Raw genomic sequence first — 461,373 nt, forward strand, 5'->3', positions numbered from 1 at the left:
CGAGCCCCAGGCCCCGGCGGCGGGCCTCCGGCCGGGTGCCGACCCCCACGACCTCCGCGACGCCGCCGACCGGCTGGACCTGGCCGCCCGCGAGCCCCTCCCCGCCCGCCGCGTCGAAGGCACCGACGAGGACGGTCAGACCGGCCGCGACGCGCTCCGCGACCCGCCGCGCGTCCCCGGGGCCCGCGGTCGCGCCGAAGGCCGCGTACGGGGCGGCGACGGCCGCCGGCAGGCCCGGGTCGTCCGCGCCGACCGTCCGCACCACGGCCCCCGCGGGCTCCGGCACGGGCAGCGGCTCGCCCTCCAGGACCATCAGCGGATGCTCGTGCACCACGAGCCCGCTCGCCTCCACGGCGGCCCGCAGCCCCGGCGTCGTCTCCGCCACCCACTCGAACGCCTCCGGCAGCCCCAGCTCCCGCTGCCGCGCCCGCACCCTCTCCACGTCCTCCACCCGCACCGGCCCGGCGTGGCCGAGCACGGGCCGCGCGTAGAACGGCCACCCGTCGGAGCCCTCCCGCACGAAGAAGGTCAGCGGCCCGAAGTCCTCGGCGCGGGCGGAGGAGCGGGGAACGGCGTCGTAGTACGCCTCGATTCGATTCAGCACGCGCGCCATCCAAGCAGCCCGGCGGCGGCGCCACCGGCGGTTTTTCCCGCCGGGAACCGCCGGCGGGCGCGCACGCCCCCCTCACCCTCCAGCGCTTCCGCGAGCAGGTCTGGGAGCGCGGCGGGTACGGCGACCTGGCGGCCGTCCACCGGGCGGTGGACCCGGGCCGGGGCCGGGGCGCGGGCTGAAGGAGGGGTGCGGCGGGGACGCGCGCACCCGTTCCCGCCGCACCCCTCGGAATCCGCCGGCGCAGCCCCTACCGTGCGGTCATGCGGATCTCGACCACGATCTTCCTGACCGACGAGACCATCACGCCCGTGCGGCTCGCCCGCGAGCTGGAGGCGCGCGGCTTCGCGGGGCTGTACCTGCCGGAGCACACCCACATCCCCGTGTCCCGGGAGACCGAGCACCCCGTGGGCGGCGAGGCGGCCCGCGAGTACGGGCGGACCCTGGACCCCTACGTGGCCCTCGCCCAGGCGGCGGCGGTCACCGAACGGCTCGCGCTCGGCACGGGCATCTCCCTGCTCGCCCAGCACGACCCGATCGCGCTGGCCAAGCAGATCGCGACGCTCGACCACCTCTCCGGCGGCCGCTTCACCCTCGGCCTCGGCTACGGCTGGAACCGCGAGGAGGCCGCCGACCACAACGTCGTCTGGCGCACCCGCCGGGACCTCGTCCACGACCGCCTCGCCCTCATGCGGGCCCTGTGGGCCCCCGAGCCCACCGCGTACGAGGGCGCCCACGGCCACTCCGTCCGGGCGTCCGAGGCCTGGCCGAAGCCGGCCGGCGGCGCGCCCCGCGTCCTCCTCGGCGGCGCCGCGGGCCCGAAGCTCTTCGCCGCCGTCGCCGCGCACGCCGACGGCTGGATGCCGATCGGCGGCCGCGGCCTGACGAAGGACCTCCCCCTCCTCCGCCGCGCCTGGGAGGACGCCGGCCGCGACCCGAAGACCCTCCAGGTCGTCCCCTACGCCGTCCTCCCTACCCCCGGCAAGCTCGCCCACTACGCCGACCTGGGCTGCGAGGAGACCGTCCTCCAGCTCCCGCCCGCCCCCGAACCGGAGGTCCTGCGCGTCCTGGACGGGTACGCCGCGTACGCGGAGTGACGGACGAGCCCCCGTGCGCGGGTTCAGGCGCCCGCGCACGCTTCGTATGCTCGGTGCATGACGGACCACCAGGACGGCCTGCCGGCCGAGCAGCAGAGCGGGACCCCGACCCGGAACTCCATGCGGCGGGCGCTGAGGCGGGCGCGGGACGGGGTCGCGCTCGACGTGGGCGAGGCGGCGGTGCTGCTGCGGGCCAGGGGCGAGGACCTGGACGAGCTGGTGGCGGTGGCGGGGCGGGTGCGGGACGCGGGCCTGGAGGCGGCGGGGCGGCCGGGGGTGATCACGTACTCGAAGAGCGTGTTCATACCGCTGACCCGGCTGTGCCGTGACAAGTGCCACTACTGCACCTTCGTGACCGTGCCCGGGAAGCTCCGGCGTGACGGGCACGGGATGTTCATGTCGCCCGACGAGGTGCTGGACATCGCCCGGCGCGGGGCCGCGCTCGGCTGCAAGGAAGCCCTGATCACGCTCGGCGACAAGCCGGAGGAGCGGTGGCCGGAGGCGCGGGAGTGGCTGGACGCGCACGGCTACGACGACACGCTGGCGTACGTGCGGGCGATGTCGGTGCGGATCCTGGAGGAGACCGGGCTGCTGCCGCACCTCAACCCGGGCGTCCTGTCGTGGACGGACTTCCAGCGGCTGAAGCCGGTGGCGCCGTCCATGGGGATGATGCTGGAGACGACCGCGACCCGGCTGTGGTCCGAGCCCGGCGGCCCGCACTTCGGCTCGCCGGACAAGGAACCGGCCGTGCGGCTGCGGGTGCTGGAGGACGCCGGACGCTCGTCCGTGCCCTTCACCTCGGGGCTGCTGCTCGGCATCGGGGAGACGTACGAGGAGCGGGCGGAGTCGCTGTTCGCGCTGCGGCGGGTGGCCCGCGCATACCACGGCGTGCAGGAACTGATCATCCAGAACTTCCGGGCCAAGCCCGACACCGCCATGCGGTCGACGCCCGACGCCGAACTCGACGACCTGGTCGCGGCCGTGGCCGTCGCCCGGCTCATCATGGGCCCCTCCGCCTGCCTCCAGGCCCCGCCGAACCTGGTGGACGCGGAGTACGGGCGGCTGATCGCCGCCGGCATCGACGACTGGGGCGGCGTCTCCCCGCTCACCATCGACCACGTCAACCCGGAGCGGCCCTGGCCCCGCATCGACGAGCTGGCCGGGCACTCGGCCGCCGCCGGGTTCGAGCTGCGCGAACGGCTCTGCGTCTACCCGGAGTTCGTGAAGCGCGGCGAGCCGTGGCTGGACCCCCGGATCGTGCCGCACGTGCGGGCGCTGGCCGACCCGGAGACGGGCCTCGCGAACCCGGACGCGGTGGTGCGCGGCCTGCCCTGGCAGGAGCCCGACGAGGTCTTCACCGCCACCGGCCGCACCGACCTGCACATCGCCGTCGACACCGAGGGCCGCACCGGGGACCGGCGCACCGACTTCGACGACGTCTACGGCGACTGGGAGGCGCTGCGCGAGGCCGCCGCGCCCGGCATGGCGCCCGAGCGGATCGACGCCGACGTGCGCGAGGCCCTCGCCGTCGCCGCCGACGACCCGACGCGGCTCACCGACCCGCAGGCGCTGGCCCTCTTCCACGCCGACGGGCCCGCCCTGGACGCGCTGGCCCGCGTCGCGGACGACGTGCGCCGGTCGGTCTCGGGCGACGAGGTGACGTACATCGTCACCCGGAACATCAACTTCACCAACGTCTGCTACACCGGCTGCCGCTTCTGCGCCTTCGCCCAGCGCCGCACCGACGCCGACGCCTACACCCTCTCCCTCGACCAGGTCGCCGACCGCGCCCAGCAGGCGTGGGAGGTCGGCGCGGTCGAGGTGTGCATGCAGGGCGGCATCCACCCCGACCTGCCCGGCACCGCCTACTTCGACATCGCCCGCGCGGTGAAGGAGCGGGTCCCGGGCATGCACGTGCACGCCTTCTCGCCGATGGAGGTCGTCAACGGCGCCTCCCGCACCGGCCTCTCGATCCGGGAGTGGCTGACGGCGGCGAAGGAGGCCGGGCTCGACTCGATTCCCGGCACGGCCGCCGAGATCCTCGACGACGAGGTCCGCTGGGTGCTGACCAAGGGCAAGCTGCCCGCCGCCACCTGGATCGAGGTGGTCACCACCGCCCACGAGCTGGGCATCCGCTCGTCCTCGACGATGATGTACGGGCACGTGGACCAGCCCCGCCACTGGCTCGGGCACCTGCGCACGCTGGCCCGCATCCAGCAGGAGACCGGCGGCTTCACCGAGTTCGTGACGCTGCCGTTCATCCACACCAACGCGCCCGTCTACCTCGCCGGCATCGCCCGCCCGGGTCCGACGGTCCGCGACAACCGCGCGGTGACCGCGATGGCCCGCCTGCTCCTGCACACCCACATCCCCAACATCCAGACCAGCTGGGTGAAGCTGGGCGCGGAGGGCGCGGCGGAGATGCTGCGCTCCGGGGCGAACGACCTCGGCGGCACGCTGATGGAGGAGACCATCTCCCGCATGGCGGGGTCGAGTTACGGGTCGTACCGATCGATCCGCGATCTGGAGGCGATCGCGGAGGCGGCCGGGCGCCCCTCCCGCCCCCGCACCACCCTCTACGGCCGGGTCCCGGCCGAACGGCAGGAGGCCGCCCGCGCGTCGGACGGCCACCTGCCGGAGCTGCTGCCGGTGGTCGAGGGCTGAGGACGGCCGCCCGCCGGGGCCGATGCCCGCCAGGCCCGATGCCGTCCTCCCCGGACGGCGGCGGCCCCGGCGCGGGGGAGGAGCGCGGGGCCCGTGTCGCGGGGGGCGTGCGGCGGGCGGCCCGGGCCGCCCGCGAACCCCGGATGAACTCCGGTCAAAAGCGGCCTGAAGGGCGTCCGATCACATAAGTCTCTGACCCCCGAACGGGCAGACCCGGTCGATTACAGTGCTGCGGAGACCGCTGAACGGCACCTCGGACGGGGGAGGGCACACCGTGACCACCACTGCCGCGGCCGTATGGGGCCGCACGGAACAACAGGACTTCCGCTCCCGCGTCCGGGGCTGCCTCCTCGGCGCCGCCGTGGGCGACGCGGTCGGCGCGGGCGTGCACGACCGGACGCTGGAGGAGATCCGCGCGGCGCACGGCGGGGCGGGCCTGACGGAGCCCCCGGACGGCGTCCTGCCCGTCACGGCGGCCACCCAGATGAGCCTCTTCACCGTCGACGGCCTGGTCCGCGCCCACGTCCGCCGCGACGGGGGCGTCTGGCACCCGCCCACCGACGTCCACCGCGCACACCTGCGCTGGGCGGCCACCCAGCGCGACTGGGGCCCCGACGAGCGCCGCCGCGACAACGGCTGGCTGGGCCGCCAGGAGTGGCTCTACGCCCGCCGGCTGGCGCCGCGCGCCTGCCTCACCGGTCTCGGCGACGAGCGGCTCGGCACCCCGGAGCGGCCCAAGAACCCGGAGGCCGCCGACTCCGGCGCCCTCGCCCGCTCCGCGCCCTTCGGCCTGCTCGTCGGCTGGGAGCCGCAGCTCGTCTGCCAGCTGGCCGTCGAGTGCGCCGCCCAGACGCACGGCGCCCCGGCCGCCGTGCTCGCCGCCGGCGCGCTCGCGGTCACCGTCCACGGCGTCGCCCGGGGCGCCTCCGTGGAGGCGGCGGTGGGCACGGCCCTGGAGCTGCTGGCCCCCCGCCCCGGCCACGAGCCGGTGACGCGGGCGCTGGCCCGTGCCCTCGGAGCCGTACGGGAAGGGGTCCCGGACGCGGACCGGGTGACGGCGCTCGGGGCGGACGAGGACCGGGCCGAGGGGCAGCTGGCGGCGGCGGTCTACTGCGCCCTGGTCGGCGAGGACGTCCGGCACGGCCTGAGGCTGGCGGTCAGCCACGGCGGGCCGTCCGCCGTGACCGGCGCGGTCACCGGCGCGCTGCTCGGCGCCCAGCACGGCGAGACGGCCCTCCCGCCCGCCTGGCTGGCGGCGCTGGAGGGCCGGTCCACGGTCCTGGAGCTGTCGGACGACTTCGCGATGGAGCTCACCCAGTCCGCCGCCCTCCACACCCCCACCTGGCACGAGCGCTACCCGGTCCTCTGAACCGGGCGGGGGCTCAGTGCATCAGCTCGCCCGCGTTGACCAGGAGGGACTGGCCGGTGATCGCGCGGGCCCGGGGGGAGGCGAGGAAGACGACGGCCTCGGCGACGTCCGCGTCCGACGCCAGCTCCGGCAGCGCCATCCGGGAGGCGAGCCGCCCCAGGACCTCCTCCTCCGGCACCCCCTCCGTCTGCGCGGTGAAGCGGACGAACGCCTCCACCGGCGGCCCCCACATCCAGCCGGGCAGCACGGTGTTGACCCGGATCCGCTCCGTCCCGAGCTCCCGCGCCAGCGAGTACATGGCCGAGGTCAGCGCCCCCTTGGACGCCGCGTAGGCGGCCTGCCGGACCTGCGAGGGCGCGGCGACGGCCGACTGGGTGCCTATGAAGACGACCGAGCCGCCGCCCGCCGCCCGCAGCGCGGGCAGACAGGCGCGGGTCATCCGCAGCGTCCCGAGGAGGTTGACGTCGAGGACGCCCTGCCAGGTGGCGAAGTCGGCGTCCGCGAGCCCGCCGAAGTACGAGTCCCAGGCGGCGACGTGCACGACGGCGTCGATCGCGCCGAAGCGCTCGACGGCGAGCGCGGCCAGCGCCCCGCACTGCGCCTCGTCGGTGATGTCGGTGGCGAGGTGGGCGGTGCGCCGCCCGTCCGGGTCGATCGCGGCGGCCGTCTTGGCGAGGTTCGCCGCGGTCCTGGCGCCGAGGACCGCGTTCCCGCCGTCGCGCACCACCGCCTCCGCGATCCGGTGGCCGAGGCCGGCCCCGACGCCCGACACGACGACCGTCTTCCCCTGGAGCAGCATCCGGGTGCCTCCCGCCTCTGGTCACTGATCTGACGGTCCGTCAGAGTAGGTGACCCGAGCCGCACGGGGAAGAGCCGAGGGGAGCCGCGATGAGCGACGCCGACGCGTACGGGGAGCTGGCCGCCACCGGGCCGTACGGGACACGTCCCGGGCACGCCCTGATCACCATGGTGGAACCGCACCCGGGCCACGAGTACGCCTACAACCGCTGGTACGAGGACGACCACTACTACGCCGGGGCGATGGCGATGCCCTGGATGTTCGCCGGCCGCCGCTGGGTCGCCACCCGCGACCTCCAGGAACTGCGGACGCCCGAGGAGTCGGCCGTCGCGCGGCCCGTCACCGCCGGCTGCTACCTCTCCACGTACTGGATCACCGAGGGCCGCTACGACGAGCACATGAAGTGGACCGTCGCCATCAACAAGCGGCTCAACCGCGACGCCCGCGTCCACCACGCCCGCACCCACGTCTTCACGTCCTTCCAGGACCACGAGGCGACCGTGTACCGGGACGGGGCGGCGGGCCCCCGCGACCTCCACGCCCTCGACCACCCCTACGCGGGCCTGATCCTCCAGGTCGTGGACTGCGCCGGCCCCGAGGAGCGCGCCGCCCTCCTCGAACGGCTCGCCGCCCGCGAACTCCCGCGCCGCCTCGCCGGCTCCCCGGCGGCCATGGTCACCGTCTTCCGCCCCACCCCGCTCCCCGGCGACCGCATGACGTACGTGAAGCAGGTCGAGGGTGTCGACACCCGCCTCACCCTCCTCTGGTTCCTGGAGCGGGACCCCCGCGACTGCTGGCGGGACCACTTCGCCGACCTCGACGCCCTCCCGGGCGGAGCGGGCCGCGTGGAACTGGTCGCCCCCTTCGTCCCCACGGTCCCGGGGACGGACCGGTACGTGGACCGGCTGCGGTGAGGTGACGGACCCCCGGACATGAGCGAGCCCCCTCGGCCAGGACGGCGGACCGGACGAGAGGGCGGGCCCTGCGGGTGGTGCGGGTACTTCGGATGGTGCGGGCACTGCGGGCACTCCGGGTGCCGGAGGCGGTACCGGGGGAGGTTCTTCCGCGGACCTCAGAGGGTCCCGTTGCTCACCTGGCCGACGAAGGCGTTCCACGAGCCCGGTCCGAAAGAGAGCGACGGGCCCTCGGGAGCCTTGGAGTCGCGGACGTCGATGGCGGCGACGACCGGGGACTTCACCTCGACGCAGGCGCCGTTGCCGCCGGAGTAGGAGGACTTGGTCCAGCTGTCGGTCGCACCCTGGGTGATGGCCATGATGTGCTCAACTCCGGTTCTGCCCTGAGGGCTTCAGTGTCGATGCCGGTGTGGTCTTCACCGGCCTGATCGACGCTACTCGCCGGTCCCGAGCGACGGGACCGGCGTTCACACGACCGGGTGGCATATTCCATCCGAGCTTCCGCCGGGCCGAGCCGGGGGTGTACCGTACCTGCCCCCTGTGGTTCAGACCTGTCCGTCCCGCCGGATCTGGCCGGGCCTGTCCGCACCTGCCTGACCTGCCCGAACCGCCCCGACTGCCGGGACCGCCCCGACCGCCGGCCGTCCCGGCCGCCGGGACCGTCAGCCCTGCACGTACCCCTTGGCGATCTTCTCGACGAACTCCCGGGTCTGCTCCACGCCCAGCGCCTGCGCCCGCAGGTGCTCGTACATGAAGCTGTACTTCGCCACGTCCGGCGCCTTCTCCAGGTACAGGTCGCTCGTCACGCCCTCGATGTAGACGACGCTGGAGTCGGAGGTGTCCGGGAACTCCAGGATCGAGTACTGGCCGCTGATGCCCGGGTGCGCGCCCGTGTGGAAGGGCAGCACCTGCACCGTCACGTGCGGCAGGTACGACTGCTCGAGGAGGTGCTCCAACTGCTCGGCCATCACCTGCGGGTTGCCCACGATCCGGCGCAGCGCGGCCTCGTCGATGACCGCCCACAGGCGCAGCGGGCTCTCCTCGTCGCGGATCCGGTCCTGGCGGCGGGTGCGGACGTTGGTCCGCTTCTCGACGTCGGCCGGCGTCGACTCGGGCAGCGCGCCGGAGATGACGGCGTGGGCGTACGCGCGGGTCTGGAGCAGGCCGGGGATGATCTGCGGCTCGTAGACGCGCAGGCTCTGCGCGTCGGTCTCCAGGCCGATGTAGACGCTGTACGGGATGTCGCCGAAGGCGTGCCACCAGCCCTGCTGGCGCGAGTCCTTGGCCATCTGCATGAGGGAGTTGACCATGGCCTCGTCCTCGACCTCGTACACCCCGCACAGGTCGCGCACGTCGCGCTGGCTGATGGAGCGGCGGCCGTTCTCGAGACGGCTGATCTTGGACTGGGAGACGAGGAGGCGCTCGGCCACCTGCTCGGCCGTCATGCCCTTGCCCTCGCGGAGCTTGCGCAGCTCCTGGCCCAATCGGCGTCGCCTGACGGTGGGGTTGACACTGGACGCCACGGAAACTGCACCTCCGGCTGCTGTCTGCGATGCGTAGCTGTGAGTATCTACTGCTTGGCAGACTGCCACCAATGGCGCTGCGCGCGGGGGGAAACCGCGACAACGCGAGCGCGGACGCGAAGGTGCGGGGCGCCCGAAGACGCCCCGCACCCCCTGTGCGGCTCCCGGAAAAGCGTGTGGTGCGTGGTGGTGCGTGACGTGCGGTGGCGGTGCGTGGTGTCGCGTCTCCGGGCCGGCGGCCGCCGTCTAGTGGACGGCGGCGCGGGCCATGCCGCCGCGCGGCTGGGCGGGTACGCCCGGGCCGTTGCCGCGGCGCGGCTGTGCGGCCGCCCCGTTCTGGACGTCCATCACCGCGTGCGCGACGAGACCGCCCATGGGGTCGTGCCGGATCAGGTCGCGCAGCCGGGACCGCGACGACCGTCCTTCGTTGCCGGGGTACAGGTGCTTGCCGAGACCGACCGCGTGGGCCAGCGCGGCGAGCGCCGCGGTCCGCGGGTCCGGCGGTACGCCGGTGCGGATCGCACTGTCCAGCCGGGTCCTGATCTCCCGGCTGATCGCCGTGTCCGTCGCCTGGTAGCGAGTCGTCGGCAGCACCCCGCACATCTGGCCCTCCACGGCATGCACCATGCCGCATCGCTCCAGATGCGAGAGATACGTCTGGCGGAGCCCCAGTCGGGGTCCGCCGATCCAGTGGACGGCCCGGACCGGACTGCCGCGTCTGCGCAGCAGTTCCAGTGCGGAGTCCAGGGTCGGATCTCCGGTCGGCCGTGGCATCACCACGGCGATACGATCCCCGTCAGGGGCTATCCGTCCTGCCAGCGCCAGCTCCACGAGCTGTGCTCCGGCCAGGCCCAGATCGAGCGACTGCGGCTGCGCTGTGGTACCCGTGGTCGGGTCCAGAGCGAGCAGTAGAAGCTCTTCCGGAATACTTCTGCGGCTCCTGCCCATCCATGCCTCCCCGCGTGGATGAATGACAGGGTGACCCCTCTCACATTCATCTGTCGAGAGTGCCTGGGTGGTTCGTCCTGGAACCAGTAGGTATGTCGTTCTCGTCTAGCACGGGGGCCAAGGGGTTCACACAGGACACTGGTAGACGGTTCGGACGTACGCATGACGCATGGAGGAGGCACGGTGGCGGGCGAGTCCCCCGACAGGGCGGAGCAGCAGGGGTCGTCGGAGGGCAGGACGCCGGGATCGTCGTCGACGGTTGCGTCCTCGGACTCCCCGGCGCCCGCGACGGCCGGGCCGGGACGGGTGGACCAGCCGACGGCGGTCTTCAAGACCCTGGCGCCGCGCACCCCCGAGGACGACGCGGAGCCGGCGAAGGCGAAGGCGAAGCCGGTGGGATCGGAGTCGGGGTCGGGGTCGGGGTCGGATGCGGCTTCGGAGTCGGCTTCCGAGGCGGTGGAGCCGGCTGACGGTTCCGGCGCGCCGGAGGGCGACCGCCTGAAGGACGCCGTGGCGGCCTGGGTCGCGAAGGCGGCGGAGGGCGGGGACGCCGAGGGCTCCCGTGGTTCCCAGGGCTCCCAGAGCCCTGAGGGCGGTGCCGCGGGCGAGGACCGGCCCGGGGACGCCTCCGGGGCCGCTGAGGCCGAGGGAGGGGCGTCCGGGGCCGCGGGAGAGCCCGGGACGGCCGAGGGGCCCGCCGAGGCCGTGGAGGCCGCTGCGGAGCCCGAGAAGGCCCCGGCGGACGCCGAGGAGCCCGTGGAGGCCCCCGAGGCGCCGAAGGCGTCGGAGGCGCCGTCCTGGTTCGCCGCGAAGAAGCCGGCGGAGCAGGCGGCCGGGCGGACGACCGCGAAGCCGGGGGAGAGGCCGGCGGAGACGCCCGAGCCCCCGAAGTCCGACGCTCCGAAGTCCGACTCCGCGCAGTCCGACGCTCCGAAGGACGCGGCTCCGAAGGCCGACGCGTCCGGGCCCGCCGCCACCGACTCCACCACCACCGCGGAGCCGGCCGCGGCGAAGCCCGCTGCCGAGGACCCCGTCGACCAGCCCACCACCATGTTCCGCGCCGTCCGGCCGCCGGCCGCGCCCGCCGTGGACCAGCCGACGACCGCGCTCAAGCTGCCGCGCGACCTGGAGGGCCCCGGCTCCGACAGCGAGCGGACGAGCACCTTCGTACCGCTGCGCCCGGACCTCCCGACGAAGTCCGGGCCGTCCGCGAACAGCTCGGACAAGTCGGATGAGAAGGATGGACCGGCCGCGGCGTCCACGTCGGCGGCCCCGGCCTCCCCTGCCTCCCCGGCGAAAGCTTCCGCCGCCCCCGCGAAGGCCGGCGCCACGCCCCCGCCCGCTCCGGCGGAGGCCGAGCGGACCCGGCAGCAGCCGCTCCCGCCGCTGCCGCCGCTGGACCTGCTCGCCGAGCTGACGAACACCCCGCCCCCGCCGCCGAGCGCCTGGCGGACGACGATGCGCCGGATCCGGATCTGGACCCCGCTGGTCCTGATCCTCCTGATCGTCTTTGCGATCGCGCAGGTGGTCCGGCCGCTGCCCGCGCCCGTCCTGAAGCTCTCCGCCGAGCCCACGTTCACCTTCGGCGGCGGCCCGCTCCAGATGCCGTGGCCGAACGAGGGCCAGGGCGCGGTGGAGGTCGAGGGCGTCGGTTCCATGGGCACGTACGGGGCGCAGAAGCCGGCCCCGATCGCGTCCGTGACGAAGACGATGACCGCGTACGTGATCCTCCGCGACCACCCGATCAAGGGGAAGCAGCAGGGCCCCGAGATCACCATCGACAAGAAGGCCGCGGAGCAGGCGAACGCCACGCACGAGTCGACGGCGGCCGTGCGGGAGGGCCAGACCTACACGGAGAAGGAGCTCCTGGAGCTCCTGATGATCCCCTCCGCGAACAACGTGGCCCGGCTGCTCGCGCGCTGGGACGCCGGTTCGGAGCAGGCGTTCGTGGACAAGATGAACGCCGCCGCGAAGGACCTGGGCATGACCCAGTCCCGCTACACCGACCCGTCCGGCCTGCTCGACTCGACCGTGTCGACCCCGCGGGACCAGCTGAAGCTGGCGAAGGCGGTCATGCAGTACGACGTGTTCCGCGAGATCGTGAACATGCCGAACGTGACGGTCGACGGCATCCCCGGCCGCATCGAGAACAACAACAACATCCTGCTCAAGGATGGTGTGAGCGGCATCAAGACCGGCTCGTCCACGCCCGCCGGCGGCAACCTGCTCTGGTCGGCGAACACCCTGGTCGACGGCCAGCCCCGCCGCATCCTCGGCATCGTGATGGGCGCGAAGAACGCCAAGATCCTCAACGACAAGCTCCAGCTGTCGATCGACTACAGCTACGAGCTGATCAAGAAGGCCCAGGAGGACGTCACCTCCGCGGCCGTCGTCAAGAAGGGCCAGGTCGTCGGCTACGTCGACGACGGGCTCGGCGGCCGGACCCCGGTCGTGGCGACGAAGGAGATCAAGGCGGTCGGCTGGCCGGGCCTGAAGGTCGAGCTGGCGCTGACCGACGGCGGCAGGGCCGTCCCGCACTCCGGCAGGGCCGGGGACGTCGTCGGCACGATCGCGGTCGGCGAGGGCGCGGGGAAGGTCAGCTCCCCCGTGGCCCTCCAGGAGGACCTGGTCGAGCCCGGCTTCGACAAGAAGCTCACCCGGGTCGGCTGACCCGGCCGGCCCACCCGCGCACAGGGCGCCCCGGACGTCCGGGGCGCCCTGCTGTTAGCGTCTTCGGGGGACGAGACGCGACACGCGGGACGCGCGGGACGCGAGACGGGTAGCAGGGAAGCAGCACGGGAAAGGGCCGCAGTGACCACCGCCGAGCCGACACGCGCGGGCCGCAGCACGGCCGCCGCACCCCTTCCCGACCCGTCCGGCACCCCCACGCCCCCCACCTCCGGTTCACCCTCGCGAATAGTGCTTCCGAACCAGCGCACCGCCCCCGGGCGGACCCCGCCGCCGCCCACGCCGTTCCGGCGCAAGCGTCGCTACCCCGTGATGGTGGCGACGGGCGTCGCCGCGCTCCTCCACCTCCTGTGGTTCTTCTGGTTCGCGAACAGCGGCGGCGACCTCGCCGCGCAGGACGCCTGGGCCGAGTTCGTCGGACGGCACCCGGACTCCGCGTACAACCTGGCCTGGTACGGGGGCATGCACCCGGTCTCGTACAGCGTGGTCTCGCCGTACGTGATGTCCGTGCTCGGCGTCCGCTCGACGATGATGATCGCGGGGACGCTGTCCGCCGCCCTGACCGCGCTGTTCCTGGTGCGGGTGCCGGCGGTGCGGAACCCGCTGGCGTGCTCCCTCGCCGGGGTCTTCGCCTTCCTCTGCAACGCGCTGTCCGGCCGGGTGACCTTCGGCCTCGGCATGATGTTCGCGCTCGGCGCGGTCGCCGCCGTCTTCTGCTGGCCGCACCGCTGGCGCCGCAAGCGCTGGGCGAAGGCGGTCTTCGCGGTCCCGCTGTCCGGGCTCGCCACGGCGTGCAGCCCCGTCGCGGGCCTCTTCCTCGGCGTGGTGGCGGCCGCCCTCTTCCTCAACAAGCGGCGCCCGGGGGCGTACGCGATCGGCCTCGCCCCGGTGGCGGTCGTCGCGCTCTCCTCCTGGCTCTTCCCCTTCTCCGGCACCCAGCCGATGGCCTTCGCCTCGACCGCGCTGCCGCTGGTCTTCGGGATCCTCGTCCTCTTCCTCGTGCCGAAGGACTGGCGGACGGTCCGCACGGCCGCCGCCTGCTACACCGTCGGCACCTTCCTGACCTGGCTGATCGACTCGCAGATCGGCTCGAACATCTCCCGGCTGCCGATGCTCTTCGCGGGCGTGGTGCTGCTGGCGGCCCTGCCGTACGCCCGGCCGCGTTCGCGGCGCTGGTACGCGCTCGTCCTCGCCGTCCTCGGCCTGAACTTCTGGATCGGCTTCAAGGGCGTCGACGACGTCATCCGCACCCGCCCCGACGCCTCCTGGGCCTTCGAGGTGGCGCCGCTGATCAACCAGCTCCAGGTGCGGGAGGCGCGGAAGGCGCGCGTCGAGGTCGTCCCCGCCTCCAGCCACCGGGAGTCCTCGGCGCTCAGCCCGTACATCAACCTGGCGCGCGGCTGGAACCGGCAGGCGGACATGGAGCGCAACCCGCTCTTCTACGACGACACCCTCAACGCCGTGAACTACCGCGAGTGGCTCCACCGCTGGGCCGTCCGGTACGTCGTCCTCCCCACCGGCGCCCCCGACTCCGGCGCCGCCCGCGAGGCGGAGCTCGTCGACAAGGGCCTGCCGTACCTGAACCAGATCTGGTCCGACGCGAACTGGCGGCTGTACGAGGTCGCCGGCGCCACCCCCCTCGCCGACGCCCCCGCGCAGGTCGAGCGCGCCGCCGAGAACGAGGTCGTCCTCCACCTCGACCGCCCGGCCCGGGTCAGGATCCGCGTCCCCTACTCGCCGTGGCTGGCGCTGATGGACGAGAACGGCGGCAAGCTGGAGCCCCCGCAGGAGACGGAGGAGTCCAAGCTGGCCCGCGAGGAGTCCGAGACCGAGCTCCCGAAGGTCTTCGCCAACGAGGACGGCTGCCTGGTGAAGGCCGAGCCGGACGAGCAGGGCGACGAGTGGACGGAACTGGTCGCGCCCAAGGCCGGCACGTACCGCCTGGCCGCCCCCTACAAGCTCTTCCCGCGCGGCACGGCCTGCCCGGAGGAACTGCGCTGAGGCCCCGGCGGGCAGCTCGTCGGGCCGCCCGCCGGGTCACTCATAAGGAGGGTGAACCCGGCAGGGGACTGCGCGGGCCCCGCCGGGAGCCCTAGGGTCGTCCCATGCGGCAGGAACCAACTGGATCGGGGACGGCGGACGTGACGGACGCACGAGACGTGGCGACGGAGACGAAGCCCGGCACCGGAACCGACACCGACACCCATGCCGGTGGGGAGGCCGGTGCGCGGGAGGCGGCGGGGCCGCCCGGCCGCCGTCGCCGCCGCAGGCTCTCCCCGTGGGTGGAGTACCCGCTCCTCGCCGTGGTCGCCCTGGTGCTGGCCTTCCTGATCAAGACCTTCCTGGTGCAGGCGTTCCTGATCCCCTCGGGCTCCATGCAGAACACCCTCCAGAAGGACGACCGCGTCCTCGTCGACAAGCTCACCCCGTGGTTCGGCTCGGAGCCCGACCGCGGCGAGGTCGTCGTCTTCAAGGACCCCGCCGACTGGCTCGCCGGGCACCCGGTGACCCCGCCGACCACCGTCCAGAAGGCCCTCGGCTTCGTCGGCCTGATGCCCGCCGCCGGCGAGCAGCACCTCATCAAGCGGGTCATCGGCGTGGCCGGCGACACCGTCGAGTGCGAGGGCACCGGCCCCCTCAAGCTCAACGGCCGCCCGCTCGACGAGCCGTACGTGTACGCCGGGAACACCCCGTGCAGCGACGACGAGGGCGGCCGCTTCAAGGTCACCGTCCCCGCCGGCCACCTGTGGGTCATGGGCGACCACCGCCAGGCGTCCCAGGACTCCCGCTACCACCAGGACGACGGCCGCGGCGGCATGGTCCCCCTCACCGACGTCGTGGGCCGGGCCGTCGTCGTCGCCTGGCCCCTCCCGAACTGGTCCACCCTCCCCGTCCCGGACACCTTCGACGCCCAGGACTGAACCAGCGCTCCCGGCAGCCGGGGCCCCGCCTCCAGGGCGGGGCCCTTTCGCGTGCCCGGGGAGGGGGAGAGGAGGAAGGGAGGGAGAGGAGGGGTGCGGGCCGGAAATTCCCGGAGCGCCACCAACTCCCGCACTACGATCCGTGGATGACGCACACGCAGCGACGACCCGAGGTCCCGGAGAAGCCCTCCGTGGACGGCCTGGAGGAGAAGTGGGCGCGGCTGTGGGACGAGTCGCGGGTGTACGCCTTCGACGCCGCCCAGCCGCGTGAGCGCGTCTTCTCCATCGACACGCCCCCGCCCACCGTCAGCGGGTCCCTGCACGTGGGCCACGTCTTCTCCTACACCCACACCGACGCCGTCGCCCGCCACCAGCGGATGCGCGGCAAGACGGTGTTCTACCCCATGGGCTGGGACGACAACGGCCTGCCCACCGAGCGCCGGGTGCAGAACCACTTCGGCGTGCGGTGCGACCCCTCGCTGCCGTACGACCCCGACCTCACCCCGCCCGGGAACCCCGGCAAGGAACAGGTCCCGGTCTCCCGGCGGAACTTCATCGAGCTGTGCGAGCGGCTCACCGAGGAGGACGAGAAGGCGTTCGAGGAGCTGTGGCGGCTCCTCGGCCTGTCCGTCGACTGGTCGAGGACGTACCGGACCATCGGCGGCCCGGCGCGCGCCGCGTCGCAGCGCGCCTTCCTGCGCAACCTGGCCCGCGGCGAGGCGTACCCGTCGGCCGCGCCGACGCTGTGGGACGTCACCTTCCGCACGGCGGTCGCCCAGGCCGAGCTGGAGGACCGGGAGCGGCCCGGCGCCCTCCACGACCTCGCCTTCCACCGGCCCGGCGGCGAACCGGTCCTGATCACCACCAGCCGCCCCGAACTGCTGCCCGCCTGCGTGGCCCTCGTCGCGCACCCCGACGACGAGCGGTACCGCCCGCTGATCGGCGGCACCGTCCGCACCCCGGTCTTCGGCGTGGAGGTCCCCGTCGTCGCCCACCGGACGGCGGACCCCGCGAAGGGCACCGGCATCGCCATGGTGTGCACCTTCGGCGACACCACCGACGTGGTCTGGTGGCGCGAACTCCGCCTGGAGACCCGCCCGGTGATCGGCTGGGACGGCCGCTTCACCGCCGACCCGCCGCCCGGCGTCGACTCCGCCGCCGCCCGCGAGGCGTACGCCCGGCTGGCCGGCGCCACCGCGCACACCGCCCGCGCGCGGATGGTGGACATGCTCCGGGAGAGCGGCGACCTGCGCGGCGAACCCCGGCCGATCACGCACGCGGTGAAGTTCTACGAGAAGGGCGACAAGCCCCTGGAGATCGTCACCACCCGCCAGTGGTACCTCCGCAACGGCGGCCGCGACGAGGACCTGCGCGAGGCCCTCCTCGCCCGGGGCCGGGAACTCCACTGGCACCCCGAGCACATGCGGGTGCGCTACGAGAACTGGGTCGCCGGCCTGAACGGCGACTGGCTCGTCAGCCGCCAGCGCTTCTTCGGCGTGCCCGTCCCCGTCTGGTACGCCCTGGACGCCGACGGCACCCCGCGGTACGACCACCCCCTCGTGCCCGACGAGTCCGCGCTGCCCGTCGACCCGAGCACCGACGCGCCCGCCGGCTACCGCGAGGACCAGCGGGGCGCGCCCGGCGGCTTCATCGGCGACCCGGACGTGATGGACACCTGGGCCACCTCCTCCCTCACCCCGCAGATCGCCGGCGGCTGGGAGCGGGACGACGACCTCTTCGCCCGGGTCTTCCCGATGGACCTGCGCCCGCAGGCCCACGAGATCATCCGCACCTGGCTGTTCTCCACGATCGTCCGCGCGCACACCGAGTCCGGCACGCTCCCCTGGAAGCACACCGCCATCTCCGGCTGGATCCTCGACCCGGACCGCAAGAAGATGTCCAAGTCCCGGGGCAACGTGGTCACCCCGCTCGCCCTGCTCCAGCAGTACGGCTCCGACGCCGTCCGCTACTGGGCGGCGAGCGGCCGCCCCGGCACGGACACCGCCTACGACACCGGCCAGATGAAGGTCGGCCGCCGCCTGGCCGTCAAACTCCTCAACGCCAGCCGCTTCGTCCTGGGCCTGACGGACCCGGCTCCGGAGTCCGGCCCCCGCCCCCTCGACGCCACCCCGGACTCCCCGGTGACCGACCCCCTGGACAAGGCCCTGCTGGCCACCCTCTCCGAGGTCGTCCGCACCGCCACGGAGGCGTTCGAGGAGTACGACCACACCCGCGCCCTGGAATGCGCCGAGCAGTTCTTCTGGGCCTTCTGCGACGACTACGTGGAGCTGGTCAAGGCCCGCGCCTACGGCGAGTTCGGCCCCGAGGCCGCCGCGTCCGCCCGCGCCGCCCTCACCACGGCCCTGTCGACGCTGCTGCGCCTCTTCGCCCCCTTCCTGCCCTTCGTCACCGAAGAGGTCTGGTCCTGGTGGCAGCCCGGCTCCGTCCACCGCGCCCCCTGGCCGGACCCCGCCGAAACCCTCCGCCCGGCGGCGGACGCCGACCCCGAGGTCCTGGCCACGGCCCGGAGGACCATCGCGGAGGTCCGCCGCGCCAAGTCCGGGGCGAAGGTCTCCATGCGCACCGAGGTCACCCTCCTCAAGGTCTTCGCCTCCCCCGCCGAACTGCACCACCTGACCCTCACCGCCCGGGACATCAAGGCAGCCGGCCACATCACCACCCTGGAGACCACCCCCACCCCCCACACCCCCCTCCGCACGGAAACCGTCCTCAAGACCCCCTGACCCACGAGCACGTCGGCCCCGCCCCTCCAGGGGCGGGGCCGACGCGTCCCCTCCCCCCGCCCCCACCGCATACTCGTCCCGTGCGCATAGACGGCCCCGCCCACCTGCCCCTCCGCTGCGCGGTCTGGGCCGGAGCGATCCTCACCGCCCCTCTCCTCCTCCTGGCCGGCGGCCCGGCCTACGACCGCCTCTTCCGCCACCTGCACCGTGACGGCGCACCCGGCCCCCTCTCCAAGGAGGACGGCCGGGTCCACCCCGCCTACTGGATCCTGACCAACCCCCTGATCCTGGCCCTGACCCGCCCCACCCGCCCCCGCCGCTGAAGGCCACGGGCACCCGGGGAACGTGACAGGCCCCCCGCACGGGACCTATTCGTCGACGGGCGCGTTGTCGACCGAGAACACCACGCCGGACCCGGCGCACGGATGGTCGACGGTCCGCCCCGAGGTCCCCCCGCCCAGACCCACCTCGTCGCCCTCGCGCGCGAAGACCTCTCCGCGATCGTCACGGACGACGGCCCTGCCGTCCTCGACCCGGGCCGTCCAGCCGTGGCCCCGGTCGAGGGCGACGATCTTCCCGCCGGTGCCCGACCGCACGGCCACGCAGTTCTCCTCCGTGACGACCAGCGTCCCGGTGAGGAGCCTGAGAAGACCGGCCACAGGGGCGTCCTTCCCCCGCAGGACCATGAGGGGCGGCGCCTCCCGAGCAGGACCCGCACCCCCCTCGGCCGAAGCCGCCTCCGAAGCCGCCTCCGACGCCGGGCCCCCGTGCACCCCGCCGCCGGCCGCGCCGCACCCGGCGCCCCCGGCCAGCAGCACCACCCCTCCCACCGCCACCCCGCCACGGCGCACGATCTCCCGCCCCCACCTGCCGAACCGGTCCGTCATGACGCCCCCGCTCCCCGGCCAGACGCACGCCCGACGCGCGCTCCGACTGGGACGGACGCGCCCCCACCCGGGTTCCCCCCCGGGAGCCAGGCGCCCCCAGGGTTGCGCTCCCCGGCGACGGCAGCGCAGGATCCCGGTGGAGGTGGCCATGGAACGGCACGTGCTGGAGAAGCTGTTCGAGGACGACGCCGAGGAGGCGTCGGCAGCCGCCCTGGCCGTCCTCCGCGGCGGTGGCACCTACAACACATCGGAAAGGACGCGCCCCGCGGGGCAGCACGTCGGCGTCTTCTCCTACCGCCTCCAGCGCGCCCGGCTCCGCGGAACCGAACCCTTCGGCCTGGCCCGAGCCGTACAGCTCCTCCGCGAACACGGCCGCCCCGTGCGCGGAGGAATGATCGACTCCGCCGACGGGACGCACACCTTCGTCTTCTACCTCACCGAGGACGACAGCGCCCTGGTCGCCTGCTTCCACCTCCCCCACGGCCCCGGCCAGCCCCCGCCGTAGCCCTCCGGCCGGAGGGCCCCACCGCCGTCGGCGCCGGACGAGGACTGTCGGACCAGCCTGTCATCCTGCGCCCGTGAGAATGACATGGGCCGACTTCTGGGCACTGATAGACACCCTGAACGGCGAAGCCACCGAAGAGAGCTGCCACCGCCTCGCCGAGGAGCTGAGCCGCCGCCCCGTCTCCGACATCATCGGCTTCGCGGAACGCCATGCCGAGGCGCTCCACCGTCTGGACCAGGAGAAGTTCGGCATCCTGCCGGTGATCGACATGACGCCCCGGGCGGCAGACCCTTCCCGCAGTCGGCCGACGGCTTCCTGTACTCCCGGTGCGCGGTGGTCGCCGCAGGCCGAGCCGTCTGGGAGAGCGTCTTCTCCGACCCCGACGAGTTCGCTCCGTTCACCTCCACCGAGCGCGACGGCGAATGGCTCCTGTACGTCCCGGACGAGGCGTACGAACGGGCCACTGGCAAAGAGTGGGACCACACGACCCGCTACTGCTACGAGAGCTGCTCCAACGAAGACGGTTGGCCGGACCTGCGCAGCTGAAGGGCCCCACAGAGATCGACGGGAGCCCTTCCGCCGCTGACGTCAGGCGCCGTGGTCCCGCCGGCTAGGAACGGGCATGAAGCTCTGGGCCTGGTACCCCTGACTGTGGCTGCGTGTGCCGATGCCTGTCTGGCCCGACCCCGTGTTCCGCGCGGGGCCGAGTCAGTGGAACCAGACGACGAGACGGACGTTCTCCGCCTCGTGGACTTCGCTGAGGATGCGCATGACGCTCCAGACGCGGCCCCAGTCGGTGTCGGCCCCTGCGGCCGAAGCACGGCTTCGTGTGCCGGAGGCGTTCGTCTCCTGCCAGTCTGCGGCGGCCAGCTCGGCCCAGGTCACCCATGTCGTCCCGTACACGGAGTCGGGGCCGCCGTAGCCGGCGAACTCACGGCGCAGCCCTTCCGAGGCGTCGTCCGGGAAGCCACGGCCCTCGGCAAGCGGGCGGAAGCCGAAGGAGTTGCGGATTCCGAAGAGGCACGCGAGGCCGTCGTAGGCGTTGCCCCTGTTCAGCAGGAAGAGGTCGATGCCCGGTTCCCAGACCGTGTCCTCATCGTCCAGGCCCCACAGGCGGGCCCCTGGTCGGCACTCGATCATTCCGCTGACATCCGTCGACATGGCGCGATCCTGCCCGCCGGGCCTGGGGGCGCGCATCCGCATTTCGCTCCGCGCGCTCGCGGCGGTCCTCGACCGACCGCCGCCGTCGATGTCAGAAGCTGACGCCAAAGGCCCCTCACCTACGGATATCCGTAGGTGAGGGGCCTTTGGACTGGTGCCCCCGGCAGGATTCGAACCTGCGACACCCGCTTTAGGAGAGCGGTGCTCTATCCCCTGAGCTACGGAGGCGGGGTTTGCTCGGCCCGGGTGGGCGTCGAGCTCGGTGGTCGGGTTTGTGCTGAGTGACCGCTGACAGCCTAGCGGATGGGGGTGGGTTGATGGGTGGGGGTGGGCGCGCATAGCGTCGCGGGGTGGTGGCGGGTGGGCGGGAGGAGAGGGTCGTGGGTGGTGGTGGGCGGTTGTGCGGGGACGGGGCGCCGTTCGAGGTGCGGGGTGGGGTTTATGTGCGGGGGCCCCGGACGCTGAGGGAGTTCGTCGAGGCCGTGTGGGCTTACGGGGACCGGGTGTTTCTGGTGTCCGAGGGCGGGGCGGTCACCTATCGGGGGTTCTTCGACGAGGCCTGTGGGCTGGCGCGGCGGCTGGTGGGGGAGTACGGGCTGCGGCGGGGGGACCGGGTCGTGGTGGCGATGCGGAACGTTCCCGAGTGGCAGGTGGCCTTCTGGGCGGTGCAGCTCGCGGGGCTCGTCGCGGTGCCGCTGAACGCCTGGTGGGGCGAGGAGGAGTGTGCGTACGCCCTGGGTGACTGCGAGCCGGGGCTGCTGCTGGTCGACGGGGAGCGGGTGCCCCGGGTGCGGGCCTGGGCGCGGCGGGCCGGGGTGCCGGGGGTCGTCTTCCACGGGGCCGCGGAGGAGGGGTTCGCGGCGTACGAGGCCGACGCCGATCCGTTTCTCGGGCCGCCCGACGTCGAGGTGCTGCCCGAGGACGACGCCACGATCTTCTACACCTCGGGGACCACGGGGCGGCCCAAGGGGGCCGTCGCCACGCAGCTCGCGCAGGCGGGGGCGGCCGTCCATCCCCGGTACTTCGCCGCGGCGGCGGCCCTCGCGCGCGGTGAGCGGCCGGGCGGCGGGGCGGCGATCGTGTCGCTGACGACCTTCCCGTTCTTCCACGTCGCCGCCTTCACCTCGCTCTACGCGGTGATGGCGGCCGGCGGCACGCTCGTCATGATGCGGAAGTGGGATCCGGCGCGCGCCCTGGAGCTGATCCGGACCCATCGCGTGACCCACTACGCGGGGGTGCCGACGACCGCGCTCCAGCTGCTGGAGCTCGCCCGGGAGACCGGTGATCCGCTGGAGTCCCTGGTGCTGCTGAGCACGGGCGGGGCCGCCGCGCCGCCGGGGATCACCGGGGGGCTCGCGGCGGGGTACGGGGAGCGGATCGAGCCGCGCAACGGCTACGGGCTGACCGAGACCTGCGGGGGCGTCTTCGCGAACGTCGGGGCCGAGTACCGGGCCCACCCGGGCAGCGTCGGCCGGCCCTCGCCCGCCACCGAGGTGCGGATCGACGCGCCGGGGGCCGACGGGGTCGGCGAGCTGTGGCTGCGCGGCCAGTCGCTGTTCCGGGGCTACTGGCGGGACGAGGCCGCCACCCGCGCCGCCTTCGCGCCCGGCGGCTGGTTCCGGACCGGGGACCTCGCGCGGATGGACGCCGAGGGGCGGGTCGCGGTCGTCGACCGGCTCACCGACATGGTGGTCCGGGGCGGCGAGAACGTGTACTGCGTCGAGGTGGAGGGGGTCCTCCAGGCGCATCCGGACGTGCGGGAGGCGGCGGTGACCGGTGTGCCCCACGCCCTCCTGGGCGAGGAGGTCGGGGCGGTCGTACGGCTCCGGCCGGGCGCGGCGGCCGGGCCGGAGGAACTGCGGGCGCACGTCGCCGCGCGCCTCGCCGCCTTCAAGGTGCCCGCGCACATCCTCGTACGGGACGGGGAGCTGCCCCGGAACGCGGGCGGGAAGGTGCTGAAGGGGGAGCTGCGGGGCCTCTTGGCGGCGGAGGCCGGGGGCGGTGTCGGGGCCGGGGTCGGGGTCGGGACCGGGGGCGGAACCGGGGACGGGGACGCCGCCTCTGCTCGCGGCGCCTCCGGTCCCGCCGCCTCCGCCGGTTCCGGCGCCCCCGTCAGTTCCGGCTGATCCTGATGCGGAAGTTGCCCGCCGGGTCCTCGTCGAGGACGCCTATCCGGATGCCGTTGGTGCGGTCGGTGAAGGTCTCGCCGGGGCGGAAGGGGGCGTCGGAGAGTTCCGCGTGGACGTTGGGGCGGCGGGTGCAGCCGCCGCTGGCGCGGTCGCTGTCGGCGACGGTGACGGGGCCGTGGCCGGTGTCGACGTCGGTCTCGACGCGGTAGACGAGGACGCCCGGTTCGCAGACGGCCTCGTCGTTGCCCTCGCGGGTGCGGACCTCGACGGCGTAGCCGGTGGTGTCGGTGAGCGGGACGAAGACGAGCTTGGGGCCGCCGGCGACGGCCAGCGGGGTGAGCAGGTGCTCGCTGGTGCCGGTGACGGAGGCGCAGCGGATCTGGTCGTTGTCGAGCCAGCCGAGCTTCCACTTGTGCCAGCCGAGGAGGTCGTTGTTGGCCCCCCAGTCCTCGGACATGATGTCCCAGTGGCCGACCGTGCCGCCGCCCTCGGCGGTGTAGAGGTCGGGCAGCCCGAAGACGTGGCCGTTCTCGTGGGGGAGGACGCGGTAGCCGGTCCGGTCGAAGCTGCCGGAGCCGTCGTCCTGGCGGCTGTAGACGAAGGACGTGTTGGCGAGCGGGACGCCGTCGGCGTAGGGCGCGTCGTCGTTGCCGGAGAAGGTCACGGACAGGACCGTGTCCAGGGCGGAGGGGCCGGCGTTCGGCGTGACCAGGACGTTGACCAGGTCGTAGGCGCTGAAGTCGACCTTGGGGTCGGCCGCCTTCACGATGTCCTCGACGAAGGAGCGGTACCCCGGTTCGTAGGGGGCGCCGCGTTCGATCCCGTACGAGGAGAACGGCCGCGGCATCCGCAGCCAGTCGGGTATCGGGGCCTCGGCGCCGTACTGGAGCCGGCCGTACGAGCTGACGCGGAACCAGTCGGAGGTCTGCGGGAAGAACTCGCGGAAGCGGCTCATGGCGGTGCCCTCGCCCTGGGCGTCGGGGAAGTCGACCATGAGGGTCAGGGCGCGGATCCGGCCGGTGGAGCGGGCGTACCCGGGGGCGGTCGGCAGCCCTTCCGACATCTGCACGCCCATGGCGGTGGCGATGCGGCACGGTCCGAGCCGGGTGGTGTCCGGCGCGGCGGCCACGGGGCCTGCCGAGGCCGGGGCGGGCCCGGGGAGCGTGGTGCTCGCCGAGACGAGCACGGTGAGCAGGAGGGCCGAGGTCGCCGCGAGGGCGACCGGTCTGCGTATCCGCCGGCGGGTGTGCTGCATGCGGTCGCCTCTCCGGTCGGGGCCAGGTCAGCGGCGGGGTGCCGTGCGATCAGCCTGGGCGGAGCGGTCCGGGGGCGCGCGCCGGGTGGACCGATCGTGGGTATGCGCGCCCCGCGGTCGCCGTGTGACGCGGGTCGAATGCCTTGTGACTCAGGTCACATTTGCCCGGGAAATAAGCGGGGATTCCTTCCCCGTTTAGGAGAGAGTCCGAACGAAGTGGGGAGTCTTTCCCCGGATGGCCCCGGATGGCTCCGGAAGGCCGAGAACCGGCCGGTCGGGCCGGGCGGGGAGTGAGGAAGCGTGAGCGACGTGAGCGGTGCGGACGGTGTGCGCGGCACGCGCGGCGTGAGCGGTGCGGACGGTGCGCGCGGCGCGGACGGCGGAGCCGTGGCCGTGCGGCGCGTCCCCCGGCCGCGCGCCGACGCCCTGCGCAACCGCGAGCGGCTGGTGACGGCGGCCCGCGAGATGTTCGTGGAGTTCGGCCCCCTCGTCCCCTACGACGAGATCGCCCGCCGGGCCGGAGTCGGCAACGCCACGCTCTACCGGAACTTCCCCGAGCGGGCCGACCTCGTCCACGAGGTCGTCCTCTCCCTGACCGCCCGGGTCGCCGGGCTCGCCGAGCGGGGCGCCGAGTCGGTCCGCGCCGGCGGGGCGGACGCCTTCGACGCGGTGCGGGACTTCGTCCACGGCGCCGCCGACGAACGGGTGGGCGCGCTCTGCCCGATGCTCGAAGCGGGCTTCGACCACGACCACCCCGACCTCGTCGCCGAGCGGGGCCGGCTGGAGGAGTCCGTCGAGGACCTTCTCGGCCTGGCGCGTGCGGCGGGCCGGCTCCGCCCGGACGTCGGCGCCGGCGACCTGCTGGTCGGCGTCTCGCAGCTCACCCGGCCGCTCCCCGGCACCGGGTGTGCCGCCTTCGCCCCCTTCGTCCACCGGCACCTCCAGCTCTTCCTCGACGGCCTGGAGGCACCCGCCCGCTCCGTGCTCCCCGGCTCGGCCGTGACCCTGGAGGACCTGAGACGCGACGCGTGACGCGCGAGGGCACCTCCCGGCCCTCCGTGAACCCCCTCTAGACCTTTTTCTTCCCCTTCGCACCAAGAGGTGGCTACCCCCATGCCCGAAACAGCCGAGACCAAGAGGTCAGCGGCCGTCCTCCAGCCCGACCCCGGTCGCTGGAAGGCCCTCGTCTTCATCGCCCTCGCCCAGCTGATGGTCGTGCTCGACGCGACCATCGTGAACATCGCCCTCCCCTCCGCCCAGCAGGACCTGGGGATCTCGGACGGCAACCGGCAGTGGGTCATCACGGCCTACGCCCTCGCCTTCGGCGGTCTGCTGCTCTTCGGCGGCCGCATAGCCGACCTCTGGGGCCGCAAGCGCGCCTTCGTCGTCGGTCTGGCCGGCTTCGCCGCCGCCTCCGCCCTCGGCGGCGCGGCGACCGGCGAGGCGATGATGCTCGGCGCCCGCGCGCTCCAGGGCGCCTTCGGCGCGCTGCTCGCGCCCGCCGCGCTCTCGCTGCTCGCGGTGACCTTCACCGACGCCAAGGAGCGCGCCAAGGCATTCGGCATCTACGGCGCGATCGCCGGCGGCGGCGGCGCCGTGGGCCTGATCCTCGGCGGCTTCCTCACCGAGTACCTGAACTGGCGCTGGACCTTCTTCGTCAACATCCCGTTCGCGGTCGTCGCCGCCGTCGGCGCGTACCTCGTGATCCGCGAGCCGGCCGGCGGCCGCAACCGCGCCGCGCTCGACGTCCCCGGCGTGGTCCTCTCCACCCTGGGCCTGGTCGCGCTCGTCTACGGCTTCACCCGCGCCGAGTCCGAGGGCTGGAGCGACGCCGGCACGATCGGCATGTTCGTGGCCTCGGTGGTCCTGCTCGGGACCTTCGTGCTCGTCGAGGCCCGGGTGAAGGCCCCGCTGCTGCCGCTGCGCGTCCTCACCGACCGCAACCGCGGCGGCGTCTACCTCTCGCTCGGCCTCGCCGTCATCGGCATGTTCGGCCTCTTCCTCTTCCTGACCTACTACCTCCAGGTCGTGAAGGGCTACTCGCCGGTCCTGACGGGCTTCGCGTTCCTGCCCATGATCGCGGGCATGATCATCGGCTCGACGCAGATCGGCACGCGCCTGATGACCCGGGTGCCGCCGCGCCTCCTCATGGGCCCCGGTTTCCTGACCGCCGCGATCGGCATGCTGATGCTGACGCAGCTGGAGGTGGGCACCTCGTACGCGGGGCTGATCCTGCCCGCGCAGCTGCTGCTCGGCCTCGGCATGGGCACCGCCTTCATGCCGGCCATGTCGCTCGCCACGCACGGCGTCGACCCGAAGGACGCCGGTGTGGCCTCCGCGATGGTCAACACCTCGCAGCAGGTCGGCGGCGCCATCGGCACGGCCCTGCTGAACACGATCGCCGCCTCGGCGACGACCGCGTACCTCACGGACCACGCCGCCGCCGCGACCACCCCGGACGCCCAGAAGCTGCTCCAGCTCCAGGGCATGGTCGAGGGCTACACCTCGGCGATCTGGTGGGCGGTCGGCATCCTGGCCGCCGCGTCGGCCATCGCCGTCACCCTGATCACCACCGGCAAGCCGGACACGGGCGCCGTCGCCGGGTCCGGCGCGGACGACGAGGTGAGGGTCCCGGTCGTCGCGCACTGACGGGGCGACCTCCCCACGGTCCGGTCCGGTCCGGTCCGATCCGGTCCGGTCCAGGCCGGGTCCGATCCGGTCCAGTCCGGTCCGGGGGCCTCCAACCCTCCGGGCCGGCCTCGGCCCCTCCGGACCCGGTCGGCCCCGTCCCTGCCCTGGCCCTCCGTCCCTGCTCCCCCTGCCCTGGTCCCGCTCTCAGCGGAGCCAGGGCAGGTCCGCGTCCGGGCCCGCGGGCTCCAGGCCCTCCGCCATCACCCGCATGATCACGCCGAGCTGGGTCACCTGTTCGGGGGAGAGCCGGTCGAACATCGCCTGCCGCACCGCCGCCACGTGGCCGGGCGCGGTCCTCCGCAGCACCTCCACGCCCTCGTCGGTGAGCTGGGCGAACTGGCCGCGCTTGTCGGAGGGGCAGTCCTCGCGGCGTACCCAGCCGTTCTTCTCCAGGCGGGCGACGGCGTGCGAGAGCCGGGAGCGGGTGATCTTGGCGCTCTTCGCCAGCTCAGTCATGCGGAGCCGGCGGCGCGGTGCCTGGGAGAGCTGGACCAGCAGCCCGTAGTAGACGTGCGGCATGCCCGCGTCGCGCTGCAACTGGCGGTCGAGGTGATCCTCCAGGAGCGTGGTGGCGTGGAGGTACGCGCGCCAGACGCGCTGCTCGTCGTCGCCGAGCCAGCGCGGCTCCGGCGCCGTTCCGGGCCCCGCTCCAGGTGCGTCTTCCATCAGGTCCTTCTCTCCCATGTCACCCATCGTACGACTCATCCTTGAAAGTTGAACTATCTACGTTTAAGCTGCACGCATCAGCTTGAAGTTTCAAGAACTTCTGCCGGAGGAGGACCCGCCGTCATGGCCGCCACGCTGGAACGGATGCCCGCGCTCTACCTGTCCCACGGCGCCCCGCCGCTCGCCGACGACCCGGTCTGGCCCGGCGAGCTCGCGGCCTGGTCCGCCGGCCTGCCCCGCCCCAAGGCGATCCTCATGGTCTCCGCGCACTGGGAGGAGGCGCCGCTCGCCCTCGGCGCCACCGAGACGCTGCCCCTCGTGTACGACTTCTGGGGCTTCCCCGAGCACTACTACCAGGTCCAGTACGCCGCCCCCGGCGCGCCCGCGCTCGCCGAGTCCGTCCGCGCCCTGCTCCGCGCCCCCGGCGCCCCCGTGCAGGACATCCCCGACCGGGGCCTCGACCACGGTGCCTACGTGCCGCTCGTCGAGATGTACCCCGACGCCGACGTCCCGGTCCTCCAGATCTCCCTGCCGACCCTGGACCCGCGCCGGCTCATGGACGTCGGCCGCAAGCTCGCCCCGCTGCGCGACGAGGGCGTGCTGATCGTCGGGAGCGGCTTCTTCACCCACAACCTCGCCGCGCTGCGCCACGGCGGCGGAGTGCCGTCCTGGTCCGCCGAGTTCGACGCCTGGGGCCACGAGGCCCTCGCCGCGCGGGACGTGGACGCCCTGCTCGACTTCGAGCACAAGTCCCCGGCCGGCCGCCTCGCCCACCCCCGTACGGAACACTTCGCGCCGCTCTTCGTCACCATGGGCGCCGCCGACGCGGCGGGCGACCTCGACGCCGAGCGGTCCGTGATCGACGGCTTCTGGATGGGGCTCGCCAAGCGGTCCGTCCAGTTCGGCTGAGCCCCGGCAGGGCCCTCGGCGACCCCGACCGGACCTCGACCGGGCCCTCGACGGACCTCGACCGAACCTCACCCGCCCTCGCGGCCCTGGTCAGGTCCTTACGGGGCGGGCGGGTTCAGCTCCACCGAGCGGACGGCGGCGGCCAGCGCGAGCGGGTCGCCGACGTCCAGCGCCGTGTCCGTGAACTTGATCGTGTGGTCGTCGCCGTGCGCCGCCGCCCGCCCGAAGACCTCCTCCGGGACGAGACCGGCGGAACCGGCCGCGTACGCCTCGTACGGTGCGGCCTCCCGCGGCGCGTACGCGGCCGTCACCGCCGCCGCCGCCGCCCAGGCCGCCGACAGGCTCGGCGCCCACAGCGCGCGGGGCAGGGCGGGGAGCGCCCGCAGCACCGCGTTCGGGGCGGTCGCCGCGTGCACCAGCATGATCGGCTCGCCGTGGCCGTGGGACGCGTACCGGTGCGTCGCCGCCGCCACCAGCTCCGTCAGCCGCTCCCGCGCCGCGTCCGGATCCGGGGCGCCGCCCCACTCCGGGAACGCCGTCAGTTGCGCCAGCCGCTCCCGGATCCCGCCCTCCTGCTCCGGGACGGGCGGTACGGCGTCGAGCGCGGCGGCCGCCGTCGGCGCGGCGGCCAGCGGGGTCAGCGGCGGCAGCGCCCGGTGGCGGGCCGCCCAGTAGCCGAGCGCGTGCGCCAGCTCCGCCCGGCGCGGCGCCGTCTCCCCGCCGGGCGCGAGCAGCGTCCGTACGGCGTGCCCGGTGCGGATCACCGGGTGGGTGGCGCCGCCCGCGATGCCCGGCAGCAGGCGCGGCCACCACTCGGCCAGCACCTCCCGCCAGGGCCGGTCCGCCAGCTCGCGGGCGAGGAACCGGGTCCAGTCGGTGATCCGGGCCGGATCGCCGAGCGCCTCCCGCCAGTTCCCCGCCGTGACCGGGGCGTACGGGGCGGGCGCCTCCTCCAGCTTCGGCGCGTACCCGTCCAGCCAGCGGTGCACGTCCGGCGCGTGACCGTGCCGGACCAGCGCCTCGACGGCCATCGGCGCGTGGTTGGTGAGCCAGCCGTTCCGCTCGGGACCGGAGGAGTGGAGGCGTTCGAGGGCCTCGTCGAGGATGCCGGTGGTGTCCATGGCGGTGACCGTAGGCCCGGCGGGGACCGGTCCGTAACGGTCCGGGGACCTACACCGTGCGGCGGAGGCAACCCTCCGTCCCCGGTCCGGCGTCCGGGGGAGTGAGGGGAAAGGGACGGGGTAGATGTGAGCGTCGTCTCACCGACAGTGTGGTCGGAAGGCGCCGGAAGGCCGCTTCGGAGGCCGCCCCGAGGGGTCTGACCTGCGGATCCACGCCGGGCGCCGGCCCGCCGGGCGGGGTGGCGGCCGTGCAGGATACTGCATGATCGCGAAAATCCTGAGTCCCCTGGGAATTCTGTCCCGTTTCCGGTCGTTGTTTCCGTCGGATGCAGGGCACCCGGAAGGGTGTCGCGACCTACTCAGCAAGGGAGCACGCATGGCAACCCGTGCCGTCGCCCGTCGTCAGTCCACCGCCAAGAGCGGGGACGGCCGGGCAAGCAGCGTTCGCGCCGTGGGCGGGGAGATCGCCGACCGCGACCTGGTCGGCATGTACCTCGACGAGATCGCGCGCACGCCCCTGCTCGACGCCGCTAAGGAGGTCGAGCTCTCCCAGACCATCGAGGCGGGCGTCTACGCCCAGCAGATACTCGACGGCGAGGTGGAGGACACCGAGGCGGGCGGGGCGACCCGCGAGGAGCTCCAGGCACTGGCCGCCGAGGGCGAGCGCGCCAAGGACCTCTTCATCAAGTCCAACCTGCGGCTCGTCGTCGCCGTCGCCCGGCGCTACCCGCGCAGCGGCCTCCCCCTGCTCGACCTGATCCAGGAGGGGAACGCGGGCCTCGTGCGCGCCGTCGAGAAGTTCGACTACGCCAAGGGCTTCAAGTTCTCCACGTACGCCACGTGGTGGATCCGCCAGGCCATCACCCGGTCCATCGCCGACCAGTCCCGCACCATCCGGCTCCCCGTCCACCTCGTCGAGGAGCTCGGCCGGATCCGCCGCGTCCAGCGCGAGTTCAACCGCGAGCACGGGCGCGAGCCGGAGCCCGCCGAGGTCGCGGAGGAGCTCGGCTCCACACCGGAGCGGGTCACCGACGTCCTGGACTGGGCGCGCGACCCGGTCTCCCTCAACATGTCCGTCGACGACGAGGGCGAGACCCAGTTCGGCGACCTCCTGGAGGACACCTCCGCGATCTCGCCCGAGCAGTCCGTCCTCACGCTCCTGCGCAGCGAGGAGCTCGACGACCTCATCGACAAGCTGGACAACCGCACCGCCTCCATCATCCGTATGCGGTACGGCATCGAGGACGGCCGCGAGAGGACCCTCACGGAGGTCGGCAAGGAGCACGGCCTCACCCGCGAGCGCATCCGCCAGATCGAGAAGCACGCGCTCCTCGAACTGAAGAAGATGGCCAGGGACACGGGCTTCGACGCGGTGGCCTGAGGCGCCCGGCGACCCGGATCCCCCGGGCCGCGGGCCCTCGCGGTGCGCGCCGCCCCTGCGCCCTGGCGGTGCGGGCCGCGCCCGCGCCCGTCGCCCCTGCGGGGCTGTCGCCGTCGTCCCTGTGGGCAGGTGTCCCGCAGGGCGGGACGGGTGGGCACAGGGACGGCGCCCCTAGCCGGGCCGAGGCTTTCCGGGCCTGGACCCGCACCCGGTGCGCAGTGCACTTGGGGTGCGGGTCCAGGCACGTAAGCGGAGGTACCCGCGAAGGGTGCCGTTCCGTTGTGCCCACCCGTTCCGCCCCGGCGGAACGATTGCCCACAACGAAACGGCGGCAGCGCCGCATCCGCGCGGGACCGGGCCCAAGGGTGGGCACCGCCCCGGCGGAACGCCCGCCCGCAACGGAACGGCGGCGGCACCGCACCCGCGCGGGGCCGGGCCCAGGGGTGGGCAGGGGGCCCGCGGAACGGCGGCGCGGCCGGGCCGGGGGTCAGCGGGTGGCGGCGGTGAGGCGGGTGGCGAGGGTGTGGAGGTGGGCGCGGAGGGGGGCGGGGGCGTGGACGGTGAAGTCGACCTCCAGGAGGGCGAGGCGGAGCGCCAGCCACTCCACGGTGTCGGTGACGCGCCCCTGGATCCGGCAGCGTTCCGGCCCGTCCGCGACGGGCGCGAGGTGCGCCGGCAGCCGCGCGGCCACGAACTCGGCCGGTGCCGCGAACTCCACGTCGAGGTCCAGCTCGCCGCCCCCCTGCGCCCGCGTCATGGACCGTGCCAGGTAGGCCGCCTCGTCCCCCTCGGGCAGTTCGCGCGGCGTGAAGCGGGCGCCGGTGGCGAGCGGGTCGGTGACCCGGTCGACCCGGAAGGTCCGCCAGTCCTCGCGCCCGAGGTCGTACGCGACGAGGTACCAGCGCCGCCCGGTGGACACCAGCCGGTACGGCTCGACGAGCCGCTTCGTCTCGGCCCCGTCGCCCGCGCGGTAGCTGAACCGCAGCCGTTCGCGGCCGGTGACGGCGCCCGCGAGGGCCGTCAGGGTCGACGGCGCGACGGTGGCCCCGTCGCCCCGGGTCAGCGGCAGCGTCGCGTGCTGGAGGGTGGAGACCCGGTGCCGCAGCCGTGACGGCAGGACCTGTTCCAGCTTGGCCAGGGCGCGTACGGACGCCTCGTCGACGCCTTCGATGGCGTGCCCGGCCCCGGCGCGGAGGCCGACGGCGATGGCGACGGCCTCCTCGTCGTCGAGGAGCAGCGGGGGCATCGCGGTGCCGGCGACGAGCCGGTAGCCGCCGACCGCGCCCTTGGACGCCTCGACGGGGTACCCGAGGTCCCGCAGGCGTTCGATGTCGCGGCGGATCGTGCGCGAGGAGACCGCGAGCCGTTCGGCGAGCTCGCTTCCGGGCCACTCGCGCGGGGTCTGGAGGAGCGAGAGCAGATTGAGGAGTCGTGCCGGAGTGTCCGTCATGGCACCAGCATGAGGGGAAAAGAGGACGTGTTCTGACCTAGTTCGCTTCTATGGTCCTCCTATGAGCGCACACGAGACCGACGCCGCCGCGGGGGCGGACAGCACCACCACGGGGGACAGCAAGCGCTGGATCGCCCTGGCCATCGTCATGACGGCCGCCTTCATGGACCTGGTCGACGCCACCATCGTCAACATCGCGATCCCCAGCATCGAGCACGACCTCGGCGCCTCCTTCGGCGCCATCCAGTGGATCACCGCCGGCTACGCGCTGGCCTTCGCCGCCGGCCTCATCACCGGCGGCCGCCTCGGCGACATCTACGGCCGCAAGCGGCTCTTCCTCGTCGGCACCGCGGGCTTCACGCTCGCCTCCGCGCTGTGCGGCCTCGCCGCCGGTCCGGAGATGCTGGTCGCCTCCCGCCTCCTCCAGGGCGCGGCCGCGGCGATGATGGTGCCGCAGGTGCTGTCGATCGTCCACGTCACCTTCCCGGCGCACGAGCGCGGCAAGGTCTTCGGCCTGTTCGGCGCGATCGTCGGGCTGGGCGCGGTCTCGGGCCCGCTCCTCGGCGCGCTGCTCACCGAGTGGAACATCGCGGGCCTGGAGTGGCGCCCGATCTTCCTGATCAACCTGCCGGTGGGCGTCGCCGCGCTGCTGCTCGGCCGCACGTACATCATCGAGTCGAAGGCGCCGAAGGCGCTCCGCCTCGACCTGGTCGGCGTCGTGCTCGTCACGGCCGCGCTGCTCCTGCTGATCTACCCGCTGACCCGGGGCCGCGAGCTGGACTGGCCGCTGTGGGGCCACCTGATGATGGCGGCGAGCCCGGTCGTCTTCGGCGTCCTCGTCGCGTACGAGCGGCACAAGACGCGCAAGGACGGTTCCCCGCTGGTCGAGCTGTCCCTGTTCCGCGTGAAGTCGTTCGCGGCCGGCATCGCGGTGCAGCTCACCTTCGGCATCGTGCTCGGCATCTTCTTCCTGGTGTGGACGCTCTACATGCAGGTGGGCCTCGGCTGGAGCGCCCTCAAGGCGGGTCTGACCGGCGTGCCGTTCTCGATCGCGGTCTCGACGGCCGCCGGACTGTCGGTGCAGCTGCTGGTTCCCCGCTTCGGCCGCAAGGTGCTCCAGGCCGGCGCGCTGACGATGGTCGCCGGCATCCTCTTCTACTTCTTCCTCGCGGGCCGGTACGAGGCGGGGATCTCGCCCTGGCAGATGCTGCCGGCGCTGGTGGTCATGGGTCTCGGCATGGGGCTGATCGTGGCGCCGCTGACGGACGCGGTGCTCTCGGAGGTGCCGAAGGAGCACGCGGGTTCGGCGTCGGGCCTGATCAACACGACCGGCCAGATGGGCAACGCGATCGGCCTGGGCCTGGTCTCGGTGGTCTTCTTCGGCGTGATCGACGACCGGGGTCCGATCCGGGCCCCCGCGGAGGCGGCGGCGGCCTTCACGGACGCCTTCCGCAACGCCCTGGGCTGGGCGGCGGTCGTCCTCGCCGGGATCTTCCTGGTGATGTTCGCCCTTCCGGCGAAGCCGAAGCAGCACCTGGAGGGCGGCGCGGACGGCGACGAGCCGGCCGCGGTGGACAAGGAGCCCGCCCTCACCCGCTGAGCACCGCAGCACCGCGCGAAAGGGCCCCGGAGGGGCGGCACGTCCACGGACGCGCCGCCCCTCCGGGCTTTTCCCGCCGGGGACGCGTCGGCGTCAGGGGTTCACCGCGCCGCGGTGGCGCAGGTCGCCCTTGAACTCGACCGCGCGCAGGGCGATCGGGGTCGGCGTGGTCTGCTGCGTCCAGTCCTCGTTCCAGACGAAGGTGCCGCCCATGGTGTCGCCGTGCGTCTGCCAGACCTGCCCGTCCGTGGTGATCACCCGGACGTAGGCGTCGTTGCCCTGGGCCTCGATGGTGATGCCGCAGGCGTCGGCCGGGTAGTTCGCGTTGGCCGGGTCGGTCGTGGGGTCGGGGCTGGAGGGCGTGGTGTTCGTCAGGTCCTGCCAGGCGATCGTGCCGCCGGGGACGTCCGCCCGCCCGACGTACGCCTTGCCGCCGTAGAGCGCGGCCTGGAAGTCCTCGGTGTTGGAGGGCGCGTAACTGTCGATGGACACGCAGGGCCCGGTGGGGCCGGTGGCACCCGTGGCTCCGGTCGCTCCGGTCGCACCCGTGGCTCCGGTCGCGCCCGTCGGGCCCGTGGCTCCGGTCGCGCCCGTCGCTCCCTTCGGCCCGGTGGCCCCCGTCGTGCCCTTCGGGCCGGTCGCTCCGGTCGGGCCCTTCGGGCCGGTGGGACCCTTGGGACCGGTCGGCCCCTTGGGGCCGGTGTTGCCTTTGGGGCCCTTGGGGCCGGTCGGTCCGGTCGGGCCCTTGCAGCCGCCGCTGGGGCCCGTGGCCGTTCTTGGCCCGCCGGCCTCCTCGGCCAGGAAGTCCCCCGGGGCGGAGGTGCCCGGGGACCCGGGGAGGGCCCGGTGCTTGCAGCCCGTCAGCGGGTTCGACACCGCCGCGTCCGAGGCCGGGACCCGGGGGGTCCCCCACGCGGAGGCGGTGGGGGCGAAGCCGGTGAGGACGAGCGCGACCGAGGCCAGCGCGCCGCCGCCGAGCCAGACGCGCCGGCGGGGCAGCGGGCCGAGCGGGGACCGGGTCCTGGGGTCGGGACGCATGGGGGCTCCTTCCTCCGCCGGTGCACGGGGGCGCCGACGCGAGAGCGGTAGGGGGGATCCGCGCGGAACGGTCGGCCGGATCCGGGGGTGGGATGGACTTCCCATCGGTTCATCGGACCGCCGGTGGGGGGCCTTGACGGGCTCCGGGGCACTCTCAGCGCCTTGGCCCAGCGGCGCCATTCCAATGGACGCGTACATGACGGCGAACGCGGAACCCCCGGTCGGCGCGCCGCCGCCGTGCGCGCGGCGGGCCGTGCCTACCGTCGCCCCCCGACCGAACCGCGAGAAGTGGTGTTGTCATGCGGCCGTCCCTGTGCTTGTGCATGATCGTCAAGAACGAGTCCTCGGTCATCGAGCGGTGCCTCGCCTCCGTCCGCGACCTGGTGGACATCTGGGTCGTCTCCGACACGGGCTCCACCGACGGCACCCAGGACCTCGTCAGGAAGGCCCTCGCGGGGATCCCGGGGGAGCTGGTGGAGGAGCCCTGGGTGGACTTCGGGCACAACCGCAGCCGGAACGTCGCCCGCGCGCGGGAGCTGGCCCGCGGCCGGGCCGACTTCCTGCTGCTCCTCGACGCCGACCACGTCCTGCGGCAGGACGGTCCGCTGCCCGAGCTGACGGCCGACGCGTACATGCTGCGCCACGAGGGCGCGCTGGAGTACCGCATCAAGCGTCTGGTCCGGGCGGACCTGCCGTGGCGGTACGAGGGCGTCACCCACGAGTACCTGACGGCGGACCGGGACCACGAGCAGCGGAACCTGGACGCGCTGGTCATCGAGGACCACGCGGACGGCGGCTCGCGGCACGACAAGTTCGAGCGGGACGCCCGGCTGCTCGGCGCCGAACTCGTCCGCGACCCGGGCAATCCCCGTACGGTCTTCTACCTCGCCCAGACCATGCGGGACATGGGCCGCACCCGGGAGGCGATCGGGCTCTACGAGCGACGCGCGGCCATGGGCGGCTGGGGCGAGGAGGTCTACTACGCGCTGCTCCAGGTGGGGGTGCTGGCCGCCGATGCGGGCGACTGGCCGACCGCGCAGGACGCCCTCCTGCGGGCCTGGGAGTCCCGCCCGCAGCGTCTGGAGGCGGTGTACGAACTGGCCTCGCGGCTCCGGCTCGCCGACCGCCACCAGGCCGCGCACGCCCTGCTGAAGGAGGTGCTGGACCGTCCCGCGCCCACCGAGGACCTGCTCTTCCTCCAGCCGTGGGTCTACCGCTGGGGGCTGCTCTTCGAGCACTCGATCACCGCGTACTGGGCCGGTGACCACGCCGCCTCGCTCGCCGCCTGCGACCGTCTCCTCGGCCTGCCCGACCTGCCCGAGGCGTACCGCGAACAGACCCGGGCCAACCGGGAGTTCGCGGTACGGTCGCTGGGCGCGCCGGCCGGGGTCTGAGCCGGTCCGGACGCGGCACGCCCGGCGGGGCGGCTGCGGGGCCGGTCAGCGGACCCGGGACCGGGCCTCCATCGCCCCGCGGGCCGCGGCCTCCGACTCGTACACCTCGCACATGTGCCGGCCGTCCGGGGTGGCCGTGTGCTCGACCTCCCACAGGCTCAGCTCGCTGCCGTCGAGCAGCAGGAACTGGTGCTCGTAGAGGGTGAAACCGGCCTCCCGGCCGCCCTCCACGGGGCAGTGGCGGCCGAAGACCTGGGTGATGTGGTGGGCGAAGGCGATCCGCAGCCGGCGGGCCGTCCGCTCGGAGGGCCGGTCGGCGTTCTCCGCGCGGCGCAGGACGCGGCGGGCGTGGTCGGCCGAGTCGTCCGGCACGTACATCCGGGGCTGGGCGGGTATCGGACGGGCCAGCAGCGCGCTCAGCGCGGCCAGGTCGTCGTCCTCCTCCGGCGGGAGCCCGTCGGCCCGCTCCACCGTCCACTCCGGCAGCGGCCCCGCGGGCAGCCGGGACGCGGCGAGCCGCGCCTCCGCCTCCTCCGCGTACAGCTCGTGCTGCGGGGAGCCGTCCCGGCCCGCGTTGTGCACGAGCTCCCAGAGGGTCAGGGCGCTGCCGTCGGCCAGCAGATAGGTGTGGCGGTAGGTCGTGCGGCGCAGCGAGGAGCTGTGGTGCGAGGAGTGCAGCGCGGTGGAGTGGGCGAGCGCCGCGTCCAGGCGCTCCACCGTCGCGTCGGGCAGGTCGAAGGAGTTGAGCGCCCGGCCGAGGAGCCGCTCGACGTGCGTCTCGGTCGTCTCGTACGGATCGTGGTGATCCCGCGGATCGTTCAAGAGGGTCTCCAGGCCGTCGCCGCATGTCACTTGGTGCTTGCTTAACGTAGTCCCTGGGTCCGACAACGGGGTCGGTGTTCGGGAAAACGAGGGTGCCGCCGCCGAAGTTCCCGCAGCCGCCACCTTTTCAATTCCCCTGTTCTCACTGGAAGCAGCCGCCGCGGGGCTGGGCGTACAGCTCCCCGTACGAGGGGAAGTCGCCGCCCGGACCGCGCTGCCCCGGCGGCGCCGCCAGGACCGCCCGCACGATCGCCCGGGTCACCAGGTCGGCGCCGGTCGCCAGCAGCTCGTTCAGGGCGAGCGGCCCCGGTCCGGCCGGCAGCTCGCGGGCCCCGGTGGCGAGCGTGAAGACGGTGTCGCCGTCGTTCATCAGGTGCACCGGCCGGATCGCGCGGGCGATGCCGTCGTGCGCCGTGCCCGCCAGTTTCTGCGCCTGGGCGCGGGTCAGGACCGCGTCCGTGGCGACCACCGCGAGGGTGGTGTTCAGCGGCGGGGCGACGGAGGCCGCGCGGGCCTCCGCGAGCCGCAGGACCGCCGCCTCGTGCACCGCGCGCGACGGCCGCCCCGGCACCGTACCGGGGGCGGAGCCGTCCTCGAAGAGCCCGCCGTACAGGACGCCGGTCGCCGGGTCGACGGCCGAGCCGACCGCGTTCACCACCACCAGGGCGCCGACCGTGATCCCCGACGCCAGGCGGAGGCCCGCCGTGCCGACGCCCCCGCGCAGCCCGCCGACGACCGCGCCGGTGCCCGCGCCGACCGCGCCCACCGCCACGCGCGCGTGGTCCCCCGACGCCGCCGCGGCCTCCACCGCGGCCCGGCCGGTCGCCGCGTCCGGGCGGGCCGCGAAGTCGCCGCCCCGGCCCAGGTCGAAGACGCAGGCGGCCGGCACCACCGGCACCACGTGCTCGGGCCGGGGCCCCACCCGCACGCCCCGGTGCCGCTCCTCCAGCCAGGCCATCACCCCGGCGGCGGCTTCCAGGCCGTACGCGCTGCCGCCGGTCAGGACGAGCGCGTCGATCCGCTGGACCACGTTCCTCGGGTCCAGGGCGTCCGTCTCCCGGGTCCCCGGTCCGCCGCCCCGCACGTCCACGGCGGCCACCGCCCCGCCCTCGGGGGCGAGGACGACCGTCGTCCCGGACAGGGCCCGCGGCCCCGCCACGCGCGCGTGGCCGACGCGGACGCCCGGCACGTCGGTGATGCCGTCGGTGCCGTCAGTGGTGTCGGCGGTGTTGCCGGGAGGGCCGTCGGTGGTGTCGTCGGAGGGGTGCCCGGGTGCTGTCATGTCCTCTTCCTATCGCAGGGGGCTACCGCAGGGGGGCCGGGCGGGTCGCCGGGTTCCGCGCGGTGAGCGTCACGCCCACCGCCACCGCTGCCGCCGCCACGAGCCCGGCCGCGAGCACCGCCCAGCGGCCCGCGAAGGAGCACAGCAGGATCGCCGCCGCGGCCCCCGGCAGCACTGCCTGCTGGGCCAGGCCGACCTTGAAGTAGCGGGCGTGCAGCACCCACACCGACAGCAGGAAGACCGCCGCCGGGATCGTCACCGACGCCGAGGCCGCGAGCGTGCTGATGTGGGCCTTGCCCACCGCCTGCTCCACGGCGATTTCCAGGCCCGCGCCGATCGCCGCCGCCGACGTGAAGATCACGTAGTGGCCGTACCCCCACAGGAAGCCCTGCCTGCTGTCGGTCAGCCGGTCGTGCGCCGGGACCACGAAGTACACCCACCAGGCCGCGAAGACGATCAGCAGCCCGCCCGCCGCGATCGGCAGCAGCTCGTTCAGGGCGTCGTGCTCGACGATCCCCGACTTCACCGCCACGGTCGCCGCCGCCACCGACTCGCCCAGCACGATGATCGTGAACAGCCCGTACCGCTCCGCGATGTGGTGCGGGTGCCAGGTGCTCGGCGCGTCCTTCTCCGCGTACACCGGCACCGCCAGCTCCGCCAGCGCCATCACCAGGAACACCCACGGCTTCGCCCCGTCCGGCACGAACAGCAGCGCCAGCCAGCCGGCCTGCACCACCAGCACCCCGCCCGCGTACCGCAGGCACATCGTGCGCTCCTCGGCCGACGCCGCGTGCCGCGCGGCCCGCAGCCACTGCGAGGCGAGCGCCACCCGCATCACCACGTAGCCGAGGTAGACGACGAGGAAGTCGTGCTCCTCGAAGGCCCGCGAGACGCCCGCGGCGAGGATCAGCACGCCGGCGATCTGCACCAGCGTGACCACCCGGTACAGCACGTCGTCGTTGTCGTAGGCCGAGGCGAACCAGGAGAAGTTCATCCACGCCCACCAGATGGCGAAGAAGACCATCGCGTAGTTCGCGACGCCCTCGCCCGCGTGCCCCTCGGCGACCGCGTGCACGAGCGCCGCGCCCGCCTGGGCGACGGCGACCACGAAGCACAGGTCGAAGAAGAGCTCCAGCGGGGTGGCGGTCCGGTGCGTCTCCTCGCGGGAACGCGCGGTGAGCGGCAGGAAAGGTCGTGTCATGGACCCAGCACATCAGAGCCCCGCCGCCCCGGCCCCTCAAGCCACGCGGACCGCCCCGTGACGCACCTCATGGCCTGCCCCGTCCCGGACCGCCGCCCCGTAGCGGGCCGCCACCAGCCGGGCCAGGCGCGGGTGGTCCGCCAGCGGCGCCGACACCGCGTGCGTGCCCGTCAGCCCCTCCAGCGCCCGGCCGAAGCGGCCCGGCGCCAGCAGGTGGGCCGCGACGGCGATCCGCCGGAAACCGTCCGCACGCGCGCGTGCCACCGCCTCCGCCGGAGCGGGGCCCGCCGCCGAGCAGTACGCCACGGTCACCGGCACCGGGAGGAGGCGCCCCAGCTGCTCCGCCGCCGCCAGGGTCCCGTCGTTGCCGCCCGGCCGGGACGAACCGGCCCCCGCGACGACGACCGCGTCCGACGGACCGCCCGCCGCCCGCTCGGCGGCCCGCAGCCGGTCGTACAGCGCCAGCGACACGGCGGGCTCGCCGCCGAGCCCCGGGGTCACCGCGCAGTCGAAGTGCCGGGCCACGGCCGGGACGTCCACCGTCCGGTGGTAGCCGTCCCCCAGCAGCAGCGGCACCACCACGGCACCGGGCCGGTCGGCGAGGACGTACGGCAGCGACGGCGCCTGGTGGTCGAGGTGCCCGACCACGACGGGCACGCCGGTCAGCCTCCGGACGCCCTCCGCGAGCCGCGCGACGACGGCCCCCGCCTCGGGCACGGCGCTCCCGTGCACGGCCAGCACGAGCGCCGGTCCACGGGCGGGGCCGGACCCGTCCACGAACCCGCCCGCGCCCCGTACCCCCGTGTCCGGCTTCCACATCCCGCACCTCTGCATCTGCTCTCGCGCGTCCGCTTCCGCGCGTCCACGCGCGCGTGCCGCCGTTCCGGCCGCGGCTCCCGGGGTGCACCGGCCCGGGGGCCGCGGCCGGACACGGGCCGTGCGGCGGTGTCGTGCGCCGGGCCGGTCCGTACCCACCACGCTAGGCCGCCCGGAGCGCGGGGAGGCCCGCCGTTCGGCCCCGGCGGGCGGGCCGCAAGTCCCTTCCCTTCGGGTCTTTTCCGGGCCGCCGGACCCCCGGCGCGCGCCTACGGTCGAAGCGACGCCGAAGAAGCGTCGGAGAAGCACCGCAGCAGCACCGCAGCAGCAGAGACGTCGCAGAGCCCCCACCCCCGGAGCGCCCCATGTCCCCCAGCCCGTCCCTCGTCCTCGTCGGCCACGGCATGGTCGGCCACCGGCTCCTGGAGGCGCTGGCCGAGCGCGGGGCGCTCGCGGCCGGGGACGGGGAGCCCGGCTGGCGCGTCACCGTCCTCGCCGAGGAGGACGTCCCCGCGTACGACCGGGTCCACCTCTCCTCCGTCTTCGCCGGCACCGCGCCGGAGGACCTGGGCCTCCCCGCCCCCGGCTTCCTCGCCGGGCACGGCGTCGACCTCCGCCTCGGCGACCCGGCCGAGCACATCGACACCGCCGCCCGGACCGTCACCACCACCTCCGGCGCGGTCGTCCCCTACGACGCCCTGGTCCTGGCCACCGGCTCGTACCCCTTCGTGCCGCCGATCCCCGGCGCCGACGCCCCCGGCTGCTTCACCTACCGCACCCTCTACGACGTCGACGCGCTCACCGCGTGGGCGGCCCGCGACGAGGCCCGCACCGGCGTCGTCATCGGCGGCGGACTGCTCGGCCTGGAGGCGGCGGGCGCCCTGTGCTCCCTCGGACTCGCCACCCACGTCGTGGAGTTCGCGCCCCGGCTGATGCCGCTCCAGGTCGACGACGGCGGCGCGGCCGCCCTGCGGTCCACCATCGAGTCGATGGGCGTCGCCGTGCACACCGGCGTCGGCGCCGCCGAGGTCGAGACCGCCGCGGACGGCCGGGTCGGCGCCCTCGCCCTCTCGAACGGCGAGCGGATCGCCGCCGACCTCGTCGTCTTCTCCGCCGGCGTCCGCCCCCGCGACCGCCTCGCCCGCGAGGCCGGCCTCGCCGTCGGCGACCGCGGGGGAGTGGCGGTCGACCCGCACTGCCGGACCACCGACCCGTACGTGTACGCGATCGGCGAGTGCGCCCAGACCTCCGACGGCCGCGTCTACGGCCTGGTCGCCCCCGGCTACCAGATGGCGGAGGCCGTCGCCGACCAGCTGGCGGGCGACGGGACCACCGAGTTCACCGGCGCCGACACCTCCACCAAGCTGAAGCTGATGGGCGCCGACGTGGCCTCCTTCGGCGACCCGTTCGCGGCCGGCGGCGAGGCCACCGAGATCGTCTTCTCGGACGGCCGCGAGGGCGTCTACAAGAAGCTCCTCCTCGGCCCCGAGGGGCAGCTCCTCGGCGGCATCCTGGTCGGCGACGCCGAGGCGTACGGCTCCCTGAAGCCGCACGCCGGACGGCTCCTGCCCGCCCCGCCCGAGGCGTTCATCCTGCCGCCCCGGGCGGGCGGCGCCGAGCCGCCCGGCGCCGACGCGCTCCCCGACGACGCCGTCGTCTGCTCCTGCCACAACGTGACCAAGGGCGCCGTCGCCGCCGCGATCACCGAGCACGGCCTGACCGACATCGGCGGCGTCAAGCGCTGCACCAGGGCGGGGACCGGCTGCGGAGGCTGCGTCAACACCCTCCAGGCCGTCCTCGACGCCGCCGGGGTCGAGAAGCGGCGCGGCCTGTGCGAGCACTTCCCCGAGCTCTCCCGGCCCGAGCTGTACGAACTCGTCCGCACCGAACACATCCGCTCCTTCACCGAACTGATGGAGCGTCACGGAGCGGGCGGCGCGGGCTGCACCGTCTGCAAGCCCGTCGTCGCCAACGTCCTCGGCACCCTCGCCCCCGAACTCGGCCTGCGGCACGTCCTGGAGGGCGAACAGGCCGCCCTCCAGGACTCCAACGACCTCTTCCTCGCCAACCTCCAGAAGGACGGCACCTACTCCGTCGTCCCCCGTGTCCCCGGCGGCGAGATCACCGCCGAACAGCTCATCGCCATCGGCGAGGTGGCCCGCGACCACGGCCTCTACAGCAAGATCACGGGCGGGCAGCGGATCGACCTCTTCGGCGCCCGCAAGGAGGACCTCCCGGCGATCTGGCGCCGCCTCGTCGCCGCCGGCTTCGAGTCCGGTCAGGCGTACGGCAAGTCCCTGCGGACCGTGAAGTCGTGCGTGGGCGCCAAGTTCTGCCGCTTCGGCCAGGGCGACTCCGTCCAGCTCGCGATCGACCTGGAGCTCCGCTACCGGGGCCTGCGCGCCCCGCACAAGATCAAGGGCGGCGTCTCGGGCTGCCTGCGCGAATGCGCCGAGGCCCGCGGCAAGGACATCGGCGTCATCGCCACCGCCGGCGGCTGGAACCTCTACGTCTGCGGCAACGGCGGCGCGAGCCCCCGCCACGCCGACCTCCTCGCCTCCGACCTCACCGCCGCCGAACTCTTCGCGCTGATCGACCGCTTCCTCATGTACTACCTGCGGACCGGCGAGCGCCTGGAGCGCACCTCGGCCTGGCTGGAGCGGCTCGGCGGCTCCGGCGACGGCCTGGCCCACCTGCGGGAGGTGCTCGTCGAGGACTCGCTCGGCATCGGCGCCGAACTGGAGGCGCAGATGGACCGGCACGTGGCCGCCTACCGCGACGAGTGGCGGGCCGTCCTGGACGACCCCGAAGCGCTGGCCCGCTTCGAGCCGCACGTGGCGGGCGTCGAGTTCCTGGAGCCGGGCCGCGGCCGTGCGGCGGTGCTGCCGGACGGCACGGAGGCGGCGCTGTTCAAGGACGCGGACGGGGAGGTGTACGCGGTGGGCAACCGCGATCCGTTCTCGGGCGCTGACGTCATCGCGAACGGCATCATGGGCAGCCGCGACGGCGTGCCGGTGGTCGCCTCCCCGATGCACAAGCAGGAGTTCGACCTGCGGACCGGCGCCTGCCTCGACGACCCGGAGGTCTCGCTGCCGCTGCTGCCGGTGCCCCGGGCGCCGCGCCCCGGCCGCGACTGACGCCCACGGCGCCCGCACCCGCACCCGCACCCGTCCTCGTGTCCGTACGGAGGGGAGCGCGTCCCCAGACTGCCCCCGGCCCGTGGCCGACGGCCCCACACCCCTTCCAGGGGCCGTCGTCCCGGCCCGGGGGCACCCCCGTGCCGGGGCGGTCCGACCGACCCTCCCCGGGCGGGACCTAGGGCCGTCCCGGCGGCCGACCTAGGCCCGCCCGGCCTCGCGACCATCGGCACTGACGGTGCCCCCGGGGCGAAGAGCAGCCTGGAAAGGCAAGGAAGAAGCCTCGAAAGGGCTCGTAGACGTCAGGGAAGTCAGGGAAGCGCCATGAGTTCCGTAGTCCAGGACAGCAGAACCACGGGTGGGTCTCCCACCTCGTACGACGCGGAGCAGTACCGCCCCGGCCGGACCATCACCGACTGGGAGCCGGAGAACGAACTCTTCTGGAAGTCGTTCGGCAAGAAGGTCGCCAACCGCAACCTGTGGATCGCGGTCCCCGCCCTCCTGGTCGCCTTCGTCGTCTGGCAGGTCTGGTCGGTCACCGCCACCAACCTCAAGGACGTCGGCTTCGGCTTCTCCACCTCGCAGCTCTTCTGGCTGACGGCCATCCCCGGCCTCACCGGCGGCACGGCCCGGATCTTCTACACCTTCCTCGGCCCGATGATCGGCCAGCGGCGCTTCACCGCCCTGTCGACCGCCGTCCTGGTGATCCCGCTGATCTGGCTCGGCATCGCCATCCAGGACCCGACCACCCCGTACGGCGTGATGGTCGCCATCGCCGCCCTCTGCGGCATCGGCGGCGCCAACTTCGCCTCCTCCCTCGCCAACATCGGCTTCTTCTTCCCCAAGGCGAAGAAGGGCAGCGCGACCGGCATCAACGGCGGCCTCGGCAACCTCGGCGTCTCCGTCGTCCAGCTCCTCACCCCGATCGTCATCACCTGGTCGACGATCGCGATCGGCTCCGCCCAGCACAAGGCCGACGGCACCCCCGTCCACCTCCAGAACGCGGCCTTCCTCTGGGTCCCCGTCCTGCTCGTGCTCGCCGCCGTCGCCTGGTTCGGACAGAACGACCTGAAGGTGGCGTCCACCCCCTTCAAGCAGCAGAAGGTCATCTTCAAGCGCAAGCACAACTGGCTGATGACCTGGCTGTACGTCGGCACCTTCGGCTCCTTCATCGGCTTCGCCGCCGCCCTGCCGATGCTGATCAAGACCACCTTCCCGGACTACTCCGTCGCCACCTACGCCTGGATGGGCCCCGCCGTGGGCGCCCTCGCCCGCTGGGCCGGCGGCTGGATCGCCGACAAGTGGGGCGGCGCCCGGGTCACCATCCTCTCCTTCGTCGGCATGGCCGCCTCGATCGTCGGCGTGATCAACTTCCTGCCCTCGGGCGGTGACGGCGGCAACTTCTACGGCTTCTTCTTCTGCTTCCTCGCCGCGTTCTTCTTCTCCGGCATCGGCAACGGCTCGACCTTCCGCCAGATCCCGGTCATCTTCCGCGGCACGCACCTGAAGGGCCTCACCGAGGGCACCCCCGAGCACGCCAAGGCCCTCAAGCAGGCCGAGATGGAATCGGGCGCGGTCACCGGCTTCACCTCCGCGATCGCCGCCTACGGCTTCTTCTTCATCCCGGCGCTCTTCGGCTCGGTCGCCGTCACCAGCGCGATGTGGGGCTTCGTCGCCTTCTACGTCAGCTGCATGGTCGTGACCTGGTGGTTCTACGCCCGCAAGGGCGCCGAGGCCCCCAGCTGACCGGCCCGGAACAGCCCGCGAAAGGTCCCGCCGAGGCGGGGCCTTTCCGCATGCCCGGAAACGGGACCTCCGGCCCCGCGCCGGTGACCAATGCCGAGCCAAATGATCGATCAGAAGGAGTGAAATGAAGGTAAGCAACGACGCGAACGATTGATTCGAAGAAGGCGGTGTCGGGAAGTGACTGCGACTCCTGCGGAGACCACGGTGACCGAACGGGCCTGGAAGGGCTTCAAGGGCGGACTCTGGCGCGACGCCGTCGACGTCCGCGACTTCATCCAGCAGAACTACACCCCGTACGAGGGCGACGACACCTTCCTCGCCGGCCCCACCGAGCGGACCACCGCCGTGTGGAAGGCGATCACGGACAGGTTCCCCGAGGAGCGCGCCAAGGGCGTCCACGACGTCTCCCACGACGTCCCCTCCACCATCACCGCCCACGCCCCCGGCTACATCGACCGCGACAAGGAGCTCATCGTCGGCCTCCAGACCGACGCCCCCCTCAAGCGGGCGATCATGCCCTACGGCGGCTGGCGCATGGTCGCCGGCGCCCTGGAGACCTACGGCTACCCGGTCTCCGAGGAGCTGGAGAAGGTCTTCACCGAGTACCGCAAGACCCACAACGCCGGCGTCTTCGACGCCTACACCCCGGAGATCCGCGCCGCCCGCAAGGCCGGCATCGTCACCGGCCTCCCCGACGCCTACGGCCGCGGCCGCATCATCGGCGACTACCGCCGCGTCGCCCTCTACGGCGTCGACCGCCTCATCCAGGTGAAGAAGGAGGAGAAGGCCGAGCTCGACGGCCTCCCCGCCGGCAACCGCTCCCTGGAGGAGACCATCCGGCTCCGCGAGGAGCTGTCCGAGCAGATGCGCGCCCTCGGCGAACTGAAGGCCATGGCCGCCTCGTACGGCCACGACGTCTCGGGCCCCGCCACCACCGGCCGCGAGGCCGTCCAGTGGCTGTACTTCGCCTACCTGGCCGCCGTGAAGGAGCAGAACGGCGCCGCGATGTCGCTCGGCCGCACCTCCACCTTCGTCGACGTCTACCTCCAGCGCGACATCGAGGCCGGCCTCCTCACCGAGGAGCAGGCCCAGGAGATCGTCGACGACTTCATCATCAAGCTCCGCATCGTCCGCTTCCTGCGCACCCCCGAGTACGACGAGCTGTTCTCCGGCGACCCCACCTGGGTCACCGAGTCCATCGCCGGCATGGGCGAGGACGGCCGGCCGCTCGTCACCAGGACCTCCTTCCGCTACCTCCAGACCCTCTACAACCTCGGCCCGGCCCCCGAGCCGAACATGACGGTCTTCTGGTCGCCGCGGCTGCCCCAGGGCTTCAAGGAGTTCTGCGCCAAGGTCTCCATCGACACCTCGTCCGTCCAGTACGAGTCCGACGAACTGATGCGGCCCCGCTTCGGCGACGACACCGCCATCGCCTGCTGCGTCTCCGCGATGCCCGTCGGCAAGCAGATGCAGTTCTTCGGCGCCCGCGTCAACCTCGCCAAGACCCTCCTGTACGCCGTCAACGGCGGCCGCGACGAGAAGTCCGGCGCCCAGGTCGGCCCCGCCACCGGCGCCCTCACCGCCGAGGTCCTCGACTACGACGAGGTCATGGCCAAGTTCGACGAGCAGATGGAATGGCTCGCGGACGTGTACGTCCACGCGCTGAACGTCATCCACTACATGCACGACAAGTACGCGTACGAGCGCCTCGAGATGGCGCTCCACGACCGCGACGTGCGCCGCACCATGGCCTGCGGCATCGCCGGCCTCTCCGTCGCCGCCGACTCCCTCGCCGCCATCAAGTACGCGAAGGTCAGCCCCGTCCGCGACGAGACCGGCCTCGCCACCGACTACGAGATCGAGGGCGACTACCCGGCCTACGGCAACAACGACGAGCGGGTCGACGGGATCGCCGTCTGGCTGGTCGAGGAGTTCATGCGGAAGGTCCGCAAGCACCCCACCTACCGGAACGCCGAGCACACCCAGTCCGTCCTGACGATCACCTCGAACGTCGTCTACGGCAAGAAGACCGGCAACACCCCCGACGGCCGCCGCGCCGGCGAGCCCTTCTCCCCGGGCGCCAACCCGATGAACGGCCGCGACACCCACGGCTACGTCGCCTCCGCCCTGTCGGTCGCCAAGCTCCCGTACGAGGACGCCGAGGACGGCATCTCGCTCACCAACACCGTCACCCCCGACGGCCTGGGCCGCACCCCCGAGGAGCGGATCAAGAACCTCGCGGGCGTCCTCGACGGCTACATGGCCAGCGACGGCTTCCACATGAACGTCAACGTCCTCAACCGCGACGTGCTCATGGACGCCATGGAGCACCCCGAGAACTACCCGCAGCTCACCATCCGGGTCTCCGGCTACGCGGTGAACTTCGTCCGCCTCACCCGCGAACAGCAGCTCGACGTGCTGAACCGCACCTTCCACGGCTCGCTGTAGCACCCCCCTCCGTGCGGCCCCGGGGCCGGAACCCTCACCCCGGCCCCGGGACCGCATCCCCCACCGCCCCACGCCCCGCTCCTTCCCAGGAGGCCCTGCCATGGCCACGCTGCTCGGCCCGGAGATCCCCGTCCGTCCCGCCGCCCCCGTCCGGGCCGCCACCCCGGCCGCCGCGGCGACCCACCGCCCGTCCGAGGGCTCGGTGCACTCGTGGGACCTGTCCACCGGCGTCGACGGCCCCGGCACCCGCTTCGTCACCTTCCTCTCCGGCTGCCCGCTGACCTGCCTGTACTGCCACAACCCCGACACGTGGAAGATGCGCAACGGCAGGCGGACCTCCGCCGACGACGTGATCGCCGAGGCGTCCAAGTACGTCCGCTTCATCGCGGCCTCCGGCGGCGGCGCCACCGTCTCCGGCGGCGAGCCGCTCCTCCAGCCCGTCTTCACCGGCGAGCTGCTGCACCGCATGAAGCACGAGCTGGGCCTGCACACCGCCCTCGACACCTCCGGCTTCCTCGGCGTCCGCGCCACCGACGCCCTGCTGCGCGACACCGACCTGGTCCTCCTCGACATCAAGTCCTGGGACCCCGAGACGTACCGCGAGGTCACCGGCCGGCCGCTGCGGCCCACCCTGGACTTCGCCCGCCGCCTCGCCGACCTCGGCCAGGACGTGCACGTCCGCTTCGTCCTCGTCCCCGGCCTCACCGACGACCCCGCCAACGTCGAGGGCGTCGCCGCCTTCGCGGGCGGCCTCGGCAACGTCTCCCGCGTCGACGTACTCCCCTTCCACAAGCTGGGCGAGGCCAAGTGGCAGGCGCTGGAGAAGCCCTTCACCCTCCACGACACCCCCTCGCCGACCCCCGAGCAGGTCGCGGACGTCCGCGAGGTCTTCCGGGCCCACGGACTGAACGCCGTGTGACCCCGCCCGGCACCCCGGCGACACGTTCACCCCGCCGCTTCGCATAGCGGGCCAAAAGGGTACATACGTCCTACCGTGGCCCCGTGACCGAGCCACCGCAGACCGCCGAGCCCACCCCCGCGCCGGACTCGCCCGCCCAAGGGGCCGTTCAGGCCCCCGCGCCCCAGACGCCCGCCGCCGTCCGCCGCCGTGCCGTCCTCGCCGGCACCGCCGTCTCCGCCCTCCTGATCCTCGCGATCGTCCTCGGCAGCCGGCTCCTCCGCGACTTCGACTCGGCCCTGCTGCCCTACGCCGTCGCCACCGTCTTCCTCGCCTTCGGCGTCGCCCACCGCTACACCGTCTGGGTCTCCGCCCCCGGCGCCCGAAGGCTCTTCCGCCAGGGCTGGCGCTCCTTCTTCTCCGCCGCCAACTTCCGCAAGGCGCCCACCGCGCTGCCGAAGATGATCGCCACCTACCTCGGCTTCCAGAAGTTCCTCGGCGCCCGCTCGCACGCCCGCTGGGCCGCCCACCAGCTCCTCTTCTGGGGCTGCGTCCTCGCCGCCCTCATCACCTTCCCCCTCACCTGGGGCTGGTTCACCTTCACCTCGGACACCGGCGACGGACCCGGCTACGAGATGCGGATCTGGGGCTTCAAGATCCTCGGCTTCGACGCGCTCAGCGTCCTCGGCTGGCTCATGTTCCACGGCCTGGACATCGCCGCCGTCCTCGTCATCGCCGGCGCCTCCTACTTCCTGTGGCGGCGCATGAAGGACCGCGGCGCCATCACCGGCCAGCGCTTCGCCTACGACCTGATCCCGCTGATCGCCCTGATCGTCATCTCGGTCACCGGCCTGCTGCTCACCTTCTCCTCGATCTTCCTGCACGGCGGCGGCTACGAGTTCCTGGCGATCCTCCACATGGTCTCGGTCGTCTTCACCCTGATCTACATCCCCTTCGGGAAGTTCTTCCACATCGTCCAGCGGCCCGCCGCCGTCGGCATGCAGCTCTTCAAGTACACCTCCCGCCGCAAGGACGAGGAGCTCCGGACCTGCCGCCGCTGCCACGAGCCCATCGACACCCCCGACTACGTCGAGAACCTGCGCGGCACCATGAAGGACCTCAAGCTCGACTTCGACGAGTGGGCCGAGTACTGCCCCCGCTGCAAGCGCGTCCTCCGCGGCAACGCCTACCTCACCCACGTCAAGAAGGGCTTCAAGTAAGTGACCGCGACCGACCCTTCCCGCGCGCTGCCGATCGACCCGTCCGTCGCCCCGCCGGGGACGCGGAACTTCCGCGACGCCGGCGGGATCCCCGCCGACCGGTGGCACGCCGACCAGAACGAGGAGACGCTCGTCCCCACCCACTGCTGCTTCTGCGGGGTGCAGTGCGGGATGTACCTGCGGGTCGACCGGGCGGGCAAGGTCTTCGGAGTGGAGCCCCGGAACCACGACATCAACCGGATGCGGCTCTGCCCCAAGGGGATCAACGCCTACCAGCAGGTCAACCACCCCGACCGGCTCACCTCCCCGCTCATGCGGCGCAACCGCGACGAGCCGTTCCGCGAGGTCAGCTGGGAGGAGGCGCTCGACCACACGGTCGCGGAGATCCGCCGCATCCAGGGGGAGTACGGCAACGACGCCTTCGGTCTCCTCGGCGGGGCCAGCCTCTACTCGGAGAAGACCTACCTCGTCGGGAAGTTCGCGCGGGTCGCCCTGAAGAGCAAGCACGTCGACTACAACGGGCGGCTCTGCATGGTCTCGGCCGCCGGCGCCAACAAGCTCGCCTTCGGCATCGACCGGGCCGGGAACCCCTTCTCCGACATCCTCCTCACCGACTGCCTCCTCATCGCCGGGTCCAACGTCGGCGAATGCTTCCCGGTGATGACCCAGTACCTGTGGGGGGCCCGCGACCGGGGCGCCACGCTGATCGTGGTCGACCCCCGCCAGACCGCCGTCGCCCGCACCGCCGACGTCCACGTCGCCCTCAAGCCCGGCACCGACTCGGCCTTCTTCAACGCCGTGCTCCACGTGATCGTCGCCGAGGGACTGACCGACGAGGCCTACCTCGCCGCCCACACCACCGGCTGGGACGAGGTCAGGGCCACCGTCGCCGAGTACCCGCCGTCCCGCTCCGCGTCGATCTGCGGCGTCCCCGAGGAGCAGATCGTCCAGGTCGCCCGGATGTTCGCGGGCGCCGGACGGGCCATGGCCTGGCACGCCCGCGGCGTCGAGCACCACTCGCAGGGCGTCGAGAACTGCCTCACCATCATCAACCTCTGCACCGCCACCGGGAACATCGGCAGGCCCGGCGCCGGCTACGGCACCATCACCGGCCAGGGCAACGGCCAGGGCGGCCGCGAGCACGGCCAGAAGTCCGACCTCCTCCCCGGCGGCCGCTCCATCTCCGACCCCGAGCACCGCCGCCAGATCTGCGAGATCTGGGGCATCGAGGAATCCGAACTGCCCGCCGCCGGAACCTCCATGATGGAGATGGTCTGGCAGATGCAGCGCGCCGAGATCCGCGGCCTCATCGGCATCTGCAACAACCCCTTCGTCTCCCTCCCGAACTACGCCACGGTCAAGGAGGGCTACGACACCCTCCAGTTCCACGCCCAGTTCGACTTCTTCCTCTCCGAGACCGCGGCCAACGCCCACGTCGTCTTCCCCGTCACCGTCTGGGCCGAGGACGAGGGCGTCATGGCCAACGCCGAGGCCCGCGTGGTCAAGCACAACAAGGCCCAGGAGCCCCCGGCCGGCGTCCGCACCGACACCTGGGTGATGTGCGAGCTCGCCAGGCGGCTCGGCGCCGGCGACAAGTTCGCCTTCCCCGACTCCCGCGCCGTCTTCGAGGAACTGCGGATCGCCTCCGCCGGCACCGTCAACGACTACTACGGCATCACCTACGAACGCCTGGAGGAGACCGGCGGCATCGCCTGGCCCTGCCCGACCACCGACCACCCCGGCACCCCCCGCCTCTTCGAGGACGGCCGCACCTACCACCCCGACGGCAAGATCCACATGCAGGTCGTCGAATGGCACCCGCCGATGGACCCGTACAGCGAGGAGTACCCCCTCTCGCTCACCACCGGCCGCACCGTCGCCCACTTCCTCTCCGGGAACCAGACCCGCCGGCTCGGCGCCCTCGTCGAGCAGACGCCCCGCCCGTGGGTCGAGGTCCACCCCTCGCACGGCTTCCGCAACGGCGACCCGGTCCGCGTCGTCACCCGCCGCGGCAGCGAGGTCTTCCCCGCCCTGGTCACCGAGGCCATCCGCCCCGACACCGTCTTCGTCCCCTACCACTGGCCCGTCCCCACCGCCGCGAACGCCCTCACCGTCGACGCCCTCGACCCCCGCTCGAAGATCCCCGAGTACAAGGTCTGCGCGGCCCGCATCGAGGCCGCCGAACGCGTCGACGAGGTCCCCGCGCCCCCGACCGCCCCGGGACAGCTCGCCTACCCGGAGACCCAGGTCTCCCGCACCGACCCCCTGCCCCCGACGTCCCCGCAGGGCCGCGGGACCGCGGAGAGGAGCTGACCGCACATGATGGGCCGCACGATCTTCATCGACCCGGGCCGCTGCATCGGCTGCCAGGCATGCGTCTCGGCCTGCCGCGAATGCGACTCGCACCGCGGCAAGTCGATGATCCACCTCGACTACCCCGACGAAGGACACTCCGTCGCCTCCCTCCCCACCGTCTGCATGCACTGCGAGGACCCCGTCGCCCCCTGCGCCGAGGTCTGCCCCGCCGACGCGATCCTGGTGACCGCCGACGGAGTCGTGCAGCAGGCCGACACCACCCGCTGCATCGGCTGCGCCAACTGCGTCAACGCCTGCCCCTTCGGCGTGCCGAAGATCGACCTCCAGGCGAAGCTCCAGATGAAGTGCAACCTCTGCTACGACCGCACCGCCTACGGCCTCGCCCCCATGTGCGCCACCGTCTGCCCCACCGGCGCCCTCTTCTACGGCACCCTCGACGAGCTCCGCGCCGAACGCCCCGGCGTCCAGGTCGCCGACTCCTTCACCTTCGGCGACGTCGTCGTCCACACCGGCGTGGCCATGGTCGTCCCCGCCGACAAGGTCCAGTGGCCCGTGCCCGGCGGCCTCCCCGTCGTCGAGATCAACGGAAGGGACGTCCGATGAGCGTCACCGACCCGCAGCCGCCCGCGCCGGGGGCCGGCGCCGACGCGGCCCAGGAAGCGCTCCACGACCGGATCGCCGCCGACTCCCTGACCACCCGCCGCGACTACCTGCGGATCGTCGCCACCGTCTCCGGCGGCCTCGCCGTCGGCGGCGTCGCCGTCGCCTCCGGCATCCTGCACCGGCACGGCGACGGCGACGGCGCCCCGGAGCCCAAGAGGATCGCCGACCGGATCATGCCCGGAGAGTCCCTGGCCTTCCGCTACCCCGGCGACGAGGACCGGGCCATCGCGGTCCGCATGGAGGACGGCACCCTCGCCGGCTACTCCGCCGTCTGCACCCACCTCGCCTGCGCCGTCCTGTGGCGCAAGGAGCGGGGCAGCGAGGGCGAGCTGTACTGCCCCTGCCACGAGGGGATCTTCGACGCCCGCACGGGAGAGGTCACCGCCGGTCCGCCACCGCGCGGCCTGCCGAAGGTGATCCTGATCGAGCAGGTCGACGGCAGCGTCTGGGCCATCGGCACCGCCCGCTCCGGCGAGAGCCTCCGGGAGGGCCTGTGCCGGCAGCAGGGCGACGACCTGCGGCTCTGCCGCGTCCAGCAGGCCGCTGGCGAGGGGAGCGAACGCGCATGACGGACGCGCCCTTCCCCCAGGACCCGCAGGCCCCCCGCCCGCGGGACACCGCCCCGGCCACCCAGCCGCCCTCCTACCACCCGGGCAGCGCGCAGCCGCGGCTCAACCGGCCGGTGCACGAGCGCTATCCGCAGATCCGGCCCACGAGCGGCTACGGCGACCCGCGGATCCGGCACACGGGCCCGGGGCCCGGGGCGGGCACGGAGCAGGAACCGGAGCGCTCCTCGAAGCTGTCGGCGCGGCTGGCGCTGGCGCTCACGGTGGTGATCGGCCAGCTCTGGGGGCTGACCATCGTGGTCGACGAGTGGATGTCCGGCGACACCGGCACCGCGTGGTGGGGCGCGGGGTTCCTCGTCCTGTCGTTCCTGGTGGTCCTCGGCCTGTGGGCGCTGGATCCGAAGGACCGCTGATCAGCCGGGTCCGGGGCGGGCCGGCGGGCGTACTCTGAAGACATGAGCACCGCCCCCGCCCACGGACCGCGAGACGCGAAGCAGACCGGCGTTCGGCCGCATTCCGAGAACCCTCCGAAGCCGGTGATCGTCTTCGACGATCCGCTGGACGTGCAGTCCGCGGACGACACGGACCGCGGGTGGGGCGAGCGGCCTCCGGCCGGCGGCGGCGCCGCCGACCTCGCACGCTTCCTCGACGAGAAGCCGCCGCACCACCTCTGACGGGCGGACTCCGCCGCGCTCAGGAGGCGGAGTGCGAGCCCTGGCCGCTCGGACCGCGCTGCGCGATCAGGTAATCGCGGATCTCCTTGAGCACCTCCAGCTCGCTGACCTCCATGGTCTCCTGGACGCCCTCCTTCGCCTTGTCGTGCGCGGCACGCTTGGCGAGGACCTTGGCCATCGGCAGGACCATCAGGAAGTAGACGACGGCCGCGGTGATGAGGAAGCTGAGGATCGCGCTGAGGACCAGGCCCCACTGGAGCAGGATGCCCTGCATCTCGCCGTCCACGACCTTGCAGGGGTCCTTGATGCAGGAGCTGTAGCTCTCCAGGTCCTTCGTGCCGAAGGCGCCCACGACCGGGTTGATGATGCCCTTGACCACCGAGTTCACGATGTTGGTGAACGCGGCTCCGATGACGACCGCCACCGCGAGATCGATCACGTTTCCGCGCATCAGGAAGGCTTTGAAGCCCGCCATCACGCTTTCCTTCTTCTCGGCCACCAAGGTGCCTTTCTTCGGATGTGCTGCTGTGTGCGGAGCCATTAGGCCGTGAAGGGCGCAGGGCCGTCCAATCCATACACACGGGACGGTGACTTGACAGCGAGTCAGTGCGAATCAGCACAGGGTCACCGCCAGTTGGGAAGTGACACCGGCACCGGCCAGTGCCGTCGCCGTCGCCCGCGGCACGGTGAGGACGATCAAGGCCCCTCCGTCCGGACGAGTCTCGCCCGGCCGGGGCACTTCGGCCACCCGGGCGGCCCGCGCCACCACCCGTACGGTGCTTCCGCCGCCGTCCAGCGGGGAGTTGACGGCCGGCGCGGCGATGACGTCCACCCGGTCGCCGGCGCGCAGGAGCCGTACGGCGTCGGCGTCCGCGATCCGCACCGGCGCGGAGACGAGCCGGACGGGGGCGGGGGAGCGGGCCGCGGGGGCCGACGCGGGGCGGGGCCCGGGGTCGTACCGCCCCGGTGAACCGGCCAGGGCGGTCAGCGCGAGCGCCGCGGCCGCCGTGACGAGGAGCGCGCCGGGCACCCGCCGCAGCCGGGGTCGCAGCCCCGTGCCGCGCACCCGGAGCGGCGCGAAGTCCGGGACCTCGCAGGGACCGGGCACGGGACCTGGCATGGCCCCGGACCCAGGATCCGGCATGGACCCGGACGCGAGGCCGGACAGGGGGGCGGGCAGGGAGTCGGACGCGAGGCCGGACAGAGAGCCGGGCATGGACCCGGGCATGAGGCCGGAGCGGAGGGGAGCGTGGTCGTGAGTCGTCTGCATGCGGCTCACTCTCCCGCTCGTCCAGCGATCCCGCTCCGGCCTGTGGACAGCCTGCGGGCTGTGGACAATCCGCCCGCTCGTTCGGGTGGTTCGGACGGGATCACAGCGGGCCGGTGCCGAGGTGGTCACGGTCTGCCGAGGTGGTCACGGTCTGCCGCGGCCGGTGCGTGCGGACGCACAGGCCGCACGCACAGGCCGCCCCCGGCCGAACGCACCGGAGCCCCGGCCGCGCGGAGGGCGCGGCCGGGGCTCCGGCGGGGGTGGTGCGGGGTCCGGCCTCAGGCGGCCGGGGTGGAAGACGGCGCGGACGACGTCGAGGTGGACGTCGACGAGGCCGGCTTCGCGTCCGACGAGGAGGTGGACGTCGAGGACGACGTCGAGCTCTTCGCGGCGGGGGAGCTGCTGGACGAGGCACCGCGGCTGTCGTTCCGGTAGAAACCGGAGCCCTTGAAGACGATGCCGACGGCCGAGAACACCTTCTTGAGGCGGCCGTGGCAGGCGGGGCACTCGGTCAGCGCGTCATCCGTGAACTTCTGGACCGCCTCGAGGCCCTCGCCGCACTCGGTGCACTGGTACTGGTAGGTCGGCACTAGTCTTCCTCCTGGCACTCACACTCATCGAGTGCTAACGACGATCCATAGTGACGTATTCCGCGGGTTCAGTCCACCGCCACCGGCACTCGGTGACCGATGCCACGTGCCGCGACCCGGCTCGCCTCGCGCGGCCTGAGCCGCGAGCGCAGGGCGACGAGCGTGACGAAGGCGAGCGCGGTGCCGGCCGCGGGGACGAGGAATCCGGCGCCGGAGCCGTGGGCGTCGGCGAGCCGGCCGGCGACCGTGACGGCCAGGGCCTGGCCGAGGGCGACGGCGCCGGTGAGCCAGGTGAACGCCTCGGTGCGGGCGGTGGCCGGGATCAGGGTCTCGACGATGGTGTAGCCGGTGATCAGGGCCGGGGCGATGCACAGGCCGACGACGAGGCCGAGGGCGGCGAGCAGCGGCACCGAGTGCGCGGTCCACAGCAGGGACGCGGCGACGGTGAGGCCGGCGTAGCCCAGGAGCAGGCGGCGGCGGGGGCCGATCTTCCAGGCGACGGCGCCCATGGCGATGCCGGCGAGCATGTTGCCGGCGGCGAAGACGCCGTACAGCAGGCCGTTGGCGCCGGGGTTGCCGATCTCCTCGCTGAACGCGGTCAGCGAGACCTGCATGCCGCCGAAGACGGCGCCGATGCCGAGGAAGGCGACGACCAGGACGCGGACGCCGGGGACGGACAGCGCGGAGCGGTGCGGCTCGGCGCCGTTCCGGCCGGCGGCGGCGAGCGCGCCGAAGGGCGGCTGGGTCGCGCGCTGGGCGGCGAAGAAGAGGCCGCCGAAGAGGGTGAGGGCGGCTTCGGTGATCAGGCCGGCGGCCGGGTGGACGCCGGTGCACAGGGCGGTGGCGAGGACCGGGCCGACGACGAAGGTGAACTCGTCGGTGACCGACTCGAAGGCCGCCGCGGTCGGCATCAGCGGGGTGCCGTCGAGCTTGGCCGCCCAGCGGGCCCGGACCATGGGGCCGACCTGCGGGACGGAGGCGCCGGCGGGCACGGCGGCGAGGAACAGCGCCCACAGCGGGGCGCCGGCCAGCGCGAGCACGACCAGCAGCGAGACGGCGGCGGAGTGGACGAGGACGCCGGGGACCAGGACGGCGCGCTGGCCGAAGCGGTCGGCGAGCTTGCCGCTCTGCGGGGCGAAGAGCGCCATGGAGACACCGGTGACGGCGGCGACGGCGCCGGCGCTGCCGTAGGAACCGGTGGTGTGCTGGACGAGCAGGACGATGCCGATGGTGAGCATCGCGAAGGGCTGCCGGGCGGCGAAGCCGGGGATCAGGAAGGAGAGCGCACCGGGGGTGCGCAGCAGCTGCCCGTAGCCGGGCCGCTTCTCGGAGACGACCGTGGACGCCACGGTCCTGGCCTTTCTGCCGCCTGGTAGCGCGCCGGGGCACGGTGGTGCCGGTCTCGCCGAGAGCTGTCCTCTTGCGCGGAACTGCGGTAGATACCGGTGGACCCCCCTGCGGGAGGGGTTCCGCGGCCGCCATACGGTCGCGCCAGCTCTGCGTCAGGCAGAGTTGGTTCGATCAAGTGTGCCTTCATGGTACAGGGAGGAACGTTCTCCCGCCTGTGATTCCACTGGGGAGAACGCTCCTGACCCCGAAATAATGCCGGCGATTAACCCTCTGTTCCCTCGGTCGCCGGTCCTCGCTCCCGGCCCCCTCAGTCTTCCGTTCCCTCGTCCTTCCCCGTCACGGACGCGGGCCGGTGGAAGCGGGTGCGGGTCGTCTCGACCGCCCGCGGGCCGCCGCCGGTGCCGAGCCAGCCCGCGAGCTTGCCGCCCTGGCCGACCGCGCGCAGCCGGCGCTCGGTGGCGTCCCGCACCGGGTCGGTGGCGACGACGAGCAGCTCGTCGCCCTTGCGCAGCACGGTCGCCGGGCCCGGTACGAAGCTGGCGTCGTCCCGTACGACGAGGGTGACGGCGGCGCCGGCCGGGAGGCGGAGCTCGGCGACCTCGACGCCGTGCATCTTGGATCCGGGCGGGATGGCGACGGAGAGCAGGTGGCCGCGGAGCCGTTCCAGCGGGGCGGACTCGACGCCGAGGTCGGCGGCGCCGGAGGAGTCGCCGAGCTTCAGCGCCTTCGCGAGGTAGGGGAGGGTCGGGCCCTGGACGAGGGTGTAGACGACGACCAGGACGAAGACGATGTTGAAGATCCGCTCGCTGCCCTCGATCTGGCTCACCATCGGGATGGTGGCGAGGATGATGGGCACCGCTCCGCGCAGGCCGGCCCAGGACATCAGGGCCTGCTCCTGCCAGGGGATGCGGAAGGGCAGCAGGCTGACCAGCACCTCCATGGGGCGGGCCACCATGGTGAGGACGAGGCCGATGACGACGGCCGGCCAGAAGTCGTTGAGGAGCTCGTGCGGGGTGACGAGCAGGCCGAGCAGGACGAACATGCCGATCTGGGCGATCCAGCCGAGTCCCTCGGCGAAGCCGCGGTTGGCGGGGGCGTGCGGCAGCTTGGCGTTGCCGAGGACCATCGAGGCCAGGTAGACGGCGAGGAAGCCGGAGCCGTGGGCGAGGGCGCCGGCGGCGTAGGCGCTGACGGCGATGGCCATGACGGCGATCGGGTAGAGGCCGGAGGCGGGCAGGGCGATGTGCTTGAGCCCGTACGCCCCGACGAAGCCGACCGCGAGGCCGACGGCGGCGCCGATGGCGAGCTCCAGGGCGATCTCGCCGACCAGGGCGTACCAGTGGTCGATCGGTCCCGCGGTGGAGAAGGCGACGACGAGGATGACCACGGGGGCGTCGTTGAAGCCGGACTCGGCCTCCAGGACGCCGGTGACCCGGGACGGCAGCGGCACCTTGCGCAGCACGGAGAAGACGGCGGCGGCGTCGGTGGAGGAGACGACGGCGCCGATGATCAGCGCCTGCCGCCAGTCCAGGCCGACGAGGTAGTGGGCACCGGCGGCGGTGATGCCGACGCTGACGGCGACGCCGACGGTGGAGAGGACGACCGCGGCCGGCAGGGCCGGTTCGATCTCCTTCCACTTCGTGCCGAGGCCGCCCTCGGCGAGGATGACGACGAGGGCCGCGTAGCCGATGACCTGGGTGAGCTCGGCGTTGTCGAAGGCGACGTTGCCGATGCCGTCCTGCCCCATGGCGATGCCGATGCCGAGGTAGAGGAGGAGGCTGGGGAGCCCGCTCCGGGAGGAGATCCGCACGGCGGCGACCGCGATCAGCAGGACGAGCGAGCTGATCAGCAGGAGTTCGTTGAGCTCGTGGACAGTCAGTGCGCCGGTCCTTCCCTCGCGTGCGCCGGATCGTTCCTCCAGCGGCAGGTACTTCGTTACCTTACCTAATCTTTAACGCTTTCTTGACGCCTTCTTTGCGCGGGGCCGTTCTCCGATGCGGTCATCTGTGCGGTTCCTTCCTGACACCGAGTCCAGGGCCCGCAGGCGCTGCGCCTAAGGTTGCTCCCGTACTCCAGGACCACCCTGCCCCTCGAAGGACAGCGATGCCCTCCAACACGACCGCGCCTCCCGCCAAGAAGAAAGGCAGGCGCGCCCGCCTGATCGTCCTGCTCCTGGTCCTTGCGCTGGTCGGGGCCGTCGCCTTCGGCGGCTGGTGGGGAGTCGGCACCGTCCGGGCCTCGTTCCCGCAGACCACCGGCGAGGTCCGGATCGACTCGCTCTCCGGCGACGTCGAGGTCAAGCGCGACGCCAACGGCGTCCCGCAGATCTACGCGGACAACGAGACCGACCTCTTCCGCGCGCAGGGCTACGTCCAGGCGCAGGACCGCTTCTACGAGATGGACGTCCGCCGGCACCTCACCGCCGGCCGCCTCTCCGAGATGTTCGGCGAGGACCAGGTCGACACCGACGCCTTCCTGCGCACCCTCGGCTGGCGGCAGGTGGCGCAGCGGGAGTACGACGAGGTCCTGGCGCCGGAGACGAAGAAGTACCTCCAGGCGTACGCGGAGGGCGTGAACGCCTATCTGAAGGGCCGGGACGCCAAGGACGTCTCCGTCGAGTACGCGGCCCTGTCCTTCGCCAACGACTACGCGATCGAGCCGTGGACCCCGGTCGACTCGGTCGCCTGGCTCAAGGCCATGGCCTGGGACCTGCGCGGCAACATGCAGGACGAGATCGACCGCTCGCTGCTCACCAGCCGGCTGACCCCGGCGCAGATCAAGCAGCTGTACCCGGAGTACCCGTACGACCTCCACCAGCCGATCCTCGACCGCGGCACGGTCGACCCGGTGACGAAGAAGTTCGACCCGGCGGCGGGCAAGGACGAGGCGGCCGGCGACGGCTCCGGCACGGGCACGGGCACGGGTACGGGCTCCGGCGGCGCGAGCGCCCAGCTCGCCGCGCTCTCCGGCCTCTCCGACGTCCTCGACGGCGTCCCGGCGCTGCTCGGCCCCAACGGCAACGGCATCGGCTCCAACTCCTGGGTCGTCTCCGGCGACCTCACCACCTCCGGCAAGCCGCTGCTCGCCAACGACCCGCACCTCGCGCCGATGCTGCCGTCCCTCTGGTACCAGATGGGCCTGCACTGCCGCTCGGTCTCGGCGACCTGCCGCTACGACGTGGCCGGCTACACCTTCTCCGGCATGCCCGGCGTGATCATCGGCCACAACGACTCGATCGCCTGGGGCCTCACCAACCTGGGCGCCGACGTCACCGACCTCTACCTGGAGAAGGTCACCCCCGAGGGCTACCTCGTCGACGGCAAGGCCAAGCCCTTCGACACCCGCGAGGAGACCATCAAGGTCGCCGGCGGCTCGAACCGCACCATCACGGTCCGCTCCACCGACCACGGCCCGCTGGTCTCCGACCGCTCCTCCGAGCTGGAGAAGGTCGGCCAGAAGGCCCCCGTCGGCAACTCCGCCCCCGACCGCGCCGAGGGCTACGGCGTCTCCCTCCAGTGGACCGCCCTCCAGCCCGGCAGGTCGATGGACGCGATCTTCGCGCTCAACCTCGCCAAGGACTTCAAGCAGTTCCGGGCCGCCGCGAAGAACTTCGAGGTCCCCTCGCAGAACCTCGTCTACGCCGACACCAAGGGCAACATCGGCTACCAGTCCCCGGGCAAGATCCCGCGCCGCGCCACCGGCGACGGCACCCTGCCCGCCCCCGGCTGGGACTCCCGCTACCGCTGGAAGGGCTACATCCCCTTCGAGCAGCTGCCGTACGAGTACAACCCGGACCGCGGCTACATCGTCACCGCCAACCAGGCCGTGATCTCCCCGGAGCAGTACGACGACCTGCTCACGAAGGACTGGGGCTACGGCTCCCGCAGCCAGCGGATCAACGACCTCATCGAGTCGAAGACCAAGGACGGCGGCAAGATCTCGCCGGACGACATGCGGACCATGCAGACGGACAACCGCAGCGAGATCGCCACGCTGCTCAACCCGCTGCTGCTGAAGATCGACGTCTCCGACCCGTACGTCCGCGAGGCGCAGAAGCTCCTGGAGGGCTGGGACTACACGCAGGAGCCCGACTCGGCCGCCGCCGCGTACTTCAACGCGGTCTGGCGCAACGTCCTCAAGCTGTCCTTCGGCGACAAGCTGCCCAAGGAGGTGCGCGCCGAGGGCGACTGCGTCATGGTCCGCCCGGTCGACGCCACCGGGCCGGTCGACGAGCAGAACAAGCTGGTCCGCGAGTGCGGCGAGCGGGACCCCGACTCGGCGCAGCCGGACGGCGGCGACCGCTGGTACGAGGTGGTCCGCCCGCTCCTCAAGCAGGAGAAGAACGAGTGGTGGGTCACCCCCGCCACCCGCACCGACCCGGCCACCGAGACCCGCGACCAGCTGCTCGCCCGGGCCATGAAGGACGCCCGCTGGGAGCTGACGGCCAAGCTCGGCAAGGACGTCTCCACCTGGAGCTGGGGCCGGCTGCACCAGCTGACCCTGAAGAACCAGACGCTCGGCACCGCCGGTCCCGGAGTGGTGCAGCAGCTGCTGAACCGCGGCCCGTGGAACCTCGGCGGCGGCGAGGCCGCGGTCGACGCGACCGGCTGGAACGCGGCCGGCGGCTACGAGGTCATCTGGGTGCCGTCGATGCGGATGGTCGTCAACGTCGGCGACTGGGACAAGTCCCGGTGGATCAACCTGACCGGGGCCTCCGGCCACGCCTTCCACGACAACTACACGGACCAGACGGACGCCTGGGCCAAGGGCGAGCTGTACGACTGGCCCTACGGCAAGGCGGCGGTCGACGCGGCGGCGAAGGACACGCTGACGCTCAGGCCGTGATCGGGAAAGGCCGAAAAACGCCAGGACCGTGATCAGGTCCGGCCGAAACGAGTCGCCCCCTCCGGGGTGACCACCGCGTGCACGGGGTGGTCGTGCGGTTCCTCCGGGACCCGCGCGACCACCTCGTCCGCGTAGAGGAGCACCACGAGCGCCGGGTCCTTCCCGGCGCGGGCGAGCCGGGCGAGGACGCGGTCGTACGAGCCGCCGCCCCGGCCGAGCCGCATGCCGCGCGCGTCCACCGCGAGCCCCGGCAGCAGCACCGCGTCCGCCGTGCACACCGCGTCCGGGCCGAGCCGCGGGCCGGTCGGCTCCAGGAGGCCGCGGCCGGCCTTCGCCAGGGCCCCGGCCCCCTCGTACACCGCCCAGTCGAGGTCGTTGTCGGGCAGCAGCACCGGCAGCAGGACCCGCGTCCCGCGCACGCGGAGGGCGTCGAGCAGCGCGCGGGTGCCGGGCTCGCGGCCGACCGAGACGTACGCGGCGACGGTGGCGGCCCCGGCCAGCTCGGGCAGGACGGCGCCGTGCCCGGCCAGTTGCCCGGCGGTGCGGGCGAGGTCGTCGGGGGAGAGGGCGGCGCGGGCGTCCAGCAACCGGCGCCTCAGGATGGCCTTTTCGGACAAGTCGGGATTCTCTTTCTGCACAGCGTTCCCTCAGGAATCTCCAGTAACGGGGTTTATCGGGAGAAAGTTAATCGGAGCCACATCTTTCTCTCATTCCCCAGCGGCTATGGTGCCTGCATGAATCAGTCGTTCCCCCGGCTCGGCCGGATCAGCAAGGCTGTCATCCCGGCCGCCGGCCTCGGCACCCGCTTCCTGCCGGCGACGAAGGCGACGCCGAAGGAGATGCTGCCGGTCGTCGACAAGCCGGCGATCCAGTACGTCGTCGAGGAGGCCGTCGCCGCCGGACTCTCCGACGTGCTCATGATCACCGGCCGGAACAAGCGTCCCCTGGAGGACCACTTCGACCGGAACTACGAGCTGGAGGAGGCGCTGAGCCGCAAGGGCGACGGCGAACGCCTCTCCAAGGTCCAGGAGTCCAACGACCTCGCGACCATGCACTACGTGCGCCAGGGCGCCCCGCGCGGCCTCGGCCACGCGGTGCTGTGCGCGGCCCCGCACGTCGGCGACCAGCCCTTCGCGGTCCTCCTCGGCGACGACCTCATCGATCCGCGCGACCCCCTCCTCGCGCGGATGGTCGAGGTCCAGGAGCGCGAGGGCGGCAGCGTGATCGCCCTCATGGAGGTCGACCCCGCGCAGATCCACCTCTACGGCTGCGCGGCGGTCGAGGCGACCGTCGACGGCGACGTGGTGCGCGTGACGGACCTGGTGGAGAAGCCGGAGCCGGCGGAGGCGCCCAGCAACTACGCGGTGATCGGCCGCTACGTGCTCGACCCCGCGGTCTTCGGCACGCTGCGGGAGACCGAGCCCGGCCGGGGCGGCGAGATCCAGCTGACCGACGCCCTCCAGAAGCTCGCGGGCGACGAGAAGATCGGCGGACCGGTGCACGGCGTCGTCTTCAAGGGCCGCCGTTACGACACCGGGGACCGCGGCGACTACCTGCGTGCCATTGTCAGACTCGCGTGCGAGCGTGAAGATCTGGGACCGGACTTCCGGGCCTGGCTCCGGAGATACGTCAACGAGGAGATGTAGCACCTTGAGCAGCGACACGGCACCGTCCCGGGAGCCCCGGGAGCACGGCCGCGGCGACGACGGGGCCCACGGCCACGGCCCGGGCGACCCCTGCGCGGGACCGGCGCGCGGCCTGTGGTCGGTCGACGAGCACCTGGCCGACGTCCTCGCGACGGTCCGCCCGCTCGACCCGATCGAGCTCCCGCTGCTCGACGCGCAGGGCTGCGTCCTCGTCGAGGACGTGACGGTGCCGGCGGCGCTGCCGCCGTTCGACAACAGCTCCATGGACGGGTACGCGGTGCGGGTCGCCGACGTCGCGGGCGCGACCGGGGAGTTCCCCGCCGTCCTCACCGTCGTCGGCGACGTCGCCGCGGGCGCGGGCGGCCTGCCCGAGGTCGGCCCCGGCCAGGCCGCCCGGATCATGACCGGCGCCCCGCTGCCCCCGGGCGCCGAGGCCGTCGTCCCGGTCGAGTGGACCGACGGCGGCACCGGCGGCGGAGCCGCCACCGGCATGCGGGCCGCGAGCACCGCCCCCGAGGGCGCCGCCGGCGAGGTGCGGGTGCACCGCGCGGCCGAGGCCGGCGCCCACGTCCGCCGGGCCGGCAGCGACGTCCGGGCCGGGGAGCTCGCCCTCGCGGCGGGCACCGTCCTCGGGCCGCCGCAGCTCGGCCTGCTCGCCGCGATCGGCCGGGGCACGGTCCGGGTCCGGCCGCGCCCCCGCGTGGTGGTCATGGCCACCGGCAGCGAGCTCGTCCAGCCCGGCGAGGAGCTGGGCCCCGGCCAGATCCACGACTCCAACAGCTTCGCGCTGGCCGCCGCCGCCAAGGACGCGGGCGCCCTGGCCTACCGGGTCGGCGCCGTCGCCGACGACGCCGAGTCGCTGCGCGCCGCCATCGAGGACCAGCTGATCAGGGCCGACCTCCTCGTCACCACCGGAGGGGTCAGCGTCGGCGCCTACGACGTGGTCAAGGAGGCCCTGACCGCCGACGGGCAGGTCGACTTCCGCAAGCTGGCGATGCAGCCGGGCAAGCCGCAGGGCTTCGGCGCGATCGGCCCCGAGCAGATCCCGCTGCTCGCCCTGCCGGGCAACCCGGTCTCCTCGTACGTCTCCTTCGAGCTCTTCGTCCGCCCCGCGATCCGCGCCCTGATGGGCCTGGAGGACCTGCACCGCCCGGTGGTCCGCGCGGCCCTGAAGACGGATGCCGCCCTCACCTCGCCGCCGGGCCGCCGCCAGTACCTCCGGGGGACGTACGACGCCGAGTCGGGCACCGTCACCCCCGTGGGCGGTGCCGGCTCGCACCTGATCGCCGCCCTCGCCCACGCGGACTGCCTGCTCGTCGTCCCGGAGGACCGGGACGGGGCGGAGCCGGGCGACGAGCTGGACGTGGTCCTCCTCGGCTGAGGGGGAGCGGGTGGGGGTACGGTGCAGTCCCACACAGCGACCGGGAGTGTCACGGCCATGAGCACGCAGCAAGGTCTCACCCACATCGACGAGGCGGGCGCCGCCCGCATGGTCGACGTATCGGCGAAGGACGTCACGTCCCGCACGGCACGCGCCAGCGGGCGGGTGCTCGTCTCGCCGCGCGTGATCGAGCTGCTGCGCGGCGAGGGCGTGCCGAAGGGCGACGCGCTGGCCACCGCCCGCATCGCCGGGATCATGGGCGCGAAGAAGACCCCCGACCTCATCCCGCTCTGCCACCCGCTGGCCGTCTCCGGGGTGACGCTGGACCTGTCGGTCACCGACGAGGCCGTGGAGATCCTGGCGACCGTGCGGACCACGGACCGCACGGGCGTCGAGATGGAGGCCCTGACCGCCGTCTCGGTGGCCGCGCTGACGGTCGTGGACATGGTGAAGGCGGTCGACAAGGGCGCGGTCATCTCCGACGTGCGGGTCGAGGAGAAGACCGGCGGCAAGTCGGGCCACTGGACCCGGGACGAGGCGTGACGCGCGGCGGCCGGGTCGCGGGCGCGCACGACCACGCGGAACCCGCTCCGGAGTCCCTCACAGGGGGCGCCGGGGGCGCCCCGCCCGCCCCGTACGCGGCGCTCGTCGTCACCGCCTCCAACCGGGCCTCCGCCGGGGTCTACGAGGACAAGGGCGGCCCGCTGGTCGCCGAGGGCCTGCGGGCCATGGGCTTCGCGGTCGACGGCCCCCGGGTGGTGCCGGACGGGGCGCCCGTCGAGGCGGCCCTCCGCGCCGGCGTCGAGGCCGGGTACGACGTGATCCTCACGACCGGCGGCACCGGGATCTCCCCGACCGACGAGACGCCCGAGGCCACCGCCCGCCTGCTGGACCGGGAGATCCCCGGCATCCCGGAGGCGATCCGGGCGTACGGCCGGGAGAAGGTGCCGACGGCGGCGCTCTCGCGCGGTCTCGCCGGGGTCGCGGGCGGCACGCTGATCGTGAACCTGCCGGGCTCGACCGGCGGGGTGCGGGACGGCCTCGCCGTCCTGGAGCCGCTGCTGCGGCACGCCGTGGACCAGATCCGGGGCGGCGACCACCCGAGACCGGCGGAAGCGGGCCCGGCGTCATGACCACGGCCTGGCCGGTGGTCCTCGTCGACGGAGACGTGCTGCTCCGGCCGATAAGGATGCGGGACCAGAGGGAGTGGCGGGAGGTGAACCGCCGCAACCGCGAGTGGCTGCGCCCCTGGGAGGCGACGGTCCCGCCGCCCGCTCCGGGCATGCCGCCCGGCCGGCGTCCCACGTACCGTCAGATGGTGCGCCACCTGCGGGCGGAGGCGAACGCCGGGCGGATGCTGCCGTTCGTCGTGGAGTACCGGGGCCGGATGGCCGGGCAGTTGACGGTGGCCGGGATCACCTGGGGCTCGATGTGCTCGGGGCACGTGGGGTACTGGGTGGACAGCGAGGTCGCCGGGCACGGGGTGATGCCGACGGCGGTCGCGCTCGCCACCGACCACTGCTTCCGGACGGTCGGGCTGCACCGCATGGAGGTGTGCATCCGGCCGGAGAACGGCCCGTCGCGCCGGGTGGTGGAGAAGCTCGGCTTCCGCGAGGAGGGGCTGCGGCCGCGCTACCTGCACATCGACGGCGCCTGGCGGGACCACCTGGTCTTCGCGCTGACGGCGGAGGAGGTCCCGGAGGGGCTGCTGGCCCGCTGGCACCGGACGCGCCGCCGGGACGCCGCGTGAGGTGGAACCCGACGGGGCGTCACCGGAAGGTCCACCCCTGCGCTATTCACATAACTGTTCGAATTCCAGTGGCATATGAACACCAATCGATCTGAACAATCACAAAAAAGTTCAGTGATATCAGCCAGATCGTGCGACACACCGGGCCAATTGGCCGATGCCCCGTCGAGAACCCCTCTACCGTGTGAGGCGTGAGCAGCAGCGGCCTCATCTACGCAGTCATCGTCGGGGCCTGGGCCGCCTACCTGGTGCCGATGTGGCTCCGCAGGCAGGACGAGCTGAACGAGGCCCGTCCGACGGAACGCTTCAGCACCGCCATCCGGCTCCTCTCCGGACGGGCGGGCATGGAGCGCCGGTACGCCAAGGAGCTCCGCGAGCGGGACCGTACGGCCCCGGAGGCGGCGACCGACGTGGACCCGGACGCGGCGACCGAGCACTTGAGCTCGGTCGACGTCCGGGCCTTCTCCGCGCCTCCGGCCAGGACCGAGGCCCGCCTCGAACTCCCCGAGCCGGAACCGGCGCCGGAGCCCGCGCCCGCCCCGGAGGCCGCCCCGGCGCCCCGCACGGCCGCCGAGCGGGCCCGCCGCGGCAAGGCCCTGGCCCGCCGCCGGCGCACCACGATCGTGCTCTTCTCCGCCTTCACCCTCGGGGCCGTCGTCGCCGCCGTCGGCGGCGTCGCCTTCCTGTGGGCGCCCGGCGTCCCCGCCGTGCTGCTCAGCGCCTACATCGTGCACCTGCGCGGCCAGGAGCGCCGCCGCTTCGTCTACGTGATGGACCGGCGTCGCGCCGAGGCCGCCGCCGCCCGGCTCCGCGAGACCCGCCGGGCCGCCGCCGCCCCGTCGCCCGAGCCGGAGCCCTCGCCCGCGCCGCCGGTCTCCCCGCAGGAGGCCGACCGGCGGGCGCTCGTCGAGCAGACCGACCACGCGGAGTGGGTGGACCAGCAGCGCGAGCGCGGCCCGGCCCGCGGCGACAGCTGGGACCCGGTGCCGGTGCCGCTGCCCACGTACGTGACCGCGCCGGTCGCCCCGCGCGCCTCCAACGGCGTGGACGTCACCGACCCGGAGACCTGGAGCGCGGCCCGCTCCTCCACCGCCGAGCAGCCCCCCGCCGCCTCCCCGGCCCCGCGCCGCCGCCAGGCGCCGCCGCGCCGGGGCCGCGACCACGGCCGCACCCCGCTCTTCGACCAGTACGCCGACCACGACGACGAGCGCCCCCGCGCCGCCAACGAATGAGCGGACCCGGCGGACGGGAGTCCCGAACGGGGCCTCATCTGACCTGCGGCGTAAGCGATTTTTCTTCTCGGCGGCCGGGGTGCTAATGTTTCACACGTCGCAGGGGCCTGTGGCGCAGTCCGGTAGCGCACCTCGTTCGCATCGAGGGGGTCAGGGGTTCGAATCCCCTCAGGTCCACAAGTGACGAGATCCCGGTCAGTCGGAAGACTGACCGGGATCTTTGCTTTGTGCCCGGACGCGCCGGTGCGGCGCGCCCCCGGAGGAGCGCGCCGCACCGGCGGCGGGATCAGCGCAGCGGCTTCGCGAAGCAGCGGCTGCTGTCGTAGTCGCGGTAGTGGCCGAACTTGACGCACGGCTCGTAGCCGCTTGAGGCGTAGAGGGCGATGGCCTCGGGCTGGGCCGTGCCGGTCTCCAGGACCATGCGGGTGCGGCCCGCGGCGCGGGCGTCGTCCTCCAGGAGGGCGAGGATGCGGCGGGCCAGGCCCAGGCCGCGCGCCTCGGGGACCACGTACATCCGCTTCAGCTCGGCGTCGCCGTCCGCGTACCCCTCCTCGTTCTCGTCCTGGCGGCGCCAGGCGCCGCTGGCGACCGGGAGCCCCTCGGGGTCGTAGGCGAGGAGGTAGAGGCCCTGCGGCGGGACGAACATGCCGGGGTCGAGGGGAGTGACGTCGCCCTCGCCGTCGTAGCGGATCCGGTATTCGGCCTGCACCGCGTCCTGGAGTTTCACCGCGTCGGGGTGGTCGTACGGCGTCGGCTGGATGTGCATGGCCGCAATCGTACGTGTATGCGAGCTGCGGCTGTCGGTATTCTCCCGGGATGCTCACTGTCACGACCGCGAACGTCAACGGCCTCCGCGCCGCCGCCAAGAAGGGCTTCGTCGAGTGGCTGGCGGGGACCTCAGCCGACGCCGTGTGCCTCCAGGAGGTCCGCGCCGAGGAGGACCAGCTCCCCGACGAGGTGCGGAGCCCCGAGGGCTGGTTCACCGCCTTCGCCCCCGCCGCCGCCAAGGGCCGCGCCGGCGTCGCCCTCTACCTGCGGCGCGAGCCCGACGCGGTCCGCGTCGGCTTCGGGTCCGCCGAGTTCGACGGCTCCGGCCGCTACGTCGAGGCCGACCTGCCCGGTGTCGTCGTCGCCAGCCTCTACCTCCCCTCCGGCCAGGAGGGGACGGAGCGCCAGGACGAGAAGTACCGCTTCATGGGCGAGTTCCTGCCGTACCTGAAGGAGCTGCGGGTCCGGGCCGCCGCCGAGGGCCGCGAGGTCGTCGTCTGCGGCGACTGGAACATCGCCCACCGCGAGGCCGACCTGAAGAACTGGAAGCTCAACCAGAAGAAGGCGGGCTTCCTGCCCGAGGAGCGCGCCTGGCTCACCCGCGTCCTGGAGGGGACCGACGGCGGGTACGTGGACGTGCTGCGGGCCCTCCATCCGGACCTGGAGGGGCCGTACTCCTGGTGGTCCTACCGGGGCCGCGCCTTCGACAACGACTCGGGCTGGCGCATCGACTACCACATGGCCACGCCCGGCCTCGCGGCGAAGGCCGCCAAGGCCTACGTGGAGCGGGCCGCCACCCACGAGGAGCGCTGGAGCGACCACGCGCCCGTGACGGCCGTCTACGACCTGTAGGCCGGCCCCGGCCCGCCGCTGCCCGATCGGTTCCCGCGCCTCCCGGCCCACGGCCGGGGGCGCGGGCTCAGGCGTCCCCCGGTCGCAGGCGGCGGTCGAGGGCGAGGGAGAGCTCGGCGTCGACGACGCTCTTCGCGAGGGGGCGCAGCCGGTTCAGGTCGCCGCCCCGCACGTGCGGGCCCAGGGCCTCGGCGAAGAGTTCGGCGAGGGCGTCGGCGTGCTCGCGCACCCGGGCGCCGGCCTTCAGGACCTCGGCGAGCGGAACGCCCTCGCGGACGAGGGCCGCCGAGACGTCGAGGAGCCGGCGGCTGACGTGGACGATCTCCTCGCCGTCCGTCGCCAGGTAGCCGAGGTCCAGGGCCGCCGCGAGGTTCTCCGGGGTGACCTCGCCGTCGAAGTGGTCGGCGAGCTCGCCGGGGGTGAGGCGGACCGGCTCCTCCTCGGTGGGGGTGCCGAGTTCGAGGACCTCGCCCACGTCCCGGCCGGACTCGAAGGCCGTGGTGAGGTCCGCGATGCCGGTGAGGGTGTGGCCCCGTTCGAGCAGGGCGGCGATGGTGCGCAGCCGGGCCAGGTGCCGCTCGTCGTACCAGGCGATCCGGCCCTCGCGGCGCGGCGGCGGGATCAGGCCGCGCTCGCGGTAGAAGCGGAGCGTGCGGACGGTGATGCCGGCCGCCTCGGCCAGTTCCGCCATCCGGTACTCGTGGGGTGGGTGCCCTGATCGTTCTGCCACGCCCGCCAGCCTATGTTGTACCGCCGGTAACTTTCCCTCGCCGTACCCCTACCGCTCGGTATGGAGCTGCTCTACAGTCCCGACTGTGCCAGTGATTGCTGGCGGAATCTTGGCCGGGCGCACGGGAGGCGGCATGGCGAAGCACGAGCACGTTCGGGTGGCGGTGATCGGATCGGGGTTCGGTGGGCTCGGGGCCGCCGTCCGGCTGCGCCGCGAGGGGATCACCGACTTCGTCGTCCTGGAACGGGCCGACTCGGTGGGCGGCACCTGGCGGGACAACAGCTACCCCGGGTGCGCCTGCGACGTGCCCTCCCACCTGTACTCCTTCTCCTTCGCGCCCAACCCCGACTGGCCCCGCACCTTCTCCGGCCAGCGGCACATCCGGGCCTACCTGGAGCACGTCGCCGACACCTTCGGCATCAGGCCGCACCTGCGGCTGAACCACGAGGTGCTGCGGATGGAGTGGGACGCCGAGGCGCTGCGCTGGCGGATCGAGACCAGCTCCGGCTCCTTCACCGCCGACGTCGTCGTCTCCGCCACCGGCCCGCTCTCCGACCCGAAGATCCCGGACGTCCCCGGACTCGACGGCTTCCCCGGCAAGGTCTTCCACTCGGCCCGCTGGGACCACGACTACGACCTGCGGGGCAAGCGCGTCGCCATGATCGGCACCGGCGCCTCCGCCATCCAGATCGTCCCCGCCATCCAGCCCGAGGTCGGGAAACTGACCCTCTTCCAGCGCACGCCCCCCTGGGTCATGCGCCGCATGGACCGCGCCATCAGCGGCCCCGAGCGCTGGCTCCACCGCAGGCTGCCGGTCACCGCCACCGTGCGGCGCGGCCTCCTCTGGGGCATCCGCGAACTCCAGGTCGGCGCCTTCACCAAGCACCCCGGCGAGCTGGGCCTGGTCGAGAAGCTGGCCAAGGCCAACATCGCCAAGGCGGTCAAGGACCCGGTGCTGCGGGCCAGGCTCACCCCCTCGTACCGCATCGGCTGCAAGCGGATCCTGCTGTCCAACACGTACTACCCCGCGGTCGCCCAGCCCAACGTCGACGTCGTCCCCGGCCTGAAGGAGGTGCGCGGCAGCGTCCTCGTCGCCTCCGACGGCACCGAGACCGAGGTCGACGCGATCATCTTCGGCACCGGCTTCCAGGTCACCGACATGCCGATCGCCCCGCGCGTCATCGGCGCCGACGGCCGCTCGCTCGCCGAGCACTGGAAGGACGGCATGGAGTCGCTGCGCGGCGCCACCGCCGCCGGCTTCCCCAACTGGATGACGATCATCGGCCCCAACACCGGCCTCGGGAACTCCTCCATGATCCTCATGATCGAGTCCCAGCTGAACTACATGGCCGACTACCTGCGCCAGCTGAACGTCCTCGGCGGCCGGGCCGCCCTCGCCGTCCGTCCCTCCGCCGTCGGCGCCTGGAACCGCAAAGTCCAGCAGCGCATGGAGCGCACCGTGTGGAAGTCCGGCGGCTGCGACAGCTGGTACCTCGACGCCAACGGCCGCAACACCACCCTGTGGCCCGGCACCACCGGCGAGTTCCGCCGCGAGACCCGGCAGGTCGACCTCTCCGAGTACGAGGTCGTCCGCGCGCCCGCACCGGTCAGGGCCACCGCCCGTCCCGCCCGGAAGAAGGAGGCCGCCTCGTGATCGGCCTCCCCGCCCCCCGCACCCTCACCGTCCGCTCCGCCGACGGCGCCGAGCTGCACACCGAGGTGTACGGCCCCGAGGGCGCGCCCGCCGTCGTCCTCGCCCACGGCTGGACCTGCTCCACCGCCTTCTGGGCCGAGCAGATCCGGGCGCTCGCCCCCGACCACCGGGTCGTCGCCTACGACCAGCGCGGCCACGGCCGCTCCCCGGTCCCCGCCCCCGGCGGCTACTCCACCACCGCGCTCGCCGACGACCTGGAGGCCGTGCTCGCGGCCACCCTCGGCCCCGGCGAGCGGGCCGTCGTCGCCGGCCACTCCATGGGCGGCATGACGATCATGGCGGCGGCCGGCCGGCCCGGCTTCGTCCAGCACGCCGCCGCCGTCCTGCTCTGCTCCACCGGCCCGTCCAGGCTCACCTCCGAGGCGACCGTGGTGCCGCTCGGCCCCGGCGGGCTGCGGACCCGGCTGACCGGCGCCGTCCTCGGCTCCAAGGCGCCGCTGGGCCCGGTCAACGGCATCTCGAAGAAGGTCCTCAAGTACGCGACGATGGGACCGGGGTCGGCGCCCGACCGGGTCGAGTCCTGCGCCCGGATCGTGCACGCCTGTCCGCGCCCCTCCCGGTACGGCTGGTCGCAGGTGCTGGCCGGGCTCGACCTGGAGGCGGCCGTGCGCGAGCTGCGGGTGCCCGCCGCCGTCCTCGTCGGCACCGCCGACCGGCTCACCCCGCCGGTCCACTCCCGGGCCATGGCCGAGGCCCTGCCGCACTGCACCGGCCTGACCGAACTGGCCGGCATGGGCCACATGACGCCGGTCGAGGCCCCGGAGGCCGTCACCGCCCAGATCCGCGAACTGACGCTCACGTACCTCGGAGCGCACCCGACCAGCAAGGAGGCAGGGGCATGAGCAGGGTCAGCCTGGAAGGACAGGTCGCGGTCGTCACCGGCGGCGCCCGCGGCGTGGGCGAGCTCCTCGCCCGCAAGCTCTCCGCGCGCGGCGCGAGGATCGCCCTCGTCGGCCTGGAGCCCGAACTCCTCAAGGAGGTCGCCGGCCGGCTGCACACCGAGGCCGACTGGTGGGAGGCCGACGTCACCGACCACGAGGCGATGGCCCGGGTCGCGGCCGAGGTGAAGGAGCGCTTCGGGAAGGTCGACATCGTCGTCGCCAACGCGGGCGTCGCGGCGGGCGGCCCGTTCGTCGAGTCCGACCCGGTCGCCTGGCGGCGGGTCATCGAGGTCAACCTCATCGGCGGGGCGGTCACCGGCCGCGCCTTCCTGCCGGTCCTCATGGAGTCCCGGGGGTACTTCCTCCAGATCGCCTCGCTCGCCGCGATCACCCCCGCCCCGATGATGACCGCGTACTGCGCCTCCAAGTCCGGCGTCGAGGCCTTCGCGCACAGCCTGCGCGCCGAGGTCGCCTACAAGGGCGTGAAGGTCGGCGTCGGCTACCTCTCCTGGACCGACACCGACATGGTGCGGGGCGCCGACCAGGACGACGTGATGAAGGAGCTGAGGCAGCGGCTGCCCTGGCCGTCGAACCGCACCTACCCGCTCGGCCCCGCCGTCGACCGGATCGTCGAGGGCATCGAGCGCCGCTCCGCCCACGTGTACGCGCAGTGGTGGCTGCGCGGCATGCAGTCGATCCGCGGCTACCTGCCCGGCGTCATCGCGAGCGTCGGCAAGCGCGAGGTGGCCCGCTTCGAGCCCCGGCTCTCCACGGTCTCCAAGGGACTGGTGGGCGCGGGCGGCGCGGCCGACGAGCACGCCCGGAGGGAGCGCGCCTGACGGCGTCCGACACGCACGGTGACTGATCGAAATGCGTGGAATGTTCGCTCGTGCAAGGCTGGTCGAGGCCCCGGGGCACGCAGCCCCGCCCCCCTCACACCCTTCTAGGAGTGACTCTTCATGGGCATCAAGGACCAGTTCCAGGACAAGGCGCAGGAGCTCGCCGACCGTGCCAAGCAGGCCACGGGCAAGGGCAGGGACGCCAAGGACGAGGCGTCCCAGCGCGCCACCCAGGGCCGCGAGAGCGCCCAGGACGCCAAGGAGCGCGCCGAGCGGGAGCTGCGGGAGCGCACCGGTCGCGACTCCTGACGCCGTCCTGTGACGGAGGGCGCACCCGGGACGCCGGGTGCGCCCTCCGCGCGTGTGCGCATGCACACACGGGAGCTTGCCGTAACTCGCGGGCGTCCCGGCCCCGTACTCCGTACGCTCGCCGCATGTCCGTCGCACTCGAACGCATCCGCAGTGACCACGCCCCGGCCGTCCTCGCCTTCGAGGCCGAGAACCGGGCCTTCTTCGCCGGCCGCGTGCCCGACCGGGGCGACGCGTACTTCGCCGACTTCGACACCCGGCACCGGGAGCTGGTCGAGGCCCAGGAGGCCGGGGAGCTCCACTTCCACGTGCTCGTCGCCGAGGGCGGCGAGGTGCTGGGCCGGATCAACCTCAACGACGTGGACCCGGAGGCGGGGACCGCCGAGCTCGGCTACCGGCTCGCCGAGAAGGCGACGGGCCGGGGGCTCGCCACGTACGGCGTGCGCGAGGTGATCCGGCGGGCCGCCGAGGAGTACGGGCTCCGCCGGCTGACGGCCGTCGTCTCCCACGGCAACGACGCCTCCCGCGCGGTCCTGGCCCGCGCCGGTTTCGGTGCCGTGGGCGGCGTGGTCCTGGAGACGGGCGAGCTCGGCACCGCCTACGAGCTCGATCTCGGCGGGAGCGCGGGCCGGGAGCGGTCCGGCACCGCGTCGTAGCCGGGCGGGCTCGCCGCCGGGGTCCGGTCGAGCAGGGCGAGGGCCCGGTGGACGGCGTCGTCGAGCTGCGCGTGCCGTCCCTCGGCCCAGTCGAGGGGGGTGCGCAGCACGGAGAGGTCGGGTTCCACGCCGTGGTTCTCCACGGACCAGCCCCACTCGGTGAACCAGGCCGCGTTCATCGGGACGGTGATCTGGGTGCCGTCGCCGAGCTTGTGCCGGCCGGTCATGCCGACCACCCCGCCCCAGGTGCGCTGGCCGACGACGGGGCCGAGGCCGAGCAGCTTGAACGCGGCGGTGATCATGTCGCCGTCGGAGGAGGTGGCCTCGTCGGCGAGGGCGACGACCGGGCCGCGCGGGGCGTTGGAGGCGTAGCTGACGGGCTGGGCGTTGCGCGTGAGGTCCCAGCCGATGATCTTGCGGGTGAGGGTCTCCACGACGAGCTCGCTGATGTGTCCGCCGGCGTTGCCCCGGACGTCCACGATGAGGGCGGGGCGGGAGACCTCCATCCGCAGGTCGCGGTTGAACTGGGCCCAGCCGGAGCCGCCCATGTCGGGGATGTGGAGGTAGCCGCACCGGCCGCCGCTCAGTTCGCGGACGACGGCCCGCCGTTTGGCGACCCAGTCCTGATAGCGCAGCGGGCGTTCGTCGACGAGGGGGACGACGGCGACGCGGCGGGAGCGGCCCTCGCCGCCGGCCGGGGTGAAGGTGAGCTCGACGGTGGTGCCGCCGGTGCCGGCGAGCAGCGGGTAGGGGCCGGCGACGGGGTCGACGGGCCGGCCGTCGACGTGGGTGAGGACGGCGCCCTCGCGGATGCCGGTGCCGGCGAGCGGCGAGCGGGCCTTGGAGTCGGAGGACTCACCGGGAAGGATCCGCTTCACCACCCAACTGCCGTCGCGGGGAACCAGGTTGGCGCCGAGGAGGCCCTGGGGGCGCTGGTAGTGCGCCGGGCCCTCGTTGCGCCGGGCGGGGGTGACGTACGCGTGGGAGGTGCCGAGCTCGCCCATGACCTCGCGCAGCAGGTCGGCGAACTCGTCCGGTGAGGCGACCCGTTCGACCAGCGGCCGGTACTGGTCGAGGATCGCGGTCCAGTCGACGCCGCCCATGCCGGGCTCCCAGAAGTAGGAGCGGACGATCCTTCCGGCCTCGTCGTAGGCCTGGCGCCATTCGGCGCCGGGGTCGACGTCGTGGAGGATGCGGCGCAGGTCGAGGTAGACGGTGGAGTCGCCGTCGGCGGGTTCGGTGGCGGGGACGGCCCGCAGCTCGCCCTCGTCGAAGACGACGAGCCGGCTGCCGTCGCCGCTGACGGCGAACCAGTCGAGGTCGCGGGCGAGTTCGGTGCGGCGGGCCTTGACGACGGAGAAGTGCTCCAGGGTGGGGCGGCCGGAGGTGTCGGCGGGATTGGCGAAGGTCTCGCCGAGGGCGCCGGAGATGGGCCAGCGCAGCCAGACGAGCCCGCCGCCGGAGACCGGGCAGAGCGCCGAGTACTTGGAGGCGGCGACGGGGAAGGGGGTGACCCGGTCGGGCAGGCCCTCGATCTCCACGGTGACCGTGCCGTCGCCGCTGTCGGCGCCGTCGTCGGCCGGGTCCATGCCGCCGGCGGCCGGGCGCCCGTCGGGCAGCAGCGCGAAGGGGGACGGCGTCGCGGAGGACAGCGGCACGAGGTAGGGGCGGCAGCCGAGCGGGAAGGACAGGTCGCCGGTGTGGACGTCGTACACCGGGTCGAAGCCGCGCCAGGAGAGGAAGGCGAGGTAGCGGCCGTCGCTGGTGAAGACGGGGTTCTCGTCCTCGAAGCGGCCGTTGGTGACGTCGATGACCGTGCGCGCTCCTGGGCCGGAGATGCGGACGAGCTTGATGGAGCGCAGCGAGCGGCCGATGCCGGGGTGGGACCAGGTGAGCCAGGCGCCGTCCGGGGAGAAGGCGAGGTCGCGGACGGGGCCGTTGACCGAGCGGATGAGTTCGGTGACCTCGCCGTTGGTCTCCTCCGTCGCGTCGACGAGGAGGAGGCGGCCGTCGTTCGAGGCGATGGCGAGCCGCTCGCCCTCGGGGTCGGCGACCAGCTCCTCGACCCGGCCCAGCTCCCCGGCGGCGAGCCGGCGCGGGGGCCGGTCGCCGGTGGCCCGGGGGAGGGAGGCGATCTCGACGGCGTCCTCGCCCTCGGCGTCGGTGACGTAGGCGATCTGTCCGCCGCTGCCGAGCATCTCGGGGAGCCGCACGCGGACGCCGGGGGTGTCCGCGATGGCCCGCGCGGGTCCGTCGCGGTGGGTGAGCCAGTACAGGCTGCCGCGCACCCCGACGGCGCTGGCCCGGCCGGTCTCGTCGACGGAGAGCGCGTCGACGTGCTGGGCGGCGGGCAGCTGGTAGGGGCGGCGGCCGGCGCGCTGGCCGCCGAGCCGCACCTCCAGGCGGCGGGGCACGGCGCCGGCGGCCAGGTCCTCCACGATCCACAGCTCGCCCGCGCACTGGTAGACGATGCGGCGGCCGTCGGACGAGGCGTGCCGGGCGTAGAAGTCGGCGTGGTCGGTGTGGCGGCGCAGGCCGGTGCCGTCGGGGCGGCAGGAGTAGACGTTCCCCACGCCCTCGTGGTCGGAGAGGAAGGCGATCCGGTACCCCTCGGGCGTCCCGGGGTCGGTGACGAACATCGGGTCGGCGAGGTGGCCGCCGATGTCGGGCAGCAGCCGCTCCCCGTGCAGCCACAGCCGGCCGGTGGCGCCGCCCCGGTACCGCTTCCAGGCGGCGGGTTCGTGCGGCGGGGTGCCGGTGAGGAGGAGGGTGCGGCGCTCGCCCCCGACGTCCCGGACGGCGATGTCGCAGACCGGGCCCCAGGGCATCCGGCCGCCGGGGGAGCCGTCGGTGGCGACGGTGTACGCCCAGGAGAAGTACGAGAAGGGCTGGCCCTGCGAGGACACGGCGAGGATGTCGGACCGGCCGCTCGGGTCGGGGGGCGACCAGCCGCAGACGCGGGTGTCGGTGGACCCCCAGTGGGTGAGCTGCCGGGCGTGGCCGCCGTCGACCGGCACGAGGTGGATCTCGGGGTCGAGGCTGCGCCAGTTCGTGTACGCGATGTGCCGCCCGTCCGGGGAGAAGCGGGGGTGCCCGGCTCGGGTGCGGTCGACGGTGAGCCGCCAGGCGCGGCCCGGGCGGTGCCCCTCAGGCACGAGGGGGGCGATCCAGAGGTCGTCCTCGGCCGTGAAGCACAGCAGGTCGTCGTGGAGGTGCGGGAAGCGGAGGTAGGCCACGTCGTCACTCACGCGTTCATGCTTTCCGCGCGGAGGGGGCGCGGCAACCCGTACCGGCGGATCTGTGGACAACCACGGGATCCGGAGACACCTGTGGACGGAGGGTGTGGCCCAGGACACGTACGAAACGGTTTCGTTTCGCTGGGCGGCGGGGTACCTTCGTACCGTACGAAGAGTACGAAACCGTTTCGTTCGGCCCGGAGGTCCAGGATGGCCCGCAGCAGACTCACTCCCGAGCGGGAGTCCGAGCTGTACGCGGCCGTGCTCGACCTCCTCCGCGAGGTCGGCTACGACGCCCTCACCATGGACGCCGTCGCCGCCCGCACCCACTCCAGCAAGGCCACCCTCTACCGCCAGTGGGGGAGCAAGCCGGAGCTGGTCGCCCGGGCCCTGCGCCACAACAAGCCCGTCGACCTCACCGAGATCGACACCGGCTCGCTGCGCGGCGACTTCCAGGCCCTCATGGCGCTGACCGACGACTGCCAGATGGAGAAGGACACCGCGCTGATGCGGGGTCTCGCCCATGCCGTCCACGACAACCCGGACCTGCACCGGGCCCTGCGCGAGCTGCTCATCGAACCCGAGCTGAACGGCTTCGGCGAGGTCCTCGCCCGTGCGGTCCGACGCGGCGAGATCGACCCGGACAACCCGGCGCTCGAACTCGTCCCGCACATGCTGATCGGGGCGTTCGTCGCCCGCCCGCTGGTCGACGACCAGCCGGTCGACCACGCCTTCCTCAGCGCCTACGTCGACGCCGTCGTGCTCCCCTCACTCGGCGCCTGACCCCCCGCACCACCGTTCGTCCCCGCTCCACCTGACAGCGCACCGCTCACGCCGTCGGGCCGGCTCCCCATGCCCTGTCCCACCCCACAATGGGAGTACGCACCCGTGGCCACCTTCCTGTACAAGCTGGGCCGCAGCGCCTTCCGGCGCCGACGGCTCGTCGCCCTCCTCTGGGTGGCGCTCCTCGCGCTCGCCGGAGTCGGCGCCGCCACCGCGCCCGCCGCGACCTCCAGCTCCTTCTCCATCCCCGGCACCGAGGCCCAGCGCGCCTTCGACCTGCTGGAGGAGCGCTTCCCCGGCGCCGGCGCCGACGGCGCCACCGCCCGCGTCGTCTTCAAGGCCCCCGACGGGCAGAAGATGACCGACGCCGAGCCCAAGGCCGTCGTCGAGGAGACCGTCGCCGCCCTGCGGTCCGGATCCGACCAGATCGTCTCCGTCGCCGACCCGTACGAGGCCCGTGCCGTCTCCCAGGACGGCTCCACCGCCTACGTCTCCGTGGCCTACGAGGTCAACGGGATGGAGCTCACCGACGAGACCCGTGAGGCCCTGAAGCAGGCCGGCCAGGCCGCCCAGGGCAAGGGCCTGACCGTCGAGCTCGGCGGCGACGCCCTCCAGAGCATGCCGGAGACCGGCGCCGGGGAGATCGTCGGCGTGGTCATCGCCGGCATCGTCCTCGTCATCACCTTCGGCTCGCTCGTCGCCGCCGGACTGCCGCTGCTCACCGCGATCATCGGCGTCGGCATCGGCGTCTCCACGATCACCGCGCTCGCGAACGTCCTGGACCTCGGCTCCACCACCTCCACGCTCGCGATGATGATCGGCCTCGCCGTCGGCATCGACTACGCCCTCTTCATCGTCTCCCGCTACCGCGCCGAACTGGCCGACGGACGGAGCAAGGAGGAGGCCGCGGGCCGCGCCACCGGCACCGCCGGATCGGCCGTCGTCTTCGCCGGACTGACCGTCGTCATCGCCCTCGTCGGCCTCGCCGTCGTCAACATCCCGATGCTGACGAAGATGGGCTTCGCCGCCGCCGGCACCGTCGTCATCGCCGTCCTCATCGCGCTCACCCTGATCCCCGCGCTGCTCGGCTTCGCCGGCGACAAGGTGGTCGGCCGCAAGCAGCGCAAGGGCACGGCCGAGGAGACCGGCAAGCCGAACGCGGGCACCCGCTGGGCCCGCTTCGTCATCCGCCGCCCCGTCCTCGTCCTCCTCGCGGGCGTCCTCGGCCTCGGCGCCATCGCCGTTCCGGCCGCCTCCCTGGAGATGGGCCTGCCCGACGACGGCGTGAAGCCGGTCTCCGCGACCGAGCGCCGCGCCTACGACCTGCTCTCCGACGGCTTCGGCCCCGGCTTCAACGGCCCGCTGCTCGTCGTCGTCGACGGCGACAGGGCCGCCGCCGACAGGACGGTCGACACCATCAAGGGCCTCGACGGCATCGCCGCCGTCACCCCGGCCACGCCCAACAAGGCCGGCGACGCCGCCATGATCACGGTGATCCCGGAGGACCGCCCGTCCTCCGGCGCCACCGAGACCCTCGTCCACGACATCCGCGGCGCCACCGGCGACGACGTCCTCGTCACCGGCGCCACCGCGATGAACATCGACTTCTCGCAGAAGATGAACGACGCCCTCGTGCCCTACCTGGCACTCGTCGTCGGCCTCGCCTTCGTCCTCCTGACCGTGGTCTTCCGCTCGATCCTGGTCCCGCTCAAGGCCGCCCTCGGCTTCCTGCTCTCGGTGGTCGCCGCCCTCGGCGCCGTCGTCGCGGTCTTCCAGTGGGGCTGGCTGGGCAGCCTGTTCGGCGTCGAGCAGACCGGCCCGATCATGTCGATGATGCCGATCTTCATGGTGGGCGTGGTCTTCGGCCTCGCCATGGACTACGAGGTCTTCCTCGTCACCCGGATGCGCGAGGCGTACGTCCACGGCGAGCGGCCCGGCGAGGCGATCGTGACCGGCTTCCGGCACAGCGCCCGGGTGGTCACCGCCGCCGCGGTGATCATGATCGCGGTCTTCTCCGGCTTCATCGGGATGAGCGACCAGATGATCAAGATGATCGGCTTCGGCCTCGCCGTCGCCGTCCTCTTCGACGCCTTCGTCGTCCGCATGGCGATCGTCCCGGCCGTCCTCGCGCTCCTCGGCCGCAAGGCGTGGTGGCTGCCGAAGTGGCTGGACCGGGTGCTGCCCGCCGTCGACGTGGAGGGCGAGGGCCTCGCCGCCCACGACGCCGCCGAGGACCGGAAGCCGGACCTCGTGAAGGCGTAGCGCCCCCGTGATCCCCGGGGCCGCCCCTGAGCGGGGGGCGTGCCCCGGACCGCGCCGGGACCTGTGGGGACGGGGATCCGACGCGACCGTACGCCGTCAGCGCACCGTGAGAGACGGGGCGCCGGCGGCGTACGTGTGCTCCAGGAAGCGGGTCAGGGCGGTGCTGTCGAACTGGACGACGGAGACCTGCTCCTCGCCGTGGAACTCGACCACCGTCTGCGCCCGGCCGCAGGGCCAGACCGCGATGTCGCCGCGGTGGGCGGGGTCGTGGATGCCGTCCTCCAGGAGGGCCCGGGGGAAGGACCACTCGGCGCCGCCGGGGAGGACGAAGCGGACGGTCGCGGGGGAGAAGCCGGGGTCGTAGCGGAGGGTCACGGGGACGGCCCGGGCCACCGGTGCGTCGCTGATCAGCCGACCTCGTGCGCGGTCCTCGACGGCGGGCATCGGATGGCTCCTCACGGCGTGGCGGATGCGGCGTGGTGCTTTTGCTCCTTGATGTCGCATTCTTCCCCGAGGGGTGCGGGGTCATGCCCGACGTGTCCGGTCTCACATCGCCATCTTGTGATCCCTGCGCTCTTGCAAGTCTTTTGCAGCCGCACTCATCATTCAGTACGTGCACGTACCCGACGGATTCATCAACGCCCCCGTGTCGGCCGCAGCCGGCGTCGTCGCCGCCGCGGCCGTCGCCGTCAGCCTGCGCGGCGCCCGCAAGGAACTCGGGGGTTCCCCCGAGGCCGGGGGAGACCGCGTCGCCCCCCTCGCGGGCCTGGTCGCGGCCTTCGTCTTCGCCGTCCAGATGCTCAACTTCCCGGTCGCCGCGGGCACCAGCGGCCACCTCCTCGGCGGCGCGCTCGCCGCGATCCTCGTCGGACCCTGGACCGGCGTGCTGTGCATCGCCGTCGTCCTCCTCATGCAGGGCGTCCTCTTCGCCGACGGCGGCCTCACCGCCCTCGGCGTCAACATCACCGTCATGGGCGTCGTGACCGTCGTCGCCGCGTACGCCGTCTTCCGCGGCCTGCGGCTCGTGCTGCCCCGCACCCGCGGCGGCGTCACCGCCGCGACCTTCGTCGCCGCGCTCGTCTCCGTACCGGCCGCGGCCGCCGCCTTCACCCTGGTCTACGCCGTCGGCGGCACCACGGACGTGCCCGTCGGCAAGGTCCTCACCGCCATGGTCGGCGTCCACGTCCTCATCGGCGTCGGCGAGGCCGCCATCACCGCCCTCACCGTCGGCGCCGTCCTCGCCGTCCGCCCCGACCTCGTGCACGGCGCCCGCGGCCTCACCGCCCCGCTCAAGCTCCGCGTCGGCGGCGAACTCGTCGACGCGGCGCCCGCCGCGCCCGAGGCCCCCGCCCCGAAGAGCCCGCGGAAGCTGTGGATCGGCGGCGTCGTCACCGCCCTCGTCCTCGCCGGCGTCGTCTCCTTCTACGCCTCCGCCAGCCCCGACGGCCTGGAGAAGGTCGCCGCCGACCAGGGCATCGACGCCAAGGCCGACCAGTACGAGCACGCCACCGCCGACTCCCCGCTCGCCGACTACGGCGTCGAGGGCGTCGAGTCCGCCCGCCTCTCCGGCGGCCTCGCCGGCGTCATCGGCGTCGGCGCCACCCTCGCCGTCGGCACCGGCGCCTTCTGGGCCGTCCGCCGCCGCCGTACGGAGAACACCGGCGGGGCCCGGGTCTGACGATGGGAGCGGGCCACGCGCACCAGCTGTACCGGCGTGGGGACTCGCCGGTCCACGGCCTGCCCCCGCACACCAAACTCGTCGCCGTCCTCGGCTTCGTCCTCGTCGTCGTCGCCACCCCCCGCGAGGCCGTCTGGGCCTTCGCCCTCTACGCGGCGCTGCTCGGCGCGGTCGCCGCGCGCGCCCGCGTCCCCGCCGGCTTCCTGCTCCGCAGGCTCGCCATCGAGATCCCCTTCGTCGCCTTCGCCGTCCTCATGCCCTTCGTGGTCCCCGGCGAGCAGACCTCCGTCCTCGGCGTCTCCCTGAGCGTCCCCGGCCTGTGGGGCGCCTGGAACATCCTCGCCAAGGGCACCCTCGGCGTCGCCGCCTCCGTGCTCCTCGCCGCCACCACCGAACTCCGCGCCCTGATCCTCGGCCTCCAGCGCCTCGGCCTGCCCTCGCCGATCGTCCAGATCGCCTCGTTCATGATCCGGTACGGGGACGTCATCACCGACGAGATGCGCCGCATGTCCGTCGCCCGCCGCTCCCGCGGCTTCGAGGCGCGCGGCGTCCGCCACTGGGGCGTCCTCGCCAAGTCCGCCGGCGCCCTCTTCATCCGCTCGTACGAGCGCGGCGAACGCGTCCACCTCGCCATGGTCAGCCGCGGCTACACCGGCACCATGCCGCTCCTCGACGAGCGCCCCACCACCCGCGCCCAATGGGCGGCGGCCCTCGCCCTGCCGCTCGCCGCCCTCCCGATCTGCATCCTCGGACGGACCCTGTGAACACCCCCTCGCTGGAGGTCTCCGGCCTCGCCTACGCCTACCCCGACGGCCACCAGGCCCTCTTCGGCGTGGACCTCACGATCGGGCGCGGCGAGCGCGTCGCCCTCCTCGGCCCCAACGGCGCCGGCAAGACCACCCTCGTCCTCCACCTCAACGGCATCCTCACCGCCGGCGCGGGCACCGTCACCGTCGCCGGACTGCCCGTCGGCAGGAAGCACATGGCGGAGATCCGGCGGAAGGTCGGCATCGTCTTCCAGGACCCCGACGACCAGCTCTTCATGCCGACCGTCCGCGAGGACGTCGCCTTCGGCCCGGCCGCCGCCGGACTGCGCGGCGCGGAGCTGGACGCCGTCGTGGAGCGGGCCCTGGAGAAGGTCGGCATGACCGGCTACGCCGACCGGCCCCCGCACCACCTCTCCTTCGGACAGCGCCGCCGGGTCGCCGTCGCGACCGTCCTCGCCGGCGAGCCCGAGATCCTCGTCCTCGACGAGCCGTCCTCCAACCTGGACCCCGCCTCCCGCCGCGAGCTCGCCGACGTGCTGCGCTCCCTGGACGTCACCGTCCTCATGGTCACCCACGACCTGCCGTACGCCCTGGAGCTCTGCCCGCGCTCGCTGGTCCTCAGCGAGGGCGTGATCGCCGCCGACGGGCCGACCCGCGAGATCCTCGGCGACGAGGAGCTCATGAACCGCCACCGCCTCGAACTCCCCTTCGGATTCGTCCCGGGGTCCGTCGCCTGAGACGATGGGGCCCGTTCGTACGAAAGGATGAGTGGGTCAGGTGGACGTCCAGGGCACGGTGGCACCGGGCTGGGAGCCGGTCGGGGACGCGTTCCTGCGCAACTTCGAGCAGCGCGGCGAGCGCGGGGCGGCGGTCGCCGTCCACCACGACGGCGTCAAGGTCGTCGACCTGTGGGCCGGCACGAAGGACGCCGACGGCGGCACCGACCCCTGGACGGAGGGCACCGCGCAGGTCGTCCGCTCCGCCACCAAGGGCGTCTCCGCCGCCGTCCCCCTCCTCCTCCACCAGCGCGGCCAGATCGACCTGGACGCCCCGGTGGCCACGTACTGGCCCGAGTTCAAGGCCGCCGGCAAGGACCGCGTGACCGTACGGCAGCTCCTCGCCCACCAGGCCGGCCTCCCCGTCCTCGACCGCCCCCTCACCCTCGCCGAGGCCACCGACCCGGAGACCTCCACCGCCGCGATCGCCGCCCAGGCCCCCGTCTGGGAACCCGGCACCGCCCACGGCTACCACCCCCACACCTTCAGCTGGCTCCTCTCCGGCCTCGTCCACCGCGTCACCGGCCGCACCATCGGCCGCTGGATGGCCGAGGAGATCGCCGCCCCCCTCGGCCTCGACCTGTGGGTCGGCCTCCCCGACTCCGAGACCCACCGCGTGGGCCGCGTCGCCCCCGTCGACGCCCCCGAGGACACCGGCGCCGTCCGCCTCCGCCCCAAGCGGTCCGTCACCGAGGCCTGGGACGACCCGAACTCCCTCACCCGCCGCGCCTTCGCCGTCATCGACCCCGCCCCCGACGAGAACGACCCCGCCTACCGCGCCGCCGAACTCCCCGGCGCCGCCGGCGTCGCCACCGCCCGCGCCCTCTCCCGCTTCTACGCCGCCACCCTCGGCGCCCTCCCCGACGGCGGCCCCCGCCTCTTCGCCCCCGCCACCCTCGCGCTGGCCCGCACCGAGGAATCCGCAGGACCCGACCGGGTCCTCCTCGTCGGCACCCGCTTCGGCCTCGGCCACATGCTCCACGGCCCCGCCAGCCCCCTCCTCGGCCCCACCTCCTTCGGCCACCCCGGCCGCGGCGGCTCCCTCGCCTTCGCCGACCCCGAGACCGGCACCGCCTTCGCCTACGTCACGAACGGCATGCGCAGGACGGTCACCGCCGACCCGCGCGCCCAGGCCCTGGTGAGAGCGGTGCGGACCTCCCTCGACGGCCGGACGGGCTGAGCCCGCGGCTCAACTGTCCGCGCCCCAGCGCCAGAGGAGCTCCCCGCTCTCGGGGACGGCGGCCCAGCGGGCGGCGGCGGCGTCCAGACGCGGCCCCGTCCTCGCCAGGGCCTCCGCGTCCAGGAGCGGCCGGCCGACGCCCCGGCCCTCCGTCGGCAGCCCGCGCCACACCCGGTAGGCCCAGTTCACGCGGAGCTCGGCGGCCAGCACGGCGTCGCCGCCCCGGCGCAGCACCTTCGTCCCCGACCGGCGGTGCCGGCCCGGGACGACGAGCTCGAAGCCCTCGAACGTGGCGCCGCGCGCCGTCGCTCCCCAGAAGCCGTCCTCGATGCCGAGGGCGGTCTCCACGACGGCGTGGACCAGGTCGTGCGGCACGGTCGGCCCGACGGGCGCGGCGGGCAGCCTGACGTCCGGGCCCTTGCGGGCGCGGACCAGGATCTCGTGCTGGTTGTCCGGCAGCTTCCGGAAGGAGATCTCCATCCGGGTGACGGTAGGGCCGCAACCGGCCGCCGCCCACCGGTTTCCCGCCCGCAACCCGCCTACTCCTCCGGCTCCCCGTCCCCTCCGGCCCCCTCCTCCCAGCGCAGGAGGTCGCCCGGCTGGCAGGAGAGGGCCTCGCACAGGGCGGCGAGGGTGGTGAAGCGCACGGCCTTGGCCCGGCCGTTCTTGAGGACCGCCAGGTTGGCGGGGGTGATCCCGACCCGCTCCGCGAGCTCGCCCACCGACATCTTCCGGCGGGCCAGCATCACGTCGATGTCGACGACGATCGGCATCAGATCACCTCGTCGAGCTCGGCGCGCAGCGCCGTCGCCTCGACGTCGCGGTCGACGGCCTGGGCCAGCAGCATCCGCAGCACCAGCACGATGAGCGCGACCCCCAGGACCGCCAGGGAGACCCCGCAGATCAACAGGACGATCCCGGGGGCGACCGCCTCGCCCGGCGCCAGCAGGACCGCGAGGGAGAAGACCAGCAGCGCGGCGGCCACGAGCGCGCCGATCACGATGTGCACGTACCGGAAGGCGGCGTGGGAGAAGACGGTCCCGCGCCGCACCATCGTCACCAGCCGCCACACGCACACGAGGGTGACCTGGACCGTGACGACCCCGAGGAAGAAGACCACCAGGAGCGGCGTCCGCAGGTGCACCAGATCTCCCTCCGCCCCGTCGAGATCGGCGGCGAGCAGCGGGATCATCACCGCCTGCACGAACACCGACCCGGCCGCCAGTGCCACCAGCACCGCCCGCAGTACCAGCACCGTCAGTCTTCCCATGGCCCCTCCTCCGATCGACTTACGATGGGAATCTATCGAAAAACGATAGAGGGGGGTAGTCGGGGCCCGCGATCGGTGCTGAGATCGGAGCATGGATCTCACAAAGCGGTTCGAAGGGCGGACGGCGCTGATCACGGGCGCGGGCAGCGGCATCGGCGCGGCGACCGCCCGGCGGCTGGCGGCGGAGGGCGCGCGGGTCCTGGTCACCGACGTCGACGAGGAGTCGGCGCGGACGGTGGCGGCGGACCTCCCGAACGCGACGGCCCACCGCCTCGACGTCACCGACCGGCAGTCGGTCGACGAGGTGATCGGCGGCCTCCCCGCCCTCCACGTCCTCGTCAACAACGCCTTCGTCCCCTTCGTCGACGACCCCGACGACAACTGGCGCCGCCAGCTCCACGGCACCCTCCTCGGCGCCGTCCACTGCTCCCGCGCCGCCCTCCCCCACCTGGCCGCGACGGGCGGCGCCGTCGTCACCATCGGCTCGGTCAACGCGGAGGCCGACTTCGGCGACCACGCCTACAGCGCCGCGAAAGCCGCCCTCGGCTCCTACACCCGCACCCTCGCCGGCGAAGCCGCCCCCCACGGCGTCCGCGTCAACCAGATCAACCCCGGCACCATCGCCACCCCCTCCTGGGCGGGCCGCGAGCAGGCCCTGGCCGCCCTGGGCGCCCGCGCCTACCCCCTCGGTCGCGTCGGCACCCCCGACGACATCGCCGCCGCCGTCGCCTTCCTCGCCTCCCCCGACGCCGCCTGGATCACCGGCACCACCCTCCGCGTCGACGGCGGCCTGATGGCGGTCAACCGCCACTTCCGGGAGATCCTGGACGAAGCCGAAGCAGAGGACGCGTGACACTGCACCCCGCCGAAGCCGTCCGCCTCCTCGACGAGGAGCTGGCCTCGGTTCGCGGCCCCGGTCCGGCGCGGACGGAGGAGGTCTGGCACGCCTTCCTCCGCTTCGCCGACCGCCCTTTCACCGTCCCCGACGCCCCCGAGGCCGACGGCCTCCTCGTCCAGTACGGCACGTACGCCTTCGACGGCCCGAGAGCCTTCACCCTGGACCTCGTCCGCCAGTTCGAGACCTGCGACGGGGACGGTGACCACGCCCACTACGACCAGGTCCACTGCGAACTCCGCTTCGCCCCCACGCCCGAACTGGAGGCACTGGGCGCCTTCGACGCGTGGTGTTTCCGCGACTCCGGCGACGACCTCGCCGCCTGCACGGGCGCCCTGACCTCCCGGCCCTCCTGGGCGGTGATCCGCGCCCTCACGCCGACGGCGGTCAGGACGTACCGGGAGCGGGTATAGCCACCAGCCGCCCCACGAACCCCCGCTCCCGCAGCCGCTCGTAGGCGGTCGTGACCGGGAGCGGGACGGGGAGTTCGATCATGAAGCCCCGGGCGGGGTAGAGCAGGAGGCGCTGGACGGCTCCGACGAGCATGTCCAGGACGAGGCGGGGGTCGCCGACGGACTCCGCGTACGCGGGGAGGTCCAGGGGCGCGGACGCGCAGACGAACTCCGCCGCGGGCCACAGCTTGCGGGCGGTCGCGTACGCCCGGCGCTCCTCGTACGGCTTGCTGACGAGCAGCACGGAGTCCACCGGCGTGCCCCGCTCGGCGAGCAGGTCGCGCGAGAAGCGGATGTTCTCGCCGGTGTTGCGGGCCCGGGGCTCGACCAGGATCGCGTCCTCGGGCACGCCGAGTTCCACGGCCCGCTCCCGGTAGTGGACCGCTTCGCCCCGGGGCATCCGCGCGCGGGTGGTGGGGCTCGTCGCCCCCGTGAAGACGACGAGCGGCACCAGCCCCCGCCGGTACAGCTCCGCCGTCACGTCCGCGACGCCGAGGTCGTGGCTCCCCAGCCCGACACCGACCGAACAGGCCCGCGGCTCGTGCCCCATCCGCTGGAAGTCCCAGAGGACGCGGGCGTCCTCCCAGTCCCGCGCCGTGATCATCGGCCTTCCCCTTCCGGCTTCGCGCTGTCGGGGACGCGGAAGTCGTACGTCCAAGCGAAACGGGTCGCCGCGTGGACGCCGACGGCGAACTCGACGGCCGTGCCGTCGGCCGTGTACGCGGTGCGGTGCAGCTCCACCACCCACTCGCCGGGCGCCAGTTGGAGGCGCGCCGTCTCCTCCGGGGTGGCCGGGCGGGAGCGCAACTCCTCCCGCATGTGGTCGATCTCGTACCCCGCGTCGTAGAGCACACGGAAGCCGCCGCCCCGGCCTGCGGGACCGGGGGAAGGGTCGACGAGCCGGGTGCCCTCGACGTGTTCGGGGCGGTAGTGGCTGGTGAGAGTGTGCGTGGGTCGGCCGTTCTCCTTGACCAGGCGAGCGCGCGCGTAGACCTCGGATCCCTCGGGAACCCCGAGCGCGGCGGCGACGGGCGCCGGGGCGGGAAGCCGTTCCACGGTCTGCGTCTGGTCCCCGCGCCGATACGTCCGCCCGGACGCCACCCGGTCGGCGGCGAAGGCGACCTCGTCGCCGTCGCGCCACTTCGCCTTGTCGTACCGAGCCACTCCGAGCCGCTTCAGCGGAGCCTGCTCCCGCACGACGGTCCCGTGCCCCCGCGAGGAAGTCACCAGCCCCTCTGCCTCCAGCGCCCGGTACGCGGCATGCACCGTGGACTTGGACCCCTCGCCCGCCTCCACGAGCTCCCGGATGTGCGGAAGCCGCTCCCCGGCGCCCCACTCCCCGGCACGGATTCGCTCGGCCAGCCTGTCCGCCAGCTCCCGCCACTTGGGTGCCACACCCGCTCCTTCCGTCAATGCAGTCAAACACAGTCCCAGGATTGTTGACAGTCCTGGGACTGTGACCTCATTCTGAATCGGAATGGTTCGGCAGTCCTGGGACTGTCGGCGTCCGGGTCGGGAGTGAGGAGCATCGAGTGACGGAAACGTATGGGGCGTCCCCAGGCGAGGAGATCGTGGTGTTGCGCTGGCGGTACGTCGCTCGGAGCGTGCCGGCGGCCCGCCGCGAACTGCGCCGCACCTTGGAGCGCTGGGGGTGGGACGCCGTCGCGGACGTCGCCGCGCTCCTGTTGTCCGAGCTGCTGACCAACGCGGTGCGGCACGCACGGGTCCCGGGGCGGGAGATCGAGACCCGCTTTTCGCGGGTGGGGCGGGTGTTGCGCATCGAAGTGCACGACGCCTCGGAGACGCGGCCGCTGATGGGCCTCCCGGAGGAGGGGGCCGAGGGCGGCTGGGGTCTTCCCCTCGTCGACTCCCTCGCGGCCGGATGGGGCATCGGGGATCGCCGGGGGCCCGGCAAGGTCGTCTGGGCGGAGGTTGCGGCGGCGGGGGGTCCGGCCGGTGAGGGCCGCTCCGGAGAATTTTTCGGGCGGGGCGCAACCCCGGGGGGTGCCGGACGTCTGGTGGGTTGAAGGCGCCCTTCAGAACCTTGTCCCCTCGTTCCCTCGGGAGAGTCCCATGTCCCTCACGTCCAAGCGCCGTCCCCGGTTCCTCGGTGCCGCCGGTGCCGCCGTCCTCCTGCTCGGCGGCGCCTTCACCGCCTCGGCCGTCGCCGACTCCGGGCCGGCCCCCGCCCCGGCCGCCCCGAAGGTCACCACGCCGGACGAGGCGGCCCCGGCCCCTGCCCCGGCGGAGCCCGAGGCGGCTCCGGAGGCCGTGGCGCCGGGGAAGGCTCCGGGCGCTGTCTCCCGGCCCGCTCCGGCTCCGGTCTCCGTTGCCACGCCCGCGCCCGCTCCGGCTCCGGCCTCCGTCGCCACGCCCGCGCCCGCTCCGGCTCCGGTCTCCGCTGCCACGCCCGCGCCCGCCCCGGCTCCGGGCTCCGTCTCGACGCCCGCTCCGGTCCCGGCTCCGGGCTCCGCCTCCACGCCCGCTCCGGTCCCGGCCCCGGTCGCTCCGGAGAGCGCGCCCCGGGTGGTCCACCCGGGCGCCGGCGCCGCCAAGTAACGCCAGGCAAGGGGGAGGGGCGGGCCGGGCCCGCTCCTCCTCGTCGGTCCTCCGGAACGAGGCTCATGCAGTACGTGATGTCCGCAGTGCCCCCGTCGCGGTGGGCCCCTTCGCGGTGGGCCCGGCCGGGGCGGGGCCGGTCGTGGTGGTTCCGCCTTCTCGCCCGGGTGTCGGGGGCCGAGGGGGTCCGTGGGGCCCGGGGGCGTGTCGCGCGGGTGCTGCCGGTGTGGCACGAGGACGGGCGGGGGCCCACGCTGGCGGAGTTGTACGGGGCGCGGCGGCTCGACATGGTGCGGCTGGCGCTGTTCCTGGTCGACGACCTGCACACGGCGGAGGACGTCGTCCAGGACGCCTTCGCGGCGGTCTGCCGGGCGTACGGCACCTCGCTCGCGGGGCTCCAGGACCCCGCCGCGTACCTGCACACCGCCGTGGTGAACGCGGCGCGCTCCGTCCTGCGGCGGCGCCGCACGGCACGCGCGTACGTCCCGCCCCACCAGGGCGCGGGGCCGCCCGTCGACGAGGCCCTCCTGCTCGCGGAGGAGCACCGCGACGTCCTCGCCGCCCTGGCCGGGCTGACCCACCGCCAGCGGGAGGTGCTCGTCCTCCGTTACTGGTCGGGGCTGACCGAGGCGCAGATCGCCCACACCCTGGGCCTGTCCCGGGGCACGGTCAAGTCGACCGCCAGCCGGGCCCTCGACGCCCTGGAGAAGAGACTGGAGGACCCCAGGTGAGTCCGTCCCCCGGCGGTACGGCGCGGACCGAGGCCCGGCTCCGTGCCGCGCTCGCCGCGCGCGCCGCGCTCCTCACCCCGTACGACCTCCGGCCCGCCGCCCCGCCCGAGGGCCGGGTCCGGGGCACCCGCCGCGTCCGGGGGGCCGTCCTCGCGGCCCTCGCGCTCGCGGCGGCCGTCGCGGTCCTCGTCCTGCTTCCGGGCGACGTCACGCCGCCGCCGGCCCCGCCCGCCCGTCCGGCGACCGACAGCGCTCCGCCGTCCCCGGCGCCGCCACCGCCCGCGACGCCGACGCCCGCCCCCGCGATCCCGTCCGTCTCGGAACCCTCGCCGTGACGCCGGGCGTGCCACGAGGCGTGCGTGACCGCCGCGGCCGGCACCACGCACGCGACCGGCGGCGTCACGCCGTGCGCTCGCGCACGTCCGCGAGGGTCGCGCCCGCGTGGGCGACCAGTTCCTTCGGGGGCAGGGCGAAGACCGAGTGCGGGGTGCCGGCCGCGGCCCACACCAGGGCGTGGCCGAGGAGGCCCTCGTCGGCGAGGACGCGGGTCCGGGTGAGGTGCCCGAAGGGCGGTACGCCTCCGATCGCGTAGCCGGTGGTCTCCCGCACCACCCGCGCGTCCGCACGGGTGACCTCCGCCGCGCCCAGCGCCTCCCGCACCCGCTCGACGTCCACCCGCGAGGCCCCGTCCATGAGGACCAGCACGGGCACCCCGTCCGCCGCGAAGATCAGCGACTTCACGATCTCGGAGACCTCGCAGCCGATGGCGTCGGCGGCCTGCTGGGCGGTGCGGGTCTCGTCCGGGAAGCGGCGGACCTCGACGTCGAGGCCCAACTCGGCGAGCGCGGCGGCGAATCGGGGGTGGGCGGGGGAGGCGGAGGCGTCAGGGGTTCCGGTCGTCATGCCCCGCACCGTAGCGGTGGGTGTAGGGGGCATGCGACCTCCTTTCCTGCCGGGGCCCCGGCTCAGCCCGCCTTCAGGACCGCCGCCACCACCGGTCCCGCCGCGTCGCCGCCGTGGCCGCCCGCCTGGACGACGGCGGCGGCGGCGAGGTCGCCGGAGTAGCCGGTGAACCAGCTGTTGGAGTCCTGGCCCTCGACCTCCGCCGAGCCCGTCTTGGCGCCCTTCGGCGAGGACACCGGGGCCATGGCCTGCCGGGCGGTGCCGTGCGGGGCGGTGGCCGCGGCCCGCATCATCTTCTGGAGCCCCTCGGCGACCGCGCCGGGCAGCGGCTCGGCCTCGGCGAACTCCCGGCCGTCCAGGTCCTTCGGTATCAGGTACGGCTGGAGGAAGCCGCCGTTCTTCACGGTCGCGGAGACCGACGCCATGTTCAGCGCGTTCATCTCGATCTTCCCCTGGCCGATGTACGAGGCCGCCGTCTCGGGCCCGGCGGACTCGGGCACCGCCCCGTCCCAGGTCGCCACGCCGGCCGACCACCGCTCGCCGATGCCGAACCACTTGCGGGCGGTGTCACCGAGCGCGGTGTTGTGGACGCCCTTCTTCTTCAGCGGCGTGATCGCCTTGATGAAGGCGGTGTTGCAGGACCGCGCGAAGGCGTTGGTCAGGTCGCCGCTGGTGGTGAAGCGGTCGAGGTTCTGGAAGGTCCGTCCGTCCCACTGCACGTCCGCCGGGCACAGCACCGGCGAATCCGGACCGGCGACGTCGTACCGCATCATCATCGCCGCCGTCACGATCTTCATCGTGGAGCCGGGCGCCTGCTTCCCGAGGAAGGCCGTGTTGTAGCCCGACGCCGGGTTGTTGGCGACCGCCCGTATCGCGCCGGTCGACGGTTCGACGGCGGCGACGGCCGCGTTCGGGAAGTCCTTCACGGCCTTCTCCGCCGCCGCCTGCACGCCCGCGTCGATCGTCGTCCGCAGCTCGCCCGGCTTGCCCTTCGACAGCACCAGGAGCGTGGTGCCGGGCACGCCCTCCGCGTTCTCGATCCAGGTCTCGACGCCCGCCTCGCCGCCGGCCTTCCCGCCGTACCGCTGCCGCAGCGCGTCCAGGACGGGCACCAGGGACGGGTACTTCTCGGGCGGCAGCGCGACGCCCTCGTGGTCCAGCGCCTCGACCGCGGGGGCCTTGGCGGTGCCGGTCCGCAGGGTGGCGCCGGGGGCCAGCTTCGGGTGCAGGACGGTGGGCGTCCAGCGCACCAGCGGCCGGCCGGTGGACTCGCCGCGGACGACGGCGAGCTTCGACGCGTACGTCCACGGCTTCGACACCCCCTCGTACGTGACGGTCGCCTTCACCGTGAACGACACCGTCGCCCCCACCGGCGCCCGGGCCGTGACCTCCATCGCCGAGACGCCGCCGCCCTCGCGGTACGCGGCGATCGCCGGGCCCGCCGCCACCGGGTCGTTCGTCAACTGCCCGGCCCGGTCGGCCTCCCCGGCCGCCCAGGCGGCGAGGAAGTCCCGCGTGGTGGCGGTGACCTCCTCCTCCGTGACCGGTCCGGTGCGCCGCGCCCCCGCCTGCGTGCCGATGTCCTCCGAGCCGCCCGTGATCCCGCTCCAGAGGTTGTACCCCCCGTACCCGACGCCGCTCGCGACGACGAGGAACACACCTCCGACGACCGCGGTCTTCGCTCCACTGCGCATGACTTGGGTTCCCCTCCCCGTGTGGACCATCGAGTGAATCAGCCGCCTCTGACAACTGTCGAGCGAGAACGGCCACACCTGTCACATCCGGCGTGCGGGACTTTTCCCCTGCGAAGGAACGGTGAAGACGGGAGAAGTCCGTACTCGCCCGTGGTGTCGGCGTCCCGCCTCCTTAAGATGCCGTCTGGCGTTGCCACCGCATCGACGGGAAGGAGCCGGCATGGCGTGGGACGAGTGGAACCAGCTCAAGGCGGAGGCGGCCGGGGCCTCCTCGACGCGGATGCAGCTGAACCGGGTGCCGGACGAACCGGACGGCAAGTCGCTGTCCACGAACAGCCAGGGCGACCTGAAGGTCGTCAACGAGCACCTCTCGAAGATCGGCGACCACGCCTTCGGCCTCTACAACCGCCTGTGGCGCGAGGGCCGGGTGGCCGAGACCACCACCGACTCCGCCGCCTCCGACCTCTCCGGGCAGGGCTTCGAGCTGGGCGGCGCGCTCACCCACGTCTCCCTCCGGTGGTCCTCCGCGCTCGCGGACCTCATGGACGCCTGCGCGCACATCTCGAACCACATGGACTACACGAAGAACGCCCACGCGGGCGACGAGACCTTCATCGAGCGGCGCATGAGCGGCATCGCCACCCTCGACGCCGGCTTCGACGAGCGGGCGTCCGAACCCGGCAGGCCGAACGACCTCGTGTACGGCGACAAGGAAGACAAGGGCGACAAGAAGGACGGCGAGTGATGGACTTCGACACCCTGCTGCACGCCAAGTTCGGCACGTTCGACACCGCGCTCACCGACTGGAACACCCTCGTCACCAACCTGGAGAAACTGGAGAAGGACGCGAGCGAGGGCCTGAAGGGCGCCGCCGCCAAGGCCGACTGGTCGGGCGTGAACTCGCAGGTCGGCCGGAGGTTCATCGACAAGACCGCCGGCGAGTTCGCCGACGCGCACACCCAGGCCACCTCCGTCCGCAACATCCTCCGCGACACCCTCGGCGAGCTGAAGAAGGCCAAGGGCGACCTGGAGCAGGCCATCTCGTCGGCGCGGCAGCGGAACGTCTCCGTCGTCCCCTCGGGGAAGAACTTCACGGCCAAGGCCGTCGACGGCGACGCCGGCAAGGACGTCACCCAGGCCACCGTCGACGGCGTGCGCGACGAGATCGACAGGATCATCCGGAGCGCCGCCGAGAGCGACAGCTCCGCCGCCAAGATCCTGCGCGCCCTCGTCGACCAGGCCGAGAAGGGCTTCGGCGACGCGAAGTACGCCGACCGGGACCAGGCCGCCGCCGCCATCAAGGAGGCGGAGGACCTCGCGGCCCTCGCCAAGAAGGACCCGGGCAAGCTGACGGAGGCCGAGTTCGACAAGCTGCTGAACGGCCTCACCCGGTACAGCGGCGACGACCTCTTCGCCACCACCTTCGCCCAGAAGCTCGGCGCCCAGGGCACCCTCGACTTCTGGGCCGGGCTCAACGACCCGAACAGCCGCGACCACGCCGCCGACGGCAAGCGCTTCGACCAGTACAAGGACCTCCAGAAGCAGCTGGGCCTGACCCTCGCCAACGCCACCCAGAGCGGCAGCACGGACATGTCGCGCTGGAAGTTCGACATGCTCCAGGCCGTGGAGAAGCCGGTCGGCGGCACCTACGGCGTCTCCGGCTACGTCGTCATGAGCAACCTCATGCGCTGGGGCGACTACGACGACGACTTCCTCACCGGCTACGGCACCAACATGCTCGCCAAGGAACAGGAGGGCGTACGCAACGGCGCCCGCCCCGAACAGATCTGGGGCTACCACGGCGGCGGCCTCTGGCCCCACCTGAACACCACCGGCACCGACTTCGGCTTCGACCCGATGACCGGCTACATGAAGGCCCTCTCCCACAGCCCCGACGCCGCCACGGAATTCTTCAACTCCGAGTTCATCGCCAAGGACGCCGAGAACAACCCCTTCACCCGCGACACCGACGGCAACGGCAAGAAGGGCCACATCGGCCTCTCCAACTTCCAGTACCTCTTCGAGGAGCGGGAGTGGATGCAGGAGCAGGACTCCGAGGGAGAGGACAGCATCTCCGGCAAGAACTACCTGGCGGCCGCGCTGGAGGCGGCGACCACGGGCCACCCGGCCGGCGAGCTCCCGACCTCCGCGACGAGCGTCCACTCGGAGGAGCAGGCGAAGCTGTACGCCGACATCGTCAAGTCCGTCTCCCAGGACCCCTCCCGCCTCACCGACAACAGCTTCATGTCGGACAGCATGGGACAGATCTCGGCGGAGTACATGGCGGACATCCACCGCGGACTGCGCGCGGGCGACGCCGGCGAGGACAGGCTCTACCCGATCGCGGGGGCGGCGGCCCCCCTCAACGAGCAGGACCTCACCCGCTTCCTGTACACCGTGGGACAGAACCCCGAGGGGTACGCGGCCGTCAGCGTCGGCCAGCACGCCTACACGGCGGGGATGCTGGAGCACCACTTCGCCCACCCCGACGCCTTCGTCGACCAGGAGGGGAACACCCCCGCGCAGAACCTGGAGAAGGCCACCGGCGCCATCGCCCACAACGCCGGCGAGATCCAGGGCATGCTGGGAGCCGGCCGCGCGTACGCCGCCGAGCTGGACGCGGGCAACAAGGACGCCGAGTTCAACGACGCCATCACGAAGGCGGGCGAGCTCGGCGAGTCCCTCGTCGGCATCGGCGTCGGCGTCGGCACCGCGTCGATGGTCGGACCGGGCGGCGTCATCGTCGGCGGCATCGCGGAGACGGTCGCGGGCGAGATCATTGGCGGCCTCACCGACGGCCTGATGAAGGACAGCTCGGGCGAGGTCATCTACCGCAACGGCGAGGAGATCAACGCGACCCGCGAGTCGACCTTCGCCCTCGTGGAGAAGGCCGCCCAGGAGTCGGAGAAGAAGTCGGGCGCGTCCTACCCGGGCGTGGTGTCCTCGATCGCGGGCCAGGCCGAAGCGGGCTTCACCTCCGCCCACACCAACATCCGCGACTACTGCGAGGGCATGGGCGTCCCGAACGAGCTGGAGAAGGACAAGTGACCATGAACCCGGCGAAGAAGCGCGGCATCGCCGCCCTCGTCGTCCTGGCGCTGGCCGCCGCCTGGGCCGGCATCAGCCACGCCACCAACACCCCGCCCTTCAAGAAGCCGAAGGGGACGATCGAGGCGAGCGAGCTGTGCCCGTCCTTCGGGACGTCGCAGGAGGCGGCGGACATCCTGAACCGGCTCCTGCCGTACGCCGTCTCCTACCGGATCCCCCGTGAGGGAGGCACGCCCCGCGGCCTGAGCCCCACCGACCTGCACCACCTGTCGAGCTGTTCCATCAGCGGGGACGGCCGTCGGCTGCTGCTGGCGCGCACGGAGATGGGGGCCTGGAGCAGCGAGCAGAGCTGGCGGGAGGAAGTGCTCGGCAACACCGACGGGCGCAGGCCGGTGGCCTTCGACGCCGGGCGCTGGGCCTTCACCACGACCCCGGAGAACCTGAGGGTCGCGGCGGTCCACTCCGCCTGCCTGCCGTACGGAGACTCCAGTCTGAGCACCTACGTCGAGCTCCGCGGCCCCGCCCCCGCCGACCGTGTCGACGACCTCCGCCGCCTCGCCGAGATCGCCGCCGAGCAGGCCCACAAGGCGGCCCACTGCACGGTCCCCGCGGACACTCCCCGGAAGTAGGCGAGGCCACGAGGAGAGGGCGCGACCACTGGTCGCGCCCTCTCCTCACGTCCGCGCGGCTAGACCCACGTGTCCAGCCACATCCGCGCCCGCCATTGATCCATCGGGATCGGCGTCGCCGTGTAGATCGGCCAGAAGTAGATGAAGTTCCAGACGATCAGGAGGACCAGGCAGCCGGCGGCGACGGCGCCGAAGGTGCGGCGTCTCTCCGTGGAGCCCTTGGGGCCGATGATCGCGCCGATCATCATGGCGACGGCGAGGCAGAGGTAGGGGACGAAGACGACGGCGTAGAAGACGAAGATGGTGCGTTCCTGGTAGAGGAACCAGGGGACCCAGCCCGCGGCGACCGCGCAGGCGATCGCCCCGGCGCGCCAGTCGCGGCGGAAGGCCCAGCGCCACAGGACGTACACGAGGGCGAAGCAGGCGGCCCACCACAGGAGCGGGGTGCCGAGGGCGAGGATCTCCTGGGCGCACTTCTCGCCCGCGGAGGCGGGGCAGCCCGCGGTGCCGGGGGCGGGGGACTCGTAGAAGTAGGAGACCGGGCGGCCGAGGACGATCCAGGACCAGGGGTTCGACTCGTACGTGTGGGGCGAGGTGAGGCCCACGTGGAACTTGTACACCTCGGTCTCGTAGTGCCACAGGCTGCGCAGCCACTCGGGCAGCCAGGACCAGGTGCCGCCGCCGCCCGGGAGGGCGTCCTGCTTGGCGGCCCAGTCGCGGAAGTAGCCCTTGTCGGTGGCGAGCCAGCCGGACCAGGTCGCCAGGTAGGTCACCAGGGCCACCGGCACCACCGACACGAACGCGGGCAGCACGTCCTTCTTCAGGACCGCGAGGTACGGGCGGACCGCGCCGGCCGTGCGGCGGGCGCCGACGTCCCACAGGACGGTCATCAGGCCGAAGCCGACCATCACGTACAGGCCGTTCCACTTGGTGGCGGCGGCGAGGCCCAGCATCACGCCGGCCGCGATCCGCCACGGGCGCCAGCCGAGCCGCAGGGTCTCGGCGATCTCCGCGTCGGGGCGGAGCACGCCCTCCTCGTCCTCCGGGAGCGCCGCCGCGATCCGCTTCCTGGTCCGGTCCCGGTCGAGGACCAGACAGCCGAAGGCGGCCAGCACGAAGAACATCAGCACCTGGTCGAGGAGCGCGGTGCGGCTCATCACGAAGTGCAGGCCGTCGACGGCGAGCAGCAGCCCGGCGAGGCAGCCGAGGAAGGTGGAGCGGAAGAGGCGGCGGCCGATCCGGCACAGCATCAGGACGGAGAGCGTCCCGAGCAGCGCGACCATGAACCGCCAGCCGAACGGTTCGAAGCCGAAGATCTTCTCGCCGAGGCCGATGACCCACTTGCCCATGGGCGGGTGGACGACGTAGCCGGGGTCGGTGGGGATGAGGACCGAGCCCGGGTCCTTCAGGATCGTCTTGTCGATGTCCTTGGGCCACGCCCCCTCGTAGCCCTGGTTGATCAGGGCCCAGGAGTCCTTGGCGTAGTACGTCTCGTCGAATATCACCGCGTGCGGCTTGCCCAGGTTCCAGAACCGGAGCACGCCCGCGACGGCCGCGACCAGCAGCGGGCCGCCCCACGCGGCCAGCCGCCACAGCCGGTCGGCCGCCGCCGGGCCCAGCCCGAGCAGCGACGTGATCCGTGGCGAGGGCCGGGTGTACGGCGGGTCGAGCCGGTCCCTCGTGCCGATGGCGAGGGTGCCTGCGGCGGGCGGGCGGTAGCCGAAGCGACGCAGCCGCAGCTGCCACGAAGAGGGCTCGGCCACGGTCGGCGCCATGGAGTGCTGGCCCTCCGGGGCCTCGGGTGCGGTACGGGTCACCGCGCCATCGTAGGGACTGCGTCTGTGCGCGTCGCCTGTCCGGGCGGTACGGGGCGGGGCGGGGCGCCGGTACGGGCGGGTGCGGGGAGGGGAGGGGGAGCGGTACGGGCGGGTGCGGCGCGGGCGCGAGTACGGGTACGGACGCCGGTACGGGGGGGTACGGGCGGGTACGGATGCGGGCGCGGGTGCGGATGCGGGCGCCCCTCCCCGGCCGCCGGGGCCGTCGCGGGCTGGGAGGATGGGCGGGTGACAGGAACGCTGGTACTCGCAGGCACCCCCATCGGCGACATCGCGGACGCGCCGCCCCGGCTCGTCGCCGAGCTGGAGGGGGCGGACATCGTCGCGGCCGAGGACACCCGCCGGCTGCGCGGGCTGACCCGGGCGCTCGGCGTGCACACGACGGGCCGGGTCGTCTCCTACTTCGAGGGGAACGAGTCGGCCCGGACGCCCGAACTGGTCGAGGCGCTGACCGGCGGGGCCCGGGTGCTGCTGGTGACCGACGCGGGCATGCCGTCGGTCTCCGACCCCGGCTACCGCCTGGTCGCCGCCGCCGTGGAGGCGGACATCAAGGTGACCGCCGTCCCCGGCCCGTCCGCCGTGCTCACCGCGCTCGCGCTCTCCGGCCTGCCCGTCGACCGCTTCTGCTTCGAGGGCTTCCTGCCCCGGAAGGCGGGCGAGCGGCTCGGCCGGCTGAAGGAGGTCGCCGCCGAGCGCCGCACCCTCGTCTACTTCGAGGCCCCGCACCGGCTCGACGACACCCTCGACGCGATGGCCGAGGTCTTCGGCACGGACCGCCGCGCGGCCGTCTGCCGGGAGCTGACCAAGACGTACGAGGAGGTCAAGCGGGGCCCGCTGGGCGAGCTGGCGGCCTGGGCGAAGGAGGGCGTGCGCGGCGAGATCACGGTCGTCGTCGAGGGCGCCCCGGAGACCGGGCCGGAGGAGCTGGACGCCGCCGAGCTGGTGCGCAGGGTGCGGGTGCGCGAGGAGGCGGGGGAGCGGCGCAAGGAGGCGATCGCGGCCGTCGCCGTGGAGGCGGGGCTTCCCAAGCGGGAGGTCTTCGATGCGGTGGTGGCGGCAAAGAACGCGTCGTGAAAAGTGACGGGAAAAGCCCGCGAGGCTCCGGAAAGGCTTCGGAAACGGTAAAGGGATAACCTTTAAGGCAAAGCCGGATCCGGCGCCGGGAGCCTTCGCAGGGCGCTTGGCAAGGGAACGCCCAAAACCATTCCATGCTTCCTTCCGTGCTGATGCGCTCCGGCCCGAAAAGGCGTCCACTGGACCAGTGGAGAGGAGCTGGAATGAGCGAGACCACCGGCACCGGAACGCCCGTCGCCCATGAGGCGTACGCCTTCGCCTGCATGCGCTGCGGCTACGGCTGGGAGCAGTCCTACGAGATAGAGCACCACACGGACGCCAGAGGTCAGGCGTTCGTCGTGTACAAGGCGGACGGAGAGCGGGTCCCGTCCCCGCTGTCGAGCCCGACCTGCATGAACTGCGGTGGCCACGTCGTACGGATCATGCGCGCCGGACAGGTGTCCTCGGTCCTCGACATGATCGCCGCGACGGAGCACCACCGGCGCGGCTCGAAGGAGACCAGGCCGGTGTCGCCGGCCGGGCCGGTCGGCCAGGAGCTGACCGAGGGGGACGAGAAGCCGCCGGTCCCGCACCACTGGCACCTCTCCGACCTCCTGCACCCCTTCCGCGGCCGGCACTGAGGATCCGGCGCCGGCGAGCGCGGCGCCGACGGCCCCGCACCGGGATTCCGGCGCGGGGATTCCGGCACGGGACCCCGTCGCCGGACCCCCGCACCGGAGTCCCCGTCGTCGGACCTCCGCACCGGAGCCCCCGCACCGGAGTCCCCGTCGTCGGACCTCCGCACCGGAGCCCCCGCACCGGACCCCGCGCCGAAACCGCCGCGCGGACCCGCTCGCCGCCCTCGTACGATCGGGGCCATGAGTGCCAAGGACGCCCCGCCGCCGCTGCCCGAGCCCCTCCTCGTGGAGGTCGCGGACTCGCACACCCACCTGGACATGCAGTCCGGCACCGTCGAGGAGGCGCTGGCCCGGGCCGCCGCCGTCGGCGTGACGACGGTCGTGCAGGTCGGCTGCGACGTGAAGGGCTCGCAGTGGGCCGCCGAGACCGCCGCCGCCCACCCGAGCGTGCACGCGGCCGTCGCCCTGCACCCCAACGAGGCCCCCCGGATCGTGCTGGGCGATCCCGACGGCTGGTCCCGGCAGGGGGCGCGGGAGGCGGGCGGCGACGCGGCGCTCGACGACGCGCTCGCCGAGATCGACCGGCTGGCCGCCCTGCCGCACGTCCTCGGCGTCGGCGAGACCGGCCTCGACTTCTTCCGCACCGGCCCCGAGGGCATGGCCGCGCAGGAGCGTTCCTTCCGCGCCCACATCGAGATCGCCAAGCGGCACGGGAAGACGCTCGTCATCCACGACCGCGAGGCCCACGCCGACGTGCTGCGGGTCCTCGACGAGGAGGGCGCCCCCGAGCGGACCGTCTTCCACTGCTACTCCGGCGACGCCGAGATGGCGGAGATCTGCGCCGCCGAGGGCTACTACATGTCCTTCGCCGGCAACATGACCTTCAAGAACGCCCAGCCGCTGCGGGACGCCCTCGCCGTCGCCCCCCTCGACCTCGTCCTCGTCGAGACCGACGCCCCCTTCCTCACCCCGGCGCCCTTCCGGGGCCGCCCCAACGCCCCGTACCTGATCCCGGTCACCGTCCGGGCGATGGCCGCCGTGCGCGGGATCGACGAGAACGCGATGGCGGAGGCCCTCGCCGTGAACACGGCCCGCGCCTTCGACTACTGACGGCCGGGGACGGCCGGGAAGCCCGCCCGATGCCCGCCCCCCGACGTCCGCCGTCGCCGCGCGGCCCCGCATAACGGTTACGCATCGTAGCCGGGTCGCTTTGGAGAGTGACGGCCGCCGGGGCTAGGGTCCCGGCCTCGTGAGCACTTCTCAGGACGGCCCCCGCGCCGGGCGGTGGGGCGCGACGGCCACGCTGCCCTTCCACGAGCAGCCCACCCAGGCGGCGCCGCTGACCGCCCCCGCACCACCGCCGGCCCCCGCGCCCGTCCCCGCGCAGGGCGGCCGGGCCGCCGCCCGGCGCGGGGCCCGGCGCCGCAAGGCCGCCCGGCCCGCCGGGGACGGCCTGCGGCGGCTCGTCCCGCAGGCCCTCGTCGTCGCCTTCCTGGCCGGCGGCACCAGCGCCTTCGTCGCCGACGACAAGGCCGTCCGGCTCACCGTCGACGGCGTCCCCCGCACCCTGCACACCTTCGCCGACGACGTCGGCGAGCTCCTCGCCGACGAGGGGCTGACGGTCGGCGCGCACGACATCGTCGCCCCCGCCCCCGGCGAGGCACTCTCCGGCGACGCCGAGGTCGTCCTCCGCTACGGCCGGCCGGTCTCCCTCACCCTCGACGGCCACCGCCGCCAGGTGTGGACCACCGCCGACACCGTCGACGGCGCCCTGCGCCAGCTCGGCGTCCGCGCCGAGGGCGCCCACCTGTCCGTCTCCCGCTCCACCGCCATCTCCCGCACCGGACTCGCCCTCGACGTCCGCACCGAACGCGCGGTCACCTTCCTCGCCGACGGCCGCGAGCGGACCGTCCGCACCAACGCCGCCACCATCGCCGAGGCCCTCGACGAGGCCGGCATCACCCTCGGCGGCGAGGACACCACCTCCGTCCCCGGCGACGCCTTCCCCCGCGACGGGCAGACCGTCACCGTCCTGCGGATCACCGGCACCACCCAGACCCGCGAGGAGGCCGTGCCGTACGCCGTCGAGCGGATCCGCGACCCCGGGCTCTTCGCCGGCACCGAGGTCGTCGACCGGCCGGGCACGCCGGGCCTGCGCCGCATCACGTACCACCTGCGCTCCGTCAACGGGGTGAAGCAGCGGCCCCGCCGCACCGGCGAGGAGCTCGTCCGCGCGCCCGTCTCCCGCAAGGTCCGCGTCGGCACCCGCCCGCTCCCCGCCTCCGTCGCCGGCGCCGACGGCCTGGACTGGGGCGCCCTCGCCGCCTGCGAGTCCGGCGGCCGCCCGGACGCCGTCGACCCCTCGGGGACGTACGGCGGCCTCTACCAGTTCGACCCCGGCACGTGGCGTTCCCTCGGCGGCACCGGCGTCGCCCAGGACGCGCCCGCCGCCGAGCAGACCTTCCGCGCGAAGAAGCTGTACGTGCAGCGCGGCGCCGGACCCTGGCCGCACTGCGGGCGCAGGCTGCTGCGGTGACCGGTGCGGCGACCCGTACGCTGTACCGGTGAGCACCACCACCGGCCCCGACGGCCCCGACGCCCTCCTCGGCCCCGCCGACATCCGTGAGCTGGCCGCCGCCCTCGGCGTGCGCCCCACGAAGCAGAAGGGCCAGAACTTCGTCATCGACGCCAACACCGTCCGGCGCATCGTCCGCACCGCGGGCGTCCGCCCGGACGACGTGGTCGTCGAGGTGGGGCCCGGCCTCGGCTCCCTCACCCTGGCCCTCCTGGAGGCCGCGGACCGGGTGACGGCCGTCGAGATCGACGACGTCCTGGCCGCCGCGCTGCCGGCGACGATCGCCGCGCGGATGCCGGACCGGAAGGACCGCTTCGCGCTGGTCCACTCCGACGCCATGCTCGTCCGGGAGCTGCCGGGCCCGGCGCCGACCGCGCTCGTCGCCAACCTGCCGTACAACGTGGCCGTGCCCGTCCTGCTGCACATGCTCGACCGCTTCCCGACCATCGAGCGGACCCTCGTCATGGTGCAGGCCGAGGTCGCCGACCGGCTCGCGGCCAAGCCCGGCAACAAGGTGTACGGCGTCCCCTCCGTGAAGGCGAACTGGTACGCCGAGGTCAAGCGCGCCGGAGCCATCGGCCGCAACGTCTTCTGGCCCGCGCCCAACGTCGACTCGGGCCTCGTCTCCCTGGTGCGCCGCGCCGAGCCGGTCGCGACCACCGCCTCCAAGGCCGAGGTCTTCGCGGTCGTCGACGCGGCCTTCGCGCAGCGCCGCAAGACCCTGCGGGCCGCCCTCGCCGGCTGGGCGGGCTCGCCCGCCGCCGCCGAGGAGGCGCTGGTGAAGGCCGGGATCTCGCCGCAGGCGCGCGGCGAGGCGCTGACGGTGGAGGAGTTCGCGCGGATCGCGGAGGCGAAGGCGTGAGCGGCGGCGCGACGGGCGAGGCGGGCGTGACGGGCGAGGTGAACGTGACGGGCGCGGCGGGCGTGACCGTGCGCGTGCCGGCGAAGGTCAACGTGCAGCTGGCGGTGGGCGCGGCCCGCCCCGACGGCTTCCACGACCTCGCCAACGTCTTCCTCGCGGTGTCCCTGTACGACGAGGTCACGGCGACCCCCGCGGACCGGCTGACGGTCACCTGCGAGGGCCCCGACGCGGACAAGGTCCCCCTCGACGCCACCAACCTCGCCGCCCGCGCCGCGGCGCTCCTCGCCGCCCGGCACGGCATCGCCCCCGACGTCCACCTCCACATCGCCAAGGCCATCCCGGTCGCCGGCGGCATGGCCGGCGGCAGCGCCGACGGCGCGGGCGCGCTCCTCGCGTGCGACGCGCTGTGGGGCCTGGGGACGCCCCGCGAGGACCTCCTCGCGATCTGCGCCGAACTCGGCTCCGACGTGCCCTTCAGCCTCGTCGGCGGGGCGGCGCTCGGCGTCGGCCGCGGCGAGCGGCTGACGGAGCTGCCCGTCGCCGGGCCCTTCCACTGGGTCTTCGCCGTCGCCGACGGCGGCCTGTCGACGCCGGCGGTGTACGCCGAGTTCGACCGCCTCGCGGAAGGCACCGACGTCTCCGAACCGGCCGCCTCCCCGGCCCTCCTCGACGCGCTGGCCACCGGCGACACCGCCGCCCTCGCCGCCGCCCTGTCCAACGGCCTCCAGCCCGCGGCGCTCTCGCTGCGGCCGTCCCTCGCGGCGACGCTGGCGGCCGGCACGGAAGCGGGGGCGCTGGCCGCGCTCGTCTCCGGCTCGGGACCCACCACGGCCTTCCTGGTCAAGGACGCGGAGTCCGCCGACGCGGTGGCCGCCGCCCTCCGCGCCTCCGGCACCTGCCGCACCACCCGCACCGCCACCTCCCCGGCCCCGGGCGCCACCCTCCTCTGACCCGCCCGCACGCCCCCCGGCCCGTACTCAGGCGGACATGAGTACGGGCGCCCTGTCGTCCTGCGGGGCGCGCGCGGCACCGTGGCGGCATGGGAAGAATCAGCGCGCGGGAGCTCGCCGAGGGGACGCCGGCGGGCCGGGACCGGTACGTGGACCTGCTGCGGGTGGTCTCGCTCGGGGTCGTCGTGTGCGGGCACTGGCTGATGGCGGCCGTGACGGACGACGGGGTCGGCAACCTGCTGGCGGTCGTCCCGGAGCTCCAGGTCCTGACGTGGGCGCTCCAGGTGATGCCCGTCTTCTTCTTCGTGGGCGGCTTCGCGCACGCCCTCGCCCACCGCTCCCGCCCCGGCTACGCGGACTTCCTGCGGGCCCGCCTGCGCCGCCTGCTGCGCCCGACGATGGTGTTCGTGGGTGTGTGGGGCGCGGCGGCCCTGGCGCTCCAGCTCGCGGGCGCGGACACCGGGCTCACCGGGGTGGCGCTGCGGCTGGTGGCGCAGCCGCTGTGGTTCATCGGGATCTACCTGGCGATGGTGGCGTTCACGCCGCCGCTGCTGCGCCTGCACGGCCGCTGGGGCTGGGGCGCCTTCGCGGGCCTGGCCGCCGCCGCGGTCGCGGTCGACGTGCTGCGGTTCGCCGCCGGGGTGCCGTTCGTCGGGTTCCTGAACTTCGCGTTCGTGTGGCTGGCCGTGCACCAGCTGGGCTTCCTGCGGGCGGACGGCATGATCCGGCGCCCGGCGGTCCTGGCGGGCGCGGGGCTCGCGGGCGCGGCGGTGCTGGTGGCCCTCGGCCCGTATCCGCTGTCGATGGTGGGGATGCCCGGCGAGGAGGTGTCGAACATGGCCCCGCCGACGCTGGCGCTGCTCTGCCACGGCCTGTGGCTGATCGGCGCGGTGGAACTGCTGCGCGGCCCGGGGGCGCGGTTCGCGGCGCGGGCGCGGGTGTGGCGGGCGGTGGTCGCGGCGAACGGGATCGCGATGACGGCGTTCCTGTGGCACCTGACGGCGATGCTGGGCGTGTACGGGGCGCTGCTCGGGCTCGGCGCGCGGCTCCCGGAGCCGGCGACGGGCGCCTGGTGGGCGCAGCTGCCGGTCCGGTTCCTCGCGGCGGTCCTCCTGACGGCCCTCCTCGTCCTGGTCTTCCGCCGCTTCGAGGCCCCGTCCGCGGTGCCCCGCACGGGCGGCTCCGGCCCGCTGGCCGCGGCCGGCGCGACGCTCGCGCTGCTGGGCGTCCTGGGCCTGTCGACGACGGGCTTCGGCGGCCTCCTGGAGGGGCACGCGGCGACCCTGGTCGCGGTGGAGGTGACCGCCCCCGCGGCGGTCGCGATGGCGCTGGCGGGCTGGTTCCTGGTGGACCGGCCGGGCCGGAGCCGCCCCTGACGCGGGCGGCCGGGCCGCCGGCGGGCCCGGCCGACGTACCCTGGTACGTCGATCGATCGCCCCGCACTGGAGTCAACGTGGCCGTCAACCTGGTCAATGTCGAGAACGTCAGCAAGGTGTACGGCACCCGTGCCCTGCTCGACGGGGTCTCGCTCGGTGTCTCCGAAGGGGACCGGATCGGGGTCGTGGGCCGCAACGGCGACGGCAAGACCACGCTCATCCGGATGCTGGCGCGCCTGGAGGAGGCGGACACCGGCCGGGTCACGCACAGCGGCGGCCTGCGGCTCGGCGTGCTGACGCAGCACGACTCGCTCGACCCGGCGGCGACGATCCGGCACGAGGTCATCGGCGACATGGCCGACCACGAGTGGGCGGGCAACGCGAAGATCCGCGACGTGCTGACCGGCCTCTTCGGCGGCCTGGACCTGCCCGGCTTCGAGAGCGGTCTGGACACGGTCGTCGGCCCGCTGTCCGGTGGCGAGCGCCGCCGCATCGCGCTGGCGAAGCTGCTGATCGAGGAGCAGGACCTGCTGGTCCTCGACGAGCCGACGAACCACCTCGACGTCGAGGGCATCGCCTGGCTCGCCGGCCACCTCCGGGCCCGCCGTTCGGCGCTCGTCTGCGTCACCCACGACCGCTGGTTCCTGGACCAGGTCTGCACCCGCATGTGGGACGTGCAGCGCGGTGACGTGTACGAGTACGAGGGCGGCTACTCCGACTACGTCTTCGCCCGCGCGGAGCGGCAGCGGATCGCCGCGACCGAGGAGGTCAAGCGGCAGAACCTGGTCCGCAAGGAGCTGGCCTGGCTGCGGCGCGGCGCCCCGGCCCGCACCTCCAAGCCGCGGTTCCGCATCGAGGCGGCCAACGCGCTGATCGCGGACGTGCCGGAGCCCCGGGACACCAGCGAGCTGATGAAGTTCGCCAACGCCCGGCTCGGCAAGACGGTCTTCGACCTGGAGGACGTGACGATCACGGCCGGTCCGAAGACGCTGCTCCAGCACCTGACCTGGCAGCTGGGTCCCGGCGACCGCGTCGGCCTCGTCGGCGTCAACGGTGCGGGCAAGACCTCACTCCTGCGGGCGCTGGCGGAAGCCGCCGTCACGCAGGGCGAGAAGCAGCCGCCGGCCGGGCGGATCGTCGTCGGCAAGACCGTGCGGCTCGCCTACCTCTCGCAGGACGTCACCGAACTGCCCGCGCAGCTGCGCGTCCTGGAGGCGGTGCAGCAGGTCCGGGACCGGGTGGACCTCGGCAAGGGCCGCGAGATGTCCGCGGGGCAGCTCTGCGAGCAGTTCGGCTTCGGCAAGGAGAAGCAGTGGACGCCGGTCGGCGACCTGTCCGGCGGCGAGCGCCGCCGGCTCCAGCTGCTGCGCCTGCTCATGGACGAGCCGAACGTCCTCTTCCTCGACGAGCCCACCAACGACCTCGACATCGAGACCCTGAACCAGCTGGAGGACCTCCTCGACGGCTGGCCGGGCTCCATGGTCGTCATCTCCCACGACCGCTTCTTCCTGGAGCGGACCACGGACCGCACCTTCGCCCTGCTCGGCGACCGGGCGCTGCGGATGCTGCCGCGCGGCATCGACGAGTACCTGGAGCGGAGGCGGCGGATGGTCGAGGAGACCGCCCCGGCGCCCGCCGCCCCCGCCGCGCAGCCCGCCGCGGGCGTCTCCGCGGCGGACGCGCGCGCCGCGAAGAAGGAGCTCCAGAAGGTCGAGCGGCAGCTCGACAAGATCTCCGAGAAGGAGGCGAAGCTGCACGCGCAGATCGCCGAGAACGCGACGGATTTCGCGAAGGTCGCGAAGCTCGACGCCGAGTTGAGGGAACTCGGCGGAGAACGTGAAGAGTTGGAGATGCGCTGGCTGGAACTGGCCGAGAACGCATAACGACGGCATCACGGACCGGTCCTCCCTTGGGCACAAGGGATGGACCGGTCGCTTTTGCGCCACCTCGTGAGTGGTAGAAAGAAAACCCGCTCACAGCCAAGGGGGAAGCGCTGATGACCCAGCCGCCCAGCAACCAGCCGCCGGGGGGCTTCGGAGCTCCCCAGGATCCGAACGCGAACCCGAACCAGGGCGGCGTGCCGCCGGTCCCGCCGCAGATGCCCGGCCAGCCTCCGCAGATGCCCGGCCGGCCGCCGCAGGCCCCGGCCCAGCCGCCGACCGCCCCGGCCCAGCCGGCCGTCCCGCCGCCGGCCGCCCAGCCCGGCTACGGCTACCCGCAGCAGGCCCCGCAGCCCGGCCCGTACGGCTACCCGCAGCAGCCGCAGCAGCCGGGCCCGTACGGCCAGCCGCAGCAGCAGCCGGGACCGTACGGCCAGCAGCCCGGCCCGTACGGGCAGCAGACGAACCCCTACGGGGGCGGCTACCCGGGCCAGACGCAGCCGATGTACCCGGGCGCGCCCGCCCCCGCCCCGGCCGGCGGCGGCGGTCCCTTCAAGGGCCGCACCGGTCTGGTCGCGGCGATCGCCGCCGGCGCGGTCGTCGTCGCCGCGGTCACCACCTGGGCCGTCGTCGGCAAGAGCGACGACGAGGAGCCGCCCGTCGCCGGCCCGGCGACGAGCGCCAGCTCCAGCGCCACCGCCGCCCCGAAGCCCTCCGAGTCCGTCGACCAGGGCGACGGCTCCGGCGACGGCGAGAAGGGCGGCGAGGGCACGGACGACCTCAACGCGGCCCGCGAGCCCGGCGAGTCGAAGGTCAACTTCCTCACCACCAACGACGTCGACCTGCCCCGCAACGGCTCCGAGGTCTTCGGCCCGTGGATCGTCGGCGACACCGTGATCAAGGCCATGTACAAGGGCGTGTCCGGCTACTCGCTCGCCGACGGCGCCAAGAAGTGGCAGGTCGACCTGCCGTTCAAGCTGTGCGCGGCCCCGGCCCAGCCCGGCGCGAACGGCCTGATGGTCTTCGGGTACGAGGAGAGCGCCAAGGACGGCGCCAAGTGCACGATGCTCCAGCAGATCGACCTCAAGTCCGGCAAGGCGGGCTGGAAGAAGGCCGTCCCGAAGCCCACGGGCCTCTTCGCCTTCTCCGACAACACCCTCGCCATCGGCGGCAACACGGTGACCGCGGCCGGCAGCAGCAGCGCCTACGGCTTCTCCCTCACCGACGGCAAGCAGGTCTTCACCGGCCCCACCGGCGACTGCAAGCCGTACGCGTACGCCGGTGACGCCACCAAGATGGTCGCCGCCAACCAGTGCCGCACCGCCGACGCGAGCAAGGAACAGCACACGGTCAGCGAGGTCGACCCCAACACGGGCAAGGCGAAGTGGACCTACCGGCTGCCCGCCACCTGGGAGGTCGACAAGGTCTACTCGGTGAACCCGCTGGTCGTCTCCACCTTCCAGCGCGAGCAGAAGAAGTGGTCGATCGTCGCGCTCAACCCGAACGGCAGCGTCCGCTCCCAGATCCAGGGCGGCAAGGACAAGTTCGCCCCGCGCTGCGGCGGCGGCCTGATCATCTTCGGCCGCAACCTCCAGGGCTGCACGGGCGTCGCCGCCGCCGGCGACACCTTCTACATGTCGACCGACGTCGACTACGGCGACTCCAACGAGGTCGTCGCCTTCGACCTGAGGAACGGCAAGCCGAAGTGGCGCTCCAAGGCGCCCGCCGAGCAGTCGATGACGCCGCTGCGCATGGAGGGCGGCGAGGTCCTCGTCTACGTCGCGCCCAAGTTCGACAAGGGCGGCGCCGTCGCGACGATCGCCCCGACCGGCGGCGCGCCGAAGATCCTGCTCAAGCACCCGGTCTCGGTCGCGCAGATCGAGAGCGGCTTCTTCAGCGCGGGCTACGCCTACGGCAACGGCACGTTCGTGGTGGCGGCGGGCCGGGTCTCCGCGTCCAACGACGCCGAGGAGAAGGAGACCAAGACGATGATGGGCTTCAGCAAGTGAGGTACGCGGACCGATGACCCAGCCACCCCCTCCGCCGCCGAACCAGCCGCCGAACCAGCCCCCGGGCGGCTTCGGCGCCCCGCAGGACCCGGCCCCGGGCGGCTTCGGCGCACCGACGCCCCCGCCGCCGCAGGCCCCGCAGGGACAGCCCGGTTACGGCTACCCGCAGCAGGCCCCGCAGCCCGACCCGGGCTACGGGTACCCGCAGCAGCCCCAGCAGCCGTACGGCTACCCGGCCGCGCCCCAGCAGCAGCCGTACGCGGCCCAGCCGCCGTACAACACCCCGGCCCAGCCGCCGTACGGCTACCCGACCGCGCCGCAGCAGCCGGCCGCGGTCCCGGCGCCGGGCGGCGGGAAGAAGCTGTCGGCGCAGGCGCAGATCATCGTCGCGGCGGTCGTGGCCGTCGCCCTGATCGTCGGCGGCGGCATCTGGTACGCCAACTCCGGCTCGGACCCGCAGCCGGAGGCCAAGCCCCAGGGCGGCACCGGCCAGGCCCCGTCCGGCGACGCGGGCTCCGGTCCGGGCGGCTCCGACGGCGGTTCGGGCAACGGCCTGGGCGGCGACGGCAAGGAGAAGGCGGGCGAGAAGACCGGCTCCCGCCTGGCCTTCCGCTTCGACATGCCGAAGGTGCCCGACACCACGCCCGTCGACGGCTCGTGGCTCACCGACACGACCTACGTGAAGACGGGGATCAACTCGGTCGTCGGCTACGACCTCGACAAGGGCACCGTCTCCTGGACCCTGCCGCTGGCCGGCCAGGTCTGCGGCGCGTCCCGGCACGTGACGGCCGACCACAAGGTGCCGATCCTCTTCGAGGAGGCCAAGCGGGTCGCGCCCCGCTACTACCAGAGCTGCAACAAGGTCGGCATGGTCGACCTGAAGAGCGGCAAGCTCCTGTGGTCCGCGTCCGTCACCGGCGGCGGCGACGAGAAGGCCCGCTTCAACGAGGTCACGCTCGGCGGCGGGACCGTCGCCGCCGGCGGCACCGACGGCGGGGCGGCCTTCGACGCGGCCACCGGCAAGGTGCTGTGGAAGCCGCAGTCCAACGACGACGGCTGCTACGACATGGGGTACGGCGGCGGCACCGGCCTCGTCGCGGTCCGCAAGTGCGGGGCGTACGGCGCCGAGTCCGTCCTCGTCCAGAACCTGGAGCCGAAGACCGGCAAGCCGATCTCGCAGTACAAGATGCCCACGGGCGTGAAGTACACGGCGGTCATCTCCACCCAGCCGCTGGTGGTCGCGGCCAACGTCGGCGACGCAGCCGACGACGGCAGCGGCATCTCGGACTTCTTCTCCATCGACGAGAAGACCGGGAAGCTGCGCACCAAGATCACGGCCCCCGCCGAGCGCTACGCGGCCCGCTGCGGCTCCACCGCCGTCGAGGACTGCTCGCAGGCCCTCGTCGGCAACGGCCGGCTCTACCTGCCGACCGAGGAGCACGACGGCTCCACCGGCGAGTACGGCGCCGAGACCAACGAGATCGTCGCCTTCGACCTCGCCAACGGCCGCATGGCGCCCGAGAAGGCCGACGCGGGCGACGGGTACACGCTGATGCCGCTGCGCATGGACGGCGGCGACCTCATCGCGTACAAGATCCCGCCGTACGACAAGGGCGGGCAGATCGTGTCCGTGCACGGCGGCACGATGAAGGAGACGCTGCTCCTGGCGAACCCGTCGGACAAGGGCAACCGGGACATCGAGACCAGCTTCTCCGTCACCGGCTCCGAGTTCCGCTACGCCGACGGCCGGCTCTTCCTCTCGGCCACCTACGTCAACAAGACGCGCGAGTCGGACAGCGCGTACGGCAAGCGGTACCTCGCGGTGTCGTTCAGCACCAAGGGCTGACGCCGCCCAGCGGACGGAAGGGCCTCCCCGGGAATCCCGGGGAGGCCCTTCCGTCGTCCGCGGGGCGGGTCCGCGGGCGGGAGCGGGGCGATCACGCCCGGCATCCCCCGTTCGTGGCGCGGAGGTTGACGCCCCGCGGGGCGGGGGAGCGTGTAGCTTGCCGGGTCAGAGGTGCCGGGGACGGCACGCCCGGGGGATGGGGGATGGACGGGATGGGCGTTCGGCTCGTGGTCGTGGACGACCACCGCCTGCTCGCGGAGGCGCTCGCCTCGGCACTGAAACTGCGCGGGCACCGGGTGCTCGCCGCGGCGGCCCCGACGGCGGGGGCCGCCGAACTCGTGGTGGGCCGCGCCCCGGAGGTCTGCCTCTTCGGCACGGCCGCCCCGGCCGCCCCCGGGGCCTTCGACCCGGTGGCGCGGATCAAGCGGGAGCGGCCGCAGCTGGCCGTGGTGGTGCTGGGCCCCGTGCCCTCGCCGCGCGGGATCGCCGCGGCCTTCGCGGCCGGCGCGTCCGGGTACGTCCGGCACGACGAGCGCATCGAGGGCGTGGAGCGGGCGCTCCTGAAGGCCCGCGCGGGGGAGGCGGCGGTGGCGCCGCAGCTGCTCGCGGGGGCCTTCGCGGAGCTGCTGAACCCGGCGGCGCAGCCGGACGACGAGGCGCAGCGGCTGCTGCGGCTGCTGACCCGGCGCGAGGTGGAGGTCCTGGTGCGGGTCGCGGAGGGCGAGGACACCCGGCTGATCGCGGAGGGCATGGGCATCGCGTCGAGCACGGCGCGCACCCACGTCCAGCGGGTCCTGATGAAGCTGGGGGTCGGTTCCCGGCTCGAAGCGGCGGCCCTGGCGGCCCGCACCGGCCTCCTCGACCGCGCGGTCCCCTCCCAGCGCCGACCCCGCTGATCACCCCGCCCCCGCCCGGCGGACGTGCCGGGCGGGGCTCCGCCATTGACGGCGATGTTTGAATGTGGTTCTTTGTGCGTGGTTCTGTTTGATCCTGCCCGGAGGGCACCCCGTGAAGAAGACCGTCACCACACTCGCCGACGGGCGCGAGCTCCTCTACTACGACAGCCGCGACGACGCCGTCCGCACCGCCGTCGACCCGCGCCCCCTCGCCCCCGTCACCTCCCGCTCGGAGATCCGGTACGACGCACTGACCGGCGACCGCGTCGCCGTCGCCTCCCACCGGCAGGGCCGCACCCACCTCCCGCCCGCCGACGCCTGCCCGCTCTGCCCCGCCCGCGAGGGCCACGAGAGCGAGGTCCCCGACGCGTCGTACGAGGTCGTGGTCTTCGAGAACCGCTTCCCCTCCCTCTCCGGCGGCCTCGGCCGCTGCGAGGTCGTCTGCTTCACCGACGACCACACCGCCTCCTTCGCCGACCTCACCGAGGAACGGGCCCGCCTCGTCCTCGACGCCTGGACCGACCGCACCGCCGCGCTCTCCGCGCTCCCCGGCGTCGAGCAGGTCTACTGCTTCGAGAACCGGGGCCGCGAGATCGGCGTCACCCTGCCCCACGCGCACGGCCAGATCTACGGCTTCCCCTACGTCACCCCCCGGACCGCCCTGATGCTCGGCCGCATCGACGAGCACCGCCGGGAGACCGGCCGCAACCTCTTCGACGACCTCGTCGCCCGCGAACGCGCCGACGCCGAACGGGTCGTCCTGGAGACCGAGCACTGGATCGCCTTCGTGCCGTACGCCGCCCGCTGGCCGTACGAGGTCCACCTGCACCCCACCCGCCGCGTCCCCGACCTCCTCGCCCTCGACGAGGCGGCCCGGACAGGCTTCGCACAGGTCTATCTGGAACTCTTGAGGCGCTTCGACCGGATCTTCGGCCCGGCGGAGCCGCCCACGCCCTACATCGCCGCCTGGCACCAGGCGCCGTTCGCGGACGCGCGGCGGGAGGACTTCGGGCTGCACCTGGAGCTGTTCACGGTCCGGCGCGCCTCCGGGAAGCTGAAGTTCCTCGCGGGCACCGAGTCCGGCATGGGCGCGTTCATGAACGACATCCGGCCGGAGGACGCGGCCCGGCGCATCCGAGAGGTGGCAAGCGCATGACGACTCCGAAGAGGTACCTGGTCACGGGCGGGGCGGGCTACGTGGGCGGCGTGGTCGCCGCCCACCTCCTGGAGCGGGGCCACCGGGTCACCGTCCTCGACGACCTCTCCACCGGCTTCCGCGAGGGCGTCCCCGCCGGAGCCGAGTTCGTCGAGGGCCGCGTCCAGGACGCCGCCGCCTGGCTCGACGGCTCCTACGACGGCGTCCTGCACTTCGCCGCCTTCTCCCAGGTCGGCGAGTCCGTCGCCAGGCCCGAGAAGTACTGGGAGAACAACGTCGGCGGCACCATGGCCCTGCTCGCCGCCATGCGCGCGGCCGGCGTCCGCAAGCTGGTCTTCTCCTCCACCGCCGCCACCTACGGCGAACCGGAGACCGTGCCGATCACCGAGACCGCGCCGACCGCCCCCACCAGCCCGTACGGGGCGAGCAAGCTGGCCGTCGACCACATGGTCACCGGCGAGTGCGCGGCCCACGGCCTCGCCGCCGCCTCCCTGCGCTACTTCAACGTCGCCGGCGCGTACGGCGGGCTGGGCGAGCGCCACGACCCCGAGTCGCACCTGATCCCGCTCGTCCTCCAGGTCGCCCTCGGCCGCCGCGAGGCGATCTCCGTCTACGGCGATGACTACCCCACCCCCGACGGCACCTGCGTCCGCGACTACATCCACGTCGCCGACCTCGCCGAGGCCCACCTCCTCGCCCTGGACGCCATGACCGAGGGCGAGCACCTCATCTGCAACCTCGGCAACGGCAACGGCTTCTCCGTCCGCGAGGTGATCGAGACCGTCCGCAAGGTCACCGGCCACCCGGTCCCCGAGGTCACCGCCCCCCGCCGCCCCGGCGACCCGGCCGTCCTGGTCGCCTCCGCCGAGGCCGCCCGCACCCGGCTCGGCTGGACGCCGTCCCGCCCCGACCTGGCCGACGTCGTCGCCGACGCCTGGGCCTTCGCCCGCCGACGCCAGGAGGAGACCGGCGCATGAGCGTCCCCACCGACTTCGAGGCCCTGTACGGCGCCGCGCCCGACGGCGTCTGGGCCGCCCCCGGCCGGGTCAACCTGATCGGCGAGTACACCGACTTCAACGACGGCTTCGTGCTGCCGCTCGCCCTGCCGCACACCACCGTCGCCGCCGTCTCCCGCCGCGACGACGGCGTCCTGCGGCTGCACTCCGCCGACGCCGACGGCGGCATCGTCCAGCTCGCCCTGGACGCCCTCGAACCGCTCTCCGGCGGCGGCTGGGCCGCCTACCCGGCCGGGGTCGCCTGGGCCCTGCGGGAGGCCGGGCACACGATCGGCGGCGCCGACGTCCACCTCGCCTCCACCGTCCCCGCCGGCGCCGGGCTCTCCTCCTCCGCCGCCCTGGAGGTCGTCACCGCCCTCGCCCTGAACGACCTCTTCGGCCTCGGCCTCACCCGCCCCGAACTGGCCCGGATCGCCCAGCGCGCCGAGAACGCCTTCGTCGGCGTGCCCTGCGGGATCATGGACCAGATGGCCTCCGCCTGCGCCGAGGAGGGCCACGCCCTCCACCTGGACACCCGCGACCTGTCGTACCGGCAGGTGCCCTTCGGCCTCGCCGCCGAGGGCCTGGAACTCCTGGTCGTCGACACCCGGGTGAAGCACGCGCTCGGGGACGGCGCGTACGCCGAGCGGCGCGCCGGTTGCGAAGCGGGCGCGCGGGCGCTCGGGGTGCGCGCCCTGCGCGACGTGGACGCCGCGCACCTGCCCGCCGCGCTCGCCCGGCTGACCGACGGGACGACGCTGCGGTACGTCCGGCACGTGGTCTCCGACAACGACCGGGTGGCCCGGACGATCGCCCTGCTCGACGCCGGGGCGACCCGGGAGGTCGGCCCGCTCCTCACCGAGGGCCACGCCTCGCTCCGGGACGACCTGCGGGTCTCCTGCGCGGAGCTGGACCTGGTGGTGGAGACGGCGAACGCGGCCGGGGCGCTGGGCGCGCGGATGACCGGCGGCGGCTTCGGCGGCTCCGCGGTGGTCCTGGTGGACGCGGACCGCGCGGCCCCGGTCGCGGCGGCGGTCCGCTCCGCCTTCGCGGACGCCGGGTACGCGGAGCCGGGCGTCTTCCCCGCCGTCCCCTCGGCGGGCGCCCGCCGCCTCTGAACCCCGGCCCGCCGGGCCCCGGATCCCCCGGGACCGCACGGCTTCGGACAGTTCCGCCATTCGGCCCCCACGACGGTGCCCCGCCCCTACGCTGTGGGGCAGCGCCGGTGGGGGCCGGTGCCGTTCAGGGGGCGAGACCCGTCGGGTACGGCGCCGGGAGCGGGGTACCACTCAGGGCACGGCGGCGGCCGCGCACCCGGCGGACCCGCCCCCGGCGCCGTACCGCGCCGGTCTCTCCTCGACATCTTGGGGGTTTGTCCGTGGCACGCATCCGGGTCCTGGTGGTGGACGACCACCGCGTCTTCGCCGAGTCGCTCGCCGCCGCGCTCGCGGCCGAGCCGGACGTCGACGTCTCCGCGGCGGGCAGCGGCCCCGCGGCCCTGCGCTGCCTGGAGCGGGGCCTCGCGGAGGGCCGCAGGTTCGACGTGCTGCTCGTCGACGCCGATCTGGGCACGGGTCCCGCTGCCCCGGCGGCCGCACCGGCCGGGCCGGAGGGAGAGCCCGCCGCGGACGGGATCGCCCTGGCCGCCGGGGTGCGCAAGGCGCAGCCCGCGGTCCGCACGGTGGTCCTCGCGGAGCGGGACGACCCGCGCAGGGCCGCGCTCGCGCTCCAGGCGGGGGCCTCGGGGTGGGTGGCGAAGGACTGCTCGCTCCAGCGGCTGCTCGCGGTGGTCCGCGGGGTGCTGCGGGACGAGACGCACCTGCCGCCGGCGCTGCTCACGGGGGTGCTGCGGGAGCTGACGGCGGCCCGGCGGCACCGGACGGAGAGCGAGCGGCTGGTGGAGTCGCTGACCCCGCGCGAGCGGGAGGTGCTGCGCTGCATGGTGGCGGGGCTGGGCCGGAAGGCGGTGGCGGAGCGGCTGTTCCTCTCCCCGCACACGGTCCGCACGCACACGCAGAACGTGCTGGGGAAGCTGGGCGTCCACTCGACGCTGGCGGCGGTCGCGCTGGCCCGGCGGGCGGGCGTGGGCCCGGCGCCGCTGGCGGGCCCGGTGCCCGCCCCGGCGCTAGCCGGGGACGTTGTCGAACGGGGCGGTCAGCCGGCGTAGCAGCCCGGCGAGCTCGGTGCGCTGGGGGCCGGAGAGCTGGGCGAGGATGGCCCGCTCCTGGGCGAGCAGTCCGGCGAGCGCCTCGTCGGCGCGGTCCCGTCCCTCGGGGGTGAGCCGGACCAGCACCCCGCGCCGGTCGCTGGGGTCGGGCAGCCGCTCGACCAGGCCCTTCTTGGTGAGCCGGTCGATCCGGTTGGTCATCGTGCCGGAGGTGACCAGGGTCTGGGTGAGGAGCTGGCCGGGGGAGAGCTGGTACGGGGCTCCGGCGCGGCGCAGCGAGGTGAGGACGTCGAACTCCCAGGGCTCCAGCTGGTGCTCGGAGAAGGCGAGCCGCCGGGCGCGGTCGAGGTGCCGGGCCAGCCGGGAGACGCGGCTGAGGACCTCCAACGGCTCCACGTCGAGGTCCGGGCGCTCTCGGCGCCATGCAGCGACCAGCCGGTCGACCTCGTCCTCCATGTGATCAGTGTAGTGGGTCTGTTGACATAAAGTCTCTTGCATTCGAGTTTCTCGATCTCGTGAATCTTGATGTAGAGATATACTTTCCGGGTGAGGGGGGAAGGGACCCGGCCGGAACCCGGTTCCGCTTGACCGACTCTCGCCAGCAAGGGGGCTTCGAACATGCATTCCGTCGAATCCGCGGCGGCCGCACCGGTATGGGACCCGCGGCAGTACCTGCGGCACTCCGTCCACCGCACCCGCCCCTTCCTCGACCTCCTCCACCGAATACCCCGGCTGCCCGCCCACGACCGCCCCGCCCGCATCGCCGACCTCGGCTGCGGCCCCGGCAACGTCACCGCCCTCCTCGCCGACCGCTGGCCCGACGCCCACATCACCGGCTTCGACCTCTCGCCCGAGATGCTCGAACGCGCCGGGAAGGACTGGGCGGGCACCACCGCCGGCGGCGGCTGGCTCGACTTCCGTCCCGCCGACGCCGCCCACTGGACCCCCGACGAGCCCTACGACCTGATCGTCTCCAACGCGGCCCTCCAGTGGGTGCCCGACCACCCCGAGTCCTTCGCCGCCTGGATCGAGGGCCTGCGCCCCGGCGGCACCCTCGCCTTCCAGGTCCCCGGCAACTTCACCGCACCCAGCCACGCCCTCCTCGGCGAACTGTGCGCCCGCCCCGAGTGGCGCGCACGCCTCGGCGACCAGGGCCGGCGCTTCGTCCACATCCTCGGCCCGGCCGAGTACCTCACCCGCCTCACCGCCCTCGGCTGCGAGACCGACACCTGGGAGACGGTCTACTGCCAGCTCCTCCGGGGCGAGGACCCCGTCCTCGACTGGGTCAAGGGCACCGCCCTGCGGCCCGTCCTCACCGCCCTCGGCGACGACCGCGAGGCCGTCGACGCCTTCCTCGCCCAGTACCGCGACCTCCTCCGCGAGGCGTACCCGCCGGGCCCGGACGGCACGGTCTTCCCCTTCCGGCGCGTCTTCGCGGTGGCCCGCAAGCCCCGCTGACCGGTCCCGGAGGGTCCCGGGAACACGGCGGCCCCGCACCGGAGGAGTCCGGTGCGGGGCCGCCGCGCTGTGCCGCCGGGAGGCGTCAGCCGATCTGGTTGTAGATCTGGAAGCCGGCGCCGTACCGCGCGCGGGTGGAGAACTTGCGCGGGGAGACGGTGAGGTAGCTGAACAGCTCGCCGCCGGTGGTGATGCCGACGATGTCGCCCTTGCCGTCCGAGTTCAGGTCGCCCGCCGCGGCCAGGTGCTTGTAGGTGCCCCAGCCGCTGCCGATCAGGTAGCGGGTCTTGAACGGCTTGGTGGCGTCGCCCGTGCCCGGGTACAGGTACAGGTCGCCGCCCGTGGTGCGGGCGAGCAGGTCGGAACGGCCGTCGCCGTCGTAGTCGCCGGCGCCGAACAGCTTGTTGTAGCCGCCCCAGCCGGAGCCCACGCGGATGCGGGTGGCGAACTTGTCGCCCTCGCCGTTGCCCTTGTACAGGTACAGGACGCCGCCGCGGTCACGGGCCAGCAGGTCGCCCTTGCCGTCGCCGCTCAGGTCGCCCACGCCCACGAGGGCGTTGTAGGCGTCCCAGCCGTAGCCGACGAAGTACGTCCCGTCGGTGATCAGTTCGCCGTCGAGGACCTGGACGGTGTCCTGGAGGTTGTCGGGGTTCAGCGACGAGATGGAGTTCCAGGTGAGGCCCTTCCACTCGGCGGGGTCGCTGGCGAGCTGGCGCGGGGTGATCGTGCCCGTCGTCGAGGGGCCGTACCAGTACATCGTGCCGCCCGTGTCACGGGCGAGGAAGCCGTTCTTGCCGGTGAAGGGGATGTTGCCGCCGCCGGCGAACTGCTCGATGCCCGCGAAGGAACCGTCGCCGCCGGCGTTGATGGGCGCGTTCAGCGTGCCGTTGCCCTTGCCGGTGTACAGGAACATCGCGCCCTTGTGGGTGCGGGCCCAGATGTCGCCGTTGCCGGCGGGCACGAGCTGGTTGTAGATGCCCCAGCCGCTGCCGACGGACTTGCGGGTGGCGAACGGCTTCGTCGTGTCGCCGGTGCCCGCGTAGAACCACAGGGTGCCGTTGCTGCCGCGGGCGTACAGGTCCGCCCTGCCGTCGCCGTTGGCGTCGCCGAGGCTGACGAGCTGGTCGTACTCGCCCCAGCCGGAGCCGACGAGGCTGCGGGTGCCGAGCGGCTTGGCCGGGTCGCCGGTGGCCAGGTACAGGTACAGCTGGCCGGCGGGGGTGCGGGCGATCACGTCCGCCCTGCCGTCGCCGTTGACGTCACCGGGCGCGACGATCTTGTTGTACGCCTGCCAGCCGCCGCCCACCGCGTACTCGTACGGGGTGCCGTACGGGGCGACGTCCTTGTACAGCGTCAGGGCGCCGTTCTCGGCGAGGACCAGCATCTCCGGCTCGGCGTCACCGGTCTGGTTGCCGATCGGGATGATGTCCTTGGGGACGTCCGTGCGGGCCAGGACGACCTCGTCGCCCTCCGGGCCGGCGGTGGTGTAGATCGCGTTGTCCACGGCGCGGAAGACCATGTCCTCGACGCCGTCGAGGTCCAGGTCGGACAGGAGCGGCGAGGTGGCCTCGGCCGCCTGGGCACCGGCCCGGGCGCCCTCCTGGGCGGGACGGACCAGCTTCGGCGGGGTGAAGGACGGGGTCTGCTTCTCGACCGTGGCGCGCGGCGCCGGGGTGTCGGCCGAGGCGGGGGTGGTGGCCAGCAGCATGCCGGCGGAGAGGGCGAGAGCGGTGCACGCGGCGACGCGGCGGCCACGCCCGGAGAACACGGAGCGCAAAAGATCCCCCCCTGGGGAACGAAGCGACGAATGAGGACCCAGAGGGGTTCGCGGCGTCTTCGCGCGCGTCTCGGCGCGCGAAGGGCGAACATCCCCCCGGACATGAGCGTGAGTCTATCCCCCGCCCCTGACACCGGGGCGAACGGTTTACGAACGGCCGTGCCCCGCACCGGTCGGACCGGTGAGAGGCACGGCGGACGGCCTCGAAGGGCGTCAGTTCATGAAGTTGTAGACCTGGAAGCCGGTGCCGAGCTGGACGCGCTTGGCGAAGGTCCCGGGCGCCGTGTTCGTGTAGCGGTACAGCGTGCCGCCGGGCGTCGCCGCCAGCAGGTCCGCCTTGCCGTCGGCGTTCAGGTCGCCGGGGGCGACGATGTGCTGGTACGCGCCCCAGCCGCCGCCGATCCTCTTCCGGGCCTTGAACGGCTTGCTCGCCGAGCCCGTGCCCGCGTACAGGTACAGGTCGCCGCCCTTGGTGCGGGCCAGCAGGTCCGCGCGGCCGTCGCCGGTGTAGTCGCCGGCGCCCAGGATCTTGTTGTACGCGCTCCACCCGTCGCCCACCCGGATCCGGGAGGAGAACGCGGTGCCGCGGCCGTTGCCCTTGTACAGCCACAGGACGCCGCCGCGGTCGCGGGCCAGCAGGTCGCCCCTGCCGTCGCCGCTCAGGTCGCCGGGGCCGGCGACGCTGTTGTAGGCGTTCCAGCCCCAGCCGATGAACGCGCCGCCCACGGACAGGCCGTCCTCGTAGATCCAGCCGAAGTCGCCCATGTTGTCCGGGTCGAGCGAGGAGAGGTGGAAGAGGTGGATGCCGTTCCAGCCGCTCTCGTCGGACGCCTGCTGCCGCGCGCTCAGCACGCCCCGGGAGGTGACGCCGTACCAGTACAGGTTGCCGCCCTTGGTGCGGGCGTAGAGCCCCGCCTTGCCGGTGTGCGGCAGGGCGCCGGAGTTCGCGAAGTGCGAGACGCCGGCCCAGCCGCCGGTGTCGCTGGCCTTGTGGCGCGGGGACAGGGTGCCGCCGCCCATGGGGTCGTACAGGTACATCGTGCCGTCCTTGTCACGGGCGGCGAGACGCCCGCTGCCCGCGAACACCAGCTGGTTGTAGGTGTTCCAGCCCTGGCCGATGAGCCGGCGGGTGGCGAGCGGCCTGCCGGGGTCGCCGGTGGCGGCGTAGAACCACAGGCGGCCGGAGCGGTCGCGGGCGTACAGGTCGCCCCTGCCGTCGCCGTTGGCGTCACCGACGCCGGCCAGCTGGTCGTACAGGTCCCAGCCGCTGCCGACCCGCTTGCGGGTGGAGAGCGGGCCGGTCATGTGGCCGGTGCCCGTGTAGAGGAACAGCTCGCCGCCGTGGGTGCGGGCCAGCACGTCCGCGCGGCCGTCGCCGTTCACGTCGCCGGGCGAGAAGACCTTGTTGTAGACCTGCCAGCCGGCGCCGACGGTCCGCTCGGTGTAGTAGCTGTCCCGGTGGGCGTCCTGGTACATGGTCAGGGTGCCGGTCTCGGAGAGGACGAGCACCTCGGGGCGGACCGAGGTGCCGCCCTGGTTGCCGATCGGAATGACGTCCTTGGCGACCTCGCCGCGGCCCGCCAGGAACTCGGCGCCGCCGCCGTCCGACAGGGCCGAGTACAGCTTGCCGTTCAGGGCGCGGAAGATGCTGTCTTCCCAGCCGTCGCTGTTCAGGTCGGCGAGCGGCTTGGTGTCGCCGGCCGCCGCGGCGGCGCCCGCGCGGCCCGTGGGCGCCGGGACGAGGGCCCGGGTGGGCAGCTCCACGGAGACGGACGGCTGCTCGGCCACGGGGCCGGGCACCGGGGTGCCGGCCGAGGCGGGGGTCGCCAGCAGCATGCCGGCGGAGAGGGCGAGGGCGGTGCACGCGGCGACGCGGCGGACGCGCCCGGAGAAAGCGGTACGCAAAGTGATCCCCCCCTGGGGAACGTGAGAACAGGTACCGGGACGGGGGTCCGCGACGCCTTCGCGCGGCACGGAAGGGGCCGCGTGCGAAGGGCGAACACCCCCCGGTGTGGGGGGATCATAGCCTTGATCGTTGAGGGGGCAACGAATCTTTTCGTGATCCGTCAAGTCGGCCCCGCGAGCCCGCGCGCGAGCCCTCCACGAGCCGGTCCCGCGCGCCCCGCGCGCCCCGGCCCCGCGAGCCCGCGCGCGAGCCCTCCACGAGCCGGTCCCGCGCGCCCCGGCCCCACAAACACCGGCGGCCCGGTCCCGCGCACCTCCGCGCGCGGGACCGGGCCGCCACCGGCCTCAGTTCTTCCGGTGCCCTATCAGCCGCGGCTTCTGCTCCATGCCGTCCAGGCCGTGCCACGCCAGGTTCACCAGGTGCGCGGCCACCTCGGCCTTCCGCGGCTTGCGGACGTCCAGCCACCACTGGCCGGTCAGCGCCACCATGCCCACCAGCGCCTGCGCGTACAGCGGGGCCAGCTTCGGATCGAAGCCCCGGGCCTTGAACTCCAGGCCCAGGATGTCCTCGACCTGCGTGGCGATGTCACTGATCAGCGACGCGAACGTGCCCGTCGACTGCGCCACCGGCGAGTCCCGCACCAGGATCCGGAAGCCGTCCGTGTACTTCTCGATGTAGTCGAGCAGCGCGAACGCCGCCTGCTCCAGGAGCTCCCGCGGATGCCCGGCGGTCAGCGCCCCCGTCACCCCGTCGAGCAGCTGGCGCATCTCCCGGTCGACCACGACCGCGTACAGGCCCTCCTTGCCGCCGAAGTGCTCGTACACCACCGGCTTCGACACCCCGGCCTTCGCCGCGATCTCCTCCACCGACGTGCCCTCGAAGCCCTTCTCGGCGAAGAGCGTCCGGCCGATGTCCAGAAGCTGCTCCCGGCGCTCGGCACCGGTCATCCTCACCCGCCGGCCACGCCGGGGCTTCTGCTCGCCGCTGCTGCTGGAACTGCCGTCGATCGCCACGCCTTCCATCATGCCGCGTCGGCGGGCGTCGCCTGGCGCCGGGCGTCGATACGCGACCGCGCGGGCCACCGCACGTCGCTCGCCCAGCCCGCCAGCTCGAACCAGCGGATCAGCCGGGCGCTGGAGTCGACCTGCCCCTTCAGCACGCCGTGCCGGGCCGAGGTCGGGTCCGCGTGGTGCAGGTTGTGCCAGGACTCGCCGCACGACAGGACCGCCAGCCACCACACGTTCCCCGAGCGGTCGCGCGACCTGAACGGACGCTTGCCCACCGCGTGACAGATCGAGTTGATCGACCACGTCACGTGGTGCAGCAGGCAGACCCGCACCAGCGAACCCCAGAAGAACGCCGTGAAGGCCCCCCACCACGACCACGTCACCAGACCGCCGACCACCGGCGGGACCGCCAGCGACACGATCGTCCACAGCACGAACTGCCGCGAGATCCGGCGGATCGCCGGGTCCTTGATCAGATCGGGCGCGTACTTGTGCTGCGGCGTCCGCTCCTCGTCGAACATCCACCCGATGTGGGCCCACCACAGGCCCTTCATCAGCGCCGGGACCGTCTCCCCGAACCGCCACGGCGAATGCGGGTCGCCCTCCGCGTCCGAGAACTTGTGGTGCTTGCGGTGATCCGCCACCCACCGCACCAGCGGACCCTCCACCGCCAGCGACCCCATGATCGCCAGCGCGATCCGCAGCGGCCGCTTCGCCTTGAACGAACCGTGTGTGAAGTACCGGTGGAAACCGATCGTGATCCCGTGGCAGCCGATGAAGTACATCGCCGTCATCAGCCCCAGATCCAGCCAGCTCACCCCCCACCCCCAGGCCAGGGGCACCGCCGCCACCAGTGCCACGAACGGCACCACGATGAACAGCAGCAGGGCCACCTGCTCGACGGAGCCCTTGCTGTCCCCGCCGAGCGTCGCGGAGGGCAGGGCCTGGGCCGGTGCGGATGCCTCGGAAACCGAGGTCACCTCGGGAGTGATGGTCATACGTGTCCCTGGGGATGAGGGGAAAGGGGGAGAGGGTACGGCGAAGAACGGGCCGAGGCTACGGCTCCGTAACCTACGGCGACGTAAGTATGGCAGCGCGACGGCGCGCGGCAAGAGGGCACAAGCGGGACCCTGCCCGCCGTCCAGGGAATGGACACCTATCCTGGGGACGTCGGACAGCGCGGTCCGCAAGCCTCCAGAACCCTCCAGACGTGCTCGAACACTGCAAGGAGCCGCACCTGTGAGCAGTGCAGACCAGACCCCCACGACCAACGCCGAGCTGCGCGCCGACATCCGCCGACTGGGCGACCTGCTCGGCGAGACGCTCGTCCGCCAGGAGGGCCACGACCTCCTCGACCTCGTCGAGAAGGTCCGCCGCCTCACCCGCGAGGACGGCGAAGCAGCAGCCGAGCTCCTCCGCGGCGTCGAACTGGAGACGGCCGCCAAGCTCGTCCGCGCCTTCTCCACCTACTTCCACCTCGCGAACGTCACCGAGCAGGTCCACCGCGGCCGCGAACTCCGCGAGAAGCGCGCCGCCGAGGGCAGCCTCCTCGCCCGCACCGCCGACATGCTCAAGGACGGCGACCCCGCCCACGTCCGCGAGACGGTCAAGAACCTCAACGTGCGCCCCGTCTTCACCGCGCACCCCACCGAGGCCGCCCGCCGCTCCGTCCTCAACAAGCTCCGCCGCATCGGCGCCCTCCTGGAGACCCCGGTCATCGAGTCCGACCGGCGCCGCCACGACCTCCGGCTCGCCGAGAACATCGACCTCATCTGGCAGACCGACGAACTCCGCGTCGTCCGGCCGGAGCCCGCCGACGAGGCCCGCAACGCCATCTACTACCTCGACGAGCTCCACACCGGCGCCGTCGGCGACGTCCTGGAGGACCTCGCCGCCGAACTGGAACGCGTCGGCTACGAGCTGCCCGCCGGCACCCGCCCCCTCACCTTCGGCACCTGGATCGGCGGCGACCGCGACGGCAACCCCAACGTCACCCCCCAGGTCACCTGGGACGTCCTGATCCTCCAGCACGAGCACGGCATCACCGACGCACTGGAACTCATCGACTTCCTCCGCGGCCTGCTCTCCAACTCCATCCGCTACACCGGAGCCACCCAGGAACTCCTGGACTCCCTCCAGCGCGACCTCGACCTCCTCCCCGAGATCAGCCCCCGCTACAAGCGGCTGAACGCCGAGGAGCCCTACCGCCTCAAGGCCACCTGCGTCCGCCAGAAGCTCCTCAACACCCGCGAACGCCTCGCCCAGGGCACCCCCCACCAGGAAGGCCGCGACTACCTCGGCACCGCCGAACTCATCCGCGACCTCACCCTCATCCAGACCTCCCTGCGCGAGCACCGCGGCGGCCTCTTCGCCGACGGCCGCATGGACCGCACCATCCGCACGCTGTCCGCCTTCGGCCTCCAGCTCGCCACCATGGACGTCCGCGAGCACGCCGACGCCCACCACCACGCCCTCGGGCAGCTCTTCGACCGCCTCGGCGAGGAGTCCTGGCGCTACGCCGACATGCCCCGCGACTACCGGCAGAAGCTCCTCGCCAAGGAACTCCGCTCCCGCCGCCCCCTCGCCCCCACCCCCGCCCCGCTCGACGCCGACGGCCAGAAGACCCTCGGCGTCTTCCACACCATCAAGGAAGCCTTCGAGCGCTTCGGCCCCGAGGTCATCGAGTCCTACATCATCTCGATGTGCCAGGGCGCCGACGACGTCTTCGCCGCCGCCGTCCTCGCCCGCGAGGCCGGCCTCATCGACCTGCACGCCGGCTGGGCCGAGATCGGCATCGTGCCGCTCCTGGAGACCACCGACGAGCTCCGCGCCGCCGACGTCATCCTCAACGACATGCTCGCCGACCCCTCCTACCGGCGCCTCGTCGCCCTCCGCGGCGACGTCCAGGAGGTCATGCTCGGCTACTCCGACTCCTCCAAGTTCGGCGGCATCACCACCAGCCAGTGGGAGATCCACCGCGCCCAGCGCCGCCTCCGCGACGTCGCCCACCGCTACGGCGTCCGCCTCCGCCTCTTCCACGGCCGCGGCGGCACCGTCGGCCGCGGCGGCGGCCCCTCGCACGACGCGATCCTCGCCCAGCCCTGGGGCACCCTGGAGGGCGAGATCAAGGTCACCGAGCAGGGCGAGGTCATCTCCGACAAGTACCTCATCCCCTCGCTGGCCCGCGAGAACCTGGAACTGACCGTCGCGGCCACCCTCCAGGCCTCCGCCCTCCACACCGCCCCCCGCCAGTCCGACGACGCCCTCGCCCGCTGGGACGCCGCCATGGACACCGTCTCGGAGGCCGCCCACACCGCCTACCGCAAGCTCGTCGAGGACCCCGGCCTGCCGGCGTACTTCCTCGCCTCCACCCCCGTCGACCAGCTCGCCGACCTCCACCTCGGCTCCCGGCCCTCCCGCCGCCCCGGCTCCGGCGTCTCCCTCGACGGACTCCGCGCCATCCCCTGGGTGTTCGGCTGGACCCAGTCCCGCCAGATCGTCCCCGGCTGGTACGGCGTCGGCTCCGGCCTCAAGGCCCTGCGCGAGGCCGGCCTCGAAGCGGTCCTCGGCGAGATGCACGAGCGGTGGCACTTCTTCCGCAACTTCCTCTCCAACGTCGAGATGACGCTCGCGAAGACCGACCTGCGGATCGCCCGCCACTACGTCGACACCCTCGTCCCCGACGAGCTCAAGCACGTCTTCGACGCCATCGAGGCGGAGCACGCGCTCACCGTCGAGGAGGTCCTCAGGGTCACCGGCGGCGAGAAGCTCCTCGACTCCCACCCGGTGCTCCAGCAGACCTTCGCCATCCGCGACGCCTACCTGGATCCGATCTCCTACCTCCAGGTCGCCCTCCTCGCCCGCCAGCGCGCGGCCGCCGAGGCCGGCGAGGAACCGGACCCGCTGCTCGCACGGGCCCTGCTCCTGACCGTCAACGGCGTCGCGGCGGGCCTCCGCAACACCGGCTGACGCCCCTGCCGCACGAAAAGAAGTGCCCCCGCGGGCTTCCCGCGGGGGCACTTCCGTGTGACGGGGCGCGTCAGTTCTGCGTGGCCTTGCGGCGGCGCATCACCAGGAACGCACCGGCCGCGGCGAGCGCCGCGGCGGCGGCGGCCAGGACGCCGACCGGCGCGCCGGCACCGGTCTCCGCGAGGTTGCCCTCCTCGGTGCCGCCCGTGGCGGAACCCGTGGTCGAGCCCGTGTCCGCGCCACCGGTCGTGGCCGCCCCACCCGTGGTGGAACCACCGGTCGTGGCGGTGCCACCGGTGGAGGTCGAACCCTCGGTGGAGGTCGTCTCGCCCGTGGCGGTGGACTCGCCGGTGGTGGTCTCGCCCGTGGTGGTCTCGCCCGTGGCGGTCTCGCCGGTGGTCTCACCGGTGGTGGTCTCGCCGGTGGTCTCGCCGGTGGTCTCGCCGGTGGTCTCGCCGGTGGTCTCGCCGGTGGTCTCGCCGGTGGTCTCGCCGGTGGTCTCGCCGGTCGTCTCACCGGTCGTCTCACCGGTCGTCTCGCCAGTGGTCTCGCCAGTGGTCTCACCGGTGGTCTCGCCGGTCGTCTCACCGGTGGTCTCACCGGTGGCGTTGCCCCCGGTGGTCTCCTCGCCCTCGGCGGCGCAGGTGTGGGAGAGCTGGAACTCGTCCTGCGGCGTGGTGCCCTTGATCGTGGCCGAGGCCGCGGTCAGCGTGGCGCCGGCCGGGGAAGCCACGTACGCGTGCTTGCCCTTCGGGTTGCCGAAGGTGCTGAAGTCCTCGATGACCTGCGTGCCACCGGGCTCGAAGGTGACCTCCAGCTTGACGAACTCGCCCTTGTTGCCGGGGAGGACGAAGTGCCAGCCGTCCTGGTTCGCGGGGATGCTGTCGGGGCACTCGCCCGGCTTGGCGTCGGCGGCCGTGAGCGGCAGCTTCTGGTTCAGCGTGATCTCGTTGTCGCCACCGGTCGCGGAGGCGGTCGGCGCCAGGGCCAGAGAGCCCGCCAGGGCCGCGACGAGCGTGGCGGCGGGTATGAGGGAGCGTCGCATGTGCAGTCGTCCATCTGTCGGGATGAGGGAATGCCGTGGGAGGTGGCGGACGCAGCCTATCCGTCCCTTTAAGCCACGCTTAACCCAGAGGCGCATAACGATCCCGCCAGGAACTGGTTGAATCCGGCCATACCTTCGGGTCCGTCACGGAGCGGGGACGGACCCGTCACAGAGTGAAGAACGCCGCCACCCACAGGGCCACGCCCGCACCCGCCATCCCCCACGCCGTCCGCCGCAGCCGCAGACCGCCCGCCACCAGCGGCGCCGCCAGCACCAGAGCCCCGCCGAGCGGCAGCCACGCGTGCAGCCCGCCGCCCCACCCCGTCCGCACGCCCTCGGCCGTCCCCGGCTTCACCACCACCGGGATCACCACACCCGGCCCCGCCGCCACCGACCGCTCGATCCCCAGCTCACGCGGCGGCCCGTCCCCCCGGTACCGCCCCACGCACCGCTCCTCCGTACAGCGCGACACCGCCAGCGTCCCGTGCTCACGCCCCTTCGCCAGCAGGACGTGCTGCGCCGAACCCCACGACGCCCACACCCCCGCCACGACGAGCAGGACGGCGACGAGGACCATGGCGGCGTTCCGGACGTGCGTCATGACCCGCGATCGTACAGTCGTACGGCCCCGGGACCACCGCCCGGGAACCGCACGCCCCCCGCGCACACCCGCTCAGGAGTTGTACGCCGACTGCGCCCGCTCCAGGCCCTCCGTCACCAGACACTCCACCGCGTCCGCCGACCGGTCCACGAACCAGTCCAGCTCCTTGCGCTCCGTCGAGGAGAAGTCCTTCAGCACGAAGTCCGCCACCTGCATCCGGCCCGGCGGACGCCCGATCCCGCACCGCACCCGGTGGTAGTCGGGACCCATCGCCTTCGTCATCGACTTCAGGCCGTTGTGCCCGTTGTCCCCGCCGCCCAGCTTCAGCCGCAGCGTCGCGTAGTCGATGTCCAGCTCGTCGTGGACCGCCAGCACGTGCGCGGTCGGCACCTTGTAGAAGTCCCGCAGCGCCGTCACCGGCCCGCCGGACAGGTTCATGTACGACATGGGCTTCGCCAGCACCACCCGCCGGTTCGCCGGACCCACCGGACCGATCCGGCCCTCCACCACCTGCGCCTGCGCCTTCTGCGCCCGCTTGAACTTCCCGCCGATCCGCTCCGCCAGCAGGTCCACCACCATGAAGCCGATGTTGTGGCGGTTGCCCGCGTACTCCGGCCCCGGATTGCCGAGGCCGACGATCAGCCAGGGCGCGTTCGCGTCGTCGGTCATCGCACTCTCCCCATTCACCAGACACAGAGAAACGGGGTGACGGACCGCAGCGCGGTCCGTCACCCCGTCACGTCGGACAAGAGCCTACGGCTCAGGCCTCGGCGGCCTCGTCACCCTCGGCGGCGTCGGCGGCCGGCTCCTCGGCCTGCGCGGCCAGGATCTGGATGACGACGGCCTCGGGGTCCGTCACCAGGGCGGCGCCCTTCGGCAGCGCGACGTCCTTGGCGTGGATCGAGTCACCGGCGGACAGGCCCTCGATGGAGACCGTGACGGACTCCGGGAGGTGGGTGGCCTCGGCCTCGACGGAGAGCGTGTTCAGCACGTTCTCGACCAGGAAGGCGCCCGGGGCCAGGTCGCCCTCGGTCTCGACGACGATCTCGACGGTGACCTTCTCGCCGCGCTTCACGAGGAGGAGGTCGACGTGCTCCAGGTCACCCTTCAGCGGGTCGCGCTGGGCGGCCTTCGGGATGGCCAGCTCGGAGCCCTTGCCCTCGATGTCCAGGGACAGCAGGACGTTCGGGGTGCGCAGCGCCAGCGTGGTCTGGTGCGTCGGCAGCGTCAGGTGGATCGGGTCCGAGCCGTGACCGTAGACGACGGCGGGGACGTTGCCGGAACGGCGGATCTTGCGGGCGGCGCCCTTGCCGAACTCGGTGCGGACGGCGGCGGCGAGCTTCACCTCGGACATGTGCACTCCTCGTAAGTGGTGGTGACGTCTGTGACTGTCACCCGGCCGCCGACTGGCGATGGCCTGCTACGAAGAGCGCGTCGATAACGGAGCGCCGACCCGAGAACGGGTACCGGCCTCCCTCGCCGAGCAACCCCGGCAGTCTACCCGCCCCCCTCCGGCCGCCCAAATGGATCACCCCGTCACACGCGGGAGGGCCGCCTCCCCCGGACGGGGAAGACGGCCCTCACCACGAAAGACCGGGCGGTCCGACGGCTCAGTGCTCCTCGAAGAGGCTCGTCACCGAACCGTCCTCGAAGACCTCGCGCACCGCACGCGCGATCGTCGGCGCGATCGACAGCACCGTGATCTTGTCCAGCTCCAGGGAACCCGGCACCGGCAGCGTGTCCGTGAACACGAACTCGCTCACCTTCGAGTTCTTCAGGCGGTCGGCCGCCGGACCCGACAGGATGCCGTGCGTCGCCGTCACGATGACGTCCTCCGCACCGTGCGCGAACAGCGCGTCCGCCGCGGCGCAGATCGTGCCGCCGGTGTCGACCATGTCGTCCACCAGCACGCAGACGCGGCCCTTCACGTCACCGACGACCTCGTGCACCGTCACCTGGTTGGCGACGTCCTTGTCACGGCGCTTGTGCACGATCGCCAGCGGCGCGTCCAGACGGTCGCACCAGCGGTCGGCCACGCGCACGCGGCCGGCGTCCGGGGAGACGATCGTCAGCTTCTCGCGGTCGACCTTGCCGCCCACGTAGTCCGCCAGCACCGGCAGCGCCGACAGGTGGTCCACCGGGCCGTCGAAGAAGCCCTGGATCTGGTCCGTGTGCAGGTCCACCGTCAGGATGCGGTCCGCACCGGCCGTCTTCATCAGGTCCGCCACCAGACGGGCCGAGATCGGCTCGCGGCCGCGGTGCTTCTTGTCCTGACGGGCGTAGCCGTACGACGGCACGATCACGGTGATGCTCCGGGCCGAAGCCCGCTTCAGAGCATCGATCATGATCAGCTGCTCCATGATCCACTTGTTGATCGGAGCCGTGTGGCTCTGGATCAGGAAGCAGTCCGCACCGCGCGCCGACTCCTGGAAGCGGACGTAGATCTCACCGTTGGCGAAGTCGAACGCCTTGGTCGGAACGAGACCGACACCCAGCTGGTGCGCGACCTCCTCGGCCAGCTCGGGGTGGGCGCGGCCGGAGAAGAGCATCAGCTTCTTCTCGCCGGTCGTCTTGATCCCGGTCACAGCACTGTCTCCTCAGACGTGTTCTCTGGCCGCAAGACCCGCCCACCCGGAACTCCCGGGCGCGTGTGCGAACCAGCCGAATTTGTGTGCACGTATCACGGTACGCCTCCATTGACGTACCCGTTTCCGGTCAGCTTTCGCCGGCCGACCCCTCCGAGGCCGCCTCGGCGGCCTGCGCCGCCGCGCTGCCGGGCCGCTTCCGGGCGACCCAACCCTCGATATTCCGCTGCTGGCCCCGGGCCACGGCCAGCGCACCCGCCGGCACGTCCTTCGTGATCACGGACCCGGCGGCGGTGTAGACCCCGTCCCCGATCGTGACAGGAGCCACAAACATGTTGTCCGAACCGGTCCGGCAGTGGGACCCGATCGTGGTGTGGTGCTTCGCCACGCCGTCGTAGTTCACGAACACGCTCGCCGCGCCGATGTTCGAGTACTCGCCGATCGTCGCGTCACCCACGTACGACAGATGGGGGACCTTCGTGCCCTCGCCCAGCGTCGAGTTCTTCACCTCGACGTACGTGCCGACCTTCGCCTTCACGCCGAGCCGCGCGCCCGGACGGAGGTAGGCGTACGGCCCCACGGAGGCGCCCTCGCCGATCTCGGCGGAGACCGCCACGGTGTTGTCCACCCGCGCGCCCCGGCCCACGACGGTGTCCGTCAGCCGCGTGTTCGGCCCCACCTCGGCGTCCTCGCCGATGTGCGTCGCCCCCAGCAGCTGCGTGCCCGGGTGGATCACCGCGTCCTGCTCGAAGGTCACCGTCACGTCCACCAGCGTCGACGCCGGGTCGACCACGGTCACGCCGGCCGTCATCGCGGCCTCGAGGAGCCGCTGGTTCAGCAGGGCGCGGGCCTCGGCGAGCTGCACCCGGTTGTTGATCCCCAGGATCTCGCGGTGGTCGGCAGCCACGGAGGCGCCGACGCGGTGACCCGCCTCGCGCAGGATCGACAGCACGTCGGTGAGGTACTCCTCGCCCTGGCTGTTGTCCGTCCGCAGCTGCTTGATCGCCTGCGAGAGCAGCGCGCCGTCGAAGGCGAACACCCCGGAGTTGATCTCCCGGATGTCGAGCTGGCCCGGCGAGGCGTCCTTGTGCTCGACGATCGCCGTCACGGCCCCGCTCCCCGGGTTCCGCACGATCCGCCCGTACCCGGTCGCGTCCGGCACCTCGGCGGTCAGCACGGTCACGGCGTTGCCGTCGCCGGAGTGCGTCTCCGCGAGCGCCCTCAGCGTCGCGCCGGACAGCAGCGGGGTGTCGCCGCAGACGACCACGACGGTCCCCTCGGGCGCGGCCCCCAGCTCCTCCAGGGCCATCCGCACCGCGTGCCCGGTGCCGTTCTGCTCCTCCTGCACGGCCGTACGGGTCCCCGGGTACACCTCCTCCAGGTGCCCGCGCACCCGCTCCCGGGCGTGGCCCACGACCACCACGAGGTGCTCGGGCTCCAGCTCGCGCGCGGCGGACACCACGTGCCCCACGAGCGACCGTCCGGCGATCTCGTGCAGCACCTTGGGGGTCTTGGACTTCATGCGGGTGCCCTCACCCGCTGCGAGGACGACGACGGCTGCCGGGCGGTTGGCGCTCACGGATATGCCCTTCGGCTTTGGGTGGTGGACGCACGAAGGATACCGGGGGGTCAGGGGGCGGCCATGAAGAAGGGCCCTGACCTGGGAGGTCGGGGCCCGAACAGAGGACGTGTGCGCTGTGGCTCCCCCGCAAGGATTCGAACCCTGTCCTGCCAAGACCAAAACTTGGTGTGCTGCCAGTTACACCACGGGGGATAGCGCCTCAGACCTTACCGGAGACGGTTGATCGAGCGGGCCACGATTCCGTTCCACCACCCTTCGATCCGGTGGTAGAGCTCGGCGCTCTTGGCCACGTCCACGACGAGGCACCCTCGGTAGCCCTCCCCGGTGTTCTTCCGAGTGGTCAGCGGATTGTGCCGCTTGAGGGTCGTGGGCTTGAGCTGGCCGATGTTCACTCCGACGAGGCCCGCCCAGTACTGCTCGACGCCGTGCACGTCGGCGGACTCGTGGATCATCAGGCGAAAACTGATCCGTTCCTCGGCCACGCCGACAAGCCGAAGCCAAGCGAGAAAGACCAGGATCACGTGGGGGTCGCTGTTGACGAAGATGACGCGTTCCCGGCGGGAGTACGCCTTGCTTTTCGCACCCTCGGCCCAGTAGAGCGCGACGCCGGCGATCAGGAGCTCTTGCTCACTCATGGCTCCGATCTCGGCCTCAGCGGCCTGTCGGGCGGCCTCGTACTCGTTGCGACGGGCGCGGCGCTGCTGCGCGAGCCCTTCGCGCATCAGCGCACGCTGCTCCTCCGGGGTATAACGCCGCTCCGGCTTCGGCAGGTCCCGTACCCACAGGGAGATCGAGCTCTTCGAGCAGCCCAGTTCGACCTGGATCTGGTCATACGTCATGCCCTGGAGGCGGAGCTGGCGGGCGCGGTTCCGGAGGTCGTCCTTCGCGTTGGGGCGCTTCGTCCACTCGGGCGGAGGTTCGCCCTTGACCAGGCGCTGGAGGAGGTCGTTGTTGAAGATCTTCAGGCGGTCGCGGATCTGGCGGAGGCTGAGGCCCTCGCGGCGCAGGGCCACCGCCTGGGCGCGCAGGTTCTCGAAGTCCGCGTACCTGTTCATTTCTGCGGTCATGTGATGAGCGTCGTCCGGAATGCGGACGCGTGGGGTCGAAATCGTGGCGATTCAATAGTTCGAGGGACTGGTGTGCGAGAGGTTGACGTCCTTCGGATTTCGTCGGGGGGCGCCCGTAGGGTGGGGGCATGACCGCAACGGGGGCAGATCGGGACGCGCCGGGCGCGCGTACGTGGTGGTGGGGGCGGCGGCGGAGCGTCGTGCTCGACGGGGGGCTGGCGCTGGTGTCGGCGGTGGAGTGTGCCGCCGAGGGGGTGTCGTTCGCGGGGAGGGCCGGGGGGCCGGAGGCGCTGGGGGCGCTGCTGGGGTTCCTGGTGGGGTCCGTGCTGCTGGTGCGGCGGCGGTGGCCGATCACCGTGGTGCTGGTGTCGATCGCGGTGGCGCCGGCCGAGATGGGTTTCCTGATGGGGGTCGTCGGGCTGTACACGCTGGCCGCCTCCGAGGTGCCGCGGCGGTACACGGCGGTGCTGGCGGGGATGGCGACGGTCGCCGTGTTCGTGGTGACGGCCGTGGAGATGCGGCGGGACATCGCCGCGCAGGCCGACGACTTCGATCCGAGCACCTGGTACGTGCCGGTGATGGCGCTGTTCATGACGCTGGGGCTGAACGCGCCTCCGGTGCTGTTCGGGCTCTACATAGGGGCGCGGCGGCGGCTGATGGAGAGCCTGCGGGAGCGGGCGGACTCGCTGGAGCAGGAGCTGTCGCTGCTGGCGGACCGGGCGGAGCAGCGGGCGCAGTGGGCGCGGCAGGAGGAGCGGCGGCGGATCGCGCGGGAGATGCACGACGTGGTGGCGCACCGGGTGTCGTTGATGGTGGTGCACGCGGCGGCGTTGCAGGCGGTGGCGTTGAAGGACCCGCAGAAGGCGGTGCGGAACGCGGCGCTGGTGGGTGACATGGGGCGCCAGGCGTTGACGGAGCTGCGGGAGATGCTGGGGGTGCTGCGGGAGGAGGCGGTTCCGGCGGTTCCGGCGGCTTTGGAGGCGGTGCCGCTGGCGGCGGTGGGTCGGGCCGCCGCGGCGGCGGCGGAGGCCGCGGCGGGGCCGGGGCTGGACGCGGTGGAGGGTTTGTGCGAGGAGTCGCGGCTTGCGGGGGCCGCGGTGGAGCTGGTGGTGCTGGGGGAGGCGGGGGAGCCGGGGGCGTATCCGCCGGAGGTGGAGCGGACGGCGTACCGGGTGGTGCAGGAGGCGCTGACGAACGTGCACAAGCACGCGCCGGGGGGCGGCGGTCGTGGTGCGGCTGGCGCACCGGGGCGGCGAGGTGGCGATGCAGGTGGAGAACGGTCCCTCGGACGCGGGTGCGGCGGACGCGGGTCTGCCGAGCGGGGGGAACGGTCTGGTGGGGATGAAGGAGCGGGTGTCCCGGCTGGGCGGGGTGTTCGTGTCGGGTCCGACGGACGCGGGCGGTTTCAAGGTGTCGGCGGTGATTCCCGTACGGGAGTCGTGACGGGGCCGGTCCGGTCGCCGGGGCTGGTTCGGCCGCGCCGGGGCCGGTTCGGTCGCGGGTGCCGGTCCGGTCGCCGGGGCCGGTTCAGCCCGCGGTGAGGCGGGTGGGGCGGGTGCCGGTGACGAGGGTGGCGAGGGCGGTGTCGATGTCGTGGCCGAGGTACCAGTCGCCGGTGTGGTCGAGGCTGTAGACGCGGCCTTCGGCGTCCATGGCGAGGACGGCCTGGTGGTCGCCCTCTTCGCCGAGGGGGGCGAGTTCGGTGCCGAGGGCGCGGCCGAGGTCGGCGAGGGTGCGGGCGAGGTGGAGTCCGGCGAGGGGGTCGAAGCGGAGGGTGGCGGGTGCTATCTGGCGTCCGTGGCCGGGGGCGGTGAGGTGGAGGCCGCCGAATTCGGCCCAGGCTTCGACGACGGCGGGGAAGACGCTGTGGCGGTGTCCTGCGGGGGAGACGTGGGCGCGGAGGGTGTCGGCCCATTCCTCGGCGAGTTTGATGTCCCAGCGTCCGGGCTGCCAGCCGGCGTCGCGGAGGGCGGCGTCGACGTTGACGGGGAAGCGCGTGGTGTCGGACATGGGGCGGGTCAGCCGTTCTCGGTGGGGGTGACGCTGCGGACGCCGAAGTGGTCGAGGAGGGCGGTGCAGGAGCGGCAGGGGGCGGCGTAGCTGCCGTGGAGGGGGTCGCCGTCCTCGCGGATGCGCCGTGCGGTGATCTTGGCCTGTTTGAGGCTGCGGCGGGCTTCTCCGGCGGTGAGGGGTTTGCGCTGGGCGCGTTTGGAGCGGTTGTTCTCGGTGGCGGTGAGGTGCCGGGAGAGGAGGATGGCTTCGGGACAGCGTCCGGTGAAGCGTTCCCGCTGGCCGCTGGTGAGGGTGTCGAGGAAGTCCTGGACGAGGGGGTGCAGCACGGGGGGCGTGTCGCCGCGGCCCGCGGTGCAGGTGAGGGTCTCGCCGCGGACGGAGAGGGCGGCGCCGACGGCGGGCAGGATGCCGTCGCGGCGGTGGAGCAGCAGGGGCGCGCGCCCGGTGCCGGTGTCGCTGCTCCAGTTGAGGCGTGGGTCACCCTGCGTGGGCGTCGTGCTGGCGTACATGGTGCTGGTCTTCCCCTCCTGCAATCCCCCGAGTTGCGGTGCACAGCCTGCCAAATGGGGAGGCATCTGGGGAAGCTGGGTGGGGGTTTCGCCGCGTCGGTGTGTCGGAGCCGTGGTCGGCCTGTCATGGGTTCGTGACGGTTGGTGACGGTGGGTGTGCGGGGTGGGGTGGTGGGGGCGCGGGCCGGTTCGTGGTCTTGTGGCAGCGCATAGGCTGTGCGGGGTCGGTCGGGCGCGGCCGTGCGCAGGGGCGTGCGGCGGCCGGAGCGAGCAGGGACATGCAGTAGCAAGCAGTAGCAGCCAGTGACGCCATGCAGGGGGCAACCGCCATGACGACAGGTCGGCTCGGGCAGGCCGTCGCGCCACCGAACGCGGCTTATGCCGGGCAGGTCGTGCGTTTCCCGGATCCGGTGCGTGCTTCGCGGCATCCGCGGGGTGTGCGGGTGGACGAGCGCGGCTATCCGGACTTCTCGCCGTACGCGCGTGCGGCGGCGGAGGTCGCGGAGCCTCCGGAGGGTTTCGGTGTCGACGAGCTGCGGCTGACGGACTACGTGTCGGCGAACGCGGCGATGGCGGCGACGGGCCACGAGTTGTGGGACACGATTCCGGCGGTGGCGACGCCGCACGGGTGGACGTGGCACCACGTGGTGGGTTCGCGCCGGCTGGAGCTGGTGCCGGTCGAGGTGAAGGCGTTGCTGCGGCACCACGGCGGGGTGGCGACGGCGGCGGTGGACCACGGGAAGCGGGGCACGCGGCCGTTGCAGGAGACGCGTCCGGTGCACTTCGGGTTGCCGAAGGGCCGGGTGGCGGTGTCGGAGCAGCAGTTGCAGGGCGTCGAGGAGGACCTGGGGTACCGGCTTCCGGGGGCGTACCGGTCGTTCCTGAAGGCGGCGGGCGGGTGTGCGCCGGTGGGTGCGGCGCTCGACGCGGAGCTGGGCGTGCTGGTGGACCAGCCGTTCTTCACGGTGCGCGAGGAGGCGGGGGTCAACGACCTCGTCTACGTCAACAAGTGTCTGCGGGACCACCTGACGAAGGACTACCTGGGGGTGGCGTTCGTGCAGGGTGGTCTGGTGGCGGTGAAGGTGCGGGGCGCCGGGGCCGGTTCGGTGTGGTTCTGTGCGTACGACGACGCGCGGGATTCCGGTGAGGAGGCGGCGCGCTGGTCGGTGGAGGAGCGGGCGGAGCGTCTGCTGCTGCCGTGCGGTGCGGATTTCGACGCGTTCCTGTCGCGGCTGGCGGGCAATCCGCCGGAGCTGGAGACGGTCGCGAATCTGATGGTGGACGGTGGCTTCGCGCGTGCCGTCCCCGTGGCCCCGGTGGGAGGGTGAGCCGGCTGTGGTGACGTTCGCGCAGGCGCAGGAGCGCGCCGAGGAGTGGATCAACGGCGATCTGCCGCCGTATCAGCACCAGGAGGTGCGGGTCCGGGAGTTCGGGCTGGGTTTCGTGGTGTGGGCGGAGGCCCGTGAGGGCGGTCCGACGGTGGACCTGGGCCGGCAGCGGTTGGTGATCGCGCGGGATTCGGGTGAGGCCACGTTGTGGCCGGGGTTGCCGGTGGGCGAGGTGATCCGGCGGTACGAGGAGGAGTACGGGGCCTCGGAGGAGGCCGCGGAGTCGGTTCCGGCGGCGCCTCCGGCGCGGATCGACCTGAACCAGACGTCGTTCCTGCTGAGTCCGCCGGAGTGGTTGCAGGACGCGGCGGACAAGATCGGTCTGCCGCAGCGGCCGAACGCCTCGCAGGAGGCGGGGGAGCCGCAGGACGCGCCGGACGTGCAGGACACGCAGGACGTGCAGGACCTGCCGGGTGCGGTGGTCGGTGCGGGGTCGGGTTCGGTGTCGGTGTCGTCGGCGGGGGCGGAGCCCTCGGACGGTTCGGAGACGCCCGCGGTGCCGCTGCCGCTTCCCGTGCAGCCCGTTCCCTCTTCTTCTTCCGAGTCCTCTTCCTCTTCTTCTTCCTCTTCTTCCTCTTCCGAGGGGGAGTACGAGCCGACGGCGATGGACGGGGTGCCGGCGGCTCCGGCCGCGCAGGCCGGTCCGTGGGTGGACGCGAACGCGAGTTCCGGCGGGGTGGAGGGCGTGCCGCTGCCGGCGACGGTCTTCGCGCCGCCGTTGTCGGGTGCCGACGACGAGGACGCGCCGCCGCCGGTGGTGGGTGCGGACGCGCCGACGGCGTTGATGCAGGGCGGGAGCGCGCTGCCGAAGACGGCGGTGGCGCCGCGGCTGGATCCGGCGGCGCCCGCGCCGCAGGGTGCCACGCCGCCTCCGGCGGTTCCTCCGGCGGTTCCGCCGGCCGCGCCTTCGGGTGCGGGGGACATCGCGGACGCGGCGACGAGCAAGGCGACGCGTCCGCCGAAGGCGCGCGGGCCGGTCGCTCCGCCTCCGCCGCCCCCGCCGGGGGTGCCGGGCGGGACGTCGGGCGGTGGTGCGGGTGCTTCCGGGGGTGCCGGGGCCGCTTACGTGCCGACGCAGCTGACGCCGCAGACGCCTCCGCCGGGGGTCGTGCCTCCGGCGCCGCCGGGGCCGGTGACGCCTCCGCAGCCGGTGCACCACGCGGCGACGATGCTGGCGCATCCGGGTCCGGTGGGTCCGGGCGGCGGGCCGGGCACGCCGCCTCCGCCTCCTCCGCCGCCGCCGGGCGTCCCGGGTGGTCCGGGGACGCCGGCGCACGGGATCGAGCACGCGCCGACGATGCTGGCGCAGCCGGGTCCGGGCGGTCCCGGTGCGCCGCTGCCGCCGCCGGGGCCCGCTCCGGCTCCGCAGGCGCCGCAGGCTCCTCGGCCGCCGCGTCCGGCGCCGGGTCCCGTACCGCCTCCGGCTCCGGCTCCGGCGCCCGCGTACGGGTATCCGCCGCAGCCGCCGGCCGGGGTGCCGACGGTCGGTCCGGGCTATCAGGCGGTGCTGCGGTACCGGGCGCCGGACGGTTCGGAGCAGCAGATCATCCGGCGTTCGGCGCCGGGCACGCCGCATCCGGAGTGGCAGATCCTGCACGAGCTGCGCGGGCTCGGTGTGCCGCCGCAGCAGGTGCTGGAGCTGCACACGGAGCTGGAGTCGTGCGAGCTGCCGGGCGGTTACTGCGCGCGGATGATCCGCGAGACGTGGCCGCAGGCGCGGATCACGAGCATCGCTCCGTACGGCCGCGATCACCTGGGCCGCCAGCAGGGCATGCGCCAACTGCTCACGCATCAGGGCGAGTTGCATCAGGTGGCGGACGGTCCGGCGCGGCCCGCGCCGGTGCGGGCCCCGCTGCCGCAGGTGCAGCCGGCGCCTCCGGTGCCGCCGGAGGGCGTGGCGCAGGAGCTGGCGGGGGCGTTCGGTCCCGGCATCCTGCGTTTCGACCAGCGGGCGGTGTCGCGGCAGGGCGTGCCGGAGGCGGTGGCGGTCACGCTGATGTGGGCGGGGCTCCCGGCGGACTTCGGGCCGTTCTTCTGGGCGCAGCCGGCGATGCCGGTGGTGCCGACGCTGGCGGAGCTGGCGGCGCAGCGGCAGGTGCAGGCGGCGTCGGACGCGAGCTCGTACCTGGTGCTGGGGTCGGACTTCGGGCGGGCGATCTGTGTCCAGTACGGGACCGCGCACATCGTGGCGGTGCCGGTGGAGGCCGGTCCGGGCGGGGCGCCGGTGCCGCCGCAGTTCGTGAACACGGGGCTGCCGGAGTTCACGCGGTCGATGGCGCTGCTGGGCCGGATGTGGCGGCTGCGGTTCGGGCTGACGCCGGAGCAGGCGGGTCGCTGGACGGTGGACTTCCAGGCGCAGTTGGCGATGCTGGACCCGGCCGCCCTGTCCTCGCCGGACAACTGGTGGTCGGTGCTCCTGGAGCAGATGTGGGACGGTCTGCTCTGATCTCCGCTCCGCTTCCGGTCTGACGCTTAGTTAGGCGGAATGTGACGAAGGGCGCTCGGTGGGTGACCACGTCGGGCGCCTTTTGTCCGTTCTGATGGCGCATCCTGGAGGGGACCGGAGGAAGGGGCGCCAGGGATGAGTTTTGCCGTCGGACGGGGTCGGGGGTACCGCCCGGAGCAGGTCGACCGCTACCTCGCCGCGCTGTCGGAGGACCGCGACGAGGCGTGGGAGCGGGCCGCGCGGCTCACCGTCCTCGCCAAGGAGATGGAAGCGGAGCTGGCCGCGCTGCGGGAGGCCGTCGCCGCGCTGAAGCCGCAGCGGTACGAGGAGCTGGGCGAGGCCGCGCAGCAGATCCTGAGGCTGGCGGAGCAGGAGGACGAGCGGCTGGTGCGGGCGGCCGAGGCGGAGGCCCAGGCGGTCGCGGAGGCGGCGGACGCCGCGGCCCGCGAGGCCCGGGAGGCCGCCGACGCCTACGCGGAGGGGCTGCGGTCCGCGGCCGAGGCGCAGGCCCGTGCGACGCTGGAGGCCGCCCGGGAGCGGGCGGAGGAGCTCGCCACCATCGCCCGCCGGGACGCCGAAGGCGCCAGGACGGCGGCCCGGGAGGCGTATGAGGAGACCGGGCACCGCGCCGCGGAGCTCGTCGCCCGGCAGGAGGAGGAGCACCGGTCCGCCCGGACCGAGGCGGACCGTGCGGAGCAGGCCGCCGTGGCCGCGTTCGAAGCCGGGCACGCGGAGGAGGTCGCCGCGGCCGAGGCCCGCCTGGAGGAGGCCCGCCGCGCCCTCGCCCGCACCGAGGAGGAGGCCCGGCACGGCCAGGAGGACGCCGACGCGAGGGCGGCGGAGATCCTGGCGGAGGCCCGGCTCGCGGCGGAGCGGACCGAGCGGGCGACGGAGCGGGTCCTGCGCGAGCACGACGAGGCGCGCGACGAGATCCACTCGCACATGGAGCACATCCGCAACTCGCTGGCCGCGCTGACGGGCCGCCCGGTGACGGCGGCGGAGCCGGAGCCGGAGTCGGAGTCTGGGTCGGAGCCGGGGTCGGGACCTGACGAGGAACCGGCGGGCGGCTCTCCCGCGTCCGACGGGCCGGCCGGGCCCGGGGCGGCGGAAAACCGGGAGCCGGAGGAGGGCTCCGCCTCCTAGTCTCGCGGCCATGCGCCTGCGACTGACCGCCGTGAACCTCGACTGCCCCGACCCGCTCGCCCTCGCCGCCTTCTACGCGGAGGCCACCGGGCTGCCGCTGCACGGGCGGTCGGGCGAGGACTTCGCGGGCCTGGTGGCGGAGGACGGCCTGCTCATCGGCTTCCAGCGGGTCGCCGGACACCGCCCTCCGACCTGGCCGGAGGACGAGGTCCCGGCCCAGCTCCACCTCGACTTCGAGGTGGACGACCTGGACGCGGCGGAGGCCCGGCTGCGTGCCCTCGGCGCCGCCGTCCCCGCCGTCCAGCCCCGCCCCGGCCTGTGGCGGGTGCTGCTGGACCCGGCGGGCCACCCCTTCTGCGTCTCGCCCCGGAAACCCCACCGCGCGTGAGCGGCGGGAAGCGGTAGCCTCTCGGTCTTCATCAGGGGAGGGGAACCCGCACACATGACCCACGCACGTCCGCGCAGTCGCAGAATCGCCGCCGCCGCCATCACCGTCGCCCTCGCCGCCGCGGGCGGCACCGTCCCGGCGTTCGCCGCACCGGCCGCGCCGCTCGCGGCCCAGGACGGCCAGGAAACGGCGGTGACGTACCCGAAGGGGTACGTGGAGCTCCTCGGGGGCGGGGAGAAGGGCTTCTTCACCAGGTCCGGGCACACGGTGAGCTGGACCTCCTACGCGACGGGCGCCTCGCAGGTGGTGCGCGACGACCCGAACGGCGACCGGTGCGACCTCGGTGCCTCGGACGTCGTCGTGACGGGGAAGCACCCGACCTCGCTGACGGAGGCGCGGGTGTTCACCGTCCGCGACCTGGCCTCGGGGGCGGCGCCGTACGTCGTGGACCTCGACGCGCTGGCGGAGGACGGCGAGCGGTACGTCTACCGGGGGGCCGTGGGCGGCACGCTCGTCGTCAACGTGGTCGGGGAGGACGGGACCGTGGAGGCGCGGCTGGTGACGCCGGGCGCGAACGGCCCGGAGGAGCGCCCCGTCACGGGGCTGCCCGCCGACTTCGCCGCCTTCCGGGTCACCGAGACCACCGCCGGCACCGCCGCCCTCGTCGTCTCCGCCGGACCGGTGGACGCCCGCCGGTACACGCGGAGCGTCCTGGACGTCGCCTCGGGCGCGGTCACCGACCACTTCCCCCGCCGCGACCCCTACAACAGCGCGCCGGTCTCCGTCTCGGCCTCGCACGTCGCGTGGCCCGACGAGACGGACCCGTCCCACGTGGCCGTGGCCGCCCGGGGGACCGGCGGGACGGGGCCGGTCCGGAAGACCGGAGTCCCGGCCTATCACCCCTACGCCCTGCTCGGCGGCTGGCTGGTGCACGGCGGGACCACCCGGCCGGAGACGTCCGGCGACGGCGGCCCGCTGATGGCGGAGCGCGCGGACGGCACCGGGACGCCCGTGCGGGTCCTCGACACGATGGGCTGGCTCGTGCCGGGGCCGGACGGCTCCCTGATGGCGCGGGGCGGCTCGGTCGAGCACGGCGAGGGGCTGTACCGGCTCACCCTGGACGCGGAGGGGCTGCCCGTCGCGGAGCCCGTCGCGCCCACGGGCGAGCCCACCGTCCTCGTGTACGGGGGCGCCGAGGTGCCCGCCACGATCGACCTGGACCGGACGCGGGCGGCGGCCTTCCGGTGGAAGGTGGCCGGGCGGATCGGGACCTCGCGCGTCACGATCACCCGCCTGGACGGCCCCCGCGCCGAGGAGCCGGTCGTGTTCCGGAACCTGGGGCCGATGGGGACGGACGCGGTCGGTTTCACGTGGAACGGCGAGGACTTCGGCACGCCGGGCCGCCCCGCCGAGGCCGGCCGGTACGCCTGGAAGTTCGAGGCGACGCAGCTCAGCGGCCTGGGCGCGCCGGTCGCCGCCTCCGGGACGTTCACCGTCCGCCGCACCCCCGGGCTGCACGACTTCGACGGCAACGGCGCGCCCGAGCTGCTGACGCGGACCGGTGGGCGCGCGCACGTCGTGGACCTCGTCGTCGACCCGGACACCCGGACGCCCGCCGCCTTCCAGGAGGTGGACTTCGGCGGCGGGTGGAGCGCGTACGACCGCCTGGAGTCGGTCGGCGACGTCGCGGGCTCCCCGGTCGCCGACGCCGTCGCCCGGGACCGCGACGGGGTGCTGTGGCTGTACCAGGGCACGGGCGACGTGCGGCAGCCGCTGCGCCCGCGCGTGCGGGTCGGCGGCGGGTGGAACACGTACGACCGGATCACCGGCGGCTCCGACCTGACCGGCGACGGCCGGGCGGACGTGGTCGCCGCCGACCGGACGGGCGCCCTCTGGCTCTACGCGGCCACCGGGAACGCCACGACGCCGTTCAAGGCGCGCAAGCGGGTCGGCGGCGGCTGGGGCGTCTACAACGACCTCGCCGCCACCGGCGACCTCGGCGGCGCGAAGGCCGGCGACCTCGTCGCCCGCGACCGGTACGGCGTGCTGTGGCTGTACCTCGGCAAGGGCGACGGCACCTTCGCGCAGCGCGTGCGGATCGGCGGCGGCTGGGGGGCCTTCCGCCAGTTCGTCGGCATCGGCGACGCGAACGGCGACTCCCGTCAGGACCTCCTCGTCTCCGACGGCTTCGCCGAGTCCTTCTACGCCGGTACGGGGGACTGGCGGGCGCCGTTCGAGGCGCCCCGGCGGACCGGGCTGGCGCCGGGAGGGACCGAGCGCTTCTGACCCGCCGGGGCCCGCGCTACTCCGCCTCCGTCCACGGCGCCGCCAGCAGGTCGGCGACGCTGCGGCGGGGGCGGACGGCGGGGGCCTCCTCGGCGGCCCTCCCCACGGCCACCATGGAGACGATCGCCCACCCGGGCGCCGGGTCCAGCTCCTCGGCCAGCCCCTCCAGGTCGAAGGCCCGGAACTGGTGCGCGGCCAGGCCCAGCGCCTGTGCCTGCACGGTCATGTGGGCGATCGCCTGCCCCAGGTCGTAGTCCGCGAACTCCGAGTACTGGAGGTCGCCGTCCCCCACGTGCCGCCGGGTCAGCGCGACCACCAGCAGCCCCGCCCCCGCCGCCCACCGCGCCGAACTCGGCGCCAGGTGCGGCAGCACCCGCGCGTGCTCCGCCTCCCCCGGCCGGCTCACGTGGAACCCCCACGGCTGCGAGTTCCCCGCCGAGGGCGCCCAACGGGCCGCCTCGAGGAGCAGGTTGAGCTTTCCGTCGTCCACGGCCCCCGCCGGATCGAAGCGGTGCGGGCTGAACCGGCCCGCGAGCAGGGGGTGGATTCCGCCTCGCGGTTCCGGATCGTGTCGCATGCCGGGGCAACTCGCCGCCGGGCGGGGGTATTCCGCCCACCCTCGTGGCGGGTCGGGCGCGCGCCCGGAGCGCGGGGACCGGCCGGGGCGCGTGCCCCGGCGCGCGTTCACTTGTGGGGGTGGTGATTTCCCGCTTCCCGGTACCGGGGGCGGCGCCCGGTCCTACGCTGACCAGCAGTGACGCGACAGCGCTGAGCGATGGTACGGGTGCGCCAAAAGGGTGGTGCGAATGTCGGGGAAGCAGCAAGGGGAGCGGCCGGAGAAGCCGGCCGAGGTGGACGGTACGACGTATTTGTTCAAGGCCCTGGGCAAGATGCTCAAGGTGCTGCGAATGAACGCCGGGTTGAGTCAGGCGCAGCTCGCTGCGGAGACGCATTGCAGCGAGGACCTGATTTCCGCGGTGGAGAGGGGCGTCCGGGTTCCGCAGCCGGATTTCCTGATGCGGGCGGACGAGGTGCTGAAGGCCAAGGGCGTGCTGGTGGCGGCCGTGGAGGACACGGAGCAGGCACTGTCGCGGGCGCGGGTGCGGCATCCGGACTGGTTCCGGAGCTTCGCTGCGGCGGAGGCGGCTGCGGTGGCGTTGCACTACTACGCTCCGCAGGTCGTTCCCGGCATTCTCCAGACGCATGCGTACGCGGATGCGGTCTTTCGGCATCACCGCCCGCTTTACGACGAGGAGGAGATCGAGAAGCGGCTCGCTGACCGACTCGCTCGACAGGTCCTCTTCGAGAAGCGGCCGGCGCCGACGATCAGCTTCGTCATCGAGGAGAGCGTTTTCCACCGCCCCATGGGTGGTCGGGACGCTTTCCGGGAGCAGATTCGGCGCATCGCTGAAGTGGCCGCCCTCAGGAACGTCCACCTCCAGATCATGCCGAACGAACGGACCGAACATCCGGCCCTGGAAGGTCAGTTCACCCTCCTGACCCTAAAAGGGAAGCGGGAGGTCGCGTACGCCGAAGGCTACGGAACCGCCCGTCTGTTCACCGAGCTCGAAGAGGCACGCACCTACGCCGAGCGGTATGGAATCATGCGCGCACAGGCACTCACGCCACCAGAGTCCCTGGAGCACCTGAAGCAACTGCTGGGAGAGCTATGAGTACCGCAGATCTGGCCTGGTTCAAGAGCAGCTACAGCGGCGGCTCGGGCGGCGAGTGCATCGAGGTCGCCTACGACTGGCGCAAGTCCAGCTACAGCGGCGGTGAAGGTGGCGAGTGCGTCGAGGTCGCCGCGCACCCCACCCTCATCCACGTCCGTGACTCCAAGGTCCCGCACGGTCCCCAGCTCGCCGTTTCCCCCGCCTCCTGGGCGGCGTTCGTCGAGGGCGCCTCGGCGGAGTAGCAGGTCGTAGGGGAGCCCGGCGCCGTCCGTCCAGGACGGTGCCGGGCTTTCGCGTTCACTCGTCCTCGCCGGACGCCTCCTTCAGTACGGGGAAGCGGCGGGGGGCCAGGGTGAGGAGGGCGAGGAGGGCGAGGGCGGCGGCTGCGGCGGCGCCGAAGTAGACGTGGTCGACGGCCGCGTCGACCGCCCGCCGGAGGTGGTCCGCCGCTTCGGCGGTGAGGGCGGCGGGGGCCTCCAGGGCGCGGGCGACGGCGTCGAGGTCGCCGCCTCCGAGGCGGGCGGCGAGGACGGTGTTGGCGACGGCGCCGAACGCCGCCGCGCCGACGCTCTGGCCGACCTGGCGGCAGAAGAGGACGGACGCGGTGGTGGTGCCGCGCTCCTCGTAGGGGACGGTGGACTGCACGCCGACCATCAGCGGGAGCTGGAAGAAGCCCAGGCAGGCGCCGAGCGCGAGCATCAGGAGGGCGGGCTGCCAGGGTTCGCCGGGGTAGGGGAGGAAGGGGAAGGCGAGGAGGAGGGCGAGGGCGCCGGTGATGCCGATGACGGCGGTCATGCGGAAGCCGATGCGGGTGTAGACGCGGTTGGAGAGGGCGGCCGAGATGGGCCAGCTGAGCGTCCACGCGGAGAGGACGAAGCCGGCGGCGATCGGGCCGAGGCCGAGGACCGACTGGGCGTAGGTCGGGAGGAAGACGGTCGGGGCGACCATCAGGAGGCCGAGCGCGCCGAGGGAGAGGTTGACGGCGGCGATCGTGCGGCGGCGCCAGACCCAGCCCGGGATGATCGGTTCCGCCGCGCGCCGCTCCACGACGACGGTGAGGCCCGCGAGGAGGGCGGCGCCGCCCAGCAGGGCGAGGGAGGGCGCGGAGAGCCACGGCCAGGCGACGCCGCCCTGGACGAGGGCGGTCAGCAGCAGGGCGCCGGTCGCGAAGACGCCGAGGGCGCCCGGCCAGTCGATGCGGACCGGGGTCGTACGGGGCGGGCGTGCGGGTTCCTTCAGGTGGCGGGCGATCAGCCAGAGGGCGACGGCGCCGACCGGGAGGTTCACGAGGAAGATCCAGCGCCAGTCCGCGTACCCGGCGAAGAGGCCGCCGAGGGCGGGGCCCGCGATGGAGGCGGTGGCCCACACGGAGGAGAGCTTCGCCTGGATCCTGGGGCGTTCCTTCAGCGGGTACAGGTCGGCGGCGAGGGTCTGCACGGTGCCCTGGAGGGCGCCGCCGCCGAGGCCCTGGACGACGCGGAAGGCGATGAGGGCGGCCATGTTCCAGGCGGCGGCGCAGAGGAGCGAGCCGACGAGGAAGACGATCGTGCCGGCGACGAGGACCGGCTTGCGGCCGTAGGTGTCGCTGAGCTTGCCGTAGACGGGGAGGGCGACGGTCGCCGCGAGCAGGTAGCCGGAGAAGAGCCAGGAGAAGACGGAGAGGCCGCCGAGGTCGCCGACGATCTGGGGGACGGCGGTCGCGACGATCGTGCCGTCGAGGGCGGCGAGCGCCATGCAGAGCATGAGCGCGGCGACGACGGCGGCCCGGCGGGGATTCGCGGGCGGCGCCTGTTCGGGTGGGACCTGCGCGGGCGGGACCTGGGCGGGCGGTGTCTGCTCGTGCGGCGCCTGCGCGGGTGGGACCTGTCCGGACGGCGCCTGCGCGGGTGGGGCCGCGCCCGCCGTGACCTTCGCGCCCTCCTGGGCCCTCGCGCTCGGAGCCGTACCGCTCGGGGTCTTGTCTCCGTGCTTCCCGCCGCCCTCTCCGCCGTCCTTCACCCTGCCCGCCCCTCTCTTTCTTCGTACACCTAAATGTGCGCGGACAGGGTCTCACCGGCACCACGGGTGGAGGAACCCCTAGGGGGTGCTCCCCCATGTGATCCAGGGGCCGGTCGTTCCGGCGGAGGACGAGAAGGGCGGGGGACGGTTCTTAGCTTGTTCTTACACGCGGCTTGTTCGGCGCATAGCTCGTTCCCGCACACCGCTCGTTCCGCACACCGCTCGTTCCCGCACACCGTCTACCGCTCAGGAGAGAACCGTGACTTCGGCTGTGACCATCCCCAGGCACGGGGGTACTGGAGGGCGTACGGCCGTCGCCGCTCGGGCGCGGCAGGTCGTCAAGGCCTATGGCTCGGGGGAGACCCGGGTCGTCGCGCTGGACCACGTCGACGTGGACATCGCCCGCGGGCGGTTCACCGCGATCATGGGCCCCTCGGGGTCCGGCAAGTCGACGCTGATGCACTGCCTCGCCGGCCTCGACACCGTCACCGGCGGCCAGATCTTCCTCGACGAGACCGAGATCACCGGCCTCAAGGACAAGAAGCTCACCCAGCTGCGCCGGGACCGGATCGGCTTCGTCTTCCAGGCGTTCAACCTGCTGCCGACGCTGAGCGCGCTGGAGAACATCACGCTGCCCATGGACATCGCGGGCCGCAGGCCCGACCGGGAGTGGCTGGACCGGGTCGTCGACACGGTCGGGCTCGCCGGGCGGCTGAAGCACCGGCCGAACGAGCTGTCCGGCGGGCAGCAGCAGCGCGTCGCCGTCGCGCGGGCGCTCGCCGCCCGGCCGGAGATCATCTTCGGGGACGAGCCGACCGGCAACCTCGACTCGCGGGCCGGCGCCGAAGTCCTCGGCTTCCTGCGGCAGTCGGTGGACGAGCTGGGGCAGACGATCGTCATGGTCACCCACGACCCGGTCGCCGCGTCCTACGCGGACCGGGTGCTGTACCTGGCGGACGGGCGGATCGTCGACGAGATGGAGCGGCCCACCGCCGACGCCGTCCTCGACCGGATGCTCCTCTTTTCCGGGGGACGCCCCCAGACCTCCGACTTCGACGCGCGGGGGCGGACGTCGTGACCGTCCTCAGAACCTCGCTGCGCAACCTCCTCGCCCACAAGGGGCGCATGGCGCTCTCCGCCGTCGCCGTGCTCCTGTCCGTCGCGTTCGTGTCCGGGACCCTGGTCTTCACCGACACCATGAACACGACCTTCGACAAGCTCTTCGCCGTCACCGCCGCCGACGTCACCGTCTCCCCGGCCGCGGGCGACCCGTCCGACGAGACGCCGGACACCGGCCGCCCCGAGTCCCTCCCCGCCTCCGTCGTGGAGAAGGTGCGGAAGGCGGAGGGCGTCGCCGAGGCGCGGGGCTCCGTCACCTCCCTCGGCGTCACCGTCGTGAACGCGGCGAACGAGAACGTGGGGCCGACCAGCGGCGCCCCGACGATCGCCGTCGACTGGAACCCGTACGAGCTGCGCTCCGTCGAGCTCACCGAGGGACACGAGCCGCGCGGGCCCACCGACGTCGTCGTCGACCGGGGCACCGCCGACAAGCACGGCCTGGAGCTCGGCTCCGAGCTGCGGACGATCTCCGCCGCCGGCGACTTCACCGCGAAGGTGTCCGGCATCGTCGACTTCAAGGTCACCAACCCGGGCGCCACCGTCGTCTACTTCGACACCGCCACCGCCCAGCGCCGACTGCTCGGCAGGGAAGGGCTGTTCACGCAGGTCGTGGTGGACGCGGAGCCGGGCGTCGCCCACACCGCGCTGAAGGCGGACGTCGCCGCCGCGCTCGGCGACGGCTTCCGGGTCCAGACCGCCGCCGAGGTCGCCGACGAGGGCAGCGAGGACCTGGCCGGATTCCTCGACGTCATGAAGTACGCCATGCTCGGCTTCGCCGGGATCGCCTTCCTCGTCGGCGTCTTCCTCATCGTCAACACCTTCTCCATGCTGGTCGCCCAGCGCACCCGCGAGATCGGCCTCCTGCGGGCCATCGGTTCCACCAGGAAGCAGATCAACCGGTCCGTCCTCCTGGAGGCCCTCCTCCTCGGCCTGATCGGGTCGGTCGCCGGCGTCGCCGCCGGTGTGGGCCTCGCGGTCGGCCTGATGGAGCTGATGTCCTCCCTGGGCATGGAGCTGTCCACCCGGGACCTCACCGTCGCCTGGACGACGCCCGTCGTCGGCCTCGCCCTCGGCGTCCTCGTCACCGTCCTCTCCGCCTACGTGCCCGCCCGGCGGGCGGCCCGGATCTCGCCGATGGCCGCCCTCCGCGACGCCGGCACCCCCGCGGACGGCCGGGCCGGACGGGTCCGCGGCGCGATCGGCCTGCTGCTCGTGCTCGCCGGCGGCGGCGCGCTGTGGGCCGCGGCCCAGGCCGGGAAGGCGGGCACGGGCTCGCTGTGGCTCGGCGCCGGCGTCGTCCTGTCGCTGCTCGGCTTCGTCGTCGTCGGCCCGCTCCTCGCGGGCGTGGTCGTCCGGGTCCTCGGCGCGGTCGTCCTGCGGGTCTTCGGGCCCGTCGGCCGGATGGCCGAACGGAACGCGCTGCGCAACCCGCGCCGCACCGGCGCCACCGGCGCCGCCCTCATGATCGGGCTCGCGCTCGTCGCCTGCCTCTCCGTCGTCGGCTCCTCCATGGTGGCCTCCGCCACCGACGAGCTGGACCGGTCCGTCGGCGCCGACTACATCGTGCAGAACCGGACGGGCGCGCCGATCGTGCCGCAGGCGCAGGCCGCGGTGGAGAGGACCGCGGGCCTCGACCACGTCACCGAGTACCGGCCGGTCGACGTGCGGATCACCGACCCGCGCGGCACCGAGTCGAAGGAGTGGCTGGCGGCCACCGAGCCGAGCTACCCCGGCGACCTCCGGCGCGAGGTCACCTCCGGCGACCTGGCCGGCGCGTACGCCCCGGGCGCCATGTCCGTGGGCAGCGACTACGCCACCGAGCACGGGGTGGAGGTCGGCGACGTCCTGACGGTCGCCTTCGACCACGGGTCGACGGCGAAGCTGAAGGTCGCCGCGATCACCGCGGACACCGGGAACGTCGACAACGGCGCGATGTACACGAACGTCACCACCGCCCGCGCCCACCTGCCGGCCGACCGGCTCCCGGCCAGCGCGCTGCTCCTCGCGAGCGCGGAGGACGGGCAGGAGGAGGCCGCGTACGAGGCCCTGAAGACGGCGCTCGCGCCGTACCCGCAGTACCAGGTGTCCAACCAGGCCGACTACAAGGAAGACCTCAAGGACCAGGTCGGGCAGCTCCTGAACATCGTCTACGGCCTGCTGGCGCTGGCGATCGTCGTCGCGGTCCTCGGCGTCGTGAACACGCTGGCCCTGTCGGTGGTCGAGCGCACCCGCGAGATCGGCCTCATGCGCGCCATCGGCCTCTCCCGGCGCCAGCTCCGCCGCATGATCCGCCTGGAGTCCGTCGTCATCGCCCTCTTCGGCGCGTTCCTCGGCCTCGTCCTCGGCATGGGCTGGGGCACCGCCGCCCAGCGGCTCCTCGCCCTGGAGGGCCTGGGCGTCCTGGAGATCCCCTGGCCGACGATCCTCACCGTCTTCGCCGGCTCCGCCTTCGTCGGCCTCTTCGCCGCCCTCGTCCCCGCCTTCCGCGCGGGCCGCATGAACGTCCTGAACGCGATCGCGAGCGACTGACCGCGAGCGACCGGCCGAGGGACACGGCGTACGGCCCCGGTGCGAGCGGCGCACCGGGGCCGTACGGCCGCCCGTCTCCGACGGACAGCACCGGTACGTCGTGGAGCGGGATGTTCTTGTCCCGGGTGACGAGCGTCAGTCCTTCGGCCCGCGCACGGGATCCCCCGCGCCCGGGGCGGTCCGGCGTCGTAGGGTGGAGGACCCGGCCCGTGGTACGTGTCGGGTCGTTCGCGTTGTCCGCCTGTTCGTTCTGTTCGTTCTGTTCGTTCTGTTCGTTCACCCACGTACGCACCGGGATGGAAGACCCCATGAGCCTGCACGGTCTGCTCGACCTCGTCGTCAAGGACGCGGCCCTCACCGAGGCGGTGGCGGCCGCCGCCGACGGGCACCGGCCGCACGTGGACCTGGTGGGGCCCCCGGCCGCCCGGCCCTTCGCGGTGGCGGCGCTGGCGCGGGACTCGGGGCGGCCGGTGCTCGCGGTGACGGCGACCGGGCGGGAGGCCGAGGACCTGGCGGCGGCGCTGCGGTCGCTGCTCGACCCGGACACCGTCGTGGAGTACCCCTCGTGGGAGACGCTGCCGCACGAGCGGCTGTCGCCCCGCTCGGACACGGTCGGCCGCCGCCTCGCCGTGCTGCGGCGGCTCGCCCACCCGTCCGCCGAGGACCCGTCCGCCGGGCCCGTCTCCGTCGTCGTCGCGCCCATCCGGTCCGTGCTCCAGCCGCAGGTCAAGGGCCTCGGGGACCTGGAGCCGGTGGCGCTGCGGAGCGGGCGGACCGCCGATCTGAACGAGGTCGTGGAGGGCCTGGCCGCCGCCGCGTACTCCCGGGTGGAGCTGGTGGAGAAGCGCGGCGAGTTCGCCGTGCGCGGCGGCATCCTGGACGTCTTCCCGCCGACCGAGGAGCACCCGCTCCGGATCGAGTTCTGGGGCGACGACGTCGAGGAGATCCGTTACTTCAAGGTCGCCGACCAGCGGTCCCTGGAGGTCGCCGAGCACGGCCTGTGGGCGCCGCCCTGCCGCGAGCTGCTGCTCACCGACGAGGTGCGGCAGCGGGCCGCGGCGCTCGCCGAGGAGCACCCGGAGCTGGGCGAACTGCTCAACAAGATCGCGGAGGGGATCGCGGTCGAGGGCATGGAGTCCCTCGCGCCGGTCCTCGTCGACGACATGGAGCTGCTGCTCGACGTGCTGCCCGAGGGGTCCATGGCGGTGGTCTGCGACCCCGAGCGGGTGCGGACCCGGGCCGCCGACCTCGTCGCCACCAGCCAGGAGTTCCTCCAGGCGTCCTGGGCGGCGACGGCGGGCGGCGGCGAGGCCCCGATCGACGTCGGCGCGGCCTCCCTGTGGGGGATCGCGGACGTCCGGGACCGGGCGCGCGAGCTGGGCATGATGTGGTGGTCGGTGTCGCCGTTCGCGGCGGACGAGGACGACACCGGCGGGGACACCCTGACCCTCGGCATGCACGCCCCCGAGTCGTACCGCGGCGACACGGCCCGCGCGCTCGCCGACACCAAGGGCTGGCTGGCCGAGGGCTGGCGGACGGTGTACGTGACGGAGGCCCACGGCCCGGCGTCCCGCACGGCCGAGGTGCTGGGCGGCGAGGGCATCGCGGCCCGGCTCGACGCGGACCTGGCCGAGGTCGAGCCGGCCGTCGTGCACGTGTCGACCGGCTCCATCGACCACGGCTTCGTGGACCCGGCGCTGCGCCTCGCGGTCCTCACCGAGACCGACCTGTCCGGCCAGAAGGCGGCCGGCAAGGACGGGCAGCGGATGCCCGCCAAGCGCCGCAAGACGATCGACCCGCTGACCCTGGAGGCCGGCGACTACATCGTGCACGAGCAGCACGGCGTCGGCCGGTACGTGGAGATGGTGCAGCGGACCGTGCAGGGCGCGACCCGCGAGTACCTCCTCGTCGAGTACGCGCCCGCGAAGCGCGGCCAGCCCGGCGACCGCCTGTACATCCCCACCGACCAGCTGGAGCAGGTCACCAAGTACGTGGGCGGCGAGGCGCCGACGCTGCACCGGCTCGGCGGCGCGGACTGGACGAAGACGAAGCAGCGGGCGAAGAAGGCCGTCAAGGAGATCGCGGCGGACCTGATCAAGCTGTACAGCGCCCGCATGGCGGCCCCCGGGCACGCCTTCGGCCCGGACACGCCGTGGCAGCGGGAGCTGGAGGACGCCTTCCCGTACGCGGAGACGCCCGACCAGCTGTCCACCATCGCCGAGGTGAAGGAGGACATGGAGAAGACCGTCCCCATGGACCGCCTGATCTGCGGCGACGTCGGCTACGGCAAGACGGAGATCGCGGTCCGGGCGGCCTTCAAGGCCGTCCAGGACGGCAAGCAGGTCGCCGTCCTCGTGCCCACGACGCTCCTCGTGCAGCAGCACTTCGGCACGTTCAGCGAGCGGTACTCGCAGTTCCCGGTGAAGGTGCGGGCGCTGTCCCGCTTCCAGACGGACGCCGAGTCGAAGGCGACCCTGGAGGGGCTGCGGGAGGGCTCCGTCGACGTCGTCATCGGCACCCACCGCCTCTTCTCGTCCGAGACGAAGTTCAAGGACCTCGGCCTGGTCATCGTCGACGAGGAGCAGCGCTTCGGCGTCGAGCACAAGGAGCAGCTGAAGAAGCTCCGCGCCAACGTCGACGTCCTGACCATGTCCGCCACCCCGATCCCGCGCACCCTGGAGATGGCGGTCACCGGCATCCGCGAGATGTCCACGATCACCACCCCGCCGGAGGAGCGGCACCCCGTCCTCACCTTCGTCGGCCCGTACGAGGAGAAGCAGATCGGCGCGGCGATCCGCCGCGAACTCCTGCGCGAGGGCCAGGTCTTCTACATCCACAACCGGGTCGACTCGATCGACCGGGCGGCGGCGCGGCTGCGCGAGATCGTCCCCGAGGCGCGGATCGCGACGGCCCACGGCCAGATGTCCGAGCAGGCCCTGGAGCAGGTCGTCGTCGACTTCTGGGAGAAGAAGTTCGACGTCCTCGTCTCCACGACGATCGTCGAGTCCGGCATCGACATCTCCAACGCCAACACCCTCATCGTGGAGCGCGGCGACAACTTCGGCCTCTCCCAGCTCCACCAGCTCCGGGGCCGCGTCGGCCGGGGCCGCGAGCGCGGCTACGCCTACTTCCTGTACCCGCCGGAGAAGCCCCTCACCGAGACCGCCCACGAGCGGCTCGCGACGATCGCCCAGCACACCGAGATGGGCGCGGGCATGTACGTGGCGATGAAGGACCTGGAGATCCGCGGCGCGGGCAACCTGCTCGGCGGCGAGCAGTCCGGTCACATCGCGGGCGTCGGCTTCGACCTGTACGTCCGCATGGTCGGCGAGGCGGTCGCCGACTACCGCGCCTCCCTGGAGGGCGGCGCGGAGGAGGAGGCGCCGCTGGAGGTCAAGATCGAGCTGCCCGTCGACGCGCACGTCCCGCACGACTACGCGCCCGGCGAGCGGCTGCGCCTCCAGGCGTACCGCGCGATCGCCTCCGCGAACACGGAGGAGGACGTCAGGGCCGTGCGCGAGGAGCTCACCGACCGCTACGGCAAGCTGCCCGAGCCGGTCGAGAACCTCCTCCTAGTCGCGGGCCTGCGCATGCTGGCCCGTGCCTGCGGCGTCGGCGAGATCGTCCTCCAGGGCCCCAACATCCGCTTCGCCCCGGTGGAGCTGCGGGAGTCCCAGGAGCTCCGCCTCAAGCGCCTCCACCCCAAGTCCGTCATCAAGCCGGCCGTCCACCAGATCCTGGTGCCCCGCCCGGCGACCCGCCCGATCGGCGGCAAGCCGCTGGTCGGGCGCGAACTGCTGGCGTGGACGGGGGAGTTCCTGACGACGATCCTGGACTGACCCGTCGTCGCCGGGCCGCGGTCACCGCTCCCGGCCGGTTCGTTCGGTCCGTTCCGTTCGTTCGGTCCGTTCCGTGAGGAAGCCCGTCAGGGCGTCGAAGTACTCCTCCGGGGGGAGGGCGCCCACGGCGTCGTCCACGTTGTGCGTGAGGTACAGGGTGGCGAAGCCGTGGGCGAGGGACCAGGCGGCGATGCCGGTGGCGCGGGGGTCGGGGCCGGGGAGGCCGGCGACGCCCGCGCGGAGCGCGGCGCCCGCGCGGTCGCGGGCCGCCGTGAGGTCAGGGTCGTCGGGGCGCAGCAGGGCGGGGGCGAACATGACCTGGAAGTGCGCGGGGTGGTCGGCCGCGAAGCGGACGTAGCGGCGGCCCCGGTCGGCGAGCGAGGTGCCGGCGGCGAGGGCGTCGGCCAGCAGGCCGAAGCCCTGGGCGGCGATGGCGGTGAGGAGCCCGGTCCGGTCGCCGAAGTGGTGGGCGGGGGCGGCGTGGGAGACGCCCGCGCGGCGGGCCAGGTCGCGGAGGCTGAGGGCGCCGGGGCCGTCCGCCGCGATCACCTCCAGGGCCGCCGTCAGGACCGCCTGCCGCAGGTCGCCGTGGTGGTAGGTGTTCCGGTTCCGGCTCGTCATGGGAGCAGCGTAATCCGTGTCTAGTCGTTGACAAGTTGCACGGACGGGCGCAGTCTTGTCAGTGGCTAGATTGCTCCGTGGTCCGTTTCGCGCCGCCTTGTGGAGGGTCCCCGTGGACACCGCTCGCGTACGACAGATGTGGCACCTGCTCGAACCGCTGCACGCCCTGCACTACTACGCCCCCGAGGCGTTCGAGGAGGCCGCCGCGCTCGGGTACGGCGTCGGGGAGCGGTGGCCCGCCTACTTCGCGTGGCGGGCCGCGCCGCTGGGGGCCGCCGGGACGGTGCGGGTCGCCTCCGCCTTCTACAGCTTCAGCCCGGCGATGGTCGGCCGGTACGTGCCCGCCGCCTGGGAGGTCGCCGCGCCCGGCGACGTCCTCGCGGCGCGGCTGCGGGCGGCGGACCGGACCCTGCGGGCCGTGCTCGGGGACGGGGCCGGCGGGCCGGTGGCCTCCCCGGGGCTCGCGGAGGCCGCCGGACTCGCGCGGCGGGCCGCCGAGGCGGCGGACACCGCCGGGCGGCCGCTCGCCGCCGCCCACGCCGAGCTGCCCTGGGCCGACGAGCCGCACCTCGTCCTCTGGCAGGCCGCGACCCTGCTGCGCGAGCACCGGGGCGACGGGCACCTCGCCGCGCTGCTCGGCGCCGGGCTCGACCCGGCCGAGGCCCTGGTGTCGTTCGCCGCGATCGGCGCCGCGCCCGAGGCCGTCTTCGCGAGCCGGGGCTGGACGGCGGAGGAGTGGGCGGCGGCCCGGGACCGGCTGGCGGTACGGGGCCTGGTCGACGCCGACGGGGGCGCCACGCCCGCCGGGCGGGAGCTGCGCGCCGGGGTGGAGCGGCGCACGGACGAGCTGGCCGCCGCGCCCTGGGCCGCGCTCGGCGAGGACGCGACCGCCCGGCTCGCCGAACTCCTCGGCGGCCCCTGGCTCGCCGCGATCGGCTCGGGCCTGCTGCCCGCCGACAACACCCTCGGGATCGGGAAGGTCTGACACGGGATCGGCCGTCGGTGCGGAAACGATCCCTATCAGGGGTTTTGTGCCTACGATTCGCTCGTGTCGATACGCCGAAAGCTTTCTTCCGCCCCTGTGTCCGCCCCCGTGTCCGCCCCCGTCCGCATGCGCGCTTCCGTCTCCGTCGCCGGGCTCGTGCTCCTCGCCGGCCTCACCGGCTGTGCCCCCGGCGGTGGCTCCTCCTCCGTCTCGGGCACGGACCCCTTCGACAACCCGAACGGCGTCCGGGCGGGCCTCGCGCCGGTGACGGCCGAGGCCGAGCGGGCGCGGGCGCGGGAGCTGATCGACGGGCTCGCCACCCGGGGGCGCGGGACGAAGACCGGATACGACCGGGACGCGTTCGGCTACGCCTGGATGGACAAGGTCGAGGGCGTGCCGCTGGCCCGCAACGGCTGCGACACCCGCAACGACATGCTCCGCCGCGACGGCTACGACCTGTCCTACCGGGCCGGCTCCAACTGCGTGGTCGTGTCGATGAAGCTGGCCGACCCGTACACCGGCACCACCATCGACTGGAGCAAGCAGAAGGCCGCCGAGGTCCAGATCGACCACGTGGTCCCGCTGTCGTACAGCTGGCAGATGGGCTCGTCGCGCTGGTCGAAGAGCAAGCGGCAGCAGCTCGCCAACGACCCGCTGAACCTGCTCCCCGTGCAGGGCCGCGCCAACTCCGCCAAGGGCGACTCCGGTCCGGCGACCTGGCTGCCCCCGTCGCGGGACATCCGCTGTGCCTACGCGGTCCGCTTCGCCCAGGTCGCGAAGAAGTACGCGCTGCCGGTCACCACCGCCGACAAGAAGGCGATGCTGACGCAGTGCGGCGGCTGAACGCCCGCCCGGCGACCCGCCCCATGACGTTCGATAATCGGTTGGCGGCGTCGAACGACGCGCCTAACCTGCGGGTATGGACCAGGAACTGACGATCACCACGCTCGCGGAGCGGCCCGAACTCGAAGGGCCGATGTGGTCCATGAAGGACCTGTGGCCCGAGTTCATGATGTACGACCCGGTGGGCTGGTCCCACATGGGCCGGATCGTGCGGGACTTCCCCGAGTACGTCCTCGTCGCCACCGATCCGGCCGGCGCGGTCGTCGCCCGGGGCTTCAGCGTGCCCTTCGTGCTGGACGCGAAGGGGCGGGGGGAGCTGCCGGAGCGCGGCTGGGACGAGGTGCTGCTGTGGGCCTTCTCGGACCTGCGGCACGGGAAGAAGCCCGACACGGTCAGCGCGATCGAGATCACCGTCGACACCAGCGCCCTGGGGCGGGGCATCTCGCACCGGATGCTGGCCGCGATGCGGGAGAACGTGCGCCGGCTCGGCTTCGCCGAACTCGTCGCGCCCGTCCGGCCGAACGGCAAGCACCTGGAGGCCGGCGCCTCCATCCACGAGTACGCCTTCCGCGTCCGCGAGGACGACGGGCTGCCGCACGACCCGTGGCTGCGGGTGCACGTCCGCGCGGGCGGCCGGATCGAGGCGGTCGCGCCCGCGTCGATGACGGTGTCGGGCTCGCTGGAGCAGTGGCGGAAGTGGACCGGGCTGCCCTTCGACACCGACGGCGAGGTCGAGGTCCCGGGCGCCCTGGTGCCCGTCCACTGCGAGGCCGCGCGGGGCTACGCGGTCTACGTCGAGCCCAACGTGTGGGTGCGGCACTCGGTCGCCTGACCCGCCACCGCGTCAGGACGTCTTCGTCCAGTCGCCGCAGCCGGTCGACTTGAAGTAGCCGTCCTTGGCGGTGATCTTGACGATCGCCGTGCCGGTCACGTTGTCGTTCGCGAGGATCGAGTCGACGCCGTGGCCGGCGTCCTTCGAGCGCTCCCAGTAGCACTCGGCGTCCTTGTTGCCCGTGGACTTGTACGTGCCGGGCGCCACGTCGACGCCGACCTTGAACATGCCGCCGTCGCCCTTCAGCTCGCTCCGGGGGGTGCCGGTGGCCTTGGCGTCCACGGCCTCCCAGGTGCCACAGCCCGTGGACTTGAAGAACTTGTCGCTCTTCTTGATCTCGACGTAGGCCGTGCCCGTCACGTTGTCGTTCGCGAGGATCGAGTCGAGCTCGCCCTTGGCGTCCTTCGCCCGCTCCCAGTAGCAGCCCGCGTCCTCGTTGCCCGTCGAGCGGTAGAGGCCCGGCTTGACGTCGGAGCCGACCTCGAAGTCGCCGTCGCCGTCGATCGTGACGGCCTTCTTCTCCGGGGCCTTCGACTCCGGGGCCTTCGAGCCCGTGGCGCCGCCGTCCTTGGCGCCGCCGTCCTTGGAGCCCGAGGCGGCCGGGGCGGAGGACTTCGCCTCCGGGGTGCCCTCGTCCCCGCCCCCGCCCATCGCGGCGCCGATGGCGACGACGACCACGACCGCGCCGGCGGCGGTGAGGACCTTGTGGCGGGCGAACCAGCTGCGCTGCGTCTGAGACTTCGACATGGCTGTGAACACCTTTCGGGTGTCGAGAGGGATTCCTGTGGACTCCGTGCTTCGATGCCGTAATCAAAGCAGCGTCTGTGAACCGAGTCAACCACGTTCACAAAGTTCGTCTCCGTCCACACCGTGAACCCCTCCGGTCGGTATGCTCGGTGTTCCCAGGTCGCACGAGCAGGAGGACGGAGGGTGCAGGTGCCCGAGGACAGCGCCGCAGAGGCCACCGCAGAAGCCGCAGAAGTCGTCGCGGAGGCCGCAGCAGAGGTCACCGCCGCCGGGATCGCCCGTCTCGCGGGCGTCGGCAGGGCCGCCGTCAGCAACTGGCGCCGCCGCCACACCGACTTCCCCAAGCCCGTGGGCGGCACCGAGACCAGCCCCTCCTTCTCCCTCGCCGAGGTCGAGCAGTGGCTCCGCGAGCAGGGCAAGCTCGCCGAGGTCCCGCTCCGCGAGCGCGTCTGGCAGCAGCTCGCCGGACACCCGGCGGGCACCCTCGCCGGCCTCGTCCACACCGGCTGCGTCCTGCTCCTCCTGCGCGAGCGCCCCCCGGGCCTCGCCGAGCTGGCCGCGCTCCCCGAGCCCCGCTTCACCGACGCCCTGCCCGCCGCCCTGGAGGAGGTCCTCACCCTCCGCTTCGGCGTCCCCCGGGCCGTCCGCACCCCCACCGCAGGCGAACTCGCGCCCGCCGCGCCGCTGCTGCGCGCCGCCGTCGAGCTGGCGGCCGAACTGGGCGGCCCCCGGCAGGCGTTCGAGTTCCTCCTCGGCCGCCACCTGGACGCCAACCCCCGGCAGTACACGCTCACCCCGCCGCCGCTCGCCGAGCTGATGGCCGCCCTCGCCGCCGCCGCGACCGCCGACGCCGGGGACCCGCCCGCCGCCGTCCTCCTCGACCCGGCCTCCGGCACCGGCGGCCTGCTCCGCGCCGCCGCCCGCCCGGCCGTCCTCGCCGTCCAGGACGCCGACCCCGAGCTGGCCGCGCTCTCCGCGCTCCGCCTCGCCCTCCACGGCGACGCCGACATCCGCTCCGCCGCCGGCGACACCCTGCGCGCCGACGCCTTCCCCGACCTGCGCGCCGACACCGTCCTCGCCCACCCGCCGTTCAACGAGCGCGCCTGGGGCCACGACGAGCTCGCCTACGACCCCCGCTGGGAGTACGGCTTCCCCGCCCGCACCGAGTCCGAGCTGGCCTGGGTCCAGCACGCCCTGGCCCGGCTCCGCGACGGCGGCACCGCCGTCCTCCTCATGCCCCCCGCCGTCGCCTCCCGCCGCTCCGGCCGCCGCATCCGCGCCGACCTGCTGCGCCGGGGCGCCCTGCGGGCCGTCGTCGCCCTCCCGGCCGGCGCCGCGCCCCCGTACGGCATCCCGCTCCACCTGTGGGTCCTGGTCCGGCCCGCCGCCGACCGCCGCCCCCCGGCCGAGGCCCTCTTCGTGGACACCGCCGGGCTGGTGCCCGACGCGGGCCGCGACAAGCTCCCCTGGACCGCCCTCCAGAACGCGGTGCTCGACGCCTGGGCGGGCCGTGCGGCCGACGACACCCTCGCCCGCGCGGTCCCCGTCATCGACCTCCTCGACGACGAGGTCGACCTCGCCCCCGCCCGCTACCTCACCGCCCCCGACGCGGGCGGCTCCGCCGCCGAACTCGCCGCCGTCCGCGAGCGCCTGGACGCGACCCTGCGCCGCACCCTGACCCTCGCCCCGGTCCCCGAACCGGCCCGCCCCGCGCCCCGCCCGCTCACCACCGTCGGCGAACTGGCCCGCACCGGCGCCCTCCAGCTCCGCACCGGCGGCCAGGGCACCGCCCCCGCCGGACGCGAGGTCCCCGTCCTCACCGAGCACGACGTCCTCACCGGCACGGCCCCCTCCGGCACCCTCCCGGAGGCCGCCGGCGGCCCGGCCGAGGACCCCGTGCTCGTCCGCGAGGGCGACGTCGTCGTGCCCGTCCTCGGCGGCGGCCCCTCCGCCCGCGTCGTCGACGCCGCCACGGCGGGCGCCGCCCTCGGCCGCAGCCTCCAGCTGCTGCGCCCCGACCCGGAGGCGCTCGACCCCTGGTTCCTCGCCGGTTTCCTGCGCGGCACCGCCAACAATCGCCAGGCCAGCAGCTTCGCCTCGACCGCCACCCGGCTCGACGTGCGCCGCCTCCAGCTGCCCCGGCTGCCGCTCGCCGACCAGCGCCGGCACGGCGAGCGCTACCGTTCCCTGGCCGCCTTCGAGGAGGCCCTCCGGCTCACCGCCCGGCTGGGCGAACAGCTCGTCCAGGGCCTCTACGACGGCCTCGCGGACGGAAGCGTCCAACCGGGGGAGCGGCGGAGCTAATCTCATAGCGAGATCAGCCGTCCCTGGGGGGAAATCGCATGTACGGACAGATGCCCGCCTCTCCCGCACCGAGACCCGGCGACGGTGCGTACGGCCCCGGCGGGGGAGTGCCGGGCCCCGGCCCCCGTCCCGGTGGCGGCGGTGCGACCGCCGGGACCATCGCCGTCCGCGTGCTCGTGACGGCCGTCGCCGTGGTCTCCCTCGGCCTGCTCGCCTGGGTCGCGATGCTCCGCCTCGCGATCATGCGCCGCACGGTCCGCGACTGGGTCCTCTTCTGGGCCCAGCTGGCGGCCACCGTCGGCTGTCTCGTCCTCCTCCAGGAGGAGCCGGACTCCTGGCAGGTCAACGTCGGCGCGGCCGTGGACATCGCGATGGCCGTCGCGGTGGTCTGGCACTACCTGGCGACGGACATCAGGCACCACCGCGCGGCGGCCCCGGGGCCGTACCTCCCGCCCCACGCGCCCGCGCCCGCGTACGGCTACCCGCCGGTGAACCCGGCGACGGCGGCCACGCTCCCGAGCGGGAACCCGTACGCGGCGCAGGTCCCGCCCCCGCACCCGTACGACCCCGCCCCCACGCCCCCGCCGTCCCCCCGCATCGACCAGGTCCGCGCCGAGCTGGACGAGCTGAGCGACCTGCTCCGCAAGGAGGAGGGGAAGTGAACGGCCGGGTCATCGGCGGGCGGTACGAGCTGTCCACCGTCATCGGGCAGGGCGGCATGGGCCAGGTGTGGACCGGGTACGACACCCGCCTCGACCGCCGGGTCGCCGTGAAGCTCCTCAGCCCGGCCGCCCTGACGGGCCCCCGCACCGCCGCCGACGAGCTGCGCCGCCGCTTCGTCCGCGAGTGCCGGGTCACCGCGCACGTCGACCACCCCGGCCTGGTCACCGTCCACGACGCGGGCAGCGACGGCGACGACCTGTACCTCGTCATGCAGTACGTGGACGGCGCCGACCTCGCCGACCACCTCGCCGAGCACGACCCGTACCCCTGGGAGTGGGCGGTCTGCGTCGCCGCGCAGCTGTGCGCGGTGCTCGCCGCCGTGCACGCGGTGCCGATCGTCCACCGCGACCTCAAGCCGCGGAACGTGATGGTCCGCCCGGACGGCACGATGACCGTCCTCGACCTCGGCGTCGCCTCCGTCCTCGACTCGGACACCACCCGCCTCACCCACACCGGCGAACCCATCGGCAGCCCCGCCTACATGGCGCCCGAGCAGGCCATGGGCGGCGCGGTCGGCCCCCGCACCGACCTGTACGCGCTGGGCGTCCTGCTGCACGAACTCCTCTCCGGGAACGTGCCCTTCGCGGGCTCCACCGCCCTCGGCGTCCTCCACCGCCACCTGTACGAGCCGCCGCTGCCGCTGCGCCAGGTCCGCCCCGAGGTCCCCGCGGCCCTGGAGGCCCTCGTGCTGCGCCTCCTCGCCAAGGACCCGGCCGACCGCCCGTCCGGCGCGCACGAGGTGTACGAGGCGCTGCTGCCGCTGCTGCCCGCGCGCGGCACCCCCTCGGGCCCCATGGACCCCACCCGCCCCTTCCTCCGCCCGCACGCCCCCTGGCCCGCCGCGCCCCGGGCCCGGCCCCCGGCCCCGCCCGTGCCGCCGCTCCCGCCGGTTCCGGTGGTTCCGCCCCAGGCCGCCCCGGACCCCAGGATCTCCGTCCAGGCCCCCGTGTCCCGGGGCGCGGACGTGGCCGGGGCCGTGGAGGAGGTGAAGCGGCTCCTCGGCGAGGGTGCGCTCACTCAGGCCGTCGACATGCTCGGCGGGATCCTCCCGGCCGCCGCCGCCGAGCACGGCGAGGGCTCGCCGGTGGTCCGGATCCTGCGCAAGCAGTACGCCTCCACGCTGCTGGACGACGGGCAGTACCGGCGCGCCCTGCCCGAGCTGCGCCGGCTCGCGGCGGACGACCCGGGCAACGCCTCCTTCCGCCACGACATCGCGCTCTGCCTGGAACAGCTCGGCGAGACCGCCGAGGCCCTCGCCGGTTTCCGCGCCGTCCTCCCCGCCTTCGAGCAGGGCCCCGCGCAGGACCCCGTCCGGGCCTTCGACGTCCGCCGCCGCACCGCCCAGCTGCTGATCGCCACCGGCCGCCACGAGGAGGGCCATGCCGAGCTGAACCGGCTGCTCCTGGACGCGGAGCGGCTGTACGGCCCCTACCACCCGCTGGCGGCGGAGCTGCGCCGCTCGCTGGAGCACCAGCGCCAACTGGGGCGTGAAAGCTGACCGGTCGGGCCGATACGCGCTGGTAGGGGGAGCGGGGCGTCACGTACGGTCGCGGGGTGACATCTCCTCAGGTCCAGCTCAACCACACCGTCGTCCACTCCTCCGACCGCTCCGCCTCCGCCCGCTTCCTCGCCGGGATCCTCGGCCTCACGGTGGGCGCCCCCTTCGGCCCCTTCCTCCCCGTCGACCTCGCCAACGGCGTGACGCTCGACTTCTACCAGGCCCCCGAAGGCCCCATCCAGGGCCAGCACTACGCCTTCCTCGTCGCGGACGAGGACTTCGACGCGATGATCGACCGCCTGGAGGCGGCCGGGGTCACCTACTACGCCGACCCGAACCACACGCAACCGCACGAGGTGAACGGCCTCTTCGGCGGCCGGGGCGCGTACTTCGACGACCCGGACGGCCACAACATGGAGATCATGACGGTGCCGTACGCGCGTCCCTGACCGGGAAAAGCCGCTTCGGTACAACTTTTCGGTCACCGTGCGGGTCTGGACACGGCGGACGGACGTACGATCCCGTCCGCCGTTTCCCCCGCAGCCCTCCAGGACCGACCGGGAGCCCGCCCCGTAAGCCGTACCGCCGAAGCCCTGCGCGCCGCAGCGTTCGCCTGCGCCGCCGTCGCCCTCGTCCTCTGCCTGGTCGACGACCGCGCGGACGGCCCCCGTTGGGACGTGCTCGCGGCCCTCGCCGCCGGGGCGGCGTGCGCCGGGGCGTGGGCCCTCGCGACCCGGGGGAAGGCGGTGCCGCCGCCCGCGCCGCAGCCCTTCCGGGGCCTGCCGTCCGTGCTGCGGCGCAATCCGGTGGACTGGTACGCGGCCGTGGGCTTCCTGCTCGCGGCGGTCGCCCCCTTCGCCGCGTACCGCTTCGCCGCGTGGGGCGAGGTCCACGAGGCGCTCGCGGTGCTCGGCTGCTTCGCCCTCGTCCTCTGGGGCCTGTGCTTCCTCCCCGTCCTGGGGCGGCTGCTGGTCCGCCGGCTCCCCGAGCGGCACCGCTTCCTCGCCCAGGACGCGAAGGCCGGCGAGGTGTACGCCGTCCGCTTCGAGCTGGAGTCGGGCGACTGGATACGGATCATCGACGAGGACAACCCCAAGCTCGTCGATCCGGTCCCGACGACCGACCAGATGCTGAAGCTCCGCGACGGCATCGGCAAGTACTACGGCACCCAGTCGCTGCGCCCGGGTTTCTTCGGGCAGAGCCCCATCGGCCAGTTCTCCCTCTTCGCCGCGCGGTTCAAGGGCGAACCGGTCTGGGTCGTGTGGCCGAAGCGCTGGGAGCAGGCCCTCGCGGTCGCCCGCCGGGGCGGTCTGCCCGCGTACCCCGTGGCGATGGTCTCCGAGACCGGCGAGATGGTCTGGGGCTACGCGGCGCTCGACTACACCGACCGCTACCTCACCGACCCGGCGAACCTGCACCCCACCGTCCCCGGCCTGGCGGCCCGCCCGCCCCGTCCCCTGCCGGCCTTCCGCGCGGACGTCCACGGCGGCCTGTTCCTGCGCCTGGGAGCGGCGCTCGCGGCCCTGGTGCCGGTCCTCCTGGACGTGGTCTCCGGCACGGCGAGCGCCGTCCTCGGCCTCCTGGCCGCCGCACTGCTCGTCAACGCCCCCGTCGCCGCGTCGAGCGCCAACACCCGGCTGCCGGACCCCACCCGCTGGCGCATCCCCCCGATCCAGGACGACCGGGTGCCCGGGGGCCGCTGACCGGCGGCGCGCCGGCCGGCGCGCCGTGACGCCGGAACGCGGGTACGCGGGCACGCGGGAACCGGCCGCCGAACCCCCCGCGTCCCCGCCGGAGTCCACGAGATCGACTCCCCGGAAGGCGTCCGTCATGACCACCCGCACCGCCGCCCGCCACCTCTACCTCACCCGGCACGCCGAGGCCACGCCCGACGAGACCGGGCTCACGGAAGCGGGCAGGCGGCAGGCCGCGCTGCTGGGGGACCGGCTGCGCGGCGTCCCCCTGGCGGCCGTCCACCACGGCCCGCTCGCCCGCGCCGCGCAGACCGCCCGGCTGATCGGGGACCGGCTGGACGGGGTGCCGGTGCGCGTCGACGCGGCGGCCGGCGACTACGTCCCGTACGAGCCCGCCCGCGAGGAGCTCCCGGCGGAGAGCGCGGACGGCATGCTGGGCTTCCTGGAGCAGTTCCCGGCCGGGGAGCGCGCGCAGGGCCCCGCGCTGGCGGCGGAGGCGGTCGCGCGCTTCACGGGCCCCGTCGAGGGCGACGAACCGCGCCACGAACTCGTCGTCACCCACAACTTCCTCGTCGGCTGGCTGGTCCGCGCCGCCCTCGACGCCCCCGCCTGGCGCTGGATGGGCATCAACCACGCCAACGCGGCCCTCACGGTGATCCGTTACGCCCCCGGCCGCCCCCCGGCGGTCCTCCTCTTCAACGACACCGGCCACCTCACCGCCGACCTCCGCTGGACCGGTTTCCCGCCGGAACTGCACGTCTGACGACCGGGTCGAGGGAGGCGGGGGAGCGGCGGGACGCGAGACAACCATGGTTTCAGGTCTATGGGGGTGGATGGATGGGGGGATGGTTTTCCCTCCACCCCCGTCCATCCCGTCCACCCCCACCCCGGCCCCCCATGGCAACCGTGCGCGAGGCTTCACTCTCCCGGGCGAACTATGCCAACTGGGCTGGATTTAGGGGTGGTTGCGTGGCATATGCTCACGCCAATCCGACATTCGAGAAAAAAGTCGGCCCCCGCTGGGACTGGCATCCCGGGGCGAGGGCCTGACCACCAAGGAAGAAGTGAGCTTCCCTCATGGATACCGTGCACCCTAACGCTCCCCTGCTCGCCCGTGGAGTCATCCACGTCGACACACCCCTGGCCGCCGACGAAGCCACTTCCGTGAGCAACGAACTCCTCCGGCGGCACGCCCTGTCGTTCACCGCCCGGGGCCTCGCGGGCTACGTCCAGTCCCTCCCGGACGGGGAGGACATCACCGTCCGCAAACTCGCGAAGGAGTCCAAGGAAGGCGAGCTGCGGGTGGCCGCCGCACTGCGCGAGCTGGAACGGGCCGGCTACCTCCTGAGGGAGAAGGTCCGCGGGCCGGACGGCCGCCTGACGACCCGGACGACCTGGTTCAACGTGCCGCGCGGGGAAGCAGATCCGGAGCCCGACCCCGACCCCGACGCCGAGCCGAAGCCCGACGCCGAGCCGAAGCCCGAGTCGAAGCCGGAAGCCGTGGACAAGCGGACCACGCCCCCGCCTCCACCCCCGCCCCCGTCCGCGCCCCTCCCCCCGGCCTTCGTGCCGGCGCCCGCCCCCGCGGCCCCCGCGGCCCCCGTCGAGCGCTCGGTCCTCCTGCTCCAGGAGCTGTGCCGGCGTGACCCCCGGCTGACGCTGTCGGCGCGGGACGCGGAGCGGCTGGCGCCGGGGGTGGAGCGGTGGTTCGAGCGCGGCCTGGGCGCGGAGGCCATCGCCCACGCGCTCGCTGCGTCCCTGCCGGAGCCGCTGACGAACCCGGGCGGCCTGCTGGCCCACCGGCTGGCCAAGTTCCAGCCGCCGCAGCCCGCGTACGCACCCCCGCCCGCTCCCGTGCCCCCGCCCGCCCCCGTGCCCCCGCCCGCCCCCGTATCCCCGCAGGAGCAGTGGCAGGAGCCGGGGAGGTGGGGCATGCGGATCCACGACGTGCCCATCTACGACAGCTGCGACACGTGCGAACGGGCGCTCCCCGTGGCCTACGCGAAGGCCTACGGGAAGTGCCGGGACTGCCAGGAGCGGGGCGCGGGCGCGGCGGCCTGAGCGGCGGGTCCCGTTACTGCATTCGAAGCGGGAGACGGGCGTGTCAGGGAGGACGGAGTACGGCCCCGGCGCAATCTGCTCGTATGAAGAAGCCGTACTCGCTCCTCGGGATCGCCGTCTGCACCGTCGCGGTCACACTGGCCGCCGGCGTCCCCGCCGCCGTGGCCGACACCGTCGACGTCGGCAACCCCGTCTCCGGCGACAACGGCTTCGACGTCGTCGTCGAGACCGACGCGCTGCTCGGCTCCACCGAGTCCGAGGGGCCCGTCGCGATCGGCGGGGACCTCTCCTACGGGGCCGGGTACAACGTCGCCCTGCACACCCCCGGCACCTTCAGGGACGGCACGGACGCGCGGCCCACCGCGCTCCTCGTCGGCGGCCGGATCTCCTCCGCGGACAGCAGCCCCGTCGGCGTCCTCAAGGTGCTCCAGGACGGCTACGTGAAGGTGGGCGACCTCACCGGCAGCGACGTCGTCACCCAGGACGCCAACAACGCGGCCGTGAAGACGCAGGTCGTCGCCACGGCCCAGGGGCACGACTCCACCCCCCGCATCGAGCTCACCGTCGAACAGCCCGCCCTGTCGGTCGGCCCCCGACCCGGCCTGATGGACTTCACGGACCTCTTCGCGGACTACCGGGACCGCGCGGACGCCCTGGCGACCTGCGCGGGCAACGTGGAACCGGAGGCCCCCGGCCGCCTCGCCCTCGACGGCACCAGGACCAACGTCCTCCGCCTGACGGGCGCCGAACTGAACGCCCTCTCCGAGATCACCTTCCTCGACCGCCCCACCGAGAAGGGTCCCCTCGTCATCGACGTCGACACGACCGCCACCGGCGGCGTCTTCACCTGGGACGTTCCCAACCTGGCGGGCGTCACCGGCGCGGACGCCCCCTACATCCTGTGGAACTTCGCCGACGCGACCGCCGTCACGATCGCGACCGGCGACACGATCGAGGGCACGATCTACGCCCCCCGCGCCCACGTCACCGACGTCGACCCCGCCGACATCGAGGGCGACATCATCGCCAAGGCCCTGACGGCGGGCCCCCTCGAAGCGAAGCGCGCGGCCGACGCCGACGCCGGCGAGATCCACCACTTCCCCTTCGCGGCCACCCTCTCCTGCGAGAACGCCCCCACCCCGACCCCGTCCCCCACCACGTCCGAACCCACCCCGGAACCCACCACGTCGGAGCCGACCCCGGAACCCACCACGTCGGAGCCGACTCCGGAACCCACCACCTCAGAGCCCACCCCGGAACCCTCCAGCTCCGAACCCACGACCCCGGCCCCGACGCCCACCCCCACCGAGCCCGGCGGCTACGGAGACGGCGAACTGGCCGAGAGCGGCCCCTCCCTCCCGGCCCACGCGACGGCCGCCCTGGCCACGGCCTGCGCCGCGGCCGGCCTCCTCCTGGCCCGCCGCTTCAGGAGGCGGTGAGCGAGGAGCCCCGGCCCCCAACTCCTCGCCGTGCCCGGCGAACCGGTCGAACATGCCGCCGGTCGGGGCGAGGGGGCGACACACGGGAGAATCAGAACGGGATAAAAGGTGCTAATCGGATAAGTTCCGGGCATGGCATCGCACCGCTTCTCCGCCGCTCTCGCCGCCCTCCTGCTTGCCGGAGGGGCCGCGCCGGTCGCCTTCGCGGCACCGGTCCCCCGGCCCGCTCCCGGTGCCGCCGAGGTGCCGTCGCCCTCCGCCGGGACGTCGGTGGTCACCGTACGGACGGGGGCGGACCGGGAGGGGGACGCGGACGTCACGCCACTGGCGGGGGTGCGGCTGGGGCTGTACGCGACGGAGGAGGCCGGGGAGCCGCTCGGTGCGGCCTGGGCGACGTGCACGTCCGACGCCGAGGGGGACTGCTCCTTCACCGTGCCGGACACGGGCGCGGGCGGGGACAACGAGGGGAGCCGGTTCTGGGTGCGACAGCTGCCGGACGGGGTGCCGGCGGGGTGGTACACGAACCCCTCCCTGCGGACCGGCAAGGGCAGCGGGTCGGGATCCGAGGAGTCGGCCTACCAGTTCCGGACGCCGGCGCTGGAGGGCGGGAGGACGTACACCTCCACCGCCGACTTCATGCGCAGCACCGACTGGGCGGCCACGCCGTACCTCGCCTCCACCGGCACCTGGCAGCAGTCGCGCGTCAACCCGCCGCTGCCCGCCGCCTGCGGCCTCGACGTGGCCGTCGTCCTCGACCTGTCCTCCTCCGTGGGCAGCGCCCTGCCGCAGCTCAAGGCGGCGACGGACAAGCTGACGGACACCCTGACCGGCACGCCCTCCCGGCTCGCGCTCTTCTCCTTCGACCGCAACTCGCCCTCCGCCGGGACCGCCAACCACCCCGACCTGGTGCCGGTGTCGACGGAGGCCGGGGCGGAGGAGTTCAAGGAGCTGTACGCGGGATGGGGCCTCGGCTCCGGCACCAACTGGGACCAGGGCCTCAACGCCGTGGCGCAGGCGGATCCCACGTACGACCTCGTCGTGGTCCTCACCGACGGCAACCCGACCCGTTTCTCCAAGCCCTACCAGGGCGACGGCTCGAACACCCACTTCGCGGACGTCGAGGGCGGCGTCTTCGCCGCGAACGCCGTCAAGGCGCGGGGCGAGAGGGTGGTCGCCGTGGGCGTCGGCAAGGGCGTGGAGGGCGTCTCGGGGCTCAACCTGCGGGCGATCTCCGGCCAGACGGCGTACGACCCGCAGGCGCCGGACCCCGAGGCCGCCGATCACTACCAGACCACCGACTTCGCCGCCGCCGGCGAGGCCCTGCGGAACATGGCCCTCACCCACTGCGACGGAACCCTCTCCGTCATCAAGCAGATCGCCCCCGAGGGCGAGGGCGAGGACGTCACCGGGGCCGAACCGGCGGGCGCCGGCTGGCAGTTCGACGCCTCCACCACGACGGCCGGGGTCGGCGGGCTGCCCGACACCCGGACGACGACGGACGACGGGACCGGCGGCGTCGTCTTCCACCCGACCTTCCCCACCGGCGTCGACGGCGCCGCCGTCACGGTCGCCGAGACCCAGCAGGACGGGTACGAACTCGTCACCCGGGACGGCCGGAACGCCGTCTGCACCGACCTCGACGACGGCACGCCCGTCGCCGTCACCAACACCGGCACGGAGGCCGCGCCCGGCTTCACCGTCCAGGTCCCGAAACTGTCGGCGGTGAGCTGCGTCCTCTACAACCGGCCGGTGACGGAGCCCAGTCCCACGCCGACTCCGACCGAGCCGACGCCCACGCCGACGGAGCCGACTCCGACTCCGACCGAGCCGACCCCGACTCCGACCGAGCCGACCCCGACTCCCACGGAGCCGACCCCGACTCCGACGGAGCCGACGCCGACCCCGACCGATCCCACGCCGACCCCCACGGAGCCGACCCCGACTCCCACCGAGCCCACCCCGACTCCGACCGAACCGACGCCCGCGCCCACGCCCACCACCTCCGTCCCGCCCGGCACCGGCGGGCCCGGTGGGGAGCTGCCGGAGACCGGGGCCTCGCGGGAGGTGTGGACGGCGGCGCTGGCGCTGCTGCTCACCGGCGCGGGGGCCGTCACGACGTGGCGGATGCGGCACCGGAGGCGCGGCTAGTCCTCCCGGACCGGAGCGCCGTCCGCCGCAGCACCAGGCCCGCCAGGGCGGCCGACGCCGCCACGGCCAGGCCGGGGACGAGGCCCGGCGGGCGGAAGGAGCAGGAGAGGACGGGGGCGGTCACGGGGATGGAGAGCAGGCCCGCGTAGGAGTCGGGGGCGCGGCCGTCGCAGGTCCAGCCGGGGACGGCGGGGGCGGCGATCAGCGCCGTGCCGGCCGCGCCGGGCGGGAGGACGGCGGTGAGGCCGGAGGGGGTGGTGCGGACCGAGACGGCCGCCCCGGCCCGGAGGGCCGTCACCGCCGCGCGGAGGCGGGTGCGGTCCAGGCAGCCCAGCTCCGCCGGGCCCCGGCCCGGAGGGACGTGCGGGCGGACGCCGGGGGCGGGCTGCGCGCCGAGGGAGGCCATCGCGGCCCGCCGCTTGGGGCCGCCGCCGAGGAGGCGGACGGGGGGCGCCGGGCCGAGGCGGACGTCACCGGTGCGCTCGGGGGCCCAGAGGAAGACCTCCGTGCCGGTGGGGCAGGCGCCCCCGCGCGGACGGACGTACACCTCGGCGCCCAGCAGGAGTTCCTGGTTGCGGAAGGGGGACGGGCCGAAGGCCGGGGCGGGGGCCGGGGGGCGGACCGTCACCAGCGGCAGCACCGGGCCCGTACGGACGACCCCGCCGTCGCGCCAGCGGGCGCCGACCGCGAACAGGGCGTCCGTCACCGGGTTGTCGAGGGTCTGGAGGGCGCGGCCCCGGGAGGTCCAGCCGCCGCCGAGGGACGTGAGCAGGGCGGTGAGGACGGCGGGGGTGTGGCTGCTGTAGTAGGCCGCGCCCTGGCCGCCGAGGAGCAGCGGGTCGTTGCCCGCGACGCGCGGCAGGCCCGCGTCCGTGCGGTACGCGGGCCAGCCGTCCGCAGCCGCGAGGGCCGCCGCCCGGCGCTGCTGGACGGGGCCGTACGGCGGGTAGTCGTCGAGGTGCGCCAGGCGGGCGCGGTCCGCGTACGCCGTCGTCGCGGCGGCCTGCCCGAGCAGCGTGCCCGTCACGAGCAGCGCGGCGAGCGCCGCGTACCGGCCCCGGCGGGGGAGGGCCAGCGCGGCGGCCGTCGCGGCGAGGCCCGCGAGGCCCAGGAGGAGCGCGGGGCGGGTCGCGAGCGGGCTGGGGAGGGCGGCGGCCGTCAGCGCGAGGACCACCGCGCAGCCCGCCGCCAGGGGCCCGCGGCCCGGCGGGCCGTGCGCGAGACCGGCGTACGCGGCGATCACCAGCAGCCCGGTGAGGACGAAGGTCTGCCGGTACGGGCTGCCGTTCGGCGTGGCGAAGAGGTGCCACACCAGGTGCGTCGGCCCCCACTGGAGGGACGCGGCGACGCCGAGCACGAGCCCCGTCCACACCCACCGCTCCCGGCCCGGCACGTCCCGCCGGAAGGCGAGTGCCGCCGCGAGCAGCAGCACCGGCACGGCGACGAAGGCGGCCGGCGTCGAGAAGCCGTACGTCCCCGGCAGCAGCCGCGCCAGCGCGTCCGCCGCCCCCGCCGCCTCGAAGTCCCGGACGACGCCGGGGTGCGCCTGCCGGGTGGAGAGGAGGACGGGCAGGAGGACGGGCGCGGCCAGGGCCACCCCGAGGGCCACCGTGGTGACGGGGCGGAGGAGGGCGCGGGGCCGGAGCCCGCCGGTCGTCCCCAGGCGGGCCAGGAGGAAGAGGGCCGCGCCGAGGGTCGCCATGTACGCCGTGTAGAAGTTCGCCGTCCAGCAGACCGCGACCGTCAGCACGCCGAGGACCGGGCGGACGCCCCCGCGGGTCCACTCCGCGACCAGGCACAGCAGCGGGAAGGCGATCAGGCCGTCCAGCCACATCGGGTTGTAGGTGCCCTCCACCAGGGACCAGCCGCACAGCGCGTAGGCGGCGCCGAGGACCGCGGGCCACCACGGGGCCGGGGCGGTGGACAGGCGGCGCAGGAGGACGGCGAGGGCGGCGGCGGCCAGGGCCGTCTTGAGGACGGTCAGGGCGTAGAGGGCGTACTCGACGTCCGCGCGCGGCGCCAGGGCGACCAGCGGCGCCAGCGGGCTCGACAGGTAGGTGCCGTAGTCGGGCAGGAAGGACGTGCCCCAGCCCGTGCTCCAGTTCAGCAGGAGCCCGCCGTCGGCGCGGCCGTGCAGCAGGTCCCACAGGTGCGCGTGGAAGGGGAGGAACTGGTTCGCCAGGTCGTTCACGGACCGGTGGCGCGGCCCGAAGGGGAAGACCCGCGCGGCGGCGTCCCCCGCGCAGACGGCGACGGCGGCGAGCAGCCCGGCCAGGACGGCCGCGGCGGGAGTGGCGGCGCCGGCGCGGGGCGCGGGCGCCGGGGACGGGGCCGAGGGGGGCGCGGCCGGAGGAGGCGCGCCGGGCGCGCGCGGGGCGGGGCGCGGGACGGACCACAGGACTTTTCGCAGAACTGTTCGCATGGCGGGTCCGAATATCGCAGCGGCGGAGGGCCCCGGCCCGCCCGGCGCGGGGCAGTTCACGCAATGGTCTTCTGGGCGTCACCCCCGTGGGGCGGGCGGGACACCGCCCTGCCTTTGGGTGTGCCGTGTGCTGCTCTCTCTCGTCGTCCCCTGCTTCAACGAGGAGGACGTCCTCGCCCGCTTCCACGACCACGTGACGAAGGAACTCGACGCCCTGGAGGGCGACTTCGAGATCGTGTACGTGGACGACGGAAGCCGCGACCGGACCCTCCCGATCCTGCGAGACCTCGCCGCCGCCGACCCCGCCCGGGTCCGCTTCGTCTCCTTCAGCCGCAACTTCGGCAAGGAGGCCGCCATGCTGGCCGGCCTCCGGCACGCGGCCGGCGACGCCGTCGTCATCATGGACGCGGACCTCCAGCACCCGCCGGAGCTGGTGCACCGGATGGTCGCGCTGCACGCCGAGGGGTACGACCAGGTCGTCGCCCGCCGCACCCGCGAGGGCGACCGCGTCACCCGCACCCTCACCGCCCGCGTCTACTACTGGGCGATCAACCGGCTCGTCGACGTCGAACTCGTCGACGGCGTGGGCGACTTCCGCCTCCTGTCCCGGCGCACGGTCGACGCGATCCTCGGCCTCGGCGAGTACAACCGCTTCTCCAAGGGCCTCTTCTCCTGGGTCGGCTTCCGCACCACGACCTTCGCCTACGAGAACGCGGTGCGCGAGGAGGGCCGGTCCAAGTGGACCTTCGGCAAACTCCTCAACTACGGCCTCGACGGCCTGCTCTCCTTCAACAACAAGCCGCTGCGCGCCGCCGTCTACCTCGGCCTGCTGCTGGTCTCCGTCGCCCTCGCCTACGCCGGGTGGATCGTCGCCGACGCCCTCGCCCACGGCGTCGACACGCCCGGCTACGTCACCCTCCTCGTCGCCGTCACCGCCCTCGCCGGCGTCCAGATGGTCATGGTCGGCCTGATCGGCGAATACGTCGGCCGCATCTACTACGAGGTGAAGCGCCGGCCCCACTACCTGGTCGCCGAGACGCACACCGGCCGGGAGAAGGAGACGGCCCGGGCCGACACCCGGGGGGCGGGTGCCTCGTTGTGGGAGACGGTCGTCCGGAAGTGACCCCCGTGACGCGGTGACGGGCAAGTTGTCCCTGCGAAGGAGTGGCTACGGCCCCGGCGACTCCCTACCATCGATCACCGCAAGGTCGTCCAACTGACGCACGACCAGCCCGGGAGGCTCCTTTGCACCGCCGCGACCGCCGCCACGACCGTCCCGCACGCCGCACCGCGCTCGTCCTCTCCGCCGCGCTCCTCGCCGGGGCCCCGCTGCTCACCGCGTGCGGCGGCGAGGCCCATCCGGGCGCCGCGGCCGTCGTGGGGGGCGAGCGCATCGACGTCTCCACCCTCCAGGCCCAGGTGAAGGCGGCCCGCGACGCGCAGTCCACGTCCCCGCAGGCCGCCCAGCTGATCGCCGCCACCGGCGACCTCGGGCGGCAGAAGCTCAACGGCCTGATCTTCGACCGGATCCTCGGCAAGGTCGCCGCCGACGCGGGCGTCACCGCCACGCGCGCCGAACTCCAGCAGACCCACGCGGCCTTCGTCCGCGAGAACGGCGGCGAGGAGGGCCTCGCCGCGGTCCTCCTCCAGCAGCAGGGCGTCGCCCCCGGCCAGGTCGACGACGTCGTCCGCCGCAACGTCCTCATGACGAAGGTCATCGAGAAGCTGGGCGTCACCGAGACCCCCGAGGGCCAGAAGAAGCTCCAGGACGTCTTCTCCGAGGCGTCGAAGGCCCTCGACATCGACGTGAACCCGCGCTACGGCGCCTGGGACGACACCAAGGTCCAGCTCGACACCGGCGCGGACACCACGCCGTGGCTCCTGGAGGTCACCCGCGAACAGGCCGCGGCGGGCCCGGAGCAGCTGCCGGGCTGACCGCACGCCGATCCGGGCAGGGCCCGGGACCGCTCCGGGATCGATCCGGGCCGGTCCCGGGCCCTGTCCGGCCGGTCCCGGGGACGATCCCGGAGGGGCCCGGCGGCGGGGTAGGTTCGAGGGGTGACTTCCGAGAACCCCGGCCGCGTCGTCCTGCTCACCGCCAGCCACCGGGTGGCGCCCGGACTGCTGTCCTGGCCCGCCTGGAAGGCACTGCGGGGCGCCGACCGGGTGCTCTGCCCCGACGAGCACCACCCCCAGCTGCCCTACCTGCGGGAGGCGGGCGTCGCCGTCGAGCACGCCCGCCCCACCGCCGAGGAGCTGGTCGCCGCCTGCGCCGGAGGCCGCACCGTCCTCGTGCTGCCCTCCGGCGAGGGCGACGGCGCCCTCACCGACGGGCTCGCCCGGCTCGCCGGCTCCGGCCGGGTCGCCATGCCCGACCTGGAGCTGCTGCCCGGCTCGTACGACCTCCCCGGCGCCCGCCTCCTCGACCTCGTCCAGGTCATGGACCTCATCCGGCGCCGGTGCCCCTGGTCCTCGACGCAGACGCACCGGGGGCTCGCCAAGTACGCCATCGAGGAGGCGTACGAGCTCGTCGAGGCGATCGAGGCCGGCGACCGGCACGAGCTGCGCGAGGAACTGGGGGACGTCCTCCTCCAGGTCGTCTTCCACGCGCGGATCGCCGAGGAGGACCCCGAGGAGCCGTTCTCCGTCGACGACGTCGCCGGCACCCTCGTGGAGAAGCTGATCCAGCGCCACCCGCACATCTTCGGCGACGAGACCGCCGAGACCCCCGAGGACGTCCGCGCCCACTGGCTGCGCGCCAAGGCCGTCGAGAAGCGGCGGGAGTCCGTGACCGACGGGGTGCCCGTCGGCCAGCCCGGCCTCGCGCTCGCCGCCAAGCTCGCGGGCCGCGCCCGCACGGCCGGCCTCGGCGTCGGCCTCCCGGAGGGCGACGGCGTCGGCTACGAACTCCTGGCCCTCGCGGCCCGCGCCGAGGCCGAGGGCGTCGACCCCGAGGCCGCCCTGCGGGCCGCCGCCCGCGCGTACCGCGACGCGATCCGGGCGGCGGAGGGACTGTGAACGGAAGCACCCTGAAGGACCGGTTCCTGAAGCGGCTGCGCAGGCCCCCGTCCGAGGACGGCAACGGGCAGGTGCTCCTGCTCCTCGCCCTGGGGGTGGTCTGGTCGCTGGACGGCGGGGTGTGGGAGTGGCTCCGGCCGCTCGGCTGGCTGATGGCGCTCTGGGCCGCCGAGGAGCTCGTCCGCAGGGCCGTCCGGCGCCGGCGGGCCCGGCGCGGTCCGGAAGGCGCGGCCTAGCGCGGGGCCCGTGCCGCCGGGTCGTGCCAGCGGACGGCGGGGGGCTGGAGGAGCCATTCGGCGCGGGAGGCCGGGCGGGTGGCGAAGCGGCCCGCCGGGGGGAGGACGTCGTGCCGGACCCGGTCCGGCGAGGCGCCCAGCTCGTCCAGGACCTCGGCGACCTCGGCGAGGAAACCGGGCGGGCCCGCCAGGTACACGTCGTGGTCCGGCCAGCGGCCGCAGGACCGCAGCGCGGTGAGGAGGCGCTCGGTGGCCTGGTCGCGGGGGCGGCGCGGGGCCGCGGTGATGTAGGTGACGCTCAGGCCCGGCAGCCGCGCGGCCAGCCGCTCCGTCTCCTCCCGCCCGTACAGGTACTCCCGGGAGCGGGCGACCACGAAGATCCGGCCCGCGGCCTCCGGGTCGGTGTCGGCCGCCTCCTCCAGGAGGGCCTTGACCGGCGCCCAGCCCGTACCGGCGCATATGTAGGTGCGCAGTCCGCCCGGCGCGGTGTGCGAGGTCATCGCCCCGCCGGCGGCGCTCAGCCGCAGCGTCTCGCCCGGCCGGACACCGTCCACCAGGGCCGTGCTCATCGCCCCGCCCCGGATCCGGCTCACGTGCAGGTCGACCGTGCCGTCCTCGCGGGGGGCGTTGCCGAGGGAGTACGTGCGCCACACCCGCGGGACCCGGAGCGAGCTGACGCCGGCGTACTGGCCGGGCAGGTGGGAGAAGGGCATGCGGGGGCGGAGGGTGAGGACGGCCAGGTCGTCGCCGTGCCGCCGGTGGCCGACGACGTCCGCGTCCCACCAGGAGGGTTCCCCGGCCGCGGCGGACTCCTGCGCGCCCTTGAGCATGAGGTCCGCGACGAGGCCGTACGCCTCCGTCCACGCCTTCTCCGCCTCGACCGTCCAGGCGGGGCCCGCGGTGTGCGCGAAGGCGGCGAGCAGGCTCTCGCCCACCGCCGCGTACAGGGCGGGCGTCGCGAGGAACCTGCGGTGGTCGCGCCCCAGCCGCTCCAGATAGGAGGGGAGCGCGGGATCGTCGAGCGCGGTCACCACGTGGGTGAGCGCGGCGAACAGCCGGTCGCGCTGCGGGACCATGTCCTCCGGGAAGAGGGCGCGCACGCCGGGGTTGCGCCAGAAGAGGTGCGAGTAGAAGTACGTGACGGCGTGCTCGGCGCGTCTTTCGACGACCGCGAACGTACTTCTCAGCAGGGGGAGGTCCACGCGGGGAAATGTAGGGCACGGGCCGTCACGACGTGATCACCGGGCGGTGATCACGTCAGGTCGGGGCGGGAGGGGCGGTCGGGGGAGAAGGGGGGAGAAGAGGGGAGAAGGGGAAGGGGGAGGGGGCGGGCGGTACGGTCGGGGCGTGAGTGAAGGACCCGCCCCGATGCCCGATACGCCCGGAACGTCCCGTACGGACCCCGGTTCCTGCCCGGTCTCCGGAACGACCTCCGGGGCCGCCCGCGACACCGCCTCCGGGGCCGCTCCCGAGGCCGGCTCCGGCGCCGCACCGGTCGCCTCCGGGACCGCTTCCGCCCCCGCCCCCGTGCCGGAGCTGTTCAGCTGGGAGTTCGCGAGCGATCCGTATCCGGCGTACGCCTGGCTGCGGGAGCACGCGCCCGTGCACCGGACGCGGCTGCCCAGCGGGGTCGAGGCGTGGCTCGTCACGCGGTACGCGGACGCGCGGCAGGCCCTCGCCGACCAGCGGCTGTCGAAGAACCCGGTGCACCACGCGGAACCGGGCAAGACCGGCATCCCGGGCGAGCGCAGCGCGGGGCTGATGACCCATCTGCTCAACATCGACCCGCCGGACCACACCCGGCTGCGGCGGCTGGTGTCGAAGGCGTTCACGCCGCGCCGCGTGGCGGCCTTCGCGCCGCGCGTGCAGGAGCTGACCGACCGGCTGATCGACTCCTTCGCCGCGCGGGGCAGCGCCGACCTCATCCACGAGTTCGCCTTCCCGCTGCCCATCTACGCCATCTGCGACATGCTCGGCGTGCCCGCCGAGGACCAGGACGACTTCCGGGACTGGGCCGGGATGATGATCCGGCACGGCGGCGGGCCGCGCGGCGGGGTGGCGCGGTCGGTGAAGAAGATCCGCGGGTACCTCGCCGAGCTCATCCACCGCAAGCGCGAGGACCTGGGGCAGGACGACGGGGCGGACGACCTCATCTCGGGGCTCATCCGGGCCTCCGACCACGGCGACCACCTCACCGAGGCCGAGGCCGTCGCCATGTGCTTCGTCCTGCTCTTCGCCGGTTTCGAGACGACCATCAACCTCATCGGCAACGGCACCTACGCGCTGCTGCGGAACCCGGAGCAGCGGGCCCGGCTCCAGTCCTCGCTGGCCGCCGGGGAGACCGGACTCCTGGAGACCGGGGTGGAGGAGCTGCTGCGGTACGACGGGCCGGTCGAGCTGGCGACCTGGCGGTACGCGACCACCGGCCTGACGATCGGCGGGCAGCCGATCCCGGCCGGCGACCCGGTCCTCGTGGTGCTCGCGGCGGCCGACCGGGACCCGGAGCGCTTCGGCGCGCCGGACGTCCTGGACCTCGGCCGGAAGGACAACCAGCACCTCGGGTACGGGCACGGCATCCACTACTGCCTGGGTGCGCCGCTCGCCCGCCTGGAGGGGCAGACCGCGCTCGCCACCCTCCTGACCCGGCTTCCGGACCTGCGACTTGGCGTCGATCCGGACGAACTGCGGTGGCGCGGCGGCCTCATCATGAGGGGATTGCGCACGCTTCCGGTGGAATTCACCCCCTCTGCACACCGGTAAGGCAGATGACGGGGTGTCAGAAATGTGATCTTCGCGTGATCGCGAAGCCATCGACTTGTGACGGACGTTCGAATGCGGCTACGTTCGCGCCAACGTTCGGCCCCATCCCGGCCGTCCCCGCCGTCCCCGCCGTCACGCGAAAGGCCCCGACATGCTTTCCGGAAACGGACGACACCGCCGACCCCGCCAGGCACCCGCGATCGTCGTCACCGCCGGAGTGACCGGATCCGCCCTGGCCCTGCCGCTGCTCGCCACCGGCTCCGCCTCCGCCGCCGACGCGGCCACCTGGGACCGGGTCGCCGCCTGCGAGTCCGGCGGGCAGTGGAGCGCCAACCTCGGCAACGGCGCGTACGGCGGCCTCCAGATGACGCAGGAGGCGTGGGAGCGGCACGGCGGACTCGCGTACGCCCCCAGCCCCGACCTCGCCAGCCGCGCCCAGCAGATCGCCGTGGCCGACAAGGCCCTCGCCTCCGGCAGCACCGACTGGGCGACCTGCGCCCCCATCGCGGGCCTGACGAACGACGGGAAGGCCACCGGCGTCGAGCCCGGCCCCGCCGTCGCGCAGGAGGACGAGGGCGGAGTGGCGCCCGAGTCGAACCGGACGGGCGGTGCCGACGCCGGCGCGGCCACCGGCACGCAGGAGAAGACGGAGGCCGCGAGGGCGGAGGAGACGGCGAAGGCCGCCGAGGCCGCCGAGAAGGCGGCGGGGAGCGGCACCACCGCGCCCGCGGCCCCCGTGAAGCCCACCGCCCCCGCCGGCTCCGCCGCGCCCGTGACGCCCGCCCCCGGCGGGACGGCCACGCCGCCGCCCGCGACCTCCGCGCCGGACGCCCCGGACGCCTCCACGGGCACGCCGGGCACCCCGGACGCGCCGGACGCCTCCGAGGGGACCCCGGCGGCTCCCGGGACCCCCGTCGCCCCCGAGGCCCCGGTGACGCCCGACACCCCCGTGACCCCCGGTACGGACGGGTCTGACGCGTCGTCGGCCACGCCCGGCAGTGGCAAGCACCGGGGTGACGCGGCCACGGAGGAAACCGACGTAACGGACACCTCCCAGGAAACCGGGCGTCACGCCGCAGCGGCGGACAAGGTGGCATCGACCACCGTCAAGCAGGACGCAAGTGACGCATACACCGTGCGTCCGGGTGACAGCCTGTCGGAGATCGCGCAGGCGAACGACCTCCCCGGCGGCTGGGACGCCCTCTACGACGCCAACCGGCAGACGGTCGGCGCCGATCCGGATCTCATCCTCCCTGGTCAGAGCCTTGAGCTGACGGACCCTCCGACGGAGAAGTGAGGCCGTTTCAGGGTTGTATGTCCGCTTTTGGGAAAGTGAGACATGGGTCTCTTCGCCTCAACTGGCGTGTCACGCCCGCAAACTTTGCTCCCGTCAGCCCTCACCTGCGCAAACGAGGTCTGACGGGGTGCAAGTAAGGGCGTTTTGTCCGACGTAAGCCTCTTTGAACTTCGAGCACCTGTGTGTCTACGGTCGTCACCGCTCGCCACCGCGGGCCCCGTCGACCGAAACGCCGAGTCCTGCCGTCGGCCGCCGGGAATTGTCGTCGCGAAAGCGCCGCAGGCAGGAGTGGGGGACCCAAGGTTCGTGCCGGTCCCGGCCGTTGAGACAGACGGCCGACGACCGGCTAGGGGTGAAGCCGCACGCAAGGACGTGTGGCCGGGCGAACTCTTCAAGCCCGAACCCGACAGCTCACCTCACAGGCGTCGGTGAAGAGGAAACTCCATGCTGTTCTCCGGCACGGGCAAGCGTCGTCGTCCCTCCAAGGCCACCCGCGTCGTCGCCCTCGTCGGCGTCACCGGCGCGGCCGTCGCCGCCCCGCTGATGGCCGCGGGCACCGCTTCCGCCGCCACCTCCTCCGAGTGGGACCGCGTCGCCCAGTGCGAGTCCGGCGGCAACTGGTCCATCAACACCGGCAACGGCTACTACGGCGGCCTCCAGTTCTCGGCCTCCACCTGGGCCGCGTACGGCGGCACCGCCTACGCCCCCACGGCCAACCAGGCCAGCAAGTCGCAGCAGATCGCCGTCGCCGAGAAGGTCCTCGCGGGCCAGGGCAAGGGCGCGTGGCCGAGCTGCGGCGTGGGCCTCTCCGGCGCCTCCTACGACGGCGGCTCCGCCGAGGCGGCCCCCCAGCAGAGCGCCCCGAAGCAGAGCACCCAGCAGCAGAGCGCCCCGCAGCGCACCGCCGAGCAGCCCGCCACCCGCAGCGAGCAGCGCCAGGCCCCGAAGCGCACCACCACCCAGGCCGCCCCGCAGGCCGCCGCCAAGAAGACCGTCACCACCCCGACCGGCAAGAAGGTCAAGAAGGGCGACGGCGAGTACAAGGTCGTGGCCGGCGACACCCTCAGCAAGATCGCCAAGGCGCAGGGCGTCCAGGGCGGCTGGGCGAAGCTCTTCGAGCTCAACGAGGACGTCGTCGAGAACGCCGACCTGATCTACCCGGGCCAGCAGCTCCACCTGAAGTGACCCCCGCGGCACCGGTGAGTCCGGCGGCTCACCGGCGCCCGGCGACCCTCCCGCGGTGACCACCCCGGTCCCGAGCCCCTTCCCCCGTGGCTCGGGACCGGGGTTCTGCCGTTACTGTCCAGTAGATCCCGGGTCTTTCGTCCCCTGATACGTGCTCTTGGGCCCTTTTTCGTCCCAGGGGACGGGCGGTCGGCTGGCCGGAGCGCCGGAGCCGGTTAGGCTCTTGTCGCAAGGCGAACGAGACCTTGCGACCCATGCGTCACACCTAGCGTCACATCCCAGAAGGAGATGCTCGTGCCGTCCATCGACGTCGTCGTAGCCCGGGAAATCCTGGACTCCCGAGGCAACCCCACGGTCGAGGTCGAGGTCGGCCTCGACGACGGCAGCACCGGCCGTGCTGCCGTGCCGTCCGGTGCCTCCACCGGTGCGTTCGAGGCCCTGGAGCTTCGCGACGGTGACCAGAACCGCTACCTCGGCAAGGGTGTCGAGAAGGCCGTCCTCGCCGTCATCGAGCAGATCGGCCCGGAGCTCGTCGGCTACGACGCCACCGAGCAGCGCCTGATCGACCAGGCCATGTTCGACCTGGACGCCACCCCGGACAAGTCCTCGCTCGGCGCCAACGCCATCCTCGGCGTCTCCCTCGCCGTCGCGCACGCCGCCTCCGAGGCCAGCGACCTCCCGCTCTTCCGCTACCTGGGCGGCCCGAACGCGCACCTGCTGCCCGTTCCGATGATGAACATCCTCAACGGTGGGTCGCACGCCGACTCCAACGTCGACATCCAGGAGTTCATGATCGCCCCGATCGGTGCGGAGTCCTTCTCCGAGGCGCTGCGCTGGGGCACCGAGGTCTACCACACCCTCAAGTCCGTCCTGAAGACCAAGGGCCTCTCCACCGGCCTCGGCGACGAGGGCGGCTTCGCCCCGAACCTCGGCTCCAACCGTGAGGCGCTCGACCTCATCCTGGAGGCCATCAAGCAGGCCGGCTACGTGCCCGGCAAGGACGTCGCCCTCGCCCTGGACGTCGCCGCCTCCGAGTTCTACAAGGACGGCAAGTACCTCTTCGAGGGCAAGGAGCGCTCCGCCGCCGAGATGACGGAGTACTACGAGGAGCTCGTCGCGGCCTACCCGCTCGTCTCCATCGAGGACCCGCTCTTCGAGGACGACTGGGCCGGCTGGAACGTCATCACCGAGCGCCTCGGCGAGAAGGTCCAGCTCGTCGGCGACGACCTCTTCGTCACCAACCCCGAGCGCCTCGCCCGCGGCATCGAGGAGAAGTCCGCCAACGCCCTCCTGGTGAAGGTCAACCAGATCGGCTCGCTGACCGAGACCCTCGACGCCGTCGAGCTCGCCCAGCGCAACGGCTTCAAGTGCATGATGTCCCACCGCTCCGGCGAGACCGAGGACGTCACCATCGCCGACCTCGCCGTCGCCACCAACTGCGGCCAGATCAAGACCGGCGCCCCGGCCCGCTCCGAGCGCGTCGCCAAGTACAACCAGCTGCTGCGCATCGAGGAGATCCTCGACGACGCCGCCGTCTACGCCGGCCGCAGCGCCTTCCCGCGCTTCAAGGGCTGACCTGCCCGGCACCCGTAGTTGCCCGCGTCCCCGCACACGGTCCCGTACCGTGTGCGGGGACGTACGCGCGATCAGGGGAGGCGGGACGGCATGGCCGTGAAGAACGGGGACCGGTTCTCGACCGCGACCCGGATCAGGCTGCTCGGCGAGCAGACCGCGGCCCGCGTCTACCGCTCCCAGACCCGCCGCCAGGCCCGGCGCTCCCGGCTCACCGGCCGCGCCGCCTTCCTCGCCCTCGTGGTCTGCTCCCTCGTCGTCGCCCTCGCCTACCCGATAAGGAGCTACGTCTCCCAGCAGGGCGAGATCGAGGAGCAGGAGCGCAGGGCCGCCGAGGCGGCACAGCGGGTCGAGGAGCTGCGGGACGAGAAGGCCCGCCTCCAGGACCCGGCCTACGTCCGCCGCCTCGCCCGCGAGCACCTCCACTACCTGCTCCCCGGCGAGACCGGCTTCACCGTGAACGACCCCGGGGCGGCCGACCGCCCACGCGCCGACCAGGGCACCGCAGAGCGCCCCTGGTACGACAACCTCTGGGACGGCGTCGACAACGCCGACCGCCACTGACCGACCCGACTCAGGATCCACGATGGAAACGCCCCCTCCGCAGACCGCACGCACCGAGCCCACCGACGCGGACGTCGCCGCCTTCGAGGCGCAGCTGGGCCGGCCGCCGCGCGGCCTGCGCGCCATCGCCCACCGCTGCCCCTGCGGCAACCCGGACGTCGTCGAGACCGCGCCCCGGCTGCCCGACGGCACCCCCTTCCCGACCACGTACTACCTCACCTGCCCCCGGGCGGCCTCGGCCATCGGCACCCTGGAGGCCAACGGGGTCATGAAGGAGATGCAGGCCCGGCTCGCCACCGACCCGGAGCTCGCCGCCGCCTACCGCGCCGCGCACGAGGACTACATCGCCCGCCGCGACGCCATCGAGGTGCTGGAGGGCTTCCCCAGCGCCGGCGGCATGCCCGACCGCGTGAAGTGCCTGCACGTCCTCGTCGGCCACTCGCTGGTCGCGGGCCCGGGCGTCAACCCGTTCGGCGACGAGGCCCTGGCGATGCTCCCCGAGTGGTGGGCGAAGGGCCCGTGCGTGAACCCGTGCGCGGACGAGGAAGAGGGGAAGGGCGAGTGACCCGGGTCGCCGGAATCGACTGCGGCACGAACTCCATCCGCCTCCTCGTCGCCGACGTGCACCCCGGGACGGGGGAGCTCGTCGAGCTGGACCGGCGGATGACGATCGTCCGGCTCGGCCAGGGCGTCGACAGGACCGGCCGGCTCGCCCCCGAGGCGCTGGAGCGGACCTTCGCCGCCTGCCGCGAGTACGCCGCCGTCATCGAGGAGCTGGGCGCGGAGCGGATCCGCTTCGTCGCCACCTCCGCCTCCCGCGACGCCGAGAACCGTCAGGACTTCGTCGACGGGGTCGTGGCGATCCTGGGCGTCGAGCCCGAGGTCATCAGCGGCGACCAGGAGGCCGCGTTCTCCTTCGCCGGCGCCACCGGCGAGCTGCGCGGCGACGACCGCCGCCTGGTCGTGGACATCGGCGGCGGCTCCACCGAGTTCGTGGTGGGCAACCGCCACGTCGAGGCCGCCCGCTCCGTCGACATCGGCTGCGTCCGGCTCACCGAGCGGCACGTCCGGCACGACCCGGTCACCGCCGAGGAGGCCGAGGCGATCCGCGCCGACGTCCGCGCCGCCCTCGACCTCGCCGCCGAGGCCGTGCCGATCGCGTCGGCCGACACCCTCGTCGGCCTCGCCGGCTCCGTGACCACCGTCGCCGCCATCGCCCTCGGCCTGCCCGAGTACGACTCCGCGAAGGTCCACCACTCCCGGATCTCCGCCGAGCGGGTCGCCGAGGTGACCGGGATGCTGCTCGCCTCCACCCACGACGAGCGGGCCGCGATCCCCGTGGTCCACCCCGGCCGGGTGGACGTCATCGTGGCCGGCGCGCTCGTCCTCCAGGAGATCGTGGAGCGGGTCGGAGCGGCCGAGGTCGTGGTCAGCGAGCACGACATCCTCGATGGGATCGCCCTATCCGTGGCATAGCGGGCAGCTATCGAGGGGTCCGGCGACACCCTGTCGGAAAAGCTTCGTGAAGTTCTTCACAAGGAAAAGGGTCCTGATGGCACCCGAGGAAGGTCTTAGGGCCTCCCGAGGGGGTCATCAGGACCCTTTCGCAGGTGTGGAGGCCACTTCGCTCGAAGTTTCCATCGTGTGAACGCACCCGCTGGTCCGACGTTAACGGGGGCTCTCCCGGCCAGTTCAGGGGCGGTGAACAACGTTCACCAGTGCACTCCGGTTCCTTTGCAGGAACATGATGTGGATCACGTGGGCGGCGGAGTGTAGCAGAGCACCCCGAAGAGCTTGTGAAGGGGCGCACGAGGTGCCCCCCTGCCGTGGGTGGATACTCGATGCCATGAGCACCACGGAGCGTCCCAGGATCCTCATCGTAGGCGGCGGGTACGTTGGCCTGTACGCCGCGCGGCGCATCCTCAAGAAGATGCGTTACGCCGAGGCGACCGTCACGGTCGTCGACCCGCGGTCGTACATGACGTACCAGCCCTTCCTCCCCGAAGCCGCCGCCGGCAGCATCTCGCCGCGCCACGTCGTCGTCCCGCTGCGACGCGTCGTGCGCGGAGCCGAGGTGCTCACCGGCCGCGTCACCACCATCGACCAGGACCGCAAGGTCGCCACGATCGCGCCGCTCGTCGGCGAGGCGTACGAGCTGCCCTTCGACTACCTGGTCATCTCGATGGGTGCCGTCTCCCGCACCTTCCCGATCCCCGGCCTCGCCGAGCAGGGCATCGGCATGAAGGGCATCGAGGAGGCCATCGGTCTGCGCAACCACGTCCTGGAGCAGCTGGACAAGGCCGACTCCACCACCGACGAGGAGGTCCGCCGCAAGGCCCTGACCTTCGTCTTCGTCGGCGGCGGCTTCGCCGGCGCCGAGACCATCGGCGAGGTCGAGGACATGGCCCGCGACGCGGCCAAGTACTACACGAACGTCTCCCGCGAGGACATGCGCTTCGTGCTGGTCGACGCCGCCGACAAGATCCTCCCCGAGGTGGGCCCCAAGCTCGGCCAGTACGGCAAGGAGCACCTGGAGAGCCGCGGGATCGAGATCTACCTGGAGACCTCCATGGACTCCTGCGTGGACGGCCACGTCGTGCTCAAGAACGGCCTCGAGGTCGACTCCAACACCATCGTGTGGACCGCCGGCGTCAAGCCGAACCCGGCCCTCGCCCGCTTCGGCCTCCCGCTCGGCCCCCGCGGCCACGTGGACTGCAACGAGAAGCTCCAGGTCAACGGCATGGACTACGTCTGGGCCGCGGGCGACAACGCCCAGGTCCCGGACCTCGCCGCGATGAAGGCCGGCGTCCCGGCCGAGCGCGCCTGGTGCCCGCCGAACGCCCAGCACGCCCTGCGCCAGGCCAAGATCCTCGGCGACAACGTCGTGTCCGGCATGCGCGGCTTCCCGCAGAAGGAGTACAGCCACGCCAACAAGGGCGCCGTGGCCGGCCTCGGTCTGCACAAGGGCGTCGCCATGATCGTCATGGGCAAGTTCAAGATCAAGCTCAAGGGCCGTCTCGCCTGGTACATGCACCGTGGCTACCACGGCATGGCGATGCCGACCTTCAACCGCAAGATCCGCGTCTTCGCCGACTGGACCCTCGGCATGTTCCTCAAGCGCGAGGTCGTCTCGCTCGGCGCCATGGAGACGCCGCGCGAGGAGTTCTACGAGGCCGCCAAGCCCGCCCCGGCCCCCGCCGCGGCGAAGGCCCCGGAGAAGGCCAAGGCGTCGTAACACCCCCGGCAGTACCGAAGGGCCGTCCGTCATCCGTGGTGCGGGCGGCCCTTCGGCGTGTTCTCGGCGCGCTTTGCCGAGTCCTTGCGCCGCGGCGGGATGGGAAACCCCTACCGACGGTGTTCCCTTGGTGACGGACAAGCCTGGGGCAAGGACCACGGAGGTGTTTCACCATGGCCGACGCCGCGACGCGGCTCGCGACTCTCGCCGAGGATCTGCTGGGAAGTCCCCTTCCGGTGCGGCTGCGCGCCTGGGACGGCAGCGAGGCCGGCCCGGCCGGAGACGGACCCGTGCTCGTGATCAGGGACCGCAGGGCGCTGCGCCGGATGGTCTGGAAGCCCGGCGAACTGGGCCTGGCCCGCGCCTGGGTGGCCGGCGAGCTCGACGTCGAGGGAGACCTCTACGAGGCCCTGGACCGGCTCTCCGGACTGATCTGGGAGCGCGACGGGGACGGCGGCGGCCTGCTCTCCGCCGTACGGGACCCGCGCGTGCGCGCCGCCGCCGGACGGCTCCTCCGGCTCGCCGGACCGCTGCCGCCGCCGAAGCCGCCGGCCGAGGAGGCCCGCGGCCACGGCGGCCTGCACAGCAGGCGCACCGACCGGCGGGCGATCAGTCACCACTACGACGTGGGCAACGACTTCTACGCGCTGGTCCTCGGCCCGTCGATGGTCTACTCGTGCGCCTACTGGACCGAGGACGGCACGCTGGAGGAGGCCCAGCGGCACAAGCTGGACCTCGTCGCCCGCAAGCTGGCCCTGAAGGAGGGCGACCGGCTGCTCGACGTGGGCTGCGGCTGGGGCTCGATGGCCCTCCACGCGGCCCGCGAGTACGGCGCCCGGGTCGTCGGCATCACCCTCTCCCGCGAGCAGGCCGCCTTCGCCCGCAAGCGGATCGCCGAGGAGGGGCTCACCGACCGCATCGAGATCCGCGTCCAGGACTACCGGGACGTGACGGACGGCCCCTTCGACGCGATCTCCTCCATCGGCATGGCGGAGCACGTGGGAGCCGTGCGGTACCGGGAGTACACCGACCTCCTGTACGGCCTCCTGAAGCCCGGCGGGCGGCTCCTGAACCACCAGATCTCGCGCCGCCCCGAGCCCGACGAGGAGGCGTACCACGTGGACCCGTTCATCGACGCGTACGTCTTCCCCGACGGCGAACTCGCGCCCATGGGCCGCACCCTGACGACCCTGGAGGACGCGGGCTTCGAGGTCCGGGACGTGGAGGCGATCCGGGAGCACTACGCGCTGACGCTGCGCCGGTGGGTGGCGAACCTGGAGGCGGACTGGGACCGCGCGGTCCGGCTCGTCTCCCCGGAGCGGGCCCGGATCTGGCGGCTGTACATGGCGGCCTCGGCGGTCTCCTTCGAACGCAACAGGATCGGCGTCAACCAGTTCCTGGCGGTGCGGACGCCGGTGTCGGGGACGAGCGGGCTGCCGCTGCGGACGCGGGAGTGGACGGAGTAGGGAAAAGGGAGGAGGGCCGGCCCCCGTGCGGGGACCGGCCCTCCTCCTCGTGCGGGCGGGGCTACTCGGCCTTGATGGCGGTGAGCATGTTCAGCCGTGCGGCGCTGCGGGCCGGCCAGAGCGAGGCCAGGACGCCGACCAGGGCGGCGAGGACCAGGAAGATCCCGACCCGGTCCCACGGCACGACCAGGCCGTAGCCCGGGAGGCTCGCCTCGAAGGTCTTGCCGATGGCCCAGGCGAGGAAGGTGCCGAGGCCGATGCCGACGACCGCGCCGAAGACCGAGATGACGACGGCCTCCAGGCGGACCATGCGCTTCACCCGGCGGCGGTCGAGACCGATCGCCCGGATCATGCCGATCTCCTGCTGCCGCTCGAAGACGGACATCGCGAGGGTGTTGACGACGCCGAGGACGGCGATGATCAGGGCCATCGCGAGCAGGCCGTACATGATGTTCAGGAGCAGGTTGATCTGCCCGCCGAACTCGTCACGGATGTCCTTCTGGTCCATGACGGTGATCGCCGGGTTGTCGCCCATGGCCTTGATCAGCGCCTGCTCGTGGGCGTCGCCGGGACCGCCCTCGGTGGAGACGAAGATCTGCGGGATGTACTTCTCCGGGTCGTGCGCGTCGAGGATCTTCGTGTCGACGAGGACGGGGGAGAGGAACTCGCTGTCCTTGTAGACCGCGCCGACGGTCAGCGTGCCCTTCTTCTTGTCGAGGTACTCGACGGGCACGGAGTCGCCGACCTTCAGGCCGCGCTTCTCGGCGGTCTTGTCGGCGACGGCGATCCGGCCCTGGCCGAGGGTGGCCAGCGAGCCGTTCACGACCTCGACCTTGAGGACCTTCTCGATGGCGCCGGGGGTGACGCCGGACGCGGAGACGTACGTGCCCTTGATGTCGAGGGCGCCGGCCTGCTGCGGGGAGACCGCGGTGACGCCCGGGGCCTTCTCCAGGGCCTTGAGGGCCTCGTCCGACAGGCCGCCGCCGCTGGCCATGGTGACCATGTAGTCGGCCTTGATCTGGTCGACGGTCATCTTGTCGAGGGCCTGGCCGGCGCTGACGCCGATCACGGTGAGGCCGGTGACCAGGGTGAGGCCGATGGCGAGCGCGGAGGCGGTGGCGCCGGTGCGGCGCGGGTTGCGGACCGCGTTGAGGCCGGCGAGCTTGCCGGAGATCCCGAAGACCTTCACGAAGAAGGGGCGGATCAGGGCGATCACGGGCCGGGACAGGAAGGGGATGAGGATGATGATGCCGATGAGGGTGGCGAAGGCGCCGCCCGCGATGGTCATCCGGCCCTCGTCGCCGCCCGCGTTCGCGCCGAGCACGATGAGGACCGCGCCGATGGCGGTGATCGCGGCGCCGATCGCGTTCCGCACGACGAGCGACTTGGCGTTCGGGGTGGCGTGGACGCTGTTCATCGCGGCGACCGGCGGGATCTTCGCGGCCCGGCGGCCGGGCAGCCAGGCGGCCAGCATGGTGATGACGACGCCGACGCCGAAGGCGGCGAGGACCGGGGTGGTGCCGAGGACCAGGTCGCCGTCCGGGACCTTCATGTCGAAGGCGGCCATGCCGGAGCGCAGGCCCACGGCGAGCCCGATGCCGAGCAGGTAGCCGACGGCGGAGGCCACGACGCCGACGATGCCGGCCTCGGCCAGGACGGAGCGGGTGATCTGCCTGCGCGAGGCGCCGACCGCGCGCATCAGGGCCAGTTCCTTGGTGCGCTGGGCGACCAGCATGGTGAAGGTGTTGGAGATCAGGAAGACGCCGACGAAGAGGGCGATGCCGGCGAAGCCGAGGAGCGTCTGGTTGAGGGCGCCGAGGCCGGACTCGATCTGCCGGGCCTGCTCGTCGGCGAGGTCCTGGCCGGTCTGGGCGGTGGCGGCCTTCGGGACGACCTTCAGGACCTCGTCGCGGAGCTTCTCGTCGTCGGCGCCGGGGGCGGCCGAGACGTTCAGGTCGGAGTAGTAGCCGGGCTTCAGGTACAGCTGCTGGGCGACCGGGGCGTCGAAGACGACGAGGCTGCCGCCGGCGTTGACGGCGCCGTCCTCGGTGGTGAAGACGCCGGAGAGGGCGTACTCCTTCACCGGGCCGTTGGTGGCGACGCGGACGGTGTCGCCGACCTTGTAGCCGCCCTTGTCGGCGGTGGCCTTGTCGAGGGCGATCTGGCCGGCCGCGGTGGGGCCGTCGCCGGAGGTGAAGGAGAGGGCCGGGTCCTTGCCGTCGGGGCCGGGGGCGAAGTTGACGCCCTTGTTGGACCAGCCGGAGCCGATCAGCTTGCCCTTGGCGTCCGGCACGCCGGCGAAGCCGTCGACGCGGGGCTGGACGCCGGTGACGCCGTCGAGCTTCGCGACCTTGTCGACGGTGGCCTGGGAGAGGCCCGGGTTCTTGGCGGCCTCCTCGGGGTCCGGCCGGAGGCTGACGGCGACGGCCACGTCGTCGTAGCTCTTCGCGGACTGGCCGCGGAAGGCCTGGGAGAGGGTGTCGGTGAAGACGAGGGTGCCGGACACGAAGGCCACGCCGAGCATCACGGCGAGCACGGTCATCAGCAGCCGCGCCTTGTGCGCGAGGACGTTGCGCAGGGCGGTACGGAACATGGGTGGGGTCCTGGGGGTCCGGGTGGCGGGGGATCGGGTACGAGGGGCGCGCGGGGCGCGTCAGCTCGTACGGCCCTTGGTGTCGAAGGCCTTCATCCGGTCGAGCACGCCGTCCGCCGTGGGGCGGAGCATCTCGTCGACGATCCGGCCGTCGGCCAGGAAGATCACGCGGTCCGCGTAGGAGGCGGCGACCGGGTCGTGGGTGACCATGACGACGGTCTGGCCGAGCTCGCGGACGGAGTTCCGGAGGAAGCCGAGGACCTCGGCGCCGGAGCGGGAGTCCAGGTTTCCGGTGGGCTCGTCGCCGAAGATGATCTCCGGCCGGGAGGCGAGGGCGCGGGCGACGGCGACGCGCTGCTGCTGGCCGCCGGAGAGCTCGGTGGGGCGGTGCTTGAGGCGGCCGGAGAGGCCGAGCATGTCGATGACCTTCTGGACCCACGCCTGGTCGGCCCTGCGGCCGGTGATGTCCATGGGGAGCGTGATGTTCTCCATGGCGGTGAGGGTCGGCAGCAGGTTGAACGCCTGGAAGATGAAGCCGATCTTGTCCCGCCGGAGCTGGGTGAGCTGCTTGTCCTTGAGGGCGGACAGCTCGGTGTCGCCGATCCGGACGGAGCCGGAGGAGAAGGAGTCGAGGCCGGCGACGCAGTGCATGAGCGTCGACTTGCCGGAGCCGGAGGGGCCCATGATCGCGGTGAACTCGCCCTGGCGGAAGTCCACGCTGACCCGGTCGAGCGCGACCACCTGGGTCTCGCCCTGGCCGTAGACCTTCGTGAGCTCCGTGGCGCGGGCGGCCACCGCGGTGGCGCGGGGCACGGTGGGGGTGGTGGTCACGAGGGGACTCCTGTCACGACGGTCGGATCGGATGAGCGGGAACCCGGTGTCCCGGGAACCACTCCATCGTTTCGAACGTTCGTGTCCGGGGCGTCCGTCCACGTGCCCGTTCCGGGGGCCCTCTCGGGTCGGACCGCGGAGCCCCGGCCTCCTCCTCTGGTATGACGGCGACCCCGAGGACGGACGTGACACACCTGCGGCGAGATCTGGTCAATCCGGGGGGTGAAGCTTTGCGCCCGCGATCCCGGTCACAGTTCGCGAAAACCGCCCCGACCTGCACTGACGCACCCTCAGACGTCAATAAAATAAGACAACATCAGGCACTCGTTCCGCTGAACGAGCGAAGGGCCCCCGATAGGCTCGTGTGCCGACGCGGAGGTTCGCGGCAACGCCCGGATGGTGGAATTGCAGACACGGCGAGCTTAAACCTCGCTGGCCTTCGGGCCGTACCGGTTCAAGTCCGGTTCCGGGCACCACCCGGGCCCCAGGAGACGCCTGCGGCCCGGCGAACGGCCCCTTCCCCCCCCCATCCTCCCCTCCTCCGCGCCAGGGGTCCCCCTCCCCGCGCCAGGGGCCCCCTCCCTCCGGGCCAGGGGCCCCCTTCCCCGCCGGGGACCGGCGGGTGGCATGGCCGCCGCCGGCCGGGGAAGATCGAAAACTGTCGCAAAAGATCCTCCCCGAGCACTAGAGAGTTTCTTTTGCCTACGCATTACCCTTGACGCAAGGCCGCGCAGTGCGGCCCTCCATGGAGGAGTGAGATGAGGAGCAGCAACCCGGTCTTCTCGCGACGGGGGTTCAGCCGCGACAACGGCTCCGCGGGCTTCAACGCGCAGCAGCCGCAGGCCGGGGGCCCCGCCGTCGGAACGAACCCCTACGCGACCGGTAACCCGTACGCCGAGGGCGCGACGGCCAACCCGTACGCCACCAACCCCTACGCGCCGCAGGACGTCCAGACGGGCTTCCCGCAGCAGGCGCGCGGCAACGTGATGACGATCGACGACGTCGTGAGCCGTACGGCCATGACGCTCGGCACGGTCGTGCTCACCGCCGTCCTGTCCTGGCTGCTGCTGCCGGTCGACCCGGCGAACCTCGGCAAGTCGTACGGCATCGCCATCGGCGCCGCCCTCGTCGCCCTGGTCCTGTCGCTGGTGCAGTCCTTCAAGCGCAAGCCGTCGCCGGCGCTGATCCTGGGCTACGCGGCCTTCGAGGGCGTCTTCCTCGGAGTGATCTCGGCCGCCGTCTCGACGTACATCGCCGACGGCGTGGTCATCCAGGCGGTCCTGGGCACGATGGCGGTCTTCGCCGGTGTGCTCACCGCCTACAAGATGGGCTGGATCCGGGTCAACCGCCGCTTCACCGGCTTCGTGATGGCCGCGGCCATGGGCTTCATGCTGCTCATGGTGGTCAACCTGCTGTTCGCCGTCTTCGGCGGCGGTGACGGCCTCGGCTTCCGCAGCGGCGGCCTCGGCATCCTGTTCGGCGTCATCGGCATCATCCTGGGCGCCTGCTTCCTGGCCCTCGACTTCAAGCAGGTCGAGGACGGCATCACCTACGGTGCTCCGCGCGAGGAGGCGTGGCTGGCCGCCTTCGGTCTGACCATGACCCTGGTGTGGATCTACCTGGAGATGCTGCGTCTGCTGTCGATCCTCCAGGGCGACGACTGACGCACCCCGTGAACTCGGGGGAGGGGCCCGTCCGGCACAGCCGGGCGGGCCCCTTCTCGTTCCCCGGAGCCGTGCGCGGGGCCCGGCGCGGTCCGGAGGGCGCGGCCTATCGCGCGGCGGCGGCGTCCAGGAGGACCCGGGCGGCCGCGCGGGCCTGGGCGGCGGGCTCGGGGGAGCCGGTGATGCCGGCGACCGCCATGGCGCCGTTGGCGAGCAGCGCGAGCTGGTCGGCGAGCTCCCGGGGGGCGCCCAGGGCGTCGGTCTGCTCGGCGAGGTAGGCCCGGACGGCCTCCTTGTGCTCGCGGGCGATCGCGGCGACGGACGGGGTGACCCCGCCGAGCTCCCCGAAGGCGTTGATGAAGGCGCAGCCGCGGAAGCCGGGCTCGGCGAACCAGGCGCCGAGCCAGTCGTAGACCGCCAGGACGCGCTCGTACGGCCCCCGGGCGGCCTCGGCGCCGTGGGCGGCGATCGCGCCCCTGACGGCCTCGTCCCGGCGCCTCAGGACGGCTTCCACGAGCAGCTCCTTGGACGGGAAGACCTGGTACAGCCGCTTCAGCGAGACGCCGGAGGCGGCGCGGATGGCGTCCATCCCGACGGCCTGCACCCCGCGTTCGTCGAAGAGCCGCTCCGCGGTGTCGAGCACCTTCAGGCCGGCGGTTTCCGCATCCATCGCCACTCACCCCTTGCGTGGAGAACCAACGTTCTCCTACTCTACAGGGCATCGGGAGAACGATCGTTCTCCCGACCGGAGACCGGAAACGGGGAGTCAGCCATGTCCAGCTTCGCCCTGCGCGCCCGCACCGCCACCGTCGACGGACTCGACGTCTTCTACCGGGAGGCCGGCGACCCGGCCAACCCCACCCTCGTCCTGCTGCACGGCTTCCCGTCCAGCTCGCACATGTACCGGGGCCTCATCGCCGAGCTCGCCGACAGCTACCACCTCGTCGCCCCCGACCACATCGGCTTCGGCGCCTCCGCCGCCCCCGCCGTCGAGGACTTCGCGTACGGCTTCGAGAAGCTCACCGAGATCACCCTCGGCCTCCTCGACCGGCTCGGCGTCGAGCGCTTCGCCCTCTACATCCAGGACTACGGCGCCCCCATCGGCCTGCGGATCGCCTCCCGGCACCCCGAGCGCGTCACCGCGCTCGTCACCCAGAGCGGCAACGCCTACCTGGAGGGCTTCACGCCCTTCTGGGACGTCCTCTTCGCCCACGCCCGGGACCGGGCCGCCCACGAGCCGGCGGTGCGCGAGCTGCTCACCGCAGAGGCCACCCGCTGGCAGTACACCCACGGCGTCCCCGCCGACCGGCTCGACCGGATCTCCCCCGAGACCTGGACCCTCGACCAGGCGGGACTCGACCGGCCCGGCAACAAGGAGATCCAGCTCCAGCTCTTCTGGGACTACCAGTTCAACCTCGACGGCTACCCGGCCTTCCAGGAGTACTTCCGCACCCACCGGCCGCCGCTGCTCGCCGTCTGGGGACGCAACGACGAGATCTTCGGCCCGGCCGGCGCCGAGGCATTCGCCCGGGACCTGCCCGACGCGGAGATCCACCTGCTCGACGCCGGACACTTCGCCCTGGAGACCCACGGCGAGGAGATCGCGGCACTCGTCCGCGACTTCCTCGGACGCCACGCGAAGTGACGGGCCGGGACGGCCGGACCGGGGCGGGGGACGGGGGTCTCCGCCCCGGTAGGGTCGGCCGGGTGCTGGATACGACTGAACTGACCGCCGCCGTGGAACGCCTCGCCGACCGGCTGCGGGCCGCCCCGCAGAGCCGGCTCCAGCGGGGCGCGGCGGCGGAGGGCCTGGCGCTGGCCCGGGAGCTGGCCCTCCGGGCGCAGCGGATCGAGGAGCCGGGCCGGGAGCCGCGGCTCGTCCCCGACGCGGGCGTCTTCACCGTCGCCGACCAGGTCGCCGTGACCGGCACCGACCTGGCCGAGGCACTGCGAACGGCCCCGTCCCCCTCCCGCGAGCGGGAGCTGGACGAGGCCGTGCGGCTGGTGCGGGAGGCGCTGGAGCGGTCGGGCCTGTAGCGGCCGGGCCCGTGGCGCGTCAGAGGGACGCGATGACGCGGTCCGCGAGGATGTAGACGTTCTCCTCGTCGGAGTCGCCGTAGGAGAAGGTCAGGGCGAAGGCACCGGAGACGCCGGAGCCGCCGAGGAGCACCGGGGCGTGACCGGCGCGCAGGGCGTCCGCCAGCCGCTCCGCGGTCTCGCGGTGGCCGGGGGTCATGCAGAGCGTGGTGCCGTCGGCGAAGACGTACACGTCCAGGGTGCCGAGCGGGCCGGGGCGGACGTCCGTCAGGGCCGTCGCCGTGTCCGCCAGCTCCTCCAGGCGCGCCACCGTGCGCTCGTGGTCGGTGACCACCGGCGTCTGCACCGGCACGAAGTCCGGGTGCGAGGGGTGGCGGCGGCGGGCGGCGGCCAGCTCGGCGGAGTCCTCCGGGTACTCGGGGAAGTCGTCCAGCGGGTCGAGCACGCCGTCCAGGGCGGCCGCCTCGGCCTCCATGGCCTCCAGCGCCATCGCCTCCAGGCCCACGAAGTCCGTCTGGCGCGGGACGAAGAGACCACCGGCCTCCTCGCCGCCCGCACCGCCCAGGAGGGCGGAGGGCGCGTCGGCCGCGTCCCGGGCCTCCTGCGCGGCCCAGAAGGCCCGCGCCTCGGCGAGCTCGCGCTCGCGCTCCTCGGCCAGTGCCTCGGCGACCGCGGCCCGTATCTCGGCGGGGGGCGTGGCACGGGCCGCGGGGACCGTCGCGCCGTGACCGCCGGCGAGCTCGGTGCGCAGGGCGGTGACCTCCTTGCGGAGACCCCGCACGTGGTGCAGGGCAGCGGCGCCCACGGCCGTGGCAGCGGCGGTGGTCAGCAGCAGGGCAAGAGACATGGCGCTCACTGACGTACTCCCGATTCGAGTCGATCCCCCGACTTCCTACATCAGCTTGTCGTGGGGCGGGGCGGCCTGTCAGTGCATTACGTCACGAATTGGACAGGTATTTCGGTCGGGCGTTTAGTCCCGGAACCGCTCTGACCTGGGAAAACGAACTCCCCCGGGATGTATGTCACATCCTGGGGGAGATTCGGTCACGGCTTGGACGCGGGGTGGTTGACGCGTTCGGCGCGTGGAGAGCGGGGCGCGGAAGCGGGCCTTGGAACCGACCCCCACCCTCCGCTGCGGCTCAGCTCAGCCGCTCGTTTTTTCGGTCGCGCTGGGCTTCGCCTCCGCTGCGGGCAGGTGCCGCCCTCGTTCCTCGGGCGACCCCCACCCTCCGCTGCGGCTCAGCTCAGCCGCTCGTTTCTTCGGTCGCGCTGCGCTTCGCCTCCGCTGCGGGCAGGTGCCGCCCTCGTTCCTCGGGCGACCCCCACCCTCCGCTGCGGCTCAGCTCAGCCGCTCGATGACCATCGCCATGCCCTGGCCGCCGCCGACGCACATGGTCTCCAGGCCGAACTGCTTGTCGTGGAACTGGAGGCTGTTGATCAGGGTGCCGGTGATGCGGGCGCCCGTCATGCCGAAGGGGTGGCCGACGGCGATGGCGCCGCCGTTGACGTTCACCTTGTCCAGGTCCAGGCCCAGGTCCTGGTAGGAGGGGATGACCTGCGCGGCGAAGGCCTCGTTGATCTCGGCGAGGTCGATGTCGCCGATCGACAGGCCCGCGCGCTTCAGGGCCTGCTTCGACGCCTCGACCGGGCCGAGGCCCATGATCTCGGGGGAGAGGCCGGAGACGCCGGTGGAGACGATCCGGGCCAGCGGCGTCAGGCCCAGCTCGCGCGCCTTGGTGTCGGACATGATGACGAGCGCGGCGGCGCCGTCGTTCAGCGGGCAGCAGTTGCCGGCGGTGACCAGGCCGTCGGGGCGGAAGACCGGCTTGAGGCCGGAGACGCCCTCCAGGGTGACGCCGGCGCGCGGGCCGTCGTCGGTGGAGACGACGGTGCCGTCCGGGGTCGTCACCGGGGTGATCTCGCGCTCCCAGAAGCCGTTCTTGATGGCCTGCTCGGCGAGGTTCTGCGAGCGGACGCCGAACTCGTCCATCTCCTGGCGGGTGACGCCCTTCCAGCGGGCCAGGTTCTCCGCGGTCTGGCCCATGGCGATGTACGCGTCGGGGACGAGGCCGTCCTCGCGCGGGTCGTGCCAGGAGGAGCCCTCGGAGACGGCGACCTCGGCGGTGCGGGCCTCGGCCTCGGCGAAGAACGGGTTGTGGGTGTCGGGCCACGAGTCCGAGTTGCCCTTGGCGAAGCTGGACACCATCTCGACGCCCGCCGAGATGAAGACGTCGCCCTCGCCCGCCTTGATCGCGTGCAGCGCCATGCGGGAGGTCTGGAGCGAGGAGGAGCAGTAGCGGGTGATCGTGCAGCCCGGCAGGTGGTCCATGCCCATCTGCACGGCGACGATGCGGCCCAGGTTGTTGCCCTGCTCGCCGCCCGGGAGGCCGCAGCCCAGCATCAGGTCGTCGATGTCGCGCGGGTCCAGCTCGGGGACCTTGGCGAGCGCGGCCTGGATGATCGTGGCCGTGAGGTCGTCGGGGCGCAGGTCCTTCAGGGAGCCCTTGAAGGCCCGGCCGATGGGAGAACGGGCGGTCGAGACGATCACGGCTTCGGGCATCACGGCTCCAGGGGGCTGGTGGCGGTCGGACTCAAAGGGAAGTTACCCGTACGTACCGCACGGGGTCACCGGAATCGGCGTGTGACGAGGGCCTCTTTTCTAAGCGCTTGCTCAGCTCTGCGAGGAGTCCTGCGGCAGCGGCTCCGCACGCCCCTCCCGCCCCTCCCGGCGGCCTCCGTCCTCCGCCGCGTCCCCGGCCGCTTCCCCGGGCGTGCTCCCGGGCGGGGCCCCCGCCCCGGCCCCCGCCGCCTCCCCGGCCTCCGGCTCCGCCAGCCGCCGCCGGCGCCGGTGCTTCAGGAGCGCCCACGGGGCCCGCGCCCCGGTCACCTCCGTACCCGCCTGCCGGGCCGCCGCGGCCGCCGCCTTCGCCACCGGCAGCACGCTCTCGCGGCGCTCCGGCTCCGGGCGGTCCGGCTCCGGCCACACGCCCAGCGAGGCGCACAGCGTCGGCAGCACGGCCATCGCCGCCGTCGCGTACCCCTCCGCCGACGGGTGGAAGAGGTCCACCCCGAACATCTCCCGCGGGTTCGCCTCGAACTCCGGTCCCAGCAGGTCGCCCAGCGACACCGTCCGCCCGCCCTGCTCCACCACCACGATCGTCTGCGCCGCCGCGAGCTGCCGGGACGCCCGCCGGGCCAGCCAGCGCAGCGGCTGGTAGACCGGCTCGATGGTGCCCAGGTCCGGGCAGGTGCCGACGACCACCTCCGCGCCGGCCGTCCGCAGCCGCCGCACCGCCGCCGCCAAGAGCCGTACCGACTCCGTCGCGGGCATGCGGTGCGTCACGTCGTTCGCCCCGATCATGATCACGCAGACGTCCGGGGGGCCCAGCGGCTGCGCGAGCAGCAGCGACACCTGCCGCTCCAGGTCGTCCGAGCGGGCCCCCGACAGCGCCACGTTCCGCAGCGCCACCGGGCGCTCGGCGACCGCCGCGAGCCCCGAGGCGAGCAGCGCGCCCGGCGTCTGACCCGCCCGGCGCACGCCCTGCCCGGCGGCCGTGGAATCACCCAGAAGGGCCAGCCGCAGCGGGTCCTCCGTGCCGAACGGCCTCCCGTACAGCCCGTCCGCCGCCGGCGGCAGCGGGGCCGTGCCCGTGCCCACCGTCCGCTTCGCGAGCTGCGCCTCCGCCAGCACGACCCCCATCGCGGCCACACCGATCAGGCCGATGCTCCCGCCGCCGTACGCCGCTCCCGCCGCGATCCGGCGCGCCACCCTCGCCCTGGACATCGGGGGCACCACCTCCTTCGAGCCGCACGGGCCCCACAGGTCCTTCGAGCCGTTCAGGGTCTAACTGCCCCGAAAGGCGTCCCGACTACGCATACGCTGGCCACACCATTACGGAGACCCCGGAGAACACGGTGCAATTCCACGACTCGATGATCAGCCTCGTCGGCAACACCCCGCTGGTGAAGCTCAACAACGTGACGGCAGGCATCCAGGCCACCGTCCTCGCCAAGGTCGAGTACTTCAACCCCGGCGGGTCGGTCAAGGACCGCATCGCGCTGCGGATGATCGAGGCGGCCGAGCAGAGCGGCGCGCTGAAGCCCGGCGGCACCATCGTCGAGCCCACGTCGGGCAACACCGGCGTCGGCCTGGCGATCGTGGCCCAGCAGAAGGGCTACAAGTGCATCTTCGTCTGCCCGGACAAGGTGTCGCTCGACAAGATCAACGTGCTGCGGGCCTACGGCGCCGAGGTCGTCGTCTGCCCCACGGCCGTCGACCCCGAGCACCCGGACTCGTACTACAACGTCTCCGACCGCCTGGTCCGCGAGACGCCCGGCGCCTGGAAGCCCGACCAGTACTCCAACCCGAACAACCCGCGCTCGCACTACGAGACCACCGGTCCCGAGCTGTGGGAGCAGACCGAGGGCAGGATCACCCACTTCGTGGCGGGCGTCGGCACCGGCGGCACCATCTCCGGCACCGGCAACTACCTGAAGGAGGCCAGCGGCGGCAAGGTCAAGGTCATCGGCGCCGACCCCGAGGGCTCCGTCTACTCCGGCGGCTCCGGCCGTCCGTACCTGGTCGAGGGCGTCGGCGAGGACTTCTGGCCCACCGCCTACGACCGGAACGTCACGGACCGGATCGTCGCCGTGTCCGACAAGGACTCCTTCCAGATGACCCGCCGCCTCGCCAAGGAGGAGGGCCTCCTCGTCGGCGGCTCCTGCGGCATGGCCGTGGTCGCCGCCCTGGAGGTCGCCAGGGAGCTCGGCCCGGACGACGTCGTCGTCGTCCTGCTGCCGGACTCCGGCCGCGGCTACATGTCGAAGATCTTCAACGACGAGTGGATGGCCGACTACGGCTTCCTGGAGGACACCTCCACCGCCACCGTCGCCGACGTGCTGCGGCACAAGGAGGGCGTCATGCCCTCGCTGGTCCACATGCACCCGGACGAGACCGTCGGCCAGGCCATCGAGGTGCTGCGCGAGTACGGCGTCTCCCAGATGCCCATCGTGAAGCCCGGCGCCGGCCACCCCGACGTGATGGCCGCCGAGGTCATCGGCTCGGTCGTCGAGCGGGAGCTCCTGGACCACCTCTTCACGCAGAAGGCGAAGCTGGAGGACCCGCTGGAGGGGCACATGTCCGCCCCGCTGCCGCAGGTCGGCTCGGGCGAGCCGGTCGCGGACCTGATGGCGGTCCTCGGCGACGCCGACGCCGCGATCGTCCTCGTCGAGGGCAAGCCGACCGGCGTCGTCAGCCGCCAGGACCTGCTGGCCTTCCTGGCCAACGGCGGGAAGTAGCACCCCGGAGGGGCGGCGGGTGCCCGTCAGGGTGTCCGTCCGGGCGTTCGTCCGGTCGTCCGCCCGGCCGTCCGCTCGGGCGTTCGCGCAAACGGTACGAGCGCGTCACGTCCGCGCAGCACCCGCTTAACACGGCTCCGGCAGAGTCTTCCTCGTCGGCGTCACAGAACTTCCGGAGCGGCTCCCGGACCTCTGAAGACGCCGCGGACGCGGAGACCGGCCCTGAACCCGGGCCCGTGTCCCCCGCGGGGACCGCCGTCGTCCCGCCCCCCAGCGATGGGGGTGCGGCGGTCCCCGCGCCACTTCTTCCCCGCGGTCTCCCCTTCCTCCCCGCCGCGCCCTCTCCTCCTCCCACCCCTCTGCATATCCTTATGCAGGCAGGGTCAGGGATGAATGGATTGACGGACTGAAGGGGGACGGCATGAGCGACGGCCCGGCCGGGCGGCTCCAGGCGCTCTTCGAGGGGCACCGGCTCACGCCCACGCAGCGGCGGATCGCCCACTGCATGGTCCGGCGGGCCGCCGACGCGCCCTTCCTCTCCAGCGTCGAGCTCGCCGAGCTGGCCGGCGTCAGCCAGCCCTCCGTGACCCGCTTCGCCGTCGCCCTCGGCTTCGACGGCTACCCGGCGCTCCGCCGCCACCTGCGGGAGGTCGCGCCGCCCGAGCCCGCGCCCGGGGAGGACACCGGGCACAACGCGTACCAGCAGGCCGTCCTCGCCGAGATCGAGAACCTGCGGCACCTCGCCGGACTGCTCGCCGACCCCGCGCCGGTGGAACGGGCCGGCCGGGTCCTCGCGGGCTCCCGGCCGCTGCTCGTCCTCGGCCTGCGGGCCGCGTCCTCACAGGCCCGCGGCTTCGCCTACTTCGCCGCCAAGGTGCACCCGGACGTCCGGCTGCTCGACGAGGGCGGCTCGATGCTCACCGACCGGATCGACGCCGCCGTACGGGCCGGGGCCACCGCGCTGCTCTGCTTCGCGCTCCCCCGGCACCCGCGCGAGGTCGTCGAGGCGCTGGAGTACGCGCGGGCGGCCGGGCTCACGGTCGTGACCGTGGCCGAGTCCGCCTTCGCGCCCGTCGCCGCCCACTCCGACCTGCTCATCCCGGCCGCCGTCGGCACCGGCCTCGCCTTCGACACCGCCTGCGCGCCGATGCTCCTCGGCCGGGTCCTCCTCGAAGCCATGGCGGACGGACTGCCGGACGCGCAGGCGCGCCTGGAGCAGTTCGACGCGAAGGCGGCCGAGCGGGGGCTCTTCGTCGAGTAGGGCGGGCCGCCGGGCGGGGTCAGACCTCCAGGTCGGCCTCGATCTTCTTCAGCTGGTGGCGGGCCATCGCCAGGTTGGCCCGGTCCTTCGACAGCGCCAGGTAGAGGAAGAGCCCCTGCGAGGTGCGGCTCTTGAGCAGCCGGATCAGGTGGTACTGGCTGCCGAGGGTGATCAGGATGTCCTCGATCTCCTCGTTGATGTTCAGCATCTCCATCGCCCGGACCTTGGCGCGGACGACGTCGGTGTTGCCCGCCGCGGCCACGTTCAGGTCGAGCTCCTTGCCGCCGCCGATGGTGCCGAGCGCCATGCCGCTCGTGTAGTCGACGAGGGCGGCACCGATCGCGCCGTCGATCGAGGCGGCGTCCTTGAGGGCGGTTTCGACGTTACTCATGGTGCAACTTCCTTCTTTTCTCTACGGGTTCGGGTTCGGGTTCGGGGTCGGGCCGGTGGTCCTGGGGGTGGCGGATCGGTTCAGGTCCCGGCGCTCCAGCGCGCGGTCGACCAGTTCCCCTATCCGGGTGCTGGAGCGGCGGGCCTCCAGGTGGAGCCGGCCCACGTTGATGCGGGGCTCGGCGAGCAGGGTGAGGACGGCGGAGCCGCCTGCCGCGTAGGTGGCGACGTAACCGTCCTCGCCGCGGACGAGCAGCTCGCGGAAGCCGCCCTGGCCGGTGGACTCGGTGAGCCGCCGGCCCACGCCGAGCGCGGCGGCGGTCAGCGCGGCCACGCTCTCCGCGGCACCGTCCACGGTGTCGTGGGCGAGCACGAGGCCGTCGGCGCTGGCGGCCAGCGCTCCCGTGAGCTGGGGCAGCCGGGCGCGCAGCCGTCTGAGCTCGCCGAGCACCTCGGCTTCGGCAGTCATCAACTGTCTCCTCTCGGCGCGCAGGCGCAGAGCACGCCTCATCACAGGTGTGCCTCCAGGGCGTCACGGAGCCGGCGCAGCAGGGCGATGTCGGGGTCGGCCACCGGGGGGACCGGGGGGAAGGCCGGGGGAGGGGGCGTGGGGGTGGCGTCGGGGGCCGCGTCGAGCGGGGTCTCGATCAGTCCGGCGGCGGCGAGCCTGCGGACGTCGAGGAGGGTGTGGAAGGCGGGGCGGCCCAGGAGGCGGGCCAGGTCGGCGGGGGTGCGGACCCCGTCGGCGGCGGCGAGCAGGGCGCGGCGGCGGGCGCCGAGGCCCTGGCCGGGGGCGGCGGGGCGGGGCACGACGGGGGCGGTGTCGACGGAGGCGTACGGCCAGACGGCGTCGAGGAGTTCGCGGCGGCGGAGGGTCTCGCGCTCGACGGCCTCGGCGGAGACGGGGCGGACGGTGCCGAACCAGTGCCCGACGCCGTACCGGAAGCGGGTGGGGCCGCTGGCGGGGGAGAGCGCGAAGAAGGCGGCGTCGAAGACGGCCCCCAGGTGGCATATCTCCAGCTCGCCGTCGCCCAGCCGGCCGCTGTCCACGAGAAAGCGGCCCACGGCGCGGTGGGCGCCGGCCCGGTCGACGGCCTCGTCCCAGCCCTCGCGGGGGATCCGCCCGGCGGTGGTGAGCAGGACGTCCATGCCCGGGGCGGCGGGGCTCTCGGCGTGCACGACCCGGCCGTCCACCAGGTAGAGGGTGCCGTGGTCGCGCAGCAGGGCGCCGGTGGCCTTCTCCGCGGCGAGCCGCACGAGCATGGGGGAGACGCTCATCCCAGGACCAGTCGTTCGGCGATGTCGGCGAGGCGGAGGCGGGCGAGGGCCAGGTTGCCGGTGTCGCGGTCGAGCCAGAGGTGGAGGAAGACGCTGCTGTCGAAGGACGTCCGGACGAAGCGGAGCACGTGGTAGCCGGCCCGGGTGGTGACGATCAGGTCCTCGACGGGCGGTTCGTCCCCGTCCGCTCCCGGCCCTTCGGCGGAGACGGTGAAGGAGTCGAACTCGGCTGCCGCACGCGCGAGTTCGGCGGTCTCGGCGGCCGTCGTCTCGTGGTCGCCGACCGGCGACTCGCCCGCCGTGCCGAGCGCGAGGCCGCTGTTCCAGTCCACCAGGGAGGCACCGCGAGCACCCGGCAGGGTCATGGCCTCCATGAGGCACTCGTCGATTCCGGGCACGCGGGTTCCCCTCCCGATACGACGTGCGAACAACGGCAGTGACGGTGACGTTACTGAATGACACGCCCGGGGGAGGGAGTTCTGGCATTTTCCATCGGAACATGCCTTCGCGGGGCCGGAATCGGATAAAGAGCGTTCGACGGGCCGGACGGCGGCCGGCCCTCGGGCGTCCGGCGGCGGGTGTCCGGACGGGGGAGGGAAGTGTCCGACGGCACCGGCCCCTCAGTAGCGGGACTCGACCGCCCGCGCGATGTCGTCGAGGTCCTTCGCGAGCGCCCGGGAGACGGCCCGCGCGCCGAGGCGGGCGAGGAGGCGGGCCAGCGGGCCGGGCGTGCGGCCGTGCGCCGGGCGGGCGGAGAAGGCCATCCGCAGCACGCTGCCGGACGGCCCGTCCGCGCGCAGGGAGAGCTCGGAGACGTACCGCATGCCGTGCGAGGCGGCGGACGTCACGTACCGGTCGGGCGGCTCGCACTCGGTCACGGTCATCTCCTCCGTGGCCTCCCTGCCCAGCATCCGCCGGGTCTCGCGCCAGCGGGTGCCCACGCCGAAGACCCCTTCGGTGAGCACCTCGACCCGCTGCACCCCGGACAGCACCCGGGGCAGGTCCGGCAGGTCGGTGATCGCCTCCCAGACGCGGCCGGGCGAGGCGGCGACCCGGCGCTCGACGACGACGGTGGTGGTGGTCATGGCTCCATCGAAGGGGCTGTCCCGGCCCGCCGCTACCGGACGAGCGCGTCGGCGTGCGCGCCGCCCGCCTCGGCCACGATCTCCGCCGGGGTCTGCGCGGCGCGGACGGTCGCGAAGGAGACCGCCCCGTCGTCCGCGAGGGCGAAGCCGTGCACGGCGGGCCGGGGCAGGCTGTTGTAGGCGTAGTGGTGGGCGAAGGCGTACGCCCCGGTGTCGGGCACGGCGACCACGTCGCCCGGGTGCAGCAGCGGCAGCGCGCGGCCGGCGGCGAGCAGGTCGCCGGCGAAGCAGGCGGGGCCCGCCACGTCCTGGACGGTCACCCGGCCGGAGCGGGGACGCCCCTCGGAGTCGTACGCGAGGATCCGCAGCGGCCACGCCTCGGGGGCGTAGACGGTCCGGGTGGCGAGCTGCACGCCGGCGTGGGTGACGGCGATCGGGCGCCCGCCGGAGGTCTTGGTGTACTCGACGCGGGCCAGGACCGTGCCGTGCTTGGCGAGCAGCGAGCGCCCGAACTCGGTGACCAGGCGGTAGCGGCCGTCGAAGAGGCCGGGGACGGTGGCGGCGAGCAGCCGGGCGTGGTCGGCGTAGGTGGGGGTCTCCTCCTCGGAGGCGAAGTTCACCGGCAGGCCACCGCCGATGTCGAGGGTGTCGACCTGCGGGCGGCCCGCCTTCGCGTTGATCTCCTCGGCCAGCTCGTACACGGCCCGGACGCCTTCGGCCATCAGGGTGAGCGGGACGCCCTGGGAGCCGGTGTGGGTGTGCAGCCGGGTGAGCCAGGGGCGGTCCAGGTACGCCCGGACGACCGCCTCCCGGGCGCCCTCGTCGCGCAGCGCCACCCCGAACTTGGAGGTGGCGGTCGCGGTGGACAGGGCGCCGATGGACCCGGCGCCGACCTGCGGGTTGACCCGGAGCCCGAGCGGCGAGGCGGTGGGGGCGGAAGCCACCAGGGCGTCGATCCGGGCGAGCTCCTGGAGGTTGTCGGCGTTGACGGCGATCCCGAGGGCGAGGGCCTCGCGGAGCTCGGCGGGGGTCTTGGCGGGCGAGTCGAGGACGGTGCGGGACGGGGGCAGCCCGGCGGCCCGGGCGAGCGCCAGCTCCCCGGGGCTGGCCACCTCGGCGCCGATGCCGGCGTCGGCGAGCAGCCGGAGCACGGGCACCAGCGGGCACGCCTTCACGGCGAAGGCGTGCAGCACCCCGCCCCGGGTCACGGCGGCGAAAGCGCTGGTCAGGGCGGCGGCGGAGGCGCGGATGCCGGCGACGTCGAGGAGGGCGACGACGGGGCTCTCGGGGGTGAGGAGTCCTTGGGCGACGGCGGCACGGACGGCGAGGTCACGGCGGTAGGAGGCCATGGGTCCCATCCTGACGGGCGGGGCGGGGGGCGGGTAGGCCGCGGGCGTACAGGCCGCGTGCGGGGCGCGCGGCGTGGCGAGGGCCGGCGGCGGGGGGTGCGCGCGGCCGGGGGCGGGGCGCACGGGGACCACGGCCCGCACGCGCCCTGTTGACTACAAGTATTCAGCAGGTCAGGATGTGAATATCTGAACGACATTCGAGGAGGCACCGCCATGTCAGGACCCCGCCCCGTACGGGCCCCGCGCGGTACGGAACTGAGCGCCCTGGGATGGCAGCAGGAGGCCGCCCTCCGGATGCTCCAGAACAACCTGGACCCCGAGGTCGCCGAGCACCCCGACAAGCTCGTCGTCTACGGCGGCACCGGCAAGGCCGCCCGCGACTGGCGCTCCTTCGACGCCATGGTCCGCACCCTGCGCACCCTCAAGCAGGACGAGACCATGCTGGTCCAGTCCGGCCGCCCGGTCGGCGTCATGCAGACCCACGAGTGGGCGCCCCGCGTCCTCATCGCCAACTCCAACCTGGTCGGCGACTGGGCCAACTGGGAGGAGTTCCGGCGCCTGGAGCAGCTCGGCCTCACCATGTACGGCCAGATGACGGCCGGCTCCTGGATCTACATCGGCACCCAGGGCATCCTCCAGGGCACCTACGAGACCTTCGCCGCCGTCGCCGCGAAGAAGTTCGGCGGCACCCTCGCCGGCACCATCACCCTCACCGCCGGCCTCGGCGGCATGGGCGGCGCCCAGCCGCTGGCCGTGACGATGAACGACGGCGTCGCGATCTGCATCGACGTCGACCCGCGCGCCATCGAGCGCCGCATCGAGCACCGCTACCTGGACGTCAAGGCCGACGACCTCGCCCACGCCCTCCGGCTCGCCGTCGAGGCCCGCGACGCCCGCCGCCCGCTCTCCATCGGCCTCCTCGGCAACGCCGCCGAACTGCTCCCCCAGATGCTCGCCGAGGGCGCCCCCATCGACATCGTGACGGACCAGACCTCCGCCCACGACCCGCTGTCGTACCTCCCCGTCGGCGTCGCCTTCGAGGACATGGCCGACGCCGCCGCCAAGGACCCGGCCGGCTTCACCACCCGCGCCCGCGAGTCCATGGCCAGGCACGTCGAGGCCATGGTCGGCTTCATGGACGCCGGCGCCGAGGTCTTCGACTACGGCAACTCCATCCGCGGCGAGGCCCAGCTGGCCGGCTACGACCGCGCGTTCGCCTTCCCCGGCTTCGTCCCGGCGTACATCCGCCCGCTGTTCTGCGAGGGCAAGGGCCCCTTCCGCTGGGCCGCCCTCTCCGGCGAGGCGTCCGACATCCACAAGACGGACAAGGCGATCCTCGACCTCTTCCCGGAGAACGAGTCCCTGCACCGCTGGATCAAGATGGCCGGCGAGCGCGTCCACTTCCAGGGCCTCCCGGCCCGCATCTGCTGGCTCGGCCAGGGCGAGCGCGACAAGGCCGGAGCCATGTTCAACGACATGGTCGCCGACGGCACCCTCGCCGCCCCCCTCGCCATCGGCCGCGACCACCTCGACTGCGGCTCGGTCGCCTCCCCGTACCGCGAGACCGAGGCCATGCTCGACGGCTCCGACGCCATCGCCGACTGGCCGCTCCTCAACGCCATGGTCAACGTCGCCTCCGGCGCCTCCTGGGTCTCCCTCCACCACGGCGGCGGCGTCGGCATGGGCCGCTCCATCCACGCCGGCCAGGTCTCCGTCGCCGACGGCACCGAGCTCGCCGGCGAGAAGATCCGCCGCGTGCTCACCAACGACCCCGGCATGGGCGTCATCCGGCACGTCGACGCCGGCTACGACATCGCCGAGCGCGTCGCCGACGAGAAGGGCGTCCGGATCCCGATGCGCGAGGGTGACCCCTCGTGACCCCGTCCCACGAGGGCACGGCCGGGGAGTCCACCTCCCCGGCCGTGCCGGTCGCCCCCACCGCCCCGTCCTCCCCGTCCTTCCACGCGATGTGGCGCAGCCTCGCCCCCATCGGCCGCCACGCCGCCTCCGGCGGCTACCGCCGCCACGCCTGGACCGCCGCCGACGCCGACTGCCGGCTCTGGTTCCGCATGCAGGCCGAGGCCCGCCGCCTGGACGTCGAGACCGACCGCAACGGCAACCAGTGGGCCTGGCTCGGCGACCCCGCCGCGGGCGACGCCGTCGTCACCGGCTCCCACCTGGACTCCGTCCCGGACGGAGGCGCCTTCGACGGCCCCCTCGGCGTCGTCTCCGCCTTCGCCGCCCTCGACGAACTCCGCGCCCGCGGCGCCTCCTTCAGGCGCCCCCTCGCCATCGTCAACTTCGGCGACGAGGAAGGCGCCCGCTTCGGCCTCGCCTGCGTCGGCTCCCGCCTCGCCTCCGGGCAGCTCACCAAGGAGAAGGCGTACGAGCTCCGCGACGCCGACGGCATCACCCTGCCGCAGGCCATGGAGGCCGCCGGACACGACCCCGACGCGATCGGCCCCGACCCGGAGCGGCTCGCCCGCATCGGCGCCTTCGTCGAGCTCCACGTCGAACAGGGCCGCGCCCTCGACCTGAGCGGCGACGCCGTCGGCATCGCCTCCGCCATCTGGCCGCACGGCCGCTGGCGCTACGACTTCGCGGGCGAGGCCAACCACGCCGGCACCACCCGGCTCGCGGACCGCCGCGACCCCATGCTGACGTACGCCGAGACCGTCCTCGCCGCCCGCCGCGAGGCCGAACTCGCGGGCGCCGTCGCCACCTTCGGCAAGATCTCCGTCGAACCCAACGGCGTCAACGCCATCCCGTCGCTCGTGCGCGGCTGGCTCGACGCCCGCGCCGCCGACCAGGAGTCCCTCGACGCCGTCGTCACCGGCATCGAGACCGCCGCCCACGCCTACGCCGCCGCCCACGGCATCGACCTCGCCGTGGCCCGCGAGTCCTTCACCCCGGTCGTCGACTTCTCCCACGCCCTGCGCGACGAGCTGAGCCGCGTCCTCGGCGAGAAGACGCCCGTCCTCGGCACGGGCGCCGGACACGACGCCGGAATCCTCTCCGCGTCGATCCCGACCGCCATGATGTTCGTGCGCAACCCCACCGGCGTCTCCCACTCCCCGGCCGAGCACGCCACCGAGGACGACTGTGTGGCCGGTGTCCTCGCCCTCGCCGACGTACTGGAGGAACTGGCGTGCCGCTGACGACGACGTACTGGCTGGAACACGCCTGGCTCGGCTCCCACACCGAGCCGGGCGTCGCCCTCGACGTCACGGACGGCCGGATCACCGCCGTCCGCACCGGCGCGGACACCCCGCCGCCCGGCGCGACCGTCCTGCGCGGCCTCACGGTCCCCGGACTCGCCAACGCCCACAGCCACGCCTTCCACCGGGCCCTGCGCGGCACCGTCCAGGTCGGTTCCGGCACCTTCTGGACCTGGCGCGAGGTCATGTACTCCGTCGCCCAGCGCCTCACCCCCGACAGCTACTTCGCGCTGGCGCGGGCCGTGTACGCCGAGATGGCGCTGGCCGGCATCACGGCCGTCGGCGAGTTCCACTACCTCCACCACGCCCCCGGCGGCACCCCCTACGCCGACCCCAACGCCATGGGCGAGGCCCTCATCGCGGCGGCCGGGGAGGCGGGCATCCGCATCACCCTCCTCGACACCGCCTACCTCTCCTCCGGCTTCGGCGCCGCCCCCGACCACCACCAGCTCCGCTTCTCCGACGGCACCGCCGAGAAGTGGGCCGAACGGGTCTCCGCCCTCGAGGAACGCGACGGCGTACGGATCGGGGCGGCGATCCACTCCGTCCGCGCCGTCCCCGCCGACCAGCTGTCCACGGTCGCCCGCTGGGCCGAGGAGCGCCGGGCCCCGCTCCACGTCCACCTCTCCGAGCAGACCGCCGAGAACGAGGCCTGCCACGCCGCCCACGGCGTCACCCCCACCCGGCTCCTCGCCGACCACGGCGTCCTCGGCCCCCGCACCACCGGCGTCCACAACACCCACATGACGGACGCCGACATCGCCCTCGTCGGCTCCACCTCCACCGGCACCTGCATGTGCCCCACCACCGAACGCGACCTCGCCGACGGCATCGGCCCCGCCGCCGCCCTCCAGAAGGCCGGCTCCCCGCTCTCCCTCGGCAGCGACAGCCACGCCGTGATCGACCTCCTCGAAGAGGCCCGCGCCATGGAGCTGAACGAGCGCCTGCGCACCCACATCCGGGGCCACTGGACCGCCGCCGCCCTGCTGCGCGCCGCCTCCGCCGACGGCCACGCCGCCCTCGGCAGGCCCGACGCGGGCGTCCTGGAGCCCGGCGCCCCCGCCGACTTCGCCACGATCGCCCTCGACACCGTCCGCACCGCCGGCCCGGTGCCGCGCCTGGCCGCCGAGACGGCCGTCTTCGCGGCGACCGCCGCCGACGTCCGGCACGTCGTCGTCGGCGGCCGGGAGATCGTCCGCGACGGCGCCCACGTCTCCGTACCGGACGTGCCGCGGGCCCTCGCCGAGGCGATCGCCGCCCTCAGAGACTGACCACCGGGTCGTGGGCAGGCGTTCCGCCGGGGCGGAACGGGGCCCGCGACCCCGGTCACCGGCCCGCACCCGACCCCCCCCGCCCGCACCGGAGCACACCATGACGACCACGGTCATCACCCACATCGCCGGCCTCGTGACGAACGACCCCGCCCTCGGCGAAGGCCCCCTCGGCCTGATCGAGGACGCCGCCCTCGTCCTCGACGGCGAGACGGTCGCCTGGGCGGGCCCCGCCTCGCGGGCCCCGGACGCGGACCACCGCGTCGACGCCGGGGGCCGCGCCGTCCTCCCCGGCTTCGTCGACTCCCACTCGCACCTCGTCTTCGCGGGCGACCGCACCGCCGAGTTCAACGCCCGCATGTCCGGGCAGCCCTACAAGGCGGGCGGCATCCGCACCACCGTCGCGGCGACCCGCGCCGCGAGCGACGCCGAACTGTCGGCCAACGTCGCCCGCCACCTCCGCGAGGCCCTCCGCCAGGGCACCACCACCTTCGAGACCAAGTCCGGCTACGGCCTGACCGTCGAGGACGAGGCCCGCGCGCTCCGCATCGCCGCCGAGCACACCGACGAGGTCACCTACCTCGGCGCCCACATCGTGGCCCCCGAGCACGCCGACGACCCGGCGGCCTACGTCGACCTGGTCACCGGCCCGATGCTCGACGCCTGCGCCCCGCACGCCCGCTGGATCGACGTCTTCTGCGAGAAGGGCGCCTTCGACGGCGACCAGGCCCGCGCGATCCTCACCGCGGGCAAGGCGAAGGGCCTCCTCCCGAGGATCCACGCCAACCAGCTCTCGTACGGCCCCGGCGTGCAGCTCGCGGTCGAGCTGGACGCGGCGAGCGCCGACCACTGCACCCACCTCACCGACGCGGACGTGGACGCCCTGGCCTCCGGGAACACGGTCGCCACGCTGCTGCCGGGCGCCGAGTTCTCCACCCGCGCGCCGTGGCCGGACGCCCGCCGCCTCCTCGACGCGGGCGTCACCGTGGCCCTCTCCACGGACTGCAACCCGGGCTCCTCCTTCACCTCCTCCGTGCCCTTCTGCGTCGCCCTCGCCGTCCGCGACATGGGCATGACCCCCGACGAGGCCGTCTGGTCCGCCACGGCGGGCGGTGCCGCCGCCCTCCGCCGCACCGACGTCGGCCGCCTCGCCCCCGGCGCCCGCGCCGACCTCACCGTCCTCGACGCCCCCTCCCACGTCCACCTCGCCTACCGCCCCGGCGTCCCGCTGGTCACGGAGGTCTGGCGCAGGGGCGTCCGGGTCGTCTGACGCACCGGCAACCCACCGGTGCACAAGGGGCCGTTGAGTAGGAGTACTCATGTGGGTGGTCCGGGGCCGCCCGCATGATTCCCGCATGAGAATCAGCCAGCGCCTCTCGAAGCCCGTCACCGCCGCCGTCCTCGGCGCCGCCCTCGCCCTGACCGCCGGCACCGGCGCCGCGAGCGCGGCCACCCCCGCCGCCAAGAGCCCGGCGAAGACGTCACGGGTCCAGGTGAAGGCCGGGCCCGAGGCATGGCGATTCGTGCCGGCGGAGCCCCACTTCCGGAAGTGGGCCGGGAACGTCGTCAGGTCCTGCGGACCGGCCAGGACCCAGACCGCGGACACCGACCGGGCGCAGCGCGCGGCGACGGCCGGCACCCCCGTGCCCGAGGTGCCCCTCGGCCTCGACGACCAGTGCGTCGCCCACCACCACCAGGACCGCATCATCCGGGCCTTCACCCCCGGCCGGACCGACTACCCGGCCCTGCGCACCCGCCTGCTCGCCCTCGGCTACCCGGCGGCCCGCATCCACCAGATGCGCGGACCGTACGGATCGCCGGTGGCCCGGGTCGACCTGCGCCTCCCGGGCTCCGCCATGGCCGTCGACGTCACCGGCTACGGCACCCTGGTGACCGTCGAACCCTTCGGCGTCCCCGCCTCGCCGGACATCGACGTGACCCGCGTCCACCGCGAGCCGGTCATCTCCTTCCCCGACCTCCCCTGACCCCTTCCCGTCGGGCCGCCTCCCGCACCAGGGCCACCGCGCGCCCCGGCAGCGCTCCGGTCGTCCCCCGCCCCCTCCGTGATCGAAAGCCCGAGTATCCCTGCCGGGGAGCGGTCCGGCCCGGTAGCGTCCTGTCCGGGCGGTGCCCCGGACGGTGTCCGGGGGGATGACCGGGAACGACCGGGGGGTCGGCTAGGTGAGTGCGTTGCGGGTGCGGATCGTGCGGCCGGGGGAGCTGGGCGCGCGCGAGACCGGGGCGTGGCGGAGGCTGCGGGCCGCGTCCGGGGTTCCCGCGAACCCTTTCATGGAGCCGGAGTTCACCCTCGCCGTCGGAGCCGTACGGCCCGCCGCGCGGGTCGCCGTGTGGTGGGAGGGCGACGAACCCGTCGGCTTCTTCCCCTACGAGAAGGGCCCGTTGGGGCGCGGCAGGGCCATCGGCTTCGGCGTCTCCGACAGCCAGGGCGGCGTCTTCCGGCCCGGACTGCGGCCCGGCACGGGGGCGTTGCTGCGGGCCTGCGGGCTCGTCTTCTGGGAGTACGACAACCTGGAGGCCGGCCAGACCCTCTTCGAGGGCGCCGCCGACGAGTCCTTCGCCTCGCCCGTCATCGACGTCGGCGAGGGCTACCCGGCGTACGAGGCGCTGCTGCGCGCCCAGTCGCCGAAGTTCCTGAGGACCACCCTCGCCAAGGAGCGGAAGCTGGCCCGGGAGACCGACGGCGGCCTCCGCTTCGTCCTCGACGAGCGCGACCCGGCCGCCCTGCGCACCCTCATGGCGTGGAAGTCCGCGCAGTACCGCAGGACCGGCCGCGGCGACCGCTTCGCCCAGCAGTGGATCAGCGCCCTGGTCCGCCGCCTGCACGAGCAGCGCGCGCCCGGCTGCTCCGGCCTGCTGTCCGTGCTGTACGCCGGGGACCGCCCGGTCGCCGCCCACTTCGGACTGCGGTCGGCGAGCGTCCTGTCGTGCTGGTTCCCCGCCTACGACCCGGCCTTCGCCAAGTACTCCCCGGGCCTCGTCCTCCACCTGCGGATGGCCGAGGGCGCGGCCGGCGCCGGGATCCGGCTCCTCGACCTCGGGCGCGGCGCCGCGGAGTACAAGGACTCCCTGAAGACCGGCGAACTCACCGTGTACGAGGGCGCCGTCACCCGCCCCGACCCGCGCACCGTCCTGCACCGGCTGCGCCGCGACCCGGTCCGCGCCGCCCACGCCTACGTCCGCGCCCGCCCGGCCCTGGCCGCCCGCGCCCGCGGCGCCCTGAACACCGCCGCCGCCCTGCGCGGCGACCGCCGGACCCCGCCGGCGGGCCCCCGATGAGCCGCCCGCCCGCGCCCGCCGCCCCCGCCGTCTCCGTCGCCGAACTGGACCTCGACGCGTCCGGCGCCCCGCTCCGGCTCCGCCCCGCCCCCGGCGCCCCGCCGGTCGTCCCCGGCGAGGTCTACGCCCTCGTCCGCGCCGCGGGACGCCCGGTCGCCACCGTCCTCGCCCGCTACGAGGACGGCGAGGACCCGGCCCGGATCCTCGCCGCGCTCGCGGCGGAGCGGCGGACGGCGGACACCGCCCCCCGGGCCGACGCCGAACGGCGGGCGGCGGAGTTCGACGCGGCGGGGACGGCGGCCACGAGGGCGTCCGCGACGGCGACCGGGGCCTCCGCCCCTCCGCCCCGCGCCTCCGTCGTCGTCGCCACCCGGGAGCGCCCCGCGTCCCTCGCCCGCGCGCTCGACTCGCTCCTCGCGCAGGACCACCCGGACCACGAGCTGATCGTCGTCGACAACGCGCCCCGCACCACCGCCACCCGCGACCTGGTCACCGGCGGGCGGTACGCGCGGCACGGCGTCCGGTACGTCCGCGAGGACCGCCCCGGGCTCGCCGCCGCCCACAACACGGGGGCGGCCGCGGCGGACGGCGAGGTCCTCGCCTTCACCGACGACGACGTGATCGCCGACCCGCGCTGGCTGAGCGCCCTCGCCGCGCCCTTCGCCGCCGATCCCGGGCTCGGCTGCGTCACCGGCCTGATCCTGCCCGCCCGGCTGTCCACCCCCGCGCAGGTCCTCCTCGAATCCCACGGCGGCTTCGCCAAGGGCTTCGCGCCGCGCCTGTACGACCCGGCCCGGCCGCCCGCCGACGAACCCCTCTTCCCGTTCACGGCCGGCAGCTTCGGCTCCGGCGCCAACATGGCCTTCCGGGCCTCCGCGCTCCGCCGCGCGGGCGGCTTCGACCCGGCCACCGGCACCGGGACCCCGGCGCGCGGCGGCGACGACCTGTACGCCTTCGTCGCCGTCCTCGCCACCGGCCACCGCCTGCGCTACACCCCCGACGCCCTCGTCTGGCACCACCACCGCGAGACCTGGCAGGACCTGGAGAACCAGGCGTACGGCTACGGCGCCGGGCTCACCGCGTACCTCACCGCCACCCTCGTCCGCCGCCCCGCCCTGCTGCCCGCGCTCCTCGCCCGCCTGCCGCGCGGCCTCGCCCACGCCCGGACGATGACCGCGGCACGCGGCGGGAGCCCCGGCGGGGGCGTCCCCGGCGCGCACGGCACCCACCACCACCCGTGGCCCGCCGCCCTCTCCCGCCTGGAGCGGCGCGGCATGCTCCACGGCCCGGCGGGCTACCTCAAGGCGCGCCTGACCCGCCGGAGCGGCCGATGACCCGCATCCCCGTCCTCCTCTACCACCCCGTGACGGACGATCCGCCCGCGTGGATCGCCGAATTCGCCGTCACGCCAAGGCAGTTCGCCTCCCACCTGGACGCGATCGCCGACAGCGGCCGCACCCCGCTCACCATCGGAGCCCTCACCGGACACCTCGCCGCCGGGACGCCGCTGCCGCCCAGGCCCGTCGTCCTCACCTTCGACGACGGCTTCGCCGACCTCGCCGGGCCCACCGCGGAGGCGCTGGCCGCCCGCGCCCTGCCCGCCACCGCGTACCTCACCACCGGCGCCCTCGCCCCCGGCCGCCCCTGCCTCCTGCCGCCCGCCCCGATGATGACCCTGGCGCAGGCCCCCCGCCTGGAGGAGCACGGCCTGGAGATCGGCGCCCACACCGTCAGCCACCCCCAGCTCGACACCCTCCGGCCCGCCGCGCTCCGCCGCGAACTCGCCGACCCCAAGGCGGAGCTGGAGGACCTCCTCGGCCACGAGGTCCGCCACCTCGCCTACCCGCACGGCTACAACAGCCCCGCCGTCCGCCGCGCCGCGCGGGCCGCCGGCTACGCCTCCGCCGTCGCCGTCCGCCACGCCCTCAGCTCCCCGGCCGACGAACCCTTCCGCATCGCCCGCCTCATCGTCCGCCGCACCCACACCACCGCCGACGTCCGGGCCTGGCTCGCCGGCACCGGCGCCCGCACCGCCCCCTACCCCGACTCCCTCCCCACCCTCGGCTGGCGCCTCTACCGCAGGACCCGAGCCCTCCTGAAAGGTCCGGAGTTCGCGGGCTGAGCGACACCGCCAAGATCATCAAACCCCGCACCCGAAGCGGGAGTTGTGCACCAGGACCCGACCGAAGTACGTTTCCTGGCTCCGTCAGGGGACAGTGGGGGGAGAACCACACCGTGCAGCACCACCAGACTCCGCAAACCACACCCGCCCCACCCCGCCCCACCACCACCCCCCACCCGAAGGCCCCGCGCCCGGGCACCGCCGGACCCCCCGCCTGGCTGTCCCCGGCCCTCCTGGTCCTCGGCCTCGGACTGTGGGGACTCGCGCTGCCCCTGGTCGACTTCCGCTCCATGGAGGACTACGGACTCCTGGACCGGCTGCCCCTCCCCTTCTACGCCTCCCTCGTCGTCCTCACCGCCGGCTTCCTGGTGGCGCTGCGCCGCGCGGGCACCGCCCCGGGCTGGCCGCTCGTCCACTGCGTCGCGCTGCTCGTCGCCCTCAAGGCGGCCCCCGCCGTCCTCTACGACGCCGTGCGCTACCCCTGGGCGTCCAAGCACGACGCCGTCGTCAGCGCCCTCCTCGGTGCCGGTGAACTCCGCCCGTACGCCGGGCTGTCCGGCAACATGTCCGCCTACGACCAGTGGCCCGGCTTCTTCACCCTCAACGCGGCGCTCGTCCGCGCCTTCGGCGTCGAGTCCACCGCCGCCTACCTCAACTGGGCTCCCATTGTCCTCGGCCTGATCCTCCTGCCGGTGCTTGTGCTCCTCTACCGCACCTTCACCGAGGACTGGCGGCTGGTGTGGACCGCCGTCTGGATCTTCCAGCTCGCCAACTGGGTCGGCCAGGACTACCTGGCGCCGCAGGGACTCGCGTACGTCCTCCACCTCACCGTACTCACCGTCGTCCTGCGCCACTTCGTCCGTCCCGGCGCGGCGGACCGGCTCGGGGACCGGGCCGCGCTCGATCCGGCCGCCGCGGGTGTGCCGCCGGCCACGAGCACCCGGCAGCGTGCGATCGGCGTCCTCGTCCTGGCCCCGCTGATCCTCGCAATCAACGCGGTCCACCAGCTCACCCCGGTCATGCTCTGCGTCGTCCTGGCCGCCCTCTGCCTCACCCGCCGCTACCGCAACCTGGGCCTCCTCGCCGTCACCGGCCTGATCACGCTGGCCTGGGACCTCACCATGGGCCGCCCGCTCTTCCTGGAGACCCTCGCCACCCTGAAGGACTCCCTCGGTCGGCTCACCCAGAACTCCCGCGCCGGCTACACCGGACAGCTCACCGGACCCGGCCCCGAACTCGCCGGCCGGGCCGGCATCGCCATGGCCCTCGCCGTCGCCCTCTGCGCCGTGATCGCCGTCCTCGCCCGCCGCCGGCTCACCCGCAGCACCCTTCCGCTGCTGCTCGCCTCGGCGGCCCCCCTGCCGCTCTTCGCCGTCAACGACTACGGCGGGGAGATGCTCTTCCGCGTCTACCTTTTCGGGCTGCCCGGCGCCGCCTTCTTCGCCGCCGCAGCGCTCGTCCCCGCCGCGGGAGGCGCCCGCCGCAGCCGCGGCGCCCTCGCCCGCCGCCGGATCACCGCCGTCGCCCTGCCCGCTGTCCTCCTGGCCCTCACTGCCGGCTTCCTGCCCGCCTACTACGGCAAGGACGCCATGTACTACACCCCGCCCGCCGAGTCCGCGCTCGTCACCCGCGCCATCGACCGGATGCCCGCCGGCGGGCTGCTCCTCGCCACCTCCGGCTCCTTCCCGCAGGCCTTGCACCGCTACGACGAGGTCGAGCACTGGTGGTTCTGCGAACAGGACCCCGCCGAGAACGAGCGGATGCTCGTCGACCCCGCCCGCTATCTCGCCGACCGCATCCCCCCGGGGGCCGCCGTCCACGTCGTCCTCACCCGCACCCAGGACGTCTACACCGCGGGCGAGGGACTGCTGCCGTCCGGCGGCTTCGCCCTCCTGCGCGACCGCCTCAAGGCGTCCCCGCTCTTCAGGACCGTCGAGGAGCAGCCGTACGGCATCGTCCTCGCCTACGCCCCGTCGACCACCACCCCGGGCGGTGCCTCGTGACCGTGAACCCGAACCCGAACCCGACAGCGGCCTCCCGCGCCCCCCGGGCCGGGGCCAGGGCCGTCCTCGCCGTCTCCGGCTGGCTCGCCCTCGCCGCGACCCTGCTGCCCAACGCCTTCCCGCTGCGCTGGCCGCCGGTGCTCCTCTTCGTCTGCCTCGGACCCGGCCTCGCCCTGCTCCACCCCCGGCCGCGCGGACCGCGTCCCGGCACCCGCTTGGAGACGTTCGCGCTCGCCGCGCCGCTCAGCCTCTCCCTCGCCGCCCTCACCTCCACCGGCCTCTTCCTGGCCGGGAGCTTTTCCGTGGCCGCCTTCCTCGTCCCGCTCGCCGCCCTCACCACCGTCGCCGCCCTGCTGCCCGGCCTCCCGCTGCCCGCCGCCACGGGCACCGCCCAGTCCGGCGGGGGCCGGTGACCGGACGGCGTGCCCGGGGCGCCTCCGGCGGACGCCTCACCGCTGCGCTCGCCGCCGTCGTCGCGCTGATCGCCGGGATCGGTGCCTGGGCGACCACCACCGGGCGCGACGCCGACTGCACCCCCGACCACCGGCTCGTCGCCCCCTGCGGCGCCTGGTGGGGCGCGTACGTCCCCTACGACGAGGACGGCTCGCTCACCCGCCCCGTGCACGCATTCGAACAGAGGATCGGCCGCAGGCTCGACCTCGTCTACGCCTACCACGACATGTCGGGCAACCGCCTCGACGGGACGCTCCTCACCGAGGACGAAGGGGAACTCGGCCGCGATCGGCTGCTGATGCTCGCCTGGGAGTCCACCGTCTGGCGGGAGCCCCACCACGCGGGCTGGACCGAGACCCAGCTCGGCTGGCGGAACATCGCCTCGGGGAAGTACGACGCCGAGGTGATCGACCCGCAGATCCGCCGCGTGAAGGCGTACGGGAAGCGGGTCTTCCTCTCCTTCGACCAGGAGGCCGACGCCCGCATCGGGGAGGGCGCCGGCACCCCCGAGGAGTACGTCGCCGCCTACCGGCACCTCCACGACCGCTTCCGGGAGTTCGGCGCCGACAACGTGGTCTGGGTCTGGACCGTCTCCGGCTACCTGGGCATGGCCGAGGAGATGAAGGCGCTCTACCCCGGCGACCGGTACGTCGACTGGATCGGCATGGACCAGTACAACTACTACCGCTGCCACGACACCGACACCTGGCGGGACTTCGAGGAGAGCCAGCGCCCCTCCTACGACTGGCTCCGCGCGAACGTCTCCGCCGACAAGCCGGTCATGCTCGCCGAGTACGCCACCGCCCCCGACCCGGAGCGCCCGGAGCGGCAGCGGGACTGGTACGCGCGGATCCCCGAGGTCGCGCCGACCCTGCCCGAGGCCCGGGCGTACGTCCACTGGAACCGCGCCGTCCCCGGCCCCGGCTGCGACCTGACCGTCGACTCCGGCCCCGGCCTGCAGGGCTACCGGGAGGCGGGCCGGGCCCCGTACTTCCGGCAGCCCCTGCCGAAGGGCTGACGCGCCCTCAGGCCCGCAGTCCCCGGATCGCGTACGCCGCCATCGTGATGCCGGTCAGGCCGAGGAGCACGGGGAGGGGTGTGGTGGCGAAGAGCTGCTGGCCGGACCAGCCGGCCCAGGCCAGCACCCAGACGGCGCCGGCGGTGACGCGGGGGGGCGCGCCGCAGACGCGCAGGAGGACGGCGGACAGGAGGAGGCAGAGGGCCTGGGCGGCGACGGGGGCGGTCTCGGCGGGCGGGCCCGGGGGGAGGAGCGCGGCGCCGGGGCCGGTGGCGGGCGGGGAGGGCAGGCCGAGGAGGGTCGGGGCGGTGTGCAGGGCGAGGAAGGTGACGGTCAGGACGGCCGTCGCGTAGCCGGGGCGGAAGGCGCGCGGGGCGACGGCCGCGCCCTGGAGGGCGACCAGGAGCAGGCCGGCCAGCAGGGTGGGGACCGGCAGGGCGGCCAGCAGGCCGGTGCCGGAGAGCCGGGTCGCGGCGAGGGGTTCGGCGAGGGCGAGCGGGGTCCAGAAGGCCGCCGCCGCGAGTCCCAGCAGGGCCCACAGGACGGGAGCCGCCGCCTTCCCCGCGGGGGGCGGGGGAGGGGGCGTGCGGCGGACCGGCGGCGCGGGGCGGTGCGGCGGGCGCTGGTGGGGGACGTACACGGGGATGCCGAAGGCCGGGGTCACCGTGTCCTGGGCCGCCGTGGAGCGCAGGTAGGCGTTCTGCCGCGCCCAGCCCGTCCCGTACGCGTCGTCGTCGGCGAAGGAGGAGGTGGGGGCCGGGGCGGGGGTTCGTTCCGGGGCGTGCGGCGGCGGGGTCCTGAGGACCGCCCGCAGGCCGGGGACGCACACCGCTGCCATCACCGTCATGCCGCCGAGGACCGCCATCCCGGCCCCGTCGATGCCGAAGGGGCCGAGGAGGACGGCCGCGCCGCCGAGGACGAGGACGCACATGCCGGCCTGGACGGCGGCGAGCATGCCGGTGCGGCCCTGCACGCGGAGGACCCCGATGTACAGCTCCACCGCGACCCGGGGGAGCGCCCCGGCGGCCAGCAGCCGCAGCACCGTCGTGCCGTGTTCGGTGTAGCCCGCGCCGAAGGGGGTGAGGATCAGCGGCGCGAAGAGGACGAGGACGAGGACGACGGGGACGAGCAGCAGCACCATCCGGCGCAGCGCGCCCCGCACGCCCTCGGCGAGCGAGCCGGGGCTGTGGGAGGCGTGCGCGGTGAGCGAGGAGGCCATGTTGATGGCCATGAACTCCATGGTGCCGCCGACGGTGTACGCCGTGTAGAAGAAGGCGTTGTGCGCGGCGTCGAAGCGGACGGCGACCATGACCGGCAGCAGGCTGATCATGAGGAGGCTGAAGAGGGCGCCGGCGGCGTCCCCGGCGACGAAGCGGCCGATCTCGCGGTACGAGGGCGGCTCGCGGTCCCGGTCGGCGCGGGCCTGCCGGGGGATGAGCCGGCGGAAGACCAGCCAGGCGAGCGGCAGCGTGGAGAGCGCGATCGCCGCCGCCCAGGAGACGAAGACGCCGAGCACGGGCAGGGCGCCGGCGAGGAGCACGAGCAGGACGAGCTTGCCGACGGAGAAGACGGCGTTGCCGACCGGCACCCAGACGGCCTTCCGCAGGCCGGTGAGGACCCCGTCCTGGAGGGTGAGCAACGCCCAGCCGACCGAGGACAGGGTGAAGAAGATCCCGGCGGAGACGGTGCCGAGGGGCGCGTACGAGGGTCCCCACAGGTCCAGGGTGAGCAGGAAGATCCCGGAGGCGGCGGCCACCACGACCGTGCTGAGCAGGTAGAGGCGGACGACGAGGGGGCCGGTGGCGCGGCCGGCCCGGGGGACGTAGCGGACGACGGCGCCGGTGAGGGTGGTGGCGGTGAGGGAGGCGAGCATCCGCTGGGCGGCGATGGCGGCGGAGCCCTGGCCGACGGCCTCCTCCGAGTAGTGGCGGGCGGCGACCAGCCAGAAGCCGAGGCCGAGGGCGGCGGAGACGCCGGTGGAGAGCATCAGGGCGTAGGCGTTGCGGAAGAGGGAGTCCTCGCCGCCGCCCGCGCCCCCGCCCGCCCCCCTGTCCTTCGCCTCGGACGTGCCGGTGCCGGGGGTCCCGGGGGCGTCGGGGGCCGTGCTCCTGGCCCGTACGGCGTCGCTCACCGGGCGCCGCCGGGGGCGGGCGCGGGCACGGCGGGCCGGGCGCCCGAGGCGCGCAGGGCGGCCAGGGCCTCGTCGGCGCGGCGCGGGTCCACGGGCAGGGCGTGCCGGGCGAACCAGGCGGCGGGCGCGGGGTCGGGGGAGGGGTCGGTGAAATCGGCCCCGGCGTAGGCGTCGAGCGGCGGGTCGTAGAGGTAGCCGACGGGGATCCCGCGGCGGGCGAGCGCGGCGGCGGCGGCCTCCCGGTCCTCGACCAGGAGCGGCACCCGGAAGAGCGGCTGGACCCGGCCGCCGGCGGGGGCGTCCGGGGAGGCGTACTCGGTGGCCAGGAGGCGGGCGGTGCCCGCGCGGTGGGCGTCGAGGACGGCGTCGAGGGCGGCGAGCCGGGTGCGGACGCGGCGCAGCCGGGCGGGGCCGGTACGGAGCCGGTAGTCGTGCAGGTCGACCCGGATCCAGGAGTGGAAGGGGTCGAGGGCGGGCGCGGCGCCGAGCGCCCGGGTCAGTTCGGCGGGGCGCAACGGCATCCGGATGCCGGGCCGTTCGTGCACGCCGAGGGCGCGCAGCGCGGCGTGCGCGGGCCGGGTCAGGCGCAGGGCGCGGGCGGCGGACTCGGCGTACGGGCGGGCGAGGCGGGCGAGTTCGCCTCCGGGCCCGGACGGGCGGAGCAGGGCGTCGCGTTCGGCGGCGAGCGCGACGCGCCGGGCGGGGTCGGCGACGGCGAGGAAGCCGCCGGTCCTGGCCCCGGCGTGCTTGGAGAGGCTGAAGACGGCGGCGTCGCCCCAGGCGCCGACCGGCCGGCCGCCGACGGTGGAGCCGATGGCGTGGGCGGCGTCCTCCAGGAGCGGGATGCCGAGCCGGTCGCAGCGCTCGCGCAGGCCGGGCGCCGGGTCGGGGTTGCCGTACAGGTTGGTGGTGAGGACGGCACAGAGCCCGGACCAGACGGCGTCGGGGACGGCCGCCGGGTCGAGGGAGCCGGTGTGCGGGTCGAGGGGCGCCTGGACGGGCCGGAGTCCCGCGGCGAGCACGACGAAGAAGATGACGTCGTCGTTGACCGGCGACATCAGGACCCGGCCGCCGGGCGGGCACCAGTGCCGCAGGGCGAGGTAGAGGCCGAGGCGGCAGGACGGCACGTAGAGGCAGTCCCGGCCGCCGAGCCGTGCCCGCATGCGCGCCTCCAGCTCGGCGTGCGCTCCCTGCGCCCCGCGTGCCCCGCGCGCTTCCTGCGCCCCGCGTGCCCCGTGTGCGGAAACCATCGGACTCCCCCTGTTCCCCCCGGCCGTACGGAAGGGCCCGTCCGGGTCGCAGACCGTGAACGGGCCCTTTCCGTCACCATTTTGGCGGCTCGCGGGGGGACGCGGAGGCCATTCCGCCGGAGAGGAGGGGACGTTCCCCACCGGAGGGGCGGGTCATTCCTCCAGGGTGAGCCCGCGGCGCAGCCGGGCGAGGGTGCGGGAGAGCAGCCGGGAGACGTGCATCTGGGAGATGCCGAGCTCGGCGCCGATCTCCGACTGGGTGAGGCCGGTGACGAAGCGGAGGGACAGGATGAGCCGTTCGCGTTCGGGCAGCGAGGCGATCATCGGCTTGAGGGAGGCGATGTACTCGATGCCGGTCAGGCCGTGGTCCTCGTAGCCGAGCCGGTCGGCGAGGGCGGTCTCGTTCTGTCCGTGGTCGTCGTCCTCGGGCTGGGCGTCGAGCGAGGCGGCCGTGTAGGCGTTGCTGGCGGCCATGCCCTCGACGACCTCGTCCTCGGTGATGCCGAGTTCGGCGGCGAGTTCGGCGACGGTGGGCGCCCGGTCGAGGCGCTGGGACAGGGCGTCGCCGGCCCGCGCCAGGTCGAGGCGGAGTTCCTGGAGCCGGCGGGGCACGTGCACGGACCAGGAGGTGTCGCGGAAGAAGCGCTTGATCTCGCCGATGATGGTGGGCATCGCGAAGGTGGGGAACTCGACGCCGCGGGCGAGTTCGAAGCGGTCGATGGCCTTGATGAGGCCGATGGTGCCGACCTGGACGATGTCCTCCATGGGCTCGCTGCGGGTGCCGAAACGGGCGGCGGCGAAGCGGACCAGGGCCAGGTTGAGTTCGACGAGGGTGTTGCGGACGTACGCGTGCTCGTGGGTCCCCTCCTCCAGCTCGGCGAGCCGGGCGAAGAGGTCCTTGGAGAGGGCGCGGGCGTCGCCGGGCGCGACCCGGTCGAGCGGGCCGTCGAGCGCCGGGGGGACCGCCGGTGTGGGGGCGGCGGTACGGGGAAGGACTGTTGTCGACGGCGCGGTGGGGGTGCGCGTGACGTCGAGCCGGGGTGACATGGGTCTCCTCCAGGGTGGATGTCGGGGTGCGGTTTGCGGCGCCTCCAAGCCGGCCGGATCGGGTGTTCCCTCCTAGCCCTACCTGCTCGGCGGCGGTCGTTGCAAGTGGCGATAATCCGTTATGTGTGGTTTTGTGGTGGGCTCATGTGCACGGGAAGGCACCTCGCTAGTAGGGTTCTTCGGAGTCGAGCGAGGAGGGACCCGAACATGGACCGCCAGCACGTCGGCAGTGCGCAGCCCGCGCGGCTGAGGGTCGAGACCAGGACCGTGGACGGTGGCACCGCGCTCCTCGTCCCGGTGGGAGAGCTCGACCACCACACCGCCGAGCTGTTGCGCGTCCCGCTGGACGACGCCCTCGACGCGGGACGCACCCTGCTGGTGGTCGACTGCGCGGGGCTCGACTTCTGCGACTCGACCGGGCTCAACGTGCTCCTCGGGGCGCGGCTGCGGGCCGAGGACGCGGGCGGCGCGGTCCATCTGGTGGCCATGCGGCCCGCGGTGGCCCGGGTCTTCCAGATCACCGGAGCGGAGGCGGTCTTCACCGTGCACGAGACCCTCGCCGCGGTCCTGCCCGACTCCGGCTGACCTCCGCCGGAGCCGCGCCCCGTGCCACTCCCGTACGCCCCTGCCCCTGCTGTCTCGTCGACCGGTGAGGTGAAGTGCTGATGGACCAGGCTTCCGACGTCCGTACGCTCTCGCTCGGCGAGACCAGCGGCACCGTTCCGCTCGCCCGCGACTTCACCCGCACGGCCCTGACCGAGTGGGGCTGGCTGCCCGCCGCCACCGCCGACCGCCGGGCCGCCGCCGAGGACGTCCTGCTCGTCGTCTCCGAGCTCGTCACCAACGCCTGCCTGCACGCCGAGGGGCCCGAGGAGCTCCGGGTGGTCCGCTACGACCGGACCGTCCTCCTGGAGGTCACCGACCGGGGCTCCGGCCAGCCCGCCCCCCGCACCCCGCACCGGGCCGGACGCCCCGGCGGGCACGGCATGTTCATCGTGCAGCGGCTCTGCCTCGACTGGGGCGTGCGGCGCGTGCCGGGCTCCCCCGGCAAGACCGTGTGGGCCGAACTGGCCTCGCCTGCCTGACGCCTGACGCCTGACGCCTGACGCCTGACCCTGACGCCTGCCGTCTGGCGGCCTGACGCCTGCCGTCTGACGGCCTGACGCCTGACGCCTGACGTCTGGCCCTGACGCCTGCCGGTCTCCCGGCCCCGTCACCGCAGGACTTTCACCGTCGTCCTTCTTCCCTCCGTGAGGCCCCGGGCGTACCTTGACGCCCAATCTGATGGGACGTCAGGAAATTGCGGTGAGGGGTCACGGGTGTCCAAGAAGCCGAACCGGAGGAGGACGGCCGTCGTGCTCGCGGCCGCCGTCGCGGCCTGGGGACCGGCCGGCCTGGCCGCCGCACCGGCCGCCCACGCCGAGGTCGTCGACGTGTCGTACGCCTGCCGGACGAAGATCGGCGACCGCAGCGCCGTCTCGCCCGTGGACATCACGGCGGAGAGGAAGGGCGACTCCTACGCCCTCACCATGACCTTCGACAAGGGCGTCTCCGACAGCCCGGTCGAACTCCCCAAGGGCGTCATGACCCCCCGCGCCGACCTCGTCCTCGGCGGCGACGAGAAGGGCACCGTGCGCGTGAAGGGCGCGCCGAACGCCGCCGCGGTCCCCGCCTTCACCCCCATCCGCATCGGCACCCTCACCGGCACCTACACCCCGAAGCGCAACGGCACGGTCACCTTCACCGCCGGCGTGCTCACCGTCCACGCCCTCGGCATGGACGCCGCCGTCTGCACCCCCGGGAACGAGCCCGCCCCCTCCCTGACCCTCGCCGTCACCGGCCTCCCCGACGCCGGAACCGGCCCGGCGCCCGCGCCGGAGCCCGAGGCGGCCCTGCCCGGCGGCGAACTGCCGAGGACCGGCGGGACGTCCGTCACCACCGCCCTCGGCACCCTCGGCGGCACCGTCCTCCTCGGCGGCGTCGCCGGCCTGCTCTGGCTCACCCGCCGCCCCCGCCCGTCCGGCACCCGCCCGTCCGGCACCCTCCCGCAAGGTCTCCGCCCGTCCGGCACCCGCCCGGCCCGCTCATGACCGGGGCCGCGCACGCCCTCCGGGCCGTGACCGCCGCCACCGCCGCCGTCCTCGGCACGCTCGCCGCCACGGCGGCCCCGGCCACGGCCGCCCCGGTCCTCGCCGCGCCCGCCCAGGTCCCCGCCTCGCCCGTCGCCCCCGTCGCCCCCGCCTCGCCCGCCGAGTGGACCGCCGCCCCCGCCGCCGGACGGCCGTACGCCTATCTCGAAGGCCCCGCGGGCAGCGTCCTGGAGGACACCCTCTCCGTCACCAACCCGGGCCCCCGCCCGCTCACCGTCACCCTCACCGGCGACGGGCCCGCCGCCGTCGCCTTCGCCGCCCGCTCCGTCACCGTGCCCGGCCGCACCCGCGCCGACGTGCCCTTCGCCGTCACCGTCGCCGCGGACACCCCGCCCGGCGAGCACCGCGGGACGGTGCGGGCCGGGGCCGGCGCCCGGAGCGTCCGCGTCGACCTGCGGCTGAAGGTCAGCGGCCCCGAGCTCGCCGCCCTCACCGTCGAGGACGCCCGCGTCGACCGCGCCACCGGCACCCTCCACTACACCCTGGTCAACCGCGGCAGCACCGTCCTCGACCGGCCCCGCCTCGCCGTCCGAGCCGACGGCCTCCTCGGCACCGTCCTCGACCGCCCCGGGCGGCCCCTGCCGCTCAGCCTCCGCCCCGGCGAGCGCGCCGCCCGCACCGAACCCTGGCCCGACCCGCCCGCCCTCGACTCCGTGACCGTCCGGCTCACCGCCACCGTCCCCGGCGCCGCCCCGGCCACCACCGCCACCGGTGCCGTCTTCGCCTCCGCGCCCGCCCTCGCCGGCGCGGCCGTCCCGCTGCTCGCCGCGGGCGGAGCCGCGTACGCGCTGCGGCGGCGCCGCACGAAGGGAGCCCCCGCATGAGACCGGCCGCCCGTGCCCGTACGGCCCTGGCCCCGCTGCTCGCGGCCCTCGTCCTGGTCCTGCTCCCGGCCGTGCCCGCGCACCCCGCCCCCGCCGACGGCCCCGCCGTCGCGGTCTCGCGGGACCGCGCCCCCAAGGGCGGCGAGATCACGGTCAGCGGCACCGGCTGGAAGGCCGGCGCCCTGCTGATGGTGCTGCTCTGCGGCCAGGGCACCCCGGAGAAGGGCGTCGCGGGCGGCACCAACTCCTGCGCCAACACCGACGGCCGGGCCGCCACCGTCGACCCGCGCGGCGCCTTCAGCGTCAAACTGCCGGTCGCCGCCCCGCCCCGGCCGTGCCCCTGCGTGGTCCACGTCTCCGGCGTCACCGGGCAGCAGGACGTCGTCGACGCCGCCCTCGCCGTCGACGGGCACCCCACGGCCCCGCTGCCCGACGCCGCGGGCGACGGCCGCCTCGCCGTCCTCACCGCCGTCCGGCTCGACGGGTCCGACGGGATCCTCACCTGGTTCGGCGCGCCCCCGGCCCGCACCCTCGTCCTCACCGTGGGGAACCTCGGCACGGCACCGGTCCGCGACCCGGTCTTCCTCGTCGGCACCGCCCGCGGCGTCCTCGCCCCGCGCGACGAGGAGCACCAGTGGCGCGGCACCATCAAACCCGGCCAGAAGGCCCAGATCGAGCTGGACGTGGAGCTCGCCGCGGGCGCCCACGGCGACCACCGGGTCTCCGTCTCCCACGGCGGGAAGCTCCTGGCCGAGCAGCCCTGGAAGGTGGGCCGCCCGTGGGGCGTGGTGCTCTTCTGGGCGCTGCTCGGCGTGGTCGTCCCCGCCGCCCTCTTCCGGATCGGCATGGTCCTCGTCGACCGGGCCGGCGGCCGGAACCGCGACTCCGTCCCCGTCCCCGTACCAGTGGACGCGGACGGCCCCGGGACGACCGCGGTCCTGCCGTGGTTCCTCCCCGACTCCGCACCGTCCGAGAACAGTCCGACGACGAAGGGACAACCTTGAGCACGCAACGGAGGATGAGCGCGGCCGCGGTCGCGCTGGTGCTCGGCGGCGCGGGGATCCTGCTCTCCGCCGGCCCCGTCCAGGCCGCCCAGACCTCGTTCAAGACGGAGTGCATCCCGCCGTCGATCTCCGGCCTGCCGCCGGTCCAGGGCACCACCACGGTGCTCGTCACGGCCCCCGCCACCGCCGGGGTCGGCGACACCGTCGAGGTCGTCTGGAAGACGGTCAAGCCCGCCTCGAAGAACCCCGACATGCTCGATCTGGACGCCGACACCGTGAAGCCGACCGGCACCATGAAGGTCGGCGGGGCGCAGAGCGGGACGATCGCGATGGAGGGGCCCCGGCAGAACCCGCCGATCCCCAAGAACAGCCCCATGGTCCTGTCCGAGATGAAGGGGACCCTGAAGCTGACCGCGGCCGGTGACGTCACGCTGACGCCCGACGCGTACACGATCAACGTGTCGAAGCCGATGTCCACGAACACCAAGTGCGCGCCGAAGGAGCGGGTCCCCGTCGGTGCGACGATCAAGGTGACCGACGGCGGGGGCGGCTCGGGCAGCGGAGGCGGCTCCGGCTCCGGAGGCTCCGGCAGCGGCTCCGGCGGCTCCGGTGGTTCCGGTGGTTCCGGCTCCGGCTCCGGCGGCTCCGGCGGTTCCGGCGGCGGCTCCGGTGGCCGGACCGACTTCCCGGGCAAGGACGTCGACGTGGCCTTCGCCTGTACGGGCCCCGGCGCGCCGCCCTCCATCACGACCAAGGTGTCGATCAGCGCCAGGAAGAACGGAGGCGCCTACGACCTCACGGTCAGGACGGCCAAGAACGTCATGCCGACCCCGGCCCCGCTGCCCGCGAAGGCCCTCACGCCCAGCATGGTCCTCAAGATCGGCGGGGACGACAGCGGCACGGTGAAGGTCACCGGCGCCCCCAACCCCACCGAGCTCAAGGCGAACGACCCGGTGAGCCTCACCGACATGAAGGGCACCTACCGGCCCGGCGCCACGGGCAGGGCCACCCTCGCGCCGGGCGCGCTCACCATCACGGTCGTCCTCGCCCCGGGCGCCACCCCGATCGAGATCCCCTGCACGCCGAAGGCCGCCGCCCCGGTGTCCCTCACCCTGGACACCACCGAGCAGTCCGGCGGCGCGGGCGGCTCCGGCGACAACGGCGGCGGCAACGGTTCCGGCTCCGGCGACAACGGCTCCGGCTCCGGGAACGGCTCCGGCTCCGGCGACAACGGGTCGGGCAACGGCTCCGGTGGCGGCGGCCTCGCCCAGACCGGAGCCGAGGACGACGGCACCCTGCGCGCCCTCGGCCTCGTCGCCGGCACGGCGATCCTCCTCGGCGGCGCGGTCTTCACCTTCACCCCGTGGCGGCGCATGGCCCGCCGCACCCGCTGACCCGGGAAGACGCCCCTGACCCGGGAAGACGCCCCTGATCCGGGAGGAGCCCCGGCGGAAAGCGGGACGGCCCCGGCACACCTTCCGGTGTGCCGGGGCCGTCCCGTCGCGCGAGGCCGTGCGTCAGTGCACGTCGCCCATGAGGGCCTGGACCTTCTTGCGGTACATGTAGATCGCGATGCCCGCGACGACCGCCAGGGACGCCTCCATGGCGATCACCCCGGTGCCGTTCAGGTCCACGCCGGCCAGCGAGAGCAGGCCCGTGGTGCAGTCGCCGGCGGTGACGGCGAGGAACCAGACGCCCATCATCTGGGAGGCGTACTTCTGCGGCGCCATCTTCGTGGTGACCGAGAGGCCGACCGGGGAGAGGCACAGCTCGCCGATGGTCTGGATCATGTAGATCGAGACGAGCCACATCGGGGAGACCTTGGTGCCGTCGCCCGCCATGTTCATCGGGACGATGAAGACGAAGAAGGACGCGCCGACCAGGACCAGGCCCATCGCGAACTTCACGATGGTGTTCGGCTCCTGGTTCTTGCGGGCCAGCCACAGCCACAGCCAGGCGAAGACCGGGGCCAGCGCCATCACGAAGAGCGGGTTCAGGGACTGGTACCAGGTGGCCGGGAAGCCGAAGCCGAGGACGGTGTCCGCGGTCTTGCCGTCGGCGAACAGCGACAGGGTCGAACCGCCCTGGTCGTAGATCATCCAGAAGACGGCGGCGGCGACGAAGAACCAGATGTAGCCGGTCATCTTCGACTGCTCGGTCTTCGACAGGTCCTTGTCGCGCTTGATGCGGACCAGGACGGCGACCGGGATGATCAGGCCGGCGAGGGTGATCGGGACGATCGCCCAGTTCAGGGTGTACATGCCCATGGCGACGACGACGCCGTAGAAGACGGCGGCGACGACCAGGACCGTGGCGACCTTGACCAGCACGTTCTTGCGCTCGGCCGGGGACAGCGGGTTCGGGACGACGTTGCTCTTCTGGCTCAGGTGCTTCGTGCCGAACAGGAACTGGACGAGGCCCAGGCCCATGCCGAGCGCGGCGAGCGCGAAGCCGAGGTGCCAGTTGACCTTCTCGCCGACGGTGCCGACGACGAAGGGGGCGACGAAGGCACCCAGGTTGATGCCGATGTAGAAGAGGGTGAAGCCACCGTCACGGCGCGGGTCGTCCGGGCCGTCGTAGAGGTGGCCGACCATCGTCGAGATGTTGGCCTTCAGCAGACCGGAACCGGCGGCGACGAGCGCCAGACCGAGGAAGAACATCGCCTGGCCCGGCAGGGCCAGCGACAGGTGACCGGCCATGATCACGAAACCGGCGATCGCGACGGTCTTGCGCGCGCCCCAGACGCGGTCGCCGAACCAGCCGCCCGGCATGGCCATCAGGTAGACCATCGACACGTACACGGAGTAGATCGCCGTGGCCGTGGCGGCCGTCATGGCCAGTCCGCCACCCTGGCTGCCGGTCGCCGCGTCGGCGCCGCCGGAGACCAGGTACAGGACGAGAAGCGCCCGCATGCCGTAGTAGGAGAAGCGCTCCCACATCTCGGTCATGAAGAGGGTGGCGAGGCCGCGGGGGTGTCCGAAGAAGGTCTTCTCCGCGCCCACGGAAACGGGGGGTGCCGCCATGTCGATCCTTGCTCTGTCGGGACGCGACGCCTCATGAGCGTGATGCGCCCGGTGGGGGGTGGCCGGCACCGGCCGGGACGTTCGCGCCCCGCCCGGGATCCACGCCCCGCCGCGCGTCTTCGCGCCGCGGGACCCGGCCCACAGGTCGTTCACCGTCCGAGGCCGGCAGGGCCAACCTCCCGCAGCAAAGGGGACCTTGGCTGACAAAGCTCGCCAAAGGCCCCCGATACCGCTACAGACGTCTCGCCACCATACGACACGACAGTGCCGGATATGGAAGGACTTGAGAGATGGATCACAGGCGACTGAGGAACCAACAGCCGCCTTTCCAAGGTGATCTCAAGGTTACGCGCCCTGCTTCGGAGGCGGCCCCCGGCGCCTGGTGATCCCGCCCCGGCCCGGCACCCGTCCGGACTACCATCACCCCATGACCCGTGTACTGCTCGCCGAGGACGACGCGTCCATCTCGGAACCGCTGGCCCGAGCCCTGCGGAGGGAGGGGTACGAGGTCGAGGTCCGCGAGGACGGACCGACCGCCCTCGACACCGGCCTCCAGGGCGGCGTCGACCTGGTCGTGCTCGATCTGGGCCTGCCCGGCATGGACGGCCTGGAGGTCGCCCGGCGGCTGCGCGCCGACGGCCACACGGTCCCGATCCTGGTCCTCACCGCCCGAGCGGACGAGGTGGACACCGTCGTCGGCCTCGACGCGGGCGCCGACGACTACGTCACCAAGCCCTTCCGCCTCGCCGAGCTCCTCGCCCGCGTCCGGGCCCTCCTCCGCCGCGGCGCCACCGAGCCCGCCCCCGCGCCCGCCACCCACGGCGTCCGCATCGACGTCGAGTCGCACCGCGCCTGGATGGGCGAGGAGGAGCTCCAGCTCACCGCGAAGGAGTTCGACCTGCTGCGCGTCCTCGTCCGGGACGCGGGCCGGGTCGTCACCCGCGACCAGCTGATGCGCGAGGTCTGGGACACCACCTGGTGGTCCTCCACCAAGACCCTCGACATGCACATCTCCTGGCTCCGCAAGAAGCTCGGCGACGACGCGGCCAACCCCCGCTACATCGCCACCGTCCGGGGCGTCGGCTTCCGCTTCGAGAAGAGCTGACACCGCACGGCGCCCGCACCGGCGTCCGCGCCCACGTCCCCACCGGTGTCCGGCCGACGTCCGACCGGAGTCCGACCGGCGTCCGCACCCCCGGACGCCGTAGGCTCGGCGGCGTGCGCCGTCGCCTCATCACCAGCACCCTCGCCGTCGTCCTCGTCGTGATCGCCGTCTTCGGCGTCTCCCTCGTCCTCGTGGAGACGAGGACGATCACCAGCAGCGCCCAGGAGAGCGTCGACGCCGAGGCCCTCCGCATCGTGTCGATCGTCGACAGCCGGCTCATCGGCGGCGAGCCGGTGAACCCCGACATCCTCGCGGAGCAGAGCGGCGCGAAGCGGTACGCGCTGGTCACCATGCCCGGCCGGCCCTCCATCGAGATCGGCACCCGTCCCACGGACAGCGTCATCCGGGGCTACGCCGAGGGGGAGCGCGGCGAGACCGTGATCGTCGAGGAGTCCCGGTCCGCCGTGACGTCCGAGGTCGGCAGCACCGCCCTGATCATCGGGGCCGTCGCCGGGCTCGCCGTCCTCGCGGCCTTCCTCCTCGCCGTGCGCCAGGCGAACCGGCTGGCGTCCCCGCTCACCGACCTCGCCGAGACCGCCGAACGGCTCGGCTCCGGCGACCCCCGGCCCCGGCACAAGCGGTACGGGGTCCCCGAGCTGGACCGGGTCGCGGACGTCCTCGACGCGTCCGCCGAACGGATCGCCCGGATGCTCACCGCCGAGCGCCGGCTCGCCGCCGACGCCTCCCACCAGCTCCGCACCCCCCTGACGGCGCTCTCCATGCGCCTGGAGGAGGTCGCGCTCGCCGACGACCTGGACACGGTCAAGGAGGAGGCGACGATCGCGCTCACCCAGGTCGAGCGGCTCACGGACGTCGTGGAGCGGCTGCTCACCAACTCCCGGGACCCCCGCTCCGGCTCCGCCGTCGCCTTCGACCTCGACGAGGTCGTCAAGCAGCAGCTGGAGGAGTGGCGACCCGCCTACCGCAGCGCGGGCCGCGCCATCGTCCACTCCGGCAAGCAGGGCATGCGGGCGATCGGCACCCCGGGCGCGGTCGCCCAGGTCCTCGCCGCGCTCATCGAGAACTCGCTCATGCACGGCGGCGGCACCGTCGCCCTGCGCACCCGCGTCACCGGCAACCAGTCCGTGATCGAGGTCACCGACGAGGGCCCCGGCGTCCCCGCCGACCTCGGCGCGCGGATCTTCGAGCGGGCGGTCAGCGGCCGCAGCTCCACCGGCATCGGCCTCGCCGTCGCCCGGGACCTCGCGGAGGCCGACGGCGGGCGCCTGGAACTGCTCCAGCAGCACCCGCCGGTCTTCGCGCTCTTCCTGAGCAAGGAGGCCCGCAGCGTCGCGGACGAGCCGGAGGCCCGCCCCGTACGGTGAACCCCGCCGCGCGGGGACGGGCCGGAAGCGGTCCGGTCGGGCCGGGCGCGGTCGGGCCGGGCGCGGTCCGGTCAGACGCGGTCCGGCTGCGGCCGTCCGGCCCGCCGGGGGGACGGTACGGGCTCCGCCTGCTCCAGGAAGGACTCCGCCGTCTGCACGGCCTCCTTCGCCGGCAGCGCCCGGAACACCCAGGTGCGGTAGGACCAGAAGCGGAACAGGGTCCCGAGGCCGATGCCGAAGAACTTGAAGAAGTTGCTCGCCAGCGAGCCGTTCCAGCCCAGGCCGTACGTCGCCGCGTACAGCACGCCGTTCTCGATGACGAGGCCGACGATGCTGAACAGCAGGAAGAGCGTCATCTCCTTGGTGCGGCCCGACTTGTCGCGGTCGCGGTACGTGAAGTAACGGAACCCCACGTAGTTGAAGGCGATGGCGACGACCGTGGCGACCAGGCTGGCCCGCACCATCGGAAGCTCCGTGGTGTGCCGGAGCAGGTTGAACACGGCCAGGTTGACCAGGACACCGAGGCCGCCGACCACGCCGAACTTGGCGACCTCTCGGCCGAGCAGGGCGAGTCGCATGCGCAGCGCGCCGGGTTCGCTCATGGTGGGGTCGGTCCGTCCGTCGGGTGACGTCCGGGTGACGTCAACCCACTCATGCTAACCAGCCTCCCGTGTCACCCGCCCGGGTAGCCACGAAAGCTGTGGAAAACCGGTCCCTACCCCGTCACGCCTTGTGTCAATCCACAGCCGGAAGAGTGTTCACGGATGGTGCGGATACCCTAAGAGGGTGACGTTCCCGGTAGTAGGCATGGTCGGCGGCGGGCAGCTCGCCCGCATGACCCACGAGGCGGGCATCCCCCTCGGCATCAAGTTCAAGCTCCTCAGCGACACCCCGCAGGACTCGGCGGCGCAGGTGGCCGGCGAGGTCGTCATCGGCGACTACCGCGACCTGGACACGCTCCGCGCGTTCGCCCGCGGCTGCGACGTGATCACCTTCGATCACGAGCACGTCCCCACGGAGCACCTGCGCGCCCTGGAGGCCGACGGCATCCCCGTCCGCCCCGGGCCCGACGCCCTGGTGCACGCCCAGGACAAGGGGGTGATGCGGGCGAGGCTCGACGCGATCGGCGCGCCCAGCCCCCGCCACCGCATCGTGGCCGACCCGGCCGACGCGGTCGCCTTCGCCGAGGAGGGCGACGGCTTCCCGATCATCCTCAAGACCGTGCGCGGCGGCTACGACGGCAAGGGCGTCTGGTTCGTCCGCACCGCCGAGGACGCCCGCGACGCCTTCCTCGCCGGGGTGCCCGTCCTCGCCGAGGAGAAGGTCGACTTCGTCCGCGAGCTCGCGGCGAACATCGTCCGCTCCCCGCACGGCCAGGCCGTCGCCTACCCGGTCGTCGAGTCCCGCCAGGTCGACGGCGTCTGCGACACCGTGATCGCGCCCGCCCCCGACCTCGACGAGGAGCTGGCCGGACAGGCCCAGGAGCTGGCCCTCAGGATCGCCAAGGAGCTCGGCGTCGTCGGCCACCTCGCCGTGGAGCTCTTCCAGACCACCGACGGCCGCATCCTCGTCAACGAACTGGCGATGCGCCCGCACAACTCCGGCCACTGGACCCAGGACGGGGCGATCACCAGCCAGTTCGCCAACCACGTCCGGGCCGTCCTCGACCTGCCGCTCGGCGACCCCCGCCCGCGCGCCCCGTGGACCGTGATGTGCAACGTCCTCGGCGGCGACTACCCCGACATGTACCAGGGCTACCTGCACTGCATGGCCCGGGACCCGCAGCTCAAGATCCACATGTACGGCAAGGACGTGAAGCCGGGGCGTAAGGTCGGCCACGTCAACACCTACGGCGACGACCTGGACGAGGTGCTGGAGCGCGCCCGCCACGCCGCCGACTACCTGCGAGGAACGATCGTTGAGTAACGAGGCGAGCAACCCGCTCATCGGCATCGTCATGGGCTCCGACTCCGACTGGCCGGTCATGGAGGCCGCCGCCCAGGCGCTCGACGAGTTCGGCGTCCCGTACGAGGTCGACGTCGTCTCCGCCCACCGCATGCCCCGCGAGATGATCGCGTACGGCGAGGAGGCGGCCGGCCGCGGCCTGAAGGCGATCATCGCGGGCGCCGGCGGCGCCGCCCACCTGCCGGGCATGCTCGCCTCCGTCACCCCGCTCCCGGTCATCGGCGTCCCCGTGCCGCTGAAGTACCTCGACGGCATGGACTCGCTGCTCTCCATCGTCCAGATGCCCGCCGGCATCCCGGTCGCCACCGTGTCCGTCGCCGGCGCGCGCAACGCGGGCCTGCTCGCCGTCCGGATCCTGGCCGCCGCCGACCCGGAGCTCCAGGCCCGCATGGGCGGCTTCCTCCAGGACCTCAACGGCCAGGCCACCGAGAAGGGCAAGCGGCTGCGCGCCAAGGTCGCCGGCGGCGAATCCTTCGGGTTCGGCCAGTGAGCGCGGCCGAGCGGCTCGCCGAGGCCCGTGCCCTCCTCGCGGAGGCACCCGTCGCCGACGGGCACAACGACCTGCCGTGGGCGCTGCGCGAGCAGTGCGGCTACGACCTCGACAAGCTGGACATCGCGGGCGACCGCTCGGCCTCCCTCCACACCGACCTCGCCCGGCTCCGCGCCGGCGGGGTCGGCGCCCAGTTCTGGTCCGTCTACGTCCCCGGCCGGTTCGCCGGCGACCACGCGGTCAGCGCCACCCTGGAGCAGATCGACGCCGTCGACCGGCTGGTCGAGCGGTACGCGGCCGACCTCGCGCCCGCCCGGACCGCCGACGACGTCGCCAAGGCCCGCGCGGAGGGCCGCATCGCCTCCCTCAAGGGCGCCGAGGGCGGCCACTCGATCAACAACTCGCTGGCCACCCTGCGCGCCTTCCACACCCTCGGCGTGCGGTACATGACCCTCACGCACAACGAGAACAACGACTGGGCCGACTCCGCCACCGACGCGCCCCGGCACGGCGGCCTCACCGCCTTCGGCCGCGCCGTCGTCCGCGAGATGAACCGCTGCGGCATGCTCGTCGACCTCTCGCACGTCGCCGCCACCACCATGCGCGACGCCCTCGACGAGACCGCCGCCCCGGTGGTCTTCTCCCACTCCTCCGCCCGCGCGGTCTGCGACCACCCGCGCAACGTCCCCGACGACGTCCTGGAGCGGCTGCCCGCCAACGGCGGCGTGGCGATGGCGACCTTCGTCCCGAAGTTCATCCTCCCCGCGGCCGTCGAGTGGACCCTGCGCGCCGACGAGAACCTCCGCGCCCACGGCCTCCACCACCTCGACACCACCCCGCGCGCGAAGGAGCTCCACGCCGCCTTCGAGGCCGTCCACCCCCGCCCGGTCGCCACCGTCGCCACCGTCGCCGACCACCTCGACCACATGCGCGAGGCCGCGGGCGTCGACCACATCGGCATCGGCGGCGACTACGACGGCACCGCCTTCACCCCGGCCGGCCTCGACGACGTCGCGGGCTACCCCCGCCTGATCGCCGAACTCCTCGACCGCGGCTGGTCCCGCGCCGACCTCGCCAAGCTGACCTGGTCGAACGCACTGCGCGTGCTCCGCGACGCCGAGTCCGTCTCCCGCGACCTCACCGCCCGCACCCCCGCCTCCCACGCCACGCTCGCGCAGCTCGACGGGGCCTGACCGGCACCCTCACCCGTACGGCGCAGTCCGGCGGGCCCCCGGAGGGTCCCTCCGGCACGGTGGAACGTACTGCCCCGCCCCTTCGGCGGGGTAGTACTGCATCACCGAGTTTCGGAGTAGTGAGTAGTGCCATGGCAGATCTAGACGATCATCCCCCCTTCTCTGCCGCCTCCGGCGGGGTCGGCGCGCTGGAGCCCCCGGAGCCACCACCCCCGCCGTTCGACGAGACCGCCCGCGCCCGGGCGATCCTCGCCGCCCAGCCCGTCCTCGAAGGACACGCCGAACTGCCCTTGCTCCTCGACCCCGAGGACCTGCCGCCCGCGCGGGCCCGGGAGGCCGGGGCGCAGCTCTGGTCGCTGGACGTGGACGGCGACGACGGGGCCATCGGGACCCTGCGCCGCCTGGACACGATCCGCGCCCTCGTGGCCGCCTGCCCCGAGGACCTGCGCCTGGCGCACACCACCTCGGAGATGGCCCACGCGCGCAACTGCGGCCGGGTCGCCGCCCTCCTCGGGCCGGTGGGCTGGACCGCGCTCGGCGGCTCCGCCGCGACCCTGCGGGCCTACCACGCCCTCGGCGTCCGGGCCGTGAACCTCACCCGCTTCGACCGCTTCGCCCGGGAGGCGGTCCGCGAGATGAACCGCATCGGCCTCGCCGTGGACCTCTCCGGCGCCGACCAGGACACCGTCCGCAAGGTCCTCGCGGTCACCCGCGCCCCGGCCCTGCTGACCCGGGCCGCCCCGGACGCCCTGCCGGACGACGTGCTGCGCCTGCTCGGCGAGAACGGCGCCGTCTGCATGGTGCCCGTCGGGGAGGACCCGGCGGCCACCGCCGACCTCCTCGACCGGGTGCGCGACGGAGCCGGGCCAGGCTCCACGGGCCTCTCCCGCCTGACGGGCCGGGCGGCCGGCTACGTCCCGCTCTTCGCGGAGCTGCTGCGGCGCGGCTGGCCGGCCGGGGACCTGGTGGGCCTGGCCCACGGGAACGCGACCCGGGCCCTGCGGGAGACCGAGTTCCTGTCCCGTACGAACCGGATCAGGCCCGTCGCCGCCTGAGCCGTACGCGTACCGCAGGAGAACGAGGAAGGGGCGCCCCCCGGGGCGCCCCTTCCTCCGGGCCGTGCCGTCACGCGCGCGGGCGGCCCATCGCCCGGTACGTCCAGCCGGCCGCCCGCCACCGCTCGCCGTCCAGGGCGTTGCGCCCGTCGAGGACGACCGGGGAGGAGGCGACCGCGGCCAGCTCCGCCGGGTCGAGCTCGCGGAACTCGCGCCACTCGGTGAGGTGCAGGACCACGTCCGCGCCGCGGACGGCCTCCAGGGCCGAGTCCGCGTAGGCGAGGGTGGGGAAGACCTTGCGGGCGTTGTCCATGCCCTTGGGGTCGTAGACGGTGACCTGGCCGCCCTGGAGGTGTATCTGGCCGGCCACGTTGAGCGCGGGGGAGTCGCGGACGTCGTCCGAGTCCGGCTTGAAGGCGGCGCCGAGGACGGCGACCCGGCGGCCCAGGAAGGAGCCGCCGACCGCCTCGCGGGCCATCTCGACCATCTGGCCGCGCCGCCGCATGTTGATGGAGTCGATCTCGCGGAGGAAGGTCAGCGCCTGGTCGACGCCGAGCTCGCCCGCGCGGGCCATGAAGGCCCGGATGTCCTTGGGCAGGCAGCCGCCGCCGAAGCCGACGCCGGCCCGCAGGAACTTGTTCCCGATCCGCTCGTCGTGGCCGATGGCCTCGGCCAGCTTGACGACGTCGCCGCCGGCCGCCTCGCAGATCTCGGCCATCGCGTTGATGAAGGAGATCTTGGTGGCGAGGAAGGAGTTCGCGGCCGTCTTCACCAGCTCGGCGGTCGGGAAGTCGCCGACCACGAAGGGCGAGCCCTCGCCGACGGGGACCGCGTACACCTCGCGGAGCAGCTTCTCGGCCCGCCCGGCGCCGTCGCCCGAGACGCCGACGACGATCCGGTCCGGGTGCAGGGTGTCCTGGACGGCGAAGCCCTCGCGCAGGAACTCGGGGTTCCAGGCCAGGTCGACGCCGGCGGGCAGGGTCGCGGCCAGCCGCTCGGCCGAGCCGACCGGCACGGTCGACTTGCCGACGACGAGGGAGCCCTCGCGGGCGACGGCGGCGAGGGAGGCGAAGGCGGCGTCGACGTAGCTCATGTCGCAGCCGTACTCGCCGTGCTTCTGCGGGGTGTTCACACAGACGAAGTGGACGTCGCCGAAGGCGCCGACCTCCTCCCAGGAGGTGGTGAAGCGCAGCCGTCCGGTGGAGCCCTCCAGACCGGCGACGTGCTTCGCCAGCAGCTCCTCCAGGCCCGGCTCGTACATGGGGACGCGGCCGGAGGCCAGCAGCTCGACCTTCTCCGGGACGACGTCGAGCCCCAGCACCTCGAAGCCCATCTCCGCCATGGCCGCTGCGTGGGTGGCGCCGAGGTATCCGGTGCCGATCACGGTGATCTTCAGGGCCATGCGGGACTCCAGTGGTGTCGGGCGAACTGCCTGCCCGAGCATAGTCGGGCCCTGACAGGGCCCCGGTCCACGCCCTACTCTTTGGGTTACTTAACGGTAGTTAGCAAGCCAGGGAGCTCGAGACCATGGGCAAGGACTTCGACCTGTACCGGACCTCCGAGGAGCACGAGATGCTCCGGGAGTCGGTGCGTGCGCTGGCGGAGGCGAAGATCGCCCCGTTCGCGGCGGCGGTGGACGAGGAGGGCCGGTTCCCGCAGGAGGCCCTGGACGCGCTGGTCGCGAACGACCTGCACGCGGTCCACGTCCCGGAGAGCTACGGCGGTGCGGGCGCGGACGCGCTGGCGACGGTCATCGTGATCGAGGAGGTCGCCCGCGCGTGCGGGTCCTCGTCGCTGATCCCGGCGGTGAACAAGCTGGGCTCGCTCCCGGTGATCCTGTCCGGGTCGGAGGAGCTGAAGGCGAAGTACCTCGCCCCGCTCGCCGCCGGCGAGGCGATGTTCTCCTACGCCCTGTCCGAGCCCGACGCGGGCTCCGACGCGGCCGGCATGAAGACCCGCGCGGTCCGCGACGGCGACTTCTGGGTCCTCGACGGCGTCAAGCGGTGGATCACCAACGCCGGCGTCTCCGAGTACTACACCGTCATGGCCGTCACCGACCCCGACAAGCGCTCCAGGGGCATCAGCGCCTTCGTCGTGGAGAAGTCCGACGAAGGCGTCTCCTTCGGCGCCCCGGAGAAGAAGCTCGGCATCAAGGGCTCCCCGACCCGCGAGGTCTACCTCGACAACGTCCGCATCCCCGCCGACCGCATGATCGGCGCCGAGGGCACCGGCTTCGCCACCGCCATGAAGACCCTCGACCACACCCGCGTCACCATCGCCGCCCAGGCCATCGGCATCGCCCAGGGCGCCCTCGACTACGCCAAGGGCTACGTCAAGGAACGCAAGCAGTTCGGCAAGCCCATCGCCGACTTCCAGGGCATCCAGTTCATGCTCGCCGACATGGCCATGAAGCTCGAGGCCGCCCGCCAGCTCACCTACGCCGCCGCCGCCAAATCCGAGCGCACCGACGGCGACCTCACCTTCTTCGGCGCCGCCGCCAAGTGCTTCGCCTCCGACGTCGCCATGGAGGTCACCACCGACGCCGTCCAGCTCCTCGGCGGCTACGGCTACACCCGCGACTACCCCGTCGAGCGCATGATGCGCGACGCCAAGATCACCCAGATCTACGAAGGCACCAACCAGGTCCAGCGCATCGTCATGGCCCGCAACCTCCCGTAACCGCAGACGGGAGGCCGCGGCCCCGGAAGGTCACCGGTTCGATTCGACGGTGACCTTCTGGTCGTTCCTGATCTGCTCGACGAGCTGCTTCACCTTCGGCATGTCCCACTTCAGGGAGCCCTGCGGCGCGCTGCCCGCGATCGGCATGTTCATGGACCTGCCGTCGCCGCCGTTGACGCTCTTCATCGCGAAGAACATCTGGCCCAGGTCCCACAGGGACATGTCCTTGTCGACGATCAGCGTGTCCAGGCCGGCGCCGAGCGTCGGGTACAGCCGGAACGGGTTGAGGATCGTGCCCGGCGTCGCCGCCTGGTTCGCCAGCGCGGACAGGAACTTCTGCTGGTTCTTGGTCCGCGCCAGGTCCGACTCGGCGAAGGCGTACCGGGTGCGGACGAAGGCGAGGGCCTGCTCGCCGTTGAGGGTCTGCTCGCCGGCCTGGAAGTTCGCGCCGGAGTTCTTGTCCTTGAAGCCCTTCTCGATGTTCATCTCGACGCCGCCGAGCGCGTCCACGATGTTCGCGAAGCCGGCGAAGCCGATCTCCGCGTAGTGGTCGATCCGCAGCCCGGTGTTGAACTCCACTGTGCGGACCAGCAGTTCGGGCCCGTCCATCGCGTAGGCCGCGTTCAGCTTGGAGCCGCCGCGCGCCGGGTACTGCTTGCCGGACTCGGAGCCGACGAAGCTCGGGATCGTCACCCAGGAGTCGCGGGGCAGCGAGATCATCGTGTTCCCGCTGGAGCAGGCCGCGAGGATCATCATCGAGTCGGTCCGCTTGCCCTCCGCGGAACCGGTGTGGAGCTTCTTCTTCTCCTCCGACGTCATGCCCTCGCGGCTGTCCGAGCCGACGATCAGGTACGTCGTGCAGTCGCCCTCGGACGGCCGCTCGATGACCTTGGAGAGGTCGACCTCGCCCCGCATCTGCGAGGCCGCCCAGGCGTAGGTGCCGACGCCCCACGCGAGGACGCCGACGACCAGCACGATCGAGCCGATCTTGATCCGCTTGCGCCAGTCCGGCGCGGGACCGGTGGGGCGGGACCCCGGGCCGGCAGGTCCCCCCGGACCGCCGGAACCGTGACCTCCGCCACTCTGCGGGGAGCCGTACACCTGGCCGTTGCTGTACCCGGAGTCGTACCCCGTGGCCTGCGCCTGAGTGAAGTTCGGGTTGTACGCCCGTCCCTGGTCGTACCCCTGCCCCTGGTTGTACGCCTGCCCCTGGTCGTACCCCTGTTGGTACTCCGGAGACTGCGGTCGTCTCTGCACGTGCCGCATGGGGCGGGCGCCCTCGGGCTGCTCAGGCCAGTCATTCATGCGGACCAGTGTGCCGGTCTCCGCTTTCCGGGCGACAGGCCGGGTGGAAAATAGGACCGGTGCTGTTGCGAAGCTGATGCAAAGCGGACAGCGCCGATACCCGGCATAAGGTGGAGGACATGACAGAACAGGTCGACATCCCCGGCAAGCCCACATCGGCCTCCCGCACCACCCTGAGCCACATCATGACCAGCCACGACACCAACCTCCTGGGCACGGTGCACGGCGGCGTGATCATGAAGCTGGTCGACGACGCCGCGGGCGCCGTCGCCGGCCGCCACTCCGGCGGCCCGGCCGTGACCGCCTCCATGGACGAGATGGCCTTCCTGGAGCCCGTCCGCGTCGGCGACCTCCTCCACGTGAAGGCCCAGGTCAACTGGACCGGCCGCTCCTCCATGGAGGTCGGCGTCCGCGTCATGGCCGAGCGGTGGAACGACACCACCCCCGCCACCCAGGTCGGCTCCGCCTACCTCGTCTTCGCCGCCGTCGACGCCGACGGCAGGCCCCGCACGGTCCCCCCGGTCCTCCCCGAGACCGAGCAGGACAAGCGGCGCTACCAGGAGGCCCAGATCCGCCGCACCCACCGGCTCGCCCGCCGCCAGGCCATCAAGGAGCTGCGCGAGCGCAGGATCGCCGAGGGGTACCTCGACTGAGCCGCCCCCGCCCCTCCCGGCGGGTCACGGACACACCACCTGGTCCCCGGTGACCGCCTCGAACGGCCCCCGGGCCGGTGCCGCCTCCGCCCGCACCGCCGTCACTCCCCGGTAGCCCGTGCCCGCGACCACCCGCAGCGTCCCGCCCCGCCCCGGCACCGCCTTCAGCTCCGCCCCCGGCAGGGCGGCCGCCAGCGACTTCGCGGACCGGTCCCACCGGGGGTCGTACTCGATCACCGTCCGCTCCCGCACGGGCCCCGTCCCCGTCACCGGCGCCCGCGTCGTGTCGAAGCCCGTCCCCCGCAGCGCGTCGTCCACCTTCCGTCCGAGCCCGTCGATCCGGGTCCCGTTGTGGACCTGCACCCGGATCGTCCGCGGCGCGACGTCCACCACGACGGCCTTCGGCCCCCGCGCGGCGGGCTCCGGGGGCGCGGCCAGCGGCCTGTCCTCCCGCACCGCGGCGAACAGCCGCTGCGCCTTCGCCGCGTCCCACTTCACCGTCGACCCGATGCCCTTCACCGGGAAGTCCATGGTCCCGATCGGCACGGACACGAACTCCGAGGACGCCGGGGTGAACCCCCGCATGGCCTTGGCCAGCGCGAGGAGCTGGTCCGTGCCGAAGTCCTCGTCGGCCCGCACCGACCCGAGCAGGGTCGTCGCCACCTCCCGGAACCGCACCGGGTTGAACAGCACCCCGCCGCCGGTCAGCCGGTCTACCAGCGCCGCCAGGAACTTCTGCTGCCGCTGCATCCGCCCGATGTCCGCGGCCCCGTCGATGTGCCGGGAGCGCACGTACTGGAGCGCCTGCCCGCCGTCCAGCTCGTGCGTGCCCGCCGCCAGGTCGAGCCCCGTGTACGCGTCCTTGACCGGCCTCGTCGTACAGATCTGCACCCCGCCGACCGCGTCCACGGTCCGCATGAAGCTGGTGAAGTCGACCTCCAGATAGTGGTCGATCTTGACCCGGGTCATCGCCTCCACCGTCCGCACGGTCAGCGCCGGGCCGCCCTCCGCGTAGGCGGCGTTCAGCTTCACCGGGTGCGCCCGGTGCTTCTCGCCGCTGTTCTGGTCGGTGTGCTCGGGCAGCTCGGCGTACGAGTCGCGGGGCAGCGAGACGACGCTCGCCCGCTCCCGGTCCTCCGAGATGTGCACGAGGAGCACGGTGTCCGTGCAGTGGCAGGGCGCCCCGCCGAGCCGGTACTTCCGCTTCTCCTCGGGCGTGATCCTGTCCCGCCCGTCGGTGCCGACGACCAGCACGTTCATCCCGGTCCCCGCCCGGGGGCGGTTCTTCATGTCCTTGAAGGGGTCCACCCGCGTGATCCCGGTGTCCAGACCGGTCACCACCGCGTGCCCGATCCCGCCCGCCGCGAGCACCACCACGGACAGCGCCGTCGCCACCCGCATCCCCCAGCGGGGCCGCCGCCGGGCCCGCCGCACCGGGACCGGGCCGCCGCCGCGCCGGGGCAGGGGCGAGCGGGCGCCGCCACCGGCTCCACGGGGCGGACGGGGGGTGCGGGGCGGCGTGGGCACGGACGGACACCTCCGCGGGTGCGACAGGGGGACCGTGAGCACGGTAGGCCCATACGATCAGTCGGCAGGCCGACCGGCCCCGGCGGCACGCGTCGGTGTCACCCGTTCGCGGTAACGTGGCCCGTTGATGAACGCCACGCCCCCCGTATCCGTGATCATGCCGGTTCTCGACGAGGAGCGGCATCTGCGCAGCGCCGTCCGCCACATCCTGGAGCAGGAGTACGACGGCGAGATGGAGGTGGTCATCGCGCTCGGCCCGTCCCGGGACCGCACCGACGAGATCGCCGCGGAGCTCGTACGGGAGGACCCCCGGGTCCGCACCGTGCCCAACCCCACCGGCCGCACCCCCGCCGCGCTCAACGCCGCCGTCAAGGCCTCCCGGCACCCGGTCGTCGTCCGCGTCGACGGCCACGGCATGCTCTCCCCGGACTACGTCGCCACCGCCGTCCGCCTCCTGGAGGAGACCGGTGCGCAGAACGTCGGCGGCGTCATGCACGCCGAGGGCGAGAACGCCTGGGAGGAAGCGGTCGCCGCCGCCATGACCTCGAAGATCGGCGTCGGCAATGCCGCCTTCCACACCGGCGGCGCGGCGGGCCCCGCCGACACCGTCTACCTCGGCGTCTTCCGCCGCGAGGCCCTCGAACAACAGGGCGGCTACAACGTCGAGTTCGTCCGCGCCCAGGACTGGGAGCTCAACTTCCGCATACGCCGGGCCGGCGGCCTCATATGGTTCTCGCCCGACCTGCGCGTCCGCTACCGCCCCCGCCCGACGGTCCGGGCCCTCGCCAAGCAGTACAAGGACTACGGCCGCTGGCGCCGCGTCGTGGGCCGCTACCACCCCGGCTCCCTCGGCCTCCGCTACCTCGCCCCGCCGGCCGCCCTCTGCGCCCTCGCCGCGGGCACCCTCGTCGGTGTCGCCCTCACCCCCCTCGGCCTCATGGTCCCCGCCGGCTACCTCGCCGCGATCACCGCCGGCTCCCTCCCCGCCGGCCGGGGCCTGTCCCCGAAGGCCCGCGCCCGCATCCCCCTGGCCCTCGCCACCATGCACCTGTCCTGGGGCTTCGGCTTCCTCACCAGCCCCCGCTCCCTCGCCCGCAAGGTCATCGCGAGCCGCCGCCCGGAGCCCGCGCGGGGCTGACGCCCGGACGGCGACGGCCGGGCCCCGCCGCGGGGCCCGGCCGTCGTGCGCGCGAAGGGGAGCGGATCAGCTCTTGCTCTTCCCGTCCCACTGGTAGACCGAGTAGACGTCCATGCAGTCCACCTTGTCGTCGGCGTTCTCGGGCAGGTCGCCGGCCTCGTGCGTCGGCCTCTTGTACGTGTCGCCCTCGCGCCAGTCGGCGCCCACGACCAGGGTGATCCCCTGGATCGAGGAGTCCGCGCGGACCGTGGAGAGCGGCAGCCCGAGGGCCTTCGCCACCGACTCGGCGTCCGCCCGGCCCTGGTCGCCCTGGGCCTTCGGGTAGCCGACGACCGTGCCCTTGCTGGGCTTGCCCTCCTGGGCGGAGGCGGCCTGGGCGAAGCCCTTGCCCTGGAGGGCGGTGGCGATCTTCTTGGCCCGCCCCTCGACCGCCGGCTCGTCCTCGCCGTCGGTGCCGTTGACGACGGTGACGGGCAGGGTGCCCGGGGCCGCCGCGGTCTTCTTCGGCTTCGCCGAGGCCGACGCCCTGGGCTTTGCCGGGGCCTTGTCGCCGTTCTTGTCGAGGGCGACGTCGTCCCGGAGCATGGACCAGATCTTGTCGGCGGACGACTCCACCGGCTGGAGCCACGCGTCCGGGTTCTGCGCGTACGGCGCGGTCGGGATGGTCACCGTCGTCAGGCGGTCCAGCTTGACGTTCTTCAGCTGCATCCCCAGCTCGAACAGCTTGGCCACGGTGCTGATCTCGTCGGAGACCTTGATCGACGTGGTGGCCGTCTCGGCCAGGCCCGTCAGCCGGCCGGTGTCGGACCAGGCGTTCTGCTCCTGGAGCCGCTTCATCATGCCGTTGAGGTACATGTGCTGGGCCTTGGCGCGGTTCTGGTCGCTGCCGAAGGCGTGCCGGGTGCGCAGCCACTGGAGCGCCTGCACGCCCTTGACGTCGTGGGTGCCCTTGGGGAGCTGGAGGCCGGAACCGCCCCGCTGCTGCGTGGTCGACCTGTCCCAGACGCCGGTCTTCACGCAGACGGGGACGCCGCCGACCTCGTCGGCCATCGCCACCACGCCCGCGAAGTCGATCATCATCCAGTGGTCGATGTAGGTCCCGGTGAGCTTCTCCCAGGTGGTCAGGGTGCAGCCGGGACCGCCGCGCGTGAGCGTCTCGTTGATCGGCCGGTTGTTCGTGCCCGGGTACTCCTTGCCGTCCTCGCCCTTGCAGTCGGGTATCTCGACGACGGTGTCCCGCGGTATGGAGATCAGCGAGGCGTTCTGCCGGTCGGCGGAGACGTGCAGCAGCATCTGCACGTCGGCCAGCGGCGGACGGTCCTTGTCCTTGCGGCTGCCGCCCAGCGCGATGTTCTTCTCGTCCGCCCGGCTGTCGGAGCCGATCAGCAGGATGTTCAGCGGGGTGTCGCCCAGCGCGTTCGGCGGGGCCTTCTTCACCCCGCTGTCGCCGCCGGCCCGGCCGCCGCTCTGGATGTTGCTGTTGAGGTGCTCGTAGTACGCGTATCCCGCGCCGGCCGTGCCGAGCACCAGCACCGCCACGCCGATCGCCGACCAGCGCAGCACCTTCCGCTTGCCGGCCTTCTTGGCCTGCCGGCGCGCGGCGGCGCGGCCGCCCGCGGTGTTCGCGGCGGCCGTGTCCGTGCCGTCGTCGTCGGATCCGCCGCCGGCCCCCCGCCGGCGGGCGGCGCGGCCGCCCGGCGCCGGCACGGAGGCCGCTTCGGCCTCTCCTCCGGCTCCGGTCGCCTCGCCCGCGCCGTGCAGCTCGTCGTCCCAGCCCCGGTCTCGGGCGTGCGGAACGCTCGGCTGCGTCCCCTCCCGTCGCACGCTGTTCTGTCCCACCCCAGGTCCCCTCATCGTCAAGGGCGCGCCGGAACCCGCTGTTCTCGGGTCACTGGGCGCACACCTTCTTGTCCGCTTCTACCTGACCGACGTCCGGCGCCTTCGTCGGAGCGGTCATGGGCACCCCCGCGCCCTTGAAATCGGCGCCGAGGACGAGCGTCATGGGCTCGCGCTCCCCGGCGTCCGTGGTGCCCTGCTTGAGGGCGGTGGCCTGCAGACCCATCATCGCGGCGAGCGCGCGGGCCTGGTCGGCCTGGTTCGGTGCGTAGGAGAGCGTGGTCTTCGCCGCCTTCTCGGGGGCGTTGCTCTTGTTGGTCGAGCGAAGCACGCCCTCTTCGTTCTGGAGCCAGTTGATGGTCGCCTGGGCCGCGCCCTGGATGCCGCTGCCGTTGTAGACGTCGACGCGGACCTCGGAGGCCGGTGCCTTCGGGCCCTGGAGGAGCTTCGCCTGCGCCTGGCTCTTGGCCTTCTTGGCGTCGGCCTCCTTCTTCTTGACCTCGGTGAAGGAGACGTCCTGCTCGATCATGCTGAAGACCTGGGGGGCCTTCACGGAGTCGAGGACGACGGTGGCGCGCTTGGTCGGCGGCTCGTCGGGGTTGTCGACCACCGGCACGGTCAGGAAGGTGATGTTCTTGAGGTCCACCTTGGCGAGCTCCTTCGCCAGGGCGGTGAGCTTCATCGCGTCGCCGATGCCCTTGTCGACGGTGAGCGACTCGGTCGCGGCGTTGGCCACGTCGAGCAGCTTCGTCGGGCTGTCGAGGGTCTCCTCCTTGAGCTGGCGGATCATCGAGGCGACGAACTGCTGCTGCTGCTTGATGCGGTCGAGGTCGCTCTCGTTGCCGAGGCCGTGCCGGTTCCGCAGGAAGGCGAGGGCCTGCTCGCCCTGGACGCGGTGCTCGCCGGCGGGGAGGTTGAGCTTCGAGTAGGTCTTGTCGTTGATCGGCTTGGCGAGGCAGACCTTGACGCCGCCGACGGCCGTGGACAGCTTCTTGACGGCGTTGAAGTCGACCATCATGAAGTGGTTGATCGGCAGCCCGGACATCTGGGTGACGGTCCGCATGGTGCAGCCGGGGTCGCGGCCCTCGACGCCGAAGGACTGGTTGAACTTGACCTTGCCGACCGAGGCGGGGATCACCTTGGTGGTGTCGCCGACCTTGGTCGGGCACTCCGGGATCTCGATCTTGAGGTCGCGGGGGATGCTCATGGCCGTCGCGTTGGTGCGGTCCTCGGCGATGTGGATGAGGAACGTCGTGTCGGCGTGGCCGGTGACGTTGTCCTTGTTGCCGTAGCTCTCGTTGCCCTCGCCGGTGCGGACGTCGTTGCCGATGATCAGGATGTTGAGCGGCCCCTTGATCGACGCCGGCTTGGCGGCGGTGCCGACGTCCACGACGCCGAGGTTGCCGTTGAGCTTGCTGTAGATCGCGTACGCGCCGACCGCGCCGCCCACGAGGACGAAGGCCATCGTGCCGCCGGTCCACAGCAGGACCTTCTTCTTGCGGCTCGCGCCCTGCTTGCGCTTGCGGCGGCTCTGCGCGGGCACGCGCCGGCCGGAGCCCGGGACCGGGTCCGCGGTGTCGGGTTCGGCCGGGCGCCGGCGCTGGCCGGGGACCGGAGCTTCGGCGGGAGTGGTTCGACGGCCGCCGGAGCGGGTACCGGAACCGGTGATACCGGAATCGGGTCCGCCGGAAGGAGTTCTGTCGGTGCGGGACGGCTGCGGTGCCTGCGAGGGCTGCGGCGACTGCCCAGCGGAGTGGTCCAGTCGCAGTTCGTAGTTGCCGGTCTGCGGGTTGAGCACCCACTGGTCGGCGGGGTCGATCTCGTCCGCCCGTCCACGGCTGTGCGCGTCCACGGTTCCTGTCCTCCGTCGGTGCCACGCGGGGCGCCTCCCCCTGTGGGCGCCGCTCGGTCGTTCGATCCTGATTGAGTGCGACCACGCGGTCGGGGTGCACCGGATCGCGTCACACTATCCGCCCAGTTCAGCGCGGGGCGACGCCAGTGACAAATTCCACGCCCCTTACAACTGGGCAATTTGCCCAAACCACAACCCTTGCCGCCTCCCCCTTGGGACCCCCTTTACCCGCGGGCCTCCTGGCCCTCAGGAACACACCCCCTCCGCGGCGGTCCGCCCCGTGAAGGTGGGCGTCGCGCTCGGCACGGGGGCGTCCGCGTCGTCGGGCTTCCCGTCGGGAGATGCGTCCGCACCCCCTTCCGGTTCCGCCGGAGCCACCTCGACCGGCCGGTCCTCCCGGAGTTGCCGGAAAAGCTCACTCGCGGCGGGCTGCACCAGTTCGTCCCGGTTCGCGTTGTACGTGTACGGGCGCCGCGGCACGGTCAGGAACTGCACCTTCTCCGTCGGCACGGACCGCATCGCGCGGGCCAGTTCGTACAGGTCCCGCAGCGAGTCGAGGCCCGGATCCGTCGTGATGGACTTCGTCGCCGCGTCCAGGACCGGATACAGCTTCGCCGGGTTCAGCAGCACCCCGTTGCTCTGCACCTTGTTGACGAGCGCGCCCAGGAACATCTGCTGGCGGTCCATCCGTTCGGTGTCACTGCCGTTCCCCAGGGACTTCCGGGCCCGGACGAAGCCCAGCGCCTGCTCGCCGTTCAGGGTCTGCCGGCCCGCCGGCAGCTTCAGCTTGGCGCCGGAGTCGTCCACCGGCTCCTTCAGGCAGACCTCCACGCCGTCCACCGCGTCCACCATCTTCTTGAAGCCCCGGAAGTCGATGACCATGTGGTGGTCGACCCGGATCCCGGTCAGCTTCTCGACGGTACGGATCGTGCAGGCCGTCCCGCCCCACTCGTAGGACCAGTTGAACTGCGCCAGCTGCTCCCGCGTCCGGCCGCCCCCCGCCTCGGCGCAGCTCGGGATCGTGACCATCAGGTCGCGCGGGATCGAGACGGCCGTCGCCCCGGACCCGTCGGCCGCGAGGTGCAGCAGGATGACCGTGTCCGAGCGCTGGGTGCCCTTGTCCCGCCCGTACTCGCTGTTCCCCTCCCCGGAGCGGGTGTCCGAGCCGATGAGGAGGATGTTCCGCGCGGCCGACACCACGGCCGTCGGCCGCTCCTTCTCGTACCGGCGCAGCTCGTCCGCCGCGGTGGTGTCCGTGGTGATGTTGTCGTCGAGCTTCCGGTAGAACCACCACCCGGTCCCCGCCGCGGCGAGCAGCACGACGGAGGCCCCGAGCGCCGTCCACCGCAGCCAGTGCCGCCGCGGCCGGGCGGGTCCCCCCGGGCCGGGACCGGCGCCGGAGTCCGGTTCGGTCCCCGGCCCGGCCGTCGCTTCGGACGTCGGTTCGGAGGTGGGTTCCGGCGCCGGTCCGGGGTCCGGTTCGGCGGGAGTGCCAGCGCGGTCCGTCACGTCGTCGTCCGTCCTTCGGGGCGATCGGAGGCGCGGCGGGCGCCCGGCGGTCGCTGGAGGAGACCGCCGGACCCGGCGCGGGGTTGTACGGAGGAGGCGACTCCCCCCGCGCCGATCATGTACCGGACTCGCCCCGCGGACCCGGGTACGCGGCGCGTCGATCGGCCGAACGGGTGCACCGGACGCGCGAAAGCCCGCCCGCGCCGGGCCGTCCGCACGTGACCCGGGGCCGTCCGTACGCCCGCACCGGGCCCTCCGTACGTCCGGGCCAGGGCTTCCGTACGTCCGCCCGGGCGGACGTGCCCGGGGCGGGGCGGCCGTCAGAGCGCGGTGGCGGTGACCCGCTCGCTCTCGATGCGCTTCTCCAGGGACTCCGGCGCCAGCTCGCCCAGGTTCCGGCACAGCACCACGGAGCCGCCCGCGGCCAGGGGCGCGTACAGCCCGGCCGAGAGCCCCTCCCAGCCGTCGTACGGGAGCCCGGACAGCAGCCGCGAGCCGGGCCCGAGGCCGAGACGGGCGGCGTCGAGCCGGGCCTGTTCGACGAGCTGGAAGCCGCTGCGTTCCGTACCGTCGACGACGAGGGCGGGAGCGTCCGCGTCCACCGGGACGAACGGCGCGAAACGGTCGCCCTGGCCCGGGACCTCCACCGCGTAGTCCGCGTATCCCGCGGGCACGGACGGGAAGCGGCGCCCCAGCGGCGCCAGGGAGAGCGCGATCCGCTCCCCGGAGCAGGCCAGACCCGCCTCCAGCGCGTCCGGGCCCGCCACCACCAGGTCGGCGCCGGCCGGGTCGCCGCCCAGCTCGGCCGTCACCCCGACGGAGGAGCAGGCGAGCAGCCAGACGGCGGTCTGCCAGTGCGCGGGCAGCAGCAGCGCGAGCCGGTCGCCGGGCCCGGCGGACAGCTCGCCCTGGAGCAGGTTGGCCGTCTTCGCCACCCAATTGGCGAAGGTGGCGACGGACAATTCCACCCGTTCACCGGTGGCGTCGTCGTAGTAGGTGACCAAGGGACGGCCGGGGTCCGCGGCGAGCGCGGATCGCAGCAGGTCGGCGGGGGTGCGGTCGCTGGCGTTCACGCCGCACAGGGTACGCGGGCCCGCGCGCCGCCCTGGGCCGTACCGGTGACGGCGTCCTCCGGTCGGCCCGACGCGCCGTCACCCTTCCGCCGCGCGCCGCGCCCCCGGGCTCCGCACGATCGGCCCATGCGTGCCTCACTCGCCTCCTCGGTCGCCGTCGCCTGCGCGGCCGCGCTCGCCCTGCCGGTCACCCTCGCCGTCCCCGCGACGGCCACCGCGCGCCCGGCGGCGACCGGCCGGCCAGCGGGCCCGAGCGCGCTGCCACCGGGCCCGGACGCGGGGCCGTCGGACCGGGCCGAGCCGTCGCGGGACCCGGCCGAGCCGTCGCCGGGCGGGGACGAACCGCCGGGCTCCACCCGGTCGCTGCCGCTGCGGCCGCTGGGCACCTCCGTCCGGACCTTCGGGACCGACCCGGGCGCCGCGCCCGAACAGGGCCTCACCCGGCGGGACGTCAGCCCCTTCTCGCTCGTCGGCGTGGTCTGGGACGACCCGGCGGCCGTCCTGCACGGCACCGTCCAGGTCCGCACCCGCGCCGCCGCCGACGGCGTCTGGTCGGCGTGGCAGGACGTCGAGACCCACAACGACGAGCACGGCGCCGACCCCGGCACCGCCGAAGGCGCCTCCGGCACCCTCCGCGGCTCCACCGCCCCCCTGTGGGTGGGCGACTCGGACGGCGTGGAGATCCGCGTACGGGCCGAGACGGCGGACACCGGCACCGACCGGGTCCGCCTCCCGGCCGGCCTCCGCCTCGAACTGGTCGACCCGGGCGAGGCCCCGGCCGACCCGGCCCCCGGCACCCGCGCGATGGCCCCGCCGGCCGCCCTGACGGCGGCGGAGGCCGCCGCGAGCGCCGCGAACGGCCAGTGGGCCCCGGCCGGCGCGGCGGTCATCCCGGCGGAGACGGCGGAGACGGCGGAGACGGCGGCGCAGGCCGCGACGGCGGCGGCCCCGGCGGCCGCGAAGAAGCCCTACATCGGCCCCCGCCCCCGGATTATCACCCGCAAGGGCTGGGGCGCCGACGAGCGGCTCCGCGAGAAGGGCTTCGTCTACACCAAGACGATCAAGGCGGCCTTCGTCCACCACACCGCCACCGGCAACAACTACCGGTGCGCCCAGGCCCCCTCCGTCCTGCGCGGTATCTACCGCTACCACGTGAAGAGCAGCGGATGGCGTGACTTCGGCTACAACTTCGCCGTCGACAGGTGCGGAAACATCTACGAAGGCCGGGCCGGGGGAGTGGCCAAGCCGGTGCTCGGCGCGCACACCCTCGGCTTCAACACCAACAGCATGGGCATCGCCGTCCTCGGCAGCTTCGGCGGCAGCGCCCCGCCGGCCGCCGCCGTGACCGCCGTCGCCCGCCTGACGGCCTGGAAACTCGGCCTCCACGGCGTCAACCCCAAGGGCACCCAGACCCTCGTCTCCGGAGGCGGCAACCGCTACAAGAAGGGCAGGAAGGTCGCGTTCCACGCCATCGCGGGACACCGTGACGGATTCGCCACGGAGTGCCCCGGAAGCCGCCTGTACGGCAAACTCGGGACCGCGCGCGCCTCCTCCGCGAAGTACCAGGGAAGGCGCTGATGGGGGCGCCGAGGCAACCATCTGCATAAACTGACCGGTCATATCGCACGGACGACCGAGACGGGCGCGCCGAACGGCCCCGAAGCAGGAAGCAGAGACGACACGTGACAGAGGCGATCCTCCTGGTCGGGGGCAAGGGCACCCGGCTGCGACCGCTCACGGTCAACACGCCCAAGCCCATGGTCCCGGCGGCCGGCGTCCCCTTCCTGACGCACCAGCTGGCCCGGGCCAAGGCCGCCGGCGTCGAGCACATCGTGCTCGCCACCTCCTACCTCGCCGAGGTCTTCGAACCGCACTTCGGCGACGGCTCCGACCTCGGCCTGAGCCTGGAGTACGTGACGGAGGAGGAACCGCTCGGCACCGGCGGCGCGATACGCAACGTGGCCTCCCGGCTGCACTCGGGCCCGGACGAGCCCGTCCTGATCTTCAACGGGGACATCCTCACCGGGCTCGACATCCGCGCCCTGGTGGCCACCCACGCCGACTCCGGCGCCGACGTCTCCCTCCACCTCACCCGCGTCGAGGACCCCCGCGCCTTCGGCCTGGTCCCCACCGACGACACCGGCCGCGTCACCGCCTTCCTGGAGAAGCCGCAGACGCCCGAGGAGATCGTCACCGACCAGATCAACGCCGGCGCGTACGTCTTCCGCCGCTCGGTCATCGACTCCATCCCCACCGGCCGCCCGGTCTCCGTCGAGCGCGAGACCTTCCCGGAGCTCCTCGCCTCGGGCGCCCACCTCCAGGGCATGGTCGACTCCACGTACTGGCTGGACCTCGGCACCCCGCAGGCGTTCGTCCGCGGCTCCGCCGACCTGGTCCTGGGCCGTGCCCCCTCCCCGGCCGTCCCCGGCCGCTGCGGGGACCGCCTGGTCCTGCCCTCCGCCCGGGTCGCCCCCGACGCCAAGCTCACCGGCGGCACGGTCGTCGGCGCCGGCGCGACGGTCGGCGAGGGCGCCCGGGTGACCGGCTCCACCCTCCTGGCCGGGGCCGTCATCGAGCCCGGCGCGGTCGTCACCGACTCCCTCGTCGGCGCCGGCGCCCGCATCGGCGCCCGCTCCGTCCTCACGGGCGCGGTCATCGGCGACGGCGCCCACGTCGGCCCCGACAACGAACTCCGCGACGGCATCCGCATCTGGTGCGACGCCACCCTCCCCGCGGGCACGGTCCGCTTCAGCTCGGACCAGTAGCGCCCCCACGGCCGCCGCCGCTCCGCCGCGAGCACGCGCTCCGCGAGCGGCGGCGGCACCGTTCCGTCACGGGCGCCTCCGCACCTGCGCCCCCACCCGTGCCCGAACCCGCCCCGCCCCCGGTCCGTCCCGCTAGGCTCGTACCCATGGCCGGCCGCTTCGTCCCGCACCCGAACCCGCACCGGGACCCGCACCCCACCCCCGTCACGGCCGACGGCCACGCCCTGGACCTGCGCCTCACCCTCACGCCCCTGCGCAGGGGCCCCGAGGACCCCGCCTTCCGCGCCACGCGCGACGGGGCGTTCTGGCGGGCGACCCGCACCCCGGAGGGCCCCGCGACCCTCCGCGTACGGGCCCTGGAGGGGCGGGTCGCGGCCGACACCTGGGGCCCGGGCGCGGCCTGGCTCGACGCGCGCCTCCCCGCCCTCCTCGGCGCCGAGGACGACCCCGGCGCCTTCGTCCCCCGCCACCGGCTCGTCCTGGCCACCCACCGCCACCGCCCCGGCCTCCGCCTCACCCGCACCGGCCTGGTCATGGAGTCCCTGATCCCGTCGATCCTGGAGCAGAAGGTCACGACGGCGGAGGCGTACGGCTCCTGGCGCCGCCTGGTCCGCCGGTACGGCGAGCCGGCCCCGGGCCCGGCGCCGGAGGGCATGTACGTGATGCCGGAGCCCCGCACCTGGGCGCGGATCCCGTCCTGGGAGTGGCACCGCGCGAACGTCGACAGCAGGCGCGCCGCCGTGGTCGTCCGCGCCGCCCGGGTGGCCCCCCGCCTGGAGGAGGCCGCGGCCATGCCCCCGGCGGAGGCCCGCGCCCGCCTGGAGCTGGTCCCCGGCATCGGGCCGTGGACCAGCGCGGAGACCGTCCAGCGCACCCACGGCGCCCCGGACGAGGTCTCGGCGGGCGACCTGAACCTCCCCGGCATCGTCGGCTGGGCCCTGGACGGCGACCCCACGGCCGACGACGCGAGGATGCTGGAGCTCCTCGCCCCCTACGCGGGCCAGCGCCACCGCGCCGCCCGCCTGATCCTCCTCAGCGGCCGCACCCCGCCCCGCCGCGCCCCGCGCCGGGCCGTGGGCGACATCCGCCGCCTCTGATCCCCGCCCGAGAGGGCCGCCGGCGGCTCAGCGCACCTCGATGAACTCCGCGACGGGCCGCGCCGGCCGCTCCTTCGCCGGACCGGCCGGCCGGCCGATCGCGACGGCGCCCATCGGGTCCCAGTGCTCCGGCAGCCCGAGCACCTCCCGCACCACGTCCCGGCAGAACATGGTCGAGGACACCCAGGCGGAGCCCAGCCGTTCGCCCGCCAGCGCGACGAGGAAGTTCTGCACGCCCGCGCCCGCCGCGACCACGAACATCTCGCGCTCGGCGGCGTCCCGGCGCGGGTCGCCGTAGGAGTGGGCGCCGTCCGTGACGAGGCAGGGCACGGCGAGGTAGGGCGCGTTCCGCAGGACGTCCCCGCGCCGCACCCGCTTCGCGACGGCCTCCTCGGACCTCCCGTCCCGCCGCAGGTCCGCGATCCACGCGTCCCGCATCGCGTCGAGGAGCCGCAGCCGCGACTCGGGGGACTCCAGGAGGACGAACCGCCACGGGACGGTGTGGTGCGGGGCGGGCGCCGTCAGGGCCGCGGCGACCGCGCGCCGTACGGCCCCGGGGTCGACGGGCCCGTCGCCGAACTCCCGTACCGTCCGCCGCAGCGTCACCGCCTCCCGTACGGCCTCCGAGGTGCCGAGGCGGAACATGTCGCCCTCGGCGGACCGCACCAGCGCCCGCGCCCCCGGCTCCCCGTCGTCCCCGACGACGTGCGGCAGGCCGCGCACGACGGCGACCGGCATGCCGGTCGCCTTGCCCTTCACCAGGTCGCCGGCGGCGGCGAGTTCGTCGGCGGTGGCGACGACGGTCACGTTCAGCTCGTTGCCGTGGGAGTCGGCGATCCCCCGCAGGTCGTCCAGGACCCGCACGCCCGCCGCGCCGATCGCGACGTCGGTGAGCCCGGACCGCCAGGGGCGGCCGAAGGTGTCGGTGACGACGATCCCGACGTCCACGCCGAGCGCCTCGCGCAGCCCGGTGCGGATCCGCAGGGCCGAGCCGTCGGGGTCCTCGGGCAGCAACAGCACCGTGCCGGCCGGGGTGTTGGAGGCGTCGACACCGGCGGCGGCCATGACGAGCCCCTGCCGGTTCTGCACGATGCGCAGCGTGCCGCGCCGGGCCACCACCCGCACCGTCTCGGCGTCGATGGCCTCCTCGCGGTCGTCGGCGGCGACGATCCGCCCCTCCGCCTTGCTGACGATCTTCGAGGTGACGAGCAGGACGTCCCCGTCCGCCAGGTCGGGGGCGGCGGCGGCGATCAGCTTGGCCAGGTCGTCGCCGGGCGCGACCTCGGGCAGACCGGGCACCGCCCACACGCGGTACGAGGGGGACGCACCGGTCATGCCCGGACCTCCTCGGCCAGCGCGAGCGCCGCCCGCGCCATCTCGGCGGTGGCGTCCACGTCGGTCATCATCAGCGGCACGGCCCGGCAGGCGATGCCCGCCTCCTCGACGCCGGCGACGGCGCCCGCGTCCACCGTGTCGACCAGCCAGCCGTCGAGCAGTCCGGAGCCGTAGTGGCGGGCCACGGCCGCCGCCGTCGACTCGACGCCGACCGCCGCGAGGACCTTGTCGGCCATGCCGCGCACGGGCGCGTCGCCGACGATGGGGGAGAGGCCGACGACCGGCGCGGGGGAGGCGGCGACCGCCTCGCGGATGCCGGGCACGGCGAGGATGGTGCCGACGCTGACGACCGGGTTGGACGGCGGGAAGAGGACGACGTCCGCCGCGGCGATCGCCTCCAGGACGCCGGGGGCGGGCTTCGCGGCCTCCGCACCGACGGCCACGACGGCCTTCGCGTCGACGGAGGCGCGCAGCTTCACCCAGTACTCCTGGAAGTGCACGGCCCGCTGCTCGCCGTCGACCTCGATCGCCACGTGCGTCTCGACGCGGTCGTCGGACATCGGCAGCAGCCGCACCCCCGGCTGCCAGCGGGCGCAGAGCGCCTCGGTGACGGCGCTCAGCGGGTAGCCGGCGCCGAGCATCTGGGTGCGGACGATGTGGGTGGCGAAGTCCTTGTCGCCGAGGCCGAACCACTCGGGTCCGACCCCGTAGGCGGCGAGCTCCCCCTTGACCGCGAACGTCTCGCCCTCGCGTCCCCAGCCCTGTTCCTCGTGGATGCCACCGCCGAGGGTGTACATCACGGTGTCCAGGTCGGGGCAGACCTTGAGCCCGAAGAGATGGATGTCGTCACCGGTGTTGCCGACGACCGTGATCTCCGCGTCCGGGACGGCCCGCTTGAGACCGCGAAGGAAACGGGCACCACCGATGCCGCCTGCCAGAACCACAATGCGCATGCGGACAGTGTGTCAGCCGCGGGCCGCTCCTCGAGGGGCGGTGGCCGGGTGGCGGGCGGGACCGTCAGGCGGGGACGACCTCCGGGGTGGCCGGGGCGCACCGGCCCTGGGGGGACTCGTGCATCGGCATCTCGGTGAGCCCGGGGAAGTAGACGTGGAGGCTGACGACGGGCTCCAGCGAGTCGTTGGCGACCTCGTGGACGTACCCGGGGGCGAAGACCCGCTGCGCGCCGGGCCGCAGCGTCCGCACGCCCCGGTCCGTACGCTCCGTCAACTCGCCCCGCAGGACGGTGAGGACGCCGGAGGAGCCGCCGTGGTCGTGGAGGCCGCTGCCCTGGCCGGGCACCCAGGAGAGCAGCCAGACCTCGTAGCCGGGGCCGGTGCGCAGCCGGTGGTACCAGCGGCTGGTGGCGTCGTACTCGACGTGCGGGGCCCACTGCGCGGGGTCGGCGGCGAGCTCGCGGGCGAGGCCGGCGAACTCGGCGACGGTGACGGGGTGCTCGCGCTCGGGCTGGAGCAGGTGCGGGACCTCCATGAGGTCGCCGGCGATCTGGAGGTCGCTGTCCATGTTCATGGGTGGGGTGTTCCTCAGCAGAAACAGACGATGCGGTGGGGGGGTCACGGCACGTGGGGCGCGGGTGACACGGGTGACGCAGGGTGACGCTGGGAGGGGCGGCCGGAGCTCGGGGGCATCAACAGCCGGAACAGCAACAGCAACAGCGCGCCTGGACAGCGCGGCGGAACCCACGGGCGTGGGTCGCGGAGGGCGCTGCGGTCGCTGGCATGCCACCAAAGTGGCGGGAGGGGCACCCGACTGTCAACTCAATGCCCGATTTGGGGGTAATGTTTCACCTCATCCGGTTGCTGTGTCCGGAGAAAGGTTTGCTCAAGCCCCGACCAGGCAAGGTGCGCAGCAGTCGCGCTCCTAAACATGGCGGCGGCACCTGGTCCCCTCCGCGTCCCCGTGACCGGACTGTGATCCGGATCGCTTCCATGGCTGGATCGCAACAGGATCCGTGTCTCGCACGTCTCTCTGGGCAGACGGACGACACTGCGGGATCCGCCGGTGGGATGTGTCACGGTTTTTGGTGATTTGAACACTTTCCGCATAGGCTTGGTTCCGCAGAGTGAATACGGGGCCCAATAGCAGATCTCGGCTTGACTCGCACAGAGCACGAACTTGTAATTTCACTCGTGTCGTTCGGCCGTCTCGATCACGGCCACACCACGGGACGCACAGACAGACGAGGGGCGCAGATGACCGAGTTGTTCCAGGAACTGCTGCTGGTCGAGGACGCGGACGAGGAACTCGGCTGGCAGGAGCGCGCGCTGTGCGCCCAGACCGACCCCGAGTCCTTCTTCCCCGAGAAGGGCGGCTCGACCCGAGAGGCCAAGAAGGTCTGCCTCGCCTGCGAAGTCCGCTCCGAATGCCTGGAGTACGCCCTCCAGAACGACGAGCGCTTCGGCATCTGGGGCGGCCTCTCCGAGCGCGAGCGCCGCCGCCTCAAGAAGGCCGCCGTCTGAACCGCCGGTCGGCCGGAAAACGACCCCCGCGAAGACCCCGGCGAAGACCCCCACGGTCCGTCCCTGTGCCCGGCACAGGAGGCGGACCGTTTCACGTACGGGGGGACGACACCGACGGGTGAGCGGAGGACGACGACCGCCCCCGTCGTCCACAGGCCGCCGTCCACAGGGGCGGACCCCTCCCGCCACAGCCGTTAGTGTGGGCCTCCGTCCAAGCCGCTCCCACGCCCCGTCGCGGGCGACCCCGGCCGGAGGGCCCGTAGCTCGATGTCCTCAACTCCTGAGTTCCCCAGGCACGTCGTCACCGCCGTGCTCGTCACCCACGACGGAGCCCGCTGGCTGCCCGACGCGCTCTCCGGGCTGCTCGCCCAGGAGCGCCCGGTGCAGAGCGTCGTCGCCGCCGACACCGGCAGCGCCGACGAGTCCGCACGGCTCGTCGCCGAAGCCGTCGGGGACGACCGCGTCCTGCACCTCGCCCGCCGCACCGGCTTCGGCGCCGCCGTCGACGAGGCGGTCCGCACCGCGCCCCTGCTCGGACCCGAGGACCTGCCCTACCTCAAGCGCCCCAGCGGCTGGGACCCCGTCACCCGCAGCTGGAACGACGAGGCGTACGACCTCCCCGAACTCCCGCACGGCGACCCCGTCCAGTGGCTCTGGCTGCTCCACGACGACTGCGCCCCCGAGCCCGGCGCCCTCGCCGAACTCCTGCGCGTCGCCGACTCCGACGCGTACGCCGCCGTCATCGGCCCCAAACTGCGCGGCTGGTACGACCGCAAGCAGCTCCTCGAAGCGGGCGTCACCATCGCCCGCAGCGGCCGCCGCTGGACCGGCCTCGACCGCCGCGAACAGGACCAGGGCCAGCACGACCAGATCCGCCCCGTCCTCTCCGTCTCCACCGCCGGCATGCTCATCCGCCGGGACGTCTTCGAGGAGCTCGGCGGCTTCGACCGCCGCCTGCCCCTCATGCGCGACGACGTCGACCTCTGCTGGCGCGCCCACGCCGCCGGACACCGCGTCCTCGTCGCCCCCGACGCCGTCCTCCGGCACGCCGAGGCGTCCGCCCGCGAGCGCCGCTCCGTCGACTGCGCGGGCCGCACCGCCGCCAGCCCGCACCGCGTCGACAAGGCAGCCGCCGTCTACACGCTGCTCGCCAACAGCCGCGGCCGCGCCCTCCCGTACATCCTGCTGCGGCTCGTCCTCGGCACCCTGCTGCGCACCCTCGTCCTCCTCGTCGGCAAGGCCCCCGGCCAGGCCGTCGACGAGATCATGGGCCTCCTCACCACCCTGCTGCGGCCCGAGAAGATCCTCGCCGCCCGCACCCGGCGCAAGAACCCCGCGGTCCCCCCGGGCGAGCTCCGCCCCCTCTTCCCGCCGCCCGGCGCCACCGTCCGCGCCGCCGCCGAACAGATCGCCTCCCACTTCGGCGAGGACGACGCCGACTCCGGCTCCCGCCACGGCGCCGTCGAGTCCGGCCCCGGCGGCGACGACGCCGACTTCCTGGAGATCGAGCAGTTCGCCCGCCTGAAGAAGATCGCCCGCAAGCCCGGACCGGTCCTCTTCGCCCTCCTCCTCGTCGTCTCCCTCGTCGCCTGCCGCAACCTCTTCGCCGGCGGCTCCCTCGCCGGCGGCGTCCTGCTCCCGGCCCCCGACACCGTCTCCGAGCTCTGGAACCGGTACGCGGACGCGTGGCACACCCTCGGCACCGGCGGCACCCAGACCGCCCCGCCGTACCTCGGGATCCTCGCCGCGCTCTCCGCCCTCTTCCTCGGCTCCACCTCCACCGCGCTGACCGTCCTGCTCGTCTGCTCGGTCCCGCTCGCCGGCTTCACCGCCTACTTCGCCGCCCGCGGCCTCGTCGGCTCCCGCCTCCTGCTCGCCTGGGGCGCCATCGCCTACGCCTTCCTGCCCGCCGCCACCGGCGCCCTCGCCACCGGCCGGCTCGGCACCGCGATCCTCGCCGTCCTGCTCCCGCTGATCGCCCGCGCCGCCGTCGCCGCCCACGGCTTCAACCGCCCCGACCGCGGCAGCTGGCGCGCCACCTGGGCCTACGCCCTGCTGCTCACCGTCACCACCGCCTTCACCCCGGCCGTCTGGCCGCTCGCGGTCCTCCTCGGCCTCGGCGTCCTCGCCGTCCGCCGCGACGACATCACCGCGTACGGGCTCCGCTTCCTCGCCGCCGTCGGCACCCCGGTCCTCGCCCTGGCCCCCTGGTCGCTCTCCCTGCTGACCAGCCCCTCGGCCTTCCTCCACGAGGCCGGACTCGACCTGAACACCGGCACCGCCTCCGCCGTCGACCTCCTCGCGGGCGACCCGGGCGGCCCCGGCACCACCGGCGGCCTCCTCCTGATCGGCCTGGTCCTCGCCGGGCTCGCCGCGCTGCTCCGCGAGGAGCGCCGCTTCGCCGTCCTCGCCGCCTGGGCCGCCGCCCTCGCGGGCCTCCTCCTCGCCGCGCTCACCAACGGCGCCGGCGGCACCGGCTGGGCCGGCCCCGCCACCCTCGTCTACGGCTCCGCCCTCATCGCCGCCGGCATGATCGGCGCCGAGGGCGGCCGCACCCGCGTCGCCGCCCACGGCTTCGGCTGGCGCCAGCCCGTCGCCGCCCTCATCGCCCTCGCCTGCGCCGTCGGCCCCGCCGTCGCCGCCGCGAGCTGGATGATCGGCGGCGCCGACGGCCCGCTGACCCGCCGCGACCCCGTCCAGGTCCCCGCCTTCGTCGCCGAGGAGAGCGGCCAGGAGGACCAGCCCCGCACCCTCGTCCTCGCCGGCACCTCGCCCGGCGCGGTCGACTACACCCTGGTCCGCGGCTCCGGCGCCCGCCTCGGCGACGCCGAGCTGACCGCGACCGCCGAGCCCGACCCCCGCCTCGACTCCGTCGTCGCCAAGCTCGTCGCCGGCTCCGGCGCCGACCAGACGCAGGAACTGAGCGCCTTCGCCATCCGGTACGTCCTCGTGAAGGACGGCTCGCCCCGCCAGATGAGCCGCGTCCTCGACACCACCCCCGGCCTCTCCCGGCTCAGCCAGCTCGACGGCGCCGCCCTCTGGCGCGTCGACCGCGAGATCGCCCGCGTGATGATCGTCCCGCCCGCCGCCAAGACCGGCGCCGCCGCGGACACCGCCGCGGCCAAGGCCGTCCTGGTCCCCGCCGGACCCGTCGAGGCCCACGCCGACATCCCGGCCGGCCCCGCCGGACGCGTCCTGCGCGTCGCCGACCGCGCCGACGAGGGCTGGACCGCCACCCTCGACGGCACCGCGCTCACCCCGACCACCCTCGACGGCTGGGCCCAGGGCTTCCAGCTCCCGCCGAACGGCGGCCGCCTCGACCTCACCCACGACGAGCCGTTCGCCCACACGGTCTGGATCTGGACCCAGCTCGGCCTCGCCGTCGTCCTCGTCGTCCTCGCCCTCCCCGGCCGCCGCCGCGAGATCGACGACGACCTGCCCGAGGAGGAGGCGGCCATCCCGGCCCAGCCCACCGACGGCGACGGCCGCCGCGCCCGCCGCCTGCGCGCCGCCGCGGAGGCCGAGGCCGCTGCCGAGCAGCCCCCCGGCCCGCCCGGCGAGCCCGCCCCGATCCCCGGCCGGCGGACCGCCGAACCGGAGGAGTGGCCCGCCCCGGAGCCCGAGCCGGCCTACGCCCAGCAGCCGTACGCCCAGGGCTACGACCAGCAGGGCTACCCGCAGGAGTACGCCGCCGACCCGTACCAGCAGCAGGCGTACGCGTACCCCCAGCAGGACTACCCGGCCCAGGACTACCCGGCCCAGGACGGCTACCCCGCTCAGGAGAGCCACCCGGCCCAGGAGGGCCACCCGGCCCAGGAGGGCCACCCGGCCCAGGACGGCTACGGCACCCAGGACTACGGCCGGCAGGGGTACGAGCCCCAGGGCTACGACCAGCAGGATTACGGCCGGCAGGGTTATGACCCGCAGGGCTACGACCCGCAGGGCTACGACCGACAGGCGTACGGCCCGCAGGGCGGCTACCCCGCCGCGCCGGACCACGACCCGCAGAACCCGCAGGCGTACCCCCCGCAGGAGGGCTACCCCGGCTACGACCACGGATACCCGCAGGGCCACGAGACCGAGCGGCGTCCCGACGGGAGCAGCAACCAGTGAAGCGCACCCCCCTCACCCTGATCGCGGTCGCCACCGCCCTCGCCGCCGTCACCGGCTTCGCCGCGATGACCGCCCCCGGCGACCCCGCCGCGTCCGCCGCCTCCGCCGCCCCGGCACCCCAGGCGGCCCGGCTCCCGGTCGAGCGGACCAGCCTGCTCTGCCCGGCACCCAGCACCTCGGAGATCGCCGAGACGCGCACCACCTCCTTCACCCCGGCCGGCACCGGGGCCCCGGCCCCGGCCGGCGAGGGCGAGGCCACCAAGCCCGCCGCCGTCCTCGCCGTCGCCGAGAAGCCGAAGGGGTCCGGCGCCACCGGCAAGAAGGGCAAGGCCCCGAAGGCCCCCGCCACCGTCACCGCCCCCGGCAAGCCCGTCTCCGCCGAGACGGACGGCGCCGTCACCCACGGCCTCACCGGCACCGCCACCGGCGCCCTCGCCCCCGGCTGGACCGTCCAGCAGACCACCCTCGTCACGGCCGGCGCCGCCCGCGGCCTGCTCGGCGTCACCTGCTCCGCCCCGGACACCGACTTCTGGTTCCCGGGCGCCTCCACCGGCAAGGGCCGCTCCGACTACATCCACCTCACCAACCCGGACGACGGCATCGCCGTCGCCGACATCGAGCTGTACGGCCCCGAGGGCGAGCTGAAGACCTCCGTCGCCCAGAGCGGCGTCGAGGTCCCCCCGCACTCCACCGTCCCCGTCCTCCTGGGCCCCCTCCTCTCCGAGGGCGCCCAGGAGAACCTGACGGCGCACGTCACCACCCGCTCCGGCCGGGTCGGCGCCGTCCTCGGCTCCGCCGCCGACGGCCTCGGCAGCGACTGGCTCGCCGCCTCCGCCGACCCGGCGGCCCGCGCCGTGCTCCCCGGCATCCCGGCCGACGCCACCGGCGTCCGGCTCGTCGCCCTCGCCCCCGGCGAGTCCGACGCCGACCTGAAGATCCAGCTGGTCACCCCGAACGGCACGATCGTCCCCGCCGCCGCCGAGTCCCTGCACGTCAAGGCCGGCATGACGGCCTCCGTCGACCTGCCCGACCTCACCCGGGGCGCCGCCGCCTCCCTGCTGCTCACCCCCAGCGACCCCAAGAAGCCGGTCCCCGTGGTGGCCGCGCTCCGGGTGGTCCGCGGCAAGGGATCCGACCAGGAGCTGGCGTTCATCCCGGCGACGGCCCCGATCGCCGCCCGGGCCACGGTCGCCGACAACCGCGCCGAGGGCACCGTCCTGACCCTCACCGCGTCCGAGACGGACGCCCAGGTGAAGGTGACGGCCTCGGCCGGCACGGAGGGCGGCGCCCCCGCCACCCGTACGGTCACGGTCAAGGGCGGCACCACGACCGTCCTCGCCGACCTGGCCCCGAAGGGCGTCAAGGGTTCCTACGCGGTGACCGTCGAACCGGTCTCGGGCGGCCCGGTCCACGCGGCGCGGTCCCTCACCGTCACGGAGGACGGCATCCCGATGTTCACCGTCCAGACCCTCGTCGACGACCGGGGCACGGTCCAGGTCCCGACCGCCCGCCAGGACCTGGGGGTCCTGGACGACTGAGACCCGCACCGGCGGCGGCCGGGACCCCACCGGTCCCGGCCCGGCCCCGGCGAAGGCGCCTCGCGCCGGTCCGGGTGAAGCCGCCCGGCCCCGGCCCCGGCGAAGCGCCCCGGCCCGGTCGCGCCCGCCCGACCTCAGTCCTGTCCGTACCGCTCCCGGTCCCGCGCGCCGGGTCGCGGCCCTGCCCGTACCGCTCCCGCCCGCCCGGTCTCAGCCCTGCCCGTACAGCTCCCGTCCGACCTCAGTCCTGCCCGTACCGGGGATCGACCGACTCGGGGGAGAGGCCGAGCAGCTCGGCGACCTGCTCCACCACGACCTCGTGGACCAGCGCCGCCCGCTCCTCGCGGGACTTGGAGCGGAGCTCGACCGGCCGCCGGTAGACGACGACCCGCGCGGGCTCCCGCTTCTCGGCCGGCACGGACCCGCCCAGCGGCACGATCTCGCCCGTCAGCGCCGGGGGCACCTCCAGGATCATGAAGTCCACGTCCTGGAGCTGCGGCCAGCGCCGCTCCAGGCGCTCCACCGAGTCCAGCACCAGATCGCGGAAGGTGTCCGCGCGGCTCTGGGACAGCGGGACCTGCGGCGGCGCGACGGGTCCCCGCATCCCGCGGCCGTGGCGGTCGCGGCGGCGGACCCGCGGCTCGGCCGGAGGCTCCCCGGAGTTCTGCGGGGGGCTCGGCGGCACGGGCGGCACAGGAGTGTCCATCACTGACGCAGCGTAACTCTCCTGGGTCACTCCGCACCGTGGCGTTTCCCCGCCGAACGGCGCGTCCCGCACCACCCCGGCCCCCCCGCCCCTGTCGAAACCTGAACATTCCGGCCGTCCCCGGGCACGATTCGGCACCGGCTCACGATCGGCCATCTGGCCGCGCCTGACCGGATTTCTCCCCTTCCCTGTCCGAATCACCCCTGGTGCCACCCCCCTTGCGTCCCTTCCTCCGCAGGTCGGAACGGGTACCACTCGAAGGGGGGTGTCGGACGTCACACCGCGACACGGTGGAGTGACCTGGGGGAGAGTCGTCGCGGCCCGGTCAAGAGTGCGGTACCGTCCAACGTCGTGAGCCCTGTACGTCGCTGTTCGCGCACCGCGTGCGGCCGCCCTGCCGTCGCGACACTGACGTACGTCTATGCCGACTCGACCGCGGTCCTCGGCCCGCTCGCCACCTACGCCGAGCCCCACTGCTACGACCTGTGCGCCGAGCACAGCGAGCGCCTCACCGCCCCGCGCGGCTGGGAGGTGGTGCGGCTCTCCGACGCCTCCGCCCCCACCCGCCCCAGCGGTGACGACCTCGAAGCCCTGGCCAACGCGGTCCGCGAAGCGGCCCGCCCCCAGGAGCGCGCCGCCGAGGCCGGCGGCAAGCCCGGCACGGGCCGGGGCGGCGACCCCATGGAGGTCGGCCGCCGCGGCCACCTCCGGGTGCTCCGTTCCCCCGACAACTGACCGCCGCCACCCCGCCACGGCACCCGGCCGGGCACCCCGCCCGCTCCCGCCGACGGCGACCGTCACGGCACCCGGCGCCCCCCGCCGCACCCCCGCGGCGCTCCGACGCCGTCCACAACCAGCCACCGTCCGCGTGCCCTCCCGCCCGCTCCGGGTAGTTTGGGCGTTCCGCACACGCGCCGCACACGCGTGCCGAGAACTCAGGAGGGTGGATCCGTGACTGCCGATCTGTCGCAGATCGTGAAGGCGTACGACGTCCGCGGGGTCGTCCCGGACCAGTGGGGCGAGGAACTCGCCGAACTCTTCGGCGCCGCCTTCGTCCGGGTGACGGGCGCCGACGCGATCGTCGTCGGCCACGACATGCGCCCCTCGTCGCCCGGCCTCTCCGCCGCCTTCGCGCGCGGCGCGGCCCGCCTCGGCGCCGACGTCACCCTCATCGGGCTCTGCTCCACCGACCAGCTGTACTTCGCCTCCGGCAGCCTCGGCCTCCCCGGAGCGATGTTCACCGCCTCCCACAACCCGGCGCAGTACAACGGCATCAAGATGTGCCGCGCGGGCGCCGCCCCCGTCGGCCAGGACACCGGCCTCTCCGAGATCCGCGAACTCGCCGAGCGCTGGCTGGAGGAGGGCGCCCCCGAGGCCGCCCCCACCACCGGCACCGTCACCGAGCGGGACACCCTCGCCGACTACGCCGCCCACCTCAAGGGCCTCGTCGACCTCACCGCGATCCGCCCGCTGAAGGTCGTCGTCGACGCCGGCAACGGCATGGGCGGCCACACCGTCCCCACCGTCTTCGACGGCCTCCCGCTCGACACCGTCCCGATGTACTTCGAGCTCGACGGCACCTTCCCGAACCACGAGGCCAACCCGCTCGACCCGAAGAACATCGTCGACCTCCAGGCCCGCGTCCGCGCCGAGGGCGCCGACCTCGGCCTCGCCTTCGACGGCGACGCCGACCGCTGCTTCGTCGTCGACGAGCGCGGCGAGCCGGTCTCCCCGTCCGCCATCACCGCCCTCGTCGCCGCCCGCGAACTGGCCAGGCACCCCGGCGGCACGGTCATCCACAACCTGATCACCTCCTGGTCCGTCCCCGAGGTCGTCCGCGAGCAGGGCGGCAGCCCCGTCCGCACCCGCGTCGGCCACTCCTTCATCAAGGAGGAGATGGCGAAGACCGGCGCCATCTTCGGCGGCGAGCACTCCGCGCACTACTACTTCAAGGACTTCTGGAACGCCGACACCGGCATGCTGGCAGCCCTCCACGTCCTCGCCGCCCTCGGCGGCCAGGAGGGCCCGCTGTCCGAGCTGGTCGCCGCCTACGACCGCTACACCGGCTCCGGCGAGATCAACTCCACCGTCGCCGACCAGGCCGCCAGGACCGCCGCGGTGAAGGCCGTGTACGAGGGCCGCGACGGCATCACCCTCGACGAGCTCGACGGCCTCACCGTCTCCGCCGCCGACTGGTGGTTCAACCTCCGCCCGTCCAACACCGAGCCGCTGCTCCGCCTCAACGTCGAGGCCCGCGACGAGGCCACCATGGCCGAGGTCCGCGACGAGGTCCTCGTCCTCGTCCGCGCCACCTCCTGACCACCCCCCGCCGGGTCCGCGCGGACGCCGCTCGCCGAGCCGCGTCCGCCCGGACCCGGCGGTAGGCTGACCAGCACCGATCACTTGGTACGAAGGGACACCCCATGCCGCTCGAAGCCGGCCTCCTGGAGATCCTGGCCTGCCCGGCCTGTCACGCCCCGCTGAACGACCGCACGGCGGACGAGACCCCCGAGCTGGTCTGCACCTCCCCCGACTGCGGCCTCGCCTACCCCGTACGCGACGACATCCCGGTCCTCCTCGTCGACGAGGCCCGCCGCCCCGCCTGACCCGCCACGGCCTGCCGCGCGGCGCCGCGGGGACCGGCACCCGGGCCCGCCCCGCCGCACGCCCGCCCCGAGCACCCGCACCGCACCCGCGCCCGGCACCGCACCCGGAGGCCCCCATGCTGGACGAGACCCTGCTAGACGCACCGGACGCCCTCGCCCTGGCCGACCGCCGCGGCCTGCTCCGCGGCGCCGCGGAGGCCGGCGCCCGGGTCCGGACCGCCGCCCGCCACGCCGCCGAGGCCGGCATCGCCGACCTCCGCCCCGAGGGCCGTCCCCGCGCCGTCCTCGTCGCGGGCCCCGGCACCGCCGCCGCCGGCGTCGCCGACCTGATCGGCGCCCTCGCCGGAGCCTCCGCCCCCGTCGTACGGCTCGCGCCCACCGGCGTCGCCCCCGCCGCGGGCGCCCTGCGCTGGGCCCTCCCCGGCTGGGCCGGGTCCGTGGACCTCCTCCTGCTGCCCACCACCGACGGCTCCGAACCCGGCCTCGCGCTCCTCGCCGGACAGGCATACCGCCGCGGCATCACCGTCGTCGCCGTCGCCCCCGAGGGCTCCCCGCTCTCCGAGGCCGTCAGCGACTCCCACGGCCTCTTCGTCCCCCTGGCGATGGCCCCCCACGAGCAGCCCGACGAGTACGGCGAGAACCTCTCCGCCAGCCCCGGCGCCCTGTGGGCCCTCTTCACCCCGCTCCTCGCCCTCCTCGACCGCGTCGGCCTCCTCGAAGCCCCGCCCGAGGCCCTGGAGCGGGTCGCCGACCGGCTCGACCGCACCGCCGAACGCTGCGGCCCGGCCATCGCCACGTACTCCAACCCGGCCAAGACCCTCGCCGCCGAACTCGCCGAGTCGCTGCCCCTCATCTGGACCGAGGGCGACGCCGCGGGCCCGGCCGGCCGCCGCTTCGCCGCCGTCCTCGCCGAACTCGCCGGCCTCCCCGCGCTCGCCGCCGAGCTCCCCGAGGCGCTCCCCGCCCACGGCGTCCTCCTGACCGGCGCCTACGCCGCCGCGGCCGACCCCGACGACTTCTTCCGCGACCGGGTCGAGGAGACCCAGGCCCCGCGCGCCCGCGTCGTCCTCCTCCGCGACCGCCCGGCCGGCGGCCTCACCGCCGCCCCCGCCGCCCGCGAACTCGCCCTCGGCCACGAGACCGCCGTCAGCGAGCTCGAACCCGAGGAGGGCGACGCCCTGGAGACCCTCGCGGAACTCCTCGCCGTCACCGACTTCGCCGCCGTCTACCTCTCCCTGGCGACCTCCGGCCACATGGCCCCCTGACCTGGCCCCCTGACCTGGCCCGCGCGCCTGGACGGACGCCCCGGAACGGACGAGGAAACCCCGCCCCCCGGCGTACGCCCCCCGCCGTACGCCCCCGGGCCACACCGGCGTACGACCCCGGCCACCCGCCCGCCAGGTCCCGGACGCCCGCACGTTACCCACCCCCTGTCATCTGTCGTCTGGCACATCACCGTCACCACCCGAAGAGCTGGAAGGCACCATGGAACGCCTGGTCAACACCGTCCGCCCCTACGCCTGGGGCTCCACGACGGCCATCCCGGAACTGCTCGGCACCGCCCCCACCGGCGAGCCGCAGGCCGAGATGTGGATGGGCGCCCACCCCGGTGCCCCCTCGCTCACCGCCCGCGGCCCGCTGAACGCCCTGATCGAGGCCGACCCCGTGCGCGAACTGGGCCCGGCCGCCGTCGACAGGTTCGGCCCCCGTCTCCCCTTCCTCCTCAAGGTGCTCGCCGCCGGCGCCCCGCTCTCCCTCCAGGTCCACCCCGACCTGGCACAGGCCCGCGCCGGGTACGCCGCCGAGGAGGCCGCCGGCATCCCGGTCGACGCCCCCCACCGCACGTACAAGGACGACAACCACAAGCCCGAGCTGATCTGCGCCCTCACCCCCTTCGAGGGCTTCTGCGGCTTCCGCGCCCCCGCCGAGGCCGCCGACACCCTCGCCGCCCTCGGCGTCGACTCCCTCAAGCCGTACGTGGACCTCCTCCACGCCCACCCCGAGGAGGACGCCCTCCGCGAGGTCCTCACGGCCCTGCTCACCGCCGACCCCGACGAGACGGCGCGCACCGTCGCCGAGGCCGCCGCGGCCGCCGACCGGCTCGGCGGCGCCCACGCCCCGTACGCCGCCCTCGCCCACCACTACCCGGGCGACCCCGGCGTCATCGCCGCGATGCTCCTGCACCACGTCACGCTCCAGCCCGGCGAAGCCCTCTACCTCGGCGCCGGCGTCCCCCACGCCTACCTCTCCGGCCTCGGCGTCGAGATCATGGCCAACAGCGACAACGTGCTCCGCTGCGGCCTCACCCCCAAGCACGTCGACGTCCCCGAACTCCTCCGCGTCGTCCGCTTCGAGCCCGCCGACCCCGGCGTCCTGCGCCCCGAGGCGTCCCCGTCGGGGGAGGAGGTCTACGAGACCCCCATCGACGAGTTCCGCCTCTCCCGCCTCGTACGCGCCGAGGGCGCCGCCCCCACCGACCTGACCGCCGCCACCCCGCAGATCCTGCTCGCCACCGCCGGACACCCGAAAGCAGGGGAAATCACCTTGTCCCCGGGTGAATCGGTCTTCGTGCCGGCCGGCGAGGCCGTCGAACTCTCCGGAGCGGGCACCGTGTTCCGGGCCACCGTCGTGGCCTGATGCAACAATGACCGGCCGTACCACGGCCGCGGTCGCGGAACCAGGGCCGGAGCATCGACGAAGGGAACAGACAGACCCATGAGCGCGTCAGGCGGAACCAAGGCGATCGTGGCGGCCCTCGCCGCCAACCTCGCGATCGCCGTAGCCAAGTTCGTGGCGTTCCTCTTCAGCGGTTCGTCCTCCATGCTCGCCGAGAGCGTCCACTCCCTCGCCGACTCCGGCAACCAGGGACTGCTCCTGCTCGGCGGGAAGAAGGCCCAGCGCGAGGCCACCCCCCAGCACCCCTTCGGCTACGGCCGCGAGCGCTACATCTACGCCTTCCTCGTCTCCATCGTCCTCTTCTCCGTCGGCGGCATGTTCGCCATCTACGAGGGCTACGAGAAGATCCACGACCCGCACCCGATCGAGGCCTGGTACTGGCCGGTCGGCGTCCTGGTCTTCGCGATCATCGCCGAGTCCTTCTCCTTCCGCACCGCCATCAAGGAGTCCAACCAGATCCGCGGCGGCCTGAGCTGGAAGGAGTTCGTCCGCCGCGCCAAGGCCCCCGAGCTCCCCGTCGTCCTCCTGGAGGACCTCGGCGCCCTCGTCGGCCTCGTCCTCGCCCTCGGCGGCGTCGGCCTCGCCCTCGCCACCGGCGACGGCGTCTGGGACGGCATCGGCACCCTCTGCATCGGCGTCCTGCTCATCGCCATCGCGATCGTCCTCGCCCTGGAGACCAAGTCGCTGCTCCTCGGCGAGGCCGCCGGACTCGACGAGGTGAAGAAGATCGAGGACGCCATCGTCGACGGCGAGACCGTCACCCGCCTCATCCACATGCGCACCCTCCACCTCGGCCCCGAGGAGCTCCTCGTCGCCGCCAAGATCGCCGTCGCGCACGACGAGACCGCCACCGAGGTGGCCCGCGCCATCGACGCCGCCGAGGAGCGCATCCGCGCCGCCGTCCCCATCGCCCGGGTCATCTACCTGGAGCCGGACGTCTACAGCGAGTCCGCCGCGGCGGCCGGTGCCGACCCGGCCGCCACCCCCGGCGGCAGCGGCCACTGACCCCGCACCACCCGCCGAACACCCTGTCGAGGCCCCCGGAGCGCACCGCGCCGCCCCGGGGGCCTCGCCCATGCGCCCTGCACCCGGCACGCCGATCGGTGTAGATTCGGAAGGAGCCAGACGTCGCTGCTGATGGCGGTCGGGCGGCCCCTTCGGGGACCGGCCGAGGGAGAGAGGGCCTCCGACGACTGCACCGCGAACCACCCGGGCATTCGTGTGCCCGCAGGTGCCCAGGTCGCGGTGTCAGGCGCCACAACCGACCCTCGCAACGCGATCCCACCGAGGAGCAGCAACAGTCATGACGACTGCCGCACAGCAGGACTTCAAGGTCGCCGACCTCTCCCTCGCCGCCTTCGGGCGCAAGGAGATCACCCTCGCCGAGCACGAGATGCCCGGCCTGATGGCGATCCGCCGTGAGTACGCCGAGACGCAGCCGCTCGCCGGCGCCCGCATCACCGGCTCCCTCCACATGACGGTCCAGACCGCCGTCCTCATCGAGACCCTCGTCGCCCTCGGCGCCGACGTCCGCTGGGCCTCCTGCAACATCTTCTCCACCCAGGACCACGCCGCCGCGGCCATCGCCGTCGGCCCGAACGGCACTCCGGAGAACCCGCAGGGCGTCCCGGTCTTCGCCTGGAAGGGCGAGACCCTGGAGGAGTACTGGTGGTGCACCGAGCAGGCCCTCACCTGGCCGAACTCGCCCACCGGCGGCCCGAACATGATCCTCGACGACGGTGGTGACGCCACCCTCCTCGTCCACAAGGGCGTCGAGTTCGAGAAGGCCGGCTCGGCCCCGGACCCGTCCACCGCGGACAGCGAGGAGTACGGCTACATCCTCCAGCTCCTCAACCGCACCCTCGTCGAGTCCCCGCAGAAGTGGACCCAGCTGGCGTCCGACATCCGCGGCGTCACCGAGGAGACCACCACCGGCGTCCACCGCCTCTACGAGATGATGCAGGCCGGCACCCTGCTCTTCCCGGCGATCAACGTGAACGACGCGGTGACGAAGTCGAAGTTCGACAACAAGTACGGCTGCCGCCACTCCCTGATCGACGGCATCAACCGTGCCACGGACGTCCTCATCGGCGGCAAGACGGCCGTGGTGTGCGGTTACGGCGATGTCGGCAAGGGCTGCGCGGAGTCGCTGCGGGGCCAGGGCGCGCGGGTGATCGTCACGGAGATCGACCCGATCTGCGCGCTGCAGGCGGCGATGGACGGCTATCAGGTCGCGACGCTGGACGACGTGGTGGAGACGGCGGACATCTTCATCACGACGACGGGCAACAAGGACATCATCATGGCGTCCGACATCGCCCGGATGAAGCACCAGGCGATCGTGGGCAACATCGGTCACTTCGACAACGAGATCGACATGGCGGGTCTGGCGAGGATTCCGGGGATCGTGAAGGACGAGGTGAAGCCGCAGGTCCACACGTGGACGTTCGAGGACGGCAAGGTCGTCATCGTCCTGTCCGAGGGCCGGCTGCTGAACCTGGGCAACGCGACGGGTCATCCGTCGTTCGTGATGTCGAACTCCTTCGCGGACCAGACCCTGGCGCAGATCGAGCTGTTCACGAAGCCGGAGCAGTACCCGACCGACGTGTACACCCTCCCGAAGCACCTGGACGAGAAGGTCGCCCGTCTCCACCTCGACGCGCTGGGCGTGAAGCTCACGACGCTGCGTCCGGAGCAGGCCGCCTACATCGGCGTCCCGGTCGAGGGCCCGTACAAGCCCGACCACTACCGCTACTGATCCGTTTCCCGGCGCACGACCGGGCGACGCGACGACCCCAGCAGGCCCCCGGCACCCCGTGCCGGGGGCCTGCCCCGTCTCCCACCGACCGATCCGAGGACCACGCGATGCCCCGCGGCCGCTACTCGCTCCACGACCCGCACGACCACACCCCCCTCGGCGAGGAGCACTTCCACTGCGCCCCCGGCCCCTCCGGCTGGCGCTACGTCTCCCAGACCACCGCCCCCGGCGGCGACCACCGAGGCTCCGTCGACCTGGCCGTCGACGAACTCGGCCGCCCCATCCGCCTGGAACTCCACGCGTCGAGCTGGCAGGTCCGAGGTGCGGCCCTCGACGGCGTCACCTGGGTCCGCACCGACCCCACCGGAACCCACGCCACCGAAGGCAACGTCCGCGCCCACGCCTTCACCGGCACGTCCCCCGCGTTCCTCGTCGCGCTCACCCGCCTGCTCCGCCTCACCCCCGCCTCCCCCGAGACCCGCGTCCGGCTCGTCGCCTTCACGGACCCGGTCCTCGCCCCCCTCACCGTCGACCAGTCCTGGGCCCTGCGGGAGACCACCCCGCACCCCACCGACCTGGGCACCCTGACCGTCGACGCGTACGAGGTCACCACCCTGGACACGGGAGAACGGCACACCGTCCACATCGCCGGCGACGTCGTCCTCGCCGCCCCCGGCATCGAACTCGAAGACCTCGACACGCCACCCTCGGTCTTTCCCCCCGCCACCTGACCGTCAGATGTGCGTCGCACCCTGACGAGCTGCTAGTCTCCTCCGGTGCCCGAAAAAACCGTTGACACGGTGGACGCGGGGAGGTAGATTCAGATGGTTGCCTAGAGCTGGACAGCTCGGCAGTAATCAACTAGAGTCTGACTCACTTCCGATTCTTTGCAGCAAATCACGAAAAGCCACCGATTAGGCGGCCGAAAATGATTCTGATAAAGTCGGAAAGCGCCGGAAGGCCCGAGAAAACAAAAACTCGGACCGGAAAGCACCGAGGAAATCGGGTCGGAAAGATCTGATAGAGTCGGAAACGAAGGAAGCGCCCGGAGGGCCCGGAAACGGGACTGAAGGAAGCGTCCGCACCTTGAGAACTCAACAGCGTGCCAAAAATCAACGCCAGATTAGTTGATACCCCGTCCAGCCGGTTCCGGTTGGTCGAGGTTCCTTTGAAAAGTCCATCCTCTTCGGGGGGGTGGCGATAACACAGCGAGGACGCTGTGGACAGCGGGCCCTATTCCGGCTCGTCTGTCCCGCTCAACGCGAGTGTGACCCGATCACGGGTAAACATTCACGGAGAGTTTGATCCTGGCTCAGGACGAACGCTGGCGGCGTGCTTAACACATGCAAGTCGAACGATGAAGCCCTTCGGGGTGGATTAGTGGCGAACGGGTGAGTAACACGTGGGCAATCTGCCCTTCACTCTGGGACAAGCCCTGGAAACGGGGTCTAATACCGGATACGACCTGTCAAGGCATCTTGACGGGTGGAAAGCTCCGGCGGTGAAGGATGAGCCCGCGGCCTATCAGCTTGTTGGTGGGGTAACGGCCCACCAAGGCGACGACGGGTAGCCGGCCTGAGAGGGCGACCGGCCACACTGGGACTGAGACACGGCCCAGACTCCTACGGGAGGCAGCAGTGGGGAATATTGCACAATGGGCGAAAGCCTGATGCAGCGACGCCGCGTGAGGGATGACGGCCTTCGGGTTGTAAACCTCTTTCAGCAGGGAAGAAGCGAAAGTGACGGTACCTGCAGAAGAAGCGCCGGCTAACTACGTGCCAGCAGCCGCGGTAATACGTAGGGCGCAAGCGTTGTCCGGAATTATTGGGCGTAAAGAGCTCGTAGGCGGCTTGTCACGTCGGGTGTGAAAGCCCGGGGCTTAACCCCGGGTCTGCATCCGATACGGGCAGGCTAGAGTGTGGTAGGGGAGATCGGAATTCCTGGTGTAGCGGTGAAATGCGCAGATATCAGGAGGAACACCGGTGGCGAAGGCGGATCTCTGGGCCATTACTGACGCTGAGGAGCGAAAGCGTGGGGAGCGAACAGGATTAGATACCCTGGTAGTCCACGCCGTAAACGTTGGGAACTAGGTGTTGGCGACATTCCACGTCGTCGGTGCCGCAGCTAACGCATTAAGTTCCCCGCCTGGGGAGTACGGCCGCAAGGCTAAAACTCAAAGGAATTGACGGGGGCCCGCACAAGCAGCGGAGCATGTGGCTTAATTCGACGCAACGCGAAGAACCTTACCAAGGCTTGACATATACCGGAAAGCGCCAGAGATGGTGCCCCCCTTGTGGTCGGTATACAGGTGGTGCATGGCTGTCGTCAGCTCGTGTCGTGAGATGTTGGGTTAAGTCCCGCAACGAGCGCAACCCTTGTCCTGTGTTGCCAGCATGCCCTTCGGGGTGATGGGGACTCACAGGAGACCGCCGGGGTCAACTCGGAGGAAGGTGGGGACGACGTCAAGTCATCATGCCCCTTATGTCTTGGGCTGCACACGTGCTACAATGGCCGGTACAAAGAGCTGCGATGCCGCGAGGCGGAGCGAATCTCAAAAAGCCGGTCTCAGTTCGGATTGGGGTCTGCAACTCGACCCCATGAAGTCGGAGTTGCTAGTAATCGCAGATCAGCATTGCTGCGGTGAATACGTTCCCGGGCCTTGTACACACCGCCCGTCACGTCACGAAAGTCGGTAACACCCGAAGCCGGTGGCCCAACCCCTCGGGGAGGGAGCTGTCGAAGGTGGGACCAGCGATTGGGACGAAGTCGTAACAAGGTAGCCGTACCGGAAGGTGCGGCTGGATCACCTCCTTTCTAAGGAGCACATACCGATTGCAGGCAAACGTTCTGCACGGTCAGCTCATGGGTGGAACGTTGATTAGTTGGCACGATCAGGCGAGTCCTTCACCAGTACTGCTTCGGCGTGGAACGTGAAGAGACCTCAAGAGATCGTGCCTGGCACGTTGTTGGGTATCTGAGGGTACGGCCGCAAGGTTGTGTCTTCGCGATGCCGGCCCCAGTGAACCTGGTCTGTATGGATCAGGGTGATGGGTGGCTGGTCGTTGCTTGAGAACTGCACAGTGGACGCGAGCATCTGTGGCCAAGTTTTTAAGGGCGCACGGTGGATGCCTTGGCACCAGGAACCGATGAAGGACGTGGGAGGCCGCGATAGTCCCCGGGGAGCCGTCAACCAGGCTTTGATCCGGGGGTTTCCGAATGGGGAAACCCGGCAGTCGTCATGGGCTGTCACCCACTGCTGAACACATAGGCAGTGTGGAGGGAACGAGGGGAAGTGAAACATCTCAGTACCCTCAGGAAGAGAAAACAACCGTGATTCCGGGAGTAGTGGCGAGCGAAACCGGATGAGGCCAAACCGTATGCGTGTGATACCCGGCAGGGGTTGCGCATGCGGGGTTGTGGGATCTCTTTTCTGTCGTCTGCCGGCGACAGGGCGAGTCAGAAACCGTTGGTGTAGTCGAAGGACATGCGAAAGGTCCGGCGTAGAGGGTAAGACCCCCGTAGACGAAACATCAGCGGCTCGTTGGAGAGACACCCAAGTAGCACGGGGCCCGAGAAATCCCGTGTGAATCTGGCGGGACCACCCGCTAAGCCTAAATATTCCCTGGTGACCGATAGCGGATAGTACCGTGAGGGAATGGTGAAAAGTACCGCGGGAGCGGAGTGAAATAGTACCTGAAACCGTGTGCCTACAAGCCGTGGGAGCGTCGGACACAAGCTTGCTTGTGTCTCGTGACTGCGTGCCTTTTGAAGAATGAGCCTGCGAGTTTGCGGTGTGTTGCGAGGTTAACCCGTGTGGGGAAGCCGTAGCGAAAGCGAGTCCGAACAGGGCGCTTCAGTAGCACGCTCAAGACCCGAAGCGGAGTGATCTAGCCATGGGCAGGTTGAAGCGGAGGTAAGACTTCGTGGAGGACCGAACCCACCAGGGTTGAAAACCTGGGGGATGACCTGTGGTTAGGGGTGAAAGGCCAATCAAACTCCGTGATAGCTGGTTCTCCCCGAAATGCATTTAGGTGCAGCGTCGTGTGTTTCTTGCCGGAGGTAGAGCACTGGATAGGCGATGGGCCCTACCGGGTTACTGACCTTAGCCAAACTCCGAATGCCGGTAAGTGAGAGCACGGCAGTGAGACTGTGGGGGATAAGCTCCATGGTCGAGAGGGAAACAGCCCAGAGCATCGACTAAGGCCCCTAAGCGTACGCTAAGTGGGAAAGGATGTGGAGTCGCAGAGACAACCAGGAGGTTGGCTTAGAAGCAGCCACCCTTGAAAGAGTGCGTAATAGCTCACTGGTCAAGTGATTCCGCGCCGACAATGTAGCGGGGCTCAAGCGTACCGCCGAAGTCGTGTCATTGCAGTACATACCCCCAACGGGGACTGTGATGGGTAGGGGAGCGTCGTGTGCCGGGTGAAGCAGCCGCGGAAGCGAGTTGTGGACGGTTCACGAGTGAGAATGCAGGCATGAGTAGCGATACACACGTGAGAAACGTGTGCGCCGATTGACTAAGGGTTCCTGGGTCAAGCTGATCTGCCCAGGGTAAGTCGGGACCTAAGGCGAGGCCGACAGGCGTAGTCGATGGACAACCGGTTGATATTCCGGTACCCGCTTTGAAACGCCCAATATCGAGCCCATTAATGCTAAGCCCGTGAAGCCGTTCCGGACCCTTCGGGGAATGGAAAGTGGTGGAGCCGGCGAACCAAGGTGGTAGTAGGTAAGCGATGGGGTGACGCAGGAAGGTAGTCCAGCCCGGGCGGTGGTTGTCCCGGGGTAAGGGTGTAGGACGCACGGTAGGCAAATCCGTCGTGCACATAGTCTGAGACCTGATGCCGAGCCGATTGTGGTGAAGTGGATGATCCTATGCTGTCGAGAAAAGCCTCTAGCGAGTTTCATGGCGGCCCGTACCCTAAACCGACTCAGGTGGTCAGGTAGAGAATACCGAGGCGTTCGGGTGAACTATGGTTAAGGAACTCGGCAAAATGCCCCCGTAACTTCGGGAGAAGGGGGGCCATCACCGGTGATGACACTTGCTGTCTGAGCTGGGGGTGGCCGCAGAGACCAGCGAGAAGCGACTGTTTACTAAAAACACAGGTCCGTGCGAAGCCGTAAGGCGATGTATACGGACTGACGCCTGCCCGGTGCTGGAACGTTAAGGGGACCGGTTAGTGACCTTTCGGGGTTGCGAAGCTGAGAACTTAAGCGCCAGTAAACGGCGGTGGTAACTATAACCATCCTAAGGTAGCGAAATTCCTTGTCGGGTAAGTTCCGACCTGCACGAATGGCGTAACGACTTCTCGACTGTCTCAACCATAGGCCCGGTGAAATTGCACTACGAGTAAAGATGCTCGTTTCGCGCAGAAGGACGGAAAGACCCCGGGACCTTTACTACAGTTTGATATTGGTGTTCGGTTCGGCTTGTGTAGGATAGGTGGGAGACTGTGAAGCGGCCACGCCAGTGGTTGTGGAGTCGTCGTTGAAATACCACTCTGGTCGTGCTGGATGTCTAACCTCGGTCCGTGATCCGGATCAGGGACAGTGTCTGATGGGTAGTTTAACTGGGGCGGTTGCCTCCCAAAGGGTAACGGAGGCGCCCAAAGGTTCCCTCAGCCTGGTTGGCAATCAGGTGTTGAGTGTAAGTGCACAAGGGAGCTTGACTGTGAGACCGACGGGTCGAGCAGGGACGAAAGTCGGGACTAGTGATCCGGCGGTGGCTTGTGGAAGCGCCGTCGCTCAACGGATAAAAGGTACCCCGGGGATAACAGGCTGATCTTCCCCAAGAGTCCATATCGACGGGATGGTTTGGCACCTCGATGTCGGCTCGTCGCATCCTGGGGCTGGAGTCGGTCCCAAGGGTTGGGCTGTTCGCCCATTAAAGCGGTACGCGAGCTGGGTTTAGAACGTCGTGAGACAGTTCGGTCCCTATCCTCTGTGCGCGTAGGAATATTGAGAAGGGCTGTCCCTAGTACGAGAGGACCGGGACGGACGAACCTCTGGTGTGCCAGTTGTCCTGCCAAGGGCATGGCTGGTTGGCTACGTTCGGGAGGGATAACCGCTGAAAGCATCTAAGCGGGAAGCCTGCTTCGAGATGAGTATTCCCACCTCCTTGAGAGGGTAAGGCTCCCAGTAGACGACTGGGTTGATAGGCCGGATGTGGAAGCCCAGTAATGGGTGGAGCTGACCGGTACTAATAGGCCGAGGGCTTGTCCTCAGTTGCTCGCGTCCACTGTGTTTGTTCTGAAGTAACGAACTCGCCAAGTATCTGGCTGGAGTTCACATCTTCATAGTGTTTCGGTGGTCATAGCGTTAGGGAAACGCCCGGTTACATTCCGAACCCGGAAGCTAAGCCTTTCAGCGCCGATGGTACTGCAGGGGGGACCCTGTGGGAGAGTAGGACACCGCCGAACAATCATTGTGGGAAAGCCCCGCACCATATGGTGCGGGGCTTTTCTGCGTTCTACGCCGGTTTCATCAGCAGAGGGGACCCCCGGAGTTTCCTCCGGGGGCGTACCGCTTCTAGCTTTCCGTGGAGCTGTAGCCGGGGAGGCCGGCGGCCTTGGCCAGTTCGAGGTCCAGAGCTTCACGGCGGATGCGCTGGTCCACGTACAGGAGGACCGTGACGCCGGCGGCGATCGGATAGGTGAGGGCGCTGCTGAGAACACCGCCGACGGCCATGACGACCAGATAGGTCCAGCTGACCGCCGTTCCGGTGCCCGCCTCGATGCCGTCGAGGGCGAAGGCGATCGCCGTGAACGGGATCGTGAGGAGCATCGTGAAGATGCCGATGAGGAGCTGGGCCAGCACCGTGATGCCGAAGACGCGCCACCAGGAGCCGTCGACCAGCTTCGCGGAACGCTTCAGCGACTGGAGGAGGCCCTGGCGCTCCAGCATCAGGGCCGGGGAGGCCAGGCTGAAGCGGATCAGCAGCCAGATGACGACGACGAAGGCCGCCAGACCGCCGAGGAAGGCGAGCGCGGCGCCACCGCCGCCGCCGAGCAGCAGGCCCGGGAGCATCGCCACGAAGGAGAACAGGCCCGCGGCCAGCGGGAGCGCCAGCGACAGCAGCAGGAGCTTCGGCAGCCGGGGGCTCGCCTCCTGCCACGCCTCGGAGAAGGTGACGGGACGGCCGAGTATGGCCCGGCTCACCACCACCGTCAGCAGGGCGCTGACGAAGACCGAGGCCGCGATGGAGACCAGCATCGACGGAGCCAGCTCGGCGAAGGAGGCCCGGAGGTACGCGGAGGCCGCCTCCAGCTGCTCCGAAGGCGTCGCGTCGGGGTGCAGGACGGGCTGGGCCACGGAGAGGTAGCGCTGGACGATCACCAGCGCGATCTGGGTGACCACGGCCACCGGGACGGTGACGGCCAGGACCGTCCGCCAGTGACGGCGCAGGATCGCCACCGAGGCTTCGAGGATCTCGCCGACGCCGAGCGGGCGGAGCGGGATCACGCCCGGCTTCGGGGCGGGCGGGGCGCCGAGGCCGCCCCGGCCGCGCTGCGGGGGCGGACCGCCCCAGGCGCGGCCGGGAGCCGGTGGACGGTTCGGGCCGCTTGTGGGCGGGGCCCACCGGCCGGCGGGCGGCTGGTCCTTCGACCACCGGGGGCCGGAGCCGCCCTCACGGTCGGAGGAGGCCCCCGAGGAGCCCTCGGGAACGCCCCCGGGAGGGCTTCCCGGGGAGTTCTGCGAGGAGGTCTCGGGGAGGCCGTCGGACGGGCTCCCGGGGGAGCCGTCGGACGGGCTGTCGGAAGGGGCGGATCCGGGCGTGTGCCGGCCCGGAGTGTCGTTCACGGTCGTCCACCTCGGGAGGATCGGGTCGCGGTGCCGGTCGGCGAACCGGCTCGGTCACGGCGGCCGTCCGCGGGCGGTCGGCGGGCCGGCTGCCATCGTGTCATGCGGGCCCCGGCCGCGGACCGGGGCGGAACACGCGGTTTCCCGCCCTTTCCGGGACGTCCGCACCGTGGGCGTACCGGCCCGCGCGAGGTACGGTTCTGGGCGACCACGGGGGCACGGGGGGCGACGTCCGTGACTGTCGCCGACACCTCCGGACACGGGCGGTCATCGCGTGTGTCCGGACGTCGTCGCAGGTCGGTGAGGTATCTCACCAGCCGCCTTACGACTGATACGGAAATGGGATGATGTCGATATGAAGGGACGCGTTCTCGTCGTCGACGACGACACCGCACTGGCCGAGATGCTCGGGATCGTGCTCAAGGGTGAAGGTTTCGAGCCGTCGTTCGTCGCGGACGGCGACAAGGCGCTCGCGGCATTCCGGGAGGCCAAGCCGGACCTGGTGCTGCTGGACCTGATGCTGCCCGGACGGGACGGCATCGAGGTGTGCCGGCTCATCAGGGCCGAGTCCGGGGTGCCCATCGTGATGCTGACGGCCAAGAGCGACACTGTCGACGTCGTCGTGGGCCTGGAGTCCGGGGCCGACGACTACATCGTCAAGCCGTTCAAGCCGAAGGAGCTCGTCGCCCGGATCCGGGCCCGGCTGCGGCGCTCCGAGGAGCCCGCGCCGGAGCAGCTCACCATCGGCGACCTCGTCATCGACGTGGCCGGGCACTCCGTGAAGCGGGACGGGCAGTCCATCGCCCTGACGCCGCTGGAGTTCGACCTGCTGGTGGCGCTCGCGCGCAAGCCGTGGCAGGTCTTCACCCGGGAGGTGCTCCTGGAGCAGGTCTGGGGCTACCGCCACGCCGCCGACACCCGGCTGGTGAACGTGCACGTCCAGCGGCTCCGCTCGAAGGTCGAGCGGGACCCCGAGCGTCCGGAGATCGTCGTGACCGTCCGCGGCGTCGGCTACAAGGCGGGACCGAGCTGATATGAGCACGGGCAGTACTGCTCCGGAGTCCCCGGCCCCCGGGGGCCGTACGGGGCGGGCTGCCGGACCGGGACGGGGGGGCTCGCGTTCCGGCCGCCTCGGCCACGGCGGACTGCTCCTCCCCGACGGGCGGAGGGGCGGCCGCGTCTTCCGGATCGTCGCGCGCCTGGTGCGCAGGCCGCTGCTGCCCGCCGTACGGCTGTGGCGGCGGAACATCCAGCTGCGGGTCGTCGCGGGCACCCTCCTGATGTCCCTCGGCGTGGTGCTGCTGCTGGGCCTGGTCGTCATCGGACAGGTCCGCAACGGCCTCCTCGACACCAAGGAGAAGGCCGCCCAGAGCCAGGCCGCCGGCGGTTTCTCCGCCGCGCGGGACCGGGCCGCGACCACCCCGTCCACGCCCGGCCAGGACGGCGGGCGGGCCGGATCCTCCGTGAACTGGCGCTCCACGCTCGTGGAACAGCTCGCCAGCGGCGGACAGAGCGCCTTCAACGTGGTGGCGCTCTCGCTGGACTCCAGCGACACCGCGAGCCGCGGCGCCCGCGCCTCCGGCGAGGTCGACCCCGCCCGGTCGGTCCCGGCCGACCTGCGGTACTCGGTGGCGCAGGGCAGCAACACCTTCCAGAAGTTCAGCCGCATCCACTACACCAGCGACAAGCCGTCCGAGCCGGGGCTCGTCATCGGCAAGCGGCTCAACGACGCCGAGGGCAAGCAGTACGAGCTGTACTACCTCTTCCCGCTCACGCAGGAGGAGGAGTCCCTCTCCCTCGTCAAGACGACCCTGGCGACCGCCGGGCTCTTCGTGATGGTGCTGCTCGGCGCGATCGCCTGGTTCATGGTCCGGCAGGTCGTCACGCCCGTGCGGATGGCGGCCGGGATCGCCGAGCGGCTCTCCGCCGGCCGGCTCCAGGAACGGATGAAGGTCACCGGCGAGGACGACATCGCGCGCCTCGGCGAGGCGTTCAACAAGATGGCGTCCAACCTCCAGCTCAAGATCCAGCAGCTGGAGGAGCTGTCGCGGATGCAGCGGCGGTTCGTCTCCGACGTCTCGCACGAGCTGCGGACGCCGCTGACCACGGTCCGGATGGCGGCCGACGTCATCCACGAGGCCCGCGTCGACTTCGACCCCGTCACCGCCCGCTCCGCGGAACTCCTCGGCGACCAGCTCGACCGCTTCGAGTCGCTGCTCTCCGACCTCCTGGAGATCAGCCGCTTCGACGCGGGCGCCGCCGCCCTGGAGGCCGAGCCGATCGACCTGCGGCAGGTGGTGCGCCGCGTCATCGGCGGCGCCGAGCCGCTCGCCGAACGCAAGGGCACCCGGATCGTCGTCGTCGGCGACGAGCAGCCGGTCGTGGCAGAGGCGGACGCCCGCCGCGTCGAGCGCGTGCTGCGCAATCTGGTCGTCAACGCCGTCGAGCACGGCGAGGGCCGGGACGTGGTGGTGAAACTGGCCGCGGCCGGCGGGGCCGTCGCCGTCGCCGTACGCGACTACGGCGTCGGTCTGAAGCCGGGCGAGGCGACCCGGGTGTTCAACCGGTTCTGGCGGGCCGACCCGGCACGCGCGCGTACCACCGGCGGAACGGGCCTCGGCCTGTCGATCGCCGTGGAGGACGCGCGGCTGCACGGCGGCTGGCTCCAGGCGTGGGGCGAACCCGGCGGCGGCTCGCAGTTCCGGCTCACGCTGCCGCGCACCGCGGACGAGCCGCTGCGGGGATCGCCGATACCGCTGGAGCCCGAGGACTCCCGGCGCAACCGCGAACAGGCCGCCGGACGGGCCCGGGAGACCGGCCCGACCGCCTCGGTGCCGGCCCAGCCGGCCGGGGAGCGGCCTCCGCTGCCCCCCGTGACGCCGCGGCTCCCGGGGCCGCCGAGAGCGGCCGTCGACCCGGCGGCGCTGCCCGGCAGCGGCGCCAGAGTGGTCGCGCGGACGACGGCGGAACAGGGACAGGGACAGGGCAGTGCGTCGGGGAACGCGGAGCAGGAGGGCGGCACAGGTGGGCGCTGACGCGCGAGGGGACGTGCGGGGGCGGGGACGCGGCGGACGGGCCCTGGTGCTCGCCGCCTGCGGCGGGCTCCTGGCGACGGGCTGCGCCACGATGCCCGACAGCGGCGAGGTCCAGGGGGTACGCGGGGCCAACGCGGGCGACTCGCAGGTGCGGGTCTACGCGGTCGCCCCCCGGGAGAACGCGAACCCGGACGAGATCGTCGACGGCTTCCTGGAGGCCATGACCAGTGACGACCCCGGCTTCGCGACCGCCCGCAAGTACCTGACCCGGAAGGCCGCCAAGAGCTGGAAGCCGGAGCAGAGCATCACCGTCCTCGGCGGCACCGCGCCCGACCGCGAGCAGGCCGACCGCACCGCGAACCTGGAGACCCAGGGCCGCACCTACCCGATCTCCGGCCGGCGGATCGCGGTCGTGGACGACCGGCACGCGTACCGGCCGACCGTCCCGGAGGAGTACGCGCAGGCGATCCACGTCGTGCAGGAGCCCACCGCGGGCGGCAAGGACAAGGAGTGGCGGATCGACGACCTGCCGCCCGGCCTGATCCTCGGCGAGGCCGACTTCCTGCGGAACTACCGGTCCGTGAACACGTACTACTTCGCCTCCGGCGAGAACTGGCTGGTCGCCGACCCCGTCTACATCCGGCAGCGGCAGGACCCGGTCACCCGCATGGACCCGGTCACCCAGACCGTCAAGGCGCTCCTGGAGGGCCCGACGCCCTGGCTGCGGCCCGTCGTCGACTCGCCCTACCCGACCGGGACCGGCCTGAAGGAGGACGTCACCACGCTGACCACGGACGACCAGTCGACGCTCAAGGTGCCGCTCAACGTCAAGGCCGACCGGTTCGGCGGCGAGGTGTGCCGGCGCCTCGCCGCCCAGCTGCTCGTCACCCTGGGCGACCTGCCCTCCGTCAACGTCGACCAGGTGGAACTCCTGGACGCCGGGGGCAAGGGGCTGTGCCGGCTCGGGAAGGGGCAGGCGGAGGAGTTCCAGGCGGTCAGGGAGACCGGCCGCGACGAGGCGGCGTACTTCGTCGCCGAGGACGGCCGGATGATGGCGCTGGCCCCCTCCGGGAAGGACGCCGCGCAGTCGGCGGCCCCCGTGCCGGGCCCGCTGGGCAAGGGCACGGTGCCGCTGGGCGCGGTGGCCGTGACCCACGACGGCGCCCTGGCGGCCGGCGTCTCCAAGGACGGCACCGCGCTCCACGTCTCCTCGCTCACCTCCGACCAGGAGCAGGCGCAGACCGTCCTGCGGAGCCGGGCCGGGGCGGGCGCCAGGCCGGAGGACCGGCTGTCGGAGCCCAGCTGGGACGGGCGGGGCGACCTGTGGATCGCCGACCGGGCCCCGGGCCACCAGCGGCTCGTCGTGGTGCCCGGCGGCACCGGCAAGTGGACCGAGGTCCGCGCGCGGTGGCTGACGGAGGACACCCGCGTGGAGTCCCTGCGGGTCTCGGCGGACGGCGTGCGGATCGCGCTCCTGATCACCCGGGACGGGAGGACGACCCTCCAGATCGGCCGGATCGAACGGGAGGACGGCACCGACGAGCAGGTCGTGTCCGTGCGGGACCTCCAGCCCGTCGCGCTCCGCATGGAATCGGTGTCGGCCGTGTCCTGGGCCGGACCGAGCCGGCTCGTCGTGGTCGGCCGGGAGGCCGGCGGGGTGCAGCAGATCCGCTATCTCCAGACCGACGGGTCCACCTCCGCGACCTCGGTGCTGCCGGGCCTCAACGGGGTCAGCGCGGTGGCCGCGCCACACCGCGAGAACCAGCCCCTGGTGGCCGCCTCCCGCAACGACGGCATCGTGCGGCTGATGCCGGGCGCGAACTGGCAGCCGGTGGTGAAGGCCGGGACGGCGCCGGTCTACCCCGGCTAGCCGAAGCCCGCCGGAGTTGTCCACAGGCCCTCGTCCACAGGGGTGGCGGGGGCCCGCGGCCCCCGCCAGAGTGGGGTCATGCGGGGCTGGTGGCAGGAGATCGCCGGACTGGTGCTGCCCGGCGTCTGCGAGGGCTGCGGAGCGCCGGGGAGCGGGCCTTGTCCGGGGTGCGGCGAGGTGCTCGCGGGGGGTGGGGCGGGGGAGGGGGAGGGGCCCCCTGGGACGTCGCCCGGTCGGGTGCGGCCGTCGCCGGAGCCGCCGGGGCTGCCGGTGGTGCACGCCGCGGTGCCGTACGAGGGGGCGGTACGGGCGCTGCTGATCGCGCACAAGGAGCGCGGGGCGCTGGGGCTGGCCGGGGCGCTGGGCGGGGCGCTCGCGCGGGCCGTGGAGGCGGCGGTGGGGGCTCCGGAGGAGGCAGCGGGGGCCGCGGGGGCCTTCGCGGGAGCGCGTGAGGGGTCGTGCGGGGGTCGGCGGGCGAGGCCGCTGCTGCTGGTGCCGGTGCCCTCGTCACGGCGTTCGGTGCGGGCGCGGGGGCACGATCCGACGCGGCGGCTGGCGCTGGCCGCGGCGGGGCGGCTGCGGCGGGCGGGCCGGCCGGCGCGGGTGCTGCCGGTGCTGCGGCAGGGGCGGGCCGTGGCCGACCAGGCGGGGCTCGGCGCGCGCGGGCGGCGGGCGAATCTCGCGGGGGCGCTGGAGGTGGTGCCGGGCGGGGCGCGGTTGCTGGCGGCCGGACGTGTGGTCCTCGTGGACGACCTGATGACCACCGGGGCGACGCTCGCGGAGGCGGCGCGCGCCCTCGGGGCCGTACACCATCCGTTCATTCCCCGCACACCGACGGGAATCGGCGGGGATTCCGCGCAGCACGAATTCGAACAGCGGGTGGCGGCTGTGATCGCATCATCTCCCGCTTCGTTCGAAATAAACCGGAACTCGTCGGAAACTTGGATCGTTGCAGGTGGTGAGAGGTGAAGGCATCCGAATGGAGGTAAGTCGCGGTAGCGGGTGCCGACACCCGTCCGAAGGGGCTATGTTCGGTTGTGAGGGAAGGTGAATCCGCTCCCTCGCCGCATACATGGTTGCGCTACAGGACAGGAGTTCAGGGCGAATTAACCTCTCGTCGACGGGGTGGCGATCTTGTCGACTGGGGAGGACGAGAGCCGAAGTCGCCAAGTCCGAGCTCCGGCGGAATGCCGGAGCTGGTGCAAAGGGAGATGCCCGTCGGCCTAGGAGCCGGCCGGGCTATCCGGGAACGGAGTTCTGCGTGGACATCGTCGTCAAGGGCCGCAAGACCGAGGTGCCCGAGCGGTTCCGCAAGCACGTGGCCGAGAAGCTGAAGCTGGAGAAGATCCAGAAGCTCGACGGCAAGGTGATCAGCCTCGACGTCGAGGTGTCCAAGGAGCCCAACCCGCGGCAGGCCGACCGGTCCGACCGCGTGGAGATCACCCTCCACTCCCGAGGTCCGGTCATCCGGGCGGAAGCGTCGGCCGCCGACCCGTACGCGGCCCTCGACCTGGCCAGCGACAAGCTGGAGGCGCGGCTCCGCAAGCAGCACGACAAGCGCTACACCCGCCGGGGCACCGGCCGGCTCTCCGCGGCGGAGGTCGCCGACGTCGTGCCCGGTGTCGCCCAGCTCAACGGCCAGGGCGAGCTCGTCGCCGACGAGGCCGGCGGCGAGGTGCCCACCACGATGATGGGCTCGATCGAGGTCCAGGGCGAAGGGCCGCTGGTGGTCCGCGAGAAGACGCACCGGGCCGCCGCCATGGGGCTCGACCAGGCCCTCTACGAGATGGAACTGGTCGGCCACGACTTCTATCTCTTCGTCGACGCCGAGACCAAGCAGCCGAGCGTCGTCTACCGGCGCCACGCCTACGACTACGGCGTCATCCACCTGGAGAACGACCCGCTCGCCGAGAACGACGGCAGCAGCGGCGGAGCGGGCGGCGCGCTCGGCGGCTGACCCGTCGAACGGCTGACCGGCCGGCCCTCCGCGGCCGGCCGGACCGCCACCGTCCCCTTCCGCCCCGTGCGCCCCTTCCGGTGCCCCTGGAGCGCTCCACGCGCCCCCAGGGGCACCCCTGTGCGCCCCCGAGGCCGCCCCGGGGCCGCCCGGGCATGGAATCATGGCGTGCACGCCAACCGGTGCTTCTCGGGCAGTGGTTGGAGGACCGGAAACGAATTCAGGCCACGGCCTTCAGGGGGAGGAACGATGGCAGACAACTTCGGCCCGGTGCTCAGCGGGCACGAGCGCGGTGCGCTCGTGCGCGAGGCTGCTCCGGAAGGATCGGAATCGGCCGGCGAGCCCTATCGCAAGGAGCCGATCCGGGTCCTCGTCGTGGACGACCACGCACTCTTCCGGCGCGGCCTGGAGATCGTCCTGGCGCAGGAGGAGGACATCCAGGTCGTCGGCGAGGCCGGCGACGGCGCCGAGGCGGTCGACAAGGCGGCGGACCTGCTGCCCGACATCGTCCTGATGGACGTGCGGATGCCCCGCCGCGGCGGCATCGAGGCGTGCACCTCCATCAAGGAGGTCGCCCCCAGCGCGAAGATCATCATGCTGACGATCAGCGACGAGGAGGCCGACCTCTACGACGCCATCAAGGCGGGCGCGACCGGCTACCTCCTCAAGGAGATCTCCACCGACGAGGTGGCCACCGCGATCCGCGCGGTGGCCGACGGGCAGTCGCAGATCAGCCCCTCCATGGCGTCGAAGCTCCTCACCGAGTTCAAGTCGATGATCCAGCGCACCGACGAGCGCCGGCTCGTCCCCGCGCCCCGCCTCACCGACCGCGAGCTGGAGGTCCTCAAGCTCGTCGCCACCGGCATGAACAACCGGGACATCGCCAAGGAACTCTTCATCTCCGAGAACACGGTCAAGAACCACGTCCGGAACATCCTGGAGAAGCTCCAGCTCCACTCCCGCATGGAGGCCGTGGTCTACGCGATGCGGGAGAAGATCCTGGAGATCCGCTGAGCCGCTGATACGCCGGGCGCCCGCGCCTACGCGTCCAGGGCCCTGACCAGCGGCGGGGCCAGCTCGGGAGGGTCGACGCGCTCGACGCGCACCGACTCGCAGCCGACCCAGGCGGCGGCCTCCCGCAGGGCCCGGGCGACCGGCTCGACCGCCTTCGGGCCGTCCAGGGAGACCTGCTTGGCGCCCAGGGCGCGGCCCTCGCGCGCCGGGTCCACCCGGCCGACGAGCCGGCCCCCGGAGAGGACCGGCATCGCGAAGTAGCCGTGCACCCGCTGCTGCTTCGGGACGTACGCCTCCAGGCGGTGCGTGAAGCCGAAGATCCGCTCGGTGCGCGCCCGCTCCCAGATCAGCGAGTCGAAGGGCGAGAGGAGCGTCGTGCGGTGCCGGCCGCGCGGCTCGGTGGCCAGGGCCGCCGGGTCCGCCCAGGCGGGCTTCCCCCAGCCCGCCACCGTCACCGGCACCAGGCCCGAGTCGGCCACCACCGCGTCGAACTGCTCCCCCTTGAGCCGGTGGTAGTCGGCGATGTCCGCGCGGGTGCCGACGCCGAGCGCCTCGCCCGCCTGCCGGACGAGCCGCCGCACGCACGCGAGGTCGTCGAGGTCGTCGTGGTGCAGCGCCGCCGGGATCGCGCGCTCCGCCAGGTCGTACACGCGCTTCCAGCCGCGCCGCTCGGTGACGACGACCTCGCCGTACATCAGCGCCCGCTCGACCGCGATCTTCGTGTCGGACCAGTCCCACCACTCGCCCTTGTTCTTGGCGCCGCCGAGCTCGGTCGCCGTGCGCGGGCCCTCGGCCCGCAGCTGGTCGACGACCTTGGCGTAGGCCCCGGCCGGCAGGTCGTGGTGCCACTGGGGGCGGGAGCGGTAGGCGCGGCGGCGGAAGGCGAAGAGCGGCCACTCCTCGACGGGCAGGACGCAGGCGGCGTGCGACCAGTACTCGAAGGCGCGGTGCTCCGACCAGTACGCCCGCTCCACGGGGGCGCGGCCGATCGCGCCGAGCCGGGCGTACGGGATGAGTTCGTGCGAGCGGGCCAGGACCGAGATGGTGTCCAGCTGCACCTGGCCGAGGTGACGGAGTACGCCCGGGACGCCCGCCCTGCGGTCGGGGGCTCCGAGGAAGCCCTGGGCGCGCAGGGCGATCCGGCGGGCCTCGTCGGCGGAGAGCTCGGCGGCGGGCTTCGGGGCGGGGGCGGGCGCGGTCGTCGGAGCGGTCGGCGGCACGGTCGTCGGCTCGGTCGTCATGAAGGAACCCTAGGCCCCCGGACCGACAGCGCCGGGGCCCTCCGGGAGGTCGGTGCGGGGGGCCACGGCGGGCGGTGCCTCGCGGGGCGGGAGATACGGCAGGGGGCTCGGGAGGCCGAAGTCGCAGGGGAGCAGCGAGCCGATCCAGCAGTCCCGGAGCGTGCCGTTGTGGAGGAGGCCCGCGCGCTGCACGCCCTCCGGGGTGAAGCCGACGCGCTCGGCGACCGCGCGGGAGGCGGTGTTGCCGATCTCGGCGCGCCAGATCAGCCGGACGCAGCCGAGGCCGGTGAAGGCCCAGTGGGCGGCGGTCCGCACCACTTCCGTCATGTAGCCGCGGCCGCGGTGGCCGGGGGCCAGCCAGAAGCCGACCTCCCAGACGCCGGAGCCGCGGTTGTGCAGGCCGGTGGCGGCGATCAGGGGGCCGCCGTCGAGCGGCTCGACGGCGAAGGCGTAGTCGGAGTCGTCGCGCCAGCCGTCCGGGACGATCCGGTTCAGGAAGAAGACGGCGTCCTCGCGCGTGTACGGGTCCGGGACGGTCGTCCAGCGGCGGATCGCGGGGTCCTGGCAGTGGGCGAGCACGACGTCCTCGTCCTCGGGGACGAAGGCGCGCAGCCGGAGACGTTCACTGGTGAGCGTGATGGGATCCATGCCCGGATTGTGAGGAGCCCGCCGGGCGGAAGCGAACACTTTTCGGAAGGCGCGGCACCTTCCGGCGCCTTCGGCCGTTCTCTCTTGTGGGCGGACGTACGGCGGCGGCCCTGTGGGCCTCCCTCCGCGAGGGTGGTCTCGCTTACGATGGCCGTTGCGGTGGGGACCACCTGCCGTGCCCGCGCTCGTGTCCGTGACAAGACCCAGTGCCAGGCCCGACCGGCAAGGAGACCAGCCTCAGTGTCCGTCTTCAACAAGCTCATGCGTGCAGGCGAAGGCAAGATCCTGCGCAAACTGCACCGCATCGCGGACCAGGTCAACTCCATCGAAGAGGACTTCGTCAACCTCTCCGACGCCGACCTGCGGGCCCTGACGGAGGAGTACAAGCAGCGGTACGCCGACGGCGAGAGCCTCGACGACCTGCTTCCGGAGGCCTTCGCCACCGTGCGCGAGGCCGCCAAGCGCGTCCTCGGCCAGCGCCACTACGACGTGCAGCTGATGGGCGGTGCCGCGCTGCACCTCGGCTACGTCGCCGAGATGAAGACCGGTGAGGGCAAGACCCTCGTCGGCACGCTCCCGGCGTACCTGAACGCGCTGTCCGGCAAGGGCGTGCACCTGATCACGGTCAACGACTACCTGGCCGAGCGCGACTCCGAGCTCATGGGCCGGGTCCACAAGTTCCTGGGTCTGTCCGTCGGCTGCATCCTCGCCAACATGACCCCGGCGCAGCGCCGCGAGCAGTACGCCTGCGACATCACGTACGGCACGAACAACGAGTTCGGCTTCGACTACCTGCGCGACAACATGGCGTGGTCGAAGGACGAGCTGGTCCAGCGCGGCCACAACTACGCGTGCGTCGACGAGGTCGACTCGATCCTCGTCGACGAGGCCCGTACGCCGCTGATCATCTCCGGCCCGGCCGACCAGGCCACCAAGTGGTACGGCGACTTCGCGAAGCTGGTCACCCGCCTCACCAAGGGCGAGCCGGGCAACCCGCTGAAGGGCATCGAGGAGACCGGCGACTACGAGGTCGACGAGAAGAAGCGCACGGTCGCCATCCACGAGGCCGGCGTCGCCAAGGTCGAGGACTGGCTGGGCATCGACAACCTCTACGAGTCGGTGAACACCCCGCTCGTCGGTTACCTGAACAACGCCATCAAGGCGAAGGAACTGTTCAAGAAGGACAAGGACTACGTCGTCATCGACGGCGAGGTCATGATCGTCGACGAGCACACCGGCCGTATCCTCGCCGGCCGCCGCTACAACGAGGGCATGCACCAGGCCATCGAGGCCAAGGAGGGCGTGCAGATCAAGGACGAGAACCAGACGCTCGCCACGATCACCCTCCAGAACTTCTTCCGCCTCTACGACAAGCTGTCCGGCATGACCGGTACGGCGATGACCGAGGCGGCCGAGTTCCACCAGATCTACAAGCTCGGCGTCGTCCCGATCCCGACGAACAAGCCGATGCAGCGCAAGGACCAGTCCGACCTGATCTACCGGACCGAGGTCGCGAAGTTCGCCGCCGTCGTCGACGACATCGTGGAGAAGCACGAGAAGGGCCAGCCGGTCCTCGTCGGCACCACGTCCGTCGAGAAGTCCGAGTACCTCTCGCAGCAGCTGTCGAAGCGCGGCGTCCCGCACGAGGTGCTGAACGCCAAGCACCACGAGCGCGAGGCCAGCATCGTCGCCCAGGCCGGCCGCCGCGGCGCCGTCACCGTCGCCACGAACATGGCCGGCCGAGGCACCGACATCAAGCTCGGCGGCAACCCGGACGACCTGGCCGAGGCCGAGCTGCGCCAGGCGGGTCTGGACCCGGTCGAGCACGTCGAGGAGTGGGCCGCGGCCCTCCCCGGCGCCCTGGAGCGCGCCGAGAAGGCCGTGAAGGCGGAGTTCGAGGAGGTCAAGGAGCTCGGCGGCCTGTACGTGCTGGGCACCGAGCGCCACGAGTCGCGCCGCATCGACAACCAGCTGCGCGGTCGTTCCGGCCGTCAGGGCGACCCGGGCGAGTCCCGCTTCTACCTGTCGCTCGGCGACGACCTGATGCGCCTGTTCAAGGCCCAGATGGTCGAGCGCGTCATGGCCATGGCCAACGTGCCGGACGACGTGCCGATCGAGAACAAGATGGTCACCCGCGCCATCGCCTCCGCCCAGTCGCAGGTCGAGACCCAGAACTTCGAGACGCGCAAGAACGTCCTGAAGTACGACGAGGTCCTCAACCGCCAGCGCGAGGTCATCTACGGCGAGCGCCGCCGCGTCCTGGAGGGCGAGGACCTGCAGGAGCAGATCCAGCACTTCATGGACGACACCATCGACGACTACATCGCCCAGGAGACCGCCGAGGGCTTCGCCGAGGAGTGGGACCTCGACCGGCTGTGGGGCGCCTTCAAGCAGCTCTACCCGGTGAAGGTCACCGTCGAGGAGCTGGAAGACGCGGCGGGCGACCGCGCGGGCATCACCGCGGAGTTCATCGCCGAGTCCATCAAGAACGACATCCACGAGCAGTACGAGGCGCGCGAGGCGCAGCTCGGCTCGGAGATCATGCGCGAGCTGGAGCGCCGGGTCGTCCTGTCGGTCCTGGACCGCAAGTGGCGCGAGCACCTCTACGAGATGGACTACCTCCAGGAGGGCATCGGCCTGCGCGCGATGGCGCAGAAGGACCCGCTGGTCGAGTACCAGCGCGAGGGCTTCGACATGTTCACCGCCATGATGGAGGGCATCAAGGAGGAGTCCGTCGGCTACCTGTTCAACCTGGAGGTCCAGGTCGAGCAGCAGGTCGAGGAGGTCCCGGTGCAGGCCGGCGCGCCGTCCCTGGACAAGGGCGAGGCCGTGGCTGCGGGCCGCCCGGAGATCCGCGCGAAGGGGCTCGACGCCCCGCAGCGGCCGGACCGGCTGCACTTCTCCGCGCCGTCGGTCGACGGTGACGGCGGTGTGGTCGAGGGCGACTTCGAGTCGGACGACGACGGCGACGGGATGACCCGCGCGGAGCGCCGCAAGGCGCAGAAGAACGCGGGCGGACGCCGCCGCAAGAAGTGACCTGAGCATGGGGGAGGGCCCTGCCGGATCCGTCCGGCGGGGCCCTTCGTCATGCCCGGACCGCGCCGCCCGTGCCTCCTGTGCCGCCCGCGCCGCTCTCGCCGTCGGTGAGCCGGCCGAGGCCGTCCAGTTCGACGGCGGCGCAGCGCCAGCGGTGGTCGGGGCCGAGTTCCAGGCGGAAGGCGAGGGCGCGGATCCGGGGGCCGGCGGCGAGCGAGGCGAAGACCTCCAGGACGGTGTCCCCGGCGTGCGGCTGGGCGGCGCACCGGCGCAGGACGGGCCGGGGGCCGGGTCCCCGGGCGGCCGTCCTGGGCGCGAGCAGGACCAGCTGTTCGTACGCCTCCCCGACGGTCAGCCCCAGCATCGAGTGCACCGGCCGGTCCCCGCTGAGCACGGCGAGCAGCCGCTCGGCGAAGGCGGTGTGCACGGGCAGGGCGCGGCGGGAGGCGGTCCCGGGCCGCCGGACGGGGTGGGCGCCCGCGGCCGGGGCTCCGGCGGCCCCGGGGCGGCCCGCGAGGCGGCCGAGGCGGGTGCCGGGGGAGGTGCGGGGCGCGGGGACGGTCGCGGCGGGTGCCGCGGCGGCGCGGGCGGTCGTGGTGCGGGCGGGCGCGGCCGGGGTGGCGTGGGGCATGGGGATCCCTTCGGAGGGTGACCGGTTGATACCGGGCGGTAACTTTCCGTGGGGATCTTGTACGGGGCCGCCGGAGGGTGCCGCAAGGGCGGGGGAGCGGTCGGCGGACACGCTGGGTGATTCACCTATCCGGGGGACGGCGGGTGACGGGTGGACATCCCGGGGTCGCGGGGCCGGACGTATCCTGAGGGCGTTTCCGACTACGAAAGCGGCCAGCCATGCGCGTGTACGTCCCCCTGACCCTCCCCGGTCTCGCACAGGCGCACAAGGCGGGCGAGCTGGGCCCCGGCCCGCTGACCGCCTACGCCGTCACCCCCGCGCTGCGCGAGTGGTACGTCTCCGACGACATCGAGGAGCTGGAGTACGCGGCGCTCAGCCGCGCCGCCGCCGCCTCGCTGCGGCTCGTCGCGGGCGACCCGGAGGCGCCCCGCCGCCGGGTGGTCGTCGCCGTGGACGTCCCCGACAAGGACGCCGCCGCGGACCCCGACCGCGGGCTCGACGCCGGCGCGATCGGCGAGGTCCGGATCGCCGCCGCCGTCGCCCTCGCGAAGGCCGCCGCCGTGCACGCCGACGCGGACGACGCCGAGGCGGACGTCACGGCCGCCGCCGCCGCGCTCGGCGCCGCCGACCAGGGCGACGACGACGCCCAGTTCGTCGTGGACGGGGCCGAGGACCACGAGCTGCTCTGGTTCGGCATCCAGGAGATCCCCTCCCTCCTCGGCTGAGGCGGCGGGCTGTACCGTCGGCCCATGGGGAAGCAGTACATGAAGAAGCATCTGGTCTGGGACTGGAACGGCACCCTGCTCGACGACATCGCCGCCGTCATCGGGGCCACCAACGCGGCCTTCGCGGAGCTCGGCCTCGAACAGCTCACGCTGGAGCGCTACCGCGAGCTGTACACCGTCCCGGTGCCCAAGTTCTACGAGCGGCTGATGGGGAGGCTGCCCACGGACGCCGAGTGGACCCTGATGGACGGGACCTTCCACCGGTACTACTGGGAGCGGGCCGAGGGCTGCGGGCTGACCGCGGGCGCCGCCGAGCTGCTGGCCGCCCGGCAGGCGTCCGGGGCCACCCAGTCGCTGCTCTCGCTGGCGCCGCACGCCGAGCTGCTGCCGCTGGTGCGGAGGCACGGCATCGCCGAGCGGTTCGTCCGCGTCGACGGGCGGCCCGACCGCTCCACGGACGGCAAGTCCGGGCACATGGTGCGCCACCTGGAGGCGCTGGCCGTGCCCGCCGAGCGGATCGTCGTCATCGGCGACGCCGCGGACGACGCGGTGGCGGCGGCGCACGTCGGGGCGAAGGCCGTGCTGTTCACCGGCGGCTCGCACAGCCGGGCCTCGCTGGAGCGGGTCGGGGTGCCGGTGGTGGACTCCCTGGAGGAGGCCGTCGCCGTCGCGGAGGAGCTGGTCTGACCCGTACGGGGACGGTCCGCGCCGGACGGCGAGTCACGGGGCGGCCCGTGCCGGACGGCGAGTCACGGGGCGGCCCGTGCCGGACGGCCGGGGGCGGTCCGTGCCGGGCCGCCCCCGTCTCCGTGCGCCGCGCTCCGTCAGCCCTTCGCGCGCAGCACCTTCAGGAACTCGCGCATCCAGGTCGGGTGGTCCGGCCAGGCGCGCGAGGAGACCAGCAGGCCGTCGACGACCGCCGCCGAGTCCTGGAAGTCGGCGCCCGCCGCCTGCATGTCCGGCTCCAGCGCCGGGTACGCCGTGACCCTGCGGCCCTCCAGGCCGCCGACCGCCGCCGTCAGCAGCGGCCCGTGGCAGATCTGCGCCACCGGCTTGTCCGCGTCGAAGAAGGACTTCAGGATCTTGCGGAGCTCCGGGTCGTTGCGCAGGTACTCCGGGGCGCGGCCGCCCGGGATCACCACGGCCACGTAGTCGCCCGGGTCGACCTCCGAGAAGGCGAGGTCGGCGGGCCAGGTGTAGCCCGGCTTCTCGGTGTACGTGTCGTAACCGGGTTCGAAGTCGTGGACCACGAAACGCAGCTGCTTGCGCGAGGGGGCGGCGATGTCGACCTCGTACCCCTCTTCGAGCAGACGCTGGTACGGGTACAACACCTCCAGCGACTCCGCCGCGTCCCCCGTCACGATCAGGATCTTCGCCATGGCTCTCCCGGTTCCAGGGACGGTCCGTCCGTCGTCGTGCACGCGTCCACGCTGCACCGTTCCGCGTGATCCGCCAAGAGTGCATGCGTCGCTGTCCAGAACGTCAAACTTCCCACCCCGCTTTTGTACACATACGGCTCATGACGGGTCGGGGGGCTCGAGCGATAGGCTTTTCCCGTGATCAGCGCGATACGCCGCGGGGGCAGTGCGGCCCCCGGCTGCCGCCCGGTCCGCTCACGCGGCCGGGCCGCCCGTGCGTTCGCCGATCTCCTCCGTCCGGAAACCCCGCCCTCCGTGGCCGGTTTCGATCCGGGCATCTCTCATCCGGGCATAACGTCGTCTTCGACCGGAATCACCGCGTCGAGGCGTTGTGTCCTTTCTTTCTTCCACCGACGTCACGCAACGGCGCGCGACAGGAGCAGAGGACATGCAGACCAAGCTGGACGAAGCAAAGGCCGAGCTGCTCGAGAGGGCCGCCCGCGTAGCTGAGCACAGCCCGGTCGGGGGGCTACTTCCGACGGGCCCGGAGGGCGGCGAACGCCCGGCCGGCGACACAGTGCTCGACTATCTCCAGCGCTACTACCTGCACACCGCGCCCGAGGACCTCACCGACCGCGACCCGGTGGACGTCTTCGGCGCCGCGCTCTCCCACTACCGGCTCGCGGAGAACCGCCCCCAGGGCACCGCGAACGTCCGCGTGCACACCCCGACGGTCGAGGAGAACGGCTGGACCAGCAGCCACTCCGTCGTCGAGGTCGTCACCGACGACATGCCGTTCCTCGTCGACTCCGTCACCAACGAGCTGTCCCGCCAGGGCCGCGGCATCCACGTCGTGATCCACCCGCAGGTCCTCGTCCGCCGTGACATCACCGGCCGGCTCATCGAGGTCCTCTCGACCCAGATCCACGGCGAGCTGCCGCACGACGCGCTCGCCGAGTCCTGGATCCACGTCGAGATCGACCGCGAGACCGACCGGGCCGACCTCAAGCAGATCACCGCCGACCTGCTCCGCGTCCTCTCCGACGTCCGCGAGACCGTCGAGGACTGGGAGAAGATGCGCGACGCCGCGCTGCGCATCGCCGACGGCCTCCCCGCCGAGCCCACCGCCTCCGACCTGCGGCCCACCGAGGTCGAAGAGGCCCAGGAGCTGCTGCGCTGGCTCGCCGACGACCACTTCACCTTCCTCGGCTACCGCGAGTACGAGCTCGTCGACGGCGACGCCCTCGCCGCCGTCCCCGGCACCGGCCTCGGCATCCTGCGCTCCGACCCGCACCACAGCGGCGACGACGAGGGCCACCACGCCCACCCGGTCTCCCCGTCCTTCAGCCGGCTGCCCGCCGACGCCCGCGCCAAGGCCCGCGAGCACAAGCTGCTCATCCTGACGAAGGCCAACAGCCGCGCGACCGTCCACCGCCCCTCGTACCTCGACTACGTCGGCGTGAAGAAGTTCGACGCCGAGGGCAACGTCATCGGCGAGCGCCGCTTCCTCGGCCTCTTCTCCTCCGCCGCGTACACCGAGTCCGTGCGCCGCGTGCCCGTCGTCAAGCGCAAGGTCCAGGAGGTGCTGGCCGGCGCCGGCTTCTCCGCCAACAGCCACGACGGCCGCGACCTCCTCCAGATCCTGGAGACCTACCCGCGCGACGAGCTGTTCCAGACCCCGGTCGACCAGCTGCGCTCCATCGTCACCAGCGTCCTCTACCTCCAGGAGCGGCGCCGGCTGCGGCTCTACCTGCGCCAGGACGAGTACGGCCGCTACTACTCGGCCCTCGTCTACCTGCCGCGCGACCGCTACACCACCCGCGTCCGGCTGCGGATCATCGACATCCTCAAGGAGGAGCTGAACGGCACCTCCGTCGACTTCACCGCCTGGAACACCGAGTCGATCCTCTCCCGCCTCCACTTCGTCATCCGCGTCGAGCCCGGCACCGAGCTCGCCGCCCTCACCGACGCCGACGTGGACCGCATCGAGGCCCGGCTCGTCGACGCCGCCCGCTCCTGGGCCGACGGCTTCGGCGAGGCCCTCAACGCCGAGTTCGGCGAGGAGCGCGCCGCCGAGCTGCTCCGCCGCTACGGCAACGCCTTCTCCGAGGGCTACAAGGCCGACCACTCGCCGCGCGCCGCCGTCGCCGACCTGGTCCGCATGGAGGCCCTCGCCGCCAGCGGCAAGGACTTCGCGCTCTCCCTCTACGAGCCCGTCGCGGCCGGCCCCGGCGAGCGCCGCTTCAAGATCTACAAGACCGGCGAGCAGGTCTCCCTCTCCGCCGTCCTGCCGGTCCTCAACCGCCTCGGCGTCGAGGTCACCGACGAGCGGCCGTACGAGCTCCGCTGCGCGGACCGCACCCACGCCTGGATCTACGACTTCGGCCTGCGGATGCCCGCGCCCACCGGCAACGGCGGCGACTACGTCGGCGACGACGCCCGCGAGCGCTTCCAGGAGGCCTTCGCCGCCACCTGGACCGGCGAGGCCGAGAACGACAACTTCAACTCCCTCGTCCTCTCCGCCGGGCTCACCTGGCGCGAGGCGATGGTGCTGCGCGCCTACGCCAAGTACCTCCGGCAGGCCGGCTCCACCTTCAGCCAGGACTACATGGAGGACACCCTCCGCAACAACGTCCACACCACCCGGCTGCTGGTCTCCCTCTTCGAGGCCCGGATGGCGCCGGAGCGGCAGCGCGCCGGCACCGAGCTCACCGACGGCATCCTGGAGGAGCTGGACGGCGCCCTCGACCAGGTCGCGAGCCTGGACGAGGACCGGATCCTGCGGTCCTTCCTCACCGTCATCAAGGCGACCCTGCGGACCAACTTCTTCCAGAAGACGGCCGACGGCACCCCGCACTCGTACGTCTCCATGAAGTTCGACCCGCAGGCCATCCCCGACCTGCCGGCCCCGCGCCCCGCCTTCGAGATCTGGGTGTACTCGCCGCGCGTCGAGGGCGTCCACCTGCGCTTCGGCAAGGTCGCCCGGGGCGGTCTGCGCTGGTCCGACCGCCGCGAGGACTTCCGCACGGAGATCCTCGGCCTGGTCAAGGCGCAGATGGTGAAGAACACCGTCATCGTGCCCGTCGGCGCCAAGGGCGGCTTCGTCGCCAAGCAGCTCCCGGACCCGTCCGTGGACCGCGACGCCTGGCTCGCCGAGGGCATCGCCTCGTACAAGACCTTCATCTCGGCGCTCCTCGACATCACCGACAACCTGGTCGCCGGCGAGGTCGTGCCCCCGGTCGACGTGGTCCGCCACGACGAGGACGACACCTACCTCGTCGTCGCCGCCGACAAGGGCACCGCCACCTTCTCCGACATCGCCAACGGCGTCGCGGAGTCGTACGGCTTCTGGCTGGGCGACGCCTTCGCCTCCGGCGGCTCCGCCGGCTACGACCACAAGGGCATGGGCATCACCGCCCGCGGCGCCTGGGAGTCCGTCAAGCGGCACTTCCGCGAGCTGGGCCACGACACCCAGACCGAGGACTTCACCGTCGTCGGCGTCGGCGACATGTCCGGCGACGTCTTCGGCAACGGCATGCTGCTCTCCGAGCACATCCGCCTGGTGGCCGCCTTCGACCACCGCCACATCTTCATCGACCCGAACCCGGACGCGGCCACCTCGTACGCCGAGCGCCGCCGCCTCTTCGACCTGCCCCGCTCCTCCTGGGCCGACTATGACGCCTCGCTCCTGTCGGCGGGCGGCGGCATCCACCCCCGCACCGCGAAGTCGATCCCGGTCAACGCCCACATGCGGGCCGCGCTCGGCATCGAGGAGGGCGTCACCAAGCTCACCCCCGCCGAGCTGATGAAGTCGATCCTCCAGTCGCCCGTCGACCTGCTGTGGAACGGCGGCATCGGCACCTACGTGAAGTCCTCGGCCGAGTCCAACGCCGACGTCGGCGACAAGGCCAACGACGCCATCCGCGTCGACGGCCAGGACGTCCGCGCCAAGGTCGTCGGCGAGGGCGGCAACCTCGGCGCCACCCAGCTCGGCCGCATCGAGTTCGCCCGCGCCGGCGGCCCCGGGGGCGAGGGCGGCAAGATCAACACCGACGCCATCGACAACAGCGCCGGCGTCGACACCTCCGACCACGAGGTCAACATCAAGATCCTGCTCAACGGGCTCGTCGCCGAGGGCGACATGACCGTCAAGCAGCGCAACAAGATCCTCGCCGAGATGACCGACGAGGTCGGCCGGCTCGTCCTGCGCAACAACTACGCGCAGAACGTCGCCCTCGCCAACGCCGTCGCCCAGTCGCCGTCCCTGCTCCACGCCCACCAGCGCTTCATGCGCCGCCTGGGCCGCGAGGGGATGCTGGACCGCTCGCTGGAGTTCCTGCCCAACGACCGGCAGATCCGCGAGCTGCTCGGCAACGAGAAGGGCCTCAGCCAGCCCGAGCTCGCCGTCCTCCTCGCGTACACCAAGATCACGGTGGCCGACGAGCTGATCGGCACCGAGCTGCCCGACGACCCGTACCTGGCGGGCCTGCTCCACGCCTACTTCCCGACGCTGCTGCGCGAGAAGTTCGGCGAGGCCGTCGACGGGCACGCGCTGCGCCGCGAGATCATCACCACCGTCCTGGTCAACGACACCGTCAACACCGGCGGCTCGACCTTCCTGCACCGCCTCCGCGAGGAGACCGGCGCGTCCCTGGAGGAGATCGTCCGCGCCCAGGCCGCGGCCCGGGCCATCTTCCGGCTCGGCGAGGTCTGGGACGCCGTCGAGGCCCTCGACAACCAGGTCCCGGCCGAGATCCAGACCCGGATGCGGCTGCACTCCCGCCGGCTCGTCGAGCGCGGCACCCGCTGGCTGCTCAACAACCGGCCGCAGCCGCTCGCGATCGGCGAGACCATCGAGTTCTTCGCCGACCGCGTGGAGCAGGTCCGGGACCGGCTGCCCGAGCTGCTGCGCGGCGCGGACCAGGAGTGGTACCGCTCGATCCTCGACGAGCTGACCGGCTTCGGCGTCCCGGAGGAGCTGGCCGTGCGCGTCGCGGGCTTCTCCTCCGCCTTCCCGACGCTCGACATCGTCGCGATCGCCGACCGCACGGAGAAGGACCCGCTGGCCGTCGCCGAGGTCTACTACGACCTGGCCGACCGGCTGTCCATCACCGACCTGATGGACCGGATCATCGAGCTGCCGCGGGCCGACCGCTGGCAGTCCATGGCCCGCGCCTCCATCCGCGAGGACCTCTTCGCCGCCCACGCGGCCCTCACGTCCGACGTCCTCACCACCGGCGAGGGCACCGCGACGCCGGAGGAGCGCTTCAAGGCGTGGGAGGAGAAGAACGCCGCGATCCTGGGCCGCGCCCGGACGACCCTGGAGGAGATCCAGGGCTCGGACACCTTCGACCTGGCCAACCTGTCGGTGGCCATGCGGACGATGCGGACGCTGCTGCGCACGCACAGCTAGCCGTGTGACGCGGTGGCGGGGCCCCGCCGGACGTTCTCCGTCCGGCGGGGCCCTTGCCCGTTCCCGGGGGCTATGCGCGTACGGGGGAGACCGTGGCGGTCCACAGGCGGCGGGCGGCGACGGCGGCCGCGGCGAGCAGGAGGGCGTTGCGGAGGACGAGCACGGCCACGCCGGCGGGGGTGCCGGTGACGACGTCGGCGTAGAGGACGGGGTACGCGAGCGAGCTGAGGGCCGCCGCGGGGAGCAGGAGCAGCGCCACCGGCCGCATCACGGTGCGGCGCGAGGTCAGGCAGACGGCGGCGAGGCCGAGCAGCCAGATCAGGTACTGGGGGCTGATCACCCGGCTGGTGACGGTGAGCAGGAGGGTCGCGGCGAGGGCCGCGTCGAGCGGGGTCGCCGCGGTCCAGCGGCGGGCCCGGAGCCGCCACAGCACCAGCCAGAGGAGGGCGGCGACGGTGAACAGCAGGAAGAGGTGGCCGAGGGTGGAGACGTACGGGCCGACGTACTCGTACGCCCCGTAGCGGATCTCCACCGTCCCCGGCCACAGCCCGGCCGCGCGGCCCAGCGCGAGCGCGGTGCCGCCCAGCGACTCGATCTGGATGCCCCGGGCGCCCTGCCGGTGCAGGAAGCCGAGCGAGTCGGAGAAGAAGAGCGCGAGCACGGCGAGGAGGGTGGCGGCGGTGACGGCGGCGGCCGTCCACGCCTCGCGGGTGGTGCGGCCCCGGGGGGTGCCGATCAGGGCGAGGGCGGGCCACACCTTGACCATCGCGCCGAGCCCGGCGAGCACCCCGCCGAGCCGGTGGGCGGCGGGGGAGCGGCCCTTGAGCGCGAGGAGGGCGAGGACGGCGAGGGCGGTGGCCTGGACGTCGTACCGGGCGAGCGGCAGGTGCAGGAGGAGCGGCAGGGCGCAGACCCAGTACCAGGCGCCGTGGGTGAGCCGGGAGCGGTCGGCGAGGGCCAGGCCGAGGGTGACGGCGGCGTCGGCGAGCAGGGTGAGGACGACGAACGCCTGGGCGTAGCCGAGCCAGGGCGTCAGCAGCCCCGGCGCCATGATCACCAGGCCGGCGCCGGGCGGGTACTGCCAGGTCGGGTCGGCGGGCGGGAAGGTGCCGTCGGCGAACTGGCCGTACCAGTACCGGTAGAGGAGCTGGACCTCCTGGCCGACCCCGCCGATCCCGAGGCTGTCCGAGGCGAGCAGCACCAGCATGCCCAGGCGGGTGACCAGCCAGACGGCGGCGAGGGCGAGGGCGGGGCCGCGCCCGACGGTGACGAAGGTGGCGGACGTGAAGGTGTCCGACTCGAAGGGCGAGCGGGTGAGGGAGGTGGGGGCCGGGGAGGCGGGGGAGGGAGGGCGGTCGGTGGCGTGAGGGGGGTCGGCGGCAGGGGCGTGGTCGGAGGGGCGGGAGCGGCCGGGGGCGTGGGGGTGATCGGAGGCGTGGGGGTGATCGGGCGTCGTCACGCCTCCGACCTTAGGTCTGATGTGCGGCTTATGTCTTATTCGTCGGGCGGGGTGGCGCCCGTCCTGGTGAACTCCTCGTACGCCGCCGTCACCTCCTCCGCCGGACCGTCCATCCGCAGCGTCCCCGCCTCCAGCCAGAGCGCCCGGTCGCAGGTCTCCCGGATGGTCGCGTGCGAGTGGGCGACGAGGAAGACCGTGCCCGCCGCGGCCCGCAGCTCGTCGATCCGGCGGCGGCTGCGGCGCTGGAAGCGGGCGTCCCCGGTGGCCAGGGCCTCGTCGACGAGGAGCACGTCGTGGCTCCGCGCGGTCGCGGCGATGGCGAAGCGCAGCCGGGCGGCCATGCCGGAGGAGTACGTCCGCATGGGTCTGGCCAGGGCGTTCTCGCGGCCGTCGCGGCCGTCGGGCAGCCCGGAGAAGTCGACGATCCCCTCGTAGCGGGACGCGATCCCGGACCGGCTCATGCCCATGGCGAGCCCGCCGAGGATCACGTTCCGCTCCCCGGACAGGTCGCCCATCAGGGCCGCGTCGACGCCGAGGAGGGCGGGGCGGCCACGGGTGTAGACGCGGCCGCTCTCGGTCTGCTGGAGACCCGCGATGGCCTTCAGGAGGGTCGATTTCCCCGATCCGTTCGAACCGATCAGGCCGATCGACTCGCCGCGCCGGGCGACGAAGCCGACGCCCCTCACCGCGTGCACCCGGCGGTGGGTGCCGGGGCCGGTCGGCACGGTGTAGGCGATGTGGACGGCGTCGGCGATGACGGTGGGGGCGCCGGGGGCCGCCGCTCCCGCTCCGGGGTCAGCCACGGCCGTACGTCTCCTCTGCCTTCCAGAACCACACGAAGCCGCCCGCGAAGGCGAGCAGCGCCCAGCCCGCGGCCAGCGCCCACACGTGCGGCGGGAGCTGCTCCGCGGTGAAGCTGCGGACGAGCGCGAAGCGGACGAGGTCGATGTAGACCGCCGCCGGATTGCACCGGAGGGCCAGGACCACCCAGTCCGGGAACCGGCCGCTCGCCGCCATGGAGGAGAACGACCACATCACGCCCGAGACGTACATCCAGGTGCGCAGCACGAAGGGCATCAGCTGGCTGATGTCCGGGGTGCGGGCGGCGAGCCGGGCGAGCGCGAGCGAGACGCCGGCGCTGAAGAGCGTCTGGAGCAGGATCGCCGGCACGGCGAGCAGCCAGCTCCAGGTGGGGAACTCCCCGAAGCAGAAAAGCAGCACGACGAGCGCGGCGAGCGAGAGCAGCAGCTGCTGGAGCTGGAGCAGCGCGAGCGAGAGGGGCAGGCTCGCGCGCGGGAAGTGCAGGGCGCGGACCAGGCCGAGGTTGCCGCTGATCGCGCGGGTGCCGGCGGTGAGCGTGTTGGCGGTGAAGGTCCACACGAAGACGCCGGTCAGGAGGAAGGGGAGGTAGTCCGGGACGCCGTGCTGGGCGTTCATCAGGATGCCGAACATCAGGTAGTACACGGCCGCGTTGAGCAGCGGCGTCATGAGCTGCCACAGCTGGCCGAGCCGGGCCTGGCTGTACTGCGCCGTCAGCCGGGCCGTCGCGAAGGCGGCGATGAAGTCGCGGCGGGACCAGAGGCCGCGGACGTAGGCGGTCAGCGGCGGCCGGGCGCCGCTGACGGAGAGGCCGTGCCGGCGGGCGAGGGCCGCGAGGTCCTCGTCGGGGGCGCGGCGGCCGGCCGGGGGCGGGCCGGCCGGCCGGGCGGGGGTCGCGGTCGGCGGCGGGGGCAGTGTCAGGGTCACGTGCGGGCGCTTTCGGCGGAGGGGCGCGGGGGGTCGGAGCCGGCGGTACGGGCGCGGGGCGGCCGTGCGGGGCCGGTGCGCCGGGGCCGGTGCGTCGGCCCCGACGCGTCAGGGCCGGCACGGCAGGGTCGGCGCATCGGAACCGTCACGCCGGAATCGGCGCGCCGGAGCCTTCGCGTCGGGACCGGCGCGCTGGAGCCTTTACGTCGGGACGGGTCCGTATCGTCGCTACGGGGAGGTTAGGACGCACGACGTCGGAACGCAACCGTCTCGTCGTGTCGTGGCCGCTGGTTAGGATGCCGTCCATGAGCACCCCCACGCCCCGTCGCGCCCCCGCCGGAGCCGCCGTGCTCCGCGAGGACGTCACCGAGGCCATCCGCGCCGCCGTCTTCGAGGAACTGGCCGCCGTCGGCTTCGCCCGGATGTCCATCGAGGGCATCGCGCGCCGCGCGGGCGTCGGGAAGACCGCCGTCTACCGGCGCTGGAAGTCCAAGCTCGCCCTCGTCCTCGACCTCGTCGGCGCCGTCGCCGCGCAGGGCCTCCCCGCGCCCGCCACCGGCTCCCTGGAAGGGGACGTACGGGCCCTCCTCACCGTCGCCTCGCACGCCCTGCGGCACCCGATCGCCTCGCAGGTCATCCCCGAACTGCTCGTCGAGGCCGCCCGGCAGCCCGAGATCGCCGAACCGGTCCGCACCGCGCTCCTCGACGGACTCGACGGCAAGGAGGGCGTCGTCGCCCAGATCGTCCGCGAGGCCGTCGCCCGAGGCGAGCTCCCCGAGGGCACCGACCCCGCCCGCGCCCTCGACCTCCTCGTGGGCCCCCTCTACTGGCGCCTGGTCGTCGCCCGTACGGAACTCCCGAAGGGGTACGTGGACGAGCTCACCCGCGCGGCCGTCGCGGGCCTCCGCACGCTCAGCCCCTGACGCTCAGCTCCTGGCGCCCGGCTTCCGGCGCCCGGTTTCTGACGGGCCGGGAGGGGCCGACAGGTCAGGGAAAAGCCCCCGGCAGGTCCTCGGAGGAGCTGCCGGGGGCCGGGGGCGCGTCAGGCGTGGGTGAGCGGGGGGACCGGGGCGGCGTCGACCGACCGGGCGGCCCGGTCGAGCGCGCTCGCGAGCAGCGCCAGGTCCGTCGGGCCGTTGCCCAGCTCGCGGACCGGGCGGCGGGCGGGCGGATCGCCCATCCGCTCCCACTCCAGCGGGACGACGGTCGGCCGGAGCGTCGCCGTCCGGGGGATCCGGCCGGTGACCCGGCCCGCCTGGAACGGCGTCACCCGCCCGTCCGGATGCCCCAGCCGCCCCCGGCCGGGCGCCGGGACGTCGGGCCCGGGCGTGCCCGGCGGCGCGTCCAGCACCACGCGGAGCCGGGCGCCGTGCGCCAGGTCCGTGTCGGCGGTCCGGTCCGGGCGGGCGGAGGCCGCGACCAGGTGCACCCCGAGCCGCTCCCCGTGCCGCGCGATCGTCTCCAGGACCCGGACGACGGACCCGGCGGCGGGCCGGCCCGGCGCGCCGAGTGCGGGGGCGACGAGGGCGTCGAAGTCGTCGACCAGCACGACGAGCCGCGGCAGCGGGACCCGCCCGGCGGCGGTCCGCGGGAGGTGGTCCTCCTCGCTCACCGGCCGCGGCACGCGCGCGGTGCCCCGGTCGGCGACCGGCCCGGCCCCGTCGTCCGCGCGGAGCGTCCGGCTGCTGGGCCGCTCGCCCAGGTCCCCGGCCGAACGCCCCCCGAGCCGCCCTCCGGGCGGAGGGGGGACGTCCCCGGAGACGGCGGGGTGCGGGATCCGCCCGGAGGCGTCGTCCGCCGGCTGCGCGGAGTCCGCCGGGTACCCGGTCCGGCCGCTCCCGCTCCCCCCGAGGTCCCCGGCCCCGGCCCGCCGCGCCCGCGCGTCCCCGGCCCCCGTCCTGCCCGGATGGGGCGTACGCGCGCTGCTGTTCCCCGTCACGTCCTCGGTCCCGGGATAGGCCCCGCGCCGCCCGCTCCCGCCGGCGGCGTCCCCGGCACCCGGGTACGCCGTACGGCCGCTCGCCCCGCCGCCCACGTCCCCGGCGCCCGGGTGCGGGATTCGGCCGCTCGCCCCGCCGGTCACGTTCCCGGCGTTCGGGTACGGCGTACGGCCGCCGGCCGCGGCGGTCACGTTCCCGGCGCCGGGGTACGGGGTACGGCCGCTCGCCCCGCCGGTCACGTCCCCCGCGCCCGGGTACGGCGTGCGGCCGCTCGGGGCGCCGGTCACGTCGGTGTCGTCGGGGCGGGAGGTGCGGCTGCTGCGGGTGCTGCTCGTGCGGGGGAGGTCCTCGGCGCCCGGGGGGTCGGTGCGGAGGGTGCGGCCGCCGGGGCGGACGGGGAGGTCGGCGGCGGGCGTGCGCGTGCCCGCGCGGGTGTGGAAGGCCGCCGGGAGGTCGCCCACGCGGGCCCGGCCGCCGAGGCGGTCGCCGGGGGTGTCCGGCAGCTCGTCGGACTCGCGCGCCGGACGGGGCACGCGTCCGCTCGGACGGTCCACGAGGTCGTCCGCGCCCTGGTAGGCGGTCCGGGAGCGCTCGGCGGCCGACGGGCTGTCGCCCACCGCGCCCGCGCCCGTGCGCAGCGTCCGGCCGCTCGGACGGTCCCCGAGGTCCGACCGGTCCGGGAGCCGGACGGACGCGCGGACGCCCTGCGGCACCGCCTCGGCGGCGCTCGGCGTCCGCTGGCCCACCACCGCGCGCGCGGGCCGCCGGTCCGCGAAGTCCGCGTCCCCGAGCAGCTCCGCGCGGCGCTTCAGCTCCGCACCCAGCGCCTGGGCGAACTCCCGCATCCGGACCGGGTCCGAGGCCACCAGGTGCTCGGTGACGTGCGGCAGCTCCGTACAGGCCGCGAGGCCCTCGCCGCGCTCGCCGCCCGCGCCGTCCACCAGGAGCAGGCCCAGCCGGTCCGGTCGGCCGCCGGCCGCGAGGGAGGCGGCGACCGCGCGCAGCAGCTCCGTGCGGCCGCTGCCCGCCGGGCCCTCGATCAGCAGGTGCGGGCCCTCCGCCGTGAGGTCGACGGCGAGCGGGCCGCGCGGGCCCGCCCCGAGGACGGCCGTGCCCTCCCCGGCCGACGCCCAGCGGGCCATCAGGGAAGCGGGAGTGGCCCGCGCCAGGCCCAGCTCGTCGAGGAGCCGGGAGGACGGCGGCAGCGCGGCCGCCCGCCCGGGGGCGGCGGACGCCGTGTCCGTCCGCAGGGGGGCGAGGGCCCGCCCGAAGCGCTCCGCCCAGGCGAGCGAGACCGCGTCCACGACCCCGACCGTGCCGTGGCCCGCGACCCTCCCGCCGGAGCTCCGCAGCAGCCGCAGCGCCGTCGCCACGTCCCCGCTGAGCAGGGCGGCGGCCCCGCACTCGCGGAAGGCCAGGGAGGCCGCGCAGGCCGCCTCGTAGGTCGCGGCCACCGGCGACGCGGGAGAGGCCGCGGGGGCCTCGGCCAGACAGACCAGGTGGATGCCGGCCGCCGCGCCCGCCCCGGCGAGCCGCGCCACCGTCTCGCGCAGCGCCGCCGTGCCCGGGTCGCCGTCCACGACGACGACCGTCGCGGGACCCGCGTACCGCGCGGCGGCCTCCGCGACCGCCGCCCGGTCCGCGCTGGCCCAGCCGGGCCCGAGCGGGCCGTCGTCCAGGCGCCGGGTCAGCTCCGCCGTACGGGCCTGCGCCTGCTCGCGGTCGTACGCGAGGAGCAGCCGGCAGTCCTGGCCGTGCGCGGGCCGCACGTGCGGCAGCCAGCCCAGCCAGCCCCAGGCGCGCCGCCGCTCCTCCACGGGGCGGTTGCGGTCGGCGCTGACGAGGACGATCTCCAGGTCGGCGGGGGAGTGCAGGGCGGCCAGCTGGGCCACCACGGACCGGGCCAGGCCCGCCAGCCGGTCGGCGGGGCCCGCCAGGCCCAGCGAACCGGCCTCGCGCAGCGCGACGGTCACGGGCACCCCGGACAGCTCGGCCCGGTCGGAGGTGCCGAGCCGGACGACGAGGGACTCGGGGTGCCCGGGGGCCCGCTCCCACAGCCGGGGGCCGGGGCCGAGCGCGGTGAGCAGCACGGCGGCCGGGTCGGGCCAGGTGTCGGGCGCGGCGGCGGACGCGTCGGCACCGGGCGCCTCCGTGGCCGCCGGGGCGGGGAGGGCACCCGGCGCGGGCTCCGCCTCCCGGCCGCCCGCGAGCCGCCGGGCCCAGGCGCCGAGCCCGCGCCGGCCGGCCCTGCGGGTGGCCGGATCGGCGCCCTCGGCACCCGTACGGACCCGGCTGTGCGCCTCGCCCCCGTCACCGGCACCGTCCCCGGCGCCTCGCGCGTGCCCGGCGGCCGGCCGGGCGTCGGCGAGCGGCACTCCCTGGGCGCCGCCGTGCGTCTCGGGGCCCCGGCCGGGCCAGGGGTCCGGTCCGGCCGGGCCGCCCGGGGTTCCGGCGGGCCACGCGCCCGTGCCGGGCCGCGCGGTGTGCGCCGGGGCGTCGGGCGCGGCGGCGGAGCCGGGCGGGGGGACGCGGAGGTGGCCCTCGCCGTCGGGGGCCGTGGGCAGCGCGCCGGCGTCCGCCGGGTCGTCGGCGGGGACGGCGAGGCGCAGGGTGGACTCGCCGAGGCGCAGCAGGGAGCCGGGGCGCAGCCGGACCGGGCGGGCGCCCACGGGGGCGCCGTCGAGCGTCGTGCCGTTCGTCGACCCGAGGTCGGCGACGGTGACCCGGCCGTCCTCGGCGACGGTCACCGTGCAGTGGGAGCGGGAGACGTCCGGGTCGTCCAGCGGCACGTCCGCCTCGACGGACCGGCCGATCCTGATCGCCCCGCCGTGCAGCAGGTGCACCCCGCCCGCGTCCGGGCCCGCGACCACGTGCAGCCGGGCGGCGGAGGCGGCGGTGGCGAGATCGGTACGGTCGTCCGGGGCGGGCGCCTGGAGCGCCAGGACCGCCCCGTCGACCAGCGGCGGCTCGCCCAGCACGCACCGGCGGGCGTCGAGCCGCTCCGCGCCCGCGTACAGCACGGGGGCGCCCGTGCCGGCCGGGTCGGGGCCGGCGACGGCGGCGGCGAGGTTCGAGGCCACGGCGGACAGCGCGGTGCCCGCGGGGGCGGTGACGAGCACGTCGCAGGCACGGCCGGCGCCGTGGCCGGCGTGCGGCGCGAGGACGGTCAGCCGGATCTGCATCGCCGTCAGCGGTCCCTTCTGCGCGAGGTGCCGGCAGGGGGCCGCCCGGTGTCTCCCCCACCCGGCACGGACGCGTCGCCCGGTACAGGTCGGCACGGCGCGGGGGCTCCCGACCCCACCGGTGCGACGTGCTGGAGGCATCCTCGCACCTGCCGCGGACAGCCCGCCGCCGGGTCACCCCGAAGTGATCTTGGAAGTTCCGCCGGGGCCGCCGGGCGTGACGCGAAAACGCCGGGTCGGGCGGGGTCGCGGGGCCGGTGCGGCAACCATCCCGGCCGGAGGAGCGTCTTCTTCCGGACAAGTTCGGACGGAACCCCGGCCCCGCCGGAGGACTCCCGCCGGCCCGCCGCGCGGCGCACGCGTCAGCGGGAATCCGCCTGTGGACGACCGGCCTGTGACCCGTTCGGCGGCACTAGAGTGGGTCGGACACCCGGACGGGTCAGAACAGAGAGACGACAGGACCTCCGGGGCCCCGGCTCGGTACGCCGAGCGGCACCACCCGGGGCCACGATCAGCAGGGAGCGCGTGACGTGCGGCCAATCGGCAGCAAGTACCTGCTCGAGGAGCCGCTCGGCCGCGGCGCCACGGGCACCGTCTGGCGAGCCCGCCAGCGGGAGACGGCGGGCGCCGAGGCGGCCGTTCCCGGCCAGCCCGGCGAGACCGTCGCGATCAAGGTCCTCAAGGAGGAGCTGGCCAACGACGCGGACATCGTGATGCGCTTCCTGCGCGAGCGGTCCGTCCTCCTGCGGCTCACGCACCCGAACATCGTGCGCACCCGCGACCTGGTCGTCGAGGGCGACGTCCTCGCCCTGGTCATGGACCTCGTCGAGGGCCCCGACCTGCACCGCTACCTCCGGGAGAGCGGCCCGCTGACCCCGGTCGCCGCCGCCCTGCTCACCGCGCAGATCGCCGACGCCCTCGCCGCCAGCCACGCCGACGGCGTCGTCCACCGCGACCTCAAGCCGGCCAACGTGCTGCTGGCCGAGCGCGACGGCGCCATGCACCCGATGCTGACCGACTTCGGCATCGCGCGGCTCGCCGACTCCCCGGGCCTCACCCGCACCCACGAGTTCGTCGGCACGCCCGCGTACGTGGCGCCGGAGTCCGCCGAGGGCCGTCCGCAGACCTCCGCCGTCGACGTCTACGGCGCCGGCATCCTCCTGTACGAGCTGGTCACCGGCCGTCCGCCGTTCGCCGGCGGCACCGCGCTCGAAGTGCTCCACATGCACCTCAGCGAGGAGCCCCGCCGTCCCTCCACCGTGCCCGCCCCGCTGTGGACGGTCATCGAGCGCTGCCTCAGCAAGGACCCCGACCGGCGCCCCAGCGCCGTGAACCTGGCGCGCGGCCTGCGCACGGTCGCCGCCGGCATCGGCGTGCACTCCTCGCCCGCCCAGATCGAGGCCGCCGAGGGCGTCGGCGCCCTCCTCGCCCCGGACCCCGACCCGGCCCAGGTCCCGCAGGCCCCCGGCGCGGCGGACCCCACGCAGGTGCTGCCCGCCGGCGCCGGCGGGCGGTTCGACCCGGCCGCCGCCACCAGCGTCCTGCCCACGAGCGGCCCGGCCGGCTCCGCCGACCCCACCACCGTGCTGCCGACGGGCGGCCCCGCGGGCGCCGCGGACCCGACCGCCGTCATGCCGGCCATGCCGCCGAACCCGCCGGCGGAGGACCCGCACCCCTGGCAGACCCAGCTCCGCGCGGCCCGCGACCGCAACGACCAGACCCAGGTGCAGTACCTGGACCCCAGCGAGGACCCGCTGCGCCGCCGCCCCGCGCGCCGCCCGCAGCAGCCCCAGCAGCCGCCGCAGGCCCCGCCCTACCAGCAGGGCCCCCCGCCGCAGCAGTACCGGCAGCAGTCCCCGGGCCACCAGCAGCCGCAGCAGCAACCGCCGTACCAGCAGCAGCGCCCGGCGCCCCAGCAGCCCGCGCCGCAGCAGTACCGGCAGCAGCAGCCCGCCCCGCAGCATTACGCGCCCCCGCCGCAGCAGTACGCGCCGCCGCAGCAGCCCCAGCAGCCGCAGCCGCCCGCCCCGGCCCCGCGCGAGCCGCGCCGGCGCAGCGCCAACCCGGTGCGGATCCCCGGCCTCGGCTGCCTCAAGGGCTGCCTGGTCATGATCGTCCTCTTCGTGGTGGGCGGCTGGCTGGTCTGGGAGCTCACCCCGCTCCAGGACTGGATCGCCCAGGGCAAGGGCTACTGGGAGGCCATCGGCGACGGCATCTCCACCGTCAGCGACTGGATCTCCACCATCGGGGAGGCCACCGGCTCGGGCGGCACCGGGTCGGGCGGCACCGGCCAGTAGCGCGGGCCGGCGGAGGGGCGGTACGACCGCGTTCGGGCGGTCGTATCGCCGATTTATCGACTTCCGGAGGGTGATTTCGCTCCGGAAGTGACGTCCGGCGGCCCGGGACGCGTAACTTTGACGCGAACCGCAGCCGCTGAGGGAGCAGTCTTGGCACGGAACATCGGCAGCCGCTACACCACCCACCAGATCCTCGGGCGGGGCAGCGCCGGAACGGTGTGGCTCGGCGAGGGGCCCGAAGGCCCCGTCGCCGTCAAACTGCTGCGCGAGGACCTGGCCTCCGACCAGGAACTCGTCGGCCGCTTCGTGCAGGAGCGCACCGCCCTGCTCGGCCTTGACCACCCGCGCGTGGTCAAGGTCCGCGACCTCGTCGTCGACGGCAACGACCTGGCCCTCGTCATGGACCTGGTCCGCGGCACCGACCTGCGCACCCGCCTCGACCGCGAGCGCCGCCTCGCCCCCGAGGCGGCCGTCGCGATCATCAAGGACGTCGCCGAGGGCCTGGCCGCCGCGCACGCCGCCGGCGTCGTCCACCGGGACGTGAAGCCGGAGAACATCCTCCTCGACATGGAGGGCCCGCTCGGCCCCGGCGGCGCCCACCCCGCCCTCCTCACCGACTTCGGCGTCGCCAAACTCATCGACACCCCCGGCCGCACCAAGGCCACCCGGATCATCGGCACCCCCGACTACCTCGCCCCCGAGATCGTCGAGGGCCTGCCGCCGCGCGCCGCCGTCGACATCTACGCCCTCGCCACCGTCCTGTACGAGCTGCTGGCCGGCTTCACCCCGTTCGGCGGCGGCCACCCCGGCGCCGTCCTGCGCCGCCACGTCACCGAGACCGTCGTCCCGCTCCCCGGCATCCCCGAGGAGCTGTGGCAGCTGATGGTCCAGTGCCTCGCCAAGGCGCCCGCCTCCCGGCTGCGCGCCTCCGAGCTGGCCGCCCGCCTCGCCGACGTCCTCCCGCTCCTCAAGGGCATCCCGCCGCTGGACGTGGACGAGCCCGACGCCGAGCCCGCCGCGCCCCCGGAGCCGCAGGAGGACGCCGCGTACGCCGCCTCCGCCGGCGCCACCGACACCGGCCGCCGCCGCGCGGCCGTCCCGCTGGTGCCCGGCGCCTCCGCCGACTCCCACCGCGACACCCACACCTCCATGCGGGTGCCCGGCCCCGAGGAGTTGTCCGGCGGCCCGCACGGCACCGCCCGCGCCCCCCGCCCGGCCGGCGCCCGCCGGCCCGGCTCGGCCCGCAACAAGGCCGGGGCCGTCCGCAAGCGCCGCATCACCCTCGGCATCGCGGCCGTCGTGGCGGTGGGGGCGCTCGGCGCCGGCGGCTATCTGGCGCTCGCCGGGGACGACGCGGCCCCGCCCCAGGACTCCCGCCCGGCCTCGCAGCCGGCGCAGCAGCCGTAACCCCCCGGGGCGGGTTGTCCACAGGCCGGGCGGTCGCGGGTTCGGCTCCCGGTCCGGAGCCGTTACGCTGGACGCGTGGCAGTCGTCGATGTATCCGAAGAGCTGAAGTCCCTCTCCTCGACCATGGGGTCGATCGAGGCCGTCCTGGACCTCGACAAGATGAGGGCAGACATCGCCGTGCTCGAAGAGCAGGCCGCGGCCCCGTCCCTCTGGGACGACCCGGAGGCGGCGCAGAAGATCACGAGCAAGCTTTCCCACCTCCAGGCCGAGGTCCGCAAGGCCGAGGCGCTGCGCGGCCGCATCGACGACCTCGGGGTGCTCTTCGACCTCGCCGAGGAGATGGACGACGCGGACACCCGCGCCGAGGCCGAGGCCGAGCTCACCTCCGTGCGCAAGGCGCTCGACGAGATGGAGGTCCGCACCCTCCTCTCCGGCGAGTACGACGCGCGCGAGGCCCTGGTCAACATCCGGGCCGAGGCCGGCGGCGTCGACGCCTCCGACTTCGCCGAGCGCCTCCAGCGCATGTACCTGCGCTGGGCCGAGCGCCACGGCTACTCGACCGAGATCTACGAGACCTCGTACGCGGAAGAGGCCGGCATCAAGTCGACCACCTTCGTCGTCAAGGCGCCGTACGCCTACGGCACCCTCTCCGTCGAGCAGGGCACCCACCGCCTGGTGCGCATCTCGCCCTTCGACAACCAGGGCCGCCGCCAGACCTCCTTCGCGGGCGTCGAGATCCTCCCCGTCGTCGAGTCCTCGGACCACGTCGAGATCGAGGAGTCCGACCTGCGCGTCGACGTGTACCGCGCCTCCGGCCCCGGCGGCCAGGGCGTCAACACGACCGACTCGGCCGTGCGCATCACGCACCTCCCGACCGGCATCGTGGTCTCCTGCCAGAACGAGCGCTCCCAGATCCAGAACAAGGCGAGCGCCATGAACGTCCTCCAGGCCAAGCTCCTGGAGCGCCAGCGCCAGGAGGAGCGGGCCAAGATGGACGCCCTCAAGGACAGTGGCAGCTCCTGGGGCAACCAGATGCGGTCGTACGTCCTCCACCCGTACCAGATGGTCAAGGACCTCCGGACGGAGTTCGAGGTCGGCAACCCGCAGTCCGTCCTGGACGGCGAGATCGACGGCTTCCTGGAGGCGGGCATCCGCTGGCGCAAGCAGCAGGAGCAGGCCAAGTAGTCTCCCGCAGCGTTCGTTTCCGGGCCCCGCACCTCTCGTGCGGGGCCCGGTCCGTTCGCCGGTGCAAGCGGTGTACGGGCGATCGGGGCGCTTTGTCGACAAGGGAACTGCCCCCACAGAGGCCGTAGTTCCGGGTTTACGTCACAGTTGCATCGTCACATCGCGGGCAAGGGATGATCTTTCGGGCATTGCGCGCGCAACGGCCTTGACGCTGCATCGGAAACTCGGAAGGGTGGCTGGATGGCATGCGCATATCTGGGGCGCGTGTGAACGGGGGGCAGGTCCAGTAACCATGTCGCCTCCCGTGCCCGGGGCCCCTGGCGCTGCCCCATGACGAGATGAAGCTACTGGGGGTAGCAACCAGATGACCAACAAGACGCGAGTCCGCCTGGCGCGAGTCGCGGCCGGTGCCGTGATCATCGCCGGTGCGTCCCTGACCGCGGCGGGCGCCGCGCAGGCCGTCGGCGGGAACGGCGCGGTCGAGGTGGAGATCGGCACCCAGACCACGCAGGACGACTGCGAGACGGACCCGCTCGGCTGCAACCCGGGTGGGGGCGACTCCGGCGGCGGCAACACCGACGGTGGCGCGGCCGACGGTGGCGCGGCCGATGGCGGCGCGGCTGACGGTGGTGCTGCTGACGGCGGCGCGGCCGATGGTGGCGCGGCTGACGGCGGTGCCGCTGACGGCGGTGCCGCTGACGGTGGCGCGGCCGATGGTGGCGCGGCTGACGGTGGTGCCGCTGACGGTGGTGCTGCCGATGGTGGTGCGGCTGACGGTGGCGCCGCTGATGGAGGCGCGGCCGATGGTGGTGCCGCTGACGGCGGTGCCGCCGATGGTGGCGCGGCTGACGGTGGCGCGGCCGATGGTGGCGCGGCCGATGGCGGTGCCGCTGACGGCGGTGCGGCCGATGGTGGCGCGGCCGATGGCGGTGCTGCCGATGGTGGTGCGGCTGACGGTGGCGCCGCTGACGGCGGTGCGGCTGACGGTGGCGCGGCCGACGGTGGCGCGGCCGACGGTGGCAACAGCGACAACGGCGGCAACGGGAACGGCAACGGCGGCAACGGCGGCAACGACTCCGGTTCCGGCAACGGCAACGGTGGCAACGGCGGCCACGGCGGCAACGGGAACGGCGGCAACGGCGGCTCCTCCACCGACGGCGGTTCCTCCGACAACGGTGGTTCCTCCACCGACGGCGGTTCCTCCGACGGCGGTTCCGGCGACTGCACCGTGACCGCCGAGGGCGTCGAGTGCGGCGGTTCGACCGGTTCGACCGGTTCGACCGGCTCCGACGGCTCGACCGGCTCCACCGGTTCGAACAACAACACCGACACCCAGCAGGCCGGCTCGCAGCCGGTGCAGCAGGGCGAGGCCAAGGAGGAGCTCGCCGAGACCGGCGCCGCCGAGACCTCGTTCCTCATCATCGGTGCCGCCACGATGATCGCCGGTGGCATCGGCTTCCGCTTCCTGCCGCGCCTGGTCGCGGGCGGGCGCGGCGCCGCCGCCTGAGTGACGTAGCACGCGGAAGGGCCGGGGAGGCTTCCTCCCCGGCCCTTCGTCTTTCCGCTCTCCGGCTCGTGTGCCGTCCTACACCGTACGGACAGCCGCCAGCAGTGCCAGCGTGCCCAGCAGGGCGATCACCAGCGTCAGGACCATCGCGGGGGACAGTCCCTGAGGCTCCAGGCGCTCTCGGCTGGCCCGGCAGACGGGGCAGCGACCCTCGGCGACCGGGGCCGCGCAGTTGGCGCACACCAGTCGGTCGTAGGTCATACGCTCTCCTCCTCCCGCACGGGGCTCACGACAGGACAACGCCCGACACCGTCCGGACGTTCCCCCTACCACTCTGCCAGCTCCACGGGCTTCCGGCGCGCCCCGGTGGCAAACACCCCGCCCCCGCCCCGGAAGGACGAAAAAGGATAAAGCACGCAAGCCCGGAGCGCGACTGCGCGGGCCTTCCCGGTTCGCGTAAGGTCACGCACACCTACTCCCGGCCGACCGTGGTGCATCCGTGATCCGATTCGACAACGTCTCCAAGTCCTATCCGAAGCAGAACCGCCCCGCGCTCCGGGATGTCTCCCTGGAGATCGAGAAGGGGGAGTTCGTCTTCCTCGTCGGTTCGTCCGGCTCCGGAAAGTCGACTTTCCTCCGTCTGATCCTGCGCGAGGAGCGCACCAGCCAAGGGCAGGTGCACGTCCTCGGCAAGGACCTCGCCCGGCTGTCCAACTGGAAGGTGCCGCACATGCGGCGCCAGCTCGGCACCGTCTTCCAGGACTTCCGCCTGCTGCCGAACAAGACGGTCGCGCAGAACGTGGCCTTCGCGCAGGAGGTCATCGGCAAGCCGCGCGGCGAGATCCGCAAGGCCGTGCCCCAGGTGCTCGACCTGGTCGGCCTGGGCGGCAAGGAGGACCGCATGCCGGGCGAGCTGTCCGGTGGTGAGCAGCAGCGCGTCGCGATCGCCCGCGCGTTCGTCAACCGCCCGATGCTGCTGATCGCCGACGAGCCGACCGGCAACCTCGACCCGCAGACCTCCGTCGGCATCATGAAGCTGCTCGACCGCATCAACAGGACAGGGACCACCGTCGTCATGGCGACCCACGACCAGAACATCGTCGACCAGATGCGCAAGCGCGTCATCGAGCTGGAGAAGGGCCGCCTCGTCCGCGACCAGGCGCGCGGCGTCTACGGCTACCAGCACTGACGGCGGGGGAACCAGAACACCATGCGCGCTCAGTTCGTGCTCTCCGAGATCGGCGTCGGTCTCCGGCGCAACCTGACGATGACCTTCGCGGTCATCGTCTCCGTGGCCCTGTCGCTGGCCCTCTTCGGCGGTGCCCTGCTCATGCAGGAGCAGGTCAAGACGATGAAGGACTACTGGTACGACAAGGTCAACGTCTCCATCTTCCTCTGCAACAAGACGGACGCCTCGACCTCGCCGAAGTGCTCCAAGGGCGCCGTCACCACGCAGCAGCGCGAGCAGATCCAGGCGGATCTGAAGAAGATGGACATCGTGGAGAACGTCATCCACGAGAAGGCCGAGGAGGCCTTCGCGCACTACAAGGAGCAGTACGGCGACACCGCCATCGCCTCCGTCATCACCCCGGACCAGATGCAGGAGTCGCTCCGGGTGAAGCTGAAGGACCCGGAGAAGTACAAGGTGGTCGCCACCGCCTTCGCCGGCCGGGACGGCGTCGAGTCCGTGCAGGACCAGCGCTCCATCCTGGAGACCCTCTTCAACATGATGCGCAGCGTCAACTACGCGGCGGTCGCGCTCATGCTCCTGATGCTGGTCATCGCGCTGATGCTGATCATCAACACGGTCCGCGTCTCGGCCTTCAGCCGCCGCCGCGAGACCGGCATCATGCGGCTGGTCGGCGCCTCCAGCTTCTACATCCAGATGCCGTTCATCATGGAGGCCGCGTTCTCCGGGCTCATCGGCGGCGCCTTCGCCTGCGTGCTGCTCGTGGCCGGCCGGTACTTCCTCGTCGACCACGGCCTCAACCTCGCCGAGCAGATGCCGCTGGTGAACTTCATCGGCTGGGACGTGGTCCTCGCCCAGCTGCCGCTGGTGATCGTCATCGGACTGCTGATGCCGTCCGTGGCCGCCTTCATCGCGCTGCGCAAGTACCTGAAGGTGTGAGAAGAGACCACTGACGGCGGATGGCGTCCTGGAGTCAAAACCCCTGGGGCGCCATCACCTTGTCCTAGAGTGGGCGCCATGCCGGCCGGCTCCGCGCACCTCTGTCTCCGGCCCCGCGGTGTCGTCCGCGGGGCCGTTCTCACGTTCGTCTTCGCCGGCGTCCTCGCCACCGCCGCCGCGACCGGCGCGCTGCCCCGCGAGGACGCCGCCGGGCCGGAGCCCCGCACCGGCGGCGGGGACCGGGCCGTCTACGACCGGGCGACCCTGCACCGGGTCGCCGCCGAGGCCGTCGCCGACGGCAAGTCGGGAAAGCAGGCCGCCGAGGAGTTCGTCAGCCGCAGCGGCGACCGCTGGGGCGCGGTCTACGACCGGCGGGAGTACGCCGAGTTCGAGCAGTCCCTCGACGGCACCTACACCGGCGTCGGCCTCTCCGCCGCCCGTACGGCCCCGGAGGGCGGCGTCGAGGTCGCCCGGGTGCGGCCCGACGGGCCCGCCGGGCGGCACGGGGTGCGGGCCGGGGACCTGCTGCTCGCCGTCGACGGTCGGGCCACCGAGGGGCTGTCCGTCTCCGAGGCCGTCTCGCTGCTGCGCGGCGACGGCCGGCCCGGCTCGACGGTGGCCCTGCGGATCCGGCGGGACGGCATGACCTGGACCCAGACCCTGCGGCGGGAGCGGCTCGCGACCGACCCCGTCGCCGTCAGCCGCCCCGACGCGCGGACCGTCGTCATCCGGGTCAGCGCCTTCAGCAAGGGCGTCGGCGCCCGGGTGCGGGAGGCCGTCCGCACCGCCCCGGCCGGCGCCGGGGTCCTGCTGGACCTGCGGGGGAACTCCGGCGGGCTGGTCGACGAGGCCGCCTCCGCCGCCTCCGCCTTCCTCGACGGCGGGCTCGTCGCCACGTACGACGTCGAGGGCGAGCAGCGGTCCCTGTACGCGGAGCGGGGCGGCGACACCGGCCGGCCGCTGGTCGCGCTGGTCGACGGCGGGACCATGAGCGCGGCCGAGCTCCTCACCGGGGCGCTCCAGGACCGGGGCCGGGCGGTCACCGTCGGCTCCAACACCTTCGGCAAGGGCTCCGTGCAGATGCCCAGCACCCTCCCGGACGGTTCGGTCGCCGAGCTGACCGTCGGCCACTACCGCACCCCCGCCGGGCACGAGGTCGACGGCCGGGGCATCGCCCCCGACCTGCCGGCCGGGAAGGGGGCGGAGGACCGGGCCCGCCGGGTATTGAGTGGCCTCGGAGGGGGCTCGTAGTGCGAAAATGACCGCACTATGGCCAAGGGACTCGTCAACGTGCAGGGCAAGCCTGCGAAGAAGGCAGCCGACAAGGCGCCGGAGCGCAAGCTCATCGCGCAGAACAAGAAGGCGCGCCACGACTACCTGATCCTCGACACGTACGAGGCGGGCGTGGCGCTCATGGGGACGGAGGTGAAGTCGCTCCGGATGGGGCGGGCCTCGCTCGTGGACGGCTTCGTCCAGATCGAGGGCCACGAGGCGTGGCTGTACAACATCCACGTGCCCGAGTACATGCAGGGCAGCTGGACCAACCACTCGGCGAAGCGGAAGCGGAAGCTGCTGCTGCACCGGGCGGAGATCGACAAGCTGGAGCAGAAGGCGTCGGAGACCGGTCACACGATCGTGCCCCTCGCGCTGTACTTCCTGGGCGGCCGGGTGAAGTGCGAGATCGCGCTCGCCAAGGGCAAGAAGGAGTTCGACAAGCGCCAGACGCTGCGGGAGAAGCAGGACACCCGCGAGACCGCCCGCGCCGTCGCGGCGGCGAAGCGGCGCCAGCGCGCCCAGGAGCGTTAATACGCTGGCAACCGGGCCCGCCGGTCACGTACCATGGGCCACGCACCCCACCGAGGGCGCACGGATTGAAAACACAACATGGGGATGATCGGTTTCGACAGCGGATGTCGAAGCAGGGGAAGCGTGTCGAGGAAGCGGCAATGATCTCGTAAACCACGCGCCGAAACCAATAATCGCCAACACCAAGCGCGATTCCTTCGCCCTCGCTGCCTAAGTAGCGACTTGCGAAGTGTCAGCCCGGGGCTGTTCCCGACCCGGATCCTGGCATCATGAAGGGGACTAAACCTTGATCCCGGTCACGGGGTGAAGAGGGAAATCAAACAGTGACTGAGCCCGTTCCGGACTTGTCTGGGTGATTCGGAGGGCTGAGAAAATCGCACCAGACTGCACACGGAGAAGCCCTGGTTCCGCACCGTTGGACGCGGGTTCGATTCCCGCCATCTCCACCGAGCGCCCGGGAGGCCACACACCTCCCGGACACCTCATCCCATGTGGGCGAAGGCCCGGCGGTCCTCAGGACCGCCGGGCCTTCGTCATGTCCGTCCGCAGCGACAGCAGCAGCGCCAGGGCCGCCGCCGTCACCGGGAGGACGAAGCCGAAGGACGGGGACGGGGCGTGGTCGGCGGTCCAGCCGGCGGTGGCCGAGCCGGTGGCGACGCCCGCGAGGAGGGCGGTCACGGCCAGGGTCATGCCCTCGTTGAGCCGGGAGGGCGGGACCAGGCGCTGGACCAGGCCCATGCCCGTGACCATCGTCGGGGCCGTCGCCATGCCCGCCACCAGCAGGCCGGCCGCGAGGGCCGCGAGGGAGCCCGTCCGGGCGGCCAGCAGGGGCGCCGTCATCACCAGCGTCATCGCGGCCAGGCAGAGACGCAGGGAGGCGGTCCGGCGGGCCCGGCCGTAGAGCAGGCCGGCCGCGCAGGAGCCCGCCGCCTGGAGGGCGAGGACCGGGCCGGCGACCGGGCCGTCCACGAACGCCAGCGCCGTCACCTCCAGCGAGCCGAAGACCGCGCCCGTGGCGAGGAAGACCGCGAGCAGCGGGACCGTGCCGGGCAGCCGCAGCGGCGAGCCCCCCGAGGTGTGCGGAACGACCGGCGGCTCCGTCGACCGCTGGGCCGCGAAGAGCAGCACCCCGCCCAGCAGCAGCGCGGCGGCCGTCAGCGTGCCCGCCTCCGGGAAGAACGCCGAGCAGACCACCGCCGCCAGCACCGGCCCGAGCATGAAGCACAGCTCGTCCACGGCCTGCTCGAAGGAGTTCGCCGTGTGCAGCGCCGCCGCGTCGCCCCGGAGCAGGTGCGCCCAGCGGGCCCGGGACATGCCGCCCGCGTTCGGCGCGGTCGCCGTCAGCGCCACCACCGGGAACAGCGCCCAGGGCGGCGCCCCGCCCATGACGCACAGCGCCAGGAGCACCTGCCCGAGGGCGGCGAGCGCCGCCGCCGGGACGGCGACCCGGGCCTGCCCGCGCCGGTCGACCAGCCGGGCCACCCAGGGCGCCGTCAGCGCGCCCGCCACCAGACCGGTCGCGGCGACCGCGCCGGCCAGGGCGTAGGAGCCGTACGCCGCCGACACCATGAGCACGGTGCTGACGCCGGACATCCCCGACGGCAGCCGCGCGACGAGGTTCCCCGCCGCGAACGCGCGCGTGCCGGGCAGGGCGAAGAGCCGGAGGTAGGGGTTGCGGGGGAGCGCGGCGGGCCGCTCGCGGTAGCGGGGGGCCAGGCCGGGGCCCGCCGGAGTGGGGACGAGGAGGTGCTGGGGCATGGGTCAAGGCTCCGGCCCGGCCGCCCGGACCGTCCAACACCTGTACGGTCGCGATTCACGCACGTGTGTTGTTGAATGCGGCGGTGGCCCCACCGTACGACATCGACCCCCGGCTGCTGCGCGCCTTCACCGCCGTCGCCGAGGAACTGCACTTCACCCGCGCCGCCGGCCGGCTCTTCGTCGCCCAGCAGGCCCTCAGCCGCGACATCCGGCGCCTGGAACGCGAGACGGGCACCCAGCTCTTCGCCCGGACCACCCGGCAGGTGGCCCTCACCCCGGACGGCGAACGGCTCCTCCCGTACGCCCGCCGGGTCCTCGACGCCCACGACGCGCTCCGCGACGCCTTCCGGGCCGCGCCCCGCCCCCTCCTCGTCGACCTCAACAGCCCCGGCCTCGTCCAGGACGCCGTCCTGCGCCGCGCCCGCGAACTCGCCCCCGACCAGGAGCTGATGGCCCGCTTCGAGTCCGGGCTCACCGGCGCCGCGCGGGAGATCCTCGCCGGCCGGCTCGACGCCTCCTTCGGCCGGTACGGCGGGCTCGCGCCCGGCCTGCGGGCCCGGCTCGACGCGCAGTTCGTGCGGTACGAGCCGATGGCGGTGGTCCTGCCCGAGGACCACCCGCTCGCCGCCCTCCCCGAGGTGCCGCTCGCCCGGCTCGCCGGCGAACGCCTCTACGCCGGCGCCGGCAACGACCGCACCCCCGAGTGGACCGACCTCGCCGTCCGGCTCTTCGCCGGCCGGGGCATCCACCTCTCGCCGCCCGCGCCGCTCGCCGTCGGCAAGGAGGAGTTCCAGCGGATCATGGCCAAGCACCGCCACCCGGTGCTCGCCGTCGTCGGCTTCCCGCCGATGCCCGGCTGCGCCCTCCGCCCCCTCGTCGACCCCGTGCCCCTGTCGCCCGTCAGCCTCGTCTGGCGCAAGGGCGCCCGCCACCCCGCCCTCGACGCCCTGCGCACCGCCGCCGCCGAACTGGCCCGCGCCGGCGGCTGGCACGAGCGCCCGGCCGGCTCCTGGCTCCCCGAGGACGAACCCGGCCTGCCGCTCACACGGCCCGGCCCGCCCGGGTGAGAGCAAGGTTCCGCCGCCGTCACCTCACGGCACCGCCCCGAAACGCGCCCTCCCTAGCGTCGTTGCCACAGGGATCCGGAACCGGGTCCGACACCGGTGGAGGTGCGAGATGCGCGGGCGCTGGATCGACGTGTGGGAGCCGGAGGACGAGACCTTCTGGCGGGAGAAGGGCGAACGGATCGCGAAACGCAACCTCGCCTTCTCCGTCCTCTCCGAACACATCGGCTTCTCCATCTGGAGCCTGTGGTCCGTCATGGTCCTCTTCATGGGGCCCCAGTACGGCATCGACGCCGCAGGGAAGTTCTTCCTCATCGCCACCGCGACCCTCGTCGGCGCGCTGATCCGCATCCCGTACACCTTCGCCGTCGCACGCTTCGGCGGACGCAACTGGACCGTCTTCAGCGCCCTGCTGCTGCTCCTGCCGACCGGCGTCGCCTACGCGGTGATGGAACCCGGCACCTCCTACTCCACCTTCGTCCTGGTGGCCGCCCTCACCGGCGTCGGCGGCGGCAACTTCGCCTCCTCCATGACCAACATCAACGCCTTCTTCCCGCTGCGGAAGAAGGGCTGGGCCCTCGGCCTCAACGCCGGCGGCGGCAACATCGGCGTCCCCGTCGTCCAGTTGGTCGGCCTCCTCGTCATCGGCACCGCCGGCGCCCTGCACCCGAGGATCGTCCTCGGCGTCTACCTGCCGCTCATCGTGGTCGCCGCGGCCTGCTCCGCGCTCTTCATGGACAACCTCACGCCCGTGAAGAACGACACCGGCGCCGTCCTCGAAGCCGTGCGGGCCCGCCACACCTGGATCATGGCCTTCCTGTACGTCGGCACCTTCGGCTCCTTCATCGGCTACAGCTTCGCCTTCGGCCTGGTCCTCCAGACCCAGTTCGGCCGCACCCCGCTCCAGGCCGCCTCCCTCACCTTCATCGGCCCGCTGCTCGGCTCCCTCGTCCGCCCCTACGGCGGCGCCCTCGCCGACAAGCACGGCGGCGCCCGCATCACCCTCGCCACCTTCGCCGCCATGTCCGCCGCCACCTGCGTCGTCATCCACGCCTCGGTGACCGCGTCCCTCGCCGTCTTCCTCGTCGGCTTCATCGCCCTCTTCGCCCTCAGCGGCCTCGGCAACGGCTCCACCTACAAGATGATCCCGGCGATCTTCCTCGCCCAGGGCCACCGCAAGGGCCTGTCCGGCGAGGCCGCCGAAGCCTACGGACGACGCCTCTCCGGCGCCTCCATGGGCCTCATCGGAGCCGTCGGCGCGCTCGGCGGCCTCGGCATCAACCTCGCCTTCCGCCAGTCCTTCCAGACCGCCGGCACCGGCACCGGCGCATTCCTCGCCTTCCTCGCCTTCTACGCCGCCTGCATCGCCGTCACCTGGGCGGTATACCTTCGGCGCCCGGCCGCCGTCCCCGACACCGCCGCGGGCGCCGAGGAGCCCGAGGACCGGCCCGGATACGCGAAGGTGTGACCCGGGATGCGCGGCGCGTACCGTAACGGGCAGGAAATACGCGTGAACCCCGACCGTCACGCGTCCGCGTCACCCTCGATGACCATGGACCAGCACGAACACGGACCCCTGGCCGGCTTCACCGTCGGCGTGACCGCCGCCCGGCGCGCGGACGAACTCATCGCCCTGCTGCGCCGGCGCGGCGCGGCCGTCGTGCACGGCCCCGCCCTGCGGATCGTCCCCCTCGCCGACGACACCGAACTCCTCGCCGCCACCAAGGAGATCATCGAGGACACCCCTGACGTCGTCGTCGCCACCACCGCGATCGGCTTCCGCGGCTGGGTCGAGGCCGCCGAGGGCTGGGGGTACGGTTCCGGGCTCCTCGACGCGCTCCGGAAGGTCGAACTCCTCGCCCGCGGGCCCAAGGTCAAGGGGGCCGTCCGGGCGGCCGGACTCACCGAGACCTGGTCGCCCGGCTCCGAGTCGATGGCCGAGGTCCTCGACCGGCTCCTCGCCGAGGGAGTCGACGGCAGGCGCGTCGCCCTCCAGCTCCACGGCGAACCCCTCCCCGGCTTCGTCGAGGCGCTCACCGCCGCCGGGGCGACCGTCGTGCCCGTCCCCGTCTACCGGTGGATGCCGCCGGAGGACCTCGGACCGCTCGACCGTCTCCTCGACGCGGTGCTGTCCGGCGCCGTCGACGCCGTCGCCTTCACCAGCGCGCCCGCCGCGGCGTCGCTCCTCGCGCGGGCGGCGGAACGGGGCGTACGGGACCGGGCCGTCGAAGCGCTGCGGCACGAGGTGCTCGCGGTGTGCGTCGGGCCCGTGACCGCCCTGCCGCTCCAGGCCGAGAACGTCCCCACCCACCAGCCCGAACGCTTCCGGCTCGGGCCGCTCGTCCAGCTCCTGTGCACCGAACTGCCCGCCCGTTCCCGGACGCTGCCCGTCGCCGGCCACCGCGTCGAGATCCGCGGCCACGCGGTGCTCGTCGACGGCGAACTCCGCCCCGTGCCGCCCGCCGGCATGGCCCTCCTCGGCCTCCTCGCCCGGCGGCCCGGCTGGGTCGTCTCCCGCGCGGACCTGCTGCGGGCGCTGCCGGGCGCGGGACGGGACGAGCACGCCGTCGAGACGGCGATGGCCCGTCTCCGCGCGGCCCTGGGCGCCCCCAAGCTCATCCAGACCGTCGTCAAGCGCGGCTACCGGCTCTCCCTGGACCCCACGCCGTGACCCGTCGCCCCCGTGGCCCCGGCGTCCCTGTGGGCATGCGTCCCGACCGAACGACCGCCCACGACGGAACGGCGGGCCGGCGCAGGGGAGTAGGTTGCGGGGATGGACGTTTCGGTGGTGGTGCGGGAGGGGCGGGCCGAGGACGCGGGAGCGCTCGCGGAGGCGCTGGAGCGGAACCGGGAGCACATGCGGCCCTACGAGCCGCACCGGGCCGAGGGGTACTACACGGCCGCGGCGCAGGCCGAGCGGCTGGCCGACGGAGGGCGGCGGTGGCTCGCCGTCGACGGCGAGCGGATCGTCGGGGCCGCCATCCTGTCGGGGATCGTCCTCGGACCCTTCCGCAGCGCCTCCCTCGGCTACTGGGTGGACGGGGAGCACACCGGCCGGGGCCTCGCGGGCGCGCTCGTCGACGAGGTGCTGAGGGCCGCGCGGGACACCCTGGGGCTGCACCGGATCGAGGCGTCCGTGCTGCCGTACAACCACGCCTCCCTGCGCGTCCTCGCCCGCGCCGGGTTCGAGCGGATCGGTTTCGCGCCCCGCTACCTGCACATCGACGGCGAGTGGCGGGACCATCAGCTCTTCCAGCGGATCCTGCACGACGAGGCACCGCCCCTCGCCTGACACGGCGGCCCCCGGTGGCGTACCTTTGACGGCTGCCCAGTGCACGTCAGAAGGGGGCCTTAGTGGCCGCGCAGGAAGCCGTCGACACGGTCAGAGACCGTGAGATCGGCGTCGAGCAGGAACATCTGGACCAGGTCTACCGCCGCCTGGAGGAGAAGATCCACGAGGCGGAGTTCCTGATGAACGACGCCGCCCGGAAGGGACACGTCGGCACGCCCGGCGCCCTCGCCGAGCGCGACGCCCAGGTCTTCCGGGCCGGCATCCACCTCAACCGGCTCAACAACGAGTTCGAGGACTTCCTGTTCGGCCGGATCGACCTCCTGGAGGGCAAGGACGGGGTCAGGGGGCCCGACGGCGCCCACACCTCCGTGGAGCCCGCCGACGACGCCGTCCGGCCCGACAACACCGCCGAGATCGGCGAGACCCTGCACATCGGCCGGATCGGCGTCCTGGACGCCGACTACTCCCCGCTGGTCATCGACTGGCGGGCCCCGGCCGCCGCGCCCTTCTACCGGTCGACCCCGGTCGAACCGGGCCGGGTCGTGCGCCGCCGCGTCATCCGCTCGAAGGGGCGGCGCGTCCTCGGCGTCGAGGACGACCTGATGCGCCCCGAGCTGAAGGCCACCCTCGACGGCGCCGAGCTGCCGGTCATCGGCGACGGCGCCCTGATGGCCGCCCTCGGGCAGGCCCGCTCGCACTCGATGCGCGACATCGTCTCGTCCATCCAGGCGGAGCAGGACCTCGTCATCCGCGCCCCCGCCGCCTCCGTCACGTACGTCGAGGGCGGGCCGGGCACGGGGAAGACCGCCGTGGCGCTGCACCGGGCCGCCTACCTGCTCTACCAGGACCGCAGGCGGTACGCGGGCGGCATCCTCATCGTCTCGCCGACCCCGCTGCTCGTCTCGTACACCGAGGGCGTGCTGCCCTCGCTGGGCGAGGAGGGGCAGGTCGCCATCCGGGCGCTGGGCAGCCTGGTCGACGGCGCGGAGGCCGACGCGTACGACGAGCCCGCCGTCTCCCGGATCAAGGGCTCGTCGCGGATGCTCGCGGTGCTCCGCAAGGCCGCCCGGGGCGCCCTGGAGAGCCCGGACGCGCCGCAGCTGCTCCGCGTGGTCGCCTTCGGCCGCCGGCTGGAGCTGACGGCCGAGGACCTGAAGCGGATCCGGCAGAACGTGCTGTCCGGCACCGCCCCGGTCAACCTGCTGCGGCCCCGCGCCCGCCGCCTCCTCCTGGACGCGCTCTACGCCCGTTCGGGCGCCGCGGGCCGGCACAGCGACCCCGAGCTCGCCGCCGAGCTGCGCTCCTCCTTCGACGAGGACGTGTCCACCGAGGACGCGTTCCTCTCCTTCCTGGACGCCTGGTGGCCCGAGCTGGCCCCGCGCCGGGTCCTGGACGCGATGGCCGACGAGAAGCGGCTGGGCCGCTGGGCCCGCCGGATCCTCAACCCCGGCGAGGTCCGCCGGCTCGCCCGCTCGCTGCGCCGCCCGGGCCTCTCCGTGCACGACGTCGCCCTCCTCGACGAGCTGCACACCCTGCTCGGCGCGCCCGCCCGGCCGAAGCGGAAGCGGGAGTACGACCCGCTGGACCAGCTCACCGGCCTGGAGGAGCTGATGCCGGTGCGCGAGGAGACCCAGCGGGAGCGGGCCGAGCGGCTGGCCGCCGAGCGCACCGAGTACGCCCACGTCATCGTCGACGAGGCGCAGGACCTGACGCCCATGCAGTGGCGGATGGTCGGCCGCCGCGGCCGGCACGCCACGTGGACGATCGTCGGCGACCCGGCCCAGTCCTCCTGGTCCGATCCGGACGAGGCCGCCGCGGCCCGGGACGAGGCGCTGGGCTCCCGGCCGCGCCGCCGCTTCGAGCTGACGGTGAACTACCGCAACCCGGCGGAGATCGCCGAGCTGGCCGGGAAGGTCCTCGCCCTCGCCATGCCGGGGAAGGAGTCGCCGCGCGCGGTCCGCTCGACCGGCGTCCGGCCGCGCTTCCTCGCGGTGGCGAAGGCCGGGGACCTGGCCGGGGCCGTGCGCGAGGAGGCGGCGCGGCTGCTCTCCGAGGTCGAGGGCACGGTCGGCGTGGTCGTCGCCATGGACCGGCGTGCGGAGGCCGCCCGCTGGCTCGACGGGCTCGGCGACCGGGTGGTCGCGCTCGGCTCGCTGGAGGCGAAGGGCCTGGAGTACGACGCCACCCTCGTGGTCTCCCCGGCGGAGATCGCCGACGAGTCCCCAGCGGGGCTGCGGGTGCTGTACGTGGCCCTCACCCGGTCGACGCAGGCGCTGACGGTGCTCGCGGGGGAGCGGGACCTGCCGGACGAGGCGGGCGTGCCGGACCTGCTGCGGGACTGAGGCCGGGGGCGGGGCCGGGACCGGACAGGGCCCCGCCAGGGACCGGACAGGGCCGGGGCCGGGGCGGGACCGGGGCCCTCCGGGTGTGTTTTCCGGTCAACACGCGCGGAGGGAATCACCTTCGGGGAGTCTTTGTTAGCCTTGTCGTGACACCGGCTCGATCCAAGCCCCCGGGCCCAACCTTCGTCCCTTTGAGGGACCACTTGCCGCGAGGCGAGCATGGCGGGTCGGTGTCACTTAGACGTACATACGAAGTTGGGGCCCCGGTCGGGGAAGACGACCGGGGCCCCTTCTGTTGCCCCCGCATCTCTCGTATGGTGGAAACTACTTTCCGAAAACGAAATGACCGCATTACCTGCTACCGGCAGGTAGGTGCGACCATCGGAGGGCGCAAGCCGGGCGACCAGCCGGGGCGGCGTAGCAACGAAGCTAGGGAAAGCAGAGGAACCCGGTCATGGCAACGGCGCCCAGCGTCTCGTACTCGATGACGGTCCGCCTGGAGGTGCCCGCGAGCGGCACCGCCGTCTCGCAGCTCACCGCGGCTGTCGAGTCCCACGGCGGATCCGTGACCGGTCTCGACGTCACCGCATCCGGCCACGAGAAGCTCCGGATCGACGTCACCGTCGCCGCGACCTCCACCGCGCACGCCGACGAGATCGTCGAGCGGCTGCGGGACATCGAGGGCGTCGTCCTCGGCAAGGTCTCCGACCGCACGTTCCTGATGCACCTCGGCGGCAAGATCGAGATGGCGTCCAAGCACCCCATCCGGAACCGCGACGACCTCTCGATGGTCTACACCCCGGGCGTCGCCCGCGTGTGCATGGCCATCGCCGAGAACCCCGAGGACGCCCGCCGCCTCACCATCAAGCGCAACACGGTCGCGGTCGTCACCGACGGCTCCGCCGTGCTGGGCCTGGGCAACATCGGCCCGCTGGCCGCCATGCCCGTCATGGAGGGCAAGGCCGCCCTCTTCAAGCGCTTCGCCGGCATCGACGCCTGGCCGATCTGCCTGGACACCCAGGACACCGACGAGATCGTCTCCATCGTGAAGGCGATCGCCCCCGGCTTCGCGGGCATCAACCTGGAGGACATCTCCGCGCCCCGCTGCTTCGAGATCGAGGCCCGGCTCCGCGAGGCCCTCGACATCCCGGTCTTCCACGACGACCAGCACGGCACCGCCATCGTCGTGCTCGCCGCCCTCACCAACGCGCTCCGCGTGGTCGGCAAGGGCATCGGGGACGTCAAGGTCGTCATGTCGGGCGCCGGCGCGGCCGGCACGGCCATCCTCAAGCTGCTGATCGCCGCGGGCGTCAAGCACGCCGTCGTCGCCGACATCCACGGCGTCGTGCACGCCGACCGCGAGGACCTGGTGGAGGCCCCGGCCGACTCGCCGCTGCGCTGGATCGCCGACAACACCAACCCGGAGGGCGTCACCGGCACCCTCAAGCAGGCCGTCGTCGGCGCGGACGTCTTCATCGGCGTCTCGGCCCCGAACCTGCTGGGCGCCGAGGACGTGGCCGCGATGGCCGAGGGCTCCATCGTGTTCGCGCTCGCGAACCCGGACCCGGAGGTCGACCCGGCCGCCGCCCGGCAGACCGCCGCGGTGGTCGCCACCGGCCGCTCGGACTTCCCGAACCAGATCAACAACGTCCTGGTCTTCCCCGGCGTCTTCCGCGGCCTGCTGGACGCCCAGTCCCGGACGGTCAACACCGAGATGATGCTCGCGGCCGCCACCGCCCTCGCGGACGTCGTCACCGAGGACGAGCTGAACCCGAACTACATCATCCCGTCGGTCTTCAACGACAAGGTCGCGGGCGCCGTGGCCGGGGCGGTCAGGAACGCCGCCAAGGCGGCGGGCGCGGGCGCCTGAGCGTGTCGCGATTCGCGGAGCCGTAAACCCGCCTTTAGGGTGGCTTTTCGGCTCCGCACCGTTTGCGGGGAGTCGACGCTACGTCATCGGCAGGGGGATGCGACGCTTTTCGTGTGACCCCAGAGGGTGCCGGATTGGCGTTCCCGCCGCTGGTGGGGGCAGGATGCTCCCCCGAGGACTTCGTCCAGGGGGGAACCCCCAGGGCGCGAGGGATCGCGCGAGGCAGACCCGGGTCCGGGGACTGTCCGAGGCCCCTGGCAGCATCGGCTTCGATCTCACGCCTCACAGGCAAGAAGAACACGGGAGTAACAACATGAACCGCAGTGAGCTGGTGGCCGCGCTGGCCGACCGCGCCGAGGTGACCCGCAAGGACGCCGACGCCGTGCTGGCCGCCCTCGCCGAGACCGTCGGCGAGGTCGTCGCCAAGGGCGACGAGAAGGTCACCATCCCCGGCTTCCTGACCTTCGAGCGCACCCACCGTGCCGCTCGCACCGCTCGTAACCCGCAGACCGGCGACCCGATCAACATCCCGGCCGGCTACAGCGTGAAGGTCTCCGCGGGCTCGAAGCTCAAGGAAGCCGCCAAGGGCAAGTAAGCGGCCTGTAGGCGCACGAAAAGGGCGGCCACCCCCTCGGGGGTGGCCGCCCTTCCGTTCGCCCGGCAGAAGGCCCCGCAGGGCCTTCCGCCGGAAGCGCTACACGAGCGCGCCGCCCGGCAGCTCGACCTTCGCGCCCAGCTCGACGAGCTTCTCCATGAAGTTCTCGTAGCCGCGGTTGATCAGGTCGATGCCGTGGACCCGGCTCGTGCCCTGGGCGGCCAGGGCCGCGATCAGGTACGAGAAGCCGCCGCGCAGGTCGGGGATGACCAGGTCGGCGCCCTGGAGCTTCGTCGGGCCGCTGACGACCGCCGAGTGGAGGAAGTTCCGCTGGCCGAAGCGGCAGTCGGAGCCGCCCAGGCACTCGCGGTACAGCTGGATGTGGGCACCCATCTGGTTCAGCGCCGAGGTGAAGCCGAGCCGGGACTCGTACACCGTCTCGTGGACGATGGAGAGGCCGGACGCCTGCGTCAGGGCGACGACCAGCGGCTGCTGCCAGTCGGTCTGGAAGCCGGGGTGGACGTCGGTCTCCAGGTGGATCGCGTTCAGCGAGCCGCCCGGGTGCCAGAAGCGGATGCCCTCGTCGTCGATCTCGAAGGCGCCGCCGACCTTCCGGTACGTGTTGAGGAAGGTCATCATCGAGCGCTGCTGGGCGCCGCGCACGTAGATGTTGCCGCCGGTGGCCAGCGCCGCGGAGGCCCACGAGGCCGCCTCCAGGCGGTCCGGGAGCGCCCGGTGGGTGTAGCCGTCGAGCTTGTCGACACCGGTGATCCGGATGGTCCGGTCGGTGTCCATGGAGATGATGGCGCCCATCTTCTGCAGGACGCAGATCAGGTCCTCGATCTCCGGCTCCACCGCCGCGTTCGACAGCTCGGTGACGCCCTCGGCGAGGACGGCGGTGAGCAGCACCTGCTCGGTCGAGCCGACCGAGGGGTACGGGAGGCGGATCTTGCAGCCGCGGAGGCGCTGCGGGGCCTCCAGGTACTGGCCGTCGTCCCGCTTCTCGATGGTCGCGCCGAACCGGCGGAGCACGTCGAAGTGGAAGTCGATCGGCCGGCCGCCGATGTCGCAGCCGCCGAGGCCCGGGATGAAGGCGTGGCCGAGGCGGTGCAGCAGCGGGCCGCAGAAGAGGATCGGGATGCGCGACGAACCGGCGTGGGCGTCGATGTCGGCGACGTTGGCGGACTCGACGTGCGTCGGGTCGAGCACCAGCTCGCCGGGCTCCTCGCCGGGACGGACGGTCACGCCGTGCAGCTGGAGCAGCCCGCGGACGACGCGGACGTCGCGGATGTCCGGCACGTTGCGCAGCCGGCTCGGACCGCTGCCGAGGAGGGCGGCGACCATCGCCTTGGGCACGAGGTTCTTCGCGCCGCGGACGCGGATCTCGCCTTCCAGCGGGGTTCCGCCGTGGACAAGCAGTACGTCTTGGCTGTCTGTGCCGGTCATGAATCTCGCGTTCCGGAGTCGTCGGTCGGGTGGCCAGAGAAAAGGGTAAGGGGCCATTGGACCCCGATCGGGCCCCTCGGGGTGCCTGGCAGACGTAATGAATTCGGCACAACACCCTCTGTCTCCGCGATCTTGCGGACTGTCACCGTCCGCTTGCTCCGGAGGGGTGGTCCGGGCGGTCCCGTCCCGTCCCTTCCGACCTGCGGGGCTCGTCCCCGCCTTCCCCGCTTTCCCGGGTTTCCGCCCGAGAACCCCCGCACGCGCCGAAGATGCGGGATCATGTGTCGCATGACCGAGGTGTCCTCGCTCACAGGACGGCTGCTCGTGGCCACCCCCGCCCTCGCGGACCCGAACTTCGACCGCGCGGTGGTGCTGCTGCTCGACCACGACGACGAGGGCTCGCTCGGCGTGGTCCTCAACCGGCCCACCCCCGTCACCGTCGGCGACGTCCTCGCCGCCTGGGCGGAGCTCGCCGGCGAACCGGGCGTCGTCTTCCAGGGCGGTCCCGTCTCCCTCGACGCGGCCCTCGGCCTCGCCGTCATCCCCGGCGACGAGGGCCCGCTCGGCTGGCGCCGGGTCTTCGGCGCGATCGGGCTCGTCGACCTGGAGACCCCGCCCGAGCTCCTCGGCCCCGCCCTCGGCGCCCTGCGGATCTTCGCCGGGTACGCGGGCTGGGGCCCCGGCCAGCTGGAGGAGGAGCTCACCGAAGGCGCCTGGTACGTCGTCGAGTCCGAACCCGGCGACGTCTCCTCGCCCACCCCCGAGACCCTCTGGCGGCAGGTCCTCCGCCGCCAGCGCGGCGACCTCGCGATGGTCGCCACCTATCCCGACGACCCTTCGCTCAACTGAGCCCCGCGGCTTTCAGTACCCTTGGGCGCATGAGCACTCTTGATCCCGATCGCGGGGCAGGTACGGGAACCCTCGTAGAGCCGACGCCGCAGGTGTCCCACGGCGACGGCGACCACGAGCGCTACGCCCATTACGTCCAGAAGGACAAGATCATGGCGAGTGCCCTCGACGGCACTCCCGTCGTCGCACTCTGCGGGAAGGTCTGGGTGCCGGGTCGCGACCCCAAGAAGTACCCGGTCTGCCCGATGTGCAAGGAGATCTACGAGTCCATGGGCTCGGGCGGGGACAAGGACAAGGGCGGCAAGGACGGCAAGGGGAAGTAACCCCTCCGGCTCCGCCGGGAACGGCCCCCGTCGCGCGCACCACCAGGTGCGCGCGACGGGGGCCGTTCCGCGTTTCCGGGGCCCCGCGCCGGGGGCGAAGTGGTCGAGACCTCTTGTCGTGATCGCCGGGCCCGCCTAACCTCACCGCTGTTGTTGTGCAATACGAAACGCCCGTTGCGCATGTTGCAACGCACAGCTCGGAGGGGAACCGCCATGAAGCTTCCTGCCCGGATCACCGCCCCCGTCGCCCTGCCGCTCGCCGCCGCCGTCCTGGCCGCCTGCGCCCCACAGACCTCCGCCCCCGCCGCCGGCGGCGACGAGAAGAGCGGCACCCTGCGCGTCTGGCTCTTCCAGGAGGTCGCCAACCAGCCCAAGGAGAAGGTCGTCGACGCAGCCGTCGCCGCCTTCGAGAAGGACCACCCCGGCACGGAGGTCGAGGTCGAGTACATCCCCGTCGAGACCCGCGCCCAGCGCGTCAAGGCGGCCTTCAACGACCCCAAGTCCGCACCCGACGTCATCGAGTACGGCAACACCGACACCGCCGGCTACGTGAAGGACGGCGGACTCGCCGACGTCACCGCCGAGTTCACCGCCTGGGACGAGGCGAAGGACACCGACCCCACCGCCCGCGAGTCCGTCACCGTCGGAGGCAAGGTCTACGGCGCCCCGCTCTTCGTCGGCCTGCGCGCCCTCTACTACCGCACCGACGTCTTCACCGACCTCGGTCTCACCGCCCCCAAGACGCAGGACGAACTCGTCGCGACCGCGAAGAAGATACGCAAGGCCAGGCCCGAGCTGTACGGCATCGCCGTCGGCGGCGCCTACACCTACGGCGCCCTGCCCTTCGTCTGGGCCGCCGGCGGCGACCTCGCCACCAAGGACGCCTCCGGCGCCTACAAGGCCGCCCTGAACGGCGACGCCGCCGTCCGGGGCCTCACCACCTACACCTCGCTCCTCGGCGACGACAACTGCCCCGCCGCCACCTGCGCCCAGATGGGCGGCAACGCCACCGTCACCGCCTTCGCCGCCGGCAAGGCCGCCATGGCCATCGGCGGCGACTTCAGCCACGCCGCCGTCGAGGCCGGCCAGGTCAAGGGCAAGTACGCCGTCGTCCCGCTGCCCGGCACCACCCCCGGCTCCATCGCCCCCGCCTTCGCAGGCGGCAACAACATCGGCGTGCTCAGGTCCACCTCGCACCGCACCCTCGCCGTCGAGCTGATGAAGGACCTCACCGGCAAGGAGACCCAGGGCAGGCTCTTCGACGCCATGGGCTTCCTCCCCACCTTCACCGACGTCCGCGCCACCGCCGCCGAACGCCGCCCCTTCGTGAAGCCCTTCATCGACACCCTCGCCGCCGGCACCAAGTTCGTGCCCGCCACCGCCGCCTGGGGCCGCATCGACTCCTCGCTCGTCGTCCCCACGATGCTCCAGGAGATCGCCAGCGGCCGTAAGGGCGTGAAGGCCGCCGCCGACGACGCGGCGAAGAAGATGGACGCGGCCTTCGCCGAGGCGGGCTGACCCGCATGACCCTCACCGCCCCCGCCCCGCCCCCGTCCGCGAGCGCCGGGAAGACCCCCGGCCGCCGCCCCCGGAGCCGTACCGGCGAGAACCGCACCGGCACCTCCGCGTGGACCCCCTGGCTCTACCTCCTGCCCGCCCTCGCCGTACTCGGCGCCCTCCTCGTCTACCCCGTCTACCAACTGGGCCTGATCTCCTTCCTGGAGTACACCCAGGCCCAGGTCAGCGGCGGCGAACCCACCTCCTTCCAGGGCCTCGGCAACTACACGGCCCTCTTCACCGACCCGCAGTTCCGCCAGGTCCTGCTCGCCACCGTCGTCTTCGCCGCCGCCTGCGTCGCCGGCACCCTCGCCGTCGGCTGCGCCCTCGCCGTCCTCCTCACCCGCGTCCGGGCCCTGCCCCGGCTCGCCCTGATGCTCGCCGCGCTCGGTGCCTGGGCCACCCCCGCCGTCACCGGCTCCACCGTCTGGGTCTTCCTCTTCGACGCCGACTTCGGCCCCGTCAACAAGCTCCTCGGCCTCGGCGACTTCTCCTGGACCTACGGGCGGTACAGCGCCTTCGCGCTCGTCCTCCTCGAAGTCGTCTGGTGCTCGTTCCCCTTCGTGATGGTCACCGTCTACGCCGGGATCCGGGCCGTCCCCGCCGAGGTCCTGGAGGCCGCCGCCCTCGACGGCGCCTCCCCGTGGCGGATCTGGCGCTCCGTGACCGCGCCACTGCTCCGCCCGATCCTCGCCGTCGTCACCATCCAGTCCGTCATCTGGGACTTCAAGGTCTTCACCCAGATCTACGTCATGACGGGCGGAGGCGGCATCGCCGGCCAGAACCTCGTCCTCAACGTCTACGCCTACCAGCAGGCATTCGCCTCCTCCCAGTACAGCCTGGGCGCGGCGATCGGCGTCGTCATGCTGCTGATCCTGCTCGCCGTGACCCTGGTGTACCTGCGGATCCTGCGCCGACAGGGGGAGGAACTGTGACCGCCCTCCGCATCCCCGGCGTCCGCCGCCCCGGGCGGCTGCTCGCCGAGGCCGCCGCCCTGCTCACCGCCGCCGTCGTCGCCTTCCCGCTCTACTGGATGGTGCTCTCGGCGTTCAAACCGGCCGGCGAGGTCCAGTCGACCGAACCCCGGCCCTGGACCCTCTCCCCGTCCCTCGACTCCTTCCGGCGGGTCTTCGAGCAGCAGGACTTCGGCCGCTACTTCCTCAACAGCCTGCTGGTGGCGACCACGGTGGTGCTCGCCTCCGCCGTCGTCGCCTTCCTCGCGGCGACCGCCGTCACCCGCTTCCGCTTCCGCTTCCGCACCACGATCCTCGTCATGTTCCTGGTGGCACAGATGGTCCCGGTGGAGGCGCTGACCATCCCGCTGTTCTTCCTCATGCGGGACGCCGGACTCCTCAACACCCTCGGCTCGCTCGTCCTGCCCCACCTCGCCTTCTCGCTGCCCTTCGCGATCTGGATGCTGCGCGGCTTCGTCCGGGCCGTGCCCGAGGCCCTGGAGGAACAGGCCCGCATCGACGGCGCGAGCCACGCCCGCTTCCTGTGGACGATCCTCTTCCCGCTGGTCCTCCCCGGCCTCGTCGCCACCAGCGTCTTCTCGTTCATCTCCACCTGGAACGACTTCCTCTTCGCCAAGTCGTTCCTCATCAGCGACACCTCGCAGTCCACCCTCCCGATGGCACTGCTCGTCTTCTTCAAGCCCGACGAGAACGACTGGGGGGGAATCATGGCCGGATCGACCGTGATGACGATCCCGGTGCTCGTCTTCTTCGTACTCGTACAGCGCCGCCTGGTCTCCGGACTCGGCGGAGCGGTGAAGGACTGACGTGATGGCAGATACGGACCTGATCCCCGCCCCCCTGACGGCCGAGCACCCCGGGGGCCTGCTCCCGCTCGACGCGAGCACCGCCCTCGACGCCGGACCCGGCACCGGGCCCACCGCCCGCTGGCTCCGCTCCGTCCTCGGTGCCGCCACCGGCCTGCCCCTCCCCGACGGCACCGGGCCCGGCGCCGTCCGGCTGCGGATCTCCCCGGAGACGGCCGAGGCGCACGGCCCCGAGGGCTACCGCCTCTCCGTCACCGGCGACGGCGTCCTCCTCGACGGCGGCGGTCCCGCCGGGCTCTTCTGGGGGGCCCAGACCCTCCGCCAGCTCCTCGGGCCCGACGCGTACCGGCGGGCGCCGCTGCCCGGCAGGACCTGGGCGCTCCCGCACACCGAGATCGCCGACCGCCCCCGCTTCGGCTGGCGCGGCCTCCTCCTCGACGTGTCCCGCCACTTCACCGCCAAGGAGGACGTCCTGCGGCTGCTCGACCTGATGGCCGCGCACAAGCTGAACGTCTTCCACTTCCACCTCACCGACGACCAGGGCTGGCGCATCGAGATCGAGCGGTACCCGCGCCTCACCGGGGCCGGCTCCTGGCGGGCCCGCTCCAAGCGCGGCCACCGCGCCTCCCCGCTGTGGGACGACACCCCGCACGGCGGCTTCTACACCCAGGACGACATCCGCGAGATCGTCGCCCACGCAGCCGAGCGGCACATCACCGTCGTCCCCGAGATCGACCTCCCCGGCCACTCGCAGGCCGCCATCGCCGCGTACCCCTGGCTCGGCAACACCGACGTCGTCGACACCGAGGCCCTCACCGTCTGGGACACCTGGGGCGTCAACCCGAACGTCCTCGCCCCCACCGAGGAGGTCCTCCGCTTCTACGAGGGCGTCTTCGAGGAGGTCCTGGCCCTCTTCCCGTCGACCTTCGTCCACGTCGGCGGCGACGAGTGCCCCAAGGACCAGTGGAAGGAGTCCCCGGCCGCCCAGGCCCGCATCGCCGAACTCGGCGTCGGCGACGAGGACGGCCTCCAGTCCTGGTTCATCCGCCACTTCGACCGCTGGCTCGCCGACCGGGGCCGCCGCCTCATCGGCTGGGACGAGATCCTGGAGGGCGGCCTCGCCGAGGGCGCGGCCGTCTCCTCCTGGCGCGGCTACGGCGGCGGGATCACCGCCGCCGAGGCCGGGCACGACGTCGTCATGTGCCCCGAGCAGCAGGTCTACCTCGACCACCGGCAGGACGCCGGCGAGGACGAGCCGGTGCCGATCGGCTTCGTGCGGACCCTGGCCGACGTGTACCGCTTCGAGCCCGTCCCGCCCGGCCTCTCCGAGGAGGCCGCCCGGCACGTCCTGGGCACCCAGGCCAACGTGTGGACCGAGGTCATGGAGAACCGCGACCGCGTCGACTACCAGGTCTTCCCCCGGCTCGCCGCCTTCGCCGAGGTCGCCTGGTCCGCACTGCCCGCCCCCGCCGACCGCGACACGGACGGCTTCCTGCGCCGCATGGAGACCCACTACCGCCGCCTCGACGCCCTCGGCGTCGCCTACCGCCCGCCCACCGGCCCCGCCCCCTGGCAGCGCCGCCCCGGCCTGCTCGGCCGCCCGATCGACGGGCCGCCCCCGATCGTGTGAGCCACCTCGCGTCCCGGGGTCACCCGGGAGCGGCGAAACGGGAGTTACCTTCTCTGTCAGGACGTCCCCGGGCGTCCCGGGCGGCCTCGGTACATCCCCGGGCATCCCGGGTCTCCCGGGCGAAGGACCCTTCGCGGCCCCTCGCTCCGGACGGCTCGGAAGATGTGCCAGAGTTGCCCCGTCCGGCCTGTGAGCACGTACGGTACGCCCACACACGGGCGCGCCGTGCGTCCGCTCGCGGGCGCACGGCGGCCGGGCACAGTCGGGGACGGACCGGGACAACCGGGAAGGGGCAGCGGGTTGACCACGCACGCACCACAGACGGCGCAGTCCGTGACGCTGCCCGCCTCGCTCGACGAGGCCGTGGCCGCGCTGACCGCCATGCCGGCGGCCGTCCCCGTCGCCGGCGGCACCGACCTGATGGCCGCCGTCAACCGGGGCCAGCTCCGCCCCGCCGGGCTCGTCGGCCTCGGCCGCATCAACGAGATCCGCGGCTGGCAGTACCAGGACGGCCACGCCCTCCTCGGCGCCGGCCTCACCCACGCCCGCATGGGCCGCCCCGACTTCGCGGCCCTCATCCCGGCCCTCGCCGCCGCCTCCCGCGCGGCCGGGCCGCCCCAGATCCGCAACGCCGGCACCCTCGGCGGCAACGTCGTCACCGCCGCCCCCACCGGCGACTCGCTGCCCGTGCTCGCCGCGCTGGAGGCCGACCTCGTCGTCGTCGGCCCGCTCGGCACCCGCGAGATCCCCGTCTCCCACCTCCTCGCGGGCCGCGACCTCCTCGCCGCGGGAGAGCTCGTCGCCTTCGTCCGCGTCCCGCTGCTGCACGCCCCGCAGGTCTTCCTCAAGGCCACCGGCCGCACCGGCCCGGCCCGCGCCACCGCCTCCGTCGCCGTCGTCCTCGACCCGGCCCGGCGCGGGGTCCGCTGCGCCGTCGGCGCGGTCGCCCCGATGCCGCTGCGGCCGCTGGAGGCCGAGCGCTGGATCGCCTCCCTGGTCGACTGGGACAACGACCGGGGGCTCGCGCCCGAGGCGCTGACGGCCTTCGGCGAGTACGTCGCCGCGGCCTGCGTCCCCGATCCGCCGGGCGACGAGCAGTTGCCCCCGGCCGTACTGCACCTGAGGCGCACCGTCGCCACTCTCGCCCGCCGGGCACTGGGGAGGGCCCTGTCGTGAGCACGAGCAACCACGAGCCGAACGAGACCGCGGCCCCCGCCGCGCCGGGCGGCTGGGAGCCGATCCCGCAGAGCGAGGGGTACGACGAGGGCGCGACGGCCTTCGTCCACCTGCCGCCGGAGTTCATGCTGGACGGGGTGCCGCTGGAGGCCCCCGGCCACGGCTACACGCCGCCGATGATCGTCCCGCTCCAGCCGCTGGCGCAGCCGCCGGCGGAGGGCGTCGAGCTCCTCCCGGAGCAGCCGTTCGAGCCGCTGCCGCACGGCTACGGCGAGGAGGCCGCGGGCGGCCCCGCCGCGCGCCCGTACGCGGAGCACGACCCGCACGCGACGGCGGAGTGGCACTTCGGCGCCACCGGGCAGTGGCCGGCCCCGGAGGCGCCCGCGGACGCCCCGGCCTTCGGCACGCAGTCCTTCGAGGTGCCCGACTTCGGGACGGAAGGCGTCGGGACGCCTGATTTCGAGGCGCCTGACTTCGGGGCGCCTGATTTCGGGACGCGGTCCTTCGAGGTGCCGGACTTCGGGGCGCGGGGCTTCGGGGAACAGGGGCCGGGGGACCGGGGTCCCGGGTCGCAGGATCCCGGGCCGCAGGGCTTCGAGGCGCCTGACTTCGGGGCGCCTGACTTCGGGGCGCCTGACTTCGGGGCGCCTGATTTCGGGACGCGGTCCTTCGAGGTGCCGGACTTCGGGGCGGAAGGCCCCGGGACGCCCGTGGGGGAGTCCGCCGGGGAGCCTGCCGAGGCCCCCGCCGCGCCCGCCGAAGCGCTTGGCGAGGTGCCCGCGGAGGTGCCCCTCGACGCGGCGCCCGACGCGGCGTCCGAGACGGTCCACGACGCGGCGCCCGACGTGCCGCTCGGCGCCCCTCCCGGCGCGGCCGGGCCCGTCTCGTACGAGCAGGCCCCGCCGACCCTGCCGGGCGGCGCCCCGGCGCCCTGGGCGGTGCCGGAGGCGGCCGAGGAGCCGGAGCCGGGTCCCGGGCCGGAGGCCGGGGCCGGACCCGCGGCGGAGGCCGAGCCGGAGCCGGACGCGGACGCCGCCGTCCCGGAGACCGCCGCCGTGGCCGCCGCCGAGGAGCCCGGGGACGTACCGGACGCCCCGGTGCCCTCGTACACCTCCGTCGACAGCGACGAGCACCCGCACACCTCGTACGTCCTGCGGGTCAACGGCGCCGACCGGCCCGTCACGGACTCCTGGATCGGCGAGTCGCTGCTGTACGTGCTCCGCGAGCGCCTCGGCCTCGCCGGGGCCAAGGACGGCTGCTCGCAGGGCGAGTGCGGGGCGTGCAACGTCCAGGTGGACGGGCGGCTCGTGGCCTCCTGCCTGGTGCCGGCCGCGACCGCCGCCGGGTCCGAGGTGCGGACCGTCGAGGGGCTCGCCACCGACGGCGAGCCGTCCGACGTGCAGAAGGCCCTCGCGCGCTGCGGCACCGTCCAGTGCGGCTTCTGCGTCCCGGGCATGTGCATGACCGTGCACGACCTCCTGGAGGGCAACCACGCCCCCACCCCGCTGGAGACCCGCCAGGCCCTCGCCGGGAACCTCTGCCGCTGCTCCGGCTACAAGGGCGTGCTCCAGGCCGTCGAGGAGGTCGTCGCCGAGCGCGCGGCCGGCCCCGCCGACCACGCCGCCGCGGGCGAGGAAGACGCCTCCGCCCCCATCCCGCACCAGCACCAGCACGACGGAGGCAGGGCGTGAGCAACGACGCGACGACCGCCATTCCCACGCTCCCCTTCGCGGAGGCGGCCGGCGCCGCGCCGGAACCCGAGACCCCCCTGAGGGGCCTCGGCGCCTCCCTCCCGCAGGCCGACGCGCGGGCCAAGGCCGAGGGCACCTTCCCGTACGCCTCCGACCTGTGGGCCGAGGGCCTGCTGTGGGCCGCGGTCCTCCGCTCCCCGCACGCCCACGCCCGGATCGTCTCCGTCGACACCTCGGCCGCCGAGGCGATGCCCGGCGTCCGCGCCGTGATCACCGCCGGCGACGTGCCCGGCACCGCCACCTACGGCCGGCAGGTCGCCGACCGGCCCGTCTTCGCCGACGGACTCGTCCGGCACCACGGCGAGGCCATCGCCGCCGTCGCCGCCGACCACCCCGACACCGCCCGGCTGGCCACCGCCGCCATCCTCGTCGAGTACGAGCTCCTGGAGCCCGTCACCGACCCCGAGAAGGCCTTCGCCGCCGAACCCCTCCATCCCGACGGCAACCTGATCCGGCACATCCCGCTCCGCTTCGGCGACCCCGACGCCACCGGCGAGGTCGTCGTCGAGGGCCTCTACCGGATCGGCCGCCAGGACCCGGCCCCCATCGGCGCCGAGGCCGGACTCGCCGTGCCCCGCCCGGACGGCGGCGTCGAGCTCTACACCGCCTCCACCGACCCGCACACCGACCGCGACCTCGCCGCCGCCTGCTTCGGGCTCGCCCCCGACCAGGTCAAGATCGTCGTCACCGGCGTGCCCGGCGCCACCGGCGACCGCGAGGACCCCGGCTTCCAGATCCCGCTCGGCCTGCTCGCCCTGCGCACCGGCTGCCCGGTGAAGCTCACCGCCACCCGCGAGGAGTCCTTCCTCGGCCACGCCCACCGCCACCCCACCCTGCTCCGCTACCGTCACCACGCCGACGCCGAGGGCCGGCTGGTGAAGGTCGAGGCGCAGATCCTCCTCGACGCCGGCGCCTACGCCGACTCCTCCTCGGAGTCCCTCGCCGCCGCCGTCGCCTTCGCCTGCGGCCCGTACGTCGTCCCGCACGCCTTCGTCGAGGGCTGGGCCGTCCGCACCAACAACCCGCCCTCCGGCCACGTCCGCGGAGAGGGCGCGATGCAGGTCTGCGCCGCCTACGAGGCGCAGATGGACAAGCTCGCCGGCCGGCTCGGCGTCGACCCCGCCGAACTGCGCATGCGGAACGTCCTGTCCACCGGCGACCTGCTGCCCACCGGACAGACCGTCACCTGCCCCGCCCCGGTGGCCGAACTCCTCGCCGCCGTACGTGACTTCCCGCTGCCCGCCCTCCCCAAGGACACCCCGGAGGAGGACTGGCTGCTGCCCGGCGGACCCGAGGGCGCGGGCGAACCCGGCGCCGTGCGAAGGGGCGTGGGCTACGCCCTCGGCATGGTCCACATGCTCGGCGCCGAGGGCACCGACGAGGTCTCCACCGCCACCGTCCGGGTCCTCGACGGCGTCGCCACCGTCATCTGCTCGGCCGTGGACACCGGTTCGGGCTTCTCCACCCTCGCCCGCCAGATCGTCCAGGAGACCCTCGGCGTCGAGGAGGTCCACGTGGCCCCCGTCGACACCGACCAGCCCCCGGCCGGCGCCGCCACCCACGGCCGGCACACCTGGGTCTCCGGCGGCGCCGTCGAACGCGCCGCCCGGATGGTCCGCACCCAGCTCCTCCAGCCGCTGGCCCACAAGTTCGGCATGTCCACCGAGCTGCTCCAGATCAGCGACGGCAAGATCACCTCGTACGACGGGGTCCTGTCGACCACCGTCGCCGAGGAGATGAACGGCAAGGAGCTGTGGGCCACCGCGCAGTGCCGCCCGCACCCCACCGAGCCGCTCGACGAATCCGGCCAGGGCGACGCCTTCGTCGGCCTCGCCTTCTGCGCCATCCGCGCGGTCGTCGACGTCGACATCGAACTCGGCTCGGTCCGGGTCGTGGAGATGGCCGTCGCCCAGGACGTCGGCCGGATCCTCAACCCCGCCCAGCTCGCCGTCCGCATCGAGGCCGGCGTCACCCAGGGCGTCGGCGCCGCCCTCACCGAGAACCTCCGCACCGCGCGCGGCCTGGTCCGCCACCCCGACCTCACCGGCTACGCCCTGCCGACCTCCCTGGACGCCCCCGACATCCGCATCGTCAAGCTGGTGGAGGAGCGCGACGTCGTCGCCCCCTTCGGCGCGAAGGCCGCGAGCGCCGTCCCCGTCGTCACCTCCCCGGCGGCGGTGGCCGCGGCCGTCCGCGCGGCGACCGGCCGCCCGGTCAACCGCCTCCCCATCCGGCCCCAGTCCGCGGTGGCGACGACGGCCTGAGGACGGCCTGAGGACGCGCTGACGCACGACGGGACCCGCTCGCCGCGGGTCCCGTCGCTCCTCCGCCCGGGTCTTGTCGCTCCTCCGCCCCGGCACCGGCCGACTCCCCCTCCCCCCGACGCGCGAATGCCTCCATGCCCGGGTGAAGGGCATGGAGGCATTCGTGTGAACCAAGCTGCGCTCCTCCCCACCGGACGCGCCGGCGGGGAGGAACCTCGGAGACCGTGGTCGGATTCGAACCGACGTCACTCGCTTTGCAGACGAGCCCCTGAACCACTCGGGCACACGGTCGGGTTGGTGTGGCGACAAGGAAGACACTAGGAGCCGCCGGAAAGGGACTCAAGGGGTTCCGGGGGCATGCCACGGGACCGCAATGCCGCTGCCACACGCCGTTCACAGTCGGGTGCGGAGACGGAGCGAAGGATGTGACGGACTCAGGGGTGGTGGGCGAAGATGGCCGATAGCGGAAGCGAACGTGCGATCGAAACGGGAAGGGTGCTGGTCGCCGAGGATCATGAAAATCCCATGGGTCAAGGGCTCATGGCCGGTAATGGACGCTCGCGCCGCACACGCCGCCGTCATGCGCCGTGTGCACGAGTAAAGTCTGTCGCCCTGGTCGCGATCGAAGCCGAGCGGCCGGAGGGACGATTCCTGGAGGCGGGGGGAAGCGTGGCGTTCGAGGATGAGTGGGCCGCGGCGCGGGATGCCGCGCGGAACGGCGGCACCGGCATGCGGCTGAACGGACTGCCGAACGACCAGGGGCGCTGGAGCCCCGGCGCGGACCTCTCCGTACGGCAGGACCACCTCGGCGCGATCGGCCACGCCGCGTACGGACTGCACGGTCGGCTGGCGAAGGACGGGAACCACGCCCGGGACGACAGTTCGCTGGCGGCGGGCCTGCTGACCGCCCACCACTTCCACACGGGAGCGGTCCTGGCGAACGTCGTGGAGACCTGGGACCTTCAGCTCCGCACCCTGCTGGACGCGGTCGGGCACATCTCCAACCACCTCGACCACAGCGTGGCCTCGCACGCGAAGGACGACGCGGAGGTCGGTACCTCGCTCGCCGTCTCCAAGATCAGTGAGTACTTCGAGTAGGCGAGGAGCGGACCGACCGTGCTGACCTTCGACGACGTGTATCAAGTGCCCCTCGGCCGGCTGGAGGACGCGGCCGACCGCTGGGCCGAGATGCGGCGCAAACTGGACGTCCTCGCCGAGGACGCCCACCGGAAGATGGTCCTGGAATCCCGCGCCGAGGACTGGCGCGGCCTGAACGCCGAGGTCACGAAACCCTTCATCGACAAGACCGCCAAGGAGTTCACGGACGCGGCGAAGGCGGCCGGCGGCATCCACGCGATCCTCCGGGACGGTCACCGAACCTTCAAGAAGGCCCAGGACGAACTGAAGCGGATCGTCGAGATCGACGCCCCTGCCCAAGGGTTCGTGGTGAAAGCGGACGGCAGCGTCGAGGCCCGCCACCCGGTGGCGGAGGACAAGGGGTCGCGCGACGACCCCGCCTTCGACGCGGCCCGCCGGAAGGAGGCGGCCGGCATCGCCGCCCTGCGCCGCCGCATCGACGCCGTCGTCGAGAACTGCATCGACGCCGACACCGCCTGCGTGCTCGCCCTGCGCGCCAATGTCACCGACGATCCGCACGATTTCAACGCCCCGAAGTACCTGAGCCTCGACGCCGAGGAGGCCCAGCGTGCCGTCGACCTGGCCCGCAAGGGCCGGAACCTTACGCACGCGGAGCTGGAACAGCTCAACGAACTCCTCGCCGACAACCGGAAGGCGGGCGAGTTCTCCCGGATCTTCTACGACCGTCTCGGCCCCGAGGGCGCACTGCGGTTCTTCGGTGAACTCGCGGCCGACACCCGCGACGAGGAACGCCTGACGGACGTCCGCGCCCTCCAGAAGAACCTGGGCCTCAACCTCGCGAACGCCACCCAGAGCAACGCCGAATGGGCCAGCGACTGGTCCGCCGAGATGCGCAGACTGGGCACCGAACGCGTTTCGCTCCCCTCCCGCCCCGACGGCACAGGCCCCTACGGCTACCAGCTCCTCGGCGGCCTCCTGCGCCACGGTGACTACGACCGGAAGTTCCTCGTCCCGATCGCCGAACACATCACCCAGCTCCACGCCAGGGAACCGGACCTCTTCAAACCCGATCGCATGCTGATGGGCCCCGGGAACCACGGCACGTACAACCCCTCCGGAACCAACGGCTACGGCTTCGACCCGGTGATCCCGATGCTGGAGGCACTCGGCCACAGCCCGGAGGCGGCGAAGGAGTTCTTCTCGGCCGGGCCGACGGCGTACGAGAGGGACGGGAGCGTCGGGGGGACGCTGGAGCTGGGAGCGAGCGACAACTACCTCGACTACTTCGCCGACAAGAAGTACGCGTCCTTCGCGGACCACGTCGGCAGCGACGCGAAGAACGCCAAGGATTACATGCCGGACGCCCTGGGGCACGCGCTGGAGGCGGCGACGCTGGGGCATGCCTGGGACGATCCGCGTCCCGTTCTCCACCGGGACGAGACCACGGCCGGGATCATGAAGAACGTGGTGGACACATACGGGGACGCCGAGTTCGTCAAGAAGCACCAGTCGGCTCTGGCGGACAGCCTGGGCGTCATGGGCGCCGGATATGTCGAAGACCTCAAATGGGCTCTGAGCGACAACGATCCGAACGCTGTCCACGCGCCGGACGTGGAGGGCGAATCCCTGAAGGAGGCCGCCGCCATCTCGGCACGCCATCCGGAGTTCGGCAGGGATGCAGCTGCCCATTTCCTGAGCGTCCTGGGCCAGCACCCGGACGCGTACGCGACGATGACGATGGCGGATCGCCTCCATACCGCAAGCATGCTGGAGGCCCAGGTCGGTCCTGACGGGCGGATCGACGAGCCGGCCGCCCGTGAGGCCGCCCGCACCGGGGCCCAGCTTCAGGGGCTGCTGGACGATTCACGCGCGGAGCAGATCAAGGCCGAGGGCGAGAAGGCCATCGAGGACTACGAGAAGGCCCAGGAGGAGAAGGCCGCGTGGGTGGAGCTCGGGGTGGGCACCGCCGTCGCGGCGGGCGTCGCCTTCGTGCCGCCCGTCGCCGCGACGGCGGGAGCCGCCGCGATCCTCGTGCCGCTCGCGGTCGACACGGTCTCCGGAACCATGGAGACCCTTGCGGGAGTGGTCGTCGGAGACTGGTCCGAGAAATCCGTCGAGGAGTACAAGGATGCCACGGAGGACAAGGCCGACGGGGACCGGGAGGCCGTCTACACGGCAGGCAGGCACAGCGCGGAATCGCCGATGCGGCACTTTCTCGACGTACGTGGAGAGCAAGTGGGCGGGGCGCTCAGGCAGGACCTCATCGAGGCCGTGGACATCGGCTACGCGACAGGCAACTCGTTCGCCGGGCAGATCGGCAACGGGCCGGAAACGGGGTGATGACGTGGGACCGTCGGGACCTTCCGTGGGGAGGGTGCTGCGAAGCGCTGCCTCTGGACTGGCCGTATGTTTTCTCGTCTCCGGCTGTGGCGGGGGTGACGAGGCGGAGCCGGAGCGGGTCACGGCCGCGCAGCAGTGTGACGGCACGCTTTCTCCCGATGCGGCCCGCGCCTTGGAGACGGTGCTGGACACCGAGAGGTTCGACCACGAGCCCGGCGGAGGGCTGGCGCGGAGCACCGCCGAACTGGCCGAGGACTACGGGAAGGTCCCGCGCAGGACACCGAGGCGGGCCCTGTGCCGGATCAGCCCTTCCGGAAACAGCGACGAGATCAACATCAGGTTCGGCCTCTACCGGGACGACGATCTCCTCGGTGACGTCCGTCCCCGGGGGATCCACCCTTACCGCATGGGAGTGGAAGCCCATTCCGGCCCGGAGAAGGCGTACCTCTTCGTCAGGTGCACCAGTCCCCGCCTCGAAGGCTCCGACAAGCGCCCCGTCCGGATCAGGGGCACGCTCACCTTCCTCAGGTCCAAGCTCCCCGACACCGTCCCCGTCCGCGAGGCCCACCTCACGATCCTCCACTCCGCCACCCTCGCCGTCGTCCGGAAGCTCGGGTGCGAGGGGGACGCGGGGCTGGACGCGGCGCCCGTGTTCCGGCCTCGGGGCGGGTAGGCGGCGTACGACCAAAGAGGGAAGGCGGGATACGACCCGCGACAGGGGTCATAGAAAGGTACGAACCTTACTCTGGGGGGATGAGTGCCCTCGAACCCCGTGATGCCGAGACAGCCGTCGGCCCGACGCCGCCCGACGCCCCCCGGGGCTCCGTCCTGGACGGGGCGCACCGGGCGCTCAGCATCGGGATCGTGTCGGTCGTGCTGCTGATCGCCTTCGAGGCGACCGCGGTGGGGACGGCGATGCCGGTCGCCGCGCGGGAGCTGGACGGGGTGTCGGTGTACGCGTTCGCGTTCTCGGCGTACTTCACGACCAGTCTCTTCGGGATGGTCGTGGCCGGGCAGTGGTCCGACCGGAACGGGCCGCTGGTGCCGCTGACGGCCGGGATCAGCGCCTTCGCGGCGGGGCTGCTGCTGTCGGGGACGGCGGCGGCGATGTGGGTGTTCATCCTCGGGCGGGCCGTGCAGGGGCTGGGCGGCGGGCTGGTGATCGTCGCGCTGTACGTGGTCGTGAGCCGGGCGTACGAGGAGCACCTGCGGCCCGCGATCATGGCGGCGTTCGCGGCGAGCTGGGTCGTGCCGTCCGTCGTCGGGCCGCTGGCCTCCGGGACGATCACCGAGCACCTGGGATGGCGGTGGGTCTTCGTCGGGATCCCCGTGCTCGTCGTGCTGCCGCTGGCCCTCGCGCTGCCGGCGATCCGGCGGACCGCCTCCGGGCCCGCCGACCCGTCGGCGCCCGTCGCGCCCTGGGACCGGCGCCGGGTCCTGCTGGCCCTCGCGATATCCGCGGGCGCCGGACTGCTCCAGTACGCGGGGCAGGAGCTGCGCTGGCCGTCGCTGCTGCCCGCCGCCGTGGGCGCGGCGCTGCTCGTGCCGGCGGTGCGGGGGCTGCTGCCGCGCGGCACGGTGCGGGCGGCCCGCGGACTGCCGGCCGTCGTCCTGCTGCGGGGCGTGGCCGCGGGGTCGTTCATCGCGGCGGAGTCCTTCGTGCCGCTGATGCTCGTCACCCAGCGGGGGCTGAGTCCCACGCTCGCCGGTCTCTCGCTGGCCCTCGGCGGCCTGACCTGGGCGCTCGGCTCCTGGATCCAGTCGCGGCCGTGGACGGAGCCGTACCGCGAGCGGCTGGTGGTCCTCGGGATGCTGCTGGTCGCGGCCGCGATCGCCGCCGCGCCGAGCGTGCTGCTGCCGGGCGTCCCGGTGTGGGTGGTGGCCGTGGCCTGGGCCTTCGGCTGTCTCGGCATGGGCGTGGTGATCGCCTCGACGAGCGTGCTCCTGATGAAGCTGTCCCCGCCGGAGGAGGCGGGCGCGAACTCGGCGGCGCTCCAGATCTCCGACGGCCTGTCGAACGTGCTGCTGCTCTCCGCGGGCGGGGCGGCCTTCGCCGCGCTCGGCGGCGGGGCGGTCGGCCACGCGGTGACCTCGGCCGCGTCCGAGGCGTCCCACCCGGGCGCCTTCGCGGCGGTCTTCCTGCCGATGGCGGGGGTCGCGGCGGCGGGGGCGTGGGTGGCGACGCGGCTGGGGGCACGGGCGCCCCGTTGAGCGGTACCACTCCGGCCCCGAGCGGCCCGAGGGCACCTCTCCGCGGAAGACGGTCTGGTCGTCGCCGGAGACGCGGTCGACGACCAGACCGTCCTCGTGCGGGACGCGGGGCGGCTCGACGCGGCGGAACGCCTGGTCATCGACGTCGCCACCGGCTCGACCGACGAGGTCGGGGCGATCGCGCGGGGGCTGCGCGGGCTGCTGGTCCCGGCGTGAGCTGAGTCGCAACCTGCCCCGCTCGGGGCCGTTCGCACGAGGTTCCCCCCGCCCCGCCGGTAAGGTGGCCCGGTTGTCATATCTGGACGAACATCGAACCGGAGATCGTGACTACCACCGCCACCTCCTCTCATCACCTCTCTCCCGCCTTCCCCGGCCGTGCTCCCTGGGGCACCGCCAACAAGCTGCGAGCCTGGCAGCAGGGCGCGATGGAGAAGTACATCCAGGAGCAGCCCCGTGACTTCCTCGCGGTCGCCACGCCCGGCGCCGGCAAGACCACCTTCGCCCTGACCCTCGCGTCCTGGCTGCTGCACCACCACGTGGTGCAGCAGGTCACGGTCGTCGCCCCCACCGAGCACCTGAAGAAGCAGTGGGCGGCCGCCGCGGCACGCATAGGGATCAAGCTGGACCCGGAGTACAGCGCCGGGCCGCTCAGCAAGGAGTACGACGGCGTCGCCATCACGTACGCCGGCGTCGGCGTGCGGCCCATGCTCCACCGCAACCGCTGCGAGCAGCGCAAGACGCTCGTGATCCTCGACGAGATCCACCACGCCGGCGACTCGAAGTCGTGGGGCGAGGCGTGCCTGGAAGCGTTCGAGCCGGCCACCCGCCGGCTCGCGCTCACCGGCACGCCGTTCCGCTCCGACACCAACCCCATCCCCTTCGTGACGTACGAGGAGGGCAACGACGGCATCCGCCGGTCCTCCGCCGACTACACCTACGGGTACGGGAACGCGCTCGGCGACGGCGTCGTCCGGCCGGTCATCTTCCTCTCCTACAGCGGCAACATGCGCTGGCGCACCAAGGCCGGCGACGAGATCGCCGCCCGGCTCGGGGAGCCGATGACCAAGGACGCCGTCTCGCAGGCCTGGCGCACCGCGCTCGACCCGCGCGGCGAGTGGATGCCGAACGTGCTGCGCGCCGCCGACCAGCGCCTCACCGAGGTCCGCAAGTCCATCCCGGACGCCGGCGGTCTCGTCATCGCCTCCGACCAGGACTCGGCCCGCGCCTACGCCAAGCTGATCCGCGAGATCACCGGCACCAGGGCCACCGTCGTGCTGTCCGACGAGGCCGCGGCCTCGGACCGCATCGACGAGTTCAGCGACAACACCGACCGCTGGATGGTCGCGGTCCGGATGGTGTCCGAGGGCGTCGACGTGCCGCGGCTCGCCGTCGGCGTGTACGCGACGACGATCTCGACGCCGCTGTTCTTCGCGCAGGCCGTCGGCCGCTTCGTGCGATCGCGCAGGCGCGGCGAGACCGCGTCCGTGTTCCTTCCCACGATCCCCAGCCTCCTCGGCTTCGCCACCGAGATGGAGGTCGAGCGCGACCACGTCCTCGACAAGCCGAAGAAGGCGGGCGAGGACGAGGACCCGTACGCCGAGTCCGAGAAGGAGCTGGCGGAGGCCGAGCGGCAGCAGGACGAGGACACCGGCGAGCAGGACATGCTGCCCTTCGAGGCGCTGGAGTCCGACGCCGTCTTCGACCGCGTCCTCTACAACGCCGCCGAGTTCGGCATGCAGGCCCACCCCGGCAGCGAGGAGGAGCAGGACTACCTGGGCATCCCCGGCCTCCTCGAACCCGACCAGGTGCAGCTGCTCCTCCAGAAGCGGCAGGCCCGGCAGATCGCGCACAGCCGCAAGCGGCCGGACAGCGAGGCCGACCTCCTGGAACTGCCCGCCGAGCGGCGCCCCGTCGTTTCCCACAAGGAACTGCTCGAACTGCGCAAGCAGCTCAACACCATGGTCGGCGCCTACGTCCACCAGAGCGGCAAGCCGCACGGCGTGATCCACACCGAGCTGCGGCGGGTCTGCGGCGGCCCGCCCAGCGCGGAGGCCACCGCGGGACAGATCCGCGAGCGGATCAAGAAGGTGCAGGAGTGGGCCACCCGCATGCGGTGAGCCCCGACCCCTCCGGCGGCATGGGAGAGGCCCGTACGACGGCGGTCGTACGGGCCTCTCCGCCGTTCCACGCGAAGCGGTACGGCGCTGGGGCCGGCCCCCACGGACGGCCGCCGGCACCCTCCACGCTACGTGCACGACATAGCCGTCCTTGTCAGCCAAAGTCCCGAGGAGGGCCGACGAAGGTCCTGAACCGGCCGCATCCGGTCGCCCGCGCCCGGATTCTGGACGAGGTCTTCCGCTGAGCGGAGCGGGTCGCTACTGTCCCCGCACAAAGCAACCGCCCCGTGGCAGCGCCGCCGCGGAGCGCAGCCGGTGTACCCCTTCCTGCCGGCGGCCTCTGACGTGCGTCGCCGACGGGACCGGCGCCGCGAACCCCCGTGGGAGCCCGCCGCCACTTTCACTTCGAAGGAGAGGGCGTCGTGACCGCGGAGACCTCCCAGACGCTCGACAGAGGACTCAGAGTCCTCAAGCTGCTCGCCGACACCGACCACGGCCTGACCGTCACCGAGTTGTCCAACAAACTCGGTGTCAACCGGACCGTGGTCTACCGTCTGCTCGCCACGCTGGAACAGCACGCCCTCGTCCGCCGCGACCTGGGCGGCCGGGCCCGCGTCGGCCTCGGCGTGCTGCGCCTCGGCCGCCAGGTCCATCCGCTGGTGCGCGAGGCGGCCCTGCCCGCCCTGCGCTCCCTCGCGGAGGACATCGGCGCGACCGCCCACCTGACGCTCGTCGACGGGGCGGAGGCGCTCGCCGTCGCCGTCGTCGAGCCCACCTGGACCGACTACCACGTCGCCTACCGGGCCGGCTTCCGCCACCCGCTGGACCGGGGCGCGGCCGGACGCGCGATCCTCGCCGCCCGCCAGGGCACCCTCATCGAACCGGGCTTCACCCTCACCCACGGCGAGCTGGAGGCCGGGGCGAGCGGGGCGGCGGCGCCGCTCGTGGGGGTGACCGGGGTCGAGGGCAGCGTCGGCGTGGTCATGCTGGCCGACGCCGTGCCGGAGCGGGTCGGCCCCCGCGTGGTGGACGCGGCCCGGGAGGTCGCCGACGCCCTGCGCTGACGACCGTGAGACCGGCGGCGGAGGGGCACCCGTGGCGTACGGGTGCCCCTCCGCCGCGTCGTCAGCGCAGCAGCAGCTCCGCCACCGGCGTCCGGGTGTGGTGCACCGCCCGGCCCGCGCGGACCGTCGCCAGCAGGCCCGCCGCGCGCAGGGCCGCCGTGTGGGCCGAGACCGTGGCCGCCGACACCCCCAGCGCACCGGCCAGTTCGGACGTGGTGGACGGCCCGGCGAGCGCGCGCAGCAGTGCCGCCCGGGTGCCGCCCAGGACCCCCGCCAGGGCCTCCTCGGGCCCTCCGGGGCCCTCCGGGGCGGGCGGAAGCCCGGGGCCCGCCGGATAGGCCAGGACCACGGGCCGCCCCGGCACGTCCTGCACCAGCGGCGCGCCCCGCCAGTGGAAGGTCGGCAGCAGCACCAGGCCCCGCCCCCCGAGGCGTACGTCCCCGGTCCCGCCCGGCCACTCCCACACCCCGTCCCGCAGCCGCGAGCCCGGCCCGAGGGCCGTCAGGGCCGCCTCCGGGCCCCCCTCGGCCAGCACCACCGCGTGCCGGGCGAACTCCGCCCGGTGCAGGTCCTGCACCCGCCCCCACACGGGCGCGAGGACCGCCCCGTACGCCGCCCGCTGCGCCCCCGCGAGCGTCCGCCACCCGTCCGCCCCGCCCGCGTGCAGGTCCCTGATCCAGGCCGGTGCCGGGCCCCGCCCCGCGTACACCCGCTCCAGCTCGGACCGCACGAGCTCCGGGGCCGCCGCCCGGATCGCCGCGAAGCCCTCCTCCCGGGTCTCGCCCAGCACGTCCAGGAACGAGGGCGGCGCCCCGCCCGGCACCAGGTCGGCCAGCGCCTCCGCCGCCGCCGGCAGGGCCCGCGCGGTCCGCGCCCGCCACCGGCCGAAGAGCAGCCCCTCGTGCGGCGCCCCCAGCATCAGCAGGGCCGCGTGCAGCTCGGGCAGGGGCGAGGGCCGCGGCGCGCACCGCAGCCGCGACCAGTCCTCCGCCGTGAAGTGGATCCGCAGCACGCCCCCGACCCCCACCGTTCCCCGTCCCTCCGTCGCACGGCGCCCGCGCCCGGTCCAGCTTTAAGGGCCCTGCCTGAAGGTTCGTCCGGGAGGGCCGTCCGGAGCCAGCATGCCGGGCATGGAACCTCTTTCCCTCCGCACCCCTTCCCGCCGCACGCTCCTCGGGGCCGCGCTGGCCGGCGCCGCCTCCCTGGTCCCGCTCGCCTCGCCCGGGGCGCCGGCACGGGCGGCGGACGGGCTGGTGCCCGTGCTGCCCGCGCCCACCGGGCCGCACCCCGTGGGGCACGCCCGGCACTTCCTCACCGACCCGGCCCGCACCGACCCCTGGGACCCGGCCCTCGGGGCCCGGCAGGTCGTCGTGAGCGTCGTGTACCCGGCCCGGACGGCCGCGGGCCTGCCGCGCGTCCCGCAGCTCACCGCGGGGGAGGCGAAGGCATTCGGGGCGATCGCGCCGCTGTCCCGGGGGCTGCCCGCCGCCGGGGTCGACTGGGCGGGGACGCTCACCCACGCGCACGCGGGGGCGCCGCCGCTGCCGGGCCGCCGGCCGGTCGTCCTGTACACCCCCGGCGGCGGCGACGCCCGCACCCTCGGCACCGGCCTCGCCGAGGACCTGGCGAGCCACGGCGCGGTCGTCGTCCTCGTCGACCACCCGGGCGAGGCGAGCCAGGTGGAGCTGGCGGACGGCACGGTCCGGGAGACGGTGCTGTACGGGCCGCCGGACCCGGCGACCTTCCGCACCATGGCCGACACCCGCGTCGCCGACCTCCGCCTCGTCCTCGACCGGCTCGGCGAGCTCCCGGCCGCCGGGATCACGGATCCGCGCAGGACGGCGGTCTGCGGCCACTCGGCGGGCGGCACCGCCGCCGCCCTGCTCGCCGCCCGCGACCCCCGCGTCCGGGCGGTGGCGAACCTGGAGGGCTACCTCGACCTGGAGCCCTGGCCGGGCCACCGGCCGCTGCTCCTGCTGCGCACGGACGGCTTCGAGGGCGCCGCGCGGATCGAGAGCTCCTGGGCGGGGCTGCGGGCCCGCCGCCGCACCCTGCGCGGCGCGAACCACTGGGCCTTCACGGACCTCGCGGCCGTCGTGCCCCGGCTGCACGCCGCCGGGCTCGTGCCGCGGGCCGTACGGGACGGGCTCGTCGGCCCCGGCGACGCGGCGGCGGCCACCGCGGCCGTCCGCCACGAGCTGAGGGGGTTCCTCGGCCGGGAGCTCGGGGGGTTCCGCGCCGGCGCTCCGGGCCGCGTACGCCGGTGAGACCGGTGTCCCCGGCGGCCCAGTAGATTGGGGACGTGCTCTCGCGTCTCTCCCGTATGCCCCGGTCCCGCGCGCTCGCGGCGTGCGCCGTGCCCGTCGTCGCGCTGGTCGCCGTCGCCGGGTTCGCGCCGCTGCCCTTCGCCATCGCCCAGCCCGGCACCACCACCGACGTCCTGGGCGAGGACAAGGGGCGGGAGGTCATCACGGTCACCGGCGCCCCGGTCCGGGACACCAGCGGCCAGCTGCGGATGACGACCATCCTCGCCACGGGCCCCGGCACGGACGTCGGCCTCGGGGACGTGGCCGACGCCTGGTTCCGCACGGACCGGGCGGTGCTGCCGCACGACTCCGTCTACCCGCCGGGCAAGTCCGACGCCGAGATCGAGAAGCGGAACCTGGGGCAGATGAAGGAGTCCCAGGACGCCGCCGCCCTCGCCGCCCTGAACCTCCTGGAGCTGGACCCGGCGAAGGTGAAGGTGGAGCTGCACCTCGCCGACGTCGGAGGCCCCAGCGCCGGCCTGCTCTTCGCCCTCGGCGTCGTCGACAAGCTCGACGGCGACGGCGACGGCGGCGACCTCACCGGCGGCAAGGTCGTCGCCGGTACGGGCACGATCGCCCCGGACGGCAAGGTCGGCGCGGTCGGCGGCGTCTCCCTCAAAACGCAGGCCGCCGCCCGCGACGGCGCCACCGTCTTCCTCGTGCCGAAGGACGAGTGCTCCGACGCGCAGGCCGAACTCCCCGACGGGATGCGGCTCGTCCCCGTCTCCGCGCTCAGCGACGCGGTGGACTCGCTGCGGGACCTGGGGCAGGGGCGGGAGTCGAAGGTTCCGTCCTGCTGACGGGGTCCGCCTCCAGGCCGCGCCAGGCGGGGAAGACCGCCGGGGCGAGCGTCACCAGGAAGTAGACCGCGCCGATCCCGAGCAGCGTCGCCGTCAGCCCCGCCCGCTCGACGAGCAGCCCCGTCAGCAGACCGCCCAGCGGCGTCGCCATCAGGACCCCGGCGGTGCTGGCGCCCGCCACCCGGCTGCGCAGCTCCTCCGGCACCCGCTCGTACATCACCGTCGCCAGGATCGGGTTGAGCACCCCGGCGCCGAGCCCGCCCGCCACCGCCGTCACGAGCAGCGGCGCCACCGTGTCCGTCGCCGCCGCGACCACGAACACCGGGGCCCCGGCCAGCAGGAAGCCCGCCGTGAAGACCCCCCGGCGCGGGAAGCGGTGCCCCACCGCGCCGTAGAGCAGCGCCCCGGCGAGCGCGCAGCCCGCGAAGACCGCGACCAGCAGGCCCTGCATCGCCGGACCGCCGAGGTGCTCCCGGGCGTGCAGCGGCAGCAGGACCGAACTCCAGCTCAGCGACAGGCCGTTGGTGACCATGACCATCAGCATGATGCCGAACATCAGCCGGTCGCCGAAGAGGTACGCGTACCCCTCCCGCAGGTCCGCGCGGTACCGCTCCGCCGACAGCGGCGGCCCCTCCCGGCGCGGCGCCGCCGCGGCGAGCCCGCGCAGCCCGACGGCCGTGAGCACCGCGGAGACCCCGAACGTCGCCGCGTCGAAGAGGAGCACGGTGTCGGCGCCGACGACCGCCACCAGCACGCCGCCGAACGCCGCGCCGCCCATCCTGGCCCCCCGCGACACCGCGTCGTACAGGCTCGCGGCCCGCGTCAGCGGCGTGCCCGCCCGGGCGGCCAGGTCCGGCACGAGGACGTAGCGGGCCGTCTCGCCCGGCGCGTGGAAGAGCCCGCTGACGGCCATCAGCGCGCAGAGCATCCAGTAGGCCAGGTGTCCCGTGTGGTGCAGCAGCGGGATCGCCGCGAGCGCCAGCCCGCACACCACGTCGGAGACGATCCCGACCCGCCGCCGCCCGATCCGGTCCACGACCGGCCCTCCGGCGATCGCCGAGAGGACGACGGGCAGCGCCGCGCAGAAGGCCACGAAGCCGGCCTTGCCCGGACTGCCGGTGGTCTCCAGGGCGAACCACGGCACGCCGATGAGGGTGAGCGAATTGCCCGCTATGGAGACCGCGTTGGCGGTCAGGACCGTGAACAGGGGCCGCTTGTCGGCCCCTTCCTTCCCCCGTTCTCCCCCCGCGGCGCTCATGCGGCGAGGGTGACCGTGAGGTCGGTGGGTCCGGACAGGCGGATCCCCCAGGCGACGAGCCGCCGCCCGACCAGTTCCCGCAGCGAGGCGGTCCGCGCGGCGGCGGCGGCCTTCCGGTGGGTCTCGGTGGCGGTCGTCCGGTGGAGGAGGAGGTGGATGTCGGAGTGCATGACGAAGTGGTCCCTTCCGTGGGCGGGAGTGACGAGGGGCGGGGTGTGGGGTGTGGGGCGTGGGGCGGAGGAGGGCATGGCGGAGCCCCGCGGGGGCGGACGGGCCGGGTGTTCCGGCCCGCCGGCGTTCGAGGTGCGGGGCCCGGGCGCGGAGCCCCCGGTCGCGGGGAGGGGCGGGGCGGGGGAGGGGCCCCGCGTCGCCGGCTCAGTCCTCGCGCTGCGGGAACGCGTGCAGGTGGAACCGCACGCGCGCGGCGTCCGGCGCCTGCGCCTCCGGCACGTCCCGGTACTCGTTGAGCAGCGCGTGCATGCGCTCGCCGAGCTCGCGCACGGCGGACGGCGGCAGCCGCAGGGTGTAGTCGCTCATGTCGGTCGCGCCGGTCCAGGCGGGCCATTCGTGCCGGGTGGCGAGCCAGGTGGACAGTTCCCGGGTGTGGTTGTCGGCGAGTTCGTGGAGGAAGAGGTCGGCGGCGCCCCGGACGTCGGGGTCGGAGCTCTGGTCGAGGGACTCGTCCCAGACGATGCCCTGCGCGACCGCCTTCCACCACCGCTCCCGGCCCTTGCCGAGGCTGGGGTCGTCCTCGACGAAGCCGTGGGCGGCGAGCTGGCGCAGGTGGTAGCTGGTGGCGCCGCTGGACTCGCCGAGGCGTTCGGCGAGCTGGGAGGCGGTGGCCGGCCCGTGGTGGCGCAGGGAGCGGAGGAGCTGCATGCGGAGGGGGTGGGCGAGGCCGCGCAGGGAGCGCGGGTCGAGCACCCGGGTCTGGGGGGCGTCGGGAGTCTCGGGGGCCTTCGCGGCCTTGTCGGGCTCGGGCATGCTCTGAGAGTAGACATGCAAAGAAGGTGTTGCAAGCCTTTCTTTGCAACACCTTCTTTGGAATCTTCGCGAGGCTCGGAGGGGGCCCGGAGAGGCCCCGGAAAGGCCCGGAGAAGCCATCAGGTCCAAGGGGGCGGAGGCCCCGGAAGGCCCCGCACGGCTTCTACCCCGGCTCCCCGCCCGCCGCCTGCTCCACCAGCGGGATGATCCGCAGCGGCACCGCGTTCTCCATCACGATCGCCGTCGACGCCCGCACGATCCCCTCGAAGGCCACCACCTTGTCGATCACCCGCTGGAGGTCCGCGTTCGACCGGGCCACCAGCCGGCACAGCATGTCCCCGTGGCCGGTCGTCGTGTGCAGCTCCAGCACCTCCGGCACCGTCGCCAGGTGCTCCCGCACGTCCGCGCCCTGCCCCTGCTTGATCTCCAGCGTCGCGAAGGCCGTCACGGGATAGCCCAGGGCCGCCGGGTCCACCTGCGGGCCGAAGCCCCGGATCACCCCGCTCGCCTGGAGCCGGTCGAGCCGCGCCTGGACGGTGCCGCGGGCCACCCCCAGGCGCCGGGACGCCTCCAGGACGCCGATGCGCGGCTCGCGCGCGAGGAGCACGATCAGCCGCCCGTCCAGATGATCGATCGCCACGGCACCCTCCGAATGGTCACGATGTACAAGTCGCCCGCACATACTGCCGGGTCGCTGTGCAGATTGCCCACTCCTGAAGCAAACTATTGCGCACCTTGCGGGGCGGCGGGACGCTGCTCCCATGACTGAGACCCTTGACCACACCCCTTCCACCGAGCGCGAGGCCGACCCCTTCCCGGTGAAGGGCATGGACGCGGTCGTCTTCGCCGTCGGCAACGCCAAGCAGGCCGCGCACTACTACTCCACGGCCTTCGGCATGAAGCTGGTCGCCTACTCCGGACCGGAGAACGGCAGCCGCGAGACCGCCAGTTACGTCCTCACCAACGGCTCCGCCCGTTTCGTGTTCACCTCCGTCATCAAGGCGAGCAGCGACTGGGGCCGCTTCCTCGACGCGCACGTCGCCGAGCACGGCGACGGCGTGATCGACCTCGCGATCGAGGTCCCGGACGCCCGCGCCGCCTACGCCCACGCCGTCGCGCAGGGCGCCACCGGCCTGGTGGAGCCGTACGAGCTGAAGGACGAGCACGGCACCGTCGTCCTCGCCGCCATCGCCACCTACGGCGAGACCCGCCACACCCTCGTCGAGCGCTCCGGCTACACCGGCCCGTACCTCCCCGGCTACGCCGCCGCCGAGCCGATGGTCGAGCCGCCGGCCAAGCGCACCTTCCAGGCCATCGACCACTGCGTCGGCAACGTCGAGCTCGGCCGCATGAACGAGTGGGTCGGCTTCTACAACAAGGTCATGGGCTTCACGAACATGAAGGAGTTCGTGGGCGACGACATCGCGACCGAGTACTCGGCGCTGATGTCGAAGGTCGTCGCGGACGGCACCCTCAAGGTGAAGTTCCCGATCAACGAGCCCGCGATCGCGAAGAAGAAGTCGCAGATCGACGAGTACCTGGAGTTCTACAACGGCGCCGGCGTCCAGCACATCGCGCTGGCCACCAACGACATCGTCGCCACCGTCCGCGCGATGCGCGCCGCCGGCGTGCAGTTCCTCGACACCCCCGACTCGTACTACGACACCCTCGGCGAGTGGGTCGGCGACACCCGGGTCCCGATCGAGACCCTGCGCGAGCTGAAGATCCTCGCCGACCGCGACGAGGACGGCTACCTGCTCCAGATCTTCACCAAGCCGGTCCAGGACCGCCCGACCGTCTTCTTCGAGATGATCGAGCGCCACGGCTCCATGGGCTTCGGCAAGGGCAACTTCAAGGCCCTCTTCGAGGCCATCGAGCGCGAGCAGGAGAAGCGCGGCAACCTGTAGGACCGGTCGGCGCGTCCGGGCGGGGCACGGGGCCCGCCCGGACGCGCCTTCTCAGTTCCCCGCCCCCGTGCGGGACTTCACTCCGCCCCCGTGCGGGACTTCACCCCGGCCCCCCGCCCCCCTGCGGACCTCGCCTCCAGCGCGTCCTTCGGGACCGCGTCCGGGTCCGGCTCGCCCAGCTCCGCCAGCGCCGCCCGCGCGCGCGGCGCGTGCAGCGGGGAGAACGACGGGTGGATCCGCAGCGCCTCCGCCAGGTGGCGGCGCGCGGGACCCGTCCGCCCGAGCACCCGCTCGATCTCGCCCAGGTGGTAGGTGTACGAGGCGCTGCGCGGGCCCTCGTCGACGGCCCGGCGGGCGTACCGCAGCCCCTCCTCCGAGCCGCCCGGCCCGGCCGCCCGGTGCAGCGCCCAGCCCAGCGCGTCCGCGACCGCCGCCGAGCGGTGGCCCCCGGTCCACGCCGCCCGCAGCCGGGCCGCCGCGCCCGCCGGATCGCCGTGGTCGGCGTCGAGCAGCCCCCGCACCACCTCCGTGGAGCCCGAGGCCCACCTCCCGCCCCGCAGCCGCTCGTACGCCGCCCGAGCCTCGCCGTCCGCGCCCAGCGCCTCGGCCAGCTCCCCGGACTCCAGGACGTACTCCGGCAGCGGCTGCCGGGCCACCGCCGCCCGCCACTCCCGCCGGGCCTCCGCGGTCCGCCCCAGCGCCGCGAGCGCCCGCGCCCGGCCCGCCAGGGAGGGACCGTGGTCCGGCACGGACCGCAGCGCCGCCCCGTACCGCTCCAGCGCCTCGGCCGGCTCGCCCCGCTCCCACGCGAACCGCCCCAGCCGGGCGTACGCCTCCGCCCGCTCCGCGTCCGTGCCCGCCAGCGCCGCCGCGTCCAGGGCCGTGGCGTCGGCGTCCTCCCGCCACCCCCGGTCCCGGTACGTCTGCGCGGCCAGGCCCCGCACCACCGACCCGCCGTGCAGCTCCTCCAGGCGCTCCATCGCCTTCCACGCCGCCGGCCGGTCCCCGAGGCCGCCGTACGCCTCGACGAGCGGCGGATAGACCGTCCAGCGCCGGGGCGCGGCCTTCCTCGCCCGCTCGCCCCACTCCTTCGCGGCCTTCCAGTCGCCCCGCGCCGCCGCCAGCGCCCCGAGGCCCAGCTGCGCGTCCACGTTGCCCCGGGCCGCCGGCAGCTCCGCCAGCGACCGGTTCAGCGCCCGCTCGGCCCGCGGCAGGTCCCGCGCGTCCCCGAGCCGGACACCCCGCTCCGCGTAGGCCGCGCCCAGCACCGCCCACGACGCCCCGTCGTCCGGATGCTCCCGCAGCCACCCCTCCCGGTCCCGGACGAGCGCCGTCAGGTCCGGCAGCGCCGCCGGGGCCCCCGCCCGCGCCGCGTCCACCGCCCGCTCCACCGGCCCCGGCCGCCGCGGCGGCCCGTCGCCGCCGCGCAGTTCCGGCAGGTACAGCAGCGCCGTCGCCGCGAGCACCGCCCCCACCCCGGAGGCGAGCACCAGCCGCGACACGTTCTGGCTCTTCATGGGGCTCATGCGCCTCACTGTGCGCCCGGGCCCGTCCGCGCGAGGAGCGCACGAGCCGCCCGCTCCGGCGGGTTCACACCGATGGCCCCCGGTGCCACGCTGGGACCATGGACGATCTCCAGACGCCCCGCCGGGGCTCCCACGACGGCCCCCGCGCCGGCCTCCTCGCGGACCTGCGGGCCGGGCTGCCCGCCGACGCCGTCCTCACCGATCCGGACGTGACGGCCTCCTACTCCCGCGACATGGCGAGCTTCTGCGCGGCCGGCATCCCCGCGGCCGTCGTGCTCCCGCGCACCGTCGAACAGGTGCGGCACGTCATGCGGACCGCGACCGCGCACCGCGTCCCGGTCGTGCCGCAGGGCGCCCGCACCGGACTGTCCGGGGGCGCCAACGCCTCCGAGGGGTGCGTCGTGCTCTCCCTCGTCAAGATGGACCGGATCCTGGAGATCGACCCGGTCGACCGGGTCGCCGTCGTCGAACCCGGCGTGATCAACGCCGTGCTGTCCCGCGCGGTCGCCGAAAAAGGTCTGTACTACCCGCCGGACCCCTCCAGTTGGGAGTCCTGCACCATCGGCGGGAACATCGGCACCGCCTCCGGGGGACTGTGCTGCGTCAAGTACGGCGTCACCGCCGAGTACGTCCTCGGCCTGGAGGTCGTGCTCGCCGACGGACGGCTCCTGAACACCGGCCGCCGCACCGCCAAGGGCGTCGCCGGATACGACCTCACCCGGCTCTTCGTCGGCTCCGAGGGCAGCCTCGGCGTCGTCGTGAAGGCCGTCCTCGCGCTCCGGCCGCAGCCGCCCGGGCAGCTCGTGCTGGCCGCCGAGTTCCCCTCCGCGGACGCCGCCTGCGCCGCCGTCTGCGCGATCATGGAGCGCGGCCACACGCCCTCGCTCCTCGAACTCATGGACCGCACCACCGTCCGGGCCGTCAACCGGATGGCGCGGATGGGCCTCCCGGAGACCACCGAGGCGCTGCTCCTGTGCGCCTTCGACACCCCCGACCCGGCCGCCGACCTCGCCGCCGTGGGCGCGCTGTGCACCGCCGCCGGGGCCACCGAGGTCGTGCCCGCCGCCGACGCCGCCGAGTCCGAACTCCTCCTCCAGGCCCGCCGGCTCTCCCTCACCGCCCTGGAGACCCTGAAGCCCGCCACGATGATCGACGACGTCTGCGTGCCCCGCACCCGGCTCGCCGAGATGCTCTCCGGCACCACCGCCATCGCCGGGAAGCACGGGCTCACCGTGGGCGTCTGCGCGCACGCAGGGGACGGCAACACCCACCCGGTCGTCTGCTTCGACCCCGCCGACGAGGACGAGTCCCGGCGCGCCCGCGAGTCCTTCGACGAGATCATGGCGCTCGGCCTCTCCCTCGGCGGCACCATCACCGGCGAACACGGCGTCGGCGTCCTCAAGAAGGAGTGGCTGGCCCGCGAACTCGGCCCGGTCGGCCTGGAGCTCCAGCGCGAGATCAAGCGCGTCTTCGACCCGCTGGGCCTGCTCAACCCCGGAAAGCTCTTCTGAACCCGCCCGTACGGGCTCACAGCTCGCCGTCCTGCGACTCGTCCGACGGCCACGGGTCGCGCAGCCACAGGTCGTCGCCGACCACCGTGGTCGCCAGCAGTTCGGCGAGGCCGTCGTCGATGCCGAGGCGCTCCGACTCGGTGCCCGGCGGGACCGTCCGCAGGGTCCGCTCCAGCCAGGCGGACACCTGCGGGGACGGGGCCTCCAGGAGCGCGTCGCCGTCGGGGGAGGAGAGGGCCATCAGGACGACGCTGCGGCCGTCGACCTTCGTCGGCCAGATCCGCACGTCCCCGTGGCCGCACGCCCGGAAGACGCCCTCGACGAGGAGTTCGCGGGCGAAGGTCCAGTTCACCGGGTGCTCGGAACCGATGTGGAAGGTGATGTGCACGGCGTACGGATCGTCCGTGCGGTAGGCCAGCCTGGCCGGGACCGGGACGGACCGCTCCGGGGACAGGACCAGCTTCAGTTCCAGCTCGCGCTCGACGGTGGTGGGCTCGGTGTTGTTCCGCATGGCTGCCGCCTCTCGTTGGGGCCCCGGACGGGCCTTCACCTGGAGAGAGCGCGCTCCCCGGAGTTCATTACGCGACTTCGGGAAGTTTTTTCGGGAAGTTTTTTCCGGCCCCTTGCCCGGCCCCTGCCCGGCCCCCCGCCCGGCCCGCGTCCCGCCCTCCCGAGGAGGGCGATCCAAGGGCGATCCAGGGGCCGAACCTCACGTGGAGTGATCGATTCCGGCCGCTGTCGCCCCGAAGGCGTCCTTTCTCGCGGGCTCTTTCTTCCCGCGGCGGCGTTCTTCGTTACTGTGCCTCCTTAGTGTGGTGACGGAACGTTGTGACTGAACGGAGTCGGGGCAGTGGCTACTCCTCCCGGAGGCGGCGGCGAGGTACCGCAGGCGGGGTACTACCCGGATCCGTCGATCCCCGGATACATCCGGTACTGGAACGGCGGCTCCTGGGTGCCCGGCACGAGCCGGCCCGCGCCGAAGGACGGCGAGGTCGCGCCGGTCCCGCCCGCCTCCGCGATGCCGGCCGGTCCGGTCCTCGCCCCGAGCCCGGCCCCCGCGCCGGTCCCCGCGGCGCCGCCCGCCCCCGAACCCGCCCCGGCCGCCGCCGTCGAGGAGACCGGTCCGCTCTTCTTCGACGAGGAGCCGCCCGTCCGCGAACCGGCCGCCGCCTGGCGGGCCGACGCCTCCCGGCAGGCAGGCCACGGCGAGGACCGGGCCGCCCCGGCCGCCTGGAGCGCGCCCGCCGCCCCCGCGCCCGCCGCCGATCCGGCCCCCGCGCCCGCCGTGCCCGACCCGAGGTCCCCGGTCGAGTGGCCGGCCGCGCCCGCGCAGGCCGAGACGGCCGCCCCCGCCGCCGACCCCCGGCTCGCCGGCACCCCGGCCCGCCTGGGCGGCATGCCCGTCACCCCGGCCCCGGCGCCCGTGCGGGAGACCCCGGCCCCGGCCCCCGCGCCCGTACGGCCCCAGCCGGCGCAGCCCCACCCCGTACAGCCCCAGCCCCAGCCGGTACAGCCCCAGCCGGCGCAGCCCGCCCCCCAGGCCCACCCGCACCCCCAGCCGGCCGCGCCCTCCTGGGCGCACCCCGCGCCGGAGCCGCAGGCCCAGGTGCAGGCGCCGCAGCAGCCGGTGGTGCCGTGGAAGCCGCCGGTCGAGGACCCCTTCCTCCAGGCGGTCCGCGAGCAGTCCTCCGCGCCCCCGGCGGGGCTCGGCCGGCGGCTGCTCGCCCGGGTGGTCGACACGCTCCTCCTCGGCGCGGCGGCGGGGGGCGCGGCCTTCCCCTTCGTGACCGCCGCCCTGGAGCACATCGACACCAAGATCGAGGCGGCCAAGCGGTCCGGCGTCACCGTCCGGGTCTGGCTGGTCGACGGCACCACCTCCGTGCAGTTCGGCATCGCGCTCGGCCTGCTGCTCGTCCTCGGCGTGCTGTACGAGGCGCTGCCCACGGCCAAGTGGGGCCGCACGCTCGGCAAGAAGCTCTGCGGGATCCAGGTCCGGGACATCGAGGCGCACGAGCCGCCGACCCTCGGCCGCGCGCTGCGCCGCTGGTTCCTGTACACCTTCCTGGGCCTGCTGGTGATCGGTGTCCTGAACGTGCTGTGGTGCGTCTTCGACCGCCCGTGGCGCCAGTGCTGGCACGACAAGGCGGCCCGCACCTTCGTCGCCCGCGCCTGACGCCGGGCCGCGCGGGGGAGCGGGTCCCCCGAACGGGCGTCCATCCGTTGCGGGCCCCCGGCGGCCGGGATGCGATGCCCCCATGAGCACCCAGCCGCCGCCCGGCCCGCCCCCCGACGACGACCCGTTCAGCAAGCGGCCCCAGGACCCGCCTCCGGGCCCTCCGCCCGGCCCTCCGCCGCCCGGGAACCCGTACGGCTCCCCGTACCCGCCCCCACCCCCGTACGGCGGCCACGGGGGCGGCTACGGCGGCACCGACCCGCTCTCCGGGATGCCGCCGCTCGCCGAGACCGGGCGCCGCGTCCTGGCACGGCTCATCGACTGGCTGATCATCGCGGTGCCGCTCGCGATCATCGGCATCCCGTTCGACATCTACAAGCGGGCGACGGAGAACGACACCGACTTCCAGGACGCCTTCACCGGCGGCACCTCGATCGTCTTCCAGCTGCTCACGATCGTCGCCTACGTCGCCTACGACACCGTGCTCACGGCGAAGAACGGCCAGACCGTCGGCAAGCGGCTGATGAAGCTGCGGGTCGCGATGCTCAACGACGGCTCCACGCCCCCGATGAGCCAGTCGCTGCTGCGCGCGGTCGTGCTGTGGCTGCCCGCGCTGATCTGCTGCGCCTGCCTGTGGCCGCTGCTGCTGCTGATCCTGATCATGGTCGACAAGCCCTACAAGCAGGGCCTGCACGACAAGGCGGCGAAGACGGTGGTGGTCACCGTGGCGCAGTAGCCGTCGGCGGAACGGACGGAACCCTCACGGACCGGTCCGGGCATCGGCTCCCGCACCCACCTGCGCGGCCGGTACCCGGGCCGCGTCGTTCCCGGCGCGGGCGGGAGCCCCGCCGGAGGTCTTGACGGGCCGCGCCCCTCCCGGCATCGTCACCGCCACGAGGACGCCGAGCACCAGACCGGCGAGACAGGCCGCGGCGACGCCGGGCGGCCCGGTGGCCCCGGTCAGGAGCAGGAGCGCGGTGGTCGCGAGGACCACGACGGCCGAACCGTAGGCGTACTGCGCTGCGTTCGGACGCTGCATGACGGATACCGCCCCTCCGGGATCCCGGCCGACTCTACGGGGGCCAGATGCCCGGAGGGAACGCCGGGTAAGCGTGACCCGACCCACGGTGCCGGAGCACGGGGGGCGCACGGGTCGCACGGCATCCGCCCACACGGCCCGGCGGACCTCTCCGGCACCGCGACTTTCCCTTCTTTTACCTTCCCTGACCGTCCGCATACCGGATTTCGACACCCGCATAGTGCACTTGGCGCGTGCAAGTCAAGATCTGTCTTTTCTCGGTTCTCTCCGGTCGAATGTCGTCACTTGTGACGCGCGACCCCCGCCGGACGGACACCCCACCTCCTGGTCCTAGGGCGCGGGCGCCGGGGAGGAACGACACCAAGTGACCAACAGACGACGGACGATTCGGGCGTCCGCGATCGTCGTGGCCCTCGCGGCCACCGCAGCCACCGCCTCGACCTTCGGCACCGCCTGGGCGAACGAGGACGGCCGCATCTCCGCGGCGGACGTCCGCCAGGACCCCGCCCCGGGCAGCGAGACCGACAAGACCAAGGTCGACCACGACCTGGACGGTCCCTTCAGCAAGCAGCAGGCCCAGCAGCGCAAGGCCGCCCTGGAGCAGGTCCTGAAGGGCGAGGCCAAGGTCGAGAACCGCGGCGGCTCCAAGGTCGTCAAGCTCGACGCCAAGAAGTACGTCGAGCTGGGCCGCGAGAAGACCGACAAGATCTTCACCATCCTCGTCGAGTTCGGCGACCAGGTGGACAACACCACCCTCGTCGACCGCAAGGACGACGACACCACCGAGCTGAAGCCGAAGTTCGGCGGCACGCCCGGCCCGCTGCACAACGCGATAGCCAAGCCGGACCGCGCGGTCGACAACTCGACCGAGTGGAAGGCCGACTACAACCAGCAGCACTTCCAGGACATGTACTTCGGCACCGGCAAGGACGCCAAGGGCCAGCCGAAGCACTCCCTGAAGACCTACTACGAGCGCACCTCGTCCGGCCGCTACTCGGTCGACGGCGCCGTCTCCGACTGGGTCAAGGTCCCCTACAACGAGGCCCGTTACGGCTCCAACTACTGCGGCCAGACCAACTGCGCCAACGTGTGGGACACCGTCCGCGACGGCGTCACCGCCTGGGTCGCCGACCAGAAGGCCAAGGGCAAGACCGACGCCCAGATCAAGGCCGACCTGGCGTCCTACGACCAGTGGGACCGCTACGACTTCGACGCCGACGGCAACTTCAACGAGCCCGACGGCTACATCGACCACTTCCAGATCGTCCACGCGGGCGAGGACGAGTCGGCCGGCGGCGGCGCCCAGGCGACCGACGCCCTGTGGGCCCACCGCTGGTACGCCTACGGCACCAGCGCGGGCAAGACCGGCCCGGCGAACAACAAGGCCGGCGGCACCCCGATCGGCGACACCGGCATCTGGGTCGGCGACTACACGATGCAGCCCGAGAACGGCGGCCTCGGCGTCTTCGCCCACGAGTACGGCCACGACCTCGGCCTGCCGGACCTGTACGACACCGCCGGCGGCGAGAACTCGACCGGCTTCTGGTCGCTCATGTCCTCCGGCTCCTGGCTCGGCCTGGGCAAGGACGCCATCGGCGACATGCCCGGCGACATGAACGCCTGGGACAAGCTCCAGCTCGGCTGGCTCAACTACACCAAGGTGAGCAACGAGTCCCGCAAGTGGAACTCCACCCACAAGCTGGGCGTCGCCGAGTACAACACCAAGAACCCGCAGGCGCTCGTCGTCGAGCTGCCGAAGAAGGCCGTCACCACCGACATCGTCGCCCCCGCCGAGGGCGCGTCCCAGTGGTGGAGCGACATGGGTGACGACCTCAAGAACACCCTCACCCGCTCCGTCGACCTGACGGGCAGGTCGTCCGCCTCCCTGGAGCTCCAGGGCTGGTACGACATCGAGGCCGAGTACGACTACCTCTACACCGAGGTGTCGACGGACGGCGGCGCCAACTGGACCGCCGTGGACGGCACCGCCGACGGCGTGGCCCTCCCGCGCGACGCGGCCGGCGCCCCGGCGCTGACCGACGTCTCCGGCGCCCACAAGAAGCTCGTCTACGACCTCTCGGCGTACGCGGGCAAGAAGTTCGACCTCCGCTTCCGCTACCAGACGGACGGCGGCGCGGGCGGCAAGGGCTTCACCGCCGACGCCATCACGCTGACCGCCGACGGCTCCACCGTCTTCGCGGACGGCGCGGAGAACGGTGACAACGGCTGGACCGCCAAGGGCTTCTCGCGGGTCGGCAAGGGCTTCACCAACGAGTACGAGCAGTACTACATCGCCGAGAACCGCCAGTACGTCTCGTACGACGCCACCCTCAAGGTCGGCCCGTACAACTTCGGCTTCACCGGCGACAAGGCCAGCTGGGTCGAGCACTACCCGTACCAGAACGGCCTGCTCATCTGGAAGTGGGACCTGTCCCAGAAGGACAACAACACCTCCGCCCACCCGGGCCAGGGCCTGATCCTGCCGGTCGACGCCCACCCGGCGCCGCTGAAGTGGAAGGACGGCACCCTGATGCGCAACCGCGTCCAGGCGTACGACTCCACCTTCGGCACCTACCGGACCGACGCCCTCCAGCTCCACTCGAAGGACGTCGCGACCTTCGTCCCGTCGCTGCCGGGCAACCCCGTCTTCGACGACCGGACCAACAGCTACTGGTCCACGGAGACCCCGCGCGCCGGTGTCAAGATTACTGACACCAACACCAAGATCCAGGTCGTCAAGGAGCCGAAGAACGGCGAGACGATCACGGTCCGCGTGGGTCCGTCTGTGAAGTGATGCGGTAAACCCGCAGGTCAAAGCGTGATCGGCCGTCGCCCCCTAGCGGGCGGCGGCCGATCGTGTTTAGGTGCCTCTGACCAGAGAATTATTGACAGCCGGCTCACAGCCGGCTCACGGGGGAGTGGTTCCGCATGCCTGGTGGAGGATTCTGCAGATTGCCGGGAGGCAGCGTGGTGGTCGCGATAGGGCTGCCCAGCCCGGCGGGGGACGGCGGGACCGTGCGCTTCCTCGTCCACGCCGCGAACCGGGCCCGCGCCCTGACCAGGCTGCGGAACCTGGGACTGCGCTCCGTCTACCTGCGGGGGAACGCCGAGCCGCCCACCCCGGACGAGATCACCGCCGTCCTGCACCACCCCGACGGACTGCTGTGGCGGTCCACCCCGGGCGCCGCCCAGGAGCTGTGGCACCCCGCCCGGGCCCTGCCGAAGGCCCCGGCGGCCTGAGGGCCACCGGGACCGCGCGAGGGCCCCTGCCGGGCCTGGGCGCGTCTCCCCGATCCGGAAGACGCGCCCTAAGGGGCGACGACCGGCTCGCCGGAGAGCTCCACGCCCGCCTCGCGGAGCTCCGCGAGCGCCCGGTCCGTCGTCGCGCGGGCGACGCCGGCCGTGAGGTCGAGCAGGACGCGGGTGCGGAAGCCCTCGCGGGCCGCGTCCAGGGCGGTGGCCCGGACGCAGTGGTCGGTGGCGATGCCGACCACGTCGACCTCGGTCACCTCCCGCTCACGCAGCCACCCGGCCAGCGTCCCGCCGTTCTCGTCCCGCCCCTCGAAGCCGCTGTACGCCGCGGCGTACGCGCCCTTGTCGAAGACGGCCTGGACGGCGCCGCCGGCGACGGCCGGGGCGAAGTTCGGGTGGAAGCCCACGCCCTCGGTGCCCGCCACGCAGTGCGCCGGCCACGAGTCGACGTAGTCCGGGTCCTGGCCGGGCGGCGCGAAGTGCGCGCCCGGGTCGATGTGGTGGTCGCGGGTCGCGACGACGTGTCGGTACGCGGCGCCCGCCGCCTCGCCGATCAGCTCGGTGATGGCGGCGGCGACGTCCGCGCCGCCGCTCACCGCGAGGCTGCCGCCCTCGCAGAAGTCGTTCTGTACGTCCACGACGATCAGTGCGCGGTGCATGACGGGTGTCCTCGGGGGTGGGAAGGGGATGGTGGGGCCCGAGCCTAGGTGCTTCCCCTCCGGTCCGGGAGGGGAAGCGTCCGGGCTCTGGACGTATCTCCAGGAGCGGCCGTCCTAGACGTACTCCGTCGGCAGCACCGGCTCGCCGCGCGACAGCTGGATCGCGGACATCGGCAGGGCGCCGCGGGCCGCGATGTGCCGGGCTCGGGCGGCCTCCAGCGGTTCCCGGGCCACCACCTCGCCGCCCTTCACCAGCTCCACCAGGAGCTGGTCGGCGGCGAGCGCGTCCGGGACCGGTCCGGTGCCGATCACCTCGGCCTCGGCGACCCCGTCGGCGTCGCGGCGGCGCGCCGCCCACTTGCGGCCGCCGACGGACGCCTTGCCGCCCAGCGACTTCTTCGCCACCGGCACCAGCGGCGCCTTCGGGTCCGCCGAGGCGGCGCGGGCGACCAGCTTGTAGACCATCGAGCAGGTCGGGTGGCCGCTGCCGGTGACGAGCTGGGTGCCCACCCCGTACGCGTCCACGGGCGCGGCGGCCAGCGAGGCGATGGCGTACTCGTCGAGGTCGGAGGTGACCACGATCCGGGTGTCCCGGGCGCCCAGCTCGTCGAGCTGCTGGCGGACCCGGTGGGCGACGAGCAGCAGGTCGCCGGAGTCGATGCGGACGGCTCCGAGCTCGGGCCCGGCGATCTCGACGGCGGTGCGGACGGCCTCGGCGACGTCGTAGGTGTCGACGAGGAGGGTGGTGCCCCGGCCGAGGCTGTCGACCTGGGCCCGGAAGGCGTCCCGCTCGCTGTCGTGGAGCAGGGTGAAGGCGTGCGCGGAGGTGCCGACGGTCGGGATGCCGTAGCGGAAGCCCGCCGCGAGGTCGGAGGTGGAGTCGAAGCCGCCGACGTAGGCGGCGCGGGAGGAGGCCACGGCGGCCAGCTCGTGGGTGCGGCGGGCGCCCATCTCGATGAGCCGGCGCCCGCCGGCCGCGGCCGACATGCGGGAGGCCGCGGCGGCGATGGCCGAGTCGTGGTTGAGGATCGAGAGGATCACCGTCTCCAGGAGCACGCACTCGGCGAAGGAGCCCTCGACGCGCAGCACGGGGGAGCCGGGGAAGTACACCTCGCCCTCGGGGTAGCCCCAGATGTCGCCGGAGAAGCGGTAGCCCGCCAGCCACCGGAGGGTCGGCTCGTCGACGATGCCCCGCTCGCGCAGGAAGCCGAGGACGGCCGGGTCGAAACGGAAGTTCTCGACGGCGTCCAGGACCCGGCCGACGCCGGCGAGGACGCCGTAGCGGCGCCCCTCGGGCAGCCGCCGGGTGAAGACCTCGAAGACGGAGCGCCGGTCGGCGGTGCCGGCCCGGAGGGCCGCCTGGAGCATGGTCAGCTCGTACTGGTCGGTGAAGAGGGCGGTCGACGGCACGTCCACCGGGAGCCCAAGGTCCGCAGCGTTCATGAGGACGATGCTAGCGCACTATTCGTCAGAGTGACGAATAGTGGTGCGGCGTCCGTGGCGGAGGCGGCCCGTTTGTGCGACAGGGGGGCCCGGGTGGCAGCATGGGGTAAGTGAGCATCGCGCCTATCGAGATCGAACGGACCGAGTCGGCCGAGGAGGTCTCCGCGGTCGTCGAGCCCGACGTCCCCTGGGTCACCCTCGTGCACAACGACCCGGTGAACCTGATGAGCTATGTCAGCTACGTCTTCCAGGCGTACTTCGGCTACTCCAAGGAAAAGGCGCACAAGCTGATGCTCGACGTGCACAACAAGGGCCGCGCGGTGGTCTCCAGCGGCACCCGCGAGGAGATGGAACGGGACGTGCAGGCGATGCACGGCTACGGGCTGTGGGCGACGCTGACCCAGGACCGCGGCTGATGGCCGGCCACTTCGATGCGGTCCCCGGCGGCGGCGCGGCCGTCTCGCTCGACGGGGTCGAGGTCTCCATCCTGCGCTCCCTCGCCGTCCAGCTCCTGGAGCTGATCGGACCGGGCGACGAGCCCGACGCGGACGCCGACCCGCTCGCCGCGCTCTTCGCCGAGGGCCCCAGCGAGCCGCCGTCCGACCCGGCCCTGCGCCGGCTCTTCCCCGACGCGTACGCGGACGACACCGAGGAACTGCGCTCCGCCGCCTCCGACTTCCGCCGCTTCACCGAGAACGACCTGCGGGCCCGCAAGCGCGAGGACGCCCTCGCGGTGGTGCGGGCCCTGGACGGACTGGCCCCGGCGGACGCCGAGGAGTCCGTGCTCCTCAAGCTGACCCCGGACGAGTCCCGGGCCTGGCTCGGCGCCCTCAACGACCTGCGGCTGACCATCGCCACCCGGCTGGAGATCACCGAGGACGAGGAGAGCGAGCGGCTCTACCGGCTGCCGGACAGCGATCCGCGCAAGCCGATGGTGATGGCCTACCTCTGGCTGGGCGCGCTTCAGGAGTCACTGGTGGAGACGCTGATGTCCTGACGGACGGCCGCGGCGGGGTGTTCGCTCAGCGGACGCTCAAATCCGCATAACGAACTCGTTATAAGAGGAGTGCGAGGGAGGGCCCGATGCCCTCCCTCTTTCTTTTTGTCCGTATTTTTTTGTGGTGTGCACCACACTCAACTCCGTCGATCACCCCCCACCCCGTGATAAATCTTCACGACCACTCGGGCACGCCACCCCTGTTCCCGAGGGCGCTTCGGCCGGCTGACCGCCGGTGGCACTCCATCCACATCCGGGGGGATCAGGACCTGATCCGCAGCAGACGCACTCGCAGTCGCGCGGATCAGCATGGAGAAAGGCGCACCACCATGACCTCAGCGCAGGTCGACCAGCAGCACGACGGCAACGAGGCCGCGGACTCCGCCTCCGGCGAGGGCTACCACCGGGCACTCGGCGCCCGCCAGATCCAGATGATCGCGATCGGCGGCGCCATCGGCACCGGCCTCTTCCTCGGTGCGGGCAAGGGCATCTCCAAGGCGGGACCCAGCCTGATCCTCGCGTACGCCCTCGCGGGCCTCGTCATCTTCTTCATCATGCGGGCGCTCGGCGAGCTCCTCATGTACCGCCCCGTCTCCGGCTCCTTCTCCGAGTACGCGCGGGAGTTCATCGGCCCCTTCGCGGGCTTCGTCACCGGCTGGACGTACTGGCTCTTCTGGGTCGTCACCGGCATCACCGAAGTCACCGCCGCGGCCACCTACATGACGTACTGGTGGGACATCCCGCAGTGGCTGTCCGCCCTCGTCTTCACCGTGATCCTCTACGGCGCCAACCTGATCTCCGTGAAGCTCTTCGGCGAGCTGGAGTTCTGGTTCTCCATGGTCAAGGTCACCGCCATCGTCGGCATGATCCTGATCTGCGCCGGCATCCTCACGATCGGCTTCTCCGACGCCGGCGACACCGCCTCGATCACCCACCTGTGGGACCTCGGCGGCTTCTTCGCCGGCGAGGACGGCATCGTCTCCACCCTCATGACCCTCCAGATGGTCATGTTCGCCTTCCTCGCCGTCGAACTGGTCGGCGTCACCGCCGGCGAGTCCAAGGACCCGAAGACCGTCCTGCCCAAGGCCATCAACACCGTGCCGTGGCGCATCGCCGTCTTCTACGTCGGCGCGCTCATCATGATCCTGTCGGTCGTCCCGTGGACCCACTTCAAGCCGGGCGTCTCGCCGTTCGTCGCCGCCTTCGAGGAGATGGGCTTCCAGGCCGGCGCCGCGATCGTCAACTTCGTCGTCCTCACGGCCGCCCTCTCCTCCTGCAACTCGGGCATGTACTCCACCGGCCGCATGCTGCGCGACCTCGCGCTCAACGGCCAGGGCCCGAAGCTCTTCACCCGGCTGACGAAGAGCGGCACCCCGCTCATCGGCACCACCTTCTCCGCCGCGCTGATGATGGTCGGCGTCTGGATCAACTACCAGTGGCCCGGCGAGGCGTTCAACTACGTCGTCTCCTTCGCCACCATCTCCGGCATGTGGGCCTGGATCATGATCCTGGTCTGCCAGATCCGCTTCCGCCTCAAGGCCGACCGCGGCGAGCTCCCCCAGTCCTCCTTCAAGGCCCCCGGCGGCATCTGGGCCAGCGTCTTCGCCCTCGCCTTCATCGGCCTCGTCGTCGTGACCATGGGCATCGACGAGGGCAACCGCGTCGCCCTCTACGGCGCGCCGGTCTGGGGCCTCCTCCTCGCCGTCGCCTACCTGGTCCTCAAGGCCCGCGACCCCGAGGGCGCCGCCTTCGCCAAGCGCTCCTGACCTGCACCGTCCCGGCATACGGGCCGCTCCGTACCACCCCTCGGTACGGAGCGGCCCGTCTGCTTATCCTGTCGGCATGCTGACCATCACCCGGGCCCTGTACGACCGGATCGTGGAACACGCCCGCGCGGACCACCCCGACGAGGCCTGCGGCGTCGTCGCGGGACCGGTCGGCTCGGGCCGCCCCGAGCGGTTCATCCCCATGCTCAACGCCGCCCGCTCGCCCACCTTCTACGAGTTCGACTCCGCCGACCTCCTCAAGCTCTACCGCGAGATGGACGACCGGGACGAGGAGCCCGTGATCATCTACCACTCGCACACCGCGACCGAGGCCTACCCCTCCCGCACCGACATCACCTACGCCAACGAGCCCGGCGCCCACTACGTCCTGGTCTCCACCGCGGACACCGACGGCGCCGGCGACTTCCAGTTCCGCTCCTACACGATCGTCGAGGGCGTCGTGGAGGAGGAGGACGTGAAGGTCGTCGAGGAGTACGCGTAACCACCGCCCGCCCCGCACGGACGTACACGGCGCGACCCCCGAGGGCGCGCCGTGTCCGACAGGCGGTCGGAAAGCATCCAGCATCCGAGATCACATTCCGGAAACCGGACCGGGAATCGATACGATGAGCCCATGGTTTCCCACGACGTGAGCGAAGAGACTCCGAGCACAGCCCTGCTCGTAGGCCGCCTGCACGTCGACCTGTGCCGTCTCGCCAGCGCGATCTGTCCGAACCGCGCTGGGCTCTGAACGACCCGGCCGAGCGCACCCACCACGCACCACCCCCTCGCGCGGGGGGTTCCGCCGCGCGCCCACCACGCCCATCCGACAGGAGCCCACGCCATGGCCATCGAGGTCCGCATCCCGACGATCCTCCGCACCTACACCGACGGCGAGAAGGCCGTCGCCGGCAGCGGCGCGACCCTCGCCGAGCTCTTCGCCGACCTGGAGACCCGCCACACCGGCATCGAGGCCCGCATCGTGGACGAAGGCAAGCTCCGCCGCTTCGTCAACGTCTACCTCAACGACGAGGACGTCCGCTTCCTCGACGGCATCGACACCAAGCTGTCCGACGGCGACAGCGTCACGATCCTGCCGGCCGTCGCCGGCGGCATGGTCTGAGCGGCCCGGCCCCATGCGATACGACTCCCCGCTGGCGGCCGTCGGCAACACGCCGCTCGTCCGCCTCCCCCGGCTGTCGCCCTCCGAGGACGTCCGCATCTGGGCCAAGCTGGAGGACCGCAACCCCACCGGCTCGGTCAAGGACCGCCCCGCGCTCCACATGATCGAGCAGGCGGAGAAGGACGGCCGGCTCACCCCCGGCTGCACCATCCTGGAGCCCACCAGCGGCAACACCGGCATCTCGCTGGCCATGGCCGCCAAGCTCAAGGGCTACCGCATCGTCTGCGTCATGCCCGAGAACACCAGCGAGGAGCGCCGCCAGCTCCTCGCCATGTGGGGCGCGGAGATCATCTCCTCACCCGCCGCCGGAGGCTCCAACACGGCCGTCCGGGTCGCCAAGGAACTGGCCGCGGAGCACCCCGACTGGGTGATGCTCTACCAGTACGGCAACCCGGACAACGCCGGCGCCCACTACGCCACCACCGGCCCGGAGATCCTCGCCGACCTGCCGTCCATCACCCACTTCGTGGCCGGCCTCGGCACCACCGGCACCCTCATGGGCGTCGGCCGCTACCTCCGCGAGCACAAGCCCGACGTCAAGATCGTCGCCGCCGAACCGCGCTACGACGACCTCGTCTACGGCCTGCGCAACCTCGACGAGGGCTTCGTCCCCGAGCTGTACGACGCCTCCGTCCTCACCACCCGCTTCTCGGTGGGCTCCGCCGACGCGGTCACCCGCACCCGGGAACTCCTCCAGCAGGAGGGCATCTTCGCCGGCGTCTCCACCGGAGCCGCCCTCCACGCCGCCATCGGCATGGGCAGGAAGGCCGTCAAGGCCGGCGAGAGCGCCGACATCGCCTTCGTCGTCGCCGACGGCGGCTGGAAGTACCTCTCCACCGGCCTCTACACCGCCGCCACCACGGAAGAGGCCATCGCCACGGTCCAGGGCCAGCTCTGGGCCTAGGCGCACCCGGACCCGCACCGCCCGGCTCTGCACCGCCGGGCCCCGGCACCGGAGCGAGGCGCACCGCCCCGGCTCAGCGCGCGAGATGGCGGACCTGGTCCCACAGGACCGGGTCCGCCTCCCCGACCCTCCGCCGGAAGTCCCCCACCGGCACGTCCCGCAGCTCGTCCGTCTCCAGGAAGCTCGGCCGCCCCCGCGCGTCGCCCACCGCCCCCGGCGGCAGCGCGATCACCCCGGGCCGCTCGTCGTGGTACTTGCTGGTGATCTTCGCGACGAGCACCCGGTCACCCCGCACGGACAGCACCAGGCAGGGCCGGTCCTTCGACCCGGGCCCGTCCTCGAAGGGCACCTCCGCCCACCAGATCTCCCGCGCCCGCGGCACCCGCGCACCCGGCTTCCGGCCCGACGGCCGGCCCGGCGGACGGGTGCGGACCGGCGGCCGGGCACGCCCCGGCGCCGGCCGGCGCGCCGAGCGCCGCCGCCCGTCGGCGACCGCCACCACCAGCGCGATCACCACGACCGCGGCCAGCGCGGGCCACCACGACGTGTCCATACCCCATGACGTTACCGGCGGCGCCGTCACCGCGCCGCCCCGCCCCGCCGTCCATCCGAACCGGTGACAGAGCCCGTGAGTTCGCCCACAACGGGCCGCCGCGAAGGAGCGAGGGGCCCCCGTGCGCCGTACGCTCGACAGACCCGCACGGCCTCCCCCCTCCCCTGCGTGCCTGACCGCACCCGTCCACGGAGGTTCACGCTCCTATGAAGCTCACCGTCGTCGGCTGCTCCGGGTCGTTCCCGTCCGCGGAATCGGCCTGTTCGAGCTACCTCGTCGAGGCCGACGGCTTCCGGCTGCTCCTCGACATGGGCAACGGCGCCCTCGGCGAGCTGCAGCGCCACATCGGTCTGTACGACCTGGACGCGATCTTCCTCAGCCATCTCCACGCGGACCACTGCATCGACATGTGCGGCTACTTCGTCGCCCGCTACTACCGGCACGAAGGCGGCCGCTGCGACGCGATCCCCGTGTACGCCCCCGAGGGCGCCGAGCAGCGGCTGACCACGGCCTACGCCGACACCCCCTCGCCGACCTCGATGAGCGAGGTCTTCGACTTCCGCACGCTCACCACCGGCGGCTTCGAGCTGGGCCCCTTCACCATCCGCACCGCGCGGGTCTGCCACCCGGTGGAGGCGTACGGCATCCGCGTCGAGCATGAGGGCCGCGTCCTGGCGTACTCCGGCGACACCGGCGTCTGCGACGCCCTGCACGACCTGGCCGACGGTGCGGACCTCTTCCTCTGCGAGGCGTCCTTCACCCACGGCAAGGAGGACATCCCGGAGCTCCACCTCAACGGCCGCGAGGCCGGCGCCCACGCCACCCGCGCCCGGGTGGGCCGCCTCGTCCTCACCCACGTCCCCCCGTGGACCGACGGCGAGCGCAACCTGGCGGACGCCCGCGAGGTGTACGGAGGACCGGCGGAACTGGCGAAGGCGGGCGCGGTCTACGAGGTGTGACCGCACGGCCCGCGGAACGGGGAAGGCCCCGGAACCTTCGGGTTCCGGGGCCTTCGCCTTGGTGCGGGGGAGGGGCTCACGCCTTGGTGAGGTCCTCGATCTCCTCCTCGGGCTCGCGGCCCGGGGTGGGGAGGTTGAACTTGGTGATCGCGAAGCGGAAGACCACGTAGTAGAGGGCTCCGAAGACGAGACCGATCGGGATGATCAGCCACGGCTTGGTCGCGTGCGACCAGTTCAGGGCGTAGTCGATGAAGCCGGCCGAGAAGTTGAAGCCCGCGTGGACACCGAACGCCCAGGTGACGGCCATGGAGAGGGCGGTCAGCAGCGCGTGGAGCACGTACAGGATCGGCGCGATGAACATGAAGGAGAACTCGATCGGCTCGGTCACGCCGGTGACGAACGAGGTCAGGGCCAGCGAGACCATCATGCCGAGGACGACCTTGCGGCGCTCCGGACGGGCGCAGTGCGCGATGGCGATCGCGGCGGCCGGGAGGCCGAACATCATGATCGGGAAGAAGCCGGACTGGAACATGCCGGCCGACGGGTCACCGGCCAGGAAGCGCGGGATGTCGCCGTTGACGACCTCGCCGGCGGCGTTGGTGAAGTCACCGAGCTGGAACCAGGCGACGGTGTTCACGAACTGGTGCATGCCGATCGGGATCAGCGCGCGGTTCACACCGCCGAAGAGCGCGGCGCCACCGGCGCCGAGGCCGGTCATCCACTCGCCGAAGCTGGCGATGCCGTCGCCGATGGGCTCCCAGACGAGGCCGAAGAACACGCCCACGGCCAGGCCGACGAAGGCCATGATGATCGGGACGAGCCGGCGGCCGTTGAAGAAGCCGAGCCAGTCGACCAGCTTGGTGCGGTGGAACTTCTGCCACAGCACCGCGGTCAGCAGACCCATGATGATGCCGCCGAGGACACCGGGGTCGTTGTACTTCGCGGCTATGTCCGCGCCGGCCTGGACCTTCGCCTCGACGACGGGGAAGGCCTGGAGGACCTTGCTGTAGACGAGGAAGCCGACGACCGCGGCGAGCGCGGTGGAGCCGTCGGCCTTCTTGGCGAAGCCGATGGCGACGCCGACGCAGAAGAGCAGGGGGAGGGCGCCGGTGATGGCGCCGCCCGCGTTGCCGAAGACGGCGGAGACCTTGTCCCAGCCGAGACCCTCGGCGCCGAACACGTCCGGCTGACCCAGCCGGACCATGATGCCCGCGGCCGGCAGCACGGCGATCGGCAGCTGCAGGCTGCGACCGACCTTCTGCAGGCCCTGGAACAGGCCGGATCCGCGCTTCTTCGCGGGAGCGGCGGCCTGGGCGGTGGCCGTACTCATCAACTTCCTCCAGTAGGCAAGGCGCCGCCAGAGGACAGTGGAAAGGGGGTGACGGCGGCGTCTCGTGGAACGCGGTGGTCTGGACCGCGTGGTCTACACCAATGAGTGGTGTAGACCAGTTGTAGCACGTGAGACTTAGATAAGGAACCTTCGAATTTTTGGTGCGCGGCCATAGTGATGAAGGCGTGACAAAAGGCCCCCGGACCACGAGGTCCAGGGGCCTTCCACACGACCCGACAGGGGCCCTAAAGCCCCGAAACGGACAGCTCTCGACGGAGCGTCACTTCGTGTTCTCCCGCTCCAGCTCCTCCTGGACCTCCTCGGGCTCGCGGCCCGGCGTCGGCAGGTTGAACTTGGTGATCGCGAACCGGAAGATCACGTAGTACACGACGGCGAAGCAGAGGCCGATCGGAATGATCAGCCAGGGCTTGGTGGCCAGGTTCCAGTTGATCACGTAGTCGATCAGACCCGCCGAGAAGCTGAAGCCGTCCTTCACGCCCAGCGCCCACGTGACGCCCATCGACACACCCGTCAGCACCGCGTGGATGCCGTACAGCACCGGCGCGATGAACAGGAACGAGTACTCCAGCGGCTCCGTGATGCCCGTGACGAACGAGGTCAGCGCCACCGACAGCATCAGGCCGCCGACCTCCTTGCGGCGGTTCGGCCGCGCGGTGTGGGTGATCGCCAGCGCCGCCGCCGGCAGGGCGAACATCATGATCGGGAAGAAGCCCGACAGGAACTGGCCGGCCTCCGGGTCGCCCGCCAGGAACATGCTGATGTCACCGTGGACCACCGTCCCGTCCGGCTTCGTGTACGAGCCGAACTGGAACCAGATGGGCACGTTCAGGAACTGGTGCAGACCGATCACCAGCAGCGCGCGGTTCGCCACGCCGAAGATGCCCGAACCCCACGCACCCAGCCCGACCAGCCAGTCGCTGAAGCTCTCCAGCGCGTCGCCGATCGGCGGCCAGATCCACAGGCAGAGCCCGGCGAAGAGGATGCCGACGAAGGCCATGATGATCGGGACGAGCCGGCGGCCGTTGAAGAAGCCCAGCCAGTCGACCAGCTTGGTGCGGTGGTACCGCTGCCACAGGTACGCCGCCATCAGACCCATGACGATGCCGCCGAAGACGCCCGGATTCTGGTACGTGTACCCGGCGAAGGAGTCGTCGACGCCGAGGCAGCCGCCCCCGATGTCCTTCGTCCCCGTCGGACAGTCCTTCGGGAACTGGCGCAGCACCGTGTAGTAGACGAGGAAGCCCACCACCGCCGCGAGCGCCGTCGAACCGTCCGACTTCTTCGCCATGCCGATCGCGACGCCGATGCAGAACAGCAGCGGCAGACCGAGGCTGCCGTCGAGCAGCGCACCGCCCGCGCCCACCATCACCTTGGCGAGGTTGTCCCAGCCCAGACCGTCCGCACCGAAGACGTCCGGCTGCCCCAGCCGGTTGATGATGCCCGCGGCGGGCAGGACGGCGATGGGCAGCTGGAGGCTGCGGCCCATCTTCTGGAGGCCCTGGAAGAAGCCGCCCCAGGAGACCTTCCTGGGGCGGGCTGCTGCGCTGTCGGTACTCATCGGCGACCTCCCTGACCCGGAACAAAGCGGGCCCGCGGCTCGTTGCAGACTGGTGTAGACCACTTGCGGTAGGCTCCGGGAGCCCGCTGAGGACAGGCCGCCGGTGATCGTCATCATTCGGCAGAACGGCGGCATGCGCTAGCGAAGTTGGGCCAACCGTGGGTTACCGTGGCAAAGCGGACCGTCGGTGCGCCGAGATTCGCGTGTCCCGCGAACAGAGACGGACAGGGAGAAACACATGGCCAGCAAGGCTGAGAAGATCGTCGCCGGGCTCGGCGGCATCGACAACATCGAAGAGGTCGAGGGCTGCATCACCCGCCTGCGCACCGAGGTCGCCGACCCCAGCCTCGTCGACGACGCCGCCCTCAAGGCCGCCGGCGCCCACGGCGTCGTGAAGATGGGCACCGCCATCCAGGTCGTCATCGGCACCGACGCGGACCCCATCGCCGCCGAGATCGAAGACATGATGTGAGCAGCTGACACCAGCTGGCGAGGGCCCGTTCCGGCAGGGGAACGGGCCCTCGCGCGTACCCGGCGACCGACCGGCCCGCACCACCGGAACGGCTACGCTCGTCCCATGTCTCGCATCGACGGCCGTACCCCCGAACAGCTCCGCCCCGTCACCATCGAACGCGGCTGGAGCAAGCACGCCGAGGGCTCCGTCCTCATCTCCTTCGGCGACACCAAGGTCTTCTGCACCGCCTCCGTCACCGAAGGCGTCCCCCGCTGGCGCAAGGGAAGCGGCGAGGGCTGGGTCACCGGCGAGTACTCCATGCTGCCCCGCTCCACCAACACCCGCGGCGACCGCGAATCCGTCCGCGGCAAGATCGGCGGCCGCACCCACGAGATCTCCCGCCTCATCGGCCGCTCCCTCCGCGCCGTCATCGACTACAAGGCACTCGGCGAGAACACCATCGTCCTCGACTGCGACGTCCTCCAGGCCGACGGCGGCACCCGCACCGCCGCCATCACCGGCGCCTACGTCGCCCTCGCCGACGCCGTCGCCTGGGCCCAGGCCAAGAAGCTCGTCAAGGCCGGCCGCAAGCCCCTCACCGGCACCGTCTCCGCCGTCTCCGTCGGCATCGTCGGCGGCGTCCCCCTCCTCGACCTCTGCTACGAGGAGGACGTCCGCGCCGACACCGACATGAACGTCGTCTGCACCGGCGACGGCCGCTTCGTCGAGGTCCAGGGCACCGCCGAGGCCGAACCCTTCGACCGCACCGAACTCAACGCCCTCCTCGACCTGGCCGCCGCCGGCTGCGCCGACCTCGCCGACCTCCAGCGCAAGGCCCTCGACGCCACCCTCTGACCCGGAGGAACCCTCCCCGCGGCGGCTGCGTCCTTTACGGCACGGGGCGCGCGGTCATACCGTGCGCCCCGTCCACGCATACGCACCAGGGGAGGACCCGAACAGTGAAGCGCCGCCGCACCATAGCCCTCGCCGCCGCCACCGCGGCGGCCGTCACGACCATGCTGACCGGCTGCGGAGCCCTCGACAAGGCGATGGACTGCGTGAAGACCGCCGACGCGATCGCCACCTCGGTGACCAACCTCCAGCAGGCCGTCTCCAACGCCTCCAACGACGTGACGCAGATCGAGGAATCCCTGAACTCCATCTCCACGGAGCTCGGCAACCTCAAGGACACGACGGACAACGCCGACCTCTCCAAGGCCGTCGACGACCTCACCAAGGGCGTCGAATCCGTCCGCACCGCGGTGAAGAACGGCGACACCACCCCCGACATCACCCCCGTCACCGACGCCGCCACCGAGATCGGCAAGGTCTGCACCCCGGGATAATCGGGGGCATGACCCGACAGCGCCTGATCCTCGCCACCCGCAACGCGGGCAAGATCACCGAACTCCGCGCGATCCTCGCCGACGCAGGTCTCGACCTCGAACTCGTCGGCGCGGACGCGTACCCCGAGATCCCCGACGTGAAGGAGACGGGCGTCACCTTCGCCGAGAACGCCCTCCTCAAGGCCCACGCCCTGGCGAAGGCGACCGGCCACCCGGCGGTCGCCGACGACTCCGGCCTCTGCGTCGACGTCCTCAACGGCGCCCCCGGCATCTTCTCCGCCCGCTGGTCCGGCACCCACGGCGACGACAAGGCCAACCTGGACCTCCTCCTCGCCCAGCTCTCCGACATCGCCGACGAGCACCGCGCCGCCCACTTCGCCTGCGCCGCCGCCCTCGCCCTCCCCGACGGCACCGAACGCGTCGTCGAAGGCCGCATGGAGGGCACCCTCCGCCACGAGCCGGCCGGCACCAACGGCTTCGGCTACGACCCCATCCTCCAGCCGGCCGGCCACGACGTCACCTGCGCGGAGCTGACCCCGGCGGAGAAGAACGCCATCAGCCACCGAGGCAAGGCGTTCCGGGCGCTGGCGCCGGTGGTGCGGGAGCTGTTGGGCTGAGGGGAGCATGCCGAAGGCCTCCTTCCGGGAAATCCGAAGGAGGCCTTCGATTTGAAGCTCTGTGCGGCCTGAGGGATTCGAACCCTCACGGGATTACTCCCATCGCACCCTAAATGCGAGGCGTCTGCCGTTCCGCCAAGGCCGCTAGCCGCCTGCCATCGTAGCGGCAGGCGGCGAGTTGGGGGCAGGGGTGCCTAAAACGGCTGGCGGCGCTTGCCTCCTCGGCACCAGGTGCTGGTGACCGCGTGACAGTTGGGGCACAGCAGCCGCAGATTCTCGTGCCGGTCGTCGTGCCGGTCTCCGTTGATGTGGTCGATCTCCAGGGTCATCGGCTTGCCGTGCCACCGGGCACCGACACCGCACCCGGCGCACCGGTCGGGCGCTCCGGCCTCGCGTAGGGCGCGGCGCAGCGTTCGGGTGGCTGTGCGGCGCCCGCTGCCGTGCCGTACCAGGATCTCGTCCGGCCGCTTGGCGGTCGGGCTCCGCTTCCCGCGCTGGTGGGACCGTCCCAGAAAATGAGCGGTCGACAGACCGTCTTCGGTGACCCACTTCTTCAGGTTGGCGCGTTGGGAATCGTTGTCCTTCCGGCCCAGGCGGCGCAAGGCTTCCCGGAACGAACAGGACGAGGCGATCGCGGCCCGCAGTTCGGCCGCGCTCGGCCGATGGCCCCGCCCGAAGGGCGGGAAGTGTGAGATGTCGATGCCGAAGTGGGCGAAGCGTCGCATCAGGTACCGGCACCGGTGGCCGGACGGCTCCGCTCCGAGGAAAGCCACCACCGCTTCGATGTCTCCGCAATGGGCCGCGGCCTCGGCCAGCCGCTCACGTGTGTACCGCCTGCCGTCCGCCGTCACCTGGCGCGTCCCTTCCCGCGCCCGCGGTAGTTGTCCGTGGCGGAGTGGCAGTTGGGGCAGAGGAGCCGCAGGTTCTCGGGCCGGTTGTCGCGCCAGTCGCCGTCGATGTGGTCCACCTCCAGGGGGAGGGGACGGCCGCGCCAGACTGCCCCGACGCCGCACAGTGCGCACTTCTCCTCGACGCCGGTCTCCAGCAGCGCGCTCTTCAGGCGGTTGCTCCGGACGCGCCGGGGGTGCGGTGAGGGGTTCAGTACGAGGATCTCCTCCGGGGTTCGACGCCGCTGGTCGTGCCTCGTGCGCCCGCTCCGCGTCGGCGTCGTGAAGTGCGAAGTGTCGATCCCGTACGCCTTGATCCGTCGGCTGATGTGGGTGTGCTGGCCGCCGACCAGGTCGACCCCGAGCCTGCGGAGAACGTCCCACACACTGTTGGATGCCGCGACTGCTTCCACGAGCGCTTCTCTGGTCCACCGCACCCCCTCCCGCTCGAAGTGCGAGGTGTCCACGCCCAGCTTCCGGATCCGTGCGGACACGTACGCCCGCGTCCCGCTCCTCGGGTCCACCCCCAGCCGCTCCAGCGCCTCCGTCAGGGTCCGCGCCCCTCGTGCCGCCGATTCCAGCCGGTCCTTCGTGTACGGGCTCGTGCCCATGTGATCCCCTCCCCAGTACGGATCTCGCACGGACTAACGAGCCGAATATCGGACGGTTACGCCGTACCGCGTACGGAAAGCGGACGGGCCCGCGCCCCCGGTGTCAGGGGTGCGGGCCCGCCGGTGGGCGCCGGGGCGGTCGTCAGATGCCCAGGTCGCGGATGATCTTGGCGACGTGGCCGGTGGCCTTGACGTTGTAGAAGGCGTGCTCGACCTTGCCCTCCTCGTCGACGACGACCGTGGAGCGGATGACGCCGGTGACGGTCTTGCCGTAGAGCTTCTTCTCGCCGAAGGCGCCGTACGCCTCCAGGGTCGACTTGTCGGGGTCGCCGACCAGGGTGACCCTGAGGTTCTCCTTCTCGCGGAACTTCGCGAGCTTCTCCGGCTTGTCGGGGGAGACGCCGATGACGTCGTAGCCCGCGGCGGCCAGCACGTCGAGGTTGTCGGTGAAGTCGCACGCCTGCTTGGTGCAGCCGGGGGTGAGGGCGGCCGGGTAGAAGTAGACGATGACCTTGCGGCCCTTGTGGTCCGCGAGGGAGACGTCGTTGCCGTCCGCGTCGGGCAGGGTGAAGGCGGGGGCGGTGTCGCCGGGCTGCAGTCGCTCGCTCATGGCTCGCTCTCCTCGGGGGGTGTGCGCGTACGGGATGAGCCTAATGGGGGTCGGGGACGGCCCTCGGGCGGCGGAACTGACAGACTGTCCACCAACGACCGGAATACGACTACGGAGGCAGCGCGGTGTCGGACGCCAGGACCCCTGCGCAGATCGAGGCGGACATCGTCCGCCGGCGCGACCAGCTCGCCGTCACGCTCGACGAGATCGGCATTCGGATGCATCCCAGCACGATCATCGGGGATGCCAGGGCCAGGGTCGCCTCGACCGTCGACGAGACCGCGGGGCGGGCGTTCGTCGCCGTGAACCGGGTGGTCTCGGACGTGAAGGCGCGGTTCACCCACGAGGACGGCGCCCCGCGCCTGGAGCGCGTGGTCCCGGCCGCCCTGGTGGCCGTCGCGGTCGTCGGGCTGCTGCTGGGCTCCTCCCGGAAGCGCAAGGGCTGAGGCCGGCCGGTAGGTTCCTCCCGTGAGCGAGAACACCCACGACAAGCTGCCCATCCGGATGCTCCACGACCGGGTCCTGGTCCGCACCGACTCCCCGGAGGGGGAGCGGCGGTCCGGCGGCGGGATCCTGATCCCGGCGACCGCCGCCGTCGGCCGGCGCCTGGCCTGGGCCGAGGTGGTCGCGGTCGGGCAGAACGTCCGGACCGTCGAGATCGGCGACCGGGTGCTGTACGACCCCGAGGACCGGGCCGAGGTGGAGGTGCGGGGCGTCGCCTACGTCCTGATGCGGGAGCGCGACCTGCACGCGGTGGCGGCGGACCGCTTCCAGAGCACGGACTCGACCGGGCTGTATCTGTAGGACCCCGAGCGCGGTGGGAGCCCTGGTGACCGGTGTCACCAGGGCTTTTGCCCGTTCTTTGCTAGGCTGGGGGGACCCCGACGAGACGCGCCGTACCGGGTTTCCGCAAAGACGACGCACCTGTTCCGTCCCGTCTCGCGGAGGTGTCTCGTCATGGCCTGGGTTCTTCTCGTCGTCGCCGGTCTGCTCGAAGTCGGCTGGTCGATCGGTATGAAGTACACCGAAGGCTTCACCCGTCTCTGGCCCAGCGTCTTCACGGCCGCCGGCATCGTCGCGTCGATGGTGCTGCTGTCGCAGGCGGCCAAGACCCTTCCCATCGGCACCGCCTACGGCGTGTGGGTCGGCATCGGCGCGGCCGGTGCGGCGGTGCTCGGCATGGTGGTGCTCGGTGAGCCGGCGACCGCCGCCCGGATCTTCTTCGTCTGTCTGCTGCTGGTGGCCGTGGTCGGTCTGAAGGCGACCTCCGGGCACTAGCCCGCGGTCGGCGCCCGGTGGGTCTTCGGGGTCTTGGGCCGCTTCGCGGCTCCCGGGCCCGCCTCGCCCGTGTCGTACCACTCCTCCGAGCCGTCGGGGACGGGTGGCACCTCGGGGAGTTCCGCGCCGGGCATCAGGCGCAGGTCGAAGTCGCGGGCGGGGGTTCCGGCGAGGGCCTCGCGGGTGAAGCGGGCCCAGATCTCGGCCGGGGGGCCGCCGCCGTTGACCCGGGGGAGGCCGAGGGCTCCGTACAGCGGTTCCTGTCGGCCGGATTCCGGGTCCTGGCCCATCAGTGCGACGACGGTGGCGAGTTCCGGGGTGTAGCCGGCGAACCAGGCCGCCTTGTCGTCCTCCGCCGTGCCCGTCTTGCCGGCCGCCGGGCGTCCGGCGGCCTGTGCGGCGGTGCCCGTGCCGGTCTCGACGACGCCCCGCAGCACGGCGGTGGTGGTGTCGGCGGCTTCGCGTCCCACCGCCTGCCGGGGTCCGGGGGCGGGCAGCGGCAGGGGTTCTCCGTCGCGGGTGATGCCGGCGACGAGGGTGTGGTCGCCGCGCCGGCCGTGCGCGGCGAGGGTGGCGTAGGCCTGGGCCATGTCGAGGACGCTGGCGGTGGCGGGGCCGAGTGCGATGGAGGGGGAGGCGGTGAGGTCGGGGGTGGTGGGGGGCAGGCCGAGGGCGACGGCGGTGCGGCGGACGTGGGCGGGGCCGACGTCGACGGCCATCTGGGCGTAGACGGCGTTCACGGAGAGGTCGGTGGCGGCGTTGACGGGGATGTCGCCGTAGCTCTCGCCGTCCTCGTTGGCGGGGTCGTACGGGGCGCCGGGCCAGCCTTCGACGGGCCGGCGGTCGGTGCCGTCGTAGACGGTGTAGGGGGTGATCGGTTCGCCGTGCTGGGTCTGTGCGCCGCTCTGTACGGCGGCGGTGAACACGAAGGGCTTGAAGGTGGAGCCGACCTGGTAGTCGCGGCGGGTGGCGTTGCTGACGTACTGCTCGGTGTAGTCGACGCCGCCGTAGAGGGCGACGACGCGGCCGGTGGCCGGTTCGACGGCGGCGGCGCCGGCGCGCACGTAGCGGTCGGTGGGGTTCGCGGCGGGGTCGAGGCGGTGGGTGACGCGTTCCTCGACGGCCCGGGTGAGCAGGGCCTGCCGGGTGGGGTCGATGGTGGTGACGATGCGGAAGCCGCCGCCGGCGAGGGTCTTCTCGTCGACGATCCCGCGGTCGGTGAGGTAGTCCTCGACGGCCTGCACGAGGTAGCCGCGCTGGCCGGAGAGGCCGGTGCCGGGACGGGCGGTCTGGGGGTCGGGGAAGCGGAGGGCGGCGCGTTCGCCGGGGGTGAGCCAGCCTTCCTTGACCATGCCGTCGAGGACGTATCCCCAGCGGGCGAGGACGGCGGGGCGGTGTTCGGGGTGGGTGGTGACGTCGTAGGCGCTGGGGGCCTTGAGGAGGGCGGCGAGGTAGGCGCCCTCGGCGGTGCCGAGGCGTTCGGCGTCCTTGCCGTAGTAGGCGCGGGCGGCGGCCTGGAGGCCGTACGCGTTGCGGCCGAAGTAGCTGGTGTTGAGGTAGCCCTGGAGGATCTCGTCCTTGGTCTTCTCGCGTTCCAGTTTGATCGCGATGAAGAATTCCTTGGCCTTGCGGGTGAGGGTCTGTTCCTGGCCCAGGTAGTAGTTCTTCACGTACTGCTGGGTGATGGTGGAGCCGGACTGGCGGCCTTTTCCGGTGAGGGTGTTCCAGGCGGCGCGGACCATGGCCTTGGGGTCGACGGCGCGCGAGGTGTGGAAGTCGCGGTCCTCGGCGGCGAGGACGGCCTGCCGGACGGTGAGCGGGATGCGGTCGAGGCGCACGTTCTCGCGGTTGACCTCGCCGTCGCGGGCGAGGACGGTGCCGTCGCGGTACAGGTAGAGGTTCGACTGGGCGACGGCGGCGGCGTTGGCGGCGGGGATGTCCACCAGGAGGTATCCGGCCACGAGGGCTCCGCCGAGCAGCAGTCCGCCGAGCAGCAGCAGTCCGAGGAGGGTGCGCAGCAGCCGCCGGGGGAGGGACGCCCGGGGGCGTGCGCCGGTGCGGGGCGCGGGGAGGGTGGGGTCCCTCGCCTCCCAGCCCGGGTCCTCCTCCGGAGGCGGGGCGGCGGGTGGGACGGGACGCGCAGAAGGGGACATGGCATCACATAGTGCACATAAAGCGGGCGAAACTCCCGAAGGTGAGGGGGTGGTGACGGGAAATCTCCGGGGTGAGCGCCTGGCGAGCGCCGGGAGACCGGTCGGAGTGTGCCGGGAGACCGGTCGGAGTGCGCCGGGGGAGCGGTCGGAGTGCGCCGGGGGAGCGGCCGGGGTCGCCGGGATCGCATCAGGGGGGGCCGCCGGGAGATCGGCCGGAAAAACCGCTCGCGGCGAGGTGCCGGCGGCCACTAGGGTCATGCGCTTCGCCCTCTTTCCCCCCACCTCCTCCCCTTCCCTCCGCACGTGCTCCGAAAGGGACAACATGCTGCGGCTGTACGCGACCGTGGCCGCGGGCGGCTTCCGGCGTCACGCCACCTACCGGGTGGCGACGCTGGCGGGCCTCTTCACCAACACGGTCTTCGGCTTCGTCCTCTCGTACACCTATCTCGCCCTGTGGGCCGAACGGCCCGACCTCGGCGGCTACTCCTCCTCCGACGCCCTCGCCTACGTCTGGATCGGCCAGGCGCTCCTCACCGTCTGCGGCCTGATGGGCGGCGGCTTCGAGGACGAGCTGATCGAGAGGATCAGGACCGGTGACATCGCCGTCGACCTCCACCGTCCCGTCGACCTCCAGTCGTGGTGGTGCGCGGCCAACGCGGGCCGTTGCGCCTACCAGTTGGCGGGCCGGGGCGCCGTCCCCCTCCTGATCGGCGCGCTCGCCTTCCGCTTCACCCTCCCGGACGGCCCGGCCGGCTGGGCCGCCTTCCTGTTCGCGGTGGCGCTCGGCTCGTTCGTGTCCTTCGCGCTCTGGTACCTGGTCGCGATGAGCGCCTTCTGGCTCCTCGACGGTCAGGGCGTGGTCCAGGCGGCCTGGCTGACCGGCCTGTTCTTCTCCGGGATGCTGCTTCCGCTGAACGTCTTCCCGGGCGCGCTCGGCGAGCTCGCCCACGCGCTGCCGTGGGCGGCGCTGCTCCAGGTGCCGGCGGACGTCTACCTCGGACGGTACGGGGAGGGCTGGGGCCTCGTCCGCGCGTACGGCTTCCAGCTCGGCTGGCTCGCCGTGCTGCTGGCGGCGGGCCGCGCGGCCCAGAGCGCGGCGACGCGGAAGGTGGTGGTCCAGGGTGGCTGAGCGGCTCCGCACGCCGGTCGGGGAGCCGTACGGCACGGGCGGCCGTGGCCCGTCCCCGTACGGTACGGGCTCCGGAGGCCCGGCCCCGTACGGTACGGACATCGACGGCCCGTTCCCGTACGGTGCGGATCCCGGCGGCCCGTCGCCGTACCGCACGGCCGTGGAGGGCCTGCGGACGTACCGGATGGTCGCCGCCATGTGGATCCGGTCCACGATGGCCTACCGGGCCTCCTTCGCCCTGACGCTCTTCACCTCCTTCTGCGTCACCTTCTTCGACTTCGTCGTCATCCTGCTGATGTTCGGGCAGGTCAGGGGGCTCGGCGGGTTCTCCTTCGCGGAGGTCGCCTTCCTGTACGGCAGCACCGGCACGGCCTTCGGGGCCGCCGACCTGACGATGGGCTCGCTCCAGCGGATGGGGCGCCGGATCCGGGACGGGTCGCTCGACGTGTTCCTGCTGCGGCCGGTGCCGCTGCTCGCGCAGGTCGCGGCGGACAAGTTCGCGCTGCGCCGGCTCGGCCGGGTCCTCCAGGGGCTGATGGTGCTGGTGTGGAGCCTGGTGCTGCTGCGCGACGAGGTGGCGTGGTCCTGGGAGAAGGTCCTGATGGTGCCCGGGATGGTGGTCTGCGGGGCGGTGATCTTCATGGCGGTGATGGTGCTGGGCGCGTCGGCGCTCTTCTGGCTCCAGGACGCCTCCGAGGTCACCAACGCGTTCACGTACGGCGGGAACACGCTGCTCCAGTACCCGCCCGCGGTCTTCGCGCAGGACCTGGTGAAGGGCGTGGTGTACGTCGTCCCGCTGGCCTTCGTGAACTGGCTGCCCGCGCTGTACGTCCTCGGCCGCCCCGCCCCCGCCGGGGTGCCGTCCTGGGCGGCCTTCGCCCCGCCGTTCGTCGCCCTGGTCTGCTGCGCGGTCGCGGGCCTGGCGTGGCGGACGGGCGTCCGTGCCTACCGATCGACAGGAAGCTGAGAACCCGTGCCCCTCATCGAACTCGACGGCCTGGAGAAGACCTTCACCGTCCGCCGGAAGACGGGCCTGCTGCGGCGCGAACGCCGGGAGGTCAGGGCCGTCGACGGCATCTCGTTCACCGTCGACCGGGGCGAGATGGTCGGCTACATCGGTCCGAACGGGGCCGGGAAGTCCACCACCGTCAAGATGCTCACCGGCATCCTCACCCCCAGCGGCGGCCGCCTGCGCGTGGCGGGCATCGACCCCGCGCGGGAGCGGACCCGGCTGGCCCGCCGCGTCGGCGTCGTCTTCGGCCAGCGCACCACCCTCTGGTGGGACCTGCCGCTGCGGGACTCGTACCGGCTGACGCACCGCATGTACCGCATCCCCGACGACCGGTACGAGGAGAACCTGGCCCGCTGCGTCGAGCTCCTCGACCTCGGCGACCTCCTCGACGTGCCGGTCCGCCAGCTCTCCCTGGGGCAGCGGATGCGCGGCGACATCGCGGCCGCCCTCCTGCACGACCCGGAGGTGCTGTACCTGGACGAGCCGACGATCGGCCTCGACGTCGTCTCCAAGGCCCGGGTGCGCGGCTTCCTGCGGGAGCTGAACGCCGAGCGCGGCACCACCGTGCTCCTCACCACCCACGACCTGACCGACATCGAGCAGCTCTGCTCGCGGGTGATGGTCATCGACCACGGGCGGCTGGTGTACGACGGCGGCCTCGCCGGCCTGCACGAGGCCGGCGACGGCGAACGGATGCTCGTCGTCGACCTGGCGCGCGAGCTCCCGCCGATCACGGACGTGCCCGGCGCGCGGTTCGTCCGGGCGGACGGCCCCCGCCAGCACCTGGCCTTCCCGGCCTCCGCGTCGGCCGCGCCGCTGGTCGCGGCGGTGGCGGAGGCGTACCCGCTCGTCGACCTCTCGGTGCGGGAACCGGACATCGAGTCCGTGATCGCGAAGATGTACGGGGGAGCGGCCGGGGAACTCACGGGAGGCCCCGGGAGTCCCTGAGGTGAGGATGTGAGGAGGTCTGGCGGATGGTGAGCTTCACGTACACGGCGGCGGACGAAGAGCGGAACCGTGGCGTCCGCAGGATGAAGGCCCTGGCGACGGCCCTGCTGGCGTTCGTCGCGGTGGTCTACGCCCTGGCGACCTGGGCGGAGAACTCCGGCGCGGGCGCCTGGGCGGGGTACGTGGCCGCTGCGGCCGAGGCCGGCATGGTCGGCGCGCTGGCCGACTGGTTCGCGGTGACCGCCCTCTTCCGGCACCCGCTGGGCCTGCCGATCCCGCACACGGCGATCATCCCCACCAAGAAGGACCAGCTGGGCGCCTCGCTCGGCTCCTTCGTCGGCGAGAACTTCCTGTCGGCCGACGTCGTACGGGGCCGCCTGCGGGCCCTGGGCGTCGCCGGGCGCCTCGGCACCTGGCTCGCCGAACCGGCCCACGCGGACCGGGTCACGGAGGAGGCGGCCACGGCCCTGCGCGGCGCGCTGACCGTGCTGCGCGACGCGGACGTGCAGGCGGTGGTCGGCGAGGCGATCACCCGCCGGGCGGAGGCGGCCGAGATCGCCCCCGGCGTCGGCAAGACCCTGGAGCGCATGGTGGCCGACGGCGCCCACAACCGCGCCGTGGACCTGGTCTGCGTCCGGGCCCACGACTGGCTCGTCACCCACGGCGACTCCGTCATGGACGCCGTCCAGGGCGGCGCCCCCGGCTGGACCCCCCGCTTCGTGGACCGCAAGGTCGGCGAGCGCGTCTACAAGGAGCTGCTCCGCTTCGTCACGGAGATGCGCGACATGCCGGCGCACCCCGCCCGCGGCGCCATCGACCGCTTCCTCACGGACTACGCCGCGGACCTCCAGTCCGACACGGAGACCCGCGCCCGCGTCGAACGCCTCAAGTCCGACCTGCTGGCCCGCCCCGAGGTCCAGGACGTCATCGCCTCCGCCTGGGGCTCGGTCCGCGCCCTCATCATCGCCGCCGCCGAGGACGACCAGAGCCAGCTCCGCCTCCGCGCCCGCGCCTCCCTGATCTCCCTCGGCAAGCGCCTCGCCACCGACCCCCGCCTCCAGGCGAAGGTCGACGGCTGGCTGGAATCCGCCGTCACCTACGTCGTCACCACCTACCGCACCGAGATCACGTCCCTCATCACCGACACCGTCGCCGGCTGGGACGCCACCCAGACCTCCCGCAAGATCGAGGCCAACATCGGCCGCGACCTCCAGTTCATCCGCATCAACGGCACGGTCGTCGGCGCCCTCGCCGGCCTGGCCATCTACACGATCAGCCACGCGGTGGGCGGCTGAGGCAACGGTCCCCGACGGGCCCGGACCCGGTGACCGCGCGCGGCTCCGGGCCCGCCCGCCCGGCTCCGGTGACCGCGCGCGGGTCAGCCGCGCTCGCGGGTCACGGCCCAGGAGGCGGCGGCCATTCCCCCCGCGACGGAGAACACCGCGGGCCAGGCCCCGATCCTCTTGGCCAGCGGATGCGACCCCCCGAACGCCGCCACATACGCGGCGGACAGCCCCACGGCCGCCTTCACCCCGCCCACCCGCTGCCACTCCCGGGCCGCCACCCCACCGGCCACCGCCAGCACCACCCCACCGAGCGGCCGCTTCTTCGTCCACCGGGCGACTGCGTAACCACCGACGAGACCGGCGGCGGCTACGGCGGGGGAGGGGATGCGGGGGCTGGGCATGACGGGGCCTTCTTTCCGGTCGGCGGATGGTCTTCCTTCGAGCGTACGGGGGGCTCCCAGGGTTAAGGCTCAGGGGTTCCCGAGGTGCTCAAGAAGAGCGCGGAGGTCCCAGGCGTCCATTCCCCACGGAGCGAGGTCCTCCTCGGGATCGGCCAACTCGTGCACGGTGGGGTCATCCAGGATTTTCCCCATGAACTCGAGCTTGTGTCCGAGACGCTCGTGCACGATGCCGTCGATGGTGCCCTCTGCCACCAGGACGGTCACCCGGGTCTTCGTGCCCGGAGCCAGCCCGAGCCGGTGAATGCGGTCAAGGCTTTGCAGGTAACGTCCGGCCGCGAAATCCCGGTCCAGGTAGACGGCGTCGTGGCAGACGTGGTGGAGGCTGATGCCTTCGCCGAGCGTCGCTGGATTGGAGAGCAACACCATGCACTCCGGGTCTTCCCGGAACCTGCGAATCTGTTCGTCGCGGTCGGGGGTGGAGCCGTGGACCACCGCGGGGTGGAGAGGACGGAGAGCGGCCGCGAGGGTGGTCAGGTTGCGTACGAACGTTGACCAGACGAGGGTTTTCCGTCCCATGCGGGCGTTTTCCGTCACCGTCCGCAGGACAGCCTCGTACTTCGGGGACGTTTCGTAGCGGGGAAGCTCCCGTAGGAGTTCCATCAACGGGGTTCCGGTAGATGGCCGTTGAGGGACAGGGAAGAAAGGCAAGGGCTGGTACCGGTCGGATCCTGTCTCCAGCAGAGCCGGATTCGTACTGGCCATCATCAGGTACACGAGGACCTTGCCCAGTCGTGCGAACTCCTCCTGCTCGCGGTCCTGGAGGTCGGTCAGCTGGTTCTTGAGCGCGGAGTAGAGCCGGCGGTGGGTTTCGGGAAGCTCGACGTACTTCACCCCCACCTCCATAGGGGGGAGCTGGAGTTCGCTCTTTGTCGTGCGGGTGAACAGCGGCCGCAGTACCCGGCTCGCATGGCTGAGGTCACCGCCGGACACCGCTCTGTCCACGGCCCGCCGCCCATGACCGGGCCAGACGAAGGAGAGAAGACTTTCCAGGTCCTTGGCACCATTTGGCGCGGGGGTTCCCGTCAGTATGAGCCGGTGCGCGGCCAGCGGGCCCAGCGCCATGCAGCTGGTGCCATACGTGCCCCGGACGCCGAGTTTCATCCGATGCGCCTCGTCCAGCACCATGAGGGCCGGGGCGGCTGTGAGCCATTGGGCGAGCTGTGACTGGTGCCGGCTCAGCCGCTCGTAGTTGACGAGCAGTATCTCCGCTTCACTGTCCTGTGAACGCTGGAAGATCCGCAGGACAGGAGGAGTGGTGAAGCACGAGGCGGCTTCCTCTGTCCATGCCTCGTACGCGGATTTCGGACTGACCACCAGGAGCCGCCGGACTTTGCCGGCCTGCCGGAGGGCCGCGTACACAGCGAGGGCAGTGCGGGTCTTGCCCGCCCCTGGGACGCTGAAGTTCGCGCCGTGCGTCAGGGAAAGCAGTTTGGCGGCATCGCGCCGCTGGAAGCTTGTCAGCGGAGCCGTCCAGGCAGGACCGAGAAGGCCGGGCACCTCAGAGGGCGAGATCTCCTCCGGGATCTCCTCGCCGCGCTGGCCTGCCTGGAGGCGTACCTCGACGGCCTGGGAGTCCCTTACCGATCCTTCGGTGAGCGTTCTCAGGTCGGGGGAGAAGACGACGCCAGCTGGGTCGTGCCAGTGGGTGAGCAGGGTGAGCTGGGCGAGGAACTCCTCCAGGTCCACTTCTGCGGCCTGCGGGCCACGCTGACTCCCACTGCTGTACCGCGCGATGAAGCGGACAAGATGTTCCTGGCCGTCCGCGAGGCTCCGGAACACTACCTTGGTCCGGGTCTCGTCGAAGCCGATTCTGAGAGAGGGCTCTCCGGTGTCAGCCACTCTCAGTCCTCACTCGCCTTGATCAGCCAGCTGATACCGTCTCCGCGTGTGGTGATTCCACGGCTGGCCTGTCGGGCCAGCTTCGCGAGACTGTTCCTGACGCCGAGCAGCGCGCTATCGAAACTTGCCTCGTCCAGGCTGTTGCTGCCGAGTGCCTGAACCAGATCGCTCACGCTCTGGTCGATCGCCGCGCGGGCATCGTCGAGACGTTCGGCGGTTGTCTGCCTGACCTTCTTCAGGCGGTCGTCGCGCTCTGCCGCGTCCAGCGCGCGGCGCATCCCCTTGCGCGCCTCGGAGATGTCGCGCTGAGCGGCCTCCCGCACCATGTCCGGTACATGCCGGGAGCTTTCAGTGGCACGGGCGCGCAGGATCTGGTCGGTGACCGCCCGGGCCCGGACGACCGGATCGGCCGGCGGAGCGACGGCGACGGAGAGCCCGGGGATGGAGATTCCGGCTGTGCTCTGCCCTTCAGCGGCAGCGGCCCGGAAGAGGGCCGGCAGATTGTCTTCCAGATAGGTTCCCTGGAATTCCTGTCCGATGACACGTGTCTTGGTTTTGGCGAAGTCCAGGATGATCGCGGCGATGCGGTTCTCCTTCACCCGTTCCGCCTGCTCCTGGCTCGAAGCGCGCACCTTCTCGTACGCGCGGTGCAGCTCCTTCAGGTTCTCCTGGTGGCCTTCGAAGTCGGAGAGGCCGAGTTGAGCACCCTCCGGGGTGGCGCTCCGCTGGATCATGTCCCGGATCACCCCGAGGATCCACCGCTCCTGCCGGAAGGTCTTGAGCTGGATGTGGAAGGCGCGGGCGATGTCGGCCGCCTCACGTCCCATCAGCTCCTGCTCTTCCATGGCGATCAGGCGGTTGATGTAGGAGTAGTCCCGGCGCTTGTCCGGACGCAGCTGAAGGGTCAGCTCCACCGCGTTGATGTCGTCCCAGGTGAAGGAGCGCGGCAAGACCCCGACCCGGATCGACGAACGTCCCAGCTGGCGAAGGGCCGCGGCACGGGTGTTGCCATTCACGAGGATTCCCTCGTGCGTCATGAGCCCGGGTTCCTGCTGATCGACGGAGCGAAGGCTTTCCAGGAGCGCTTCGAAGTCCGGATCGGTCTCGTCCGGGCTGGCGGGCTTTCCCCTGAGCAGCCGGTCGAGGTACTCCTGGCTCTCCACGCTCCAGGGGTCCGACTCCAGCCCGCGGGCGAGCTCGGGATCGTGGTCGCGCTGTGCTCTGATCCGGTGGGTCGCGGGGTTGTAGTAGACATCGCGCAGCGGCATGTCGATCACACCGACGTGAAGTGGCCGGCCATTCCACTCCACGGTGACGGTCTCACGGGTTCCGTCACCTGCGGTCGACTCGTCGAGCCGTCGTGCGACGAACTCGATGTTCTCTGGGCTCTTCGGCGGAAGCGCGAACGCCAGCATCCCCACGGTTCTCCTCAACTCCGGGCCTCAGCCCGTTTTCTTCTCAGCTCTTCGGGTCGGTGTGTCAGGGGCGGCGGACAGCGGCGCGGACGGTCTCGCGGGACTCGGACGGCAGGCTGCGGTACTGCCCCCAGAGCCGCTCCATGGCACTGAAGTCCCGGTGGTCAGCAGCCACCCACTGGGTGAAGAGCTCGCGTTCCACTCCGCTCATCTTTGAGAGTCGGCTGAGCACGTCGTTGACATCGGTTTGCCGGCCCCGGCCCCCAATCCTGCACCGGCGGCACTCGATGACCAGCTCGACGGTCTTTCCGCCGGGCTTCAGTACCTCGCGGCGGGCGATGTCCAGCTGCGCGGTTTCGATTCCCCCGTCGTATGCCTCGCCGGCGGCGATGCCGCAGACCCGGCAGAGGTGATCGTCCCGTTCGAGGATCTCACGGCGCTGGGGAGCGCTGATGCCCGCGGCAGCCGGCTTCACCCGCGCCTGACCGGGCTTCCACACCTCTGCCCCCATCTCGACGAACCGGTGCTCGTGGGGGGAGAGAGTGGGGTCTTCCCGGTTTGTCGCGATGTTCCAGCCGTGCACCCGGAGATCCCGCATGCGCCGGTCGATCTGAGAGGTCTCCGGGAACGCCTCGCGCAACTGGGTCTTGGTGAAGACCGAACCAACGCCGACTTCTGTGACGAGCCAGAGTGCGCAACGGACCATGGTTCCCTTCGTGCTGGTTCGCCACGAGGGGATGTCAGCATTCGTCACGATTCTCTCCTTAATTGACGACCTGGGCCGTGAGTCCCCTATGGAATGTTGGTGGTCCAGTTCCGCTCACTCTCCCATTGGATGAGGCGGTCGGCGAAGAGATCAAGTGGTCCCACGTGTTTGCGGGCCAGCGCAAACACGTGGGACCTAGTTGACCGGGAACGCAAACACCGAGAACAGGGGGCCTGAGAACGCAAACAGGAAGCACGGCGGAACCGTTCGTTCCTGGTTGTGCGTTCACATGACCGCGGGAGACTGAATCCTCGATGAGTCCCTTTGCCTCGGGAGGTTCGATGGCCGCTATGGGCCAGACGCGCAAGACGTTTCACGAAGGGTGCAGTCCCGCACGCGTGGCGTTCGCCGAAGGGTTCCGCGACCTTGTGAACGCGATGACGTCCAGCAAGCAGCGCGTACGCGCGCGACAGCTGGGCATCCCGCCCAGCACGCTCTCCAACTACTGGACCGGCCGTCGTATGCCTCGGCTGCCGAAGCTCCGCGCCCTTTTCGCGGCCGCCCGGGCGCACTCCGTGGCTGATGCGCGGGTCACCCTGCCCAGGCTTGAGAAGCTGCACGCACACGCCCTGCTGGACCGTTCCGGCCGAGACCTCCATGCGGCGATCGTCATCGCGGGCTTCGTCCCCGAGGCGAGGGCTGCGGAGGCTGCCCGGCCTTCCGGCACCCTTCCGGCAACGGGACCGGCGCAGGACCGGCGGAGCGCCGGGAACGTCGAAAGGACGGAGGACGCCGCGATGGCGGAAGCCGCGGAGAACGTCAAGGCCGAGGCTGCCACGGGGTCCGCCCAGAGCCGCGAGGTGGGAGAAGCTTTGGAGGTTCTGCGATCGGCCCGGGCCGCGGGAGACCTTCGCCGCCTCGTCGGGACGGCGTGGTCGGCCAGCAGGACCCTCAGTGATACCCAGGTCTGCGAAGCGGTGGCCGGTCTTCACGCCACTGGTGACACGGACCTGGCTGAGGCGCTCCTCCTCGCGGACGGTCAGCGCGGGGCAGATGCCACGATGCGACTCGCGCTGGCCCTGATGGGAGCAGGTCTGGCGGGTTCCGCCGAGATCATCATGCGCGCCAGCCTCCCCCCGGAGGGCGGCCCGGAGCAGTAGCGAACCGCCCCCCAGGGCATTTTCGAAGAACCCAGCACGGAGCCGGGACGCGATCGTCCGCTCCGGTCTTTGTGGCGCCCCGATTCGGGTCGCCTCCTCTCTTACGTTCCACAGGAGTTCCTTCATGCTGCACATCTCGCTGGCCCTGGTCGTCGGGATCGGTTTCGTCCTTTTCGGGGCGGCTGTGGTCGCCGCCGGAGCCTTTGCCCTCGCGCGCTGGGAGGGACAGCCGGTCCCCGCCTCGGTCCGGTGGGGGTTCGCGGCGTTCGCCGGCGCGCTCACCCTCGGGATCCTGGTCCTCACTCTGATCACTGGAGCGGCGGGCTAGGGCTCTCCCAAGGCCAAGCCGGTACGCTCCCGTGTCGCCCGCCCGGACGGTCAAGCACCGGCGCATGATGCCGCACACTTATGTGGGCGCTGTCAGTTGACGGGCGCACTGTCAGTGGGGTCTGTCACCCTCTGTGATAGCTGGTGGCACAAGGCGCCGGCGGGGTTCGTGTTCGAAGGAGGGTGCATGGCCAGCACTGAATCGGAGTTCACCTCAATCGAGATCTGTGCTGGAGCCGGCGGACAGGCCATCGGCCTGCACCGTGCCGGTTTCAGGCACCTGGCGCTCGTGGAGATCGACAAGCACGCGAGGGAGACCCTGCGGCGGAACATCGAAGCGCGGCCGGACTGGTCCTGGGAGGAACGGCACTGTGACCTCAGCCACGCGGACGTCACGGAATTCGAGCCCCTGGAAAGTGTCCGCCGTGACGGGAAGCTGATCGAGCCGGGCGAGCTGGATCTCCTGGCCGGTGGTGTGCCGTGCCCGCCCTTCTCTCATGCGGGCAAGCAGCTGGGCAGGGATGATGAGCGAGACCTCTTTCCCCGGATGCTGTACCTCGTCGAGGAACTGAAGCCACGTGCAGTGATGATCGAGAACGTGCGGGGCATCCTGGACCCGAAGTTCTCGGACTACCGGGACTACATCAAGGCCCGGCTGCAAGGCGGGACCTACCGTGCTGACGACGGCTCTGTCGTGACCGAGGAGGGTCTCGGGTACGAGGTGTGCCACTGGGACATCCTGGAGGCGCACGAATTCGGAGTTCCGCAGCTGCGGCCCCGCGCGATCCTCGTCGCCATCCGCCAGGACGTCCTCAAGGGGGACCTGAAGTACGAATGGCCGACGTCGACCCACGAGAGCCCGGTCAGTGTGGTCAAGGCGCTTGAGGAGTCGATGGAGGCGCGTTACCGCGCGTACTACGACGGTCCCCGGGGCCAGGAAGCGCGTGCCGCCTATGCGCGGTGGCACAACAAGGCCACGGAGCGTCACGAGGAGCTGGTGGCCAAGGGCGGCGCCGGCATCGCCCCCACGCTCGTGGGCGGCTCGAAGAAGCACGGTGGTGCCGACCTCGGGCCGAGCCGCGCCAAGGCGACCTGGAAGCAGCTGGGCGTCTCCGGTCTCGGCGTGGCCAACGACGCTGAAACCGCCCGGAAGAAGCAGTCCGAGGACCGGGACCTGTTCGGCCCCGACGGCCCGATGCTGACCGTCGAGCAGGCCGCGATCGTGCAGGGCTTTCCCGGCGACTGGATCTTCGACGGCGGCAAGACGGCCCAGTACCGTCAGGTCGGCAACGCTTTCCCGCCGCCGGTCGCGGAGGCAGTGGGCCGGTCGATCATGGACGTCCTGAAGGCCGCCCGGGAGCGGGACGCGAGCCAGGTCTGATCACGTCGTGCCCGCGCCGCGGGTGCGGGCACGACGCTTTTCCACCTCGGCGGCAATCCGGGCGGCGCACTCGTCCGGGGACTCGTGCTCCCAGAAGCGGAGCACCGTCCAGCCGGCGTCACGGAGGCGCTGGTCCGTGTCGCTGTCGCGGGCCATGTTCCCGGCCACCTTGCCGGACCAGTAGCCCGGGTTGGTGCGGGGAGCCACATAGTGCTCGGGGCACCCGTGCCAGTAGCAGCCGTCGATGAAGACCGCCACTTTCACGGGCCGGAACACGATGTCCGCCGTCCGCCTGAGTTCAGGCAGGGGCCGGGCAGCGACGCGATAGCGAAGCCCCTGGGCGTGCAGGAGCCGCCGGACCAGTTGCTCCGGCTTGGTGTCGCGGCTGCGGATCGCCTGCATGTTCCTGCGCCGGGCGGCGGACGACGCCCAGGAGCCCTCTGGCGGCGACCATTCCGGTGTGTCACTGGACTGTGGCATCGATGTTCTGACCCTCCGGTTATCAGCCTGCCAGAAAACCGCGAGGCTTCCTGTCCGGCCGGTAGTCCCGGGCCGGTGTCACCCCGTGTGCGAGGGCAGCGACGGACCGGGCGCCGGAGTCTCTCCGGGCCGCGCGCGAGCCCAGAGGCGGTCATCCAGCAGCACGCTGCGCCTTGGGTCTCCAGGGCCCACCTCCGTGACGCGCGTACTCACGAACTCACCGTCCAGCGGCACGGGCACCCCCAGCTTGGCGGCGATCCGGCGATGGCTCTCGTATTCGCCCATGATGAGGAACCCCTCCTTGCGCAGCGCGGAGCGGGAACCGCCGTTGCCCCGGACCCGCTTCATGTAGTCCTTCTGCTGAGCCACCGTGCGGATCACGTTCCGGCCGATCCTGCGGTCCTGTACCCGGCGGAAGAGTTCGTTGAGGCGGGCCTGCCCGGACCGCGAGAGGAAAACCGCCGCACGGTCGTCGGCATCCATGTGCAGCAGCACGTTCTCGGGCAGCTCCGCATCCCGCCAGAGCCACGCGATCTTGTCGCGGTGCTGTGCCTTCACCGTCAGTTTCAGATCACGGTTGTTGCCCTTGTTCAGCCATTCGTCCCGGACCCGGAAAACGCCTGCGCTCCACCGGCTCTGCTCGTCGTTCGCCCAGACGAGCAGACAGAGGTGCCCCTGGGCTTCCGGCGGGATCATCCAGCCGCCGAACTGCTGGGAGTACTTGCAGTCCACGTCGATGCCGGCGATGCGATAGTCCATTTCGGCACCGTCACCGAAGCCGAACTCACGCTGGAGCTTGATCTCGACCAGCGTGCCGGCATGCGTTTTTTCCGTTTTGTAGAGGGAGTTCCAGTCGTAGCGTCCCGTGTCCTCGCCATTCAGCAGCTGGTCGATCGTGTCGCGGAGCGTGCGTGCGAAACGCCGCTCCGCGGAGTCCAGGCCGCGGAGGTGGTGCCACACCACGGCGAGGCCGGGGTCGCTGGCCAGCAAATTCTGCGTCTGGATGTTTATAGCTGCAGAGACGTCGAGAGGAAGCAACGAAAGGTCCTGTCTGTAGGTGGAACGGGCTGCGGCGAGGGCGCTCCTGCTGCTGCGAGTTTCCTCGTGGCATCGGGTGCGGCGTCAAATGCTCTCGCCCGGGTCCGTCACTTACCGGACAGGTTTTTTTCGCCATCCGCCCCGTGGCACTCCCCATAAGCCCGCTCCGAGCCGCACCAGCACGCCTCCGTGCGGAGAGGGGGCCAGGGGAGGGCTCGGGAGCGGGCGGCGAGGGTGGTGGCGTATTGGGGGAGGAGGGGGGCCTGGGAGGGGTGGGTGGCTTCGGAGGCGGCGAAGGCTTCGTAGGAGGGGACGGTGGCGCGGACGATGCCGAGGTTGGGGGTGCCGGCGGCGGCGAGTTCGCGGAGGGAGGCCTCGATGTCCGTCAGGTGGGCGCGGTAGGTGGGGTACTCCGTCTCCAGCTCCGGGTAGGAGGCGAGGAGTTCCGTGAGCTCGGGCTCGGGCCAGTGGAGGACCGCCACCGGGAAGGGGCGGGAGAGGGCCGTTCGGTAGGTGCCCAGTTCGGAGCGGAGGCGGGCGATCTCGGCCTGGAGTTCGGTGGGGTCGGAGGAGCCGAGGGACCACAGGCGCTTCGGGTCGTGGAGTTCGTCCAGGGGGATCGTGGCGGTGTGGAGGCGGTCCGCGAGGGTGTCCCACGCGTCGTGGTCCCTCGCCAGCATGCGGCGGACGCGGTGGCGGGTGACCAGGAGGGAGACGGTGGCGTGGGGGAGTTCCTCCGGGCCCGTCGCCAGCAGGCCGGCCGCCTCGGTGAGGGTGGCTTCCGCCGCCTCCAGTTCGTCGTGGGCCTCCAGCGTCTCCGCGGCGATCTCCCAGGGGGCCGCGTCCGCCGGGCGGGCGCGGCGGACGCCGTCGATGATGGCCCTCGCCTCGGCCTCGTGCCCGTACTCCCACAGGTTCGACGCCTTGAGGGCGCGGATCAGGTGCGGGTCGGCGGGGTCCCCGGACAGCAGGTCGTCGTAGAGGGCCGTCGCGCCCGGCCGGTCGTCCGCGAGCTCCAGGTGGGCCGCGGCCCGGAGCAGCAGCGGCTCCCGGTCTCCGGGGTACTGCGCGGCGGTGCGCAGCAGACGGTCGGCTTCGGCGGTGTGGGCGGCAGGAGTGTCAGGGCGCATGTCCTTCACCGTACTGCTGTACGGCCCTGGAGAGTTGGTGCCGCAGCGCTTATCGTGCCGGGCGTGCGGGACAGGGGACGGGAGCGGGTGCCGGTCGTGGTCCAGGCGCGCCCGGGGCGCCGTGGGCTCGCCCGTGTGCTCTGGGGCGCCGCCGAGACCGTCGTCACCTGCGGCGTTCTCATCCTCCTCCTCGTCGTCCACCAGCTGTGGTGGACCAATCGGCAGGCCCGCGCCGAGGCGGGCGAGCAGGTGCGGGTGCTGGAGCGGGAGTGGGAGAGGGGGCGGGGGAGCGGGGAGGGCGTTCCTCCCGCCCCGGAGCCCGGGGGAGCGACCGCGGGGGGTCCGGCCGCCGGGAGTTCCGCCGGCACGCCCACGGTCGATCCCGAGGCCGGCCCCGATTCCGACTCCGGCTCCGGCTCCTCGGGCTCCGGGGCCCCGCCGGGGCGGTCGCCGGTTCCGGCCGGCTCCCGGCCCCCCTCCGGCGAGGCGTTCGCCGTGCTCCGGATCCCCCGCATCGGGCTGACCGTGCCCGTCGCGCAGGGGATCTCCAAGAGCAAGGTGCTCGACAAGGGGTACGTGGGGCACTACCCCGGCACCGCCGTGCCCGGCCGGCAGGGGAACGTCGCGCTCGCCGGGCACCGGAACACGCACGGCGAGCCCTTCCGGTACGTCAACCGGCTCCGGAAGGGCGACGAGATCACGCTGCGGACGCGGGAGGGCACGTACACCTACCTCGTCGACCAGATCCTGCCGGTCACCTCGCCGCGCGACACCGGCGTCATCCGGCCCGTGCCCCGGTCGGTGGTCAAGCCGTCGTACGGGTACTCCGAGGCCGGGTCCTACCTCACCCTGACCACCTGCACGCCCGAGTTCACCTCCCGCTACCGGCTCATCGTCTGGGCGACCCTGCGACGCTGAGGACGGCGCCCGCCGCCGCCAGGCCCGCCGAGGCCAGCAGCGGCGCGTCCGGGCCGGCCGCCGTCAGGGCGAGGGCCAGGGCGACGCCCGCCGCCGAACCGATGTAGCGGGCCGTGTTGTTCGCGCCCGAGCCCATCGCCGCCCGCTCCGGCGGCACGGAGTCGACCGCGAGCCGGGGCAGCGCCGCGTTCAGCAGGCCGCTGCCCGCGCCCGCCACCAGCAGGCCGGCGATCAGGCGCGGCCAGGGCAGGCCGGGGGAGCCGAGGGTGCCGAGGAGGAGCAGGACGCCGACCGCCGACAGGGCGAAGCCGAGGGCCAGTTGGTACGGGGCGGAGAGCCTGCCCGCGAGCCGGCGGGCCTGGAGCGCCACCACGAACGCCGTCCCCGACCAGAGGAGGAACAGCCAGGCCGTGCTCAGCGGCGCCAGGCCCGCCCCGCGCTGGAGCAGCGCCGGGAGCACGCTGAACAGGCCGATCACCGCCAGGCCCGTGAACAGCGCCCCCAGCACCGACGCCCGGAACGCCGGCCTCCGCAGCAGCCCCAGGTCGATCATCGGGTCCGCCGCGCGGCGCTCCACCAGGAGGAAGAGGGCGGTGAGGGCCGCCGCCGCGAGGAGCAGCGCGCCGACCGCCGGGCGCAGCCAGCCGTCCCGGCCCAGGGTCAGGGCCGTGAGCAGCGCCCCCAGCGCCAGCGCGAGCGCCGTCGCGCCCGCCAGGTCGGGGCGGGGAGCCGCGGGTCCGGGGCGGGGGGGCGCGTCCCCGGGCCGGGGGGTCGCGTCCCCGGGCCGGGGTCGCGGGGGAGCCAGCCTGCGGGCGCCCACCGCCGCCGTCACCACCGCCGCGGCGCCCAGCGCGCCGTACGCCAGGCGCCAGTCCAGCAGGCCGATCAGGCCCGCCAGCAGCGGGCCCAGGGCGATGCCGCCGCTCACGGCGGCGCCCCAGATCCCGGTGGCCCGGATCCGGTCGCGGCCCGAGGGGTACGCGTCGGCCAGCAGGCCCAGGCTGCCGGCGAGGACCGCCGCGCTCGCCGCGCCCTGCGCGATCCGCGCCGCCGTGAAGAGGGCGGTCGAGTCCGCGAGGGCGCCGAGCGCCGTCGTCACGCCCAGCGCCAGCGTGCCCAGTAGGAAGACCCGGCGCCGGCCGTGCGCGTCGGCCAGCGCGCCCGCCACCAGGAGCAGGACGGCGAGGCCGAGCGGGGTGCCGTTGAGCAGCCACGCCTGCGCCGAGGACGGGGTGCCGAAGGCGTCCGCCATCGCCGGGAGGGTCAACATCGGCGCCGTGTAGTTCATGAGGGCGACGGCGGTGGCGGTGGCCGTCACGGCGAGGACGGGCCGGGAGGGGGCGGGGGTGCCCTCGCCGGGGGCTTCCGGGGACGGGGGTGGGGACGAGGATGAGGACGGGGAGTGGGCAGCGCGCACGGGGACCTCCACCCGATCGCTGATCGGTCCGTTGGGTCGGTTCGGTCAATGAACCAGCACTCTACCCGCTCGGTTCGTTCAATGAACCCCTGTTTTCGGTACGCTGGTCGGCATGGCCCTCGGCAAGGACTACGTCCAGCAGCAGTGCTCCATCGCCCGCGCCCTCGAAGTGGTCGGCGAGCGGTGGACGCTCCTCGTCGTCCGCGACGCCTTCTACGGCGTCCGCCGCTACAGCGACTTCCTCTCCCACCTGGGCGCCCCCCGGGCCGTCCTCGCCGCCCGCCTCCAGGCCCTCGTCGACGTCGGGGTCCTCGACCGGCGCCGGTACCAGGACGCGCCGCCCCGGGACGAGTACGTCCTCACCGACCGCGGCCTCGCCCTCTGGCCGGTGCTGCGCGCCCTCGGTGCCTGGGGGAGGGACGAACTCCCCGGCACCACCCCCATGCGCCACTTCCACCACATCGTCTGCGGCACCGAACTCGCCACGAACGGCGAGTGCCCCGCCTGCGGCGTGCCCGTGCCGCCCGCCGACGTCGAGATGCGGCCGGGCGCCGGACTCGACCCCGACCCCGCCGACCCCGTCGCCCGCGCCCTCCTCCGGCCCCGCCGGCTCCTCGTCCCGCTGGACCCCGAAGCGACTCCGTAGAGGCCCGGAAGAGACTCCGTGGCGACTTCGCAGCGGCCCGGAAGTGACTCCGCAGCGGCGCCGGGAACCCTTCCGTACGGCTGTTCGTCCTACTCGACGGACAGTGAAGTACGGGGAACGGGGGGCGTGATGAGCGGGAGTCTGGTCCTGCGCCGATTCGCGCCCCTCGTCGCCCTGCTGGCGGTGCTCCTGGCCCTCGCGTTCTCGTTCGCCGGGGCGCTCCTCGCCGGAGGGCCCGACGGGTTCGTCGGCGCGGCGGTCGGTGCGGCGGTCGCCGTGGCCGCCGCCTCCGTCGTCCGCGCCCTCGTCGGTGCCCGTACGTCCCCGGCCGTGCCGCCCGCGCTCATACGCACCGCGCTGCGCGACCGGGCCCGCCGCACGGCCTTCCTCCCGCAGCGCGACCCCGACGCCGCGGGGCGCCGCAGGCCCCGGGCGCCCGGCCGGCCCCTCCCGGCGGCCGCGTAGGGGTCCCGCGCCACCGTGCGCGAGGACGCCCTCGCGCGGTCCGTCATGCCGAGACCTCCCATCCCCGGCACGACGAACCCCGGAGGGTTCCCTTGTCCCTGTCCCTGTCCGCTTCCCTGGCCGTCCCCCCGCCTGTCTCCCCGCTCGTCTCCCCCTCCGCTCCCCTCGCCTTCTCGCCGTTCCCGCCCTCCGTCCTCGACGCGTTCTCCGCGTTCGTCGGGGAGCTCGCCGGGGTGCTCGAACCGCTCTTCGCCGGGGGTGCGACCGCCGCCGCCGTCGTCCTGCTCACCGCCCTCGTCCGGCTCGCCGTCCACCCCCTCTCCCGCGCCGCCGTCCGGGGGCAGGAGGCCCGCGCCCGGCTCGCGCCCCGGGTCGCCGCGCTCCGCGAGCGGTACGGGAACCGGCCGGAGCGGTTCCAGCGGGCCCTCCTGGACCTGCACGCCGAGGAGAAGGTCTCGCCGCTCGCCGGGCTGCTGCCCGGCCTGCTCCAGGTGCCGGCCTTCCTCCTGCTGTACTCGCTCTTCTCCTCCGGCGACCGGATGGCCGGGCACGGCCTCCTCGGCGCCCCGCTGGACGGGCGGTGGGCCGGGGCCCTCGCCGACGGCGGGCCCTTCGGGGCGGCCGGGCTGGTGTACGCCGCCCTCTTCGCGCTGACCGCCGCCGTCGCCGCGTACCAGTACCGGCAGACCCGGCGGCAGCTCGCCGGACAGCGGCAGACCGCCGGGGCCAACACCTCCGGGACCAAGACCCCCGGAGCCAATGCCTCCAAAGCCAAGCCCTCCAAGGCCAAGACCCCCAAGGCCAAGACCTCCGGGGCCCAGCCTCCGCTGCCCGGTGCGCGGTTCACGGCCTCGGTCCTGCCGCTGCTCTCCTTCGGCACCGTCGTGACCGTCGCCTTCGTCCCGCTCGCGGTCGGGCTCTACCTCGCGACCAGCACCACCTGGGCCGTCGTCGAGCGGACCCTACTCACGCGTAAGGGTCCGCTGGCTGAACGGGGTCTTGCGGGCTGAACGGGAGTCTTGGAGGATCGGACGATCCTCCGATGGCCGCACTCCATCGGCCGGGGCACCGAAGGGCCTCCCCCGGGCCCACCTCGACCACAGGGAGAAGACCATGAAGCTGCTGCGAGTCGGCCCGCCGGGCGCCGAGCGTCCCGCCCTCCTCGACGGGGACGGCACCCTCCGCGACCTGTCCTCCTTCACGGACGACGTCGACGGAGGTCTGCTCTCCGACACCGCCACGCTCGACCGGATCCGCGCCGCCGCCGAGGCCGGCGTGCTGCCCGCGTACGGCGGCTCCGGCGACGCCACCGGGCTGCGGGTCGGCCCGCCGGTCGGCCGGATCGGCAAGGTCGTGTGCATCGGGCTGAACTACCACGGCCACGCCGCCGAGACCGGGCAGGCCACCCCGGCCGAGCCCGTCGTCTTCCTCAAGGCCGCCGACACCGTCGTCGGCCCGGACGACACGGTGCTCGTGCCGCGCGGCTCGGTGAAGACGGACTGGGAGGTCGAGCTGGCGATCGTCATCGGCCGGACCGCCCGCTACCTGGAGACCGACGAGGAGGCCCTGGCGCACGTCGCCGGGTACGCGCTCGCGCACGACGTCTCCGAGCGAGAGTTCCAGATCGAGCGCGGCGGCACCTGGGACAAGGGCAAGAACTGCGAGACCTTCAATCCGCTCGGCCCCTGGCTGGTCACCGCCGACGAGGTGCCCGACCCGCAGGACCTCACCCTGCGCCTGTGGGTGAACGGCGAGCTGAAGCAGGAGGGGAACACCTCCGACCAGATCTTCCCGGTCGCCGAGGTCGTCCGGTACGTCAGCCGCTTCATGACCCTCTACCCCGGCGACGTGATCAACACCGGCACGCCCGCCGGCGTCGCCATGGGGCAGCCCGACCCCAAGCCGTACCTCCGCCCCGGCGACGTCGTCGAGCTGGAGATCGAGGGCCTGGGCCGCCAGCGGCAGGAACTGAAGAGCGCCTGACACCCCGCGCGGAGCCGGACCAGGCCGGGGCGGGGGCGGGGGCGGCCCGTACCCGGCCCCGCACCCAGCCCCGGCAGGTGACGTCGGTCTGATTATCGCGGCGCTCCGCGTGTGATGCCGCGTTTTCGTACCTTATTTCTGCATATTGCCGCGTATGGAACCTGTGAAGAGCGCACGCACCTCCGACCGCAGGGCGCGGCTCGCCCTCTCCGCCGCCACGGCGGTCCTCGCCGCCGGTGCCCTCGTCGGGGGGCTCGCCGTCACCGGAGCCGCCGACCCGCTGCCCGGCGGCCTCGGCCCGTGCAAGCCGGGCAACTGCCCGCCCGCGTACCCCGACATCAACAACGGCGACGTCGTCTGGCGCGACAACGCCGTCAACGTCTTCGTCGGCGGCGACTTCCTCGTCCGTGAGGCCGCCGCAGAGGCCGAGGGCAAGGTCGTCGTCCTCGGCAGCTTCGACCAGAACAAGCGCGAGGGCGTCTCGGCGGTCTACAACGTGGGCGTCGCGGGCGTCGGTTCGCGCGTCGTGCCCGACAACGGCACGGACTTCCTCACGGTGGGCAAGAACATCACGGTCGCCCCCGAGCAGCGCCTCCTCACCGAGGAGGGCAGCGTCACCGGCAAGACGAAGTACGCGGGCACCGTCACCGGCACCGTCGTCCCCGACCCGGTCAAGGACGCCGGCGCCGCCGCCCCGTACGCCGGACTGCGCGACGAGCTCACCTCCGCGAGCCAGTGCTACGCGTACGTGGACGGGGCCTCCCGCACCGCCACCGGGACCGCCGTCAACAACGGCAGCGAGACGGTGTTCACCGGCGACGGCACCTCCGCGCTCCAGGTCTTCAACGTCGACTTCGACCTGGAGTCGCCGAGCGGCGGGCAACAGGGCATCACGTTCAACGGCATCCCGGCGAACGCGACCGTCCTCGTCAACGTCCTCGGCGCCGAGCGGACCATCGACACCTACATCGCCGGGCTGCCGGGGCTCCGCGACCGGCTGCTGTGGAACTTCCCCGACGCGACCCGGGTGAAGTTCGAGGGCACCGCGCAGTTCGCGGGCAGCGTCCTCGTCGGCAACCAGGCGAGCACCACCACCATCACCATGCCGGGCATGAACGGCCGGTTCTTCACCACCGGCAACCTGACCCACGCCTCAGAGCCGGGCGGGGGCGGCGGCCAGGAGATCCACAACTACCCCTTCAACGGCGACCTGCCGTCCTGCGACGAGGACCCGACGCCCACCACGCCGACGCCGACCGACACCACGCCGACCCCCACCGAGCCCACCCCGACCGAGCCGACGCCCACGGAGACCACCCCCACCCCGACCGAGCCGACGCCCACGGAGACCACCCCCACCCCCACCGAGCCGACGCCGACCGAGACCACGCCGACCCCCACGGAGCCGACGCCCACCGAGCCGACGCCCACGGAGACCACCCCCACCCCGACCGAGCCCACGCCGAGCCCCACCGACTCCGCTGACGGCGGTCTGACGGACGGTGGCCTGACGGACGGCGGCGGCTCCGACGGGGGGTACGGCGACGACGGCGGTTACGGCGACGGCGGCAGCACCGGCGGCGGCCACGGCAGCGGCGGGAACCACGGCCCGGACGGCGGCGGCCACCTCCCCGAGACCGGCGCGGGCACCGGGAAGGTCGTCATGGGCGTGACGGCGGCCGGCCTCGCCCTCGGCGGCGGCGTCCTCGTCGCCGTCAGCCGGCGGCGCCGCCGCTCGGGCGGGGCAGCGTGACCGTGACGCCCTCGCGGGCGGACCTCCGGGCCGCCTCCAGGACGTCCAGGGCGGCGGCCGCCTCCCACGCGGTGACCGGGTTCGGCCCGGTGCCGCGCAGGGCGGCGGCGACGGCCGCGTAGTACGCCGGGTAGTCCCCGGGCACCGACTCGACCGGCGTGCCGCCGCCGGTCAGCGGGGACTCCCCGGAACCGACCCGGCCCCACAGCGCCTCGGGCTCCACGCCCCAGACCGCGCCGGGGCCGGGCCGCAGCCCCTCGCGGAGCGCCGCCTCCTGCGGGTCGAGGCCGTACGTCACGAAGCCGGCGCGCCGGCCCAGCACCCGGAAGCGCGGCCCCAGCTGGGCGGCGGTCGCGCTCACGTACAGGTGGGAGCGGACGCCGTTCGCGTGCGTGAGGGCGAGGAAGGTGTCGTCGTCGGCCTCCGCGCCCGGCCGCCGCACGTCCGACTCGGCGTAGACGGAGACGACCGGGCCGAAGAGGACGAGCGCCTGGTCCACGACGTGGCTGCCGAGGTCGTAGAGCAGCCCGCCGATCTCCTCCGGGGCGCCGGACTCGCGCCAGCCGCCCTTCGGACGCGGCCGCCACCGCTCGAAGCGCGACTCGAACCGCTGCACCTCGCCCAGCTCGTCCTCCTCCAGGAGGCGGCGCAGGGTGAGGAAGTCGCTGTCCCAGCGCCGGTTCTGGAAGACGGACAGCAGCAGGCCCCGCTCCTCGGCGAGCTCCGCGAGGCCGCGCGCCTCGGCGGCGGTCGGGGCGAGCGGCTTGTCCACGACGACGGGCAGCCCGGCCTCCAGGGCGGCCCGCGCGATCGGCACGTGCGTCTTGTTGGGGGAGGCGACGACGATCAGGTCCAGCGGCTCCGCGCCGTCGGCCCACAGCTCCTCGGGCCGTTCGAGCACCCGGACGCCCGGGTACCCGTCGCGGGCCTCGGCGGCGCGTTCCGCGTTGCCGGTGGTGACGGCGGAGAGCTCCAGGCCGGGCGTGGCGGCGATCAGCGGGGCGTGGAAGACGGACCCCGCGAGGCCGTAGCCGACGAGCCCGACGCGGAGGGGGCGGGCGTGGGGGGAGTCCGGGGAGTGGGGGAAACCGGGGGAGTGGGGGGTGGTGGTCATGAAAGCCACTTAAGCAACGCTGTTGCCGAAGTGCAAGCAAGGGGGAGAATGGGCCGGTGACGGTGATGACGAGAGACCCGGGCGGCGGCGCGAACCTGGCGGCCCTGCGCGGCCACAACGCGGCCCTCGTGCTCGACCTGCTGCGCACGGCCGGCGAGGCGGGCATCAGCCGCCTGGAACTCGCCGGGCGCACCGGCCTCACCCCCCAGGCCGTCAGCAAGATCACCGCCCGGCTGCGCGCCGAGGGCCTGGCCGCGGAGGCGGGCCGCCGCGCCTCGACCGGCGGCAAGCCCCGTACGGTGCTCCGCCTGGTCCCCGCAGCCGCGCACGCCCTCGGGATCCACCTCGACCGCGACGCCCTGACCCTCGCCCTCACGGACCTCACCGGCGCCCCGGTGGCCCTCCGCCACCGCCCCCTGACCCTCACGGACGGCCCGGAGCGGGTCCTCGCCACCACGGCGGAGGAGGTACGGGCGCTGCTGGCCGCGACCGCCCCGGCCGGCGAGGGCCCGGACGGTGAGGGACCGGTCGGCGAGGGCACGGACGGCGAGGGCACGGACGGCGAGGGCACGGACGGCAAGGGACCGGACGACGAGAACCCGGTCGGCAAGGGCCCGGCGAGGGTGCTCGGGGCCGGGCTCGCCATGCCCGGACCCCTCGACCACCGGCGCGGGGTGGCGGGCCGGGTGACGGGGGCGGCGATGTGGGACGGGTTCCCGGTGCGGGACGTGCTGGCCGCGCGGCTCGGGCTGCCCGTCGCGCTCGACAAGGACACCAACGCCGCAGCCCTCGGCCTCGCCGTCCGGCCCGGCGCCCCCCGCTCCTTCGCCTACGTCCACCTCGGTACGGGCCTCGGCGCGGGCCTCGTCGTCGGCGGCGCCCCGCTGCGCGGCGAGCGGACCGGGGCGGGCGAGCTCGGCCACCAGACCGTCCAGCTCGACGGGCCCCCGTGCGCCTGCGGGGCGCGCGGCTGCCTGGAGGTCCTCTGCCTCGCGGCGGTGGTCCGCGGGGACCTGGCGGAGGCCGCGCGGATCCTCGGCACCGGCGCGGCCAACCTGGTGCGGCTCCTCGACATCGACCGGGTCCTGCTCGGCGGCCGGACGGTGCTGGCCGCGCCCGGCGTCTTCGCGGACGGCACGGCCGCCGTCCTCGCCGGACTCCGCCTCCCGGCCCCCGTCGAGGTGGCGGACGCCCCGCACGCCGTCGCCCTCGGCGCCGCCCAGCTCGTCCTGGCCCCGGTCTTCGGCCTGGACCCGGACCGGGAGCCGGCCCCGGACCCGGCCCCGGCCCGGAAGCCCGCGCCGGGCCCGACACCCGAGTCCCACCCCGAGCCCCACCCCGCCTCCGGCCCGGAGCCGACCCTGAAGCCCGCCCCGGATTCCGCCCCGGCACCGGCCCCGGAATCCGGCCGTGACCGTTCATCGGAAGGTCGGACCATACGCTGATCGGGCGGATTCGGCGGGCCGGCCGGGTTCCCGGCCGGTGTCGCCGCCCGTTCCCGGCCGGCGGGTGTGGCAGCGTCGCGGGCGCCCGGTACGTCCGCGAGCAGCAAAGGCACCCGTACATGGCACCCGCCCTCCGGTCCTCGCGCGGAGCTCCCCTCCTCGCCGCCGCGGCCGTCACCCTGTCCGCCGTCCTCTCCGCGACCCCCGCGGCGGCAGCGGTCGCCCCGGCGCCCGTCTGCGGCGACGCCTCCGCCCCCGGCTTCCCGCTCGCCACCCGGATCCGCTCCGGCCCCGCCGAGTACCCCGCCGGGGGACCCTTCGCCTCCTGGGAGCTGGAGGTGCGGAACACCACCGGCGCCCCCTGCGCCGGGGTGCATCCGGTGCTCGTCCTCACCGACGGGGAACGGGCCCTGCGGCCCGAGCAGATCCGCCTGGAGTTCTGGGACGCGGGGTCCGTCCGCTGGCGCCCGGTCGCCTTCGAGGCGACCGAGGAGGCCGAGAACGTCGGCGCGTTCACCGGCACCGAGGGCCCCGACGGCCCCTCCGGCACCGAGGGCCCCGACGGCCCCTCCGGCACCGAGGGCCCCTCCGGTGCCGCGGACCCCGACGACTTCGCCGGTTTCGCCGTCCCCGCCCGGCGGACCGTCACCGTCCCCGTCCGGCTGGCCTTCCGGGCGGACGCCGTGCCCGACGAGGTCGTCGTCAACGCCGCGCTCGTCCAGCGCCGGGGCGCGGACGGCGACTGGGTCGGCCGGTCCGGCGACTACCGTCTGACGATCGGCCCGCCCGACCCCGACGCCGACCCCGGCGCCGCCCCCGATCCCGACGCGTCCCGCCCCCTCGCCACGCCCCCCGCCCTCTCCGGCACCGCGCCTCCGCCGACCGCCCCCGCCACCCCTCCGAGGACCACCCCGGCCGCCCCCGCGACGCCTCCGCGGGGCACCCCCACCGCGCCGCCCCCAGCCGACACCGCCCCCGCCCCCCGCCCCCCTTCCGCTCACCCTCCCGTCCCCCACCGCCCCGAACTGGCCCGCACCGGAAGGGAGGCGGCCGCCCTCCTGGCCCCCTGGGCGGCGGCCCTCGTCCTGGCCGGAGCCCTCCTCGCCCGCTCCGGCCGCCGCCTGCGCGGCGCCTGACCCCCGATCCGTACGCCCCCGACCCGCACGCCCCCGATCCGTACGCCCCGACCCACACGCCCCTCACCCACGCGCTCCCGACCCGCCCCCCGTCCCACGCCGCCTGGCCCGAGCGCCCCCACCCGCACGCCCCCGACCCGCGCCCCCCGACCCGCACGCCCCCCGGACCCGCGCGCCCCGACCCGCCGAACCCGCGGGTCACCCTCCGTACACCCTCCCGTTCACCCCCGTCTGCGACGATCCCCGGATGAACCAGCACCACGTCCCGAGCGCCCCCGGCGCCCCCGTCCGCTCCGGCGTCCCGGAGCACGGCAGGGTGCCCAAGTACTACGCCGTGAAGGCGCGACTCGCGGTCCTCGTCGACGAGTTGGGGGAGGGCGGCGCGCTGCCCACCGAGCGGGACCTCGCCGTCCGCTACGAGGTGTCCCGCGAGACCGTCCGGCAGGCCCTGCGCGAACTCCTCCTGGAGGGCAGGCTGCGCCGGCGGGGGCGGGGCACGGTCGTCGCCGGGCCCAAGCTCGAACAGCCCCTCTCCCTCGCCAGCTACACCGAGGGCGTCCGCCGCCAGGGCCGCCGCCCGGGCCGCAGCATCGTCTCCCTCGACCGCTTCCCCTGCACCGACGCGCTCGCCCCCGAGGTCGGCGTGCGGCCCGGCGAGCCGGTCTGGCACATGGAGCGGGTGCTGCTCGCCGACGACGAGCGGGTCGGCCTGGAGAGCACGTACGTCTCCGAGGCCCGCGTCCCCGGCCTCGACCGCGACTTCGACCCGGACTCCTCCTTCTACGGCTACCTCCGCGAGCGGCTCGGGATCTCCTTCGGCGACGCCGACGAGCGCATCGAGACCGTCCTCGCCACCCCCCGCGAGGCGCTGCTCATCGGCACCCCGCCCGCCCTGCCGATGCTGCTGCTGCACCGGCTCTCCCGGGACGAGGAGGGGCGGCCCCTGGAGCGGGTCAGGACCCTCTACCGGGGCGACCGCTTCAGCTTCACCACCCACCTCGGCCGCCAGGACTGATCCGGAAAGGGCCCGTTTCACCCCCTTGGTTCGATAACGGAAAGGTAACGGGTCTGGTCCAAGCTTGTCGGGCCGTTCACCGTTCCGTCGCCCCGCCGACCCGCCCGGGACACCCGCCGCCCCGAGCGTGGACGGCATGAAGGTGATCGTCGTAGGAGCCGGCGTGGTGGGCACCATGCACGCCTGGCAGGCAGTGGAACGCGGCCACGAGGTCGTACACATCGAGCGCGAGGCCGAGGCGCGCGGAGCCTCCCTGAGGAACTTCGGCCAGATCTGGGTCAGCGGACGCGCGGGCGGCGAGGAACTCGACACCGCCCTGCGCGCCCGCGAGCTCTGGGAGGGCATCGGCGCCCGCGTCCCCGGCCTCGGCTTCCGGGCCATCGGCTCCCTCACCCCCGTCCGGGGCGCGCTGGAGCTGGCCGTCGCCGAGGCCGCCGTCGCCCGCGACGACGCCGCCGCGCGCGGCTACGAGCTGCTCACCCCCGAGGAGGCCCGCGCGGTCAACCCGGCCCTGCGCGGAGCGTTCGACGCCGCCCTGTGGTGCGAGCGGGACGCCGCCGTCGAACCCCGCACCGCCCAGCTCGCCCTGCGCGAGGCGCTCCTCGCCACCGGCCGCTACACCTTCCTCCCGAACCGCGAGGTCCGCGAGGTCGTCGGCGAGCACGCCGTCCGCGACGACCACGGCGACCTGCACAGCGGCGACGCCGTCGTCCTGTGCACCGGCGCCTGGCTCTCCGGCCTCGTCCGCGAGGTCGCGGGGCCGGTACCGGTCCGCCGCGTCCGCCTCCAGATGATGCAGACCGCCCCGCTCGGCGAGCCGCTGACGACCTCCGTCGCCGACGCCGACTCCTTCCGCTACTACCCGGCCTACGCCTCCGGCGCGCTCGACGCGCTCGACGCCGGCCAGGCACAGGACCCCACGGCCGCCGCACACAAGATGCAGCTGCTCATGGTGCAGCGCCTCGACGGCGGACTGACCATCGGCGACACCCACGAGTACGAGCACCCCTTCGCCTTCGACACCGTCGAGGACCCCTACGAGCACCTCGTCCGCGTCGTCGAGTCCCTGCTCGGCCGCCCGCTGCCCGCGATCCGCCGCCGCTGGGCCGGCGTGTACGCGCAGTGCACGGACACCACCCGGGTCGTCCACCGCCAGCGGGTGCGGGACGGGGTCTGGCTCGTGACCGGACCCGGCGGCCGGGGCATGACCTGCTCGCCCGCCATCGCCGAGCAGACCGCGAACGAACTGGGCTGGTGACACACATGACCACGCAGAACACCCTCGGCCTCGTCGTCCTCGACATGGCCGGCACCACCGTCGCCGACGACGGCCTCGTCGAGCGCGCCTTCACGGCCGCCGCCGAACGCCTCGGCGAGGACCCGGCCACGATGATCGACCACGTCCGCGCCACCATGGGCGAGTCCAAGATCTCCGTCTTCCGCCACCTCCTCGGCGGCGACGAGACCCGCGCCCGGCAGGCCAACACGGCCTTCGAGGAGGCGTACGGCGAGCTGGTCTCCGAGGGCCTGATCGCCCCGGTCCCCGGCGCCGCCGAGACCGTCGCGGAACTCCGCGCCCAGGGCCGCACCGTCGTCCTCACCACCGGCTTCGCCCGCGTCACCCAGGACGCCGTCCTCGACGCCCTCGGCTGGCGGGACCTCGCCGACCTCACCCTCTGCCCGGCCGACGCCGGCGGCCGCGGCCGCCCGTACCCGGACATGGTCCTCGCCGCCCTCCTGCGCACCGGGGCCGTCGACGACGTGCGCGGGATCGCCGTCGCCGGCGACACCTCGTACGACATGCTCACCGGGGTCCGCTCCGGTGCCGGGCTCGTCGCCGGAGTCCTCACCGGCGCCCACGGCGAGGCCGCGCTCAAGGAGCACGGCGCCACCCACGTCCTCCCCTCGATCGCCGGACTCCCGGCGGCGATACGGGAGTACGAGTCGTGACCAGCGGCATCCGCTTCGACGGGGTCACCGTCCGGTACGGGGACACCACCGTCCTCGACGCGCTCACCCTCACCGTCGGCCCCGGCGAGGTGATGGCGCTCCTCGGCCCCTCCGGATCCGGCAAGACCACCGCCCTGCGGGCCGTCGCCGGCTTCGTCCAGCCCTCCGCCGGCCGCGTGCACATCGGCGAGCGGGACGTCACCGACCTCCCGCCGTACAAGCGGGGCATCGGCATGGTCGTCCAGCAGTACGCCCTCTTCCCGCACATGCGCGTCGACGAGAACGTGGCCTTCGGGCTCAAGGCCCGCAAGCACCCCAGGGCCGAGGTCCCCGGCCGGGTCGCCGAGGCCCTGGAGATGACCGGGATGGGCGCCTACGCGAAGCGCCACCCCCGCGAGCTGTCCGGCGGCCAGCAGCAGCGCGTCGCCATCGCCCGCGCCCTCGCCATCCGCCCCGACGTCCTCCTCCTCGACGAGCCGCTCTCCGCGCTCGACGCCCAGCTCCGCTCCGGGATGCTCGCCGAACTCGCCCGGCTGCACCGCGAACTCCCCGACGTCTCCCTCCTGTACGTCACCCACGACCAGGTCGAGGCGCTCACCCTCGCCGACCGGATCGCCGTCATGGACAAGGCGCGGCTCCAGGACTGCGGCACCCCGCAGGAGCTCTACCGGCGGCCCCGCACCGAGTTCACCGCCTCCTTCGTCGGCAACGCCAACCTGCTGCCCGTCCGGGTCGCCGCCGACGGCGTCGACTTCGCCGGCACCGCCCTGAAGGTCCCGGTCGACGGCGCGGCCCCCGGCGCCGCCGCCACCCTCTGCGTACGGCCCCACCTCGTCGGCCTCGGCGACGGCCCCAACGCCCTGCGCGGCCGGATCTCCGAGGTCCAGTGGCGGGGCGCCACCCACCGGCTGTACGTCGACGTCGGCGGCCACCGGGTCAAGGCGGACGTCCGCGAGCTGCGGGACACGCCGCCGCTGGGCCAGGAGATCACCCTGCACTTCGCGCCGGAGGACGCGGTGCTGCTGGCGGCGGGGGTGAACGATGGCTAGCGCCGGGGCCACCGCGCCGCCCGTGGCCGCGGCGGCCCGCCGCCCCCGGAGCCGTACCGTCCCCACCTGGGTCTGGGCCCTGCCGCCCGTCGCCGTCCTCGGGTTCGTCTTCCTCTACCCGCTGGGCCTCGTCGTCCAGGAGTCGCTGGCGCCCGGCGCGTACGCCGACGTCCTCGCCTCCGCGTCCTTCCGGGACGCGCTCGTCACCACCGTGTGGCTCGCCGCCGGCGCCACCGTCGGCTGCCTCGTCCTCGGCTTCGCCCTCGCGCTGGTCGTCGCCTTCGTGCCCTTCCCCGGGGCGAGGGCGGTCTCCCGCTTCATCGACGTCTTCCTCTCCTTCCCGTCCTTCCTCATCACCCTCGCCCTGCTCTTCGTGTACGGCACGGTCGGCATGGCCAACGGGCTGTGGACGGGCGCCACCGGCGCCGCCGAGGGACCCTTCCACTTCCTCACCACCCCGTGGGGCGTGCTCCTCGCCGAGATCACCTACTTCACGCCCTTCGTGATGCGGCCGCTGCTCGCCGCCTTCTCCCAGCTGGACACCGCGCAGCTGGAGGCCGCGTCCTCCCTGGGCGCCCGGCCCGCGCGGATCGTGCGGCGGGTGATCCTCCCCGAGGCGCTGCCCGCGCTCGCGGCCGGCGGCAGCCTCGTCCTCGTCATGTGCCTCAACGAGTTCGGGATCGTCCTCTTCACCGGCGCCAAGGGCGTCACGACCCTCCCGATGCTCGTCTACTCCAAGGCCATCCTCGAATCCGACTACGCCGCGGCCTGCGTCGTCGCCGTCGTCAACGTCGCGATCTCCGTGGGCCTCTACGCCGTCTACCGGGTGGTGAGCCGTCGTGCTGGTGCATAGCCGCGGCGGACGGTGGGCGTCCTGGCTCGCCTTCGCGGTCCTCTTCGTGCCGCTCTTCGCCGTCCCCCTCCTCGTCATCGTCGCCGCGTCCTTCTCCACCCACTGGTCCGGCGCCTTCCCGTCCGGACCGACCGCCGAGCACTACACGGCGGCCGTCCGCGGCGAGTCCCTCCAGGCCCTGACGACCAGCCTCGTCACCGCGGCCGCCGCCAGCCTCCTCGCCCTCACCCTCGGCACCTGGGCCGCCCTCACCGCCGCCTCGCTGCGCGGCCGGGGCCGCCGGATCCTGGACGCGCTCTTCGTGCTGCCGCTCGCCGTGCCGTCGGTGGTGGTCGGCCTCGCCGTCCTGGTGGCCTTCTCCCGGCCGCCGCTGCTCCTCAACGGCACCCGCTGGATCGTGATCCTGGCCCACACGGTCCTGGTCACGGCCTTCGCCCACCAGTCGGTCTCGGCGGCGGTCCGCCGCCTCGACCCGGTGTACGAGCAGGCGGCGGCCGGACTCGGCGCCCGCCCCTCGTACGTCCTGCTCCGGGTGAGGCTGCCCCTGCTGCTGCCCTCCCTGGGCGCCGCCGCCGGGCTCTGCTTCGCCCTGTCCATGGGGGAGCTGAGCGCCACGATGATGCTCTACCCGCCGGACTGGATGCCGCTGCCGGTGCTGGTCTTCACCGCCACCGACCGCGGGTCCCTCTTCACCGGATCGGCGCTCGCCGTGGTCCTCATGGCCACGACCCTGCTGGTCCTGCTCGCCGTCTCCCGCATCCGCACCCGAGCCTCGTACCGCTAGGAGAAGAACGACGTCATGCTTACGCACGCCAAGCCGGTCGCCGCCGTCACCGGCGCCCTCGTCCTCGCCGCCTCCCTCACCGCCTGCGGCGGCTCCTCCGCCGCCTCCGACGAGAAGGTCGTCACCGTCTACAGCGCCGACGGCCTCAAGGGCGAGAAGGGCGACGGCTGGTACGACAAGGTCTTCGCCGACTTCGAGAAGGAGACCGGCATCAAGGTGAAGTACGTGGAGGGCGGCTCCGGGGAGATGGTCCAGCGGGCCCTCCGCGAGAAGTCCAACACGCAGGCCGACGTGATCGTCACCCTCCCGCCCTTCATCCAGCAGGCCGGTTCCAAGGGCCTCCTCCAGAAGTACGCGCCGAAGGGCGCCGACCAGGTCGACGGTGCGGACAAGGCCGCCGACGGCTCCTGGACCTCCGTCGTCAACAACTACTTCGGCTTCATCCACAACAAGAAGGAGCTGCCCGCCTCCCCCGGCACCTGGGAGGCCCTCCTCGACGAGAAGTACGAGGACAGGCTCCAGTACTCCACCCCCGGCGTCGCCGGCGACGGCACCGCCGTCCTCATCAAGGCCATGCACGACTTCGGCGGCCAGGCGCCCGCCCTGGAGTACCTGAAGAAGCTCCAGGCCAACAACGTCGGCCCGTCCTCCTCCACCTCCAAGCTCGCCCCCAAGGTCGACAAGGGCGAACTCCTCGTCGCCAACGGCGACGTGCAGATGAACTTCGCCCAGGCCAAGTCCATGCCGAACCTCGCCATCTGGTTCCCCGCCAAGGAGGGCGGCAAGCCCACCACCTTCGCCCTGCCCTACGCGGCCGGCCTCGTCGACGAGGCCCCGCACGCCGAGAACGGCAGGAAGCTCCTCGACTTCATGCTGAGCGAGGGCGCCCAGCGCGAGGTCAGCGCCGTCGGCGGAGGCTTCCCCGCCCGCAAGGACGTCAAGGCCACCGACGCCAACGCCATCGAGCTGGCGAAACTGATCGAGGGCGTCGAGATCTTCGAGCCGGACTGGGCCGACATCGACGAGAACCTGTCGTCCTACGTGGACGCGTGGAAGTCCGCCACCGGCAGCTGAGAGTTCACCGCACGTCCCTCGACCCCCTCCGCAGATAGCGGAAAGATAACGGGTACGGACCGACGCCCCTGGGAAACCAGGGGCGTCGCTGTGCGCAACCGCCCCCTTTCCCCCTCTCGTGGAGGCTCCGACATGCCGCTCCCCGGCATCTCCCGACGTACCGTGCTCGCCGCCGCGGGCGCCGGCACCGCCCTCGCCGCCGCCGGACTCGCCACCGCCCCCGCCGCCCTCGCGGCGACCCCTCCGACGCTCCCGAACGGCACCAGCGCCGACAAGGTCCTCGTCGTCGGCATGGACGGCCTGCGCCACGACCGCATCGACGCCGCGAACGCCCCCGTCCTCAAGTCCCTGATGGCGAAGGGCACCTACGGCCGCTCCCTGCTCTACGCCGACCCGATGGCCGCCACCTCCTCCGGCCCCGGCTGGTCGACGATCTCCACCGGCGTCTGGCCCGACAAGCACGGCGTCAAGGACAACACCTTCACCGGCAAGAACTACGCCAAGTACCCCGGCTTCCTCGCCCGGCTGAACCAGGTCCGCCCCGGCCTCTCGCTCTTCGCCGCCGTCGACTGGCCCGAGCTCGACACCCACGGCACGGTCACCCCCGGCGCCGACGCGAAGCTCGTCTACGACAACGACTACGTCGTCAACGACGCCCTCATCACCGACCTCACCGAGCAGGTCCTGCGCGACCAGAACCCCGACGTCCTCTTCGTCTACTTCGGCGAGACCGACGAGATCGGCCACAACCACGGGGCCGCCAGCCAGAAGTACCTCGACGCCATCGCCGTCCAGGACGGGCAGCTCGGCCGCCTCCTCGGCGCGATCGAGGCCCGCCCCACCCGCGCCGCCGAACGCTGGACCATCATCGTCACCACCGACCACGGCCACACCGACGCCGGCGGCCACGGCGGCTCCAGCGTCGAGGAGCGCCGCACCTTCGTCCTCGCGCAGGGCCCCGGCATCGCCGCCGGCGCCCGCCCCGTCGACACCCGGCTCGTCGACGTCGCCCCCACCGTCTTCCGCCAGCTCGGCATCGTCCCCGACCCGTCCTGGGGCCTCGACGGCAAGCCGATCCAGGACCGCTCCACCGACCCCTTCGACGCCCTGTACGGCTCGCTGGGCGGCCGGGTCGACGAGACCGGCATCCCCGCCGGCGTCCTCGGCTTCACCCACACCCCGCCGAGCGGCTGGTCCGTCGTCGACAACGCCATGGGCACCGGAGGCGTCGCCGAATGGCGCGGCTGGTCCTTCGCCACCGACGAGTTCTGGTCCCGCTCCCAGCGCGACCAGTGGCGCGAGCTCAACGTCCGCGCCCGGGGCGTCTTCGCCGTCGCCGACTCCGACGAGTGGGCGGACAAGTCCTCCTCCGGCGCGTACGACACGACCCTCGTCACCCCGGCGTACGCGGTCGCCGGCGCCGCCCGCGTCACCCTCGGATTCACCACCCTCTACCGCCAGGAGGGCTCCCAGACGGCCCAGGTGCTCGCCTCCTTCAACGGCGGCACCCCGACCCTCGTCAAGAGCTACACCTCCGACGTGATCTCCCAGCCCCAGTCCCTCTCCGTCGCGGTCCCCGCCGGCGCCTCGAACGTCAGCTTCCGCTTCCGCTACACCGGCTCCAACAACTGGTACTGGACGATCGACGGGGTCACCGTGACCACTTCCTGACCTACGCTGGGGGCGTCGCCACAGCGCTGTCGCGTCGCCCCCAGCACACGCACGACTTGTACGGCAGGAGTCCCGCACCCATGGCAGAGCGCAAGCCGATCGAATCCTGGCTCACCGACATGGACGGCGTCCTCATCCACGAGGGCGTCCCGATCCCCGGCGCCGAGGCGTTCATCAGGAAGCTGCGGGAGACCGGGAAGCCCTTCCTGGTCCTCACCAACAACTCGATCTACACCGCGCGCGACCTGCACGCCCGCCTCCTCCGCATGGGCCTCGACGTGCCCGTGGAGAACATCTGGACCTCGGCGCTCGCCACCGCGAAGTTCCTCGACGACCAGCGCCCCGGCGGCACCGCGTACGTCATCGGCGAGGCGGGCCTCACCACCGCCCTCCACGACATCGGCTACGTCCTCACCGACCACGACCCCGACTACGTGGTCCTCGGAGAGACCCGGACGTACTCCTTCGAGGCGATGACCAAGGCCGTCCGGCTCATCAACAACGGCGCCCGCTTCATCTGCACCAACCCCGACGAGACCGGCCCCTCCCTGGAGGGCCCGCTGCCCGCCACCGGCTCCGTCGCCGCCCTCATCACCAAGGCCACCGGCAAGGACCCGTACTTCGCGGGCAAGCCCAACCCGCTGATGATGCGCACCGGGCTCAACGCGATCGGCGCCCACTCCGAGTCCAGCGCGATGATCGGCGACCGGATGGACACCGACATCCTGGCCGGGCTGGAGGCGGGCATGCAGACCTTCCTCGTCCTCACCGGCCTGACCACCGAGCGGGAGATCGACCGCTTCCCGTTCCGCCCCTCCAAGGTCGTGAAGTCGATCGCGGACCTCGTCGACCGGATCTGACCCGCCCGGGCCGCCGCCCCTGCGGATGCGAAAACCCCCGGACCGGGTGACCCTGCCAGTATCAGGAGGTCACCATGCGTTCAGGTCCCATCGCTCTCCGTGCCGCAGGGGCGGCCCTGGCTCTGCTGCTGGCGCCCGCCGCCGGCACCGCCCTCGCCCACGACGGAGTCCAGGCCACCGTCACCCCGTCCACCACCGCACCCGACACCGACGTGGACATCCGGGTCCAGGGTTGCGGGGGCACCACCGGCGCCGCCAAGTCCCAGGCGTTCACCGCGGACTCCGAGCTCACCGGCCGCGACGGCGGCTACCCCCTCTCCGGCGCGGCCCGCATCCGCCCCGGCCTGGAGGACGGCACGTACCGGGTCAGCGTCACCTGCGACGGCCACGACCACCATGACGTCGGCACCGTCCACGTCAAGCACCACCAGCAGCCCACCCACCGCCCGGTCCCGGTCGCCCCGGTCCGCGCGGGCGGCGGCGGCACCGCGGCCTTCGCGGCCCCCGCCGCGCCCGGCGTCGCCCAGACGGCGAGCGCCGACGGGCTCGGCACCCCGTACACCCTGCTCGGCCTCGGCATGGCCGCCGTCGCCGCCGTCGCGGTCGCCTTCCGCAGCTCCCGCCGCCGGCGCGCGCAGTAGCGTGGCCGCGTCGAGCCGCCCGGTCACGGGCGTGGCCTGGGCGGTCCTGCTCCTCGGCCTCTGGCTCTGGGGCCGGGAGGACGCCCTGGGGCCCGGCGGCAGCTCGGCCCCCACGCACGGCGACATCGCGGCGGTCGGCCGCCCCCTGGGCGTGGACCTGCCGCCGTCCCGCGCGCCGCTGCCCGGCGGGGCGAGCCCCCGCCGGGTCGAGATCCCCGCCCTCGGCATCGACGCCCCCGTCGTCCCCCGGGGCCTCGACGCCGACGGGGCGGTCGACCCGCCGCCGTACGAGATGCCGCAGACGGTCGGCTGGTACGGCCCCGGCACCACGCCCGGCGCGGCGGGCCCCGCCCTCCTCGTCGGCCACGTCGACACCGAGACCCGGCCCGCCGTCTTCTACGGCCTCAGCTCCGCCCGCCCCGGCGAGACCGTCCGCGTCACCCGGACGGACGGATCCGTCGCCGTCTTCACCGTCGACGACGTCCGGGTCGTCCCCCGCGACGGCTTCGACCCCCGAGCGGTCTACGGCCCCCGCGACCCCGCCCGCGCCGAACTCCGCCTCATCACCTGCGGCGGCACCTTCGACCGCGCCTCCGGCCTCTACACCGCGAACGTCGTCGTCTCGGCCTACCTGACCTCGACGGAGTAACCCTCCCCCGAGGCCCGACGCGGGGGCCGCCGCCGCCGTTCCGTTGCGGACGGTCGTTCCGCAGGGGCGGCGCCCACCCCCGGTCCCGGGCCCACGCGGATGCGGCGCTGCCGCCGCCGTTCCGTTGCGGGCGGGCGCTCGGCCGGTGCTGGGCGCTGCCACCGCCGTTCCGTTGTGGGCAGTCGTTCCGCTGGGGCGGAACGGGTGGGCACAACGGAACGGCACCCTTCGCGGGTGCCTCCGCTTACGTGCCTGGACCCGCACCACAAGTGCGCCGCGCACCGGGTGCGGGTCCAGGCCCGGAAAGCCTCGGCCCGGCTACGGGCGCCGTCCCTGTGCCCACCCGTCCCGCCCTGCGGGACACCTGCCCACAGGGACGACGGCGACAGCCCCGCAGGGGCGACGGGCGCGGGCGCAGCCCGTGCGGGGACAGCGGGCGCAGCCCGCAGGGGGCGACGGGCACGCGGGCGCAACCCGCACCACGCAACAGGCGCGGGCGGCAGCACGTGCGGGACGGCGGGCGCGGCCCGCGCCGTGCAAGGGGCGCGGGCGCGAGCCCGGTGGGGCGCATGGTCGTGGGGACGGCGGCGGCGGGGCGTGCCTCGCGTCGTGCAGGGGGGTGCCGTGTCACGATGGTGACGACTCCGCCACCCCGCACGCGCCCGAGGGTCCGTATGCCCGCACGCACGCCCACCGCCCTCGCCGCACTCCTCACGCTCGTCACCGTCACCGTCACCGCCTGCGCCGCCCCCGCCGGCCCCGGCGCTCCCGGCCCGGCCCCCGCGGCCGACGCACCCTTCTGGGTGAATCCGGACGGGAAGGCCGCGCGGGCGGTCGCCGCGCACCGTGCGGCGGGCCGGACCGCGGAGGCCGCGCTGCTGGAGCGGATCGCGAGCCGCCCGGCCGCCGAGTGGATCCGCCCCGACCGCCCGGAGGCGGAGGCGCGGGAGATCACCCAGGCGGCGGCGAAGGCGGGCCGGGCCGCGCTGCTGGTCCTCTACGACATCCCGAACCGGGACTGCGGCCTGCACTCGGCGGGCGGCGCGCCGGACGGGGCGGCGTACCGCGTCTGGGTGGACGCCGTGGCCCGGGGGATCGGCGACCGCCGGGCGACGGTGGTCCTGGAGCCGGACGCGGTGATGCACGTGGTCGACGGCTGCACCGCCGAGCAGCACCACGGCGAGCGGTACGCCCTGCTCAAGGCCGCGGTCGAGCGCCTGAAGCGGCAGCCGGGGGTCACCGTCCACCTGGACGCGGGCAACGCCGGCTGGACCGCGCCGGAGAACCTCGCGGAGCCCCTGCGGCAGGCCGGGATCGCGGCGGCCGACGGCTTCGCGGTGAACGTCTCGAACTTCCGCACGACGAAGGAGAGCGTGGCGTACGGGCGCCGGCTCTCCGCCCTGGTCGGCGGCAAGCCCTTCGTCGTCGACACCAGCCGGAACGGGAACGGCCCATACACGGCGGGCGACCCCGCGGAGAACTGGTGCAACCCGCCGGGCCGCGCGCTCGGCGAGCCGCCGACCCTGCGGACGGGCGACCCGCTGGTCCGCGCCTACCTGTGGATCAAGCGGCCCGGCGAGTCGGACGGGGAGTGCAGGGGCGGCCCGAGGGCGGGGGAGTGGTTCGACGCCTACGCCCTGGAACTGGCCCGAAACGCACGGTAGTTGACGTACGGCAAGAGGAAAGCCCCTCGCTTTCGCGAGGGGCTTTCCCTGTCGGTGCGCCGCCAGGGACTCGAACCCCGGACCCGCTGATTAAGAGTCAGCTGCTCTAACCAACTGAGCTAGCGGCGCCTGCTGACAGGGATAACTCTACCCGACCTCCAGGGGTGCTCCTGACCAACGGCGATCGTCTCCGGCCTGTCGGATGGTCGTATCAGGCCGTTGATCCGTCAAAATGCGTTTTGTCCGGACAGTTGAGAAACTGACGCCCGAAACGAGGCCCGAAAAGATCTTGACGAGTGTGGAGGGGAATCGCATGAGCGTGCCGGTCTTCGAGGAAATCGAACCCGCGCCCGACTGCGGCTGCCAGGGCTGTGCCCGGCAGCGGCGCGACCTCGCGCTGGGCCTGCCGGTCCGTGCGGGCGGCCACCCGGCGGCGCACGGCGCCCGCCGGGCCCTGGTCCTGGTGACGGCGGCGGGCGCGGTCCTGGGCGGCGGCGGGGCGACCGGCGTCGCCACCGCCCTCACCCCCCGGGCCCCCGTCACCCCGGCGGACGCGGCGGGCGCGGCCGAGGCCGCCCTCGCCTCCGACACCCCGCAGGGCGGCCGCGCCCCCCTGCACGGCCCGCCGGGCGCCCCGGCGGAGGGCGCCCCCCTCCCCGGCGCCGTCCCGACGACCAGTCAGATCTCGGTGGAGTCGCTGCGGCGGACGACCCGCACGGAGATCATCAACCGGGCGAAGACGTGGGTCTCGGCCCAGGTGCCGTACTCGATGGAGAAGTACTGGTCGGACGGCTACCGGCAGGACTGCTCCGGCTACATCTCCATGGCCTGGAACCTGCGCAGCAACGAGTGGACCGGCAGCCTCGACCGCTTCGCCGTCCGCATCGACCGGGCCGAGCTCCAGCCCGGCGACATCCTGCTCTTCCACAACCCGGCCAGCCCGACCCGGGGCTCGCACGTGACGATCTTCGGCGGCTGGACGGACTACACCCACACGTCCTACATCGCGTACGAGCAGACCAAGCCGCGCACCCGGAAGCAGGCCACGCCGATGGCCTACTGGGAGAACTCCGGCCGCTACCTGGCCTACCGCTACAAGGGCCTGGTCAGCGGCAGCACCGGCGCCGGCGCGACGCCCACGGAGGCCGCGTACCCGGGCGGAACCAAGTTCGGCCCCGGCGCGAACAACGCGTACGTCACCCGGCTCGGCCGGATGCTGGTCGAGCGCGGCGCCCGCTCCTACTACGCCCAGGGGCCCGGCCCGAAGTGGGGCGAGGCCGACCGCAGGGCGACCCGGGCGTTCCAGCTCGCGCAGGGCTGGAAGGGCACGGAGGCGGACGGACTGCCGGGCCCGCACACCTGGCGGCTCCTCGTCTCGGGCGGGGGGCGGGACATCGGCGGTTCGAGTGGTTCGAGCGGTCCGAGCACAGATGCGACGGGGTTTCCCGGGCGTGGCTCCTTCCGTCCGGGCCAATCCAACGCATATGTGGAGAAGCTGGGCAAACAACTGGTGAAGCGGGGCTTCGGCAAGCACTACCTGTCGGGACCCGGTCCGCGCTGGACGGAGGCGGACCGCCGCAACGTCGAGGCGTTCCAGCGGGCACAGGGCTGGCGCGGCGCAGCGGCCGACGGCTACCCGGGCCCGGAGACCTGGCGGCGTTTGTTCCGATGAACCCGAGAGCAAGAGGTGGACCCGAATGACGGCAGCGACCCCGAACGACTCCGGCGCGGCGGCCTCGCGCGACGCGGCGCGCACGGCCCGCCGCCTCACCGACGGCACCCTCCCCCGCCGTCCCCCCAGCACCCCGCCCCTGGAACCCTCACCCTCACCGGCTCCCTCCCCGTCCCCGGCGGCGGGCGGGCTGGTGCTCGGGGTTCCGGCGGCGGCGACGGAACCGTCGACCGGGCCGGTCCCGGAGCGGACTCCGGAGCCGGCGCAGGAGCAGGCCCCGAAGCCCCAGGCCCCTGCCCTGATCCCGACCCCGGAGCCCCTCCGGCTCCGGGCCCCGGAGCCGCCCCCGGCCCCGGCACGGGCCTCGGCCCAGGCCCAGGCTCCGGCTCCGGCACGGGCCTCGGCCCAAGCTCCGGCCTCGGCTCCGGCGCGAGCCCCGGGTCCGGCCCCCGCCCCGGCCGTCCGGGTGTCCCTCACCCGTACGACCCCGAGGGTGCGCCGGACTCCCACCCCGGCCCCGGCTCCCGCCCCCGCTTCCGCCCCGGTCTCGCCGGCCCGTACGTCCCCGAGGGGGCGCCGGGCCCCGGTGGCGGAGCCCGTACCGGTCGCTCCCTCGGCGGTCGGGCACGCAGCCCTGCCGCGTACCGGAGCCGGTCTGAGACCCCTCGCCGCACCCCCCGCATCCCCCGTGCCCCCCACATCCCCCGGGCCCACCACGTCCTCCGCATCCCCTGCACCCCCCGCGCCCACCACGTCCTCCGCACCCCCCGCCTCCGGCAGCTCCGACCTGCCGGAGGTGCCGGACCTGCCCGTGGGGGCGCAGGGCGTCGGGGTGTTCAAGGAGGAGCGGGACGTGCTCGACTTCGGGCGGATCACGAAGGGGCGGGTGGCGTCCGTCGCGCCGCCCGTCGCGGCCGTGGGGCGGCTGCCCCGGCGGAAGAACCTCATCGGGACGGAGACCACCGGCTCGATCCCCGTCCACCTCCTCTTCCGCGAGGACGCGGCCAGGCCCCCCGCCGCCCCCGGCGCCCCCGCGGACAAGGACCCCGGCCCCGACACCGTGTCCATGGCCCCGCCCACGGGCCGGACGCCCGCGCGGGACACGTCCAGGGACGCGTCCCGCACGGTGATCCCGCGGCCCGCCGGCGCGCACGCCAAGGCGGCCGGGTCCGCGCGGCCCGCACCGACGGCCGATCCGGGGATCGTGGAGCGGGCCGCCCGGGTGCTGCCGGGCTGGGTCGGCGTGGCGGGCGGGCTGCTGGCGCTCGCCGGGTGCGCGGCCGTCGTGTGGTGGGCGGGCGCCCTGCCCGCCGGGGCCGCGCGGATGCTGCGGCTGCCCCCGCGTCCATACCACGGGATCCACCTCGCGCAGTGGGGGGCGCTCGCCCTCGGCGTGCTGGCGCTGCTGTTCGCGGTGGGCGGGCTCGGGCGCGGCCGGGTCGGCTACGCCTGGGTCCTGACGCTGTTCGGCGAGTACCGGGGGACGGTCCGCCGGACCGGTCTGGTCTGGGCGAGTCCGCTGCTGCTGCGCCGCCGGGTGGACGTGCGGCTGCGGCACTGGCGCAGCGAGCCGCTGCCGGCGGTGGACGCGAAGGGGACCGCGCTGGACGTGACGGTCCTGGTGGTGTGGCGGGTCCGGGACACGGTCCGGGCGGCGCTCGCCGTGGACGACCACGAGGACTACCTGCGGGAGCAGGTGGAGGCGGCGATGGCGCGGGTGCTGTCGCAGCTGCCGGCGGACGCGTTCCACGAGGACGCGCCGACGCTGCGGGACGCGGAGGCGGTCGGGGAGGCGCTGACCCGGATGCTGTCGGCGGAGTGCGCGCCGGTCGGCCTCGACGTGTTCTCGGCGCAGCCGACCCGGATCGAGTACGCCCCCGAGGTCGCGGAGGCGATGCGCCGGCGGCGGATCGCGGCGATCGACGCTAAGCACCGGGACAGCGTCCTGACGTCGGTGGTGGACGCGGTGGACGACGTGGTCCACCGGCTGACCAGTCGTGGTCTGGTCGAGCTGGACGACTACGAGCGGAAGGCGCTGGTGAAGGACCTGACGGTGGCGTTCTACACGGGCCGAGGGGGTCCGGGGGAGGGGGCGTGACCCGGCTTCCGGTTCCGCCCGGACCGCTCTGCCGTTGGTATGGACATGTTCAACTCTCGTCCCTACCTTGGTACTTGGTCTAGACCTAGAACAGCCCCTTCCGCACCCACGCGTACGCACACGCACCACGCGTACGCATACGCACCACACGCACGCGCGCGGCACGACCCATGGGCACCACGGAACTCCCCCACGTTCTCCCTGGAGCGACAGCATGCGCAAGAAGACAGGGCTGGCCGCCGTGGCGCTGGGCGTCACGGCCGCCTCGCTCTTCGCGACCAGCACCGCGAACAGCCACGGCTACACCGACTCGCCGATCAGCCGCCAGAAGCTCTGTGCCAACGGCACGGTCGCCAACTGCGGCGACATCAAGTGGGAGCCGCAGTCCGTCGAGGGCCCCAAGGGCTTCCCGACCGGCGGCCCCGCCGACGGCACGCTCTGCGCGGGCGGCAACTCCCGCTTCGCGCAGCTCGACGACCCGCGCGGCGGCGCCTGGCCGGCGACCCAGGTCACGGCCGGGCAGAGCTACACCTTCCGGTGGCAGTTCACCGCCCGCCACGCGACGACGAACTTCCGCTACTACATCACCAAGCAGGGCTGGGACCCGAACCAGAAGCTCACCCGGGCCGCCCTCGACCCGCAGCCCTTCCTCACCGTCCCCTACAACAACCAGCAGCCGCCGTCGACGCTCTCGCACTCCGGGACCATCCCGGCGGGCAAGACGGGCCGCCACCTGATCCTGGCGGTGTGGACCATCGCGGACACCGGCAACGCCTTCTACGCCTGCTCGGACGTTAAGTTCTGACGCTGCGTCAGTTACAGTCCGCCGCATGACGGACACGACACGGGCGGGCGCGGTCGGCGCGGACACCGTCGCGGAACTCGTACGACGCCGGTGGGGCGACCACCGGACCGGGCTGAGGGACGAGCACCACACCCTCAGCCACCACGGGGCCACCGCCGGCGCCGCCGCGCGGGCCGCCCTGCTCGTGGACCTCATGCCACCCCGGCCGGGGAGCGAGCCGCACCTCGGCCTGCTGCTCGACAACACGCCGGAGTACCCGCTCTGGCTCGGCGCGGCGGCCCTCGCGGGGGCCGCCGTCGCCGGCGTCAACCCCACCCGTCGCGGCGCCGAACTCGCCCGCGACATCACCCACACCGCCTGCCGGGTCCTCGTCACCCAGCGCGCCCACCTGCCGCTCCTCGACGGCCTGCCGCTGCCGGGGGTGCGCGTCCTGGTCACCGACACCGAGGCGTACGGAGAGCTCCTCGCGCCCTACGCGGACGCCCGCCCCGGCGACGCCGTCCTCGGTCCCGTGACCCCCGCCACCCGCTACCTCCTCACCTTCACCTCCGGCTCCACCGGCGCCCCCAAGGCCGCGCTCCGCAGCCAGGGCGCGGTGGCCGCCGCCGGCGCCTCCCTCGCCCGCGCCTTCTCCACCGGCCCGGACGACACCCACTACGTCTGCATGCCGATGTTCCACGGCAACGCCGTCATCGCCGACTGGGCGCCCGCCCTCGCCGCCGGTGCCCAGGTCGCGCTGCGGGCCCGCTTCTCCGCCTCCCGCTTCCTCCCCGACGTCCGCCGCTTCGGCGCCACCTACTTCACCTACGTCGGCCGGGCCGTGCAGTACCTCCTTGCCACCCCGCCCGGCCCGCACGACCGCGACCACCGGCTCCGCCTCGGCTTCGGCACCGAGGCGGGCGCGGCCGACGCGGCCCGCTTCCGCGAGCGCTTCGGAGTGCCGCTCGTCGAGGGGTACGGCTCCTCCGAGGGCGGCGCGTCCGTCCAGCGCACCCCCGACACCCCGCCCGGCGCGATCGGCCGCGCCGCGCCCGGCGACGACCTGGCCGTCGTCGACCCCGAGACCCTGCGCGCCTGCCCCCCGGCCCGCTTCTCGCCCGCCGGCCGGCTCCTCAACGGCGACGAGGCCATCGGCGAACTCGTCAACCGCGGCGGCACCGGCACCTTCGAGGGCTACTGGCGCAACCCGGACGCGGAGGCCGCCCGCCGCCGCGGCGGCTGGTACTGGACCGGCGACCTCTTCTACCGGGACGAGGCCGGCTTCCTCTACTTCGCCGGCCGCACCGACGACCGCCTCCGCGTCGACAGCGAGAACCTCGCCGCCGCCATGATCGAGGCGATCCTCGCCCGCTGGGACCGCGCCGCGGGCGTCGCCGTCTACGCGATACCCGACCCGGTGGCGGGCGACCAGGTCATGGCCGCCCTCGCGCTGCGCCCCGGCACCGCCTTCGACCCGGTCGCCTTCGCGGCCTTCCTCGCCGCCCAGCCCGACCTGGGCACCAAGATGCCCCCGCGCTTCGTCCGGGTCACCCCCGCCCTCCCCCTCACCGCCACCAACAAGATCCACCGCGCCGCCCTGCGCCGCGACTCCTTCCTCTGCCCCGACCCCGTCTGGTGGCGTCCGACCCCCGGCGCCCCCTACGAACCCCTCGCCGAACCCGCCCTCACGGCCCTCCGCGCGCAGTACGCCGACCACGGCCGCGCGCCGGCGTGACCCGGAGGACGCGGCTCAGCCCAGGTGCTCGGTGAAGAACGCCGCCGCGTCGGCCCCGGCCCGCACCCGGGCCGTCGGGTCGGCCGGCTCGTCCGCGAAGAAGTCGTCGTGCCGGACCGCCGGGCCCACCGAGACGCCGTCCGCCGTCGGCACGTGCTCCAGGTAGGGGCGGATGTCGAGGTCGTACGGGCAGATGTCGTCCGCCCCGGCCCAGCGGACGCCCACCGGCACCCGGATCCCGGCCAGGCTCTCCGGCGTGACCAGCCGGCCCATCCCCGGCGCCACCTGGAAGACGGCCCGCACCCGGGAGTCGGTCAGGTCGGCCCCGGCCGCGGCGGGCAGCGGCTCGCCCGGCCGCTTCGCCCGCAGCGCCTCCAGGAGGCCGGGGAACTCGGGAACCGCCGGCAGCGGCACCTCCTCCGCCAGCACCGCCTCCAGGACGCCGGTGTCGAGCCGGGCGCCGGCCGTCGCCGCCCCCGTGTAGCCGCCGGCGGAGAACCCGGCGACGCCGACCGGCCCGAGGGGCCCCTCCGCGCCGAGCGCGCCGAGCACGAAGGACACGTCCCGGGGCCGCTCCCACACGTGGACGAAGCCCTCGGGCTCGTAGCCGTCGACGTGGTTGTTGCCGTGGTGGTCGAGGGCGACGGCGCGGAAGCCGGCCGCCCGCAGCGGGGCCGCCAGCCAGCCCATGTCGGCACCCGACCCGCCCGTCCCGTGCGAGACCACGACGGTCCCGGCGGCGGGCCCCTCGGGCTCCCACACGTACACCCGCACCGGGCGCGGCCGCCCCGGCTCCCGCCAGTTCTCGCGCGACCCGTCGAACAGCACCCGTGAGGAGGGCACGACGCCCCCGGTCATCGTCATGGCCGCATCGTAGGGTCCGGCCGGACCGGGCCCGGCCCGGCAGGGGACGAGGCGGCCGGGGCGCGCCGGGGCGGTGCGGGCCGGGGGTGGGGCCGGCCCCACCCCCGGCCCGCCCTCCTGCCCCATGGTCCGGGTGCGGCGCGGGCGCCTACGGTGGGCGGTCATGGAAGCCCGTGACGTGTGGCAGGCGGTGGTGCTCCGGCCCCGCCGGTACCCCTTCGGCGGATGGCCCTGGAGGGCCGGGGGGTACCTGGCGAGCGGGGTGGTGGCGGGGGCGGTGGCCTGTGCCGTGCTCCTCGTGCTGCTGGTGGCCTCGCTGCTGGTGGCGGGGATCCCGCTGCTGCTGTTCGGCGGGGTCGCCCTCGGGGGGCCCGAGCGGCTGCGGCTGCGGCTGGTGGACCGGCGGCCCGCGCCCGATCCGCACCGGGTGCCGGGGGAGCCGGGGCTCGGTGCGTGGGTGCGGGTGCGGGCCGGGGAGGGCGCGACGTGGCGGGAGCTCGCGTACGGGCTGCTGCTCGCGACCGTGCTGTGGCCGCTCGACGCCCTCGTGCTCGCCGTCGCCCTCGGGGTGCCGGGCGCACTGCTGGCCGCGCCGGTGCTGCTCGCCGCCGACGGGCACGAGACGAAGGTCCTCAAGACGGTCCTGGTCACCTCCTACCCGCCCGCCCTCGCCGCCGCCCTGCTCGGCGCGCTGCTCCTCGTCGCCCTCGCGTACCCCCTCGGGCTGTACGCGGCGTGCCGGGGCGCGCTCGCCCGGACGCTCCTCTCGCCGAGCCCGCCGGACGGGCTCGGCGAGGTCATCGCCTCCCGGGCGCGGCTGGTGGACGCCTTCGAGGCCGAGCGCCGCCGGATCGAGCGGGACCTCCACGACGGCGCCCAGCACCGGCTGGTCGCCCTCACCATGACGCTGGGCCTGGCCCGGCTGGACGCCCCGCCGGACGGGCCGCTGGCGGAGCGGCTCGCGCGGGCGCAGGAGGAGGCGGGGCAGGTCCTCGCCGAGCTGCGCGAGCTGATCCACGGCATCCACCCGCAGGTCCTCGCCGACTACGGCCTCGGCCCGGCCCTCGCGGACGCCGCCGACCGCACGGCCGTCCCGGTGGACACGGACCTCGCCGGGCTGCCCCGGCTGCCGGCGGCCGTGGAGAGCGCCGCGTACTTCACGGGCCGCGAGGCGCTCGCCAACGCCGACCGGCACAGCGGCGCCTCCCGGGCCCGGCTCGCCGCCCGGCACGACGGCCGGGTCCTCGTCCTCACCGTGGAGGACGACGGGCGCGGCGGCGCCGATCCGGCCCGGGGCTCCGGGCTCACCGGTCTCGCCGACCGGCTCGCCGTCCTCGATGGCACACTGACGGTCACCAGCCCGCCGGGCGGGCCGACGGTCCTACGAGTGGAGATCCCGTGCCGCGTCAGCTCCGCGTCGTCCTCGCCGAGGACGGCGTCCTCCTCCGCGAGGGACTGATCGGGCTGCTGGCCCGGTTCGGGCACGAGGTGGTGGCGGCGGTCGGCGACGCGGAGGCGCTGCGCGCGGCGGTCGCCGCCCACGAACCGGACGTGGTCCTCACCGACGTGCGGATGCCGCCGGGCTTCCAGGACGAGGGACTGCGGGCGGCCGTCGCCCTGCGCGCCGAGCGGCCGGGGCTGCCGGTCCTCGTCCTCAGCCAGTACGTGCAGCGGGACTACGCGGCCGACCTCCTCGACTCGGGCGACGGCAGCGGCGTCGGCTATCTGCTCAAGGACCGGGTGGGGCAGGTGGAGGAGTTCGTGGACGCCCTGGACCGGGTCGCGGCCGGCGGCACGGTCGTCGACCCGGAGGTCGTGCGGCAGCTGCTGCGCCGCCGCCGCGATCCGCTGGCCGCGCTGACCCCGCGCGAGCGGGAGGTCCTGGCGCTGGTCGCGGAGGGGCACTCGAACGGCGAGGTGGCGCGGCGGCTCGTCGTCACCGAGGCCGCCGTCGGCAAGCACATCGGCAACATCCTGGCCAAGCTGGACCTGCCCCCGGCGGAGGACACCCACCGCCGGGTCCTCGCCGTCCTCGCCTACCTCCAGGCGTGAGGGACCCGAGCCGGTCCCGGGCGCCGGGATCCGGCCACCGGGACCCCGGGCGCGACGGTCCCGGGCAAGCAGAAGAGGCCCCTCGCTTTCGCGAGGAGCCTCTTCCTGTCGGTGCGCCGCCAGGGACTCGAACCCCGGACCCGCTGATTAAGAGTCAGCTGCTCTAACCAACTGAGCTAGCGGCGCCTGCTGACAGAGAAAATACTACCTGGTCCCGGGGGGTGCTCGTGACCACCCCGCCGGGGCCCTGCTCCGTACGGGTTCAGATCGCCAGCGAGAGCACCACCGGGGCCGCCCGCCGGTTCAGCGTGTCGGCGGCCGAGCGGAGCCGGTGCGCGTGCTCGATGGGGAGCGAGAGCGCCAGGCAGCCCACGGCGGAGCCGGCGGTCAGCGGGACCGCTGCGCAGACCGTGCCGACCGCGTACTCCTGGAGGTCGAGGACCGGGACGGTGGCCGGCTGGCTGTCCAGCTTGGAGAACAGCACCTTCTCGTTGGTGATCGTCCGGGAGGTCAGCCGGGCGATCTTGTGCCGGGAGAGGTGGTCGCGGCGGCCGTCGAGGTCGAGCTGGGTGAGCAGGCACTTGCCGACCGCGCTGGCGTGCGCGGCGGAGCGGAAGTCCACCCACTCGTGGACCTTGGGCGTGCGCGGGCCGTCGGCGAACTGGGTGATCTTCACCTCGCCGTCGATGTACCGGCTGATGTAGACGGCCGCGCCGACGGAGTCGCGCAGTTCGGTGAGCGTCTCCTGGAGCTTGGCCTCCAGGGCTTCCCGGCGGGTCGAGCCGGAGCCGAGGAGGACCAGGGAGTCCCCGATGACGTAGGCGCCGTCGGAGACCTGCTCGACGTACCCCTCGCGCCGGAGCATGAGGAGCAGCGACGCCAGGTGGGCGACGGGCAGGCCGGTCTCCCGCGCGATCTGGGCGTCCGACACCCCGCCGCCGTGGCGCGAGACCGTCTCGAGGACGCGCAGGGCGTATTGCACCGAGTGGAACGGCGCGGTGGGCTCGGGCTTCAGCGCCACGGTTTCCCCCTACCAGGTTGTGACCGCAAGCTTCCGTACCACGATAGCCGCCAAACCCCCTCAACGGGGCGGCTGTTGGCGAGAATGATGCGGAGGGACCCGCCCCTGTACTGGGACGCACCACTCTGGCATATGCCAAGGGCATTCCTGCGGGGAAGAGCCTCAGGTCAGAGCGGTGCGCACCCCTGTTCGAGAGGGGGTTCCGTTTAAGGAGAAACCAAGATTTTCCCCGGAGAAGCGGACCCGGAATCCCTCCCTCCGCTGGCTGGAATGTGACCCCAGCCACCCGGAGCGCGCCGTTCGCCCCGGAATAACCGTTCCCGCACCCCGGTTGCCGCTCCGTTGGACCCATTCGCACGGAGGAAGGACCGGACGGTGAGCGAGACCGGCACCCAGGCAGACGCAGGCACGGCGGACGAGGACGCCGTACGGGGAAGGGCCCGGGGCTCGGCACCCGTACCGCTCTCCGTCCTGGACCTGGTGACCGTGGGCAGCGGCTCCACCGCGAGCAGGTCCCTCGCCACCAGCGTCGCGATCAGCCGGCTCGCCGAGCGGCGCGGCTACCACCGCCACTGGGTGGCCGAGCACCACTCGATGCCCGGGGTCGCCTCCTCCTCCCCGGCGGTGATCCTCGCCCACCTCGCCGCCCACACCAGCCGCATCCGCCTCGGCTCCGGCGGCGTGATGCTCCCCAACCACGCCCCGCTGGTGATCGCCGAGCAGTTCGGCACCCTGGAGGCGCTCGCCCCGGGCCGGATCGACCTCGGCCTCGGCCGCGCGCCCGGCACCGACGGCGCCACCGCCGCCGCCCTGCGCCGCACCGACCGGTTGAACGAGGGCGCCGACGACTTCCCCGAGCAGCTCTCGGAGCTGACCCGCTTCCTCGACGACTCCTTCCCGGACGGGCACCCGTACGCCCGGATCCACGCCGTGCCCGGCCCGGTGCAGGGGCCGAAGGGCCGCCCGCCGGTCTGGCTGCTCGGCTCCTCCGGCTTCAGCGCCCGGCTCGCCGGCCTGCTCGGCCTGCCGTTCGCCTTCGCCCACCACTTCTCGGCCCGCAACACGATCCCGGCCCTCGACCTCTACCGGCAGTCCTTCCGCCCCTCCGAGGTCCTGTCCGAGCCCTACGCCCTGATCGGCGTGGCCGCCCTCGCCGCCGACGAGGACGCGGAGGCCCGCCGCCAGGTGCTCACGGGCGCCGTCTCGATGCTGCGGCTGCGCACCGGCCGGCCCGGACTCGTCCCCACGCCCGAGGAGGCGGAGGCGGCGGAGCGCGGATTCTCCCCGGCCGAGCGGGAGTTCGTGGGGGACTGGCTCGGGAACATCGTCCACGGCACGCCGGACGAGGTCCGCACCGGGCTCGACGGGCTCCAGAAGCGCACCGGCGCCGACGAGCTGATGATCACCGCCAACGCGCACGGCGGGGGGGCCCGGCTGCGGAGCTACGAACTGATCGCCGACGCCTACGGGTTGCCCGAGGCGGAGCCCCCGGCGAACTGAATCCCTGATTCCGGCGGGGGGATGGTTCATCGCCGAACCATCCCGCCGGCTTCCCTAAAGAAACCTTAAATCGCTCGTCACGCATGGTGGCGGGCGGTTCCGTTTTGTGCTGCGCGCCTCTGACGAGCACTTTCTCCGGCGAATTGGTCTAGTCCTCAATCTGGTTCAGACCATTGACGCACTGTTCACGCGGGGGCTATCACTTCACCAACTCCTTGTACGGCACCACCAGTACCCCCCATCGGAGGACGCTCGTGCACCCCCGTAAGTCCATGATCGCCGCGCTGCTCAGCTCGGCCCTCGCCGCCGGCGCCCTCGCCGCGACGGCGGGCCTCGGCTCCGCCCAGGCCGCCGATGCCTCGACCACCGCCTCCGCCGGCGGGGTGCGCATCGCGTACTACGACCAGTGGAGCGTGTACGGCAACGCGTTCTACCCCAAGCACCTCGACACGCGGGGCATCGCGAGCAAGCTCGACATCATCAACTACTCGTTCGGCAACATCCACCCGACGAACCTGACGTGTTTCATGGCCAACAAGGCCGCGGGTGACGACAACAACCCGAACGCGGGCGACGGCGCGGGCGACTCCTACGCCGACTACCAGAAGTCCTTCTCCGCGGCCGACTCCGTCGACGGCGTCGCCGACAAGTGGGACCAGCCGATCGTGGGCGTCTTCAACCAGTTCAAGGAGCTGAAGGCGAAGTACCCCCACCTGAAGATCAACATCTCCCTCGGCGGCTGGACCTACTCCAAGTACTTCAGCGACGCGGCCAAGACGGACGCGAGCCGCAAGAAGCTCGTCTCCTCCTGCATCGACCAGTACATCAAGGGCAACCTCCCGGTCGAGGGCGGCTTCGGCGGCCCCGGCACCGCGGCCGGCATCTTCGACGGCATCGACATCGACTGGGAGTACCCCGGCTCCTCCGGCGGCCACCTGGGCAACCACTACGCCCCCGAGGACAAGCAGAACTTCACCCTGCTCCTCGCCGAGTTCCGCAAGCAGCTCGACGAGTACGGCGCGGCCAACGGCGGCAAGAAGTACCTGCTGACCGCGGCGATGCCGGCCGGCCAGGACAAGATCAAGCACATCGAGACGGACAAGATCGGCGCGTACCTCGACTACGCGAACATCATGACGTACGACATGCACGGCGCCTGGGACGGCGACGGGCCGACGTACCACCAGTCCCCGCTCTACTCCGGCTCGAACGACCCGACCGACGTCATCGCGCCGGGCACCGAGAAGTACAGCATCGACGCCGCCATCGACTCCTGGATCGACGGCAAGCCGGCCTACGGCATCGCCGGCGGCTTCCCCGCGAACAAGCTGACGCTGGGCTACGAGTTCTACTACCGCGGCTGGAAGGGCGTGCCCGCCGGCACCACCAACGGCCTCGCGCAGACCGCCACCGGCGGCTCCAACGTCCGCCCGCTCTCGCAGCAGGCCGGCATCGCGCACTACAAGGAGCTCGGCGGCATCGTCGACAACGCGGCGACCACCTTCTGGGACGACCAGGCCAAGTCCTCGTACTTCTACAAGGACGGCGAGTTCTTCACCGGCCTGAACCAGAAGTCCATCCAGGAGCGGGTGAACTACGGCAAGCAGCGCGGCCTCGGCGGCGCGATGATGTACTCCCTCCTCGGCCTGGACGAGAAGGCGACCCTGCTGGGCCAGATCAACGACGCGCTCGGCGGCACCTCCGTCCCGCCGACCACCCCGCCCACCACCACGCCTCCGACCACCCCGCCGACCACGCCCCCCACCACCCCGCCGACCACGCCGCCGACCACCCAGCCCGGCACGGGCTGCGGCACGGTCCCGGCCTACGTCGCCGGCACGGTCTACAACACGGGCAACGAGGTCTCCCACAACGGCCGCAAGTACAAGGCCAAGTGGTGGACCCAGAACGAGACCCCCGGCACGACCGGCGAGTGGGGCGTCTGGCAGGACCTCGGCGCCTGCTGAGCCCTGACCGCCCGTAACACCCCCTGAACCACTGCCCCCGCCCGGAATGTCCCTCCGGTCGGGGGCAGTCCCATGCCGGAGCCGGGCGCGCGCGGGCCGCCGGACCGGCGCCGTTCAGGAGGAGTCGCAGCCGATGCCGTCGCCGTCGCGGTCGAGCCGGTGGGGATCGTCGGATCCGACCCACACGGGACCCGGCAGGTCCGAGCAGTCCACGTCGGGCACGCCCGCGGGAGGCCCCGGCGGCAGGCCGGGCGCGGTCCGCCGCGGCGCGGGGGCGGCGGGAGTGGTGGGAGCGGCCGTGGGAGGAACCGCCGTCCTGGGGGCGGTCGTGGGGGGAGCGGCCGTGGTGGGGCGCACGGCGGGGGTGGCGGGGCAGGAGCCCCACAGGCCGGCGTCGGCGCTCCGGGCGGCGGACTGCGCGCGGGAGATCCGGGACCAGTACTTGTCGTTGGGCTGGTACAGCACGCTCTTCGCGTGGCCGCCCCGCACCAGCGCCTCGTTCACGAAGACGCCGTCCTCGTTCCACAGGTAGAGCAGATAACGGCCGTACCGGTCCTTCAGCTCGTCGTCCCGCTCCAGCCGGACCGTGCTCCCCGGGGGCAGCAGGGCGCGGGTCCGCGCGGTGGCCTCCCGGGCGAAGCACTCGCCCTTCTCCGGCGTGTCGATCTCCAGCAGCCGGACCCGCGTGACGGCCCCGGCGGGAACGACCGCCCCCCGCCCGCGCACCTCGACCGTGTCGCCGTCGACCACCCGCGTCACCACGGCGGTGCGGGACGCGGGGGTACGGGGAGGCTCTGTGGTCCCCGTGGTCCCTGTTGTCCCCGTGGTCCCGGGGGGTTCGGCCGCTCCGGCGGCCCTGGAGGTCTCGGGAGCCTCGGCCGCCCCGGTGGTCCCGGTGGCCGCAGTGGTCTCGGCGACCTCAGCCGCCTCGGTCGCCTCGGTCGTCTCAGCCGTCCCGGGGGTTTCGGGGGTCCCCGTCGTCCCCGTCGTCCCCGTAGTCCCCGGGGGATCCTCGACGGCCCGGACCGGGGTGTCCGCCGTCCTCTCCTCGTCGGGGGAGACGGCTTCCAGCAGGGCCCCGAAGCCCAGGAAGAGGACGAAGGCGAGGGCGAGCGCCTTGAACCAGAAGCGCGCGCCCCTGCGTGGCCGCCGCGGCCCGGGGCTGCGGGGCGGCGGGGCGTTCCGGCGCCAGGCGGAGGGGTCGGGCGGGGGTGAGGGGCTCATGGCGCCTCCTCGGAGCGGGTCACTCCAGTACAGCACCGCCGGGACCGCACCGCCGCCGGGCGCCGGTCCCCGGCGGGGGGCAGACCCGCAGGGGGGTGGTGCCCTCCAGCATCGCGGCGATGTGGTCGGGGGAGACGGCGCGGGAGTAGAGCCAGCCCTGGCCGGTGTCGCAGCCGATGCGGCGGAGGCGGGCGGCCTGGCCGACGGTCTCGACGCACTCGGCGGTCACCGTCAGGCCGAGGCGGTGGGCGAGCTGGACGAGGGCCTCCACGATCAGCTCGTCCGCCGGGTTGGCGTGCTCCTCGTCCTGGAAGCCGCGGACGAAGGAGCCGTCCAGCTTGAGGACGGAGACCGGCAGCCGGCTGAGGTAGGCGAGGTTCGAGTAGCCGGTGCCGAAGTCGTCGATGGCGATCCGCACGCCCATGTCGCTGAGCGCCTGGAGCGCCTGGAGGGGCCGTCCCGCCGAGCCCATCACGGCGGACTCGGTCAGCTCCAGCTGGAGCAGGTGCGGGGCGAGGCCGGTCTCGGCGAGGATCCCCGCGACGTCCGCCACCAGGTCGGAGTCCCAGACCTGGCGGACCGCCACGTTGACGGAGACGAAGAGCGGGCGCTCGCGCGGGTGGTCCTTCTGCCACTGGCGGGCCTGCCGGCAGGCGGTGCGGAGCACCCAGCGGCCGAGTTCGACGATCGTGCCGTCCTCCTCGGCGATCCCGACGAACCGATTCGGCGGGAGCACGCCGAACTGCGGGTGGTTCCAGCGGACCAGCGCCTCGACCCCGCGCACCGCCCCGCCCGCGAGGTCGACCAGCGGCTGGTACTCCAGGGCGAACTCCCCGCGCTCCACGGCGGGCCGCAGCGTGGAGGAGAGCGACTGCCGGGTGATCCGGTGGGCGTTGCGCTCGGGGTCGAAGAGCGTCCAGCGGCCCTTGCCGTCGGCCTTCGCCCAGTACAGCGTGGTGTCGGCGGCCTGCATCAGACCGGTGGCGGTGGTGCCGGCGGCGGTGCGCTCGACGACGCCGATGGAGGCGGAGACGGAGAGCCGCTGGCCGCCGAGGTCGAAGGGCCGCTCAAGGGCGTGCAGGACCGAGCGGGCCAGGTCGGCGAGCTGTTCCGTACCGGTGGAGTCCTCGACGAGGACGGCGAACTCGTCACCGCCGAGCCGGGCGACGAGGAGGCCGCCGCTGCGGGTGTAGCCGGCGCTGTCGGCGCACTCGGTGAGCCGGCCGGCGACGGCGGCCAGCAGCCGGTCGCCCACCCGGTGCCCGAGGGTGTCGTTGACCGCCTTGAAGCCGTCGAGGTCCAGGTAGCAGAGGCCGATCCGCCCCGTTCTGCCCTGGCCGTGCGGCGCGTACGGGAAGGCGGGCCGGTCCGGCTCCGCGCTCTCCGCCGCCGCCGTCTCCAGCGCGGCCGAGAGCCGTTCGAAGAAGAGCGCCCGGTTGGGGAGGCGGGTCACCGGGTCGTGCATCTGGAGGTGGCGGAGCCGGGCCTGGAGCTCGCGGCGGTCGCTGATGTCGGTGAGGGAGAGCAGCACCCGGCCGGTGTCGGGCACGGGCGCGACGGTGACCTCGGCCCACAGCTTGCGCCCGTCGGGGTGCTTGAGCCGGCGGGTGCAGCGGAAGCGGGAGCGGCGGCCGCGCAGCACCTCGCGGTAGGCCTGCCAGGTGCGGCCGTCGGCGGCGAGGTCCACGAGGTCGGCGGCGGCCTGCTCGCGCAGGGCGGCGCTGTCGGTGCCGAGGAGGGCGCCGAGGGAGTCGTTGGCGGCGACGACCAGGCCGTCCCGGTCGACGAGGGCCATGGCGAGCTGGGAGGTGCGGAAGGCCGCTCGGTAGTCGCGGAGTTCACGCTCCGTGAGTACCGGACGGGCGGGCGGGACGCCCGGCGGGTCTGGGTGTACCGGTCCTTCGGGGGTTCCGCTCACCGCTCGCTCCCGTGGTGCAGTGGGGCCGTTCACATGTGGTCGGAATGGTCGGCCTGGGACAAGTGTGCCGATCATAGAGCCAGCAGGGGGAGCGTTCCAGCTCCGGGGCGGTGGGCCGGGGGCCGGGCGGGTGTGAGGCCGGCCACCGCGCGCCCTCCCGCGCGACCGTTTGCGCCCGGGGCTGACACATGGCGCCTCAGGAATGACCGAATGTGACTTTCCGTGAGATGGAACATGTCACTCCGGCGTCACCCTTGCGCCACTCCCTCACCCGACCGGGGCAGCGGAAACATGCGAAACACCGTGAACCATCACAAGGTGGGTGAGGTGTCCCGCACTCGCGAACCGGAGGTCCACGTGGAGGGTCAGCAGCCACCCGGGGGAGTGGAGCGCTCCCGGCTGCGCGCCGGAGCCGCCTCGTTCACCGCCCTCGCCGCCCTCGCGGCCACCGGCCTGGTCGCCGGGCCCGCCGCGGCCGCGCCCTCGGCCGGTCCCTGCGCCCTGCCCCGTACCGCCGCGCACCACTCGCTCGGCCTCGACAGCTGGAACGGCTCCTATCCGCGCCCCGAGCGGTCCCTCGACGCGGTCATGATCTTCCTGTCCTTCCCGGACGCCACCCCGGTGACCACCCCGGAGGAGCTGGCCGCCGACCACTTCCCGGGCACCACCGAGTTCTTCCGGCGGGCCTCCTACGGCCGCTTCGACCTGCGCCCGCACCCCCGGGACGCCTGGACGCCGATGCCCCGCCCGTCCACCGAGTACGACATACGGCGCGACTGGGACGCCGGGAAGCGGGCCGACTACCTGCGGGACGCGATCGCTGCGGCCGACGCCTCCGTGGACTTCTCCCGGTACGACATCGTCTATCTGGTGGCCGACCCGGACGCGCCCGGCGTGGACTCGGACGCCACCAAGGTGGTCAACCTGGAGCGGCCGGTGGAGGCCGACGGCGCGAAGATCCGCCGGGTCGTCACGGTCTTCGAGCGGCACCCGCCGGACCGGAACGTCCTCGCCCACGAGACGGGCCACGTCTTCGACCTGCCCGACCTCTACCGCAGGCCCGCCGACGGCAAGGGCGACTGGGACACGCACGTGGGCGACTGGGACGTCATGGGCAGCCAGTTCGGGCTGGCCCCCGACCCCTTCGGCTGGCACAAGTGGAAGCTCGGCTGGCTGGACCGCTCGCAGGTGGCCTGCGTACGGGACGGGGAGCCGAGGGTCGTCGCCCTGGAGCCGGTCTCCGCCGCCCCGGCGACCCCGACCGCGCGCGGCACCCGGCTCGCGGTGGTCCGCACCGGCCCCGACAGCGTCCTCGCGGTCGAGGCCCGCGCCGCCACCGGCAACGACGCCGACACCTGCACCGAGGGCGTCCTCGTCTACCGGGTCCGGGCGCGCGCGGCCTCCGGCGACGGTCCGGTCGAGGTCGTCGACGGCCACCCGGCCACCGAGGCGTGCTGGGAGCGCTCGGTCTACCCGCCGCTCGCGGACGCCCCGCTGGAGGTGGGCGAGACGCTCACGGTGCCCGGCACGGGCGTCCGGATCGAGGTCGCGGACCGCAGCCGGGCCGGCGTCTGGACGGTACGGATCACTCCGCCGGGCCTCTGAGCCCCGGCGCACGGAACTCCGCGCGCGGTGATCCCGGCGCACGGCACCCCCGGCGCACGGCGGTCCCGGGCAAACGGAAGAGGCCCCTCGCTTTCGCGAGGAGCCTCTTCCTGTCGGTGCGCCGCCAGGGACTCGAACCCCGGACCCGCTGATTAAGAGTCAGCTGCTCTAACCAACTGAGCTAGCGGCGCCTGCTGACGTCGTAGACATTAGCATCCTGAACGGCGGGAGCAAAAATCGATACCCGCACACCGGCCGCCGAAACCGCCCGGGCCGCCCGGACACAGGCCCAGAGCATCACCTCGGGGCCGGGGAGCCAGGGATTGCGGGTGTCCGGGGCGACCAGCCAGCGCGGCCGGGAGGACTCCGGGGCGGCCGGGACCAGCGGCGGAACGGTCACCGCGTCGCCCGTCCCGTGACAGAGCGGCCGGGGAACGCCCTCGCCCCACTCCTCCCAGTCGAGGAGCGCGGGCAGCCGCTGGGCGGTGCCCGGCGCGGCGAAGAGCAGCATCCGTCCCCGGTGCGCGGCCACCGGGCCCGAGCCCGGCCCCTCCTCCCACAGCCGGTCCAGCATCCGCCGGCCGAAGACCGGGTCCACGCTGACGACGTCGAAGGCCGTCCCGCAGGGCAGCACCGCCGGGGACTCCGGCCGCGCCTCCCAGCGCGCGAGCGCCGTCCCGAGGTCCGCGGGCCCCGCCGCGGCCGAGGCCAGCCAGGCGGCCCCGGCGGCGGTGACCCGGGCGGTCTGGTGCCGCTCCTCGCCCGCCGTCCCCAGGAAACGGAAGACGTCGTGGGTGGACGGGGTCTCGTCGCGCAGCCAGGTCGTCGTCGTCATGCGGACAGGTCTACCGGCCGTGACGGAGCGAACGCCGAGAGTTCCGGAAAACTGCGGGGGAACTCCGGGAAACACGGACAGGGCCATGATCCGGGGAGTATCGTTCGCCCCGGCATATGCCGAACGGTTGTTCCGCACGCGCGTTCCGTACGCGTGTTCCGCACGCGCCACCCGTATGTGTGGTCCGTGCGTGGGGTCCGTACGCACCGCCCCCGCGCGCGGCCCGTCGTGCCGCGCGCCGTGCGCCCAGGCCCGGGGGCTCAGTCCTCCGCGGGCCGCCCCTCCGTCCGGATCAGGTCCCGCCCGAACTCGATCATCTTCCGCGCGTAGTCCTCGGTCCAGGCGGCTCGCCCGGCCACGTCCGCCGCCGTCAGCCGGTCGAACCGCTTCGGGTCGGCGAGCTGCGCCGCCGCCACCGCCTGGAACTCGACCGCCCGGTCCGCCGCCGCCCGGAAGGCCAGCGTCAGCTCGGTCGCCCGGGCCAGCAGCTCCTTCGGGTCCTCGATCGACTCCAGGTCGAAGAAGTGCTCGGGGTCGGCGGTCGCCTCGGCAGGCTCGAAGACCAGGGGCGCCGGCCGCAGCCGCCGCTGTCCGCTCCGCTCCGCGGATTCCGCCATCGTTCAGCTCCTCTTCGCACGCGCACGGCCCGGACACCCGGACCACCCACCATTCTCCCGCGCCCCGCAAGACCGCCCGGAGGCGTGCCCCGTGGGGCCGGCACCGGAGTCACGGCGTCCAGGACACCCGGTGCTCCGACAGGTGGGACAGGACCGCGTGGTTGGCCTCCCAGCCGTCGGGGAACTTCACGGCGACGCCCAGCTGGACCGGTTCCGTCGACGGGTGCTCGTCGAGGAGGTCGGTGACGCCGGCGCGGCAGACGACGACGCAGGCGTGGCGGTGGCGGGAGGCCAGCACGCAGAGGCGACCGGTCTCCAGGTGGAAGGCGGTCGCGTCGGGGCGGCCCGAGAGGGGGTGGAGGACGACCGTGACGTCGTACTCGCGGCCCTGGAGGCGGTTGGCCGTGTCGACCGTCACCCCGGACACGCCGAGCTCCGCGAGGGCCGCGCGGACCGCCGCCGCCTGGTCGCGGTGGGCGGTCCCCACCGCGATCCGGCCGGCGGTCAGCGGCACGGGCTCCTCGGCGCGCTCGCTCACCGCCGCGCCGCCCCGGTCCAGCAGGCGGCGGACCAGCAGCGCGACCGCGTGGACGGCCTCCGGGTCGGTGCGCGGGGTGTTCCGGGCGGGGAGTTCGAGCAGGCCCCAGCCGGACTCCGCGGCCTCGTCCAGGACCCGGTCGGGGGCCGAGCCGTCGGAGGCCACCCCGAAGGAGAGCCGCCGGTCGCCGGGGCCGGTGCCGGAACGGAACGGCGTGTACGGGTAGAAGGCGTCCGACACCAGGGGCGCCGCCGAGGCGGGCAGCCGCCAGGAGACCGGCAGCCGGTGCTGCGGCAGCTCCGGATTGTGCGCGAGCAGCGTCGACACGGCGCTCGCCGAGGGGTCGTACGAGAGCCCCGCCCACTGGTCCGCGCCCACCACCGAGAACGGGTCCAGCTGCCCCGGGTCGCCCACGAACAGGGCCCGCTCGAAGAGCCCCGCCACCGCCAGCAGCGCGTCCGACCGCATCTGGTATGCCTCGTCGACGATCGCGTGCGCCCACGGCTCCACGTTCTTCACGTGCGCCCACTTGGCGGCCGTCGAGACCACCACCGGCAGCCCGGCGAGGTCCCCGGCCTTCGCCGACTTCCGCACCTGTTCCAGCGCGTCGAGCGCCTTGTCGTACGGGTCGCCGTCGCTGGAGTGCAGCCGGCCCACCTCCAGGCCGGGCTCCTTCTCGGCGAGCCGCAGCACCAGGTCGTCCACCTGCGCGTTGGTCTGCGCCACCACCATCAGGGGGCGCCCCGCGGCGGCCAGTTCGAGCGCGGCGCGCACCACGAGGGTGGACTTGCCCGCGCCCGGCGGGGAGTCGACGACGACGCCCCGCGCGGCGGAGCGCAGGGTGGACTCCAGGATCTCCGCCGTCGCCTTCGCGGCGGCCTCGGCCGGGTCGGGCACGGCGGGGTCGTACACGGTCACAGCAGGTCCTCGGGGGTCACGGCGTCGGGGAGTTCGCCGTCGGCGGAGCGCGGCGGGCCGCCGTGGGTCCACGGCGTGTCCTCCGGGGCGGGCAGCTTCGGACCCGTCCGCTGGTCGTGCTCGAAGAGGGTCCAGGCGATCCGCTCGCCCTTCTCCGGCACCGTGCCCTCCGCGGGCTCCTTCGCCCGGCCCATCTTGTCGAGGAGCCGCAGCACCAGCGCCCCGTCCTCCTCGGGGGCCACGAACTCCGCCGTCTGCGGCCTGCCGTCGAGCGAGCGGTACACCTTCGTGCCCGGCTCCAGCCGAGGCCGGTCGTCGGTGCGGAACGTCAGCAGCGGGCGGGGCGCGGGCCGCCGCGCCTCCGTCCACGCCGGGGTCACCTCGACGACCTCGCCGGTGAACGCCTCGCCCGCCAGCCGCCGTCCGGCCAGCACCAGCGGATCGTCCAGGGCCTCCTGCGCGTCCAGCCGCCCCTGGGCCTGCTCGCGCGCGGCGAGCTTCGCGGCGGCCGTCACGGCGTCGTCGCGGCGCGGCTGCGGCGGCTCCCCGGCCGCGACCTTGTCCCGGTGCCCGGTGAACGACCAGCGGTCGCGGGTCCACCGGTCGGCGACCCGGGCCCCCTCGGGCAGCTCCCGCAGCAGGCCGAGCGCCCGCCAGGTCGCGTCCCACGTCGGCTTCAGCTGCGAGACCACGAGGCGGCGGACCTCGCGCTCGGCCCGGTGCAGGGCGGCGAGGGCCGCGTCCGCCGTCTCGCCGTCCTCGGCGGCGCCGACCGCCTGCCGGGCCCGGTCGTACGCCTCGATCGCGGGCGCCAGCAGCCGGTTGTCGAAGGCCGGGTCGGTCGCGGGTCCGGCCGGCGGGCACAGCAGCTGCCCCCGGGAGTCCCGCCCCAGCTCCGCCCGGTACGCGGCCTCGGCGCCCGGCTCGTCGTCGTACGGGTCGATCCAGGCGAGCAGCGCCCCCAGGTGCTGGTCCTCCAGGGAGGACTGCCCGGTCGCCCAGTGCCGGTTCAGCAGGTCGGTCGCCGCGAGCAGCAGCGAGGAGCCGGGCACCCGGGCCCGCTCCCCGTAGTGCGTCAGCCAGCGGCCGAGCAGCGGCACCCGCGGCGGCGCCGGATACGGCGTGTCCGGGTCCTGCTCGGCGGTCCGCCGGAACCGCGTCGACCGCCCCAGGAGCCGTACGTACTCGATCCCGGCCCGGCTCGGCACGATCAGCTGCGGCGCGTCCAGGCAGAGTTCGACCTGCACCTTCTCGCCGGTGGCGGGGTCCTTCCGCTCCACCGGCTCCACGGCGTCCGCGTACCCGTCGACGTACGGCAGCACCTCCTCGGCCAGTTCGGCGAGGAACGCGAACCGCAGCTCCCGGTCCCGCGGCTGCGGCACCACGAGGAGCCGCGGCTCGTCCGGGCCGGTGCCGACGAGCGCCCCCAGCGGGGCCCCGGCCTCACCGGCGGTGGTCAGCGGCACGAGCACGAGGGGCCGTTCGGACAGGTGCCGGTGCCGGACGGTCGCCAGGGGCTGCGCCCGGCCCGACTCGACGGCCTCCATCCGCGCCAGGTGCGCGATCAGCGACATGCGGCGGCCTCCGTCAGCGCTTCCTGCCGCAGGGCCCGCGCCCGGCGCAGCGCCGCCACCGCCGGGTCCTCCGGGTCGCCCGCCTCGCCCCGCGCGGCGGCCAGCACCGCGCCGACCGTGGTCAGCGCCCCCAGCTCGCCCCGCACCGAACGCCCCAGGGTCTGCACCTCGCCCGCCTCCCGGGCCCGCCCCCGGCAGTGGAAGCCCAGCTCGCACGCGGCCAGGCACTCCGGCGCGTACGCGTGGGGCACCGCCTCCACCGCCGCCGACAACTCCTCCGCCGAACGCTCCCGCACGTCGAAGGTCAGTCCCTCCGGCAGGGCGCCGGCGATCTCCTCGACGCGGGTCAGCCGGTCCAGCTGCCGCCGGGTCACCGCCCGCTGCCTGCGCACGTCCACCACCGACGCCGTCGGCAGGTTCGAGAAGTCCTTCGGGCAGACCAGCAGCACCCCGTGGCCGACCTCGGCCCCTTCGGTGACCGCCGCGACCCGTTCGAGCGCCAGCACGTACACGGCCGCCTGCCGGGCCGCCGCGCCCACCTTCGCCGCGTCCGCGGCCCCGTCCAGCATCGGGAAGGACTTGATCTCCACGACCGTCCACCGCCCGGCCGGGTCCACCACCACCGCGTCCGGCTCCAGGTGCACGGGGGAACCCGCCACCTCCAGGGTCAGCAGCGGATGGTCGAGCAGCGTCCACCCGCCGGCCGCGGTCGCCTCGCGCAGCGCCAGCGCCGTCCGCGCCGTCCGCCCCTCGGGCCCGGACGCCGACAGCTCGGGCACCGAGACCGTCCCCGGGTCCTCCACGCCGAACAGCCGCAGCAGTTCGCGCCCGCCGTCCGCCTTCACCTTCGCCTCGAAGCTGTTGCCCCGCACGATCGCGAACTGCGACTGGCCGAACGGCGCCGGGGAACCCAGCCGCGACGCCAGCGCCCCCTTGTCCACGCCCGCGCCGTCGAGCAGCGCCCGGCGGCGGCACCCCGGGTTCGCGGCCAGCGCGGCCAGTGCCCGCGCGTCCAGCGGACGCGGTGGTACCGAGGGTCCGCGCAGCTCGGCGAGTCTCTCCCGCGTCCTGCGCCGGCTCGCCGGGGTCGGGACGGGGTCCGTCGTCTGCGCCGGCCGCGACCGGCCGTCGTCCAGGGAAGCGCTCACCCGCGGAAGTCTCCCATCCGCCACTGACAACGCGGGTGCGTTCCGCCCGGGGGACACCGGGAGTTCGCGCCCGGGCCACCTGCGGGATGATGGAGACCCCCCTCAGGAGGCCCCGGAGGCACCCGCCGAAAGGGCCCGTTCCGCTTCCGCACCCGTGCACGATCTGGAGAGCCCCACCCATGGCACCGCGCATCCTGCTCGCCCGACACGGCCAGACCGAGTGGTCGCTGCTCGGACGGCACACCGGCAGGACCGACATCCCGCTGCTCGACGAGGGCCGGCGCGGCGCCGCCCTGCTCGGCGAGCGCCTGCACCGGGGCCCCTGGCAGGGCCTGCCCGGCGTCGAGGTCCGCACCAGCCCCCTGGTCCGCGCGAGCGAGACCTGCGCCCTGGCCGGCTTCGGCGACCGCGCCGAACCCTGGGACGCCCTGATGGAGTGGGACTACGGCGCTTACGAGGGCCTGACCCCCGCCCAGATCCAGAAACTCCGCCCCGGCTGGCTGATCTGGCGCGACGCCGTCCCGGACGGCGAGTCCCTCGCCCAGCTCTCCGCCCGCGCCGACCAGGTCGTCGAGTGGGCCCGCTCCGCCGACCGCGACGTCCTGGTCTTCGCCCACGGCCACATCCTGCGCTCCATCGGCGCCCGCTGGCTCGGCGAGGACGTCTCCTTCGCCGCCCGCATCCGCCTCGACCCGACGAGCCTGTCGGTCCTCGGCTGGGCGTACGGGGCGCCGGCGATCGAGCGGTGGAACGACACGGGGCACCTGGAGGGCTGATCCGGGATCAGGGATCCGGGATCAGGGGGGTCGGATCCGGGACATCGGATCCGACCTCCGACCTCCGACCTCCGATCTCCGATCTCCTGAACATTGGATCCGGGGTGTCGGATCCCGGAGGTTGGATCCCGGAGGTTGGATCCCGGAGGTTGGATCCTGGATCCCGATGTTGGGTGTCGGATCCGGGATGCCGGATCCAAGATCCAGGATGTTGGATATCGGATGTTGGATGTTGGATCCGGGATCCTGGAGCCAACATCCCCTCCCTCACGCCCCCGTGAGGATGAGCCGCGTCTCCGCCAGCAGCCCCCGGATCCGTGCCGACGCGATCCCGTCGTCCAGCGAGTCCGCCACGCGCCGTGCCTCCGCCTCGGCCTCGTCGCGGCGGCCGGCGCGGGCGAGGTTGCCGGCGAGCTGGGCGCGGTAGAGGGCGAGGTTGCGGGCGAAGCGGGGGTGCTGGAGGACGGTGGCGCGGTACGAGTGGCGGGCGGCGCGGCTCCAGTCGCCGAGGGCGGCCCAGCAGTGGGCCTCCAGGGCCTCCAGTTCGGGTTCGCCGAAGAAGGACATCCACTCGGGGTCCTGGTCGGCGTGGCCGCGGCCGAAGTGCTCGTGGGCGCGGCCGAGGCACTGTTCGGCGGTGGAGCGGTCGCCGAGTCCGGCCCAGGCGGCGGCCTCCCGCAGGGAGAGCAGGGCGAGGAGCCGGTCGGAGCCGAGCGGCCCGGCGGCGCGCAGGCCGGCCTGGGCGGCGCGGACGGCCTCGCGGTAGCGGCCGGTGTCGCGGGCGAGGAAGGACGTGTTGCAGAAGGCGTGCGCCTCCAGGGCCGCGTTCCCGGAGACCCGGGCGGTGGCGAGGGCCTCGGCGTAGTGGGAGCGGGCGTCCTCGTGGCGGCCGGAGTCGTGGGCGAGCCAGCCGACGGAGAGGGACAGTTCGCCGGCGCCGGCGAGCAGCCGGTCCTCGGTGGAGCGGCGGGCCGCGGTGCCCTGGTCGAGCAGGTCGTAGGCGGTGCGCAGCGGCTGGGCGGCGACCTTGTAGAGCCCGTCGGCGCCGTGCCGGTCGTCGAGCAGGCGGATCCGCCGTACGGCGTCCTCGACGGCGAGGACCTCGGTCTCGCCGATGCGGCGGGTGCCGCGGGGGCTGGGGATCGCGGCCGCGGTGGAGCCGATTCCCCAGGAGACGGCCGCCAGGGTGGCGGTGCCGCTCGTCATGAATGCGCGACGCAGCACGTCGCTCTCCTCATCGTTCCGGGTCGGGAGGACGGGGGGCCGGGGGGCCCCGGACGGTGCGGCCTGCCGTCGGCCGCGTACCGTCTCCCGTGCGGAGAAACCCAGGTCGGCAAGGGTCAGCCCGGGGAACATGTGCAGGAAGACCCGCTCGTACGCGTAGTTCGGGCAGCGGATCTCACCCGCCTCCACGCGCCCGATGTAGCGGGCGTCGCACGCGACCTGTTCGCCGATCTCCCGTGCCGCCCGGCGGACCATGGCGGCGAACTCCCCCGGGGAGTGCTGTCCGCGGAGCCGTCGGAAGGCGAGATTGGGAACTGCCCGTGGCATGGACATGGCCGAGCCCTCTCCTGGTGCTGCCGGGTGTTCCGGCGGCAAGAACGTACCTTCTGTGACCGGTCGAGTACGTTGAGTTTGGCTACAAATCGGATATCTCGCCTGCGATCTGCCATGAACTGCCATCCTTTGCGGCGGCGTGCCGCCGTAGCCGTTGACGCGCGGGGGCGTTGAACCGTATGGGAGAGACAGAACGTGTCTCCTCTGGGAAGCGAGGAGGGGTCCATGTCCGAGAACGCCGCGCCTTTCGAGACCACCGTGCCGACCGCGACGACCACGATGCCGACCGCGTCGCCCATGAAGACCACCGCGATGGCCACCGCGTCGCCCGTGACGACCGCCGCGACCATGCCGCCCGCCGCCGCGACCATGTCGCTCCCCGCCGCCCCGACCGTGCCGGCCGCCGCCGCGACCGTGCGGGTCACCGGCGGCGTCGAGCCCTGCGACCTGGTGACCGTGCCCGCCCGGCAGGGCCTGGAGGCCGTCGACATCCTCCGCCGCCGGGGCGTCCCGGCCGTCGGGCCCGTGCTCCACGACGGCGCCTGCGACACCCTCGGCTTCCTCGTCCCGCCCGGCACCGCCGCCGCCTGGGACCTGCCCGGCAGCGCCTGTACCCGCACCTCCGGGCGCGGCCTGCGCCTCCCGGAGCTCCCCGAGCTGCCCGAGCCCGCCGGGGACGCCCCCCGCCCGGCCGGCTGGCTGCTGCCCCCCGGCGACACCGGCCCGGTCACCGACCCCGCCGACCTGCGCCGCGCCCTCGGCGAGGCGGCCCGCCTCATCGAGGCGGCCGACGGCTGTCACTGAACGCCGCGCCCCGGTCCCGCCGATAATGGACGGATGGCCAGGAACAAGCAGCGCGAGCGGGCGGCGGCCGCCGCCACCGAGACCGTCGACGGCGGGCTCGCCGAACTGATACCCGACCGCGACCGTCCCCGTGCCTGGACGCTCCTCCTCGACGGCGCCCCGCAGTCCCACGTGGACCTCGACGACCCCGCCGCCCTCACCTTCGAGTACCAGCGGCGGCTCGGCCACGTCGCCGACCTCGCCGCCCCGCCCGGCCGCCCCCTCCAGGCCGTGCACCTCGGCGGCGGCGCCCTCACCCTCGCCCGGTACGTCGCCGCGACCCGGCCCCGCTCCACCCAGCAGGTCGTGGAGATCGACGAGCCCCTCGTCCGCTTCGTCCGCCGCGAGCTGCCGCTCGACCCCGGCGCCCGGATCCGGATCCGCGCCACCGACGCCCGCGCCGGGCTCGCCAAGGTGCCCGACGGCTGGGCCGATCTGATCATCGCGGACGTCTTCCGCGGCGCCCGCACCCCCGCCCACCTGACCAGCGCCGAGTTCCTGGGCGAGGTGAAGCGCGCCCTGCGGCCCGGGGGCACGTACGCCGCGAACCTCGCCGACGGTCCGCCGCTCGCCCATCTCCGCGGCCAGATCGCCACCGCCGCCGGCCTCTTCGCCGAGCTGGCCCTGATCGCGGATCCGACCGTGCTGCGCGGCCGCCGCTTCGGGAACGCCGTCCTGGTCGCCTCCGACCGCGAGCTCGCCGTCGCCGACCTGACCCGCCGGGTCGCCACCGACCCGCACCCGGGCCGCGTCGAGCACGGCCGGGCCCTCGCCGACTTCACCGGCGGTGCCGTCCCGGTCACCGACGCGACCGCGAAGGCGTCCCCGGCCCCGCCGCCGTCCGTCTTCCGCTGACCGGGCCGGTCAGGCCGCGCGTTCCTCGATCTGGACGCGGGGCGCCGAGTCGTGCCACAGGCAGAAGACGGACAGCTCGCGGCCGCCCTGGGTGAAGGTCACCCGGATCCAGGTCGGCTGCTTCCACACCTGCATCTGCCAGCCCGAGGCCGGGGTCGCGGAGACCAGCTCGGCGGAGGTCTCGCCGAGGTCGAAGGTGACCCGGCCGCCGTCCACCGCGTAACTCTTCACCTGCGAGGAGGAGTCCCCGCCGGCGGCCGGGGCGGAGGTGCTCCCCGTCGTCGGGGACGGATCGGGGACCGGGTCCGGGGACGGGGTGCGGGAGGGGGCGAGGGCCGGGCGGGTGGCCTTCGGGGCCCCGGTCGCGGGGGCGGACGACGGGGGAGCGGTGGAGGGGGACTCGGGCACCGGCCGGCGGGTCGAGGACGTGGCCGGGTCGCCGATGGCGGTCTCGGCGGGGACGAGGTCGCCCGGGGTGGTGCCGACCGGCAGGGGCAGGGCGCGCGGCGGGTCGTAGACCGTGCCGGACAGCACCGTGTGCACCCCCCACCAGGAGAGCGTGACCGCCGCGCCGGTGGCGAGCGACCAGGCCAGGGCGTGAACGAGTCCTCTTCGCATCCGGGCCATCTTGCCCCACGCCGGGCCGGGGCGGGCCGGGAGGTGGACCCTGACCGCGGCGTCCCCCGGATGGCGTACGGTGCGGCCCATGGCAAGTGTGCTCGTGGTCGAGGACGACCAGTTCGTGCGCTCGGCCCTCATCCGGCAGCTGACCGACGCCTCCTACACGGTACGGAGCGTCGGTACGGCCCTGGAGGCGCTGCGCGAGGTCGCCCATTTCCGTTTCGACGTGGTCGTCCTGGACCTCGGTCTGCCCGATCTGGACGGGTCCGAGGCGCTGAAGATGCTGCGCGGCATCACCGACGTACCGGTGATCATCGCGACCGCCCGGGACGACGAGGCGGAGATCGTCCGGCTGCTGCACGCCGGTGCCGACGACTACCTGGTGAAACCGTTCTCCGTCGAGCACCTCACCGCCCGGATGGCCGCCGTGCTGCGCCGCGCCCGGTCCGTGGCCGGGGAGGCGGCGCCGACCACGGAGATCCGGGTCGGCGGGCTCGCCATCGACCCGCTGCGCCGCCAGGCCGAGCTGGACGGCGTCCCGCTCGACCTGACCCGGCGCGAGTTCGACCTGCTGGCCTTCCTCGCCGGGCGGCCCGGCGTGGTCGTCCCGCGCAAGGAGCTGCTCGCCGAGGTGTGGCAGCAGGCGTACGGGGACGACCAGACGATCGACGTCCACCTGTCGTGGCTGCGGCGGAAGCTGGGCGAGACGGCGGCCCGGCCCCGCTACCTCCACACCCTGCGCGGCGTCGGCGTGAAGCTGGAACCGCCCCGGGAGCACCTGCCGTGAGGCCCGGCACCCGCCGGGAGACCCGGAAGGCGCGGCGGATCCGGAAGGCGCGGCGGACGGGGGACCGGCCGTGAGGTGGGCCCTCGTCAAGGTGTCGCTGGCGGTCACCGCCATGGTCGTCATCGCCTTCGCCGTCCCGCTCGGCCTCGTCGTCAAGGAGATGGCCCGCGACCGGGCCTTCTCCAACGCGGAGCGGCGCGGCGCCGGGCTCGCCCCGGTCCTCGCCATCACCACCGACCGGACGGAGCTGGAGAAGGCCGTCGCCACCACGGAGGACGGGGCCGCCGGCCGGCTCGCCGTGCACGTGCCCGCCGCCGAACCCGGCGGCCAGGCCCTGGAGATCGGCACCCGCCGGGCGGGCGCCGAGGAGCTGGCCGCCACCCGCACCCTCGGCCGCGCGTCCATCGCCGAGGTCCCCGGCGGCTACGCCCTGCTCCAGCCGACCGCGCTCAGCTCCGGGCAGGTCGCGGTCGTCGAGCTGTTCGTCCCCGAGGCCGAGGTCACCAACGGCGTCGCCACCGCCTGGCTCGTCCTCGCCGGGGTCGGCGTCGCCCTGATCGTCGGCTCGCTCGCCGTCGCCGACCGGCTCGGCGTCCGCATGGTCCGCCCCGCCCAGCGGCTCGCCGGCGCCGCCCACGAGCTGGGGGAGGGGCGGCTCGGCGTCCGGGTCGCGGAGGAGGGCCCGCCCGAGCTCAAGTCGGCCGCCGTCGCCTTCAACTCCATGGCCGACCAGGTCGTCCAGCTCCTCGCCAACGAGCGGGAGCTCGCCGCCGACCTCTCCCACCGGCTGCGCACCCCGCTCACCGTGCTCCGCCTCAACGCCGCCTCCCTCGGTTCCGGCCCCGCCGCCGAGCAGACCCGGGCCGCCGTCGAGCAGTTGGAGCGCGAGGTGGACACGATCATCCGCACCGCCCGCGAGGCGAAGCCGCAGACGACCCCGCCGACCGGTCCCGGCGCGGGCTGCGACGCCGCCGAAGTGGTGCGCGAGCGGATGGAGTTCTGGTCCGCGCTCGCCGAGGACGAGGGGCGGCTCGTCCGTCTCGCGGGGGTCGAGCGGCCGGTACGCATCCCGGTGGCGCGCCCCGAACTCGTCGCCGCCCTCGACGCCCTGCTCGGCAACGTCTTCCGGCACACCCCCGAGGGCACGGCCTTCTCCGTGGACGTCCACAACGGCGAGGACGCGGTCATCGTCCTGGTCTCGGACGCGGGCCCCGGGATCGCCGACCCGGCCGCCGCGCTCGCCCGGGGCAACAGCGGGGCCCGCGACGGCTCCACGGGCCTCGGCCTCGACATCGCGCGCCGCATGGCGGAGGCGACCGGCGGCGACGTCCGCATCGGCCGTTCGGTCCTCGGCGGCACGGAGGTGCGCATCTGGATCGGACTCGGCGCGCACCGCGCCGACGGCTCCGGAGGCCGCCGCTCGCACCGCCCGGCCCGCCGCCGCAAGGCTCCGCGCCGCTGAACCTTTGCCCGTGGTGATGGCTTCCTTAAGCGGACCCTAAGAATCCCAACCCCTTCCCGCAGTAAGGCATTTGTCCGAATCCCCGGCGCTAGCGTGCTTCCGCACCCCACCCCCCGCATCACGGAGGCAGCACGTCATGGGCAGCAACGCGCACCGGCGCAGGGCCGGCGGCCGTACGAAGGCCGTCGTCGCGGTCGTCGCGGCCGCGATCACCGGAGGCGCGGTCCTCGCCCTCACCGGCACCGCCCAGGCCGCCGCCGTCGGCGCCGCCTACACCCGGACCTCCTCCTGGACCGGCGGCTACACCGGCCAGTACGTGGTCACCAACGAGACCTCCGCCGTCCGGTCCGACTGGACGCTGGAGTTCGACCTGCCCGCCGGGACCGTCATCGGCTCCCTGTGGAACGGCGACCACACGGTCTCGGGGCGGCACGTCACCGTGAAGCCCGCGAGCTGGAACAGCAGGCTCGCCCCCGGCCAGTCCGTCACCGTCGGTTTCGTGACCTCGGCGGCCGGACAGGCCGGGGACCCCACCGGCTGTCTCATCGACAAGGCGGCCTGCTCGGCCGGCGGCCCCGCCCCCACCCCCAGCGGCCGCCCCACCACCACCCCGAAGCCCACCGCGACCGCCACCACGGCCCCGAAGCCCACCGCGACCGCGACGGCCACCGCGAAGCCGACCCCCACGGCCACGGCGGCCACCACCGCACCCCCGAAGCCGACTCCCACCCCCACGCCCACCCCCACGCCCACTCCGTCCTCCACCTCCACGGGAAGCCCGGCCGCCGCCGCGAAGTTCGCCCCCTACGTCGACACCTCGCTCCACCCGGCGTACGACCTGCTCGCCACCGCCTCCGCCACGGGCGTGAAGGAGTTCAACCTGGCCTTCATCACCTCCGGCGGTTCCTGCGCCCCGCTGTGGGGCGGCGTCACCGACCTCGGGTCCGACAAGGTCGCCGCCCAGATCACCGCCCTGCGCGCCCGGGGCGGTGACGTGCGGGTCTCCTTCGGCGGCGCGGCCGGCCACGAGCTGGCGCTGAACTGCGCGAGCGCCGCCGACCTGGCGGCGGCGTACGGCGAGGTCGTCGACCGGTACGGGCTCACCAAGGTCGACTTCGACGTCGAGGGCGCGGCCCTGCCCGACACGGCCGCCAACACCCGCCGCTCCCAGGCGATCGCCCGGCTCCAGAAGGCCCACCCGGACCTGAACGTCTCCTTCACCCTGCCGGTGATGCCCGAGGGCCTCACCCAGCCCGGGGTGAGCCTGCTCGCCGACGCGAAGAGGAACGGCGTCCGGATCGACGCGGTCGACATCATGGCGATGGACTACGGCCCGGCCTACAGCGCCGACATGGGGACGTACGCGATCCAGGCCGCGACCGCGACCCAGGCCCAGCTCAAGGGCGTCCTCGGGCTCTCCGACGCCGCCGC

Annotated in this window: 389 protein-coding genes, 9 tRNA genes, 3 rRNA genes, 1 other RNA gene, 3 pseudogenes and 2 riboswitches (2 of these 407 cut by a window edge); of the genes and pseudogenes, 267 read left to right on the plus strand and 138 right to left on the minus strand. The window is 73.4% G+C overall.

Going from position 1 to position 461,373, the window contains the following annotated elements:
• Positions 1 to 613 carry the 5' portion of a GNAT family N-acetyltransferase gene (locus tag IE326_RS14695; protein WP_150228826.1) on the minus strand. It extends 164 nt beyond the left edge of the window, so only the first 613 of its 777 coding nucleotides appear in the window; the start codon lies at positions 611 to 613; the stop codon falls past the left edge of the window.
• A 260-nt stretch (positions 614 to 873) separates the two neighbouring features.
• On the opposite strand from IE326_RS14695, the gene IE326_RS14700 reads away from it, so the two are divergent.
• From IE326_RS14700 to IE326_RS14710, 3 genes are all read left to right on the plus strand, one after another.
• Entirely contained in the window at positions 874 to 1,707 is an 834-nt protein-coding gene (locus IE326_RS14700) for a TIGR03619 family F420-dependent LLM class oxidoreductase (protein WP_190041715.1), read from the plus strand.
• A 57-nt stretch (positions 1,708 to 1,764) separates the two neighbouring features.
• Positions 1,765 to 4,371: a bifunctional FO biosynthesis protein CofGH gene (locus tag IE326_RS14705; RefSeq protein ID WP_190041716.1), complete on the plus strand. Its 2,607-nt coding sequence runs from the start codon at positions 1,765 to 1,767 to the stop codon at positions 4,369 to 4,371.
• Between the two features lie 274 nt (positions 4,372 to 4,645).
• Entirely contained in the window at positions 4,646 to 5,740 is a 1,095-nt protein-coding gene (locus tag IE326_RS14710; RefSeq protein WP_150228820.1) for an ADP-ribosylglycohydrolase family protein, read from the plus strand.
• Positions 5,741 to 5,753: 13 nt separating this feature from the next.
• Here the strand turns inward: IE326_RS14710 and IE326_RS14715 are convergent, their stop codons facing one another.
• Positions 5,754 to 6,539 (minus strand): SDR family oxidoreductase, encoded by a 786-nt coding sequence (locus IE326_RS14715; RefSeq protein WP_190041717.1) that lies wholly within the window; start codon positions 6,537 to 6,539, stop codon positions 5,754 to 5,756.
• Between the two features lie 89 nt (positions 6,540 to 6,628).
• Here IE326_RS14715 and IE326_RS14720 point away from each other — a divergent pair, with 89 nt between their 5' ends.
• Positions 6,629 to 7,453, plus strand: a complete 825-nt coding sequence (locus tag IE326_RS14720) for a DUF1839 family protein (RefSeq protein WP_150228816.1) — start codon at positions 6,629 to 6,631, stop codon at positions 7,451 to 7,453.
• Between the two features lie 158 nt (positions 7,454 to 7,611).
• Here IE326_RS14720 and IE326_RS14725 read toward each other — a convergent pair whose 3' ends face one another.
• From IE326_RS14725 to IE326_RS14735, 3 genes are all read right to left on the minus strand, one after another.
• Complete coding sequence (locus IE326_RS14725; protein ID WP_150228814.1) at positions 7,612 to 7,812, minus strand: DUF397 domain-containing protein; 201 nt, start codon at positions 7,810 to 7,812, stop codon at positions 7,612 to 7,614.
• A gap of 303 nt (positions 7,813 to 8,115) precedes the next feature.
• A complete protein-coding gene (locus tag IE326_RS14730) occupies positions 8,116 to 8,976 on the minus strand; it encodes a helix-turn-helix domain-containing protein (protein WP_150228812.1) in 861 nt (286 codons plus the stop codon).
• A gap of 246 nt (positions 8,977 to 9,222) precedes the next feature.
• A complete protein-coding gene (locus tag IE326_RS14735) occupies positions 9,223 to 9,924 on the minus strand; it encodes a GOLPH3/VPS74 family protein (RefSeq protein WP_150228810.1) in 702 nt (233 codons plus the stop codon).
• Between the two features lie 306 nt (positions 9,925 to 10,230).
• Here IE326_RS14735 and IE326_RS14740 point away from each other — a divergent pair, with 306 nt between their 5' ends.
• The 5 genes from IE326_RS14740 (at position 10,231) to IE326_RS14760 (ending at position 18,600) form a co-directional block, all read left to right on the plus strand.
• Positions 10,231 to 12,594 (plus strand): D-alanyl-D-alanine carboxypeptidase family protein, encoded by a 2,364-nt coding sequence (locus tag IE326_RS14740; RefSeq protein ID WP_308440312.1) that lies wholly within the window; start codon positions 10,231 to 10,233, stop codon positions 12,592 to 12,594.
• 141 nt (positions 12,595 to 12,735) lie between these two features.
• Complete coding sequence (locus IE326_RS14745) at positions 12,736 to 14,613, plus strand: DUF8823 domain-containing protein (RefSeq protein WP_190041718.1); 1,878 nt, start codon at positions 12,736 to 12,738, stop codon at positions 14,611 to 14,613.
• A gap of 140 nt (positions 14,614 to 14,753) precedes the next feature.
• Complete coding sequence (lepB, locus tag IE326_RS14750) at positions 14,754 to 15,533, plus strand: signal peptidase I (protein ID WP_229915333.1); 780 nt, start codon at positions 14,754 to 14,756, stop codon at positions 15,531 to 15,533.
• 146 nt (positions 15,534 to 15,679) lie between these two features.
• Positions 15,680 to 18,277 carry a valine--tRNA ligase gene (gene valS / locus IE326_RS14755; RefSeq protein ID WP_190041720.1) on the plus strand — a complete coding sequence of 866 codons (2,598 nt, stop codon included), beginning with the start codon at positions 15,680 to 15,682 and terminating at the stop codon, positions 18,275 to 18,277.
• A gap of 80 nt (positions 18,278 to 18,357) precedes the next feature.
• The gene (locus IE326_RS14760; protein WP_150228800.1) at positions 18,358 to 18,600 is read left to right on the plus strand and encodes a hypothetical protein; all 243 of its coding nucleotides are present in this window, start codon (positions 18,358 to 18,360) and stop codon (positions 18,598 to 18,600) included.
• A gap of 45 nt (positions 18,601 to 18,645) precedes the next feature.
• Here IE326_RS14760 and IE326_RS14765 read toward each other — a convergent pair whose 3' ends face one another.
• Complete coding sequence (locus IE326_RS14765) at positions 18,646 to 18,936, minus strand: hypothetical protein (RefSeq protein ID WP_190041721.1); 291 nt, start codon at positions 18,934 to 18,936, stop codon at positions 18,646 to 18,648.
• Positions 18,937 to 19,312: 376 nt separating this feature from the next.
• On the opposite strand from IE326_RS14765, the gene IE326_RS14770 reads away from it, so the two are divergent.
• The 3 genes and pseudogenes from IE326_RS14770 to IE326_RS41450 all read left to right on the plus strand — a co-directional run bounded on the left by IE326_RS14770 (position 19,313) and on the right by IE326_RS41450 (position 20,215).
• On the plus strand, positions 19,313 to 19,669 hold the full coding sequence (locus IE326_RS14770) for a hypothetical protein (RefSeq protein WP_170313827.1): 357 nt from the start codon (positions 19,313 to 19,315) through the stop codon (positions 19,667 to 19,669).
• 79 nt (positions 19,670 to 19,748) lie between these two features.
• A pseudogene (locus IE326_RS41445) lies at positions 19,749 to 19,853 on the plus strand (DUF4240 domain-containing protein); the annotation flags it as partial.
• 149 nt (positions 19,854 to 20,002) lie between these two features.
• Positions 20,003 to 20,215 carry a DUF4240 domain-containing protein gene (locus IE326_RS41450; RefSeq protein ID WP_268982966.1) on the plus strand — a complete coding sequence of 71 codons (213 nt, stop codon included), beginning with the start codon at positions 20,003 to 20,005 and terminating at the stop codon, positions 20,213 to 20,215.
• A gap of 162 nt (positions 20,216 to 20,377) precedes the next feature.
• Here the strand turns inward: IE326_RS41450 and IE326_RS14780 are convergent, their stop codons facing one another.
• Complete coding sequence (locus IE326_RS14780) at positions 20,378 to 20,830, minus strand: hypothetical protein (protein WP_190041722.1); 453 nt, start codon at positions 20,828 to 20,830, stop codon at positions 20,378 to 20,380.
• A gap of 152 nt (positions 20,831 to 20,982) precedes the next feature.
• Positions 20,983 to 21,058: transfer RNA gene (locus IE326_RS14785), tRNA-Arg, on the minus strand.
• A gap of 122 nt (positions 21,059 to 21,180) precedes the next feature.
• Between IE326_RS14785 and IE326_RS14790 the strand changes: the two genes are divergently transcribed.
• Positions 21,181 to 22,956 (plus strand): class I adenylate-forming enzyme family protein, encoded by a 1,776-nt coding sequence (locus IE326_RS14790; protein WP_190041723.1) that lies wholly within the window; start codon positions 21,181 to 21,183, stop codon positions 22,954 to 22,956.
• Here IE326_RS14790 and IE326_RS14795 read toward each other — a convergent pair.
• Positions 22,943 to 24,214, minus strand: coding sequence for a M6 family metalloprotease domain-containing protein (locus IE326_RS14795; RefSeq protein ID WP_150228794.1), 1,272 nt, complete (start codon positions 24,212 to 24,214; stop codon positions 22,943 to 22,945). The genes IE326_RS14790 and IE326_RS14795 overlap by 14 nt on opposite strands.
• Before the next feature lie 345 nt (positions 24,215 to 24,559).
• Here IE326_RS14795 and IE326_RS14800 point away from each other — a divergent pair, with 345 nt between their 5' ends.
• Both IE326_RS14800 and IE326_RS14805 read left to right on the plus strand, forming a co-directional pair.
• Positions 24,560 to 25,246, plus strand: coding sequence for a TetR/AcrR family transcriptional regulator (locus IE326_RS14800; RefSeq protein ID WP_373310232.1), 687 nt, complete (start codon positions 24,560 to 24,562; stop codon positions 25,244 to 25,246).
• Between the two features lie 81 nt (positions 25,247 to 25,327).
• A complete protein-coding gene (locus IE326_RS14805) occupies positions 25,328 to 26,863 on the plus strand; it encodes an MFS transporter (protein WP_190041724.1) in 1,536 nt (511 codons plus the stop codon).
• Between the two features lie 186 nt (positions 26,864 to 27,049).
• Here the strand turns inward: IE326_RS14805 and IE326_RS14810 are convergent, their stop codons facing one another.
• Complete coding sequence (locus IE326_RS14810) at positions 27,050 to 27,571, minus strand: MarR family winged helix-turn-helix transcriptional regulator (RefSeq protein ID WP_150232785.1); 522 nt, start codon at positions 27,569 to 27,571, stop codon at positions 27,050 to 27,052.
• 123 nt (positions 27,572 to 27,694) lie between these two features.
• Between IE326_RS14810 and IE326_RS14815 the strand changes: the two genes are divergently transcribed.
• Entirely contained in the window at positions 27,695 to 28,480 is a 786-nt protein-coding gene (locus IE326_RS14815; RefSeq protein ID WP_190041725.1) for a dioxygenase family protein, read from the plus strand.
• A 98-nt stretch (positions 28,481 to 28,578) separates the two neighbouring features.
• On the opposite strand, the gene IE326_RS14820 is transcribed toward IE326_RS14815, so the two are convergent.
• The gene (locus tag IE326_RS14820) at positions 28,579 to 29,601 is read right to left on the minus strand and encodes a questin oxidase family protein (protein WP_190041726.1); all 1,023 of its coding nucleotides are present in this window, start codon (positions 29,599 to 29,601) and stop codon (positions 28,579 to 28,581) included.
• A gap of 376 nt (positions 29,602 to 29,977) precedes the next feature.
• Here IE326_RS14820 and IE326_RS14825 point away from each other — a divergent pair, with 376 nt between their 5' ends.
• On the plus strand, positions 29,978 to 30,982 hold the full coding sequence (locus IE326_RS14825) for a sigma-70 family RNA polymerase sigma factor (protein ID WP_150228786.1): 1,005 nt from the start codon (positions 29,978 to 29,980) through the stop codon (positions 30,980 to 30,982).
• A 487-nt stretch (positions 30,983 to 31,469) separates the two neighbouring features.
• On the opposite strand, the gene IE326_RS14830 is transcribed toward IE326_RS14825, so the two are convergent.
• Positions 31,470 to 32,432: a helix-turn-helix transcriptional regulator gene (locus tag IE326_RS14830; RefSeq protein WP_150228784.1), complete on the minus strand. Its 963-nt coding sequence runs from the start codon at positions 32,430 to 32,432 to the stop codon at positions 31,470 to 31,472.
• A 61-nt stretch (positions 32,433 to 32,493) separates the two neighbouring features.
• Here IE326_RS14830 and IE326_RS14835 point away from each other — a divergent pair, with 61 nt between their 5' ends.
• Positions 32,494 to 34,032, plus strand: coding sequence for an MFS transporter (locus IE326_RS14835; RefSeq protein ID WP_150228782.1), 1,539 nt, complete (start codon positions 32,494 to 32,496; stop codon positions 34,030 to 34,032).
• A gap of 93 nt (positions 34,033 to 34,125) precedes the next feature.
• Here IE326_RS14835 and IE326_RS14840 read toward each other — a convergent pair whose 3' ends face one another.
• A complete protein-coding gene (locus IE326_RS14840; protein ID WP_229915335.1) occupies positions 34,126 to 35,070 on the minus strand; it encodes a collagen-like protein in 945 nt (314 codons plus the stop codon).
• Positions 35,071 to 35,393: 323 nt separating this feature from the next.
• Between IE326_RS14840 and IE326_RS14845 the strand changes: the two genes are divergently transcribed.
• Positions 35,394 to 36,464: a glycosyltransferase gene (locus tag IE326_RS14845; RefSeq protein WP_229915336.1), complete on the plus strand. Its 1,071-nt coding sequence runs from the start codon at positions 35,394 to 35,396 to the stop codon at positions 36,462 to 36,464.
• A 45-nt stretch (positions 36,465 to 36,509) separates the two neighbouring features.
• On the opposite strand, the gene IE326_RS14850 is transcribed toward IE326_RS14845, so the two are convergent.
• The 4 genes from IE326_RS14850 to IE326_RS14865 all read right to left on the minus strand — a co-directional run bounded on the left by IE326_RS14850 (position 36,510) and on the right by IE326_RS14865 (position 40,588).
• Positions 36,510 to 37,286 (minus strand): DUF6227 family protein, encoded by a 777-nt coding sequence (locus IE326_RS14850; protein ID WP_190041729.1) that lies wholly within the window; start codon positions 37,284 to 37,286, stop codon positions 36,510 to 36,512.
• Positions 37,287 to 37,428: 142 nt separating this feature from the next.
• Complete coding sequence (locus tag IE326_RS14855; RefSeq protein ID WP_190041730.1) at positions 37,429 to 38,568, minus strand: P1 family peptidase; 1,140 nt, start codon at positions 38,566 to 38,568, stop codon at positions 37,429 to 37,431.
• 22 nt (positions 38,569 to 38,590) lie between these two features.
• Positions 38,591 to 39,769: a low temperature requirement protein A gene (locus IE326_RS14860; protein ID WP_150228777.1), complete on the minus strand. Its 1,179-nt coding sequence runs from the start codon at positions 39,767 to 39,769 to the stop codon at positions 38,591 to 38,593.
• A 36-nt stretch (positions 39,770 to 39,805) separates the two neighbouring features.
• Positions 39,806 to 40,588 (minus strand): sirohydrochlorin chelatase, encoded by a 783-nt coding sequence (locus IE326_RS14865; protein WP_190041731.1) that lies wholly within the window; start codon positions 40,586 to 40,588, stop codon positions 39,806 to 39,808.
• Positions 40,589 to 40,950: 362 nt separating this feature from the next.
• Here IE326_RS14865 and nirB point away from each other — a divergent pair, with 362 nt between their 5' ends.
• From nirB to IE326_RS14915, 10 genes are all read left to right on the plus strand, one after another.
• On the plus strand, positions 40,951 to 43,722 hold the full coding sequence (gene nirB, locus IE326_RS14870; protein WP_190041732.1) for a nitrite reductase large subunit NirB: 2,772 nt from the start codon (positions 40,951 to 40,953) through the stop codon (positions 43,720 to 43,722).
• Between the two features lie 324 nt (positions 43,723 to 44,046).
• The gene (locus IE326_RS14875) at positions 44,047 to 45,468 is read left to right on the plus strand and encodes a NarK family nitrate/nitrite MFS transporter (RefSeq protein WP_229915337.1); all 1,422 of its coding nucleotides are present in this window, start codon (positions 44,047 to 44,049) and stop codon (positions 45,466 to 45,468) included.
• Positions 45,469 to 45,645: 177 nt separating this feature from the next.
• Entirely contained in the window at positions 45,646 to 47,916 is a 2,271-nt protein-coding gene (pflB, locus tag IE326_RS14880) for a formate C-acetyltransferase (protein WP_190041733.1), read from the plus strand.
• Positions 47,917 to 48,016: 100 nt separating this feature from the next.
• The gene (pflA, locus tag IE326_RS14885) at positions 48,017 to 48,835 is read left to right on the plus strand and encodes a pyruvate formate-lyase-activating protein (protein WP_150228769.1); all 819 of its coding nucleotides are present in this window, start codon (positions 48,017 to 48,019) and stop codon (positions 48,833 to 48,835) included.
• A gap of 83 nt (positions 48,836 to 48,918) precedes the next feature.
• Positions 48,919 to 50,034, plus strand: coding sequence for an MFS transporter (locus tag IE326_RS14890; protein ID WP_150228767.1), 1,116 nt, complete (start codon positions 48,919 to 48,921; stop codon positions 50,032 to 50,034).
• Complete coding sequence (locus IE326_RS14895) at positions 50,035 to 52,347, plus strand: molybdopterin oxidoreductase family protein (protein ID WP_150228765.1); 2,313 nt, start codon at positions 50,035 to 50,037, stop codon at positions 52,345 to 52,347. It begins immediately after the preceding gene.
• Positions 52,348 to 52,353: 6 nt separating this feature from the next.
• Positions 52,354 to 52,953: a 4Fe-4S dicluster domain-containing protein gene (locus tag IE326_RS14900; RefSeq protein ID WP_030747813.1), complete on the plus strand. Its 600-nt coding sequence runs from the start codon at positions 52,354 to 52,356 to the stop codon at positions 52,951 to 52,953.
• The gene (locus tag IE326_RS14905) at positions 52,950 to 53,582 is read left to right on the plus strand and encodes a QcrA and Rieske domain-containing protein (RefSeq protein WP_190041734.1); all 633 of its coding nucleotides are present in this window, start codon (positions 52,950 to 52,952) and stop codon (positions 53,580 to 53,582) included. Before IE326_RS14900 ends, IE326_RS14905 begins: the two co-directional genes overlap by 4 nt.
• Entirely contained in the window at positions 53,579 to 53,992 is a 414-nt protein-coding gene (locus tag IE326_RS14910) for a hypothetical protein (protein ID WP_150228761.1), read from the plus strand. Before IE326_RS14905 ends, IE326_RS14910 begins: the two co-directional genes overlap by 4 nt.
• Positions 53,993 to 54,034: 42 nt before the next feature.
• Complete coding sequence (locus IE326_RS14915; protein WP_150228760.1) at positions 54,035 to 54,253, plus strand: hypothetical protein; 219 nt, start codon at positions 54,035 to 54,037, stop codon at positions 54,251 to 54,253.
• Positions 54,254 to 54,272: 19 nt separating this feature from the next.
• Here IE326_RS14915 and mscL read toward each other — a convergent pair whose 3' ends face one another.
• From mscL to IE326_RS14940, 5 genes are all read right to left on the minus strand, one after another.
• On the minus strand, positions 54,273 to 54,752 hold the full coding sequence (mscL, locus tag IE326_RS14920) for a large conductance mechanosensitive channel protein MscL (RefSeq protein WP_229915338.1): 480 nt from the start codon (positions 54,750 to 54,752) through the stop codon (positions 54,273 to 54,275).
• Between the two features lie 114 nt (positions 54,753 to 54,866).
• Positions 54,867 to 55,523: a hypothetical protein gene (locus IE326_RS14925; protein ID WP_229915339.1), complete on the minus strand. Its 657-nt coding sequence runs from the start codon at positions 55,521 to 55,523 to the stop codon at positions 54,867 to 54,869.
• Between the two features lie 278 nt (positions 55,524 to 55,801).
• On the minus strand, positions 55,802 to 56,113 hold the full coding sequence (locus tag IE326_RS14930; RefSeq protein ID WP_150228756.1) for an FmdB family zinc ribbon protein: 312 nt from the start codon (positions 56,111 to 56,113) through the stop codon (positions 55,802 to 55,804).
• 68 nt (positions 56,114 to 56,181) lie between these two features.
• Complete coding sequence (locus tag IE326_RS14935) at positions 56,182 to 57,462, minus strand: MFS transporter (protein ID WP_190041736.1); 1,281 nt, start codon at positions 57,460 to 57,462, stop codon at positions 56,182 to 56,184.
• Positions 57,463 to 57,770: 308 nt separating this feature from the next.
• A complete protein-coding gene (locus tag IE326_RS14940; RefSeq protein WP_190042251.1) occupies positions 57,771 to 59,342 on the minus strand; it encodes a potassium/proton antiporter in 1,572 nt (523 codons plus the stop codon).
• Between the two features lie 224 nt (positions 59,343 to 59,566).
• Here IE326_RS14940 and IE326_RS14945 point away from each other — a divergent pair, with 224 nt between their 5' ends.
• Positions 59,567 to 62,308, plus strand: a complete 2,742-nt coding sequence (locus tag IE326_RS14945; RefSeq protein ID WP_190041737.1) for a penicillin acylase family protein — start codon at positions 59,567 to 59,569, stop codon at positions 62,306 to 62,308.
• A gap of 32 nt (positions 62,309 to 62,340) precedes the next feature.
• Here the strand turns inward: IE326_RS14945 and IE326_RS14950 are convergent, their stop codons facing one another.
• Positions 62,341 to 62,925 (minus strand): 5-formyltetrahydrofolate cyclo-ligase, encoded by a 585-nt coding sequence (locus IE326_RS14950; protein ID WP_190041738.1) that lies wholly within the window; start codon positions 62,923 to 62,925, stop codon positions 62,341 to 62,343.
• 117 nt (positions 62,926 to 63,042) lie between these two features.
• Between IE326_RS14950 and galU the strand changes: the two genes are divergently transcribed.
• The 7 genes from galU (at position 63,043) to IE326_RS14985 (ending at position 68,494) form a co-directional block, all read left to right on the plus strand.
• Positions 63,043 to 63,954, plus strand: a complete 912-nt coding sequence (gene galU / locus IE326_RS14955) for a UTP--glucose-1-phosphate uridylyltransferase GalU (protein ID WP_150228745.1) — start codon at positions 63,043 to 63,045, stop codon at positions 63,952 to 63,954.
• 4 nt (positions 63,955 to 63,958) lie between these two features.
• Complete coding sequence (gene glp / locus IE326_RS14960; RefSeq protein WP_190041739.1) at positions 63,959 to 65,335, plus strand: molybdotransferase-like divisome protein Glp; 1,377 nt, start codon at positions 63,959 to 63,961, stop codon at positions 65,333 to 65,335.
• A gap of 57 nt (positions 65,336 to 65,392) precedes the next feature.
• Positions 65,393 to 65,878, plus strand: coding sequence for a cyclic pyranopterin monophosphate synthase MoaC (moaC, locus tag IE326_RS14965; RefSeq protein WP_150228742.1), 486 nt, complete (start codon positions 65,393 to 65,395; stop codon positions 65,876 to 65,878).
• Positions 65,875 to 66,468 (plus strand): MogA/MoaB family molybdenum cofactor biosynthesis protein, encoded by a 594-nt coding sequence (locus tag IE326_RS14970; RefSeq protein ID WP_150228740.1) that lies wholly within the window; start codon positions 65,875 to 65,877, stop codon positions 66,466 to 66,468. Before moaC ends, IE326_RS14970 begins: the two co-directional genes overlap by 4 nt.
• A complete protein-coding gene (locus tag IE326_RS14975; RefSeq protein WP_150228738.1) occupies positions 66,465 to 67,085 on the plus strand; it encodes a GNAT family N-acetyltransferase in 621 nt (206 codons plus the stop codon). Before IE326_RS14970 ends, IE326_RS14975 begins: the two co-directional genes overlap by 4 nt.
• Before the next feature lie 191 nt (positions 67,086 to 67,276).
• On the plus strand, positions 67,277 to 68,317 hold the full coding sequence (gene sepX, locus IE326_RS14980) for a divisome protein SepX/GlpR (protein WP_150228736.1): 1,041 nt from the start codon (positions 67,277 to 67,279) through the stop codon (positions 68,315 to 68,317).
• A 103-nt stretch (positions 68,318 to 68,420) separates the two neighbouring features.
• Positions 68,421 to 68,494, plus strand: a tRNA-Ala gene (locus IE326_RS14985).
• A 109-nt stretch (positions 68,495 to 68,603) separates the two neighbouring features.
• On the opposite strand, the gene IE326_RS14990 is transcribed toward IE326_RS14985, so the two are convergent.
• Complete coding sequence (locus IE326_RS14990; protein WP_190041740.1) at positions 68,604 to 69,083, minus strand: GNAT family N-acetyltransferase; 480 nt, start codon at positions 69,081 to 69,083, stop codon at positions 68,604 to 68,606.
• A 50-nt stretch (positions 69,084 to 69,133) separates the two neighbouring features.
• Here IE326_RS14990 and xth point away from each other — a divergent pair, with 50 nt between their 5' ends.
• The gene (xth, locus tag IE326_RS14995; protein WP_190041741.1) at positions 69,134 to 69,937 is read left to right on the plus strand and encodes an exodeoxyribonuclease III; all 804 of its coding nucleotides are present in this window, start codon (positions 69,134 to 69,136) and stop codon (positions 69,935 to 69,937) included.
• A gap of 67 nt (positions 69,938 to 70,004) precedes the next feature.
• Here the strand turns inward: xth and IE326_RS15000 are convergent, their stop codons facing one another.
• A complete protein-coding gene (locus tag IE326_RS15000) occupies positions 70,005 to 70,628 on the minus strand; it encodes a MerR family transcriptional regulator (protein ID WP_150232779.1) in 624 nt (207 codons plus the stop codon).
• A 172-nt stretch (positions 70,629 to 70,800) separates the two neighbouring features.
• Here IE326_RS15000 and IE326_RS15005 point away from each other — a divergent pair, with 172 nt between their 5' ends.
• The 5 genes from IE326_RS15005 to IE326_RS15025 all read left to right on the plus strand — a co-directional run bounded on the left by IE326_RS15005 (position 70,801) and on the right by IE326_RS15025 (position 75,066).
• Positions 70,801 to 72,321: a flavin-containing monooxygenase gene (locus IE326_RS15005; protein ID WP_190041742.1), complete on the plus strand. Its 1,521-nt coding sequence runs from the start codon at positions 70,801 to 70,803 to the stop codon at positions 72,319 to 72,321.
• The gene (locus IE326_RS15010; protein ID WP_190041743.1) at positions 72,318 to 73,223 is read left to right on the plus strand and encodes an alpha/beta fold hydrolase; all 906 of its coding nucleotides are present in this window, start codon (positions 72,318 to 72,320) and stop codon (positions 73,221 to 73,223) included. Before IE326_RS15005 ends, IE326_RS15010 begins: the two co-directional genes overlap by 4 nt.
• Positions 73,220 to 74,101: an SDR family oxidoreductase gene (locus IE326_RS15015; protein ID WP_150228714.1), complete on the plus strand. Its 882-nt coding sequence runs from the start codon at positions 73,220 to 73,222 to the stop codon at positions 74,099 to 74,101. The genes IE326_RS15010 and IE326_RS15015 overlap by 4 nt, the downstream gene beginning before the upstream one ends.
• Before the next feature lie 120 nt (positions 74,102 to 74,221).
• Positions 74,222 to 74,410, plus strand: a complete 189-nt coding sequence (locus IE326_RS15020) for a hypothetical protein (protein ID WP_150228712.1) — start codon at positions 74,222 to 74,224, stop codon at positions 74,408 to 74,410.
• A gap of 125 nt (positions 74,411 to 74,535) precedes the next feature.
• On the plus strand, positions 74,536 to 75,066 hold the full coding sequence (locus IE326_RS15025) for a GNAT family N-acetyltransferase (protein WP_190041744.1): 531 nt from the start codon (positions 74,536 to 74,538) through the stop codon (positions 75,064 to 75,066).
• Here the strand turns inward: IE326_RS15025 and IE326_RS15030 are convergent.
• Positions 75,009 to 78,314, minus strand: a complete 3,306-nt coding sequence (locus IE326_RS15030) for a S41 family peptidase (RefSeq protein ID WP_190041745.1) — start codon at positions 78,312 to 78,314, stop codon at positions 75,009 to 75,011. The two genes, IE326_RS15025 and IE326_RS15030, sit on opposite strands and share 58 nt — an antisense overlap.
• A 198-nt stretch (positions 78,315 to 78,512) precedes the next feature.
• Between IE326_RS15030 and IE326_RS15035 the strand changes: the two genes are divergently transcribed.
• A complete protein-coding gene (locus IE326_RS15035; RefSeq protein WP_150228706.1) occupies positions 78,513 to 79,085 on the plus strand; it encodes a TetR/AcrR family transcriptional regulator in 573 nt (190 codons plus the stop codon).
• Positions 79,086 to 79,190: 105 nt separating this feature from the next.
• The gene (locus IE326_RS15040; RefSeq protein WP_150228704.1) at positions 79,191 to 81,347 is read left to right on the plus strand and encodes an MMPL family transporter; all 2,157 of its coding nucleotides are present in this window, start codon (positions 79,191 to 79,193) and stop codon (positions 81,345 to 81,347) included.
• Positions 81,348 to 81,443: 96 nt separating this feature from the next.
• On the opposite strand, the gene IE326_RS15045 is transcribed toward IE326_RS15040, so the two are convergent.
• Positions 81,444 to 81,791, minus strand: a complete 348-nt coding sequence (locus IE326_RS15045; protein ID WP_150228702.1) for an SsgA family sporulation/cell division regulator — start codon at positions 81,789 to 81,791, stop codon at positions 81,444 to 81,446.
• A gap of 169 nt (positions 81,792 to 81,960) precedes the next feature.
• On the opposite strand from IE326_RS15045, the gene IE326_RS15050 reads away from it, so the two are divergent.
• The 4 genes from IE326_RS15050 to IE326_RS15065 are packed head-to-tail and all read left to right on the plus strand — an operon-like array spanning position 81,961 to position 85,748.
• Positions 81,961 to 83,025 (plus strand): energy-coupling factor ABC transporter permease, encoded by a 1,065-nt coding sequence (locus IE326_RS15050; protein WP_190041746.1) that lies wholly within the window; start codon positions 81,961 to 81,963, stop codon positions 83,023 to 83,025.
• Between the two features lie 2 nt (positions 83,026 to 83,027).
• On the plus strand, positions 83,028 to 83,789 hold the full coding sequence (cbiQ, locus tag IE326_RS15055; protein WP_190041747.1) for a cobalt ECF transporter T component CbiQ: 762 nt from the start codon (positions 83,028 to 83,030) through the stop codon (positions 83,787 to 83,789).
• Positions 83,786 to 84,529, plus strand: a complete 744-nt coding sequence (locus IE326_RS15060; protein WP_190041748.1) for an energy-coupling factor ABC transporter ATP-binding protein — start codon at positions 83,786 to 83,788, stop codon at positions 84,527 to 84,529. Before cbiQ ends, IE326_RS15060 begins: the two co-directional genes overlap by 4 nt.
• 40 nt (positions 84,530 to 84,569) lie before the next feature.
• Positions 84,570 to 85,748, plus strand: a complete 1,179-nt coding sequence (locus tag IE326_RS15065) for a serine hydrolase domain-containing protein (protein ID WP_150232777.1) — start codon at positions 84,570 to 84,572, stop codon at positions 85,746 to 85,748.
• Between the two features lie 9 nt (positions 85,749 to 85,757).
• Here IE326_RS15065 and IE326_RS15070 read toward each other — a convergent pair whose 3' ends face one another.
• Genes IE326_RS15070 through IE326_RS15080 form a run of 3 tightly spaced genes read right to left on the minus strand, consistent with a single transcriptional unit; the run spans position 85,758 to position 87,018 of the window.
• A complete protein-coding gene (locus IE326_RS15070) occupies positions 85,758 to 86,228 on the minus strand; it encodes a hypothetical protein (protein WP_190041749.1) in 471 nt (156 codons plus the stop codon).
• Between the two features lie 59 nt (positions 86,229 to 86,287).
• On the minus strand, positions 86,288 to 86,521 hold the full coding sequence (locus tag IE326_RS15075) for a helix-turn-helix domain-containing protein (RefSeq protein ID WP_150228692.1): 234 nt from the start codon (positions 86,519 to 86,521) through the stop codon (positions 86,288 to 86,290).
• Complete coding sequence (locus tag IE326_RS15080; protein ID WP_190041750.1) at positions 86,521 to 87,018, minus strand: DUF2975 domain-containing protein; 498 nt, start codon at positions 87,016 to 87,018, stop codon at positions 86,521 to 86,523. Before IE326_RS15080 ends, IE326_RS15075 begins: the two co-directional genes overlap by 1 nt.
• A 91-nt stretch (positions 87,019 to 87,109) precedes the next feature.
• Between IE326_RS15080 and IE326_RS15085 the strand changes: the two genes are divergently transcribed.
• Both IE326_RS15085 and IE326_RS15090 read left to right on the plus strand, forming a co-directional pair.
• Entirely contained in the window at positions 87,110 to 87,871 is a 762-nt protein-coding gene (locus IE326_RS15085) for an SDR family NAD(P)-dependent oxidoreductase (protein WP_190041751.1), read from the plus strand.
• Positions 87,868 to 88,326 (plus strand): hypothetical protein, encoded by a 459-nt coding sequence (locus tag IE326_RS15090; protein WP_190041752.1) that lies wholly within the window; start codon positions 87,868 to 87,870, stop codon positions 88,324 to 88,326. The genes IE326_RS15085 and IE326_RS15090 overlap by 4 nt, the downstream gene beginning before the upstream one ends.
• Here the strand turns inward: IE326_RS15090 and IE326_RS15095 are convergent.
• Entirely contained in the window at positions 88,301 to 88,969 is a 669-nt protein-coding gene (locus tag IE326_RS15095) for a YdcF family protein (protein ID WP_190041753.1), read from the minus strand. The genes IE326_RS15090 and IE326_RS15095 overlap by 26 nt on opposite strands.
• Entirely contained in the window at positions 88,966 to 89,760 is a 795-nt protein-coding gene (locus IE326_RS15100; protein ID WP_190041754.1) for a GntR family transcriptional regulator, read from the minus strand. The genes IE326_RS15095 and IE326_RS15100 overlap by 4 nt, the downstream gene beginning before the upstream one ends.
• Positions 89,761 to 89,897: 137 nt before the next feature.
• Here IE326_RS15100 and IE326_RS15105 point away from each other — a divergent pair, with 137 nt between their 5' ends.
• The 4 genes from IE326_RS15105 to IE326_RS15120 all read left to right on the plus strand — a co-directional run bounded on the left by IE326_RS15105 (position 89,898) and on the right by IE326_RS15120 (position 91,990).
• A complete protein-coding gene (locus IE326_RS15105) occupies positions 89,898 to 90,392 on the plus strand; it encodes an ATP-binding protein (protein WP_229915340.1) in 495 nt (164 codons plus the stop codon).
• A gap of 46 nt (positions 90,393 to 90,438) precedes the next feature.
• Positions 90,439 to 90,924 (plus strand): hypothetical protein, encoded by a 486-nt coding sequence (locus IE326_RS15110; protein ID WP_190041755.1) that lies wholly within the window; start codon positions 90,439 to 90,441, stop codon positions 90,922 to 90,924.
• A gap of 65 nt (positions 90,925 to 90,989) precedes the next feature.
• Positions 90,990 to 91,655, plus strand: a complete 666-nt coding sequence (locus IE326_RS15115; protein ID WP_373310199.1) for an RNA polymerase sigma factor — start codon at positions 90,990 to 90,992, stop codon at positions 91,653 to 91,655.
• Positions 91,652 to 91,990 (plus strand): hypothetical protein, encoded by a 339-nt coding sequence (locus IE326_RS15120; RefSeq protein ID WP_190041756.1) that lies wholly within the window; start codon positions 91,652 to 91,654, stop codon positions 91,988 to 91,990. The genes IE326_RS15115 and IE326_RS15120 overlap by 4 nt, the downstream gene beginning before the upstream one ends.
• Before the next feature lie 64 nt (positions 91,991 to 92,054).
• Here the strand turns inward: IE326_RS15120 and IE326_RS15125 are convergent, their stop codons facing one another.
• Together IE326_RS15125 and IE326_RS15130 are read right to left on the minus strand one after the other, a co-directional pair.
• On the minus strand, positions 92,055 to 92,558 hold the full coding sequence (locus IE326_RS15125) for a YbaK/EbsC family protein (RefSeq protein WP_150228672.1): 504 nt from the start codon (positions 92,556 to 92,558) through the stop codon (positions 92,055 to 92,057).
• Between the two features lie 62 nt (positions 92,559 to 92,620).
• Positions 92,621 to 94,252, minus strand: coding sequence for a penicillin-binding transpeptidase domain-containing protein (locus IE326_RS15130; RefSeq protein WP_190041757.1), 1,632 nt, complete (start codon positions 94,250 to 94,252; stop codon positions 92,621 to 92,623).
• Positions 94,253 to 94,472: 220 nt separating this feature from the next.
• On the opposite strand from IE326_RS15130, the gene IE326_RS15135 reads away from it, so the two are divergent.
• Genes IE326_RS15135 through IE326_RS15145 form a run of 3 tightly spaced genes read left to right on the plus strand, consistent with a single transcriptional unit; the run spans position 94,473 to position 97,929 of the window.
• Positions 94,473 to 94,997, plus strand: a complete 525-nt coding sequence (locus IE326_RS15135; protein WP_190041758.1) for a hypothetical protein — start codon at positions 94,473 to 94,475, stop codon at positions 94,995 to 94,997.
• Positions 94,997 to 97,300, plus strand: a complete 2,304-nt coding sequence (locus IE326_RS15140; RefSeq protein WP_190041759.1) for a hypothetical protein — start codon at positions 94,997 to 94,999, stop codon at positions 97,298 to 97,300. Before IE326_RS15135 ends, IE326_RS15140 begins: the two co-directional genes overlap by 1 nt.
• Positions 97,297 to 97,929, plus strand: a complete 633-nt coding sequence (locus IE326_RS15145) for a hypothetical protein (protein WP_190041760.1) — start codon at positions 97,297 to 97,299, stop codon at positions 97,927 to 97,929. Before IE326_RS15140 ends, IE326_RS15145 begins: the two co-directional genes overlap by 4 nt.
• A 59-nt stretch (positions 97,930 to 97,988) precedes the next feature.
• On the opposite strand, the gene IE326_RS15150 is transcribed toward IE326_RS15145, so the two are convergent.
• On the minus strand, positions 97,989 to 99,746 hold the full coding sequence (locus IE326_RS15150; RefSeq protein ID WP_190041761.1) for a dolichyl-phosphate-mannose--protein mannosyltransferase: 1,758 nt from the start codon (positions 99,744 to 99,746) through the stop codon (positions 97,989 to 97,991).
• Between the two features lie 246 nt (positions 99,747 to 99,992).
• Here IE326_RS15150 and rsmI point away from each other — a divergent pair, with 246 nt between their 5' ends.
• The 15 genes from rsmI to IE326_RS15225 all read left to right on the plus strand — a co-directional run bounded on the left by rsmI (position 99,993) and on the right by IE326_RS15225 (position 118,167).
• Positions 99,993 to 100,838, plus strand: a complete 846-nt coding sequence (gene rsmI / locus IE326_RS15155) for a 16S rRNA (cytidine(1402)-2'-O)-methyltransferase (RefSeq protein ID WP_190041762.1) — start codon at positions 99,993 to 99,995, stop codon at positions 100,836 to 100,838.
• Positions 100,839 to 101,041: 203 nt separating this feature from the next.
• Positions 101,042 to 101,458 (plus strand): hypothetical protein, encoded by a 417-nt coding sequence (locus IE326_RS15160; protein ID WP_150228658.1) that lies wholly within the window; start codon positions 101,042 to 101,044, stop codon positions 101,456 to 101,458.
• A gap of 237 nt (positions 101,459 to 101,695) precedes the next feature.
• The gene (locus IE326_RS15165; protein ID WP_150228656.1) at positions 101,696 to 102,565 is read left to right on the plus strand and encodes a TatD family hydrolase; all 870 of its coding nucleotides are present in this window, start codon (positions 101,696 to 101,698) and stop codon (positions 102,563 to 102,565) included.
• Between the two features lie 193 nt (positions 102,566 to 102,758).
• Entirely contained in the window at positions 102,759 to 103,991 is a 1,233-nt protein-coding gene (locus IE326_RS15170) for a resuscitation-promoting factor (RefSeq protein WP_229915470.1), read from the plus strand.
• A 28-nt stretch (positions 103,992 to 104,019) separates the two neighbouring features.
• On the plus strand, positions 104,020 to 104,892 hold the full coding sequence (gene rsmA / locus IE326_RS15175) for a 16S rRNA (adenine(1518)-N(6)/adenine(1519)-N(6))-dimethyltransferase RsmA (protein WP_150228652.1): 873 nt from the start codon (positions 104,020 to 104,022) through the stop codon (positions 104,890 to 104,892).
• Between the two features lie 44 nt (positions 104,893 to 104,936).
• Positions 104,937 to 105,842: a 4-(cytidine 5'-diphospho)-2-C-methyl-D-erythritol kinase gene (locus tag IE326_RS15180; RefSeq protein ID WP_229915471.1), complete on the plus strand. Its 906-nt coding sequence runs from the start codon at positions 104,937 to 104,939 to the stop codon at positions 105,840 to 105,842.
• An 89-nt stretch (positions 105,843 to 105,931) separates the two neighbouring features.
• Complete coding sequence (locus IE326_RS15185; protein WP_190041764.1) at positions 105,932 to 107,218, plus strand: acyltransferase family protein; 1,287 nt, start codon at positions 105,932 to 105,934, stop codon at positions 107,216 to 107,218.
• 77 nt (positions 107,219 to 107,295) lie between these two features.
• Positions 107,296 to 109,101, plus strand: coding sequence for an ABC-F family ATP-binding cassette domain-containing protein (locus tag IE326_RS15190; protein ID WP_190041765.1), 1,806 nt, complete (start codon positions 107,296 to 107,298; stop codon positions 109,099 to 109,101).
• Positions 109,102 to 109,214: 113 nt separating this feature from the next.
• Complete coding sequence (locus IE326_RS15195; protein WP_150228646.1) at positions 109,215 to 111,107, plus strand: outer membrane protein assembly factor BamB family protein; 1,893 nt, start codon at positions 109,215 to 109,217, stop codon at positions 111,105 to 111,107.
• Positions 111,108 to 111,120: 13 nt separating this feature from the next.
• Positions 111,121 to 112,953 carry an outer membrane protein assembly factor BamB family protein gene (locus IE326_RS15200; protein WP_190041766.1) on the plus strand — a complete coding sequence of 611 codons (1,833 nt, stop codon included), beginning with the start codon at positions 111,121 to 111,123 and terminating at the stop codon, positions 112,951 to 112,953.
• 212 nt (positions 112,954 to 113,165) lie between these two features.
• Positions 113,166 to 113,849: a response regulator transcription factor gene (locus IE326_RS15205; RefSeq protein WP_150228641.1), complete on the plus strand. Its 684-nt coding sequence runs from the start codon at positions 113,166 to 113,168 to the stop codon at positions 113,847 to 113,849.
• A 112-nt stretch (positions 113,850 to 113,961) separates the two neighbouring features.
• The gene (galT, locus tag IE326_RS15210; protein ID WP_150228639.1) at positions 113,962 to 115,005 is read left to right on the plus strand and encodes a galactose-1-phosphate uridylyltransferase; all 1,044 of its coding nucleotides are present in this window, start codon (positions 113,962 to 113,964) and stop codon (positions 115,003 to 115,005) included.
• Positions 115,002 to 115,982: a UDP-glucose 4-epimerase GalE gene (gene galE, locus IE326_RS15215; RefSeq protein ID WP_190041767.1), complete on the plus strand. Its 981-nt coding sequence runs from the start codon at positions 115,002 to 115,004 to the stop codon at positions 115,980 to 115,982. Before galT ends, galE begins: the two co-directional genes overlap by 4 nt.
• Positions 115,979 to 117,118, plus strand: a complete 1,140-nt coding sequence (galK, locus tag IE326_RS15220; protein WP_150228635.1) for a galactokinase — start codon at positions 115,979 to 115,981, stop codon at positions 117,116 to 117,118. The genes galE and galK overlap by 4 nt, the downstream gene beginning before the upstream one ends.
• A gap of 260 nt (positions 117,119 to 117,378) precedes the next feature.
• Positions 117,379 to 118,167, plus strand: coding sequence for a LuxR C-terminal-related transcriptional regulator (locus IE326_RS15225; protein WP_150228633.1), 789 nt, complete (start codon positions 117,379 to 117,381; stop codon positions 118,165 to 118,167).
• On the opposite strand, the gene IE326_RS15230 is transcribed toward IE326_RS15225, so the two are convergent.
• Complete coding sequence (locus IE326_RS15230; protein ID WP_030747991.1) at positions 118,126 to 118,623, minus strand: MarR family winged helix-turn-helix transcriptional regulator; 498 nt, start codon at positions 118,621 to 118,623, stop codon at positions 118,126 to 118,128. The genes IE326_RS15225 and IE326_RS15230 overlap by 42 nt on opposite strands.
• Positions 118,624 to 118,785: 162 nt before the next feature.
• On the opposite strand from IE326_RS15230, the gene IE326_RS15235 reads away from it, so the two are divergent.
• Positions 118,786 to 119,625, plus strand: a complete 840-nt coding sequence (locus tag IE326_RS15235; protein ID WP_150228631.1) for a trans-aconitate 2-methyltransferase — start codon at positions 118,786 to 118,788, stop codon at positions 119,623 to 119,625.
• 85 nt (positions 119,626 to 119,710) lie between these two features.
• Here IE326_RS15235 and IE326_RS15240 read toward each other — a convergent pair whose 3' ends face one another.
• From IE326_RS15240 to IE326_RS15255, 4 genes are all read right to left on the minus strand, one after another.
• Complete coding sequence (locus IE326_RS15240) at positions 119,711 to 121,393, minus strand: FG-GAP repeat domain-containing protein (RefSeq protein ID WP_229915341.1); 1,683 nt, start codon at positions 121,391 to 121,393, stop codon at positions 119,711 to 119,713.
• A gap of 222 nt (positions 121,394 to 121,615) precedes the next feature.
• Positions 121,616 to 123,307 (minus strand): FG-GAP-like repeat-containing protein, encoded by a 1,692-nt coding sequence (locus tag IE326_RS15245; RefSeq protein WP_229915342.1) that lies wholly within the window; start codon positions 123,305 to 123,307, stop codon positions 121,616 to 121,618.
• A gap of 345 nt (positions 123,308 to 123,652) precedes the next feature.
• A complete protein-coding gene (locus tag IE326_RS15250; RefSeq protein ID WP_078955196.1) occupies positions 123,653 to 124,330 on the minus strand; it encodes a TetR/AcrR family transcriptional regulator in 678 nt (225 codons plus the stop codon).
• Positions 124,330 to 125,313, minus strand: coding sequence for an acyl-CoA desaturase (locus IE326_RS15255; protein WP_150228629.1), 984 nt, complete (start codon positions 125,311 to 125,313; stop codon positions 124,330 to 124,332). The genes IE326_RS15250 and IE326_RS15255 overlap by 1 nt, the downstream gene beginning before the upstream one ends.
• 241 nt (positions 125,314 to 125,554) lie before the next feature.
• On the opposite strand from IE326_RS15255, the gene ppc reads away from it, so the two are divergent.
• Complete coding sequence (ppc, locus tag IE326_RS15260; RefSeq protein WP_190041768.1) at positions 125,555 to 128,284, plus strand: phosphoenolpyruvate carboxylase; 2,730 nt, start codon at positions 125,555 to 125,557, stop codon at positions 128,282 to 128,284.
• A gap of 70 nt (positions 128,285 to 128,354) precedes the next feature.
• On the opposite strand, the gene IE326_RS15265 is transcribed toward ppc, so the two are convergent.
• The 8 genes from IE326_RS15265 to IE326_RS15300 form a co-directional block, all read right to left on the minus strand.
• Complete coding sequence (locus IE326_RS15265) at positions 128,355 to 129,329, minus strand: LAVTG motif-containing sortase-dependent surface protein (RefSeq protein ID WP_190041769.1); 975 nt, start codon at positions 129,327 to 129,329, stop codon at positions 128,355 to 128,357.
• A 166-nt stretch (positions 129,330 to 129,495) separates the two neighbouring features.
• The gene (locus tag IE326_RS15270) at positions 129,496 to 129,930 is read right to left on the minus strand and encodes a hypothetical protein (protein ID WP_190041770.1); all 435 of its coding nucleotides are present in this window, start codon (positions 129,928 to 129,930) and stop codon (positions 129,496 to 129,498) included.
• Between the two features lie 72 nt (positions 129,931 to 130,002).
• Positions 130,003 to 130,599 (minus strand): aminoacyl-tRNA hydrolase, encoded by a 597-nt coding sequence (pth, locus tag IE326_RS15275; RefSeq protein ID WP_150228623.1) that lies wholly within the window; start codon positions 130,597 to 130,599, stop codon positions 130,003 to 130,005.
• 91 nt (positions 130,600 to 130,690) lie between these two features.
• Positions 130,691 to 131,284 carry a 50S ribosomal protein L25/general stress protein Ctc gene (locus tag IE326_RS15280; RefSeq protein WP_150228621.1) on the minus strand — a complete coding sequence of 198 codons (594 nt, stop codon included), beginning with the start codon at positions 131,282 to 131,284 and terminating at the stop codon, positions 130,691 to 130,693.
• Between the two features lie 256 nt (positions 131,285 to 131,540).
• Complete coding sequence (locus IE326_RS15285; protein ID WP_150228619.1) at positions 131,541 to 132,515, minus strand: ribose-phosphate diphosphokinase; 975 nt, start codon at positions 132,513 to 132,515, stop codon at positions 131,541 to 131,543.
• A 130-nt stretch (positions 132,516 to 132,645) separates the two neighbouring features.
• Complete coding sequence (gene glmU / locus IE326_RS15290) at positions 132,646 to 134,094, minus strand: bifunctional UDP-N-acetylglucosamine diphosphorylase/glucosamine-1-phosphate N-acetyltransferase GlmU (RefSeq protein ID WP_190041771.1); 1,449 nt, start codon at positions 134,092 to 134,094, stop codon at positions 132,646 to 132,648.
• Positions 134,095 to 134,213: 119 nt separating this feature from the next.
• Positions 134,214 to 134,289: transfer RNA gene (locus tag IE326_RS15295), tRNA-Gln, on the minus strand.
• A gap of 14 nt (positions 134,290 to 134,303) precedes the next feature.
• The gene (locus IE326_RS15300; RefSeq protein ID WP_190041772.1) at positions 134,304 to 135,164 is read right to left on the minus strand and encodes a hypothetical protein; all 861 of its coding nucleotides are present in this window, start codon (positions 135,162 to 135,164) and stop codon (positions 134,304 to 134,306) included.
• Between the two features lie 128 nt (positions 135,165 to 135,292).
• On the opposite strand from IE326_RS15300, the pseudogene IE326_RS41455 reads away from it, so the two are divergent.
• A pseudogene (locus tag IE326_RS41455) lies at positions 135,293 to 136,607 on the plus strand (sensor histidine kinase).
• A gap of 84 nt (positions 136,608 to 136,691) precedes the next feature.
• Here IE326_RS41455 and IE326_RS15310 read toward each other — a convergent pair.
• On the minus strand, positions 136,692 to 137,174 hold the full coding sequence (locus IE326_RS15310; protein ID WP_150228613.1) for an SUKH-3 domain-containing protein: 483 nt from the start codon (positions 137,172 to 137,174) through the stop codon (positions 136,692 to 136,694).
• Between the two features lie 8 nt (positions 137,175 to 137,182).
• Positions 137,183 to 137,686: a YwqJ-related putative deaminase gene (locus IE326_RS15315; protein WP_150228611.1), complete on the minus strand. Its 504-nt coding sequence runs from the start codon at positions 137,684 to 137,686 to the stop codon at positions 137,183 to 137,185.
• A 329-nt stretch (positions 137,687 to 138,015) separates the two neighbouring features.
• Here IE326_RS15315 and IE326_RS15320 point away from each other — a divergent pair, with 329 nt between their 5' ends.
• The 5 genes from IE326_RS15320 to IE326_RS15340 all read left to right on the plus strand — a co-directional run bounded on the left by IE326_RS15320 (position 138,016) and on the right by IE326_RS15340 (position 145,337).
• A complete protein-coding gene (locus IE326_RS15320) occupies positions 138,016 to 139,014 on the plus strand; it encodes an SMI1/KNR4 family protein (RefSeq protein ID WP_150228609.1) in 999 nt (332 codons plus the stop codon).
• 7 nt (positions 139,015 to 139,021) lie between these two features.
• Positions 139,022 to 141,520: an SUKH-4 family immunity protein gene (locus tag IE326_RS15325; RefSeq protein WP_190041773.1), complete on the plus strand. Its 2,499-nt coding sequence runs from the start codon at positions 139,022 to 139,024 to the stop codon at positions 141,518 to 141,520.
• Positions 141,521 to 141,655: 135 nt separating this feature from the next.
• Positions 141,656 to 142,663 carry a coiled-coil domain-containing protein gene (locus IE326_RS15330; RefSeq protein ID WP_229915343.1) on the plus strand — a complete coding sequence of 336 codons (1,008 nt, stop codon included), beginning with the start codon at positions 141,656 to 141,658 and terminating at the stop codon, positions 142,661 to 142,663.
• A 10-nt stretch (positions 142,664 to 142,673) separates the two neighbouring features.
• Entirely contained in the window at positions 142,674 to 143,051 is a 378-nt protein-coding gene (locus IE326_RS15335) for a VOC family protein (RefSeq protein ID WP_190041774.1), read from the plus strand.
• 54 nt (positions 143,052 to 143,105) lie between these two features.
• The gene (locus IE326_RS15340; RefSeq protein ID WP_190041775.1) at positions 143,106 to 145,337 is read left to right on the plus strand and encodes an FG-GAP repeat domain-containing protein; all 2,232 of its coding nucleotides are present in this window, start codon (positions 143,106 to 143,108) and stop codon (positions 145,335 to 145,337) included.
• 16 nt (positions 145,338 to 145,353) lie between these two features.
• Here the strand turns inward: IE326_RS15340 and IE326_RS15345 are convergent, their stop codons facing one another.
• Positions 145,354 to 145,914, minus strand: coding sequence for a nitroreductase family protein (locus IE326_RS15345; protein WP_150228601.1), 561 nt, complete (start codon positions 145,912 to 145,914; stop codon positions 145,354 to 145,356).
• Between the two features lie 229 nt (positions 145,915 to 146,143).
• On the opposite strand from IE326_RS15345, the gene IE326_RS15350 reads away from it, so the two are divergent.
• Both IE326_RS15350 and IE326_RS15355 read left to right on the plus strand, forming a co-directional pair.
• Positions 146,144 to 147,010, plus strand: coding sequence for a helix-turn-helix domain-containing protein (locus tag IE326_RS15350; RefSeq protein ID WP_190041776.1), 867 nt, complete (start codon positions 146,144 to 146,146; stop codon positions 147,008 to 147,010).
• Positions 147,007 to 147,252 carry a DUF397 domain-containing protein gene (locus tag IE326_RS15355; protein WP_190041777.1) on the plus strand — a complete coding sequence of 82 codons (246 nt, stop codon included), beginning with the start codon at positions 147,007 to 147,009 and terminating at the stop codon, positions 147,250 to 147,252. Before IE326_RS15350 ends, IE326_RS15355 begins: the two co-directional genes overlap by 4 nt.
• Before the next feature lie 55 nt (positions 147,253 to 147,307).
• Here the strand turns inward: IE326_RS15355 and IE326_RS15360 are convergent, their stop codons facing one another.
• Positions 147,308 to 149,008, minus strand: a complete 1,701-nt coding sequence (locus IE326_RS15360) for an MFS transporter (RefSeq protein WP_190041778.1) — start codon at positions 149,006 to 149,008, stop codon at positions 147,308 to 147,310.
• Between the two features lie 259 nt (positions 149,009 to 149,267).
• Here IE326_RS15360 and IE326_RS15365 point away from each other — a divergent pair, with 259 nt between their 5' ends.
• The 3 genes from IE326_RS15365 (at position 149,268) to mfd (ending at position 156,495) form a co-directional block, all read left to right on the plus strand.
• On the plus strand, positions 149,268 to 150,086 hold the full coding sequence (locus IE326_RS15365) for an ABC transporter ATP-binding protein (RefSeq protein WP_229915344.1): 819 nt from the start codon (positions 149,268 to 149,270) through the stop codon (positions 150,084 to 150,086).
• Positions 150,083 to 152,656, plus strand: a complete 2,574-nt coding sequence (locus tag IE326_RS15370) for an ABC transporter permease (RefSeq protein ID WP_190041779.1) — start codon at positions 150,083 to 150,085, stop codon at positions 152,654 to 152,656. The genes IE326_RS15365 and IE326_RS15370 overlap by 4 nt, the downstream gene beginning before the upstream one ends.
• 308 nt (positions 152,657 to 152,964) lie before the next feature.
• Positions 152,965 to 156,495: a transcription-repair coupling factor gene (gene mfd, locus IE326_RS15375; RefSeq protein WP_190041780.1), complete on the plus strand. Its 3,531-nt coding sequence runs from the start codon at positions 152,965 to 152,967 to the stop codon at positions 156,493 to 156,495.
• A 21-nt stretch (positions 156,496 to 156,516) separates the two neighbouring features.
• Here mfd and IE326_RS15380 read toward each other — a convergent pair whose 3' ends face one another.
• Positions 156,517 to 157,116, minus strand: a complete 600-nt coding sequence (locus IE326_RS15380) for a TetR/AcrR family transcriptional regulator (RefSeq protein WP_150228589.1) — start codon at positions 157,114 to 157,116, stop codon at positions 156,517 to 156,519.
• 136 nt (positions 157,117 to 157,252) lie between these two features.
• Here IE326_RS15380 and IE326_RS15385 point away from each other — a divergent pair, with 136 nt between their 5' ends.
• The 3 genes from IE326_RS15385 to IE326_RS15395 all read left to right on the plus strand — a co-directional run bounded on the left by IE326_RS15385 (position 157,253) and on the right by IE326_RS15395 (position 159,776).
• Positions 157,253 to 158,101, plus strand: coding sequence for an SCO6745 family protein (locus IE326_RS15385; protein WP_190042257.1), 849 nt, complete (start codon positions 157,253 to 157,255; stop codon positions 158,099 to 158,101).
• A gap of 126 nt (positions 158,102 to 158,227) precedes the next feature.
• Entirely contained in the window at positions 158,228 to 158,944 is a 717-nt protein-coding gene (locus IE326_RS15390; RefSeq protein WP_190041781.1) for an HNH endonuclease family protein, read from the plus strand.
• Between the two features lie 76 nt (positions 158,945 to 159,020).
• Positions 159,021 to 159,776, plus strand: coding sequence for an N-acetyltransferase (locus IE326_RS15395; protein ID WP_150228585.1), 756 nt, complete (start codon positions 159,021 to 159,023; stop codon positions 159,774 to 159,776).
• A 12-nt stretch (positions 159,777 to 159,788) separates the two neighbouring features.
• Here IE326_RS15395 and IE326_RS15400 read toward each other — a convergent pair whose 3' ends face one another.
• Positions 159,789 to 160,523 carry an Rv1352/Rv1906c domain-containing protein gene (locus IE326_RS15400; protein ID WP_190041782.1) on the minus strand — a complete coding sequence of 245 codons (735 nt, stop codon included), beginning with the start codon at positions 160,521 to 160,523 and terminating at the stop codon, positions 159,789 to 159,791.
• A 189-nt stretch (positions 160,524 to 160,712) separates the two neighbouring features.
• Between IE326_RS15400 and IE326_RS15405 the strand changes: the two genes are divergently transcribed.
• The 9 genes from IE326_RS15405 (at position 160,713) to IE326_RS15445 (ending at position 172,390) form a co-directional block, all read left to right on the plus strand.
• Entirely contained in the window at positions 160,713 to 162,827 is a 2,115-nt protein-coding gene (locus IE326_RS15405) for an N-6 DNA methylase (RefSeq protein ID WP_190041783.1), read from the plus strand.
• Positions 162,828 to 162,865: 38 nt separating this feature from the next.
• Positions 162,866 to 163,489, plus strand: coding sequence for a hypothetical protein (locus tag IE326_RS15410; protein WP_190041784.1), 624 nt, complete (start codon positions 162,866 to 162,868; stop codon positions 163,487 to 163,489).
• Entirely contained in the window at positions 163,486 to 165,048 is a 1,563-nt protein-coding gene (locus tag IE326_RS15415; protein WP_190041785.1) for a serine/threonine-protein kinase, read from the plus strand. Before IE326_RS15410 ends, IE326_RS15415 begins: the two co-directional genes overlap by 4 nt.
• Before the next feature lie 56 nt (positions 165,049 to 165,104).
• The gene (locus tag IE326_RS15420) at positions 165,105 to 165,497 is read left to right on the plus strand and encodes a VOC family protein (protein WP_150228576.1); all 393 of its coding nucleotides are present in this window, start codon (positions 165,105 to 165,107) and stop codon (positions 165,495 to 165,497) included.
• 228 nt (positions 165,498 to 165,725) lie between these two features.
• Positions 165,726 to 166,751, plus strand: a complete 1,026-nt coding sequence (locus tag IE326_RS15425) for a hypothetical protein (protein ID WP_190041786.1) — start codon at positions 165,726 to 165,728, stop codon at positions 166,749 to 166,751.
• Positions 166,752 to 166,878: 127 nt separating this feature from the next.
• A complete protein-coding gene (locus tag IE326_RS15430) occupies positions 166,879 to 167,505 on the plus strand; it encodes a histidine phosphatase family protein (RefSeq protein ID WP_190041787.1) in 627 nt (208 codons plus the stop codon).
• A gap of 401 nt (positions 167,506 to 167,906) precedes the next feature.
• Positions 167,907 to 168,803 (plus strand): helix-turn-helix domain-containing protein, encoded by an 897-nt coding sequence (locus IE326_RS15435; protein ID WP_190041788.1) that lies wholly within the window; start codon positions 167,907 to 167,909, stop codon positions 168,801 to 168,803.
• Positions 168,804 to 168,886: 83 nt separating this feature from the next.
• On the plus strand, positions 168,887 to 170,242 hold the full coding sequence (locus tag IE326_RS15440) for a choice-of-anchor A family protein (protein ID WP_190041789.1): 1,356 nt from the start codon (positions 168,887 to 168,889) through the stop codon (positions 170,240 to 170,242).
• A 132-nt stretch (positions 170,243 to 170,374) separates the two neighbouring features.
• A complete protein-coding gene (locus IE326_RS15445) occupies positions 170,375 to 172,390 on the plus strand; it encodes a vWA domain-containing protein (RefSeq protein ID WP_190041790.1) in 2,016 nt (671 codons plus the stop codon).
• Here the strand turns inward: IE326_RS15445 and IE326_RS15450 are convergent.
• A complete protein-coding gene (locus IE326_RS15450; RefSeq protein ID WP_190041791.1) occupies positions 172,353 to 174,812 on the minus strand; it encodes a YfhO family protein in 2,460 nt (819 codons plus the stop codon). The two genes, IE326_RS15445 and IE326_RS15450, sit on opposite strands and share 38 nt — an antisense overlap.
• A gap of 127 nt (positions 174,813 to 174,939) precedes the next feature.
• Between IE326_RS15450 and IE326_RS15455 the strand changes: the two genes are divergently transcribed.
• The 4 genes from IE326_RS15455 (at position 174,940) to IE326_RS15470 (ending at position 178,066) form a co-directional block, all read left to right on the plus strand.
• Positions 174,940 to 175,935 carry a glycosyltransferase family 2 protein gene (locus tag IE326_RS15455; protein ID WP_190041792.1) on the plus strand — a complete coding sequence of 332 codons (996 nt, stop codon included), beginning with the start codon at positions 174,940 to 174,942 and terminating at the stop codon, positions 175,933 to 175,935.
• A gap of 122 nt (positions 175,936 to 176,057) precedes the next feature.
• Positions 176,058 to 176,747 (plus strand): SurA N-terminal domain-containing protein, encoded by a 690-nt coding sequence (locus IE326_RS15460; protein WP_150228561.1) that lies wholly within the window; start codon positions 176,058 to 176,060, stop codon positions 176,745 to 176,747.
• A gap of 123 nt (positions 176,748 to 176,870) precedes the next feature.
• Positions 176,871 to 177,830, plus strand: a complete 960-nt coding sequence (locus IE326_RS15465) for a nucleoside triphosphate pyrophosphohydrolase (RefSeq protein WP_190041793.1) — start codon at positions 176,871 to 176,873, stop codon at positions 177,828 to 177,830.
• Complete coding sequence (locus IE326_RS15470; RefSeq protein WP_190041794.1) at positions 177,827 to 178,066, plus strand: hypothetical protein; 240 nt, start codon at positions 177,827 to 177,829, stop codon at positions 178,064 to 178,066. The genes IE326_RS15465 and IE326_RS15470 overlap by 4 nt, the downstream gene beginning before the upstream one ends.
• Here IE326_RS15470 and IE326_RS15475 read toward each other — a convergent pair.
• On the minus strand, positions 178,063 to 179,268 hold the full coding sequence (locus tag IE326_RS15475) for a globin domain-containing protein (RefSeq protein WP_190041795.1): 1,206 nt from the start codon (positions 179,266 to 179,268) through the stop codon (positions 178,063 to 178,065). The two genes, IE326_RS15470 and IE326_RS15475, sit on opposite strands and share 4 nt — an antisense overlap.
• A gap of 166 nt (positions 179,269 to 179,434) precedes the next feature.
• Between IE326_RS15475 and IE326_RS15480 the strand changes: the two genes are divergently transcribed.
• From IE326_RS15480 to IE326_RS15520, 9 genes are all read left to right on the plus strand, one after another.
• On the plus strand, positions 179,435 to 180,826 hold the full coding sequence (locus tag IE326_RS15480; protein WP_150232763.1) for a cytochrome P450 family protein: 1,392 nt from the start codon (positions 179,435 to 179,437) through the stop codon (positions 180,824 to 180,826).
• Positions 180,827 to 180,977: 151 nt separating this feature from the next.
• Positions 180,978 to 182,123: a LysM peptidoglycan-binding domain-containing protein gene (locus IE326_RS15485; protein WP_190041796.1), complete on the plus strand. Its 1,146-nt coding sequence runs from the start codon at positions 180,978 to 180,980 to the stop codon at positions 182,121 to 182,123.
• Positions 182,124 to 182,387: 264 nt separating this feature from the next.
• A riboswitch (cyclic di-AMP (ydaO/yuaA leader) is annotated at positions 182,388 to 182,563 on the plus strand.
• A 4-nt stretch (positions 182,564 to 182,567) separates the two neighbouring features.
• Entirely contained in the window at positions 182,568 to 183,308 is a 741-nt protein-coding gene (locus tag IE326_RS15490; RefSeq protein ID WP_190041797.1) for a LysM peptidoglycan-binding domain-containing protein, read from the plus strand.
• Positions 183,309 to 183,596: 288 nt separating this feature from the next.
• Complete coding sequence (eno, locus tag IE326_RS15495; protein ID WP_030754763.1) at positions 183,597 to 184,883, plus strand: phosphopyruvate hydratase; 1,287 nt, start codon at positions 183,597 to 183,599, stop codon at positions 184,881 to 184,883.
• Positions 184,884 to 184,973: 90 nt separating this feature from the next.
• A complete protein-coding gene (locus IE326_RS15500; protein ID WP_030754765.1) occupies positions 184,974 to 185,444 on the plus strand; it encodes an FtsB family cell division protein in 471 nt (156 codons plus the stop codon).
• 22 nt (positions 185,445 to 185,466) lie between these two features.
• A complete protein-coding gene (locus tag IE326_RS15505; RefSeq protein ID WP_150228549.1) occupies positions 185,467 to 186,009 on the plus strand; it encodes a DUF501 domain-containing protein in 543 nt (180 codons plus the stop codon).
• Complete coding sequence (locus IE326_RS15510; protein WP_150228547.1) at positions 186,006 to 186,920, plus strand: Ppx/GppA phosphatase family protein; 915 nt, start codon at positions 186,006 to 186,008, stop codon at positions 186,918 to 186,920. The genes IE326_RS15505 and IE326_RS15510 overlap by 4 nt, the downstream gene beginning before the upstream one ends.
• 370 nt (positions 186,921 to 187,290) lie before the next feature.
• Positions 187,291 to 188,679, plus strand: coding sequence for an NAD(P)/FAD-dependent oxidoreductase (locus tag IE326_RS15515; protein ID WP_190041798.1), 1,389 nt, complete (start codon positions 187,291 to 187,293; stop codon positions 188,677 to 188,679).
• A gap of 173 nt (positions 188,680 to 188,852) precedes the next feature.
• Positions 188,853 to 190,145, plus strand: a complete 1,293-nt coding sequence (locus tag IE326_RS15520; RefSeq protein WP_150228543.1) for a class I SAM-dependent methyltransferase — start codon at positions 188,853 to 188,855, stop codon at positions 190,143 to 190,145.
• A gap of 61 nt (positions 190,146 to 190,206) precedes the next feature.
• On the opposite strand, the gene IE326_RS15525 is transcribed toward IE326_RS15520, so the two are convergent.
• Entirely contained in the window at positions 190,207 to 192,738 is a 2,532-nt protein-coding gene (locus IE326_RS15525; protein ID WP_150228541.1) for an ABC transporter permease, read from the minus strand.
• Positions 192,739 to 192,798: 60 nt separating this feature from the next.
• Complete coding sequence (locus IE326_RS15530) at positions 192,799 to 193,569, minus strand: ABC transporter ATP-binding protein (RefSeq protein WP_190041799.1); 771 nt, start codon at positions 193,567 to 193,569, stop codon at positions 192,799 to 192,801.
• A gap of 390 nt (positions 193,570 to 193,959) precedes the next feature.
• On the opposite strand from IE326_RS15530, the gene IE326_RS15535 reads away from it, so the two are divergent.
• Both IE326_RS15535 and IE326_RS15540 read left to right on the plus strand, forming a co-directional pair.
• A tRNA-Leu gene (locus IE326_RS15535) sits at positions 193,960 to 194,045 on the plus strand.
• A gap of 282 nt (positions 194,046 to 194,327) precedes the next feature.
• Positions 194,328 to 195,233: a Bax inhibitor-1/YccA family protein gene (locus IE326_RS15540; protein ID WP_150228537.1), complete on the plus strand. Its 906-nt coding sequence runs from the start codon at positions 194,328 to 194,330 to the stop codon at positions 195,231 to 195,233.
• A 106-nt stretch (positions 195,234 to 195,339) separates the two neighbouring features.
• Here the strand turns inward: IE326_RS15540 and IE326_RS15545 are convergent, their stop codons facing one another.
• Entirely contained in the window at positions 195,340 to 195,903 is a 564-nt protein-coding gene (locus tag IE326_RS15545; protein WP_190041800.1) for a TetR/AcrR family transcriptional regulator, read from the minus strand.
• Between the two features lie 102 nt (positions 195,904 to 196,005).
• On the opposite strand from IE326_RS15545, the gene IE326_RS15550 reads away from it, so the two are divergent.
• Both IE326_RS15550 and IE326_RS15555 read left to right on the plus strand, forming a co-directional pair.
• On the plus strand, positions 196,006 to 196,878 hold the full coding sequence (locus IE326_RS15550) for an alpha/beta fold hydrolase (RefSeq protein ID WP_150228532.1): 873 nt from the start codon (positions 196,006 to 196,008) through the stop codon (positions 196,876 to 196,878).
• A 62-nt stretch (positions 196,879 to 196,940) separates the two neighbouring features.
• Positions 196,941 to 197,270 carry a hypothetical protein gene (locus IE326_RS15555; protein WP_190041801.1) on the plus strand — a complete coding sequence of 110 codons (330 nt, stop codon included), beginning with the start codon at positions 196,941 to 196,943 and terminating at the stop codon, positions 197,268 to 197,270.
• Positions 197,271 to 197,289: 19 nt separating this feature from the next.
• Here the strand turns inward: IE326_RS15555 and IE326_RS15560 are convergent, their stop codons facing one another.
• The 3 genes from IE326_RS15560 to IE326_RS15570 form a co-directional block, all read right to left on the minus strand.
• A complete protein-coding gene (locus tag IE326_RS15560) occupies positions 197,290 to 198,117 on the minus strand; it encodes a hypothetical protein (protein WP_190041802.1) in 828 nt (275 codons plus the stop codon).
• 492 nt (positions 198,118 to 198,609) lie between these two features.
• Positions 198,610 to 199,830 (minus strand): acetyl-CoA C-acetyltransferase, encoded by a 1,221-nt coding sequence (locus tag IE326_RS15565; RefSeq protein WP_190041803.1) that lies wholly within the window; start codon positions 199,828 to 199,830, stop codon positions 198,610 to 198,612.
• Between the two features lie 111 nt (positions 199,831 to 199,941).
• The gene (locus IE326_RS15570) at positions 199,942 to 201,054 is read right to left on the minus strand and encodes an SGNH/GDSL hydrolase family protein (RefSeq protein ID WP_229915345.1); all 1,113 of its coding nucleotides are present in this window, start codon (positions 201,052 to 201,054) and stop codon (positions 199,942 to 199,944) included.
• Between the two features lie 131 nt (positions 201,055 to 201,185).
• Here IE326_RS15570 and IE326_RS15575 point away from each other — a divergent pair, with 131 nt between their 5' ends.
• Together IE326_RS15575 and IE326_RS15580 are read left to right on the plus strand one after the other, a co-directional pair.
• Positions 201,186 to 202,568, plus strand: a complete 1,383-nt coding sequence (locus IE326_RS15575; RefSeq protein ID WP_150228527.1) for a cystathionine beta-synthase — start codon at positions 201,186 to 201,188, stop codon at positions 202,566 to 202,568.
• Between the two features lie 421 nt (positions 202,569 to 202,989).
• Positions 202,990 to 203,829 carry a MurR/RpiR family transcriptional regulator gene (locus tag IE326_RS15580; RefSeq protein WP_150228525.1) on the plus strand — a complete coding sequence of 280 codons (840 nt, stop codon included), beginning with the start codon at positions 202,990 to 202,992 and terminating at the stop codon, positions 203,827 to 203,829.
• A gap of 19 nt (positions 203,830 to 203,848) precedes the next feature.
• Here IE326_RS15580 and IE326_RS15585 read toward each other — a convergent pair whose 3' ends face one another.
• From IE326_RS15585 to IE326_RS15610, 6 genes are all read right to left on the minus strand, one after another.
• Complete coding sequence (locus IE326_RS15585) at positions 203,849 to 204,220, minus strand: hypothetical protein (RefSeq protein WP_190041804.1); 372 nt, start codon at positions 204,218 to 204,220, stop codon at positions 203,849 to 203,851.
• Between the two features lie 21 nt (positions 204,221 to 204,241).
• Positions 204,242 to 204,730, minus strand: coding sequence for a roadblock/LC7 domain-containing protein (locus IE326_RS15590; RefSeq protein ID WP_190041805.1), 489 nt, complete (start codon positions 204,728 to 204,730; stop codon positions 204,242 to 204,244).
• Entirely contained in the window at positions 204,730 to 205,497 is a 768-nt protein-coding gene (locus tag IE326_RS15595; protein WP_190041806.1) for a transcriptional regulator, read from the minus strand. Before IE326_RS15595 ends, IE326_RS15590 begins: the two co-directional genes overlap by 1 nt.
• Positions 205,494 to 205,895: a hypothetical protein gene (locus tag IE326_RS15600; RefSeq protein WP_190041807.1), complete on the minus strand. Its 402-nt coding sequence runs from the start codon at positions 205,893 to 205,895 to the stop codon at positions 205,494 to 205,496. Before IE326_RS15600 ends, IE326_RS15595 begins: the two co-directional genes overlap by 4 nt.
• 222 nt (positions 205,896 to 206,117) lie before the next feature.
• On the minus strand, positions 206,118 to 206,582 hold the full coding sequence (locus IE326_RS15605) for an SRPBCC family protein (RefSeq protein ID WP_150228516.1): 465 nt from the start codon (positions 206,580 to 206,582) through the stop codon (positions 206,118 to 206,120).
• Positions 206,583 to 206,614: 32 nt separating this feature from the next.
• Positions 206,615 to 207,940, minus strand: coding sequence for a type III PLP-dependent enzyme domain-containing protein (locus tag IE326_RS15610; RefSeq protein WP_190041808.1), 1,326 nt, complete (start codon positions 207,938 to 207,940; stop codon positions 206,615 to 206,617).
• Positions 207,941 to 208,144: 204 nt separating this feature from the next.
• On the opposite strand from IE326_RS15610, the gene hutU reads away from it, so the two are divergent.
• The 11 genes from hutU to IE326_RS15665 all read left to right on the plus strand — a co-directional run bounded on the left by hutU (position 208,145) and on the right by IE326_RS15665 (position 221,313).
• Positions 208,145 to 209,809, plus strand: coding sequence for a urocanate hydratase (gene hutU, locus IE326_RS15615; RefSeq protein ID WP_190041809.1), 1,665 nt, complete (start codon positions 208,145 to 208,147; stop codon positions 209,807 to 209,809).
• An 89-nt stretch (positions 209,810 to 209,898) separates the two neighbouring features.
• A complete protein-coding gene (locus IE326_RS15620) occupies positions 209,899 to 211,089 on the plus strand; it encodes an allantoate amidohydrolase (RefSeq protein ID WP_190042258.1) in 1,191 nt (396 codons plus the stop codon).
• Complete coding sequence (locus tag IE326_RS15625; RefSeq protein WP_190041810.1) at positions 211,080 to 212,420, plus strand: formimidoylglutamate deiminase; 1,341 nt, start codon at positions 211,080 to 211,082, stop codon at positions 212,418 to 212,420. The genes IE326_RS15620 and IE326_RS15625 overlap by 10 nt, the downstream gene beginning before the upstream one ends.
• A gap of 100 nt (positions 212,421 to 212,520) precedes the next feature.
• Complete coding sequence (hutI, locus tag IE326_RS15630) at positions 212,521 to 213,690, plus strand: imidazolonepropionase (RefSeq protein ID WP_150228508.1); 1,170 nt, start codon at positions 212,521 to 212,523, stop codon at positions 213,688 to 213,690.
• A gap of 85 nt (positions 213,691 to 213,775) precedes the next feature.
• Entirely contained in the window at positions 213,776 to 214,405 is a 630-nt protein-coding gene (locus tag IE326_RS15635) for a hypothetical protein (RefSeq protein WP_190041811.1), read from the plus strand.
• 205 nt (positions 214,406 to 214,610) lie between these two features.
• Positions 214,611 to 215,717 carry a GNAT family N-acetyltransferase gene (locus tag IE326_RS15640; protein ID WP_150232757.1) on the plus strand — a complete coding sequence of 369 codons (1,107 nt, stop codon included), beginning with the start codon at positions 214,611 to 214,613 and terminating at the stop codon, positions 215,715 to 215,717.
• Positions 215,714 to 217,051, plus strand: coding sequence for a glycosyltransferase family 2 protein (locus IE326_RS15645; RefSeq protein ID WP_190041812.1), 1,338 nt, complete (start codon positions 215,714 to 215,716; stop codon positions 217,049 to 217,051). The genes IE326_RS15640 and IE326_RS15645 overlap by 4 nt, the downstream gene beginning before the upstream one ends.
• Positions 217,048 to 217,839, plus strand: coding sequence for a polysaccharide deacetylase family protein (locus tag IE326_RS15650; RefSeq protein WP_190041813.1), 792 nt, complete (start codon positions 217,048 to 217,050; stop codon positions 217,837 to 217,839). The genes IE326_RS15645 and IE326_RS15650 overlap by 4 nt, the downstream gene beginning before the upstream one ends.
• 113 nt (positions 217,840 to 217,952) lie before the next feature.
• Positions 217,953 to 219,842: a hypothetical protein gene (locus IE326_RS15655; protein ID WP_229915347.1), complete on the plus strand. Its 1,890-nt coding sequence runs from the start codon at positions 217,953 to 217,955 to the stop codon at positions 219,840 to 219,842.
• A complete protein-coding gene (locus IE326_RS15660; protein WP_229915348.1) occupies positions 219,839 to 220,255 on the plus strand; it encodes a hypothetical protein in 417 nt (138 codons plus the stop codon). Before IE326_RS15655 ends, IE326_RS15660 begins: the two co-directional genes overlap by 4 nt.
• Positions 220,252 to 221,313, plus strand: a complete 1,062-nt coding sequence (locus IE326_RS15665; RefSeq protein ID WP_190041814.1) for a glycoside hydrolase family 26 protein — start codon at positions 220,252 to 220,254, stop codon at positions 221,311 to 221,313. The genes IE326_RS15660 and IE326_RS15665 overlap by 4 nt, the downstream gene beginning before the upstream one ends.
• Positions 221,314 to 221,320: 7 nt before the next feature.
• On the opposite strand, the gene IE326_RS15670 is transcribed toward IE326_RS15665, so the two are convergent.
• The 3 genes from IE326_RS15670 to IE326_RS15680 all read right to left on the minus strand — a co-directional run bounded on the left by IE326_RS15670 (position 221,321) and on the right by IE326_RS15680 (position 225,741).
• Complete coding sequence (locus IE326_RS15670) at positions 221,321 to 223,444, minus strand: lipopolysaccharide biosynthesis protein (protein WP_190041815.1); 2,124 nt, start codon at positions 223,442 to 223,444, stop codon at positions 221,321 to 221,323.
• Complete coding sequence (locus IE326_RS15675) at positions 223,441 to 224,694, minus strand: DegT/DnrJ/EryC1/StrS family aminotransferase (RefSeq protein ID WP_190041816.1); 1,254 nt, start codon at positions 224,692 to 224,694, stop codon at positions 223,441 to 223,443. Before IE326_RS15675 ends, IE326_RS15670 begins: the two co-directional genes overlap by 4 nt.
• A gap of 153 nt (positions 224,695 to 224,847) precedes the next feature.
• Entirely contained in the window at positions 224,848 to 225,741 is an 894-nt protein-coding gene (locus IE326_RS15680; protein ID WP_150228495.1) for an RNA polymerase sigma factor SigF, read from the minus strand.
• Positions 225,742 to 225,948: 207 nt separating this feature from the next.
• Here IE326_RS15680 and IE326_RS15685 point away from each other — a divergent pair, with 207 nt between their 5' ends.
• The 6 genes from IE326_RS15685 (at position 225,949) to IE326_RS15710 (ending at position 231,113) form a co-directional block, all read left to right on the plus strand.
• Complete coding sequence (locus IE326_RS15685; protein WP_190041817.1) at positions 225,949 to 226,326, plus strand: STAS domain-containing protein; 378 nt, start codon at positions 225,949 to 225,951, stop codon at positions 226,324 to 226,326.
• A gap of 80 nt (positions 226,327 to 226,406) precedes the next feature.
• A complete protein-coding gene (locus IE326_RS15690) occupies positions 226,407 to 226,826 on the plus strand; it encodes an ATP-binding protein (protein ID WP_150228491.1) in 420 nt (139 codons plus the stop codon).
• A 234-nt stretch (positions 226,827 to 227,060) separates the two neighbouring features.
• On the plus strand, positions 227,061 to 227,831 hold the full coding sequence (locus IE326_RS15695) for a peptidase (protein WP_190041818.1): 771 nt from the start codon (positions 227,061 to 227,063) through the stop codon (positions 227,829 to 227,831).
• 26 nt (positions 227,832 to 227,857) lie between these two features.
• Positions 227,858 to 228,715, plus strand: a complete 858-nt coding sequence (locus tag IE326_RS15700; protein WP_229915350.1) for a COG1361 family protein — start codon at positions 227,858 to 227,860, stop codon at positions 228,713 to 228,715.
• Positions 228,712 to 229,719 carry a hypothetical protein gene (locus tag IE326_RS15705; protein WP_190041819.1) on the plus strand — a complete coding sequence of 336 codons (1,008 nt, stop codon included), beginning with the start codon at positions 228,712 to 228,714 and terminating at the stop codon, positions 229,717 to 229,719. Before IE326_RS15700 ends, IE326_RS15705 begins: the two co-directional genes overlap by 4 nt.
• Before the next feature lie 14 nt (positions 229,720 to 229,733).
• Positions 229,734 to 231,113: a hypothetical protein gene (locus IE326_RS15710; protein WP_190041820.1), complete on the plus strand. Its 1,380-nt coding sequence runs from the start codon at positions 229,734 to 229,736 to the stop codon at positions 231,111 to 231,113.
• Positions 231,114 to 231,236: 123 nt separating this feature from the next.
• On the opposite strand, the gene IE326_RS15715 is transcribed toward IE326_RS15710, so the two are convergent.
• Positions 231,237 to 232,742, minus strand: coding sequence for a peptide MFS transporter (locus IE326_RS15715; RefSeq protein ID WP_190041821.1), 1,506 nt, complete (start codon positions 232,740 to 232,742; stop codon positions 231,237 to 231,239).
• Positions 232,743 to 233,169: 427 nt separating this feature from the next.
• Between IE326_RS15715 and IE326_RS15720 the strand changes: the two genes are divergently transcribed.
• Both IE326_RS15720 and IE326_RS15725 read left to right on the plus strand, forming a co-directional pair.
• Complete coding sequence (locus tag IE326_RS15720; protein WP_043232119.1) at positions 233,170 to 233,847, plus strand: response regulator transcription factor; 678 nt, start codon at positions 233,170 to 233,172, stop codon at positions 233,845 to 233,847.
• A 113-nt stretch (positions 233,848 to 233,960) separates the two neighbouring features.
• Positions 233,961 to 235,232, plus strand: a complete 1,272-nt coding sequence (locus tag IE326_RS15725; protein ID WP_150228479.1) for a sensor histidine kinase — start codon at positions 233,961 to 233,963, stop codon at positions 235,230 to 235,232.
• Positions 235,233 to 235,303: 71 nt separating this feature from the next.
• On the opposite strand, the gene IE326_RS15730 is transcribed toward IE326_RS15725, so the two are convergent.
• Entirely contained in the window at positions 235,304 to 235,834 is a 531-nt protein-coding gene (locus tag IE326_RS15730) for a GtrA family protein (protein WP_150228477.1), read from the minus strand.
• Between the two features lie 130 nt (positions 235,835 to 235,964).
• Between IE326_RS15730 and IE326_RS15735 the strand changes: the two genes are divergently transcribed.
• From IE326_RS15735 to IE326_RS15750, 4 genes are all read left to right on the plus strand, one after another.
• On the plus strand, positions 235,965 to 237,158 hold the full coding sequence (locus tag IE326_RS15735; protein WP_229915351.1) for a 5-(carboxyamino)imidazole ribonucleotide synthase: 1,194 nt from the start codon (positions 235,965 to 235,967) through the stop codon (positions 237,156 to 237,158).
• A 31-nt stretch (positions 237,159 to 237,189) separates the two neighbouring features.
• On the plus strand, positions 237,190 to 237,687 hold the full coding sequence (gene purE / locus IE326_RS15740; RefSeq protein ID WP_150232755.1) for a 5-(carboxyamino)imidazole ribonucleotide mutase: 498 nt from the start codon (positions 237,190 to 237,192) through the stop codon (positions 237,685 to 237,687).
• Entirely contained in the window at positions 237,684 to 238,880 is a 1,197-nt protein-coding gene (locus IE326_RS15745) for a dipeptidase (protein WP_150228473.1), read from the plus strand. Before purE ends, IE326_RS15745 begins: the two co-directional genes overlap by 4 nt.
• Positions 238,881 to 239,011: 131 nt before the next feature.
• Positions 239,012 to 239,935: a membrane dipeptidase gene (locus tag IE326_RS15750; protein ID WP_150228471.1), complete on the plus strand. Its 924-nt coding sequence runs from the start codon at positions 239,012 to 239,014 to the stop codon at positions 239,933 to 239,935.
• Positions 239,936 to 240,005: 70 nt separating this feature from the next.
• Here IE326_RS15750 and IE326_RS15755 read toward each other — a convergent pair whose 3' ends face one another.
• A complete protein-coding gene (locus tag IE326_RS15755; RefSeq protein ID WP_150228469.1) occupies positions 240,006 to 241,337 on the minus strand; it encodes a UDP-glucose dehydrogenase family protein in 1,332 nt (443 codons plus the stop codon).
• 125 nt (positions 241,338 to 241,462) lie between these two features.
• On the opposite strand from IE326_RS15755, the gene IE326_RS15760 reads away from it, so the two are divergent.
• Entirely contained in the window at positions 241,463 to 242,614 is a 1,152-nt protein-coding gene (locus tag IE326_RS15760) for an acyl-CoA dehydrogenase family protein (protein WP_150228467.1), read from the plus strand.
• 30 nt (positions 242,615 to 242,644) lie between these two features.
• Here the strand turns inward: IE326_RS15760 and IE326_RS15765 are convergent, their stop codons facing one another.
• Positions 242,645 to 243,919, minus strand: coding sequence for an LCP family protein (locus tag IE326_RS15765; RefSeq protein WP_229915352.1), 1,275 nt, complete (start codon positions 243,917 to 243,919; stop codon positions 242,645 to 242,647).
• A 119-nt stretch (positions 243,920 to 244,038) separates the two neighbouring features.
• Between IE326_RS15765 and IE326_RS15770 the strand changes: the two genes are divergently transcribed.
• Positions 244,039 to 244,572 (plus strand): acyl-CoA thioesterase, encoded by a 534-nt coding sequence (locus IE326_RS15770; RefSeq protein WP_150228466.1) that lies wholly within the window; start codon positions 244,039 to 244,041, stop codon positions 244,570 to 244,572.
• A 24-nt stretch (positions 244,573 to 244,596) separates the two neighbouring features.
• Here IE326_RS15770 and IE326_RS15775 read toward each other — a convergent pair whose 3' ends face one another.
• Positions 244,597 to 246,099: an LCP family protein gene (locus IE326_RS15775; protein WP_373310201.1), complete on the minus strand. Its 1,503-nt coding sequence runs from the start codon at positions 246,097 to 246,099 to the stop codon at positions 244,597 to 244,599.
• Positions 246,100 to 246,226: 127 nt separating this feature from the next.
• Between IE326_RS15775 and IE326_RS15780 the strand changes: the two genes are divergently transcribed.
• The gene (locus tag IE326_RS15780) at positions 246,227 to 247,237 is read left to right on the plus strand and encodes a glycosyltransferase family 2 protein (protein ID WP_190041822.1); all 1,011 of its coding nucleotides are present in this window, start codon (positions 246,227 to 246,229) and stop codon (positions 247,235 to 247,237) included.
• Between the two features lie 66 nt (positions 247,238 to 247,303).
• On the opposite strand, the gene IE326_RS15785 is transcribed toward IE326_RS15780, so the two are convergent.
• The 4 genes from IE326_RS15785 to IE326_RS15800 form a co-directional block, all read right to left on the minus strand.
• The gene (locus tag IE326_RS15785; RefSeq protein ID WP_229915353.1) at positions 247,304 to 249,076 is read right to left on the minus strand and encodes an LCP family protein; all 1,773 of its coding nucleotides are present in this window, start codon (positions 249,074 to 249,076) and stop codon (positions 247,304 to 247,306) included.
• A gap of 49 nt (positions 249,077 to 249,125) precedes the next feature.
• Positions 249,126 to 250,925, minus strand: coding sequence for an LCP family protein (locus tag IE326_RS15790; RefSeq protein ID WP_190041824.1), 1,800 nt, complete (start codon positions 250,923 to 250,925; stop codon positions 249,126 to 249,128).
• A 246-nt stretch (positions 250,926 to 251,171) separates the two neighbouring features.
• On the minus strand, positions 251,172 to 252,434 hold the full coding sequence (locus IE326_RS15795; protein ID WP_190041825.1) for an LCP family glycopolymer transferase: 1,263 nt from the start codon (positions 252,432 to 252,434) through the stop codon (positions 251,172 to 251,174).
• 320 nt (positions 252,435 to 252,754) lie between these two features.
• The gene (locus IE326_RS15800) at positions 252,755 to 253,507 is read right to left on the minus strand and encodes a TIGR03089 family protein (protein ID WP_150228461.1); all 753 of its coding nucleotides are present in this window, start codon (positions 253,505 to 253,507) and stop codon (positions 252,755 to 252,757) included.
• Positions 253,508 to 253,633: 126 nt separating this feature from the next.
• Here IE326_RS15800 and IE326_RS15805 point away from each other — a divergent pair, with 126 nt between their 5' ends.
• The 3 genes from IE326_RS15805 (at position 253,634) to IE326_RS15815 (ending at position 257,369) form a co-directional block, all read left to right on the plus strand.
• Positions 253,634 to 255,085, plus strand: coding sequence for a peptidoglycan recognition protein family protein (locus IE326_RS15805; protein ID WP_190041826.1), 1,452 nt, complete (start codon positions 253,634 to 253,636; stop codon positions 255,083 to 255,085).
• A 104-nt stretch (positions 255,086 to 255,189) separates the two neighbouring features.
• Positions 255,190 to 256,272, plus strand: coding sequence for a mannose-1-phosphate guanylyltransferase (manB, locus tag IE326_RS15810; protein WP_150228459.1), 1,083 nt, complete (start codon positions 255,190 to 255,192; stop codon positions 256,270 to 256,272).
• Positions 256,273 to 256,418: 146 nt separating this feature from the next.
• Positions 256,419 to 257,369 (plus strand): DNA-3-methyladenine glycosylase family protein, encoded by a 951-nt coding sequence (locus IE326_RS15815; RefSeq protein WP_150228458.1) that lies wholly within the window; start codon positions 256,419 to 256,421, stop codon positions 257,367 to 257,369.
• A 27-nt stretch (positions 257,370 to 257,396) separates the two neighbouring features.
• Here the strand turns inward: IE326_RS15815 and IE326_RS15820 are convergent, their stop codons facing one another.
• From IE326_RS15820 to IE326_RS15830, 3 genes are all read right to left on the minus strand, one after another.
• A complete protein-coding gene (locus IE326_RS15820) occupies positions 257,397 to 258,704 on the minus strand; it encodes a coenzyme F420-0:L-glutamate ligase (protein WP_150228457.1) in 1,308 nt (435 codons plus the stop codon).
• Positions 258,701 to 259,657 (minus strand): 2-phospho-L-lactate transferase, encoded by a 957-nt coding sequence (gene cofD / locus IE326_RS15825; protein WP_190041827.1) that lies wholly within the window; start codon positions 259,655 to 259,657, stop codon positions 258,701 to 258,703. The genes IE326_RS15820 and cofD overlap by 4 nt, the downstream gene beginning before the upstream one ends.
• A 64-nt stretch (positions 259,658 to 259,721) precedes the next feature.
• On the minus strand, positions 259,722 to 260,231 hold the full coding sequence (locus IE326_RS15830; protein WP_190041828.1) for a cysteine dioxygenase: 510 nt from the start codon (positions 260,229 to 260,231) through the stop codon (positions 259,722 to 259,724).
• A 683-nt stretch (positions 260,232 to 260,914) separates the two neighbouring features.
• Here IE326_RS15830 and IE326_RS15835 point away from each other — a divergent pair.
• From IE326_RS15835 to IE326_RS15845, 3 genes are all read left to right on the plus strand, one after another.
• Complete coding sequence (locus IE326_RS15835) at positions 260,915 to 261,181, plus strand: WhiB family transcriptional regulator (RefSeq protein WP_030759721.1); 267 nt, start codon at positions 260,915 to 260,917, stop codon at positions 261,179 to 261,181.
• Positions 261,182 to 261,448: 267 nt separating this feature from the next.
• Positions 261,449 to 265,294 carry a glycosyltransferase gene (locus IE326_RS15840; RefSeq protein ID WP_190041829.1) on the plus strand — a complete coding sequence of 1,282 codons (3,846 nt, stop codon included), beginning with the start codon at positions 261,449 to 261,451 and terminating at the stop codon, positions 265,292 to 265,294.
• Positions 265,291 to 266,832 (plus strand): DUF5719 family protein, encoded by a 1,542-nt coding sequence (locus tag IE326_RS15845; RefSeq protein ID WP_190041830.1) that lies wholly within the window; start codon positions 265,291 to 265,293, stop codon positions 266,830 to 266,832. The genes IE326_RS15840 and IE326_RS15845 overlap by 4 nt, the downstream gene beginning before the upstream one ends.
• 241 nt (positions 266,833 to 267,073) lie before the next feature.
• On the opposite strand, the gene IE326_RS15850 is transcribed toward IE326_RS15845, so the two are convergent.
• The gene (locus IE326_RS15850) at positions 267,074 to 267,538 is read right to left on the minus strand and encodes a metallopeptidase family protein (RefSeq protein ID WP_150232749.1); all 465 of its coding nucleotides are present in this window, start codon (positions 267,536 to 267,538) and stop codon (positions 267,074 to 267,076) included.
• 300 nt (positions 267,539 to 267,838) lie between these two features.
• On the opposite strand from IE326_RS15850, the gene IE326_RS15855 reads away from it, so the two are divergent.
• The 11 genes from IE326_RS15855 (at position 267,839) to rrf (ending at position 281,994) form a co-directional block, all read left to right on the plus strand.
• Positions 267,839 to 268,273, plus strand: a complete 435-nt coding sequence (locus IE326_RS15855) for a DUF3499 domain-containing protein (protein ID WP_078955400.1) — start codon at positions 267,839 to 267,841, stop codon at positions 268,271 to 268,273.
• 216 nt (positions 268,274 to 268,489) lie between these two features.
• Entirely contained in the window at positions 268,490 to 269,857 is a 1,368-nt protein-coding gene (locus tag IE326_RS15860) for a phosphomannomutase/phosphoglucomutase (protein WP_190041831.1), read from the plus strand.
• A 104-nt stretch (positions 269,858 to 269,961) separates the two neighbouring features.
• Entirely contained in the window at positions 269,962 to 270,144 is a 183-nt protein-coding gene (locus tag IE326_RS15865) for a Trm112 family protein (RefSeq protein ID WP_030759738.1), read from the plus strand.
• A gap of 116 nt (positions 270,145 to 270,260) precedes the next feature.
• Entirely contained in the window at positions 270,261 to 271,409 is a 1,149-nt protein-coding gene (locus IE326_RS15870) for an SIS domain-containing protein (protein ID WP_190041832.1), read from the plus strand.
• A gap of 220 nt (positions 271,410 to 271,629) precedes the next feature.
• A complete protein-coding gene (manA, locus tag IE326_RS15875) occupies positions 271,630 to 272,781 on the plus strand; it encodes a mannose-6-phosphate isomerase, class I (protein ID WP_150228450.1) in 1,152 nt (383 codons plus the stop codon).
• Positions 272,782 to 272,859: 78 nt separating this feature from the next.
• Positions 272,860 to 273,825: a cation diffusion facilitator family transporter gene (locus tag IE326_RS15880; RefSeq protein ID WP_150228449.1), complete on the plus strand. Its 966-nt coding sequence runs from the start codon at positions 272,860 to 272,862 to the stop codon at positions 273,823 to 273,825.
• Between the two features lie 298 nt (positions 273,826 to 274,123).
• Positions 274,124 to 275,578 (plus strand): adenosylhomocysteinase, encoded by a 1,455-nt coding sequence (gene ahcY / locus IE326_RS15885; RefSeq protein ID WP_190041833.1) that lies wholly within the window; start codon positions 274,124 to 274,126, stop codon positions 275,576 to 275,578.
• 107 nt (positions 275,579 to 275,685) lie between these two features.
• Positions 275,686 to 276,309, plus strand: a complete 624-nt coding sequence (locus IE326_RS15890; RefSeq protein ID WP_150228447.1) for a hypothetical protein — start codon at positions 275,686 to 275,688, stop codon at positions 276,307 to 276,309.
• A gap of 558 nt (positions 276,310 to 276,867) precedes the next feature.
• Positions 276,868 to 278,392, plus strand: a 16S ribosomal RNA gene (locus IE326_RS15895).
• Positions 278,393 to 278,676: 284 nt separating this feature from the next.
• Positions 278,677 to 281,798: ribosomal RNA gene (locus tag IE326_RS15900) — 23S ribosomal RNA — on the plus strand.
• A 79-nt stretch (positions 281,799 to 281,877) separates the two neighbouring features.
• Positions 281,878 to 281,994: ribosomal RNA gene (gene rrf / locus IE326_RS15905) — 5S ribosomal RNA — on the plus strand.
• Together the 16S, 23S and 5S rRNA genes form the textbook arrangement of a ribosomal RNA operon.
• 109 nt (positions 281,995 to 282,103) lie before the next feature.
• On the opposite strand, the gene IE326_RS15910 is transcribed toward rrf, so the two are convergent.
• A complete protein-coding gene (locus IE326_RS15910; protein WP_190041834.1) occupies positions 282,104 to 283,375 on the minus strand; it encodes a hypothetical protein in 1,272 nt (423 codons plus the stop codon).
• A gap of 355 nt (positions 283,376 to 283,730) precedes the next feature.
• On the opposite strand from IE326_RS15910, the gene mtrA reads away from it, so the two are divergent.
• The 6 genes from mtrA (at position 283,731) to IE326_RS15940 (ending at position 291,251) form a co-directional block, all read left to right on the plus strand.
• The gene (mtrA, locus tag IE326_RS15915; RefSeq protein WP_030763625.1) at positions 283,731 to 284,408 is read left to right on the plus strand and encodes a two-component system response regulator MtrA; all 678 of its coding nucleotides are present in this window, start codon (positions 283,731 to 283,733) and stop codon (positions 284,406 to 284,408) included.
• Position 284,409: 1 nt separating this feature from the next.
• Positions 284,410 to 286,410 carry an MtrAB system histidine kinase MtrB gene (gene mtrB, locus IE326_RS15920; protein WP_190041835.1) on the plus strand — a complete coding sequence of 667 codons (2,001 nt, stop codon included), beginning with the start codon at positions 284,410 to 284,412 and terminating at the stop codon, positions 286,408 to 286,410.
• Positions 286,400 to 288,280: an LpqB family beta-propeller domain-containing protein gene (locus tag IE326_RS15925; protein WP_373310202.1), complete on the plus strand. Its 1,881-nt coding sequence runs from the start codon at positions 286,400 to 286,402 to the stop codon at positions 288,278 to 288,280. Before mtrB ends, IE326_RS15925 begins: the two co-directional genes overlap by 11 nt.
• A gap of 78 nt (positions 288,281 to 288,358) precedes the next feature.
• Complete coding sequence (locus IE326_RS15930) at positions 288,359 to 289,249, plus strand: ComF family protein (protein WP_190041836.1); 891 nt, start codon at positions 288,359 to 288,361, stop codon at positions 289,247 to 289,249.
• Between the two features lie 292 nt (positions 289,250 to 289,541).
• Positions 289,542 to 290,237 (plus strand): ribosome hibernation-promoting factor, HPF/YfiA family, encoded by a 696-nt coding sequence (gene hpf, locus IE326_RS15935; protein WP_229915354.1) that lies wholly within the window; start codon positions 289,542 to 289,544, stop codon positions 290,235 to 290,237.
• A 249-nt stretch (positions 290,238 to 290,486) separates the two neighbouring features.
• On the plus strand, positions 290,487 to 291,251 hold the full coding sequence (locus tag IE326_RS15940; RefSeq protein WP_030753425.1) for a response regulator: 765 nt from the start codon (positions 290,487 to 290,489) through the stop codon (positions 291,249 to 291,251).
• A 26-nt stretch (positions 291,252 to 291,277) separates the two neighbouring features.
• On the opposite strand, the gene IE326_RS15945 is transcribed toward IE326_RS15940, so the two are convergent.
• A complete protein-coding gene (locus tag IE326_RS15945; RefSeq protein ID WP_190041838.1) occupies positions 291,278 to 292,492 on the minus strand; it encodes a winged helix-turn-helix domain-containing protein in 1,215 nt (404 codons plus the stop codon).
• 9 nt (positions 292,493 to 292,501) lie between these two features.
• Positions 292,502 to 293,140 (minus strand): GNAT family N-acetyltransferase, encoded by a 639-nt coding sequence (locus IE326_RS15950; RefSeq protein ID WP_170313739.1) that lies wholly within the window; start codon positions 293,138 to 293,140, stop codon positions 292,502 to 292,504.
• A gap of 240 nt (positions 293,141 to 293,380) precedes the next feature.
• Between IE326_RS15950 and secA the strand changes: the two genes are divergently transcribed.
• Positions 293,381 to 296,176 carry a preprotein translocase subunit SecA gene (secA, locus tag IE326_RS15955; RefSeq protein ID WP_150228443.1) on the plus strand — a complete coding sequence of 932 codons (2,796 nt, stop codon included), beginning with the start codon at positions 293,381 to 293,383 and terminating at the stop codon, positions 296,174 to 296,176.
• A gap of 49 nt (positions 296,177 to 296,225) precedes the next feature.
• On the opposite strand, the gene IE326_RS41460 is transcribed toward secA, so the two are convergent.
• A complete protein-coding gene (locus IE326_RS41460) occupies positions 296,226 to 296,807 on the minus strand; it encodes an Rv3235 family protein (RefSeq protein WP_268982979.1) in 582 nt (193 codons plus the stop codon).
• Between the two features lie 218 nt (positions 296,808 to 297,025).
• Here IE326_RS41460 and IE326_RS15965 point away from each other — a divergent pair, with 218 nt between their 5' ends.
• The gene (locus IE326_RS15965; RefSeq protein WP_030753413.1) at positions 297,026 to 297,532 is read left to right on the plus strand and encodes a DUF6912 family protein; all 507 of its coding nucleotides are present in this window, start codon (positions 297,026 to 297,028) and stop codon (positions 297,530 to 297,532) included.
• A 24-nt stretch (positions 297,533 to 297,556) separates the two neighbouring features.
• Positions 297,557 to 298,219: an HAD family hydrolase gene (locus IE326_RS15970; protein ID WP_229915356.1), complete on the plus strand. Its 663-nt coding sequence runs from the start codon at positions 297,557 to 297,559 to the stop codon at positions 298,217 to 298,219.
• A 137-nt stretch (positions 298,220 to 298,356) separates the two neighbouring features.
• Here IE326_RS15970 and IE326_RS15975 read toward each other — a convergent pair whose 3' ends face one another.
• Positions 298,357 to 298,911: a DJ-1/PfpI family protein gene (locus tag IE326_RS15975; protein WP_150228441.1), complete on the minus strand. Its 555-nt coding sequence runs from the start codon at positions 298,909 to 298,911 to the stop codon at positions 298,357 to 298,359.
• 427 nt (positions 298,912 to 299,338) lie between these two features.
• Here IE326_RS15975 and IE326_RS15980 point away from each other — a divergent pair, with 427 nt between their 5' ends.
• On the plus strand, positions 299,339 to 304,303 hold the full coding sequence (locus IE326_RS15980; protein WP_190041839.1) for an NAD-glutamate dehydrogenase: 4,965 nt from the start codon (positions 299,339 to 299,341) through the stop codon (positions 304,301 to 304,303).
• Between the two features lie 70 nt (positions 304,304 to 304,373).
• On the opposite strand, the gene IE326_RS15985 is transcribed toward IE326_RS15980, so the two are convergent.
• Genes IE326_RS15985 through IE326_RS15995 form a run of 3 tightly spaced genes read right to left on the minus strand, consistent with a single transcriptional unit; the run spans position 304,374 to position 307,508 of the window.
• Positions 304,374 to 305,762: a glycosyltransferase 87 family protein gene (locus IE326_RS15985; RefSeq protein WP_373310203.1), complete on the minus strand. Its 1,389-nt coding sequence runs from the start codon at positions 305,760 to 305,762 to the stop codon at positions 304,374 to 304,376.
• Between the two features lie 35 nt (positions 305,763 to 305,797).
• Positions 305,798 to 306,565 carry an ABC transporter ATP-binding protein gene (locus IE326_RS15990; protein WP_190041840.1) on the minus strand — a complete coding sequence of 256 codons (768 nt, stop codon included), beginning with the start codon at positions 306,563 to 306,565 and terminating at the stop codon, positions 305,798 to 305,800.
• Positions 306,558 to 307,508, minus strand: coding sequence for an ABC transporter permease (locus IE326_RS15995; protein WP_150228438.1), 951 nt, complete (start codon positions 307,506 to 307,508; stop codon positions 306,558 to 306,560). Before IE326_RS15995 ends, IE326_RS15990 begins: the two co-directional genes overlap by 8 nt.
• Before the next feature lie 305 nt (positions 307,509 to 307,813).
• On the opposite strand from IE326_RS15995, the gene IE326_RS16000 reads away from it, so the two are divergent.
• Positions 307,814 to 308,431 carry a TetR/AcrR family transcriptional regulator gene (locus tag IE326_RS16000; protein WP_190041841.1) on the plus strand — a complete coding sequence of 206 codons (618 nt, stop codon included), beginning with the start codon at positions 307,814 to 307,816 and terminating at the stop codon, positions 308,429 to 308,431.
• A 119-nt stretch (positions 308,432 to 308,550) separates the two neighbouring features.
• Here the strand turns inward: IE326_RS16000 and IE326_RS16005 are convergent, their stop codons facing one another.
• Complete coding sequence (locus IE326_RS16005; protein ID WP_190041842.1) at positions 308,551 to 312,630, minus strand: FHA domain-containing protein; 4,080 nt, start codon at positions 312,628 to 312,630, stop codon at positions 308,551 to 308,553.
• 530 nt (positions 312,631 to 313,160) lie between these two features.
• Here IE326_RS16005 and IE326_RS16010 point away from each other — a divergent pair.
• From IE326_RS16010 to IE326_RS16025, 4 genes are all read left to right on the plus strand, one after another.
• On the plus strand, positions 313,161 to 314,927 hold the full coding sequence (locus tag IE326_RS16010; RefSeq protein ID WP_190041843.1) for a serine/threonine-protein kinase: 1,767 nt from the start codon (positions 313,161 to 313,163) through the stop codon (positions 314,925 to 314,927).
• 150 nt (positions 314,928 to 315,077) lie between these two features.
• Positions 315,078 to 316,334 carry a serine/threonine-protein kinase gene (locus tag IE326_RS16015; protein WP_190041844.1) on the plus strand — a complete coding sequence of 419 codons (1,257 nt, stop codon included), beginning with the start codon at positions 315,078 to 315,080 and terminating at the stop codon, positions 316,332 to 316,334.
• A gap of 75 nt (positions 316,335 to 316,409) precedes the next feature.
• Positions 316,410 to 317,519, plus strand: a complete 1,110-nt coding sequence (prfB, locus tag IE326_RS16020; protein ID WP_150228433.1) for a peptide chain release factor 2 — start codon at positions 316,410 to 316,412, stop codon at positions 317,517 to 317,519.
• A gap of 364 nt (positions 317,520 to 317,883) precedes the next feature.
• Positions 317,884 to 319,026: an LPXTG cell wall anchor domain-containing protein gene (locus IE326_RS16025; RefSeq protein ID WP_190041845.1), complete on the plus strand. Its 1,143-nt coding sequence runs from the start codon at positions 317,884 to 317,886 to the stop codon at positions 319,024 to 319,026.
• A gap of 78 nt (positions 319,027 to 319,104) precedes the next feature.
• Here the strand turns inward: IE326_RS16025 and IE326_RS16030 are convergent, their stop codons facing one another.
• Positions 319,105 to 319,287 (minus strand): hypothetical protein, encoded by a 183-nt coding sequence (locus tag IE326_RS16030; RefSeq protein ID WP_030753377.1) that lies wholly within the window; start codon positions 319,285 to 319,287, stop codon positions 319,105 to 319,107.
• Positions 319,288 to 319,525: 238 nt separating this feature from the next.
• Here IE326_RS16030 and ftsE point away from each other — a divergent pair, with 238 nt between their 5' ends.
• The 5 genes from ftsE (at position 319,526) to ssrA (ending at position 323,409) form a co-directional block, all read left to right on the plus strand.
• On the plus strand, positions 319,526 to 320,215 hold the full coding sequence (gene ftsE, locus IE326_RS16035; protein WP_030753374.1) for a cell division ATP-binding protein FtsE: 690 nt from the start codon (positions 319,526 to 319,528) through the stop codon (positions 320,213 to 320,215).
• Positions 320,216 to 320,236: 21 nt separating this feature from the next.
• The gene (gene ftsX, locus IE326_RS16040; RefSeq protein ID WP_150228431.1) at positions 320,237 to 321,154 is read left to right on the plus strand and encodes a permease-like cell division protein FtsX; all 918 of its coding nucleotides are present in this window, start codon (positions 320,237 to 320,239) and stop codon (positions 321,152 to 321,154) included.
• A 78-nt stretch (positions 321,155 to 321,232) separates the two neighbouring features.
• Positions 321,233 to 322,405 carry a S41 family peptidase gene (locus IE326_RS16045; protein WP_150228430.1) on the plus strand — a complete coding sequence of 391 codons (1,173 nt, stop codon included), beginning with the start codon at positions 321,233 to 321,235 and terminating at the stop codon, positions 322,403 to 322,405.
• An 18-nt stretch (positions 322,406 to 322,423) separates the two neighbouring features.
• Positions 322,424 to 322,960: an SsrA-binding protein SmpB gene (gene smpB, locus IE326_RS16050; RefSeq protein ID WP_229915357.1), complete on the plus strand. Its 537-nt coding sequence runs from the start codon at positions 322,424 to 322,426 to the stop codon at positions 322,958 to 322,960.
• 80 nt (positions 322,961 to 323,040) lie between these two features.
• Positions 323,041 to 323,409, plus strand: a transfer-messenger RNA (tmRNA) gene (gene ssrA / locus IE326_RS16055).
• 64 nt (positions 323,410 to 323,473) lie between these two features.
• On the opposite strand, the gene IE326_RS16060 is transcribed toward ssrA, so the two are convergent.
• A complete protein-coding gene (locus tag IE326_RS16060; RefSeq protein WP_229915358.1) occupies positions 323,474 to 324,718 on the minus strand; it encodes an MFS transporter in 1,245 nt (414 codons plus the stop codon).
• 83 nt (positions 324,719 to 324,801) lie between these two features.
• Here IE326_RS16060 and IE326_RS16065 point away from each other — a divergent pair, with 83 nt between their 5' ends.
• The 7 genes from IE326_RS16065 to IE326_RS16095 all read left to right on the plus strand — a co-directional run bounded on the left by IE326_RS16065 (position 324,802) and on the right by IE326_RS16095 (position 333,881).
• The gene (locus IE326_RS16065; RefSeq protein WP_190041846.1) at positions 324,802 to 325,785 is read left to right on the plus strand and encodes a LysR family transcriptional regulator; all 984 of its coding nucleotides are present in this window, start codon (positions 324,802 to 324,804) and stop codon (positions 325,783 to 325,785) included.
• A 109-nt stretch (positions 325,786 to 325,894) separates the two neighbouring features.
• Complete coding sequence (locus tag IE326_RS16070; protein ID WP_190041847.1) at positions 325,895 to 327,250, plus strand: nitrate/nitrite transporter; 1,356 nt, start codon at positions 325,895 to 325,897, stop codon at positions 327,248 to 327,250.
• Between the two features lie 84 nt (positions 327,251 to 327,334).
• Positions 327,335 to 328,453 (plus strand): uroporphyrinogen-III synthase, encoded by a 1,119-nt coding sequence (locus IE326_RS16075; protein ID WP_229915359.1) that lies wholly within the window; start codon positions 327,335 to 327,337, stop codon positions 328,451 to 328,453.
• Between the two features lie 102 nt (positions 328,454 to 328,555).
• Positions 328,556 to 329,074 (plus strand): GNAT family N-acetyltransferase, encoded by a 519-nt coding sequence (locus IE326_RS16080; protein ID WP_190041849.1) that lies wholly within the window; start codon positions 328,556 to 328,558, stop codon positions 329,072 to 329,074.
• A 62-nt stretch (positions 329,075 to 329,136) separates the two neighbouring features.
• Positions 329,137 to 331,416 carry a HelD family protein gene (locus IE326_RS16085; RefSeq protein WP_150228425.1) on the plus strand — a complete coding sequence of 760 codons (2,280 nt, stop codon included), beginning with the start codon at positions 329,137 to 329,139 and terminating at the stop codon, positions 331,414 to 331,416.
• Positions 331,417 to 331,870: 454 nt separating this feature from the next.
• Positions 331,871 to 333,286 carry an NAD-dependent malic enzyme gene (locus IE326_RS16090; protein ID WP_150228424.1) on the plus strand — a complete coding sequence of 472 codons (1,416 nt, stop codon included), beginning with the start codon at positions 331,871 to 331,873 and terminating at the stop codon, positions 333,284 to 333,286.
• A 313-nt stretch (positions 333,287 to 333,599) separates the two neighbouring features.
• The gene (locus IE326_RS16095; RefSeq protein WP_017237029.1) at positions 333,600 to 333,881 is read left to right on the plus strand and encodes an HU family DNA-binding protein; all 282 of its coding nucleotides are present in this window, start codon (positions 333,600 to 333,602) and stop codon (positions 333,879 to 333,881) included.
• Between the two features lie 99 nt (positions 333,882 to 333,980).
• Here IE326_RS16095 and murA read toward each other — a convergent pair whose 3' ends face one another.
• A complete protein-coding gene (gene murA, locus IE326_RS16100) occupies positions 333,981 to 335,327 on the minus strand; it encodes a UDP-N-acetylglucosamine 1-carboxyvinyltransferase (RefSeq protein WP_150228423.1) in 1,347 nt (448 codons plus the stop codon).
• Between the two features lie 288 nt (positions 335,328 to 335,615).
• Here murA and IE326_RS16105 point away from each other — a divergent pair, with 288 nt between their 5' ends.
• The 9 genes from IE326_RS16105 to IE326_RS16145 all read left to right on the plus strand — a co-directional run bounded on the left by IE326_RS16105 (position 335,616) and on the right by IE326_RS16145 (position 346,657).
• Entirely contained in the window at positions 335,616 to 336,176 is a 561-nt protein-coding gene (locus IE326_RS16105; protein ID WP_150228422.1) for a YqgE/AlgH family protein, read from the plus strand.
• 29 nt (positions 336,177 to 336,205) lie between these two features.
• Positions 336,206 to 336,499, plus strand: coding sequence for a DUF3039 domain-containing protein (locus IE326_RS16110; protein WP_150228421.1), 294 nt, complete (start codon positions 336,206 to 336,208; stop codon positions 336,497 to 336,499).
• Positions 336,500 to 336,712: 213 nt separating this feature from the next.
• Positions 336,713 to 338,017, plus strand: coding sequence for an extracellular solute-binding protein (locus tag IE326_RS16115; protein WP_190041850.1), 1,305 nt, complete (start codon positions 336,713 to 336,715; stop codon positions 338,015 to 338,017).
• Between the two features lie 5 nt (positions 338,018 to 338,022).
• Entirely contained in the window at positions 338,023 to 338,991 is a 969-nt protein-coding gene (locus IE326_RS16120) for a carbohydrate ABC transporter permease (protein ID WP_150228419.1), read from the plus strand.
• Positions 338,988 to 339,836, plus strand: coding sequence for a carbohydrate ABC transporter permease (locus tag IE326_RS16125; RefSeq protein WP_150228418.1), 849 nt, complete (start codon positions 338,988 to 338,990; stop codon positions 339,834 to 339,836). The genes IE326_RS16120 and IE326_RS16125 overlap by 4 nt, the downstream gene beginning before the upstream one ends.
• Positions 339,837 to 339,840: 4 nt before the next feature.
• A complete protein-coding gene (locus tag IE326_RS16130; protein WP_150228417.1) occupies positions 339,841 to 341,466 on the plus strand; it encodes a beta-N-acetylhexosaminidase in 1,626 nt (541 codons plus the stop codon).
• A gap of 300 nt (positions 341,467 to 341,766) precedes the next feature.
• Positions 341,767 to 342,642, plus strand: coding sequence for an FAD binding domain-containing protein (locus IE326_RS16135; RefSeq protein ID WP_030753310.1), 876 nt, complete (start codon positions 341,767 to 341,769; stop codon positions 342,640 to 342,642).
• Positions 342,639 to 344,333, plus strand: coding sequence for a 2Fe-2S iron-sulfur cluster-binding protein (locus IE326_RS16140; RefSeq protein ID WP_190041851.1), 1,695 nt, complete (start codon positions 342,639 to 342,641; stop codon positions 344,331 to 344,333). Before IE326_RS16135 ends, IE326_RS16140 begins: the two co-directional genes overlap by 4 nt.
• Positions 344,330 to 346,657, plus strand: a complete 2,328-nt coding sequence (locus IE326_RS16145; protein ID WP_150228415.1) for a xanthine dehydrogenase family protein molybdopterin-binding subunit — start codon at positions 344,330 to 344,332, stop codon at positions 346,655 to 346,657. The genes IE326_RS16140 and IE326_RS16145 overlap by 4 nt, the downstream gene beginning before the upstream one ends.
• 219 nt (positions 346,658 to 346,876) lie before the next feature.
• On the opposite strand, the gene IE326_RS16150 is transcribed toward IE326_RS16145, so the two are convergent.
• Positions 346,877 to 346,948, minus strand: a tRNA-Cys gene (locus tag IE326_RS16150).
• 378 nt (positions 346,949 to 347,326) lie between these two features.
• Between IE326_RS16150 and IE326_RS16155 the strand changes: the two genes are divergently transcribed.
• From IE326_RS16155 to IE326_RS16180, 6 genes are all read left to right on the plus strand, one after another.
• On the plus strand, positions 347,327 to 347,755 hold the full coding sequence (locus IE326_RS16155; protein WP_229915360.1) for a hypothetical protein: 429 nt from the start codon (positions 347,327 to 347,329) through the stop codon (positions 347,753 to 347,755).
• Between the two features lie 18 nt (positions 347,756 to 347,773).
• Positions 347,774 to 350,095 (plus strand): hypothetical protein, encoded by a 2,322-nt coding sequence (locus IE326_RS16160; RefSeq protein WP_190041852.1) that lies wholly within the window; start codon positions 347,774 to 347,776, stop codon positions 350,093 to 350,095.
• Between the two features lie 181 nt (positions 350,096 to 350,276).
• Complete coding sequence (locus IE326_RS16165; protein ID WP_190041853.1) at positions 350,277 to 350,768, plus strand: hypothetical protein; 492 nt, start codon at positions 350,277 to 350,279, stop codon at positions 350,766 to 350,768.
• A gap of 80 nt (positions 350,769 to 350,848) precedes the next feature.
• Positions 350,849 to 352,306: an MFS transporter gene (locus IE326_RS16170; RefSeq protein WP_150228410.1), complete on the plus strand. Its 1,458-nt coding sequence runs from the start codon at positions 350,849 to 350,851 to the stop codon at positions 352,304 to 352,306.
• Positions 352,307 to 352,626: 320 nt separating this feature from the next.
• Positions 352,627 to 354,423 (plus strand): DEAD/DEAH box helicase, encoded by a 1,797-nt coding sequence (locus IE326_RS16175; protein ID WP_030753289.1) that lies wholly within the window; start codon positions 352,627 to 352,629, stop codon positions 354,421 to 354,423.
• 422 nt (positions 354,424 to 354,845) lie between these two features.
• Entirely contained in the window at positions 354,846 to 355,487 is a 642-nt protein-coding gene (locus IE326_RS16180) for an IclR family transcriptional regulator (protein WP_030753286.1), read from the plus strand.
• A gap of 61 nt (positions 355,488 to 355,548) precedes the next feature.
• Here IE326_RS16180 and IE326_RS16185 read toward each other — a convergent pair whose 3' ends face one another.
• A complete protein-coding gene (locus tag IE326_RS16185) occupies positions 355,549 to 356,514 on the minus strand; it encodes a helix-turn-helix domain-containing protein (RefSeq protein WP_308440313.1) in 966 nt (321 codons plus the stop codon).
• Between the two features lie 103 nt (positions 356,515 to 356,617).
• Between IE326_RS16185 and IE326_RS16190 the strand changes: the two genes are divergently transcribed.
• Both IE326_RS16190 and IE326_RS16195 read left to right on the plus strand, forming a co-directional pair.
• A complete protein-coding gene (locus IE326_RS16190; RefSeq protein WP_190041854.1) occupies positions 356,618 to 357,754 on the plus strand; it encodes an alpha/beta hydrolase in 1,137 nt (378 codons plus the stop codon).
• A gap of 56 nt (positions 357,755 to 357,810) precedes the next feature.
• Positions 357,811 to 358,593, plus strand: coding sequence for a S16 family serine protease (locus IE326_RS16195; protein ID WP_190042265.1), 783 nt, complete (start codon positions 357,811 to 357,813; stop codon positions 358,591 to 358,593).
• Here IE326_RS16195 and IE326_RS16200 read toward each other — a convergent pair.
• The 4 genes from IE326_RS16200 to IE326_RS16215 all read right to left on the minus strand — a co-directional run bounded on the left by IE326_RS16200 (position 358,526) and on the right by IE326_RS16215 (position 361,475).
• Positions 358,526 to 359,851: an MFS transporter gene (locus tag IE326_RS16200; protein WP_190041855.1), complete on the minus strand. Its 1,326-nt coding sequence runs from the start codon at positions 359,849 to 359,851 to the stop codon at positions 358,526 to 358,528. The genes IE326_RS16195 and IE326_RS16200 overlap by 68 nt on opposite strands.
• Positions 359,848 to 360,021: a hypothetical protein gene (locus tag IE326_RS16205; RefSeq protein WP_190041856.1), complete on the minus strand. Its 174-nt coding sequence runs from the start codon at positions 360,019 to 360,021 to the stop codon at positions 359,848 to 359,850. The genes IE326_RS16200 and IE326_RS16205 overlap by 4 nt, the downstream gene beginning before the upstream one ends.
• A gap of 205 nt (positions 360,022 to 360,226) precedes the next feature.
• Positions 360,227 to 360,835 carry a helix-turn-helix domain-containing protein gene (locus IE326_RS16210; protein ID WP_150228407.1) on the minus strand — a complete coding sequence of 203 codons (609 nt, stop codon included), beginning with the start codon at positions 360,833 to 360,835 and terminating at the stop codon, positions 360,227 to 360,229.
• A 163-nt stretch (positions 360,836 to 360,998) separates the two neighbouring features.
• Positions 360,999 to 361,475 (minus strand): Lrp/AsnC family transcriptional regulator, encoded by a 477-nt coding sequence (locus tag IE326_RS16215; RefSeq protein WP_150228406.1) that lies wholly within the window; start codon positions 361,473 to 361,475, stop codon positions 360,999 to 361,001.
• A gap of 121 nt (positions 361,476 to 361,596) precedes the next feature.
• Here IE326_RS16215 and hppD point away from each other — a divergent pair, with 121 nt between their 5' ends.
• Entirely contained in the window at positions 361,597 to 362,742 is a 1,146-nt protein-coding gene (gene hppD, locus IE326_RS16220) for a 4-hydroxyphenylpyruvate dioxygenase (protein ID WP_150228405.1), read from the plus strand.
• Between the two features lie 77 nt (positions 362,743 to 362,819).
• On the opposite strand, the gene IE326_RS16225 is transcribed toward hppD, so the two are convergent.
• On the minus strand, positions 362,820 to 364,268 hold the full coding sequence (locus IE326_RS16225; protein ID WP_190041857.1) for a tetratricopeptide repeat protein: 1,449 nt from the start codon (positions 364,266 to 364,268) through the stop codon (positions 362,820 to 362,822).
• Positions 364,269 to 364,366: 98 nt separating this feature from the next.
• On the opposite strand from IE326_RS16225, the gene IE326_RS16230 reads away from it, so the two are divergent.
• Complete coding sequence (locus IE326_RS16230) at positions 364,367 to 365,779, plus strand: FAD-binding oxidoreductase (protein WP_190041858.1); 1,413 nt, start codon at positions 364,367 to 364,369, stop codon at positions 365,777 to 365,779.
• 16 nt (positions 365,780 to 365,795) lie between these two features.
• Here the strand turns inward: IE326_RS16230 and IE326_RS16235 are convergent, their stop codons facing one another.
• Positions 365,796 to 366,290 (minus strand): SsgA family sporulation/cell division regulator, encoded by a 495-nt coding sequence (locus tag IE326_RS16235; protein ID WP_150228402.1) that lies wholly within the window; start codon positions 366,288 to 366,290, stop codon positions 365,796 to 365,798.
• A gap of 339 nt (positions 366,291 to 366,629) precedes the next feature.
• Between IE326_RS16235 and IE326_RS16240 the strand changes: the two genes are divergently transcribed.
• Both IE326_RS16240 and IE326_RS16245 read left to right on the plus strand, forming a co-directional pair.
• A complete protein-coding gene (locus tag IE326_RS16240; RefSeq protein WP_190041859.1) occupies positions 366,630 to 367,952 on the plus strand; it encodes an RDD family protein in 1,323 nt (440 codons plus the stop codon).
• 82 nt (positions 367,953 to 368,034) lie between these two features.
• A complete protein-coding gene (locus tag IE326_RS16245; RefSeq protein WP_150228400.1) occupies positions 368,035 to 368,688 on the plus strand; it encodes an RDD family protein in 654 nt (217 codons plus the stop codon).
• A gap of 24 nt (positions 368,689 to 368,712) precedes the next feature.
• On the opposite strand, the gene IE326_RS16250 is transcribed toward IE326_RS16245, so the two are convergent.
• The gene (locus tag IE326_RS16250; RefSeq protein ID WP_150228399.1) at positions 368,713 to 368,991 is read right to left on the minus strand and encodes a hypothetical protein; all 279 of its coding nucleotides are present in this window, start codon (positions 368,989 to 368,991) and stop codon (positions 368,713 to 368,715) included.
• Between the two features lie 364 nt (positions 368,992 to 369,355).
• Here IE326_RS16250 and IE326_RS16255 point away from each other — a divergent pair, with 364 nt between their 5' ends.
• Positions 369,356 to 371,785: an immune inhibitor A domain-containing protein gene (locus tag IE326_RS16255; protein ID WP_190041860.1), complete on the plus strand. Its 2,430-nt coding sequence runs from the start codon at positions 369,356 to 369,358 to the stop codon at positions 371,783 to 371,785.
• 134 nt (positions 371,786 to 371,919) lie between these two features.
• Entirely contained in the window at positions 371,920 to 372,231 is a 312-nt protein-coding gene (locus tag IE326_RS16260) for a hypothetical protein (RefSeq protein WP_150228397.1), read from the plus strand.
• A gap of 68 nt (positions 372,232 to 372,299) precedes the next feature.
• Here the strand turns inward: IE326_RS16260 and IE326_RS16265 are convergent, their stop codons facing one another.
• A complete protein-coding gene (locus tag IE326_RS16265) occupies positions 372,300 to 372,902 on the minus strand; it encodes a nicotinamidase (protein ID WP_150228396.1) in 603 nt (200 codons plus the stop codon).
• Positions 372,903 to 373,016: 114 nt separating this feature from the next.
• On the minus strand, positions 373,017 to 374,345 hold the full coding sequence (locus IE326_RS16270) for a nicotinate phosphoribosyltransferase (protein ID WP_150228395.1): 1,329 nt from the start codon (positions 374,343 to 374,345) through the stop codon (positions 373,017 to 373,019).
• A 110-nt stretch (positions 374,346 to 374,455) separates the two neighbouring features.
• Between IE326_RS16270 and clpS the strand changes: the two genes are divergently transcribed.
• The 7 genes from clpS (at position 374,456) to IE326_RS16300 (ending at position 379,195) form a co-directional block, all read left to right on the plus strand.
• Positions 374,456 to 374,761: an ATP-dependent Clp protease adapter ClpS gene (gene clpS / locus IE326_RS16275; protein WP_030760944.1), complete on the plus strand. Its 306-nt coding sequence runs from the start codon at positions 374,456 to 374,458 to the stop codon at positions 374,759 to 374,761.
• On the plus strand, positions 374,761 to 375,342 hold the full coding sequence (locus tag IE326_RS16280; protein ID WP_190041861.1) for a DUF2017 domain-containing protein: 582 nt from the start codon (positions 374,761 to 374,763) through the stop codon (positions 375,340 to 375,342). Before clpS ends, IE326_RS16280 begins: the two co-directional genes overlap by 1 nt.
• Positions 375,343 to 375,671: 329 nt before the next feature.
• Positions 375,672 to 377,108, plus strand: coding sequence for an amino acid permease (locus tag IE326_RS16285; RefSeq protein WP_150228393.1), 1,437 nt, complete (start codon positions 375,672 to 375,674; stop codon positions 377,106 to 377,108).
• Positions 377,109 to 377,184: 76 nt separating this feature from the next.
• On the plus strand, positions 377,185 to 377,610 hold the full coding sequence (locus IE326_RS16290; protein ID WP_150228392.1) for a M67 family metallopeptidase: 426 nt from the start codon (positions 377,185 to 377,187) through the stop codon (positions 377,608 to 377,610).
• Positions 377,611 to 377,742: 132 nt separating this feature from the next.
• The gene (locus IE326_RS41865) at positions 377,743 to 377,859 is read left to right on the plus strand and encodes a putative leader peptide (protein ID WP_324604993.1); all 117 of its coding nucleotides are present in this window, start codon (positions 377,743 to 377,745) and stop codon (positions 377,857 to 377,859) included.
• A gap of 93 nt (positions 377,860 to 377,952) precedes the next feature.
• Positions 377,953 to 378,231 (plus strand): MoaD/ThiS family protein, encoded by a 279-nt coding sequence (locus tag IE326_RS16295; RefSeq protein ID WP_150228391.1) that lies wholly within the window; start codon positions 377,953 to 377,955, stop codon positions 378,229 to 378,231.
• Between the two features lie 13 nt (positions 378,232 to 378,244).
• A complete protein-coding gene (locus IE326_RS16300; protein WP_150228390.1) occupies positions 378,245 to 379,195 on the plus strand; it encodes a PLP-dependent cysteine synthase family protein in 951 nt (316 codons plus the stop codon).
• A 73-nt stretch (positions 379,196 to 379,268) separates the two neighbouring features.
• On the opposite strand, the gene IE326_RS16305 is transcribed toward IE326_RS16300, so the two are convergent.
• Entirely contained in the window at positions 379,269 to 379,748 is a 480-nt protein-coding gene (locus IE326_RS16305; RefSeq protein WP_150228389.1) for a type II toxin-antitoxin system PemK/MazF family toxin, read from the minus strand.
• A 206-nt stretch (positions 379,749 to 379,954) separates the two neighbouring features.
• Between IE326_RS16305 and IE326_RS16310 the strand changes: the two genes are divergently transcribed.
• Positions 379,955 to 380,707 carry an MBL fold metallo-hydrolase gene (locus IE326_RS16310; RefSeq protein ID WP_190041862.1) on the plus strand — a complete coding sequence of 251 codons (753 nt, stop codon included), beginning with the start codon at positions 379,955 to 379,957 and terminating at the stop codon, positions 380,705 to 380,707.
• Between the two features lie 76 nt (positions 380,708 to 380,783).
• Here the strand turns inward: IE326_RS16310 and IE326_RS16315 are convergent, their stop codons facing one another.
• Positions 380,784 to 382,037: a PTS transporter subunit EIIC gene (locus IE326_RS16315; protein ID WP_150228387.1), complete on the minus strand. Its 1,254-nt coding sequence runs from the start codon at positions 382,035 to 382,037 to the stop codon at positions 380,784 to 380,786.
• Positions 382,038 to 382,317: 280 nt separating this feature from the next.
• Positions 382,318 to 383,616, minus strand: a complete 1,299-nt coding sequence (locus tag IE326_RS16320) for a PTS transporter subunit EIIC (protein WP_190041863.1) — start codon at positions 383,614 to 383,616, stop codon at positions 382,318 to 382,320.
• Between the two features lie 187 nt (positions 383,617 to 383,803).
• On the opposite strand from IE326_RS16320, the gene IE326_RS16325 reads away from it, so the two are divergent.
• From IE326_RS16325 to rdgB, 4 genes are all read left to right on the plus strand, one after another.
• On the plus strand, positions 383,804 to 384,088 hold the full coding sequence (locus IE326_RS16325; RefSeq protein ID WP_150228385.1) for a PTS sugar transporter subunit IIB: 285 nt from the start codon (positions 383,804 to 383,806) through the stop codon (positions 384,086 to 384,088).
• 105 nt (positions 384,089 to 384,193) lie between these two features.
• Positions 384,194 to 384,925: a ribonuclease PH gene (gene rph / locus IE326_RS16330; RefSeq protein ID WP_150228384.1), complete on the plus strand. Its 732-nt coding sequence runs from the start codon at positions 384,194 to 384,196 to the stop codon at positions 384,923 to 384,925.
• Positions 384,926 to 385,086: 161 nt separating this feature from the next.
• On the plus strand, positions 385,087 to 385,416 hold the full coding sequence (locus tag IE326_RS16335) for a hypothetical protein (protein WP_229915475.1): 330 nt from the start codon (positions 385,087 to 385,089) through the stop codon (positions 385,414 to 385,416).
• 8 nt (positions 385,417 to 385,424) lie between these two features.
• The gene (gene rdgB, locus IE326_RS16340; RefSeq protein WP_150228382.1) at positions 385,425 to 386,033 is read left to right on the plus strand and encodes an RdgB/HAM1 family non-canonical purine NTP pyrophosphatase; all 609 of its coding nucleotides are present in this window, start codon (positions 385,425 to 385,427) and stop codon (positions 386,031 to 386,033) included.
• A gap of 62 nt (positions 386,034 to 386,095) precedes the next feature.
• Here the strand turns inward: rdgB and IE326_RS16345 are convergent.
• From IE326_RS16345 to bcp, 4 genes are all read right to left on the minus strand, one after another.
• A tRNA-Leu gene (locus tag IE326_RS16345) sits at positions 386,096 to 386,178 on the minus strand.
• A gap of 49 nt (positions 386,179 to 386,227) precedes the next feature.
• Positions 386,228 to 386,884 (minus strand): HNH endonuclease signature motif containing protein, encoded by a 657-nt coding sequence (locus IE326_RS16350; protein ID WP_190041864.1) that lies wholly within the window; start codon positions 386,882 to 386,884, stop codon positions 386,228 to 386,230.
• Positions 386,881 to 387,531 carry an HNH endonuclease signature motif containing protein gene (locus IE326_RS16355; RefSeq protein ID WP_190041865.1) on the minus strand — a complete coding sequence of 217 codons (651 nt, stop codon included), beginning with the start codon at positions 387,529 to 387,531 and terminating at the stop codon, positions 386,881 to 386,883. The genes IE326_RS16350 and IE326_RS16355 overlap by 4 nt, the downstream gene beginning before the upstream one ends.
• A 142-nt stretch (positions 387,532 to 387,673) precedes the next feature.
• Positions 387,674 to 388,141, minus strand: a complete 468-nt coding sequence (bcp, locus tag IE326_RS16360) for a thioredoxin-dependent thiol peroxidase (protein ID WP_190041866.1) — start codon at positions 388,139 to 388,141, stop codon at positions 387,674 to 387,676.
• A gap of 125 nt (positions 388,142 to 388,266) precedes the next feature.
• Here bcp and IE326_RS16365 point away from each other — a divergent pair, with 125 nt between their 5' ends.
• The 3 genes from IE326_RS16365 (at position 388,267) to IE326_RS16375 (ending at position 389,419) form a co-directional block, all read left to right on the plus strand.
• The gene (locus IE326_RS16365) at positions 388,267 to 388,587 is read left to right on the plus strand and encodes a DUF3618 domain-containing protein (protein ID WP_150228378.1); all 321 of its coding nucleotides are present in this window, start codon (positions 388,267 to 388,269) and stop codon (positions 388,585 to 388,587) included.
• Positions 388,588 to 388,609: 22 nt separating this feature from the next.
• Positions 388,610 to 388,945: a GroES family chaperonin gene (locus tag IE326_RS16370; RefSeq protein WP_030760898.1), complete on the plus strand. Its 336-nt coding sequence runs from the start codon at positions 388,610 to 388,612 to the stop codon at positions 388,943 to 388,945.
• 50 nt (positions 388,946 to 388,995) lie between these two features.
• A riboswitch (guanidine-III (ykkC-III) riboswitch) is annotated at positions 388,996 to 389,066 on the plus strand.
• A 32-nt stretch (positions 389,067 to 389,098) separates the two neighbouring features.
• Positions 389,099 to 389,419, plus strand: coding sequence for a DMT family transporter (locus tag IE326_RS16375; RefSeq protein ID WP_150228377.1), 321 nt, complete (start codon positions 389,099 to 389,101; stop codon positions 389,417 to 389,419).
• On the opposite strand, the gene IE326_RS16380 is transcribed toward IE326_RS16375, so the two are convergent.
• Positions 389,416 to 391,572, minus strand: a complete 2,157-nt coding sequence (locus IE326_RS16380) for a transglycosylase domain-containing protein (protein WP_190041867.1) — start codon at positions 391,570 to 391,572, stop codon at positions 389,416 to 389,418. The genes IE326_RS16375 and IE326_RS16380 overlap by 4 nt on opposite strands.
• A gap of 325 nt (positions 391,573 to 391,897) precedes the next feature.
• Here IE326_RS16380 and IE326_RS16385 point away from each other — a divergent pair, with 325 nt between their 5' ends.
• From IE326_RS16385 to IE326_RS16400, 4 genes are read left to right on the plus strand one after another with little or no spacing between them, the layout of a single operon-like run.
• Positions 391,898 to 392,701 (plus strand): ABC transporter permease, encoded by an 804-nt coding sequence (locus IE326_RS16385; protein WP_190042266.1) that lies wholly within the window; start codon positions 391,898 to 391,900, stop codon positions 392,699 to 392,701.
• Complete coding sequence (locus IE326_RS16390; RefSeq protein WP_373310204.1) at positions 392,694 to 393,668, plus strand: ABC transporter permease; 975 nt, start codon at positions 392,694 to 392,696, stop codon at positions 393,666 to 393,668. The genes IE326_RS16385 and IE326_RS16390 overlap by 8 nt, the downstream gene beginning before the upstream one ends.
• 6 nt (positions 393,669 to 393,674) lie before the next feature.
• Positions 393,675 to 394,661: an ABC transporter ATP-binding protein gene (locus IE326_RS16395; RefSeq protein ID WP_190041868.1), complete on the plus strand. Its 987-nt coding sequence runs from the start codon at positions 393,675 to 393,677 to the stop codon at positions 394,659 to 394,661.
• 26 nt (positions 394,662 to 394,687) lie between these two features.
• Positions 394,688 to 395,956 (plus strand): DUF445 domain-containing protein, encoded by a 1,269-nt coding sequence (locus IE326_RS16400; RefSeq protein ID WP_190041869.1) that lies wholly within the window; start codon positions 394,688 to 394,690, stop codon positions 395,954 to 395,956.
• 83 nt (positions 395,957 to 396,039) lie between these two features.
• Here the strand turns inward: IE326_RS16400 and IE326_RS16405 are convergent, their stop codons facing one another.
• The 4 genes from IE326_RS16405 to IE326_RS16420 all read right to left on the minus strand — a co-directional run bounded on the left by IE326_RS16405 (position 396,040) and on the right by IE326_RS16420 (position 400,416).
• On the minus strand, positions 396,040 to 396,348 hold the full coding sequence (locus IE326_RS16405; RefSeq protein ID WP_190041870.1) for a hypothetical protein: 309 nt from the start codon (positions 396,346 to 396,348) through the stop codon (positions 396,040 to 396,042).
• A 69-nt stretch (positions 396,349 to 396,417) separates the two neighbouring features.
• The gene (locus IE326_RS16410; RefSeq protein WP_190041871.1) at positions 396,418 to 398,247 is read right to left on the minus strand and encodes a DEAD/DEAH box helicase; all 1,830 of its coding nucleotides are present in this window, start codon (positions 398,245 to 398,247) and stop codon (positions 396,418 to 396,420) included.
• Positions 398,248 to 398,249: 2 nt separating this feature from the next.
• A complete protein-coding gene (locus IE326_RS16415) occupies positions 398,250 to 399,662 on the minus strand; it encodes a transcriptional regulator (RefSeq protein WP_190041872.1) in 1,413 nt (470 codons plus the stop codon).
• Between the two features lie 64 nt (positions 399,663 to 399,726).
• Positions 399,727 to 400,416 (minus strand): KpnI family restriction enzyme N-terminal domain-containing protein, encoded by a 690-nt coding sequence (locus tag IE326_RS16420; RefSeq protein WP_308440314.1) that lies wholly within the window; start codon positions 400,414 to 400,416, stop codon positions 399,727 to 399,729.
• A gap of 302 nt (positions 400,417 to 400,718) precedes the next feature.
• Between IE326_RS16420 and IE326_RS16425 the strand changes: the two genes are divergently transcribed.
• The 3 genes from IE326_RS16425 (at position 400,719) to IE326_RS16435 (ending at position 403,236) form a co-directional block, all read left to right on the plus strand.
• Complete coding sequence (locus IE326_RS16425; protein ID WP_190041873.1) at positions 400,719 to 401,528, plus strand: hypothetical protein; 810 nt, start codon at positions 400,719 to 400,721, stop codon at positions 401,526 to 401,528.
• 124 nt (positions 401,529 to 401,652) lie between these two features.
• Positions 401,653 to 401,856: a hypothetical protein gene (locus tag IE326_RS16430; RefSeq protein ID WP_190041874.1), complete on the plus strand. Its 204-nt coding sequence runs from the start codon at positions 401,653 to 401,655 to the stop codon at positions 401,854 to 401,856.
• 186 nt (positions 401,857 to 402,042) lie between these two features.
• The gene (locus IE326_RS16435; protein ID WP_190041875.1) at positions 402,043 to 403,236 is read left to right on the plus strand and encodes a DNA cytosine methyltransferase; all 1,194 of its coding nucleotides are present in this window, start codon (positions 402,043 to 402,045) and stop codon (positions 403,234 to 403,236) included.
• Here the strand turns inward: IE326_RS16435 and IE326_RS16440 are convergent, their stop codons facing one another.
• The 3 genes from IE326_RS16440 to IE326_RS16450 all read right to left on the minus strand — a co-directional run bounded on the left by IE326_RS16440 (position 403,237) and on the right by IE326_RS16450 (position 405,884).
• Positions 403,237 to 403,716, minus strand: coding sequence for a very short patch repair endonuclease (locus tag IE326_RS16440; protein WP_190041876.1), 480 nt, complete (start codon positions 403,714 to 403,716; stop codon positions 403,237 to 403,239).
• 78 nt (positions 403,717 to 403,794) lie between these two features.
• Positions 403,795 to 404,754, minus strand: a complete 960-nt coding sequence (locus IE326_RS16445) for a NaeI family type II restriction endonuclease (RefSeq protein ID WP_190041877.1) — start codon at positions 404,752 to 404,754, stop codon at positions 403,795 to 403,797.
• 107 nt (positions 404,755 to 404,861) lie between these two features.
• Positions 404,862 to 405,884: an SEC-C domain-containing protein gene (locus IE326_RS16450; protein WP_190041878.1), complete on the minus strand. Its 1,023-nt coding sequence runs from the start codon at positions 405,882 to 405,884 to the stop codon at positions 404,862 to 404,864.
• Positions 405,885 to 405,947: 63 nt separating this feature from the next.
• On the opposite strand from IE326_RS16450, the gene IE326_RS16455 reads away from it, so the two are divergent.
• Positions 405,948 to 406,802 (plus strand): class E sortase, encoded by an 855-nt coding sequence (locus IE326_RS16455; RefSeq protein ID WP_190041879.1) that lies wholly within the window; start codon positions 405,948 to 405,950, stop codon positions 406,800 to 406,802.
• On the opposite strand, the gene IE326_RS16460 is transcribed toward IE326_RS16455, so the two are convergent.
• Positions 406,774 to 408,219: an MFS transporter gene (locus IE326_RS16460; protein ID WP_190041880.1), complete on the minus strand. Its 1,446-nt coding sequence runs from the start codon at positions 408,217 to 408,219 to the stop codon at positions 406,774 to 406,776. The two genes, IE326_RS16455 and IE326_RS16460, sit on opposite strands and share 29 nt — an antisense overlap.
• A 112-nt stretch (positions 408,220 to 408,331) precedes the next feature.
• Here IE326_RS16460 and IE326_RS16465 point away from each other — a divergent pair, with 112 nt between their 5' ends.
• From IE326_RS16465 to IE326_RS16485, 5 genes are all read left to right on the plus strand, one after another.
• A complete protein-coding gene (locus tag IE326_RS16465) occupies positions 408,332 to 408,865 on the plus strand; it encodes a winged helix-turn-helix transcriptional regulator (protein ID WP_190041881.1) in 534 nt (177 codons plus the stop codon).
• A 129-nt stretch (positions 408,866 to 408,994) separates the two neighbouring features.
• Entirely contained in the window at positions 408,995 to 409,330 is a 336-nt protein-coding gene (locus IE326_RS16470; RefSeq protein ID WP_373310205.1) for a DUF6412 domain-containing protein, read from the plus strand.
• Positions 409,331 to 409,563: 233 nt separating this feature from the next.
• Positions 409,564 to 410,340 (plus strand): membrane protein insertase YidC, encoded by a 777-nt coding sequence (gene yidC, locus IE326_RS16475; protein ID WP_229915477.1) that lies wholly within the window; start codon positions 409,564 to 409,566, stop codon positions 410,338 to 410,340.
• A 103-nt stretch (positions 410,341 to 410,443) separates the two neighbouring features.
• Positions 410,444 to 411,313: a fumarylacetoacetate hydrolase family protein gene (locus tag IE326_RS16480; RefSeq protein WP_150228359.1), complete on the plus strand. Its 870-nt coding sequence runs from the start codon at positions 410,444 to 410,446 to the stop codon at positions 411,311 to 411,313.
• Positions 411,314 to 411,467: 154 nt separating this feature from the next.
• A complete protein-coding gene (locus IE326_RS16485) occupies positions 411,468 to 413,066 on the plus strand; it encodes a choice-of-anchor A family protein (protein ID WP_190041883.1) in 1,599 nt (532 codons plus the stop codon).
• Here the strand turns inward: IE326_RS16485 and IE326_RS16490 are convergent.
• A complete protein-coding gene (locus tag IE326_RS16490) occupies positions 413,029 to 414,180 on the minus strand; it encodes a Gfo/Idh/MocA family oxidoreductase (protein ID WP_150228357.1) in 1,152 nt (383 codons plus the stop codon). The genes IE326_RS16485 and IE326_RS16490 overlap by 38 nt on opposite strands.
• Positions 414,181 to 414,245: 65 nt before the next feature.
• Between IE326_RS16490 and IE326_RS16495 the strand changes: the two genes are divergently transcribed.
• From IE326_RS16495 to IE326_RS16555, 14 genes are all read left to right on the plus strand, one after another.
• The gene (locus IE326_RS16495) at positions 414,246 to 415,625 is read left to right on the plus strand and encodes an ROK family transcriptional regulator (protein ID WP_229915363.1); all 1,380 of its coding nucleotides are present in this window, start codon (positions 414,246 to 414,248) and stop codon (positions 415,623 to 415,625) included.
• Between the two features lie 119 nt (positions 415,626 to 415,744).
• Positions 415,745 to 416,761 carry a hypothetical protein gene (locus IE326_RS16500; RefSeq protein ID WP_190041884.1) on the plus strand — a complete coding sequence of 339 codons (1,017 nt, stop codon included), beginning with the start codon at positions 415,745 to 415,747 and terminating at the stop codon, positions 416,759 to 416,761.
• Positions 416,762 to 417,008: 247 nt separating this feature from the next.
• On the plus strand, positions 417,009 to 417,776 hold the full coding sequence (locus IE326_RS16505) for a GntR family transcriptional regulator (RefSeq protein ID WP_150228356.1): 768 nt from the start codon (positions 417,009 to 417,011) through the stop codon (positions 417,774 to 417,776).
• A 136-nt stretch (positions 417,777 to 417,912) separates the two neighbouring features.
• Positions 417,913 to 419,034 (plus strand): TIGR03364 family FAD-dependent oxidoreductase, encoded by a 1,122-nt coding sequence (locus tag IE326_RS16510; protein WP_190041885.1) that lies wholly within the window; start codon positions 417,913 to 417,915, stop codon positions 419,032 to 419,034.
• A 5-nt stretch (positions 419,035 to 419,039) separates the two neighbouring features.
• Positions 419,040 to 419,726 (plus strand): phosphonatase-like hydrolase, encoded by a 687-nt coding sequence (locus IE326_RS16515; RefSeq protein WP_190041886.1) that lies wholly within the window; start codon positions 419,040 to 419,042, stop codon positions 419,724 to 419,726.
• A complete protein-coding gene (locus IE326_RS16520) occupies positions 419,723 to 420,775 on the plus strand; it encodes an ABC transporter ATP-binding protein (RefSeq protein WP_190041887.1) in 1,053 nt (350 codons plus the stop codon). Before IE326_RS16515 ends, IE326_RS16520 begins: the two co-directional genes overlap by 4 nt.
• Positions 420,768 to 421,628: a 2-aminoethylphosphonate ABC transporter permease subunit gene (locus IE326_RS16525; RefSeq protein ID WP_190041888.1), complete on the plus strand. Its 861-nt coding sequence runs from the start codon at positions 420,768 to 420,770 to the stop codon at positions 421,626 to 421,628. The genes IE326_RS16520 and IE326_RS16525 overlap by 8 nt, the downstream gene beginning before the upstream one ends.
• A complete protein-coding gene (locus IE326_RS16530; protein ID WP_150228351.1) occupies positions 421,615 to 422,412 on the plus strand; it encodes an ABC transporter permease in 798 nt (265 codons plus the stop codon). The genes IE326_RS16525 and IE326_RS16530 overlap by 14 nt, the downstream gene beginning before the upstream one ends.
• Before the next feature lie 15 nt (positions 422,413 to 422,427).
• Positions 422,428 to 423,486 (plus strand): 2-aminoethylphosphonate ABC transporter substrate-binding protein, encoded by a 1,059-nt coding sequence (locus tag IE326_RS16535; protein ID WP_150228350.1) that lies wholly within the window; start codon positions 422,428 to 422,430, stop codon positions 423,484 to 423,486.
• Positions 423,487 to 423,618: 132 nt separating this feature from the next.
• A complete protein-coding gene (locus tag IE326_RS16540) occupies positions 423,619 to 425,157 on the plus strand; it encodes an alkaline phosphatase family protein (RefSeq protein ID WP_190041889.1) in 1,539 nt (512 codons plus the stop codon).
• An 80-nt stretch (positions 425,158 to 425,237) separates the two neighbouring features.
• On the plus strand, positions 425,238 to 426,017 hold the full coding sequence (locus IE326_RS16545; RefSeq protein ID WP_150228348.1) for an HAD-IIA family hydrolase: 780 nt from the start codon (positions 425,238 to 425,240) through the stop codon (positions 426,015 to 426,017).
• A gap of 74 nt (positions 426,018 to 426,091) precedes the next feature.
• Positions 426,092 to 426,658 carry a hypothetical protein gene (locus IE326_RS40660; protein WP_229915364.1) on the plus strand — a complete coding sequence of 189 codons (567 nt, stop codon included), beginning with the start codon at positions 426,092 to 426,094 and terminating at the stop codon, positions 426,656 to 426,658.
• Between the two features lies 1 nt (position 426,659).
• A complete protein-coding gene (locus IE326_RS16550; RefSeq protein ID WP_150228346.1) occupies positions 426,660 to 427,307 on the plus strand; it encodes a class F sortase in 648 nt (215 codons plus the stop codon).
• Between the two features lie 674 nt (positions 427,308 to 427,981).
• Complete coding sequence (locus IE326_RS16555) at positions 427,982 to 428,971, plus strand: glycoside hydrolase family 6 protein (RefSeq protein ID WP_190041891.1); 990 nt, start codon at positions 427,982 to 427,984, stop codon at positions 428,969 to 428,971.
• Positions 428,972 to 429,026: 55 nt separating this feature from the next.
• On the opposite strand, the gene IE326_RS16560 is transcribed toward IE326_RS16555, so the two are convergent.
• Positions 429,027 to 429,100: transfer RNA gene (locus tag IE326_RS16560), tRNA-Lys, on the minus strand.
• A 184-nt stretch (positions 429,101 to 429,284) separates the two neighbouring features.
• Here IE326_RS16560 and IE326_RS16565 point away from each other — a divergent pair.
• From IE326_RS16565 to IE326_RS16580, 4 genes and pseudogenes are all read left to right on the plus strand, one after another.
• Complete coding sequence (locus tag IE326_RS16565) at positions 429,285 to 430,643, plus strand: peptidoglycan-binding protein (protein WP_150228344.1); 1,359 nt, start codon at positions 429,285 to 429,287, stop codon at positions 430,641 to 430,643.
• A 931-nt stretch (positions 430,644 to 431,574) separates the two neighbouring features.
• Positions 431,575 to 432,741: pseudogene (locus IE326_RS42020) on the plus strand (SPFH domain-containing protein); the annotation flags it as partial.
• Positions 432,742 to 432,955: 214 nt separating this feature from the next.
• Positions 432,956 to 433,546 carry a lytic polysaccharide monooxygenase auxiliary activity family 9 protein gene (locus tag IE326_RS16575; protein WP_190041893.1) on the plus strand — a complete coding sequence of 197 codons (591 nt, stop codon included), beginning with the start codon at positions 432,956 to 432,958 and terminating at the stop codon, positions 433,544 to 433,546.
• Positions 433,547 to 433,571: 25 nt separating this feature from the next.
• Positions 433,572 to 435,260 carry an AMP-binding protein gene (locus IE326_RS16580; RefSeq protein ID WP_150228341.1) on the plus strand — a complete coding sequence of 563 codons (1,689 nt, stop codon included), beginning with the start codon at positions 433,572 to 433,574 and terminating at the stop codon, positions 435,258 to 435,260.
• A 15-nt stretch (positions 435,261 to 435,275) separates the two neighbouring features.
• Here IE326_RS16580 and IE326_RS16585 read toward each other — a convergent pair whose 3' ends face one another.
• Positions 435,276 to 436,124 (minus strand): alpha/beta hydrolase family protein, encoded by an 849-nt coding sequence (locus tag IE326_RS16585; RefSeq protein ID WP_229915366.1) that lies wholly within the window; start codon positions 436,122 to 436,124, stop codon positions 435,276 to 435,278.
• 163 nt (positions 436,125 to 436,287) lie between these two features.
• Here IE326_RS16585 and IE326_RS16590 point away from each other — a divergent pair, with 163 nt between their 5' ends.
• On the plus strand, positions 436,288 to 437,583 hold the full coding sequence (locus tag IE326_RS16590; RefSeq protein WP_190041894.1) for a sensor histidine kinase: 1,296 nt from the start codon (positions 436,288 to 436,290) through the stop codon (positions 437,581 to 437,583).
• Positions 437,523 to 438,176: a response regulator gene (locus IE326_RS16595; RefSeq protein WP_150228339.1), complete on the plus strand. Its 654-nt coding sequence runs from the start codon at positions 437,523 to 437,525 to the stop codon at positions 438,174 to 438,176. The genes IE326_RS16590 and IE326_RS16595 overlap by 61 nt, the downstream gene beginning before the upstream one ends.
• A gap of 112 nt (positions 438,177 to 438,288) precedes the next feature.
• Here the strand turns inward: IE326_RS16595 and IE326_RS16600 are convergent.
• Positions 438,289 to 438,362: transfer RNA gene (locus IE326_RS16600), tRNA-Lys, on the minus strand.
• A 76-nt stretch (positions 438,363 to 438,438) separates the two neighbouring features.
• A complete protein-coding gene (locus IE326_RS16605) occupies positions 438,439 to 439,197 on the minus strand; it encodes an IclR family transcriptional regulator (RefSeq protein WP_030759304.1) in 759 nt (252 codons plus the stop codon).
• A gap of 375 nt (positions 439,198 to 439,572) precedes the next feature.
• Here IE326_RS16605 and IE326_RS16610 point away from each other — a divergent pair, with 375 nt between their 5' ends.
• Both IE326_RS16610 and IE326_RS16615 read left to right on the plus strand, forming a co-directional pair.
• On the plus strand, positions 439,573 to 440,697 hold the full coding sequence (locus tag IE326_RS16610) for an LLM class flavin-dependent oxidoreductase (protein ID WP_190041895.1): 1,125 nt from the start codon (positions 439,573 to 439,575) through the stop codon (positions 440,695 to 440,697).
• Positions 440,698 to 440,951: 254 nt separating this feature from the next.
• Positions 440,952 to 442,664, plus strand: coding sequence for a glycosyl hydrolase family 18 protein (locus IE326_RS16615; protein WP_150228337.1), 1,713 nt, complete (start codon positions 440,952 to 440,954; stop codon positions 442,662 to 442,664).
• Positions 442,665 to 442,778: 114 nt separating this feature from the next.
• Here the strand turns inward: IE326_RS16615 and IE326_RS40670 are convergent, their stop codons facing one another.
• On the minus strand, positions 442,779 to 443,888 hold the full coding sequence (locus IE326_RS40670) for a thermonuclease family protein (RefSeq protein WP_229915367.1): 1,110 nt from the start codon (positions 443,886 to 443,888) through the stop codon (positions 442,779 to 442,781).
• Positions 443,889 to 443,907: 19 nt separating this feature from the next.
• Positions 443,908 to 445,806, minus strand: a complete 1,899-nt coding sequence (locus IE326_RS16625; RefSeq protein ID WP_268982992.1) for a putative bifunctional diguanylate cyclase/phosphodiesterase — start codon at positions 445,804 to 445,806, stop codon at positions 443,908 to 443,910.
• A gap of 327 nt (positions 445,807 to 446,133) precedes the next feature.
• Between IE326_RS16625 and IE326_RS16630 the strand changes: the two genes are divergently transcribed.
• Complete coding sequence (locus IE326_RS16630; RefSeq protein ID WP_373310207.1) at positions 446,134 to 447,411, plus strand: M6 family metalloprotease domain-containing protein; 1,278 nt, start codon at positions 446,134 to 446,136, stop codon at positions 447,409 to 447,411.
• Positions 447,412 to 447,528: 117 nt separating this feature from the next.
• Here IE326_RS16630 and IE326_RS16635 read toward each other — a convergent pair.
• From IE326_RS16635 to IE326_RS16660, 6 genes are all read right to left on the minus strand, one after another.
• Positions 447,529 to 447,602, minus strand: a tRNA-Lys gene (locus IE326_RS16635).
• Positions 447,593 to 448,246, minus strand: a complete 654-nt coding sequence (locus IE326_RS16640) for a hypothetical protein (protein WP_150228334.1) — start codon at positions 448,244 to 448,246, stop codon at positions 447,593 to 447,595. The genes IE326_RS16635 and IE326_RS16640 overlap by 10 nt, the downstream gene beginning before the upstream one ends.
• A gap of 260 nt (positions 448,247 to 448,506) precedes the next feature.
• Positions 448,507 to 448,863 carry a DUF8844 domain-containing protein gene (locus IE326_RS16645; RefSeq protein ID WP_030759286.1) on the minus strand — a complete coding sequence of 119 codons (357 nt, stop codon included), beginning with the start codon at positions 448,861 to 448,863 and terminating at the stop codon, positions 448,507 to 448,509.
• Positions 448,864 to 448,972: 109 nt separating this feature from the next.
• Complete coding sequence (locus IE326_RS16650) at positions 448,973 to 450,319, minus strand: AAA domain-containing protein (protein ID WP_150228333.1); 1,347 nt, start codon at positions 450,317 to 450,319, stop codon at positions 448,973 to 448,975.
• Entirely contained in the window at positions 450,316 to 451,893 is a 1,578-nt protein-coding gene (locus tag IE326_RS16655) for a hypothetical protein (protein WP_190041897.1), read from the minus strand. Before IE326_RS16655 ends, IE326_RS16650 begins: the two co-directional genes overlap by 4 nt.
• Entirely contained in the window at positions 451,884 to 453,041 is a 1,158-nt protein-coding gene (locus tag IE326_RS16660; RefSeq protein ID WP_190041898.1) for a hypothetical protein, read from the minus strand. The genes IE326_RS16655 and IE326_RS16660 overlap by 10 nt, the downstream gene beginning before the upstream one ends.
• A 179-nt stretch (positions 453,042 to 453,220) precedes the next feature.
• Here IE326_RS16660 and IE326_RS16665 point away from each other — a divergent pair, with 179 nt between their 5' ends.
• A complete protein-coding gene (locus IE326_RS16665) occupies positions 453,221 to 453,817 on the plus strand; it encodes a histidine phosphatase family protein (RefSeq protein ID WP_190041899.1) in 597 nt (198 codons plus the stop codon).
• Positions 453,818 to 454,084: 267 nt separating this feature from the next.
• On the opposite strand, the gene IE326_RS16670 is transcribed toward IE326_RS16665, so the two are convergent.
• Positions 454,085 to 455,374, minus strand: coding sequence for an NsdA family TPR-like regulatory protein (locus tag IE326_RS16670; RefSeq protein WP_190041900.1), 1,290 nt, complete (start codon positions 455,372 to 455,374; stop codon positions 454,085 to 454,087).
• Between the two features lie 348 nt (positions 455,375 to 455,722).
• Here IE326_RS16670 and IE326_RS16675 point away from each other — a divergent pair, with 348 nt between their 5' ends.
• Together IE326_RS16675 and IE326_RS16680 are read left to right on the plus strand one after the other, a co-directional pair.
• Complete coding sequence (locus IE326_RS16675; RefSeq protein ID WP_373310235.1) at positions 455,723 to 456,178, plus strand: hypothetical protein; 456 nt, start codon at positions 455,723 to 455,725, stop codon at positions 456,176 to 456,178.
• Between the two features lie 33 nt (positions 456,179 to 456,211).
• Entirely contained in the window at positions 456,212 to 457,072 is an 861-nt protein-coding gene (locus IE326_RS16680) for a spermidine synthase (protein WP_190041902.1), read from the plus strand.
• A gap of 9 nt (positions 457,073 to 457,081) precedes the next feature.
• Here IE326_RS16680 and IE326_RS16685 read toward each other — a convergent pair whose 3' ends face one another.
• Positions 457,082 to 457,699, minus strand: coding sequence for a hypothetical protein (locus IE326_RS16685; protein WP_190042272.1), 618 nt, complete (start codon positions 457,697 to 457,699; stop codon positions 457,082 to 457,084).
• Between the two features lie 79 nt (positions 457,700 to 457,778).
• Here IE326_RS16685 and IE326_RS16690 point away from each other — a divergent pair, with 79 nt between their 5' ends.
• From IE326_RS16690 to IE326_RS16700, 3 genes are all read left to right on the plus strand, one after another.
• A complete protein-coding gene (locus tag IE326_RS16690) occupies positions 457,779 to 458,480 on the plus strand; it encodes a response regulator transcription factor (protein WP_170313820.1) in 702 nt (233 codons plus the stop codon).
• Positions 458,481 to 458,550: 70 nt separating this feature from the next.
• Positions 458,551 to 459,942, plus strand: a complete 1,392-nt coding sequence (locus IE326_RS16695; protein WP_190041903.1) for a HAMP domain-containing sensor histidine kinase — start codon at positions 458,551 to 458,553, stop codon at positions 459,940 to 459,942.
• 136 nt (positions 459,943 to 460,078) lie between these two features.
• Positions 460,079 to 461,373, plus strand: the 5' portion of a protein-coding gene (locus IE326_RS16700) for a glycoside hydrolase family 18 protein (protein ID WP_190041904.1). 247 nt of this gene lie beyond the right edge of the window; 1,295 of the gene's 1,542 nt are visible here — the first part of the coding sequence; it begins with the start codon at positions 460,079 to 460,081; its stop codon lies off the right edge, out of view.

Source organism: Streptomyces filamentosus, assembly GCF_014654895.1.
Lineage (GTDB): Bacteria > Actinomycetota > Actinomycetes > Streptomycetales > Streptomycetaceae > Streptomyces > Streptomyces filamentosus.

Coding starts and splice junctions, on each gene's coding strand:
- IE326_RS14820 (WP_190041726.1), bottom strand. CDS start 29,601: ATGGACACCACCGGCATCCTCGACGAGGCCCTCGAACGCCTCCACTCC.
- smpB (WP_229915357.1), top strand. CDS start 322,424: ATGGCCAAGGGACTCGTCAACGTGCAGGGCAAGCCTGCGAAGAAGGCA.
- IE326_RS15620 (WP_190042258.1), top strand. CDS start 209,899: ATGTGGCGCAGCCTCGCCCCCATCGGCCGCCACGCCGCCTCCGGCGGC.
- IE326_RS15605 (WP_150228516.1), bottom strand. CDS start 206,582: ATGACCACCACCACCGTCGTCGTCGAGCGCCGGGTCGCCGCCTCGCCC.
- IE326_RS15165 (WP_150228656.1), top strand. CDS start 101,696: ATGAGTGCCAAGGACGCCCCGCCGCCGCTGCCCGAGCCCCTCCTCGTG.
- IE326_RS16490 (WP_150228357.1), bottom strand. CDS start 414,180: ATGACCACCACCCCCCACTCCCCCGGTTTCCCCCACTCCCCGGACTCC.
- IE326_RS15450 (WP_190041791.1), bottom strand. CDS start 174,812: ATGCGAACAGTTCTGCGAAAAGTCCTGTGGTCCGTCCCGCGCCCCGCC.
- IE326_RS16525 (WP_190041888.1), top strand. CDS start 420,768: ATGGCTAGCGCCGGGGCCACCGCGCCGCCCGTGGCCGCGGCGGCCCGC.
- IE326_RS15585 (WP_190041804.1), bottom strand. CDS start 204,220: ATGAGTAACGTCGAAACCGCCCTCAAGGACGCCGCCTCGATCGACGGC.
- IE326_RS16280 (WP_190041861.1), top strand. CDS start 374,761: ATGGCCGGCCACTTCGATGCGGTCCCCGGCGGCGGCGCGGCCGTCTCG.
- IE326_RS16590 (WP_190041894.1), top strand. CDS start 436,288: ATGGAAGCCCGTGACGTGTGGCAGGCGGTGGTGCTCCGGCCCCGCCGG.
- IE326_RS16210 (WP_150228407.1), bottom strand. CDS start 360,835: ATGCCCGAGCCCGACAAGGCCGCGAAGGCCCCCGAGACTCCCGACGCC.
- IE326_RS16095 (WP_017237029.1), top strand. CDS start 333,600: ATGAACCGCAGTGAGCTGGTGGCCGCGCTGGCCGACCGCGCCGAGGTG.
- IE326_RS16580 (WP_150228341.1), top strand. CDS start 433,572: ATGACGGACACGACACGGGCGGGCGCGGTCGGCGCGGACACCGTCGCG.
- manA (WP_150228450.1), top strand. CDS start 271,630: ATGGAACGCCTGGTCAACACCGTCCGCCCCTACGCCTGGGGCTCCACG.
- IE326_RS16425 (WP_190041873.1), top strand. CDS start 400,719: ATGGGCCAGACGCGCAAGACGTTTCACGAAGGGTGCAGTCCCGCACGC.
- IE326_RS15300 (WP_190041772.1), bottom strand. CDS start 135,164: ATGACCGCAGAAATGAACAGGTACGCGGACTTCGAGAACCTGCGCGCC.
- IE326_RS15820 (WP_150228457.1), bottom strand. CDS start 258,704: ATGACCGGTGCGTCCCCCTCGTACCGCGTGTGGGCGGTGCCCGGTCTG.
- IE326_RS15870 (WP_190041832.1), top strand. CDS start 270,261: ATGCTGGACGAGACCCTGCTAGACGCACCGGACGCCCTCGCCCTGGCC.
- IE326_RS15965 (WP_030753413.1), top strand. CDS start 297,026: ATGCGCGTGTACGTCCCCCTGACCCTCCCCGGTCTCGCACAGGCGCAC.
- IE326_RS14865 (WP_190041731.1), bottom strand. CDS start 40,588: ATGTGGAAGCCGGACACGGGGGTACGGGGCGCGGGCGGGTTCGTGGAC.
- IE326_RS14735 (WP_150228810.1), bottom strand. CDS start 9,924: ATGGGCAGGAGCCGCAGAAGTATTCCGGAAGAGCTTCTACTGCTCGCT.
- IE326_RS14805 (WP_190041724.1), top strand. CDS start 25,328: ATGCCCGAAACAGCCGAGACCAAGAGGTCAGCGGCCGTCCTCCAGCCC.
- IE326_RS15890 (WP_150228447.1), top strand. CDS start 275,686: ATGCCCCGCGGCCGCTACTCGCTCCACGACCCGCACGACCACACCCCC.
- IE326_RS16295 (WP_150228391.1), top strand. CDS start 377,953: ATGGCCATCGAGGTCCGCATCCCGACGATCCTCCGCACCTACACCGAC.
- mfd (WP_190041780.1), top strand. CDS start 152,965: ATGAGCCTGCACGGTCTGCTCGACCTCGTCGTCAAGGACGCGGCCCTC.
- IE326_RS15095 (WP_190041753.1), bottom strand. CDS start 88,969: ATGATCACGGCGCGGGACTGGGAGGACGCCCGCGTCCTCTGGGACTTC.
- IE326_RS15410 (WP_190041784.1), top strand. CDS start 162,866: ATGTACGGACAGATGCCCGCCTCTCCCGCACCGAGACCCGGCGACGGT.
- IE326_RS14900 (WP_030747813.1), top strand. CDS start 52,354: ATGATGGGCCGCACGATCTTCATCGACCCGGGCCGCTGCATCGGCTGC.
- IE326_RS16405 (WP_190041870.1), bottom strand. CDS start 396,348: ATGCCCAGCCCCCGCATCCCCTCCCCCGCCGTAGCCGCCGCCGGTCTC.
- IE326_RS16375 (WP_150228377.1), top strand. CDS start 389,099: ATGGCCTGGGTTCTTCTCGTCGTCGCCGGTCTGCTCGAAGTCGGCTGG.
- IE326_RS15390 (WP_190041781.1), top strand. CDS start 158,228: ATGCGCGCTTCCGTCTCCGTCGCCGGGCTCGTGCTCCTCGCCGGCCTC.
- IE326_RS15445 (WP_190041790.1), top strand. CDS start 170,375: ATGGCATCGCACCGCTTCTCCGCCGCTCTCGCCGCCCTCCTGCTTGCC.
- IE326_RS15930 (WP_190041836.1), top strand. CDS start 288,359: ATGCGGGGCTGGTGGCAGGAGATCGCCGGACTGGTGCTGCCCGGCGTC.
- IE326_RS15610 (WP_190041808.1), bottom strand. CDS start 207,940: ATGGGACCCATGGCCTCCTACCGCCGTGACCTCGCCGTCCGTGCCGCC.
- IE326_RS16400 (WP_190041869.1), top strand. CDS start 394,688: ATGGTGAGCTTCACGTACACGGCGGCGGACGAAGAGCGGAACCGTGGC.
- IE326_RS16515 (WP_190041886.1), top strand. CDS start 419,040: ATGACCACGCAGAACACCCTCGGCCTCGTCGTCCTCGACATGGCCGGC.
- IE326_RS16380 (WP_190041867.1), bottom strand. CDS start 391,572: ATGTCCCCTTCTGCGCGTCCCGTCCCACCCGCCGCCCCGCCTCCGGAG.
- IE326_RS16485 (WP_190041883.1), top strand. CDS start 411,468: ATGGAACCTGTGAAGAGCGCACGCACCTCCGACCGCAGGGCGCGGCTC.
- IE326_RS16645 (WP_030759286.1), bottom strand. CDS start 448,863: ATGGCGGAATCCGCGGAGCGGAGCGGACAGCGGCGGCTGCGGCCGGCG.
- galK (WP_150228635.1), top strand. CDS start 115,979: ATGAGCGTCCCCACCGACTTCGAGGCCCTGTACGGCGCCGCGCCCGAC.
- IE326_RS15335 (WP_190041774.1), top strand. CDS start 142,674: ATGCGCCTGCGACTGACCGCCGTGAACCTCGACTGCCCCGACCCGCTC.
- IE326_RS15720 (WP_043232119.1), top strand. CDS start 233,170: ATGACCCGTGTACTGCTCGCCGAGGACGACGCGTCCATCTCGGAACCG.
- IE326_RS14720 (WP_150228816.1), top strand. CDS start 6,629: ATGAGCGACGCCGACGCGTACGGGGAGCTGGCCGCCACCGGGCCGTAC.
- IE326_RS15075 (WP_150228692.1), bottom strand. CDS start 86,521: ATGCCGATCGTCGTCGACATCGACGTGATGCTGGCCCGCCGGAAGATG.
- IE326_RS14925 (WP_229915339.1), bottom strand. CDS start 55,523: ATGCAGACGACTCACGACCACGCTCCCCTCCGCTCCGGCCTCATGCCC.
- IE326_RS16505 (WP_150228356.1), top strand. CDS start 417,009: ATGAACCAGCACCACGTCCCGAGCGCCCCCGGCGCCCCCGTCCGCTCC.
- IE326_RS16260 (WP_150228397.1), top strand. CDS start 371,920: ATGCCTGGTGGAGGATTCTGCAGATTGCCGGGAGGCAGCGTGGTGGTC.
- IE326_RS16415 (WP_190041872.1), bottom strand. CDS start 399,662: ATGCTGGCGTTCGCGCTTCCGCCGAAGAGCCCAGAGAACATCGAGTTC.
- IE326_RS15580 (WP_150228525.1), top strand. CDS start 202,990: ATGAGCGACGGCCCGGCCGGGCGGCTCCAGGCGCTCTTCGAGGGGCAC.
- IE326_RS16000 (WP_190041841.1), top strand. CDS start 307,814: ATGAGCACCCCCACGCCCCGTCGCGCCCCCGCCGGAGCCGCCGTGCTC.
- nirB (WP_190041732.1), top strand. CDS start 40,951: ATGTCCCCCAGCCCGTCCCTCGTCCTCGTCGGCCACGGCATGGTCGGC.
- mtrB (WP_190041835.1), top strand. CDS start 284,410: ATGAGCACGGGCAGTACTGCTCCGGAGTCCCCGGCCCCCGGGGGCCGT.
- IE326_RS15975 (WP_150228441.1), bottom strand. CDS start 298,911: ATGGCGAAGATCCTGATCGTGACGGGGGACGCGGCGGAGTCGCTGGAG.
- IE326_RS16075 (WP_229915359.1), top strand. CDS start 327,335: ATGGACCAGCACGAACACGGACCCCTGGCCGGCTTCACCGTCGGCGTG.
- IE326_RS15815 (WP_150228458.1), top strand. CDS start 256,419: ATGGCCGGCCGCTTCGTCCCGCACCCGAACCCGCACCGGGACCCGCAC.
- IE326_RS15350 (WP_190041776.1), top strand. CDS start 146,144: ATGTCGGGGAAGCAGCAAGGGGAGCGGCCGGAGAAGCCGGCCGAGGTG.
- IE326_RS15880 (WP_150228449.1), top strand. CDS start 272,860: ATGAGCGCGTCAGGCGGAACCAAGGCGATCGTGGCGGCCCTCGCCGCC.
- IE326_RS16200 (WP_190041855.1), bottom strand. CDS start 359,851: ATGAGCGCCGCGGGGGGAGAACGGGGGAAGGAAGGGGCCGACAAGCGG.
- IE326_RS15480 (WP_150232763.1), top strand. CDS start 179,435: ATGCCCGATACGCCCGGAACGTCCCGTACGGACCCCGGTTCCTGCCCG.
- IE326_RS15650 (WP_190041813.1), top strand. CDS start 217,048: ATGACCCGCATCCCCGTCCTCCTCTACCACCCCGTGACGGACGATCCG.
- IE326_RS16640 (WP_150228334.1), bottom strand. CDS start 448,246: ATGACGACGACGACCTGGCTGCGCGACGAGACCCCGTCCACCCACGAC.
- IE326_RS14830 (WP_150228784.1), bottom strand. CDS start 32,432: ATGACGGACACTCCGGCACGACTCCTCAATCTGCTCTCGCTCCTCCAG.
- IE326_RS15710 (WP_190041820.1), top strand. CDS start 229,734: ATGAGCGCGGCCGCGGTCGCGCTGGTGCTCGGCGGCGCGGGGATCCTG.
- IE326_RS15045 (WP_150228702.1), bottom strand. CDS start 81,791: ATGCCCGCCGTCGAGGACCGCGCACGAGGTCGGCTGATCAGCGACGCA.
- IE326_RS15330 (WP_229915343.1), top strand. CDS start 141,656: ATGAGTTTTGCCGTCGGACGGGGTCGGGGGTACCGCCCGGAGCAGGTC.
- IE326_RS14860 (WP_150228777.1), bottom strand. CDS start 39,769: ATGACACGACCTTTCCTGCCGCTCACCGCGCGTTCCCGCGAGGAGACG.
- IE326_RS16685 (WP_190042272.1), bottom strand. CDS start 457,699: ATGGCCCGGATGCGAAGAGGACTCGTTCACGCCCTGGCCTGGTCGCTC.
- IE326_RS14975 (WP_150228738.1), top strand. CDS start 66,465: ATGACCACGGCCTGGCCGGTGGTCCTCGTCGACGGAGACGTGCTGCTC.
- IE326_RS14840 (WP_229915335.1), bottom strand. CDS start 35,070: ATGCGTCCCGACCCCAGGACCCGGTCCCCGCTCGGCCCGCTGCCCCGC.
- IE326_RS15970 (WP_229915356.1), top strand. CDS start 297,557: ATGGGGAAGCAGTACATGAAGAAGCATCTGGTCTGGGACTGGAACGGC.
- IE326_RS16090 (WP_150228424.1), top strand. CDS start 331,871: ATGGCAACGGCGCCCAGCGTCTCGTACTCGATGACGGTCCGCCTGGAG.
- IE326_RS15505 (WP_150228549.1), top strand. CDS start 185,467: ATGGAAACGCCCCCTCCGCAGACCGCACGCACCGAGCCCACCGACGCG.
- IE326_RS15750 (WP_150228471.1), top strand. CDS start 239,012: ATGGCAGATCTAGACGATCATCCCCCCTTCTCTGCCGCCTCCGGCGGG.
- IE326_RS15440 (WP_190041789.1), top strand. CDS start 168,887: ATGAAGAAGCCGTACTCGCTCCTCGGGATCGCCGTCTGCACCGTCGCG.
- xth (WP_190041741.1), top strand. CDS start 69,134: ATGCTCACTGTCACGACCGCGAACGTCAACGGCCTCCGCGCCGCCGCC.
- IE326_RS15320 (WP_150228609.1), top strand. CDS start 138,016: ATGACGACAGGTCGGCTCGGGCAGGCCGTCGCGCCACCGAACGCGGCT.
- IE326_RS15835 (WP_030759721.1), top strand. CDS start 260,915: ATGACCGAGTTGTTCCAGGAACTGCTGCTGGTCGAGGACGCGGACGAG.
- IE326_RS15760 (WP_150228467.1), top strand. CDS start 241,463: ATGGGCAAGGACTTCGACCTGTACCGGACCTCCGAGGAGCACGAGATG.
- IE326_RS16130 (WP_150228417.1), top strand. CDS start 339,841: ATGGCAGATACGGACCTGATCCCCGCCCCCCTGACGGCCGAGCACCCC.
- eno (WP_030754763.1), top strand. CDS start 183,597: ATGCTCGTGCCGTCCATCGACGTCGTCGTAGCCCGGGAAATCCTGGAC.
- IE326_RS16105 (WP_150228422.1), top strand. CDS start 335,616: ATGACCGAGGTGTCCTCGCTCACAGGACGGCTGCTCGTGGCCACCCCC.
- IE326_RS16690 (WP_170313820.1), top strand. CDS start 457,779: ATGGCAAGTGTGCTCGTGGTCGAGGACGACCAGTTCGTGCGCTCGGCC.
- IE326_RS15950 (WP_170313739.1), bottom strand. CDS start 293,140: ATGGATCCCATCACGCTCACCAGTGAACGTCTCCGGCTGCGCGCCTTC.
- IE326_RS16670 (WP_190041900.1), bottom strand. CDS start 455,374: ATGTCCATGCCACGGGCAGTTCCCAATCTCGCCTTCCGACGGCTCCGC.
- hppD (WP_150228405.1), top strand. CDS start 361,597: ATGACTGAGACCCTTGACCACACCCCTTCCACCGAGCGCGAGGCCGAC.
- IE326_RS15850 (WP_150232749.1), bottom strand. CDS start 267,538: ATGGACACTCCTGTGCCGCCCGTGCCGCCGAGCCCCCCGCAGAACTCC.
- IE326_RS16320 (WP_190041863.1), bottom strand. CDS start 383,616: ATGAGTACCGACAGCGCAGCAGCCCGCCCCAGGAAGGTCTCCTGGGGC.
- IE326_RS16115 (WP_190041850.1), top strand. CDS start 336,713: ATGAAGCTTCCTGCCCGGATCACCGCCCCCGTCGCCCTGCCGCTCGCC.
- IE326_RS15500 (WP_030754765.1), top strand. CDS start 184,974: ATGGCCGTGAAGAACGGGGACCGGTTCTCGACCGCGACCCGGATCAGG.
- IE326_RS16510 (WP_190041885.1), top strand. CDS start 417,913: ATGAAGGTGATCGTCGTAGGAGCCGGCGTGGTGGGCACCATGCACGCC.
- IE326_RS15865 (WP_030759738.1), top strand. CDS start 269,962: ATGCCGCTCGAAGCCGGCCTCCTGGAGATCCTGGCCTGCCCGGCCTGT.
- IE326_RS15755 (WP_150228469.1), bottom strand. CDS start 241,337: ATGGCCCTGAAGATCACCGTGATCGGCACCGGATACCTCGGCGCCACC.
- IE326_RS16675 (WP_373310235.1), top strand. CDS start 455,723: ATGCCGCCCGCCGCCGCGACCATGTCGCTCCCCGCCGCCCCGACCGTG.
- IE326_RS14725 (WP_150228814.1), bottom strand. CDS start 7,812: ATGGCCATCACCCAGGGTGCGACCGACAGCTGGACCAAGTCCTCCTAC.
- hutU (WP_190041809.1), top strand. CDS start 208,145: ATGTCAGGACCCCGCCCCGTACGGGCCCCGCGCGGTACGGAACTGAGC.
- IE326_RS41460 (WP_268982979.1), bottom strand. CDS start 296,807: ATGCCCCACGCCACCCCGGCCGCGCCCGCCCGCACCACGACCGCCCGC.
- IE326_RS16435 (WP_190041875.1), top strand. CDS start 402,043: ATGGCCAGCACTGAATCGGAGTTCACCTCAATCGAGATCTGTGCTGGA.
- cofD (WP_190041827.1), bottom strand. CDS start 259,657: ATGCGCATTGTGGTTCTGGCAGGCGGCATCGGTGGTGCCCGTTTCCTT.
- IE326_RS16665 (WP_190041899.1), top strand. CDS start 453,221: ATGGCACCGCGCATCCTGCTCGCCCGACACGGCCAGACCGAGTGGTCG.
- IE326_RS14835 (WP_150228782.1), top strand. CDS start 32,494: ATGAGCGCACACGAGACCGACGCCGCCGCGGGGGCGGACAGCACCACC.
- IE326_RS15130 (WP_190041757.1), bottom strand. CDS start 94,252: ATGCGCAGTGGAGCGAAGACCGCGGTCGTCGGAGGTGTGTTCCTCGTC.
- IE326_RS15830 (WP_190041828.1), bottom strand. CDS start 260,231: ATGAACATGGACAGCGACCTCCAGATCGCCGGCGACCTCATGGAGGTC.
- IE326_RS15135 (WP_190041758.1), top strand. CDS start 94,473: ATGGCGTGGGACGAGTGGAACCAGCTCAAGGCGGAGGCGGCCGGGGCC.
- IE326_RS16440 (WP_190041876.1), bottom strand. CDS start 403,716: ATGCCACAGTCCAGTGACACACCGGAATGGTCGCCGCCAGAGGGCTCC.
- bcp (WP_190041866.1), bottom strand. CDS start 388,141: ATGAGCGAGCGACTGCAGCCCGGCGACACCGCCCCCGCCTTCACCCTG.
- IE326_RS16270 (WP_150228395.1), bottom strand. CDS start 374,345: ATGAACGCTGCGGACCTTGGGCTCCCGGTGGACGTGCCGTCGACCGCC.
- IE326_RS16555 (WP_190041891.1), top strand. CDS start 427,982: ATGCCCGCACGCACGCCCACCGCCCTCGCCGCACTCCTCACGCTCGTC.
- IE326_RS14990 (WP_190041740.1), bottom strand. CDS start 69,083: ATGCACATCCAGCCGACGCCGTACGACCACCCCGACGCGGTGAAACTC.
- rdgB (WP_150228382.1), top strand. CDS start 385,425: ATGACCCGACAGCGCCTGATCCTCGCCACCCGCAACGCGGGCAAGATC.
- ftsX (WP_150228431.1), top strand. CDS start 320,237: ATGCGCGCTCAGTTCGTGCTCTCCGAGATCGGCGTCGGTCTCCGGCGC.
- IE326_RS15940 (WP_030753425.1), top strand. CDS start 290,487: ATGGCAGACAACTTCGGCCCGGTGCTCAGCGGGCACGAGCGCGGTGCG.
- IE326_RS15385 (WP_190042257.1), top strand. CDS start 157,253: ATGTGGCACCTGCTCGAACCGCTGCACGCCCTGCACTACTACGCCCCC.
- IE326_RS15550 (WP_150228532.1), top strand. CDS start 196,006: ATGTCCAGCTTCGCCCTGCGCGCCCGCACCGCCACCGTCGACGGACTC.
- IE326_RS16535 (WP_150228350.1), top strand. CDS start 422,428: ATGCTTACGCACGCCAAGCCGGTCGCCGCCGTCACCGGCGCCCTCGTC.
- IE326_RS16565 (WP_150228344.1), top strand. CDS start 429,285: ATGAGCGTGCCGGTCTTCGAGGAAATCGAACCCGCGCCCGACTGCGGC.
- IE326_RS15680 (WP_150228495.1), bottom strand. CDS start 225,741: ATGTCACCCCGGCTCGACGTCACGCGCACCCCCACCGCGCCGTCGACA.
- IE326_RS16305 (WP_150228389.1), bottom strand. CDS start 379,748: ATGGACACGTCGTGGTGGCCCGCGCTGGCCGCGGTCGTGGTGATCGCG.
- IE326_RS15205 (WP_150228641.1), top strand. CDS start 113,166: ATGGGCGTTCGGCTCGTGGTCGTGGACGACCACCGCCTGCTCGCGGAG.
- IE326_RS15070 (WP_190041749.1), bottom strand. CDS start 86,228: ATGGAGATCTCCTTCCGGAAGCTGCCGGACAACCAGCACGAGATCCTG.
- IE326_RS15805 (WP_190041826.1), top strand. CDS start 253,634: ATGCGTGCCTCACTCGCCTCCTCGGTCGCCGTCGCCTGCGCGGCCGCG.
- IE326_RS16045 (WP_150228430.1), top strand. CDS start 321,233: ATGCCGGCCGGCTCCGCGCACCTCTGTCTCCGGCCCCGCGGTGTCGTC.
- IE326_RS15540 (WP_150228537.1), top strand. CDS start 194,328: ATGAGGAGCAGCAACCCGGTCTTCTCGCGACGGGGGTTCAGCCGCGAC.
- IE326_RS15200 (WP_190041766.1), top strand. CDS start 111,121: ATGACCCAGCCACCCCCTCCGCCGCCGAACCAGCCGCCGAACCAGCCC.
- valS (WP_190041720.1), top strand. CDS start 15,680: ATGACGCACACGCAGCGACGACCCGAGGTCCCGGAGAAGCCCTCCGTG.
- IE326_RS16025 (WP_190041845.1), top strand. CDS start 317,884: ATGACCAACAAGACGCGAGTCCGCCTGGCGCGAGTCGCGGCCGGTGCC.
- IE326_RS16500 (WP_190041884.1), top strand. CDS start 415,745: ATGGCACCCGCCCTCCGGTCCTCGCGCGGAGCTCCCCTCCTCGCCGCC.
- IE326_RS14705 (WP_190041716.1), top strand. CDS start 1,765: ATGACGGACCACCAGGACGGCCTGCCGGCCGAGCAGCAGAGCGGGACC.
- IE326_RS16225 (WP_190041857.1), bottom strand. CDS start 364,268: ATGAGCCCCATGAAGAGCCAGAACGTGTCGCGGCTGGTGCTCGCCTCC.
- IE326_RS16465 (WP_190041881.1), top strand. CDS start 408,332: ATGGCCCTCGGCAAGGACTACGTCCAGCAGCAGTGCTCCATCGCCCGC.
- IE326_RS15380 (WP_150228589.1), bottom strand. CDS start 157,116: ATGACGAGCCGGAACCGGAACACCTACCACCACGGCGACCTGCGGCAG.
- IE326_RS15780 (WP_190041822.1), top strand. CDS start 246,227: ATGAACGCCACGCCCCCCGTATCCGTGATCATGCCGGTTCTCGACGAG.
- IE326_RS16495 (WP_229915363.1), top strand. CDS start 414,246: ATGACGAGAGACCCGGGCGGCGGCGCGAACCTGGCGGCCCTGCGCGGC.
- IE326_RS15590 (WP_190041805.1), bottom strand. CDS start 204,730: ATGAGGCGTGCTCTGCGCCTGCGCGCCGAGAGGAGACAGTTGATGACT.
- IE326_RS15520 (WP_150228543.1), top strand. CDS start 188,853: ATGGCCGACGCCGCGACGCGGCTCGCGACTCTCGCCGAGGATCTGCTG.
- IE326_RS15355 (WP_190041777.1), top strand. CDS start 147,007: ATGAGTACCGCAGATCTGGCCTGGTTCAAGAGCAGCTACAGCGGCGGC.
- IE326_RS16545 (WP_150228348.1), top strand. CDS start 425,238: ATGGCAGAGCGCAAGCCGATCGAATCCTGGCTCACCGACATGGACGGC.
- IE326_RS14715 (WP_190041717.1), bottom strand. CDS start 6,539: ATGCTGCTCCAGGGGAAGACGGTCGTCGTGTCGGGCGTCGGGGCCGGC.
- IE326_RS15635 (WP_190041811.1), top strand. CDS start 213,776: ATGAGAATCAGCCAGCGCCTCTCGAAGCCCGTCACCGCCGCCGTCCTC.
- IE326_RS15525 (WP_150228541.1), bottom strand. CDS start 192,738: ATGTTCCGTACCGCCCTGCGCAACGTCCTCGCGCACAAGGCGCGGCTG.
- IE326_RS40660 (WP_229915364.1), top strand. CDS start 426,092: ATGCGTTCAGGTCCCATCGCTCTCCGTGCCGCAGGGGCGGCCCTGGCT.
- IE326_RS14825 (WP_150228786.1), top strand. CDS start 29,978: ATGGCAACCCGTGCCGTCGCCCGTCGTCAGTCCACCGCCAAGAGCGGG.
- IE326_RS15490 (WP_190041797.1), top strand. CDS start 182,568: ATGCTGTTCTCCGGCACGGGCAAGCGTCGTCGTCCCTCCAAGGCCACC.
- IE326_RS16430 (WP_190041874.1), top strand. CDS start 401,653: ATGCTGCACATCTCGCTGGCCCTGGTCGTCGGGATCGGTTTCGTCCTT.
- IE326_RS14910 (WP_150228761.1), top strand. CDS start 53,579: ATGACGGACGCGCCCTTCCCCCAGGACCCGCAGGCCCCCCGCCCGCGG.
- IE326_RS16235 (WP_150228402.1), bottom strand. CDS start 366,290: ATGCGGAACAACACCGAGCCCACCACCGTCGAGCGCGAGCTGGAACTG.
- purE (WP_150232755.1), top strand. CDS start 237,190: ATGGGCTCCGACTCCGACTGGCCGGTCATGGAGGCCGCCGCCCAGGCG.
- galU (WP_150228745.1), top strand. CDS start 63,043: ATGAATCAGTCGTTCCCCCGGCTCGGCCGGATCAGCAAGGCTGTCATC.
- IE326_RS16080 (WP_190041849.1), top strand. CDS start 328,556: ATGGACGTTTCGGTGGTGGTGCGGGAGGGGCGGGCCGAGGACGCGGGA.
- hutI (WP_150228508.1), top strand. CDS start 212,521: ATGACGACCACGGTCATCACCCACATCGCCGGCCTCGTGACGAACGAC.
- IE326_RS16470 (WP_373310205.1), top strand. CDS start 408,995: ATGAGCGGGAGTCTGGTCCTGCGCCGATTCGCGCCCCTCGTCGCCCTG.
- IE326_RS15255 (WP_150228629.1), bottom strand. CDS start 125,313: ATGACCATCACTCCCGAGGTGACCTCGGTTTCCGAGGCATCCGCACCG.
- IE326_RS15945 (WP_190041838.1), bottom strand. CDS start 292,492: ATGACGACCGAGCCGACGACCGTGCCGCCGACCGCTCCGACGACCGCG.
- IE326_RS15315 (WP_150228611.1), bottom strand. CDS start 137,686: ATGTACGCCAGCACGACGCCCACGCAGGGTGACCCACGCCTCAACTGG.
- IE326_RS15705 (WP_190041819.1), top strand. CDS start 228,712: ATGAGACCGGCCGCCCGTGCCCGTACGGCCCTGGCCCCGCTGCTCGCG.
- IE326_RS16005 (WP_190041842.1), bottom strand. CDS start 312,630: ATGCAGATCCGGCTGACCGTCCTCGCGCCGCACGCCGGCCACGGCGCC.
- IE326_RS16310 (WP_190041862.1), top strand. CDS start 379,955: ATGAAGCTCACCGTCGTCGGCTGCTCCGGGTCGTTCCCGTCCGCGGAA.
- IE326_RS16335 (WP_229915475.1), top strand. CDS start 385,087: ATGCTGACCGGCTGCGGAGCCCTCGACAAGGCGATGGACTGCGTGAAG.
- IE326_RS15340 (WP_190041775.1), top strand. CDS start 143,106: ATGACCCACGCACGTCCGCGCAGTCGCAGAATCGCCGCCGCCGCCATC.
- IE326_RS15690 (WP_150228491.1), top strand. CDS start 226,407: ATGGACCAGGCTTCCGACGTCCGTACGCTCTCGCTCGGCGAGACCAGC.
- IE326_RS15005 (WP_190041742.1), top strand. CDS start 70,801: ATGGCGAAGCACGAGCACGTTCGGGTGGCGGTGATCGGATCGGGGTTC.
- IE326_RS14855 (WP_190041730.1), bottom strand. CDS start 38,568: ATGACAGCACCCGGGCACCCCTCCGACGACACCACCGACGGCCCTCCC.
- IE326_RS15730 (WP_150228477.1), bottom strand. CDS start 235,834: ATGAGCGAACCCGGCGCGCTGCGCATGCGACTCGCCCTGCTCGGCCGA.
- IE326_RS16120 (WP_150228419.1), top strand. CDS start 338,023: ATGACCCTCACCGCCCCCGCCCCGCCCCCGTCCGCGAGCGCCGGGAAG.
- IE326_RS15840 (WP_190041829.1), top strand. CDS start 261,449: ATGTCCTCAACTCCTGAGTTCCCCAGGCACGTCGTCACCGCCGTGCTC.
- IE326_RS14815 (WP_190041725.1), top strand. CDS start 27,695: ATGGCCGCCACGCTGGAACGGATGCCCGCGCTCTACCTGTCCCACGGC.
- IE326_RS16655 (WP_190041897.1), bottom strand. CDS start 451,893: ATGTCGCTGATCGCGCACCTGGCGCGGATGGAGGCCGTCGAGTCGGGC.
- ahcY (WP_190041833.1), top strand. CDS start 274,124: ATGACGACTGCCGCACAGCAGGACTTCAAGGTCGCCGACCTCTCCCTC.
- IE326_RS15160 (WP_150228658.1), top strand. CDS start 101,042: ATGAGCGAGACCACCGGCACCGGAACGCCCGTCGCCCATGAGGCGTAC.
- IE326_RS15270 (WP_190041770.1), bottom strand. CDS start 129,930: ATGACGCACGTCCGGAACGCCGCCATGGTCCTCGTCGCCGTCCTGCTC.
- IE326_RS16290 (WP_150228392.1), top strand. CDS start 377,185: ATGCTGACCATCACCCGGGCCCTGTACGACCGGATCGTGGAACACGCC.
- IE326_RS16450 (WP_190041878.1), bottom strand. CDS start 405,884: ATGCGCCCTGACACTCCTGCCGCCCACACCGCCGAAGCCGACCGTCTG.
- IE326_RS14810 (WP_150232785.1), bottom strand. CDS start 27,571: ATGGAAGACGCACCTGGAGCGGGGCCCGGAACGGCGCCGGAGCCGCGC.
- IE326_RS15020 (WP_150228712.1), top strand. CDS start 74,222: ATGGGCATCAAGGACCAGTTCCAGGACAAGGCGCAGGAGCTCGCCGAC.
- IE326_RS16230 (WP_190041858.1), top strand. CDS start 364,367: ATGGACGATCTCCAGACGCCCCGCCGGGGCTCCCACGACGGCCCCCGC.
- IE326_RS14875 (WP_229915337.1), top strand. CDS start 44,047: ATGAGTTCCGTAGTCCAGGACAGCAGAACCACGGGTGGGTCTCCCACC.
- IE326_RS15235 (WP_150228631.1), top strand. CDS start 118,786: ATGCATTCCGTCGAATCCGCGGCGGCCGCACCGGTATGGGACCCGCGG.
- IE326_RS16250 (WP_150228399.1), bottom strand. CDS start 368,991: ATGCAGCGTCCGAACGCAGCGCAGTACGCCTACGGTTCGGCCGTCGTG.
- moaC (WP_150228742.1), top strand. CDS start 65,393: ATGAGCACGCAGCAAGGTCTCACCCACATCGACGAGGCGGGCGCCGCC.
- IE326_RS15515 (WP_190041798.1), top strand. CDS start 187,291: ATGAGCACCACGGAGCGTCCCAGGATCCTCATCGTAGGCGGCGGGTAC.
- IE326_RS14770 (WP_170313827.1), top strand. CDS start 19,313: ATGGAACGGCACGTGCTGGAGAAGCTGTTCGAGGACGACGCCGAGGAG.
- IE326_RS15545 (WP_190041800.1), bottom strand. CDS start 195,903: ATGGATGCGGAAACCGCCGGCCTGAAGGTGCTCGACACCGCGGAGCGG.
- pflA (WP_150228769.1), top strand. CDS start 48,017: ATGGCCACGCTGCTCGGCCCGGAGATCCCCGTCCGTCCCGCCGCCCCC.
- IE326_RS15250 (WP_078955196.1), bottom strand. CDS start 124,330: ATGGAAGGCGTGGCGATCGACGGCAGTTCCAGCAGCAGCGGCGAGCAG.
- pth (WP_150228623.1), bottom strand. CDS start 130,599: ATGACCGACGACGCGAACGCGCCCTGGCTGATCGTCGGCCTCGGCAAT.
- IE326_RS16575 (WP_190041893.1), top strand. CDS start 432,956: ATGCGCAAGAAGACAGGGCTGGCCGCCGTGGCGCTGGGCGTCACGGCC.
- IE326_RS15560 (WP_190041802.1), bottom strand. CDS start 198,117: ATGTCTCTTGCCCTGCTGCTGACCACCGCCGCTGCCACGGCCGTGGGC.
- IE326_RS16190 (WP_190041854.1), top strand. CDS start 356,618: ATGGAACCTCTTTCCCTCCGCACCCCTTCCCGCCGCACGCTCCTCGGG.
- IE326_RS14905 (WP_190041734.1), top strand. CDS start 52,950: ATGAGCGTCACCGACCCGCAGCCGCCCGCGCCGGGGGCCGGCGCCGAC.
- IE326_RS15570 (WP_229915345.1), bottom strand. CDS start 201,054: ATGTCCAGGGCGAGGGTGGCGCGCCGGATCGCGGCGGGAGCGGCGTAC.
- IE326_RS16300 (WP_150228390.1), top strand. CDS start 378,245: ATGCGATACGACTCCCCGCTGGCGGCCGTCGGCAACACGCCGCTCGTC.
- IE326_RS16680 (WP_190041902.1), top strand. CDS start 456,212: ATGGCCAGGAACAAGCAGCGCGAGCGGGCGGCGGCCGCCGCCACCGAG.
- rph (WP_150228384.1), top strand. CDS start 384,194: ATGTCTCGCATCGACGGCCGTACCCCCGAACAGCTCCGCCCCGTCACC.
- IE326_RS16480 (WP_150228359.1), top strand. CDS start 410,444: ATGAAGCTGCTGCGAGTCGGCCCGCCGGGCGCCGAGCGTCCCGCCCTC.
- IE326_RS40670 (WP_229915367.1), bottom strand. CDS start 443,888: ATGAGCCCCTCACCCCCGCCCGACCCCTCCGCCTGGCGCCGGAACGCC.
- IE326_RS16265 (WP_150228396.1), bottom strand. CDS start 372,902: ATGCACCGCGCACTGATCGTCGTGGACGTACAGAACGACTTCTGCGAG.
- IE326_RS15015 (WP_150228714.1), top strand. CDS start 73,220: ATGAGCAGGGTCAGCCTGGAAGGACAGGTCGCGGTCGTCACCGGCGGC.
- IE326_RS15645 (WP_190041812.1), top strand. CDS start 215,714: ATGAGCCGCCCGCCCGCGCCCGCCGCCCCCGCCGTCTCCGTCGCCGAA.
- IE326_RS15085 (WP_190041751.1), top strand. CDS start 87,110: ATGGATCTCACAAAGCGGTTCGAAGGGCGGACGGCGCTGATCACGGGC.
- IE326_RS15430 (WP_190041787.1), top strand. CDS start 166,879: ATGACCACCCGCACCGCCGCCCGCCACCTCTACCTCACCCGGCACGCC.
- IE326_RS41865 (WP_324604993.1), top strand. CDS start 377,743: ATGGTTTCCCACGACGTGAGCGAAGAGACTCCGAGCACAGCCCTGCTC.
- IE326_RS15035 (WP_150228706.1), top strand. CDS start 78,513: ATGGCCCGCAGCAGACTCACTCCCGAGCGGGAGTCCGAGCTGTACGCG.
- IE326_RS15345 (WP_150228601.1), bottom strand. CDS start 145,914: ATGCGACACGATCCGGAACCGCGAGGCGGAATCCACCCCCTGCTCGCG.
- IE326_RS14945 (WP_190041737.1), top strand. CDS start 59,567: ATGCCCTCCAACACGACCGCGCCTCCCGCCAAGAAGAAAGGCAGGCGC.
- IE326_RS14845 (WP_229915336.1), top strand. CDS start 35,394: ATGATCGTCAAGAACGAGTCCTCGGTCATCGAGCGGTGCCTCGCCTCC.
- IE326_RS15715 (WP_190041821.1), bottom strand. CDS start 232,742: ATGGCGGCACCCCCCGTTTCCGTGGGCGCGGAGAAGACCTTCTTCGGA.
- IE326_RS15110 (WP_190041755.1), top strand. CDS start 90,439: ATGTCCCTCACGTCCAAGCGCCGTCCCCGGTTCCTCGGTGCCGCCGGT.
- IE326_RS15280 (WP_150228621.1), bottom strand. CDS start 131,284: ATGTCCGAGGTGAAGCTCGCCGCCGCCGTCCGCACCGAGTTCGGCAAG.
- IE326_RS16285 (WP_150228393.1), top strand. CDS start 375,672: ATGACCTCAGCGCAGGTCGACCAGCAGCACGACGGCAACGAGGCCGCG.
- IE326_RS14780 (WP_190041722.1), bottom strand. CDS start 20,830: ATGTCGACGGATGTCAGCGGAATGATCGAGTGCCGACCAGGGGCCCGC.
- IE326_RS14700 (WP_190041715.1), top strand. CDS start 874: ATGCGGATCTCGACCACGATCTTCCTGACCGACGAGACCATCACGCCC.
- IE326_RS15770 (WP_150228466.1), top strand. CDS start 244,039: ATGACAGAACAGGTCGACATCCCCGGCAAGCCCACATCGGCCTCCCGC.
- IE326_RS16540 (WP_190041889.1), top strand. CDS start 423,619: ATGCCGCTCCCCGGCATCTCCCGACGTACCGTGCTCGCCGCCGCGGGC.
- IE326_RS15140 (WP_190041759.1), top strand. CDS start 94,997: ATGGACTTCGACACCCTGCTGCACGCCAAGTTCGGCACGTTCGACACC.
- galE (WP_190041767.1), top strand. CDS start 115,002: ATGACGACTCCGAAGAGGTACCTGGTCACGGGCGGGGCGGGCTACGTG.
- IE326_RS16205 (WP_190041856.1), bottom strand. CDS start 360,021: ATGCACTCCGACATCCACCTCCTCCTCCACCGGACGACCGCCACCGAG.
- IE326_RS16355 (WP_190041865.1), bottom strand. CDS start 387,531: ATGGGCACGAGCCCGTACACGAAGGACCGGCTGGAATCGGCGGCACGA.
- IE326_RS15485 (WP_190041796.1), top strand. CDS start 180,978: ATGCTTTCCGGAAACGGACGACACCGCCGACCCCGCCAGGCACCCGCG.
- IE326_RS15185 (WP_190041764.1), top strand. CDS start 105,932: ATGGGAAGAATCAGCGCGCGGGAGCTCGCCGAGGGGACGCCGGCGGGC.
- mtrA (WP_030763625.1), top strand. CDS start 283,731: ATGAAGGGACGCGTTCTCGTCGTCGACGACGACACCGCACTGGCCGAG.
- IE326_RS16195 (WP_190042265.1), top strand. CDS start 357,811: ATGCCCCGGTCCCGCGCGCTCGCGGCGTGCGCCGTGCCCGTCGTCGCG.
- murA (WP_150228423.1), bottom strand. CDS start 335,327: ATGACCGGCACAGACAGCCAAGACGTACTGCTTGTCCACGGCGGAACC.
- IE326_RS15115 (WP_373310199.1), top strand. CDS start 90,990: ATGCAGTACGTGATGTCCGCAGTGCCCCCGTCGCGGTGGGCCCCTTCG.
- IE326_RS15000 (WP_150232779.1), bottom strand. CDS start 70,628: ATGGCGGAACTGGCCGAGGCGGCCGGCATCACCGTCCGCACGCTCCGC.
- IE326_RS16070 (WP_190041847.1), top strand. CDS start 325,895: ATGCGCGGGCGCTGGATCGACGTGTGGGAGCCGGAGGACGAGACCTTC.
- IE326_RS16315 (WP_150228387.1), bottom strand. CDS start 382,037: ATGAGTACGGCCACCGCCCAGGCCGCCGCTCCCGCGAAGAAGCGCGGA.
- IE326_RS15675 (WP_190041816.1), bottom strand. CDS start 224,694: ATGGTTTCCGCACACGGGGCACGCGGGGCGCAGGAAGCGCGCGGGGCA.
- IE326_RS15080 (WP_190041750.1), bottom strand. CDS start 87,018: ATGGGAAGACTGACGGTGCTGGTACTGCGGGCGGTGCTGGTGGCACTG.
- IE326_RS15230 (WP_030747991.1), bottom strand. CDS start 118,623: ATGGAGGACGAGGTCGACCGGCTGGTCGCTGCATGGCGCCGAGAGCGC.
- IE326_RS16245 (WP_150228400.1), top strand. CDS start 368,035: ATGAGCACCCAGCCGCCGCCCGGCCCGCCCCCCGACGACGACCCGTTC.
- IE326_RS15025 (WP_190041744.1), top strand. CDS start 74,536: ATGTCCGTCGCACTCGAACGCATCCGCAGTGACCACGCCCCGGCCGTC.
- IE326_RS15195 (WP_150228646.1), top strand. CDS start 109,215: ATGACCCAGCCGCCCAGCAACCAGCCGCCGGGGGGCTTCGGAGCTCCC.
- IE326_RS15765 (WP_229915352.1), bottom strand. CDS start 243,919: ATGAATGACTGGCCTGAGCAGCCCGAGGGCGCCCGCCCCATGCGGCAC.
- IE326_RS15980 (WP_190041839.1), top strand. CDS start 299,339: ATGCAGACCAAGCTGGACGAAGCAAAGGCCGAGCTGCTCGAGAGGGCC.
- cbiQ (WP_190041747.1), top strand. CDS start 83,028: ATGGGAGCGGGCCACGCGCACCAGCTGTACCGGCGTGGGGACTCGCCG.
- IE326_RS14795 (WP_150228794.1), bottom strand. CDS start 24,214: ATGCAGCACACCCGCCGGCGGATACGCAGACCGGTCGCCCTCGCGGCG.
- IE326_RS16110 (WP_150228421.1), top strand. CDS start 336,206: ATGAGCACTCTTGATCCCGATCGCGGGGCAGGTACGGGAACCCTCGTA.
- IE326_RS15395 (WP_150228585.1), top strand. CDS start 159,021: ATGGACCAGGAACTGACGATCACCACGCTCGCGGAGCGGCCCGAACTC.
- IE326_RS16030 (WP_030753377.1), bottom strand. CDS start 319,287: ATGACCTACGACCGACTGGTGTGCGCCAACTGCGCGGCCCCGGTCGCC.
- IE326_RS16585 (WP_229915366.1), bottom strand. CDS start 436,124: ATGACGATGACCGGGGGCGTCGTGCCCTCCTCACGGGTGCTGTTCGAC.
- IE326_RS14915 (WP_150228760.1), top strand. CDS start 54,035: ATGAGCACCGCCCCCGCCCACGGACCGCGAGACGCGAAGCAGACCGGC.
- IE326_RS15125 (WP_150228672.1), bottom strand. CDS start 92,558: ATGACGACCGGAACCCCTGACGCCTCCGCCTCCCCCGCCCACCCCCGA.
- IE326_RS15595 (WP_190041806.1), bottom strand. CDS start 205,497: ATGAGCGTCTCCCCCATGCTCGTGCGGCTCGCCGCGGAGAAGGCCACC.
- IE326_RS16060 (WP_229915358.1), bottom strand. CDS start 324,718: ATGCCCCAGCACCTCCTCGTCCCCACTCCGGCGGGCCCCGGCCTGGCC.
- IE326_RS15565 (WP_190041803.1), bottom strand. CDS start 199,830: ATGCCCGAAGCCGTGATCGTCTCGACCGCCCGTTCTCCCATCGGCCGG.
- IE326_RS15685 (WP_190041817.1), top strand. CDS start 225,949: ATGGACCGCCAGCACGTCGGCAGTGCGCAGCCCGCGCGGCTGAGGGTC.
- IE326_RS16170 (WP_150228410.1), top strand. CDS start 350,849: ATGAGTGCCCTCGAACCCCGTGATGCCGAGACAGCCGTCGGCCCGACG.
- IE326_RS15400 (WP_190041782.1), bottom strand. CDS start 160,523: ATGTCGAAGTCTCAGACGCAGCGCAGCTGGTTCGCCCGCCACAAGGTC.
- IE326_RS15310 (WP_150228613.1), bottom strand. CDS start 137,174: ATGTCCGACACCACGCGCTTCCCCGTCAACGTCGACGCCGCCCTCCGC.
- IE326_RS15265 (WP_190041769.1), bottom strand. CDS start 129,329: ATGCGACGCTCCCTCATACCCGCCGCCACGCTCGTCGCGGCCCTGGCG.